Origin of the sequence: Couchioplanes caeruleus (genome assembly GCF_003751945.1) — a bacterium.
Taxonomy (GTDB): Bacteria; Actinomycetota; Actinomycetes; order Mycobacteriales; family Micromonosporaceae; genus Actinoplanes; species Actinoplanes caeruleus.
This window is the reverse complement of sequence record NZ_RJKL01000001.1, coordinates 3,422,135-3,882,036: the sequence shown is the minus strand read 5'-3', so window position 1 is coordinate 3,882,036 and position 459,902 is coordinate 3,422,135. Positions and strand designations below refer to the sequence as shown.

The window sequence follows — 459,902 nt, the reverse complement described above, 5'->3', positions numbered from 1 at the left end:
CAGTTGCCGTTGACGGTGAGGTCGGAGGCGATCTGGGTGCTGCCGGGCGCGTCGACGTCGTTGTGCCGGATGATGGTGCTGTACTGCCGGTTCGACGGCGTGCTGGGGTCCATCCGCAGGACGGTCTGGGTGATCCCGGCGCCGCGCAGGCTGACGTACGGCGGCAACTTGCGATCACCGATGGGTTTCGGCTCCGAACCTCAACGCCGGCTCAAGCGCGGCGCTGGTTCGGCTCTGCTTCGGCGGTTTCCTCGAGGAGATGCACAACGGCCCTGACCGGCGTTTCCGCCAGCCAGGGCCGTTGGGGTGAGCGGGGCATCCGGTGTCCGGATCCCGCTCCCGTATTACTGCCCGCTGATGACGGTCGCAGGCGTGGAGGCCTGGCTGTCGCTGAGCCGGTAGGCCACCACCTGGTAGCGGTTGCCCGGGGCCCAGGCGCCGTCGGTCCAGCCCTCGGTGTTGGTGCCGGCGACGAGGCCGACCCGGTCGATGAGGTGCTGCTCGTGGGCGAGCGAGTTGTCGATCACCAGGAACGGCTCGGCCTTCACCGCGCCGGCGGGAGCCACGTGGGAGTACGACGACGTGACCCAGTTACCGGTCGAGGCGCGGGTGAACCTGTTCGTGGCCGCCACCTGCCCGAGCGACTTGTTGCTGGCGTCGCGCCAGGTGATGCCGGCGCGGACCATGCGGCCGTCGTTGGTGACCGCCTTGTACGAGGCCACCGAGGTGTACAGGGTGCCGGCCGTGACGGGGACCGCCGGGCCGTTGGCCGTGACCGTCCGCGAGGTGGCGCCGGTGGTGGCCAGCAGCGAGCCGTTGCCGACCGCGGCGTCGCCGGTCTTGGCCGCGACGGTGCCACCGGAGAGGGTCCATCCGGTCACGCCGGACTCGAAGCCGGACTGCGCGGCGGTGAGCAGGTTGCCCGGGACGACGTGGCTGCCGACCGGGTAGGTGGCCACCTCGACACCGTTGCGATAGACCCGGTAGCCGGCGATCGGGCTGTAGCCCTTCGCCGCGTCCTGAGGCGTCGACTCCGACCACGTGAACACGCCGTTGGTGACGGCCAGGTTGGTCGGCGCGAGGGCCGGCAGGACGCCGTTCTTGCGCTGGCCGCCGAGCGTCCGGCTGGTGACGTTCCAGCCCTCGCCGTTGGCGTCGGTCAGATGGATGCCGGTGACCGTGATGTCCTTGTTGATGCTGGAACCGATCTGCATCCCGTACCAGGTGGTGGGCCGCTCCTGGTCGTCGACGATCGTGTTGTGGTGCACCTTGTCGCCGGTGCCGATGCCGATCGCGATGCCGACGTTGTCGTAGCCGGAGTACTCGGTGGAGCCGTCGACGCCGACGTTGGTGATCAGGTTGCCGGTGATGATGTCCGGGGCGTCCTTGTCCGCGTTGGACATACCGCTGATCATGATCGCGCTTTTGGCCGTGTTCGTGATCACGTTGTCGGTGATCGCGTTGTTGCCGCCGGAGAAGCGCTTGTGCGTCGCGAGGCTCTGGGAGTAGTCGTCGTAGTTGGCCGTGATGCCGGTGTTGAAGGTGTCGCGGATTCGGTTACGCGTGACCACGATGTCGCGGCTGTTGACCACGTCGAGGTTCTCGCCCTCGTGGAGGTAGTTGGCGTTCGACTTGAGGACGATGTTGGCGCCCTTCAGGTCGTTGTCGCTGACCATGCCACCGAGAACGGACTCGAAGTAGACGGAGCCGTAGGCCTCCACGTTGCGCAGGTCGGCGTAGTACCGGTTGGCCACGACCTTGTTGTTGCGGAACGTCACGTTCGTGGCGTGGGTGAGGTCGAAGCTGTTGCCCCGGATCGTCTGGTCCCACTGGTTGTGCTCGATCACGGTGTTGGTGGCCCCGGCGCCGCCGCCGATGTTGTCCTCGTCGCCACTGCCGGCGCCGCCCCAGTTGTCCCAGCGGCTGTCGACGATGCGGACGTCGCGGGTCTTGCTCACCCACATCTTGAAGTAGTTGAAGTTGGTGAAGCGGACCTGCTGGACGGTCCACCGGTGCCCGGCCTTGATGCCGCCGCCGGCGTTGTTCTGCGTCGCGGCGTCGCTCTCGCAACCGGACGGGAACTGCTCGTCGGGCAGGATGGTCGGCTCTTTGCTTCCCGTCTCCGAGTACTCGCCCTTGCCCTTGATGCACCGGCCGTTGAGGGCCAGGTCGGAGATCGTGTTGACGCTGCCCGGGGCGGGATCCGCACCCTCCAGGTCGATGGTCACCTTGGGTCGGATGATGAAGTTGTAGTTGAAGTTGATCCATGGCGCGTCGTCGTGGATCTTGATGGCCGTCGTCTTGATGCTCGCACCGCGCAGGTTGACGTTCGGCGGGACCAGCAGCGGCTTGGTCACCGAGTACGTACCCTCGCGCAGCAGCACCGTCGCCGGCACGGCCGGGGTGACCACTGTGCCGTTGGCGTCCACGACCGCGGCCTGGGCCCGGCCGCCGGCGGCGGTCAGCGCGGCCTGGAGGTCGAAGTGGTCGTCGCCGCCGGTCGGCGCGGCCATGAGCCGGCACCGGACGTCGGTGGCGCAGTCGGCGGCGGTCAGGGGCGCCGGGCTGTGGGTCGCGTCCAGCGAGTAGGGCGCGTCCGGCAGCTCGGTCGCGGCGTTCGCCGCAGCGGTGCCGACGGGGAGCGCGGGTGAGGCCGCGGCGACCAGGACGGCAGGCAGCGTGCGCAGCGCCGTCCGAAGCGGGCGTCGTGGTTGGTGAGTCAAATCCACTCCAGGGGGTCAGTTCCCGGCGGGGGTCCGGCCGAGGGCTTCGGTGGTGAAGGAACGGCTGAACTCGCCGGAACCTGAGCGTCGAGGAGCTTGATGTGGATTGCCGGAACAGTCGTCCTGGCGGACGGTCGGCGGGCCCGTCTCATCCTGTCGGGTGACCGGAGCGACAACCGGTTGGCTTCGCGTTTGCACCCGTTCTGCCCCGTCCCGCACGCCTCCCTGGCAACGGCGGCACCGCGGCGACCGGCAAGAGAGCTTCCGCTCTATCTGCTATATGGCAGACTGAGCTATGGCCACCGGACTGGTGGCTGTGGTTGACTCGGCGCAGGCAGTCAGGGCGAGTTCCGGGAGGATGACGCGGCAGGTGGCGGCAACCGGCTGTCGCGTCGACCGGATCTCCGGCGTGAGGAGCGAGGCGGGAATTCTCTCGGAGTCGCGGTCGCGGCCAGTTCCTTCCTTGCCGCAGTGCGGAAGGAGTTCGTACGGATGCGCACCTACTATCGTGGTCCCGACGCAGTGGTAACCGAAAAGTATTTCGTCTGGCGTACCAGTCCCGCCAAAGTCTTCGTCATCGAGGAACTGCGCGACATCGAGCTGGTGCGCGGCCGGCCCGGGGGATGGGGCTCGGGCGAGGCCCTGGTCACGGTGGCCGCCGTCGTCACTCTTACGAGCGTCGGCTGGACCCTCGGGGGAGTGGTTGTCGCCTCGCTGGCCGTGGTCCTCGGTAGCGTCCTGGCCGGGACGCTCGCCGCGACGCGACGGCGGGCGACTTGTTCGTGGTATCTGCAGGCTTATCGGAACGGTGGGCGGGTAACTCTGTACTCGGCTGTGGACGCTCGCGTATTCAACCAGGTCGTTCGAGCGCTCCGCCGGGCGGTGGAGGACTCGCGGCGCCCTCGTGACGTTCGTGGCTTGGTAGTGGCCTGATCACATGCTGTTCGCGGTTCGTGACAAGTATCGGTTCGATGAACCTTGCGCGCCCGGGCGCGTCATCTGATAAGACCATGGATAGGCTGACGCGCGACCTCGCTGACTGCCTGCTGGCAGGCAGCGAGGTTGCACATTGCATGCTGGACGTGATCCGACTCCGACGCTGAAGGACTCATGAGTGAGGTTGTCTCGCCTACCGTCGCACGCAGGCGCGTGCGTCTGGCGCTGCGCGAGGCGCGTGAGCAGGCAAATCTGACCCAGCAGCAGGTGGCCGACGAGATGGAGTGGTCGCTGAGCAAGGTCATCCGGATCGAGAACGGCGACGTGACCATCGCTCCGAACGATCTCCGGCCGCTGCTTAACTTCCTCCAGGTGAAGGACAAGTCGGTGATCGCCGCGTTGCTCGTCGACGCCCGGATCGCCCGGACGCGGCAACGGCAGGCGTGGCACCAGAAGCCCCAGTTTCGCGAGGTCCTCAGCGACGCGCACCGGAAATTGATCGAATACGAGGCCGAGGCAACGGCGATCAGGTATTTCTCGATCTACTTCATTCCTGGACCATTGCAGCTCCCGGCGTACGCGGAAGCTCTGATGCAGTTGTATGTCGGCGAGATGCCCGAGGATCGGATCCGGGGCGTCCTCGATGCACGGCAGCGCCGGCGGGAGGCATTACTTTCCCGCGTCGGCACCGTTGAACTGTTCGTGCTGCTGGACGAGTCGGTGCTGATGCGCCCGATCGGCGGGGCCGCCGTCTTCACGGATCAACTCCGGGAATTGCAACGGCTGGCGGACGAAGGCGCGATCAAGCTTCGCATGGTGCCGTTCACGCTGGAGGCGCCGGTCACCAACAATGCGTCGTTCGATCTTCTTTCCCTCGATGTGAACGACGAGGGAATGCTGCTTTACCACGAGAATGGTCTCTCCGACGAGGTGATCGAGGCCAAGACCACCACCATGCGGCACCGCAACCGGTACGACCTGGTGTGGCAGGAAGCTCTTGATGAATCAGACACGATCGACTTCATCCGCAAGAGGATAGACCTGGAATCGGCCGCCACAGGCCGCCGACGGGAACCCCGATAACTATGAGCCCGCGTGCTCATAGGGGATCACGCGGGCAGGCTGCAGTGTGAGAGGCGAACGATGAACGGCGTCAGCGCGCCCGCGTGGCGGAGGAGCAGCAAGTGCGCGAACAGCACCTGCGTGGAAGTGGCCAGGGTCGAGGATGAGTTTCTGATCCGGGACTCGAAGCGGCCTGACCTTCCTGCCCTCTCGTTCACGAGAGAAGAGTGGGTGGCCTTCCGCGACGGCATGCTGGCGGGTGAATTCGACCTTTGAAATGATCACGCGTCTCCGCGCGGAAGACGTGTCAAAGCGGGCGTAGGGCGGACAAATCCTGCACCCAAACGGCCCCATTAACCGCGATTCGGCACAGTCATCGTGGTTCACTCATTCTTGCCTCCTGTCGTGTTCTGCGGCTGTCGCCTACCGTGGATTCGGGAACCGACTCGGAGGAGCAGGCATGAGGGACCGAACGGAGCAGACGGTTGTCTGGCGCCGGGCCAGCAGATGCGGAACCACGAGCTGCGTCGAGGTTGCCAAGATCGGACACGACTTCGTCGTTCGTGACTCCAAGAATCCACAGCAGCGGCACCTGCGCTTCTCGGCGGAGGAATGGTCCGCGTTCGCTTCCGCGGTCAAGCGGGGCGAATTCGACCTCTGAGGGGTCATCCGGCGATCTCGTGAAGTTTTGCCTGATCAAGCGATTGAGGCAGCATACTGTTTCCGTGGGAAAGTTCGAGCCTTCGCTTGATCCGTACCGTTGCGAGCTCACCGGCCGTGGGCGGTACCAGGTGCTGCATGACGCCGCCGAGGAGCTGCTCGACGAGCTGGCCGAACAGTATGTCGTGGACCGGCGGGAGACCAAGGAACCCGCCGGTCCAGGGCCGTACGCCGAGTACGTGCGGACCGTACGGCTGATTCCCCGGCACCCGGCGGCGGCGCCGCTGTCGATCGCCTTCACCGATTTCCCGGGCATCGTGCTGCGGCTCGGCCGGTGGTTCGTCGAAACCCTGCCGCGCGGCGAGGACGGTGCCGAGGATCCGGCCGAGCTGATCGCCGACCTGCGGGCCCGGACGGACGCGCACGTCGAGGGCGGGCTCTGGGAGCGGGTGCGCCGGGGACTGACGGGGTCGTTGCGCGAGACGCGGCTGATCGGCCGGGGACTACGGATCAGCCGGCGGGAGCCGGTCGACAACCGCGAGGCGCGGGCAGCACGCCGCGACGGCTTCGCCGCGGCGGTGCAGTGGGCTCCCTGGCCGCGACGCGCCCCCCGGGATGCCGGCCGTCCCTGACGCCGGTTCCGGCACCGAACGCGTACGCCGCGACGCTGGATAAGATCCGACCGTGGTGGCGGACTGGGACGTGGCCGTGGTCGGTGCGGGACCGGGCGGCCTGGCAGCGGCCCACGCGGCGGCGTCGGCCGGGGCACGAACCCTCGTGCTCGAGCGCGCCGAGCATCCCCGATACAAGACCTGCGGTGGCGGACTGATCGGCACGTCGCTGTCCTGGGCCGGCTCCCGGATCTCGGTGCCCGTCCGCGACACGGTCGACGCGATCACGTTCACCGACCGCGGGCGCCGGGCCTTCACCCGCCGGGCGGTGGATCGCCCGCTGCTGACGATGGTGCGACGCGACGAATTCGACTTCGCCTGGTACGAGGCCGCGATCGCCGCCGGTGCCCAGGTGCGCCAGCACGCGCTGGTCCGCTCGGTCGACCAGGACGCCGACGCCGCGCGGGTGACTCTCGCCGACGGGGAGGTAATCGCCGCCCGCACGGTGATCGGTGCCGACGGGTCGGCCGCGATCACCTCCCGGTACGTCGGAGTCACGTTCGACCAGCAGGATCTGGGCCTCGAACTCGAGGTCGCGGCGACGGCCGCGGACCGCGTCGCCTACCGGGGCCGGGTGGTGCTCGACTGGGGCTACGTGCCCGGCTCCTACGGCTGGGTCTTTCCCAAGGACGACCAGCTCACCGTCGGCGTCATCATGGCCAAGGGCAAAGGCGCCGAGACGAAGCGGTATCTCTCGGAGTTCGTCGACGGGCTCGGCCTCGCCGATCGTCCGGTGATCCGCGACTCGGGTCACCTCACGCGGTGCCGCCGGGCGGACGCGCCGCTGCGCAGGGGCCGGGTGATCGTGGTCGGCGACGCGGCGGGGCTGCTGGAGCCGTGGACTCGCGAGGGCATCAGCTTCGCGCTGCGCTCCGGGACGTGGGCCGGCGAGATTGCGGGGCGGGCCCGGACACCCGACGCTCTCGCCGAGTACGAGCTCCTGGTGAACTGGTATCTGACCCCGGACATGGCGGCGGGTCGCAGACTTTTCCGGCTCTTCGCCAGGCATCCGCGACTCATGCATGCGGCGATGGCGACGCCGCCGGGCTGGCGGGCGTTTCGGGCCTCGTGCCGCGGTGAGCTGTCGATGGCCGAGGTGCTGCGGCGAACCTCGGTCCGGGCGGCGGTCGGCCTCCTGGGTGGATCGCCCTGACCGGCATGCGGTGCGCGCGACCTCGGGCCGACGTCGCGCGCACCTTTGATCAACAGATCACTCGAAGGCGAACTGCCCCTCGTTGACCCCTCGCACGAACGCCGCCCATTCCTCCGAGGTGAAGCTCAGCGGGGCGATGTCCGGGTCCTTCGAGTCGCGGATCAGATAGTTGTCCTCGACCCGAGCGACTTCGACGCAAGTAGCGTTGCTGCAGTAGCTGCTCTTGCGCCACTGGGGAGCCTCGATCGTATCCAATATTCCACTCCGATTCTTCGTCCGCGTCATTACCGTCTTCGTGACAATTGGTGATCGTGTCGCCAACTCCCCGCCGAGCCCACCCGGTGTGCGGGCGCGGCGGGATCGTGGTGGAGGAACGCGGAGCCGATCGTGTCGACTCCATCGATCTGTTCCCGAGCTCGCTGGTCCGGGCGGGATCGCATGCCGGTTTACGGCGTCCAGCTCGTCAGCGAAGTCAAAGTGGTACCGACCATCGGCGACCAGATGCAGGGTGAGGTCGGAATGCTTGAGCGTGTCGCACAGAGCCGGACGCACGGTCGTGCGTACGACGATTGGCGAGACGACCTCAGCCATGGGTCCTTCGACGTCGAAGTGAAGCGGTGCGGCGAGAGCAAAGTGCCACCTCGCTGGTTGCCATCATGCAGCCAGCGAGGTCGCCGCTTACTCTGCCACTGTCCTATCAAAACGAGCAAGGAGCCGTGCAAGTTTCATCGAAAAGAGACTTGTCACGAAGGGGGGCACCGGTGGCGTGCGGCCGGCTGGTCAGGCCGCCGCGAAGTCGTCCCAGGACGACGGAGGCCGAGCATCCTCGATCGCCCGGCGCAGTGCCCTGCTGACTTGGTTGAAGACGCGCGCGTCGGCGGACTGGTAGAGCTCCACCGACTGCCCGCGATACGTCGCCTGCAGCAGCCACGTCCGCGGCCGTCCGCGTCGCAGGAGGGCGGCGGTGGCCAGTCCAAAACCCGCCAGGCCCAGGAAGCCGATCGCGTACAGCGGCGAGATCCGCCACAGCGGCAGGGCCGCGACCAGCGCCATCGCCGTTCCGCCGGCCATCGCGAGGACGGGAGTCCCAGGTTCCTCGGCGCTGGTGATGCCGACCTCGCGGAGGTCGCGGATCAGAAACGCCCTCGTCGTCGTGGGCGTGCGGTGGACGAAGTGTTCGCTGGTCACCATCGCGTCCGGGCCACGGTAGTAGAGGCGCATGACGAACTCCCCCTCCCGACTCCTTGCGAGGAGGAGGAAAGGCGAGCCACCATTGGCGCAGAGAGAATTCCCCGCCTCGCTCGTGTGTCACAGAGCTGAACTCGTGCGTCGCGAAGTGGAAAGCCGTCAACGGCACCCGGTTGCCGCCGGGTGCCGTTGCTTCTTGCCCTCCAGCTCCGCCTTCTTGCCTACCTCAGTACAGCACGCCACCCGGCTGACCGCCACACTTCAACCTGCTATATCGCAGATTGCGTACAAGCCAAGTGCTCCGTCAGCGCGCCAGCACCACCGGCACCAGGGCGACGACAGCGGGCAGGGCCTGCACGAACAGGATCCTGCGGTTGGCGGTCGCGGCGCCGAAAATTCCGGCGATGATGACGCAACACAGGAAGAAGACCTGAAACTCCACGTTCCCCGTCACCAGGCCGTAGATCAGTCCGGCCGCCAGGAAGCCGTTGTAGAGGCCCTGGTTCGACGCCAGCGTGGCGCTCTCGGCGGCGAACTCGGCGGTGGTACCGAATGTGGCGCGCACCCGTTCTGTCCGCCAGAGGAACATCTCGAGTACGAGGATGTACACGTGGATGAGGGCCACGAGGCCCACCAGGATCTTCGCGGCTGTGCCCATGGGCACACCTTAGCGATCGGTACCCATCGACAGGGTTAACAGAAGGGGCCGCGCGTTTCATCGACATATCGACCGGGTAGGCCCACGGGATCGAGCGAGGAAGCAGCGGCGAAGGAGGGTAGGTGCCAGCATGGAGAGCCGACTCAGAATCGCCGGCCAGGCGGTCCAGCCCGTCCTCGTGATGTTTCCCCTCGGACTGTTCACGATGGCGGTCCTCTTCGACATCGGCAACCTCCTCGGCGGCCCCGCCATCCTCGGTGCGCTCGCGTACTGGAACATCCTCGCCGGCCTTCTCGGCGGCATCCTGGCCGCGGTCGCCGGGGCGATCGATCTGATGCTGGTGCCGCACGGCACCCCGGCGAAGCGCGTCGGAGTCCTGCAGAACCTCGCCAACATGGGCGTGCTCATCCTCTTCGCGGTGATCCTGATGCTCCGCATGCGCAGCCCTGAGCGGGTCGCCGGCTTCGGTCTGCTCGCCGTCGAGCTCCTCGCCCTGACCGGCTCGGTCTTCGGCGCCTGGTACGGCGGCGAACTGGTCAACCGCCGCGCCGCCACGTTTGCCCGCGCCCAGCCCGGGAACCGGACGTACTGACAGCAACGCCGAGAGAAAGGGGAATCGACATGGCCACCTCGATCAAGGGCAAGCGTGTGGCGTTCCTCGCGACCGACGGCGTGGAAGAAGTCGAGTACACGCAGCCTCGCAAGGCCGTGGAGGCCGCCGGGGGCAAGGCCGAGCTCGTGTCCATCAAAGCGGGCGAGATCCAGGCCGTAAACCATATGGACAAGGCCGGCACCTATCCGGTGGACAAACAGGTCAAGGACGTGGACGTCGATCAGTACGACGCCCTCGTGCTGCCGGGAGGCGTGGCCAACCCGGACTTCCTGCGTACGGATCCGGACGCGGTCCGCCTCGTCCGCGACTTCTTCACGGCGGGCAAGGCGGTCGCGGCCATCTGCCACGGACCGTGGACCCTGGTGGAGGCGGGCGTCGTCGACGGCCGCACGCTCACCAGTTGGCCTAGTCTGCGGACGGACCTCGCCAACGCCGGAGCGACCTGGGTCGACGAGCAGGTCCACGTCGATCAGGGCCTGGTGACGAGCCGCAAACCGGACGATCTGCCGGCCTTCTGCGACAAGATGATCGAAGAGATCGCCGAGGGCGCCCACCAGCGGCATCGCGCCTGACCTGCCGAGACGCTGTCCTTCATGGACGGCGTCTCGGTGTCACTTCACCACCATGCGGCCCGTACTCTGGAAGGACGCCAGGTCGGCCAGCGTCTCCTCGATGATGCGCGAGTGTTGCCCCGGCAGCGCGTCCAGCGCGAAGAATCCGGCGTCGACCGACTCCTCCGTCACCTTCTGCAGCTCGCCCTCCCAGGTGTCGATCCGGAACGACATGAGGATCTGCTGGTAGGTGTGGCCCCACCCATTGGTGAAGGTGTAGGCGCTGTAGAACGCGAACGGGGTCAGCGCCGTCGCCCGCAGGCCGGTCTCCTCCCAGACCTCGCGGATCGCGCACTCCTCCATGCTCTCGCCGAGCTCCATCGCTCCCGCCGGAATCGCCCAGCGGCGGTTGTCGGAGCGCTGGATCAGCAGCAGTCGGCCCTGCTCGTCGAAGATCACCCCTCGTGCTCCCACGAACAGCAGTGTGTCGGAGTCGCCGACGCTACCGCGTACCCGACCTAGATAAGACTCAGCCCACGTCAATCCCACGCGACAAGATTAGTCAGGCGGACTTCTTCGCAGGCGTTGTCTTCTTGGCCGCGGTCTTCGTGGCCTTGGCGGGACCGGCCTTGGCCGTGCTCTTCGTGGCAGTGGTCTTCTTGGCCGGGGCCTTCTTGGCGGCGGTCTTCGTGGCGGCGGTCTTCCTGGCAGGCGGGGCCTCGATGGCGCGCGCGCGTTCCTCGGGGTTCTCGCCACGGGCCTTCTTCGCCCGCTCGACGGAGGCCTTCAGCGCCGCCATCAGGTCGACCGCGGCGGCCGGCGCCTCCTCGACCTCCTCGGGGGCGACGACCTCGCGGCCCTCGACCTTGGCGTCGATGACCTCCTGAAGCGCCGCCCGATAGTTGTCGGTGAACTCCTCCGGCTTGAAGCTGCCGGCCATGGAGTCGATCAGCGAGGCGGCCATCGCCAGCTCCGCCGGGCGGGTCTCGATGTCGTCGTCCAGGAAGCCGAAGTCGGGGGTGCGGACCTCGTCGGGCCAGAGCATGGTGTTGAGGACCAGGACGTCGTCGTGGACCCGCAGGGTGGCGAGCTGCTCCCGCTGCCGCAGCGCGATCTTGACGATCGCGACCCGGTCGGCCTCGCTGAGCGCGTCGCGCAGCAGTACGTACGGCTTCGCGGCCTGCCCCTCCGGCTCCAGGTAGTAGGCCTTGGCGAAGAGCAGGGGATCGATCTGGTCGGCGGGCACGAACTGCAGCACGTCGATCGCCCGGGACGTGGTGAGCGGCAGCTCGGCGAAGTCCTCGTCGGTGAGGATCACCATCTCGCCGCCGCCGATGTCGTAGCCCTTGGCGATGTCGTCGTAGCTGACCACCTCGCCGTCGATCGAGCAGGTGCGCTGGTACTTGATCCGGCCACCGTCGGTGCGATGCACCTGGTGGAAGCGGATGTCCTTCTCCTCGGTGGCCGAGAAGAGTTTGACAGCGATCGACACCAGGCCGAACGAGACCGCGCCCTTCCAGATCGCCCGCATTGTCGCCTCCTACCCCCGTGAGCAGCCGCTCGATCAAGGATTGCATTACTGAGACGCCTGCGTAAGGTGTTCGTCTCTGCCTAAGGTGATCGAGTGCCGGGTGCGCCGCTGTCCCCCATGCTCGCCACGGCGGGCCCCCTTCCGGTCGGCGCCGGATGGAGCTACGAGTTCAAGTGGGACGGCGTCCGGGTCCTCGCCTCGTTCGAGGGTGGGGCACCCCGGCTGTGGGCGCGCTCGGGCACGTCGGTGACGCTCGCCTATCCGGAGATCGCACCCCTGGCCCTGCCGCCGGACTCGCTGCTCGACGGGGAGATGGTGGTGCTCGACGCGGCCGGGCGGCCGTCCTTCACCGCGCTGGCCGAGCGGATGCACGTCCGAGATGCGGGCAAGGCCGCCCGGCTGGCGGGCTCGCTACCGGTCACCTACATGGTCTTCGACCTTCTTCGATACGCCGGTGAGTCGCTGCTCGACCTCCCATACTCGCAACGGCGCGCTCGCCTCGAAGAGGTCGACCTCGGCTCGGGGCACTGGATGGTGCCGCCGGTCTTCACCGACGGACCCGCCACCGCGGCGGCCGCGCGGGAGAACAGCCTCGAAGGCGTGGTCGCCAAGGGGCTGGACACGCCGTACGTGCCGGGCGCCCGGTCGAGCGACTGGGTCAAGGTCAAGTTCGACCGCACCGGCGACTACGTCATCGGCGGGTGGCGGCCCGGTGCCCGCCGGCTCGGCGGGCTGCTGGTGGGGATACCGGGGCCGGACGGGGGGCTGCGCTTCCGGGGCCGGGTCGGCGGGGGGATCGGCGCCGCCGCGGAGCAGGAGCTGCTGTCCGTGCTGGCGCCGATCGCGAGCACGAAGTCACCGTTCGCGGCCGGGGCGGTGCCCAGGGAGGATGCGCGCGGCGCTCACTGGGTAAACCCGGAGCTGGTGGTCGAGGTGCGCTACGGCAACCGTACGCCCGACGGGCGGTTGCGGTTCCCCCGCTTCCTGCGCCTACGCCCGGACAAGACGCCCGCGGAATGTGTGGAGGACGACGACGATGGCTGAGCTTTCCCGCGGCGGAAAACCGAGGGAAAAACCGGGGAGCGGCGGAAAACCGAGGGAAAAACCGGGGAATCGGATCGCCGTCCAGATCGAGGGGCGCGACCTCGAACTGTCGAACCTCGACAAGCTCATGTATCCGGAGGCGGGGTTCACCAAGGGCGAGGTCATCGACTACTACACACGGCTTGCCCCGGTGCTGCTGCCGCATCTGCGGGACCGGGCGCTGACCCGGATCCGGTATCCCGACGGCGTCGACGGCGCGCACTTCTTCGAGAAGAACGCCCCCGGAGGAACCCCTTCCTGGGTACGGCTGGAGACCCTGCCCGTACCCGGCTCGACCAAGTCCCGCGAGACCATCGACTTCGTGGTGGTGGACGAGCTGGCGACCCTCGTCTGGGTGGCGAACCTCGCGTCCCTGGAGCTGCACACGCCACAGTGGCGGATCGGCGAGCATCCCGACCTGATGGTGGTGGACCTCGACCCCGGCGCGCCGGCCGGGCTCCAGGAGTGCTGCGCGGTGGCCATGCTGATGCGCGACCGGCTGGGCGAGGACGGGCTGAGCGCGTACCCGAAGACCTCCGGGAAGAAGGGCATGCAGTTGTGCGTGCCCATCTCCGGTACTCAGGACTCCGAGGTCGTCTCGGGCTACGCCAAGCGGGTGGCGGGGGAGCTGTCGGCGCGGGTGCCGGGCTCGATCACGGCGAAGATGGCACGTGCCATCCGGCCCGGGAAGGTCTTCATCGACTGGAGCCAGAACGCCGCGGCCAAGACCACGGTGGCGCCGTACTCGCTGCGGGCCCTCGGATCGCCGACCGCCTCCGCCCCGCTGACCTGGGAAGAGGTGGAGGCCATGGCGCTCGGCGAGGAGCCCGCCCGGCAGTTCGGCGCGGGCGAGGTGCTCGAGCGCGTCGATGCGTACGGCGATCTGCTCGCGGATCTCATGGAGCCCGGGCCGCCGGTGCCGTAAGGCGTCTTGAGGTACCTTGCGACGCAAGGTACCGTGTGCCGCATGGCAGACGTCGCGCAGCTCTCGACCGGTCTGCGGCGTGGAACTCTGGAGTTCTGTGTGCTCGCCATGGTGGAGCACGAGGACCGGTACGGCACGGAGATCGTGCGCCGCTTCGGCGACGAGACGAACCTCGCCGCCTCCGAGGGCACCATCTATCCGCTGCTGTCCCGGCTGCGTCGCGTCGGCTGGCTCGACAGCAAATGGAGCGAGTCGCCGTCGGGTCCGCCCCGGCGCTATTACGCCCTCACCGACAGCGGTCGGTCGGCGCTGGCGCACTTTCGCACGGAATGGGTTTCCTTTCGGCAAACCGTCGACCGTCTCGTAGGGACCGGTGGGGAATGAGCAGCGACCAGTACGACGTCGTCGTCGCCGAGTACCTGCAAGAGATCGAGCAGCGGCTGCACGGCCTGCCCGTGCTGCAACGCCGGGAGCTGCTCGGCGACCTCGAAGCGCACATCGCGACCGAGCGGGCCGAGCGCGGCGTCTCGTCGGAGGCCGACCTCCTGCACGTCCTGGAGCGGCTCGGCGCGCCGGCGGTGGTGGCCGCGGCGGCTTACGAGGAGGCCGGGCTGCCGCAGCCGGCGGTCCCCGCGGCGGCGGTGGGATCCGCGCCTGGCCCGGCGGCCGTGGCGCCCGGCGGGACGGTGACGTTCGCGGCATCGTCCCGCTTCAGCGGGTGGGCCGAGCGGACGGCCTCGATCGGCGGGGCGGCGGCGCCCGCCTCGGACGTGCCGTCACCGGCGCCCGCTTCGGTCGTGCGGGCGCCTGCCTCGGTCGTGCCGCCGGCGTCCGCTTCGGTCGTGCGGGCGCCTGCCTCGGTCGTGCCGCCGGCGTCCGCTTCGGTCATGCCGCCGCCGAAAGACCTGCGCCCGACCCGGCCCGGCCCGTTCCCGCCGGGCGGTCCGTTGCGCGGCCCGGGTGGACCCGGCCGACCGGGCGCGGGACCGCCCTTCGTGGGCGGGCCGCCGCTTGCTCCACCACCTCCGGCTCCGGCCGATCGCCCGGACTCCGGCGCCTGGATCCGCGTGGCGATCGCCGGCGCCGTCGTGCTCGTCCTGTTCCTCGTGCTCGGCTGCCTGGCCGGTAGCTTCCTGCTCGCCAGCGGTGAGACGGACCCCGGACCCGCCGTCGTGCCGGCCGAGCCGCCGCGGCCGGCCGACCCGATCGAGATACCCACGCAGTAAGCGGTCCTCAGTCGATCCGGGGCAGGGGTGGGCCGAGAACGTCGTCCGCGTCGACGATCGTGTACGCGTACCCCTGCTCCGCGAGGAACCGCTGGCGGTGCGCGGCGTACTCCGTGTCGATCGTGTCCCGGGAGACGACCGTGTAGAAGTGGGCCTGGCGCCCGTCCGCCTTCGGTCGCAGTACCCGCCCGAGGCGCTGCGCCTCCTCCTGGCGCGAGCCGAAGGTGCCGGACACCTGGATCGCCACCGCCGCCTCCGGCAGGTCGATGCTGAAGTTGCCCACCTTCGAGATGACCAACGTCCGCAGCGTCCCCGCGCGGAACTCGTCGAACAGCCGCTCGCGCTCCTTGTTGGTGGTGGAGCCCTGCACAATCGGGGCGTCGAGATACTCGCCGAGCTCGTGAAGCTGGTCTATGTAGCCGCCGATGACCAGCGTCTGCTCGCCCGCGTGCTTCTCCACCAGGGCGCGGACCACGGGCAGCTTCGTGCGGGCGGTGGCCGCGACCCGGTAGCGCTCCTCCGCCTCGGTCACCGCGTACGCCATGCGTTCCGCGTCCGTCAGGGTCACCCGGACCTCGGTGCACTCGGCCGGGGCGATCCAACCCTGCGCCTCGATGTCCTTCCACGGTGCGTCGTAGCGCTTGGGCCCGATGAGCGAGAAGACGTCGCCCTCGCGGCCGTCCTCGCGGACCAGGGTCGCCGTCAGGCCCAGGCGGCGACGGGCCTGCAGGTCGGCGGTGAAGCGGAAGATCGGCGCCGGGAGCAGGTGCACCTCGTCGTAGATCACCAGTCCCCAGTCGCGGGCGCCGAACAGGTCGAGGTGGGTGAAGGCGCCGCCGCGGCGGGCGGTCAGGACCTGGTACGTCGCGATGGTGACCGGGCGGATCTCCTTGCGCTCGCCGGAGTACTCGCCGATCTCCTCCTCCGTCAGCGACGTGCGGGCGACCAGCTCCCGCTTCCACTGGCGACCCGCGACGGTGTTGGTCACCAGGATCAGGGTGGTCGCCTTCGCGGTGGCCATCGCGGCCGCGCCGACCAGGGTCTTGCCGGCGCCGCAGGGCAGCACGACGACGCCGGAACCGCCGGCCCAGAAGCCCTCGACCGCCTCCTGCTGGTACGACCGCAGCGTCCACCCGTCCTCGGCGAGCTCGATCGGGTGCGCCTCGCCGTCCACGTACCCGGCGAGGTCCTCGGCCGGCCAGCCCAGCTTGAGCAGGGCCTGCTTGAGCCGTCCCCGCTCGGAGGCGTGCACCACGATGGTTTCGTCGTCGATGCGGGCGCCCAGCATGCCGGCGAGCTTCTTGCTCTTCGCCACCTCGATCAGGACGATCTTGTCCAGCCCGCGCAGGACAAGGCCGTGCGAGGGGTCGTTGACGAGCTGGAGGCGGCCGTACCGGTCCATGGTCTCGGCGACGTCGACCAGCAGGGCGTGCGGCACCGGATAGCGGGAGAACTTGATCAGCGAGTCCACGACACCCTCGGCGTCGTGGCCGGCGGCCCGGGCGTTCCAGAGCCCGAGCGGCGTCAGCCGGTAGGTGTGCACGTGCTCGGGCGAGCGCTCCAGCTCCGCGAACGGCGCGATGGCCATCCGGCAGGCCTGGGCGTCGGGGTGGTCGACCTCCAGCAACAGGGTCTTGTCGGACTGCACGATCAGGGGTCCGCCGCTCACCAGAAGCCCTTCCACGAACGAGAGAAGACCCTCCAGTCTGACACGGTCCGTCACTCCTCCAGGACCGCTGCCGTCACCCGGTGCAGGGCGAAGGTGTGCAGCGTCTCGGTCCGCTCGTCCTCCGCGCGCAGGTAGCCGGCGCTCAGCGACACCGGGCGTACCAGCCTCGACAGCGTTGCGCCGTGCGAATCGACGTACCCGACCCAGACCCGGGCCTTGTCCCGGACGGCCTGTTGCAGCACCGCCATCGCCTGGGTGTGTGCCTGCACGGAGGTGAGGCCCGGCACGCTCTGCCCGGTCGCGGCCCGGACGGTGACCGGCGCGCGGCGGGCCGCGCGGGTGGCGACGTCACCGCGGCGGATCTGCTCGACCACCCCGGCCAGGAGGGGGCCGGTCAGCGTCGGGGGCCCGGCCTGATCGCCGAGCCGGAAAGAGACCGGGGTACGGGTGGGAGCCCGCCGTACCTTGGGCCGCGACAGTACGGCCGCCCCCGCAGCGTCCTCGGCGACCGGGGCGAAGCCGGCCTCCCGCAGAGCGCCCAGCAGCCGGGCCAGTTGCAGGGGGCTGACCAGCACCGTCGGCGCGAGCCGGCGCAGGGACGCCGTGGCCAGGCGCTTGTCCGCCAGCACCTCCGCGACCAGCGCCTCGTCGTCGCTGCGCAGGTAGGAGCCGGCGGAACCGGCACGCAGGCCGCCGTGCTTGCGAGCGGCATCGTCGATCAGGTAGGTGAGCGCCTGCGGCACCGGCGTCCGGGACCGGCGGCGGAAGAGCGCGTGCAGGTCGGTGGCCGCGTAGCCGACGTCGAGCGCCTGCCGGACGCTGGCGGCGGTGACCCGGTGCACGCTCGCCCCGCCCGCCGACTCCAGTTCGGCGATGACGTCCAGTTCCGCGGCCAGCTCCGGCTCCGGCGGCCCCGGCACGACGACGGACAGATCGGCCTGCACGAGGACGTGGTCCACGGGGGCCGGCAGCAGCGCGTCGAGGGCGCGGACGGCAACGGACGCGCCCGGCATGAGGTCGCCGCCGGGTCCGGCGCCGAGCGGGTCGTGCTCGTCCGGGTCGTCGCCGGCCTGCAGCAGCCGCCCGTACGAAGTGAGCGCGCCGAGCCCGGTCACGCCCAGCGTCGCCGCGCCGGCCAGAACGTCGCGGTGCGCCTGCTCCCGCCCGCGGGCCCGGCGCGGCGCCTGCCACGCGAGCAGGCCGAGCAACTCCTCGGAGCGCGGGGCGGAACCAGGGGACAGCTCCGCCAGCGCGGCCAGAACCTCCCGGCGTGCCTGCGGGGCGCCCGCCCGCTCGGCGTCGGGCGCCAGCGCGTTGATCGGGCGGTCGCGGTCGTCGCGCTGCCCGACCAGGCCGGGCTGCCGGGTCATGGCCAGCCAGGCGTGGGCCAGCGCCTCCCAGCGCTGCGCGATGCTGAGCGCCCGCCACAGGTCGTAGGCGCCGGTGGGGAGGAAAATCTCGTCCACCGTGCCGGTCGCGCGGCTGGTGGTGACGCCGCGTCCGGTACCCGCCGCGTCGGACTCACCGAGCAGGCCGGCGGCGAACGCCACCTCCAGCAGCAGAGCCGTGGCGGGCTCGTCGAGGCCGGCGGTGCGTGCGAGACGCTTGAGATCACGTACGCCCAGCCCGCCGGTCTTGAGCACCGTGGCGGGCTCGACCGACAGGGCCTCCAGCAGCGTCTCGGTGGTGCGTACGGCCTCCATGGCCTGGCCGGCGCCCGCCGAGTCGACGGACTTCGGGTCGCGGGCCGACCCGTCCGGTGCCGGCGGCAGCGGGCGCAGCGGGCCGAGTGGTCCCGAGTCCCGGCGGAGCAACTGCCCGACCTCCCGGGGCAGCTCGACGAGTTCACCGTCGGGGCGGGGGGCACGACCGGCCTCGGTGACCGGCACCAGGATGTGGTTGTCGATCAGCCACCGCACCGGCTCGGCGACGCTGCCGCCCGACGCCAGCGCGCCGACCGGGGGACCGGCCGCGAGGCGGTCCAGCACGGCCCGGGCGCCCGGGGGCGCGGCCAGCACCGTACGGCGGAGTTTGGCCTTGTCCGCGCAGAGTGCCGCCGCCTGCGCGTCCAGGTAGTCCGCCGGACGGCCGAGGCCCGCCGGATACGGCGAGGTGACCTCGTCGACCGCGCCGACCACCTGCAGGGCCTCCTCGGGACCGTGAAGTAGGAAGCGGCTGCGCAGGCGGCCGACGGCGACCCGGACGTCGTCGGCCGGCGCCGCGGAGGCCAGCGCCAGGATGGCGGAGACCGAGGTCAGCGCCGTGTCCTCGGCGCGGCTGAGCCGCGCCGCGTCGAGGACCGCGAGGGTGAACTCGTCCAGGCCGTCCAGGCAGCGAGCCACCGAACCCCGGGACTGGGCGCGGACGGCGAGCGCGGAGACGTCGGACGGCACGGGTACGACGAGATCGGGACGCAACTGGATGAGCGCGCCCAGGGCGTCGTCGGAAAGCGACCGGAGCTGGTCGGCGAATGCGGTGGCCATCGCAGTCAACGCTAGCCGCCATGGGACGATTGGCGGGGGTCCGGGGCGTGGCCGGGCCGACGGAGAGACCAAGGGGAGTGACCTGTGGGGGCAAGCAACAAGATGCCGGGTACGGCGGTTCCGGCCGGCCGGGCCACCCAGAAGCCGGGCCGGGAGTCCTCGGTCAAGGAGGGGCACCTCGCCGTGTCCGAGCTGGTGAGCGACCGGGCCGGCGGCCCCTCGCCGTTCGGTGACGACCAGACCTTCCCGCTGCCGGTGGAGCGCCTGACCTACACGCCGACCACCACCCCGTGAGTCCCGCGGTCGGGTTCGATCTGGACATGACCTTGATCGACTCCCGACCCGGGATCCGCGCGGCCTACCGGGCGCTGACCGCGAGGACCGGCGTGCACGTCGACGCCGATCTCGCGGTCACCCGGCTCGGGCCGCCGTTGCGGACGGAGTTGCGGGAGTGGTTTCCCGAGACGGACGTGGAAGAGGCAGTGACCACCTACCGGGCTCTGTACCCGGACCACGCCATCGCGCCGACCGTGCCCATGCCGGGGGCGATCGCTGCGCTGGCTGCCGTACGGGAACGGGGTTTTCGGGTCGTGGTGGTCACCTCCAAGCTGGGCCGCCTCGCGGCGCTGCACCTCGCCCACCTCGGCATGAAATATGACGAGCTGGCGGGTGACCTGTTCGCCGAGGGCAAGGCGGCGGCGCTCACCGAACACGGCGTGCGCTGGTACGTGGGCGACCATGTGGCCGACATGGTCGCGGCGAACACGGCCGGGGTCCCGGGCATCGGCGTGGCGACCGGTCCCTGTACGCCGGAGGACCTGGCCGGGGCGGGAGCGGCGTACGTGCTCCCCGACCTGACCGGGCTGTCCGTTCTGCTCGACGAGATTACGGTTGGGTCCTGACCCGGCCGCTCGATAACCTAGCCGTGAGCAATCGAGTCCATTGAGTGAGGTTGAGGTCAGCGTGCCCACGGGTCGAGTGAAGTGGTACGACGCGGCGAAGGGGTTCGGGTTCGTCACCAGCGACGAGGGCGGGGACGTGTTCCTGCCCAAAGGCGCACTGCCGTCCGGGGTCGCCGACCTGCGGGCAGGTCAGCGCGTCGAGTTCGGGGTGGTGGACAGCCGTAAGGGAGCCCAGGCTCTAGGCGTGAAGGTCTTGGACGCCCCGCCGTCGGTGGCCGAGCTGCGGCGCCGGCCGGCCGACGAGCTGCACGGCCTGGTGGAAGACATGATCAAGGTGCTGGAGGCGAAGGTCCAGCCGGACCTGCGGCGCGGCCGCTATCCGGACAAGCGGACGGCGCAGAAGGTCGCCCAGCTCGTGCACGCGGTGGCGCGCGAGCTCGAGGTCTGACGCCGCACGAGACGAGAAAGGCCGCCCCTCGGGGCGGCCTTTCTCGTGTCAGCTCAGCAGAGTGGGCACCGCGGGCGTGAGTCCTGCCGCGGCGGCCCGGCCCAGCAGGGCGTCCGCCGCCGCGAGACCCTCTCTGCCCAGGTCGAGGGTGAACTCGTTGACGTAGAGCGCGATGTGCTGATCGACCACGCCGGGCTCCATCTCGTTCGCGTGGGCCAGGACGAACTCCCGGCTCGCGTCGGGATCGGCCCAGGCCATGCTCACCGAGGTGCGGATCCATTCCGTGGCGGCCCGCGGGTCGACGACGCCCTTGCGCGCCAGGATCGCACCGAGCGGGATGGGCAGGCCGGTGTCCGATTCCCACCATTCGCCGAGATCGGCGAGCGCCGTCAGGCCGTGGCGCGGATAGGTGAACCGCGCCTCGTGGATCACCAGGCCGGCGTCGTACGTGCCGTCGGCCACGCCCGGCATGATCCGGTCGAACGGGACCACTTCGATGCGCTTCGGGGCGTTGCCCCGCGACCAGAGGCGGAAGAGCAGGTACGCCGTCGTGCGATCGCCGGGGACCGCGACGGTGGCGCCGGTGAGGTCGCCGTCGTGGCCGTGCCGGGTGAGCACCAGCGGGCCGCAGCCTCGGCCCAGCGCGCCGCCGCAGGGCAGCAGCTCATAGTCGCCGAGCAACCACGGCAGCGCCGCGTAGCTGACCTTGACCAGGTCGAACTCCCCGCGCTCCGCGGCGGTGTTCGTCACGTCGACGTCCGCGAACGTCAGGTCGACGGTCGCCGCGCCGGGGATCAGGCCGTGCACGAGGGCATGGAACACGAAGGTGTCGTTGGGGCAGGGCGAGACCGCCAGAGATAGCGCCACGTCTGTCACGGTAACGACGAGGGTCGTGGGAAGCCCGTACCGGACGGTGTCTCCATCGCCACACCTCCCGCCCGCGTCCCGCCGCGAGCGGGGCGTTCCGGGATGCTGTCCACAGAGTTATCCACAGGCCTTCGCGGCGGCGTCGGTGAGGGCGGAGAATGCCTCCTTGAGACGCCAGGAGGCCCGGTCGCGCGGGCCGATCGGGTTCGAGATGGTCCGCAGCTCGGCGAAGGGCACCCCCGCGGCCCGTGCCGCGCAGGCCACGCCGTGACCCTCCATCGCCTCGGCGACCGCGGCGGGGAAGCGTGCGCTCAGGGCCGCGGCCGTCCCGGCGGTGCCGGTGACCGTGGCGAGGGTCAGCACGTCACCGATGACGGCGTGCGGCAGGGCGGACGACAGGGCCGCGAGCAGGTCGGCGTCGGCCTCGGCGACACTGCTGCCGAAGCCGAGCTCCTCGACGGGCAGGAAGCCGTCGGGCGTCTCGGCACCGAGATCCGCGGCGATGCTGCGGGCGGCGAGTACGACCGCGCCGACCTCCGCCCGCCCGGCGAAACCGCCCGCGATTCCGGCGCTGATCACCGCCCGGTAGGGGAGGCCGCGAGCCTCGGCAAGGGCCAGGAGGCGGGCGGTGCCCGCGGCCGCGGCCGCAGGGCCGACCCCGACCGCCGCGACGTCGACCGCGGCGGGATCGCCTCCGGCCGTTGTGGCGTCGACCGCGGCGGGATCGCCTCCGGCCGTTGTGGCGTCGACCGCGGCGGGATCGCCTCCGGCCGTTGTGGCGTCGACCGTGACGGGATCGGTTCCGGCCGCGGTGGTGGGGGTTTCGGCGGGATTGATCCCGGCCCGGACGGCGGCGGCCTCGGCCTCGACCGCGGTGACGATCAGCAGGCGCGCCGCCGTCACCGTCCGGCCTCGTCGGGCTGGGAGCTGTCGCCGCTGGTGGCGGACGAGGGCCGGTAGATGTGGAAGCCGGGCGGGGCGAGGTCGTCGTCGCGCGGTTGTTCCGGCGCCGAGGGCTGATCGGGCGCAGGCCCGGGTGTCGCCATCGGCGGTGTGAGGGCTTCCGATGGCTGGGTGGGCAACGGCTCGCCGTTCGTGGCGCTGGAGCGGGAGAACAAGCGGCGCCTGCGGCCGGTCGGTTTCCTCGGCAGCGGGGGTGCGGGCGGGCCGGACGCCGGGGCTGTGGGCGGGTGTTCCCTCGGGCCCGTCGGCCGGCCGCCGTCCGGACTCATCGCGCCGCCGTCCGGACTCATCGCGCCGCCGTCCGGAGTCATCGCGCCGGATTGTCGCGCCCAGGCCGCCGGTGCCTCCGAGGGCGGCGAGGTGGGCAGTCCCGCCGCGTGCGGTGGAGTGGGCGGGCTTGCCGGGTGCGGCGACGTGGGCAGTCCGGCCGTCTGCCGTGAGACGGGCCGGCTTGCCGGGTGGGGTGTCGGCGGGCCGGCCGGGTGTGGTGGCGCGGGTGGTGGCGACGCTCCTGGGCCTGTGGGGATCGGCTGGGTAGGCGGTTCGCCGGTCGTTGCCGGTTGCTCCACGGTGACGGTGTCCTCGGCGGCGAGGTCAGGGCGTCCGTGGAGGCGTTCGCCGCGCAGGCGGGTTGCCACGATGGTGCCTCGGATCGCCGCGGCCAGCGCGAAGAGGGCGGCGACGGCGATGCCCAGGCGCCCGTCGAGGGGGATGATGCCGACCGCGCCGCCGATCACCCAGGCGATCATCAGGACGGTTTCCGAGTGGGCGAATGCGCTGGCTCGCAGGCGTTCCGGGACCCGTTCCTGGATGCTGGCGTCGACCGCGAGCTTCGAGATGCCGCTGAAGACGGACGCCACCAGACACAGCAGCGCCACCATGGGCAGCGTGAAGAAGAGCGCCGTCAGCACCGCCACGGCGGCAGTGATGGTCAGGCCGCTCGACTGCAGGGCCGCCGGGCGGCGGATGCGCAGCCGGGTGCCGATCGCGGTGGCGAGGAACGTGCCGACCGCCAGGGCGCCCCCGACCAGGGCCACGGCGCCCTGGCTGCCGATGTCTCGCCCGAAGAGGTCGGTGCCGAGCCCCTGCGCCTTCACGGCGAAGGCCAGATAGAGCAGCAGGAAGCCGTACAGACAACGGAAGCTGGCGCTGCCGATCAGGGTGCCCACGACCAGGCTGCCCGACAGCGGCCGGTCGGGACCGCGGCGCAGGCGCAGCACGGTGCGGAACGGGCGGGGCACCTCCTCGGGGGGATCCGAGTCGGCCCGCGGCGGCAGGCGCAGCGCGATCACCATGCCGACCAGGAAGATGACCGACGAGACCCGCAGCGGCCACTGCGGACCGATCTTGAACGCGAGCAGGCCGATCGGCGCCACCACCGCGCCCGCGAAGGTGCCGTAGACGCTGGCCCGGGCGCCCACCTGGGAAAGACCGACGCCTTCCGGCAGGAGGCGGGGAACGGCCGCGGACCTGGCCACACCGTACGCACGGGAGAGCGCGAGCACGCCGAACGCCGCCGGATAGAGTCCCCAGCCGAGCAAATTGTCGGAGATGACGTATGCCAGGAACGCGCGGCCGAGCATCGCCGTGGCGAGGGCATATCGCCGGCCGTGCCGGAAGTGGTCGAGCAGCGGGCCCACCACGGGTGCCAGCAGCGCGAACGGCACCATCGTGATGAGCAGGTAGAGCGCCACCTTGCTGCGCGCCTCGCCCAGCGGCACATTGAAGAAGATCGTCCCGGCCAGGCCGATGGCGATCAGGGTGTCCCCGGCGCAGGAGAGCGCGTGCAGGTCGAAGAGGCGGATCATGCCGATCTCCCCGGCCGCGCCACGGGCCCGGGCGTCGCCCACCCGGCGGGTCGCCCACGCGCTGCCGCGCAGCCCGCCTCGCACCAGCATCCGCATGGCCTTGACGCCGGTGCCGACGGTGCGTCCGATCGTGGGAAGCAGCGGCATCGCCCCATCCTGTCGCATCGGGGCGACTCGCGTCGCCTCCCCCACCGTCGGTGCGTCGACCGTCTCACCGGCACGGCGTCCGCGCTCGGCCTCGCGCGCGCGGCCGGCTCCTCGGTGGGTGCGTCCGGAGCGCGGCAGTGAGCGCTCGGGGGCTGTGGACACTTATGTGGGGGAGTCGTTGTCACGGAGGTTGGCCGGTGGGGGACAATGGCCCGGTGACGACCAGGACCGCCGCGAACCGTGCCGCCCGACTCGACCAGGTCTGCGCCGATGCGGTCGGCGTGGCGCGGGGTGCCATCACCGATGTGGACCAGGCCGACATCGGTGAACACCTCGAGGCGGTGGCCGAGGGCGACCGGGTCGTGACCCATTTCTTCGAGAGCCACCTGGCCGGATATCAGGGCTGGCGGTGGGCGGTCACCGTGACCCGCGTGCCCCGGTCGCGGCACGTCACCGTCTGCGAGACCGTGCTGCTGCCCGGCCCCGACGCGCTGATGGCCCCGGGCTGGGTGCCGTGGAACGAGCGGGTGCAGCCGGGCGACCTCGGCGTCGGCGACCTCATGCCCACCGCTCCCGACGACGACCGGCTCGCTCCCGGCTATGTGCTCAGCGACGACGCCGCGGTCGAGGCCGTTTCCTGGGAGCTCGGGCTCGGCCGGTCCCGGGTGATGTCCCTCGAGGGCCGCATGGAGACCGCCCAGCGGTGGTACGAGGGCGACTCCGGCCCGGACGCCCCGATCGCCACTGCCGCCCCCCGCAACGCCCGCTGCGGCACGTGCGGCTTCTACCTGCCGCTCGCCGGCTCCATGCGGACGATGTTCGGCGTCTGCGGCAACCTGTACGCCCCCGACGATGCCCGGGCGGTCAGCGCCGACCACGGGTGCGGCGCGCACTCGGAGGCGCTGCTCGGCGCGGCGGAGCAGCCGGTCGAGGAGCTGCCGACGGTCTACGACGACAGCGAGGTCGAGGCGGTGGCGGTGAGCCGAGGTCACGGCTCGGTGGAGGCCAGCGAGCCCGGCGAGGACTACGGCCATAGCTGAGGTACGCGCCCGCGAGGCCGACGCCGAGCGGTGACACCCTGCGGGTCGTCACCCGGCGGGGCCCGATCCCGGCGAGTGTCGGAGCCCGGCGAGTGCCGGAGCCCGGCGAGTGCCGGAGCCCGGCGGGGTTCAGCCCTGGCTGTTGACGCGGAATTCGGGGTGGGTCAGGGCGCGGCGGCGGCGCCGATGGGCGTCGTGCCTGAGCATCGTGATCAAGCCCGGGATGCCGAGGAGCAGGCCCGCCAGGCAGGTCCACAGCCAGTCGTCCGGGGCGTCGGCGAGGAGCAGGATCACGCCCGCGACCGCGAAGGCCGCGATGCCGGCCAGGGCGAAGGGCACCATCGGCGGGTCGAGAGGCTCCGGCCGCGGCTTGGTGCCGGTGACCGCGTCCAGCCCGGGCACGTGCGACTCCTCGGCGGTGGGGGAGGCTGTGCGCGGGGCGGGGGACGGGTCGGCCACGTGAATGAGGGTACGTCCCGGGAGATCGCCCGTGGGCAGTCGTGACAGTTGTAACAGTCCCGATCTTCTGTCGGGCCCCTCCTTCTGCTTCGATGCGCGTGACACCTTGCTGCTCCGCGTGGAAGGGCCCTCATGTCCACTGCCTCCGCAAGCGCGAACGACGAGTCCCCCACCGCCTCTCCTCCGGAGCGGAGCGGGCCTACCCCTCGCAATGGTCTCGATCGCTTCTTTCAGGTCTCGGCCCGCGGCTCGACGCTGGGGCGGGAGGTCCGGGGCGGGTTCGCGACCTTCTTCACGATGGCCTACATCGTGGTGCTCAACCCGCTGATCCTGGCCGCGGGCGTGGACGCGACCGGCGCGCGGCTGCCGGTGACCGCGCTCGCCGCCGGTACGGCCCTGGTCGCCGGCGTGATGACGATCCTGATGGGCGTCGTGGCCCGGTTCCCGCTGGCGCTCGCGGCGGGGCTGGGCGTGAACGCGCTGGTGGCGTACGAGATCGCACCCGAGATGACGTGGGCCGACGCGATGGGTCTGGTGGTCATCGAGGGTGTGGTGATCGGCGTGCTGGTGCTGACCGGGCTGCGGACCGCGGTGTTCCGTGCCGTGCCGACCCCGTTGAAGACCGCGATCGGCGTCGGCATCGGCCTGTTCCTGATGATGATCGGCCTGGTGGACGCCGGGTTCGTCCGGCGCATCCCGGACGCCTCGGGCACGACCGTGCCGGTCGAGCTGGGCATCGGCGGCAAGCTGACGACCTGGCCGCTGCTGGTCTTCTGCCTGGGCCTGCTGTTCACCCTGATCCTCTTCGTCCGCCGGGTGAAGGGTGCGATCCTGATCGGCATCCTGGCGACGACGGTGCTGGCCGTCATCGTCGAGGCGATCGCTCACGTCGGTCCTTCCTTCGTCGATGGCAAGCCGAACCCCGACGGCTGGGCGCTGAACGTCCCCACGCTGCCGGACAAGATCCTGGACCTTCCGGACCTGTCGCTGCTGGGCCAGTTCAACGTGCTGGACTCGTGGAGTCGGGCCGGCTGGCTGGTCGTCATCATGTTCGTGTTCACGCTGCTGATCACGGACTTCTTCGACACCATGGGCACGATGGTGGCCGTGGGTCAGGAGGGTGGGCTGCTGGACGCTGCGGGCATGCCGCCACGCACGCGGGAGATCCTGCTGGTCGACTCCGTCGCCGCGGCGGCCGGTGGTGCGGCGAGTGTGTCCAGCAACACCTCGTTCATCGAGAGCGCGTCGGGTGTCGCCGAGGGCGCGCGTACGGGCGTCGCCAACCTCGTCACGGGCGTGTTGTTCCTGCTGGCGATGTTCCTGGCGCCGCTGGTCACGGTGGTGCCGTTCGAGGCGGCGTCCACGGCGCTGGTGGTGGTCGGCTTCCTGATGATGACGGCGGTCCGGCAGATCGACTGGACGGATCCCGAGATCGCGATTCCCGCGTTCCTGGCCATCACGCTGATGCCGTTCACGTACTCGATCTCGAACGGCATCGGCGCGGGCGTCGTCTCGTACGTCGTCATCAAGCTCGCCGTCGGCAAGGCCCGGCAGGTGCGGCCGTTGCTGTACGGCGTGGCCGTGCTCTTCGTCCTGTACTTCCTTCGTGGCCCGCTGGAGTCCGCCCTCTTCTGAGGCGGGTGCGTTACCGTGCCCGGTGACTACGGTCATAGGCGAATTCGATGTCGTTAGCCTAGCTCATTAGCTAGGCTAAGCAACGTGATGGAGCGGTCGGTGGCGGAGCGCATGACAGCCGAGCAACTGGCCATCTCGCTGCGCGAGGCGATCACCCGGCTGGGCCGCCGGGTGCGCCAGGCCCGGCCCATCGGGGATCTCACGTTCAGCCAGCTCTCGGCGCTGACCAGCCTTCAGCTCTCCGGGCCGCTGACTCCTCGTGAGCTCGCCGACGTGGAGCGGGTGCAGCCGCCGACGATGACCAAGATCGTCGGCAAGCTGGAGGAGCGCGGCCTCGTGGCGCGTACGCCCCACCCGACCGATCGCCGCCAGGTCTTCCTGATGGCGACCGAGCGGGGCCGGGTCGTCTACGCGCAGTTCGAAGAGGCGCGCAACGAGTGGCTGGCGAAAAAGCTGGCCGAGCTCACCCCCGAGGAACGCGACACGCTCGAACGGGCCGCGCGGATCCTGCAGCAGGTCGCCCGGTCCTGACCGACCCGCCTCCTGTCGCTGCCGTCACATGGCGATGACGCGTACGACCGAGGAGGAGGCGCAGCCGAGTGCGGGCAGTGCTGAGCACGACTTTCAGGTCCCTGCAGGTTCGTAACTACCGGATCTTTTCGACCGGTCAGCTCGTGAAGCTGGTCGGCGTATGGATGATGTTCACCGCACAGGACTGGCTGGTGCTCGACCTCTCCGGCAACTCGCCGGGTGCCCTGGGCATGGTCACCGCCCTGCAGTTCATCCCGGTGCTGCTACTGACCCTCTGGGGCGGCAAGCTCGCCGACCGGTACGACAAGCGCGCCCTGCTGATCGTCGCCAACGCGATCTTCGCGGTCACCGCGATCGTCTTCGCCGCCCTCGTGGCCGTCGGGGTCGTCGTGCTCTGGCACGTGTTCCTGTTCGCCCTGCTCCTGGGCGCCGCCAGCGCCATCGAGACCCCGGTCCGGCAAGCGTTCGTGTCCGAGCTGGTGGAGCTGCCGCTGCTGCCGAACGCGCTGGCGCTGTCCGCGGCGACCTTCAACACCGCACGCATCGGCGGTCCGGCGCTGGCCGGCGTCGCCCTCGCGCTGTTCGGCACCGGCCCGGTGTTCCTCATCGCCACGGTGCTGGCGATCGCGCCGGTGTTCAGCTACTGGCGGATGCGCCCGGCCGACCTGCACCGCTCCGGCAAGCCGGTCAAGGCCGGCGATGCGAAGATCGTCGACGGTCTCAGGTACGTCTGGAAGCGGCAGGATCTGCTGCTGCCGATCGGGCTCATGGCGGCCATCGGCATGATCGGTTTCAACTTCCCGGTCACGCTGGCCGCCCTCGCGAAGATCCACTTCCACGCCGGCCCGTCGTCCTTCGGCCTTTTGACCACGGCTCTGGCGGCCGGGGCGCTCGTCGGGGCGCTCGCCGGCAGCGGGCGGCGCACCAGGCCGGGCGCCTACCGGGTGCTCGGCGCGGCCCTGGCCTTCAGCGTCTTCGAGGTGGCGGTGGGCTTCGCGCCGACGTTCGCCGTCGCGATGATCCTGCTCGTGCCCACCGGCTTCTTCTCGATCTACCTGGCCCAGGCCTGCAACCACCGGGTGCAGATGGGCGTGGACGCGCGCTACCGGGGCCGTGTGATGGCGCTGTACGTCTTGGTCTTCCTGGGCACGACGCCGGCCGGCGCCACGCTGGCCGGCTGGTGGGGCGAGCATTTCGGGGTGCCGTCGAGCATCTGGGCGGCGGGCATCGTCTGCCTGGTGGCGACGGCCGCGGCGCTGCTCTGGCAGTTGCGGGCCAGCGGTGACCGGCTGAGCGTACAGGCCGACCCGCGGCCTCGCCTGACCCTGATCCGCACCCCGGCGGCGGAGGAAGAGGATCGGCCCGCCGTCGCCGCCTGACCGCTCAGTGGGGGGTATCGCAGGATGACGTGTACGAGGCAGCTTCCGCGGTGGCGACCGCGGCGTCTCCGGCGCGGATCGCCTCCAGCAGGGTGTGGTGCTCCTTGTATTCGTCCGGGCTCAGCGAGGCCCCGAAATGGCCCCGCAGCGACTCCCTGATCACCTGACCGAGGTCGGCGTACAGCTCGATCAGCACCTCGTTGTGGGAAGCCGCCACCACGGCCTGGTGGAAGGCGGCGTCGGCGTCGACGAAGGCGTCCCGCTCGCCCATGGTCCAGGCCTGCTCCCGCCGGGCGTACAGGGTCTCCAGCCGGTCGAGGTCGTCGTCGGTGCGCCGGCGGGCCGCGAAGGCCGCGGCGGCCGCCTCGAGCGTGCCGCGCAGCTCGCGCACGTGCGCGGGGTCCGCGGTGGCGAACCGGCGTTGCATGACGCCGGCCAGCTCGCTGGTGGCCACGACGTAGGTGCCCGAGCCCTGCCGGATGTCCAGGAGGCCGTTGTGGGCGAGGGCGCGTACCGCCTCGCGGACGGTGTTGCGGGCCACACCGAGCTGGGTGACCAGCTCGAGCTCGGTGGGGATGCGGTGACCGACCGGCCAGGCGCCCGAGGTGATCTGGTGACGCAGCTCGGCGATCACGCGGCCGGACAGTGATTCCGCTCTCGGCACGGGACCCAGATTCATCCCATGATTCTATGATCGGTCCATGACGTTGACCAGCACCGGCCATTCCTCTATCGGCAGCAGTTCCGCCGGGATGGGTAGTTCTGCCGGTCACGCCGACGTCGTCAGCGGTGGCGACCCCGGTGCTTCGCCCCGCCGCGGTCTTTTCGCCGTTCGCGGTCGAGGCTTGGCCGTCGCCGCGCTGGTGCTCGCGGCGATCAACCTGCGGCCGGCCGTGGCCAGCCTGGGGCCGGTGCTCGCCGAGGTGCGCGAGAGCCTCGGCATGAGCGCCACGGTCGCCGGTCTGCTCACCTCCGTGCCGGCGCTCTGCTTCGCGGTGATCGGCTCCACCGCGCCCCTGCTCGCCCGCAGGTGGGGGACGGCCGGAGCGGTCGCGGTCGGCGCGACGGCGCTGGCGCTCGGGCTCGCGGTGCGCCCCTGGGCCGGCGGCACGCCCCTCTTCCTGGCGCTGACCGCGCTCGCCTTCGCCGGGATCGCGCTCGCCAACGTGCTGCTGCCCGTCGTCGTCAAGCAGTGGTTCCCCGACCGGGTCGGTGCCATGACGGGCCTGTACTCGGTCGCACTCAATCTGGGCGCCTCCGCCGCCGCCGCGGTCACCGTGCCGCTGACCGGGGCGTTCGGCGGGGACTGGCGGCTCGGCCTCGGCGTCTGGGCGGTGGCGGCCGCGCTGGCCCTGCCCCTGTGGGTCCGCCTTGCGCGCGTCCGCACCGGCGCCCATCCGCGACAGGGGACGGCCGCTCGGCCGGCCGGGCCGGCGCCGCGTCTGTGGCGCGAGCCCGTGGCCTGGGCGCTTGCGGTCTTCTTCGGGCTGCAATCCACCAACGCGTACGTGATCATGGGTTGGCTTCCCCAGGTCTTCCGGGACGCAGGGCTGTCGGCGAGCACCGCGGGTCTGCTGTTCGCCGTGATCGCGCTGCTGGGAGTGCCGTTGTCGTTCGGGCTCTCCGCGGTGGCGGGCCGGCTGCCGCGCCAGAGTGGGATCGCCGTCGGGCTGGGGCTCTTCGGCCTGGCCGGCTTCGCCGGGCTCTGTGTCGCGCCCGCCGCGGCGCCCTGGGTGTGGTCGATCCTGCTGGGCATCTCGAACTGCGCGTTCCCGCTCGCACTGACGATGATCGCGCTGCGGGGTCGGGACGCCGCGGTCGTGGCCCGGCTGTCCGCCTTCGCGCAGAGCACCGGATATCTGCTATCGATCCCCGGACCGGTCGTCGTCGGCGCGCTCTACCAGCACAGCGGAAGCTGGCGGGTGCCACTCGCGCTCATGGCGGCGCTCATGGTGCCCCAGATGGTCGCCGGCTACCTCGCCGGCCGTGACCGCCGGATCGGCTGATCGCGGAAGCTGGCAGACCCAGTCATCCGAACGGCCCTCTCGGTCCCGGTCCGCGACCGCCTAGCGTCATGCCGTGGGCATCACGCACATGATGATGGTGGTGGCGGCGCTCCTGGCGTTGTTGTTCCTTCCGTGCGCGGTCGCCATCGTGGCGTGCGCGGACGCTCTTCCCTGGCGTCGCCTTCGGACCCGGGGCGGGCGCGACGTTCACGCCCTGCGCCGGCTCGATCGCCGGCTCAATGCCGACGGCCCGCTCGCGCCGCCGCCGGTGTCCCGCCCCGGCGTCGAGGAACTGGCCGCCGACCTGCGGCGCCTGGCGCGGCAGCGACGCGGCGGTCCCACCGTCGAGTCCGCCGCCTGGCTGGCCGCGGTGATGCGGGCGTACGATCACCGGCTCTCCCTGGCCAGCGAGGCCCTCGGCCTGCCGCACCACCTGGCCGTGCTCGACGGGATGGACCTCGATCTGGAGCGGATGCGGGTCGAGGAGGAGCTGCGGGCCGCGGGGATGCGTCTCCGCTAGGGTCACGGCGTGCGGCTTTTCGTGGCGATCTATCCTCCGGACGACGTCCGCAAGGACCTGTGGCAGCGACTCGGACCGGGCCGGCAAGGCCTGACAGCGATCGAGAAATGGCATGTGACGCTCGCATTCCTCGGCGAGGTGAGCGAGGAATGCCGGCCCGCGCTGGAGGAGGCCCTCGCTCGCGTGACCGTGCCGCGCGGGCGTGAGCTGCGCCTGCGGGGTGGCGGTGACTTCGGCGGCAGGGTGATCTGGGCCGGAGTGGAGGGTGAGCTCGGCGACCTCAACGAGGCGGTCCGGGCGGCCGCGCGGGGCGTCGGGGTGTCGCCGGACGGTCGTCCGTACACGCCGCATCTGACCGTCTCGTACGCGAGCGACGACGCCGTACGGCAGGCTCTCGACGGCTATGCCGGGCCTTCGTGGACTCTCGGCGAGATCGCGCTGGTGCGCGTGGAGCCGGACGGCGCCTACACCACGCTGCGGACCTGGTAGCTCAGGAGCTCTCGCGGGCGGCCGGGCCGCCGCCGAACAACACGTCGTCCCAGCTCGGGAGGCGCTTGCGGGGCTTCGCCGGCTCCTCCGCCTCGGATTCGCCGGGCTGGGCGCCGACGGTGCGGCGCGGCCGGAGGACGGCCAGGCTCGGCACCGCCGGGACCTCCTTGGGCAGGTCCGCGTCGTCGTCGAAGGCCGAGCCGGCGCCGCCGCCGAGCAGCGCCGCGGCGCCACCCGCGACCGGGCGGCGGGTTTCCGGTGCGGCCGGCTCGAGGCCGCGGCCGGGACGTTCGCCGCCCAGCGGACGGTCGAGTGAGGCCAGCAGGGCGTCGCGTCCGGCACGGATCGGATCGCGGACCGGGCGGGGCGCATCCGTCGACAGTCCGCGACCGGCGCGGCCGGGCTCCGCCGTCCGGGTCGGGCCGGGCAGGCCGTGCCCGCCGCGCTCGTGCCCGCCGCGCTCGGGGGCGGGCTCCTGGCCGAGGATCTGGGTGGGCCGCTCGGCGCACAGATACTGCGCCATGTCGTCGTGCGGCGCGACCACCTGGCGGCCCTTGTCCAGGTCCCAGACCGCCTGCGCGGTGGCCTTGCCGGACGGCCAGGTGGCGATGATGCGCCAGGTGCCGTCGTCGCGGCGGAACGCGTCCCAGGAGATCTTCTCCGTGTCGATGCCGTGCTGGGCGAGCCGGCTGTCGACCACCTCGGCCAGCGGCGCACCGGAGTCCGATGTCTTCAGCCGGGTGCGGCGGGCGTGCTGCGCGAGCATGGCCCGTTCCTGCAGAACCGGGCCGGCGTAGCGCAGGACCCGGTCGACCGGCACGCCCGCGACGCGCGCGACGTCCTCGGCGGACTCGCCCGAGCGGATCCGTGCCTGGATGTCCCGCGGGGACAGTGTGGCCATCGATTCGCCGGTCAGTGCCACCGCGGTGCTGTTCGGCGTCACGGTGCCGCCGCCGCCCTCGTGATGCAGGGCGCCGCTGACGCGGTCGTCGATGGGGAGTGCCAGGAGCCGGCCGACCTCGTCGGCGAGCACCAGGGCCTGACCGTCCTCGGAGAGGGCGACGAAGCGTACCGGCCGCATGCGTTGCCTCCGTCCCGTCGCTGGCCTGTTCCCGAGAGTCAGCCACCCGGGCGCGTTTCGGAACACGGTACGCGCCTCGGTCACCCGATGGTGGTATGCCACGCCGTCGAAGTCATTGACCAGCGAAGATGATCTTCAACGGATATCGCCTTGCCGTGGCGCGGCGCGGGTCCTAGAAAGGCGGCATGACCGTCGAACTCCGCCCGGTGACCAAGGACGACTTCCGCGCCGTCATCAAGCTGGAGGTCGCTCCCGACCAGTCCGGTTTCGTGGCGCCGAACGTCGTCGGCATCGCCGAGACCCACATCTATCCGGACGCCGAGCCGCGCGCCGTCTACGCGGACGGGGAGTTGGTCGGCTTCGTGCTGCTGCATCCGGGCGACAACCCGGGCGAGCACGTCCTCGTCCGCCTCATGATCGACCACCGGTTCCAGGGTCGCGGGCTGGGCCGGCAGGCGCTCGAGGCCGCCGTCGCGTTCGCCGCGAGCGAGCACGGGGCCCATACCGTACGGCTCAGCTTCGTGCCGTCCAACGACCGGGCCCGCGGGCTCTACCTCTCCGCGGGCTTCGCCGAGACCGGGGAGATCGACGACGGGGAGATCGTCATGGCCCGCAAGATCACAGGCGACTGACGACGAAGTCGATGCAGCGGGTGAGCGCCTCGACGTCCGCCGGGTCCACGGTGGGGTAGAGCGCCACCCGCAACTGGTTGCGGCCCAGCTTGCGGTACGGCTCGGTGTCCACGATCCCGTTCGCGCGCAACACCTTGGCGAGCGTGGCGGCGTCCACACCCTCGGCGAAGTCGATCGTGGCGACCGCGTGCGAACGCAGCGCCGGATCGGTGACGAACGGGGAGGCCACGTCGGAGCGGTCCGCCCAGCCGTAGATGGCCGCCGCGCTCTCGGCGCTGCGCTTGGTCGCCCAGCCGAGGCCGCCCTGCGCGTTCATCCAGTCGATCTGCTCGGCGGCGAGGAAGACCGTGGCCAGCGCCGGGGTGTTGTACGTCTGCTCGAGCCGGGACTGCTCGATGGCGGTGACCAGGTCGAGGAACTGCGGGATGTAGCGGCCCGACGCCTTGATCTCGTGCGCCCGCTCGATCGCCGCCGGCGACATCAGCGCGATCCAGAGCCCACCGTCGGAGCCGAACGCCTTCTGCGGCGCGAGGTAGTAGACGTCGGTCTCGGTGAGGTCGACGTCCAGGCTGCCGCCGCCCGAGGTGGCGTCGGTCAGCAGCAGCGCGCCCGGGTCGGCGCCCGCGACCCGCTTGACCGGCACGGCGACGCCGGTCGACGTCTCGTTGTGGACGCTCGCGTACGCGTCGACGCCCGGCTCGGCGCTCAGGTAGGCCGCGCTGCCGCCCGGCGCCCGGTGCACGGTCGGCTCAGCGAGGAAGGGTGCGTCGGCGACCGCCTTGGCGAACTTGGCCCCGAACTCGCCGAACTCGGCGAACTGGGCCTTGTCGCGGACCAGTCCGAAGGTGGCGGTCTCCCAGAAGGCGCTGGTGCCGCCGTTGCTGATGACCACCTCGTAGCCGTCCGGAAGGGAGAAGAACTCCCCGATCCCGGTGCGCAGGCGGGCCACCTGCCGCCTCACCGTCTGCTGCCGGTGCGACGTCCCGAGGAAGGTGGTGGACAGCCGGGCGAGTGCCTCGACGCCCTCCGGGCGCACCTTGCTCGGGCCGGAACCGAACCGGCCGTCGACGGGTTTGAGGTCGTCGGGGATGCGGATCGGATCAGTCACGGGGGGTCCTTCTCCTCGGTGGCGAAGCGATTACAGATTATGCGGGACCGCGTCCCAGCCCTCCACGTCCTGGGGCTTGCGGGCGGGCGGTCCCACGTAGCGCGCGCTGGGCCGCACGATGCGGCCGAGCTTCTTCTGCTCCAGGATGTGCGCGCTCCACCCGGCCACCCGGGCACAGGTGAACATCGAGGTGAACATGTGCGCCGGGACCTCGGCGAAGTCGAGCACGACCGCGGACCAGAACTCCACGTTGGTCGCCAGGACGCGGTCGGGCTTGCGCGCCTGCAGTTCGGTGAGGGCGGCGCGTTCCAGCGCCTCGGCCACCTCGAATCGGGGCGCGCCCAGCTCCTGGGCCGTCCGGCGCAGCACCCGGGCCCGCGGGTCCTCGGCGCGGTAGACGCGGTGGCCGAAACCCATCAGGCGCTCGCCGCGGTCGAGGACGCCCTTGACGTATCCCTCGGCGTCGCCGCTGCGCTCGACGGCCTCGATCATGTGCAGCACGCGGGAGGGCGCTCCGCCGTGCAGCGGCCCGGAGAGGGCGCCGATGCCGGAGGAGATGCAGGCGGCGGCGTCCGCACCGGTGGACGCGACGATCCGTGCCGTGAAAGTGGAGGCGTTGAGCCCGTGTTCGGCGGCGGAGATGAAGTACGCGTCGACCGCCTTGACGTGCCGGGGATCCGGCTCGCCCCGCCACCGCTTCATGAAGCGCTCGACGATCGTCTGTGCCTTGTCGATGTCCTTCTGTGGCACGGCCGGCAGGCCCAGCCCGCGCGCGGCCTGGGCCACGAACGACAGAGCGGTCACCGACACCCGGGCCAGGTCGGTGCGGACCTGGTCGTCGTCGACGTCCAGAAGCTGGGAGAGCCCCCAGTACGGCGCCAGCATCGCGACCGCGGACTGCACGTCGACCCGGATGTCGCCGGAGTGCACCGGCACCGGGAACGGCTCGGCCGGCGGCAGCCCGGGCCCGAACCGCCCGTCGACCAGCAGCGCCCAGACGCTGCCGAAGGACACCTGCCCGATGAGGTCCTCGATGTCGACTCCCCGGTAGCGCAGGGAGCCGCCGTCCTTGTCGGGCTCGGCGATCTCGGTCTCGAAGGCGACGACGCCCTCCAGGCCCGGCTTGAAATCGGACACGACGCCTCCTGGGGAGTCCGGCTGGTCGAAGCCGTGGGTGTCTCATCTTGCCCGCCGGTGACCGGTCGGTCGACCCGCGGGAATGTGCTGTCTGCGACACCTATCCTCCCGGAGGGGACGCGGCGGCGTACACGACTTAGGTTCGTTGGGTCGATCTCGGAAAAGGAACGCATGTGACGCCGGAACAACCGTTGCCCGCCGCGATGCGGCGCGACTACACCGAGCGCGGGGCGCTGCTCGAGAGCGACCTGGCCGCGGCCTGGCCGGAGCAGTTCGCCCGCTGGTTCTCCGAGGCGCTGGAGTACGCGCTGCCCGAGCCCAACGCCATGATCGTGGCGACCGCGGACGCCGCCGCGCGGCCGAGCGCCCGGACCGTCCTGCTCAAGGACTACGACGAGCGTGGTTTCGTGTTCTTCACCAACTACACGTCGCGCAAGGGCACCGAGGCGCTGGAGAACCCGCAGGCGAGCCTGGTGTTCCCGTGGTTCGCCATGCAGCGGCAGGTGATCGTGGGCGGCGCCGTGGAGAAGGTGGACCGGGCCGAGACCGAGGCGTACTTCGCGAGTCGGCCGCGGGGTTCCCGGCTCGGCGCGTGGGCGAGCCCGCAGAGCCGGGTGGTGCCGGACCGGGCCGCCGTCGACGCGGGGCTCGAGGCCGCCGTGGAGCGCTTCGGCGCCGACGGCGAGGTGCCCGCCCCGCCGCACTGGGGCGGCCTACGGGTAGTGCCGGAGACCGTCGAGTTCTGGCAGGGACGCAGCAATCGCCTGCACGACCGGCTGCGCTACCGCCGCACCGGCGGGAAATGGGTCGTCGAGCGGCTCGCCCCGTGAGCCAGGAGCCCGTGGAGGCGGCGGAGAAGGTCGTCGAGGAGCGGGACGGCAAGGGTTGGATGATCGACGTACGGCCGCTGCGCGGGGTCGCGTACCGGCGGATGTGGATCGGCAACGGAGTCTCCTACTTCGGCTTCCAGTTCACCGCGGTGGCCGTGCCCGTCGAGATGTTCGCGATCACGCACTCGTCCGCCTGGGTGGGCCTGCTCGGCATCGCCGGGCTCGTACCCCTGCTGATCTTCGGTCTCTGGGGCGGCGCCGCCGCCGACGTGGTGGACCGGCGCAAGCTGCTGCTCGCCAGCTCGACGCTGGCCTGGCTGTCCACCGTCGGCCTGCTGGTGCAGGCGTTGCTCGGGGCGCGCAGCGGTGTGCTGCTGCTGGTGCTCACGGCCGTGCAGTCGGCGGGTTTCGCGATCAGCTCGCCGACCCGGCAGGCGATCATCCCGCGGATCGTGCCCACCGCGCTGGTGCCCGCCGCCAACACCCTCGCCTACACCACGACGACCGCGGGCGGGGTGCTCGGGCCGCTCGCCGCGGGCCTCATCTTCGGCACCTGGTCGACCGGCGCCGGCGTCACCATCGCGTATGCGGTGGACGCCGTGCTTTTCACCATCTCCTTCTGGGCGGCGTACAAGCTGCCGCCCATCCCGCCGGTGCACGAGGACGGCCTTGCCGAGAAGCCGACCGCGGGACTGCGCGGCATCGCGGACGGCCTGCGGTTCCTCGCCATCCAGCCGGTACTCCTGCTCTCCTTCGCCATCGACATCATCGCGATGGTGCTGGCGATGCCCCGGGCGTTGTTCCCGGAGATCGCCGAGGACCGGTTCGGCGGCGGCGCCGCGGTCGGCTGGCTGTTCGCCGCGATCGCGATCGGCTCGGTGGTCGGCGGCCTCACCTCCGGCTGGATCGGCCGGGTACGGCGCCAGGGCGTCGCGCTGGTCGTCGCGGTGGTCGTCTGGGGTGTGGCGGTCGGCCTCGCCGGGCTGGCGAGCTCGCTGTGGCTGATGGTGTTGCTGCTCGCGGTCGGCGGCGCGGCCGACCTCGTCAGCGCGGTCTACCGGCAGTCGATCCTGCAGGTGTACGCGCCGGACCGGCTGCGCGGCCGTCTGCAGGGCGTCTTCACCGTCGTCGTGGCCGGCGGCCCGCGGCTGGGCGACCTGCGCGCGGGCGCCACCGCGGACGTCACCGGACCCGTGGCGTCCTGGGTGGGTGGTGGCTTCGCCGCTGCCGGGCTGGCCGTGGTGCTGGCCCTCGCCTTTCCCGCACTCGGCCGATACCGTCCCCCGGCTGACATCCCGGCGAACCGATAATGTCCTCTGCATGACCGAGCGCAGCGAGGGCTTCATCGAACACAGTCAGCTCGTGCCTCGCGGCGCCGGGGAGCGAAGCGAGGCGGCGGCGTGAGTGCTGTCGTGTCGGCGAGATCCGGGACTCAGTGGACGATCGAGGCGGGCGGCCATCGGGCCACGCTCGCGGAGGTCGGCGGCGTGCTGCGCGGCTACGCCGTGGGTGCGGTCGAGGTGGTGGACGGGTTCGGGCCGGACGAGATCTCGCCCGCCTCGGCGGGTCAGCTTCTCGCGCCGTGGCCCAACCGGATCCGCGACGGGCGCTACACGTTCGAGGGCACGTCGTACCAACTGCCTCTCACCGAGCCGGGCAAGCACAACGCGATCCACGGGCTGGCCAACTGGGCCCGGTGGCGCCTCGCCGACCGGACGCCGGATTCCGTCACGCTCGAGTTCGAGCTGCCGGCGCAGATCGGATATCCGTGGCCGCTCACGTTGCGGACCCGGTGGAGCGTCGGCGCCGAGGGGCTCCGCTCCGATCAGGAGGTTGTCAACACCGGCGACGCGAACGCGCCCTGGGGCTTCTCGGTCCACCCGTACCTGCGGCTGCCCGGTGTGGCCGTGGACGACATCCTGCTGCGGGTGCCGGGCCGCACCAAGGTCCTGACCGACGCCCGGTTGCTGCCGATCGGCGCGGTGAAGGTGGCCGGCGGCGAGTTCGACTTCACCGCGCCGCGCCGCATCGGCGCGGCCAAGCTCGACACGACCTGGGGAGACGTGATCACCGAGGCGGACGGCGGCTCCTCGGTCACCATCGCGGCGCCCGACGGCAGCCAGGCGGTGACGGTCTGGGGCGACGAGAGCTTCAAGTGGTGGCAGGTGTTCACGGGCGACACGCTCAGCGGCGAGCGGTTCCGCCGATCCCTGGCGATCGAGCCGATGACCTGCCCGCCCGACGCATTCCGGTCCGGGCGTGACCTGGTCGTGCTGGCGCCAGGGCAGGCCTGGCAGGCGTCCTGGGGCATCCGGAAGGCGGGCTGAGCCGTGGAGTTCGACGAGGTCGTCCGCCGGCGCAAGATGACCCGCGCGTACGACCCGGACCGCCGGGTGCCACCGGGGATCGTCGACAAGCTGATCAAGCACGCGCTGCGGGCGCCGTCGGCGGGCTTCTCCCAGGGCTGGGGCTTCCTGGTGCTGCAGGAGCCGCAGGAACGGGAGCTCTACTGGTCGGTCACCGCGGCCCCGGGGCCTGCGGATTCCTGGCTGCGGCGGATGCGCACCGCTCCCTTGATCATCGTTGCGCTCTCCAACAAGTCGGTCTACCTCGACCGATACGCCCAGGCCGACAAGGGCTGGACCGACCGGGACGAGCGCCGCTGGCCGGTGCCGTACTGGGACGTCGACACCGGCTTCGCCGCGCTGCTCATGCACCTGACCGCCGTCAACGAGGGGCTGGGTTCGCTGTTCTTCGGCATGCCGGCGGAACGGGTAGGTGCGTTTCGGGAGGCTTTCGGGGTGCCGGAGGTTTTTACTCCGGTTGGTGCGCTGGCCGTGGGCTATCCGGCGGCCGACAAGAGGTCACCATCACTACGCCGAGGGCACCGCCCGATGGACGAGGTGGTGCATCATGGCCGATGGAGCGCCACGGGGCGCGCCGACGCGAGTGACACCTGACCATGGGTGACCGCGTGAGGACGGCGCCGGTCATCAGGCTGGCGGCTCGCTAGGCTGGCAGGCGTACCTGCCCGTCCGCCGGGTAAGGCCAGAGCGAAGACCGGAGGGGAGCGTGCCGTCGTGATCTTCAAAGCGGTACGGGACGGAGCGCCGTACCCCGACCATCACACGACGCTGAAGGCGTGGGCCGAGATCCCGCCCCGGCCGATCCGGCTGGCCGACCTCATCACCACCAAGCGCGAGCTGGCCCTCGACAAGCTGCTCGCCGAGGACTCGACGTTCTACGGCGACCTGTTCCCGCACGTCGTGGAGTGGAAGGGCGGCCTCTATCTCGAGGACGGGCTGCACCGCGCGCTGCGGGCCGCCCTGCAGCAGCGCAACCAGATCCACGCCCGGGTGCTCGTCATCGACAACTAACACTGTTAGTTTTACGGCATGGCCGTCTCACCGCTGGATCTGCTCGACCTCGACGACCTCCTGAGCGACGAGGAACGCGACGTCCGGGCGCTGGTGCGCCGGGTCGCCGACGAGCGCGTCCGCCCGCACATTTCCGACTGGTACGAGCGCGGCGAGGTACCCGTCCGCGAGCTGGCCCTCGAATTCGGCAAGCTCGGCCTGCTCGGCATGCACCTGAGCGGGTACGGCTGCGCGGGCGCCTCCGCGGTCCAGTACGGCCTCGTCTGCATGGAGCTGGAGGCCGCCGACTCGGGCGTCCGGTCCCTCGTGTCGGTCCAGGGCTCCCTGGCCATGTACGCGATCTGGAAGTTCGGCAGCGAGGAGCAGAAGCAGCGCTGGCTGCCGGGCATGGCCGCCGGAGAGCTGATCGGGTGCTTCGGCCTGACCGAGCCGGACCACGGCTCCGACCCGGGCACGATGACGACCCGGGCCCGCCGCGACGGCGACGACTGGGTGCTGCACGGCGGCAAGATGTGGATCACCAACGCGCCGCTCGCCGACGTGGCGGTGATCTGGGCTCGCTCCGACGACGGCGTGCTCGGCTTCGCCGTACCGACCACCACCCCCGGATTCTCCGTGCGCGAGGTGAGGAAGAAGCTGTCGCTCCGCGCCTCCGCCACCGGCGAGATCACCCTGGACGACGTCCGCGTGGGCGACTCCGTCCGCCTGCCGCTGGCCCGGGGCCTCAAGGGGCCGCTGACCTGCCTCACCGAGGCCCGCTTCGGCATCGTCTGGGGCGCCCTGGGCGCGGCCCGGGACTGCCTGGAAACCGCCATCGCGTACGCGGGCAGCCGCGAGCAGTTCGGCCGCCCGATCGCCGGCTTCCAGCTCACCCAGGCAAAGCTGGCCGACATGGCGCTGGAGCTGCAGAAGGGCTATCTGCTGGCGCTGCACCTCGGCCGGCGCGCGGACACCGCGGGGCTCCGGCCCGAGCAGGTCAGCGTCGGCAAGCTGAACAACGTCCGGGAGGCGATCAAGATCGCGCGGCAGTGCCGCACGATTCTCGGCGCCAACGGGATCAGCGGCGAGTATCCGGTGCTCCGGCACGCGAACAACCTCGAAAGCGTGCTCACGTACGAGGGAACTTCCGAGGTCCACCAGCTCGTCATCGGGCAGAAATTGACGGGTTTGAGCGCTTTCGGGGGTTGAGACGCTGCGGCTGTCGTACCCCTTCCGTACCGTGGGAACCAGGGCCCACGAGAGGAAGGGGTGTCCGGCGATGGCGAATCCGTCCGGCGTCGACGAGCCGACCAGGGAATATCCGGCCATCGAGGAGCCCGCGTCCGCGTCCGCGCCTCCGGCCGCGACCGAGCCTTCAGCCACCGAGCCGCGGGGGCCCGGGGCTTTCGCGCGGGTGCTCCTCTTCACCGGGGTGGTCTTCGCGCTCATCGTGGCTCTGTGTCTCGGCCTGCGCGCGATCAACGTGCTGCCCAGCTTCGACAATCCGTTCTCCGACAAGACCACCGACCGCAGCCAGCCCGTCCTGCTGCAGTCGATGCGCGACCTGAGCCGCTACGTGGCCGCCGACGGCACCTTCCAGGTCATCGTCGACCTGCAGGAGAACAAGGAGAACATCCCCGAGTTCCTGGTCAACAAGCGCACGCTGTTCGTCGGCTCGGGCACGGTCGAGGCGTACGTCGACTTCGGCCAGCTCGCCTCGGGTGCCCTGACCGTCGACGAGGCGAACAAGACGGTCACCATCAAGCTGCCGCCCCCGCAGCAGGGGCAGGCGTCCCTGGACATGCAGCGCAGCTACGTCGTGGCGGAGGAACGGGGTCTGCTCAACCGTATCGGGGACGCCTTCTCCAGCGACCCCGGCCGCCAGCAGCGGGTCTATCAGCTCGCCCAGCAGCGGATCACCGAGGCGGCGCAGGCCAGTGGGCTCGACCAGCGCGCCCGGGAGAACACCGAGAAGATGCTCGTCAGCCTCTTCGGGCGGCTCGGCTACACCAAGGTCACCGTCGAGTTCACCACCCCGTGAGCCGGGATTTCGCCGGCTCGTGACCCGCTGCTGACGTCCGTGGCCGGCACCCCGGGCGGGGCGCCGGCCACGGAAGGGTCACTCGTTGGGCAGCATGACCCAGAGGATGAGGTAGATCAGGAACTGCGGGCCGGGCAGCAGGCAGGAGACGATGAAGATCAGCCGCATCGTGCCCGAGCCGATGCCGAAGCGGCGGGCGAGGCCGGCACACACGCCGGCGATCCATCGGTCGTCGCGGGGGCGAGCCAGACGGCGAGCCATGTCATCCACTCCTTCGATGTCGGTCAGGCGGGTGCCTGACCTGTCGGCCAGGCGGTGTGCCTGACCTGTCGGCCAGGCGGTGTGCCTGACCTGTCGGCCAGGCGGTGTGCCTGACCTGCGATCCACGGTAGGTGCGCCCCGTGACCCCGCCCTCGGCCGGCAGGGGGAGAAGGCGGCTCACGTTCCCGTAAGGGCATCCCGTACCCGTACCCTTCCCGCTGTTAACATCGGGGCGAATTTCGCCCTTACTCTCTGCGATCGGCGGTTCTGGTGGGAGGAATGTCGCGGTGACGCTCGCCGTGTTGTGCGGCAGCACCGGCAACGATCTCGACCCGGCCGACGCCGTCCGGCTCGCGGACGAGCTGACCGCCGGACTGTCCGCGGCCGGGGCCTCGGCCGTCCTGACGGTGGGCGGAGATGACGTCCCGGCGCAGCTCAGAGAGATCGCCCGGATCGCGGCCGAGGCCGTCGAACCGCTGCTGCTCTGCGCCGACGACCTGGTCGCGCACAAGAGTCTGTTGTGGACCCTCGCCACCGAGCCGGCCGGACGCAGCACCGCCCTCGTCGTCGCCACGGAGAGTGGCACCGGAGGCGACCTCAGGGAGGATCGGGGTCGGCTGGTCCCGGCCCCGGACGGACCCACCCGGTTCGCGGGCGCCCTCTACGTCGCCCCCGCCGATCTGCGCCTGGCGGCGGCCGCCGCCGAGAAGGCACTCGCGGCCGCCGAGGACGGCAGCCGAGACCCGGATGCCGGGAGCCGGGTGCGCGGAAGCGCGCTCGACCTGCTTCTTCCTACGTTGCTCGACGTCGGGTTGGTGCCCATCGCCACCCGGGTGCGGCTGCTGCACGCCGCGCGGGTGCACGACGATGCCGAGCTCGCCGCCGCCCGGGCGGCCGTCGCGGCGGTCGACGAGGACAAGGCCCTGCTGCGGCTCGCCGTCAAGGAGAAGGACGACTTCTTCACCACGTACGCGGTGAGCACCTGGTCTCCGCTGGTCACCAAGCTCTGCGCCCGCGCCGGACTGACGCCCAGCGGCGTCACCGCGCTGTCCGTGCTCTTCGCGGTGGCCTCCGCGCTCGCCTTCTGGCAGGCGTCGCGCCCCTCGATGGTGGCCGGTGCCGTCCTGCTCTACCTCGGGTTCGTGCTCGACTGCGTCGACGGCCAGCTCGCGCGGTACACCCGCACGTTCGGGGCGTTCGGCGGGTGGCTCGACACGATGGCCGACCGGGCCAAGGAGTACGCCGTCTACGCCGGGCTGGCCGCCGGTGCCGAGCGGGCGGGCCTGCCGTACGCGTGGCCGCTGGCCATCACCGCCATCGTGCTGCAGACCGTGCGGCACATGACCGATACCTGGTACGGCGCCCTGCACGACGAGGCGGCCGCCCGCCAGGCGGTCGGCACCGCCGGCAACGCCGACGCCGGTGGCGGGGTGGGTGCCCGGCTCAGTCGCGCCTCGAACAAGGTGCAGGCGGATACCGGGTCGCTCGCGTACTGGCTCAAGCGGATCGTGGTCTTTCCGATCGGCGAGCGCTGGGCGTTGATGGCGGTCCTGGCGGCCCTCACCGACGGCCGGGTGGCGCTCGCCGCCGTGGTGACGTGGGGGCTGCTCGCCGCCGGGTACACGCTGGCGTTGAGGTCTCTACGCTCCCTCTCGATGCGCGTCGGCGTGCTGGAGACGGTCGACACGTCGCGGCACCGGGACGACGGCCGGATGGTGCGCGGCACGGTGAGCGCGGCGGATTTCTCCCGGCCGCTGCTGTGGGCCGGGCTCGCGGCGGTCGCCCCCCTGGCGCTGATCGCGGCCGTGACCGCAGGATGGGCGCCGCGCGGCACCCGCTGGGGTTCCTGGTGGGGCGGGGACGCGCACGTCGAGCTGGTCCGGGCGGGCGAGGCGTCGACGTGGCTCGTGGCGGTCGCGGCGCTGGTGTTCGGCGCCGGCCTGGCGGCCCGGGCCGGGCATGGCGGGCCGCTCGACTGGCTGGTGCCGGCCGGGCTGCGGGCCGCGGAGTATCTGTTCGCGGTCGCCGTCGCGCTCATCTGCGACGTGCCGCCGCCGGTGCTCTTCGCGCTGCTCTTCGCGCTGGCGCTGCACCACTACGATCTGACCGCCCGGATGGAGAAGGCCGCGCCCGACGCGACCGCCAGGCGCGCCCTGCTCGGCTGGGACGGTCGGGTGGCGCTGCTGCTCGTCTGTGCGCTGGCCGGTGTCGCGACGGCTGGTGAACTGCTGGTGGCCGCCGGGGTCGGCCTGCAATTCCTTTCCGGAGCGGTCCGGGACTGGCGCACCGGGGAGAATCGATGACGCTGCTCAGCGTGGTGCTGCCGGTCTACAAGGTGCAGGGCTATCTGCGGCAGTGCCTCGACTCGCTGCTGGAACAGGTCTTCACCGACTTCGAGATCGTGGCGGTGGACGACTGCTCGCCGGACAACAGCGGCGCGATCCTCGCCGAGTACGCCGCCCGCGATCCGCGCGTCCGGGTGGTGTCCCTGGCGGAGAACGTCGGCCTCGGCCGGGCCCGGAACGTGGGGCTGGACCACGCGGTGGGCGAGTACGTGTGGTTCGTCGACAGCGACGACTGGCTCGCCCAGGGCGCGCTGACCGCGGTCGCCGACCGGCTCGCCGAGACCGCCGCGGACGTGCTGGTCGTCGGCTTCGACAAGGTGCACTGGGACGGCCGGGTGGAGGTCCCGCGCGTCGGGCGGGTGCTGGCCAAGGCGCCGGAGACCTTCACGGCGCAGCAGTGGCCGCGGATCATGAACGTGCTGCACGTCGCCTGGAACAAGATCGTGCGCCGCGAGCTGCTGCTCAAGCTGGACCTGCGCTTCGCCGAAGGCTGGTACGAGGACGTCTCGTTCACCTTCCCCCTGCTCGCCGCGGCGCCGAGGATCAGTGGACTGGGCCGCACCTGCGTGCACTACCGGCAGCGCCGCACCGGGGCGATCACGCGTACCCTCGACGACCGGCATTTCGAGATCTTCGACCACTGGGCGCACGCGATGGCGCTGGTGGACGGGTACGCCGATCGGGCGGAGCAGCTGCGGCCGGTGCTCTTCCGGCGCATGATGTGGCACTACTTCGCCGTGCTGAGCAACACGCAGCGGGTGCGGAACGTGTCCCGCAGGCGCTTCTTCGGCCGCATCACCGAGGACTTCCACCGCTACAAGCCTGCCGTCGGCTACCAGCGCCCTCCGGGCACGATGGGCCTGCGGCACACATTCGCGGCGAGCGGTTCGTACTTCTCCTTCCAGGCGATGCAGCGGGCTATCGCCGTGGTTCGCACTCTCAGGCGGGTACGCCGGGTGCCGGCGGTCCGGGCGAGGAGGTTCGCCGGCCGGGTACGGCAGGCCGCCTACCGCGCGTACTACCTGCTGCAACTGCGGCTGCCGGTGGACCAGAAGCTGGCGCTGTACGCCGCGTACTGGTACCGCGGGGTGAGCTGCAATCCGGCCGCCATCGCGGGCAAGGCCGCCGAACTGGCCCCCGGCGTGCGCGCCGTGTGGGTCGTCAACCGGAGCCGGGTGAAGTCCGTGCCGCCGGGCACGGAGTACGTGATCACGGGAACGCCGGCGTACTTCCGCGCGCTGGCCCGGGCCCGCTGGCTGGTCAACAACGTGAACTGGCCGAACTGGGTGCGCAAGCGGGCGGGCACGACGCACGTGATGACCCACCACGGCACCCCGCTGAAGATGATGGGGATGGACCAGGCCGACCATCCGGCGGCGGCGAAGGACCAGGACTTCCACGCCCAGATGCGCCGCGCGGACCGCTGGGATTTCAGCATCACCGCCAACGCGCACACGACGATCGCCTGGGAGCGCGCGTATCCCTGCCGGTACGAGACGCTCGAGGTCGGCTATCCGCGCAACGATCGGCTGGCGTGCGCGACGGCGGAGGAGACGGCGGAGGTCCGGCGCAAGCTCGGCATCGCGCCGCACGAGCGGGTCATCCTCTACACCCCGACCCACCGCGAGTGGCTGCCGGCGGGCCGGCAGGTCTTGGACGTGGACGCGTTCACCGACACGCTCGGGCCGGACACCGTGCTGCTGGTCCGGGCCCACTACTTCGGTGTGGCCGCCGACCACAAGGCGCCGTCGCGGCGGGGGCGCATTGTGGACGTTTCGGCGTACCCGGTGGTGGAGGATCTGTATCTCGCGGCGGACGTGATGATGACCGACTACTCCTCGGCCATGTTCGACTTCGCCGTGCTGGACCGGCCGCTGGTGATCTTCGCGCCGGACTGGTCGGCGTACCGGGAGGTACGCGGGGTGTACTTCGACCTGATGGAGTTGCCGCCGGGCGAGGTCGCCACCACCTTCGGCGAGCTGGTCGAGGTCTTCCGTGGCCGGGCCTACGAGGGCACCGCGGCGGCGGAGAAGCGGGCACGGTTCCGGGAACGCTTCTGCTATCTCGACGACGGCATGGCCGCCGAGCGGGTCGTCCGCCGGGTCCTGCTCGGCGAGATCCCGCATCGACAACTGTGACGGTGGGGTGACTGGCCGTCAATGGCCGTTCACCCGATGGCAGTTCTGCATGCGTCTGGTCACGCTAGGCCATCGTCGCAGCTCGCATGCAGGAGGTTGACGGTGTCCACCGTCGCGCTCAGGGACGTCACGAAGGTCTGGCCGGACGGGACCGTGGCGGTCGACAAGGCCGGCCTCGAGGTGCGGGACGGGGAGTTCCTGGTGCTGCTCGGCCCCTCGGGCTGCGGCAAGTCCACGATTCTGCGCATGATCGCCGGCCTCGAGGAGCCGACGGCCGGCATCATCCTGCTCAACGGCGAGCCGGTGACGGATCTGGCCCCTCGGGACCGCCAGATCGCCATGGTCTTTCAGGATTTCGCGCTTTATCCACACATGACGGTCAGTGGCAATATTGCGTTCCCGCTCAAACTGTCAGGTGTGGAGGCGGCGGCCCGCGAGGAGCGGATCGGCGACGTCGCCACCGCGCTGGGCATCGGCGAGCTGCTGGGCCGAAAGCCCACTCAGCTTTCCGGCGGTCAGCGTCAGCGGGTGGCGATGGGGCGGGCGATCGTCCGCCGTCCGGGCCTCTTCCTCATGGACGAGCCGCTGTCCAACCTCGACAGCGGGCTACGCGCCGAGCTGCGCGCGGAGATCACCAGCATGACCCGCGAGCTCGGCGTCACCACCATGTACGTGACCCACGACCAGGCCGAGGCGCTCACCATGGCGGACCGGGTGGCGATCATGCGTGGGGGAGTGCTGCAGGACGTGGGCACGCCCACCGAGGTGTACGGCCGCCCGGCCACCCTCTACGTGGCCGCGTTCCTCGGTTCCCCGCGGATGAACCTGCTCGAGGCGTCGGTGTACGTGCAGCTCGACCGCTACGTCGTCCTCGATCTCGGCGAGCAGGCCCTCTATATCCCGTGGCACGACATCCGCGCGCGGGCGATCGCGCACTACCACGGCGAGCGGATCGTGGTCGGCATGCGGGCCGAGGCGCTCACCCCGGTCGCCCCCGACGCACCGGGCGACGTGCTGCGGGGCCGGATCCGGTACCTCGAGCACCACGGCCACGAGTCGCTGGCCTTCCTCGACATCGGCGCCACCGCGATCGTCGTCGACGAGCTCGGCAAGGGTGCCGCCGAGGCGGTACCCGCCGGTGGGGCGTTGCGCCGGGTCGGCGGGGCCTTGCAGCGGCTGACCGGACGCTCGGATCGGGCGGCGCCGAAAAGCGGCGGTGCGGCGAAGGTCTCGGTGCTCAGCGATCCGGGCCGGCACCACCGGCGCCCGGCCGAGGTCGCGGTGCGGCTGGCACCGTATCCGGCCGTCTCGCCGGGGCATCCGCTGGCGATCGGCGTACGGATGGAAGCCCTGCACTTCTTCGACGAGCACGGTGACCGCATCGACATCGGTTGGCGCTGAATACGACTTTCCACCCATCTGGAAGAGACGGTTCCGTGTCGTTGACACGGTGTCGTATCGTTCGCGACACGTCGGTGCGAGGGCGTATCGACGTCACGACCCGAAGGGTGGCGACCAATGGCGAACGCATCCGGACTGTTGGTGATCGAACGAATACTGCGCGACAGACAGGGGATCTGGCAGCAGGTCGTCGAGGACCGGTCCCTGCCGAAGCTCACCGGGCAGATGCTCGTCAGCTCGGTGATCGCCCTCGCCTGTTACGGCGCGGTGCTGGGCTCCTTCCACAGTGTGCTCATGGCGCTGACCTCCGCGGTGAAGCTGCCGCTGCTGTTCCTGGTCACGCTGGCCATCTGCCTGCCGACGCTGTACCTGTTCAACCTGGTCTTCGGGGCGCGGCTGTCCGTACGCCAATCCCTCGCCCTGGTCATGGTGGCGCTGACGGTGACCGCCATGTTGGCGCTGGCGTTCGCCCCGATCGCGCTCTTCTTCCTGATCACCGCTCCGGACTACGGCTTCTTCAAGCTGCTGAACGTGGTGATCCTGGCTCTCTCCGCGCTCGTCGGCCTGCGTTTCCTCACCGGCGGCATGCGGGTGCTCAACGACAACGGCCTGCTGTCGCCGGAAAAGGAGAACGAGGCGACGGTCGTTCCCGCCGTCAACGCACCTGAGCCCGCCCGCGAACCGGTCCCGGCCGGTGCCGCGGTGAACGGTACGACCGCGGCTGCCCCGGCGGCGGCCGCCCCGGCCCCGGCCCCGGTCCCGGCCGCCGCGCCGCCCGTCGCCCAGGTCCCGCCGGGCTACATGCTGACGCCGATCGGCCATCAGCGCCCCGCGCCGCAGCCGCCGCGCCAGCCCGCGCCGCCGAGCATGACGCTGCTCTACATCTGGATCCTGCTGTTCGGCTTTGTCGGCACCCAGCTCGCGTGGACCCTGCGGCCCTTCTTCGGCAGCCCCGGCATGAAGTTCAGCCTCTACCGCGACATCGACGGGAACTTCTACGCGGAGATCCTGCGTACCCTGTCTCATCTGTTCTGATCTTGAATACCGGACTCCGACAACTGCCACGGAGGCGGTACACAGCGTAGGCTGCTCGGCGGTGGAGGAAACCGTCGGCCAGGAGATGCTGCGTCCGGCTCCGGGCAGGGAGTCGCCGGACGCTTCTTCATCGCAGGCAAAAGGCGGCGGAGACCTTCTCGACCGGGTCTTCGGCCGGGCCGACATCACCGTGCTGCGTCACGAGGTCATCCAGCGGCTCGCGCCGGGCCTGCTCGGCGACCGGCTGGACGGCTTCGTGCTCGCCGTCAACGAGGTGATCACGAACGTCGTGCTGCATGCGGGCGGGAGCGGGCGACTCCGGCTGACCCGCACCGCGACGGCGGTCTGGTGCACGGTCACGGACTCCGGGCCGGGCATCCCCGAGGAGTACCAGCGGCCGCCCACGGTGCCCGAGGCGTTCGAGGACGGTGGCCGGGGCATCTGGCTGGCGTACCAGTTGTGCGACGAAGTCACCATGGCAACCGGTCCGATCGGGACGACCATCGGCCTGAGGATGGATATTCCGGGTCGAATCACCGCTTCTGGCCTGCTGGACGGGGTATCAGCCGCCGGTTGAACTTCGCATGAAACGCCGTGGAAATGTCGTCATCCGCATTCAAGCGTGTTCGTCGGCGGAGGCGACTACATTAGGCCGGTGCTCGGACTACCTCCTCACGTGACGGCATGCCTCTTCGATCTCGACGGCGTGCTGACCCAGACCGCCCTGGTCCACAACGCGGCGTGGAAGTCGACCTTCGACGCTTACCTGCAGCAACGCGCCACCCGGCTCGGGGAGCCCTACCTGCCGTTCGACTCCGGTGCCGACTATCACCGCTACGTCGACGGGCGTCAACGCGCCGACGGTGTCCGCACCTTCCTGGCCTCGAGAGGCATCACCCTGCCCGAGGGCCTGCCCACGGACGGTCCCGACCAGGAGACCGTCAACGGCATCGGAAACCGCAAGAACCTGCTCGTCTTGCAGAAAATCAGTGAAGGATACGTGCAGGTCTATCCCGGCTCGGTGGACTACCTGCGTGCCGCCGAGGCGGCGGGGCTGCGCCGGGCCGTCGTGTCGGCGAGCGCCAACTGCAAGGACGTGCTCGAGGCAGCCAAGATCGACGGTTACCTGGAGGTACGGGTAGACGGCGTCACCGCACGTGCGGAAAACTTGCCGGGTAAGCCCGCGCCGGACACGTTCCTGCGCGGCGCGAAGCTGCTTGGCGTCCCGCCGGAGAACTGCGCGGTCTTCGAGGACGCCCTCGCCGGCGTCGAGGCCGGCAGGGCCGGCGGGTTCGGCATCGTGATCGGCGTGGATCGCGTGGGCCAGGCCGACGCGCTGCTCGCGCACGGCGCCGACATCGTGGTGCAGGACCTCGCCGAGCTCCTCACCCGGTAACCCCCCATCTGACTTCTTCTCTTTTCAGTTGCGAGAGGCACCACCGTGATCCGTGAACGGGCCTACCCCGTCGATCCCTGGCACATCCGGGAGACCCGGCTGGACCTGGAGCTCATGGCTCAGTCCGAGTCGGTCTTCGCCCTGGCCAACGGCCACATCGGCATCCGCGGGAACCTGGACGAGGGCGAGCCGCACGGCCTGCCCGGGACCTACCTGAACTCGTTCTACGAGCTGCGGCCCCTGCCGTACGCCGAGGCCGGCTACGGCTTCCCCGAGTCGGGTCAGACGATGGTCAACGTCACCAACGCCAAGCTCATGCGCCTGCTCGTCGACGACGAGCCGTTCGACGTGCGCTACGGCGAGCTGCGCTCCCACGAGCGCACCCTCGACCTGCGCGCCGGCACCCTCGAACGGATCGTCGAGTGGGTGTCCCCGTCGGGGCAGGCGATCCGGGTACGCACCGTGCGCATGGTCTCCTTCACCCAGCGCGCGGTCGTCGCCTTCCTGTACGAGGTGGAGCCGATCGACTCCACCGCCCGGCTGATCCTGCAGTCCGAGCTGGTGGCCAACGAGCAGCTCCCGCCGACCAACAAGGACCCCCGCGTGGCGGCCGTGCTGGACCACCCGCTGCAGGCCGAGGAGATGCTCGAGCAGCGCACCGGCGGCCTGCTCGTGCACCGCACCAAGGCCAGCGACCTGCGGATGGCCGCGGCGATGGAGCACCTCGTCGAGGCGCCCGGCAAGCACGCCGTCACCACCGAGGGCCACCCCGACTGGTTGCGCACCACCGTTGCCTGCAAGCTCGAGCCGGGGCAGAAGCTGCGGGTCGTGAAGCTGGCCGCGTACGGCTGGTCGAGCAACCGGTCCCTGCCGGCCGTGCGTGACCAGGTGGGCGCCGCCCTCGCCAGCGCCCGGCTGGACGGCTGGGAAGGCCTGATCGAGGCCCAGAAGGAGTTCCTCGACGAGTTCTGGGACCACTCCGACGTGCGCGTCGAGGGCGACCCCGAGGTGCAGCAGGCGGTGCGCTTCGGCCTCTTCCACACGCTGCAGGCCGGCGCCCGGGCCGAGAAGCGCCCGATCGGCTCCAAGGGCCTCTCCGGCCCCGGCTACGACGGCCACACGTTCTGGGACGCCGAGACGTTCGTGCTTCCGGCGCTGACCTACACCCAGCCGTCGGCGGCCGCGGACGTGCTGCGCTGGCGCCACTCGACCCTGGACCTGGCCAAGGAGCGGGCGCAGACGCTGGGCCTGCAGGGCGCGGCGTTCCCGTGGCGCACCATCCGGGGTCAGGAATGCTCGGCGTACTGGCCGGCCGGCACCGCGGGCTTCCACATCGGCGCCGACATCGCCGACGCGGTCCGCCGTTACGTCTCGGCCACCGCCGACTACGACTTCGAGCGGGAGGTCGGCCTCGAGCTGCTCGTGGAGACCGCCCGGCTCTGGCGCTCGCTCGGCCACCACGACCGGCACGGCCGCTTCCACATCGACGGCGTGACCGGCCCGGACGAGTACACGGCGGTCGTGGACGACAACGTCTACACCAACCTGATGGCGCAGCAGAACCTCATGGCGGCGGCGGAAGCGGTCAACCGCCACCCCGACCTGGCCCGCAGTCTGGGGGTCGACGACGAGGAGTCGGCGTCGTGGCGGGACGCGGCGGCCGCCGTGCACATCCCGTACGACCGGGAACTGGGCGTGCACCAGCAGTCGGAGGGGTTCACCCGCCTGCAGGAGTGGGACTTCGAGAACACCCCGCGGGAGGCGTACCCGTTGCTGTTGAACTACCCGTACTTCGATCTCTACCGCAAGCAGGTCGTCAAGCAGGCCGACCTGGTGATGGCGATGTACGTCCGCGGCGACGCCTTCACCCCGGAGGAGAAGGCCCGCAACTTCGCGTACTACGAGGCCCGGACCGTACGGGACTCGTCGCTGTCGGCGTGCATCCAGGCCGTCATGGCCGCCGAGGTGGGTCATCTGGAGCTGGCCCACGACTACCTCGGCGAGGCGGCGCTGATGGACCTGCACGACCTGCACCAGAACGCCCGGGACGGCGTGCACGTGGCGTCGCTGGCCGGCTCCTGGATCGCGCTGGTCGCGGGGCTCGGCGGCATGCGCGACTACAACGGCCGGCTCTCCTTCTCGCCGCGGCTGCCGAGCCGGATCAACAGCCTGGAGTTCTCCCTGCTGTGGCGCGGCCTGCGGGTGCGGGTGGAGGTGACACCGGCCGAGGTGACCTACTCGCTGCGCAACGGCGGCGGCTCCGCGAAGCTCGAGCTGCTGCACCACGGTAAGGAAGTGACGGTGACGCAGGTCAAGCCGGTGGTGCTGGCGATCCCGCCGGCGCCGCCGACCGGTCCGGCCCCGACCCAGCCGGCGGGGCGGGCACCGGTCCGTCGCGCCAGCAATCAGTAGGGCGCACAGCTCAGTAGGACGGACAGCAAGGAGCCCCCGCCGGAAGGCGGGGGCTCCTTTGCGCGCGTGGGGCCTGCTACAGCATGGAGACGTGTACGTGGTCCGTATGGTCGCTGTCGCCGGAATACGAACCCCAGCCCGTCGCCGGGAACCAGACCATCTTGTTCCAGATGACGTACAGGACGCCGAGCCGGTCGGCGTTGCGGACCAGGAATGCCATCAGGTTGTTGCCGTACTCGCGGGTGTCCTGGTTATGCCAGGGTGAGAAGCCGCTCTTCTGCAGGGACCAGTCGCAGGCGCGGCCCTTGGGATGCTCGAACGGGCCGCCGGGGCGGAAACAGCCCACGAACCGGTTGAAGCCGGCCTTCTTGACTTCCTTGTACATGTGCATCGTGCGGGCCGTGACGCAGCCGCCCGTGGTTTCGTCGTCGACGTTGCACCCCTCCGGGGCGAACTCACCGTCGCCGTTGCGGGGCGCGGGCGCGGCCACCTTCGACTTGAGGGTCACGAAGCCGCCCGTCACCGTCTTGCCGCCCACCAGATTGAGCGCCTTCTCGGCGGACTCCTTCTGCTTGCGCACCACTTCCTGGTTCTGCTTCTGCGCCTTGATCTCCTGGTCCAGCCGGGCCTTCGCCGTGGCGACCGTGTCGATCGCTTTCTGCAGCTCCTGCAGCTTGCCGTCGTTGACGGCGTTGAGCTCCTCGAGCGAAACGGCCTTCTCGAGGAAGGCGTCCGGCGAGCGCACGTTGAGCAGGAATCCCATCGTCGACAGGCCGCCCGTGCGGTACTGCTGGGCCGCGATGGCGTTCACCTGGGGCAGCAGGGCGTCCCGCCGATCCTCCGCGGTCTTCACCTGCACGGCCAGGTTGGCCTGTGCCTTGGTGGACCTGGCGACCGCGGCCTTGGCCGCCAGGAAGCGACGCCCCGTGTTGTCGAGCACGTCGTTGAGCGTCGGGTTGGCCTTGCCGTCGTCGGGGGTCGACGAGCTTCCGCCGGGCGCCGCGGTCGCGGGCGCTCCGGGGGCGACGATCATGGTGATCGCGATGAGCGGTGCCAGGGCGAGGACCAGCCACCGGCCGGGTCTTGCCGTCATGCAGTTTCCTTCCGTGTTGCCGCCTACCGGGTTAGCTGACGGGTTCGGGACGGAAGCGATCCCTACCGCAAGGCTCTGCGGATTCACCCCTTTTCAAGGTGGTTCCCCGATTCGCCGTGCGGCGATTGAGCGGTGGTCCGCCGGCACCTTGGGGGCGGTGCCTTCATGGCAGTGACCGGCGGAAAGTTTACCTGAAGATGGCCGTCGCATCAGCGCCTGCGGAGGGCCGAAAACTGTTACCGCGCAACGACTTTCCGTTACCCCTCGATGGGATGACGCAGGTCATGACCCGCAACGAAGTATCAATGTGAGTCGCTGCATTCTGCCTCACACCTCTCACTGTTCGTGTGCGTATGAATGCGTACGGTGCGACACCTGTCGATGGTGGGATTCCGTGGGTAGTCTTCGTCACGGTTCCATCACGGAACCGCCGCCCAATCGTCGAAAGGCGAGCCGGGGACCCATCCGGTAATGGGGTGAATCCGCAGAGCCTTGCGGTAGGGATCTCTTCCGTCCCGAACCCGTCAGCTAACCCGGTCGGCGGCCGACGGAAGGAACGCACGTGAGGCTCGACCCTCTCCGGCGGCGATTAGCGATCGTGCTCGCGGTCATGGTCGCCACCTCGGGGCTGGCGCTCGCCGCCCCCACCGCGGCCGGCGCCGCGCCCCGCCCGCCCGCCGCGCCGGGAGACGACGGCGACGACGGCGAGGGCGGCTCGAAGTCGCTCGTCGAGCAGCTCGAGGCGGCCTCGAAGGGCTTCGTCGAGGCCCGGGAGGCGCTCGCCCGCTCGAAGAAGCGCCAGCAGGAGGCCGCCGCGAAGCTCAAGGCGATCGACGCCGAGCTCGGCCCCAAGCAGAGCGTCCTCGACGACATCGCCCAGCAGTCGTACCGCACCGGCCGGCTCGGCCCGATGACCGCCCTGCTGACGGCCGACTCCTCGCAGGGCCTGCTCGATCGCGCCACGACGCTGGAGAGCGTGGCGGTGAAGCAGGAGCGCGCCCTCCGGGAGCTGCAGGACGCCCGGGCGAAGCAGGCGAGGGCGAAGCTGGTGATCGACGCGGAGGTCCGCGACCAGGAGCGCCAGAACGACATCATGAGCAAGCGCAAGGCGCAGGCGGAGAAGGCGCTGAAGACGGCGAACGCCGCGGCCGGCGGCGCGAGCGGCCCCTCCGGCGGAGGCAACAGCGCCCAGGCGGGGGCCGCGCCGCGCAACCCCAACGGCGAGCTGCCCGACGAGTCGTGCAGCCAGAACGACCCGACGACGACCGGTTGCCTCACGCCCCGCACCCTGCACGCCATGAAGGAGGCGCAGGCGGACGGCTTCACCCGCTTCGTGTCGTGCTTCCGTCCGCAGGGCAGCGGTGAACATCCGCTGGGCCGGGCCTGCGACTTCGCGTCGGACGAGGACGGCTTCGGCGGCGTCGCGACCGGCGCCAGCCGGGACTACGGCGACCGCCTGGCGAACTACTTCATCGACAACGAGGGCCGGCTGGGCGTGCTGTACGTCATCTGGTTCAAGCGGATCTGGCTACCGAGCAGCGGATGGCAGCCGTACCTGCGCGGCACCGGCGAACCGAACAGCGATCACACCAACCACGTGCACCTGTCCATGCGATAGCGCCGGACCGACCCAGGGCGGCCGCCGGGCCGCCCTGGTCGTCACCTCTTGACGTACGCCTCGTACTCCTTGAGCACGTCCGCGGTCGGGCCGTCGGCACGGATCAGCCCGGACTCGAGCCAGATGCTGCGCTCGCAGGTGTCCCGGATCGACTGCTCGCTGTGGCTGACCAGGAAGACCGTGCCCGCCTCGGCGCGCAGGTCGCGGACCCGCTGCTCGCTGCGCCTGCGGAACTTCGCATCGCCGGTGGCCAGCGCCTCGTCGATGAGCAGCACGTCGTGCTTCTTCGCCGCCGCGATCGAGAAGCGCAGCCGGGCGGACATGCCGGAGGAGTACGTCCGCATCGGCAGCGAGCTGAAGTCGCCCCTCTCGTTGATGCCGGAGAAGTCGATGATCTCCTTGACCTGGGACTTCACCTGCTCCGGGGTCATGCCCATGGCGAGGCAGCCGAGCACCACGTTGCGCTCGCCGGGCAGGTCGTTCATCAGGGCCGCGTTGACGCCGAGCAGGGAGGGCTGGCCGGCCGCGTAGATCGCGCCCTTGTCGACGGGGAGCAGGCCGGCAATGGCCCGCAGCAGCGTCGACTTGCCGGAGCCGTTGGTGCCGATCAGGCCGATCGCCTCGCCCTTGTACGCGACGAAGCTCACACCCTTGATCGCGTGCACCTCCCGCAGGGTGGCGGGCTTGGTGCCGGTGACGATTCGCTTGAGGCTGGCGACCGGGCTGTGCGTACCCGCGCCGCCGGCCTGGTGCACCCGGTAGACGACGTGGGCGTCGTCCACGATCACGGTGGGTTGACGCTCGTCAGCCACGGCCGTAGCCCTTCTCTCCGCGCCAGAAGTAGACGAAACCGCTGAGCCCGACCACCAGCGTCCAGGCGACGGCCTCCAGCCACAGCACCATGGGGGACGCCGCCAGCGGCACGTCCTCCATCAGGGCGTGACGCATCAGGTCGATGAAGACGAGGAGCGGGTTGGCCTCGACGACCGCGAGCAGCCAGCCGTCGAGCTTCTGCTCGAACATGGTCACCGGGTAGAGGACGGCGGAGCCGTAGAGCCAGATCCGCATGATGAAGGGCACGAGCTGCTTGAAGTCGGCGACCTTGGACCCGAGCCGGGCCACGGCCATGGCGAGACCCGCGTTGAAGATCGCCTGGAGCAGGAAGATCGGGACGACCAGCAGCCAGTCCAGGGTCAGCGGCTCGCCGGACCCGAGGACGATCAGCATCAGGACGGTCATCGAGGCGAGCATGTTGCGGACCTCGACCGTGGTGATCGCCAGGGGCAGACTCGCGCGGGGGAAGTGCAGCGCCCGGATGAGCCCGAGGTTGCCGCTGATCGACTGGATGCCCGCCTGGACCACCGACTGGGTGAACTGGAACAGGAAGACGCCGGTGCACAGGTAGGGCACGAAGTTCTTGATGTCCTGGGAGGTGCCGAGGAGGACCCCGAAGATCACGAAGTACACGGCCGCGTTGATCAGCGGCGTCAGCACCTGCCACACCATGCCGAGCCGGGTCTTGCCCAGTGAGGACGTGACCTTGGCGTTCGCGTACGAGGTGATGAAGTGGCGGTACGACCACAGCAACCGCGTGTACGCGGGCAGGCTGGGAAGTCTGCCCGCCGCCGTGAGGCCGTGCCGGCGAGCCAACTCTCTCAGCGGGATGCCGGTGTCGGAATCGGCGACCGCCGTCTGGGGCATGGGGTAGCGCTCCGATCTCGTCGGTCCGTCAGGGGTGGTGGACCTGGGTGACTTGCGCGGGATCACAGTAATCAGTGTGCCGCGATGAAACGCCGTCGTATCGACGTTAACCCGAAATGTAGCCGAAGGAACGTCGAAACGCAACCGTTGCGTCCTCGCGTATAGTGTCCCCGTGGCGACAGGGAAACGTGCACCCGCCGGAGCGGCGGTGCTCCGCGGCGACATCACCGCGGCGATCCGCAACGCGGTGATGAACGAGCTGGCCGAAGTCGGCTACGGCCGGCTCTCCATCGAAGCGGTGGCGCGCCGTGCCGGGGTCGGCAAGACCGCGGTCTACCGCCGCTGGAGCAACAAGCTGGAGATGGTCCTTGAGATCGTCTCCGGCGTGGCCGAGCGTAGCGTGCCGATGCCAGACACCGGTAGCTTGGCCACCGACCTGCAACTCCTGATGTTCGTCGTCAGCAAGGCGCTGCAACACCGCATCGCCTCGCAGATCATTCCCGACCTGATGGCCGAGGCGGCGCGCAATCCCAAGATCGCGGAGACGCTCCAGCGAGCGCTGCGCACCCACCAGCTCGCGGTCGGGGAGAAGATCGTCGGACAGGCCGTCGAGCGCGGCGAGCTGCCCACGGGCGCCGATCCGGAGCTCGCGGTGGACCTCATGGTCGGCCCGCTCTACTGGCGGCTCGCCGTGTCCCGCACGCCGATCGGCGACGACTACCTGGAGAGGCTGGCCGGCGCCGTCATCGCGGCGCTGCGAGGGACTCCGCCGGCTCGCTGATCGCGGCCGCGATCTGCTCCGGGCTCATCGGCCGGGCGAAGTGGAAACCCTGCGCCCGAACGTAACCGAGATCACCCAGCTTCGCCGCCTGCGCGGAGGTCTCGACGCCCTCCGCGACCGCCTCGACGCCCATCGCCCGGGCGATCTGCAGCACCGCCCCGGCGATCGCGTCCGGGCCGGGAACCGGTGCGAAGGACCGGTCCAGCTTGATCTGGTCCACCGGGCAGTTCGCGAGCAGGCTGAGCGTCGACGCCCCGGTGCCGAAGTCGTCCAGGGACAACCGGACGCCCATGGCGCGCAGGGCCCGCAGGCTCTCCTGCGTCGCGCCGCCACCGACGGCGGTGGACTCGGTGATCTCGATCGTCAGCCGTCGTGGATCCATCCCGGTCTCGGCCAGGACGGCGGCGACGTCGACCGCGAACGAGGCCTCCTGGAGCTGGCGCGCCGAGGCGTTCACCGACATCGTGCCGGGTGCCTGGTCGCCGAGCTCCGCGGTCCACGCCACGGCCTGCCGGCAGGCCTCACGCAGCACCCAGCGGCCCAGCGGCACGATCATTCCGGTGCGCTCGGCGCCGGGGATGAAGTCGCCCGGCCCCAGCAGCCCCCGCTCGGGATGGTTCCAGCGCACGAGCGCCTCGACTCCGGTGAGCCGTCCCTCGGGCAGGGCCACCACGGGCTGGTAGTGCAGCACCAGCTCGTCGCGCTCCAGGGCGGCGGTCAGGGCCGCGGTGATGCGACGCCGCTCGGCGCCCGGAGCCTCGGAGCCCGGCCGGTAGCGCTGGTAGCCGCCCTCGCCGCGCTCCTTCGCCTCGTACATGGCGATGTCGGCCTGGCGTAGCAGGTCGCCGACGTCGTCGCCGCCGCGGCCGTCGACAACGCCGTAGCTCGCGCGGACGGCCAGGAGGTGCCCGGAGATGTCCACGGGTACGGCCAGCGCGTCCGCGATCCGCTCCAGCACCCGGTCGACGTCGCCGCCGCCGAGCCCCTCGAGGAGGATCGCGAACTCGTCGCCGCCGAGCCGCGCCACGGTGTCGGTCGGGCGTACGTGGGCACGCATCCGCTCGCCGACCTCGACCAGCAGGCCGTCGCCGACCGCGTGCCCCAGGGTGTCGTTGACCGTCTTGAAGTCGTCCAGGTCGACGAGCACGATGCTGATCGGCTGCTGTCCGGCCCGGGCGACGGCGTCGGTGAGACGGGCGCTGAAGAGGGCCCGGTTGCCGAGGCCGGTCAGCACGTCGTGGCTCGCCTCGTAGCTGAGCCGCTCGTGGGCGCGGACCGTCTCGGTGACGTCGCGGCAGTTGCTCACGATGCCGAGGACGCTCGGCTCGTCGAGGAGGTTGGCGCTGACGATCTCCAACGTCCGGTACGAGCCGTCCTCGTGGGCCAGGCGCACCCGGCAGGTGGAGGTGGCTCCCGCGTGCGCGGCGACCTCGGCGAGATGCGCGACCGCGATGGTGAGGTCGTCGGGGTGCACCCGGCGACGGAGGTCCGTACCCGTCATCGAGGCGGGCCGGCAGCCCAGCACGCGTGAGACGGCCGGGCCGGTGTACGTGATCCGGCCGCCCGGCTCGGTGATCATCACGATCTCGCTGGAGTTCTGAGTCAGCAGGCGGAACCGCCGCTCCCTGCGGTGCAGGGCTCGCGTCTGGGCGAACAGCGCCGCGCCCAGGGCGGTCGGCGCGAGGAAGGACAGCACAGCGCGGCGCTGGTTCATGTCGCTCCTCTCCGGGCCGGGGGTGTCGACCTGGAGAATCGGCCACGGCGAGCGCCGCATGAGCTTTACGTCGCCTTGAGCCGGGAAGCCTTGTCCTCAAGAACAGCTCAAGGCAGCCGAATGGAGAGGTCCCCCGCCCCCGGACGCCTGTCGGAGCATCATGCGCACCAGTGACCTCGACGCCACCATCTTCACCTCGGCGTCCCTGCTCGCCCTCGCCTTCGGCGGCAAGTCCGACGACGCCGTGCGGCTGTCACAGCCGCGGCCGGACGGGCGGCCGGACGACTACGCCGGCTACTGGCGCAACGCGGACGACACCGTGCGGCTCGTGCTGGGCGAGGACTGGTCGTACGAGGGCAAGGTCGCCGGGCGCCGCCGCAACGCGAAGGGCACCTACCGCCCCGACGGCGCCGGCCTGCTGCTCAGCGACGAGTCCGGCCTCCGGACGCGCGTGGAGCCCGCCGAGTACGGCCTCGAGATGGCCGGGCACCAGCTCTTCAAGGTCGCCGAACGCTGCGGCTAACGGATCCGTCCGGCGGACCGAAACTTCAGGCATGCGGCTCTTCAAGTTCCTGGTGCCGGTGCTCGCCGTCCCCTTCGCGCTGAGCGGATGCGGAGCCCTGGGGCTCGGCTCGGCCACGGGTACGCCCTCCGCGAGCGAGACTCCCGTACCCGGCGACAGTTGGATCGTGGTCGCCGCCGGCAGCCCCACGGCGACTCCGAAGGTCTCCTACAGCGGCTCCCGTCCGCCCGCGCTGCCGCCGGTGTCGTTCCTGCCCGCGCCGCCGGGGGACTGCGCCAAGGAGTGGACCGTGGACCCGGTCCACATCCCGATGGAGGTCACCCCGGGCGCGGGCAAGCTGACCGTCACCTGGCCCCGGCAGTACTCCTCCGCCTACCGCATCACCGCGGTCGACCAGACCGTGGTCTCCGGCACCCAGCCGCCCTACGTCTGGCAGGACGTGCCCGCCGGCGACGGCTGCACGGTCACCGCCACGATCAGCGGACTCTCCTCGAAGGTGCCGTACGTGGTCTGGCTGGACGCCCCGGACACCGGCTACCAACAGGACGGGACGCGGCACCCGTACAGCGGCCGCTCGGGCGTCGTCTACCCGCTCTGACTCAGTAGCCCGCGTCGGCGGGAGCGTCGCCGCCCTCGCCGCCCTGCTCGGGGGCGGGCTGGATCGCGTCCGGCAGCGGCTTGGTCTTGCCACCCTGGGGATTCACGGCGAACCAGGTGCCGTTGACGCCCTGGCCGAGGATGTCGCCCGGCTTGGAGTCCTTCGCGAAGTAGTACACCGGCCAGCCGTTGATCGTCACCTGGCACGTGCCGTCCGCGCGCTCGACGTACCCGAGGATCTTGGGGTCGAGCCCCTGCGGGAAGATCTTGCCCGGCGACTTGATCAGCAGGGGCGGCCAGGCCTTCGCGCAGTCGCCGTTGCAGGTGGCCTTCGGCGGCTTGTTGCTGTCCTTGTCGAAGCGGTAGAGCGTGCGCCCGGCGCCGTCGGTGACGTATGTGCCGATCTGGGCGTTCGGGGTGGCCGCGAGCTCGACCGTCTTGCTTCCCGTACGGATGCTCGCCGGCGGGGTGACGTCTTTGCGTGACGGACCGTTGTAGATCTTCACCCACTTCTGGGTCTTCGCGACGGTCGGCTCGGGAACCGGGGCCGTCGGCGGGTCGGGCGTTTCGGCGCCGGCCAGCTCCGGGACCGCGACTCCCTCGGGGTCCGCGGGCGCGTCCGCGCCCGGCGGCGTGCTGGACCGGGCGGCCGCGACCTCGACGGCGGCGGTCTCGGTGGGTTGGGCACAGGCGGTGAGCCCGAACACGCCGGTCGCGGCGATGGCCACGGCGGCGAGGCTGGTGCGCTTCATTTTTCTCCCCCTTGTGAAGCGGATGTACTCCACACGGAGTCCTGCCGGATCCGGTTCAGTGATGTTTGCTTGAACCGTTGTGACGCGGCATACGTGTGTGGAGAGTCAGAGCGACGAATCGGGGGTCGAGGTCATGGGGACCGCCGTCACCGGGGGGAAGAGATGCCGGGGTTGAGACTCCACCGTCGCCGGGAGGTGGCTGATGAGGCGCTGGTCAGATCGCTGTTCGAGGAACACGGGCGGGCGATGCTCGCGTACGCGACGCAGCTGACGCGCGACCGCGTGGCCGCCGAGGACATCGTCCAGGAGGCCCTGGTCCGCGCGTGGCGGCACCCGGACAGCCTGGTCAACGGCAAGGGCTCGGTGCGCGGCTGGCTGCTCACCGTGATCCGCAACATCGTCGTCGATCAGGTCCGCGCCCGTAACGCCCGCGCCCCCGAGGTGCGGGAAAGCCCGGTGGAGGTGGCGTCCGAGGACGACCACGCCGAACGGGTGGTCAACTCGATGGTGGTCGTGGACGCGCTGAGCCGGCTCTCCGCCGAGCACCGCGAGGTCCTCGAGCAGCTCTATCTGCAGGGCAGCACGGTGACGGAGGCGGCGAAGACGCTGGGTATCCCGCCCGGGACCGTCAAGTCACGCTCTTTCTATGCACTCCGGGCATTACGCGAGCAGAGGTCGCTGAGCCCCGCCGGAACGGAACGGTCTGCCTCATGAAGACGAATCACGTGGACCTCGCCGGCTACCTGACGAAGTCGTTGGACGCGGACCAGATCCGCGAGGTCGATGAGCATCTCGCCGAGTGCGACGAGTGCCGGGCCGAGGTGGAATCCCTGCGGGAGTGGACGATGGCGCTCGAAGCGGTGCCCGAGGCGATGCTGCTGGACGGGCCGCCGGACGACGCGGACCTGCTGTTGCAGCGCACGCTGCGGCAGATACGGAAGGAATCGGCCGGGAGCCGGCATCGACGCTCGGCCCTGGTGGGAGTCGCCGCCGCGGTAGTGGTTGCGGCGTCGGTGGCCACCGGCGTGGCAGTCGGCCAGTCGACCGTACCGGACGCGCCGAAGGAGCCGGGGATCGCCCAGCCGGTGCTGCCGGTGCCGGGGACCAGGACGGCGGCCGCGCAGGACCCGGCGACGAAGGCGCAGATCGCGGTCGCGGTTGCGCCCGCACCCGGCTGGGTGCGGGTCAAGGCGACGGTGTCCGGGATTCCGCAGGGTGAGCGGTGCCGGCTGGAGGTCGTGGCCAAGGACGGCACGTCGGTCCTGGCCGGAAGCTGGGTCGTCTCGGAGGCGGGCGCCAACGCGGGCACGACGCTCGACGGCAGCGCGCTGGTGCCGCCGGATCAGGTCGCCTCGGTGCGGGTGGTCACCGAGGGTGGAAAGCAGTACACCAGCGTCACCGTGTGACGCCCGCCGTGCCGGCACCCGTCCTCCTCCGGGTGCCGGCACGGCGGCACTGCTCTCACGTGGTCGGCAGGCCCGCCTCTTGCCATGCCTTGAAGCCGCCCTCGAGGTCGGTCGCCCGGCGCAGCCCGAGCTCCTGCAACGCGGCCGCCGCCAGGCTGCTCGTGTAACCCTCCTGGCAGGTCACGATCGCCTCGAGGTCGTAGTGCGTGAACGGGAGGCGGGCGTCGCTGCTCGGGTCGAGGCGCCATTCGAGCACGTTGCGCTCGATGATGATCGCGCCGGGGATCTCGCCGTGATCGCCCCGTTGCGCCGCCGGGCGGATGTCGATCAGGACCGCGCCGCGAGCCATGGCGCCGTGGGTCTCCTGCGGGCTCAGGCGCACCAGGCCGGCCCGGGCCCGGGCCAGCATCTCGTCGATCCCGATCACCACTGAGCGCCTGCGCGTTCGACCGTCATCACATTCAGGCCGGATGCGCCGATGCGGTAGTGGGTCATGGTGGTCAGGGCGGGCCCGTATGCGTGGATGCTGACGGCCGGGCGGTTCGAGCGGTTGGTGATCCGATGGATGTGCCGGGTGCCGAACCGCCGGCCGGCGCCCTCGCCGAGCTCGCGCACGGTGACCCTGGGCGGGCCGCCGGGGGAGTCGGCGACGGTCTCCTCGACGAGCGTGCCCGAGAAGACGTGGAACGCCCCCGCCGAGCCGCCGTGGTCGTGCAGGTCGGTGCCCTGGCCCGGGAGCCAGGTCAGCAGCCATACCTCGTGGTCCGGCTCCGCAGCCAGCCGGTGGTACCACCGGTCGACGGCGTCGAACTGTGGGGTCACCGGCCACGACTGTGGGACGGCGGCCAGGCGATGGGCGATGGCGAGGTGGTCGACGCGGATGTCGGTCATGGCGGCTCCCCGGTTGCATACATAACCTATGAGTTCACTAGGTTATACCCTCCCGGAGGGCCGGGTGCGCGCGGCGCGCCGGTTGCGATCAATTCGGCGGCTCAATTGATCAATGGAGCAATTCTTCCGACGCTTTACCCGAAAGAACCTCACGGCAGTTTGCCTCTTTCTTTGCGGGTGCAAGAAATATGTCCCACAGCGACTGTGCAGATACTCAGGGTCGAGCGAATTGACCGATGATTCACCGGATCGGCCCATGACCTCCACCGATCAGGCGGAATGGTCGCGCGAGCGCAGCCACCGGTATCCAAAGCGTTATATGGTCGGCGTCGCCTGCGAGAGCGGGTGCCCGGAGGTCTCCCCTCGTTCCCCCCTTCGAGCTCCCCCCACAAACGAGGACGGACACGTGTCGAAACCCCGCCGCGGTGTGCTCGCCGCCGGCCTTGCCGTAGCCGTAGTCGGTTCCATGGGAACCGTTTGGACCTTGCAAGCCAGTGCCGACTCATCCGCCTCACCGGCCTCCTCGCCGGTCCCCGGGGCCGCGGGAAAGGTGGGCGCGGGCGACCCCGTTCCCGTGCCGCCGACGTTGCTGCCGTGGGGTGAGCGGCCGTCGAAACTGAAGCGGGCCCGGGCCGGTGCCAGCAGCGCCGCGATCGCGGCCGCGGGGGCGGACGCCGCGTCGGCCGACCCGAGCGGCTCGCTGGTCCCGGTGCCGGAATACGCGCCGAAAGGCCGCAACTCGAAGGCCGGCATCCTCCGCAAGGTCCACTCCTCCATCGTGCCGCCGGCGCCGCCGCCCGCCGGGCCGCTGACCCGGGAGCCCGGCGACGTGTTCTTCCACTACGCGGTCGGCACCCAGACCGGCGAGACCGACGGCACCTGGGCGAACGTGAGCATCGCCAAGCCCGAGCTGGCCGGCGGCGACTACCACACGCTGGCCGAGATCGCGGTGCAGTCCGCGGACGGCCGGCAGATCGTGGAGGTCGGCTGGACGGTGGACCGGCAGGTCAACGGCGACGACGACCCGCACCTGTTCGTCTACTACTGGAAGAACCGCGAGCCGAGCTGCTACAACGCGTGCGGCTTCGAGGTGTACGGCAACGCGTCGATCAAACCCGGCGACACCCTGCCGACCGGCGTGCAGAAGCGGTTCGGCATCCAGCACTCCGGCGGCGTGTGGTGGATCGCGTACGACTCGGAGTGGATCGGCTACTTCCCCGACTGGCTCTGGGACGGCACCTACACCCGCGGCGGCCTGACCCAGTGGTTCGGCGAGGTCGCCGCGTCCACCGACAGGCCCTGCACCGACATGGGCAACGGCCTCGTGGTGTCGGACGGGAACGCGGCCCGCATGGGCACGATCTCGATGACCAACGGACCGGAACCGAAGGCGACCGTACGGGCCACGAGCCCCCACTACGGCGTCCTGTCCCTCAGCGACCGGACCTTCCGTTTCGGCGGCCCCGGAGCCTGCTGAGCAAACTCTCCCCGGCACAGGCCCGGTCCCCGTTCGAGGGGACCGGGCCTGTGCGTCGCGCGCGGATCGAACCGGGCGGCCTCCACCGGTGTACAACGAGGCGGAGCACCGACGGGAGGCAGCCATGAGGCGACGGGTCAGCCCCGACGAGGAGCTGATGACCGCGCTCTACACCGAGCACTACGCGGTCCTGCTCAGCTTCATCTCCCGTTACGTGCACGACCGCCACAAGGCCGAGGACCTGGTGCAGGAGACTCTGCTGCGGGCCTGGCGGCACATCGACCACCTCGACCCGGACCCGGGGCGCACCCGGTCCTACCTGCTCACCATCGCGCGCAACGTGGTGATCAACGCCTGGCGGGCCGAACAGCGCCGGCCGCATCTCGTCGCCGACGAGGCGGCGGTCGAGGGCGCACCGGCCGCCGACAACGTCGACCAGATGGTCGAGGGCTGGCTGGTCGCCGAGGCGCTGGAGCGGCTCTCCGCCGACCACCGGGCCGTGGTGCAGGCCATGTACTACGAGGGACAGACCGTCGCGGACGCTGCCCGGAACCTGTCGGTCCCCGAGGGCACGGTGAAGTCCCGCGCGTACTACGCCGTACGGGCCTTGCGGCAGGCGTTCGAGGAGATGGGGGTGCTGCGATGATCCCCGACCACGACGAACTGCGCAGACTGCTCGGTGGGCACCTGCTCGGCGGCCTCGACGACGCCGACACCGACCGACTCGACGCGCACCTGCTGGACTGTGACGACTGCCGCGCCGAGGTGGAGCGGCTCGGGCGCGTACCCGAGCTGTTGCGGTCCTTGCAGGACTCCCCGCCGGCGGCGGTCGCACCCGGCGAGCGGCCCAGCGCGGCCCGGATCGAAAGCCTGCTCGGCCGGATGCGCGCGGAGCGTGCCCGGCAACGCCGCCGCCGCGGAACACGCTGGCTGGCCGCCGTGGCAGTCGCGCTCGTCGCAGGTGTTTCGGCGGGACTCATCCTGGAGCAGGACGAGCGGCCGTCACCGCCCCCACCCCAGGCGGCGCCGAGCCAGCCGCCCGCGGTCACCGCGACCCTCGAGCCCGCCGCGGGCAGCGGTCTCTCCGGTCAGGCCGTGCTCACCGGCAAGACCTGGGGGGTTTCGATCGACCTGACGGTGTCCCGGCTCAGCGGCCGCGGACCCTTCGTCTGCCAGGTCCGCAAGGCCGGCGGCAGCACCACCGAACAGGCCGCGACGTGGGGACCCACCCCGAGCGGGAACGCCAAGGTGACCGGGGCGAGCTCGATCCAACTGCGAGACGTGAGCACGGTGGCGGTGGCGGACGGACAGGGCCACGTGCTGGGGACGGCACGCCTGAACTGAAGGGTCAGGAGCCGTACAGCCGCTCGCGCGTGGCCTGCGGCAGCGAGCACGCCGCCGTGCCGCCCGGCATGAGGTGGCGGTGGCCGGCGATCCATCGGTACGCCGGCCAGGCCAGCAGGCCGACGGGCCTGAGTTGCAACGCCCGGCCCGGCACCTCCCAGAAGCGCCCGGCGTCGCGCAGCAGCAGCGCGATGGCGTCCGGCCCGGAGGCGATCGTGCCGTCCGGGGCGACCCACTGCACGGCCTGCTCGACCTGTGCGAGCGTGAGGCCCAGGGCGTCCAGGTCGGCGAACTGCCAGGGGACCACGGTGGCGCGGGACGGGATGCGGCGCTCGATGAAGTGGGCGCAGGAGGTGCAGAATGCGCAGTCGCCGTCGTACACGAAGGTTGGCGTGGTCATGTGGCCATCCTGCCAGGGTGGGTGTCTGCGGCCGGCGCGCCCTCTGTTCGCGCGGGCCCCCGGATCGGCTGGGCGCGGCTTCTTGGTTGCGCGCTGCCTTCGGCTATAGGTTGCGTGCCCCTTCGGCTGGTGCGGCTTTTGGTTTGCGTGTCCCTTGGGCGCGTCTCCTGGTTACGGGTGTTCCTCGGCTGGCGCGGCTTCGGGACGTGCGTTTCTGACCGCCCGGTGGGGCCTTCGTGTCAGGTCACGCGGCGCAGGCGGACCAGGTAGGTCTGTGCGACGACCACCGCGGCGAGGAACGCGCCGCTGATGACCTGCTGAAAACTGCCGGGCACGCTGCCGACCTGATTGATCATGTTCTGGATCACCCCGAGCAGCAGGACCCCCGCGATCGTGCCCGCGATGGTGCCCGCGCCGCCGGTCAGCAGCGTGCCGCCGATGACCACCGCCGCGATGGCATCCAGCTCCATGCCGACGCCCAGCACGGTGACGCCGGAGCCGAGCTTGGCCGCGTTGATCGCCCCGGCCAGGCCCGCGAGCAGACCGGACAAGACATAGACCCACACTTTGGTACGCCGCACCGCCACGCCCATGAGACGCGCGGCATCCTCACTCCCTCCGACGGCGTAGACCGCATGCCCGAACCGGGTGCGGGACAACAGCACCATGCCCAGGGCGAAGACCGCCGCCACCAGCCACACCGGGTAGCCGATGCCGAGGAACGCACCCGTGCCGAATCCGCGGAACGCATCGTCGCTGACGAGGTAGGTGGTGGAACCCTCATCGCTGAGCGCACGCATGAGGCCGCGAGCGCCGAGCAGCGCGGCCAGGGTGACGATGAACGGCGCCATCTGCGTGTGAGCGATGAGCAGTCCATTGATCAGGCCGAACAGTCCACACACGACCAATGGTAAGAAGAATGCCGGAATCAAACCCCACTGAGACGAATAGGCTGAGGTCACGCCGCCGAGGACATAAAGAGATCCCACGGAAAGGTCGATGCCACCGGTGATGATGACGAATGTCATGCCGAGCGCGAGAAGAGCGGGCGGCGCCGCGGCGATCAGAATCGTGCCGGCGTTGTCATAACTGCGGAAGTGAGGGAACGCCACCGAGGCGATGACCACGACCGTGATGAGAACGGCCAGCGCGCCCTGACGCTGGACCAGCTCCACCAGGCGGTCGGTGCGCTGCGTCCGGCGCAGGTCGGCCGTGGCGCCCGGGTCCGCCGCCGCGGCCGTGGCTACGGCTCTGGCTGTCGCGGGGGCTGTGTGGGTGGCGTCTGTGTTTGTTGTTGATGGGGCCGTTGCGGTGGTGGCTGGTGAATCGTCACGGCGCGTCTCGGGTTGGGGCTGCGGATTGATGTGCGGGTTCACCGGGTCTTCCTCTCCCGGGCGGCGAAGACGGCGACGAGGATGATGACGGCCTGCACCATCTCGGCGGTGGAGGGCTGCAGGTTGTGTCTGATCATCGTGGCCACCACCAGTTGCATGAGGAGGGCGCCGGCGACGGTGCCGACGACGCGGATCGTGCCGCCGGTCAGCGGAGTTCCGCCGACTACCACCGCGGTGATCGCGGATAGCTCGATGAGCATCCCCACCGAGGAGGCGTCACTGGACTGGATGCGGGCGACGGCAAGCAATCCCGCGAGCGCAGCAAGGACGGCGCAGACAATGTAGACAGTGAGGAGAACGCGGGTGACCGGAACGCCGGCGAGTTCGGTCGCGGCGCGGTTGCCGCCGATGGCGAGGAGGCGCCGGCCGAGAACCGTCCGCCGGACCACGAACGCGACGACGGCGACCAGGAGCGCGGCGATCCACACCAGCAGGGGAATGCCAAGGAAGTCGCCGGAGCCGAGGAGGAGCAGGCTCTCGTTGCGGACGTCCTTGAGCTGCCCATCGGAGATGACCAGTGCCAGCCCCCGGCCGCCGACGAACATTGCCAGGGTCGCCACGATGGGCTGCAGCCCGACCCGGGCGACCAAGATGCCGTTCACCAGGCCGACTGCCGCACCGGCAAGAACCGAGACGAGGATCGCCGCGATGACGCCGTAACCGAGATAGAGCGGGATCAGCGCGGCCGCCAGGGCCATCACCGAGCCGACCGACAGGTCGATGCCCTCCGTGCCGATCACCAGCGCCATCCCGAGCGCCACGATGACGACCGGGGCGACCTGGACGAGCTGGATGCGCAGGTTGCTCAGGGTGAGAAAGTTCGGGGTGAAGAGCAGGTTGTAGGCGACCAGGACCAGGATCGCGGCGTAGACGCCGTACCTCGGCAGCCAGGCGCGCACCCGGCCCTGATCCACGACGGCCCGCGCCCCGGCCACGACCTCAGTCGTCATCGCCCACCTCCGGCGCCCTCGCCCCAGCCGTCGATGCCGCCCCAGCCGTCGATGCCGCCTCGGCCCCCGATGCCGCCTCGGCCCCCGATGCCGCCTCGGCCGCCGACGCCGCCCCAGCCGTCGTTGCTGGTCCGGTTGCGGGCGCCGCAGTCTCGTCCGTTGTCGTCGGGGTCGAGGGCGGTGTCTTGTGCGTCGCGGTCTCTGCTGTCGCCGTCTTGTTCGTCGTCGTCCTCCAGCGGCGTCGGCTGATTCGTCGCCGTCGTCGGCGCGGGCGCTGAGGGCTCGGTCGTTGGCGTGCCGGATGCTGTCGTTTCGTTGGCTGTCGGGGCGCCGGACGTTGGTGTTCTGGTCGGTGGTGCTTCGTGCGCTGCCGCTGCGATCGTGTGCAGGAGGGCCTCCGTGGTGACGTTGTCGCCGCGTAGTTCGCCGATGATGCTCCCGTCGCGGAGGACGACGACTCGGTCGGAGCCTTCGACCAGTTCTTCGGCGTCGGAGGAGACCAGCACCACGCCGAGGCCTTCGGCGGCCAACTCGTCGATCAGGCCTTGCACCTCGGCCTTGGCGCCGACGTCGATGCCGCGGGTCGGCTCGTCGAGAAGCAGTATCCGGGGGTGGGTGGCGAGGAGTCGGGCTAGCAGAACCTTCTGCTGATTGCCGCCGGAGAGGTCGCCGACGCGTTGGTGGGGGCTCGAGGCCCTGATCCGGAGGCGGGTCATGTATCGGTTGACGATCTCGTCGATTTTGCGGTCGGATACCAGGCCCAGCCTCGATACGCGGGGTAAGACGGCGAGCGCGATGTTTTCCCGCACGGACAGACCGGCCACGATGCCCTCCGCCTTGCGGTCCTCGGGCAGCACGGCGATGCCGGCTCGCACCGCCCGGACGGTGGTGGGACGCCTGACTTCCCTGCCGTCGACCTCGATGGTGCCGCTGTCGACCGGGTATGCGCCGCCGATCGCTTTGATCGTCTCGCTGCGCCCGGCGCCGAGCAGACCACCCAGTCCCACGACCTCGCCCGGCCGCACCGCGAAGCCGATGTCGTGCAACCGGTGCCTACTGCTGAGACCGGCCACCCTCAACACGGGATGACCGTCGGGCGATGCGTGGGTCGGGGTGGCTTGCGGATTGCTGGGCACGTCCGGCGGTGCGCCGGTGTGGTGGGTCGTGAAGGTGGTGAAGCCCTGGCGGCGTACCGCTGAGATCTCTCGGCCGAGCATGAGGGCGACGAGCCGGACGCGTTCCAGGTCGGCGAGCCTGCCGGTGTGCACCACCTTGCCGTCGCGGAGGATCGTGACCGTGTCACAGATCTGGTACAGCTCGTCGAGGCGGTGGCTGACGTAGACGATTCCTATGCCTCTGGCGTGCAGGTCGCGGATGACGCCGAAGAGGGTTTCGACCTCTCGGGGTTCCAGGGATGAGGTGGGCTCGTCCATGATGACGACCCTCGCGTCGATCATCACCGCTCGGGCGAGGGCGACCATCTGCTGGGCGCCCAGGGCCAGAGTGCCGAGCTGCCGGCGTACGTCGGTGGCGACGCCGTAGCGCGACAGGATCTCTCTGGCCTCGCGGATCATGCGTTTGTCGTCGAGCAGGCCGAGCACGGTGCGTGGCTCCCGGCCCAGGAACAGGTTGTGGGCCACGCTCATCAGCGGGATGAGGTTGACCTCCTGGTGGATCGCGGAGATGCCGGCTCGCTGCGCTTCCATCGGCGAGTCGAACCGGGTCGGCGCGGTGCGGTAGCGCAGTTCGCCGCCGTCCGGGTGGTGGACGCCGGTCAGCACCCTGATCAGGGTGGACTTTCCGGCGCCGTTCTCACCGACCAGGGCGTGCACCTCACCCGCTTGCAGGGTGAAGGACACCCGGTCCAGGGCGCGTACGCCGGGAAACTCCTTGGAGACGTCGACGACTTCGAGCAGCGCCATGACCGTCAACCCAGCGGGTCGGCGTCGTGCCAGGTGGCGTCGGCGGCATAGTTGCCCGGGCTGTCCCAGGTGTTGCCGCCGCCGTGCACGGCGATGTAGACCGCTTCGGCGTAGTGCCGCCAGTGGTAGCCGGGGTAGTTGAGGGACTCCAGCGATACGTTGCCCGCGCCGCCGTTGAGCGGCGGTTGGGCGCAGAATGTCGCGTCCTGGTGGAAGAGCGCCGTGTTGTCGTCGGCGGATCTTTGCAGGCGGTATCCCGCGTGTCGGAGGAACTGGCCCGGGAAGTTGACCGATTCCAACGAGTAGCAGCTCGTGTCGGCGAAGCCGGCGCGCACCGTGAAGGTGGCATCCGACCGGTCACTGCCTGGGCTGCCGGTGGTGATCACGTCTGTTCGCGCCAGGCCGTCGCGGTGGCGCAGGTAACGGTTGTCGTATCCGGCCGTGGTCACCCGGAACGAGCGCTTCTGCCCGACCGACAAGCCTGCCCCGCTGCGCCACAGCGGCGCGGAGACCGCCCAGGTGGCGTCGTCTATGAACGACCCGCCGGTGTCGCGGTCGATCCACACCTCCGCGTTGCGGTGCCGCAGATAGTGACCGGCCATGTTGGATGCTTCGAGGGAGGTTCCGCCGCCGGAGAGGCCCGGTCGCGCGCAGAACGTTGCGTCGGCGGCGAAGGAGCCGCCCGTGTTCGCCTCGTTGTAGACGCGGAATTCCCGATGCCGCAGGTAACGGCCGGGGAAGTTGCGCGACTCGAAGGAATAGCAGGCGGCGTTCGCCAGCCCAGGCCGTACGAAGAAGGTGGCGTCCTGCCGGTCGGTGGCCGAGCTGCCGGTAGTGATCACGTCCGTTCGCGCCAGACCGTCCCGGTGCCGCAGGTAGCGGTCGGTGTAGCCGGGCGTGGTGACCCGCAGTGAGGCGAGCCGGTTCGTCGGCAGCGTGGTGCCGTTCGCCGCGCCGAGCACCCTCAGGTGCACTTCGCGGACGCGGGCGAAGTCCATCTTCCGGATCCTCCGGTCGTATGTGAAGAAGCCGTTGAGCTCCTCCTCCACATCCGTCGGTTCGGTATAGACGGAGCCGGAGAGGCCGTTGCCGTTGATCAGGTCGACGAGCTTGCCGGTGATCTGGACGTAGCGGTCGGTCAGGGCGGTGGAGTCCGGCAGCCATTCGTACGCGAACTTGCCGGCGGTGGGCCACTCGTGCCCGGGTACGCGCAGGCCCAGCCCGCCATACTCGCCGTTGACCGCGATCCGGGTGGCGCTGGGCGCGCGGGTGATGCCGGGACCGACGTACATGTGGTCGTCGATCACATCGCCGTTGCCCGGGTCCGGGTCGGAGTCGCAGCAGTTGGAGCCGGAGTTGTGGTTGACCAGGCGGGTGGGATCCCAGGCTTGCACCGTGTCGGCGATGCGGCCGGCGTCGTATTCGCCCCAACCCTCGTTGAACGGCACCCACTGGACGATCGAGGTGATGCCCTTGTGCTCGTCGATCATCTCCTTGAGCTCCCGCTCGAAGCGCTGGCGGCCCGCGGCCGAGGGTTCGCGGCCGCTGGCCAGCGCCGGCATGTCCTGCCAGACCATCAGGCCGAGGCGGTCGGCCCAGTAGAACCAGCGGTCGCTCTCGACCTTGATGTGTTTGCGGACCATGGTGAAGCCGAGTGCCTTCTGTTGCTCCAGGTCGAAGCGCAGCGCGGCGTCGGTCGGCGCGGTGGAGATGCCGTCGGGCCAGTAGCCTTGGTCGAGGGTGCCGAGCTGGTAGGCGAACTTGCCGTTCAGGGTGGGCCGCAGTACGCCGCCGAGCATCGCCTTGCCCAGCGACCGCATGCCGAAGTAGCCGCCCACGACGTCACCGCCGGCGAGGGTGACCTTCAGGCCGTACAGGAAAGGGTCGTCCGGGCTCCAGAGACGGGCGTCCGGGACCGGAATGCGGAACGAGGAGCCGACCGTGCCAGTTGCCGTGCCGACCACCGTGCCGCCGGCGAGCACCTGCGCGGTGACCGGCAGACCGCCGGCGTTCGCCGCCTGGACGACCAGGTCGAGACCGCCCGCGGAGACATTGGGAGTGGTGTCGAGGCGGGTGATCCGCGCGGCGTGCGTCGGCTCGAGCCAGACGGTCTGCCAGATGCCGGAGTACGGCGTGTACCAGATGCCGCCGCGGCCCAGGCGTTGCTTGCCGACCGGGATGTCCTGGCTGTCGGTCGGATCCCAGACACCGACGATGAGCTCGTTGGCGCCGGGCCGCAGCGCGGCGGTGATGTCGTAGGAGAACTTGTCGTAGCCGCCCTCGTGCGTGCCGAGCAGGGTGCCGTTCACCCAGACCTTCGACTGCCAGTCCACCGCACCGAAGTTGAGCTGCACGTTGCGGCCCGACCAGCCGGTCGGGACGGTGAAACTGCGGCGATAGTACGAGTAGTCCTGGCGCCGCATGATGCCGCTGAGAGCGCTCTCGATGGGATACGGCACCAGCACCTCCTCGCCGAGCGCAGTGTTCACCGGCGGGGTGTCGAGGTCGGCGGCGCCCGAGAACTGCCAGATGCCGTTGAGGCTCTGCCAGTCGGGCCGGGTGAGCTGCGGCCTCGGATATTCCGGGAGCGGGTTGACGGTGGACACCTGGTCCGTCCATGGCGTGCTGAGCGGGGGAGTCTTCGGCTCGAACGCCGCGGCGGGAGATTGGGTGAGGCGGAGGGCTCCCGCTGCGGCGGGGGACTGGATGACGAGGAGGGCGCCGGCCGAACACGTCAGCGCGGCGGCGATCACGGCGAACAGGCGGCGCCAGGATCCAGGTCGGTGGTCGGTCACGGCGGTCCTCCTTCTCCGGTGAGGAGCCTCAGTAGGCGCTGTTCAGATCGGTTTTGGCGTTGCTCTCGTCGTACTCGCGATCGCTGATGATGATGTCGGAGGGGATGGGCTCGCCGGCGAAGAACTTGGTCGCCGTCTCGAAGGCCAGCGGGCCGAAGCGCGGGTTCGACTCGATCACCGCGTGGATCCAGCCGTCGGCGATGGCCTGGACCGCGCCGCGGGTGCCGTCGATGGAGACGATCTTGACTTCACCCTTGCGCTTGCCCGCTCCCTTGAGCGCGACCTGGGCGCCGAGCGCCATCTCGTCGTTCTCGGCGTAGATGCCGTTGATGGCCGAGTGGGACTGCAGGAGCTGCTCGGTGACCTTCTGGCCCTCCTCGCGGGAGAACTGGCCGGTCTGTTCGAACACGATCGTGATGCCCGGCGCGACCTTCGCGATCTGATCCTTGAAACCCTTGGTGCGCAGTGTCGTGACGTTGTTGCCCGGCGCGCCGAGCAGGATGGCCACCGAGCCCTTGTTGCCCAGCGCGGCGGCCATCTTGTCGGCGGCGCGCTTGCCCTGCTCCTCGAAGTCCGAACCGATGAAGGTCAGGTAGTCGGCGCACGAGGTGGCATTGATCCTGCGATCGATGGTGATGATCGGCACCTTCTTGGCCGAGGCCTTGGCGAAGACGGAGTCCCAGCCGTCGGAGTTCAGCGGGGCGACGACGAGGAGCTGCACGCCCGAGTCGATCATCTGCTCGACATCGCTGATCTGCTTGTTGAACTGGGAATTTGCGTTGGTGGTCCGCAGATTGCCGGCCGGGATGCCGCGCTTGGCCGCCTCATCCTTCATGGACTGCGTCTCGGCGATGCGGAAGGGGTTGGCCTCCTTCTCCGACTGGGAGAAGCCGATCTTCGCGGTCTTGAGGTCGATCTTCTGTCCGCCGAACTGTTCCAGCGTGCACGTCTTGGCGCCCGGGGCGGCGGACTGGACGACCTGCGCGCCGGCGGAGGGATCGGACCGGCCGGCGGTGGACGTGCCGCCGTCCTCCGCCTTGGCGCAGGCGCCGGCCAGCAGCAGGGCTGCCCCGAGAGTGATGACCGCAGGCCTCCAGCGGCCGGGCATGGCGCTCATGGCATGTGCTCCTCTATGGGACGAGACATCGAAGTCTTTCCATACGGAAACACATTCACGCACTATCGAACTTTTCCTGTCAAGGTTATGGTCGTAACCGACCAGAAATGAACGTGGCAGTCCTCAGCGGACGGTGCCGGTGGCTGCCGGGCCGCGCCGGACGTCGATGCCGTACTCGTCCAGCCGCTCCCGGGTGCGGTGCAGATCCCACCGCGCGCCGAGCACGGTGTAGAGCTCGGCCGCCTCGGCGCCGACCCGCGCCGACTCGTGCGGGCGTCGGGCGGCGGCGAGCAGCACCGCGGCATCCTCGAGCGCGGCCGCGAGCTCGGGAACCCGACCGACCGCCCGGTAGTGGCCGGCGGCCTGCAACGCCGGCGCCGGGTCTCCGGTCATCAGCGCCCGGCAACGGGCCGCGGCCGCGTACGCGCGGGCCGGCCGTACCTCCTTGCGGGCCTCCATGGCGCAGATCGCCGCGGCACGCTCGGCCACCTCGCCCCGCCCGAGCCGCAGGGCCAGCCGCAGGGCGTCGGGCAGCCATTGGTGGCGCAGCATCATCGGGGCGTACTGGGGGGTGAGCAGCGGCGCCATCTCGTCCAGCGCGTCGCCGGGACGCCCCTGCTGCTCCGCGACGAGCGCGCGGGCGACCAGCAGGAAGTCGCAGCTCTCCCGCTCGGCGTCGGTGACCGGCAGAGCATTGGCCGCGTCCAGATGGGCCGCGGCCAGACCCTGGTCCTGGCGATGCCCGGCGATCAGCGCCGCGACCCCGTGCAACAGCATCGTCACGGCCCCGGGCTCCCGCATGCCCAGGAAGGTGATGCCGGGCGCGTCGTCGGCCACCGCGCTGACCTCGGCGGTCGCGTCGTCCCAGCGACCCAGCCAGTAGTACTGCACCGCGGATGCCACCTGCAGGCTGGCCGGAATCCGGTGCCGGATCGCGAACAGCGCCGCCTCCCGCAGGGTGCGCTCGGCCTCGTCGAGGCGATCGAGGTTCTGCAAAGTGAACATCCGGTTGTCCAGCAGGTCGAAGTACATACCGGCGAAAGACGCGTGGTCGCGCATGATGTCCAGTGCGCGGTCGACGTACTCCAGGGCCCGTTCGTGGTCGCGCCGGATGGAGTTCGTGAGCCACGTCGTCTGCAACGCGAACGCGGCTTCGTACGGTCGGGCCGCGGCCAGGGCCTCCTCGTGCACCTGCCGGGCCCGCGCGTCGGCCCGGTCCAGGTCGTCCAGGGAGCCCCGGCGGAAGTTCGCCAGCAGCATCCGATGCCGGGTCCGCCAGATCTCCGGCGCGTCCGGATCCTCCACCGCGCCGGTCAGCAGGGTGATGGCCGCCACGGTGTGGCCACGACGGAACCGCATGGCGGCCAGAAGATGCAGCGTCTCGGCCCGGTCCGAGCGATCGGTGGCGATCGCGTGGGCCTCCTGGGCCTCCTCGATGGGGTACCGCCCGTAGCGGAAGTCGAGCTTGACCAGCGCGATCAGCAGTCGCTCGCGCTGTGCCGGGCTCGGCAGTCCGGTGCCCAGCACCCGGCGGATCAGCGTGCAGGCGATCTCGGGCACCCGCTTGACCACCTCGGCGTGGTGTTCGGCGAGCCAGGACACCACCCATTCGTCGACCACGGGCGTCTCCGCGGCGAGTTGCTCCGCGACCCGGGTCACGGGGCTGCCGCCGCGGGCGAGCACCTCGGCGGTCCTGCGGTGCAGCAGGGTGCGGACCGTACGCGGGATGCTGTCGTACAGGGCCGCGCGCAGGAACGGGTGCCGGAACGCCAGATCGCAGCCCGAGTTGACCACGACGTTCGCGGCGAGCGCCTCCTCCAGATGGGGAACCAGCTCGAACGGCGTACGGCCGGTCACCGCCACCACGTCCTCGACGGCGAACTCCGCGCCCAGCAGCGCGGCCATCCGGAGCACCTCCTGAGTGTCCTCGCCGAGGAAGTCCAGAGTGGTCCGTACGACCGCGAGCAGCGATTCCGGCGTCTCGACCGGCACCGACGCGTCGATGTCCGCGCGGCCGCCGGTCACCGCCACGACGCCCCGGCGCACCAGTGCCGCGGCCATCTCTCGCGCGCACAGCGGGTTGCCGCCGGAGTGGCCGACCACCGCGCGAAGGTGGGGGCCGACCGGGGCCCCGACGACCGCGGCGATCAGCTCCTCCGTCTCCTCCGGCGGCAGCGCGTCCAGGACCAGCACGTGACCGTCGCGCAGCCGTACGCTGTGGCGCAACCGCGTCAGGTCCCGCCCGTTCGGCTCGGGCCGGGTGGCCGCCACCAGCAGCAGCGGCAGGTGGCGGGTGGCCGTGACCAGGCGGTCCCAGAGCAGCACGGTGGCCTCGTCGGCCCACTGCAGGTCGTCGACGACCAGAACGACGGGAGTGGTCGCGCACGTCGTTCGCAGGTACGCCAGGATGCGCTCCGCCGCGATCCCCGGGCCACCGTCGTCGCAGCCGCCGGCGGATGCCGCGTGCAGGTCGAAGGCGTCGGCCGCCCGGCGCGGATCCGCCGAGGGCGACGCCAGCCCCAGCGCCCGGGTCACCACCTGCAACGGCACGTGCTGGTCCAGTTCGTCGGCTACTCCCCAGCAGAGCCGGCAGCCTTCCGCGTTCGCATCGGACAGCGCGCGGGTCAGGAGCTCGGTCTTGCCGATGCCGGGCTCGCCCTCGATCCAGACCGCCGCGCCGTGGCCCTCCGCGGCCCGCCGGGTCAGGTTGCGCAACAGCGCGACCTCGTCGGCGCGCCCGAAGAGCGGTTGTTCCGCGATGCCTTCGCGGATGGCCTGGGCGACCTGGGTGGGTACGACCGTCAGCCCCCGTGTCGGTGCCTCGTCGCCGGCCACCGAGCCGTCCAGGACCCGGCGCTGCAGCGCCCGCAGCCGCGGGCCGGGCTCGACGCTCAGCTCGGTGACGAGGGTCCGGCGGGCCGCCTGGAACGCTTCCAGCGCCTCCGCGGGTCGCCCGGCCCGATACAGCGCGAGCATCAGCAGCTCGTGCAACGGCTCGTGCAGCGGATAGTCGCGGACCAGGCCGGCCAGGTCGCCGATCAAGCCGTCGTCGTTCAGCTCCATGGCGATGCGGGCCTGCCGCTCGGCCGCGGCCAGGCGCCGCTCGGTGAGGCGGGTGCGCTCCAGCTCGATGCGGTCGCCGGTGAGGCCGGCGTACGCCTCGCCGTGCCACAGCCGGCGGGCCTCGTCGAGCCGGGCCGCCGCGGCCGCCACGTCGCCCGCCTCATGCAGCTCGCCGGCCTCGGCGCAGAGCTGCTCGTACCGGTCGCTGTCCAGGTGGCCCGCCGCGATCCGCAGCGAGTACCCGTTCGGGCCCGAGGTGAGCACCTCGACGGCGGCGCTGCGGTCCCGTCCCGGCGCGAGCGCCCGGCGCAGCCCGGAGATGTAGGTGTAGACGTTGCCCGGAGCCGTCGCCGGCGGCGTCGTGCCCCAGACCGCGCCGATGATGTCGTCGCGGCTCACCAGGCGGTTGGCGTCGGCCACCAGGACGGCGAAGAGGGCGCGTTGGCGGGCCGGGCCGAGGTGCAGTTCGCGGTCGCCGTACCAGGCGCGGACCGGGCCGAGCACCGACACCCGGAGCGTCTCGTGCGGGGAGTCCGGCATCTCTCCTCCGATTTCTCGGCGGCGGCTCGTCAACGGGTGACAGGAACGTAGTCCCCGAACAGCTCCGACCTGCTCAGCTCCGGCGCGGTCGGCTCACCGGACAGGTGCGGCCGGAGCCGGTCGATCAGCAGCCGGAACCGGCCGAGCCAGAGCTCCGGATACCGGCGGGTGCTCAGCGCGGCGCGGGCCACGTCGGCGGCGGCGGAATGGTCGCGATGCCGGTCGTGGCTGCACGCGATGATCCACTGCATCTCGGCTTCCAGATCCAGGTCGGTGGTGCGGGCGACCACCCAGCCCGCGTCCACCACCGCGTTCTCGCCCTGCCCGTAGAGCATTCGGGCCAGCCAGGCGGTCAGGTGCAGCCGGGTGGCCTCGTCGAGGGCGAACTCCGAGCGCACCCGGCGCAGCATGGTGACCGCCGCCCGCGGTGCGCGTACGGCGAGCTGTCCGATGTGCCGGATGAGCCAGCGGCTCACACCCGCGTCCAGCGGCACCGGGCCGGCGAGCAACTGCGCGACCACTTTCTCGGGCGGGCCGCCGAGCTCGGCGATCTTCTCGGCGAAGGACCGGTGCAGCGTGATGCGCAACGCCGCCGGGGTGCTCTCGTGCAGCACCCGCGCCACGATGTGGTGGCGGAACGCCAGGGTGTCGGGGTCGTCGACCAGCACGCCGGCGGCCCGCGCCGGCGCGACGGCGCGGGCCAGTTCGGCGGAGGCGCGGCCGGTGACCGAGGCCGCCTCGGCGAGGGTGCAGGACCCGCCGAGGAACGCGCAGGCCCGCAGGATGTGGCGGGTGCTCTCGCCGAACGCCGCAAGGTGGGCGTTCACAGCGGCCACGAGCTCGGCCGAGGGAGCGTCGCGGTAGTCGCCGCCGTCGCGCGTGCTCGTCGCAAGGTGGCGCAGGTAGTAGGGGTTGCCGCCGGCGTCGGCGAGCAGCCGGCGCAGGGTCGGCGGTTCCCGGTGCCCGGGTGCGACCGCCCGGACCAGCGCAGCCGCCTCGCCCGGCGCCAGCGGGGCGAGGGTGACGACGTTGTCAGCCGGGATGCCGAGCAGTTCCGGTGACCCCGGCCGCGCGGACGCGACCAGCAGGAGCGGAAGCTCGCCGGTCAGGTCGTGCAGCGCGCTCCAGACCCGCAGCGTGGTGGGGTCCGCGCGCTGGAGGTCATCGGCGACGAGGATCAGCGGTGAGGCGGCGGCCTGGCGGACCAGGTCGACGGCGCGTTCGACGGTGCGCGGGTGCGGTCCGTCGATGGCGTCCGCGGCCACCATGAAGAGCCGGCGCACCAGCTCGCGCGGGGCGTCGCCGGACATCGCGGACTCCATGCACTCCAGCAGGACGCCGAGCGGCATGCGGCGGGCCAGTTCGTCGCCGGCGCCCCAGCCGGTGCGGCAGCCGGGCGGCACGCCGGCCCGCAGCGCCACGGTCAGCAACGCCGATTTGCCCAGCCCCGGCGCGCCCTCGACCCGGATGTTGCCACCGTGGCCGGCGGCGACGTCGGCGACCGCGCACCGCAGCAGCGCCAGCTCGGCGTCGCGCCCCACCAGCGTCACCGGATCGCCGGCCGGGGCAGACGGGCACACCGCCGGTCGGGGAGCTGCCGGTCGGGGAGCTGCCGGTCGGAGGGCCGCCGGTCGGTCCTGCGTCAGGAGGCGCCGGCGTGCGGCGCGCAGGGGTGCGCTCGGCTCGGTGCCGGCTTCCTCGCGCAGCGCTCTGCTCAGGTCGTCGTGCACGCGCAGCGCCTCGGCCGCCCGGCCGGTGGCCTGCAGGGCGGTCATCAGCATGCCGTGCAGCGTCTCCTGCAACGGGTACGCGCCCACCAGCGCACGCAGCGCGGCGACCGCCTGGTCGTTGCGTCCCAGCTCGATGAGGAGCGCGGCGTGACGTTCGGCCGTGGCCAGGCGGAGCTCGGCCAGGCGCAGGCGCTGGGCCTCGGCGTACGGCCCGGGCAGCCCGGACAGGGCCTCACCGTGCCAGAGTCCCTGAGCGGCCTCCAACACGGTCAGCTCGGCGAGCCGGTCGCCGGCGGCGCGGTGTCGGCGGCTCTCCTCGCGGAGGCCCTCGAAGCGGAACGCGTCCACATGCTCCGGCCGGACGTGCAGGCAATACGCGCCGCCGCCGGAGGTGAGCAACTGCCCCGCGGACCACCGGTCGCGGTCGGGTTCGAGCACCCGACGCAGTGTGGACACGTACGTGTAGACATTGCCGATGGCGCTCGCCGGCGGATCGTCCCCCCACAGTGCGGTGACGAGTTGCTGACGGGAGACGGCGTGCCCGGCGTGCAGGGCCAGTACGGCGAGGACAGCCGCCCGGCGCGCCGAACCGAGCGGTAGTTCGGCCTCGTCCCGCCATGCCCGGAAGGGTCCTAGCAGGCGAAGGTCCATGCCTTCATGCGCTGCCGCCATGGCTACCCAATCTCGTGGTCGTGGGATTGCTCCCGACAGCTCGGCGGGTCGAACGTCCGACCTACGTCCTCCGCCCTCCGACGTCCCCCGTCAGATGGAACCGCTGCCTCGTCGCCCGACGGGTCGTTTCTAGCCGACGCCCGCAAGCTGATCATGTGGCACGCGCCGGAAAGCATATCGTCGCCGTCGATAGTTTGCGCATCCGTCGTGAGCGCTATTCATGATTCTCGCCCGGCGAATCGATCGACATGCACCGCTCGATTATCACCCTCGAAGGGCCGGCGCATCCGACGTCCGGGGCAGAGATGCCGGTCGAGTGGGGCACTTCGGGCACCCGAGGGTTCCCGGGCCGCGGCCGGCTCTGGTGGACTCTCGACGGGCAGCTTGACGAGAGGGGAACGCATGAGCGGCGACACCTCTCCGCTTCCCTTCGCCGGGGAACTTTTCCTCACCCTGGCCAACCAGGGCCGGCTGGTCGTGGACGCCGCCCGTGCCGACAAGGCGATCGCCGACCTCGAACGCACCCTCGCGCTGATCCGGTCCCGGTTGCGGGTGATCCGCATCTGGCAGCGGATTCCCGAGCGGCGGGTCGGCGAGCTGCCGGACGAACTGATGCAGGAGGTCGTGGACGCGATCTTCGTGGACCAGCTCGCGCCGGGGCAGTTGGAGCGCGCCGCCGCGGAGCTGCCGAAGTACATCCAGGCGCTGCGGCGGGCCAGCGAGGCCCGTAGCCACCGTGACCCACCCCCGGTCTGACCTGCGGCGACCCGGGAGACCTTCACGGCGCCGGCGGCTCATGAAGGTGGCATGAAGATTTCCTGAAGGCCGCTTGCCGACACTGACTTCCAGATCGACCGATGGAGGTATCAGTGGAGCAGGTCAGCGTCGCCCTGCAGGCGATGGATGCGGTGAGCCAGGCCGGGTTGGCGAGCTTTCTTCAATCGCGTCCGGGCCTCGTGCTGCTGCCCGCCGCCGAGCGCGCCGCGGCCAAGGTGCTCGTCGTCGCGGCCGACCGCCTGACCACCGAGGTCGTCGCCACCCTGCGGCGCTCGGCCGCCGAGACCGGCGCCCCGGTCGTGCTCGTGACCAACGAGATCACCGAGACGGAACTGCTGACCGTGGTCGAGTGCCGGGTGGTCGCGGTGCTGCCCCGGGCCGCGGTCACCGCCGAGCGGCTGGTGCACTGCGTGCTCGCCGCGGCGGCCGGCGGCGGCGTCATGCCGCCGAACCTTGTGGGCGAGCTGCTCAAGCACATCGAACGGTTGCAGCGGGACGTGCTCACCCCGCACGGGCTGAACGCCTCGGGCCTCACGCCGCGGGAGATCGACGTGCTGCGGCTGATGGCGGACGGATTCGACACCAGCGAGATAGCCGGAGAGCTCTGCTACTCCGAGCGCACCGTGAAGAACGTGATCTACGGGCTCACGCACCGCCTCAAGCTGCGCAACCGGTCGCATGCCGTCGCCTACGCGCTGCGTACCGGCATGATCTGACGAATCCGTCCGGCCGGTCTCGACTGCTAGAGGGTCTCGCCTGGGGCAAGGGTTGTAGCGTCGTGGCATGGCTTCGAGTGGGATCCGTGATCGCTTCCGGGCGCAGATGCGCCAGGAGGTGAAGGAGGCTGCGCTGCGACAGCTCGCCGAGGGCGGGCCGCAGGCCCTCTCGCTCAACGCGATCGCCAAGGAACTGGGCGTCTCCGGCCCGGCGCTGTACCGCTACTTCGACAGCAGGGATGCGCTGCTCACCGAGCTGATCCTGGACGCGTACGCGGATCTGACCGCCGCGATCACGGCCGTGCCGCGCCGGCAGGACGACCTGGCGGCGGCGTACCGGTCCTGGGCGCTCGCCCAGCCGCACCGCTATCGGCTGCTCTTCGCCGCGCCACTGCCCGGTTACGACGCGCACGATCCACGCCTGGTCGCGGCGGCGCAGCAGGCGATGAAGGTCCTGCTCGAAGCGGTCGACCCGGGACCTGCGCCGGAGCCGGCGCTGGCCCGGCAGCTCACCGCCGGGGTAGGCGAGGCGGACCCGGCCGTGCTGCTGCGCGCGATCACCGCATGGAGCCGGCTGCACGGCCTGGTGAGCCTGGAGATCGAGGGCAACTTCCGGTCGATGGGCCTCGACCCGGACCTGATCTTCGCCGCCGAGCTGCGCGCGCTCGCCGCGATTGATCAGTAACTGACCTTCCGGATGAGCAACCGGATGCCGCACCATCCACGCGGTCGGCGAGAACATCTCAGCGTGGAGTGATGCGACGTGCCCCCAACGGTCCGAGTGGCGGTCCTCTTCGGCGGGCGCAGCACCGAACACGACGTCTCCTGCCGGTCGGCGGCCGGCGTGGTGCAGAGCCTCGACCGCAGCCGCTACGAGGTGGTGCCGGTCCGCATCACCGTCGAGGGCGAGTGGATCGTCGGCACGGACCGGGCCACCGCGGACGTGGACGAGGCGGCGCTGCGGGCGATGACGCCGGAGCCCGACGGCTGGCGGCCCACCCTCCTCGAGAGCCTTTTCCGAGCCCTGGAGGCCCTGCGCGGCGTCGACGTCGTCATGCCGATCCTGCACGGCCCGTACGGCGAGGACGGCACGGTGCAGAGCGTGCTGGAGCTGGCCGGCATCCCGTACGTCGGCAGCGGCGTCCTGGCCAGCGCCGCCTCCATGGACAAGGAGTTCACCAAGAAGATCCTCGCCGCGGAGGGCATCGGGGTGGCCGACGGCGTCGTGCTGCGCGGCGAGAACGACGCCGTGACCGCGGCCGAGCAGTATCGCCTGGGCCTGCCCGTCTTCGTCAAGCCGGCCCGCGGTGGCTCCAGCATCGGCGTCTCGCGGGTGGACGACTGGGCCGAGCTGCCCGCCGCCGTCGAGGCGGCCCGGCTCTGCGACGCCAAGGTGCTCGTCGAGGCCGGCGTGCCGGGGCGCGAGATCGACGTGGGCGTGCTCGAGCTGCCGGACGGGCGGCTGGTCGCGAGCCCGCCGCTGGAGATCCGGGTCACCGACGGCTTCTTCGACTACGACGCCAAGTATCGCGAGGGCCGCACCGAGTTCCTCGTCCCCGCCGACCTCGACCCGGACACCACCGAGTGGCTCGGCGCCGAGGCGGTCCGGGTCTTCCGTACGCTCGGCTGTGCCGGCCTGCTGCGCGTCGACTTCTTCGTCGACCCGCACCGGGGGCTGACCGTCAACGAGGTCAACACGATGCCCGGGCTCACCGCGATGTCGCAGTTCCCGCGGATGTGGCAGGCGGCCGGCACGCCGTACCCGGAGCTGCTCGATCTGTTGGTCGCGACCGCCCTCGCGGGTGCGAACCGGCCCGCCGGGGTCAGATGAGGTCGAGGCCGGTCGACTCGCGGCGCCACAGCAGGCTGCACAACACCTCGAGTCCCCGGTTGAGGTGCCGGCGGTACGTGCTGAAGGGCAGCCCGAGACGCTCCGCGGCCGCCTCCTGCGTGGGCGCGCCGCCGAGGTAGGTCGCGATCAGCGCCCGGTGCTGCTTGCCCTGCCGCGGATCCTCGCCGAGAGTCTCCAGAGTGGACTGCAGTACGTCCCGCAGCGCCGTCACCGGCTCCGCGGCAGCCTCCGAGGCGATCACCATCCGGCTGTGCACCAGCGGGTTGCCGGCGAGCAGGTCCGGCCGGCGCCAGGCGCGCAGCGCGTCCCGGACCGCCACGTCGAACTCGGGGCGGGGCAGCGGCTCCCCGAGCGGCGCGCCCTCAGCGAGCGGTGCCAGGACGGCCTCGTGCCGCAGCGGGTCGCGCCACTGCAGCTCGGTCCGGACCGCGTTGCGGACGAACGGGCGCACCCGCACACCGTTCGCACCGCATTCGGCGTACGGCAGGGAGCACAGCCACCGGAACAGATCGACGGCGTCACCCTCGGCAACCGTGGCGCGCAGCAGCATCTCGGTGGTCGTCTCCGCGTATGCGCAGATCTCGAGGGCGTGCCGGTGCGCCGCCGAGGGCAGTTCGCCGACGACCTCCTGCACCACGGCCTGTGCCAGCCAGAGGCGGATCTCGTCGTCGTCCTTGCCGGTGCCGGCCGCCTCCACCGCCAGCCGCAGGGCGAGCGGGTTGCCGCCGGCCAGCTCGGCGAGGAACCGCTGGCGCCGGCGGGGAACCGCGTACCGGTCCAGCAGCATCTCGGCCTCGGTGGGGGACAGGTCGCCGACCTCGTGGACGCGCAGAACCTCGTTCCAGCCCGGATCGGCGGTCCACTCGAACCCCGGCGGGGTACGGGAGGCGAGCACCACGACCGTGCCCACCGGCAACCCGGGCAGGAACTCCTCGCGAAGCCACCACTCCACCGGTTGCCAGTGCTCGAACTCGTCGAGGAGCACCACCGGGCCCGCCGCGCCTTCCGGGGCCGGAGGGATCGCGGCCAGCAACGCCGGGATCATCCCGCCCGGTTCGAACCGGTCGACCCGGATGACCTGACGCCTGCCCCGCTCCGCCTCCACCGCGTACCGCCGCAGCAGCGTCGTCTTGCCCGTGCCGCCGGCGCCGTGCAGATAGAGCACGGTGAAGACGGCGTCGCCGGCGAGGGCCGAGCGGAACGCGCCCATCTCGGCCGCGCGACCGACGAAGGCGCGATCGCGGGCCGACCGGAGATATTCCTCCAGCCGCGTCACCGCATGCTCCTCGCTGGCCATACCTCGGAGCCGACCTCCCCCGCTCGATCGTCTTTGCATTCTTCCCGGCCATATGTATCGTTTTCGTCAATCGCGCCCACACGCTCGTCGATCGAGGTCAGGCGCTTGCCATTATTGCTCCGCCCGCAAATGTGTGGCGGTTTGGAAACTGTCGGTGACGGTGGCCGAATGACCAGTTAATGGCCTTCCGAATGAACAGAGCCGTCCAGCACCATCCGCCGGGTGTCGATTTCCACGCCGGCGGAGGGCCGGCCCGCCACGGGGATGGCGGAGGCCGTCGTCGACCTGGACGCGATTGCCGGCAACACCCGCCTGCTCGCCGCGACGGCCGGCCCGGCGGGGATGATGGCGGTGGTCAAGGCCGACGGCTTCGGTCACGGCGCCGAGCGGGTCGCGCATACGGCGCTGCGCCACGGCGCCACCTGGCTCGGCGTGGCCTCGGTGGCCGAGGCGCTGGCCCTGCGTGCCCGGGGGCTGACCGCGCCGATGCTGCTCTGGCTCTACTCCCCGGCGGAGACCTTCGAGGAGGTCCTCGCCGCCGGGATCGACGTGTCCGTCGGTGCCGTGGAGGCGCTGGAGGCGCTCGCGGGCGCGGCGGAGCGCACCGGAAGGGTCGCGAACGTCCACCTCAAGCTCGACACCGGGATGTCCCGCGGCGGCGCACCGGTCGAGGAGTGGGCGCAGCTCTTCGCCTGGGCGCGCAAGTTCTCCCACGCGGGGCTGCTGCACGTCCGCGGCCTCTGGTCGCATCTGGCAAATGCCGAAGATGCGGACGCTCCCGGCCTGCGGGCCCAGCTCCGCGAGTTCGAGCTCGGCCGGGAGACGGCCGCCGCTGCCGGCCTCGCACCGCCGATCGTGCACCTGGCCAACTCGGCCGCCGCACTGCAGCTTCCGCAGGCCCGGTACGACCTGCTGCGCGCGGGGATCGCCCTCTACGGCATCGAGCCGGTGCCGGGCCGGAACTTCGGCCTGCGGCCGGCGATGACCGTACGAGCCCCGATCCTGCTCACCAAGCGAGTAGCACCGGGTACCGGAGTCTCGTACGGCCCCGACTTCGTCACCGAGCGGGAGACCACGCTCGCGCTGGTCCCGCTGGGGTTCGCCGACGGCGTCCCGCGCCAGGCGGCCGGGCGCGCGTCGCTGTCGGTCCGCGGCGTGCGCTGCCCGATCGCCGGGCGGGTCAGCATGGACCAGATCGTCCTGGACGTGGGCGACCTGCCGGTCAACGCCGGCGAGTACGCCGTCATGTTCGGTACCGGCGAGCACGGCGAGCCGACCGTCGCCGAGTGGGCCGGCTGGGCCGGCACGAACCCGCACGAGATTCTCACCGGCATCGGCGCGCGGGTGACCCGCCGGTACGAGCATTGACCCGCACCCGGCGCCCGGCCGGCGCGCTGGCCGCGGCGGCCGAACCGGTTCCGCGGCACGTCAGTAGTGCGCGGTGATCCTGTGCGCCGGGCCGTCGACGGTGATCTTGCCGCCGTACGGGAGCACCCACTGCGGATCGGTGTGCCCGAAGTCCACGCCGAAGACGATCATCGCCTCGGGGTGGTATGCGGCGAACGCCTTGAGCACGGCCTCCCGCTGCTCCTTCCGGTAGGCGGCCCGCTCGTCGACCGGCCGGACGTCGAAGAGCGAGGTGGCCTTCGCGGTGCCGATCAGCACGGCCGGGAACTGTTCCAGAAGGCCTCGTTCGCCGAAGTCGCGCAGCATACGGAAGACCTCGGTGGCGGACGGCATCTCCTCGGAGGTCTCCAGCAGCAGGACACATCCCGCGTAGTCCTCGACCGGCCGAACCCACCGGTTCGCCGCCAGCGTCCAGTGCAAGATCTCGAGGTTGCCGCCCCACGTCGGCGCGGTCACCACCCGGTGCGGGCGGTGCCACATCCGGCCGGGGCTCGGGTACGACGGCACGGTGCCGGTGAGGTCGACGGGGTCGGCCCAGTCCAGCTCCTCCTCGCGGAACTCCTCGACCGGAGTGATCTCCAGGTCGCCGCCGTCGAAGACGGCCGCCCGCAGCGAGGCGGAGATCTCGGGCCCCACGCCGGAGGCGCGGCTCAGGAACACCATTGTGGACATGCCGTGATAGCCGGCGACGCCGTGGTGCCAGAGCCAGTTGAGCAGATTGGTGTTGTCCGAGTAACCGAAGAACGGCTTGGGATCGGCCCGGAAGGGGACCGGGTCGAGGTGCCGCAGCACGGTGATCTGGTCGTCGCCGCCGATCGTTGCGAAGACCGCGCGGATGCCCGGGTCGGCGTACGCCGCCATCAGGTCCGCGGCCCGTTCCTGCGGCGACGAGTGCCGCCGCGTGGTGGGGAACTCCACCGGCTCCAGCCCGAACTCGTCCCGCAGGCGCCGCACACCGCGCTCGTGCACCGCCGGGAACTCGGCGGGCGCGGCGAACGACGGCGACAGGACCGCCACGCGGTCACCTGGGCTCAGTTTCGGCGGAGGAGTCAGGTCGGGACGCATGCGGGTATTGAACCACCAGGGCAGGAGGCCGGCCCTCCATATACGGAGAGCCGGCCTCGGACGCGCGGGGGTGTCAGCCGCCGATACCGATCTCGGTCCGGCCGCCGACCTTGCCGCCCTCCGCCGTTCCGGGGTAGCGGAACAGCTTGCCGCTGGAGTTCTCCGTGGCGATGAGGTCGTCGTACTCGTCCGCGTTGAAGCGCCCGGCGGTGAGCTCGCTCATGCCGTTCCAGCCACCGGTGCCGATCTCGGTACGCGCGCCGAGAACCCCGGTGGCGGTGCCGACGTAGAAGAACAGCTTCCCGGTGCTCTTCTGCACGGTGACCAGGTCCTCGTACCCGTCACGGTTGATCTTGCCCATGGTGAGCTTGTCCATGTTGTTCCACCCGCCGGTGCCGAGCAGCACGCGCGCGCCGAACGCTCCACCGGCGGCGGTGCCGGGGTAGAGCCAGAGCTTGTCGGAGGAGGTCTCCACGGCGACGACGTCGTCATAGGCGTCGGTGTTGAAGCGACCCGCGGCCAGCTTCTCCATGCCGTTCCAGCCACCGGTGCCGATCTCGACGCGCGAGCCGAGGCCCGCACGGCCGTTACCGGGGTAGAGCCACAGCTTCCCGGTGCTCTTCTCCACCGCGATCAGGTCATCGTGCTCGTCGCGGTTGAACCTGCCCGTGGTGAGCTTGTCCATGCCGTTCCAGCCCGCGTTGCCGATCAGCATGCGTGCGGCGAACGCGTCACCCTTGGCGGTACCGGGGTAGAGCCACAGCTTGCCGCTGCCGACCTCCGCGGCGATGACGTCCTCGTGCGCGTCGCCGTTGAACGAGCCGGCCGAGAAGTTGACCAGCCCGCGGGCGCGCTTGTGCCAACCCAGCTCGGGCTTGGCGGCACACGGCTCCTGGACGGCGTGTGCGGCGCCGGTCTTCGAGGCGCCGAGGATGCCCAGGCACTTGCCGCTGTTGTTGTTCTTCAGCCGGGTCAGCCCGGTGCTGTCGGCCTGCGGCGCCCAGAGCTGCTCCTTGCCGCCGTTGCACGTCCACTGGATGGCGTGGGCGCTGTTCTCCTTGGAGGCGGAGCCGATGGCGAGGCACTGACCGCTGCGGCTGTTGCGCACCTCGAAGTAGCCGTCCGCCTTGGGTAGGAACACCCAGCCCTGATCCTGGGCGGAACTGCACTGCCACTGGATGATGTGCTCGCCCTTCTTCAGCGAGCCGCCCGGTACGCCCAGGCACATGCCGGTGTGGCCGGCCTGGAGACGGTCGGGCAGGTCCGGCCGGACCGCGTACTGTCCGGCGCGGACGAAGGCGCCGACGGCATCGGCGTTGCCGGCCAGGGCGTTGCGCGCGGCCAGGGCCAGGTTGCGGTTTCCGACCTTCTCGGCGCGGGCCTGGACGTCCTTGGCCTGGCGCCGGTCCTCGGCCTCCTGCTTGTCGAGCGCGATCTGGATGTCGCGGTCCTTGGCCTGGTGGAGGCCGGTGTCGATGAAGGCCTTCCACGCGGCGGGGTCGAGGTTGCGCGCGGCGCTGATCGCGGCGGTCTGGACCTCGGTGCCGTCCGCCTCGTGGTTCCAGACCGCGACGACGAAGTCGCGATCGGGCATGCTCAGGAGCTGCTCGGTGACGGGCAGGCCGATCCGGTTGGCGGCGAACTGCTTCGCGGCGCGGGCGAGGGCCGCCGCCTTCTCGGCCTCGGTCTTGGCCGCGTCGTCGGCGATGCGCTTGTCGGTGTCCTGCTTGGCGGCGGCGGCCATGCCGGCGGCGATGAACTCGCGCTGCTGCTCCGCGGTGCCACCAACGGCGGCCGCCGCGGCGGCCTTCACCTTGGGCCAGTTCGCGTCGTTCTCGACGCGCGTCCAGACGAGGCGGGCGAAGTCCGCGTCGGTGCCGGCGAGCATGGCCGCGTCGGCGACCACGTCGATGCTGGCCGCGGCGGCCGCGCGGGCCTGGTCGGACAGGCGCTTCGCCTCGGCCTCGCGCTTCTCGCGCTCGATGTCGCGGTCGTACGCGGCGAACACGCCGGTCGCGATGAACTCGTAGCAGGCCTCGCTGGTGGCGTCCGGGTTGACGTCGTCGGACATGGTGCCGTAGGCCTGCTCGGCGGCGGCGCGTACCTCGAGGAAGTCTCCGTTGTCCTTGACGTGCTTCCAGATCTCGATGACGAAGTCGCGGTCGCCGCGCTCGATCAGGGCGGTGTCGTCACCGCGGCCGAACTTCACGGCCACGGCCAGCTTCTGCTCGTACGTCGCCAGGCTGCTGTCGGCCTCGGCGGCGGCCAGGACGCCCGTGGCGGCGGGCGAGGCCGGGGCGGCCTGGGCGGCGGCGGAGGGCAGGACGGTGGTGAGGGTGACCGCGGCGAGCCCGGCGGTCAGCAACCGCCGGGTCGAAGCGCGGGTCGAGGCAGTCATGTGAGTGTGTCCCCCGATGTGGAAGGCGAGCGGCAGCGCACGCACCGGTGGCCTCGAGGCGGGCAAGCCTCGGGGTGGGTGGCGGTGATGGCTGTCAAACGACGCGGCGCCGGAACGACCTCGGCCGGCGGTGCAGTCGCCGAACCTAGCCGTCATGAAGGTCATCAGGCAAGAAGGAGGTGAGTGGCCCACCTCTCACAGCGCATCGGTGCAGCTCAGCAGCCGTTTGCGCGCGCTGGTCGCCGACCAGCGTGGATCTTGTCACTGTTCCATGTTTAGATGTCGCGGTTTCTTCAGCGCCGGATCTACGGGGGATCTTGTGAGGCGTGTGGGTGTGCATCCGTCCGTGCTCGTGCCGCTCTCGGGCGGTCGCGTAATGTCGCCGGCCGGGCTTTCGCCACTGTGGACGTGTGTGCCGGGCTGACCGGTGTCCGTACGCCTTCTTCTCTTGCTTCCGGCCGGCCCTCGCCGGGCCGTTTCGTGGATGGGTGTCGTGGTGACGGGTTCGGTGCGGGCGCGATGGCGGGTATGGGTGACGGCCTCGCTGGCCGCGTTGGTGACGGGTGCGGGGCTGCATGCCCCGCCTCCGGCTGCTGCCGCGACGCCGGAGAAGCGGCCGGCGCGGTTGTTGGCCGACCCTTCGCAGGTGGTGGTTCCGCCGTTGGTGACGGAGTCGTGGAACGGCTCCACCGGTGTGGACCTGAACGCGGAGCGGTGGCGTAAGGCTGTCGCGGATGTGGCGGCGTTGGCGCCGGAGGCGCGGGTGCGTGACGCCGCGTTGGCGGCGTTGGCCAGCGGTGACGCGGCGGCGATCCAGAAGTTCGCCACGGTGGACAAGCGGGCTTTGGAAACCCAGATCGCGGCCGAGAAGAAGAAGACCGCCGCGGACAACCTGGCCAAGATCAAGGCGATGGCGGGTACGGGCGGCGCGAACTTCAACGCCGAGGTGACCCGGGTGCTGGCGGGCACCGACGGTGATCGGAAGGCGTTCCTGGCGTATGGGGCTGATATCGCCCGGGCGCAGGACGAGAAGGTCGCCGCGACCGCCCGGGAGCGGGCCACCCAGTTGCGGGAGCGGTTGAAGACTTTCGCCGCCGCGGCACCCGCGGAGTCGCAGCTTCGGCTGGCCGCCGAGCAGGCATTGGCGGGTGATGACGCGGCGGTGGCGGCGTTCTGGGACACCGGCTATCCGGCGGCGGCGAAGGCCGACGCGGAAGCGCGTGAGCAGTATCTGAAGGATCTGGAGGCGCGCAACAAGGCGGCGGAGGATCTGTCGGAGCTGGCGCAGCGGGCGAAGAAGGCGTCCGAGGCCCGCACCCGGCTGCTGAAGGCGCACGGCGATGGTGTGAAGGCGTTGCAGCGTGCCGCGAACGAGATGGCGGGCGCGGCCAACGCGGCCCGGCACGCCGAACGGGTCCTGGCCCGGACCGGCACCGCGGCATCGAAGTCCGCCGAGCTGAACGCGGCGAAGTCGCAGACCGCGGCGTCGTTGACCAACGCTCGCGCGGCGGCGGAGCAGGCGAGCGCGGCGGCGGCGGTTGCCACCTCGGCGGCGGACACGTTGGTCGAGACGGGTCTGACGTACGGCGCGGAGTGGTCGCTGATCGCGCAGGGCATGTCGGAGGCGTCGGCCGCGGCGGTGGGTGCGGTCACCACGGCGGCGCACGCGATCGACGCGACGATCGCGACGAACAGTGCGCAGGGTGCGCAGGCGCAGGCCGAGGCGCACGCCCGGCAGGCGGAGCAGTGGCGTAAGCATGCGCAGGAGCATGCGGCCGCGGCGGCGAAGCTGGCCGCGGCGGCGAAGAAGCAGGCCGACGCGGCCAAGACGGCCGCGGCGCGGGCGAAGAAGGCCCGGGAGCAGGCACAGGCCGCGGAGGCCAAGGCGTGGGCGGCGGCGGAGCGGGCGCGTCAGCAGCGGCAGGTCGCCGAGGCGCAGGCGGCGGAGGCGAAGCGGCAGCGCCAGATCGCCGAGGCCGAACGCGCCAACGCCGCCCGATACCGCGCCGAGGCCGAGCGGCAGGCCGCCGCCGCGAAGAACGCACGCGCCAACGCCGAGGCCAAGGCGTCCATCGCCGACGGTGCCAGCCGCCGCGCCGAGGACGCCGAGGAGAACGCCGCCAAGGCGAACAACAAGGCCTGGGAACACGAGGCGACCGCGGGACGGGCGCGGGACGCGGCGCTCACCGCGGAGCGTGACCGGCAGACGGCCCAGGCCAAGGCGCACACCACCCGGGCGTGGATCGCCAAGGCGGACAGCGAGGTGAGCCGGAACGAGGCCCAGGCAGCCGCGGACGAAGCCGACCGCGAGTTCCAGACCGCGGACGGCGCGGCCAAGTCGGCGCGCGGGTACGCGAACACCGCGACCGGCGCGGCGGCGAACTCGCGGGCCGCCGCCATCCAGGCCAACCAGGCCGCGTCCCGCGCGTGGGCGGCGGCGCAGCAGGCGCGCGCCGCCGCGTTCGCCGCCGACGCCGCGGCGGACAAGGCCGAGGCGGCGGCGAGTGACGCCCACGCCGCCCGGGTGCGCGCGGACGCCAAGGCGGCCGAGGCGACCGCGCAGGAAGTCAAGGCGGCGCAGGCGGCGAACGCTGCCGTGAACCTTGCCAACCAGGCCGCTGACGAGGCAGTCCAGTCGCTGTGGGCGGCCGACCGCACCAAGAGCGAGGCCGAGGCGGCGACGACCGAGGCGGTCGCGGCGGCGGCGCAGGCCGAGATCGCGATCGCCGCGGCGAGCGCGGCGTCGGCGTCGTCGGCCGGTATCGCCGAGCCGCACAACACCGCGCTGGCGATGGTCACGCCGTTCACCGGCGCGGACATCGACGCGGACTTCGTGAAGCTGGTCGCCGAGCAGGCCAAGAGCATCGGCGACGAACAGGCCGCCGCGGCGAAGAAGCGGGCCGCCGAGGCGGTCGTCGCTGCCGACAAGGCACAACAGGCCGCGGACCGCGCCAACGCCCAAGTCAAGCCCGCCTATGTCGCGGCGGCACAGGCGGCCCGATCGGCGGCGGAGGCCGCGCAGTCGGCGGCCGAGGCGAAGCTGGCCGCCGCGCAGGCCGCGGCGGAAGCGGCCACCGCGCGCGCGGCCGCGGCCAGCGCGGGCAAGGCCGACGTGCAGGCCCGTGCGGATGCCGTCGCGGCTCGCCAGGCGGCGAGCGAGGCCGCCAACGACGCCGCGATCGCCGGACGCAACGCGCAGGCCGCGCAGGCCGACGCCAACGCGGCGAACAGCGCGGCCACGGCAGCAGAGAACGACGCTGCCGCCGCACGCGGCGCTGCCGACCGGGCCGAAGCGTCGGCTCTCAAGGCGCAGCAGGCCGCCGGCCGGGCGCAGAAGCACGCCGACAGCGCCGCGGTGGCCGCCAGCAAGGCGCTCGAGCACGCCAAGGAGGCACAGCAGGCGCTCGAACGCGCCGAGGCCGCCGACCGGGAGCGGCTCGAGCAGGTGATCGAGAGCGGCGCCGACCTGACACCCGATCAGGAGAAGGAGCTGCTCGACGAGCTCACCCCGCAGGAGCGTGAGGAATACCTCCAGGCCAAGAAGGACGCCGACCAGGACATCCTCGACTTCGTCAAGGAGAACGGGCTCGAGTTCCTCGGCGATCTGATCTTCGGCGAGCTGAAGAAGTGCGTCACCAAGCCCAGCGTCGGCGCCTGCTTCTGGGCGGTGGTCGACCTGCTGCCGTGGGGCAAGCTCAAGAAGCTGGGCAACGTCTGGGACCTCTTCAAGAAGTACAAGAAGTTCTCCGAGGGGGTCCAGAAGGGCCGCAAGAAGGTCAACGAGATCTTCGACAAGGCCCGGAAGCGCAAGAAGGACCGCGACGACAGCCCGAGCTGCGAGGAGGGCGCCCGTCGCAACAGCTTCCTGCGGGGCACTCCCGTCCTGCTGGCGGACGGCAGCAGCCGGGCCATCGATCAGCTGAGGATCGGCGACCAGGTGCTCGCGACCGATCCGGTCACGAACACGACCGCCGGCCGGCCCGTCACCGACACCATCGTCGGCGTGGGCGACAAGAAGCTCGTCGACATCACCATCGGCACCGAGACCATCACGGCCACCCACAACCACCCCTTCTGGGTGCCCGAGCGTGGCGAATGGGTCGATGCGGAGGCGCTGTCCGCCGGGCAGTGGCTGCGCACCAGCGCGGGGACCCACGTCCAGATCGGGGCGATCGGGCACCGCGCTGAACCGGCGGAGGTGCACAACCTCACGGTCGCCGACATCCACACCTTCTATGTCGTCGCCGGTAAGACGCCGGTCCTGGTCCACAACTGCGGCGATATCGCACTGGGTAAACAGGACGTCGACGGCGATGACAGTGTGCTGGACCTCTTCGGCTTCGAAAGGGGCGCGCAGACCTACAAGGACTGGGGCGACGACCTGCCGTGGCACGACCACCTGAAGAAGTTCGTCGCGGACGGCAAGACGCGGATTCACGTCAACCTCGACGGGATCGCCGACCCGAAGTCGTACGCCGCCTCCGGTAAGGGTGTCGACTACGCTGATCCAGTCGGTCGCGGATTCACCCGGTGGGAGATGTACCTGCTGAGCCAGAGCAAGGACGCGTGGGGTCGGATCACCTTCTATCGGAAGGGCAAGAAAGTTGACAACCCCTTCCAGGATTGACCTTCCCTGGCGAAGCGGGCGTGGCTTCCGCGTGTGGCGGTACGGCGTCGGGCACTCCCAGCTCCTGCTGCGGAGTCCCGGCGACGGCGAGCGGCCGAGCTTCCACATCCTCTTCGAGGCCGTCGAGTTCATGAAGCTGCGGCGAGGCTATCCGGATCTCGTCCTGCGCCTCGCGGCGGACGACGAGCGGGCCGAGTTCGCGGAGTTGGACTCGCTCACCGTGCCTCAGCTCCACGTCGTGCTGGCCAGTCCGGAGCGAACGGGATTCGTCGCCTGTTCTCGCGTCACCGTGCGGCGGATCGCCGATCCCAGCACCGACTCGCCGGACGCCGGCGAGGTGGTGTTGAGCATGAGCCGGCGGACCGGAACGGCCTAGCCCGGACGGGACCCTGGTGCCGGCAGCCGGCCGGGCACCAGGGTCACCGCAAGCACGCTGCCGCCGACCATCAGCGCGGCGCCGATCAGCATTGCGGTCCGGTAGGTCGGTGCCAGCGCCGCCGGGTCCGTCAGGTGGCCGGTGCCGATGCCGGCGGCCAGTGGCAGGACCGCGACGGCGAGCAGGCCCGCCGCCCGGGCCACGGCGTTGTTGACCCCGCTGGCGATGCCCGCGTGCGCGTCGTCGAGCGCGCCCAGTGCGGTTGCCGTCAGCGGTGCCACCAGCAGGGACAGGCCGAGGCCGAAGACGATCACCGGTGGGAGCACGTCCACCGGGTACGACGCCCCGGCGCCGATGCGGGACATCCAGATCAGGGCCGCCGCGCAGATCAGCGGGCCCACGGTCATCGGGATGCGCGGGCCGATCTTGCCGCCGAGCCAGCCGGCGCGGGCCGAGAGCAGCAGCATGAGCACGGTGATCGGGAGCAGTGCAAGACCGGCGGCGAGCGGGCTGAAGCCGGACACCACCTGGAGGTTCAGGACCACGAGGAAGAAGACACCGCCGAGGGCGCCGTAGACGAGGAAGGTCACGAGGTTGGCGCCCGTGAAGGCCTTGGACCTGAAGAGTTCCAGGGGCAGCATCGGGTGCCGGGAACGGTGTTCGGCGAGGACGAACCAGGCCGTGCCGAGCATGCCGATCGCCAGTGACACCCAGACGGCCGGGCTGCCCGGGCCCTCCGCCGGCCAGGCGGTGAAGCCGTACGTGAGCCCGCCGAGCCCCACCGCTCCGGTGAGCACCCCGGCCACGTCCAGCTCGCGCGCGGCCGACGGGTTGCGGGACTCGGGGACGTGGCGGGCGGTCACCACGAGCACGAGCGCCGCGATCGGTACGTTGATCAGGAAGATGAGCCGCCAGTCGGCGACGTCGACGAGCCAGCCGCCGAGGAAAGGACCCAGTGCGCCGCCGATGCCGCCGAGGCCGGACCAGGCGCCGATGGCCCGGGAGCGGTCGTCGGGCACGAAGGACGCCTCGAGGATGGCCAGGGCGCCGGGGGTCAGCAGCGCGCCGCCGATGCCCTGGAGGATGCGGGCGCCGACGAGCAGTTCGGTCGTGGGTGCCAGGCCGCAGAGCAGGGACGCCGCCGCGAACCAGGTCACGCCGATCGCGAAGATGCGCCTGCGGCCGTACCGGTCGCCGAGGGAACCGCCGAGCAGGATCAGGGCGGCGAGGCTGAGGGCGTAGCCGTTGACGGTCCACTGCAGACCCGCCGCGTCCGTGTCGAGGTCCCGGGCGATCGCGGGGAGCGCGATGTTGACCACGGTGCCGTCGATGAACGCGAGGCTGGAGCCGAGCACGGTCGCCACCAGCACCCAGCGCCCGGCGGCGCTGCGGTAGCGCACCTCGCCGGGCTTCATGGGTGGGACACTACGCGGTCGATCAAGCCGTTCGTGGCAACGTTCGCTCGATCCGTACGGGCATCGGCGCCGGGACGGTGTCGGTCAGCCGTCGCCCGCGACCGCGTCGTGGATCATCGTCGCGCAATCCTCCATGGGATCCTGGTCGCTGACCCCCAGATAGTTCTTCGTCGCCGCCACCGCCAGGCCGAGCTCCGGGTAGAAGCCGGCCAGGCCGCCGCCGTTGCCGCCCCAGCCGATGCGTCCGGAGCCCTTGGCCACGTAGCCGAGCGTCTTGGGCAGATCGCCGCCGATCGTCCAGTCGGGGCCCTCGGTGTGCACCGTGCTGATCAGCTTGAGCCGGTCCGGTGAGATCAGGCGTACGCCGTCGACCTTGTCCATGAGCGCGGAATACATGCGGGCCATGCCCCGGGCGCTCACCGTCGCCACCGCCGGGATCTCCGCGCGCAGGATGTCGCGGCGGTTGCCGAGCGCCGCGTCGGGGCGTACCGCGGGCGGCGCGACCTTGTCGAAGTTCTCGAGGTTCGCGCTGAACAGGTCCAGCGCGGCCGTCCAGTTGCGGTCCTTCAGCCGAGCCACCCGGTTGAGCTGGTCCGGGGGTACGCCCAGGAACAGCTCACGGTCCGCGTTCAGCGGCCGGGCGATGTGTTCGGCGACCACCCAGGCGAGCGGCCGGCCCACGATGCGGCGGACCACCTCGCCGAGCAGCCAGCCGTACGTCCACTCGTGGACGCCGTGCCGGGCACCGGGCTGCCACAGCGGCGTGGAGCTCGCGATCGTCCGGCACATCAGGTTCCAGTCCAGGAAGTCCTCGGCCGTGGAGTACGACGGCAGCGCCGGCACCCCGGCCGCGTGCAACAGGACGTGCCGCAACGTCGTGTCCTGCTTGCCGTGGCGGGCGTACTCGGGCCACACGTCCGCCACGCGCAGGTCGTAGTCGAGCCGGCCCTGCTCGGCGAGGACGTGGACGGCGGTGCTGGCCAGGCCCTTGCCGGTCGCGGGGCTGAAGAAGGTGGTCTCCGGGGTGACCGGGGCGCCGGTCGACTCGTCGGCCACGCCGGCGACGACGTTCACGATCAACTGCCCGTCCAGGTAGGCGGCGACCTGGAGGCCGATCTCCCGGCCCGACCCCACGAGCGCCTGGGCCCGGCGGTGCACCCGCATCTGCAGGTCGGTCCAGTCCCTCACGTCTCCAGCATTGCGCACCGAGGGCCGTCGTGGGGCAGATCGGCGCAGCTCAGGGGGTGGGGTTAACCCTACCCCCGATCCGGCGGCCACCGGGATCGGTCCGTGGGCCTCGCATGCCTACCGTCTAGGGCATGACCACCACCCTCGTCTCGGCGGAACACCAGGCCCCGGTCCGGCGTGCGTTCCGGCAGGCCGGCCTCGACACCCAGTTCATCCTGCTCGGCTTCCCCCTGGGCCTGGTCGCCCTGGTGGCCGGTGTGACCGGCTTCGCCGTCGGCGTCGGCACGGCCGTCATCTGGGTCGGCGTGCCGATCCTGGCCGGCACGCTGATGCTGGCCCGCGGCCTCGCCACCGTCGAGCGGGCCAGGATCGCCCCGGTGATCGGGCTGCGGCTGCCGCACCCGTACTACAAGCCGGCGCCTGCGGGAGCGAGCCGCGCCCGGCGGTTCCTGACGCCGCTCAGCGACGGCCAGGCCTGGCTCGACCTGCTGCACGCCATCCTGCGCTTCATCCCGAGCACCATCGCCTTCTGCTTCGCGGTGACCTGGTGGGCCGGCGCGCTCGGCGGCCTCTCCTACCCGCTATGGGAGTGGTCGCTGCCGCGCGGCCCGGAAAACTCCGATCTGCCCGAGCTGCTGGGGCTGGGCGATGCCACCTCCACCCGGATCGCCTTCCACCTGGCGATCGGCTTCTTCTTCTTCGGCACGCTGTACCCGGTGCTGCGCGGCGCGGCCCTGCTCGAAGGGCTGTTCGCCCGGGCCCTGCTCAGCGGCGTCAACGAGCTGCGCGAGCAGGTGGCCGAGGCCGTGGCCGCCCGTGACACCGCCCAGGCACAGAAGGCCGCCGCCGTCTCGGCCGAGGCCACCGCGCTGCGCCGGCTCGAACGCGACATCCACGACGGGCCGCAGCAGCGCCTGGTCCGGCTGGCGATGGACCTCGGGCGGGCCGAGCAGCAGTTCGCCACCGATCCCGACGCCGCGCGCGCCACGGTCGCCGAGGCCCTGGCGCAGACCCGGGAGACACTGGACGAGCTCCGGGCGCTGTCCCGCGGCATCGCCCCGCCGATCCTGGTCGACCGGGGACTGCAGGCCGCGCTGACCGCGCTCGCCGGGCGCTGCACGGTCCCGGTCGACCTGGACGCACCGCCGATCGAGCGGCTCGAGCCGGCGGTGGAGACGACGGCGTACTTCGTGGTGGCCGAGGCGCTCACCAACGTCGCCAAGCACAGCCACGCGGCAGAGGTGCAGGTGAGCGTGCGGCGGGAGGCGACCGGGCTGACGATCATGGTTGCCGACGACGGGGTGGGCGGTGCGAGCCTCGCCAAGGGCCACGGCCTGGCCGGTCTCGCGGACCGGGTCCAGGCGGCCGGCGGGGTGATGGACGTACGCAGTCCCGAGGGAGCGGGCACCACCCTCACGGTCGCGCTGCCGCTGCCGCTGTAGCGCCAGGCGCCCGCTACGCTCGTCGGCATGCGGGTGGTGATCGCCGACGATGCCGTGCTTCTGCGCGAGGGCCTGGTCAGGTTGGTCGAGGAGAACGAGTGCACCGTCGTCGCGGCCGTCGGCGACGGTCCCTCGCTGGTCGACGCGATCGTCGAGCACAGGCCGGATGTGTCCATCGTGGACGTGCGGATGCCGCCCACGCACACCGACGAGGGTCTGCGGGCGGCCGTGGAGGCCCGCAAGAAGGTGCCGGGCAGTCCGATCCTGGTGCTGTCGCAATACGTCGAGGTGGAGTACGCCGACGACCTGCTCGCCGATCGGCTGGGTGGGGTGGGCTATCTGCTCAAGGACCGGGTCTCCGAGGTCGCGGACTTCCTGGACGGCCTGCGGCGGGTGGCCGCCGGCGCAACGGTCCTCGACCCGGAGGTCGTCGGCCAGCTCCTGGTCCGGCGCCGCCGCGACGACCCGTTGCGCAACCTCACCCCGCGCGAGCGTGAGGTTCTCGGCCTGATGGCGGAGGGCCGCTCCAACACCGCGATCGCGCGCACGATCGTGGTCACCGAGGGCGCGGTGGAGAAGCACGTCCGCAACATCTTCACCAAGCTCGACCTGCCACCGGACGAGGAACAGCACCGCCGCGTCCTGGCGGTACTCGCCTACCTGCAGAGCTGAGAAAGGGCGCCCGCCGTGGCGGGCGCCCTTTCTTCCGTACGAGATCTCAGCTCTTGAAGGCGTCCTTGATGTCCTCGCCGGCCTGCTTCAACTTCGAGGTGGTCTGGTCGGCCTTGCCCTCGGCCTCGAGGCGCTCGTCGTCGGTCGCCTTGCCGACGCCCTCCTTGACCTTGCCGCCAAGCTCCTCGGCCTTGTTGTCGATCTTGTCGTCGGTGCCCATCGGAACCTCCCGGGAAGAGTCGCCTACGCACCCGGATGTACCCCGCCGCGTGCGATGCAACCCCGAGAGGGGAATCACGCCGTCGGCACGGTTTCCGTCGGCGTCGCCGAGGGCATGAGGGACTTCTTGGCCGCGAGCAGCTCGCTGAGGCGGGCCGGCGGCATCGGCCGGGCGAAGTGGTAGCCCTGCGCCGCGATGTAGCCCAGCGACAGAAGCTGCTCCGCCTGGTCCGCCGTCTCGACACCCTCCGCCACCGCGTGCAGGCCGAGCGCCTGCGCCAGGTGGATCACGGCCGCCGACACGGGCGGGCGGTCGTCGACCTCCGACTGGGTGAACGAGCGGTCCAGCTTGATCTCGTCGATCGGGCAGTCGTGCAGCAGCGTCAGCGTCGAGTGGCCGGTGCCGAAGTCGTCCAGCGAGACGCGCACGCCCATGGCCCGCAGCCGGAGCAGGTTGATCACCGACGGACCCGGCTCCAGCGCCATCGTCTCGGTGATCTCCAGGACCACGCGTTCCGGCTGCAGGTCGAACTCGGCGAGCAGCTCGCCCACGTGCTCCGCGAAGCCGGGCTCGCGCAGGTCACGGGCGGACACGTTGACGTTGAGCACCTGCGGGGCGGCGTCGCCGTGCACGACGTTCCACTCGGCGAGCTGGGCGAAGGACGTCCGCATGACCCAGTGCCCCAGCGGGATGATCAGGCCGGTGCGCTCGGCGACCGGGATGAAGGCGTCCGGCGCCAGCGTGCCCCGGACCGGGTGGGCCCAGCGCACCAGCGCCTCGGCGCCCATGATGTGGCCGTCGTCGAGCGAGACGATCGGCTGGTACAGCAGGAACAACTGGTTGTTGTCGATCGCGTAGCGCAGCTCCGCGCCGAGGTCGTTGCCGGTCACCGACATGCTCGGCTCGTAGTGCAGGCAGGCCGTGCCGGGCAGGTTCTTCGCCGCGTACATCGCGATGTCGGCGTGGCGCAGCAGCACCGAGGGCTGGTCGCCGGTGCGCCCGTCCGCGATGCCGATGCTGGCCCGGATGGGCAGCTCGTGACCGTCGGCGTAGACCGGCTGCTGCAGTGCCCGCATCATCCGGTCGGCGGCCAGATCGGCGGCGGCCGGGTCGGCGTCGTCGAGCACCACGACGAACTCGTCGCCGCCGAGGCGCGCCACCGTGTCCTCGGCCCGGACGCAGCCCTCCAGCCGCTTCGCCACCCCGACCAGCAGCAGGTCGCCGACCTCGTGCCCGAGGGTGTCGTTGACCTCCTTGAAGTCGTCGAGGTCGATCAGCGCCACCGCCACCGGCCGGTCGCCGGGAGCGGTCAGCGCCCGCTGCAGACGGGAGTGGAACAGGATGCGGTTGGGCAGCTCGGTGAGAGCGTCATGCGTCGCGCTGTGGTCGAGACGCGCCAGCAGACGGCTGTTGTCCCGGAAGGCGGTGAGCTGGCGCAGCACCACGAGAGCGGTGAGCAGGACCGCGGAACCGACCACCACGGCCTCGTCCTCGCCGTCGGTCCAGGTCACGTAGACCAGCAGGCCGTCGACGGCGGCGACCGCCACGTACGGGAGCAGGCTGAACGACCGCCTCCGGGGGGCGACCGGAGCACCACGCCGCTTGCCGCCGTGCGCCGCCCGCTGGCGGGCGGCGGCCAGGATGGCGAAGTAGTAGACGATCGGCGTGCTCCACATGTCCGGGAACAGATGGGGGTCCACCGACTCGAACGGGCCGCGGAACATCGGCGCGACAGCGCCCACGAACATCGCGACGGCGAGCAGCCGCAGCGCGCCGTTGTCGATGTGGGCGTGGCTGGACAGGACGAACTTGGACACCGCGAACACGGCGAGCAGCGCGATGATCGTGACGAACAGGGACAGGTAGATGGCCTTGTGGTCGCCCTCGCTCAGCGCCGTGCGGGTGGAGAAGTGCCAGAAGAACACGGCGGCGGCCAGCATCAGGGTGCCGGCGTCGAGCACGATCCGGAACATCTCGCCGTGCGACTGCCGTTCGAGCGGCAGCCGGAAGAGCGCGAACATGATGATCAGTACGCCGATGGCGCAGGTGAGCAGCATGACGGGGCCCGTCTGGAGTCCGCGCGGCTCCTCCTCGGCCAGGACGTCGACGGCCTGGGACGCCACGCCGATGCCGATGAAGACCGCCGCGACGGTCAGATGCCGCCAGAACCGGCGGGTCGGCTCGGGCAGGGTCTCGGTTCGCGCCGTACGGTGCAGGCCGATCACCAGGATGACGGCGCCGGCCACGGTCGGCAGCCAGAGCAGCGCCCGCGGGCCGACCGGGTGCACCAGGTTGACCAGGAACCAGAGAACCGCGGCCAGCGCACCGACGCCGGACGCACGCAGCAGCCGGTCAGTTGTGCCCACGCCGTACCCCTTCCAGCCACCGATCCGGTACCGCCTCCATCGGTCGCCGGACGCCGGGCGTGAGAATTTGCGCCTCGACTCACCCCGGACGTGTTCCGGACAACCCCCGTTCCGTCGTTCGTTACCGGAAGGGTCGAGCGTGATCGGCGTGGATACCGTGCTGTTGTCGGTGGTCGTGCCGGTGTACCGGGTCGAGGGCTATCTCTACCAGTGTCTCGAGTCGATCCGCGCCGGCCTGAGCCCGCAGGAGGCGGCGTCGGTTGAGGTCATCGCGGTCGACGACGCGTCCCCGGACGGCTGTGGCGGGATGCTGGACGCGTACGCGGCCCGTCACGGCGACCTGCGGGTGGTGCATCTGAGCCAGAACGTGGGCCTGGGACTCGCCCGGAACGCGGGCCTGGCCGAGGCGCGGGGCACGTACGTGTGGTTCGTCGACAGCGACGACCGGCTCCCGGCCGGCTCGGTGCGCGCGGTGCTCGACCGGCTGCGCTCGGAACGGCCCGACGTCCTGCTGATCGACCACCTCCGGGTGCACGAGGACGGCCGGCTGGAGCCCGACGCGAGCAGTGGTGCGCTGCGCGACCCCCGCCTCATCAGCCTCATCAAGCTCCAGCACACCGCGTGGAACCGGATCGTGCGCCGCGGCCTGCTCGACGAGGCCGGGCTGCGCTTCCTGCCCGGATGGTACGAGGATGTCTCGTTCAGCAATGCCGTGCTGATCGCGGCGGAGCGGATCGCGGTCCTCGACCGGGTCTGCTACCACTACCGGATCGGCCGCCTCGGTGCGATCACCGCGACCCGCAGCGAACGCCACTTCGAGGTCTTCGACCAGTACGACCGGATGATGTCCTGGGTCTCGGCCCGCCCCTGCGAGCCGTGGCTGCGCCACCGACTGTTCACGCTGATGGTCGACCACCTGCTGGTGGTCGCGGGCAACGACGGCCGCCTTCACCCCGGACAGCGGCGCGCCTTCTTCCGGCGGCTGGTCGCGTACTACCGCCGTTACCTGCCGGAGGGCTATCCAGGGCACCCCGGGCTCAAGCACCGGCTGGTCCGCCTCGGAAGCTATCCGCTGTACGCCGCGCTCCGGCAGGCGTACCGGATCGGCAAGCGCGAGCCTGAGCCGTCGCTCGTGGTCTCCCCGGCGCCGGCGCCGGCGCCGGCGCCGGTGCCGCAGGGTGCTCCGTGCTGATCGTGCCGGCTCGCCTACAGTGGACGGCCACGCGATCCTTTGCGTGCGGCCGTCCGGCTTCGGCGGGGGCCGCGCGCGGCGTGTCCGGACGAGGCCGGGGGTGGGCGCCGCCACGCCCATCCCCGGCCTCCCGTCCCTTCCGTTCCTTCTCGTCCCTTTTGTCCCCGGCAAGGTTCTGAGAAGTAATGGGAGGGAAATTGTCGGGGGGCGGGCGTAGCGTCGCTCACCATGACGACGATGGCGGTGGTGGCAGACAGCCTCGTGAAGACATACGGGGAGGTCAAAGCCCTCGACGGTTTCCACTTGGAGATCCACGAGGGCACCGTGCTGGGCCTGCTCGGGCCCAACGGGGCGGGCAAGACGACATGCGTCCGGGTGCTGACGACCCTGCTCCGCCCCGACGCCGGTCGGGCGCAGGTCATGGGCATCGACGTGCTGCGGGAGCCGGGACGGGTCCGGGAACGCATCGGGGTCTCCGGTCAGTATGCGGCGGTGGACGAATACCTCACCGGCTTCGAAAATCTCGACATGGTGGGACGTCTCTACCACCTGGGCCGGAAGCCGTCCGCGGCACGAGCCCGCGAGCTGCTTGAGCAGTTCCGGCTGGAGGAGGCCGCGAACCGGCCGGTCAAGACCTACTCCGGCGGCATGCGGCGGCGCCTGGACCTGGCCGGAGCGCTGGTGGCCCGGCCCCAGGTGCTGTTCCTGGACGAGCCCACCACCGGGCTCGATCCACGCGGCCGCACGGAGATGTGGGGCACCCTGGCCGACCTGGTGGCCGGCGGTACCACCGTGCTGCTGACGACGCAATATCTCGAGGAGGCCGATCGGCTGGCCGACTCCATCGTGGTGGTCGACCGCGGCCGGGTGATCGCCGAAGGCACCGCCGACCGGCTGAAGTCGCAGGTCGGAGGCGAGGTGATCGAGATGGTCATCGCCGAGCCGGGCCGGGTGCGCGAGGCCGCGGAGGTCCTCGGCGAGGTCTGCCGGGGCCGGGTCAGCCTCGACGACCACGCCCGCAAGCTGTCCGCTCCGGTCGACGGCGGCAGGCCGGCCGCGGCGGTGCTGATCGACGCGCTGCGCCGCTTCGACGAGGCCGGCGTGGCGGTCATGGACGTCGGCGTACGCCGCCCCACGCTCGACGACGTCTTCCTCAAGCTGACCGGCCACGCGACGGCCGACTCTGCGAGTCCCGCCTCCCCGGAGAAGGAGGTCGTGCGATGAACGCCGTGGTCTCCGCGTTCGCGGACGGGGCGGTCATCACCCGCCGCAACCTGCTGAAGATCAAGCGCGTCCCGGACGTCCTGGTCTTCTCGACCCTGTCCCCGATCATGTTCGTCCTGTTGTTCGCGTACGTGTTCGGCAGCGCAATCGAGGTGCCGGGGGTCAACTACCGCGAGTTCCTCATGGCGGGCATCTTCGTCCAGACCGTCGTCTTCGGCGCCACCTGGACGGGTGCGAGCCTGGCCGAGGATCTGCAGAAGGGCATCATCGACCGCTTCCGCACGCTGCCCATGTCGGGTTCGGCCGTGCTGCTGGGCCGGACGGCCGCGGACGTCGGCATCAACCTCGTCACGTTCGTGGTCATGGCCCTGTCCGGCCTGGTCGTCGGCTGGCGCATCCGGTCGTCGGTGCCCGAGGCGATCCTCGCGGTGCTCCTGCTGCTGACCTTCGCCTACGCGATCTCCTGGATCATGGCGGTCGTCGGCCTCTCGGTCCGCACCCCGGAGGTGGTCAACAACGCCAGCTTCATCGTGATTTTCCCGATGACCTTCATCGCCAACACCTTCGTGCCCACCGACAACCTGCCCTCGGTGGTCAAGTTCATCGCCGAATGGAACCCGGTCTCCTCCGTGACCCAGGCCGCCCGCGAGCTCTTCGGCAACACCAACCCCGTCGTCCCGGTCCCCGACACCTGGGCCTTGCGGAACCCGGTCCTCTACAGCCTGATCTGGATCGCCGCCGTCCTCGTCGTCTTCATGCCCCTCGCCATCCACCAATACCGCCGAGCCGCCTCCCGCTAATCGAACTGCTCCACGAGAAGTTCCAAAGGGAGGAAGGGATGACACGGATCAATCCCGCGTCGCCTCCGCTACCAGGGCAAACTAACGTCACTGACCTCGAGGGTGGCCGCGGCTCACGCCGCGGCCACCGGTCCCCACCCGCATCCGCGCCACAACTCCCCGGTGGCCCGCTTGCGATCGCTCGATCTCGGCCTGGGCTAGCGTGATCTCGTGGATCCGGAAACCGCTTCCCGGGCCGGTGGTGTATCCCGGACCAGGGGTATCTCCTGGACCGGGGGTACCTCGCGGGCCGGCACCGCGGGCGCCGCCTCGGGCAGTGGAGCCGTCCCCGCCGAGGGCGGCGGTGCCCGTGAGGGCGGTGCCGATGGTGGCGAAGGACTGGGGCTGGTCCTCGCCGTGGTTTCTGCGGGTGGCGTGCTGGGCGCCCTGGTGCGTCATGGCCTCGCCGTCGCCTGGCCGCACGAGCCGGCAGGGTTCGCATGGGCAACGTGGACGGTCAACGTCACCGGTTGCCTTCTCATCGGCGTTCTCATGGTGCTCATCCGCCGCTTCCGCCCGGAGCAACGCCTGATCCGCCCGTTCTGGGGCGTCGGCGTCCTGGGTGGCTACACGACGTTCTCCACCGCGACCGTCGACGTCCTTCAGGCCGCACCGGGCACCGCGCTGGTCTACCTGGCCGCGACCCTCACCGGCGCGCTGGCCGCGGTCTGGCTCGGCACCGCTCTCGCCGAAGCGGCGGTGCGCCGGTGACCGTGCTGCTGGTGGCTCTGGGAGCGGCGGTCGGTGCGCCGTTGCGGTATCTGACCGATCGGTATGTGCGGGCCCGGCGCGACTCACCGTTCCCGTGGGGCACGCTGATCGTCAATGTCGCCGGGTCGTTGCTGCTCGGCTTTCTTGTCGGCCTGCCGGTCGGTCCCGCGCTCGCCGCGCTGGTGGGCACGGGCTTCTGCGGGGCGCTCACCACCTACTCGACGTTCGGGTTCGAGACGTGGGGGCTGGCGCGGACGGGGCACCGGTTCCTCGCGGGGGCGTACGCCCTCGGCAGCGTCCTCGCCGGCCTCGGTGCGGCCTCGATCGGTTACCTCGCGGGCCGCGCGTTCGGCTGACGGAGAAGGCCGGTCAGCGCTGGGGGAAGAGCAGCTCTCCCACGGCCTTCTCGGTGAGTGGTTCCGCGAAGTAGTAGCCCTGCCCCAGCTCGCAATTGCCGTCCGCCAGCTCGTTGAGCTGGCCCGCGTCCTCGATGCCCTCCGCGATGGTGGAGAGGCTGAGGGCCTGGCCGAGCTGGATGATGCCCAACGTCAGTGCGGCCGCCGCCGGCACGTCGCCGACCTCGTCCACGAAGCTCTTGTCGATCTTGATGATGTCCACCGGGAAGCGGCGCAGGTACGCCAGCGACGAATATCCCGTACCGAAGTCGTCGATGGCCAGCCGTACGCCCAGTTCCTTGATGCGCATCAGTTGGCGCAGCGTCGACGACCGGTGGTCGACCAGCAGGGACTCGGTCAGTTCGAGCACCAGGCACGACGCCGGGAGACCGCTGTCGGCGAGGGCCTGTGCCACCGTTTCCGGCAGGTCGGTCTGGTCGAGCTGGATCGCCGACAGGTTGACGCTGACGCTGAGCGGGCGCAGGCCCTCGCGGCGGGCGTTCCAGGTGGCCGCCTGGCGGCAGGCCTCGCGCAGGACCCATTCGCCGATCTGCACGATCATCCCGGTCTCCTCGGCGAGCGGGATGAAGTCCAGCGGGGGGATCGTGCCGCGGTCCGGGTGCTGCCAGCGGATCAGTGCCTCCAGGCCGGTGATCTCGCCCGTACGCAGGTGCACGATCGGCTGGTAGCGCAGCGTGAACTCGTGCCGGACGACCGCGCGGCGCAGGTCCGCCTCGAGCTGGAGGCCGGCCTGGAACGCTGCCTGCATCGCCGGTTCGAAGATCTCGACGCGGTCCTTGCCGGCCTTCTTCGCCTGGTACATGGCCAGGTCGGCCTGGACCATCAGCCCCTGGGCGCCGTCGAGCCCGCCGGCCGCGCTGTACGCGATGCCGACGCTGCAACTCACGAACGTCTCCTTGCCCGCCAGGTCGAACGGCTCGCGCAGCGCCTCGAGGATGCGGTCGGCCACGGGTATGGCCTCGTCCACGCCGCTCGCCGTCGGCAGCAGTACCGCGAACTCGTCGCCGCCGAGCCGGGCCGCCGAGTCGAGCGGGCGCAGGCAGGCCTTGAGCCGTTCGGCGACGCCGGTCAGCAGCAGGTCGCCGGCGGCGTGGCCGAGCGAGTCGTTGACGACCTTGAAGCGGTCCAGGTCCACGAAGAGGACCGCGAGCCCGGTGTCCGCCTCCCGCGCCGAGGCGAAGGCACCGTCGAGCCGGGTCAGGAACAGTCTGCGGCTGGCCAGCCCGGTCAGCGAGTCGTGGAACGCCTGGTTCATCGCTTCCAGGGTCTGCGCGTCGGTCAGCGCCAGGCTCACGTGCTCGGCGAACGCCCGCAGAATCTCCTGGGACTGCTTGTCCCACTGCCGCGGGCCCTTGAACGTCCCCACCGTGAGGCAGCCGACGACCGCGCCGTTCTCGTGGACGGGCACCGCCATGACGGCCCGGAGGCGGGACCGCACGACGTCGGGGATGGCGAAGGGGCTGCTCTCGTAGTCCTCGACCAGGACCAGCTCGTTGGTCATGACGGCCTGGCCGGCGGCGCCCGCCGAGGGCAACGGGATGCGCTTCATCTTGGGCAGGATGTCGGGCGGAAAGCCGACGCTGGAGACCATGCTGCCGACCGACGGGTCGTCCTTCTCCAGCACGTTCAGTGAGCCGATCTCCAGGCCGAGCAGCTCGGTGGCGCTGGTGGTGATCGAGTCGAGGATCTTCTGCAGCGGGGCACGGCGGGCGATCAGCCGCTGGATCCGGCTCAGGTGTTCGAAGAGGCGCTGCCGTTCGTGGAGCGAGCCGGCGAGCCGCTCGTTCTCCTCGGCCTGCCGCCGTTGCGCCTCGCCGAGGTGCAGGGTCTGCAGGCCGAGCTCGAGCACCCGCGCCATTCCGCGCAGCAGGCTCACGTCCTCGTCGGAGAACGGTCGCTGGTGGCGGCCGACCACCAGCAGGCCGCTCGCGGGGCCGCCGATGTGGGCGTACGCGATGTCGTAGGTGATGCCTGCCAGGTCGAGGGTGCCGCGGCGGTCGGCGGCGGTCTGCAGCACGGCGACGATCGGGACCTGTTCGGCGCGGAGGCCCACCGAGGCGACCACGCCCGAGTCGATGATGAGCACGGCAGCGTCGGTATCCAGGGCACGCGCGGCGCACTCCACGGCCGCGTACTGTGCCGCGGGTCCGTCCGGCCGGTCAGCAACGGCGGAGAGGAACGCCGTCAGTTGCTGCTGAGTTGCGAGCATGCCCATGACCTGGTCTGTCGGTCCGCGTCGACGGGAGCTGAGCGTTTCCGGCAACCGTTCTGATCACGTGATCCCGCCGGTGGCGAGAGACATCGGTCGTCGTCGACCGCTCCCACACCCGCGGGCACGATCCGGGCAACCTTTCCGGACATTCGGGCACTACATTCATCCGGATTCGTCGTGCGGTGGGATGATCTCCAGCGTGCCGAACCCGTTGGCAAACGGTCAGCAGGCGCAACAAATACGCCTGGTTCGTGATGGGTGCCACGCGCTTTCCCGGTGCTAGAAATGGTCCACGCGTCAAGCCGGAGGTGCGCATTGAATGCGGAAGAGCGGCAGCATCAGATCGTCGCCCTGGCCCGGCGGCTGGGCGAGGTGGACGTCGCGAAACTCGCCGCCGAGCTGAGCGTCTCCGCAGAAACGATCCGGCGCGACCTGCGGCTGCTGGAAAAGCACGGCCTGCTCCGGCGTACGCACGGCGGCGCCTACCCCGTGGAGACCGCGAAGTTCGAGACCGACCTCGCGATGCGGACCACCCGCGGGCTGTCGGAGAAGCGTCGGATCGCCGCCGCTGTCGCCGGGCTCATCGGCGATGCGGAGACGATCTTCATCGACGAGGGCTTCACTCCGCAGCTCATCGCGGAGGCGCTGCCCGCCGACCGTCCCCTGACCGTGGTGACCGCCTCGCTGCACACGGCGGCCTGGCTGTCCACGAACACGCCGGTCACCGTGCTGTTGCTCGGCGGCCGGGTCCGTGGCCGCACCCTGGCCACGGTCGACCACTGGGCCAGCGGCATGCTGGCCGGCTTCGTCCTCGACCTCGCCATCGTCGGCGCGAACGGCATCTCGCGGGAGGCCGGCCTGACCACCCCGGATCCCGCCGTGGCGGACGTGAAGTCGCACGCGGTGCGCGCGTCCCGCCGCCGGATATTCGCCGGAATGCACACGAAATTTGGCGTACGCACGTTCTGCCGTTTCGCCGAGATATCGGATTTCGAGTCACTGGTCACGGACACCGGACTGCCGGCATCCGAGGCGCATCGCTATTCCCGGCTCGGTCCCCAGGTCATCCGGGTCTGAATCCCCTTCCGAGAGATACATCGCCTTCCGCGCAAGTGATAACGGAGGATCTGCTGTGCAAAAACCAGGTAGGAAGCTCTCCTTGCTGCTCGCGGGTGCGGCCACCGGCGCGCTCGTTCTCTCCGGATGTTCGGGCGCCGGTTCGACCGGCGGTGGCGACTCCGCGGACAACACCATCACCGCGCTGATGGTCGGCAATCCGCAGATGGAGGACATCCAGAAGCTGACCGCCGAGCACTTCACCAAGCGGACCGGCATCACGGTGAAGTTCACGATCCTGCCGGAGAACGAACTGCGGGACAAGGTCACGCAGGACGTCGCCAACCAGGGCGGGCAGTACGACGTCGCCACGGTCGGCGCCTACGAGGTGCCGATCTGGGCCAAGAACGGCTGGCTGCACGAGCTGTCGACGCAGGCCGCCGCCGACACCGGGTACGACGCCGGTGATCTCATCAAGCCGATGGTGCAGTCGCTGACCGGCGACGACGGCAAGATGTACGCGGCGCCGTTCTACGGTGAGTCCTCGTTCCTCATGTACAACAAGGAGATGTTCGAGGCCAAGGGCCTCACGATGCCGGAGAAGCCGACGTGGGCGCAGGTGGCCGGGTTCGCGCAGAAACTCGACGACAAGAAGAAGGGCGTCGCCGGCATCTGCCTGCGCGGCCTGCCCGGCTGGGGTGAGCTGTTCGCCCCGCTGACGACCGTGGTCAACACGTACGGCGGCACCTGGTTCGAGAAGGACTGGACGCCGAAGGTCAACTCGCCTGAGTTCAAGGAAGCCACGAACTTCTACGTCAACCTGGTCAGGCAGTACGGCGAGGCGGGCGCCCCGCAGGCCGGCTTCACCGAGTGCCTGAACACGTTCGGCCAGGGCAAGGCCGCCATGTGGTACGACGCCACCTCCGCCGCCGGCACGCTCGAGGACCCCAAGGCCTCGAAGGTCGCGGGCAAGGTCGGCTACGCGTACGCCCCGGTCCACAAGACCGCGTACTCCGGCTGGCTCTGGACGTGGGCGTGGGCCATGCCGAAGACCACCAAGCAGGACTCCGCCGCCTGGAAGTTCATCTCCTGGGCCACCAGCAAGGAGTACGAGCAGCTCGTGGGCAAGACCCTCGGCTGGTCGCGGGTGCCCTCCGGCAAGCGCGCCTCGACGTACTCGATCCCGGAGTACAAGGAGTCCGCGAAGGCCTTCGCCGACATCACGCTCGGCTCGATCGAGAACGCGAACCCGCAGAACCCGGGCCTGCAGCCGCGTCCCGCGCTGGGCGTGCAGTTCGTCGGCATCCCCGAGTTCGCCGACCTCGGCACCAAGGTGTCGCAGGAGGTCAGCGCGGCCATCGCGGGGAGCACCACGGTCGACACGGCCCTCGCCGACGGCCAGGAACTCGCCGAGGCCGTCGCGAAGAACTACAAGTAGCTAGCGATGACCGACGTCATCGCCCGCTCGGACGAGAAGGCCGGCGCGGTCCCGCCGCAGGCTTCCGCGCCGGCAAGGGGCGGCGCCCGCGAGCGGTGGGTCCGCCGGGCACCGCTGCTGCCCGCCCTGGTCTTCGCGATCATCGTGACCCAGGTGCCGTTCCTGGTCACCCTCTATCTGTCCACATTGGGCTGGAACGCGTTGCGTCCCGGCCGGCGGGAGTTCGTCGGCCTGGACAATTACGTGTCCGTGCTGACCGACTCACGGCTGCGCGCCGCGCTCGCCAACACGGTGCTGCTCACCGCCGGCGCGGTCATCTTCTCGATGGTCCTCGGGCTGATGTTGGCGATGCTGCTGGACCGCAGGTTCGCCGGCCGGGCCGTCGTCCGCACCCTGCTGATCACGCCGTTCCTCGTCATGCCGATCGCGGCGGCGCTGCTGTGGAAGCATGCGCTCTACAACCCCGCGTACGGCCTGATCAACGGTCTGTTCGGCGGCTCGTCGGACTGGATCTCGTCGTACCCGAAGGCGGCGGTCGTCGCCACGCTGGTCTGGCAGTGGACGCCCTTCATGATGCTCATCCTGCTGGCGGGGCTGCAGTCGCAGAGCGAGGAGGTCCTCGAGGCCGCGCGGGTCGACGGCGCCCACGCATGGCAGATCTTCACCCGGATGACACTGCCGCACCTGCGCCAGTACCTGGAGCTCGGCGCGCTGCTCGGGTCGATCTACCTGGTCAACACGTTCGACTCGGTCTTCAGCATCACCCAGGGCGGGCCGGGTACCGCCACCACGAATCTGCCGTACGAGATCTACCTGACCACGTTCCGCAAGTTCGAGTACGGCGAGGCGTCGGCGGCCGGCGTCATCGTGGTGCTTCTGACGATCATCGTGGCGACCTTTGCGCTGCGGGTGATCTCCACTCTGTTCCGGATGGAGGAGGGGCGATGAGGGCCCGGCTGAGCAGGACCGTCTGGGGCACGGTGGCCTGGATCGCCGGAATCGTCTTCGTCTTCCCGGTGATCTGGATGGTGCTGACCAGTTTCAAGCAGGAGCAGGACGCCGCCAGCAACCCGCCGACCTGGATCTTCAGCCCCACCACCGACCAGTACGCCCAGGTCTTCGACCGCCATATCACCCCGTTCCTGCTGAACTCGCTGATGGCCAGCGTCCTCTCCACGCTGTTCGTGGTGGCGCTGGCCACGCCGGCCGCGTACGCGCTCTCCCTGCGCCCGGTTGCGAAGTGGACCGACGCGCTGTTCTTCTTCATCTCGACCAAGATGATGCCCGCGGTCGCCGCGCTGCTGCCGTTGTATCTGCTGGTCAAGAACCTCGGCATGCTCGACAACGTGTGGACGATGGTCGTCCTCTACACGTCGATGAACCTACCGCTGGCCGTGTGGATGATGCGCTCGTTCCTGCTCGAGGTGCCGCGCGAGGTGCTGGAGGCGGGCGAGGTGGACGGCGCGGGCCTGCTCACCTCGATACGGAAGATCATCCTGCCCATCGTCTCGCCCGGCCTGGCCGCGACCGCGTTGATCTGCTTCATCTTCGCCTGGAACGAGTTCTTCCTCGCGGTCAATCTGACCGCGACGACCGCCGGCACCGCGCCGATCTTCCTGGTCGGCTTCATCTCCTCGGAGGGCCTGTTCCTCGCCCGGCTCTGCGCGGCGGCGACGATCGTGTCGCTGCCGGTGCTCGTCGCGGGCTGGCTGGCGCAGAACAAGCTGGTCCGTGGACTGTCGATGGGCGCCGTCAAATAGCGGCCGTGCCAACCCTCTCACGCGTAGTTACCGATAGATGACAAAGTGTTGATCGGCGACGTGGCGGGGCGTCAGATGAAGCGATGCCCCCGCCTCCTGTGGCGGCGAGACGCCTCGGCGGCGCCTCCGTCGCGTGCTTCGCGCTCGCCGCGGCGACGCCGCTGACCGTCGTCACCGCCGTCGTGCCGGGCGCGTACGCCGACAGCGGCCTGCCGGGCCTCCCGCTGCTCTTCGCGGCCGTCGGCATCGTCCTGCTGCTCTTCATGGTGGGCTGCACCGGCATGATCCGCCGCCTGCCGGGCCCGGGAGCGCTGTACTCCTTCGTCGCCCGCGGGCTCGGCCGTCCGGCGGGCGTCGGGGCGGCGTGGCTGGCGCTGCTCTCCTACAACGCCCTGCAGGTCGGGCTCTACGGTGTCGTCGGCGCGGCGGTCGCGCCGCTGGTCGGCGCACCCTGGTGGACGGTCGCCGCGGCGTGCTGGTGCGTGGTCGCGCTCTGCGGGATGCTGCTGCGGCCGTCGTCGACCGCGCGGCTGCTGGCCGTGCCGGTGTGCGGCGGGATCGTGCTGATCGCCGGGTACGCCGGGGCGAACCTGCTCGAACCCGGCGTCGGCGGGGTGGCCTGGGCCGCGCTGCACCCCGGGCAGTTGGGGGAAGTCTCCCGCCCGGTGCTCGGTCTGCTGCTGGTCGTCGCCGCGTTCACCTTCGTGGGCTTCGAGACCACGGTCGCGTACGCGGAGGACGTCCGCCGCCCCCGCAGCGCGACCGCCCGCGCCGCCGTCGGGTCCGTCCTGATCCTGACCCTGCTGTACGCCACGGCGAGCTGGGCGATGGCCGCGGCGACCGGCCCCGGCCGGATCGGCGCCGCGGCCGCCGCCCGCGGGCCGGAGCTCGCCTTCGACCTGGCGGCCACGCGCACGCCGTCCTGGGCGGTCCCGCTCGGAAGGGTGCTGGTGGTCGCCGGCCTCCTGGCCGCGATGCTCGCCCTGCACCACACCGTCGTCCGCTATCTCGTGGCGCTCGGCCGGGATCGGGTGCTCTCGGCCGGGCTCGCCGCGTGGCGTCCGGCCTCGCTCACCCAGAGCCTGACCGCCGGGCTCATCATCGGCGGTTGTGTCCTCTTCGACCGGCCGGTCGTGGCCCTGGGGAACCGGCTGGCCGTCGGCGGTGGCCTCGGCGTCCTGCTCCTGCTGGCGGTCACGTCGCTGGCCGCGCTGGTGTTCCTCAACCGCCATCCGGACGGCGAGGGGATCTGGCGGCGGTTCGTGGCCCCCGGGGTGTCCACGGTGCTGCTGGGCGCGCTGGCGTACCTGGCGTACCTGAGCTTTCCGGAACTGATCCTCGCGGCCGCCGGAACCGCCCTGCTCGGGGCGCTCTACGGCCTGGTGCTGCGCTTCGCGCGGCCGGTGGTCTATGCCGGGATCGGCCTGGGCGGCGCCGCGGTGGTGGTGGCGCCGGCGGCCGTGGCGGTGCCGCGGCCGAGGTCGCCGGGTGCGCACCGGCCCGAGCGGGTCAATCGCCTCGCCGGGTAGCCGGCTGGTCGTCGCCGAAGAACTCCTGGATCTGCGACAGCGTCACATCCGGTTGCAGCGGCTTGCGCGTGACCTCGAGCTCGCCGAGATGCTCGGGCAGGTCGGGCAGCGCCGGCACCGGCGGCAGGTCACCGAGGCCGATCGCCTCACGGATCACCTCGAACATGCCGGTGACCTCGCGCACCGCCAGCGGGAACAGTTCGGCCGGTCGCCCGTCCACCGGGGCGGCGCACGTGAAGTTTGCCCGGACCTTGCCGCCCACATTGCTGATGTCGGCGCTCGGCCGCAGGTGGTCCCGCTGGTCCTCCGCCACGATGCCCAGTTCGCATTCGGGTACGCCGGAAGCCCGCCACCACCGCAGCCATTCCGGATCGGCGTCCAGCGTCACGAGCACGTGCCGTAACGCCACCATGTACGCCTGGGGAGCGCGGCCGTCGACAGTCGTCGTTCCCATGTGCGGGCGCAGCCAGCACGGCTGCCGGCCCCGAAACTCCATCAGCGCATCGTGACATCACGATTACCCCGAGTCGGCGCATATTCCCTGGCGCGTACGGGTGCATCCTGGCGGACGCCCGTCAGGCGATCCGCAAGCTGTAGATCATGACGGCGTGGTCCGTCGAGATCAGGCCAGGGGGCACCGCCCCGACCGCCCAGCGGGCCCGCCGGAGCCGGCGGGCCCGACCGGTGCTAGATCGCGCTGCCCTTCTTGTATTCCTCCCAGCTCAGGCTCCAGTCGGTCCAGCCGTCGCCGTACTGGATCCGCTCCTCGGTGCCGGTGATGGTGACCGGGTCGCCGATCATGGTGTTCTCGTAGAGCCACTTGCCGCCGCCGTGAGAGACGTTGATGCAGCCGTGGGAGACGTTGGTGCGGCCCTGGGATCCCTCCGACCAGCGCGCGGCGTGGATGAACTGGCCGCCCCAGGTCAGCCGCTGGGCGTACTCGACCTCGGTGTTGTAGGCGTCGGGCCCGGTGAACCGGCCGATCGTGTTGAAGGTGGTCTTGCGCAGCTTGTCGGTGACCAGCATGGTGCCGCTGACCGTGTGGAATCCCGGCTTGCCGAGGCTGACCGGAAGCTTCTTGACCACCTTGCCGTTCTGCTTGACGATCATGTGCTTGCTCTTGTTGTCCACCGTCATGACGAAGGATCGGCCGATCTTGACGTTGACGGTGTAGTCCGTGCGGCCGTACCAGCCGTCGCCCATGGGCACGCCCTTGAGCTGGACCCGGTAGGAGACCTTCGTCTGCGGCTTCCAGTAGACCTTGGGGCGGTAGTGCACCTCCTGGCCGCTGGTCCAGTGCCAGATGCCCTCCTGCGCCGGGGTCGCCGTGACCTGCATCCGGCGCTGCACGTCTGCGCGGTACTTCTTCGGGACGGCGCGATCCAACCGGATGATCAGGGGCATGCCGACGCCGACGGTCTGGCCGTCGCCGAGGTGGCTGACCGCCCGGACCAGCTTCGACGGCTTCTTCATCACGGTGAAGGAGCTGGTCGCGGTGGCGCCCCTGTCGGCCGACGCCGTGCCGGTGACCGTCACCGTGTACTTCTTGCCCCAGCCCAGCGCCTCGGCCGGGCGGAAGACCTTCTCGTCGGTGTCGAGAGTGCCCTCGACCTTCTTGCCGGCGGCGTCCTTGACCTCGACCGCGGTGTTCGCAGGGTCCTCGGACGAGTACTTGATCTCGGCGATGGCCTTGACGCCGGTCGCGTCCTTGGCCGGGAAGGTGACCGCCACCGTGCTGAGCGTGGGCTGCGGCGACGCGGGAGCGGGCGCGTTCGCCGCAGCCGCCTCGGCCCCGGACTGCCACGAGGGGGTCCCCGACTTGTCGCCCCCGCTGCAACCGGCGCTGAGCAGCACGCCCGCGGCCGCCACCACCGCAGTCATACGCCACCGCCGCCCGGCTGGGCCGGTCACTCCGCGAAGTCTCATGATCCCTCTCACCGCGCCGTCGTCCGGCGACCATCATCCGTCACAAATGCAAGAGCTCCAATCCTCGATTCGTGCCACCCACCACTCTCCAGGCCCGCCCGGCCACGCAGGAGTACCGCAACCCGGACATACTCGGTCAGCGTCCGGACAGGGGGTGGCTCGTGACCGTCAGCCCGATGGCCGTAAGGAGGCTTCCCGGTGTCGCGTGCAGGCGGTTGACAGGACCCGGGCCAGCCACACCACGCCCATGCCACCCGGGCCGATCACCTCGATCAGGCGATAGCGGCCGGCCGCCACCATGGAGGTGGACGGGCCGGAGGCGTCTCGGGGGCTCGGCACGCGGCCACGCTAGCCGACGGACTCCATGCCTCCACCGCGCTGAGCACGGCCTTTTCGCCAGTGATCGACCGGCTTCACCGCCGAGGGCGTCCCGATCGGCTCTTTCGTGGTAACGCCCCGGCGTGGACGGCTGCCATCCGATGCTCCGCGCCGGAGCATATGGGGCGAACCGACGCGAAGGGCTAGGCATGAGAAGAATTCTGGCGGCCACCGCCATCGTGGCGCTCGTGGCAGGCGGCGCGGCCGCGGCCACCGCGGCCACGGCCGAGCCGACCCGGGGTGGCGACGGCTATTCCACGATCAAATGGGGCAGGTGCGAGAGCGCCGTGCTCCGGTCCCGCAATGCCCAGTGCGCCCGGCTCAGTGTGCCGCTCGATCACGCGAAGCCCGATGGCAAGCGGATCATGCTGGCGGTCTCTCGCATCGCGCACACCGTGCCCGACGACCAGTACCAGGGCGTCATGCTGGTCAACCCCGGTGGGCCCGGCGGGTCCGGGCTCACCCTCTCGGTGCTCGGCGGCTTCGTGCCGGACGGCGCGGGCAACGCGTACGACTGGATCGGCTTCGACCCCCGCGGGGTGGGCTCCAGCGAGCCGGCCCTCGCCTGCGACGGCAACTACACGGGGTACGACCGGCCGCCGTACGTACCCACCACCGCCGCGATCGAGTCGACCTGGCGGGCCAGGGCGAAGGGCTACGCCGCGGACTGCGCCGATGCCGGGGGCGGCCTCCTCGACCACCTCCGTACCGTCGACACCGTGCGGGACATGGAGTTCCTGCGGTCCGCGCTCGGGGTGCAGCAGATCAACTACTACGGCTTCTCGTACGGCACCTACCTCGGCCAGGTCTACGCCACCCTCCATCCCCAGCGGGTACGCCGGATGGTGCTCGACGGCAACGTGAACCCGGCGCGGGTCTGGTACGACGCCAACCTGGATCAGGACATCGCGTTCGACCGCAATATCAAGATCTACTTCGGCTGGCTGGCCGAGCACGACGACGTCTACCACCTCGGCCGTACCCGCAAGGCGGTCGAGAAGCGGTTCTATCGCGAGCAGGCGAGGCTCGCCGCCAAGCCCGCCGGCGGGGTGATCGGGCCGGACGAGCTCACGGACGTCTTCCTGCAGGCCGGCTACTACGTCTTCGGCTGGGAGGCGGTCGCCTCGGCGTTCGCGACCTGGGTCAACGACTCGGACCCGCGGGAACTCCGGGCGCTCTTCGACGGGAGTTACCCGCAGGGCAAGGGCACCGACAACGGATACGCGGTCTACCTCGCCGTGCAGTGCACCGACGCCCGCTGGCCCTCCGCCTGGTCGACGTGGCGCGCGGACAACTGGCGGGTGCACCGCCAGGCGCCGTTCGAGACCTGGGGCAACGCCTGGTACAACGCGCCCTGCCTGACCTGGGCCGCCCGGCCCGGCACGCCGGTCGCGGTGGACGGCAGGAACGCCCCGCCGGTCCTGCTGATCAGCGAGACCCTGGACGCCGCGACCCCGTTCACCGGCAGCCTCGAGGTGCGTAAACGGTTCCCCCGCTCGGCGCTGATCGAGGGCGTCGGCGGCACCACCCACTCGGGTTCGCTCTTCGGCAACGCCTGCGTCGACGACACCATCGCCGAGTATCTGGCGTCCGGCAAGCTGCCGAGGCGGGTCAAGGCGAACATGTCCGACAAGCGCTGCAAGCCGCTCCCTCCGCCGGACCCGTCCGCCGCGGCGACCAAGCGCCCGGAAGCCGGCACCTCGCCGACCCGGCTCGACCTCCAGAAGCTGATCACCGGCCACTGATCGGGCCAGAGCCCCTTCGCGTCGGCGACCGTCGCCGGACCGGGTAAACTCGCCGACGCGAAGGGGAGTAGCTCCCAACGTCGTGGTCGACATACTGATCCGCCGAGCCGCAAGCCCCGGCGCATCCGGCCACGCGGCCTCGGTCCGCCGGGGCGAGCGAGACCTTCGACTTGGCCATGCCGCGCGCCCTGCGCGCGGGACGACAACCTGGCCGGGTCGAGGTCGCCCCGCGCCTGAGCCCCGGTCCAATGCACCGGGAGTCTCCGCGACATGAACGGTTTCCTCATCGCGACGGCGGTCAGCTTCGCCGTCATCTTCGTGGCCGAGCTGGGCGACAAGTCGCAGCTCATGGCCCTCACCTTCGCCACCCGGTTCCGCACTCTCCCGGTCCTGATCGGGATCACGGTCGCGACCGCGGTGGTGCACCTTGTCTCGGTCGGCATCGGGTACGGCCTCGGCGCCGCCCTGCCCACCGGCTGGATCTCGCTCGTGGCCGGCCTCGCCTTCCTGGCGTTCGGAGCCTGGACGCTGCGCGGTGACCGCCTCACCGAGGACGAGAAGTCAAAGGCGGAGCGGTCGACCGGCTCGGCGATCCTGGCCGTCGGCGGGGCCTTCTTCCTGGCCGAGCTGGGCGACAAGACCATGCTGGCCACCATCACCCTCGCTACCCAGTACGGCTGGTTCGGCACCTGGCTCGGCTCCACGCTGGGCATGGTCGCCGCCGACGCGCTCGCCATCGGCGTCGGCCGGCTGCTCGGCCGCCACCTGCCGGAGAAGGCGATCAAATACGGCGCCGCCGCACTCTTCGCCGTCTTCGGCGTCTGGCTCCTCGTGGAGGCCGCCATCGAGCTGCGCTGAGGGTGGTTTTCCCGCGAAAGCGCTCAAAAAGCGCGCCGAACCTGCCGATGATGACCGTGTGACCTTTACCTTCGTGCGGGCCGGAGCGCGCCGATGACCGACGTCGATGCCCGGGTGCCGCAGCGTCCGCAGACGCCGCAGGCCCCGGCGCCGGGTGAACCGCAGAGGATCGGGTCCGAGGGGCTGACCACGCCGACCGAGATCGGGGTCGCCCGTGCGGCCGCCCTCTTCGAGCGGGTGGACCCCGCCTCCGCGGCCCGGCACCTGGAACCGGTCCTGGCCGCCGATCCGGAGTCCGCCGCCGGCTGGATCCTGATGGCGCGCATCCGGCTCGTGCTCGACGAGGTCGACAAGGCGCTCGAGGCGGCCAACCGCGCCGTCGAGCTGGCGCCGGAGGACGCGCGGCCGCTGGCCATGGCCAGCCGCGCGCTCACCCTGCTCGGGCGCCACGAAGAGGCGGTCACGATGGCGTACCGGGCGGTCATCGTGGAGCCGAAGAACCCGCTGTGGCACGACCGCGTGGCCTGGTCCCTGCTCGCCGCCGATCGGCAGTACGCGGACGCCGAGCAGGCCGCCCGGACGGCCGTCGGGCTGGACCCGAAGGAGGCGCACTACTACTTCACGCACGGCGTGACGCTGGATGCGCTGGGCCACACCGACCAGGCGCGCCAGGCGTTCCTGAAATCGCTGAAGCTGGAGCCGGAGAACCCGGTCGCGCAGCACCGGCTGGCCGTCCTCAACGGCGAGAGCGTCCGAGCCCCGGAGAAGAAGAAGCGGGGCTGGAAGCTGTTCGGACGCAAGCAGGACGCGGCTAGCGGGCCGGTACGCCCCGAGGAGTTCTTGCCCTAGCGCGCATCACCGCCCAGACCAGCCAGCCCATGCCGATGATGAAGCCGAAGCTGATCAACCGGTAGAGCACCACGGCCGCGACCGCGGAGCCGGTGGCGAGACCCCCTGCCACCAGGCCCAGGATGAGGGCACCGTCGACCACGCCGAGGCCGCCGGGGACGATCGGTACGCTCGCCGCCGCCATCCCCGCGCAGTAGGCGATCACGAGCGGCGCGGGGCCGATGTCGTCCGCACCCACGGCGATGCAGCACATCCAGAGGCACAGCGCGTCGAGTAGCCAGTTGGCCACCGCGAGCAGGACGGCGTACGCGAAGTCGAGCGGCCGGACGCGCACGGACCGAAGCTGGTCGACGAAGCCGGCCAACCGGGCGTGCCCGGCCGCGGGCGGCCGTCGACGGATCCGGTTGGCCCCGCTGAGCAGCAGGCGCGCGGGCCTGATCAGCCACTCCGGATGCTGTGCCAGCAACCGGACGGTCAGCGCCACCAGCAGCGCGCCACCCATGTACGTGAGCAGCGTCTGCCAGCTTCCCGTGCTGCGCGTCAGGATGCCGAAGACGGCCCCGATCACGACCAGCGCGCCGGTCGACAGCACCCCGCTGAGCGCGATGCACCAGGAGGCCACCGCCGGGGACGCGCCGAAGCGCCGCATGTGCTGGAAGTTGAAGGTGGTCGAGAACACCGGGCCGCCGGGCAGGGTGGCGCTCAGCGAGTGCGCCGCGTACGCCAGGGCCACGTGCTTGCGGACCTGCACCTTGGTGCCGGCGCCGCGCAGCAGGGCGCGCTGCATGCGGGCGTACGAGCCCATCGAGGCCACCTCGGCGACGAGCGCGCCGGCGACCCAGTTCCACTGCGGCGTCCGGAGCTGGTCGATCGCCTCCATGAGCGGCCGCCAGCCGATGATCAGCTCGGTGAGCAGGATGAGCACGACCACCGCGGCCACCACGGGGCCGCGGCGCCACCAGGGCGGGGTCGTGTCGGCCATCAAGTTGATCGTCGCATTGCCGGCAGGTGCAGGCGACTAGATCCGCTTCCGCCAGCCTCGCGGCGTTGCACGTTCGCGCAGCGGTGGCCCGACAATCGGGCCGGTTCCGCGACCTCGATTGACACTGGGTGATCTCGTCGGTACAACAAATCGACCTTCCCCCGCTCCGGCCCTCCCGCGGCCCCGGATAGGAGCTGTCCCGTGGCCGAGCTGTACGTTCCCGCCGCACAGGACACCGGCGTCAAGGCGCGCGTGCAGCGCTTCGGCGGATATCTCGCGGGCATGGTGATGCCCAACATCGCCGCCTTCATCGCCTGGGGCCTGATCACCGCCCTGTTCTTCGAGAACGGCTGGGTGCCGAACGAGAAGTTCGCCGCCCTCATCGGCCCCATGGCCCACGTGCTGCTGCCGGTCCTCATCGGATACACCGGCGGGCGGATGGTGCACGCCCAGCGGGGCGCGGTCGTCGGCGCGGTGGCCACCATCGGGCTGGTGGTGGGCGCCGAGTCGCCGATGTTCTTCGGCGCCATGATCGTCGGGCCGCTGGCCGCGTACGGTCTCAAGCTCGTCGACGGCCTCACCGCCGGCCGGATCCGCCCCGGCTTCGAGATGCTCGTGGAGAACTTCACCGCGGGCATCGTCGGCGGCGTCGCCGCGCTCGCCGGCGTGCTGGCGATCGGCCCGGTCATGCGGGTCTTCACCGAGGCGGCGGGCAGCGGAGTCCGGTTTCTCGTGGAACACCATCTTCTGCCCGCCGCGGCCCTGCTCATCGAGCCGGCGAAGGTGCTGTTCCTCAACAACGCGATCAACCACGGGGTGCTGGGTCCGCTGGGGATCGCCGAGTCGTCGGACGCCGGCAAGTCGATCCTCTTCATGCTCGAGACCAACCCGGGGCCGGGGTTCGGGATCCTGCTCGCCTATCTGTGCTTCGGCCCGCGGGCGCTGCGCCCCAGCGTGCCCGCGGCGATGGCGATCCAGTTCCTGGGCGGCATCCACGAGATCTATTTCCCGTACGTGCTGATGAAGCCGAGCATGGTGCTCGCGGCCGTCTGCGGCGGCGCCGCCGGGATCGCGACGTTCCTGGTGACCGGGGTCGGCCTGGTCGCCACCCCCTCGCCGGGCAGCATCTTCGCGTATCTTGCGGAGACCCCCCGCGGTGACCATTTCGGTGTGCTGGCCGGCGTGGTGGTGGCGGCCGGCGTGTCCTTCGTGGTCGGTTCCCTGCTGCTGGGCTTCGGCCGCCTGGCGCGCGACGAGGAAGGCATCTGACATGGGCAGCATCGAGGGCCGCAGCGTCCGCAAGCTCGTGGTCGCCTGCGACGCGGGCATGGGCAGCAGCGTCATGCTCGCCGGGCAGATCCGTCGGGAGCTACGCAAACTGCCGGTGACGGTGGAGCACCACCCGGTCGCCGCCATCCCGGCCGACGCGGACGTCGTGCTCTGCCAGGCGGGGCTCGCCGACCGCGCCCGGGCCGGCGCGCCCGGCTCGGTCGTGGTCGGTTTCCGCCTGTTCCTGGGCGATCCGGCCGTGGCGCGGGTGGTGGCCGCCGTCAAAGAGGGCGGCATGGTCGTCGGCACCACGGGAGGCTGACCGTGCTCGGCGCCATGCCGACGGAACACGTCGTCACGATGCTCAACGCCACGCCGCCACAGCGCGCGGTCGGGGTGCTGCTCAGCATGCCCCGGGACCGGATCGACGCGCTGCTCGGTGCCATGGACGGCCGGCTGATCGCCAAGCTGCTGATCGCCGCCGAGCCGGAGCGGCGCGCCACGCTCCTCGGCCATCTCGACGACGCCCGGCTCGCCGCCGAGCTGGCCCTGCTGCCCCTGGTCGAGGCCGCCGCGGTGCTGGCCGCGCTTCCCGCCGAGCGGGCCCGGCCGCAGCTCGACCGGGTCTCCTCGGAGGACCTGGCGATGCTGCTCGACGCCATGCCGGGTCCCCAGCGGCGGCGGCTCGTCGAGGTGCTGGAGCCGATGCGCCTGGCCGGCCTGCGCCGCGTCGCGTACGACAAACGGGTCGTCGAGTCCCTGCGCCGCACCGCCGCCGGGCTGCAGTGGGTCCCTGACGACCGGGACAGCAACCTGCTCGCCGGGGTGCTGCACCGGCTCTTCGGCGTCGCGCTGCGCTATCTGGACTCGGGCCGGCTGCCTCCGGCGGCGGTCACCTCCGCCCAACGGGCCTTCGCCGCCCAGCAGGTGCACGGATTACTCATCGTCACCAACGCCCTGCCGAGCGTCGAGGCGGAGGAACGGGCGGCCGATCCGGACGCGGGCATACCCACCCTGGTGATCACCTGGGATCCCGACGACAATGACGGCGTGCTGGGGCGTGCGCTGGTGAGGCTGGCCGGATGAGAGCGAACCTGCGGCCCGTTCTCCAGGCCCGCGGCGTACGCGTGCACGAGCGGGCCGCCGATCGGGTGGCCGCGATCCACCGGTGTGCCGACGTGCTGGAGGAGATCGGCGCCGTCCACCCGGCGTACCGCGAGGCGATGCTCGACCGCGAGTGGGCCATGTCCACGTACCTCGGCGAGGGTGTCGCCATCCCGCACGGCCTCGACATGTCCCGGGCGCTGGTCCGCCACGACTCGATCGTCGTGCTGCGCTTCCCCGAGGGAGTCGACTGGGACGGCGACACGGTCACCGTCTGCGTCGCCATCGCCGCCCGCGGCGACGGCCACGTCGAGCTGCTCGCCGCGCTCGCCCAGATCCTGCTCGACCCGGCACGCGCCCGGGCGCTGCGGGAGGCAGGCGACCCGGAGACGGTCATCGCCCTCTTCCGGGACGAGGAACAGCCATGATCCGCACGGTGCTGTGGGGTGGACGCGCCGGGCTGCACATGCGGGCGGCCTCCCGGATCGCCGGCGCCGCCGCGCTGCTGCCGGTGCCGGTCACCGTGCGGACGCCGGACCGCCCGGCGGTTCCGGCCGACAGCATCCTCTCCCTGCTCAGCCTGGGCGCGCTCTACGGCACCGAGCTGATCCTGGAGGCGTACGGCGAGGCGGCGGCCGAGGTCCTGGACCGGCTGGCCGGGCTGTTCGCCGCCGACCTGGACGTCGCCGGTGCCTGAGCTGCTCCGCGGCCTCGGCGCCAGCGCCGGCACGGCGACCGGTCCGGCGTACCGCCTGGCCGATCCACCGCGCCTGTGCGCCCCGGGCGTGGTCACCGACCCGGAGGCCGAGGTGGAGCGGGCGTACGCGGCCATCGACGCGGTGTGCCAGGACATCGGCCGCCGCGCCGCGGCCACCGCCGACGCGACCGCCGCGGAGATCCTGCGGGTGCAGGCCGCGCTGGCCGGCGACCGGACCCTGCGCGACGGCGTCGCCCGGGCGGTCGGCGCCGGTCTCGAGGCACCGCACGCGGTGGCCGCCATCCTCGCCGAGCACCGGTCCGCCCTGCTGGCCGCCGGGGGACTCCTGGCCGCACGCGCCGCCGACCTCGACGACCTGCGGGACCGGGTCGTGGCGCACTGCCTCGGCGTGCCGATGCCGGAGCTGCCCGAGCCCGGATGCCCGTTCGTGCTGGTCGCGGTGGACCTCGCACCCGCGGACGCCGCCCTGCTGGACCCGTCGAAGGTGCTGGCCGTGGTCACGTCCGCCGGCAGTTTCGTCAGCCACACCGCGATCCTGGCGCGGGCGCGCGGCCTGCCCACCGTGGTCGCCTGCGGGGGCGCGCTCGACATCGCCGACGGCACGGTGGTCACCGTGGACGGCACGGCCGGGCGGGTCACCATCGGCTACACGCCGGCGGTCCGGCGCGACCGGCCGGGGCCGCCGCCGGAGCCGGACGCCGACCTGCGGGGCCGTACGGCCGACGGGCACCCGGTGGCCCTGCTCGCCAACATCGGCGGCGCCGCGGAGCTCGCCGGCGCCCGGGTCGAGGGCGTCGGGCTGTTCCGCACCGAACTGCTGTTCCAGCACCACATCGACCCGCCCACCAAGGCCGAGCAGGTCGCCGCGTATGCCGAGGTCTTCGCGGCCATGCCCGGGCGGCAGGTGATCGTGCGGACGCTCGACGCCGGCTCGGACAAGCCGCTGCCCTTCCTGGGTGGGCACGTCGAGCCCAACCCGGCGCTCGGCCTGCGCGGGTTGCGGGTGGCCCGACGGCACGGCGACATCCTCCGCACCCAGATCGCAGCGATCGCGGCCGCCGCCCGCGGCTCGAGCGCCCGGGTCGCGGTGATGGCACCCATGGTCACCACGGTCGCCGAGGCGGCGCAGTTCGCCGCGCTGTGCCGCGACGCCGGGCTGCCCACGGTCGGCGTGATGATCGAGGTGCCGGCCGCCGCGCTCCGCTCGGCGCAGATCCTGCAGACGGTCGACTTCCTCAGCGTCGGCACCAACGACCTCAGCCAGTACGCGTTCGCGGCCGATCGGCGCAGCGGGGAGCTGGCCGACCTGCTCGACCCGTGGCAACCCGTGCTGTTGTCGCTGATCGCCCAGTGCGCCGCGGCCGGTGCGGCGGTCGGCCGTCCCGTCGGGGTGTGCGGCGAGGCGGCCGCGGATCCCGCTTTCGCGGTGGTGCTGGCCGGGCTGGGCGTCACCAGTCTCTCCATGTCGCCCCCGTCCGTGCCCGCGGTGCGTGCCGCGCTGGCGGCGTACACGTGGGATGAATGTCGGGCCGCCGCACAGCGGGCGCTCGCCGCCCCCGATCCCGCGTCCGCCCGCGCCGCGGTCACCCACGGCCGGGCGTCGGACGACCGGGGCCCGCCACGACACGCCGGCTGAGGCGCCGTCTCCACGGTTCGGCGTCCGCCCAGGGCAGGTCGGCCGAGAAACCGGCGCTACAGCGCGCCGGGGCATACAGCGGCTTCGCGATCTTCACCGGATGATTCAGGACAAGCGGGACGTGCCAGTCCTGGCCGAATGGGACGGGCGACTCCTTGATCAGGTCGACTGAGCCTCAGCGCTCGGGCGTCTCGGCATCGAGCCACTCCAGGTATTCCGGGTTGCCGGCCGTGACGGGGCTGCACAGAATTTCAGGTACGTCGTAGCTGTGGTGCTCGCGGATGTGTCGCTCCAGCGCGGCGTAGCGGGCGGTCGTTGTCTTGAAGGTGATCCGCCACTCCTCGGCCGCTTCGACTTTGCCCTCCCACCAGTAGGTACTGGTGACCGGACCGCTGACCTGAGCGCAGGCCGCAACCCGGGCCTCTACGGCTTGGCGTGCCAGGCTGTCCGCCGCCCCGCGGGAGTCGATGGTGGTCACAACCTGACAGTGCGCGGCGTCTGTCACGTCATCCTCCGCTCGTGGTGGTTCCGCGAGGCTATCGCGTATGACGCATGTCGGACGCTCACCGCCATGGGGCCGGACCGCCTCGGCAACGCCCCGGGCTGCCGCCGGCCGTTGAGAAGCGGGGGATCTGGGTAAGGGACGCGGATGGGTGGTTATAGCTGGCAGATCGCGCTCGTCGTGATCCTCGTCCTGCTCAATGCGGTCTTCGCCGGCAGCGAAATGGCTCTGGTGTCGCTGCGTGAGAGTCAGCTACAGCGGCTGGAACGGGCGTCCCGGACGGGCGTCACGCTGGCGCGGCTCGCCCGCGACCCCAACCGCTTCCTCGCCACCATCCAGATAGGCATCACGCTGGCCGGCTTCCTGGCGTCGGCGGCCGCGGCCGTCTCGCTGGCCCAGCCGCTGATCGGCCCGCTCGCCTTCCTCGGCGGCGCCGCCGAACCGGCCGCGATCATCCTGGTGACGCTTCTGCTGACGTTCTTCACCCTGGTCCTCGGCGAGCTGGCCCCGAAGCGCATCGCGATGCAGCGCGCCGAGAGCTGGGCCCTCGCCGTGGCGCGACCGCTGAATCTGCTCGCCACCCTGACCCGGCCCGTCGTCTGGCTGCTCGGCAAGGCCAGCGACGCGGTCGTGCGGATCAGCGGCGGCGATCCGGACACGGCCCGCGAGGAGGTGACCAGCGAGGAGATCCGCGACATCGTGGCCACCCAGGACAGCTTCTCCGCCGAGCAGCGCTCGATCATCAGCGGTGCCTTCGAGATCGCCGACCGTACGCTGCGCGAGATCCTCGTGCCCCGGCGCGACGTGTTCACGCTGCCGGCCGTGCTCCGCGCCGACGAGGCGCTGCGGCGGCTGGCCGAGGCGGGTCACTCCCGGGCGCCGGTGACCGGCCCGCTGGGGCTCGACGACGTTCTCGGCGTCGTGCACCTGCGGGAACTGGTCGACGCGGACGGTCCGGTCATCGCTCACGTCTTCGCGCCGCTCTTCCTGCCCGAGACGCTGAAGGTCTCCGACGCGATGCCCCAGATGCGCGCGCAGCGGCAGCAGATCGCCCTGGTGGTGGACGAGCACGGCACGGCGGGCGGCATCGTCACCATGGAGGACCTGGTGGAGGAGATCGTGGGCGAGATCTACGACGAGACCGACCGGGACGTGCGGTCGGTGGTCCACGAGGACGACGGCGCGATGCTGCTTGCGGGCACGTTCCCGATCCATGACCTGCCCGACATCGGCGTCGACGTGGACCGGTCCGCGGGCGACTACACCACGGTGGCCGGGCTCCTGTTGGCCCGGCTCGGACACATCCCCGAGCAGCCGGGCGAGGTGGTCGAGATCGACGGGCACACCGCCGAGGTCACCGAGGTCACGGGACGGGCCATCACCGCCGTACGCCTGCGCGCTCTTTCAGCAACCGTTCAGCCGGACTTGTTAGCTTCTGCCCGACCTGACAGTCCTGGGTAGGGGGAGTTTGTGGGCTTCAAGAAGCTGCTGGGCGCCTTCGGCGTGGGTGGTCCGAGCGTCGACACCGTGCTGGCGTCACCGGACACCCGGCCCGGCGCGCCACTGACCGGGCAGGTGAACCTCGTCGGCGGGTCCCACGACGCCGACATCGAGCACGTCACGCTCGGTCTCGTCACCCGCATCGAGGTCGAGGGCGCCGGCGGGGAGTACGCCGCCGACGGCGAGTTCCACCGGGTGGCGGTGAGCGGCGCGATGCGCCTCGCCGCGGGACAGCGGGTGTCGCTGCCCTTCCAGATCATGATGCCCTGGGAGACGCCGATCACCTCGGTCTACGGCCAGCACCTGCGCGGGATGACCATGGGCGTGCGCACCGAGCTGGCCATCGCCCGGGCCGTCGACAAGGGAGACCTGGACCCGGTGGCGGTGCACCCGCTGCCCGTTCAGGAGCGCATCCTCGAGGCCTTCGGCCGGCTCGGCTTCACGTTCAAGCGTGCCGACCTAGAGTACGGCCGGATCGCGGGCGTGCACCAGACGCTGCCGTTCTACCAGGAGATCGAGTACTACCCGCCGGCGCAATACGCGCACGGCATCAACGAGGTCGAGCTCACGTTCGTCACCAACCCGCACACCGTCGAGGTGGTCCTGGAGTTCGACAAGCGCGGCGGCATGTTCAGCGGTGGCCACGACACCTTCGGCCGCTACACCGTGCCGCACGGCGACGCCGACTCCGCGGACTGGGCCCAGGTCGTCGACGGCTGGGTGCGGCAGGCGCTCAGCCACTACCAGAGCATGCCCGGCTTCGGTCACGTCCAGCACGGCCACGGGCGCGGACACCGGGGCATGGGCGTCGGCGGCGTCGCCGCGGGCGTCGTCGGGGGACTGGCCGCGGGCTACGTCGCCGGCGAGGTCATGGACGAGGCCTTCGACGCCTTCGAGGGCGAGGAGTAACCCTCCTTCAGGCCCTCGCGGACGCGCGCCTCGGTGGGGGCGGTCGCGGCCGACAGGGTCCGGGCGGTGTCGATCAGCGGCACGTGGCTGAACGCCTGCGGGAAGTTGCCCACCAGCCGCCGCTCGGCCTGGTCGTACTCCTCGGAGAGCAGCCCGACGTCGTTGCGCAGGGCGAGGAGGCGTTCGAAGACCTCGCGCGCCTCCTCGTGCCGGCCCATCAGCGCGTAGTTGTCGGCCAGCCAGAACGTGCAGGCGAGGAAGGCGCCCTCGCCGGGCGGCAGGCCGTCGACGTCGGTGTCCGGGTGCTGGGTGTAGCGCTGCACGAAGCCGTCCACGAGCAGGTGTCGCTCGATCGCCTCCACCGTGCCCACGACCCGTTCGTCGGTGGCGGGCAGGAAGCCGACCAGCGGCACCATCAGTAGCGCGGCGTCCAGCTCGTCGGAGCCGTAGAACTGGGTGAAGGTGCGGCGCTCGGGGTCGTACCCCTTCTCCAGGATGTCGGTGCGGATGGTCTCGCGCAGTTCCGCCCACCGCTCGACCGGGCCGGGCAGGCCGAACTCCTCCACCGCCTTGACGGCGCGGTCGGCGGCGACCCAGGCCATCAGCTTGGAGTGCACGAACTGCTTCGGCCCGCCGCGCACTTCCCAGATGCCCTCGTCGGGATCCGTCCAGTGCTGCTCGACGAACTCCATGAGCTTGACCTGGAGCCCCCAGGCGGGATCCGCGGCCTTCAGCCCTGCGCGCCGGCCCTGGTGCAGCGCGTCCATCACCTCGCCGTAGACGTCGAGCTGGAACTGCTCGGCGGCCGCGTTGCCGATCCGCACCGGGTTGCCGTCATAGCCGGCCAGCCACTCGGCGACGTACTCGTCGAGGCGGCGCTCGCCCGCCACGCCGTACATGATCTGTAGTTCGGCCGGGTTGCCCGCGATGGCCCGCAGCAGCCACTTGCGCCACGCCAGCGCCTCGCTCTGGAATCCGGAGTAGAGCAGGGACTGCAGCGTGATCGTGGCGTCGCGCAGCCAGCAGAACCGGTAGTCCCAGTTGCGGACGCCGCCCAGCTTTTCGGGCAGGGAGGTGGTCGCCGCGGCGACGATGCCGCCGGTCGGTGCGTAGGTCAGGGCCTTCAGAGTCAGCAGGGACCGGACGACCGCGTCCCGCCACTCGCCCTCGTAGGTGCAGGCTGAGACCCAGCCCTGCCAGTACCCTTCGGTGACGCCGAGCTCGTGGGCCGGGTCGATCGGCTCGGGCGGCGGCAGGTGCGAGGCACGCCAGGTCAGCACGAAGGACGTACGCTCGTCCGGCCCGACCTCGAAGTCCGCCCGGGTGGCCATGTTCTCGCCGTGTGTCTCGACGGGCGTCCGCAGCCAGACGGCGTCCGGACCGGCCACCGCCACCAGCGCGTCCTGTTCCCGGTAGACCCACGGCACCACGTGGCCGTAGTCGAAGCGCAGGCGCAACCGCATCGTCATCGGCACGCGGCCGCGGACGCCCTCCACGATGCGGACGACGTCGGGGGCCTCGTCCCGGGGCGGCATGAAGTCGATCAGCCGGACGACGCCGTCGGCGGTCTTGAACTCGGTCTCCAGCACCATCGTGTCCGGCCGGTACCTGCGCCGCACGGCGATCACGTCGGCGACCGGTGCGATGGTCCAGTGACCGTTCTCCTCGTCGCCGAGCAGGGCCGCGAAGATCGCCCCGGAGTCGAACCGGGGCACGCACAGCCAGTCGATCGAGCCGTTGCGACCCACCAGGGCGGCGGTCTGCGTGTCGGCGATGATCGCGTACTCCTCGATGGGCAGGGCCATGACCTGGCTACATACCCCGTGGACGCCTCGGTGTCACATCGCGTTCATGAGATGGCGAATTGGTGCACAAGTCATAATTCGGTCATGAGATCTCGTCGTGCGTTCGTCTTCGTAGCTCTCGCCGGTCTGCTGGCCGCAGTCATCGCCGCTCCCGCGGCTCCCGCCGGATCGGCGTCGGTCACCGCCGCTCCGGCCTCCGGAGAGGCGGCCCTGCGGACGGCGGCCGCCCGGGCGGTCCTGGCCGTGGCCGCCGCGGCCCGGGCCGCCGGTGGGACGTTCGTCGCGCGATACACCTTCGACGGCGGTCGGACGAGCGGGATCCGGGACGAGTCCGGCCGCGGGCACACGCTGCGGCTGATCGCCGGCAACGGAGGGACGGTCCGCGTCGTCCCGCACCGCAGCGGCCAGGCGCTGCGCTTCCCGGCGAAGTGCCGGACCACCTCGAACTGCCCGCACGCCGCCCTGCAGAGCGCCAGTTCCGCGGCCCTCAACCCGGGAACCCGGCCGATCTCCTTCGGGGCGGCCGTGCTGCTCGCCCGCAGTCAGACCACCCGCGGCCAGAACATCGTGCAGAAGGGATACTCCTCGACGAGCAGCCAGTACAAGTTGCAGATCGACGGCGCCGCGGGGAACCCGAGCTGCGTGTTCCACGGTGCCGGCACCGGCCTCAAGATCGCGCGCAGCTCGGTCTCCGTCGCCGACGGTAGCTGGCATACCGTGGAGTGCCGCCGGACCCCGACCGCGCTGACCGTCCTGGTCGACGGCGCGGTCCGGGGCAACAGGGCGATCTCCGCGCGGCTGTCGGTGGCCAACAACCGCCCGCTCAGCATCGGCGGCAAGGGTGCCTACGCCGACAACGACCAGTTCCACGGCATCATCGACGACGTCTGGGTCCGGATCGGCTAACCGCCCAGCCCGTCGGCCATCGCGCGGACGAGCTGGGCGTCCGGCGTGTCACCGGAGAGCTCCCACGCGAAGGCGCCGCCGAGGCCGTTGCCGCGGGCGTACGCCATCTTGGCCTTGATGGTCTCGGGGGTGTCGTAGCTCCACCACTGGCCGTGGCAGAACGCGTAGGCCGTGCCGCCCGCCGTACCCGTCGGGGGGCAGGTCTTGCGCAGTACCTCGTAGTCCTCCACGCCCTTCTCGTGGGAGCCGGCGGCCGCGCCGCTCGCCCGGCCCCCGGGTGAGGCCGTGGTCACCCCGCGCCAGCCCCGGCCGTAGAAACCCACCCCGAGCAGCACCTTGTCGCGCGGCACGCCCAGGGCCAGGAGCTCGCGGACGGTGGCGTCGGCGGTCGCGGTCTCCCGCGGGATCCCCGGGTACGCGGTCAGCGGCGAGTGCGGTGCGGTGGGCCCGGGCGTGTCGCCGGTGCCGAAGAAGTCGTAGGTCATCGCGCTGAGCCAGGTCGCCGCCCGCGCCGCGGCCGCATAGTCGGTGGCGGCGAGCTTGCCGAGGTCGCCGGGCACCGCGGCGGTGATGACGGCCTCCGGTCCCAGCTCCGTGCGCAACGCGCCGAGCAGAGCGCCGAGCGCGAGCGGGCCGCTGCGATCGCAGGCCAGCCCGCAGGCGTTCGGATACTCCCAGTCCACGTCGATGCCGTCGAAGAGGCCGGCCCAGCGGGGGTCCCGCAGCAGCGCGGCGCAGGAGCGGGCGAAGCGCGCCGGATCGCGGGCCGCCTCGGTGTAGCCGCCCGAGCCGGTCCACCCGCCGAAGGACCAGAGGATCCGCAGGTGGGGGTGGCGTGCCTTGAGCCTGCGGAGCTGGCCGAAGGTGCCGCGCAGCTCCTGGGTGGCGTCGGCGACACCGTCCACACTGTCCGCCGCGGCGTACGGCTTGCCGAACGCGGCCCAGGCATCGCCTGTCGCGCAGGTGCCGTCGGTGACCTTGCCGAACGCGTACACGAGGTGGGTGAGCCGGGCCGCCGCGCCGCTGGTGTCGACGTCGCGGACCTGGAAGTCGCGGCCGTACACGCCCCAGTCGGTGAAATACGCCACCACGCGCGAGCCGGGCGACGCCTTGGCCGACGGCGCGGGCGACGCCGCCTCCGGCGTGGTGCATCCGGCCAGCAACGCGATCATGACGACGAGAACGGGCACGACCCGCACGCGGGCCTCCCCATCCCTCGCAGCTGCGGCGAACCTACCTCGACGGCGTCGCCGACGGCTCGGCGGCTAACCCGATCGTGTAGTCCTCGATCGTGTAGCAGGACTCGTCGTCCGCGGCGGAGGCCGACTTGTCGATCACGATGCGGACCGGGTGGGCATCCGAGATGTCCCGCTCGACCTGAACCACCTCCGCGCCCTCCCGCCGCGCCGTCTCGGCCTCGTCCTCGAGCTGCCGCAACGTCGGGACGAGGTTGGCCAGGCGCAGCATCATTGCCCGCCGTGCCGCGTCGTCAAGCCCCTCGGCGCGGGTCACCTTGTCACTCTCGACGGTGACGCGGAACTTGCCGATCAAGGCACGTTCCCCACAGTCGGACACGAGGGTGAACGCGTACTTGCCGGGCACGGTCCAGGTGGTGGGTGGTTCTTCCATGCCACTCGGTACGTTGCCGGCGCAGCCGCCCAGCAGCACGGCGAGCGCGGCACATGGGAACAGACGACGCACAATGCCCTCCACGGGAGTCGACGCTAACTGTTCCGACGCGTACGGCGACAGCACGGTTCCGCCCCACGGATGCGTGGCCGTCTGTGCGATCGTTTGCTCGTGGCCGTACAACGAGGGCGAACCGGGCTGCGCGCGCTGCTCAACTGGCGGCGCGTCCTCGATCGGCTGCGGGCGGTCCTGCGCAACGGGATCACCACCTTCATCGTGCTCACCGTCACTCTCTGGCTGATGCCCGGGGTCCGTGCCACGGACGTCCTCGACACGATGGGCCTCGTGGTGCTCGTCGCGGTGGTCGGCGCGGTGCTCCGCCCGCTGCTGCTCGCCGGCGTCACCGCCCTGGGCGGCTGGGGCGCGATGCTGCTCGGCGTGCTCGCCCAGGTCATCGTCATGGTGGTGGCCCTGGAACTGGACCCGTCGAAGCGGCTCAGCGGCTGGCCCACCGTCGGCTTCGCCGCGCTGCTCGCCGTGGTGTGCGCCGCGATCTTCGACTGGATGATGGACAGCGGCACCGAGGACACCTTCCTCGCCGAGTCGAAGCGGCTCATGCGCGGCATCCGGCGGCGCCAGGCCCGGCAGGACGGCGGTCCGCTCCTCGACCTGCGCCGTCCCCGGCCCGGCACCGAGCCCGGCCTGCTCGTCGTCCAGCTCGACGGGGTCAGCGAGCCGGTGCTGCGCTGGGCCGTCCGCGCCGGCAACCTGCCGACCATCGGCCGCTGGCTGCGTACGGGCACCCACACGATGCGCGGCTGGCACACCGGCCTGCCCTCGACCACCCCGGCCGCGCAGGCGGGCATCCTGCACGGCGCCTCCCGGCAGATTCCCGCGTTCCGCTGGTTCGAGAAGGACACCGGCCGGCTGATGGTCTCCAACCGTCCCCGCGACGCGGCCGTGATCGAGCAGCGCCTCTCCGACGGCCGGGGGCTGCTGCACGAGGGTGGGGTCAGCATCGGCAACGCCTTCTCCGGCGACGCCGCCATCAACCTGCTCACGGTGAGCCACGCGGCCCTGCCCGGGCGCTCGGCCCGCGGCTGGGCGGCGTTCATGGCCAGCCCGTTCGGCTTCACCCGCGCGCTGGTGCTCGGGGTCGGCGAGGTCATCACCGAGCTGCACCAGGCCCGGCTGCAGCGCCGGCGCAACCTCGAGCCGCGGGTCAGCCGCTCCGGCGCCTTCCTGGCGCTGCGGCCGGCCTCGATGCTGCTGCGCGACGTCAACGTCTCGCTGATCGCCGAGCAGATGGCCCGGGGCGCGCCGGTGGTCTACTGCGACCTGGTCGACTACGACGAGGTGGCCCACCACGCCGGCCCGGCCCGGCCCGAGTCGATGCGGCAGCTCGAGAGCCTGGACCGGATGCTCGGCGTGCTGGAACGGCTGGGGCGCGAGGCGGCGCGCGCGTACCGGATCGTCGTGCTCTCGGACCACGGGCAGAGCCAGGGTGCGACGTTCCGGCAGCGCTACGGCGAGACCCTCGAGGAGGCGGTCGCCCGGTTCTCCGCACCGGATCAGACCGACGCGCCGAGCGTCCCGGCCGAGGAGGAGGCCACCAAGGAGCCGGATTTCCCGCACCCGCCGATCGCGCCGGTGCTGGTCGTCTCCTCGGGCAACCTCGCTTTGATCTACCTGACCCGGCACGCCGGACGGCTCGGCCGGGACCGCATCGACGCGATCTACCCCCAGCTCGTCGACGGCCTCGCCGGGCATCCGGGCGTCGGTCTGGTGGTCGTGCGCGAGGACGACGGCCCGGTGGCGTACGGTCCGGCCGGCTCGCACCGGCTGGTGGACGGCACGGTCGAGGGGCAGGACCCGCTGCTGCCGTACGGTCCGCGGGCCCGCACCGACCTGCTGCGCCACCAGCAGGCGGCGCACGTCGGGGACCTCGTGGTGATCAGCGCCGTCGACCCGGTGACCGACGAGGTGGCGGCGTTCGAAGAGCTGGTGGGCTCGCACGGCGGACTCGGTGGGTGGCAGACCGAGGCGATGGTGGTCCACCCGGCCGAGTGGCCGGTCACCCAGGGGGACCTCGCCGGGCCGGACGCCCTGCACCGGCAGCTCGCGGAGTGGCTGGCGGTGCTGGGGCTGCGCACCGTCGAGCCGCGGCGGGAGATGCCGGTCGCTTCGCTCCCGAAGGACCGTGACGGCGCGGCGGCGCGACTTTCCCACAGCCGGGATGGTTGATTGAAATGTGCGTTTCATCCACTTTGCGCGTCGCGCCCTGCTGACGACCGCCGCCGCCACCCTCGTCGCCGCCTCCGGCGCCGCGCCCGCCATCGCGGTCAGCACCAGCCCGGACAAGGCACCTCTGTTCAACGGTTCCGTGTACGCCATCGCGCACCGCGGTGGCACCGTCTACGTCGGCGGGTCGTTCACCGGAGTCGCCTGGGGCGGCCGGAACTACGCGCGAGCCCGCCTCGCCGCCTTCGACGCGAGTTCCGGTGCGCTGCTGAACTGGTCGCCCTCGGCCAACGGCACGGTGCGCGCCCTCGCCGTCTACGGTTCCTCGGTGTACGCGGGCGGCAGCTTCACCAGCGTCGCCGGACGGTCACGGGACAACCTGGCCCGCATCGACGCGGTGTCCGGAGCGGTCGGCTCCTTCGCGCACCGGGTGAGCGGCGCTCCGTACGCCCTCGCCGTCGGGAACGGCCGCCTCTACGCCGGCGGCAGCTTCACCAGCGTCGACGGCCACCCCCGCCGCAACGCCGCCGCGTTCTCCCTGTCCAGCGGAAGCCTCGACGGCAACTGGCGGCCGGGCGCCGACGACGCCGTGCACGCGCTCGCGGTCACCGGCAGCCGGGTCTACCTCGGCGGCTCGTTCCACCAGGTCGGCGGCGTCAGCGGCACACTGCGCATCGCGGCCGTCACACCCACCGGCGGCGCGGTGGACCGCGGCTTCCGACCCTCCGCGAACGCCCAGGTCAACTCCATCACCCTCGACTCCGCCGGGGTGTACGCGGCCACCGGCGGCCAGGGTGGACGGGTGCTCGCGTACACCACCGGCGGCGCGTTGCGCTGGCAGCGGGTCTTCGACGGCGACGCGACGGCGGTCGCCTCCCTGGGCGGGACGATCTACGTGGGAGGCCACTTCGACCGGGCCTGCACGACGCCCAAGAACGGCGCGCAGGGCGCCTGCACCGACGGCTCGGTCTCCCGGGTCAAGCTCGCGGCGATCACCGGCCGCGGCACGCTGACCGGCTGGGCCCCCCAGGCCAACGGCGTCATCGGAGTACGCACACTCGCCGTCGACCGCAACCGCGGCGCCATCGGCGCGGGCGGCGACTTCACCATGATCGGCGGCCAGAACCGTAAACGGTACGCATCCTTCGGCTGACCCGCCAGCGCCGTTCCCCTACCGCTCGGACGCTGCCCGCTCGGCTGGATCCGTCGGGCGCCGCGCCCGTGCCAGCAGCACGGTCACGCCCAGCACGGTGGCGGCCAGAACGCCGACGGCCATCGCGACCTGGTCGACCCGCCGGGTGGTGCAAGCCTGGTACGCCAGGTCCCGGTACGGACCGTCCCCGTCGTTGTGCCACTGGCTCACGTCGCCGGCGAACGCGTTGCCGCAGATGCGGGGAGTCGCATGGTCGCCCCCGCCCGTCCTGATCCCGATCGGCCAGATCAACAGCAGCGCCACCAGGGCTACGCCGATCGCCGCCATATGCACCGGGCCTACCCGCCGCAACCATCTGCCGACTCTGCCGCCCACGCGACGCCCCCGTCCTGAATCGCTGACCCGGGACCCTACCGGTCTATCCGTTGCCAGCGCTCTTCAGCCGCGTCGCGCGGCGGCTGCCCAGATGAGCCCGGCGCCGTGTCCCGTGCGGTGGTGTTCGACGTCGGTGAGTGTCTGGTGAGCGAGGCGGGCCGGCGGACTGTGGCGCTCGGTGGACAGGCCCAGCGACATGATCGCGACGTCGGACGCCCGGGGCGCGCTGAGGGGCGAGGCGCCGAGGCGGCCGGGACGTGCCCGGCGGAGGAGGGTGGGACAGGGGACCGCACAATGGGCGGGTGCGGATCACCACGCTCGGCCCGCTGGCCGTCGACGGGCAGCCCGTCCGGGGCGAACGCCTTGCCGCGGTGATTCGTGAGCTTGTCGGTGCGCGCGGGCGCACGGTCTCGACCGGCGCGCTGGTCGATGCCGTCTGGCGCGGCGACCCGCCGGAGGATTCCGCGGGTGCGGTGCAGGCGCTGATCTCCCGCGCCCGACGGCTGGGACTGGAGGTCACCGCCGTTCCCGGCGGTTACCGCGTTCCCGGGGACCGGGTGGAGAACGATGCCGTGGCCGCGCGGGATCTGGCCGGCCGGGCCCGGGCAGCGCTGCGCGACGGCGACCTCCCACTCGCCCGGCGCGAGGCGGATGCCGCCCGCGCCCTGTTCCCGGCCGTGCCCGATCTGAGCGACGTCGAAGTCGCCCGGCTGTTCGGCGAGGTCGCCGCGGTGGGCGCCGAGGCGGCGCTTGCCGGGTGTGGTTCCGGCGAGCATGACGGCGACCTGCGGCTGCTGGTCGCGCGTACCCCGCCCGACGAGCCGGCCGCGGCGTTGCTGGTGCGGATCCTGGCCGCGCAGGGGCGCGACGCCGAGGCGCTGGAGGTCGTCGAGCGGCTCCGCGCCGAGCTCGCCGATCGGTACGGCACCGACCCGTCCCCGATCATCGCCGAGGTGCGGCTTGCGCTGCTGCGCGGCGAACTGAAGCCGCGCAGCGCGCCCCGCCGCCCGGCGCGGATCGTCATGCCGGCCTCCTGGCGACGCCCGGGGACCGTCCTCGTCGGACGGGACTCCGACGTGGCGGCCGTGGTGCGGAGCCTCGCCGAGGTGCCGCTGGTGACCGTCGTGGCGACCGGGGGCGCGGGCAAGACACGGCTCGCCGCCGAGGTTGCCCGCCGGGTGCCGGGTGCCGTACGCGTCATCGAGCTGGCCGGCGTACGCACCCCGGAGGAGGTGCTGCCGGTGGTCCTCGCCGCGCTCGGCGGCGCCGAGACGGCCACGGCCGCGTCGGCCCTGTCCGGGGAGCGCCGGGTGCTGAGCCCCGAGGAGCGGCTGCGCGCGGTCGTCCCCGAGCTGGACGGCCTGGTGGTGCTCGACAACTGCGAGCACCTTCTCGACGCCGCGGCGGCCGTCGTCGCCGACCTGCTCGGCGCCGCGTCCCCGGAGCTGGCGGTGCTGGCGACCAGCCGGGCACCGCTCGGGCTCGCGGGCGAGCTGGTGCACCGGCTTCCGGCACTGCCCGACGCCGAGGCACTGGACCTGCTCCAAGCCCGCGCCCGGGCCGGCGGCGCCGCGGTGACCTGGGATACCGAGCGGGCGCTCGCCCTCTGCGACCGGCTCGACAACCTGCCGCTCGCCCTGGAGCTCGCCGCGGCCCGGCTGCGCCACATGCCCATCGACGACGTGCTGGCCGGCCTCGCCGACCGGTTCGCCCTGCTCGACGACGCGTTGCGCGGCCTGCCCGAGCGGCATGCCAGCCTGTGGGCGATGGTCGACTGGAGCCGGGAGCTGCTCGCGCCGGACGACCGAGAGCTGCTGCAGCGGCTCGCGGTGATCCCGGCGCCGTTCACCGCCGAGGCCGCGGCCGCCGTCGCGGGGGTGCCGGACGTCCGCCGTGGCCTGGCCGCCCTGGTGGAGCAGTCGCTGCTCATTCTCGACGACGGTGACAGCGGTCCGCCGCGCTGGCGGATGCTGGAGACGGTCCGCGAGTACGGGGAGGCTCGCCTCGGCGACCGCACCGCCGCGATGACCGGCCTGGTCGCGTGGGCCCGGCGGCGGGCGGTCGCGCTCGGCGCCGACCAGATCGGACCGCGCCAGCTCGGCGCACTCGCCGAGTCCGCCCGCGAGCAGGAGAACTTCCTCGCGGCGCTGCGCTGGAGCCTTGCGCACGACGACGAACCGGCCACCGTGGACGTGGCCGCCGCCCTGTTCCAGCTCTGGACCGTCCGCGGCCTGCACGTGGAGGTGTCGGTGTGGAGCCGCCTGGTGCTGCACGCCGACGATCCCGCGGCACGGAGCGCCTCGGCCGTGCTGTGCGGCCGGGCGAGCGGAAAGCCGCTGCCGGACGCGGACCGGCTCGCCCGGCTCTGCCTGCTGGCCCGGACCAACGGCTCGATCACCGGCCCGGCCCGGCTGATGGTGCTCGCCGGGCGGGCGCTGCGCGTCCTGGCCCGGGAGCGGCCCGCCGAGGTCTCTCCGCGGCACACGGCGCTGGCCGAGGCGCTGCCGGGGTTCGACCGGTTCGCGCCGGAGCAGACCCTGCGCGGCGCCGAGACGCTCATCGCCCATCCGGACCCTTACGTGCGTGCGCTGGGTCTCTTCACCCGGGCGGTGCTGCGGGAGCACGGCGGCATGCCGGAGGACTCCATCGGGGACGCCGAGGCGGCGTACGCACTCTTCGAGACGGTGGGCGACCACTGGGGAATGGCCATGACCGCCCAGGCCGTGGGTCACGCCTTCGGCGCCGGGCGGGACACCGCCGTGGAGTGGCTGGGGCGCAGCGTGCGGCACATGGAGTTGCTCGGCGCGGCCCAGGATGCCCGGTCGATCCGGGTTCTGCTCGACGCCCGGCGGGCGTTGGAGGGCGACGCCGAGGCCGAGGGCCGGTTGCGCGAGACGGCGGCATCGGCGCAGGCCGACCCGGGCGACGTGGCGCAGGCGTGCCTGGGGCTGGCCCATCTCGCGTGGGAGCGGGGTGACTTCGAGGAGGTCGTCGCGTGTGCCGATGCGGTGGCCCAGGCGTGTACGGAGTTCGCCGTGGCCATGACGCAGCACCGGGTGGTGTTCCGGGTGGCGGCGGCGGTGCTGCACGTGATGGCGGCTGACGAGCGTCCGGCCGGGGAGGCGCAGGTCCGGGGCGTCACCCTGCTGGCGTTGGTCCGCGACGAGGTGCTGGCCGCCAACGACACCCCGCTCGTGGGTGCGTGGGCCCTCGGCGGTGCCGTGCTCGCCGCCCACCGCGGTGACCAGGAGCAGACCCGCGAACTGTGGGCGCGTGCCATGCGGGTAGGCGCCTCGATGAGCATGATGCTCCCGCCGGGCCACAACGGACGGTTGACGGAGGCCCTCGGGACCGAGGACCTCCGTCGTAGCCTGCTCGCCGCTCATCGCGACGAGCCCGTCGCGGCCACGGTCACGCAGATCCAGAACCTGATGGACCGGCTGCTCACACCTTCTTCCGGTACGCCCGGAGCGCCAGCGGCATGAAGCACACCACGAATCCGGCGCACCAGGCGAGCGTCCACCACACGTGAGCGCCCAGCGGGGTGCCGACGAACAACCCCCGGACCGCCCCGACGAGATGGGTCATCGGGTTCACGTCGGTGAAGGCCTGCATCCAGCCGGGCAGCGTCTCGGCGGCCACGAAGACGTTCGAGGCGAAGCTCAGCGGCATGATGAGCGCGAACATGACGCCCTGCACGGCGCCGGGCGTGCGTACCCTCATCGCCACGAAGACCGGCAACCAGCTCAGGCACAGCGCGAACAGCACCGCGAGCAGACAGCCGGCGACCGCGCTGAGCGGATCGGTGGTGATCCGGAAGCCCATGACGTAGCCCATCGCCAGCGTCACCAGCGTGACGATCAGGTAGCGGACGACGTCACCGAGCACCGCGCCGACGAGCGGCGCCGATCGGGGCACCGGCAGCGAGCGGAACCGGTCGAAGATGCCCTTCTGCAGGTCCGAGTTGAGGTTGACGCCGATCGCGATGCAGCCGGTGGCGATCGTCTGCGCCAGGATGCCGGGCAGCAGGAACTGCAGGTACTCGTGGGTCGAGCCGGCGACCGCGCCGCCGAAGACGTAGACGAAGATGACCAGGAACAACGCCGGTTGCAGGGTGACGTCGATGAGCGCCTCCGGCGTGCGCCGCGTCTTGATCAGACTGCGCTTCGCCAGCGCCAGCGAATGGCGTACGAGCCGCCACGGTCGCCGCTGTGGCGCCGCCGGCCGGATCGGCGTACGGGTCCTCTCGACGAGCGTCGTCATGCCGCGACCTCCGTGTGGGTGGCCCCGGTGAGCGTGAAGAACACCTCGTCCAGGCTCGGCAGGTGCAGGGACAGCTCGGTGACGGCGACGCCGGCGCACGCCAGCCGCGCGACCGCCTCCGTCATCGCGGCGTCGTCCGCGACCGGCACGGCGAGCACGCCCTTGCGGATCTCGTCGGCCACCGCACCCGACGAGACCTCGGAGAGGATCGCCGCGGTCCGCGGCAGGTCCGCCGGGAGCGCCGGGCGTATCTCCAGGGTCTGGCCGCCGACCACCCGCTTGAGGCCGTCCGGGGTGTCGTGGGCGATGACCCTGCCGTGGTCGATCACGGTGATCGCGTCGGCGAGCGCGTCGGCCTCCTCCAGGTACTGGGTGGTGAGCAGCACTGTCGCGCCGTCGGCGACGAGGGTGCGCACCACCTCCCACATGTCCTCGCGCTTGGCCGGGTCGAGCCCGGTCGTGGGCTCGTCCAGGAAGATGACGTCGGGGGAGCCGACCAGGCTCGCGGCCAGGTCGAGGCGCCGCCGCATGCCACCGGAATAGGTCTTGGCCGGCCGGTCCGCCGCCCCGGTCAGGTCGAACCACTCGAGCAGCTCGGCGGCCCGGCGCCGCGCGCCGGCCCGGCCCAGATCGAGCAGGGTGCCGAAGAGCTCGAGGTTCTGCCGGCCGGTGAGGTCCTCGTCGACGGACGCGTACTGGCCGGTGAGACCGATCGCCTGGCGCACCCGCTCGGCATCGCGGACGACGTCGAAGCCGCCGATCCGGGCGCTGCCGGCGTCCGGCACCAGCAGGGTGGAGAGCACCCGGACGGCGGTGGTCTTCCCGGCGCCGTTGGGGCCGAGCACGCCGAGCACCGTGCCCCGGAGCACGGCGAGATCGACCCCCTGCAACGCCTTGGTCGCACCGAAGTGCTTGACGAGGCCCTCGGCCTCGATCACGAGATCTGCGGTCATGGGCACAGCCTGCGGTCACCCGCCGACATGGCGCCGACACGGCGCCGACACGGCCCTGACGAGCGACTCAGAAGCCCTGTTTGCGGATCCCGCGCGCGAAGAAGGCCCAGTAGCGTCCCGGAGCGATCCGGACCAGCAGGTCGGCGATCTTCGCGATTCCGGTGATCACCAGCCGGGGCTTGCGGGCCTGCACCGCCGCGATGATCTGCCGGGCCGCCTCCTCCGGCGGCAGGGTCAGCGCCTTCTCGGTGAACTGGCGGAGCTGCGCCGCCTGCTCGCCGTCGACGTCGGGCCCGCTGATCCGCGCGCTCATGGCGATGTTGGTGCGTACGCCGCCGGGGTGCACGACCGTCACGCCGACCCGTCCGGAGAGCTCGTGGCGCAGCGCCTCGGAGAAGCCGCGGACGCCGAACTTGCTGGTCGCGTACGCCACCTGCGCCGGCGGGGCGAGCAGGCCGAAGAGGCTGGAGACGTTGACCACGTGCGAGCCCGGGTGGCTGAGCAACTGCGGCAGGAACGCCTTGGTCATCCGCACCACCGCGTGCAGGTTGATCTCCATGAGCCAGTCGAAGTCCTTCATGTCGACCTGCTCGAAGGTGCCGCTCAGGGCGACCCCGGCATTGTTGACGAGCAGATCGGTGCCGCCGTGCCGGGCGGCCACCTCGGTCGCCAGATCCACGCGGTCGCCCCCGTCGCCGAGGTCGACGACGTGGGTGCTGACGTCCTTGGCGCCGGTCCGGCGGGCCAGGTCGGCGATCCGCGCCAATCCGTCGGCATCCTTGTCCACCAGCGCGAGCACGGCGCGCCGCTTGGCCAGGTCGAGCGCGAGCGCGGCGCCGATGCCGCTCGCCGCCCCGGTGATCACACACGTACGCCCGGCGAACGCGAACCGCTCCATCGTGGTCATCGGTCGATTATCCCCCCGACGTCGGGAATTCCTTGGCCCGGTTCGAGGCCGCCGGGGGGCGGTGGCTGTTCGATTTGCCCGCCCGGCGGCACGATGCGCCGTGGACCACGGCCGGGGGCGAACAGCCGACGATGAAGCTCCCGCCGCCTCAGGTGAGGTCGCCGGTGTCCGGGTGCGACGCGCGGTCCCGTTCCTTCTCCCGGTGGACGAGGTCGGCCAGCACCTCCTTGTCGTACTTGGCCTCGGCCGTCCGCGCCTTCGCACGGGCCTTCTCCGCCCGGACGACCGCCTTCTTGCGGTCCTTGACCAGCTCGGCGCGGCGCTGCGCGGCGGCCTTCAGCGAGCGCTTCAGCCGCGCCGCCTCGTCGGTGGCCCGGCGCAGCGACTCCCGTTGCTGCGCGGTCAGATCCGCGATCGTCTTGAGCTGGTCGTCGATGTCGGCGACCGCCGCCCGGGCCTTCTCGGCGGCGTCGCCGGTGGCGGCCGCCCGGTCGCGGCGGCGGTCCAGTGGCTTGGCTGTGGCAGTCACACGTATCACTCCCTCCGGTGTCACCTCAGCGGTACCCGGAGGGGTGACGGTCAAGCCTGGGATTCCTCCTCGACCGCAGCGGCGTCGCGGTTCCGGCGGCGGCGGACGTGCACGACGACGTACGTGCCGACGGCGAGGACCACCGTGGCGATCACCCACCACTTGTATCGGTCGGCCTGCTCGACGATCGCCACCAGGTGGTTGCCGAGCAGGTAGGCGACCGTCGTCCAGCAGCCGACCCAGAGCGCCGCGCCGATCGAGTTGTAGAGCAGGAACTGCTTCCAGGGCATCGCCGTGATGCCGGCGATCACGCCGTTGAGCTGGCGCAGGCCGTCGATGAAGCGGGCCACGACGACGATCCGGTTGCCGCGGCGGGCGAAGAAGCGCTCCGCCTTCTCCAGGCGGTGGGGGGTGATGAAGATGTACTTGCCGAAGCGGTGCACGGCCTTGCGACCGCCGCGGACGCCGATCCAGTAGCCGATGTTGTCGCCCAGCACCGCCGCCACGAAGCAGACGGCCGCCACCGCGAAGATATCGAGCCTGCCCCAGTTCGAGTAGATCGCCGCCGCGATCATCAACGTCTGCCCGGGCGCGGGTACGCCGAAGCTCTCCACACCGATGACGCCGGCCAGGGCGAGGTAGCCCCACTGGTCGAGGATCGGAGCCACCCCTTGCAGGAATTCGGGCAGGTCTGCGGTCGGTGGCATGGGCTCGGAGGACTCCCGTCGTCGGCGGCGGGGCGGCGTCCCCGGCTCCCACCGTATCCAGCCGCGACACCCTGGCCCTCCCCGAAATCCACCGAAACGGTCCGAAGCACCTGTGGATAACGTGTGGATTTCGCGGCTTCGGCGCGGGGGATTGAACTGGCGCCGCGCGAGATCCGTTCCTCCGTTGGGAATGTCGGAGGAGGAGGACCTCGTTTTGTCTGTTTCACTGCGCGCTGTGCTGGTTTCCCGCTTTCGGCGGGGCGCGGCCACGGTGCCGGCGGTGCAGGACTCGGACGCGGAGTCGCAGCGGAACGAGACGTCCTCGCCGTCCAGTCGTCTGCGTCGGGTCTGCAGCCGGGTGTTGACTGCCGGCGCTCTCGTGCTGATCTTCGCGGCGCTGATCATGCCGAATGTGGTCGGCCGGCTGGCGCGGCCCGGCACGTATGTGCGGCTGCCGATCGAGGGATTCCTCGCTATCGGCGTCGTGCTTTTGTTGCGTGGCCGGTGGAAGCGGATCGGGGCCGGCGCGTTCGGGGCCGGATTGGGCCTGTTGACCGTCGAGAAGGCCGTCGACATGGGCTTCAACAAGGTGCTGTCCCGCCCGTTCGACCTGGTACTCGACTGGGAGTTGCTCGACGACGCGTACTCGTTCGTCCGGGACTCTGCCGGGCAGGCGGCGGCGCTCGGTACCGTGGCCGGGATCGTCGTGCTGATCGTGACGGTGCTCGTGCTGATGACTCGTGCCGCTCTGCGGGTTGCCAAGGTGGCCGAGCGGCATCGCACGGTGAGCGCGCGGACGTCGGTCGCCGGTATCGCCGTGTGGGTGGTCCTGCTCGTGCTGGGTGTTCAGATCTTCGAGCCGATCCCGGTGGCGTCGCGCGCCAGCGTCATGTACGCCTGGGACCGGGTGGTCGCGGTGCAGGCCGGGTTGCAGGACGAGGAGAACTTCGCCCGCGAGGTGACGGTCGACGCCTTCGCGGCGACGCCGCCGGATCAACTGCTGACTGCTCTGCGGGGCAAGGACCTCTTCGTCACCTTCGTGGAGAGTTACGGCCGGTCGGCGATCGAGGATCCGGTGCTGGCCCCGGGCACGGTGAAGGTGCTGGACGAGGGCGGGGCCGAGCTGGCCAAGGCGGGCTATGCGGCCAAGAGCGGCTGGCTCACCTCGCCGACGGCGGGCGGCGGAAGCTGGCTGGCCCACGCGACGTTGCTCTCCGGCCTGTGGATCAATAACCAGCAGCGGTACCGCAATCTGACCGCCAGCGAGCGGCTGACGCTGACCAGCCTGTCCAAGCGGGCCGGCTACGACACCATCAGTGTGATGCCGGGTGCGAAATATGCCTGGCCGGAGGGCGCCTTCTACGGCTACAACCGGGTTTACGACTCCCGTAACACCGGCTACGTCGGTCCGAAGTTCGGCTGGTCGCCGCAGCCGGACCAGTACACGCTCTCCTGGTTCCAGAAGAACGTGCACGGCCCTGCCCACGCGCCGTTGTTCGTGGAGATGCCGCTGGTGTCCAGCCACACCCCGTGGGCGCCGATCCCGAACTTCATCGACTGGGACGACGTCGGCGACGGTGCCGTCTACGAGCAGATCAAGAAGGACGGGAAGAGGTCCGGTTCGATCTGGAAGGACCCGGCCAAGATCAAGCGCGAGTACAGCCGCTCGATCCAGTACACGTTGACGACGCTCATCTCGTACCTGGAGAAGTTCGGCGACGAGAACACCGTCATGGTGTTCCTCGGCGACCACCAGCCGGCCCCGATCGTGGTCGGCGACGGGGCGAGCCGCGACGTGCCGATCACCGTCGTCGCCAAGGACAAGGCCGTGCTCGACCGGGTGGCCGGCTGGAACTGGACCGACGGACTCAAGCCCGCGCCCGACGCCCCGGTGTGGCGGATGGACCAGTTCCGCGACAAGTTCCTCACCGCGTACGGGCCGGGCGCCGGCGTCGCCGGCCGGGCCCTCTCCGCGCCGCGGCGCTGACGCCTGGCCGCTTGTTGCTCTTGCTCTTCTTGGAGGTGGTGGCGGGCTTCTTCGCCGTCACCACCGAGCGGGCCTCGACCCTGGTGACCGTCCGTCCGCTCACGTCTCCGTGCCGGTCACCTGAACGGTCGTACCCGCGACCAGGCCGGCGAGGGCGGCCACCCTGCCGTCAACGGTGAGGGCCCGGCGGGGACGGCCTGAGCCGGTGCGGCCAGGGCGACGCCGACGACGGCGGTGAGGACTGCGGAGAGGTGACGCTGACGCATGGGCGGATCTCCCGAGGATCGAAGCGGTGTGGTGACGACTTCGACGATCGGGGGCATGCCTGTGCGGACCCTAGCGATCAGGGTGCGCCGGGGCGGCACTCCGGGAGAGCGTGGTTGCTCCAGACGCAGGAACGCCGGCCCGAACCGGGCCGGCGTTCCTTGGTGCGGGGCTCAGATGCCGTCCGTCACGAGCTGGGTGCGCAGCTTGGTCAGGGCCTTCGTGAGCAGGCGGCTGACGTGCATCTGGGAGATGCCGATCTGGTCGGCGATCTGGGACTGGGTGAGGTTGCCGTAGAAGCGCAGGGTGAGGATCTTCTGTTCGCGGGGGTCGAGGGTGGCCAGGGCGGGGCCGAGGGCGACGCGGGTTTCGGCGAGTTCGTATTCGTGGTCCTCGCTGCCGAGGGTGTCGCCGAGTTCGGTGGTGCCGTCGGCGCTGATCGGGGTGGAGAGGCTGGTGGCGTTGTAGGCGCGGGCGCCTTCGAGGCCTTCGAGGACGTCTTCCTCGGTGACGCCGAGGTGGGTGGCGATGTCGGCGACGGTCGGGGATCGGCCGAGGGTGTGGGTGAGGGTGGCGTTGGCTTCGGTGATGGCCAGGCGGAGTTCCTGGAGGCGGCGGGGGACGCGGACGGACCAGGTGCGGTCGCGGAAGTGGCGTTTGATCTCGCCGATGATGGTGGGGATGGCGTAGCCGGCGAAGTCGACGCCGCGGGTGGGGTCGAACTTGTCGACGGCTTTGATGAGGCCGACGGTGGCGGTCTGGATGAGGTCGTCGGTGGGTTCGCCGCGGCCGGAGTAGCGGTGGGCGAGGTGGCGGGCCAGGGGTAGCCAGGCCTCGATCGCCCGGTCCCGCAGCGACGCGCGGGACGGGTGACCGGCAGGCATCGCGGCCATCGCGTTGAGGAGATCTGCGGCGCTGTCCTGCGGCGCCTCGCTGATCGTGGTCGACGTCGTGGTCGACGGGGCCGACTGGGTCACAGTCATTCCGTGGTCCTCCCTGAGCACCTGCGGGTGTCGCTATAGATCCGCGGGCACGGCGGTCGATGAGACCCTCCGTACCCGCGCATGCTGGCCGTTCGGTTATGACGACCTTAGCCGACCGGTCCACCGAAGACTAGCCGAAAGTATGAGTCACTTTAGGTGAGTGACCCCTAACTGGGTGGTACTCTGGTCGCCTTTCAGGGCTTGAGCACGACCCTTGATGCACCCGTCCTCCGCCTTCTACTTGAAGATCTCGTAGGTGTGCGGTGCCTCCTCGAGCGGCAGCCGGTGGGTGACCAGGTCGTCGACGCCCAACGGGTCGTCGTCGCCGGTGAGCAGCGGCAGGACCTCGTCGGGCCACCGCCTGACGTGCGCTGGCCCATCCGCAGGGTCACGCCTTTGTCGAAGAGGTCGAACATCGGGACGGGTCGGCCTGGCCGCCCTACACACCGATGATCGACACCGTGCCGGACCGGCGGACCGCCGCGAAGGCGGTGCGCAGCGCGCCCATCCGGTCCACCTGACTGCCGAGTCGGCGCGCGCATGCCTTCCTCCGGCTCTTGTGGTGGCCCTCGCATCCCCGATGGCCCGGTGCCGGGCCGGATATTCCCGGTTAGCCCGTCTGCCCGCGGGCACACCAGGGGAGACGACGAGGAGGTTCGACTGATGACGACACCCACCGGCCGCAAGTTCGCGGTGGTCACCGGGGCGTCCAGCGGCATCGGCTACGAGCTGGCCCGGCAGTTCGCCGACCACGGGTACGACCTGCTGATCACCGCGGAGGACGACGAAATCGAGCAGGCGGCCGCCGACCTGCGCCGCGACGCGCAGAACCAGGTCGCCGCCGTCCGGGCCGACCTGGCCACGTACGACGGCGTGGAGAAGCTGTACGCGGAGATCCGCGCGGCCGGCCGCCCGGTCGACGCCGTCACCCTGAACGCCGGCCGGGGCCTGGGCGGCGACTTCACCCGCGACACCGACCTGCGGGAAGAGCTGAACATCATCGATGTGAACGTCACCTCGACGGTGCACCTCGCCAAGCGGGTGCTTCCCGACATGGTCGCGCGCGGGGAAGGCAGGGTGCTGTTCACCTCGTCGATCGCGTCGATGATGCCGGGGACCTACCAGGCCGTCTACAACGCGTCCAAGTCCTTCGTGCAGTCCTTCGCGGAGGCCCTGCGCGCCGAGCTGAAGGACACCGGAGTCACCGTCACCTCGCTGATGCCCGGACCCACCGAGACGAACTTCTTCGATCGCGCCGACATGCTCGACACCAGGGTCGGGGCGAGCGAGAAGGACGACCCGGCGCTGGTGGCCGAGATGGGCTTCGAGGCCCTGATGAAGGGCGAGGAGAAGGTCGTCGCCGGTTCGCTGAAGACCAGGGCGCAGGGCGCCATGGCCAGGGTGATGCCGGACCGGGCCACGGCGGAGATGCATCGCCGCATGGCCGAACCCGGGTCGGCGAAATGACGACGTCGTAGGGCGCGCCCACCGGGGCGCCGGCCGGCGAGAGGATGCCGGGCCGGCGCCTCGGTGTGGGGACGGCGCGATTGCGGGGACGGTACGGTCAGTCTCATCGATGCATTACTTAACAAGCAAGTAAAACTTCGAACCAGGCAGATTTGACAGCCTTCGGCATCGAAGCGAAGGGTAGGCAACCTGTTCGTTTCGCCGGGGAGGCTCCGTGTTCGCTCTGTCCCGCCGCCGATTGCTGGCGCTGGCCGGAATCGGCGGCCTGACCGGCACGGTCGCGTCCGCACCGGCGGTGGCGGCGCCGGCCCGGGGCGACTCCGTGGCGAAGATCTACCGCGAGGTGTTGCACGTGCACACCCGGTGGGTCGAGGAGCAGTGGGATCCCGCGATCGGCGCGTACAAGGCGGCCGACTTCCGCTTCGCGGCCGTGCTGGGCAACGCGGTCCTGCTGGGTATGAAGGACTACGACTCCCGGCTCGCCGGCGTCGACGCCGCGACGCTGCGCGCCAGGACGGTCGCGACGATCAAGCGCTGTGCCGCCTCCAACCAGCTTGCCGGCGGCACCGAGTGGGGGCGCCGGCTCCTCGGGGACTCCACCGTCGAGCTCTACCTCGTGCTCGCCGCCCGGCTGTTGTGGACCGATCTCGACCCCGCCACCCAGGGCAACGTGCAGCGGATCGCCGAGGGGCAGGCCGCGTACGCGTACCAGCTCAACGCCGGGAACGATCCGATGAGCGGCGACTGGGGGCCCAACGGCACCGACGGCGGATGGCGCGGCGACACCAAGCTCGCGGAGATGGGCGTCCTGGTGGAGGCCCTCGCGCCCGGTATCGCCTGGACCACCGACGCCCAGTCCGCCGCGGCCTGGCGGGCGCGCCTGCGTTTCTGGGCCACCAACGCCAGCGCCCTGCCGGAGGCCGACCGGGCCAACCCCACGGTGCTCGACGGCGAGCGGATCGACCGGCTCAGCAGCGCGCACAACCTGCACGACACGTTCATCGTCGAGCGGCACAAGTCCGCCGATCCGCACCACCAGGCCGAGCTGTGGCGTACGGCCGGCCGCGCGGCCATCCACTTCCTGATCGCCGGCCGCAAGGTTCCCGAGGTGCTGACCCGCCAGCCCAACGGCGATCAGCTCTGGCGCACCCTGCGGTTGCTGGCCAGCGACGCGGGCGAGCCGGTGCAGCCGATGGCCGCGGACCGCTACCACCTGTACGGCCGCGACGTCCTCCCGCTCGCGTTCCTGGCCCAGGTCCTGGGCGACCGGGACGCGGCGCGCGCCGAGGCGGATCTCGCCGAGCGCCTGATGCCGTACCTGCGCTTCGCCCCCGCATACCGGCTCACGAAGTTCGGCGGCGAGGAGAAGCACGAGCCCGAGGCGCGGGCCGAGCTTGCCATCGCGTACCTCTTTCACAAGCTGCGCACCACGCCGGTGCCGCCGGTCACCCGGGAGCAGTTCTTCCGCCGCGCCGCCGGCACCCGCGACTTCGGCGGCGACGTCGGCCTCACCGCGCACCAGTCGGCGACCGCCTTCGCCGCGGCGGTCACCAAGCCGGACTTCGTCACGTTCCTCTGGCAGCCGAACCACGACCACTGGCTCGTCGACACGCGCGTCCCGGCGTTCCTACCCGCCAGGGTCACGCCGTCGAGCCATTGGACGAAGGCGTACCGGAAGATTCGCGACGGCGTCGACGCGACCGCGACCGTCCTCGCCGTGAACGGCGGCTACGCGGGCTTCACCACGCTGCCGACCGGCACCGTCGTCTATGCCAGCACCGGCCTGCCCGGCGAGGGCGGCCTCACCCTCTTCACCTTCGCCATGCCGGGCATCCCCGGGCTTGACGGCGCCCGCACCTTCACGTTCGCCGGCGGCCGGGCCGAGCTGCCCGACGAGATGATCGGCGACATCACGTTCACCCCGCGCAAGGCCCGGTACGTGCGCATGCTCGGTCGCGAACCGGCCACTCCGGACGGATACGCCCTCTGGTCCTTCGCGGTCCTCGACGTGACCGGCGCCGACCTCGCCCAGGGCGCGATGCCGACCGCCTCCTCGAGCGACCCCTACAGCCCCTCGCGCCACGCCACCGACGGCAATCCGCAGACCCGCTGGGCGGTCGCACCCGAGGAGCGCGGCCGGGCCGACAGTTGGATCGCCGTGGACCTCGGCTCGGCGGTCCGGGTCGCCGGTGCCCGCATCGCCTGGGATGCCGCGTACGGCAGAAGGTTCGCCATCCAGACCTCGACCGACGGCGTGACCTGGACAGACGCGGCAGAGGTCCCGCAGACCCGCACCGCCGCGCGCTGGGTCGGCATCGACGGGCGCGCCGGAATCGTGACCCACGGCGGCGACGGACGGATCACGGTGACGGCGACCGAGGTCCGCGCGCCGGCGCCGATCATCGAGGGGTACGCCGGCGGCCGCACGAACCTCGCCCGGGCCGCCGCCCGGACGCTGCCGACCGCGAAGGGGCTCTCGGTCAGCGACGCGGACGGCCACCTGAGCGTCTTCAATCTCTCCGCGGCTGCGGCTCGGGACGTGACCGTACGCCTTCCCGCCCGGCGCACGCTCTACCGCGGCGAGCAGGTGCTCACCAAGTGGGGACTCGAATGGACGGTCAGCCTGGACGGCGGCACCGCCCGGGTGGAACCGCCGCGCTTCACCCTGGCCGGCGACCCGCCGCCGGGCACCCGGTTCCTGGTCAGGGACTCCCATCACCTCACCGTCACCGCTCCGGCGACGCGCCGGGCGGTGGTCACGCTGCGCAAGGGGACCTGGTCGGAGACCGTACGCGTGCCCGCCGGCAAGTCCCGCAGCGTGTCGGTGCCGGGCGCCCCGGTGACGCCGACCGCCGACCTCGCCCGGGGCCGGACGACCTTCCCGACCTCGCCGCTGCCCCCGGGAATGACGTCCCCGCACCGCGCGGTCGACGGCGACCCGGCGACATCGTGGCGGCCGGGCGCCGCGGGGCGCATGGTGGTCGACCTCGGCTCGGTGACCGCCGTCGCGAAGGTGCGGCTCACCTGGACGCGCGGCCGGCGGCGGCCGCACCGGCTGGAAGCCTCCCCGGACGGCCGCGTGTACGGCCCGCTGGGCGCCCGGGCGCGGTACGTCGCCGTGGTGGTCGAGGGCTGGCGTCCGGGCGACGCCGAGCTGGTGCACCTCGCGATCACCTGAGCTCCGGCGGGATGTGACCTTCGTGCCGGTCGCCGGTATGCTCGTCGGCGGGCCGTGACTGGCGCGTTGAAGATGGATGACCATCGGGGAGCGGTCCCACCCACTCGGGGTGACCGCCGTGCGCCTGGGCCTCATCACCTGTGATAGGGAGGTCCGATGTCTGAGCTCAACGCCGAATCGACCGCTTTTCGCGCCGCGCTGGACGCCGTGCGCGCCGTCGAGCCCCGGATCGCCGATGCGATCGCCAAGGAGCTGCACGATCAGCGGGAGTCCCTCAAGCTGATCGCGTCCGAGAACTACGCGTCCCCCGCCGTGCTGCTGGCGATGGGTAACTGGCTTTCCGACAAGTACGCCGAGGGCACGATCGGCCGCCGCTTCTACGCCGGCTGCCAGAACGTCGACACCGTCGAGTCGGTCGCCGTCGAGCACGCCAAGGCGCTGTTCGGCGCTCCGTACGCGTACGTGCAGCCGCACTCCGGCATCGACGCCAACCTCGTCGCCTACTGGGCCGTGCTGGCCGACCGGGTCGAGGCCCCGGCGCTGGCGAAGGTGCAGAAGCGCAACGTCAACGACCTCACCGACGCCGAGTGGGCCGAGCTGCGGCAGGCGTTCGGCAACCAGCGCATGCTGGGCATGTCGCTCGACGCGGGCGGCCACCTCACCCACGGCTTCCGCCCCAACATCTCCGGCAAGATGTTCGACCAGCGCAGCTACGGCGTGGACCCGGCCACCGGCCAGATCGACTACGCCGCACTGCGGGAGTCGGCGCGCGAGTTCAAGCCCCTGATCATCGTGGGCGGCTACTCGGCGTATCCCCGCAAGGTGAACTTCCGGATCATGCGCGAGATCGCCGACGAGGTGGGCGCGACCTTCATGGTCGACATGGCGCACTTCGCGGGCCTGGTCGCCGGCAAGGTCTTCACCGGCGACTTCAACCCGATCGAGCACGCCCACATCGCCACCACGACGACCCACAAGAGCCTGCGCGGACCCCGCGGCGGCGCGGTGTTCTGCCAGCCGGAGCTCGCCGACCAGGTCGACCGCGGCTGCCCGATGGTCCTCGGCGGGCCGCTCGGCCACGTCATGGCGGCCAAGGCGATCGCCTTTGCCGAGGCCCGGCGCCCGGAGTTCGCCGACTACGCCCAGCGCATCGTCGCCAACAGCCAGGCACTCGCCGAGGGCCTGATCAAGCGCGGCGCGACGGTGGTCAGCGGCGGCACCGACAACCACCTCGTGCTGGTCGACGTCGACAAGTACGGCCTGACCGGCCGCCAGGCCGAGCAGGCGCTGCTGGACAGCGGCATCGTCACCAACCGCAACTCGATCCCACAGGATCCGAACGGCGCCTGGTACACCTCCGGCATCCGCGTCGGCACCCCGGCCCTGACCACCCGCGGCCTCGGCACGGCGGAGATGGACCAGATCGCCGACCTGATGCACACGGTCCTGTCGCAGACCAGGGCGGGCGCGTCCAAGGCCAAGTTCGACCTGGACGCCGCCGTGGCCGACCGGATCAGCAAGCAGGCCAGCGAGCTGCTCTCCGGCTTCCCGCTCTACCCGAGCGTCGACCTGGGCGTCTGAGTTCATCCGCGGAACGGGCCCGGTGGCGGGCCCGTTCCGCGGACGGCTCAGGCCACCGCGGACGGCTCAGGCCACCGCGGGCGGCTCAGGCCACCGCGGGCGGCGGCGGGGAGGCGCCGGTCATGATGGCGACCGCCTCCGACATGGAGTGCGACTTCGGGGTGATCACCGTCGCTCGGCGGCCCAGGCGCTGGATGTGGATGCGGTCGGCCACCTCGAAGACGTGCGGCATGTTGTGGCTGATCAGGATCACCGGCAGGCCGCGGTCCCGGACGTCGCGGATGAGCTGGAGGACGCGGTTGCCCTCCTTGACGCCGAGCGCCGCCGTCGGCTCGTCGAGGATCACCACCCTGCTGCCGAAGGCCGCCGACCGGGCGACCGCCACCGCCTGGCGCTGACCGCCGGAGAGCGACTCCACCGCCTGGCCGATGTTCTGCAGGGTGCCGATGCCCAGCTCCGACATGTGCCGGCGGGCCTCGGAGCGCATGTGCCCGCGGTCGAGCATCCGGAAGATCGTGCCGAGCGGGCCGGTGCGGCGCTGCTCGCGCCCGAGGAACAGGTTGTCGGCGATGTCGAGGCCCGGCGCGACGGCCAGGGTCTGGTACACGGTCTCGATGCCGGCCTCGCGCGCCTCCATCGGGTTGCGGAAATGGACCCGCTGCCCGTCGAGGTAGATCTCCCCGCTGTCCGGGATCAGCGCCCCGGACAGCGCCTTGATCAGGCTCGACTTGCCGGCGCCGTTGTCGCCGATCACCGCGAGGATCTCGCCGGGGTAGAGCTCCAGGTCGCCGCTCTCGATCGCCGTGACCCGGCCGTAGCGCTTGGTGAGCCCGCGAGCCTCGAGGACGGGAGTGGGCCTGCTCGCGGTCATGTCTTCACCTTCCTGATCCACTGGTCGAGGGAGACCGCGACGAGGACGAGCAGGCCGATGGCGAAGCCCTGCCAGACCACCTCGACGCCGGCGAGCTGGAGGCCGTTGCGGAAGACCCCGACGATCAGGGCGCCGATGAGGGTGCCGAGGACGCCGCCGCGGCCGCCGAAGAGGCTCGTGCCGCCGAGCACGACGGCGGTGATGGAGTCGAGGTTGTAGTCCACGCCGACGTTGGGGCTGGCCGACGCCAACCTGCCGATGAGGATCCAGCCGCCGATCGCGTAGAGCAGCCCCGCGAGCGTGTAGACCGAGAACAGCACCCGGTTGGTACGGATGCCCGCGAGCCGGGCGGCTTCGATGTCGTCGCCGGTCGCATAGACGTGTTTGCCCCAGGCGGTGGAGCGCAACGCGTAGAAGAAGTACCCGAAGAGCGCCAGCATGATGATCGATCCGTACGTGAGCCGGAAGCCGCCGATCGGGATCGTGGTGCCGGTCCAGGTCATGATCGACGGCATGTCGGAGCCGCGGACCGTCTCGCTCTTGGAGACCACCGAGTTCAGCGAGAAGAAGATGGTCAGGGTGCCGAGCGTGACAATGAACGGTGGCAGTTTGAGCCGGGTCACCAGGGCTCCGTTGAGGGCGCCCATCGCCGTGCCGCAGGCGAAGCCCAGCAGCAGCGCCGGGATCCCGGGCATGCCGAGGTCGGTGCAGAAGCTCGCCATCAGGACCGACGAGAAGACCGCGATGGCGCCGGCCGCCAGGTCGATGCCGGCGGTGAGGATCACCAGCGTCTGACCGAGGGCGAGCGTCGCGATGACGGTCACCTGGGCCAGCACCAGCGACAGGTTCGCGGCCGAGAAGAAGCGGGTGTTGACCAGCGAGAAGGCGATGACGGCGACGATCAGGACGGCGAGCGGGCCGAGGACCGGGTTGCCGTGCAGGACGTGCTGGACGCGCAGGCCGAGCGAGTCGTGCCGGTTGACGTCGAAGTCGGGTGTGTGGTCGGTGGCGGTTGCCATGGTCAGCCCCAACAGTTCTGCTTGCCCCACGCGGAGTCCTTGGCCTCCACGCCGGTCTGCGGGTCGTCGGTGATCAATTGGGCGCCGGTGTCGACGAAGTCCTTGCCCTCGGTGGCGGTGGGCTTGGTGCCGTCCTTGGCGTACGCGGTCACGGCCTCGACGCCCAGCGCCGCCATCTTCAGCGGGAACTGCATGGAGGTCGCGCCGATGATGCCCTTCGCGACGTTGTCGACGCCGGGGCAACCGCCGTCGACGGAGACGATGGTGACGTCCTTGTCCCTGCCGGCGGCCTTCAGCGCCTGGTAGGCCCCGGCCGCCGCGGGCTCGTTGATCGTGTAGACGAGGTTGATCGACGGGTCCTTCTGCAGCAGGTTCTCCATGGCCGTACGCCCGCCGTCCTCGGCGCCGTCGGTCACGTCGTGGCCGACGATCCGCGGGTCGCTCTCGTCGCCGATACGGTTGGGATCGCCGACCGGGATGCCGAAGCCGTCGAGGAACCCCTGGTCGCGCTTGACGTCGACGGACACCTGGTTGGCGTTGAGATCCAACATGGCGATCTTCGCCTGCTTGCCCTCGGCGTCGAACTTGGCCTTGGCCCACTGCCCGATGAGCTTGCCGGCCTGGTAGTTGTCGGTGGCGAAGGTGGCATCGACGGCGTCGGCCGGATCGGTGGGCGTGTCCAGGGCGATGACGAGCATGCCCTGCTGCCGGGCCTTGTCGATGGACGGGACGATCGCCTTGGAGTCGTTCGGCGTGATGAGGAAGCCCTTGGCTCCCGACGACATGAGGTTCTCGATGGCCTGCACTTGGGCCTCGTTGTCGCCGTCCTGCTTGCCGGCGAACGACTGCAGTTCCACGCCCTGCTGCGTCGCGGCCTGCTGCGCGCCCTCCTTCATCTTGACGAAGAAGGGGTTCGTATCGGTCTTGGTGATGAGGCCGACGATGTCGTCGCCTCCACCGGATCCACCGCCGCCGCAGGCCGCCGTGCCGAGCACCAGGGTCACGGCGGCCAGCGCGGGTGTGAGACGTCTCTTGATCAGCAATGAGCCACGCATGTCTGCTCCAAATCGATTCAGCAGGAATCGAGAGACAACGTTGTCTTGCAGTAGACGACTCGGGGCATCGACTGTCAACAATGAGTTCTCGGTTCGTTGCTTTCAGTGATCAAGTGGGGGAGAGATGGGGCGACCCACGATGAACGACGTCGCCCGCCGCGCGGGCGTCAGCCTCAAGACCGTGTCCCGCGTCGTGAACGGCGAGGCCACGGTGGACCCGGCCCTGGCCGCCCGGGTCCGTGCCGCCGTCGCCGCACTCGGCTATCGCCCCAACCTCGGCGCGAGCATGCTGCGCCGCAACGACCGGCGGACCCGGACGATCGGCCTGCTGCTCGACGACGCCGGCGACCCGTTCTCGGCGCTGCTGCACCGCGCCGTAGAGGACGAGGCCCATCCGCGCGGCGTACACGTCCTGAGCGGCAGCCTGGACGACGACCCGGACCGGGAACTGGAGCTCGCCACCGCCTTCGCGCGCCGGCACGCCGACGGCCTCATCCTCGCGCCGGCCGCACCGGACCAGGGCTACCTCGCCCGTGAGCTGCAACCCGGCACGCCGGTGGTGTTCGTGAACCGCCCCGCGACCGGATATCGGGCGGACACCGTCCTGGCCGCCAACCGCTCCGGTGCCGCGGCGGCCACCCGCCACCTGATCGGCCACGGGCACCGCCGGATCGCGTTCCTCGGCGCCACGCCCCGGTTCGCCACCGCCCGCAGCCGCCGCCAGGGCTACCGGGACGCGATGCGCGAGGCCGGCCTGCCGACCTGCGAAGCCGCCGTGCCGGAAGCCCGCGGACCCGCCGCCACCGCGGCCCTGCTGGCGCTCGCCGAGCCCCCGACCGCGCTGTTCGCTGCGGAGCACCGGCTCACCGTGGGCGCGCTGCGAGCGCTGCGCCGCGAGGGCCTGCACCGGCGGATCGCGCTCGTCGGCTTCGACGACCTACCCCTGGCCGACCTCCTGGAGCCGGCGCTCACGGTGGTCGCCGAGGACCCGGCCGCGATGGGCCGCGCGGCGGCACGTGCCCTCTTCGAACGCATCGAGGGCCGGGCCGGCGAGCCTCGCGAGATCACCATTGCGACGACGCTGATCCCCCGTGGCTCGGGCGAACTGGCGCCCTGAGGCGCCTACAGTGGCCGCATGCGGCTGGTGATCACGACCGACACCCACGTTCCGAAGCGCGCCCGCGACCTGCCGGCGGAGCTGTGGACGGCCGTCGACGCGGCCGACGTGGTGGTGCACGCGGGCGACTGGGTGGACGAGGCGACCCTCGATGCCCTCGCCGCGCGCGCCGAACGCCTGATCGCCTGCTACGGCAACAACGACGGCCCGGCGCTGCGCGCCCGCCTCCCGGAGATCGCCCGGGCCACGCTCGACGGCGTCCGGATCGCCGTGATCCACGAGACCGGCGACGCCAGGGGCCGGGAGCAGCGCTGCGCGCAGGCCTTCCCGGACACCGACATCCTGATCTTCGGCCACTCGCACATCCCCTGGGACACGACGACCCCGGGTGGACTGCGGCTGCTCAACCCGGGCAGCCCCACGGACCGCCGCCGCCAGCCGTACTGCACCTACGTGACCGCCGAAATCGCCGAGGGTCACTTCGGCCAGGTGGCTCTGCACCGCCTCCCACCCCGTCGGTGAGCGCTGCCCGGTCACGCGCCCCAGCCGGCCTGCCGGCCGCCGACCCGGTCCGCGACGATCTTCTCCTGGTAGCCGCTGCGGAGATAGGCCCGCACCGGATCGGGGTCGAGCCCCAGGTCCGAGCGCACCTCCGCGAGCAGTGGCCGCACGTCGGTGTCGTAGGCGTCCATCAGCACCGCGTTCGCCTCGAGGACGTCGCCCTCGGCCTGCGCCCGCGCGAGCGCGTCCCGATCCACCAGCAGCGCCTTGGCCGTCGCCTCCTGGATGTTGAGAACCGACCGGATGATGGCCGGTATCCTCATCTCTATGTTATGACATTGGTCCAGCATGAAGTTGATACCGTACGCCGGATCGAGCGCGCCTCCCCGGACGATCTCGTTCATGATGCGGAAGAGCTGGAACGGATCGGCCGCACCGGCCATCAGGTCGTCGTCGGCGTAGAAGCGGCTGTTGAAGTCGAAGGCACCCAGCTTCTTCTGGCGGAGCAGGAACGCCACGATGAACTCGATGTTGGTGCCGGGAGCGTGATGGCCCGTGTCGATGCACACCGTCGCCCGCTCGCCCAGCTCGATGCAGTGGGCATACGACGTGCCCCAGTCCGGGATGTCGGTGGCGTAGAAGGCCGGCTCGAAGAGCTTGTACTCCAGCAGGATGCGCTGGTGCTCGCCGAGGCGGCCGTAGGCCTCCCGCAGCGCCGACGCGAGCCGGTCCTGACGGCTGCGCAGGTCGTCCTGGCCGGGGTAGTTGATGCCGTCCGCGAACCACAGCTTGAGGTCCCGGGAGCCGGTGGCGTCCATGATGCCGACGGCCTGGAGAAGGTGATCCGTCGCCTTGCGGCGGATGCCCGGATCCGGGTTGGTGACCGATCCCAGCTTGTAGTCGTCGTCCTGGAAGACGTTGGTGTTGATGGCGCCGATGCCGACGCCGAGGGAGGCCGCGTGGTCCGCGAGGGCGCGGTAGTCGTCCACCTCGTCCCACGGGATGTGCAGAGCGACCGTCGGCGTGACGCCCGTGAACCGGTGCACGGTGGCGGCGTCGGCGATCTTCTCCTCGGGGCTGCGGGGAACACCCGGCTGGGCGAAGACCTTGAACCGCGTACCGGAGTTGCCGAAGGCCCACGAGGGGGTCTCGATGCGTTGCGCGGCGAGCGCCTGCCTGACCGCGGCGAGGTCGACGGCCATGGCTCAGAAGTCGAACTGGTCGATGTTCTGGGCGGTGAACTCGGTCGGCGGGCCGAGAACGATCTCGCCGTCCGCGCCGATGGTGTACTCGCCCAGCTTGCCTGCGGTGAACGTCTCGCCCTGCTTGCCGGTGATCTTCCCGGAGGCGAGGGCGGCGCCGGCGTACGCGGCCAGGTAGCCGATGTCCGCCGGGTTCCACAGGGCGAACTTCTTCACCGTGCCGTCCTTGACGTACTCGCGCATCTGGTTCGGCAGGCCCAGACCGGTGATCGTGACCTTGCCCTTGTAGTTCGAGGAGCTGACGTACCGCGAGGCGGCGGCGATGCCCACGGTGGTGGGGGAGACGATCACCTTCAGATTCGGGTACGACTGCAACAGGCCCTGCGCCTCCTGGAAGGACTTCTGGTCGTCGTCGTTGCCGTACGCGGTCTTGACCAGCTTGAGCTTCGCGTACTCCGGCTTGGCCAGTTCGGACTTCATGACCTCGATCCAGGCGTTCTGGTTCGTGGCGTTCGGGGTGGCCGAGAGGACGGCGATCTCACCCTCGCCGCCGGCCAGCTCGCTCGCCATCTTCACCAGGCTCTCGCCGATGCCCTGGGTGGTGGCCTGGTTGATGAATGCGTCGCGGCAGGCCTTGGAGGCGTCCGAGTCGAACGACACCACCTTGATGCCGGCCTGCCGGGCCTGGTTGAGCGACGGGCAGACCGCATTGGGGTCGTTGGCCGCCACCACGATCACGTCCTGCTGCTGCTGGATCAGCGTGTTGATGTAGCTGACCTGGGAGGAGGCGCTCGCGTCGTGGGGACCGACGAGCTTGTACTCGCCCTTCAACTCGCCGACCGCCACCTTGCCCCCGGCCGTCTCGACGTCCGAGTACGGGTTGTTGAGCTGCTTGGGCAGATACGCGAACTTCAGCCCGGTCTTGATCGACGCGTTCGGGTCGGCGGAGGCGCCGGGCTGCCCCGCGGCGCCGCCGTTCGAGGAGGCGCTGTCCTTGGTGGTGCCGCCGCAGGCGGCGAGGCCCAGAACGAGGAGTGAGGCGCTGGCAGCGGTCAGTAGTCGGCGATGGGGAGGAAACATGGCGCACTCCTAGAACGAGGGGATTCAGTGAGCGGCGGCCTGGCGGAGTTTCCGCCGGTGCCAGGTGGTGCGGATCGACGACGCGAGGTTCGGCAGCAGCACCGAGAGCACGAGCAGCGCGCCGGTGACGACATTGAGGGCCTGGCCGGAGACGTCCTGCAGGCGCAGGGCGTTCTGCAGGGCGGCGAGCAGCACGACGCCGGCGAGGACGCCGGGCAGGGTGCCCTTGCCGCCGAAGATCGAGACGCCGCCGAGCAAGACCGCGGCGACCACGGCGAGCTCGAGTCCGGCGCCGTTGTCCGCGCGGGCGCTGGAGTAGCGCAGCGTCCACAGCACACCGGCGAGGCCGGCGATCGTGCCGCTGGCCACGTAGAGCCAGAACTTGGTCCGGGCGACCGGGATGCCGGAGAAATGTGCGGCCTGGGCGTTCGCGCCGATCGCGTAGAGCGAGCGGCCGAAGGGAGTCGCATGCAGGACGACGCCGGAGACGAGGGCCAGGGCGACGATCACCACCAGCACATTCGGTACGGCGCCGCCGCCGATGGTGCCGGTGACCCAGCCGGTGTAGTTCCACGGGAAGTCCGCCACCGCCCCGTCGCCGAGCACGACGAAGGCGAGGCCGCGGTAGAGGGCGAGCGTGCCGATGGTGACCGCCAGCGAGGGCAGGCCGAGGCCGGTGACCAGGAAACCGTTGCAGGCGCCCAGGATCGCGCCGGCCACCAGGCAGAGCGGGACGATCGTCTCGATCGGCAGGCCGTTGTTCCAGAGCCAGCCCATCAGCGAGCTGGTCAGGCCCAGGGTGCTCGCCACCGAGAGGTCGATCTCGCCGGTCACGACGATCAGCGTCATGGTCAGGGCGACCAGCGCGATCGGCATCAGGTCGAGGACGAGGAAGGTGAAGTTGCGGCTCGTGCCGAAGCTGGGCACCGCCAGCGAGGCGATGACGAGCACCGCCACCGTGAGCAGGACTATGAGGCTGTCCCAGCTCGCGAGCTCTATTTTTGTTTCTTTCGGTCTTCCGCCGCGGGGAGGCTCAGTTTCTGTTTCTTTCGGTCTTCCGCCGCGGGGAGGCTCAGTGTCTGTTTCTTTCGGTCTTCCGCCGCGGGAAGGCTCAGACATGGCTGTCCCTCTTCGTCAGGGAGCGGGCGATGCGGACCGCGACCAGGCGGTCGGCGCAGATGGCCAGGATGATCAGCGCGCCGACGATGGCCTGCTGCCAGAACTGGTTGATGTCGAGGACGGCGAGGGCGCTGCCGATGACCGTGAGCAGCAGTGCGCCGAGCCCCGCACCCCAGACCGTGCCACTGCCGCCGAAGACGGCCACGCCGCCGACCACGACCGCGGCCACGACGTTCAGCTCGTAGCCGGTGCCGGCCGCCGCGTCCACCGTGCCGAAGCGGGCCGCGAAGAGCACCCCGGCGAGGCCGGCCAGGGCGCCGCTGACGGTGAAGGCGCCGAGCAGGTTGCGGGCCACCCGGATGCCGGCGAGCTCCGCGGCCTGGGGGCTGGAGCCCACCGCATACAGCTCGCGGCCGACCCGGTAGTTGCGCATGATCAGGGAGACGCCGCCGACCACGACGAGCGCGATCAGCACCAGCCACGGGATGCCCAGGACCGAGCCGCCCGCGAACCGCAGGAAGTGCCGGGGCAGCTCGTCGGCGTTGACCTGCTGACCGCCGGCCCACGAGTACGTGACGCCGCGATACATGTAGAGCGTGCCGAGCGTGACCACCAGCGCCGGCACCCCGCCGAAGCGGACCAGGACGCCGTTGACCACGCCGGCGACCGCGCCCACCCCGATGCCGGCGAGGAGCGCGACGGCCATCGGCAGGCCCGGGATGGCGCTCATCATCGTCGCGACGGTGAAGGCGCTGAGCCCCAGCACCGATCCCACCGAGAGGTCGATGTTGCGGGTGATCACCACGACCGCCTGGCCGGCCGCCATCACCGCCAGGATGGCGGAGTTCAGCAGGATGTCGCGGATGCTCTGCCCGGACAGGAAGCGCGGATTGTTGACGGCGGTGAAGACGACGAGGACGGTCAGCGCGAGGATGATTCCCAGCTCGCGGATGCGCACCAGAGCGTCGAGGGTGCGCCGGGAGGGTCCGGCGGTGGCGATGGCTGCCATCAGGTGCCCACCGTTCCTTCCTGGACAGGCCCTCCTGGCCCTCGGCCTCGCTGCCGTAGGTCGGCGGAGGCTGCGTTCGCCTCGGTGCAGTCGGTCATGTCGGCTGGCCCGTTGCGGCGTACATGACGGCCTCCTGGGTGGCCTCTGCGCGGGTGAGCCGCGCGGTGACGTGGCCCTCGCGCAGCACGATGATGCGGTCCGCCATGCCGAGCACCTCGGGAAGCTCGGAGGAGACCATGACGACGGCGAGGCCCCGGGCCGCCAGCGCGGACAGCAGCCGGTGGACCTCGGCCTTGGTGCCGACGTCGATGCCGCGGGTGGGTTCGTCCACGATGAGCAGCTTCGGTCCGGTCGCCAGCCACTTGGCGAGCACGATCTTCTGCTGGTTGCCGCCGGAGAGGGTGCCGACCGGGTCGGAGAGCCGGCCGAACCTGGTCTGCAACTGCCGCGTCCAGTGCGCCGCCTCGCGCCGCTCCGCGCCGCCGAAGAGGAGTCCCAGCCTCGCTAGGGCCCGGGAGCGGGGCAGCGTCACGTTGCGGGCGATCGACAGCTCGATGATCAGGCCCTGCTGGCGCCGATCCTCCGGAACCAGCCCCATCCCGGCCGCCATCGAGGCGCGCGGGGACCCCGGCTTGAGCCCGCGGCCCAGGAAGCGGACGGTTCCCCGGTCGTAGCGGTCCACGCCGAAGACCGCCTGCATCACCTCGGAGCGGCCGGCGCCGACGAGGCCGGCGAGCGCGACGATCTCCCCGGCCCGGACGGTGAAGCCGACGTCGCGGAAGACCCCTTCCCGGCTTAGCCCCTCGACCTCCAGCACGGTCTCGCCGATGGTGGCTTCCTGCTTGGGGTAGAGCGTGCTCAGGTCGCGTCCGACCATGCGCCGGATCATGTCGTCGACGGTGAGCTCGCCGACCGGCTCGGTGCAGACGTGCCGGCCGTCGCGCATGATGGTCACCCGCTGGCAGAGGGCGGTGATCTCCTCGAACCGGTGCGAGATGAACACGATGGCCGCGCCCTCGTCCCGCAGGGCCCGGGTGACCGCGAAGAGCCGGTCCACCTCGACGCCGCTGAGCGCGGCCGTGGGCTCGTCCATGACGAGGACCCGCGCCTCGGCGGACAACGCCTTGGCGATCTCGACGAGTTGCTGGTCGGCGATGGAGAGGCCGCGCGCCGGGCGGGCGGGGTCCACCTGGACGCCGAGGCGGGCGAAGAGCCGGGCGGCGTTGACGTGCATGGCCCGGCGATCGATCTGCCGGAGCCGGGTCAGCGGCTGGTTGCCCATAGCGATGTTTTCCGCGACCGACAGGTCCGGAAAGAGCGTGGGCTCCTGGTAGATGACGGCGATGCCGGCGGCCTTGGCGTCGGCCGGTCCGGCGAACTCGGTGCGCTCGCCGTCGACCACGAGCGTGCCGGTGTCGGGGCGGTGCACCCCGGCGAGCATCTTGACGATCGTGGACTTGCCGGCGCCGTTCTCGCCGACCAGGGCGTGTGCCTCGCCGGCGTACAGCGGGAAACTGACCCCCTGGACGGCTGCCACGGCGCCGAACGACTTGGTCACGTCGCGCACTTCCAGCACGGCGCCCATGGCCACCTCCGCAGCTTGAAATGTTTCAGAAGCCGAGGGAACGAACGTAGGTGGCTTCCATCACACGTGTCAAGGCTCAAGCGGCGCAGCGACGCGGCGGCTGTCGTAGGATGGCGCTTCAACGTTTCAAAAAGGGGAAAGCGTGGCCAGAACCCCGTCCGTCAAGGACGTCGCCGCGTCGGCCGGCGTCTCCCTGGGCACCGTCTCGAATGTGATGAACCGCCCCGAGGTGGTCAGCCCGGCCACCCGTGAACGGGTCGAGAGGGCGATGGCCGAGCTCGGTTTCGTGCGCAACGAGTCCGCGCGCCAGCTTCGCGCCGGCACCAGCCGTACCCTCGCCTACGTCATGCTCGACGGCAGTAACCCGTTCTTCCACGACGTCGCGCAGGGCATCGAGCTCGCCGCGGAGGACGCGGACCTGTCGCTGTTCATCTGCAACAGCAACGGCCGCGCCGACCGGGAGGCGGTGCACCTCGACCGGCTCGTGCAGCAGCGGGTCCAGGGCGTGCTGATCACCCCGGTCGACCCGGAGGCGGCGCATCTGGCGGAGATCGGCCGGCGGGGCATCCCGATCGTCATCGTGGACCGGGTGGGTGCCGGCGCGTTCTGCTCGGTCGCGGTCGACGACGTGCTGGGTGGCCGGATCGCCGTCGAGCACCTCGCCGAGCAGGGGCACACCCGGGTCGCGGTGGTCGGTGGGCCGGAGTCCATCGGCCAGGTCCGCGAGCGCCTCCAGGGTGCCCGGGAGATCTGGGCGGAGCTGGGCCTCGACCCCGAGGGGCTGACCCATCTGCCCACCGCCGCGCTCACCGTCGCGGAGGGACGGTCGGCCGGCGAGCGCCTGGCGGGCATTCCGGCGCGGCGCCGACCCACCGCCGCGTTCTGCGCCAACGATCTGCTCGCGCTCGGTCTGCTGCAGCAGAGCATCGGCGCCGGGCTACGGATCCCGCAGGACCTGGCCATCGTGGGGTTCGACGACATCGACTTCGCGGCCGCGGCCGCCGTGCCGCTGACCTCGGTGCGCCAGCCGCGGCAGGAGCTCGGCCGGGCGGCCGCGCAGCTCGTGCTCGACGAGGCGTCGAACCCGCGGCACGAGCACCAGCAGCTCTCCTTCGTCCCCGAGCTCGTGGCCCGGGCGTCGACGGTCGCCCGGCACCGGGCCTACTGACGAACTGTTGATTGACCGGCGTCTGTCGCGGCCCTTAGTCTTCCGGCATCCATGAAACGTTTCATGAGCGGAGGACGGCCATGTCCCACCCCGCGGTCAGCGACCTCCTGGCCCGCAGCAACCGCCTCGGCGCCGACCCGAGCACCACCAACTACGCCGGGGGAAACACCTCCGCCAAGGGCACGGCGACGGACCCGGTCACCGGCGCGACCGCCGAGTTGATCTGGGTGAAGGGCTCGGGCGGCGATCTCGGCACGCTCACCGAGGCCGGTCTCGCCGTGCTCCGCCTCGACCGCCTGCGCGCTCTCGCCGACCGCTTTCCCGGCGGCGACCGCGAGGACGAGATGGTCGCCGCCTTCGACTATTGCCTGCACGGCCGGGGCGGCGCCGCGCCCTCCATCGACACGGCCATGCACGGCCTGGTCGAGGCCGCGCACGTCGACCACCTGCACCCGGACGCAGGCATCGCCCTCGCCACGGCCGCCGACGGTCCGGCCCTGACCAAGGAGATCTTCGGCGACCGGGTCCTCTGGGTGCCGTGGCGCCGGCCCGGCTTCCGGCTCGGCCTCGACATCGCCGCCGTGCAGCGGGCGAATCCACAGGCCATCGGCGTCATCCTCGGCGGGCACGGCATCACCGCGTGGGGTGCCACCAGCGAGGAGTGCGAGGCGCACTCGCTGGAGATCATCCGCACCGCCGCGGCGTACCTGGCCGAGCACGGCCGCGCGGAGCCGTTCGGCGCGCTGGTGCACCGGCCGCTTCCGGAGGAGGTACGGCACGAGCGGGCGGCAGCGCTGTTCCCGATCGCGCGCGGCCTGGCATCCACGGACCGGCCGCAGGTCGGGCACTACACCGATGCCGGGGTGGTGCTCGACTTCGTCGGTCGCGAGCGGATGCCCGTGCTGGCGGCGCTCGGCACGTCCTGTCCCGACCACTTCCTGCGTACCAAAGTGAAGCCCCTGGTCCTCGACACCGCTCCCGATGCTCCGCTGGCGGTGGTCGAGGCGCGGTTCAGGGAGCTGCACGCGGCCTACCGGGACGACTACCGCGCCTACTACGAGCGGCACGCGACCGCCGAGAGCCCGGCCATGCGGGGCGCCGATCCGGCGATCGTGCTCGTGCCGGGCGTGGGCATGTTCAGCTTCGGCGCCGGCAAGCAGACCGCCCGGGTCGCCGGCGAGTTCTACGTCAACGCGATCAACGTCATGCGCGGCGCCGAGTCGGTGTCCACGTACGCGCCGATCGGCGAGTCGGAGAAGTTCCGCATCGAGTACTGGGCCCTCGAGGAGGCGAAGCTGCGCCGCATGCCCCGACCCAGGCCGCTGGCCGCCCGGGTCGCCTTCGTCACCGGCGGCGGCTCGGGCATCGGGCGGGCCGTCGCCCGGCGGCTCACGGCCGCGGGGGCCTGCGTGGTGGTCGCCGACCGCGACGCCGCCGCGGCGGCCGAAGTGGCCGGCGAGCTCGGGGGCGCCGACGTCGCCGTTGCCGTCGAGGCCGACGTCACCTCGGAAGCCGCCGTCGCCGCCGCCGTGCGACGGGCCGTGCTGGCATTCGGCGGAGTCGACCTGGTGGTCAACAACGCCGGCCTGTCCATCTCGAAACCGCTGCTGGAGACCACCGAGGCCGACTGGGACCTGCAGCACGACGTGATGGCGAAGGGCTCCTTCCTGGTCTCGCGGGCCGCCGTGCGCGTCATGACGGCCCAGGGGATGGGCGGCGACATCGTCTACATCTCCAGCAAGAACTCGCTCTTCGCGGGCCCGGACAACGTCGCCTACGGCGCCGCCAAGGCCGACCAGGCACACCAGGTCAGGCTCCTCGCCGCCGAGCTCGGCGGGCACGGCATCCGGGTCAACGGCGTCAACCCCGACGGTGTGGTCCGCGGCTCCGGCATCTTCGCCGGCGGCTGGGGCGCCCAGCGGGCCGCCGTCTACGGCGTTCCGGAGGAGCGGCTCGGCGAGTTCTACGCCCAGCGCACGCTGCTCAAGCGCGAGGTGCTGCCGGAGCATGTGGCGAACGCTGTCCTCGTGTTGACCGGCGGCGAGCTCAGCCACACCACCGGCCTGCACATCCCGGTCGACGCCGGCGTCGCGGCCGCGTTCCTGCGGTGAAGACCTTCGCGGCGGTGGACCTCGGCGCCTCCAGCGGACGGGTCATGGCCGGCCGCGCCGGCCCCGGGACGCTGGAGCTGACCGCCGTGCACCGCTTCCCCAACGAGCCGGTACGGATCGGCGGCACCCTGCACTGGGACATCCTCGCGCTCTACCGCGACGTGCTCCACGGCCTGCGCGAGGCCGGGCCCGTCGACGGCATCGGCATCGACTCGTGGGCCGTCGACTACGGGCTGCTGGACGCGACCGGCGCACTGCTCGGCAACCCCGTGCACTACCGCGACGGCCGCACCGACGGGATCGCCGCCAGGGTCGCCGCGACGATCTCCGAGCCCGACCTGTACGCCCGGACCGGCCTGCAGAAGCTGCCGTTCAACACGATCTACCAGCTCGTCGCGGCCGCGGGGACACCGCAGCTCGAGGCCGCGCGGCACCTTCTGCTCATCCCCGACCTGATCGCGTACTGGCTCACCGGCGAGCAATGCGCCGAGGCCACCAACGCGTCGACCACCCAACTGCTGGACGCGCGGTCCGGGACGTGGGCGAGCGGCCTGATGGACGAGCTGGGCATCCGTCCGGCACTCTTCCCCGGACTCCGGATGCCCGGCGAGGTGATCGGCCGGACGCTTCCCACGGCAGGTCTCGGGGAGACGGACGTCATCGCCGTCGGCTCGCACGACACGGCGTCGGCGGTCGTGGGGGTGCCGGGGGCGGGGCATTTCGCGTACATCTCGTGCGGGACGTGGTCGCTGGTCGGTGTCGAGCTGGAGGCTCCCGTGCTGACCGAGGCGTCGCGCCTGGCGAACTTCACCAATGAGGGCGGGGTCGACGGCACCGTCCGATACCTGCGCAACGTCATGGGACTCTGGCCGTTGCAGGAGTGTCTGCGGGACTGGGGCAGGCCCGACCTCCCCGCGCTGCTGCGGGCGGCGGCCGCCGCGCCGGCCTTCGGAACCGTGCTCGATCTCGACGATCCGGCGTTCCTGCCACCGGGCGGCATGGCGGACCGGATCCGCCGGCGGGCCGGACGGCACCTCGACCGGCCGGCGCTCGTGCGGTGCATCATGGACAGCCTGGCGCTCGCGCATCGCCGGGCGGTACGTCAGGCGCAGGAACTGTCCGGCCGGCACGCCGACACGGTGCACATCGTCGGCGGCGGTGCCCGCAACGAGCTGCTGTGCCAGCTCACCGCGGACGCCTGCGGGCTGCCCGTCCTGGCAGGGCCGGTGGAGGCGACGGCGCTGGGCAACGTGCTCGTGCAGGCCCGCGCGGCCGGCGCGATCGGCGGCGACCTCCCGGCGCTGCGGGCCCTGCTGCGGGACACTCAGCAGATCGTGCGCTACGAGCCGCGTGGCGACGAGGCCACGTGGCGTGCGGTCGAGCGAGAGGTGGGAGGCTGACATGCGGATCGCCTTGTTCGTCACCTGCCTGGCCGACACGCTGTTCCCGGCGGCTGCCAAGGCCACGGTCCGGCTGCTGGAACGGCTCGGGCACGAGGTGGTCTTCCCGCCGGACCAGACCTGCTGCGGCCAGATGCACATCAACACCGGCTACCAGGAGGATGCTCTTCCTCTGGTGCGCCGCCACGTGCGCACCTTCGCCCCGTACGAGGCGGTGGTGGCACCCTCGGGATCCTGCGTCGGATCGGTGCGTCACCAGCACGCGAACGTCGCCCGGGCGGCGGGTGACGTGTCGCTGGCGGCCCGTGCCGAGGACGTGGCGTCGCGCACGTACGAGCTGTCCGAGCTGCTGGTGGACGTGCTCGGGACCGAGGACGTCGGCGCGTGCTATCCGCACCGGGTCACCTACCACCCGACCTGTCACTCGCTGCGGATGCTGAGGGTAGGCGACAGACCGCTGCGGCTGTTGCGCCACGTCCGCGGGTTGGAGCTGGTCGACCTGCCCGCGGCCGAGCAATGCTGTGGCTTCGGCGGCACCTTCGCGCTCAAGAACGCCGCGACCTCCACCGCGATGCTCGCCGACAAGATGCGCCACGTGCTGGAGACCGGCGCGGAGGTCTGCACGGCCGGCGACTCCTCCTGCCTCATGCACATCGGCGGCGGACTGTCGCGGGTGGACGCCGGGGTGCGGACCGTACACCTCGCCGAGATCCTCGCCGCGACGGAGGAAGACGCATGAGCCGTACTTTCCTGGGGATGCCGGCCACCGCCCCGCGCGGGGTCGGTCATCTCCGCGGTGCCGAGCCGTTCCCGCAAGCCGCTCGCAAGGCCCTGGACGACGAGCAGTTGCGGCGCAATCTGGGCCACGCCACCGCCACCATCCGGCGCAGGTCCGGTGCCGTCGTCGCCGAGCTGCCCGACTGGCAGGAGCTGCGCTCGGCCGGCTCCGCGCTCAAGGCCGCGACCATGGCCCGCCTGCCCGACCTGCTGGAAGAGCTCGAGGAGAGGGTCACCGCGGCGGGCGGCGTGGTGCACTGGGCCGCGGATGCGTACGAGGCCAACCGGATCGTCACCGAGCTCGTGCGGGCCACGGGTCACGACCGCGTCATCAAGGTCAAGTCGATGGCGACCCAGGAGATCGGCCTCAACGAGGCCCTCGAGGCGGCCGGGATCGCGCCGGTCGAGACCGACCTCGCCGAGCTGATCGTCCAGCTCGGACGCGACCGGCCGAGCCACATCCTGGTGCCGGCGATCCATCGCAACCGGGCCGAGATCCGCGAGATCTTCCTGAGGGAGATGCCGGGCGTCGACCCGGGGCTGACCGACGACCCGGTGGCGCTGGCCGCGGCGGCCCGCCGCTATCTCCGCGAGACGTTCCTGAGCACCCCGGTCGCGGTGTCCGGCGCCAACTTCGCGGTGGCCGAGACCGGCACGCTGGTGGTGCTGGAGTCCGAGGGCAACGGCCGGATGTGCCTGACCCTGCCCGAGACCCTGATCACCGTCATGGGCATCGAGAAGGTAGTGCCCGCCTGGCGGGATCTGGAGGTGTTCCTGCAACTGCTGCCGAGGGCGTCGACCGGGGAGCGGATGAACCCGTACACGTCGATGTGGACCGGCGTGACCCCCGGCGACGGGCCGCAGAGCTTTCATCTGGTGCTGCTGGACAACGGGCGCACGGCGGTGCTCGCCGACGAGGTGGGACGGCAGGCGCTGCACTGCATCCGCTGCTCCGCCTGCCTCAACGTCTGTCCGGTCTACGAGCGGACCGGCGGGCACGCGTACGGGTCGGTGTACCCCGGACCCATCGGCGCGGTGCTGTCCCCGCAGCTCACCGGCGTGGCCGACAATGCCTCGCTGCCGTACGCCTCCACGCTCTGCGGCGCCTGCTTCGACGCCTGCCCGGTCCGGATCGACATCCCGTCCATCCTGGTGCACCTGCGGAACCAGGCACCGCATCCCCGCGCCGAACGGGCGGCGATGGCCGCCGCGGCGTACACGATGGACCGTCCGGCATGGTACGCCCGCGCACAGCGGGCGGCGAAGCTGAGCGGGCGCCTCACCCGCCTGCCGCCGCCCCTGAGCGGCTGGACCGCCGGCCGCGACCTGCCCGTTCCGCCGCCGGAGACCTTCCGGGAGTGGTGGGCGCGGCGATGAGCAGTCGCGATCTCATCCTCGGCCGGATCCGCGCGGCGCTCGGCGACACCCCGGTGCCGGAGGTGCCGCGGGCGTACCGTCCTGCCGGGAGCGCCGCGGCCGACCTCGATCTCCTCGTCGACCGTCTGGTCGACTACAAGGCGGTGGTGCACCGTGGATCCGACGTGGCGGCCGTCGTCGCGGCGCTCGGCCCGGGGCGCATCGTGGTCCCGCCCGGGATCGACCGCTCGTGGCTGCCCGCCGGCGCCCGGGTGGTCGAGGACGAGCACGACGCCGACGCGGTCCTCACCGCCGCGGCCGTGGCGATCGCCGAGACCGGCACGATCGTGCTCGACGGTTCGGCGGACCAGGGCCGCCGGGCCCTCTCGCTCCTGCCCGATCTGCACATCTGCGTCGTACGCCCGGATCAGGTCGTGGCGACCGTGCCCGACGGCCTCGCCCGCCTCGACCCGGCCCGGCCCCTCACCTGGATCAGCGGCCCCTCCGCCACCAGCGACATCGAGCTCAACCGGGTCGAAGGCGTCCACGGACCACGCAATTTGCACGTCGTTCTTCCGGTGTCGCGCTGAGCGCATGTCATCCGGTTCATCTGGTGTGACCATGCCGTCACTCCCGCTAGGCTGTCGGTCGACCCCTTACCGGGAGGCCACGATGACCGACCGCCTGACCCGCGTTCCGCTCGTCGCGCCGCAGACCACGCTGACCGTCACCACGACGGCCGAGACGAGTGAACGCGCCCGCCTCCGCTGCGCCGGAGAGATCGACCAGTCCTCCGCGCCGAGGTTCGCGGCCGCCCTGGACGCCACGATGCCCGGTCGCCGCCGGGTGGAGGTGGACCTGTCCGGAGTCACCTTCATGGACTCGTCAGGCGTCAACGCCCTCGTCCAGCATCACCGGGAGGGATGCGAGCTGGTGGTGGTCGACGTCCCGCCGAACATCCGCCGGGTGCTCGAGATCACCGGCCTGGACGGGATCTTCTGCCGTTGACCCTAGTCTTCGGCGGCGTCGTCCGCAGCGTCGCCGACCTCACCGCCGGCAACCCCGCCCTCACCCGCATCTTCGAGCGGATGGGTGGAGCGTCCGCCGCGACCGACAGCTTCCTCGCCGGGACCAGCGCCCTGATGGGACTGATCGCGGCCGCGTACGCGGTGCAGGTCACCCTGCGCCTGAGCGACGAGGAGAGCGCCGGGCACGCCGAGCCTGGTGGGTTCGCCGTTCGCCTGGGGGAAGACTGGTGCTGGTCGCCGGGGCCGGGCGGCTGCGCTGGATCGGCAGCCACCCGCTCTTCTCGCTGGCCGGCCCGGCCGTCGTCCTGACCGTGGTCGCGGTGGTGCTCGCCAGGGCCGGTCTGGCCGGCGCCCGGCGGCGCGACATCCCCGCGACCTAGGGTCAGCCCACCGGGATCTCGACGGCCCGGACGTCCCCGACGTCGGCGATGCGCCACAGGTCGCGCTCGTCGCCCAGCGAGATGCCGTCGACGTTGGCCGGGTCGACGACCAGGCTGGTGCCGTCGTCCAGGCTGAAGGAGAGGCCGCGTACCCGCCCGCTGGCGGGGAACTCGTCGTCGATGTAAACGATCACTGACTTGCATTCCAGCGCTCGGCGGGAACTGAGGTACAAACCGGTCATATCGACCAGGACGCCGCGTAACTGGTCCTCTTCGGCCAGCTCGGGGTGCACGGTCGGCTCGGCGGCGTGGCCGACCTGCATCCACTGGCCGAGGTGGGCGACGGACAGGTCCAGGTATCCGGCTCCGGGCGCGCCGATGAAGATCTGCTTGCCGTAGAGCACCACGCGCTCGGGGGCGCTGCTCAGGTCGCCGTAGGCGGCGGCCAGCAGCTCCTCGAAGCGGTGACACTGGCGGAAGAGACGAATCAATTCATCCATTGCGCGGCCGATCGGGTAGTAGGCGTTCTTCGTGGTCGAGTTCGCGTTCCAGGACCCTCATACTCTCGTCCGAGAGCCGACCGGCGTCGCGCCAGCGCAGCAGCTCCTCGCGCTGGGCGTCGATCACCGAGCGGCGTACCCGCAGGGCGGCCTCGTACTGCGGTGAGACCGGCACCTCGTTCGAGTCTGCCTGATCGAGCAGGTCCAGGCGGCGCCGATAGCGTTCCAGGCGAGATTCAAGTTGCTCTCGCATCGTGTCGATCGCCGGATCCTCCAGATCGTCGTGCCGCTGGTGCTGGATCTCGTCCAACCGGTCGAGGGCGGCCTGCACGGATGCCGAGCGGGCCTCGTTGCGCAGCCGGACGTTGTCCGCCTCGTTGGCCTTCAGCCCCAGCGCCCGCATCAGCGGCGCGAAGGTGACGCCCTGGCCTACCAGGGTGACCAGCACCACCACAAATGCGCAGAACAGGAGCAAATCCAGGGCGGGGAAGGGCCGGCCGTCCTCGGTGGTGGCCGGAATGGTGAAGATCGCCGCCAGGGTGATCACCCCGCGGGTGCCCGCCCAGCTCAGCGCGGTGATCTCCCGGCCGTCGAGGCGGCGTTCCCGGCGGCTGAGGGCCTCCTGCGAGGTCGGGTCGCCGCCGAGACGGGCGTGCATCGAGCGGGGCAGCACCTGGGTCAGCATCAGGAACAACGGTCGCACCAGCAGCACCACGCCGACCGAGACCGACACGGCGATGACGATCGTCGACGTCGAGTACGCCGCGAGGCCGTCGATCACCCGGGGCAACTGCTGCCCGATCAGCAGGAAGACCAGACCCTCGAGCAGGAAGTCCACCAGCCGCCAGACCGCGCTGACCTGCAGGCGGCTCGCGCCCGAGGCGATCCGGGGCGCGTCGTGACCGACGATCAGGCCGGCGACGACGACCGCCAGCACGCCCGACACGTGCAGCTTCTCGGCCAGCAGGTATGCGACGAACGGCGTCGCCAGCGACACGGCATTGGCGATCAGCGGATCGTGCTGCAGCGGCCGGGCGGCCCGGACCGCGTACGCGACCACCATGCCCGCCGCCACGCCGCCGGACGCGGAAATGACGAACTCGCCCACCGCGCCGGGAAACGAGAACGTCTTGCCGACCGCGGCGGACACGGCGACGCTGAGCAGGGTGAGGGCGGTTGCGTCGTTGAGCAGGCCCTCGCCTTGCACCAGAGTGACGATGTTGCGGGGCAGACCCACCCGCTTGCCGACCGCCAGCGCCGCGACCGGGTCCGGCGGGGCGACCGCCGCTCCCAGCGCGACACCGGCGGCCAGCGTGGCACCGGCCACGAGAAAATGGAAACCCACGCCCACGAGCAGGGCGGTCAGCAGGACCAGGACCACGGACAGGCTGATGACGGTACGCAGGTTGCGCCGGATGTCGATCAGGGACGAATCCAGCGCGGCCTTGTAGAGCAGCGGCGGCAGCACCAACGTCAGCACGAGGTGTGGATCGAGTCCGATGTTCGGTCCGGGCAGGACCGCGTAGACGATGCCGATGACGGTCAGCATCGCTGCCGCGGGCAGTCCCGTGCGGTCGGCGAACCGACGGACCGCGACGATGACCGCCACGCTCGCCAGGATGAACAGCAGACTGGTCTCCACACTCACCCGGACAGTCTCCCGGACCGGCGGCTATCGCGCGATCATGACCGGCGGCCCCCGCGCGATCACGGCCGGGCGCCCTCCGCGCGATCACGGCGGGGCGCCCTCCGCGCGATCACGGCCGGGCGCCCTCCGCGCGATCACGGCGGGGCGCCCTCCGCGCGATCACGGCGGGGCGCCCTCCGCGCGATCACGGCGGGGCGCCCTCCGCGCGATCACGGCCGGCTGGCCTCCGCGCGATCATGGCCGGGTGGAACGGAGCCGGGGCCGCGCCGTGCGGCGCGACCCCGGTCGGTGTGTCAGTAGCGGTAGTGGTCGGGCTTGTACGGTCCCTCGACCGGCACGCCCAGGTACTCCGCCTGCTTCTTGGTCAGCTCGGTGAGCCGGACGCCGAGCGCGTCCAGGTGCAGCCGGGCAACCTTCTCGTCCAGGTGCTTGGGCAGCACGTAGACCTGGTTGTCGTACTCGCCGGGCTTGGTCCAGAGCTCGATCTGCGCGATCACCTGGTTGGTGAACGAGTTCGACATGACGAAGCTCGGGTGGCCGGTGGCGTTGCCCAGGTTCATCAGGCGGCCCTCGGAGAGCACGATGACCGCGTGCCCGTCCGGGAAGCGCCACTCGTGGACCTGCGGCTTGACCTCGACCTTCTCGATGCCCGGGACCTTGGCGAGGCCGGCCATGTCGATCTCGTCGTCGAAGTGGCCGACGTTGCCCACGATCGCGTTGTGCTTCATCGCGGCCATGTGCTCGACCGTGATGATCTCGGTGCCGCCGGTGGTGGTGATGAAGATGTCGGCCTCGGAGACCACGTCCTCGATCCGGGCGACCTGCATGCCGTCCATCGCCGCCTGCAGCGCGCAGATCGGGTCGACCTCGGTCACCACGACGCGGGCGCCCTGGCCGCGCAGCGTCTCGGCCGAGCCCTTGCCGACGTCGCCGTAGCCGCAGACCACGGCCAGCTTGCCGCCGAGCATGACGTCGGTGGCCCGGTTGAGGCCGTCGACGAGCGAGTGGCGGATGCCGTACTTGTTGTCGAACTTGCTCTTGGTGACCGAGTCGTTGACGTTGATCGCCGGGAAGAGCAGGTCGCCGGTCTTGGCGAACTTGTAGAGGCGCGCCACGCCGGTGGTGGTCTCCTCGGTGACGCCACGGATCTCGGCAGCGATCTTGGTGAACCGCTGACCGTCCGACGCCAGGCTGCGGCGCAGCGTGTCGAGGATGATCGTGTACTCGTGGTTGTCCTCGGCGGTCGTCGCGGGGACCGCGCCGGCCTTCTCGAACTCGACGCCCTTGTGCACGAGCAGGGTGGCGTCGCCGCCGTCGTCGAGGATCATGTTCGGGCCGAGGCCGTCACCGAAGTCGAAGAGCTGCTCGGTGCACCACCAGTACTCCTCCAGCGTCTCGCCCTTCCAGGCGAAGACCGGGGTGCCGGAGGGGGCCTCGACCGTGCCCTCGGGGCCGACGACGATCGCCGCGGCGGCCTCGTCCTGGGTCGAGAAGATGTTGCAGGAGACCCAGCGCACCTGCGCACCGAGCGCGACCAGCGTCTCGATGAGCACGGCGGTCTGGATGGTCATGTGCAGCGAGCCGGCGATCCGCGCGCCACGCAGCGGCTGCGCGGCCTTGAACTCCTCGCGGATGGACATGAGCCCGGGCATCTCGTGCTCGGCGAGGCGCATCTGGTGGCGGCCGAAGGCGGCCAGAGACAGGTCCGCCACGGCGAAGTCGATGCCGTTGAGCTTCTGGAGACGATCTGACATGGGAAGGGCACCCCCTCTTCAGGAGGCGCCCTTGCGACAGTGGCCCGCGGGCCGAGCGTGGCGGACCCTGGGATCCGTCGCAGCGCCTCTCGGCCAGGGGCAGCGCCTCGTCGGGCGCGCGTTCCACCATAACCTCGCCTGTCCAAGATCGGGAATCCGCTCCGCCCGCGGTCCGCCGTTCCGGCTTGTTATCCAGGGCCTTTTCGCAGTGTGACGCGCGCCACCCTCGCTTGGACCGCGGTGCGGTCCGCCGTCGAGAAGCAGGTGTTCATCGCGTCGACCCAGAGGAGGACACACCATCAAGATCCCTTGAAAAGACCTCAAAAACCCATCATCGTGTACGGGTGAAGCACCCGTACCGCATCCGCGAGATCGCCGCCCAGTCCGGCCTCAGCCAGGCCACTGTGGACCGTGTCCTGCACCGGCGCGGCGGCGTGCGCGCGAGCACGGTCCGCGAGGTGGAGCAGGCGATCGCCGACCTCGACCGGCAGCAGTCGCAGTTGCGCATCGGCGGGCGCACCTTCATGGTGGACGTCGTCGTGCAGGCGCCGGCCCGGTTCTCCACGTCCGTACGCCACGCGCTGGAGGCCGAACTGCCCGCCATGCGCCCGGCCGTGATCCGGTCCCGGTTCCACTTCCTCGACAGCGCCGGCGCGGGTGAACTGGTGGCACTGCTCGAGAAGGTCGGCCGAACCAAGTCCCACGGCGTGATCCTCAAGGCCCCGGACGTCCCGGAGATCATCGCCGCCGTCGCACGCCTGTCCCGGCAGGGAATCCCGGTCGTGACGCTGGTGACGGACCTGCCCACGAGCGCACGGGCCGCGTACGTCGGCATCGACAATCGGGCGGCCGGCGCCACGGCCGCGTACCTGGTGCAGGAATGGCTCGCCGACCGCGCAGGGGACGTCCTCGTGGTGCGCGGCCACGGCTCCTTCCGCGGCGAGGACGAGCGGGAAATGGGCTTCCGCGCCGAGATGCGGACCGGCGGCGCGAGCCGGCGCCTGCTGGAGGTCGTCGACGAGGAGGACCGGGCGGACGCGGTCCACATCGGAACGCGGGAGGTGCTGGCCGCCAATCCGTCGGTCCGCGCGGTCTATTCGCTGTACGCCGGCGCCGGCGGCAACGCGGCCGTGATCGACGCCTTCGACCGGGAGAAGTGGCACTACGACGTCTTCGTCGCCCACGACCTCGACGGGGAGAACACCGTCCTGCTCCGGGAGCGGCGGCTGTCCGCGGTGCTGCACCACGACCTGCGCCAGGACCTGCGCCGGGCGTGTCACGTGGTCATGCAGGCGCAGGGGGCCTTACCGGGCCCCGTGCGCTCGACACCGTCGGCGATCCAGGTGATCACACCCCACAACGCTCCGCCGGCCGAGCTCTGACCTCTCCGCGTCGGCTCTGCCCGGGCGCCTCAAGTCCCGAGGATCTCCCGGAGGCGGGTGGCGCTGCGGCGGACGTCCGCGACCGGGCCCTCGTCCTCCGGTTCGCCGGCCAGGATCGTGTCCTGCTCCAGGACCCACCAGCCGTCGTACCCGTGCCGTCGCAGTGCCCCCGCGACCCGGACGAAGTCCACGTCGCCCACCCCGATCGGCCGGTACATCCCGGCCGCGACCGCCTCGGTGTAGGTGCGCCGCCCGGCCCGCACCTCGGCCGCCATTCCGGCGTCGACGTCCTTCGCGTGCACGTGCGCGACCCGGTCACCCGCGCGCTCGGCCAGCTCGACCGGATCGGTCCCGCCGATCAGGAGATGGCCGGTGTCCAGGCACAGCGGGATGTCCGAGCCGTCCAGCACGCGCTGGACCTCGGCGTACGTCTCGACCATCGTGCCGACGTGCGGATGGAGCGCGGCCGTCAGCCCCTTCTCCCGGGCTGCGGCCGCCAGCCGATCCGCATTGGACAGCAGTCGCTTCCAGCTCGCGTCATCCAGCTCGGGGCGGGCGTCGTACCCGTCCTGTCCCGTCGCGGCCGCGAGCACCACCGTGTCCGCGCCGGCGGCGACGAACCGGTCGAGGTCGACCGACGGCTCACCCTCGTGCAGCACGACTGGGACAAAACCCCCCACCGCGGTCAGCCCGTGTTCCCGCAAGACCCCGTCGGATGGCAGGAAGCCGTCGGGGCCGAACTCCGTCGCGGTCAGGCCGATCTCGCGCATCTCGCGGAGGACCCGGTCGGCGGGCAGTTGATGTCCCCAGCCCGGCACCTCGCAGACGCCCCAGGAGATGGGTGCTCCGGCAATCCTCATGCTCCTGAGACTGAGCTCGTATCGCGTTCGCGGCAAGGCGTCCGTACCCATCAAAAACGCCTCAGGTTGAGGTTTTGTCCGACCCGCCCGGGTCGGCCGAAAGGCAGAGAGGAGCCGCGGTGGTTCAGGCTGCGAGCCGATGCGCGCCGACCGGGCGCACGGCGATGCTCTAGGCCGTAGAGCCCGTCTGCCCGGAGGGACCACCATGACGATCGACGACGAGAACCGGCCCGCGCGGCAGCGGGTCACGCTGACCGGCGTCAGCTCCCGCGCTTGGGAGCACCCCGCCGACCGCGGCGCGCTCACCGCGCTGCGCGAGCTGCGCGGCTTCGACGATGTCGTGAAGGCGTTCTTCGGCATGTGGAACGAGCGCGGTTTCCGGCTGGCCTATCTGGCCGGCGCGATCCGCGTCGACCACCGCCAGTACCCGCGCGTCTACCAGCGCTTCACCGAGGCCGCGGCCACCCTCGACGTGGCCGAGCTCCCCGAGCTGTACGTCACCCAGTCGCCGATGATCCACGGCGAGGCGATCGGCATGGACAAGCCGTTCATCGTGATCACGACGGCGGCCGTGGAGAAGCTCGACGACGACGAGCTGCGGGCTCTGCTCGGGCACGAGATCGGCCACGTACGCAGCGGCCACGCGGTCTACAAGACGATCATGATGATCCTCACCAGGTGGGCGACGAACATTAGCTGGATCCCGATCGGCGCCATCGCCCTGCGCGCCATCATCGCCGCCATGTATGAGTGGTGGCGCAAGGCCGAGCTGTCCGCCGACCGCGCCGGCCTGCTCGCCGGCCAGGACCCGTCCGCGTCGACGCGGCTGCTGATGAAGCTCGCCGGCGGCGGCGACCTCTCGCAGATCGACACGGCCGCGTTCCTCGAGCAGGCAGCCGAGTACGAGGGCGGCGGCGACGTGCGCGACAGCATCCACAAGATCGGAATGACCGCATGGAGCAGCCACCCGGTCCCGGTCGCCCGCGCCGCCGAGCTGCGCAAGTGGATCGACTCCGGAGAGTACGCCCGCATCCTCGGCGGCGACTTCGACCACCGCGACACCGACGGCAACGCCTCGGTCACCGCCGACGTCAAGGCGGCGGCGTCGCACTACCGGGAGTCGTTCCAGAACTCGCAGGACCCGCTGGTGACGCTGGCACGCCGGGTGACCGGCGGGGCGGCCGACCTGGGCGACTGGGCGGGTACGCAGGCGGGCAAGGCCCGGGACTGGGCGAACACGGCGGCCGGAGCGGCAAGCCGGGCCGCGCGCCGCACCAGCCGCCCGGATGACACCGACGACGCCACACCTACGCCGTAGGTCCCTTGCCGCTTGCCGGCCTTGGCACGTTGCTTGTCGCTCCTCCGGATCCCCGCTCCGGCGTGCTGCGTGCGCTCTCTCGGATCCCGCCTCGGCGTGCTGCGTGCCGCTGTCGCGGATCCCTCCGTCCGCTGCTCGCCGCCTCGACCCCCCGTTCGAGGCGGCGGGCGGCTTCCTTGCGGCTCGGGCCACGCCGCACTTCGCATCGATCTCTACTATTGACCGCGTGCAGACCCGTGCCGGAACCCCACGACCCATCACCCGCTACGGCAACCCCGTGCTTCACCGGCGCTGCGCGGCCGTGACCGTGTTCGACGACGACCTCCAGCAGTTGATCGCCGACATGTTCGCCAGCATGGCGGCCGCCGAGGGGGTCGGCCTGGCCGCCAACCAGATCGGCGTCGACGCCCAGGTGTTCGTCGTCGACTGCCCCGACGAGACGGGCACCAACGTCGTCGCCCACGTGGTCAACCCCGTTCTGCACCTGCCCGAGGGCCGGGGCCTGGAGGTCGACGACGAGGGCTGTCTCTCGGTACCGGGCGTCCGCGCGGAAGTGGGCCGCCCCGCCACCGCACACGTCACCGGCCTCGACATGCACGGCACCCCGGTCCGCATCGACGGCACCGGCTTGCTGGCGCGGTGCCTGCAGCACGAGACCGATCATCTGAACGGCCTGCTGTACGTGGACCGGCTCCCCGCCAAGAAGCGAAAGAAGCTCCTCGCCCGAAGCGCCGAGGCGCCCGGGGTCGGCGTCACCGCGTAGCCCCTCCCCGCGTGGCCGTTTCCCGCGTGGCCGCTTCCCGGGCCGCGACCGTGTGCCGCTCCTGCGGTCTGTCGTCGCTCGCGGCTAGCAGGCCCGCGGACAGATCGGGGCATCCTGTGCCCTGCCCGAACCGGGCGTTCATGTTTGCCGCAGTTTCCCGTTCGCTGGGACTAGGACTGCCGGCGACTTGACCTCCACCGACCGGCTCGCCCGGAGTATCGCTGCGGTCACCCAGGGCCCCGAATGCGCCGATGTCGCGATGCCGACCGGCTGTCGCGGATGACGTTTCGGCTGGTCACCGATGATCGACGGGACGGATGGACAACAACCGCGACGGTCGATACTCTTTCTTACGACGCCGTTGCGAGTTCTTCCCCCGTGGAATTCGCAACGGCGCTCTTATTTTCTCCAGTAATTGACACAATTACCGATGGCCGAAGCACCTCCGCTATCGCTGCGCGGAGCTGAACGAGCATGGCGATCGCCTGGCACACGCGACACTGCGCGCTGCTACCCCACGGCTGGAATCAGCGCGAGCCACCCTGCCGGCACCCGTGGGAAACGGGAGTCACCCTGTCGGCGCCGTGGGAACGCGAGCCGCCCGTCGGCGCCGCGGGAAAGTGAGCTGTCCCGATGACGCCGTGGGGAAGGCGAGCTTCGGCGCCGGGTCCGTGCCGATGTGCGGCCCGCGTGGTGGAAGGGCGGCCCTTCCTCAACTGACGCTGACGGGGAGCGTCGTGTAGCCCCGGATCGCCAGGCTGTCGCGGCGGCCGGGATCGCCCGCGAAGTCGAGCTTCGGGAAGCGGTTGACCAGGGCGGGCAGTGCGATCTGCGCCTCGAGCCGGGCGAGCGGCGCCCCCAGGCAGTAGTGGATGCCGCCCCCGAACGACAGCGGCGCGTTGTCCTGGCGGGTGAGGTCGAGGTGGTCCGGGTCCGGGAAACGTTCCGGGTCGCGGTTGCCTGCCCCGAGATACGCCACGATCCGTTCGCCGCCGGAGACGGGTACGCCCGCCAGTTCGATGTCGTCCCAGGCGACCCGCGCCAGAAGTTGCACCGGGGTGTCGTACCGAAGAAGCTCCTCGACCGCGCTCGGCGCAAGACCCGGGTCGTCGCGCAACAAGGCGAGCTGATCGGGGTTGCGCAGCAACGCGACGACGCTGTTGGCCAGCAGGTTCGTGGTGGTCTCGAAGCCGGCCGCGAAGAGCAGCGCCGCCATCGTGAGGAGCTCGTCCTCGCTGAGCTTCTCGCCGTCCTCCTCGGCGGCGACCAGCGCGCTGATCATGTCGTCGGCGGGCTTCCTGCGCCGCTCGGCGGTCAACCCGGCAAGATACTCGCGGATGGTGGCGGCAGCAGGATCGGCAATCTTCAGTACGTCCGAGGTCATGGTTTCGAGAACCAGTGTCCAGTCCCGGACGAGACCCTGGAACTGGGCGCGGTCCGGCTCGGGAATCCCCAACAGTTCACCGATGACGTTGACCGGGAGGGGAAAGGCGAAGGCCTCGACGAAGTCGACATCGCCCGTCATCCGGTCGAGCAGGTCGTCCACCATCTCGGTGATCCGCGGTTGCAGCGCCTGCACGCGCCGAGCGGTGAACGAGGAGCTGACCAGCCGACGCAGGCGCGTGTGGTCCGGCGGGTTGATGGTCAGGATGCTCGTGAACAAGTGCCGCAGAGCGGGATGATTTTCCCAGTTGGGACTGACGAACTCGAGCATGTGCGGCGGCATGTGACCAAGCCGCGGATCCCGGGTGACGGCAACACAGTCGGCGTGCCGCGTCACCACAAGCGCCCCGTCGTCGGCACGCACGAGCGGGGAAATCTCCCGAAGCTGACGATACCGAGAATACGGATCTTCGCGCCCGGTCACCCGCGTCAACTCGTCGAGAAGGATCGATGCCTCGGCACTCTCCACGATGGCCGTCATGATGCCGAGCCTACCGGCGGGTAAGTGATGCCCGCCCATGGTTTACGCTCGGCGCGAGGCCCGTAAATTTCAGTTTACGGAAGTCGTGGTGCCCGGCATCGGGGGATGTGCAACCGCAAGGATGCTCATGGGCGTCGATGCGGCGCGCTGCGGACGATATAGCTGGCCAGCGTGCCCGAAGCGCGCGACGGCGTGGTCAACCGGTGCAATCCGTCCACGGGGTCATCCGGGTCGTCCTTCGAGGACCACCACCGCGGTCGGGATCTGGCGCGCGTGGCGTGTCGCCGCCGGTTCGCCGTGAAGCGGTCCCGCTTGGGGGTGTGGTGCCTGCCTGGCGTGCCGCCGTCCTGCTCGCCGCGCTGTCCCCGTCCGTGCCGCCTTCCTGTCTGGCGTGCCGCCCCCTGTCTGGCGTGCCGCCCCCTGTCTGGCGTGCCGCCCCCTGCCTGGCGTGCCGCCCCCTGCTGGGCGTGCCGCCCTCCTGCTGGGCAGGCTCTGCCCCGCCCGGGAGACGCGCTGCTTGTCGGGGCTGCGTTGCCTGTCAGCAGGAATGTGCTTGCCCGGCCCGCGGGGATCGCCGGTGCCGGTGCCGGTGCACGAGCGCGACATGCCCGGCGCGATGCCGACCGGGCCGCCCGCGCACACGCCCCGCCGCCGGGAGCGCAATGGCTGAGGCTGGATCGGTCGCGGGCACCGGGCTTCGGCGGCTGTTCCGCTCCGTCAGAGCCGCGGACTGGGCTTGGTGTGTTGTGGCTGCCTCCTACTGATGAAGGACCGAGCCGCTGGGGATTGATGTCCGCGTCGGCTCGGCAGGACCGATGGGTGGCGACCGGCGAGTGCCGTCTCTTCCCGCAGCCGGCGCCAGCGGCATCCGGACTTCGAATCGGCAGCCCACCGAGGTGTTGTCGACCCGCACCTGGCCGCCGTGCGCCTCCACCAGCCCACGGACGATCGCGAGACCGAGCCCGCCGCCGAAGGTGTCCTCCTGAGGCTGGGGCGTCCGTGCTCGTTCGCCGCGGAAGGCCACGTCGAATACTCGGGTCAGGTCTGTCTCCGGTATGCCGCCGCAGGTGTCGGCGACGGCGAGCCAGGCCTCGCCGGCCTGGACGGCGGCGTCGATCTGGACCGTGCCATGGGGCGGGGTGTATCGCACGCTGTTGACTAGGAGGTTTGCCACCACCCGGGTGATCTCCTTCTCGCCGGCCATGATGACCGGCCAGTCCCCGGCGTGAGCGGTCACGGTGACACCGCGGCGCGCGGCGAGGGGAGCCGTCGTCGCCATGGCGTCCGACACCACATCGGCGAGGGAGACCCTCGACAGGGTGAGTTGCAGGGCGCCGGCATTGATGCGGGACAGCTCGAAGAGATCGTCGACGAGCTGACTCATCCGGTCGGTCTCGACTCGGATGCGGTGGTGATATTCGGAGACGGTCTCCTGATCGTTGACGACCTTGTCTTCCAGGGCTTCCGCCATCGCGCGCAGCCCGGCGAGCGGCGTTCGGAGGTCGTGCGAGACCCAGGCGACCAACTCCCGGCGGCTTGCCTCCATCTGTCGCTCTCGCTCGCGCGCCTGGACCGACCAGACGGAGGCCGCGGCGAGCCGGCGTCCGAAGGTCGTGCCGACCGCGAGGCTGACCGCCGCTGACGCGAGAACGGTGATCAGCACGACCTGGAGGTCGTGTGCCGACAGGAACATTGCCTGTGCGACAGCGGCGATTCCGGCGACGACCGAGGCCACAGTAACCGTGAGCATGACGCAGATGTGCAGGATGATCGAGCGACGTCGCAGCAGTCGCAGCGACAGCTCTCCGATGAGACCGACCAGCGTGCCCGCCCCAAGCGCGTACAGCGCGATGAGGATGAGGTCACGCATGGCCGCCCACCCGTTCGAAGCGGTAACCGGCGCCGTACGAGGTGATGATGCGCTGGGGTGAATCGGCAGCGGGCTGGATCTTGGCTCGCAGCCGGGCCATCGCGGTGGTGACAGTCCCGGTCTCGCCCACCGACCAGCCCCAGACCCTTTCGAGAAGCTGCTGATGGGTCCAGGTCCGGCCGGCGTGGCTCATGAGGAAGACCAGAAGGTCGAACTCACCCTTCGTCAGTCTGACGGGGGCACCGCCGATCGTCACCACGCGCCGTGAGGTGTCGGCGACCAGGTCACCGTCGACCAGCAGGGGCTGAGGCTTGTCCGCTTGGCCGGCCCGCCGCAGGATCGACCGGATCCGGAGAGTCAGCTCCCGGGGTGAAAACGGCTTGGTGACGTAGTCGTCGGCGCCGGCCTCGAGACCGAGCACGCGGTCGGGCTCCTCGCCAAGTGCCGTCAGCATCACCACGGGTAGGTCGGGCGCATCCCGGCGTAGCCGACGGCATACCTCGATGCCGTCGATACCGGGCATCATCAGGTCAAGGACGACAATGTCGGGCATTTCAGCAGAGGCGGCGGCGAGGGCCGCCTCGCCGTTGCCCGCCAGCCGGACCCGGCAGCCGTCCTGCTCCAGGTATCGCCGGACAACGTCGCTGACGGTCGGATCGTCGTCGACGACGAGTACGTGGTGGGTCACGACTGCGACGCTACCCATCGGACGGGCACTGCGGGATGGTCTGAGTCCTTACGGTCTTCTGACGAATGGCCAGCCCGCGCTCGAGAACAAGCAGAACCAGCGTGGTCACCCAGGTCGCGACGAGGACTACGAGCAGTCCCTGCCCGTAGGGCAGGGGTAGCACGGATGGATTGTCCGGGACTCGCCCGCGGCCGAGCACGAGTGGTAGTGCCACCAGGGTCACGCAGAGGCTGATGAGCAGGGCCGCCCGCACCAGGCGGTGGATCGGGTGTAACAGTGCTCCGGCGCCGATGACAACAGGCAGGAGTACGCCGTCGTGTGCGCCGATTACTGCGCCCAGGAACAGTGCGACGCCACCGAGTTTCAGGTCAGGGTCGAAAAGGGCCCCTGTGACCGCGAAAGCCATGACGAGTGCGCCGCCTGCCACCAATATCCGCTGGGCTGTGGCGGTTCCTCCGCGCTTTCGACCGCGTCTCACGATTGCTGCCCACCCTTCCGGAGGCTGATTCGGCTGACCCACTTGGTCTGGAGCACACCAGGCCGGTTCGGGGCCACGAGGCGGGCCGGATAGCCGTGGTCGAGATGAAGCGGTGCGCCGTTGAGTCCCAGGGCTATCAACGTCCAACTGTCCCTGACATGCGTCGATGGAACGGTTGACCGTCGATACCGGCCGCCGCGCTCCAGCGACTCGATCTCGGCTGACACCAACGCCGGGTCGGCGCCGACGAGCTCGGCCAGATCACGCAGCCGGACGCCGCTCCACGCGCCTGACGCGCTCCACCCCTCGACACACGCGATGGGCAGTACGACAGTGTGTTGTGGCAAGGCGCTCAGGTCCCCGAGTGACAGGGCCACCTCACGGCCCGGTCCTGCGACAATCAACCGGTACGCCGGATCCAGAGCCCGGTCGCGAACATTGGCACCGGCGGCGGTCTTGTTCACCGGGAGGCCCTGTGGGCCGGCGGTCGGCCGCCGTGGAGCCAGCGGGGACACTCTCGCCAACGGTGGCAGCGTCTGCCCCGCCGTCGCCAATGTGATGACACCGGCTGCGGCGCCGACCGTGGTGAGTAGCCACCGCCGGGTCAAGCCGTCCCCGGACTCGGTCGGGTTCGGGCGCGACAGCGCGTTCCGCACGGCCGGAAGCTTGACGCCGATGTGAACGACAAGTGCGCCGACCGCGAGCCACGCAACCCAGTAGTGTCCGGCGGTGAAGAAGTAGGGCAGTGCGTCGTACCAACGTGCGATGTTGAGGACGCCGCCGACGACCTGAAAGAGTGCCGCGGCCACGAGCACGGCGATGCTGGCGCGTTCGACAGCGTGAATGATCGAGCGCAACGGTGGCCGTTCGAAGAGCAGTGGATAGACCGACCACAGCTTCGCGCCCAGCAGGGGCACGCAGGCCAGACCGGTCATCACATGAAGGCCCTGCGTGACTCGGTAGAGGTTGGCGGGACGCGAAGGCCACCAGAACCATCCGGGCGGGTGCTGGATGAAGTGACTGATCAGGCCTGTCACGAAGCAGACTGCGAAGGCGATGCCGAGAAGGATGCCGAGCTGGCTCGTCAGACGCTTCGACCGCAAGGACGAATTGAACGCCTGGGGTTGCGCGAGGTTGGCCAGCCTCAGATCCTTGCCAAAGACGCGAACCATCGTCCCGCCTCCTGCCAGGTGTCCACCGGGTGCAATGCAGCAGGTCCGGCAAAGGTCGCAAGGTCATCCGCGGCGACTTCCGCCCAGCGGAACGAGCCGGCAGGTCGATCGCTCGCCCCGCGAACGGTGGCCCGGCCGGCCCAGCTCTGCGTGCCCGGACGGGAAAGCTCGACATGCACTCGGCCAGTCGGGTCGATCAGGTCATGACATCGCTGGAGCAGAGCCCTCGGATTGCCGCCGATGCCGATGTTCCCGTCGGCGAGCAGGATGTGACGCCATCGGCCGTGGGCAGGCATCGGCTGAAAGACATCGCGGAGCAATACGGATGCGCCACGCCGCCGGGCGATGCGTACCGCCGTCGAACTGATGTCGACGCCCAGTGCTGCATGCCCGAGACGATGGAGGGCGACGGTCAACCGTCCTGGGCCACACCCGACGTCAAGCGTCGGACCGGAACAACGGGTCAGAAGCCCGCGGTCTCCGGGAAGCCGTTCGCGGTACCACGCCGCGGCGTCGATCATCCGCTCGCCACCGAACGCGTCACGAAGGACCAACTCGGCACCTCGATGTTCTTCGGCGGCCCGCAGAGCGTCGTCGTACAGGCTCATGACTTCGGCGCTCATTTCACGACCGCCTGCACCGTGCGTCTGAATCTGCTGGAGGTGGAACACGCTGCCGCGACGATCCGGGCGTCTTGTGTCGTATCGACGTCACGCAGGATGGGAAGCAGTGCCACTCGAAGGCCGCGTCGGCGCAGCGCGGCGTGGGTCTGTACGCCTGTGTCACTGGTTGATGTCGCGATGGTTCGCAGGACATTCGCATGGCGGGCGTCCCGCAGTCCCAGCGCCCACCACCCGCCGTCCTCGGCCAAGCCCAGAGTGGCGTCGACCTCGGCAAGGTCGGCGGCTTCGCCCAGCAGCTCAGAGGTGAGTTGGGGAGTATCCATGCCCACCAACACGGTTGGTGGACCGGCGGTATCGGAGAACGCGTTCACGAGGCGCTCCGCCAGAGGACCGCCCCGCTGAGGAACTCGCCTCCAGCCTGCCGGAGCGGGGTGGTCACCGTCGATGACCAGAGCCTGATGAGCTGCCGAGAATGCCGTGACCGTCGTGAGCGTGTCCGCAAGCGCCGCGGCGGCCACCTCGGCGGCCTGTTCGTAGGTCAACGGGGGACAGAGCCGCGTCTTCACACGACCGGGCACGGGAGTCTTGGCGAGGACGAGAACCTGCGTCATCGGGCCAGCACCGCCCGCATGTCCCGGACGGCGCGGGCCGTGCCGACGATCGTGCCGGTCACCTTTGATTTCGTGCCTTCGGCCCGAGGGTGATAGGCAACCTCCAATTCGCACACGCGCCATCGCGCCCGGCCCGCCGCGACGAGCAGCTCGAGAGGGTAGCCGTACCGGCGGTCGCGCAGGTTGAGGGCGAGCAGGTCGGCCCGTCGGGCGGCACGGATCGGCCCGATGTCGTGAACCGGCAGACTCGTCGTCCGGCGGAGCCGGCGGGCGAGCACCGCGTTGCCGATCCGGGCGTGCAGTGGCCACGACCTCCAGCTCGTGGGAACGCGCCGGCCCACCACGAGATCGGCGGTCCTCGCCCGGATGGGACCGGCCAGACGGGGCAGCTCGCCAGGGTCGAAGGATCCGTCAGCGTCCATGACACAGACCACGTCGTCATCGGGATCTGCGGCAAGCAAGCCGGCGTGCACCGCAGCGCCGTATCCCGGCTGTGACACGGACACCACGCGGGCGCCGCAGGCGCGGGCGACATCCGCGGAACCGTCGGTGGAGCCGTTGTCGGCGACGACTGCATGGAAGCCAGCGGGCATCCGCGCGAGCAGCCACGGCAGGGCAGGAGCCTCATTCAGACAAGGCAACACGACATCGGTCATGAATGAAAAGCTAATGCCGTACGCGGTTGAGGAACCCTTACAAACTAACGACGGAGCGGCACTTCTTACGAACCTCTGACGGCCGACGGAATCCATTCCCATCAGGCTGCCGCCGCCCTACGGTCTGCCATGTGACCCATGTACTCGTGACCGGCGGCGCCGGATTCATCGGATCCCACGTGACGGCGTCGCTCGTCGCGGCGGGACATTCCGTGCGTGTTCTGGACAGTGGTCATCCGGCCGCACACCGGGCCTCGCTGCCCTCGATCGTCGCGGAATCACCGGTGACGATTGCGGATGTGCGGGACCCAGACGCAGTGGCACGCATGTTGCGGGGCGTAGACGTCGTCGTGCATCAGGCGGCGATGGTGGGAATGGGCGTGGATCTCGGCGACCTTCCCGCCTACGTCGGCAACAACGATCTCGGCACCGCCGTGCTTCTGGCCGAGATGGCTCGTGCCGGCGTGCGCCGCCTCGTCCTGGCGAGTTCGATGGTGGTCTACGGAGAGGGCGCTTACAGGTGTCCGACGCACGGTCCCCGTCGACCGCGTCCACGGTCGGCGGCTGCTCTGGAAGCCGGCGATTTCGAGCCGACGTGCATCGACTGCGGTGCGCCACTCACCTCTGTGCTGACCTCCGAGTGCGCGCCGCTCGAGCCGCGCAGCGTCTACGCCGCCACCAAGGTGGCCCAGGAACACTTGGCTGCCGCATGGGCACGCCAGTCTGGCGGCTCGGTGGTGGCTCTGCGCTACCACAACGTGTATGGGCCCGGCATGCCCCGCGATACGCCCTATAGCGGAGTTGCCGCGATCTTCCGATCGGCGTTGGAGGCGGGGCGGCCGGCCCGTGTGTTCGAGGACGGTCGACAGCGGCGTGACTTCGTCCATGTCACCGATGTAGCCCGTGCAAATGTTCTCGCGGTGGAGGCCGGGGTCGCGGGTATGGCGGCGTACAACATCGCATCCGGGCGGCCGGTGACCGTCGGCGAGATGGCCGAGGCGTTGACGGGGGTCATGGGTGGCCCGCCGCCCGTGGTGACAGGCGAGTCTCGGCTCGGCGACGTCCGGCACGTGGTGGCGTCTCCGCAGCGCGCCGCCGACGAACTGGGATTTCGGGCCACGATCGACATCGCTGCGGGCATGGCGGACTTCGCCCGCGCGGCGTTGCGATGATGCGCGGGTCTCGGCAGTGGCGGCCTGGAGATCGCCCAGCAGACACTTCCGGCGCTGCAGGGAGTGACCAGGGACCAAGGATCAGGGACCGTGGCCTTCATGGGCGAATCGATCGCCGGGACGCCGCCGCGGGAGCCGCTGCTCTGGCGCTGGTCGCCGTCGCCGCGGCGGTCGGAGGTCTGTTGTATCGGGCCGGTCGGCCAGTCCACGCGAGCTCCGCGCCATTCCATGCCCTCTGGCTTCCGCACATCGGACCGGGCACACCGCTCGCCGTTGCCGTCGCCGCATTGGTGATCTGGCAGGGCCCTCTGCTTCTCGCTCGGCTGTCGTGGCGAGGGCTCCTGCTCTCCAGCTATGTCACCTCGGTCGCCTGGACGGTCGGCCTGGCGTTGGTGGATGGCTGGCAGCGTGGCGTCGCCGGGCGGCTTGCTACCTCGCATGAATACCTTCACGAAGTATCCGGCATCACGGATGTAGCGGCGATGCTGCGAGAGTTCAGCGGACGGATCCTGGACTTTCAACCGGACTCATGGACAACGCACGTTGCCGGACACCCGCCAGGGGCGCTGCTGGTCTTCGTGGGACTGGATCGCATCGGCCTCGGAGGCGGGGGACGGGCCGCCATCGTCTGCATCTTGGTGGGGGCCTTCGCGTCGGTTGCCGTGCCCGAAACAGTGCGTCTGATGGGTGGCTCGGAGCAGGCAGCGCGCGCTGCTGTTCCGTTTTCAGCACTGTTTCCGGGAGCTGTCTGGGTCGGTGCCTCGGCGGACGGGCTGTTCGCAGGGGTAGCAGCCGTCGGCGTCATGCTTCTGGCGCGCGGAACAAGATCCGGGGCCGTCGTAGGGGGCGTGGTTCTCACCTCAGCGATCTACCTCTCATACGGCCTGGTGTTGCTCGCGCCGATCGCGGTGATCGTCTGCTTGAGGCGAGGGCAGTGGCGGCTGGTGGGCTTTGCGGCTCTTGGCGGAGCGGCTGTCGTGCTGGCATTCACGGCCTCCGGCTTCTGGTGGTTCGAGGGATACCGGTTGGTGGTCGATCGGTACTACCAGGGAGTGGCCAGCGTGCGGCCCTACGCCTACTGGGTGTGGGCGAACCTCGCGGCATTGGTGGCGAGCGCGGGACCGGTCGTGGCGGTGGTGATGCGCCGGGCGATGATCGGGTTGGCGGCATCGTGGCGGGAGCTGCCTCGCCCTGCCCGCCAGGGCTCGGCGCGCGTTGGTGGCGCGGTTGAGGTGGCCGGCGTGCCGCCGTGTGTGGCGCCCTCCGCGGGTCACGCCGTTTCGGCTATGCCCGCGCTGCGAGGGCATGTTGAGCCCACGGCTTGCGCTCCGGAGTCGGCTTCGACGGCGGGAGGCGCGCGGAGGTCTGAGAAGGATCCACGGCGCGGGGCGAAACCGGACCCGGCGGCGGCCGGCCTTTCTCGGACTGCGGAGTCTCGGCGGTTCAAGGCGCAGGCTTCGACGGTGAGTGTCGGTCGTGAGAGAACGGAGTCGGCGGCGCGCACAGCGACGCAAAATTCGACAGGGGTACGCGTCGTCGCGTTCGGTCGAATGCTCATGCGCCAGGCAGCAGAGGCGCCTGCGGCTTGCCTTCTGCCGCTGACTGCCGGTGTGGCGATATTGCTGGCGGATCTTTCGGGGCTCAGTAAGGCCGAGACGGAACGGATCTGGCTGCCCTTTGCGGTGTGGTTCGCCGCTGGAGCGTCGTTGATTCCTGCCCGGAGCCGACGTGCCTGGTTGGTGGCGCAGGCTGCAACGGCCCTGGTCGTCAATCATCTCTTGTTGACGACGTGGTAGCCATGACGGTCCTGACGAGCGTTGGCGGCGGGGAATGCTGGCCGGTGGCGCGAGCCGTCTCGGCCATCGTGCGCATGTCGCTGTGATGCAGTAAACGCCTCTGCCACGTCGTGGCGAGAGGGGACTCTGCAGGGTACTGCTACCGACACGGCCGGGCGCGGGACGCGGCCTGGTCGGCGGGGATGGGTCCGAGCGTCCGAGGGCTGGATGGACGATCTATGAGGTACCAGACGACTGTGCAGTCCCGCTCGTGGATCGTCGGATCCGTCCAGTCGAGACGGTGGGTGCGCCCGTGCTGCTCGAAAGCCATGGGGGCAGATCAGGCCCGCAGTACCGCGGAAGTCGTACACGAAACCCCCGAAAACTACCGCTCGCGGACGACGCGCTAGTGGCCGGTGCACGCATAGGTTGCTCGTCGTGGAAGTGTCGGAGATGGCACCGATCGCTGTCGCGCTCTGCCTCGCCTCCGCGCTGTCGTACGCGGCGGCGGCGGTTCTGCAGGAGCGACTCGCCGACCGTTCGACGACCGTGTTGCTGCGCACGTCGTCCTGGTGGGTGGCGATCGGGCTGAACGGGGGCGGTGCGGCGCTGCATGTCGTGGCGCTCCGGTACGGCCCGTTGTCCCTGGTCCAGCCGCTGGGCGTGATCACGCTCGTGCTGGCCGTGGCGCTCGGCGCGTGGACCACGCGGCGTGCCGTCACCAGGTCCGAGTGGCACGGCATCGGGCTGACCGTGGCGGGGCTGGGCGGCATCATGGTGCTCGCCGGCTCCGCCGGTGACATCGGGGTGCTGAGCGGCGGCCAATTGATCGGACTGCTGCTCGTGGCGGCCGCGCTGCTGACGGCACTCGGCGGCTGGAGCACGGTGCCCGGCGCCTCCGGGCTGTGGGCCGCGGCAGCCGCCGGTGTCGCCTTCGGGGTGTCGTCCGCGCTCACTCAGACGGTTGCCGTGCACATCAGCGGCCAAGGGATCGGCGCCCTGCGGCATCCGTTCGTCGCTTTGGCCGCGATCGCTATCGGGGTGCTCGCCGGCGTCGGCCTGTTTTTCGCCCAGCGGTCATATCGTGCCGGGCTTGCTGCGCCGGTCGCGGTCGTCGCCCTCGCCAATCCGGTCGCCGCGGCCACCATCGGCCTGGTGCTCCTCGGTGAGCGGATCGTCGGCGGCACAGTCGGAATCGCGATGGCCGGGCTGAGTGCATTCGCTGCGGTTCTGGGGGTCGCACTGCTCTCCCGCGTACGGGCCGACGAGACGCCCACGGAAGCCACGGGCCGCCTGCAAGCCGAGCTGGCCGAGGCCGATGCCGCCACCAACCCGGGCGGGTGATGCTTGCGCGGGACGGGTGTGCCGGCGATCTAGGCTTCGCAGGTGGCCAAGTATTTTGATGTTCATCCGGACAATCCTCAGCCTCGGGCTATCGCGCAGATCGTCGGCGTTCTGCGCGATGACGGGCTGATCGCCTACCCGACGGACTCCTGCTATGCGCTGGGTTGCCGGGTCGGCAACGCTTCCGGGATCGACCGGATCCGCGAGGTTCGAAATCTCGGCGGTGGTCACCATTTCACTCTGGTGTGCCGCGACTTCGCTCAGCTCGGCCAACTCGTGCAGATCAACAACGCCGTCTTCCGTACGGTCAAGGCGGCGACGCCGGGCGGTTACACGTTCATCCTGCCCGCCACCCGTGAGGTTCCGCGGCGACTGCTGCATCCGAAGAAGAAGACAGTCGGGGTGCGCATCCCCGAGCATGCCGTGACGCAGGCGATCCTCGCCGAGCTGGGGGAGCCGCTGCTCTCCAGCACCCTGCTGCTGCCCGACGAGGAGGAGCCGCTCACCCAGGGCTGGGAGATCAAGGAGCGGCTGGACCACGCGGTCGACGCGGTGATCGATTCGGGGGAGTGCGGCACGGTGCCGACCACCGTGGTCGACCTGTCCGAGGGCACGCCGGAGGTGCTCCGAGTCGGCGCCGGTGATCCGGCACGCTTCGCGTGAGCCGCTAGGGCACGCGGCACGGTGTCATGGTGAGGGGTGGCGGCCGGATCCGGCAGATTCACAGGGTGTGACATTTTCCCCACGTCTGAACGGCCTGACCAGCCGTAGGATTCGAGATCCACCGATGCGTTCACCGGGAGTCACCATGCTGACCGTTCCCCCTGGCCTCGCCGGAGTTGTCGCCTTTGACACCGAGATCGCGGAACCCGACCGCGACGGCGGATCCCTGCGTTATCGCGGCATCGATATCGAGAAGCTCGTCGGCAAGGTCTCCTTCGCCGACGTGTGGGGGCTGCTCGTGGACGGGGACTTCGGGTCCCCGTTGCAGGCCGAGGAGCCGTACCCGCTGACGTCGCGCTCGGGCGACGTCCGCGCCGATGTGCAGGCGGCGATCGCGACGGCGGCGCCGGCCTGGGGCGCGCGTCCCGTGATCGACATCGACGACGCCCGGGCGCGGGCCGATCTGGCGCGGACGTCGGCCACCATGCTCTCCCTCGTCGCCCAGGGCGCTCGGGGTGGCGAGCTTCCGGCCGTGCCTCGGCAGCGCGTCGACGAGGCGTCCAGCATCGTCGAGCGGTTCATGGTCCAGTGGCGGGGCGAGCCCGACCCCCGGCACGTCAGCGCGATCGACCGGTACTGGATCTCGGCGGCCGAGCATGGGATGAATGCGTCCACCTTCACCGCCCGGGTCGTCGCCAGCACCGGCGCCGATGTGCCGGCCGCGATGTCGGCGGCGGTCGCGGCGATGTCCGGTCCGCTGCACGGCGGCGCGCCGTCGCGGGCGTTGCACATGGTCGAGGCGGTCGAGCGGTCCGGTGACGCCCGCGGGTACGTCAAGCAGGTGCTCGACAGCGGCCAGCGGCTCATGGGCTTCGGCCACGCGATCTACCGCGCCGAGGACCCCCGGGCGCGGCTGCTGCGGGCGACCGCCAAGGAGCTGGGTGCCCCGCGTTACGAGGTCGCCAAGGCCCTGGAGGACGCGGCCCTGACCGAGCTGCGTGAGCGCAAACCGGACCGGGTGCTGGAGACCAACGTCGAGTTCTGGGCGGCGATCATCCTGGACTTCGCCGAGGTGCCCGCCCCAATGTTCACCTCGATGTTCTCCTGCGCTCGGACCGCGGGGTGGGCGAGCCACATCCTCGAACAGAAGCGACTCGGGAAGATCATTCGTCCGTCGGCCGACTACGTGGGCGTGACCGACCGGAGCCCGTCGGACCTCGCGGGCTGGGAGGACGCGATCAAGCGCAACGCGGGACGCGCGTACCTGTGATCATGTGAAAGGGGAGCACAGTTCGCGCAATCGGGCGGCAGGCAACCTCGGCGCACCCGTTAGCGAGCGCACAACCGCTCATGTGACCACCCGAGCCTGACGATGGTCCGGCGTGACCCGGACCGGCGTTCGACTCTTCCTGCTGGTGATGTTCGTCATCACCCTCGTGGAGACGGCCGTCTTCTACACGCTCGCCGGGGAGATCATCCACGTCGTCTCGTACGCGACGCTGTGCGCGCTGGCCTGGTGGTCCGTCCTGCGTACGGGGCGGCGGCCGCACCATCGTCCGCGACCTCGGCACCGCTCCGCGCCCACTCTGCAGTGGGTCGCGCGGGTGACCGTGACCGAGCAGGGCGGGCGGGAGCGGTTGCCGTGGGTGCTCGTCGCCGCTGGGATGACCCTGTGGTTCGCCGGGGACGCGTACGAGCTGATTTCGGCGCACTTCCTCGGCGGCGCCCCGGCCGTGGGCATCTCCGACGCGTTCTGGTTGGGCGGATATCCGCTGATGGCGGCGGCCATGGCGCTGATGGCGCGGCGCCGGGCACCGGGGCGACTGTGGGGTGCCGTCGTGGATGCCCTCACCTTGACCGTCGCCGCGGGCGCCGTGAGCTGGCAGTTCATCATGAAGCCGCTGGCCGAGGGCGGCACGCTGGCCGAGTCCGCGGTGCCGTTGCTCTATCCCTTCGCCGACGTCGTCCTGCTCAGCGGCGCGCTCCTCGTGGCGATGTCGCCGGGCGTGCGGACCGCGCCGACCCGCCTGGTGCTGGCGGGTGCGGTGTGGTTCCTGGGCATGGACCTCGCCTGGAACGTCCTGCCGTACTTCGTGTCCGAGGACCTCTATGGCCGCCTCGGCGCGGCGATGGTCTTCGGCAACGCCCTGCTCGTCGCGGCCGGGATGCATCCCGCCCGGCTCGAGCTCACCAGTCCCGGCCCCGAGATCACCGTCCTGCACCCGGCCCGGATCTTCTTCCTCGCCGTCGCGCTGATGACGGCTCCGCTGCTGACGCTCGTCGCCGACGACAAGATCACCGCCGTGGTGGCCTCCGCCGGCTGCGCCCTACTGGTGATCGTCCGGTTCACTACCGCCGTACGCGAACAGGAGCGTGCCCAGGAACTGCTGGCGCAGCAGGCCCGCCGCGACCCGCTCACCGGCCTGGCCAACCGCTCGGTCCTGCGGGACCGGCTCGCCCGGGCGGTGCCGGCGCCGGACGATCCGATCGCGGTCCTCTACCTCGATCTCGACGGCTTCAAGGAAATCAACGACAAGTACGGCCACGAGGCCGGCGACGCGGTCCTGCGCGCGATCGCGGACCGGCTCTCCGCGGCGGTCCGTGAACAGGACCTCGTGGCCCGCCTCGGCGGCGACGAGTTCGTCCTGCTGTTGCCGGGCGTCGGGGCCGACGAGGCGGTACGGCTCGCCGAGCGGCTGCTGACCGACGTCGCCTGGCCGGTGCCGTTCGAGGGTCATCATCTTGTCGTCGGCGCCAGCATCGGCATCGCCGCCCGCACCGCCCTCGGCGACGAGGCCCTGCTGCGGGTCGCCGACGCGGCGATGTACCGGGCCAAGCAGCTCGGCCGCGGCCGCTACGTGCTCAGTTGAGCCCTACAGCGTCACCCAGGCGCGGGTCTCGGCGGACACCGCCATCGCGTCGAGGGCTTCCGCGCTGCGGACGGCGTCGTCGAGGGTGGCACCGTACGGTCGCCCCTCCGCGATCGAGCGCAGGAAGTGCCACGCCTCGATCACCTTGAGGTCGTCGTATCCCATGGCGTTGCCGCTGCCCGGCTGGAAGGCGGCGAACTCGCCGTGGCCCGGCCCCACCTGGACGGTTCGGGTGGGCTGGTCCTGGTAGTCGCCGCCGACGCTGACCGCCAGCTCGCCCATCCGGCGGAAGTCCCATGCCACCGCGCCGCGCGTCCCGTGCACCTCGAAGCCGTAGTTGTTCTGATCTCCCACCGCGACCCGGCTCGCCTCCAGCACCGCCCGAGCCCCGGACGCCAGCCGGAGGTGCGCCGCGACGTAGTCCTCGTTCTCGACGGGGCCCAGTTCGCCGCCGCCGGCCCGGGTGTGCCCGGCGGTCGCGCCGGTCGGGCGGGCGCGTTCGGGTATGAAGACGGCGGTGTCGGCGACCAGCGACTCGATCTCGCCGAGCAGGTGCCGGAGCAGGTCGACGCCGTGCGCGGCGAGGTCGCCCAGGACCCCGCTGCCGCCGCGGGCCCGCTCGAAGCGCCAGCTCAGCGCCCCGTCGGGGTGGGCCGCGTAGTCGCTGAAGAGGCGGAAGCGGGCGTGGGTGACCGCGCCGAGTTCGCCGCCGGCGATCAGCTCGCGGGCGGCGGCCACGGCGGGGGCGTTGCGGTAGTTGAAGCCCACGGTGCCCTGGACCCCGGACCCGCGGACCGCGGCGGCGACCGCCCGGGCGTCGGCGGCGGTGAGGCCGACCGGCTTCTCGATCCAGATGTGCTTGCCGCCGCGGGCCAGCGCGACGCCCATCTCGCGGTGCAGGAAGTTCGGGGCGCCGATGCTGGCCGCCTGGACCGCCGGATTGCCGAGCAGCTCCCGCCAGTCACGGGCGGCGGTCGCGAAGCCGTAGCGCTCGACGGCCTCCTCGGCCCGGCCGGGCACCTCGTCCGCGACGGCCACCAGCTCCGGACGTACCGAAAGATCCGGGAAGTGATGCAGGACCCGCAGGTAAGACTGGGTGTGCACGCGGCCCATCCAGCCGAACCCGGCGACCGCGACGCCCAGGGTTTTCCTCATGCGCGGAGCGTATGGGCGCCGACGATGGGCCACCAAGGCCGCTCGGCCCTCAAAACGACCTCATGACCGGGCGCGGGCGAGGATCGCCTCGGCGTAGTTCGCGCACTGCTCCGGGAACAGCGGAAGGAACTTCACCGGGGCTACCATCTCGACCTCGAGCAGCAGCAGGCCGGACGGGGACGCCGGGTCGATGATGAAGTCGAGCCGCACCGACAGCGGCTCGTTGACCAGCAGCTTGCGCAGTTCGGCGTACGCATGGTGGATGACGCGCTCCTGCTGCGCGGTGAGCCCCGGGTACGGCTGCGGGTCCGGGTGGAACGCCCGGGCCGTGTCGCCGGGCCGCAGGCTCGCCGCCTTGGTCACGGCGTGCGAGATGGTGCCATCGAGCGTGACGACGCCGAGCTCGCGGTGGGCGTCGATCGCCGTCACGTACGGCTGCACAAGCGCCGGCCCTAGCTCCCGCAGGTACGCGACCAGGGCGGACAGCTCCTCCACCGTGAACTCCCGGGCGCCGAGGGCGCCGCCGGAGGCGATGGGTTTGGCGACGACGGTGGGCCGGGACGCGTCCGACGCGGCGAAGACGGCGCGCAGGGTGGCGGGGTCGGGCTCCTCGATCAGGGTCGACGGGACGATCGGCACGCCCGCGGTGCCGAGCCGAGACAGATATCGCTTGTTGGCGCCGAGGGCGATCGCGTCGAGGGGGTTGAGCAGCCGCGTGCCGTCGAGCTCGCGGTCCCACAGCCACTCGTCGAAGGCCGGCAACCGGGTCCACATGCTCCACGGCGACTGCAGCACCACCGCGCCGTAGCCGGCCCACTCGACCCGTTCGCCGCCGTCCCAGGTCACGACGTCGCAGGTCGCTCCGCGGGCGCGCAGCTCCCGCGCCACCAGCGGGGTGTCCTCGTCCCGCCAGGTCGGTTCGGGGAACCGGTGCGAGGTGACCAGGGCGATCCGCATGCTCGTCAGCGCACCCCGGCGATGTGGGGCCGCCCGGCGGTCGGCTGCGCCCAGGACGGAAGGTCCCGCCGCGGCCGGATCTCCTGAACCTGCGAGGACCGGCGCAGGAGGGCACGGGCCGGCTCCGGCAGCGCCTGCCAGGCCGCGTCGGCGCGCACCCGCGCGGCCGTCACCTCGTGCCGCAGGGTCCGGACCGCGGCGGTCGCCACGTCGGCGGTCTGCCAGGCGGCCTCCTCCTCGGCCAGCGCCTCCTGGTAGACGGCGAAGCGGTGGCTCACCGAGGCCTTGGCCAGGGCCAGCTCCTGCGCGAGCGGGTGCATCGCCGGATCCCAGCCGTTGCGGTAGGTCGACGCGTCCAGGAGCTGGATGTCGGACAGGTCGCCCCGGCGGTAGGCGGCCTGCGCGGCCCGGCGCAGGCCCTGTGCCCGCTCCGCGACCTCCTCGGCCGACGGCGTCGTCTCCGGGGTCGCGTACGCCGCCGCCCGGCGGACGCGTTCCAGCCGTGCCTCCGAGTCCTGCCATGCCTGCCAGGCGCGCTCCACCTCGGCCTGCGCCTGCTGGCACCGCTCGCGGCGTCGTCCTGCGGTGGCGGCCGCGCCCTGCGCCGCCACGGCGATCTCCTCGGCGTACCGGATCGTCTCGTGGGCCAGCATGGCCCGGCGCTCCAGGTCGGCGCGCTTCTGCGCCGCCGACGCCGCCAGCCAGGCGGTGATCTGCCGCGGCCGGCGTACGCCCGCAGGCAGGGCGAGCACGCCCAGTGCGACCGCGGCGAGCACGATGAGCGCAAGCCAGATGACCGCCACCCGGCCGCTGGCGTCGCCGATGAGCTCGAGCGTGAAGTCCATGTCCTCTTCCTTTACCGCCGATGACGCCGCTAATCGATGACTCCCGGCCTCGTCTCGCGGCCGGGGTCCTGCCGGATCGATCAGGCGGTGGCGGGAGGAGCCCGTGGCCCGGCGACGCCTTCGCCGGCCCGGCTGTGCGGGCGGGCGACCCCGACCGGTGCGCCGGCGGTGGGAAGCGGAACCGCTTCGGTGGCGGTGGCCGGTGCGGCCGTCAGGGTCGACGGATCGAGTGGGGATGCCGGGGCGTCGTCGATCGCCTCAACCTCGGGAGCGGCGATGGCGGCGGGCGCCGGAGCGGGCGGTGGCTCTGCCGCCGCGGTGGCGCTCGTGCCGGTCAACAGGGCGAAAAGGACGGAGGTGGCGAGCGACAGCCGCAGCACACCATTCACCTCCACACCGGACAACCTATCCATCAACGCCGTGCCCGCGCATCCGCCGGAAGTCGGATCGTGATCGATGTAACCGGGCCTCCTATGCGGCGGAGAGCTGCCGCATCCGGCGGATCTCGCTGCCCTGCTCGACCGCCATCTCGTTGGCGAGCTCCCGGAGCACCGGGTCGGCGCCGCCGCCGAGCACGTCGCCGGCCATCTGGATCGCGCCCTGGTGATGATCGGACATCATCCGTACGAATTCCCGGTCGAAGGCCGTCCCGGTGAGCCCGGCCAGGGCGGCCATGGCGGCGTCGGACTGCATCCCCGGCATCGCGCGGTGATCGTGTGCCGGGTTGCTCGGTGGAAGCCGGCGGTCCCGCAGCCAACCCTGAAACCACGCCACCTCGGGACCCTGAGCGGCGCTGATCCGGTCCGCCAGGGCCCGGAGGTGCGCGTCGCCGGCGCGTACCGGTGCCAGCTTCGCCATCTCGATCGCCTGTCCGTGGTGGACGATCATCATCTGGACGAACGTGGTGTCGATCGAGTTGTACGTCGAGCCGTCCGGCGCGCGTACCTTGTCGGAATCGGTCACGACCGCGGGATCGCCCGGCCGTCCCGGCAGGATGACCCGTTCCGGCGGGCCGGAGCTGACGCCTGCGCGGGGCACCGCGGCCGAAATGTCCTTACCGGAGCGTGTCGCCAACGCCACGCCGCCCGCGCCGAGCACCACCACGGCGACGCCGATCAGCATCAATGTTCTCTGCCGGTTCATCGAATCCTTTCGGTTTCGCAACGTAGTTCCCTGGCTACGTCCAGGCGCACTATCGTAACGACGAAGGTGAATGCGCACCGACAGTGACAACATCCTGACCCGCGGTGCGTGGACAGCCGGAAGGAGCTCCATGAAGCACTCTGCCCCACGAGGGCGGCAGCTCAAGCGTCTGGCGTTCGTCGGTGCGGCGGTGGTTGTCGCCGGGCTGCTGGTGGCGCCCTCGAGCGGTACGGCACAGCCGCCCGCCGACCCCGGCACCCCACCCGGCGTCGACGAGGTCGCCAGCACGCCGAACATCAAGCAGGTCGCGTACCTGCCGAAGACCGGTCCCTTCGCCAACTCGACGAACTCGGACTGGGCCTTCCAGGGTCACTACGCCTTCGGTGGCAACTACAACGGATTCACCGTCTACGACATCAAGAACCCCAAGGCGCCGGTGGTGGCGGCCCAGGTGCTCTGCCCCGGCTCGCAGAACGACGTCTCGGTCACCGGTGACCTGCTCTTCCTGGCCACCGACTCGCAGCGGACGAACGACTCCTGCAACAACTCCGCGTCCACCTTGGCGGCGCCCGGCGACCGCTGGGAGGGCATCAAGATCTTCGACATCAGCGACCCGCTGACGCCGAAGTACCTCAAGTCGATCAAGACCGACTGTGGTGCGCACACGCAGACGCTGGTCCCCGGCAAGGCGGGCGACAACTCCGCCTACATCTATGTGTCGTCGTACAACCTTGCCGCGGCGGACCTGCCCAACTGCGCGCTGCCGCACGACAAGATCTCGATCATCCGGGTGCCGCTGAAGGACCCGGCCGCGGCCGCGGTGGTCGCGACGCCCGTGCTGTTCCCGGACGGCGGCCACCCGGGCGGCCCCAGCGAGGAACAGCAGCCGACCACCGGCTGCCACGACATCACGGCGTACCCGGAGAAGGACATCGCGGCGGGCGCCTGCATGGGTGACGGCGTGCTGTTCGACATCTCGGTCCGCTCGGCGCCGCGGGTGATCACGACCGTCCGCGACACCGTGAACTTCTCCTTCTGGCACTCGGCGACCTTCAACAACCGTGCCAACAAGGTCGTCTTCACCGACGAGCTCGGCGGTGGCGGCATGGCCACCTGCAACCCGGAGATCGGCCCGACCCGCGGCGCCGACGCGATCTACGACATCGTGGGCCGCGGCGACAACCGCAAGCTCGAGTTCCGTAGCTACTTCAAGATCCCGCGGCTCAACACCGACTTCGAGAACTGCGTGGCCCACAACGGCTCGCTGATCCCGGTGCCGGGACGCGACATCATGGTGCAGGCCTGGTACCAGGGCGGCATCTCGGTCTGGGACTTCACCGACTCCCGGGCACCCAAGGAGATCGCGTACTGGGAGCGCGGGCCGCTCTCCTCCACCCAGTTCGTCAGCGGCGGCTCGTGGTCGGCGTACTGGTACAACGGCTTCATCTACTCCAACGACATCGCCAAGGGCATGGACGTGCTGGAGCTGAAGGACGTACGCACCAACCTGGCCCGCAAGGCTCGCACCGACGAGTTCAACGCCCAGACGCAGGACAACTTCCGTAACTGGTGACACCTCGAGTCACAGGCCCGGCCCCTCGTGGGACCGGGCCTGTGCCGTTCTGGCAGGGTTCGCGAGGTGGACAACCTCTGGCTGGAGAAGCTCGCGCACGACCCGGGCCACTCGAAGTGGTACATCGCGCGGTTCCGCACCATGGCGGCCGAGGGCGCCGACCTCGCCGGCGAGGCCCGCCTGATCGACGCCATGCTCCCGCGGGGGTCGCGCATCCTCGACGCGGGCTGCGGCACCGGCCGCGTCGGCAGCCACCTCGCCGCGGCCGGGCACGACGTCACCGGCGTCGACCTCGATCCCGAGTTGATCGCGGCCGCCCGCGAGGACCACCCCGGCCCCCGCTGGCTGGTCGGCGACCTGTCCGAGCTCGACCTGCCGGAGCGCTTCGACGTGATCGTGTCGGCCGGCAACGTCATGGCCTTCGCGGCGCCGGCCACCCGCGTCGAGATCCTGCGCCGCATGCGTACGCACCTGGCCGAGAACGGCCGGGCGGCGATCGGCTTCGGGGCGGGCCGGGGTTACGACTTCGACGACTTCCTCGCCGACGCCGCCACCGCCGGCCTGGCGCCCGGCCTCCTGCTCGCCACCTGGGACCTGCGCCCGTTCACGCCCGGTTCCGATTTCCTGGTGGCGATCCTCGACCCGCGCTAGGAGCTGAAGCGGGTACGCCGCTGGCGCGCGAACACGAACGCCCCCACCGGACGGACTCGTTGCGCCCCTAGCCGAGGGCTACGGCGGCTCAGGGCACCCCGGCTCAGGGCACCCCATAGCTTCATGCGGTCCCGTATTTCAGTAAGCGGTCAGTTCAGAATGAGCGGATGCGGTGTCCGTCGATCGTTGTGGTGGTCGGCTGAAACTGCGGGTCATGGATGAGCGCCGCCCCCGGTTCGCGCCCACCAGGCCATGCTCAGCATCGCCTGTTCGACCATCTGCCTACGCCGACTCCGGCTCTGAGGCGGCGGCCGTCGGGGCAGGTGCCGGTCGCCGAGGTGACGGGTCGTCCGGACCCGGCCCGCGCGGAGCTGGAGGTCCCGACTGTCTCGTCGACGTCGATGAGTGGACGAGTGCCACTATCCTGCGGCAATGCTGATGCGGATCTCACGCGCTGCGGCTGTGGGCTGCGCGCTCCTGGCGACGGTGGGCTGGGCGCTGGCGCTCACCCTGTTCCAGCCGCTCACCGAGGTCATCGGCGAACACGCGTCGCCCAACCAGTACTGGGCCCGTGACCTGCGGTGGACCGCCCTGCTCGCGGTCTGCGGCGGCCTGGTGGCTGCGCTGCGCCCCACCGCCCGTTCCGCGGCGGTCATCGGCGGCACCGGAGTGGCACTGCTCATCGCCGACGTGATCCTGGACCGTGCCGACGTGGCCGGCCCACTCGCCGCCGCCGTGTTCGTCCCCGCCGCATTGGCGCTCGTGACGATGCTGTGGCGCGTGTTGCGTACCCGACTTACGCGGCCCGGCCGGAGCGCCGCCTTGGCGTGCGCGGCGCTCACCGCCGCCGCCACTCCCCTGACGCCCTTCGTCGCCGTCGTCGCCGAGGGCGACCCGCATCCGACCCTGGTTCCTGCAGCGCTGGCGACGGGGGCGCTGCTCGCCGTGGTCGCGGTGGCGTCGGCCGCCGCCGCCGCGGGCGAGGCGCCACGACCCACCCCGTTCGCCGTCCTCTGCGTGGTCGCGGCGGCGTGCGTCGCCGCGCCCGGCGACTTCATCGTGGTGTCGGTGCTCGGGGCGCTGTTGCTGACCGCCAGCACGGTGGTGGCGCTGCGGATTGGTCCTGGCCGCGCCGCGGCGCTGCTCGCCGGGCTCGTGCTCGCCTACCCGGCGGCCGTGGTGGCGCTGCGGATGCTGACCTACCAGCTGGGTGCCCTGTTCACTGGCGCGGCCGGGGGACCGCCCCAAATGCCGGAGGACGACGTGGTCTTCATCCCGGCAATCGCCTTGGGCATCGGCGTCGCCTACGCCGCAGCGCTACTCATGACCCGGGTGGCCCATCGCCCGCGACCTGCCGCAACGCGCCATGCAGGCGCTGTGCACGGCCACCGTCGAGCAGTTGCAGCAGGTGGACGGAGTCGGCCCGGAGCGGGCCGCCGTCATCGCCGCGGAGCTGGCCGAGCTGGCCCCGGTCATCGCCAAGCTCATCGACCGGGGCGTCAACATGACCGAGCCCGGCGCCACCGCCAGCACCGCGGATCCGGAAGCCGATGACGCGGCCATCCGGCTACCGCTGCGGGGCCCCGACGGTCGGCCGCTGACCGTGGTGGTCACCGGGACAGTGCCGGGCCTGAGCCGCACCGAGGGCAACGAGGCCGTCGAAACCCTCGGCGGTAAGTCCTCCAGCTCGGTCTCCGCGCGTACCGACCTGGTCGTCATCGGCCCCGGCGCCGGGGCCGAGGCGGCCAAGGCCGATCAGATGGGTTGCGCACGATTCCTGCGGAGACTTCGCCCAACTGCTCGCCGCGCACCGCGCCGGAGACGCCGCCGCCGTCGCTGCACTCCGGACATAGACCGACGGCAGCCCCGGGCCGGGCACCGCGAGGAGACGTCCTTGCGGTGCCCGGCCCACGTATGGGCAGGTCAGCGCATTACCGGCAGCAGCGACTCCACGGAGACGTCGGGGTCGGTGAGGCGTTCGACCGGGATGTGTGCGCGGCTGGCGACCAGTTGCTGAAGGTGCTCGTTGACATCCCAGATGTTCGCGTTCATCGCTGCGGCGATGACGCCGTCGTGGAGCCAGAATGCGAGGAACTCGCCGGCGTCGGGGTTGCCACGGAACACGACCTGGTCCCACTGGGGGCAGTAGCCGGTGTACTCCATGCCGAAGTCGTATTGGTCGGAGAAGAAGTACGGCGTGTGCGTGTAGGGCTGTTCGGCGCCGAGCATGTTCGCGGCGGCGACGGCGCCTTGGTTGCTGGCGTTCGCCCAATGTTCGACGCGCATCCTGGCGCCGAAGACAGGGTGCCAGGCGTTGGCGATGTCGCCGGCGGCGTAGACGTCGGGGTGGCTGGTGCGCAGGTACTCGTCCGTGACGACGCCGTCGTCGACCTTCAGGCCGGCTTCAGCGGCGACTTGCGTGCGCGGGATGGCGCCGACACCGACGACGACGAGGTCGGCGCCGATCCGGGTGCCCGTGGTGGTGCACAGCTCCTCGACCCGCCGGTCGCCGTGCAGCGCGGCGACTCCTTCGCCGAGGTGCAGGTCGACGCCGTGGTGGGCGTGCAGCTTGCGGTAGATCTCGCCGACCTCCCGCCCGAGCACCCGCTCCAGTGGCACTGTGGCCGGCTCGATCAGGGCGACCGGCAGCCCGCGGGTGCGCAGCGAGGCGGCGACCTCAGCACCGATCCAGCCTGCCCCGACCACAGCGACGGAGCTGGCTGATGCTGCGGCGGTCGCCAACGCGTCGGCGTCGGCCAGCGTGCGTAGGTAGTGCACGCCGGGCAGGTTTGCGCCCGGCACGGTCAGTGGTCGCGGCTGCGCTCCGGTGGCCAGCAGCGCTTTGTCGAATCGCAGGGTGGTGTCGTTGGACAGGGTGACGGTGTGTGCGGCGAGGTCCAGGCCGGTGACGGTGGTGGCAGTGAGCAGTTCGATGGAGTGTTCGGCGTAGAACGTCTCGTCGTGCACGAACACCGACGCCGGGTCGAATTCACCGGTGAGGTGGCCCTTGGACAACGGTGGCCGCTCGTACGGGCGGGTGGGCTCGTCACCGATGAGCAGGACCCGACCGTCGAAGCCTCGCTCGCGGAGCGTCTCGGCGGCCTTGGCGCCGGCGAGTCCGGCCCCCGCGATGACAAACGTTTGCTGGCTGGTGTTCATGGTTCTCCTCGAACGGGGTGTGGAGGTGGCCGGGATCAACGGGTCAGTGGCGCAGCCCGGTGAGGGCGAAGAACTCGGCGCGGGTCGCCGGCTGTTCGCGGTGCAACCCGAGCAGCGCCGAGGTGGTTGTTCTTGCGCCGGCGGCTCGGACGCCGCGCAGCGACATGCACAGGTGTTCGGCCTCCAGGACGACGGCGACACCCTTGGCCTGCAGGTTGTCCTGGAGGCAGACGGCGATCTGCCGGGTGAGGCGTTCCTGCACCTGCAGGCCGCGGGCGTAGTGCTCGACGACGCGGGCGAGTTTGGACAGGCCGACGATCCGCTGATCGGGCAGGTAGCCGATGTGGGCGACTCCGTGGAAGGGCAGCAGGTGGTGCTCGCACAGCGACCGGAACGGCACCTCGCGCACGAGCACCAGCTCGTCGTACCGGTCGTCGTTGGGAAAGGTGGTGAGGACGAACGGCTCGGGGGTCAGCAGCTCGGCGTAGGCGGCGGCGACGCGGCGCGGTGTGTCGAGAAGATGTGCGGAGTCGATGTCCTGACCGAGCGCTTTCAACAGTGCCCGGACGGCGTCGGTGGCCGCCTCGAGATCGATGGGCGCCACGGCTCGGACGAGGCGCAGGTGCGGCGGTTGGTCGACCGTGCCGGGGTCGCGCGTGCCTGTCCATGCGGTGCTGGTCATGGAAGCTCCTTGGAGGACGGTAGTGCTGACGAACCGTGTCCGGCAGCACCTTCAGCGGTTACTCACAGGCCGCGTGGCGTACCAGGCAGCGTCACGACGGCGGCGAGGCGCGCGAGGGTGAGCGCACCCAGCAGCAGGCCGAAGTCGCGCAGTGCCACGTCGTAGAAGTCGCCCAGCAGCAGCAGGTTGACGATGATGCCCCCGAGCCACGCGGCGACGAGGTAGCCACCGAAGCGTGGGAGGACCGCCACCGCGATGCCCGCGACGATCTCGATCGTTCCGACCGCCAGCATCGCCTGGTGGGCGGTGCCGGGCACCAGCGAGTCGATACCGGGGGCGAGATAGCGCTGCCAGTCGGTGAGCAGCCCCGCGAACTTGTCCACGCCGAACAGGATCGGCGCCACGGTGAACCCGATGCGGAGCAGCCAGAACGCTTGAACCACCGGGTCGGTCTTCACCTGGCCGGACAGTGGCGTGGGCAGGGGGCGGATTCGATCAGCGATGCTCGCCATGACGGGCTCCTTCTAACGGAAGTTTCGATAGACGTTAGAGCTCGCCTCCTCTTTCGTCAACCTGCGTGTCCGATAGAGTGAGGACGCGACCCCGAGGAGGCGCCGATGTCCGAGAACTTCGCGGCCGACGTGGCCAGCATCGCGGCGCTCGGTGAGCCCGTCCGCAGGGAGCTGTACTGCTACGTCGTCGCCCAGGACGCGCCGGTCAGCCGCGAGAGCGCGGCGGCTGCCACCGGCGTCGCACACCACGTCGCGAAATTCAACCTCGACCGACTCGTCTCCGAAGGGCTGCTCGACGTCGAGTACAGCCGCCCGCCCGGGCGCGGCGGTCCCGGTGCCGGCCGGCCGGCGAAGCTGTACCGACGCTCCGCTCGCGACATCTCCGTCACCCTGCCCGAGCGGCGCTACGACCTGGCGGGGCTGGTCCTGGCCGAAGCCGTCACTGTGGCCGCGCGCGACGGGATACCCGTCGACCGGGCACTGCGGTCCGCCGCATGCATGACCGGTCGCAGGCTCCTGGACAACCACCCCGGTGAAGCCGCGGGCGACGGTCGCCCGGACCTGGTCACCACCGTGCTGGCCCGCAACGGCTACGAACCCCGCGCGATCGACGGCGAAATCCTCCTGGCCAACTGCCCCTTCCGCAGCCTCGCCGCGCAGTACACCGAGCTGGTCTGCGGCATGAACCTCGACTTGATCGACGGCCTCCTGCAAGCTGACGGCGCACGGGGCCGGTGCGCCCGGCTCAGCCCCGGCTCCGACCGATGCTGCGTCACCATCACGCACGACCAGCGATAGGCAGACGAGAACACCACCTCCGGACTCGACGACAAGCAGTCGAGCCGTCTCTTCCTGCCCCCGCGTAAGGTGCCGTGATGCTCGTCCCGTGACAGTCGCGGTCACAAGCCGTACCCGCCCCCGCAGCCGCCAACTAACGTGCTGGCCCCATGGCTGTGACTGAACGCGCTAGTTGGCGAACGTTGAGCGCGCTAAGCCCATGAGCGCACACACCATGCCGGACATCGGTGGTGGAGCCTGGACGAGCTGACCGACACCACCGATGTCATCTGTCCCCTCGGGCCAGCGCACCTACCGGATCAACTCCTCACGGTGGGTATCCCACAGCAAGCCGTGCGACTTCCCTGGCACCACTGATCGGCCGCGGATGCTCGTCTGCGCGCCCTATCGGCGGCAGATTCGTGCGCCTGCACCCGTTGGCCGGGTGTCAGCAGCGGTCAGCCCCGGCAGCCTCGGCGAAGGCATGGATGAGTTCGATATCGCTTCCCCAACCTTCGAGTACCTCGGCGTGACCATGGCACCGCGCCAAGGTCTCAACCGCCGGGAAGAGGCGCAGCGATGCGGTCCGGACGCGATCCGGCATGAGCGCTGTGTTCCAGTCACCGGGAAGCGGGAAGCTCTCCAGCTCCCAGCGCAGGTATTTGTTGTACGGACGAAGCCTCCCGTGCAAGGCGAACACCGTCTCCAGGAGCCAGGGCAGGCTCTCCGCCTCGTCGAGCAGCGCGGCCTCGGCGAAGCCGTCCCGACGGCTCTTGGCACAGCGGTAGAGCTGGTTGACGTAGGCGTCCAAGCTGGTGCGTGCGTGAAGGGCCGCTTCCTCGGCCGACAGCGTTGCTTGCCGATCGATCAGCTCGGCGATGCCTCCGTTCAGGCGGTCCAGCAGGACCTTCGCATCCCGATAGAAATACCGTTGCCAATGCACGGATGTGTCGGTCAGAGCCTCAACGGTGCAGACCACCTCGTCCAGCGCGTCGGTACGGGTGCTGTGCCGCCACGGCTGCGGCTGCTCCGCCACCGCGATTGTCACGTCGTAGTCGGATCGGGCGGTCTCCGTACCCCGCGCCCGCGAACCGGTCAGGATCACGCCGCGGACGACGGGATCCGCGGCCGCGCGGGCGAGGACTTCATCGAGGATGTCCACCGCCCACAGCTATCAGAACGCGACGGTAACCCACCACCGACTTTCGTCCTCGTCATGCGGCAGGGACGCACGCACATCGGCACGAGCGCGTGCCGTGCCCTGCGCCGGGCCTACGGAGAGGGCGAGTAGGGCGGCCCGGCGTCCGACGTCGTGCCGCGGCCGATAGCGTTCCCTCTTCCTCGCCACGATCACATTCTTCGGTCGGCGGCCGCCACCGCCGACGCCAAGAACAGGCGCAGACGAACAGGCCCCTTCACGTACGCCCGTGAAAACCCGGACAGCAAGCGGGCATCGGGCGCGCTCGAACCGCACTGGACACGCTGTTCAACGGCCCGGATGTTGCCGACGGCCCAGCGACGGCCCAGAGGGGAAGATGATCTCCAAATGCCCAGGTGGTCAGCGGTCGGTGGTGCTGAAGTGCATATAGTCCTTGAGCGTGCGCCAGCGACCGCCCCAGGGCAGGCCGTTGGCGGTGAAGGCCCGGACCGCGCCCGCGGCGTGCATCATCCCTCGCCGGTACGCGTACCGGGCCAGGAAATCGGCCCCCGAGCGCGGGTCGATGTAGGAGCCGCGGATCATCGGGTTCTGCACCGGGTTGACGTCGATCGCCAGGCCGTACGCGTGCTGGGACAGCGTCTTGGTCCCGGCCACCCGGCGGCACGTGTATCCGGAGGTCACCGTCGCCATGTCGGTGATCCACGGCGCGTTGATGGACATCGGGCTCATGCCCATGATCCGGAAGCGCATCCGGTAGAGCGACAGGAACGCCCGCTGGATCCGCTTGGCGATCGTCTTGTGGACCACGATGCTGCCGGCGCGGGCGATGCCGTAGAAGTCGATGTACGTGACCCAGACCTTGCGGAGGTTGGCGGGGAGCACCGGGCACTTCTTTCGGGGATCCCAGTTGACCGCGGCCGGCGTGACCCGCTCGATCCAGGACCGCCAGCCGGTGAGCGGTAGGGGCGGCTTCCCCACGTGCAGGACGCCGTCCACGCTCGGCTGGTGGGGCTTCCGGATGCCGTTCCAGGCGCGGAGCTGAGCCGGTCTGATGCCGTACACCGCGGCGATCTCCTTGATCGTCTCACCGGGCCGGACCACGTGGTACGGCGGCGTCGACGCGGCCGGGGAGGCGGGTGCCGTGGGCGCGGCCGAAGCGGGCAGATCGCCGCTCAACAGGATGATCAGGGCGGCGAAAAGCGCGGAAAACCTCTTCATCTATACCATTACGCACGGTACCGCCATGATCATGCGCAGGAATCGGCAAACCGGGCGGACCGGTTCCGACGTCCCCCGTCTGAACGTCGGAGCCGGCCCTGCAGCGCGTCGGCACCCCGCGCCCGTGGCGGCGGGGCACGGGGCCCGAAAGGCGCGACGACGGGCAAACCCCGAGCCCGTCTTCGTGCTATGCCAGATTGCGGACTCTGCCCGGACAGGTCAACGAACGCGGTACACGAGGGCGGGATTTTGCGGGATCCGGAAGCGGCCGGGTGCGCTTTTGCGCAACCAAAAGCGGCAAAGCCGGCAGGTGTGGACCGTGGTGGACGGCTGTGGTTGCATGCGCGTCGATCGACCACCCGAATGGAGCCCGAGCGTTGCCGAAGATCACCTTGTCCGATCGTGAGCGTGAGCTGGTGTCCCTGCTCGCCCAGGGTCACACCGACGTTTCCGCGGCGGAGCAACTCGGCATCAGCGCGCGGTCGGTCTCCAACATCTTGCGCTCCCTCATGGACCGTCTCGGTGTTGACAACCGCTTCCAGTTGGGCCTCGCCCTCGGCTTCCTCCGCAAGGTCAACATTCCCGGACCGTCCGTCGGAGGCGACGGTTGACGCCGTAGATGAGAATCGATGGAGTGACGAGCACTCCGATCCCGTTCGGCGCCGCCATACCTTCCCTGGTCCGCTGGGGCATGTCCAGCGACGCCGATTTCGTCTTCCGTACCCTCGTGACCTTCGGTCCCCGCACCGAGCGCACCATCGCCACCGAGCTGGGGCTGTCCAGCCGCCGCACCGCGGAGGCGCTGGCGGAGCTGCGGGAGGGCGGCGCGGCCGTCTCCACTGACGACAGTCGCACCACGACGCGCATCTGGACGGCCCGCCGGCCGGCGGCGGTGGTCGCCATGCTGCGGTCGCGCCGGATGCGGCTCGTGGACGGCCACGCGAAGTCCCAATCCCACCACCAGGTCGTTCGCGCGCTGCGTAGCTCCGGCGTCGGCGCGGCGCTGCCGCTGGACACCGTGCCCGGCCTGCGCGGAAGCGTCACGGACGGGATGCGCTATCTCAGCCGCCAGGCCACCCGCGACCGCATCGCCGAGCATGTCGCCACCGACATCCGCGACTTCTGGACGATGAGCAACGATCAGGCGATCGACGCCGAGGCCGCCCGGGTCGCCGCCCCGCAGGACATCGCGCTGTACGAGCGCGGCGTGCGGATGCGGCTGCTTGCCCTTCCGCCCGCGGACGGCGACCCGCTCGACGTCAGCGGCCACCTCATCAACGGCACCACCTACCAGCGGCGGGAGACGCCGAACGTCCCGTTGCGGCTCATGCTGGTGGACCGGCGGTTCGCCTACTTCCCCGCCGATCCGAACGACCTCGACCAGGGTTACCTCGAGGTCGAGAGGCCGGGTGTGCTGCGAGCACTCATCCGGCTCTTCGAACGGCACTGGGACGCGTCGGTGCCGCCGGAGCGGCTCTCCGTCGCCCCGATCGTGCTCTCGCCGCGGGAACGCAACCTGATCACCTTGCTCGCCGCCGGCCACACCGACCAGAGCTCCGCCGAGCGGCTGCGCATCAGCGCCCGGTCCGTCACCGGCATCATGCGGAATCTGATGGACCGGCTTGGTGTGGAGAACCGGTTCCAGCTCGGCCTCGCGCTGGGGGCGCTGCGGGTCGCCGCTCCACCCTCGCTCGCCGGCTCCGCCGGCGAGTCCTCGCACCAGACCGATTGACCACACGGGGAGTTTGCAATGTCATCGAGGTTCTCAGCATCACTCGTCGCGGCGCTCGTCGCTGCCTGCCTCGCGGTGGGCCTGGGCGTCCTCGTCCATGCGCAGCCGGCCGGCACCGCGCCGCCCGCCACCGCGGTGGTGGCGCCCACGACGCCGCCGAGCGACCCCAACGGGAGCTGCGTGAGCTGCACCTAGGCGGATGAGTGCCTGCGGCCTGCCGACCTGTCGGCAGGCCGCTCGCCGTGGCGGGGGAGAACGGGGCATTCGACGTGGGAGTGCTGAGCGTCACTAACGGAAACGCCGGGCCTGAGGCAACGCTGAGTCACCATAGGATGACCATGCATTTAATGCGTGAGGCGCCTATCGCCGACGATTCTTCTGAACTCGACCTTGTTCTCGAATGAAACAAGGGTCGAGCGCGTGTCCGCTATGGAGGCTCCTCGTGTTCCGCATGCTTGCGCGTCTCATGCTGCCCGCGGTTCTGGCGGCATCCGCGCTGACCATCCCGGCCGCTGCTCCGGCCGTCGCTGCCCCGGCCGCTGCCCCGGTCGCCGCCGTCCCCGACGCCGCCGCCCCGGCGGTGTGTGACCGCCCGGTGGTCTACTTCGACCTCGGCAACGTACTGATCGACACCTCGGACTGGTCGAACGTGCGGTACGAGCCGGGCGCCCTGTCCTACCTGCGTGACCTGCGCTCCCGCGGTGTCGACCTGGGCCTGATCATCAACATCCCGGAGACCTGGGGCGCCACCCAGGAGGAGAAACTGGCGACGATGAAGCAGTACATCGCCGACCGGTGGGTCGAGCCCCGCCCCTTCGTCTGGTCGTACTTCGAGGGTCGCATCGTCCTGCCCCGGACGGACGCCGAGCGCAAGCCGGCCCCGGTGCTGTTCGAGCGTGCCCTGACCGAGTCGGCCCCATGCGTGCCCTACTACCAGGGTGAAGTAGCCGCCGAGCTGAGTGCCGCCGCGCAGGTCGGGCTGCGCACCTACCAGGTTGGCAGGCCGGGACGGCCGTTCTACCTGCCCGCTTCCCAGGTGCGCCGGCGCTGACCGTCGCGCGGCGGAGCGTTCCTGGGTCCCCGGGAGTGCCCTCGCTGGTCAGTAGCCCTGGTCCAGGTCCTCGAACGGGGATCCCGGGTCATCGATGTCCGGCGATCCTGCCCCATGTCGGTGCGGAAGGTGACGACCGGCCGGTAGGACGTGCGTCCGTCGGACCACGACTCCATCTGATTGTCGACAACCTGGGCGACCGCCCGATGACCGGAGCTGGCGAGCGCGCGTAGCCGGCTCCACCGCCGCGCCCCCGCGACGAGCAAGCCCACGCCGGTCAGCGCGGGAATGCCCACGATGAGCACGGCGACGAGCTTCGCCAGCCAGCTCATGTTTTCGATCATGGCCGGAATGTAGTGCACCCGGCCCTGGCCGGTCTGCCGGTCGCCTCAAGCGGGATAGAGGCCCTGGACCCGGGCCGCGAGCCGGCTCAGGCCGAGCAGCGCGTCGATGCTCGGCGTGGGCATGCCGAGGCGCCCGCCGATCTCGCGGACCGCGCCCACCAGAGCGTCGAGTTCCACGGGCCGGCCGGCCTCGACGTCCTGCAGCATGGAGGTCTTGAACGCGCCCAGCCTGGCGGTCACCCGATGCCGGTCCTCGGGCGTCTCGGTGATGTCGCAGCCCAGCTCCTGCCCGATCGCGGCGGCCTCGCGCATCGCCGCGGAGCAGAACTCGCGCACCAGCGGATCGTCGAGCACCTGGTCCGCGGTGGCGCCGGTGAGCGCGGAGATCGGGTTCATCGTCATGTTTCCCCACAGCTTGTACCAGATGTCGTAGCGCACGTCCGTCGAGACGACGGCGTCGAACCCGGCCGCGGCCAGGAGGGCGCCCACCTCGTCGGCCCGCGCCGAGGCTCCGCCCGCCGGCTCGCCGACGATCAGCCCGTTGCCCATGACGTGCCGGACCAGCCCCGGCTCCGGCACCGCGCAGCTCGCGTGGACCACGCCGCCGAGCACCCGGTCGACGGCGACGGCCGCCGCAACGACGCCGTCCGGGTCGACGCTGCGGAGCGGCTCCTGGCCGATCTTGGTGCCGTGGCCGAACCACCAGGGCACTCCGTTCATGAACGGCAGCACCACGGTGGCGGGGCCCAGCAGCGGCGGCAGCAGTCCCGCCACGCTCGCCAGCGCGGGCGCCTTGACCGCGACGATGACCAGATCCTGTTCACCCAGCTCGGCGGCGTCGGCAGCGGCCCGCGCCGGCGAACAGACCAGGCCGTCTGCGGTCTGCAACCGCCAGCCCGTCGTCTGCAGGGACCGTAGCGTCGCGCCCCGCGCGACGGCGCTGACCTCGGCCGCACCCGACGCCGACAACCGGGCACCGATCCAACCACCGACAGCGCCGGCTCCGACCACGCAGACCTTCATCTGGGCGACTCCTCAACGATCCATCGAGACGGCCGCCATCCTGACACGTACGCCGGAGAACGCGGGTCACGCCGCGGCAGCGGCGTGACCCTGAGCGCTCAGCGGTCGCGTGGCGGGTGCGCAGCTCCCGCTTGAGCACCTTGCCGGTCGGCCCGAGCGGGAAATCCTCGGCCGTCCGTGCGATCACCACCGCGGCGAGCGCCGCCAGCCCGGCCGTGGCCAGCTCCTTGTTCGCCTTCTCCAGGAGCACGTCGGCCGTGGCCGCGGCGGCGTCCGCCTGCAGCCGGACCACCGCGATCGGGACCTGCGCCCGCCCGCCCGGCCCGGGGACGCCCACCACCGAGCAGTCCTGCACCAGGTCGGGCGGAGTCGCGATCAGCGGGTGGGCAGGCGGACCACGTCGGCGAGGACCGTGTCCGCCGCGGTGAGGCGGGCCTGGGCGGGGCTGTCGTGGACGACCAGCAGGCGGCCCTCCTCCAGCGGGCCCAGCACCGCAAGGCCCTCGGCGTGGTCGTCGCCCTCGCCGTAGGTGAGTTCGAGCTCGCGGGTCAGCTCGTCCGCTCGTGCGACCACGGGCAGCTCGGCCCGGCAGGCGTCGTGCCAGCGGTAGATGCGCACCGGCCCGTCGAGGTCCATCGTCGGGCCGGCGAGGACCAGCAGGTCGTCCCCGGCCGGGCACAGGTCGCGGACGCCCAGGCCGTCGAGGTCCAGCACGTGCTTGCGGTACGGCAGCCCGTCGCCGAACGGGCGCAACCGCAGTCGCTCCGGCCGGTGCGGGTCGGCGTACGGACGCAGCTCCAGGACGAACGCCCACCCGCGCAGCACCGGCCCGCGCAGGCCCAGATAGACCCGGTCGCCGTGGACCGCGATGCCCTCGATGTCGAGTCCGTTGTCCTTGCCCGGTATGGGCAGGAAAGGGCCGAGATGGGGGTCGTCGCGCAGCAGGGCCCGCAGGTTGTCGCGCCCGGCGAGCACCGCGGCGCGCTGTGGCACGCCGTCGACGACGACTTCGCGGGCCGGGGTGGGCAGTCCGCCGACGTCGGTGATCGGGAGCCTCACCAGGATCTGGCGATTGTCCTGTCCCTCGACGCGGGCCAGCCGTTTCAGCGCCTTGTCGCCGGTGTGCTGTGCCTTGATCCGCTTGCGGCGCAGGCTGTGCGACCCGACCGCCCACAGGAACGACCCGCTGCGAGCCAGCCCCTCGACGTCGGCCTCGGCGTCGGGGTCGGCGCCCGGCAGGTCCACCAGGTCAGCGAGGCGGAACGTGGCCTGCCCGGCGTACTCGGTGGGGTGGCGCTCGTCGTCGGCCACCAGCCGCTCCACCGTCGCGGTCTCGTCGCCGGCGATCCACAGCACCCGCCCGTCGCTGCGCACCGCGGAGAGGTTGCTGTGGGTGGCGGCGATGTGGGAGGCGTGGCCGAACCGCAGCCGGACCGTTCGTTCCACCGTCATGGTCCACATCGTGACATCAAGGCACCAGCGCGGACCCGGATGTTTCGAGAATCGATCGCAGGGCCGTCCCGCTCGTCGTCCCACGCCACGGCGCTGATCCGCCGGCCCGTGGGCATGCGGACGAACGGGAACACCTTCTTCCCGCGGCCGGTGAACGGAACGCCGTCCTGCACGCCGGACGTGGCATAGCTGCAGAAACGCTGGGCGATGTCACCGAACACCTCGGTGTGCCCCGACAGTTCCCACTCGGTGAAGCCGGTCAGGCGCCCGCCGCTCAGCAACTCCCGCCGCGGAGCGATGAAGTCCTCGACACCGTACGTAGCCGGCTTGCGACCACGGGTCCGGACGATGACCGCCTGCGGCAGGAAGACATCCGGGAGCGCGTCGAGCCGGGACGAGCAATCCGCACCCGACACGAAGGCGCGAAGTACGTGCGGACGATCTCGGCAATGGTGGCCTGATCTGCGGTTTCGGCGTCGTCGGCGGTCACGGCGAGACCCTGGCGCAGGCCTCGCCGACGGTACGCCGGACGTGTTCGGCAGTGTCAGCCATTCACGAGCTGCACTACACTTCGTGCTGCACTGCGAGTGGTTGATCCATGGGGGAGGTTGAGCGTTCATGGGCCAGAAGTTCGACATGGGTGCCGAGACGCTGGGGACGTTGCGAACCAAGACCAGTGGTTCGAACGAGGAGCTCGGCGCTCTGATCAAGCAGTTGGTGCAGGCCGCTTCGCCGTTGGAGGGCAATTTCCACGGCGCCGGGAAGGCCGCTTTCGACCGCTTCAAGATGCGTGCGGATGAGATCACCGGGGAGCTGAACCGTTCTCTGTCGGCGATCCTCGGCGGTATCGGCGGCATGGACACCTCGTTCCGCGAGGGTGAGCAGGACATGGCGTCGAATGCGAGCAGCACGGAAGGCGCGGCGAACTTCGACGCCGCCCGTTTCGGCGCCGGCCGCTGATCTTCGGTCCACGAGGCGAAGGGGTGCAGGGATGAGTTCGGATCGTCGTAGCTTCGACATGGCCACGTCCGGGGAGGCGCAGGGCAACCTGCAGGCGGTGGTGGCCCGGCTCGAGGTGCTGATCAATGACCGGGACGCAGCGGTGAAGGCGGCGATGGCCGACTTCTTGGCCGATGGTGTGGCGGATCAGTATCACGACAAGGAAGTCCGCTGGAACAGCGCCGCCGGCGAGGTGCGTTCGATCATCGCGCTGGTGCGCAGCACGTTGCAGCGCAACGATGAGACCGCGCAGACCACATTGTCGCGGGCCAAGGCGGCCGTCGACGCGATCGGCTGAACCGCCTTCCCGCGGTGACACGTGGGGAGTCGGTGAAGCCGCAAGTGTCGAGGTCGTCGGGAGCTGAACGTGAGCAGATGGGACATCGACCCGCCCGGGGTGGCGGGGGTGGTGACGCGGACGGGTGAGGCCGCCAAGGGCTTCGAGACCGCGGCCACGAAGTACGGCACCGCCTTGGAGGGCGCGGCGACCGCGTGTGGCAGTGAGATCGTGGCGGGCGCTCTGGCCGGTTTTGCCGAGAACAAGGCGCCGGCGATGAAGTCGGTGGTGGAGCGGACCGGCCGGGCGTTGACCGGCGCGGTGAACGCCACCAGGGCGTACATCGACGGTGATCTGGAGATGGCTCGGACGGCGCAGGCCAACGCGGTCGCGCCGCCGCCGGAAAACGACTTCCGCGGCCGCTGAGGGCCGCTACCGACGGGGGAAGCACGTGGTCATCAAGCCGGAGGCGATTCCGGAGTTCAGCGGCGATCTGGGTGCGGTCGAGACGCACGCCGCTGCGCTGAAGTCGGCCGGGGGCGCGTTCCGCACGGCGGGTGCGGACGTGCACAGCACGTGGCAGGGGTTGTCGGCGTTCTACGACGCGCCGGAGGCGGCGCAGTTGTTCGGGATGACCGCTGTGGTGCAGACCGGCGCGGACGCGGTCGCCGACGACGTCGAGGAGGTCGGTGCCGCGCTGGTGCAGTACGCGGCGACGGTGCGTCCGATCGCGAACCGGCTCACCCAGTTGAAAGGTGAAGCCGGCGCGTTCGTCTCGAGCATCGACGGCGACGACGACTGGCGCGAAGACGGCGACAAGGTCAACCAGAACAACCAGTTGATCAGCCAGGTCGACACGCAGGTGGCGGCGTTGATGGCCGCCGAGCGGGAGACGGCGAACCGGATCAACCGGCTCTACGGCGGCCCGCAGTGGACCGTCAACGACGGCAGCGGCAAGGCGAATGCGTACGGGTTCGACGCCGGTCAGCTCCCCGGCGACGCCGAGCGGCCGTGGGGGGTGGCGGAGGAGAAGGACGAGCCCTGGTACGTCGATACCTGGAACGCGGTCTGGTCCGGCACGAAGGGTGTGGTCGTCGACGGGCTCTGGGGCGATATCAAGGGCCTGTTCGGTCTGATCAACCCGTTCGACTGGGACACGTTCAGCGCCTCGTGGGGCGGGTTGTGGACGCTGACCGGTGGGCTGATCTTCGATACGGAGAATTCGTTCAAGGCGTGGAAGGAGTTCGGTAAGAGCTTTTTGGCCTGGGACGAGTGGAGCAAGGACCCGGCGCGGGCGTTCGGCAACGTGCTCTACAACGTGGTCACTCTGCCGTTGGCGGCGGCGAAGGTCGGCACGTTGGGCAAGGCCGGCAAGGGTGCGGCGGCCGGGGCGGATGCGGGCAAGGCGGCGGATGCGGGCAAGGCCGCCGATGTGGCCGCGGACGCGGGCAAGGTCGGCGATCTGGGCAGGCTCGGCGACGATCTGAGCAATGTCGCCGATGTGGGCAAGGTCGATGATCTACCGACGGTGGGGGATCTGGCGAAGCAGATCGATGCCGCGCTGGGTGATGTGGTCAAGGCCGATCCGGCGCTGGAACTGGCGTTGCGGCAGGCCGACGACATCGCGGCGAGCGCGGACCGGGCCACGCCCGGAGACGACCTGGTGGGCCGCGGCGAACAGCCGCCGGTACGGGTAGAGGAACCGGCGCTGGTCGGTGCAGGACGCGGCGGCCCGCCCACCGACCTTCCCCCGTCGACCGGCCGCGGCGCAGGCTTCGACCTCCCCCCGTCAGCCGGACGCGGCGCAGGCCTCGACGACCTCGGCGATGCCGGCCGTGGTGGAGACGATCTCGGTGACGTCGGCCGTGGTGGAGACGACCTCGGCGATGCCGGGCGTGGTGGGGATGACGCCGTCGGCGGGAGCCGCCCCGACGAGGGCTCCACCTCGACGCCGGACGGTCAGGCCGGGCGAGACCGAAGCGGCGACTCGGAGGGCCCCGGGCGCGATGGCGGTTCTCAAGGGCGGTACGAAGCGAACGACATGACGCCCACGGGGATGCGCGACAAGCAGTACGGCCTCGAACTGTTCCGCGACGGCGACGGCAGACTGCACTTCGACGGAGACCGGGATGGCACGATTCGTGACATCAATGGCGATCTCCGCGAGAACGGCCGGTTCGCGACCGAGGACAATCCGTACGTCCTTGAGGGGCGGAACGGCGTCCACGGCGTTCCCGATCTCGCGACACAGCGCGCCTACGTTCCGGATGGCGACACGCCTCTCGACGCAGCCGTTCGAGACGCCGTGTCCGCCCGCAACGAGGTTGTCGCCGCCCGAGGGCAATTGTGGGACACGCATCTCGGGCCGATCGCGGAGAAACTCAAGGAGCATGGCGTCTCCATGACCCGTAACCTGAGCGAGGGTCGGCTCAGGGAACTCTACGACGAAGCCGCCCCCTACCTCGGTCGAGCGGAACTGCTCCGCCTGGAGAAGTACGGCAACGAATTCGCCAGTCTGGGGAACGACTTGAACGCCGCGAGCGCCCGCGTCGGTGAGGCTGGTGGGGCGCTGGTCGCGGCCAGGGAGTTCCCCGACTACCGAACAATCACGGAGGGCGATGGCACGCGCGGCACGTCGGGCAACCTGGATCGCACCCTGATCTCGGCGGACAACAAATCCTTCATCGCGATCGAGGAGAAGGGCGTAGGCAGTCCCAAGGGCGAACGCTGGGTGGAAAACCCTGCGAACCCCGACGGTCCGAAGATCCTGGCCAAACAGATGTCGCCGGAATACCTCCGGGAAATGCTGCAGATCGACAACAAGCTCGGCCCTATTCTGAAAAACAACCCCGAGCTGCGAGCCGCCGTCCAAAACATAGTGAACGGCACCACGCAGGGTACGATACGATACATCCACGTGCACACATCGGAAGCGGGACTGGTCACCGCCACCGACTACATTGTTGACAGCGCTCGTATGGGCCAAGTACCAATTCGAGTGACTGGTTCTGATTGAGCCCGGAAGGCGGAAGCATAGTGCCACTGCGTGTGATCAACCGCGACGACCTTCGGGCGACGCTGACGACGCTCAAGGAAACCAGTTGGAGCTGGACGTCCGCCGAAGCGCCGCAGGTGATCGAGCGCCTCGGTTGGCAGGTGATCGAGGTGATCGATGATGACGGCATCGTCGTCACACCTCAGTGGGGTCTGAGTCGCGACGAGGTCAACGTACCGTTCCGCAACGGGGAGGTGGATCGCATCATCATGCGGATCACCGATGTCGCTTCCGATCGCAGCGCGGAACTGTCGACACTGCAGGACGCATTCAGCGAAGCCGTGTCGACGGCCAAGGATCTGCTCGGGCCGCCAAGCGAACAGAAGGTTGGAGAACAGCCTGAAGTGCGATGGAGGAACTCCACCTCCACCATCTCCATCGCCAACACTCGTCTCGCGGTGAGCCTGGCGTGGGCTCAGAACGATTTCCAAGACAAACTAGACAGCCTGAAGGCATAGGTTTCCATGACCAACCCTGAGCTCTGGGAACAGCTCGCCGAAGAGTTGGCCACCGAGATGTTGTTCATGGCGAATGGCGATACGGTCATCCTGTCGGACGGGGACCGCTTCGTGCAGTTCAAGCAGGGTAGCGACCGCCTGGACGCCGAGGCCGTATCCAACCGGTGGCTACCGTCGGATCAACGGCTCAGCGCGGATGACGAGGAGCGACTCGAGGCCCTCGGGTGGCGGCACCCGGAGCCGAGCCTCGGTTTGGACAACTGGCGACACAGCGAAGAGTGGCCACTGAGGACCGCCGCGGCCCGGAGCCTGGCGCAGCGCCTCGTCTCGACTCTTCGCGATGTCATGAAGGTCGACGATCCTCGGGTGTTGGAAGCTCGGCGCTTCAACGTTTTCACGGCACATCCCTGAGTCTTGGAGGCGTCGCTGACGCATGACCGCCTGGCGAACGATCGACGACGACGCGCTGCGGTCCCTGGCGGCCGGGATCGGGGACACCCGCTGGTCGTGGCGTCCCGACGGGGTGCCGGAGCTGTGCCGCCGGCTGGGCTGGGACCTGCTCGAGGTCATCGACGGCAAGGGTGCCGTGTCCGAGGCCGGCTGGAACCTCGGCGGGGAAGAGATCGAGTTGGCGTTCCGGGGCGGCCACGTCGACGACATCACCATGCAGATCACCCAGCTCGTACGGCAGGCGGGACCCGACCGCGACCGGTTCATGGGTGACGCGTTCGCGGACGCCGTCGCGACCGTCGCCGCCGCGCTGGGTGAGCCCACGGGCCGGCAGCAGTCGGAGCCGCCGACCGTGCGCTGGCGACTCGAGGACTCCACGGTCCTGATCCGCAACCTGGAAGTCGACGTGACGCTGACCTGGGCGAGCAACAGGTTTCAGGACGAATGGGACCAGGTGGCGGAGGCGATGGCGTGAGTGTGCCGACGTGGGAGCTGTGGACAACTGGTGGCTCGACATCGGTCAGTGGCCGTTGCACCGCGACGCTGCCCGGATCGCCGAGCTGATGGTGCGGACCCTGCACGACGTCCACCACGTCGCCACACCGGGTGACATCGAGCAGCATTCCTTCGGCGTCTGACCTGGCCTCGCGCGCTGCCGGCACGGGAGCGGGCGCAGTCGGCGTAACGGCTCGCCAGTGGGTAGCCTCACGGACGGCGGGACCTGGGGAGGTGTCAGTGGCGCGGGATTTCGACGCGCAGTTGCTCGAGTCGGTGGCGGTGCGTCGCCGGCGGCTGCGGGATGCGTTGCTCTGGGGGACGCTGCGGACGCGGCGTGCCGCCGCCAACCTGCTGGGCCGACTGGTGGCCGGGGCCGCCGTCGCGGCCGTGCTCTGCGCGGGATGCGTCGGCTGGTCGTTCCTGCAGGAACAGCTCGCCCAGCGCGCCGAGCAGCAGCAGCGAAATTCCGTCACGGTGCCGGGAGGCGGCCGGTGAGTGTCGGTTATACCCGGGTGACGGTGGTCGGTGGGGCGCGGCGGGTCGACATGGTGCTGCCCGCGGCCGAGCCCGTCGGCCGGCTCCTGCCGGATCTGCTCGGCGTCGTGGGCGAGGTGGCCACGCATCCGGCCCGGCTGCGCAGGTTGGTCACCGTCGGCGGGGTGGTGCTCGGTGACGACGACACCCTGGATGCGGCCGGCGTCGCCGACGGTGCGGTGCTGCGGCTCGCCGGTGCGGAGGATCTGCCTCCGGCCCCGGTCGTGCACGACGTCACCGAGGAGACCGCCGACGACCTCGACCGGCGCGCGACCCGTTGGAGTCCGGCCGTGCGCCGGTGGGTGGCGTCCGCCGGGCTCGCGGCCGTGGTGGCGGTCGCGACGCTCTACTCGTACGCGCGCATGGACCCGGCGACCGTCTCGGCTGGCGCCGGAGTCTCCGGCCTGGTCCTGGGCCTGGCCGGAGCGGCGTGCGGCCGGGTCCGGCGGCCGCTCGGCCTGGCGTTGATCGCCGGTGCCGGGGTCGCGCTGCCGGCGGCGGCGTGGGCCTGGGTCGAGGTGAACGGCTGGTCCTCGGTGTGGCGGGTCGTCGCGGTGACCGCGGGGCTCGGGCTGGCCGTCGTCCTCTCCGGCGTCAACGCCGAGCGGGGGAGGGCCGCACTCGCCGGTGGGACGAGCATGCTGTCGCTGGCGACGGTGTGCGCGGCCGGGAGCGTGCTGGGGCTGGTGGGGGCGCGGCTCGGCGCCGTGCTCGCGGTCGTGGTGGTCGTCGTCATCGGGATGCTGCCCCGGCTTGCGTTGTCGTCCTCCGGGCTCGCCATGCTCGACGACCGCAGGGTGGAGGACCGGCCGGTCGCTCGCCGGGAGGTCCGCGCGGCGCTGGACGCCGCGCACGGTTCTCTGATCATCGCCGTGCTGGCCACCGCCGCGTCCGCGCTGTTCGCCGGAGTGCTGCTGGCCTCCGAGCCGACGGCCTGGACGGTGTCGGCGGCGGTGCTGCTCGTGGTGGTCCTGCTCGTCCGTTCGCGGATGTTCCCGCTGGCCGCCGAGGTGATCGCTCTGCTCGTCGCGGCGGGCGCGGTCCTGGCCGTGCTGTGGTGGCGCTGGGCCGCCACCGCCGCCGCGCCGGCGGGGCCTCTGGCGGTGGCCGCGGCGGCGCTGGCCGTGCCGATCGCCGTGCTCGTCCTGGACCCGCCGGAGCACACCCGGGCCCGGGTTCGCCGCATCGGGGACCTGCTCGAATCCGCCGCCGTCGTGGCGCTGCTGCCCGTGGTACTCGGCGTCTTCGGCGTGTACCCCCGGCTGATCGAGGTGTTCTCCCGGTGAGCGACCAGGACTGGCAGGCCGTGCTGCGGCGCTCGCTCGACCCCGCGATGGCCCCGAGCGACCGCATCGATGAGCCCACGGTGACCCTGCCACAACTTTCCGAATTGGACACCGCACCCACCGCGCCGCCTCGGGCCCCGGGTCCGGCGCCACAGCCCGCCCCGGCGCGGCACGGCGGCACCGCCACCGACCTGCCCGCCGAGGGCGGCATCGACCCGGCACGGATCGCCCGGCACGCCGGCCTCCACGGAGACTCACCGGCCCGGCGGGCCGGCCTTGCGGTGCGGACGGCGGTCGGGCGGCGTGCCACGAGCGAGGTCGGCGAGCTCGCCGAGCTGGCCGAGCACGCGAACCGGGCGATCACCACGGGCCGGCGGATCACGGTGGCCGGGGTGCGCGGCGGCGCGGGCAAGACCACGGTCAGCGCCCTGCTGACCACCACCCTGGCCGGACTGCGGCGCGACCCGGTCCTGGCCGTCGACGCCGACCCGGACGCCGGGTCGCTGCCGCTGCGCCTGGGCCCGATCGGGGCCGGGGTGCGCACGGCCGCGGACGGCGGCATCGCGCAGGTCTCCGCGTTCGACCAGGTGGCCCGCTACCTCGACCGTACGATCACTGGCGTCTGGCTGTGGCGGCGGGCGCTGTCGAGCTCCCTGGCCCGCCAGGACGAGAGCCACGCCGCGCTGCTGCTGCGCGACCGGGTCCGGTTCCTCAACCGCTACTTCGCGGTCGCCGTGGCCGACCTCGGCGCCGGCATGCACTCGGCGACGAACCGTACGCTGCTCGCCGACTCCCACGCCGTGGTCCTCGCCGGCACGGCGACGCTCGACGGGGTGCTCGGTGCCGACGCGGCGCTGCGCCGGCTGGGTGAGGAGCACGGTGCCGAGCTGCTCGGCCGCTCGCTGCTCGTGCTCAGCACCCCCGTCGAGGGGCCGCTGGGGGTGGATGTCGACGCCGCCGTCGCCGGGCTCGCCCGCTTCGGGACGCCGGTGCTGCGGCTGCCGTTCGACCGCCATCTCGCGCTCGGTGCCGCGATCGACCCGCGACGGATCGGGGCGGACACCCGTACGGCCGCGCTGCGGATCGCCGCGGCCGTGATGGACCGGGCCGTCCTGGCATGACGATGCGCGTCGTGCACCGCCCCGCGCGCACCGTGCGGCCGCTGCTGCCGCCCGAGGCCCGTCAGGTGGCGGCGCCGCCGACCCTGCCCGAGGGTCACTCCGGCGGCAGTGCCGCCCAGGCGTTGCTGCCCGTCGCCGGGGTGCTGTCGTCGCTGACGATGATGGTGATGTTCCGCGGCACCGGCATGATCGTGATCGGGGCGGTGCTGCTGATCGTCACCGTGGGCGGCGTGCTCGCCATGCTGGTCACCCAGCGCGGGCGTGCCGGGCGCACCCGCCGCCAGCAGCGCGAACGCTACCTCGACTACCTCGAGGAACTCCGCGAGGAGCTGCTCTCCGGGGAGCGGGAGACGGCCGCCGCCGCCCGGCTGCTGCACCCGCCGCCGCAGGCACTGCTCGACGTCGTCCGCGATCCGGCCCGGCTCTGGGAGCGCCGCCGCACCGACCGGGACTTCCTCACCCTGCGGGCGGGATCCGGGACCATGCCGGTCGCGCCGCTGAAGATCGAGGACGACGGCAGCCCGCTCACCCCCACCGACCCCTTCATGCTGGCCGAGGCCCGGGCGCTGGTGCGCCGCTTCGGATCGGCACCGGGGGTGCCGCTGGTCGTGCCGCTGGACCGGGTCGGCAACGTCAGCGTCGTCGGCGCCCGCGCCGACGTCCTCGCGGTCCTGCGGGCGCTCCTGGTGCAGGCCGCCGCGCTGCATGCCCCGGAGGATCTGCGCATCGGGCTCGCCTGCCCACCCGAGCGGATCGACGCCTGGCAGTGGCTCAAGTGGCTGCCGCACCTGCGCGACCCCGACCTGCGCGACGGCCCGGTCGCCGCCCGGCGCATCGCGGCGGACCCGGGCGCGCTGGCCGCGTTGGTCTCCGTGGAGCTCCAGCAGCACGCCGGGTACGCGGCGGAGCTCGCCCGCGGCGGCGGCGCCGGAGCGGCCACGGCACTGCTGCCCCGGCTCCTGCTCATCCACGACACGTACGGCGAGATCGCGCGGGAGCTCGCGGTGCCGGATCAGGCGGTGACCGCCGCGGACCTCGGCGTGACCGTGGTGCATCTGGTCGCCGACCGGCTGCAAGAGCCCGGCGACGTCGCCCTCCGGATCACCGTCACCGGTGACGACCTGCTGGTCGAGGACCTGCGTCCCGAGGTGGTGGCCGCCGCCCGGGGCCGCCTTGACCGCTACGACGCCGCCGCGGCCGAGGGGCTGGCACGGTTGCTCGCTCCGCTGCGGCTGTCCCGCGAGTCGGTGCAGGACCCGGCCGCGGGCGGCAGCGCGGACTTCCTCGCGCTGCTGGGCCTCGCCGCGCCGCATGAGCTGCCGCTGACGGCGTGGTGGGCGCCGCGCAGCGACCGCGACCTGCTGCGCGTGCCGATCGGGGTGGACCAGCACGGCGAGCCGGTGCTGCTGGACCTCAAGGAATCGGCCCAGCTCGGCATGGGCCCGCACGGTCTCTGCGTCGGCGCGACCGGCTCCGGCAAGAGCGAACTGCTGCGCTCCCTGGTGCTGGCGCTGCTGGTCACCCATCCGCCGGACGTGCTGGCGATGGTGCTGGTCGACTACAAGGGCGGCGCCACCTTCGCGCCGTTCGCCGACGCCCCGCATGTCGCGGGTGTGATCACCAACCTGCAGGACGACGTCAGTCTGGTCGAGCGGGTGCACACCAGCCTGGCCGGGGAGGTGCAGCGCCGGCAGCAGGCTCTCAAGGACGCCGGGAACGTCGCCAACATCGCCGACTACGCCGCTCTGCGTGCGCGGCGCCCGGAGCTGCCCGCGCTGCCGTACCTGCTGGTGATCATCGACGAGTTCGGCGAGTTGCTCACCGCCAAGCCCGAGTTCATCGAGCTGTTCCTGTCGATCGGGCGGATCGGCCGCAGCATCGGGGTGCATCTGCTGTTGAGTAGCCAGCGGATCGAGAGCGGCAAGCTGCGGGGGCTGGAGACCTATCTGTCGTACCGGCTGGGCCTGCGTACCTTCTCCGAGGGCGAGAGCCGCACCGTGCTGGAGACGCCCGACGCCTACCACCTGCCGCCGCTGCCGGGCTTCGGCTATCTCAAGGTCGACACGACCGTCTATGAGCGGTTCAAGGCGTCCTATGTGTCCGGCCCCTATCGCGCTCCCGACGAGGAGAAGGAGGCCGTCGAGGATCCGCGGCCGCTGCCGTACCCGGCGTACAACGGCATCGGAGGCGGGCCCGGCGAGCCCGCGCAGCCCGCCATGCCGGTGCGCTCCGGCGCCCCGGGGCTGCTCGACCTGATGACCGGGCAGTTGCGCGGGGCCGCGGACGCCGTGCCCCGGATCTGGCTGCCGCCGCTGCCCGCCACCCTGACCCTCGACCAGCTCGGCGGCGGCGCCGAGGTCAGCACCGCCCAAGGCCTGCGCCTGCGCAAGCGCCCCGGGCCGATGCGGGTGCCGCTGGGACTGCTCGACGATCCCGTCCGGCAGTGGCAGGGCCAGTGGACTCTCGACCTGACCGTCGCGGGTGGACACCTCGCCGTCATCGGCGGGCCGCAGTCCGGGCGCAGCACGCTGCTGCGTACCCTCGTCACCTCGCTCGCCTTGACCCACACACCGCGTGAGGTGGCCGTCTACGCCGTCGACCTGACCGGCAGCGCCCTCGGCGCGCTGGCCCGGCTGCCGCACGTGGGCGGCGTCGCGGCCCGCACCGACACCGAACGGGTCCGGCGCACCCTCGAAGAGGTACGCGCCATGCTCGACCAGCGCGAGCAGGTCTTCCGTGACCACGGCATCGACAGCGTCGACCAGTTGCGCCGGATGCACGCCGCCGGCCGGCTCCCCGAACTGCCCACCGCCGACGTGGTCCTGGTCATCGACGGCTACGGGCACCTCGCCGGCGAGTTCGAGGCGTACGAGCCGCTCGTCACCGCCCTGCTGCACCGCGGCGGCGGATACGGCGTGCACGTCGTCGCGTCCATGCTGCGCTGGTACGACGTCCGCATCGCGGTGCAGTCCACCATCGGCACCCAGATCGAGCTGCGCCTCGGCGACCCGACCGACTCCGCCGTCGACCGCCGCCTCGCCGAGCTCATCCGGCCCGGGCAGCCCGGCCGGGCACTGACCGGCGACAGGCTCTTCGGCCAGGTGGCGCTGCCGCGCATCGACTCCCGCACGGACACCCACGACCTCGGGGACGCCATCACCCAGATCGGCCGCGCCGCCCGGGCCTCCTGGTCCGGGCCGGTCGCGCCGCCGGTACGGGTCCTGCCCGCCCGGCTCGACGCGGCGGAACTGCCCGCCCCGGCCGAGGCGGCGGCCATCGCCATCGGCGTCGACGAGGCCACCACCGCGCCCATCGGCCTCGACCTGCTCGGCCGCGACGCGAACCTGCTCGTGCTCGGCGACGGCGAATGCGGCAAGACGAACCTGCTGGCCCTCATCGCCCGCAGTCTGGTGGCCCGCTACACCGACGACGAGATCGTCTTCGCCGTCGTCGACCCCCGCCGCGGCCTCGACGGCGTCGTCCCCGACTCCCACCTCGGCGGGTACGCCCACAACGCCGTGCTCGCCGCCCGCCTGGCCGGCGCGGTCGGCCGGCAACTCGAGGAGCGGCAGAACGGCACCGCCGAGGGCGACCCGGCCGGCTGGCCGCACATCGTCCTGCTCGTCGACGACTACGACGTGCTCACCGCGGCCGCGCAGCCGCTCGGCGCGCTTCAGCCGTACCTGGCGGCGGGCGACGACCTGCGCTTCCACGCCGTCATCGCCCGGCGCGTCGCCGGGGCGTCCCGCGGCCTCTACGAGCCCTTCGTGCAGACCCTGCGCGAGATCGGCGCCACCGGCCTGATCATGACCGGCGACCGTGGCGAGGGCAAACTCCTCGGCGACGTGTACGCCCGCCCATTGCCACCGGGCCGCGGCCAGTGGATCCGCCGCGGCGAACCCGTCCGTCTCATCCAGACCGCCCGGCAGGAGCACCCGTGACCTACGACGTCATCGCCCTCGTCCGGCAGACCCCCGACCCCCGCGCCATCGTGGCCGGCATGGTCGCGGCCGGCGAGCAGTTGCGCGTACGCGAAACCGCGAACGGCGCCGTCATCCAGCTTTGCGACGACGCCGGCCGCCCCCTGGTCTCCCTCGAGACACCCGTCCTGGTGCAGGTTCCCGGCGAGATCAACCGGCTGCTCGGCGACGCGTACGGCGATCGGATCGGCGTACCGGTGTGGTGGATGGAGGCGCGGGCCCCGAGCGGCCGCCCGGAAGCCGAAGCCCTCGCCCGCCGCTTCGCCGACGAGGTCGCCCGCCGCCTCGACGGCGTCGTCTGGCCCGCGATCCCGCAGGCCGCATCGTGACCGCCCACCCCGCCGTCGACGTCCTCACCGACCGCGTCGCCGTGGTCATGCAGGACCGGCCGGTCGTCGCCCTCGGCTCCTGGCTCGCCGACGTCATCCGCATCTGCGCCGACAACGGCAAAGGCCTCCAGCTCGTCACCCCGGCGGCCACCCGGCTGACCACCGCCCTGTACGCCGCCCTGGACGGCCCCGACACCCGCTGGGTGGTCCACACACCGGACGGCCACCACGACGGGCAGTCCGGCCGCCCGCTCGGCTGGAACGGCGCGGCGTTCGTACCGGTGGATCCGCCGGCCCTGTCCCCGCGCTTCACCGACGGCCCCGCGGCGCCGGCCTGGCACCTCACGGTCACCCTGCAGGTCCGGCATCCGGTCTCCGCGCGTCTGCTGCTCGGTGGTGCGATGGAGGATCTGTTCGTCCAGCTCACCGGTCGGCCACCGGCCGGATGGGGTACGGCGGAACCGGCGACGCAGCCCTGGGACCGGCACACCCTCACCGACCTGTGCCGCGAACGCGCACCCCGGCGTACGTGGCTCTGCGCGGTCGGCACGGGCGCCCCGGCGCTCGCCACCATGGTGGTCAGCCGTCCCGCCGAGTCCGTGCTGGAGACCATCCGGTGCACGGTCGTGCGCGGCGAGCCTCTCGAAGCCGACGCGCTGACCGACGCCGGGCGCGGGCTTGCGGCCGCGTACGACGTCCGCCAGATGCTGGTGCAGCAGGCGCCCGGCCAGGCCGACACAACCCACGCGAGCCACTGGACCGGGCTGGGGGCACCGCTGGCCCTACTCGCCGGTGCGGAAGCTGTCGCGGGTCGCCGCGGGGAGGACCTGCGCAGTGTCGGCGCGATCTCGGCGAGCCGGCTGGGCAGCGGGGCGTACTGGTATGCCCTGCACAGCTACGGCGAGGATCCCGCTCAGGCGTGGAGTCGCCTGGAGCAGGTGATCGCACACCTGAGCATCCCGTCGCTGTCTGCGCAAACCCCGCGGAGGTGGGGCCAACCGGAGGCCCGCTCTAACGGACTCCAGTCTTGACGAAAGAAGACCCGTCCTCCTAGCGTTCCACCCGTGGAGATTTGGATCAACCCCGAGTGCTCGAAGTGCCACGCCGCGACGGACATGCTGGACGCGGCGGGCGCCTCGTACACGGTGCGTCGCTACCTCGACGAACCTCCCAGCGAAGCCGAACTGGAGAGCGTCCTGGCGCGGTTGGGTTTGCAGCCCTGGCATATCGCGCGGCTCGCGGAGCCGGCAGCCGTGGCCATGGGCATGGACTCGTGGCCGCAGGACGAGGAGAGCCGGCCCCGCTGGATCGACGCGCTCCTGCGCAATCCGGCCCTCATTCAGCGCCCGATCATCACCACCGACGACGGCGCCGCCACGCTGGGCCGGACGCCGGAAGCCATCCGCGCGATCCTGCCGACCGGACAGCCGAGGTGACCAGAAACCGCTAGTCTCACTGCCGGTCGGACGTGAGGGGTACGAGTGAGACTACGGTGGGTCACCGGCACGGCAGTGGTCGTCGCGGGCGGGGTCACGGCGGCAGTGCTGTACCTGCCGTCCGCCCCACCGGCGCAGACCACCCCGGAAGGCAGCGCCGCGACGGCCGAGGTTGCCGCCGAGCCATTGGTGCAGCGCGGTGACGGCAAGCCGGTGCGCGGTGAACTGCAGACCCTCGCCCTGCCCGTGGCCGCCGGCGCCCGCAGTGCCGAGGCGCCGAAACGGTCGACGAAGCGGTTCAGCCTGCTCGGCGTCACCTGGACCGATTCCGCTCGGGCGGTGGACGGGACGATCGAGGTGCGTACCCGTTCGGCGGGCACCAAGGCGTGGAGCGGATGGCATGCGCTCGACGCCGACGGCTTGCGGGGCCCCGAGACCCGCAAGGGCCGCGGCGCGACCGAGCCGCTGTGGGTGGGCCCGTCCGACGGCGTCGCCGCCCGGATCCGGGGTCGCGCGGGCACCTCGCCGCTGCCCGCGGGGTTGCGGCTCGACCTGATCGATCCCGGTTCGCCGTCCCCGTCGTCCTCGTCCGGTGGGCAGGGCGGTGGATTCGCTGTCGATCCCGCACCGTCGGGTCCTGTGCCCTCGCTCCCCGCACCTTCGCTTCCGGTGCCCGGGCCGTCCGGATCCGTGCCCAGCTCGTCCGTGCCCGCTCCGGCGGTCCGGGCCGCCGCCGTGACGCTGCCGTCCTACGTCAGCCGGAGCGGCTGGGGTGCCGACGAGAGCATCGTGGACGCTCCTCCGGTGATCGCTCCGGCGGTGAAGGTCGTGTTCGTGCATCACACCGCGGACGCGGCCCCGTCGGACTGCGCCAAGTCGGCCGCGCACATCCGGGCCATCCACACCTATCACACCAAGAGCCTCGACTGGGGCGACATTGGGTACAACTTCCTGGTGGACCGGTGCGGCACCCTGTTCGAGGGCCGGGCCGGTGGAGTGGACAAAGCGGTGGTCGGCGCGCAGACATACGGCTTCAACACCGGGTCGAGCGGCGTCGCGGTGCTGGGCACGTACATCAACGGCGGCGTTCCCGAGGTGACCCGGCGGGTGCTGTCCCAACTGGCCGCGGCGAAACTCACCGCCTACGGCTTCGACCCGGCGGGCACGGCCACGATGACCTCCGGTGTCGACGGCGGCAAGTTCCCGCGGGGCACGGTCGTGACCTTCAACCGCATCTCCGGGCACCGCGACGGCTACGCCACCCAGTGCCCGGGCGACGCACTGTACGCCCAGCTCCCGCTCATCCGCGCCGAGGCGACCGACCGGGTGCTGGGGCTGACCGTGAAGCCGCCGGCCGGCAGTGTGCGGGTGGCCCAGACCTACTACCTGCGGGGCTCGGCGGCGATGTCCTGGTCGGCGGCCACGCCCACCGCGCAGATCGCCGGGTTCGACGTGCTCGTCGACGGCGCCGTGCGGGCCTCCTTCCCGCCGGCGGCCCGCTCGGGTGTGGTCCCGGTGCCGCCCGGCTCGCACAAGGTCGCCGTCCGCGCCACCCACGTCCGGGGTGTGGTGGCGACCTCGCCCGCCCTCACCGTCTTCTCCGACGTGACCGCGCCGGTGGTGACCGCACAGGGGCTCAGCCTGCGCGGCGGCACGGTGAGCACGACGGCGGTGCCGGTGACGATGGCCTTCGCCGCGACCGACAACGTGAAGGTGGCCTGGGTAGGCGCCACCTCGCCGTCCACCGCCACGCTGCCCGCGACCGCGCGGTCCTGGGCCACGACGGCCCGGTCCGGCGCGGCCCGGACCTTCCGCATCTCCGCCCGGGACGCCGTGGGCAACGTCGGCACCGGCTCGCTGGTGCGCACCCCGGTGCTGGTGTCCGAGACGGCGGCGCGGCGCACCGGAGCCTGGACGGTCGCGAGGAAGACCTCTCACCTGAACGGCAGCGCACTGACCAGTGCCCGGCGCAATACCAAGCTGTCGTGGACCTTCACCGGCCGCGCGGTGTCGCTGATCGCCGCCCGCTCGATCCGCTCCGGCCAGGTCGACGTGTACGTGGACGGCAAGAAGGTCGCCACCGTGGACACCCGGGCGAAGACGACGGCCACCCGGCAGGCGGTCTGGACCCGGAACCTGGCCTCCGGACGGCACACGGTGACCGTCGTGGTCCGTGCGACCAGCGGTCGCCCGAGCGTCACTCTGGATGGCCTGTCCTACCTGCGGTGAGGGGTTCCGAGCTCGTTCCCGCAGAGATCCCCGTTCGGGTTCGCCCGGCCGTCGCCTCGAGGTGACCGTTCCGCATCGCCCCCTCATGATCGGCGCGATGCTGTGCCGTCATCGATGATTCCACCGGGTCACGGCGCATATATACCTTTCGCTGACGACGCTGAAATGCGTCCGTTTTTGCGTCTCCTGAGGGGTATCTCCATGCGTGCAAGACTCACCGAACATCGGTGGTCGCTGAGCATCGCCGCCGTGGTCTCCATGCTCACGACGGCCGTCGTGGTGTCCGGTCCATCGGCCGCGCTGGCCGCCGACCCGACACAGACCTGTGCGACGATCGCCGGGGCCGGGGACGACATCTCCGGCTCGTCCGACGGCAACTTCGCCCCGTACGTCGGCGACCCGGCCACTCTGGTGGTGGTGAACCCGGGACAATTGCCGCAGACCATCGTCTTCTCGCCCGACGACGGCCCGGCACAGGCCGCCTTACTGGCTCCCACCGTGAACCCGCTCAAGCCCACCACGCACACCTTCCGTTTCCCGGCGCCCGGTGAGCTACAGACGCCGTACAAGCACGGGTTCTCGGTGAAGGTCAACGGGATCCGGGTCAAACGCCGGGACGCCACCTCTGCGCAGATGATCGGGTTCGTCAAGAGTGACCTCTGCGCGTACCAGCGCGATCTCTCCGCGACCCAGGTTTCCGGTAGCGGCGTGGCGCCCGTCAGCGGCACCGGAACGCTCAGCTTCCGGGTGACGCTCTCCCGGGAGGCGCCGCCGATCCACCGGTTCAACCCGAAGCCGTTCGTCATCACCGCCACCCAGCAGTCGCCGAACGGCAACGCCGACCTGGCCAATCCGATGCGGGGCACGGTCACGGTGGCACCGGGCTCGCGACAGGCGACGGTCAGCATCCCGATCGCGGCCCGTCCGGCCGGCAGCGCGCCGTGGCCGGTGCGGTTCCGGCTGACCGGCAACGACAACCACGTGCCACGCCCGATCGTGGTCACCGGCACGATCACGAGCACCGCGGCACCGGCCGTCCCGAAGCCCGCGGCGCCGGTCCTCGCCGTGGCCTCCCGCACCACGTCGGCGATCGGTCTCTCCTGGGGCGCCGTCGCCGGAGCCACCCGCTACACCGTGTACGAGGGCAACGCGATCCGCTGCTCGGTCACCGCGCCCGCCTGCACCGTCTCCGGCCTGGGCAGCAACACCACGCACACCTTCACGGTGACCGCCACCAACAGCGCCGGCGAGTCACCGCGCAGCAACGCGGTCACCGCGTCCACCCTGCCGACGTACCTCTACTCGATCGTGAACCAGTCCGCCACGAACCCGGACGGCTCGGCCGCGGACCTGACACACGCCCGCCCCGGCCAGCAGTTCACGGTCACCGTCACGGTTCGCAACACCGGCACCGCCACCTGGACCTCGACGGGGGGCAACCCGGTGCGGCTCGGCACGTACCGGCCCGCGGACCACGCGGGCGTGTTGCGTGCCTCCGGCTGGCCCTCCGCTACCCGGGCGGCCACGCTGACCCCGGCGTCGGTCGCACCGGGCGGAACCGGCACCTTCAGGTTCCCGATCGTCGCGCCCGCCGCCACCGGCAGCGTGACCGAGCACTTCAACCTGGTCGCCGAGGGCGCGAGCTGGTTCACCGACGCCGGCCTGAGCGTCACCGTGAAGACGGTCCCGGTGGTCGGCATGGCAATCCAGCCCGGCACCGCCCTCGGTCAATGGGTGGTGGCTGCCGACGGCGGCGTGTTCGCCTTCGCGGGCGCCCCGTTCTTCGGCTCGATGGGCGGGAAAGCCCTCAACGCACCCGTCGTGGGTATCGCGGCGACGCCGTCGGGCAGGGGGTACTGGTTGACGGCTGCGGACGGTGGTGTCTTCGCGTTCGGTGACGCGGTCTTCGCCGGCTCGATGGCGGGCAAGCCGCTCAACGGCACGGTTGTCTCCATCGCGGCCACCCCGGACGGCCGCGGCTACTGGCTGGCCGGCAGCGACGGTGGCGTGTTCGCGTTCGGCACGGCCGGCTTCGGCGGCTCGGCCGCCGGCAGCGGAGCATCGATGGTCGGCGTCGCCCGCACCGGCCCCGGCTACGCCCTGGTCGACCGCGCCGGCCGGGTCACCGCCTTCGCCACCAGCGGCACCGCGCCCCGCAGCGTACTCTACCCGGGCGAGCGACTCCACCCGGGCGAGCAACTCACCTCCGGCAACGGCCGCTACGTGCTGGTCATGCAGGGCGACGGCAACCTTGTCGAGTACGACGCCGGCCGCCCGGTCTGGGCGAGCGGCACGAACGGGCGGTCCGGCGCCGTCCTGGAGGCGCAGCAGGACGGGAACTTCGTGGTTTACGCACCCGGCCACGTCGCGGTCTGGTCCACCGGCACCAGCGGCCGTCCGGGCAGCGTCCTGCGCATCCAGGACGATCGCAACGTGGTCGTCTACGCCCCCGGCAACCTCGCCGCCTGGGCCAGCCAGACCGGCGTCTGAGCGGCGCGGCTGACCGGGGGCTCGGCGCGCCCCCGGTCAGCCGGGCGCCACCCGTAGGTCGACGGGCGCGAACGGGCAGCGGCGGGCCGTCAGGAGGGGCGAGGCGGCTTGTGCTGGTTCACCGCGGCAATCGCTTCCTCGCGAGTGCTGCCGAAGTGCAATGGCACGAACTGACCGCTTTCATTCTTCCCGCATCGGACCAGTCCGCCCGCGACCAGTCCGCCGCGCGGCGGATCCCACGTCACCAGCGGTGAGAATCTGCCGTCCGCACCGGATGCCGCCGCCGCGTCGGCTATCTTCTCCGCGGCGAGGACTTCCGGCGACGGTTGGTCCGACATCCAAGCGAACACCCGTCCGGCTCTCACGTCACTGCCGTCCTGGGTCGCGCACCACAGTGGGTACGCCTGCGAGATGACCGTCATGAGATCTCCCCCGTCTTCACTCCGCCATTCTCGGGCAAAGTGAGAGGTCAGTCGGCCGGTATGAGAAGACTCGCTCCGGTTGGTCGCCGAGACGGGACCAGCGACCGGCCGGGGAAGAAGCTGCGCTGAATGATCTCGGCCCGTGCGGTATCGACGCCGCCGGATCCGGGAGAGGCCCCACGTGATCAACGCCAATGGGCCACCCGTGCCGCCGCGGCCCCGCTCGCACCCTGGTTCGTCGGGCCCTGGTTCGCCGGGCGCTCGGTCCGCCGGGCGCTCGTTTGCCTGGCCCTCGTTCGCCGCCGGCGCCGACGGTGCCGCCTCGGTATCCGGCACGAGGGTGCGCCTCACGGCCGGGGCCTCAACGCCTTATGATCTTGCCACCGTTCGGCGCCTCCAGCCGCCGGTTCCCTCAGAGGAGTCCACAGTGCACCGTTCTCCATGGCTGACCCGCGCCCTGCCGCTGCTCGCGATCGCCTCGATCGGCGCCTTCCCGGCGGCGCCGGCCCAGGCCGCCTCGACCGGCGTGGCCTCCGTGGTGGAAAGCACGAAGGTCAACTACAAGGCCGCCAAAGGCAAGCAGAACACCGTGATCGTCACCCGCGCCGGACGCACCGTCACGATCGACGACAAGGTCGCGATCAAGGCCGGTAAGGGCTGCAAGCAGGTCAGGGGCGACAGGACCAAGGTCCGTTGCACCACCAGGGCGACCCCGACCCGGGTGCGCGTCTACACCTACGACCGCAACGACTCGATCACCAACAAGACCGACCTACCGGCCACCCTGAGCGGCGGCAGCGGCAAAGACAGAATCGTCGGCGGTCGCAAGGCCGACCTCATCGACGGCGGCACCGGCAACGACAGAATCTCGGGCGACGGCGGCAACGACACCCTCTACGGTGACACCGGCAACGACGTGGTCCGCGGCGGCACCGGCAACGACGAAATCATGGATGCGGGCGGCAGCGACTCGGGCAACGACCGGCTGTACGGCGAGGACGGCGACGACACCGTGTGGGCCCTCGCCGGCAACGACCATGTCTACGGCGGCAACGGGGACGACTTCCTGGTCGGCGGCCCCGGCGCCGACTACATCAACGGCGGCTACGGCAACGACTACCTGCAAGGCAACGACTGCTCCCAAGGCACCGCCGTGGGCGGTTGCCACGCAAGGGACACCCTGGTCGGCGGTCCCGGCACCAACACGATCGTCAAGTCCGTCTGAAACGGAACCGCAGCGCTTCCGATCGTCGCCCCGGCGACAGCCGCAAGGGCGGACACCGTGAGCACCTCCAGCGTCCGTCGTCACTGACCGACGCATGATCAGGTGTCCGCTCTTCGGCTGCACACCCCGCCTGCTCGACTCCTCCTGGACTGACTCCTCCTAGTCCGGGACGTGTCCCAGCAGGTCGAGCAGCATCAGGACGAAGAACTGGGCGCCTGTGCCGAACGCCGCTGCCAGCGCATATCCCACGGCGGCGTCGGTCGCCGTCGGGGTCGACCCTTCGTGCCAGGTGATGTCGACGGCGCCGCCGTTGCGTAGCTCGAAGTCACCCAGGCGGACGCCGCCGCGGCTCAGGCGGCTGACGTCTGGACTCTTCGGCCGGAACTTGTACACGATGCCGCCGTGGTTGACGGTCACTTTGTACGAGCCGCGCATGTAGCGGCCGCGGCCGGGCCGCAGGATGACCGGTTCGCCGTCGACGTGCATGGTGAGGGCGGTGGCGTCGCGGGTTCCGATCGGAACATGCTTGGCGAGCTCGGTGGTCTCGTGGCGCTCGATCACGGCCGTGCCGACGAGACCGGCGTACGCGGCGGTGACCGCCACACGGCGGTCATTCGCCTCGAGCTCGACTGGCAGTTCCTGGAGATCAGTCACGGTACGAGAGTCCCAACGGTCAAATCCTTGTATCTGAGCTGCTACGTGTCGGATCTTATCGATCGAGAGATCTCTGCGGGTCGGCTCACACCGGCACCTGCCACGGACGATCGAACCAGCAGCGGGCGATCCCGGCGAGCGGCCCGGAGGGTACCGTCGTGCTGAACACCCCGGCCCAGCTCGTGGCGGCTCGGGCGGCCGATGAGAACGGCGGAACCACGCTCAGAGACGGAACCGGCAACGCGCGACGGTCACGCCGGGTCGGCCGTCGTCACGGGTTCTCGGCAGCGTCGCGGCCGGCTCGTGCGGGCAGCAGCAGGACCGCCGGTGCTAGCACCACCAGGCCCAGGGACAGCACGTTGCCGGCCCGGTCGATCGGGGCGTAGGGGGCCAGGTGCCCGAGGTGGTAAAGCAGGTGTGGCACGGAGAACGTCAGCCAGGCGAGCGCGGTCAGCCGGACCAGGAAGCCGTCCGCGGGCCGCCGGGCCGCGCCTATGGCGAGCACTGCGAGCGCCAGGTTGAACGCGCCCACGTCGCGGGCCAGATGCTCGTTGTAGTCGCCGAGTACGGGTAGCCAGCGGTGGCCGGCGCCTGGGAACGAGCGCCACCAGGAGGCGGGCGCGGCCGCGGCCCACACCCCGACGTAGACCGCCGTGGCGGCGAGCAGCAGGAGCAACCAGCGTCGTACGGAGAAGGTCATGTCTCCAGGACGAGCCGGGCGGCCCGATCGTGACGACCGGGCGCCTGGATGTTGTGCCGGGTTGCCGGGCAGTGACCGGTTCATCAGCCGGCCGGGTGCATTGCCATCGTTGGAAGGCCTGCCGGGACGGTCAGAGTGGTTCCGTCATGGTGGGCAGATCGCGGTGCTGCCGGAGGGGGCCGAGGAATTGGATCCCGGTGGAGAGGATGAGGGCGGTCGCCATGAACCAGAGGGCGGGCCGAAGTCCTAGAACGGTGCCGAGGAACCCGCCGAGCAGCGCGCCGAACGGGATGGTGCCGTAGTTGATCAAGTGCATGCCGGTGATGACGCGGCTGAGCAGATGCCGCGGTGTGTAGGTCTGACGGAAACTGTTCTTGATGATGTTGCTGGCGACGACGCCGGTGCTGACTGCGATGCCGCCCAGGACGGCGAGGCTCAGGCGTGCGCCGGGCCCGGTCAGCGGCAGGAGTAGTGCGAACGGGGCCGTGCCGGTCTGGCAGATCAGCATGCCGCGGGCAGTTCCCAGACGCCGGGCGACCGTGGTGGCGAGGAATGCACCGATGACGCCGCCGGAGCCCATGACGGCGACGATGACACCGACGGTTCCGGCTCTGATGCCGTTCTCCCGGACCAGGAAGGTGATCCAGATTGCTTGGTATCCGACGAGGGCGAGGTTCGCGGCGGCGCCGAAAGCTGCCATGACGCGTAGGTAGGGGTCAAGGACGAGGAATCTCAGGCCCTCAGTGATATCTCTCAGGATCGCCTTGCGGGGAGCCGGCGGGGATTTGCGCGGTTCCCGGTGGTCCATGGCGAGCAGGCAGACGGTGGAGATGAGGAAGCTGAGCGCGTCGGCCAGCAATCCGGTCACCGCGCCGAACAGTTGGGCGATGAGGCCGGCCGCGCCCGGTCCGGCGACGTGCGCGACCGCCTCGCTGCCCTGCAGTTTGGCATTGCCTTCGGTCAGTTGATCGGCGTTGAGCAGCGATGGCAGGTAGACCTGGTAGGCAGTTTCGCAGAACACCGTCGTGGCGCCGGCGAGCAGTGCCACTACGAGCAGATGCTCGATGGTCAGGACGTGCAGCCATGCGGCTGTCGGCACGCTAACGAACAGCAGTAGTGCGGCCACGTCACAAGTGATCATTATGGGACGTCGGGGAAGCCGGTCGACCCACACGCCGGCCGGTAGCCCGATCAGCAGCCAGGGTAGCCAGACCGCGGCTTGCAGCAGGGCGACTTGCATGGTGCTGGCATCGAGAGTGCCGACGGCGACCAGGGGCAGGGCGACGGCGGTGATGGCGCTTCCGAGCCGGCTACTGCTCTGGCCGATCCACAGCAGCCGGAAATCGCCGTGCCGCGACAGGCGTGCGGGACTGGGCGATACGGTCTGTGCGGTCATGGCTGCCCGGGTACGCCATAGGAGAAGACGAACACCGTCTGGCGCTCCTGGCCATCGTGTGGGGCCGGCTTGCGCCGCCATCGTTCGAGTACGTCGTTGATCTCTTCACCGAGTTGGCGCAGTTCGTCGGGTGTGAGCTGCAGCCAGTTGTCCATTGCGAAGGTCCGGTCGCGCCAGACGGCTCTTTCCTCGTCGCCGGCGGCGAACCAGGAGCGGACCTGTTGGACGTGGTGATCGAGGTTGAGCGACTCTGCGGCGTCGGCCACGGCGGCCGTCGCGGGGTCGTCACGAAAGTCGCCGGAGGACCACTGGATCCCTCGGGAAACCAACCGCCACCATCGTTCACGCCGGTCCCGGGCGAGCTCCGGGGCCTCTTCGAGGAGGCCGCAGTCACCGAGCACGCGCAGATGGTGGCTGACATTGCCGATCGCTTGCCCGGTGGTGGCTGCCAGGGAAGTGGCCGTAGACGGCCCGTGCACCTTGAGGACGTCCATCAGCCGCCGGCGAAGTGGGTGTGCCATGGCGGCCAGCACCCGTGAGTCGGTGATCCGGCGGACTTCATCGAAGCTCATGACGCGAGCATGACATGCACAAAATCCATTGCGCAACATGTCTTGTGCATCTGCGCCGGCGGCGGCGGTCGGTCGGTCGGTCGGTGACGAGTTGTGCGTCGAGCGCGGCCCAGGGCAATGCCTGCAGAAATGGTGAAGCCCGGGGAAATGGCCAATCCCCGGGCTTCGCTGTACCACCGACTTGCACACACCAGCACGTTTAAGAGCGTGGATCATTCTGATGACATCGGGTTTTGCCTTTAAACTACCGCCGCTCGAAGCGCGGCGGGCCGGAGTTGAACCGGCATCCGCTGTCCTTGTCCCGCTCGGTCGATCTGGTGATCGGTGGTGAATGCTGACATTGGAGCGAGAATCTGAGTTTCATGCCGGCTGCCTCTACCAGTTGGGCTACCCCTGCGTGGTGGTGCAGGGGGCGGGACTCGAACCCGCACTGTCACCGGTGGATTCAGTTTCAGCCTCAGCTGTCAGCTTTGCACCGGACTCCCGGCGCACCCCCGCGCTCCCACGGGGGAATCGGTGACGACTACCTGAACAGGTAGTCGAAGACGGCAGCGCCGACCCGCTGGTCGGTGGCCTCGACGTTGTTGGCCTCCTCGCGCGCGAACTTCACCGCGGTCTGCAGCGCCGATACCCGGTCGAGAATCTCGTTCACCCGCTTGGCCGGCAGTGCGCCGGAGAACTTCACGGTCGTCCAGTAGCCGACGGTGATGTCCTCGTAGTACACCTCGACCTGGGCGGGGTGCTTCTCGGTGGCCTCGGCCTTGACGTGGTTGCGCGGCACCTTCTTGGTGCGGTTGGTCCGCACCGGCTCCGTACGCCAGCTATCGGTGGAGTCGTCGCGGAGCCAGGACTCGGCCGCGTCGAGCACCGGCAGCTTCTTCACGAAGGTGTGCAGGTCGACGAGCTGCTTCTCCATGAACAGCAGGTACGTCACCGGCACCTGGGCGGCGATGGTACGACCGTCGACCACCACGTCGGCGCGCGCCACGCAGTTCGTCCAGTCCTTGGTCGCGGTGACGTCGAAGAGCCGGGTCAGCGTGCCGGAGATGTCGCGCAGGATGTCCTCGGCCTTGATCTGCACTCGCGTCGACTCGGCGGGCATCTGTTCGCCCTCCTCGTCCTTCGGCTGATACGTACGGGAGATGCCGGCGAGGGGTCCGGTCTTCTGCACGGCGTGGTGGGCGTCGCTCAACTCGGCGAACGCCTTGCTCTTGACGCCCTTCTCCACGGCGATGATCTGATTCAGCTTCGGCACGGTGTCCCCTTTCAGCGGTGGAACGGTAACACCATGGATCAAGGAATCCGACTCCTTTTCGGCGGTCCTCTTTTCTCCGATGTGGTCACGTACCTGGTGTCGGCCGTCGCGCTGATGCTGATCCACAAACCCTTCCAAGGTGGCACCCGCCCCGGCAGCTTGACCGAGGTCCCGGTCGAGGCCTGCAGGCCTCGACCGGAAGGGACGCACCGTCGGCCGTGGGTTGAACGGCAAGCTGAGCGGCGGAGCCGCCGAGAGCCGTTTCGTGGGGCTCAGGCGGGATCGGCGACGTCCAGGTCGATGAGGAAGCCGCGGGCCTGCCACTGCTCTGCGGGCAGCCGGTCCCGGGCCAGTGCGTAGTACTGCTCGGGGCTGAAGATCCGCATGGTGTCCGGGTCGGGTTCCCAGTCGGGGGGTGTCGGTTCGGAAAGATCCGGGTCGTCGCGGAAGCGGTCAGGACCGGCGTCGGGGACGTCGATCAGGCGCACGCCTCCGGGCCGGCGGACCCAGTCGTCGGTGCCTTGCTCGTGCAGGTCCTGGATGAGCCGGACCCGGCGCACGACTCCGGCGGTGAGGGGTAGGTAGCCGGTGAGCGCCGGGTAGGCGTCGACGATCAGGCAGCCGTCGAGCACGAGGTCGCCGCTCCGGTGGTCGCCTTGCCGGAGCGCACGCAGGTCACCGGCCTCGATCATTTGCGCCCAGGGCTGTCCGTTGGCGTTGAGCCACGTGCCGGCTCGCACGGTGACCTGGTGCAGCACCAGGTCGGCGGGGAGGTCCGGGTCCTCGAGCCAGCTCAGGCGGGTCTCCACCCGCTCGCCCAGAGCCCAGATGGTGTCAGGGGGACAACAACCGTTGAGGAGCATGACCGGCCACAGCATCGGCCCATCGTGTCATTCACCGTCTTGCCGCGGCGGCCGGATCATGACGGAGACGCCTGTTGGCGATCCTGCAAGCGGCAGGCACGGACGACATCACGCGTCTGACCAGGGTCGCATTCACCGTCGCCGTCCGGCGCTACTTCCGCCCGACGTCGACCTGCGAGAGATCAGCGACCTGGTCGCGATCGTTCGAGCTTCCCCGGCGAGGTGCTCTCGTCGCTCGTCGGAGCAGAGTGATGGTCTTGCTACGGCGATGTAGCGGTGGCCGTGCGGCGCACCATCAGAAGGGTGCGGGTCCGCGACCTGCCAACGACACCAACACCTGCGTGGCGAGCAGCTTGCGCATGCCGGTCACGGCGACTGTCCCCACCTGATCGTAAGGCAGCTCCAATTGCAGCCCATCGACTGCGTTGCGCAGGTCCGTCGTGACCTCGTCCGGACGGAAGGTGCCGCCCCAGCCGCTGAGTCCTCCGCGCTGGTTGGTACTGAGCGAAGCCATGCCGGATATGCATGCGCCGTCGACCAGGATCAGTCTCGCGGGGCCCGAGTAGGTTGTCGTCATAGTCATGTCCTTCAGGGTGTCTGACCATCATCAGGAGGACGAGGCATCGGAGTCCGCCCACGATGTGTTTCACCCGGACCGCGACCGTACAAGCTCACCATCAGACCTGCGACGACGCGAGATCCGGCCTTTACCGATGAGGACAGAATAATGCCGCAGGTCCGGAGCACCCCTGTCATCAGGTGAAGCGATCCAGAGGCGAGGATTCGGGAGCGTTGCCGGGCAGGCTCCCAACAAGCTTGCGATCAGGCGATCTTCACGATGCCGTGGTGAATCATGAAACGCCGAACGGCGGGCCCGCTGAACCAGTCGGCCCGCCGTTCGCAGAGGTGGATCAGAGCGGGCGGATGTTCTCCGCCTGCGGGCCCTTCTGGCCCTGGGTGACGTCGAACTCCACCTTCTGGTTCTCATCGAGGCTGCGGAAGCCGCTCGTCGAGATCGCCGAGAAGTGGGCGAAGACGTCGGCGCCGCCGTCGTCCGGGGTGATGAAGCCGAAGCCCTTGTCGGCGTTGAACCACTTCACGGTGCCTGTAGTCATGTCTGCTCCTTCGCAGGCTGTCGGAGCCGCACTGTGCGGACCCTTGCGCCGCCGCGTTGATCACCCGCGTCGGAACCGACACGTACAAACGAAAAAGCGCCTGGATGGGTTCAGATAACCCATCAGGCGCCGAAAACGTCTACGGAAATCAAAACTGCAACTCGACCAACATAGCACGTAGTTCGCCGTCCGTCCCCACCCGGGATCTGCTCGATGCGTTCGAGGCACGCCGCGGTGAGGAGGCTCATGCCTGGTGAGGACGGCGATACGACGCCGATCACGCCCGGGCGCAGCGGGGGTGGCGTCACCATCGATGGGAACGGAAGGGCACTTAAACTCCTGTCCAGCCGCTTTCGAGTACATGCTGAAGATTTGAGGGACCTGTGATGCCCAGGACGTTGATCCGTGATCTCGCCGCAGCCGTCGGTGAGGAGGTGACCGTCTACGGCTGGGTGAACGCCCTGCGGTTGCAGCGCAAGCTCCAGTTCGTGATCGTGCGGGATCACACCGGACTGGTACAGATCACGAACAAGCGCACCGACGAGGCCGGTGAGCTGGAGCAACTGATCGAGCACGGGATGACCCCGGAATCCGCCGTCAAGATCACCGGAGTGGTGATCTCGGCCCCCAACGTCAAGCTCGGCGGCCTGGAGATCCAGCCCACCGCGGTAGAGGTGGTCTCCCGGGCCGACGCGATGCCGATCGACAGGCAGACCGGCATCGACCAGCGCCTCGACTGGCGGTTCCTGGACGTGCGCCAGCCCGAGCGCCAGCTCACCTTCGCTGTGCAGACCACGCTGGAGGAGGCGCTGCGCGAGTTCGCGTACGCCGAGGGCTGTACCGAGATGCACACCCCCAAACTGATGGGAACAGCGTCCGAGTCCGGCTCCGAGGTGTTCGCGGTGAAGTACTTCGACCGCACCGCCTACCTCGCGCAGTCGCCGCAGTTCTACAAGCAGATGGCGATCGCCGGCGGCATCGACAAGGTGTTCGAGATCGGCCCGGTGTTCCGCGCCGAGCCGTCCTTCACCTCCCGGCACTCCACCGAATTCACCGGCCTGGACGTCGAGATCGCCTGGATCGAAGACGTCGAGGACGTGATGCGCTTCGAGGAGCGGATGCTCGCCCACGCGTTGCGCCGCATCGAGGAACGGCACGGCGAGGCCATCCGAGAGATCTTCGGTGTCGAGGTCACCGTGCCGGACGTCGCGTTCCCCCGGTACACCATGGCCGAGGCGATCAGCCTGCTCCGGGCCCGTGGGTGGGACCCGGAAGGGGTCAAGGAGGACCTGGATCCCGAGGGCGAGCGGATGATCTCGAGGATCGCCGCCGAGGAGCACGGCAGCGAGTTCGTCTTCATCACCGAGTTCCCGATCTCGGTGCGCCCGTTCTATCACCTGCGCCCGGAGCACAACCCGGACGTCACGGCCAGCTTCGACCTGCTCTGGAAGGGGCTGGAGATCACCACCGGCGCTCAGCGTGAGCACCGGCACGACGTGTTGCTCAAGCAGGCAGAGGAGAAGGGGCTGGGGCTCGAGCCGCTCACCTCGTACACCGACTGTTTCCGGTTCGGCACCCCGCCGCACGGCGGCTTCGGCGCCGGTGTCAACCGGATCCTGATGGTGCTGCTCGGGCTGGAGAGCATCCGGGACGCGATGTTCCTGTTCCGAGGCCCCAACCGCCTCACGCCCTGATGCCGTGCCGGCGCCCGGGACGGCCTGCGTGGCCGCCCGTCCCGGGCGCCGCAACGCAACGGCTCAGGCCCGGCCGGGCCTGCGGGTGCCGGCTCTTGGCCCGAAGGCGACGGCGGGGCACCCGGAAAGGGTGGGCAATGATCGATCTGGAGCCCGGCCCCGGCAACGGTGTTCATGGGGAGACGCCGTCACCCGCGCCGATCCTGGTGGATCCATTGGCGACTCGGACAGTGTTCATCGAGGGACGTCTCGCGCTGCCGTCACGCTGCGGTACATTGCGCTCGTCATCTGGAGGTCATTTCCGAAGGCGCCCAGTGCGGGGCTCCTGAGCGTCGCTTTTCTGGCGTGACCCGATGGCTCTTGACCATCACTGTCAAAGGACACCCTCATGCCCTCGTACACCATCACCATCGCACCGAACGACGACAGCGGAACCACCACCACCCTGATCGTGGACACCTCAGGCACCGAGGTACGGATCACCGACGTGCACCTACATGCCGACGCCGGCCTGGTGGGCGGGCGGATGCCCTCGGTGGACGTGGGTCTACTGCTGCAGGCGGTCAACCCGACGGCCGATGCGGCGAAGCCGATCGAGGCGGAACGGACCAACCATCGCGCTGCCGCCTTCGAGGCGCCCGGCCCCGTTCGGGAAGTCGAGGCGCACCCGACGCCGGTCGACGCCTCCGTACAGGACACGTCGGCCGCCGCCCCGACCAAGCGCCGCCGCGCCGCGAAACCGGCACCGGCCCCTGCCCAGCGGGCCCGTGCGCGCCGGTCGGCGACCCCGGCCGCCTCCGCCACCCCGACGGCAGAAACGGCTGTACCAGCCAAGGCCAAGACCCCCGCCGGGCGCAAGAAGGTCGCCAAGTCGGTCCCGGCGAGGAAGACCGCTGCCGCCGCGGCGAGCGCAGGCAAGGGCCGCGTGTACCGGCGTACCCCCGACGACCTCGCCGCGGTGTACAAACAGGCCGGATCAGCGACCGCGATCGCCGAGCACTACGGCGTACCCCGGCACACCGCGCAAGGATGGATCCAGCGTATGCGCAAGAACAGCACGACGACAGCACCGGCCGCCGACTGAACGCTTCCAGGGATTGACAGGCCGGCGCCCCGGGGGCGGAGCGGGCCGGCTCGCGGCGGCTGCCCTCGTCCCCGTCCGGCGCGCGCCGACGCGCCGGGCCACGGCCCGGTCGTGAGCAGCGCGGGCGTCTTCGCAGCAGCCGCGGAGTTTCTCGCCAAAGCGGATACGGCTGATCGCGACGGCGGCGTTGGTCCGACCGTTCGGGATCGCGTTGCCGAGCGTGGAGGCACGGGCGGAGGTCCGCGTAGTGTAGGGCGGATTCGGCTTGGCCTACGGCACGCTGTCGCCGTTGCTGAACACGAGACGTCGGGGCTGGTGCGCCGCGAGCGGAGCCCGCGGGACGAGCGCTCGGTGTGGGTGAGCGTGACCCGCCAGGGACGCGACCTCGAGGGCCGGGCGGCGCGCGTGCCAGCTTCGATCGTGAGCACGATGGGGCCGCAGCAGCGAGACCGACCCGCGCACCGACGCGCACGGGCGCCGACTGTCTGCGTAAACCTCCAGCAGCCCCGGCGGAACCGGCCGACTCCCCAGGACGCTCGCCGCCGGGGCTTCGCTGTGACCCACTCGGACCGACCGGAGGTTTCCGCTTCGACGGCGACAGCCTCACCCTGCTCGGGAAGAGCCCCTTCGCTGCGACCAAGCCGGGCCTGATGCCGGCGATCGCCAGTGACCCCGGTCGGGCGGCCCGAGTTCCAGCGGTCGTCGCAACACCGCTGTGATCGACTACAGCCCTGAGCCTAGCGAGTACGGTCGCAGCGCAGCGACGGACCGATCGCGGCCCGCCGGGAGCGCGGATCGCGGCTATGTCAGGTGCTGTGGTACGCCACATAATGGCGTGACATTCGTCTTCGGGGCCCGGAGACTTCCCGGGTGATCTTCGACGCCGTCCTCCGTCAAGTGCGTCCCCCGTCACCGCTGGCCGGACGGTTGTCCGCCCAGTCGCTGCTCTTCGCCCTCGGCGAAGGTACCTTCATGACCGGCTCGGCGGTCTTCTTCACCCAGATCGTCGGGCTGTCCGCCGCCCAGGTCGGTCTCGGCCTGACCTGCGCCGGGATCGCCGCGTTCCTGGCGGCGTTGCCCATGGGCAAGCTGGTCGACCGCTTCGGGCCGAAGAGGATGTGGGCGCTCAGCGCGACCGGGCAGGCGGCGATGTTCGCGGTGTGGCCCTTCATCACCGGTTTCCACGGCTACGTCGCCATGGCCGTCGGGATGGAGGTCATCGGTGCCCTCGGCAGCGCCGCGTACGGCGCGTACACGATCGACGCCCTGCCGCCCGAGGAGCGGGTGAAGTCCCGGGCCTACATGTACTCGGCCCTGAACCTCGGCTTCACCCTCGGCTCTCTCATCGGGGGCGTCGCCTTGGCATTCCACTCCAACGACGTCCTGCACGCGCTGCCCTGGTTCACCGCCGTGGTCTTCCTGGTCAACGCCACCGCCATCAGCCGGCTGCCGCGGGCCGCGCACGACAACCGCACCCCGGTGGACCGCAAGGTGAAGGTCCCCGGCCCGGGACCGTTGCGCAACCCCGGCTGGCTGCTGACGACCTTCTTCGCCGGAGTGTTCTGGACCAACCAGGTGCTGCTCAACGTCGTGATCCCGCTGTGGCTGGTCGAGCAGACGGACGCCCCACGGGTGCTGCTGGCCTTGCTGTTCGGCACCAACACGGTGATGTGCATCTTCCTGCCGATGGCAGCGGCACGGGGAGTCAACGGCATATCCACCGCGCTGCGGGCGGTCCGGGTGTCGTCGACCTTCTTCGTGATCTCCTGCCTGATCACGCTGGCGACCCACGACACCGTCGGCTGGGTCACGATCGCCCTGGTCTGGTTGGGGCATGTGACCGTGACCGGGGCCGAGCTCTACCTCTCGGCGGCCAACTGGACGTTCGAGGCTGAACTGATGGACCCCCGTCAGCGGGGCGCCTACCAGGGGGCAGCCGAAATGAGTGGCACTCTCGGCAAGGTATGGGCGCCGGCGGTGTACACCTTCCTCGCGATGAACTGGGGTGCCACCGGCTGGTTGGTGATCGCCGGCATCATCGTGGTGGCCACCATCGCGATACACCCGTCGACCCGGCTGGCGCGACGGTTCCTCGAGACGCACGTCCCCGCCGGGGTACTGGCCGACGCCCGCGTCTCCCATTCCGACCATGAGGAGGGCGTCTCCACCGGTCTGTCCCCGCTCGCCGGCACCGACCAGTCGGTGACAGACCACACCCCAGACCCGGTCCGGTGATTCGGGCCAGGAGCGTCGCTACCGTTTCGGAAAGCGCCGACAGCCGGAAATCGGCTTCGCGCCAGGACGTCGGTGCTCACCGGTTCCCTGCTGCGACCCCGGGTCGACGTGGCAGAACGGAATCTGCGAATCTCAACGGCCGATTCCGCGACGAGTTCCTCACCTGCGAACAGTTCAACACTCTGCTCGAAGCCCAGGTCCTGGCGGAAGACTGGCGCATCGAGTACAACACCTACCGACCCCACGGCTCCCTGGACTGGCTCACCCCCGACGCCCTCCACAGCCGATGGATCACCAACCGGCAACCAGCACTCTCGTAGCCGGTGGACCACCAAACGGGCTCCAGTCAGCCGTGGTAAACCACACTCCACGCGAACACGCGCACTGGAGACCTCCTAGTCAGAGACCGTGCCGTAGCGATGCCCTCGTTCGACGTTGGGATCGTGGAGGCCGACGGTGGTCTCGTACTACCTAGGATCAAGGTGTGAGCCATGGCCGGGTTTCGCACGAGGTACTTGTTGTTCCTCCAGACGCTCCCCAGGGCCAGGTATGGCTCGGTTTTCGCGGTGGAGCCTTGGCTACTGTAGCGACGACAGTCCGACGCTGAACCAGGGCAGGCCAGCGATCACGGTTAGGCCGTCGCGGACTACAGTCGCGGTGTCGGCGGCCACGAAGCCGGAATCGGTGGTGGGCCGCCGTCGTGGAAGACGCAGCCGAACTCCGCGCCGGTGGCCAGACTTACCACTCCGGCGGCGGGATCGGCGCTACCGCGGACCAGCCCTCCGGCGTAACCGTCGTCTCCGATGACGTCGTGGTCGCCCAGGTAAATTCCCCAGTTGAGGAAGAGATCCCGAGAGCCCCCTGCACCGTCGGGGAACGGGTCGGCGGCGGGGCGGACACGGTGCTGGACCACAAACGGGCCCTCCATCGCCGAGATGAGGCGGTTCTCCCATTCGGCGGCGTTCACCGTCCATCCGGGGACGACACCGCTGCCACCGTGCAGCAGCGTCGGCTTCAGGACGAGCTCGGTCTGGTGGGCCAAGGCGTACGCGAGTAGGTCGACCCGGCTGCCGCCGAGGTCTGTAGTGTGTGCCCGCACGTACCGTGTCCACGGCAGCAGTCGGTCGATGCACGACAGTTCGGCCGCGTCGAACAGGTCGCGGTGGCGGTCGTCGGAGAGCACGGCCAAGGTGCCCTTGTTGCCGTAGAGCTCGGCGTCCAGCCGGCTGAACAGGCCGACCTTGTTCTGTTCGACCGCGGTCAGCAGCGGCTCCAGATGGGCCTCCGCCACGGCGTCGCTCAAGTCCTCGACCAGGAAGTAGCGGAAGACGACGTCGATGGCCCGGCCGTCGACGGTGGGGCGGCCGTCCGGGTACGTCAGCTGACCCAGATCGCAGGCGATCCCGTCGACGTCGTAGTCGGCCAGCTTTCCGGCGAGCATCCGCAGGATGGGTCCCACCACCGCGAAGTTCTCCACGGTGTCGACCACCGCGACGACGGGCGGCCGGTCGGCGGGGATCACCGCCGCGCACTCGGCGTACATCGTCCGGACCACGCAGTCGAGCGTGTCCCGGTACCGGAGTTGGTGCCCGCGCACGAACGCGTCGAGGGGTGGATACCTCAGCATCGCACGGTTAATGTCGGCGTTGTCTGCGCCGCCGAGCGCGCTGGTGACGTTGAGCTCGAGCAGCTTGAACGCCGTACCGTCGTGGTAGAGGTCGGCGCGGCCGAGCGGACGCAGCACCCCGGAGCGGGCGCTCCGCGTGATCAGCGCCGTCTGCCGCGGGTCCATGCCGACCGCCTGGGCCAGTGCCGTGAGGCTACCGCCGAACACCCGCTCGGGCAGGGAGCGCAGCATGCCGTACAGCGCGCGCAGGTCCTGCACGACGGCTCGGCGCTCGGTCTCGCCGAGGAAGGCCGGGCCGTTCAGAAACCGGTCACGGTACGTCAGCCCGAGCTGAGCGGACTCCAGGGCCGCTGCCGTCGGAAGCCCCGCCGCCGCCTCCCCGGCCAGGTGGTCGAGGTACGCGCCGCTCATCGCCGACCTGTGCAGCTCGGACGGGCTCGTGGTGGTCATGGCTGTCCTCTCCGGACCCGTCAGTCGCATGGCGGGGTCGTCTCCTGCACGGCACGGGTGATCCACCGGCGGCGGGCGCCCTCGAGGAGCCCCAGCGCGATGACCGCCATGACGGCGGCGCCAGCGCCGAACACGGCGGCGGTCCCCGCTTCGGCCGCGACGATGCCGCCCGCCGCCGCACCGATGGGCAGCCCTCCCCAGGCGATGAGACGGTACACGCTGTTGGCCCGCCCGAGCAGGTGCTCGGGCACCAGGGTCTGCCGCAGCACCACGGCGACGACGTTCCACGTCACGGTGCCACAGGCGAACAGCGCGAGGGCCGCGCCGGCCGCGTACGCCGACGGCACCGTGGCCAGCACGGCCTCGCTCGTGGCGATCAGGGCGACGGTGGCGACCAGCGCGCCTTCCCGGCCGAGGCGGTCGATCAGCCGCGGCGCGAACCGGGATGCCAGGACCGCGCCCGCGGCCTGGCAGGAGAGCAGGACGCCGTAGCCGAAGGGACTGAGGTGCAGCACCTTGACGGTGTGCACGACGAGGACGGCGAGCATCGCGTTCCCGGCTAGGTTGATCAGGCAGGACAGCAAGGCGAGGGTGCGCAGGAGGTGATGGCGCCACAGCCATTTGGCGCCGGCCATCATCTCCGACAGCATGCCGGTGCGGTCCGGCCGGGCACCGGGCGGCCGGCTGCGGCGGATGCGGCTGATCAGTACGGCGGAGACCAGGAAGGTGGCCGCGTCCAGGCCGAACGGCAGGGCGACCGCCACACCGAACAGAACCGCGCCGACGAGCGGGCCGACGAAGCCGGTGCCCGCCTCCTCCACCGCCATGACCCGGGCGTTGGCGGTGGTGAGCCCGGACTTAGGGGCGATGAAGGGCAGGAAGGTCTGGGCGGCGTTGCGGGAGAAGACCTCGCCGACGCCGAGCAGGAACATGCACGTGTACAGCAGCGGCAGCCCGCCCCAGCCGCCGAGGATGCCCACGGCGAGCACGGCGAGGATGACGGCCCGGGCCAGGTCGACCCGCACCATGGTCGCGCGGATGTCGACGCGGTCGATTAGCAGTCCCATGGGGATGCCGAACAGCACGAACGGCACGGTCACGGCGACCGAGGCGGCGCCGATCAGGCGCGGATCGTCGGTCAGCCGGGTGGCCAGCAGGGGCGCCGCGGCGATCGTGGCGCCGTCGCCGATCGCGGACACGGCCATGGCCCACCACAGCCGGTTGAAGTCGCGCCCCAGCTGCGGCCGCTGCTTGGTTCGGCCGCCGGAGAAGCGCTTCAGCCGGCCCGGTGACGCCGTACCGGTGGACGAGCTCGTGCTCATGACGCCCGGGCAGGTCGCGGTCGACGTTCCACTCTGCTCCCGATTGTGCGGCGCTCCGTCGGCGGAGGCGGACCGGTCATCCGCCACCGCGGGCGGACCCGTACGCGTCCGGCGCCCGGGGTGCCCAAGGATAGTCGATCAAGCGACTCCCGGTGGGGGCACCTGGGCGGCCCGCACGCCGGGAGCTTCGGGCGCTAGATGGTCCGAATCGGACATCCCCGTAAGAATAGACCCATTCAAATTAAGCGGTGCTCCGCTGGCCGTATGGCTACTGTGACCCATCCGGGCGGGGGGCGCAGTACTTGACGACGCTCGATATGGTGCGGACCGGGACGGGGGGACCAGCGGTCCGTATCGGACGGATGCGGCGGCAACGGACGTCCGGTCGCCCTGCCCAGGCGCCGGAATACCCGTGCCCGCAGGGGGTGCCACTCCGGCACCACCGACATCGACTTGGTGAGGACGACGTTCATGACAACCTGTGTGCCGGATGCCGCGAGTCAGGCGGCCCGGAACCGCCACAGCGCCCCGGGGCGCCCGCGGGACCGCCGACTCCGCCTTGGCGGAGGTACGCGTTGAGTCTCATGACGGAGCTGGCCGAATCTCGATCCGGCGCCGTCGACCCGGTGCGCGTCGCCGTGATCGGCACCGGCGCGATCGGTCAGGACCTGGTCAGCAAGATTCATCGCTCGTCGGTGCTGGACTGCCGGCTTGTCGCCGGGCGCAACCCGGATTCGGCGGGACTGCGGCGCGCCGCGAACCTCGGCTACCCCACCACCGCCGGCGGGATCGAGGCGGTGCTGGCCGCCGGATCCCCGTTCGACGTCGTTTTCGACGCGACGAGCGCGGCGTCGCACCGTAAGCACTGGCGCCTACTGGAACCGCTGGGCACGGTCGTCGTCGACATGACGCCCAGCAACATCGGACAGATGGTGGTGCCCACCGTCACCGGGATCCAGGCGGGCACCGGACGCAACGTCAATCTGATCAGCTGCGGCGGTCAGGCGTCCGTACCCGTCGTGCACGCGCTCGCGACGAACTTCCGCGTGACGTACTTCGAGGTGGTCTCCACGGTGGCGAGTGCCGTCGCGGGCCGTGCCACGAGGATGAACCTCGACGAGTACGTGGCGACCACGGGTCACGCCGTCACGACGTTCTCCGGGGTCTCCGACGTCAAGGCCATCCTCAACATCAGCCCGGCGGTACCGCCGGCGACGTTCCGGACGGCGGTCCACGCCCGGATCGACGGTGCCGACGCCGCGGTGGTGCGGGCCGTGCTCGACCCGGTGGCCGAGCAGATGCGCACGTTCGCCCCCGGGTACGAGATCACCGGTTGCACGGTGATCGGCGACCGGGTGACGGTCGCGCTGCAGGTCACGGCGAACAGCGACGTGCTTCCGGTGTACGCCGGGAACCTGGACATCATCAATTCCGCCGCCATCATGGTGGCCGAGCAACACGCGGCCGCGTTGCACCGGACCCGTCGGGAGGCGGCCCGATGAGGAACGTGGTGATTCACGACCCGACGCTGCGGGACGGTCAGCACGCGGTCAAGCACCAGCTCGGAGCGGACGCTCTACGCCGTTATGCGGAGGCCGCGGACACGGCCCGGATTCCGGTGGTGGAGGTCGGCCACGGCAACGGCCTGGGCGCGTCGTCGTTCCAGGTCGGGTCGGCGGCGGTGAGCGACGACGAGATGCTGTCGACGGTCCGGGAGTCGCTCCGGCACAGCCGGATGGGCGTCTTCATGCTGCCGGGCTGGGGCACCTGCGGCGACCTCCGCAAGGCGATCGACCACGGCGCGGACGTCGTCCGCATCGGTGTGCACGCCACCGAGTCGTCACTGGCGGAGCGGCACCTGGGCTTCCTGCGCGAAGCCGGGGCCGAGGCGCATTGCGTGCTGATGATGAGCCACATGGCGTCGCCGGCCGAGCTGGCCGAGCACGCCGCGCAGGCCGTCGGGTTCGGCGCGCAGGGCGTGGGCATCATGGACTCCGCCGGTCACTTCCTTTCCTCGGACGTCACCGCACGGATCTCCGCCATGGTCGACGCGGTCGGGACCGTCCCGGTGATCTTCCACGGGCACAACAACCTCGGCATGGCCGTGGCCAACTCGGTCGCCGCGGTCGACGCCGGAGCCTCGATCATCGACGGCTGCGCCCGCGGCTTCGGCGCCGGGGCGGGCAACACCCAGCTCGAGGTGCTGGTGCCGGTGCTGGAACGCCACGGGTACGCGACGGGCATCGACCTGTACGCGCTGCTCGACGCCGCCGACCTCGCCGAGCGGGAGCTCATGCCCGCACCACCGGTCACCGCCTCGATGAGCATCGTCAGCGGGCTGGCGGGAGTGTTCTCCGGATTCAAGCACCGGGTCGTCGAGCTGTCGGCACTCGCGGGCGTCGACCCCCGCGACGTGTTCTTCGAACTCGGCCGGCGGCAGTCCATCGCCGGTCAGGAGGACCTGATCGTGGACGTGGTGGCGGAGCTGAGCGCCCGCCAGACCACCCGATGACCCCGTACGTGAGCCCCCTTTTTTCTAAGGACGAACGACATGTCTCTTTCTGACGCGGTGGCCGAACCGAACGGATCCGCGGGCGTGCTGGTTGCCCGCATGTCCTTCGACGAGTTTATGGCGGTCGGCACCGCCGGCCTGTTCAAGGCCGACATACCCGTGGTGATCAGCCTGCCGGACAGCGTGCAGGGGCTCGGCCGGGAGGGCGTGGCGGCCCGCCTGGCCGACATGACCGTCACCCTATTCAGCGAGCCGGGCGACAAGAACCACCCCGGCCGCTGGGAGACCCGCGACATCAAGCTCCGCGAGTTCTTCGCCGACGAACGCCACCTGACCACCCCGGGGACGTGGCACCGCGTGGTGTCGAACATCCGCAACAGCCCGGCCGACGTGAACGCCGTCATCGGCTTCGACGCGGAGAAACTCTTCAACTACGGCAACCGGCTGTACGCGGCCAACCTGTGGATCAGTCACCAGGGCGTGTTCACCAAGAACCACTTCGACGAGTTCGAGAACTTCAACATCGCCCTCGAGGGCCGCAAGCGGTTCATCATCGCGCCGCCCGGATCGAGGGACTACTACCCGCGGTCGGTCCTGAGCGGGTTCGGGGACAAGTCGCAGGTCTTCGACCTCGACAACGTCGACCTCGAGCGCTTCCCGCGGGTGGGTCCCAAGCTCGCCCAGCGCCGGGACTTCGTCCTCGAACCGGGCCACATGCTCTACCTGCCGCTGGGCTGGTGGCATCAGGCCGAGTCGCTGGACGACATGAACATCAACGTCAATTTCTGGATGAAGTCGAAGAAGATCCTTCGCAGGCCGCACGTGCTCGGCGTCGCGCTCTACACGTACGCGTACCGGCGAGCCAAGGGTGTCTACAGCTACAAGCCGACCGAGGTCAATTCCTGATGAGCGAGCGCAAGACGATCACGCCCACCCACCGGTACCGCAACAACGACAAGCTCATCGGTGTGGGCAACACCTTCTGGAACATGTCCGAGGAGCACGGGGTCGCCGGCATCGTCGGCGATCTCACCGACGGCGTGTTCCGCATGGCCGACGGCCATGAGTTCGTGAACTTCACAGTCTGTTCCTACCTGGACCTGGACACCCACCCGAAGGTCATCGACGGCGCGGTGGACGCGCTGCGCCGCTTCGGCGTCCTGGACCATTGCATCCCCCGTACCCGCGTCCAGACCTCGGTGCTGCTGGAGCTGGAGGAGTCGCTAGGCGAGCTGTTCGGCGCGATGGTGATCAGTGCCATCTCCACCGCGGCCGCCAGCACCGGCCTGCTGCCTCTGATCTCCTCGGGGCACCTGGGCAACGGCACGCGGCCGCTGATGGTCTTCGACAAGAACGCCCACGTGTCGTTGGCCAACGCCAAGCCGAGCTGCGCCGACGAGACCGAGGTGGTGACCTGCCGCCACCACGACCTCGACTACCTCGAGGACATGTGCCGCACCTACGAGCGCGTCTGCTACGTGGTGGACGGCTCGGACAGCCTCGGCGGCTACGCGCCCGTCGACGAGCTGGCCGTGCTTCAGGACAAGTACAACCTGATGGTCTTCTACGACGACTCGCACTCGCTGTCGGCCTACGGCGAGCGGGGCATCGGCTACGTCCGCTCGCACTCCCCCGTGCTGGACGAGCGGACCATCACCGTGGCGACGCTCAGCAAGGGTTTCGGTGCCGGCGGCACGGCAATCCTGCTGGACGGATACCCGCGGGAGACCCGGCGGATCATCGAGCGTTTCGCGGGTCCGCTCGGCTACTCGCAGAAGATGAACGCCGCCGCGGTGGGTGCCGCGCTCGCCTCGGCCGACATCCACCGCACCGACGAGCTCACCCGGCTCCAGGGACGGCTGCGGTCCAACATCGCGCTGTTCGACTCGCTGATCGCGACCGAGCAGTCCGGCAGCACCTACCCGATCCGGCTGGTGCCGATGAGCGACGAGACGGTCATCTCCGCCGGGCAGCAGGTGTTCGAGGCCGGGTTCTACGTCTCGCCGGTGTTCTTCCCGATCGTCGCCCGCGGCACCGCGGGACTGAGGGTGATGCTGCGTGCGGGACAGACCGAGGACCAGATCCGCACGCTGTGTTCCGCGCTCAGGGCGGCGGGGGCGCGCGAGGCGGCCGCGTCGTCCGAACCGGTCCTCCGATGACGGGCCCCACCCGGGCGATTCCGCGCAGCATTCTCTACACCCCGGCGATCTCGCTGGATCGGGTGGTGAAGGCGTGGTCCTATGACGCCGACGTCCACCTGATCGATCTGGAGGACTCCGTGCCGCCGGCCGCGAAGCCGGACGCCCGCGCGGTGTGCCGGGCGGCGCTGGAGAAGGCGCCGAGCCCGGGGAACGTCGCCGTACGCATGAACGAGCTGGGCAGCGCCGACGCGGTGCACGACCTGGTGATGCTCACCGACAGCCCCGTACGGCCCGGCATCGTCATGATGACGATGGTGACCTCGGCGGCGGAGGTGACGCTGCTGCGCCGGATCCTGGCCTCGGCGGGCGCGCATCCGGAGATCTACGTGACGGTGGAGACGGTGGAGGCGATCACCGGCCTCGACGCGATCACCGAGGCGGCCGACGGCCTGGTGCTCGGCTCGGCCGACCTGGCCGCCACGCTCGGAGTGGAGATCACCTGGGAGGCCATGCTCGCCGCCCGCCAGGCGATGGCCCTCGCCTGCGCCCGGTACGGCACCGCCTGCATCGACACCGCCAACTTCCGGCTCTCCGAGCCGGAGGTCCTCGCCGAGGAGACCGCCCGGGTGCGGGCGCTCGGCTTCCACGGCAAGGCGACGGTGCACCCGAGCGAGCTCCAGGTGATCAACGGAACTCTGCGGCCCCAGCCCGACGAGCTTCGACTGGCACGCCGGGTGGTGCGGGCCGTCGGTGCCGCCAACGGCGGGATCGCGATCCTGGACGGGAACATGGTGGGCCCGCCGTTCGCCCGAGTGGCCCGTGCCACGGTGGCGCGTGAGGATGCCTGGACGGCCCGGTTCGGCGACGGCGGCGCCGGATGACCGCGCTGACGATGGTCGGCGCCGAGGACATGTCGGGCTCGCGGCGGATGACGCGTGTCATCGACACGCTCGGCGAGATGTTCGTGGACCTGGCCGCCGGCCGGACCCGGTCGCCCGCCCGGACCGTCATCGAGCACGGTGACCAGCGGGTGCTGCTCGTCAGCCCCGCCGTGTGGGAGAGGAGAGGGGTGGGCAGCGTCAAGATCACCACACTCACCCCCGGCAACCCGGAACGCGGACTGCCACTGATCCACGGGCTCGTCGCCCTCACCGACCTGGAGACCGGACAGGTCACCGCCCTCCTGGACGGCGCCGAGCTGACCGCCGTCCGCACCGGCGCGGTCGCCGCACTGGCGACCCGGTCGTGCACCGCCGACGACGCCGACGACCTGACGGTCATCGGTGCGGGCGTGCAGGCGCGAGCCCTGATCCGGGCGTTGGCGGCGGTACGGCCGATCCGCAGCGTACGGATCTTCTCGCGGACGCGTGCCCGCGCCGAGCAGCTCGCCGACTGGGCCCAGGAGGCGGTCGGGCCGATCCGCGCCACCGTCTGCGACTCCGTGAAGGCTGCGGTCGCCGACGCGGCGATCGTCTGCACCGCCACCTCGACCGACGACAGCAGACCGCTGGTGGAGGCGGGCTGGCTGGCCCGCGGAGTGCACGTCAACGTGATCGGCGGCACCCACCCGGACGCCGTCGAACTGGAGCCGGCCACCCTGGCCAGCGCGGTGACCCTCGTGGAGGATCGCACCGCCGCGCTGGACGGCGCGGGTGAGGTGCGGGCCGCCCTCGCCGCCAGCCTGATCGGCGAGGACGACCTGCACGAGCTGGGCAGGCTGGTCGGTGGCGAGATCATCGTCGGCGGCCGGACCTCGGTGCTGCGCACCGTCGGCATGGCCATCGAGGACACCGCCGCCGCCGTGGCTCTGAGCGCTTCGCCGGCGTCATGGGGAAGGACGGACGGAAATGCGTGAGGACGTCGAGGTGACATCGTCCGGTCACCCCTGGTTCGGTCGGCGCCTCTTCCCGAGCGCCGCCCCGGTCGACACCATCCGGCAGATGCTGCGGCACGAGCTGCGGGACACCGGCTGGCCGTACCAGCCGATCCTTCCCGCCACGCCGATGGCGATCCCGCGTGCGTCCTACGCCGAGGTCTTCCGGGTCGCCGCGGCCCTCGTCGAGCTGCTGCGCCGCACCGCCCTGGAGACCGCGCCGACCACGGCGGGCAGGCTGGCGGCCTACCGCATGCCGGACAGCGAGGATCAGCTCTGGCTCGGTGACGACTTCGTCGAGGAACGGTACGCCGACTGCGTCGTCCGACCGGACCTCGTCATCGGGCCGGCCGGGCCCCAGTTCCTGGAGTTCAACGTCAGCGGCGCACTCGGCGGCGTGGTGGAGTCGCACTGCCGCTTGGACGTGTGGCGCAAGCTCTACTCCGACGAGTACGGCCGGACCCTCTTCCACGCCCCGGACCCGCTCGCCGTACGCGCCGAGATGTACCGGTCGCTCAGCGCGGACCTTGCGGTGGCGCCGCGCGTGGCGATCGTCGGAAGTGCCCGGGTGGAAGGCGTCACCAGCCGGTACTTCGAGCTGGAGGCCGACTACCTCAACAACCACGGCGTGACGGCGCGGTTCTTCGAGCCGGAGGAGCTCCCCGAGGCGTGGGACTGCGCGCCGCAGCTGCGCTATCCGGTGGGCCTGCGGAACTTCACCATTCCCGACTGGATGGACGCGGGCCTCGACACCACCGGGGTGCAGAAGGCGCTGGACAACGGCTGCCTCCTGGTGGGCACCCAGACGTCGACCTTCATGCACAGTAAGCAGACCATGGGACTGCTGTCCGAGGGCCGGCCGTGGATGACCGCGGCCGACCGCAGGCTGGTGGACCGCTACCTCCCGTGGACACGGGTCCTCTCGGAGCGTAAGACAGGCCGCGACGGTGAGCAGGTCGACCTGCTGCCCTTCGTGATCGAGAACCGGGAAACGCTGGTGCTCAAGGCCGGCCTGGGAGAGAGCGGCAAACAGGTGCTCATCGGCCGGGACACCGACCCGGCGACGTGGGAGGCCGCGGTGGGAGAAGCCGTCGCCGACGGCACCAGCGTGGTGCAGGACTTCGTGGCACCGCGGACCTGCCGGACCACGCTGATCGCCGACGGCACCGACGAACCCCACGAGGCCGAGGTCGCGCCGGTGCTCGGACCACTGCTGTTCCAGGGGCGCCCCGCAGGACTGTTCTGCCGGTTCCACGCCGACGGCTCGGCCGGGATCGTCAACGTCAAAGGGCTGGTCAGCAGCTGCGACAACGTCATGGTGGCGGTGTGATCGCCCGTCACACCCGCCAGCACACCGAATCTGTCTCACAATGATCACGGAGAATGACGCATGACGCTGCGCCGAGTCCAGGACAACGAATACGTCGAGGAGCACGGCGGGGACTACGAGGACTTCGAGCCGGGAATGGTGATCCGCCATTGGCCGGGCCGCACCCTCTCCGAGGCCGACAACACCTGGTTGACCCTGCTGACCATGAATCAGCACCCCCTGCATTTCGACCGGCACTACGGTGCAGGCACCGGATACGGGCGGGTCCTCGTCAACAGCGGCATCACGCTGTGCCTGATCGGCGGGATGACCGTGCAGGCGCTGTCCGCAAGAGCCGTGGCGAACCTGGGCTGGGACAGGGTCCGCCTGAAGGACCCGGTCTTCGTCGGGGACACGCTCTACGCGACGAGCCGGATCCTGCACAAGCGGCTGTCCAGATCCCGGCCGGGCGAGGGCATCATCACCGTGGAAACGACGGGCACGAAGTCGACCGGGGAGACCGTCATCGTCTTCGAACGGTCCTTCCTGGTCCGCTGCCGCGAGCAAGCAGAGCGAGTGATCACCGAGGCCACCGAATCTGACAGGATTGAATGATGAGCGACGATCAGGCGAAGGCAAGCCACCGCGGCATCCCTCAGAACACCGAGTTCCGCGAGTTCATCGCCTCAGGATGGGCGAACGACGACCGGGCACCCACTCCCCGCGCGGAGGTCGCCGAATACGCCGCCCAACGGCGGGAGACCGTGTCCCAGCGGTTCCCCAGCGAGCGGCTCGTCATCCCCGCCGGCGGTCTGAAGGTGCGCAGCAACGACACCGACCACACCTTCCGCCCGCACACCGCCTTCGCGCATCTGACCGGCATCGGCGCCGCCGCCGAGCCCGACAGCGTGCTGGTCCTCGACCCACGTCCGGACGGCGGCCATGAAGCGATCCTTTACTTCCGGCCGCTGGCGCCGCGGGACAGCGAGGAGTTCTACGCCGACTCCCGCTTCGGCGAGTTCTGGGTCGGCCCGCGTCCCACCTTGGCGGACATGGAATCGCAGCTCGGCCTGACCGCACGGCACCTCGACTCTCTCAAGGACGACCTCGCCAAGGACGTTGGCGCCGGTCTCCGAGTGGTCCGGCTTAGCGATCCCCGCGTCGCCGACCTGGTCCATTCGATCCGGGACCAGGCCCGCCTGGCCGAGTCCGTGCAGCAGCAGCAGGAGGCGGAGGCGCAGGCGGAGGCAGACGAGGAACTGGCCCGTTACCTCTCCGGATTACGGCTCGTCAAGGACGAGTGGGAGATCGGCGAGATGCGTGCGGCCATCGCCGCCACCCACCGAGCCTTCGAGGGAATCATCGCTGCGCTGCCCGAAGCGGTGCGCAAAGGGCGTGGTGAGCGGTGGATCGAGGGCGTCTTCGGCCTGTACTCCCGGCACGAGGGCAACGGCGTCGGGTACGAGTCGATCTGTGCGTCGGGCGACCACGCCAACACCATCCACTGGACCAAGAATACCGGCGACATCAGAAAGGGTGACCTGATGCTAATCGACGCCGGTATCGAGATCGACTCGCTGTACACCGCCGACATCACGCGTAGCCTCCCGGTGAACGGCCACTTCACAGACGTGCAGCGCAAGATTTATGACGCGGTCTTCGAGGCGCAGCAGGCCGGCATGGACGCAGTGAAGCCCGGCAACAAGTTCAGCGACATCCACGCCGCCGCCAACGAGGTCATAGCGCGTCGCCTTCACGAGTGGGGCCTGTTGCCCGAGGGGGTCACGCTCGAACAGACCCTGGACCGTGAGCACGGCGGCTGGCACCGCCGATGGATGGTCCACGGCACCTCGCACCACCTAGGCATGGACGTGCACGACTGTCAGCTTCTGTTACGCAAGGACTACATGGACGGTGAACTTCAGCCCGGCATGGTCCTCACCGTCGAGCCGGGCTTGTACTTCAAAGCTGACGACCTTCTGGCGCCCGCCGAGTTCCGAGGCATCGGCGTCCGCATCGAGGACAACGTGCTGGTGACCCCCGACGGGTGCGAGAACCTATCCGCCGCGATGCCCCGTACCTCTGGCGAGGTCGAGGAGTGGATGGCCCGGATCTGGGCGTCTTGACCACACCGGATTCCTGGGCGGCCCATACGGGCCGCCCAGGAATCCCGGCTACGCGGGCGAGGATCGACGCCTCGCCTCTCGGCGAGGATGAGAAGGATTGCCCTTTAGTGCCCGTCTGGAAACCGTTTCAGGGTCGGTGATGGCGTGCCAGGCGGCGGCTCATGATGATGATCATTGACCATTGCACGATCGCGGCGTGATGTTCGGGTAGGCGTTCGTAGTCACGTACGGTGCGTCGGCATCGGCTGATCCAGGACAGAGTCCGTTCCACCACCCAGCGCCGGGGTAGAACGTGGAAGCCGAACTGTCCGGCGAATTTCGCGACGATCGTGACGGTGACGCCGAGTGCGGCGGCGAAGTCGACCAGCGTGCCGCTGTAGCCACTGTCGGCCCAGGTCATCGTCACCTTTCGGCAGACGGTGTGTACGGCCCAGAGCAGGACGCGGCCGGCTTGGCGGTCCTGCACCGAGGCGGCGCTGACCGCGACGACGAGCAGCAGCCCGATGGTGTCCACGGCGATGTGGCGTTTACGGCCGTTGACCCTCTTGCCGGCGTCGTAGCCGCGGCTGGCCCGGGCGACGGTCTCGGCCGCGCGCACCGACTGTGAGTCGATGATGGCTGCGCTCGGCTCGGGTTCGCGGCCGGCTGCGGTGCGGACCTGGTCGCGCAGGGTGTTGTGCAGGCGGTTGACGGTGCCGTCGGTGCTCCAGCGGGCGTGGTAGTCGTAGACGGTCTGCCAGGGCGGGAAATCGGCGGGTAAGGCCCGCCAGACGCAGCCGTTGTGGGCGAGGTAGCGGATCGCGTCGACGATGTCGCGGCGTGAATGCACCGGCCGGCGCCCGCCGCGACGGCTCGGCTGTCCAGCCGGGATCAGCGGGGCGATGACCTGCCATTCCGCGTCGCTGGTGTCCGACGGATAAAGACGGGCACGGTTGCTTGGCAGGTGATCGGCGGACACGACAGAGGCGGTGGATGCGCCGGCGCCACCGACCAGGTAGAAAGTCATACAGGGCCTTGAGGGATCGAGCGTGTTTGGTGTGGTTACCTGCGCTTCTACCTCAAGGCCCTACCCATGTCATTCAGACGCGCCGCACCGCCTACCCATCGACAGACCCAAGTTTCCAGACGGGCACTTACTGTTCCTAACACGATCTCTGATTGGTCCAGTTGATCAGTCGGTGCCAGCAGATCAGGACGCAGGCGAGGCTGACGAAGCCGTCGTGGATGTCGAGGCGGCGTTCCCAACGCACGGCCAGGCGGCGGAACTGGTGCAGCAGGGCGAAGGTTTGTTCCACGACGTAGCGCAGCTTGCCCAGGCCCTTCACACCGGGTGTCTTGGGCTTCGGGATGATCGGTTCCGTGCCGCGCTCGCGGCAGGCCAGGCGCAACGCTTCACTGCTGTAGCCCTAATGAGCAGGTAGGGCCGGGCCTGGTCGATGCTGGTAGGAGGCCTGGTTTGTAGCCGGCGCCTGGAGCGCCACGACAAGAGCGGTCCGTCATGAGCGGTGCCGGCTCGGCCCTCTTGGATGATATTGATGACGCGAGCCATTCGTGGGGGTGCATCTGTTGCGTCAGCCGGGACCGGTGAGTCCTTGACAAGTTGCAGAGCCTCGCGGAGATCTGAGGTCGCGAACCGCCGGTGGGATGGTGGACCAGGAGTCCTGTCATTAGGGCGCGGTGCGACCCCAGCAGGCGCAGACGGGTCGAGACGGGAGCGTGGGCCGATGGCGGTGTTCTGCGGGATCGACTGGTCCGAGCAGCACCATGACGTGGCGATAGTGGACGTGAACGGCATGCTTGTGGCGCGGCGACGTATCAGTGATGACGTCGCGGGTTTCGCAGAGCTGGTGCAGCTGTTGGCCGAGGCCGGTGACAATGCCACAGCACCGATCCCAGTAGCGATCGAGACGTCACGAGGGCTGCTGGTCGCCTGCTTGCGCGCCACCGGCAGGGCGGTGTTCGCGATCAACCCGATGGCGGTGGCCCGTTACCGCGATCGGTATGTGGTCTCGGGCAAAAAGTCCGATCATGCCGACGCGATGGTCCTGGCCAACATCCTGCGCACCGACCTGGCCGTGCACCGCCCGTTGCCAACGGACTCGGAACTGGCTCAGGCGGTCGCGGTGCTGGCCCGTGCTCAGCAGGACGCTGTCTGGGATCGCACCCAGGCGCATAACAAGCTGCGTTCACTGCTGCGCGAGTACTACCCAGGCTTCCTTGCCGCGTTCCGCGACGCCCGCGGCGGGATCATGCGCCCGGAAGCTCGCATGGTGTTGTCGGACGCGCCAACCCCGGCGCAGGCTGCCGCTCTCAACGTCGAACGCTTGGCAGAGCTGCTGCGACAAGCCGGACGCCAGCGCGGCGTCGAGGCCGAGGCGCGCCGGTTGCACGGGTTCTTCACCGCCGAATACATGCGCCAGCCCGCGCTGGTAGAACAGGCCTTGGGCCGCCAGGCGTCGGCGCTGCTGCGCGCTCTGGACGCGGCATGCGTGAGCGCCGAGGACCTCGCCACCGCGGCGGAACAGGCCTTTGACCAGCACCCGGACGCCGAGATCATCACCAGCTTCGCAGGCATCGGTCGACTCGTCGGCGCCCGGGTTCTCGCTGAGATCAGTGATGACCGATCCCGCTTCGCTGACGCGAGAGCAGTCAAATCCTATGCCGGATCAGCGCCGGTCACCCGGGCCTCCGGTAAGAGCCTGCTCGTCATGCACCGCAGGATCAAGAACCAACGCCTCGCCACGGCCGGCTACCACTGGGCCTTCTCGGCGCTGACCGCCTCGCCCGGCGCCCGAGCCCACTACCAGCGCCGTCGAACGGCCGGGGACAACCACAACGCGGCACTACGCAACCTGTTCAACCGGCTCCTGGGCTGCCTACACCACTGCATCAAAACCGGGCGGCACTACCGCGAGAGCGTTGCGTTTCCCGACCTCCAGCCGCTGCTGGCCTCGGCCGCTTGACAGCAAACTGCGTGGGATGTCTTGTCGGCCAGCAGCGCGGCGAAACGCCGTCGCGGGCGGCCCGGACGGCCGGCGGTGATGAGTGGGAGACGATCAGCGCAGGACAGGCGGTTGTGTGGCGGGCAGGCGCCGACCACGTGACCAGAGCAGTCGAGGCCCTCACCGCCGTCGTGGTGGAGATGGCAGACATGCCAGTCCCGCGGTAGCGCCCAGGCGACCGGCCGCGGTTGGTAGGGCACTTTGTTGCGGAGCGAGGCGAACAGTACGTCGACGCGGCAGCGGGCGAGGCAGATCAGCGCGGCGTTGTGGCTCCGATGTCGGGCGGCGAGCTCAGCCGTGGAGGCGGTGGGTGAGGGCGGTGTGTCGGCGTCCGGCGCCGACGGTGCGTACGGCGGCGGCGAGGGCACGGCGGGAGCCGACGAGGACGACGAGTTTCTTGGCGCGGGTGATGGCGGTGTAGAGCAGGTTGCGTTGCAGCATCATCCATGCGCTGGTCGTCAGCGGGATGACCACGGCGGGGTATTCGGAGCCTTGGGAGCGGTGGATGGTCATCGCGTAGGCGTGGGCGAGTTCGTCGAGTTCGTCGAAGTCGTAGTCGATGGATTCGTCTTCGTCGGTGCGGACGGTCAGGCTCTGGTCGTCGGTGGACAGGGCGGTGACGACGCCGACGGTGCCGTTGAACACCCCGGCTTGGCCGTTGTCGTAGTTGTTGCGGATCTGGGTGACCTTGTCGCCGATGCGGAACACCCGGCCGCCGACCCGCCGTTCCGGCATCCCGTCCCGGCTCGGGGTGAGCTGTTGTTGCAGCAGGGTGTTCAAGGCACCGGCGCCGGCGGGTCCGCGGTGCATCGGGGCGAGGACTTGGACATCGCGGCGCGGGTCCAGGCCGAAGCGTTTCGGGATGCGCTGACAGGCGACCTCCACCGTCAGCGCGGCGGTGGCCTCGGTGTCGTCGCACGGGAACAGGAAGAAGTCGCGCATACCCTGCAGGATCGGAGGCTTGCCGGCGTTGATGCGGTGGGCGTTGGTGACCACGCCGGAGTCCGCGGCTTGCCGGAACACCTGGGTGAGCCGCACGCGGGGGATCGGGTCGGCGGCGAGCAGGTCCCGCAGGACTTCTCCGGCGCCGACGGAGGGGAGTTGGTCGACGTCACCGACCAGCAGCAGGTGAGCGCCGGGTGGGACGGCCTTGACCAGCTTGTTCGCCAGGATGAGGTCCAGCATCGATGCCTCGTCGACGACCAGCAGGTCGACGTCGAGCGGGGTGTCGCGGTCGTAGGTGGGTTCGCCGCCGGGCTGTAGCTTCAGCAGCCGGTGCACGGTGGCGGCGGTTTGGCCGGTCAGCTCGGCGAGGCGTTTCGCCGCTCGACCGGTCGGCGCGACGAGCAGGATCTTCGCCTTCTTGGCGGCGGCGAGTTCGACGATCGAGCGGACGGTGAAGCTCTTGCCGCAGCCCGGGCCGCCGGTCAGCACGGCGACCTTGGACGTCAGCGCCAGCCGGACGGCCTGTTCCTGCTCGGGTGCCAGGTCGGTGCCGGTGCGGTTGCGTAGCCAGACGAGTGCCTTCGCCCAGTCTACGTTGGCGAACTGTGGCATCCGGTCGCCACGGTGGTGCAGCAGATGTAGCAGGGATCCGGCGAGGGATTGCTCGGCGCGGTGGAACGGCACCAGGTACACCGCGGGAACGGTACGGTCGTCTCCTGCGGGGACGTCCTCACGGATGACGCCCTCGGCGGCGACGAGGTCGTCGAGGCAACGGGCCGTCAGGCCGGCGGGCACGTCGAGGATCTTCACCGCGTCGGCGATCAGGTTCGGCGCGGGCAGGTAGCAGTGGCCGTTGTCGGTGGCTTGCGACAGCGTGTACTGCAGACCGGCCTTCACCCGTTCGGGACTGTCGTGCGGGATCCCGACCGCCTGCGCGATCGTGTCGGCGGTCTTGAACCCGATGCCCCACACGTCCGCGGCCAGCCGGTACGGCTCGTTGCGGACCACGCTGATCGACGCGTCGCCGTACTTCTTGTAGATCCGCACCGCGATCGACGTCGACACGCCCACGCCTTGCAGGAACACCATCACTTCCTTGATGGCCTTCTGCTCCTGCCACGCCGCGGTGATCTTCGCGGTGCGTTTCGGGCCGAGACCGGGCACCTCGACCAGCCGGCCCGGCTCGTCCTCAATGATTTGCAGCGTGTCCAGACCGAAGTGGTCGACGATGCGTTCGGCGAACACCGGACCGATGCCCTTGACCAGCCCGGAGCCGAGGTAGCGGCGGATGCCCTGGATCGTCGCGGGCAGCACGGTGGTGTAGGAGACGACCTCGAACTGCCGGCCGTACTGCGGATGCGACGACCACCACCCCTGCAACCGCAGGCTCTCGCCCGGCTGCGCACCCAACAACGCACCGACCACGGTGAGCAGATCCGAACCGCGACCGGTCGCCACCCGCGCCACCGTGTAGCCGGTCTCCTCATTGACATAGGTCAGCCGCTCCAGCACCGCCTCCAAGACATGCGGGGACGGACCAGACGAAACGACAGACGACACGACACCCATCGTGCCCGGAGGCCGCCATCGAGAGCAAAGTCGACCACCCAGGTCACGACGAAAGGCAGTCACGCGTTCGACACCTCACCGAACCCCAGGTGAAGACGCGGCGTCCATGCTGCGCTGAAGGCGCTCCGTGCCGGGTCTGCCCCTCACGGTGCAGGCTTTCATCCTCGGTAGCAGTGGGCGTGGGCCGCATCGCGTCGTCGGAGCGGGCCAGCTGCGATGCTGATCTCGCCTCTCACCCGACAAGGACGGCGCCGAACTGATCAGTGCCCACCTGACCGGCGAGGCGCCGCCGTCATGGAGCGTGCAGGGCAGGGAGCTGCTGGTACACCTGCCCGGACCACCCGATCTCCATGAGATCCCCAGCCATGCAGCCGCGGTACTGCCGCTGGCAGTCCTGCTGGATGGCGGTGCTGGACCGGGTTCTCCCCGCAGACGCGGGTAGTTCTCGCCATCCGAGTAAAAGGGCACCTGGGGAGGCCGGCCTAGAATTGCAGCGGCAGTCTGCGCGCGAAACGTATCGATGATCGGCTCCTTGCGCCGGGCATGGTGGACGTCGGTGTGAGCGGCCCAGCTCCGCCAACCAGTCGCGTCTTCATGCCCGGTTCGCTCATCGCTTTGCTCGTGCCGCACGGGACCGAGCTACCAGGTGGCGAGTTGGCCGAGACCGGTCCCTCTTGCCGTCGAGTGTGACGCCTTGCGTGAGCACGCCGATCATGGGCTATCGGCGATAGATGAGGATGGCGTGGCCGACGGTGTCGATGTGTGTGCTGCTGTCGAGTAGCTCTTGCAGCCGGCGCGGGCCGGTGGGGATGTCAGTTCCGGCGGGGATGCAGGTCTGGAGGCGCAGGCAGGTGGTGGAGACCACGATGAGTCCGTGTACCTGGTCTGCTGGGACGGTGAGGGGATGCCGGGCGTTGATGCCGTAGTAGGTCGGCTCGCCGCGGCCCTTGTAGACCAGCCAGACCGGTTCGCCGGGGTACTTGTCGGCGAGTCGGTCGGCGAGTCGGGCGAGGTCCTGGCCCCAGTCGACGTTCGAGTCGGTGAGCTGCGTGTGGGTCTGGCTGGTGCCGCCGAACGCCTCGTTGGAGTAGGGCAGGTAGTAGGGGAAGGTTCGTAGCGAACTGACTGCCACGAACAGGATCAGCAGCAGCGTGACGACGTTCGTCCATCGCCTTTGGACGGCGAGCACGCAGCCGGCGGCGACGGCGAGGACGACGGGTACGACGATGGCGTACCGGACGCCGAAGTCCCGGGCGCCGGTCATCGCGACGAGCAGGAGCACGGCGGTGGGGGCCAGAATGTACGACGCCGCAGCACGCAGCCGGCGGAAGGCGAGCATCGCCGTGCCGCCGGCGAGCCAGAGGGCCATCATGCCGAGTGGTTCTTTGATCAGTAATGCGGTGGGCAGGTAGTACCACTTGGATCCGGTGTAATGCTCGCCGAGCAGGTATCCGGGAAAGGTCGCGTCTTCGAAGCCGAACTGTAGGCGCATGCCGTCGCGGAATGGCTGCGGCAGAGGCAGCCAGTCGATGATGTGGCCGGTGAGGCCGTCGACGACCGGCAGCTTGGGTGGGGCGCTCCAGCGCAGGTTCGGGTCGACGAGAAGGTAGGTGGCCCAGGTCGTCGCGATGGCGATGGCGATGACCCCGGCCGCCGCGCCGATGCCGGCCATCAGCTTCCGCGCTCGTGGTCGGGAGCCGGCATGCCAGACCGACAGCAGGGTCAGCAGTGCCGCCAGTGGTAGTGCCGGCAGGGCGCTCATCTTGGTGGCGGGGGCGGCGCCGAGTGCGAGCCCGGCGAGCGGCAGATACCGCAACGGGCGGGCTCTGGCCCGCCACAGCAGCCACAGCGTGGTGAGCAGGAACCCGGCCATGGGCAGGTCCAAGGTGGCCAGTGACCCGTGCGCGATGATGTCCGGCGAGAACGCGTAGAGGGCCAGTGCCACCAGACCGGCCGGCGGCCCGGCGAGATCGCGGGCGAAGGCGAAGGCGACCAGCCCGAACAGCAGGGTCAGGATGACCAAAGGTAGCCGGGCGAGGAAGAGCAACTGCTGGGCGTCGTTGCCTTGCCGGTACAGGACGCTGTCACCGAGATGCCACTGCGAGCCTTTGAAGTCTGCCGGTGGCATGCGAGCGTCGGCGAACACCAGACCCATCGCCATGATCAGTTTGGCCAGCGGTGGGTGCTCGTAGTTGTACCTCAGGCTGCGTTGCTGCAGGTAGACGACGCTGGTGCCGACATAGACGGGTTCGTCGACGATGGGGGATTGCTGGCGGGCGGCAGTCACCATGGCGACCGCCATCTGGCCGAGCAAGACGGCGATGACCAGCGCGTAGACCCACCATCGGATGGGGCGGTCCTTCAGCGGTGCGGGGGATGCGCCGGGCGCCGATCGCGGGTGGGGAATCCGGGCATGCACGGTGGGCAACGCCACGGTGGTTTCACCGATCTGGCGATCCACGGGTCCGTGCGTCATGAGTCGCTCAAGTCCAATTCGTCTTGACAGGGCCACCCGCCGTCCAGCGGCCCAAATCATAGCCACGTGGGTCTATCCCGACGAAAGGCTGGCCGCAACGGTCCGGTGGGTGACGCGCCGCTGGCTGAAGATCGCCGGCTTGGCCATATTCAGTGCTGCGGAGGCGGCCTCGTGTCGCTCCACGGCCCGGCCGGTTCAGCGATAGCGGTCACCCGGGACAAGGCACGCAATCCCTGCCCCGGGCGGTCAGCTTTCGGTCAGGACCGGAAGAGCGTCATGACCTGCTCCGGTGTCAGCACTCCTTGGTAGAGGCGTACGTCGCCGATCGCTCCCTGCCAGAAGTCGGTGTTCGCGTTGTTCCAGCGGATTCTGCCCAGAGCGACTGGTCCGCCGGCGTGCCACAGCTTCGGCACGGCCGTGCTGCTCTTGAGCTCGCCGTCGACGTACAGTACGCCTTGCCAGCGGTGGCGTCGTAGACGCCGACCAGATGCGTCCATCGCTCCAGCGTGACCGTTCCGGCGCCGGAGCCGACGCGGGTGTGCTCACCACCTCCGCTGTTGGTACTGACCGTGAACTCCCACTGCTCCGGATCAGGTGCGGCGCGCAGCATGAACGCGCTGCGCTGGGAACCCTCCTGCGACACCGCGGCCGGGAAGCCAGCGGTCTTCGAGGCTTTGACCCAGGCTGAGACGCTGTAGGAGCGGTCGGTCTGCAGAGCCGTGAAGGCGGTGTTGGCCTCCCCGGTCGTCCCGTTGAATGACACGGCGCTTCCCGAGCGTCCGGTGGTCCACGCGGTGCCGCCCTTCAACGTGGCAGTCCGGGCGTTGCCGGTGCTGTCCCTGAGCGTGGTCCCTGCGTTCTCGTCGGCCGACCACGCTGACACGAGATGCGCTGCGGTGTTCACCACGACAGTGCCCTCCACGCCGCTGGCCGGGATCGCCCACTGCTGGTTCGATCGTCCGTGGCAGGTGCCGGTGAAGAGGCGGAACTCCGTCAGGTGCTCGTCCAGGCACATGCCGATGTTGGGCGCGAACAGTGTGCCGTCCGAGCGCTGCACCCACTGTTGCGTCGCACCGCCGTTGCAGGTCTGAGTCTGTGCCCAGCGAATGGTCCCGGTACGGATCGGACCGTTGGTGTCCAGACACAGCCCGAAGACGCGCAGCGTCCCGTCTCCCGGCAGGGTGATCTGCTGGGCACCGTGGGCCTTGCAGGCGATGCTCTGCACTGCCGCGCCGGGAGCGGCGGTCGCGTTCACCACATCCAGGCACTTGCCCTCACGCCCGATGACTGCACCGAACCGGGCCCGGGGATCGGGCATCGCCCACTGCTGATTCGATCTTCCGTGGCACGTGCCGGAGTAGAGCGGGTCGGTGTCGTTCAGCGGGTCGTCGATGCACGTACCCTGTCCGGGATTGAACAGCGTGCCATCGGTCCGCGGCACGAACTGCTGTGCCGCCGTGTTGTTGCAGACGGCGAGTTGCAGGAAACGGGTGGTGGAGGTGCGCTGGGCGCCGAGAACATCCACACAGAGACCGAAGATCCGCAGCGTGCCGTCGCCTGGCAGGGTGAACTTCTGTGCCGGGTCGGCCTTGCAGGTGATCGCTTTGAGCTGGGTCCCGGCGACCTTGCCGGCATTGATCACATCGAAGCACAGGCCGTTGCCGGTGATGGAGCCATACCGGGTAGCGGCCCGATCGACGCGCACCCGGATGTTGCGGAACTTGACGTCGCCGCCTTCCGGGTTGCCCTGGATGCCGTCAGGACTCGGCAACCGCTTGGTCGTCGTGCAGATTCCGGACCTGTGCGCTGGTCAATGCGCCTTGGTAGACGGAGACGTCGTCGATGCCGCCGAGCCATTGGTCGGTGTAGCCACCCGAGCCGGCATTGTCGGTGTAGTAGCTGTTGCCGACCAGCAGGGGGCCGTTCGCGTGCCAGGAACCGGTGACGTTGGCGGTCTTCTTCAGCGCTCCGTTGATGTAGAGGCGTTGCTGTTTGGCGCCAGAGTCGTAGACGAAGGTCAGGTGGGTCCAGTCCGGGGTGTCGTCGATGGTCAGCAGGTCCGGTGCGATGACGTGGGTGTACGTCTCGCTGGCCGTCGTGTCCGCCGATGTCGTCATCGCTTCGAAGCGCAGGCCGGTGACACCGTCGACCGTCGACTTGCGGGCGCCCAGATAGAACGCCGACTGGTTGGTGCCCTTCTGCGCGACCGCCGTCATCACGCTCGTGGCGTTGTCGATCTGTACCCAGGCGGAAACGGAGAACGACTGGTCCGTGCGCAGCACCGGGCTGTCTGCCCATACCTGCTGCCCGCCCGGCGCGGTCGCAACCTGCGAATGTCCGTAAGCCCGGACCTTAGCCCCGTGATTCGGGGAGTCGGGGTCCTCGGCGTAATGGGTGGAGTTAAAGAGGCCGCCATAGCCGCGGTGGCCGGCGGTATCCACGGCGGTGCCGTAGGTCAACCGCAGGCGTCTGTTCCACGCCGCAGCGTCCGGCGCCTCGCAACTGTCGGGCTCGGCGGGTTCGTTCGGGCAACTGGTCGCGGTATCGAAGTTCCAGCGGCCGACTTCGGTGGGTTGCAGGATGCCGGGCTCGTTGATGCCGCTGGAGTCTTCGTCGGTGGCGAGTTGGCCGGTGAAGTCGTGGGGGACCAGGGCGCGGTCGTAGATGTGGACATCGGCCAGATTGCCGCGCAGGTGGTCGGACAGTTGGGTGGTGGTGACGCGGCGGGCGCCGAGGCGTAGCGGGCCGGTGGCGTTCCAGGCGGGGGGTGCGTCGGTTTCGGCTTTGAGGGTGCCGTCGACCCAGGCCTGCAGTTTGTTGGTGGGGGCGTCGTAGGCGCCGGCGACGTGGGTCCACCGGCCGGCGACAGCGGTGTTCACGGCGCAGGCCGCGGCGGCGAAGTCGGCGTTGTCGACGTCGGCAGGGCGGGCGCCGAAGCACCAGGACAGGTCCTTGGTGCCGTCACCGTTGCGGTCGTCGGTGCGAAACACCAGCTGGAAGCGGGCGGAGTGGGTGCCTTCCTGCGAGATCAGGGTTTGGTGGCTGCTGGTCTGCTCGAGGCGCGCCCAGGTGGCGACGGCGAAACTCTTGGTGGTGTCCACCACCGGGATTTGGGTGCTCAGGCTGCCGGCGCCGGTGAAGGTGGCAGCGGGGGCGTCGACCAGTCGTGCGTTGTCGTTCCAGGTCACCCCAGTGCCGGTCAAGGGGGTGTTTCCTGCCAGGGTGGGCTGGCCGTCGGCCAACGCCGCCGTCTGCGTCACCTTCGGGTTGGTTTCCAGGCTCCACCGGGCCACCGGCGGTGAGGGGCGGGCGACGGTGAACTCGTGGGAGGCGTACCCGGTGTTCTTGGTGGCGTCGATCGCTTGGGCGTAGAGGGTGTTGACGCCGTATTTGGGTGCGGTGACCGTGACCGTGGCGGACTTACCGGCCACGCCGGGCTCGGTGACCGGGGTCGCGGTGGAGGTGACCGCTTCGGTCCAGCCGTAGCGCAGCGAGCTCACGTCGGTCGCCGTGGAGGTGATCTTGTAGCGGCCTGGTTTGCCCGGCCCGGCGGGGCGTTCGAGTTCGGTGACGGTCACCGGTGGCACCTTGGTGTCGACTACGAACGTGCACGGCGGGGAGTAGCTGTAGAGCCCGTACGGTGCGGGGTCGGTGGCTTTCACCCGCACCCGGTAACGGCGCCCGTCCGCGGCGCCGGTGACAGGTGCAGTGCTGGTGCGGGTGCCCGCGGCGGTGCTGGTCGGCGGCGGTGGTGTCTTGTCGAACCAGGAGCCGTCGGGGCGCTGCTCGATCCACTCCCAAGTGCCCTTGATCGGCTGCCCTTTGTCGGCGTCCGGGAAGACCGCCGAGAAGGACGGGTTGGTCACCCCGACGCGGATGTCCGACGAGGCGTTGCACGCCACGCCGCTGACCTGCATGGAGTGCGGTGGTCCGGGCCGGGCGTCGATGTCGGCGATCAGCTTGGCCTCACCCGGGTACCAGCGCTTCCACCGGTCCTGTGCCGATTCGTACTCGCCGGCGGGGTTACGCGCGGAGAATCCGACGGTGACCGCCGAGGTGCCCTTCGCCGCGATCTGGCGGAGCATCGTCGTCACGTCCGAGCCGGTGAAGTTGATCGGCATGTCCTGCTGCGGCGAGTCATGGCACCCGCCGGCCTCGTTGGCGTGCGATTCCGCGACCGCGACGCGTTTGATCAGCGACGTCGACCACTTGGTCCGCGGCGTTGCCGACAGTGCCCCGGCGTGGTACATGTGCGTGGCCGTCGGCGTGCACGACCACGAGTGGTCCAGCTTCATCTTCACGTACGCCGACTCGATGTGCTTGTCCTTCAAGGTCGTGGTCGGGAACTCGAAGAACGACCGGTACAGGATCCCGCCCGACGGGTTGCGGCCGACGTTCGCCCGCGACACGTCGGTGTTGCTGCTGTTGTTGTTCGTCGCGTACGCCCACCGCGCCTTGCTCTTGCTCCACGGCGGGTCGATGAACACCGGATAGGTCGACGACGGTGACAACAATGCGGGATCCGGCTTGAGGACGAGGTCGCCCGCGGGCGTGATCTCGGTGGTCACCGGCGCCACTCGGGCGGTGTCGCCCGGCCCTGCGGGCGTCGACGGCGTCTGCTCGCCACCTCCACCGGCAACCTCTGACTTGTTCGCAGCCCGGGTGCCAGCCGCCTTGGGCAGGCTTTGCTTACGGGAGTCCCACATCGCGGGGCCGTCGGCGCGCGCAACGAGGGTGTCACCGGCGACGGCGGTCAGACCGCCATCCGGCGAGCGCACGACCTGCGCGTCGCCACCGAGGTCGAAGCGCACCTCCCGCACCGCCGGATTCGCCGCCGCAGCAGCGGACTTGACCGTTAGCACATGCGTGAACCCCAACGGCGTCGCCCGCACGACCAGATCAACCCCCGGCAACACCTCGCCATATGTGGCAGAGTCGCCATCGAGCTTCGGTTCCGGCAGGTCTCCGCCGCTCCAGCCGATCGTGAAGGTCTTTCCCTCCTTGACCATGGTGGCCAGCGGGCCCGCGCCACCGTCGGAGAACCGGACATCCGCCACCGAAGACCGGGGCCGGACGCTGCCACCGTCGCTGGTCAGCGTGAGATCGGCGTCCTGCCACGACCCGTCCGCCCGGCGTACCCGCTTCGGCTCCACCGTCGACTCGAAGGTCAGGCGGCCGTCCGGTTCGGCGAACAATTGCGAGTACTCGGTGCGTTCACCGGCAACCTCCACCCGATCTCCGGTCGCCGCCGCACGACGCAACGCAGAACCCTCGTCGAGGGCCTCAGTGCCGGGCTCGGCCTGCGGCACAGTGCGCAGCGCCGCGCCGGACGCTTCGGCAGGCACCAGCACTGCCGCTGCCATGAGCACCGCCGCGGTGCCTCGGAGCCAGACCGATTCCCCACGCAGCATGGCTGAAGCCACAGTCAGACCCCCGTAGTCGTGGCGGCAAAGCGCGCATCACTGTAGGCGGTGATCACGATGAATGTAAACGAGAATCGTGTTCGAGTTACGGTTCCCACATCGCGCGGCGATATGGGCGATATGGGCGGCTCTATCGGTGCGGATAGGCCGCTACTTTCCGGAAGGCCACTGGACAGAGCCTTAGAAGAAGCTTAATGTCTGCCCGCCGCACTGGTACTTACGGGGAGACGTCGGTGGCGAAGATTCGTGCTGTCCACATGCGAGTTTCCGGAGCCTGGGCTCGGGCGATCAGCTTGAATCGCGTCAAGGCGACGATCACGGTCGGTGCGGTGGGCGTACTCGTGGGCTCGACCCTGTCCGTCGCTCCGGCCGCGCAGGCGGAGCCGGTGCATCCGGCTCGTCTGGCCTCGCAGGCAGACATCAGAGCGGCGGGCTCCGAGGTGCGTGGCATCGCCTGGAAGCCGAAGGAGCTTCCCGAAGTCCAGCTACCGGCGCCAGTTTGGCCGGCCGCGGGCACATCCGTGGCTGCGGCCCCGGCCCGTAAGGCCGGCCGGGTCGCCGCCCAGGCCACGACCGAGAAGCCCACCGCGGTGGTGGTCGATCGGGCGGCGGTGCCGGAACGGTGGCGTGCGGGTGTGGTCGCCCGGCTTTCCGGACCGGCCTCGGTGTCCATGAACTACTCGGCCTACCAGTACGCCTATGGCGGTGGCTGGTCGTCACGGCTGCGCCTGTGGTCGCTGCCGGAGTGTGCGTTGACGACCCCGGACCGGGCGGGGTGTGCCGCCACGCCGCTGCCGTCGCGCAACGACCCGGCCGCGAAGACGGTCACCGCGGAGGTGACCGGCGTGGGGAGCGGCGCTGCGGCGAATCGGCTTGCGGCCCGCCGGGCGCCGGCCGCCGTTCTCGTCGCGCTGGCCGCGGCGCCGGCGGGTGATTCCGGGGACTTCGGTGCGACGTCGTTGTCGGCGTCGTCGACCTGGTCCGCGGGTGGTTCGTCGGGCGACTTCAGCTGGTCGTATCCGATGCGGATGCCAGCCGGAATGGGCGGTCCGCAGCCGGAGGTAGGCATCTCCTACTCCTCGTCCAGCGTTGATGGGCGTTCGTCGGCGACCAACAACCAGCCGTCGTGGATCGGTGAGGGTTTCGAGTACTCGCCGGGCTTCATCGAGCGCCGCTACGTGCCGTGTTCCGAGGACAAGGCCGGTGAGGACAACAATCCCGAACACACCGGCGACCTGTGCTGGCGCTCGCAGAACGCCACCATGTCGCTGGGCGGCAGCAGCACGGAGCTGATCTTTGAAGCCGGCAACGGCTGGCACTCCCGTGCCGAGGACGGCTCGCGGATCGAAAGGCTGACCGGCACCACCAACGGTGACGACGACGGCGAGCACTGGAAGGTCACCTCGACCGACGGCACCCAGTATTTCTTCGGACGCAACAAGCTTCCCGGCGAGACGTCGGACACGAACTCGGCGTGGACGGTTCCCGTCTACAGCAACCACGACGGCGAGCCGAAGCACGCCGCCAAGTTCCACGACTCCCGCGTGACGCAGGCATGGCGTTGGAACCTCGACTACGCCATCGACACCCGCGGCAACACGATCTCCTTCTGGTACGACAAGGAGACCAACCAGTACGCCGCCGAGGCCAAGGAATCGGAGAACGTCTCCTATGTCCGTGGCGGGGCCCTGCGCCGGATCGACTACGGCACCTGGGACCGGGGCACCTCGGACCGTTCCGTCAGCCCGCTCGTTCAGGTCGCCTTCGACACCGCCGACCGATGCCTGTCCGACTGCACGAAGCACGACGGCTCGCACTGGCCGGATACCCCGTGGGACCAGGAGTGCAAGGCGAGCGCGACCGAGTGCGACGACATGGCCCCCACGTTCTGGACGACCAAGCGCCTTGCCAAGGTGACGACGCGCATCTGGGACACCACGAAGGCCACCCCGGATTGGCAGAACGTCGACTCGTACACCTTCGAGCACTCCTTCCCGTCGCCGGGCGACGGGGAAAAGGGAGGTCTCTGGCTGAAGACGATCGTGCACGCCGGTCACGTCGGCGGCACTGTGACGCTGCCGCCGGTGACGCTCGAGCCCGTGGCGATGCGCAACCGCGTCCTGACCAAGACGAACACGACGAACAACTGGCAGCGGCTGAGCAACATCTACAGCGAAACCGGGTCGCGGATCCAGGTGTCCTACTCGTTGCCTGACTGCACGTCCGGTGACCTGCCGTCCTCGCCGCACACCAACACCCGGCGCTGTTATCCGGTGATCGGGCCGGATCCGCTCAACCCCGGCGGGCCGGACATCACCGAGTGGTGGCACAAGTACGTCGTCACCCAGGTCTCTCAAACGGACACCCAGCTGGCGGACGGCCATCAGGCGCCGACAGTCAACACCTATTACACGTACGGCGGAACGCCCGCCTGGCACTTCGCCGACGACGACGGGCTCACCAAACCCAAACGCAAGACCTGGGACCAGTTCCGCGGCTACGCCACCGTGACCACGCAGGTCGGTGATGCGAACAAGTCGCTGACGAAGACGACGTACCTACGCGGTATGCACGGCGACAAGGCCGCGCCGAGCGGAGGCACGCGCACGGTCACGGTGCCCGCGACGCTGGGCTCTGAGACCGTGTACGACGAGGACCAGTACGCCGGCATGGTCCGCGAACAGGTCACCTACAACGGCACCGAGGACAAGCCGGTCAGCAAGACGGTCAACGTCCCGAGACGCTCAGATCCGACCGCGTCGCGGACCATCAACGGCGACACCGTCACCGCCCGCTACGCCGGTGTCAAGACGATCTACTCGGGTACGGCGCTGGGCGTCGACGGTGCTCGGGGCTGGAGCACGACCAGCACCACCATGACGGTCGACGACTATGGGATGCCGGTCTCGGTGCAGGAGAACGGCGACATCGCCAAGTCCGGCGACGAGACATGTGCGACCACGTCGTACAACCGCAATGTCGGCAAGAATCTGCTTGCCACGGTGAAGCGGCTGACGGTGAAGGCACTGCCGTGCGCTACCGCCCCGACCAAGGCCGAGCACATGCTCGCCGACGGAGTGAGCTTCTACGACGGGGCTACCAGCTCCGACACGACGCCGGTGCACGGTGCGCTGACCCGCACCGACACCTTGCAGGACTGGACCCCCTCCGGTGGCACCGTATGGCAGACAGCCAGCCGGGCCACCTTCGACGACTTCGGCCGTCAGCTGACCTCGACGGACGTGCGGGGTAACACCGTCACCACGGTCCTCAGCCCGGCGAAGAGCCTCACCACCGGTCGCACCCAGACCAACCAGAAGGGCTGGAAGACCACTACGAAGGTCAACCCCGCCTGGGCGAAGGCGGAGAAAGTCACCGACCCCAACGGGTACGTGACCGAGGTCGCCTACGACGCCCTGGGCCGCACCTCCCAGGTGTGGGACGTCGGGTGGTCTCGCCAGGCACACCAGACGCAGCCGTCGTCGAAGTACACCTACTTCTACAGCGGCTCACGTTCGGCGTACCCGTACGTGAAGACCGAGACCCTGAACGCGGCCGGCGGCACCAACGTCTCGTACGCGATCTTCGACGGCCTCCTGCGGCCCCGGCAGACGCAGACCAAGGCGGTCGGCGGCGGCCGGATCGTCTCCGACACCCTCTACGACGGGCACGGCCGCGCCGAGATGGCGTTCGGCGCACACGCCGGTCAGGGCGAACCGTCGGGCACTCTGTGGTGGCAGCCGGAATGGGCGGTGCCCACCCAAACCGTGACGCACTACGACCGGGCAAGCCGCCCGACCGCGGTGGCGTTCCGCTCGGGCGACGGCGTGACCAACATCGTCGAGAAGTGGCGCACCACGACCTCGTACGAAGGTGACCGCACGACGGTCGTCCCGCCCAAGGGCGGCACCCCCACCACGACGGTCGTCGATACCCAGGGTCGGACCGTCGAGGCCCGGCAGTACCACACGCCGGTGGGTCTCTCCGGTGCCTTCCTGGCGACGACGTACGGCTACAACGCCAAGGACCAGCTCACGTCGGTCAAGGACTCCGCCGGCAACGAATGGGCCATGAAGTACGACGTCAAGGGCCGCGTGATCGAGAGGACGGACCCGGACAGCGGCAAGACGACCTCTACCTACACCGCGTACGACGAGCTCGAGTCGACGACCGACGCGCGCGGCAAGACACTCCGGTACACCTACGACTGGATGGGTCGCAAGACTGGCGTTTACGACTCCACGGTGGCGGACGCGAACAAGCGCGCCGAGTGGAAGTACGACTACCTCTTCACCGAGGATGCGGTCCGAGGCCAACTGACCCAGGCGATCCGGTACGACAACGGCAACCAGTACAAGTGGCAGGCCCGCGGCTTCACCCCCCGATACGCCGTCGCGGGCGAGCACTACGTGATCCCCGCCGCCGAGACGGGCCTCGCCGGCACGTACGTGTTCGGCTACCAGTACTCGCCCTACAATGGCGCACCGACCGGCATGACCTATCCGGACGCCGCCGACCTCACCCCCGAAGCGCTCACCATCCGGTACGACGCGGTTTCGGGCCTGCCCACCAGCCTGGACACCAACCTGCCGAACATGGGCTCCTACGTGGCCGCCCAGCGGTACACCGCGTTCGGCGAGCCGACCGTCACCACCCTGAAGATCGCCGGCGGCGTCTACGCCGAGGAAGCGGTCTCCTACGAGCGCGACACCCGCCGCCTGCAAGAGATCAAGGTCCAGACCGAGACCGCGGGGCGCACGGTCTCCCAACGCGCCTACGCCTGGGAGCACAACGGCAACCTGCTCTCCATCGCCGACACCCCGCAGGTGGGCGACGCCGACACCCAGTGCTACGGCTACGACCCCCTGCAGCGCCTCACCTCCGCCTGGACCCCGAGGGCCGGCGTGGCCTGCTCCACAGCACCGTCCGTGGCGAACATGGGCGGCCCGGCCCCGTTCTGGTTCGACTGGACGATCGACAACCTCGGCAACCGCACCAAGCAGGTCAGCCACACCGCCGCGGGCGACAAGACCACCACGTACACGGTCCCGGCACCTGGCCCTGGCGTGGTCCGCCCGCACGCGGTCACGGCCACCTCGACCCTGGAACCGGGCCAGACGACACCGAAGACGACCACGTACGGCTACGACGCCGCCGGTAACACGACCTCCCGCCCGGGCCAGACGCTGACCTGGGACAGCGAAGGCCGGCAGGCGACGATCGTGGAGAACGACAAGACCACCACCACGAACATCTACGGCCCCGAGGGCGGCCGCCTGGTCCACCGCGACTCCACGGGCACGACGGTGTACCTGCCCGGCATGGAACTGCGCCGGGCGCCCTCCGCCACGGCGGCCACGGCCATCCGGTACTACTCCTTCGGCGGCAAGACGGTCGCCGCGCGTACCGGAGCAGCCCAGTCCCTGACCTGGCTCTTCAACGACCACCACGGCACGCAGACGGTGTCGGTCAACGCGTACACCCAGAAGGTCACCAAGCGCCGCCAGCAGCCATACGGAGACAACCGCGGCGCGGCGGTGCAGTGGCCGACGCTCAAGGGCTTCGTCGGCGGTGACATCGACGCCAGCGGCCTGCTCAACATCGGCGCCCGGGTGTACGACCCGAGCCTGGGCCGCTTCCTGTCCGTGGACCCGGTCCAGGACCTGATGGACCCGCAGCAGTGGAACGGCTACTCCTACAGCAACAACAACCCCAGCACGCTCTCGGACCCGTCAGGATTGAGACCGGACTGCGGCAACGGCGGCGGCCGCAGCTCCTGCAACAACGCAGTCCCGGTCGCGCCGAAGGCCAAGTCAGGCCCGATAAACGGATGGGTCGACAACAACACCAAGAACCGCAACAGAGGCAACCGGAACCCTGTCCCGGTCGAATACGCCAACGACGGGAAGAGCGCCATCATCGGTGGTGCGACCGTCACACGCGACCAGGTCGAGAACCTCCCCAAGTACGCCGACCAGATCAACAACGCCTACCATATGTTCCGCGCCAGCTACGGCAGTGGATGGGACGCGCTCAGCAACGACGTCAAGCTCCTTCGCATGATGGACCGGGCGTGCATGCAAGAAAGCGGTCTGTGCACGACGGTCTACGCCCAGGCTATCCACGACGCCGTGGGTGCCCAGGCCGCCAAGGCGAGCGGCCAGGATCCCGAGTCCGCTGCAATGGCAAGAATGGCGGTCAGCGAAGAGAGCGGCGCCAGCGCGGCGTTGGTCGGCAAAGTGATGGCCTCGACCCGCCTCTCCATCGAAGCCTTCGACGTCTTGGACGACCTGGCCCGGGGCACAGCCAAGGCCTGCGTTAACAGCTTCTCGGCGAAGACCCGCGTCCTCATGGCCGACGGGACGACAAAGCCGATCGTCGACATCGAGGTTGGCGACAAGGTCCTCGCTACGGACCCGAAGACGGATCGTACGGAGGCTCGCGAGGTCACCGCGACCCACGTGAACGACGACAAAGAGTTCACGGACCTCACTGTTCGCACCGCGGATGGCGAACCTGCGCTGATCCAGACGACTCAGGAACACCCCTTCTGGGACGAGTCCACCGACGATTGGGTCGATGCCGGCGATCTGACCACCGCGGCTAGATTGCGTGCCTCCGACGGCTCTGTCCGGCCGGTCACGGGAGTGCGGTCCTACGACGGCGTGCGAACGATGTACAACCTCACCGTCGCCGACATCAACACGTACTATGTGCTCGCAGGCAACACGCCGGTACTTGTACATAACTGCGGCGGTGAAATCCCATGGAGCAGCGGGCGCGTCAGTTCTGGGGCGCGTTCCCTGGACCAAGGCGCAACAAAGATTACAGTTGGTTCTCGTGCGGAAGCCGAAGAACTGTTCCTGGGGAAGTATCAGGGGCAAGGTTATCGAAATGCGTCCGGCTTCGATGGCGTCGGCACGAAGCAGTATTTTGGCGAGAAGCGCGGAACCTATCACTGGGATGACCAAGTCGGTGCAGATGGTCGCGTCCTGGGGCATGGCGCTGGGAACGTGGACGGCGCGTTGCCGCACCTCCAAGTCCATACCTTCGACGGTCCCATCGTCCGAATTTTCTGGGGTGGCAAGTGAAAACTCAGGCCAAGAACCGCCTGGTCATGAGCAAGTCCTCTATCGCTGCGCGACGCGAATCAGGGCAAGCTGACCACTATTCCTGGGTATGGGTCGTTCCTCGCCAGGATGGCCGCTTCCGGGTCGTCGCTATCGAGGTTCCTAAACACCTCGTTGATAACGACGAATGCTTCTTCGAAGACGACATGACAAAGCCGTACGAACGGGTCGTGGATAACATCGAGGAAATTGATGGTGCGGTCTGTGAAGCCGGAGTCGATCCTGAGGCGCTAGACGCTCCCTGGCATAGTGACTTTCCTTTGTAGGTTTCTGCCTGTGAATCATTCCGGGAAGGCGCACATACAGCTTGGACTGCTCCCGTAGGAAGCTACACCGCCATTACGCTCCGCAGGCCAGTGCTTTCGTGGTGCAATGCCGGGCGTGGGTGGTCGACTGGGTTGCGGTCAGGGTTGATGTCAGACGTTCGCATTAGATGTAGATATCTCAATGAGACGCCGGCCATCATGCCGGCCGCCTCTCGGTGTGGTCATTGGTGGCGTGCCGCGCAGCGGTGCGGCGTCGATCGCCGGAAGCGGGTTAGTGCCTTGGCCACAGTCAGCGATCGTCGCGGCCTGGTGCTCATCGAGACGCGGGTGCCGATGCTGGTTGGTTCGGGAGTGGGGCCGGGTCGTGCGCGGGCCGAAGGCGTAGCGCGCGGTCCCGGCCGGGCCGGCTTGATACTTGTATAGATAGTTTGAGCCAGTGTGGCCGTCCGTTCGTTCTGCGGGACTACCTCTGGGTGCTGGGTGGGTCGTCTCGCTTCGCTCGGGACGCTGCGTCGTCCGCGACAGTGTCAGGGTTCGGTGTAGCCGCTTGGGTAAGGTTCGCGCGGTAGCGGCCGAGCGGGCTGTCGGGATCAACGTCCTGGTCGCCTTCGACGATGGCTTGCAGGAGGGTGAGTTCTGCGTGGATCTGGGCTAGCTCGTCCTGGAGTCGTTGACTCTTGGCTTTGTCGCGCAGCGGCAGGGATTCGAGCCATTCCGACGCCTTCGTCGCCATTTCATCGCGCTTAAGAAGGTATGTGGCGGTGGCGGGATCAAGACCCTCGTCGATGCTTTGCGCTGCCTTGTTGGGGCGGCGCTTGCCATCGATGTTGGTCCTGACCCGTTCTGCGGCTTCGGGGTGGACGAAAGTCCCCTTGCCGACGATGCCGTAGGTGAGGCCCATGGCTTGCAGCTCGCGGAGTGCCCGTTGCGCGGTCATGGAGGCGACATCGTAGATCTCGGCCATCTTTCGCGCGGTCGGAAGCTTGTCCTCGGCGGTGAGCTTGCCCGTGCGGATTTGGTCAACGATGTCGTCGACGACCCGCACGAAGAGTGCCCGCTTGTCGTCCGCTGGGTAGGTCACCCTCGGATGCTATCCGTCACGTGAAGGCTGAGCTACCTGAGCATCTCAGGTTTCTAGCTCAGGATCTTGTGAGCAAGGATTGTCACGTGTAACTTGTGCTTCCCGAGGTTCACGCCACAAGGGCGGAGCCTGGAACGAGGAGTACTTGTGCTAGTCCTACCGATTGATGTGAGTCGTCCGTTGCTGGTGCTGGCCCCGCCAGTGCCGCAGTTCAAGGACAAGGAGAAGCAGGTTCCGGCGACCGACCGGGATACCGGTGCCGCACTGGCCGAGGTGCCGTTGTCGCTGATCATGGACGGCGGCCAGCCGCAGGTGCTGCGGGTTTCAATCCCGCAGCCGTCTGTGCCGCAGGGGTTGACGACGGGTCAACTGGTCAAAGCGACCGGCCTCACCCTGATCGCGGGGGAGAAGAACGGCCGAGCCTGGCAAATGTTCCGGGCTGCGGCACTCACCACCGTGAAGGTCGGGTGAGCGAGATGTCCCCGGAAGCGGCAGAGCGAATCGCGGACCTCGTGGTTCAGCTCCCACAATTCGTGACCAAACTCGGGTGGGTGGCGCTCGTCCTGATGGCAGTCGTGGTGCTGGCCAAGTTCGGGATACCGGCCATTCGCTACGTCCGGGCGGATCGTGACGGGCGGCGGGTGCTGCGTAAGGCGTGGAAGATCAAGGCAACGTGGCGGCGGACCGCCCGCCGGGTGGGACTGACCCAGAGCGAGCGGGTGGGGCCGCCGTGGTGGAAGACCACTGCGCAGACTCAGCCGGTCTATCGTCAGTTGGCGCCGGTGATCCGGGTCAGGGCCGAGCCGTGGGGCGTGCGGGTCGACGCCTCCACGGTCGGGAAGCTCGGGCTGGCCGAGTTCCAGAACGCGGCCGACTACCTGGCCGCAGCCTGGCGGGTTCGCCAGGTCCGCGTGGAACAAGTGCTACCTGGATTGCTGCGGTTACGGGCACTGCTGCGCGACCCGCTGACCGAGCCGACCCGTTGGACCGACTGCCCAACGCTCGACACCCAGGGAGATCCGCTGCAATGGCGGGCCGGGATCGACGCCGACGGCCAGCCGGTGACGATCCGCACCTCCGAAGTGTCCGGCGTTGTCGTGGCGGGGCTGGCCGGCTATGGGAAGACGAGCTTCCTGAACGCCCGGTTCTGCCAGCTCGCCCCGAGTCCGGCCGTGCAGTTCGTACTGATCGACGGCAAAGGCGGCCCCGACTACGACGAGCTATTCCGGCGAGCCTGGCTCTGCGCCAAGGACGACTCCCAACGGGTCCGAGACGTGCTTCGCGACGTCCACGCGCTGATGATCGCCCGACAGCAGAACATCCGAGCCGTGCTCGGCGTCAAGAACGCCTGGCACGTCGGACCCTCGGAGTCCTGGCCGCTGGTCATCGTGGTGATCGATGAAGCTCACACCTTCTTCCACGAGACCAAACGCAACGACACCGAGTCCAAGCAGCTCGACGCCCTGGCGCGAGAATCGGCCCGGCTGGTGGAGGAACTGGTCCGCAAGGGCCGCAACGTCGCGATCCAGGTCGTGCTGGCCACCCAGAAAGCCACCGGCGACGCCGTCCCCACGAAGATCCGGGACAACTGCCAGGTCGCGGTGTCGTTCGCGCAGCGCACTTCGGAAGCAGCGACCGCTGTGCTGGGCGCGGACATCTCCGGCTCGCCGGACGCACACCCGCGACGGTTGCAGGACTCCGCCTACATCGGGGTCGCCTCGATGGTCGCGGCCGGCCGACCCGGCTTCACCTTGGTCCGCACGCCCTATGTGCCGGACGAAACCGCCGACGCGATCGCCGATCGAACCGCTCACCTGGTGCGTGACCCGATGCGGCTCCTACTCGACGAGTCCACGGGAGCGACACCGTGACCGCGAAGAAGATGCCCCGGGAAGCAGCGACGACCTATTCCGCCAAGAACACTCCGTCGCGCTTCCAGGGGCCTGTTCCCCTCCACCCTGTAGGCGAAGGAAACACCGCCATCATGACACCCCTCACCCCGAACACCGACCCGAGTGCGTTGCTGCGAGTCACCGATCATGTCCAGCTTCGCCACCGGGGCGGGCAATGCAGCCGGCCCCTTCGCCTGGCCGGCACTCATCTCCTGGTCGAGTCCGGCACCGGCCGCATCGTCGAACACGTCACCGCCTCCGAGCTACCCGGCCGGACGCTCGCGCTGCGATGCCGCAACCGGCGCGCTTCTATTTGCCCAGCCTGTTCGGCGCTGTACAAGCTCGACGCCTACCACCTTTTCGCCGCCGGGCTGCGCGGCGGAAAAGACACACCCGAGCAGGTGGGAGCACACCCGCGCCTGTTCATCACCTTGACTGCGCCCTCATTCGGCAAGGTGCACCTCGGCCCCAACCGCCGAGGCATCCCGCGCCGCTGCCACCCCGGCACCTGCGGAGCCGGGCACCCAACCGGTGATCCAGTCATCGGCACACCGCTCGACTTGACCAGCTACGACTACGCCGGTCAGGTCCTGTTCAACGCGCACGCCGGACGGCTGTGGGCCGAATTCACCACCGCAACGCGCCGCAGCCTCGCCGCGCTGGCCCGCCTAACGCGCAAGGAAGCTGGCAGTCAGGTCCGGCTGGTCTTTGCCAAGGTCGCCGAGTTCCAGGCGCGAGGCGTCGTGCACTTCCATGCCATCGTCCGCCTCGACGGGCCAGACGGCCCCCACACCCCGCCGCCCGCCTGGGCAACTATTGAACTGCTCGGCAAGGCAATCCGTGCAGCCGTCCGCAAGGTCCGCGTGGGCACCCCGGCAACTCGGGTTTGCGAGGCTCGGGCGCTGGCCTGGGGACGCCGGATCGACATCCAACGCATCACGACTAGAACAGCGGACCTGTCCGAGCAGACCGTCGCGCGCTATGTCGCCAAGTACGCCACCAAGGCCGCGGAGACTGCTGGCGTGACCATCGCCCCGCTGTGCTGCCGCGCTTGCGACGGCCACGGGTCCATTCCACCTCAGCGGGAGACCGGGCCGGCGGCGCTGTGCCTGGGCTGCAACGGCACCGGCCGACGAGCAGGCATCCACCTGGACCGGGTAGGCGAACACCCCCGGACTCTGGTGGAGACGACTTGGCGGCTGGGCGCCCAACCGGCGCTTGCCTCCATGAATCTCCGCCGGTGGGCTCACCAGGCCGGATACCGAGGACACTTCTTGTCCAAGTCCCGCACGTACTCGACCAGCTTCACCGCACTGCGGGCCGAACGCCGCGCGTTTGCCGAAGCCCAGACCAGGCAACGGCTCGGCCTCGACCCGGCCACCTCGCTGTTCGTGGTCAAGGACTGGCATTACGCCGGGCGGGAGGGACGTGCATGAGCCCGGACCTGCTGACGGTCAAGGACGTGATGGCTCGGCTACAACTCGGCAAGCACAGCGTCTACGACCTCATCCGGTCGCACCGGCTCGCGTCGGTACAGATCGGACGCTGCCGTCGGATTCCCGCCGCCGCGCTCAGTGGCTACCTCGACTCGCTGGTGAAGGAGGCTCGTCATGGCCGGTAAGAAAGCCAACGGAGAAGGCACTATTTACCAGCGCCTCGACGGCCGATGGTGCGGCGCCGGGTACCTGCACGCCGCCGACGGCACCCGCAAGCGCGTCTACGTCTACGGCGATACCCGCAAGGAAGCCTCCGACAAGCTGATCGAGAAGCTGGCCGACTCGGTGCGCGGCACCGCCGCCGTCGCCAAGGATCCCGCCGTCACAGTCGGCGATTACCTGACCACCTGGCTGCACACCGTGGCCAAGAGGCGGGTCCGAGCCACCACCTTCGAGACGTATGCCGGTTTGGTCAACGACTTCCTGATCCCCGGTCTCGGACACCGCCGACTGGGCGCCCTCACCGTCTCCCAGGTCCGGGCGTTCCTCAACGAGATTGCCGTCGCCTGCCGGTGTTGTGCGAAGGAGCGCGACGTACGGCGCAAGGGTGGTCCCGTCTGCTGTGCGGTCGGTGACTGCTGCCGCAAAACCGTAGCGGTCGGTACCCTGCGCTACGTTCGCGCAGTGCTCTCCTCGGCGCTCGCCGACGGAGTACGCGAAGACCTGATCGGCCGCAACGTCGCGTCACCCGTGCGGCTGCCGACCCCGAAGAGCGACTTTCAACCCTTCACCCTCGGCGAATCCCGAAAATACCTCCTCGTCGCCGCCTACCACCGGCAGGCAGCCTTGTTCGAGCTGGCGCTCCGTACCGGTCTTCGTAAGGGCGAACTCCTCGGACTGCGGTGGAGCGACATCGACATGAAGCAAGGGCACCTCTACGTTCGACGAACGTTTGCCCGAACCCGAGGCGGAGCAACGTTCCAGCCGGTCAAGACCGAACGCTCAGCCAGACGGATCGTCATCCCCCGGGACAGCCTGACCACCCTCAAACGGCATCAACAACGCCAGCAGATCGACCGACGGGAGGCGGGCACCACCTGGCAAGACAACGACCTGGTCTTCACCACACCCACCGGCGGACCCCTGGATCCTGCGACCGTCTATCGGAGCCACCGCGACATCTGCGACTTAGCGGACGTGCGACACATCCGGTTTCACGACCTACGCCACACCTGCGCAACGCTGCTCCTGGAACAGGGCGTCGACCTGGTGACCATCAAGGACCTACTCGGCCACGCGCAGATCCACACCACCGCCGACATCTACTCCCACGTTCGGCTTCGACTCCAGCGCCACGCCATCGAATCCATCGGTGACGCCCTCCAAGCACCGGATGATCAGGAGCATCCGGAAGAACCGTCCCCGAACGAACAACTCTAAGAGGACGTCTGATTAACGTATTTTGTGGTGTTATGTAATTTGAGGGTCTCGCCAGGTTGGGGTGGTTTCGCCGGTGATTCGGCGAGCGAGGTTGTCGATCATGGCAAGGGTGATCATGGCTTCGGAGTTGCTGGGCCGGGTTTCGTAGTCGCGCACCAGGCGGCGGTGGTGCATGAGCCAGCCAATGGTGCGCTCGACGACCCAGCGTCGTTTGACCACGTTGAAGCCTTTGACCTGCGGTTCTTTGTTGACGATCTCGACGTCGATGTCGAGACTGGCGCCGTGTTCGACGGTTTTGACTTTGAAGCCGGCATCGACCCAGGTCTTGGTCAGGGCGGAGTGGGTGGCGGTGGCCTGGTCGAGCAGATCGTTGCCGATCACGTTGTCGCTGACGCTGGCGGCGGTGACGATCACGGCGAGCAGCAGGCCGAGGGTGTCGGTGATGATGCCGCGTTTACGGCCGGCGATCTTTTTGCCGGCGTCGATGCCCTGGGTCTTGAGCGGCACGTTGGTGGAGGTCTTGACGCTCTGGGTGTCCATGATCGATGCGGTGGGTTCGGCGGATCGGCCGTGGTGGTCACGGACGAGTCCGGTGAGGTTGTAGTTGAGGGCGGTGAAGATCCCTTCCTTACTCCATAGGGCGAAGTAGCCGTAGACCGTCGCGTGTGGAGGGAAGTCGTGCGGGAGGTAACGCCAGGCAATGCCGGTGCGGTTGACGTAGAGGATGGCGTTGAAAATCTCCCGCAGGTCGTGGCTGGGGGTGCGGCCTTTGATGCCGATCGCGGTGCGGGCGTCGGTGCGGGCCTGACGCCACGCGGTCAGCCGGGGCGCGATCAAGGCCCAGCGGGCGTCGGACAGGTCGGACGGGTATGCGCGACGTTCGGTCATAGCAGTGGATTACGGTGGTGGAGTCGTGCGGTGAGGACACCATGTCCGCCGATTCCGAGGTGGAAGTCAATGAAACATGATCGAGGGACGAAAAGCCGCGGACCCTCACAGATCTGAAGCACCTGATACTGCGTTATTCGGTTAGATCGGCCAGGCGGGTACTGCCATCGCCTGCTGTTAACCGTTCTTTAGCACCATCAATGCCAACAAAACGTCCAGTAAGTGCCCGTCTGGAAACTTGGGTCTGTCGATGGGTAGGCGGTGCGGCGCGTCTGAATGACATGGGTAGGGCCTTGAGGTAGAAGCGCAGGTAACCACACCAAACACGCTCGATCCCTCAAGGCCCTGTATGACTTTCTACCTGGTCGGTGGCGCCGGCGCATCCACCGCCTCTGTCGTGTCCGCCGATCACCTGCCAAGCAACCGTGCCCGTCTTTATCCGTCGGACACCAGCGACGCGGAATGGCAGGTCATCGCCCCGCTGATCCCGGCTGGACAGCCGAGCCGTCGCGGCGGGCGCCGGCCGGTGCATTCACGCCGCGACATCGTCGACGCGATCCGCTACCTCGCCCACAACGGCTGCGTCTGGCGGGCCTTACCCGCCGATTTCCCGCCCTGGCAGACCGTCTACGACTACCACGCCCGCTGGAGCACCGACGGCACCGTCAACCGCCTGCACAACACCCTGCGCGACCAGGTCCGCACCGCAGCCGGCCGCGAACCCGAGCCGAGCGCAGCCATCATCGACTCACAGTCGGTGCGCGCGGCCGAGACCGTCGCCCGGGCCAGCCGCGGCTACGACGCCGGCAAGAGGGTCAACGGCCGTAAACGCCACATCGCCGTGGACACCATCGGGCTGCTGCTCGTCGTCGCGGTCAGCGCCGCCTCGGTGCAGGACCGCCAAGCCGGCCGCGTCCTGCTCTGGGCCGTACACACCGTCTGCCGAAAGGTGACGATGACCTGGGCCGACAGTGGCTACAGCGGCACGCTGGTCGACTTCGCCGCCGCACTCGGCGTCACCGTCACGATCGTCGCGAAATTCGCCGGACAGTTCGGCTTCCACGTTCTACCCCGGCGCTGGGTGGTGGAACGGACTCTGTCCTGGATCAGCCGATGCCGACGCACCGTACGTGACTACGAACGCCTACCCGAACATCACGCCGCGATCGTGCAATGGTCAATGATCATCATCATGAGCCGCCGCCTGGCACGCCATCACCGACCCTGAAACGGTTTCCAGACGGGCACTAAGAATTTCTCATGCGCCCCGCCGGTCGGCTTCCGCCACGGCGGGGCGCATCGCGTTACGCCCACAATCGTCAGGGGTCCGAAGCCGGCTCACTTGTTGTCCGTCTCATGACACGTTCACGTTCCTGTAAGAAGCCGAGCGACGTCCGACCCTCTACCCACCACCAGTGAGTGAGCCGCAGCCACGCGCCGCCTCCCGCGATCCGCCGCCCGTTCACCGTTCGAGCTGATTGGGCCGAAGCAAATCGCAGGTGACGGGGAACAACGGCGACGCTGTTTCGCCACGGTGCCTCACGGACAGAGCACACCCAACCTTCCTAGCGCAGACGCCGCGTCGCACGCATGTGGGCCTTCGGACGAAGGGGTTAACGGCCGCTCGGTCCGGGCACCCTGGCGTCACCAATCGCAGCCCAGCCCGTCTACCAGAACACGACTGCCATCGATGCAAGCTCGTGCTTTGCGTAAACGTTCCACCCAGGTTGCGGTCAGCGTTGCGGTCAAGATCCTTAACTGTCGATGCGCTGGGAATTGGGACCGCAAGAAACACCTGGTCTCTGGCATGATCGCATCCATGCGCTTGCCTCGACCGCCGTAGCACCTCCACACGTACTATGTGCTCGCCGGCACAACACCGGTCCTGGTGCACAACTGCGGCGAAACGATTAAGGCAGGGGACCTTGAAGGTAGGTATACTCCCGGCCAGTCGACTCGCGACCCCGCTTCACAGTGGTATCACGAAATGCTCGACAATGACGATCTTCTGGGCGGAATTAACAAAGCTGAACATGGTGACGGGATCCTAGTGTCGCGAGACGGGCGCATTCTTGGCGGACATCACCGGGTGGATGAGGTGGTCAACCGTGTGAAAGATGGCCGCCTCGACCCCAACGCGCCGATTACAATTCAACGTCACCCATGCTCGTGTGACTAAACCGGAGTAGAGCTATCTGGCCCCGTCCGTGGAATCCTCTTCCGGAGGGCATCGTCGAAGCTTGTGAACGAGAGGATTCGTAAGTCTGATGTCCATAGTTAGACAACAAGACCCGGATTTTCGTGTATGCCAAGTCAGCTTTGAGTCATTGCTGGAAATCCAACGGGACGCGGAGGACAGCGGCTTCGCCACCAGGTGGACGTCGCTCGAAGCCCTTCGTGCCCAGGTGGAGGAAGGAAGTGTTCTGGTGTCGCCTCTGATGCGGGAGGCGAGAGGCGGTCAGATACGTGCTTACCGATGCGCTGTCCTTTTCTCTGTGGCGAGCGGGGATGGTCGCGGTGGAGTTGCGACTATCGACATTTCTCCGGTGAGGTTTGGATCGTTGGCGCGTATAGATAGAGATCCGGATGTGAGAGAGGCTCTAGCAAACGTCTTCGCGCTCGCTCTAGGCGGAATTTCTACCGTGTCCAAAAATTAGATTCGCAAGCGCAAGCCTCTGCCCGGAGATAGCTTGCGTGAAGCCGGAGTCGATCCGGAGGCGCTAGACTCCCCCTGGCTTATGGCTTCCTTTATAGATTTCGGCATGTGAATCAGTTCGGGGGGGGGCGTGAATATAGCTCGGACTCTTCCAGTCGGAAACTGCGGCGCCGTTACGCTCCGCAAGAAAGCGTTTCCGCGGCGCATTGCCGGGCGTGGGTGGTCGACTGGGTTGCGGTCAGGGTTGATGTCATACGCTCGCATTAGATGTACATATCTCAATGGAATGTCGGCCATGCTGCCGGCCGCCTTGCGGTGTGTGGTCATCTGGTGGCGTACCGCGTAGCGGTGCGGCGTCGATCGCCGGAACCGGCTACGGCGCTCAGCTGCTCAGCGATCGTCGTGGCCTTGTGCCGGTCCGTGGTGAGTCGGGTCCGCGCGGGCGAAAGGGTCGGCCTTGCGAGGATCGGCTGGCAATGATGACCGTCGACGTGTGAGGGCGGCTCGCCGGGAGCGTTCCGCCAAGGTTGCGGTCAGCGTTGCGGTCAACATCTCTGCCTGTCGATACGTGACGCGCCGAAGCCATACGAAACACCTGGTCTTTGGCATGATCCATCCATGCGCACGCACCAGCCTCCGTAGTGCCTCCACGCATACTATGTGCTCGCAGGCAATACGCCGGTCCTGATGCGCAACACAGGGCCGGGCGGTTGTATCCCCGGCTATGAGAACCCTGGACACCATGATCCACATGGTGGACCGAACCCGTACAATCCCAAGAAGGGTGTCTTGCCGGCCGACGCGGAGGCGCAGTTCCAGAATAGTGAGCGTTTTCCAACTGACTTCGCCCAGCTGAACGGCGGTCCTGGGGTGGGTTGCGGGACGAGGTGAGGCTCCCGGTAAGCCACCGGGCGGCAGCGCGTTGGGTGTGCGGGCCGAGGGCTTCGAACATGTCGAGCAGGTCCCGCTGAGACTGCGCTACCCCCAGCAAGTTGCCGCCGAGCTGCCGCAGCCGAGGACTTGGCGGGCGTCCACCCCACTCGTGCTTCTCGTGCTCGGCGAGGATCTGCTCGTCGGCGGGGCGCTACTGCTCGGCTTCAACTGAGGCTTGAGCGCCGCGTTCCTCGGCAGTGGGTAGTGGCAGGTCCTGCGCCGACTGATGCCAGTACGCCGCGATCGCGCTGGTCTGACGCACGACCTCGTCGGGAGCCGGTGCGGCGGGCCATAGGGCTAGCAGGTACCGGTCGATCGTGGGCTCGCCCATCAAGGTGTCCTGCTCGTGGGCGGCATCCATGCCGGTCCCGCAGAACCGCGCCCGCAGGCTGCCCGCCGCGGGCAGGGTCAGGTCGAAGCCGTCCTGAAATGAGGAGAGCCCCAGGTCGCACTGCTCGGCGGTGAAGGACACCTCCACCACGTCTTCCCAGACTGGGTCGAGTTTCGGGGCGGTGTCGTGCCACTGCACCGTCAACGGCACCCGGCCGGTGTGCAGCCCGGTCACCAGCGACAACACGCCCGGCACGGCCGCGCCGCAGAGCCCGTTGCGTTGACCCGCCCGGGTCTCCATCAGATCTGGCAGGTCCTCTTCCGAGGCGGACACCCAGATGAACCCGTAATGGACCGGCACCTCATCGTCGAACAGCACTCTCACCTGCGACATCATCTCTCCTCGCGGGTTCGCAAGTGTTGCTCTTCGACCACTCGACCGCTCGCGGTGGGCCAGCGGATCCACGGGACGCACACGACCTTGCCGAGGATCCGAAAGATATGTTGCACCTGCAGCTCGTGCACCCGGTTCGGCCACGGCCGCGACAGCAGCTTTGATCAAGCTTCGGTCCTACCATCGTTCAAAACCTAGTCGGCGTCGCCGGCTCTGTGATGTTGCACGTGGCGTTCAACGAGTACGTCGTAGTTGACTATGGCAATTGAGCTGTGTTCGTGGCTGGCAGGTGCACAGTCGCCTCATTCGCCGGACCGCCGGTCGCTCCGTGGTCGCTCGGATGTTCCGTACCCCCACCGGACGTAGCCGGACCCAGCCGGACGAGCAGCGGAAACACGGCTTCTGTAGCCGTCGCAGCGCCCGGACCAGGGCGGACCCCACCGGACCCCACCGGAAGCCACATCCGATATGCCGCTTACGCGGTCGTCCCGCTACAGAGGTTGAAAGGCTGAGGTTCGAGTCGTCACGGTGGCTCGGGGTCGAGGGTCATGCCGGTGCCGGCGAAGAAGCCAGCGAGGAGATCGGTTTGTTGCTGGCAGGCGCGTAGCCGACGTTTGACGAGGTCGGCGAGGTGGTCGACGCCGCGGGCGGCGGTGTTGGTCAGGCCGCGTTTCATCCACCGCCAGACGCCCTCGGCCGGGTTGAGGTCCGGGGCGTAGGCGGGTAACCGGATCACGGTCAGCCACCTCCGGGCCGTGATCAGTTCCCGCATCCGGACGCTGACGTGGGTGTTCAGGTTGTCCCAGATCAGCACGATCGGTGCCCGCAAGCGTTGGTGGGCCTGATCGAGGAAGGCGATGTAGTCGTCCTCGCTGAAACTGCCACGCTCACCTTTGCGGTTTCGGTGCAGCCTCGTGCGCCACATCAACCGGCCGCGGTGTCCGGGCTTGAGGCAGACCAGCCCGGCAATCGAGACCCGCCCGGAGCCCTTGCCGGAGACCTCGACCACGGGAGTGTGCCCGCGCCGGGCCCAGGTCTTGGCCACCGGCGGCCGCATCACCTGGCCCGCCTCGTCCTGGAAACAGATCCCCGCGCCCTGAGCCGCCGCTAACCTCTTACCGACGGCCACCGCCGGCGATGCCACGTAGCGATCGCCTGAGGGTCGCGTTCGATCGCCCGACGAGTGGGAACCTGCTGGCTGTAGCCGATGCGGTGCAGCAGATACGACACTCCGCGCAGCGTGTAGGTGATCTCGAAGCGACGCTCGATCAGCTCCGCGACCCTGGCGAGGGTCCAGCGGGCGTCGTCCCAGCCGTGCACGACCGGGCCGTCATCGAGCATCTCGATCAACTGTTTCTGCTGGTCGCCGGAGAGTTTGCAGTCCGAGCCGCCAGGGCCGGCCGACGCCAGAGCCGCCGTCCCGCCGGCCGTCCACCGTCGACGCCACTGGCGTACTGATTTCTCGGAAACTCGCAGCTCAGACGCAATCTGCGCGGTCGTTTGGGATTCGGCGAACATGGCCGCAGCCTGGATCCGAACCTTCTCACGCCGGACCCGGGCTGCCGCGTTCATGCCACCACCAGCCGGATACCTCATCCCTTCGGCCTACCGAACCCATCGAGATCTATCACGCCGCCACGCCGACGAACCTCAGCTATTCAACCTCTGTAGCTCATGGCAGAGCTGAGGACTTTTAATCCTTAGCTCGAACTTGGGTACAGCGCAGGATCGGCGTTGGTCGTACGGTGAGCGGTGATGACCTCGACCTAGCTGGCGACACAGCCCGCTTCCGCTTCGTCCTGGAAGGTCCGTGACGTGGGCCGTGACCCAGGTGAGGTGCTTGTCTTTGTGCCGGCAGCGGCGTTCGACGTTCATGGTGTCGAGGCTTCGGTGACCAGCTTGTTCGTGGTTGTCCGTCACGTCGATGGGTGGTCCTGCAATCAGGCTTCACCTCCTTGACAACCGTCACCCGGCCGCGACCGGGATCGGATTCCAGCAGCGGAGAAGGGCTCAGTTGGCCCACCCCTCTGCCGGCTCACCAATGCTCGGTATTTGCTCGGTGAGACGTTGGCACCGCTTGGCAGCCGTTGGTACTACCTGGCACGGGTTGGCACGGGACCGGTCAGGCGGCGATCCGTGTGCTCCATATCTGCTCCATGGGTCGGAGCAGCGGCAGGTGACACGCGTTGGCAGTGGTTGGTACGCCCTGGTACGCGTCGGTATCCCCTGGCAGGTAAGCTGACGACTCGCGCCCTCGTAGCTCAGGGGATAGAGCAACGGTTTCCTAAACCGCAGGTCGCAGGTTCGATTCCTGCCGGGGGCACCCAGGTCACAGCCTTGATCGACAATGTGACGCCGTTCGCGTGGTTCGCTTCGTGGCACAAACCGGATACGGTCGTGCCATGGCACCGCAGTCCCGAGCCGCGGGGCGTCAACGTGGCCGCATCGAAGAACTGCCCAGCGGATCGCTACGGTGAAGGTGTACGCCGGCACCGACCCGGTGAGCGGGCGTCGACACGACCTCACCGAAACAATCCCCGCTGGCCCGACCGCGAAGCGAGACGCGCAGAAGGCGCTGACGCGACTGCTGAACCAGCTCGACGAGCAGAGGAACCCTCGCACTCGCGCCACGGTCAACCAGCTCATGGACCGGTACCTAGAGCTGATCACCTTGGAGCCGACGACGCGTGTCACCTACGAGGGGTACATCCGGAACCACGTCCGGCCAGTTCTTGGTGATCTGGCAGTAGGTCGTCTCGGTGGCGAGGTGCTCGACTCGTTTTACGCGCAGCTTCGCAGTTGTCGCGCATTCCCCACTCGGGATCGGCCCACGCTTCGTTGGCGATCCGCGCCGCCTGCTTAGGGGTCGGTGGCCGCGGATCCGTCCGGCCGGCGGTTGGCGGTTCCGCCTGCTCCATCGGATTCGTGCCCACCCATCGCCAGCGGAGCGCCCGCTTATACGCGCCGCTGAGGATGCCGTGAATCTGCCGAATGGACGAGTCCGCCAGCGGCCGGCACTGGTGCGGCTTGCACCGACCGTCGCACTCGTGCTCGCCCTGGACGCGATGCTCGACGTACTTCCGCCCGCGGCAGTGGGCGCGTCTTCGGCGACGTCCGCAAGCGCCTTGTTGAGGCTCCTCCCTCTGTTCCGTTTGTCTCGTGATGCCGCTCGGTAGTTGGTTGGCCGGGTGGCTCGGTGTCGGCCTGATGTCCCTGTGCCTGCCGTGCCGGGCGCCGGGGCGTCGACCCCGCGCGGGTTGGAGAGCCATAGTGCTGTCCGCCGGGGCAAGCCCCACACCCCTACCTCATTTCTTATAGATGACTGTTGTTTGCCCGGGTTGACCTGCTTCTGGTCGGTGGGGTGCCGCCGCGGGTTGGTGGGTTCGCGGCGGAGGTCTGTCGTGCGGGTGTGTCCTCTCCGGGCTCGTTCACCGTTGCGGTTGATCAGCCTCTGGTAGCGGTGGGCGCCCGTTGTGGGGATTGGCGCCACGCAGTAGCTCCCTTCGGGCTACCTGACAGTCGGGGGCGGGGCAAGGCCGAGCCGCTTCGCGGTCGCCTTCGGCGAGCCTTGCCCCGCCCCCGCCCGCCAGGTCGGGACTTTGTCAGCTACAGCGCGACACCAACCCCCACAACTCCACAGCGACAGCCCTCATCGCAGGCGAAACCACAGGGCCGCGACGACCCCCAGTACGTACGGGTAGGAGAGCGGAAGCCGAGCCGGCGTGCAGGGGGGTCTGAGTGACTGGCAGCCGCCGCGGGTTCGAGGCCCCGGCACTCATGTAAGCGGGAGCGTCCAGCAGCACCCATTGAGCGTGCTCCGTTCCCGCGTAGGAGCAGCCTTGAACGTCAAGTACCAGTTGGCCAAGCTGATCGTGAAGCTCTACTTCTTCGGCGCCCTGGCCGTGAGTTTCACTCACGTCATCGAGGCGGCCCACAAGCTCGACCTGCACGGCTGGCAGGCGTGGACGGACGCCCGTCCGCGATCGACGGGATCGCGGTGATCGGGATGGTCATGCGGGGCGCGGCTTTCAGCCGCGACACGCGGCGTCTCGGGTTCCGGGTGCAGGTGGCGGCCGGCCTGTTGAGCCTGGCGTGCAACGTCTTCGCCGGGGACACGGTGGGTGGGCGGGTGTACGGAGTGCTGATCGTGGCGCTGTTCGTGTTCAGCGAGTGGCTGTCGGACCGGATGCAGAGCCGCGAGGTCGACGTCGAGCGGGAGCGGGTGGCGAAGCGGGCCGCGGCGGCAGAGAAAGGTCGAGCAACGCGCGGCGAACAGGGAGGCGACCGAGCGGCTCGCGAAGTCGGGCCGGCGCCGGATGAACCGCGAGCTGGCGAAGCTGACCGGCTGAGCGCGCGGCATGGTGCGGGAGGCTCTCTCAAGTCTCCCGCACCTCCCTCTCGCGGGCCGCGGTTAGCCGGTTGCAGTGCCGACCGTCAAAACCGCTCTGTCTCATCGTCATCGACCACCCCCACGTAACCCGAAAGAGGGATTGACGCCTATCCTCGCGAGGATCCCGCATTCCCGACACGCGCCTGTGGCCTGGCAATTTGCCTGTGCGGCTGGTGGGATCGTAGGCGGGAGTCGAACTACTACAGCAAGGGAAACCCGTCGCTCGCTATTGTCGTCCAATTGTCGACCTCAAGTCGGAGCGGAGCGACGCTATGTCTGTCGATCAACTACAACAGGAGGGTCCTGGGCAGGTTCGCGACAACGCCTCGGCGCATAATGAGCAGTCGTCGACCGCCCAACGTGTGACGATCAGCGTTGTTCTCGGTTGGGCCGCCGTCGTCATCGGTGTTGTGACCGATGTGCCGGATCTACTGTCACTGCCACCCTGGTGGAGCTGTGGACTCGCCGCGGCTGGCGGCTTAGCGATCTTCGCGGTGGGTCTATTACTTGTCCGCCGCGGCTGGAATCGACCGCTGGGCTGGCCCGCGGTTGGCGCCGTGACTCTGGGAGTGCTCGGGGCGATGCTGACCCTAGCCAGCCCAGCGTTGCTACTCGATCCGTTCGCCGACGGACGCGATAGTGCAGGCGTTGATGCCGCCCTACCGGCTCCTAATGAAAGCAGCTCCGCAGCGCCCAGCACGCTGCCGACTACGACGGCGCCGGCGCCTCAACGGAGTCCGGGCAAGCCGGTGTTCATCTGGGAGGAGAAAGATGTTGACCTCGACCCGGAGATTGAGGGTGGCAGGGCGGATTTTACGCTCTACTGGAATCACCTCTATGAGCACTTAGTCTTGAAGGACGGTTGGTTCGCCCGGGTCTCCAGTCCGACGGCGAAAGCCTGCGATGATGCTCCCGACTGGGACGACGAAATTCTCGCGAAACCTAAGACGCTAGTATGCCTAAAGACGGACTTGGAAAAGTACGTCGTGCTCTCGATCGTAAGCACCTCCGGCCAGGATATCCATAAACAGAACATGACTTACCGAGTGGTATACAAGGAGCCATGAACTCCAATTGGACCTAACCAGTTTGTATAGCGGTGTCTTCGGACGCTGCTATAGCGGCTGGTCGCCAGGCTCTGCGTTCCACGATGTCCTCAGCAATCTACGGGGTCACTGGCCGCGGGGATTTCGGTCCCTTCGCTGCGTGCCTCCCTCTGGCGCGCTCATATACGGTCGCCACCGTCGCCGTCTCTCATAAACCCCGGGTCGCGCTCATTCATGATCTTGGTGTCGCCGTCGATGCACTTGGCGTAGACCTTGAGAAGTACGTCCACCGAGTGTCCCGCCCGGTCGGCCACCTCGGGGGCGTTGACGCCTGCGTTGAGCCACAGGCTCACGCCGGCGTGGCGCAGGTCGTACGGACGCGCGGCGAGCGGGGAGTCCACCTGAGCGGGTGTCAGCGCTAGCCGGCGCGCCTCCCTCCACACTCGCACGTAGCTCGAGGGGGAGACCGGCATGCCCTTCGCGCTGCGGAGCAGATAGTCGGTCACCTTGAACCGATTGATGTGCTCACGCAGGATCACAACAAGTTGGGGCGGAATCGGCAGGGTAGGCGCGTCGTCCTCGCCGCGGTGCTTGAGGCCCCGGTCGTCGTGAACTTCGCCGCTGTCGGTGTACCGCTTGCCGGCCGCTGGCGGTGACCGCTCAACGGTCACCGACCCCCAGCCCGTCTGAGGTAGGTGGCAGTTCTTGACCCGTAGGCCCAGCGCATCGCCGGGGCGTAGCGCCGCGAAGTACGAGGCGAAGAACGCCACGAGTCGTTCGCCGCGCTTGCCGTCCTTGCCGCGGCTGCCGACGTAGGAGACCGCTGCCAGCAGCTCGCGGGCTTGTCGAGGGTTCACGACGGAGCGCCGGTCGACTGCCTCGACCACCTTCTTGCGGTTGGCTGTCACGCGGAGCTTGTCGACTGGGTTGAAGTCCAGCAGTTCCAGCTCAACGGCGTACTGGAGAACGTTGTAGAACACCGAGCGCTTGCGTCGGTACGTGGTGGCCGCTGCCGCCTTGCCGTCCATGTTTAGGGCTACCGCAGCGAGCGCGGCACGGGTTGTTTCGGCCTTGACCAGATCGCTCAACGGGACTGAAGCCTTCTCAAGCCATGCCAGAGCCTTCCGGAGCTCTTCGGGAGCGTCCTCCACCTCAACGGTCGGGATCAGGCCGTACTGACGTAGTGCCTTCGCGGCGTGGTGGCGCCCGCTAGGCCATGCCATCAGCGTTTGTCAAATGCGCAGGTCAATTGCGGAATGCGCGCTGAGAGCTGCCCTCTCGCTGCCGTTTCACGCGCGCCGTTGAGGGTGCTTAGCGGCAACGTTTGCGCTGCTCGTACGGCATGCAGCGATGCTGCAATGCAGTCGTTCTGCCGTCCCATCACTGCGTTATGCGTCGCCGTTCTATCACTTCGCTTGCGCCGGCAGAAGGGGTGCGGGGGTATGACCTCTTCGCAGTAAAAACAAAGGACCGGCTGGTTTAGCAGACGAAAAATTGCCACGGTTTCCAAGTCGCCAGCCAGCATAGAATTTCCGACGGTAAGTAGCTTTCACCGTCGAGCACGGCGCTGCGGGTGAGCAGGCAACGCTCGCTTGATGCGGGAACCTCGTTGAGCTGGCGTTCTCCAGGTTCTCGGGCGAAGGGTGATCGGGGTCACGCCTGTTCAGGGTTATAAAACTGGCTTCGTTCGGCATCGGCCGCCCCGGCAACCGCCCGAAGATGAGCGGCTGGGTACAGCTACGCCGCTTCGCCCTACTCGCTGGCCTGGCGTGGCTTGCCCTGCACTTCTTGACCGGCGGCATCTTCTGATAGTGCAACGGCAGATACCCGGCGGTGGAGTTGATAGCCATGTGCCCCGACCGCCGCGAACGTCTCCGTTGGCTGTTGACGTCAAGTCCACTTGAAGTGCCATCCTCCACCGCACGAGTCGCCAGCCGGCGCTCGGCAGTAGAGGAGGATACGTGACACCCGAACCGCGCAGCGGCGAGCAACGCAAGCACGACATCTTGGAACGGCTGACCGAGGACGTCGACGCCTGGGTCGCCACGGCCGACGCCGCCGGCATGCCGCACCTGGTGCCCTTGTCATTCTTGTGGGACGGCGCAGCGTTAACGTTCGCGACCGCCGGTGACAGTCCGGCCGGGCGGAACCTGCGTGATTCTGGGCGGGCACGCGTAGCGCTCGGGCACACGCGCGACGTCGTGCTCATCGACGGCGCGGTTGAAGTGCTCGCCGCTGCCAGGGTGCCTGACGATCTGGCCGACGCGTTCGCCGCGAAGCTGTGGGACGCCCGGGCCGCCGGGAACCGATGGACGTTTTTCCGGGTGACCCCGGACCGAATCCTGGCCTGGCGGGAAGAGAACGAACTGCCCGGGCGGGTGATGATGCGCGACGGTTCGTGGGTCGTCTGACCCGGCGGCTTCGGAACGCGACTGCATTGGCCCACAGGTGTTGCAGTGGTGGGCTTCCATCCGAAGCGCGTGGGCGGCTTCGATGCGAAGTCGCCCACGCGGTGTCAGTGCTCTGTTACTGACCCCGCCCCACTTGCCGACGAGGCCGTGGCCGGCGCGGCAAGGGAGTGTCCTCGCCGACCCGGTCAGCTTTCCGGCGTCGCTGTCCACCGACGCCTTTTCGTCCTGTGGATAACTCCCCTGGCTGTGGATAACCCGCATGCCGGGTCGCTGTCGTGCTACAGAGGTTGAATAGCTGAGGTTCGTCGGCGTGGCGGCGTGATAGATCTCGATGGGTTCGGTAGGCCGAAGGGATGAGGTATCCGGCTGGTGGTGGCATGAACGCGGCAGCCCGGGTCCGGCGTGAGAAGGTTCGGATCCAGGCTGCGGCCATGTTCGCCGAATCCCAAACGACCGCGCAGATTGCGTCTGAGCTGCGAGTTTCCGAGAAATCAGTACGCCAGTGGCGTCGACGGTGGACGGCCGGCGGGACGGCGGCTCTGGCGTCGGCCGGCCCTGGCGGCTCGGACTGCAAACTCTCCGGCGACCAGCAGAAACAGTTGATCGAGATGCTCGATGACGGCCCGGTCGTGCACGGCTGGGACGACGCCCGCTGGACCCTCGCCAGGGTCGCGGAGCTGATCGAGCGTCGCTTCGAGATCACCTACACGCTGCGCGGAGTGTCGTATCTGCTGCACCGCATCGGCTACAGCCAGCAGGTTCCCACTCGTCGGGCGATCGAACGCGACCCTCAGGCGATCGCTACGTGGCATCGCCGGCGGTGGCCGTCGGTAAGAGGTTAGCGGCGGCTCAGGGCGCGGGGATCTGTTTCCAGGACGAGGCGGGCCAGGTGATGCGGCCGCCGGTGGCCAAGACCTGGGCCCGGCGCGGGCACACTCCCGTGGTCGAGGTCTCCGGCAAGGGCTCCGGGCGGGTCTCGATTGCCGGGCTGGTCTACCTCAAGCCCGGACACCGCGGCCGGTTGATGTGGCGCACGAGGCTGCACCGAAACCGCAAAGGTGAGCGTGGCAGTTTCAGCGAGGACGACTACATCGCCTTCCTCGATCAGGCCCACCAACGCTTGCGGGCACCGATCGTGCTGATCTGGGACAACCTGAACACCCACGTCAGCGTCCGGATGCGGGAACTGATCACGGCCCGGAGGTGGCTGACCGTGATCCGGTTACCCGCCTACGCCCCGGACCTCAACCCGGCCGAGGGCGTCTGGCGGTGGATGAAACGCGGCCTGACCAACACCGCCGCCCGCGGCGTCGACCACCTCGCCGACCTCGTCAAACGTCGGCTACGCGCCTGCCAGCAACAAACCGATCTCCTCGCTGGCTTCTTCGCCGGCACCGGCATGACCCTCGACCCCGAGCCACCGTGACGACTCGAACCTCAGCCTTTCAACCTCTGTAGCGCCTGAGCCTGATCCCGACTGGCATCCGATCGCCCGGCAGCTCTTCGCCTGGGTGCGCTCCCTGCGTCCCCACCCCGGTGACCGATTACCCCCGTGGAGGCGCAAGCGGCTCTGACACGGGGAGGTGATGCGCCATCGATGTTGCCGAGATCGAGGCCCTGGAGCCGACCTACCCCGGACCGACCTGGCAGCACCGCCCTGACGGTTCCTGGCTTCTGCCGGCGCGCACGCTCGGCTGGCAGATCGCCGGCTGGTGCGCCGAGTACCTGCGTGCCGATGACGGCGGCCCGTGGCGGTTCACCCGCGAACAGCTCCGCTTCGTCCTGCACTGGTACGCCGTCGATGAGACCGGCCGATTCCGTTACCGCACCGGGGTGTTGCAACGGCTCAAGGGTTGGGGAAGGACCCTTTGTTGGCGGTCTTGTGTCTGGTGGAGTTCGTGGGGCCGTCGCGGTTCTCCCACTTCGACGGCAGCGGTGAGCCGGTCGGTGTCGCGCATCCGCAGGCGTGGGTGCAGGTCACCGCCGTGAACCAGGCGCAGACCACGAACACGATGGCGCTGATCCCGTCGCTGATGACGGATCACGTCAAGCGCACGTACCAGATCAAGGAAGGCGCGGTGCTGATCCGCGCCAACCGGGGCCGTCAGCGACTGGAGGCGGTTACCTCCTCCTACCGCGCGATCGAGGGCAAGCGCACGACCTTCTCGCTGCTCAACGAGACGCAGCACTGGATTCATGGCAATGCCGGGCACCTGATGTACGAGACCATCGACGGTAACGCCACCAAGCGCGACTCCCGCTACTTGGCGATCACGAACGCGTTTCTGCCGGACGAGGACTCCGTCGCTGAGCGGATGCGCGAGGCGTGGGAGAAGATCCGCGAAGGCCGCCGCACCAGGGCGCGCTCTACGGGCCGGACAGTGGATTCCGCTGCTGGTGGAAGGCACCACGCTCAAGACGGGCGACGAAGTGTTCCTCGGCTTCGACGGCGGGAAGTCGGATGATGCCACCGGACTGATCGCCCTGCGCATGGACGGCGTCGCGTTCGTCCCCGGCCTCTGGGAACGCCCCGACGTTCTGGATCAGGTTCGTGCAGCGGAGGGTGGGGGTCGATGAGCCGAAGCAAGGCTGAACGAATGGTCTAGCTCGTTTCGTGGACACCGCTGCCTTCCATCAAGGCGGACGACCTACCTGGAATCCTGTGTCAGCTACGCCGAGAACCGTCGGCTCACTCTGCGAGCTGTACCGCTGAGCACAGCGGGGAACACTGCACCGATCGCCGCCGCGATGCCCATGGTGAACGGGAGATCGACGTCCGACATGTGCTGGATGAGCCCCAACGACAGCTCGAGGAGATAGGCGACAAAGGCCGCGATGATGCCGAGCCAGAGCGCGATGATGCCCCAGGCCGCCTTGGTGAGGTTGGTGTCGATGACGTCAGTGGCCTGTTTGATGGCCTCGAGGGCCTTCTGCTGGGCGGGCAGGATCTTCGCGTACGCGTACGCGTCCGCCGCCGGTCCCTTCCAGAAGTTGTCGATGCGCAGTTGATCCGGGCTCAGCTTGGTGGACAGGCTGCTCATCGGTCCGCCGATGCGAGACGTCCATTCGCTGCCGGTGGAGAAGAGACCGGGTGGCCAGCCAGGATTCAGGATCACCTTGGCGACTTCCTCGAACAGCCTCGCCATCAGGTCACGCAGTTTGGCCAAGGAGTCGTGGAGCATGTCTGATAGCCCGGGCGGCATGAACGTCATCGCGCGGTTGCTGCGGTCGAAGAGCTTGGCGACCTCACGGCGTGGACGTACGCGGCGGCGATGTACGGGTGAGGTAAGGGTGGCGTTCGGGTGATGTTCGATCCGAGCGGATGCCGTCGAAGCGCGAGTCCACATCGGATAAGTTGAGGTTTCCTCATCTAGCTTGTGGAGACAAACCATGCGTATAACTGCCCTGTCCATGGCCGCCGCGGTGGTGGCCGCGACGATCACGGGAGTAGCGGCTCCCGCCGCTGCCAACACCGCTGCCAGTAGGGTCGAGCTGGCGGCTGGTAACGGCACCCACTTCAACACCGCGTCGGTGACCTACAAGCGCGTCGACGGCGCGGTGAACTCGGTCAAGATCCTCACGATCCGCGCCCAATCCGCTGCGCACGAGGGCGAATGCGTCTGGGTGGAGTGGAACGACCCGAACTGGCCGGGCGGCTGGGCGCACCTCAACAGCGAACCTCCGTGTGGCGGTATGGACTATATCGAGGAGCTCAACCGGGTCATCAAGGCGCCGGCGGGACATCAGCTCAAGGTGCGCCTGGCCGTTCACCACCAATTCGACGTCGACCTGGCCCACAAGGACGTCGCAAAGCTGCTCTAGCCGGATAGCGCGGCGACACGGGATTGCCGGAGGGGATCCGGTGTCGCCGCACCACCCGCTGCGTAGGCGCCGACCCGTGGTGCCGGGCGGATCGGCGAGGCTGGCGGTCGGTCTCGTTGAATCATCACCGCATAGGTGGTCTGAAAAGACTGCGTTAGGGGCGGCGCTTGCTCCAAGCGGAACCCCGCCCCCTCTCGTGCAGCACCTCTGCGGTAGCGCTCAGCTTCCCGCGAACTGGACCGCCGGAACCTTCTTCCGCGACACCTTTTTGACTGCCTTTGCCGGCTTGGTGACTGCCGCCTTCGGCTCGCGGGCGGACTTCGCTGGCGAAGCTACGGGCGCCTTCTGCGCCTCCTCATACGCCTCGGTGATGTGCTGCGGAATGCGGCCTCGCTCGGAGAGCTGGTGGCCGTTGCTCGCGGCCCACTCGCGGATCGCCTTGTTGTGATCCTTCGTGGTCTGCCGGACCCGCGTCGGCGTAATGCCCGGCCGCCACGTGCCGAAGCCTCGGCTCGTCTTCGTGCCAGCACCGACGTACGGCGCCAACGCCTTACGCAGGGCGTTTGCGTTGGTCTCGTTCAAGTCGATCGTGTAGTTGTTCCCATCAAATGAGAACGTGACGGTCTCGGTAGCCTCGCCGCCGTCGATGTCGTCAATGAGCTTTTCGATGATCTGCTTTGCCATGATTTCCTCTGGTTTGATGACGGCCGATCGCGGACGTGTCGTGCAATTTTGCGGATCAATTTGTGCCACCATAGCGAAGATCGCCGAGACGGCAGCCTCAGGCGGCGACACCCGCGTACTGGCGGGTGTCGGAGAGTTCTTCCTGATCGCGGAGCTCGTCCGAGGCGGGCATCACTGCCTTTGCCGGCATGTGCCAGCGCGGTGCTCACGCTGACTCCAGCCTTGACCGCTACCTCCGCCACCTTGGCGTCATTCGGCAGTGCCTTCATCGCGGGTTCGACGTTCGCCGCCTTGGAAAGCGAGCGGGGCCGGACTCGGGGCGCCTTGGCGCGTGTGGCGGATGTTCCGGGCTTGCGCTGCGGAGTCCTCGGCGCCTTCCGCGGTGCGGGTGTCAGCATCGGCGCGGTTGGGGTGGGCTGCTCGGTGGTCACCTCCGCCTGGTCTGCATCGGGGATGACCGAAGGGCCTTGGGGGGTTGTCGCTGTGACCGCAGGGGTTGGCTTCTCGATCGTCGGTGTGGCGGACGCCGACATGGGAGGGCGCGGCACTATGACTCGGCAAGGCGTTGGCTTGAGCGATAGCACGAGCTTCGTGATGGCGATGAAGGCGATCGAGGGTACGGCCGAGACGATCCAGCCACTCACAAGTCAGTACCGCTAGATCGGGACCACGTTCGCCGAGTGCCTCACGGTCGGCCACCTCGGGAGCGGCTGACGCCCGCCTGCAGCCAGAGACTCACGCCGGCGTGGCGAGAGGCGAGTCCACCGGATCAGGCGTAAGCGCGAACCGGCGCCTACCGGTCGGGGCCGTCGTACTCGACTCAGGTGCCTCTGGGCTTCGGCGTGGGTCGAGACGCTGAGAAATACTGGACCCCAGGGGCTGCGTAGGGAGGCAGTGCTCAGGCATGTTCGCTCCCAGTCTCCGATGGACGGTGATCCGGGTTGGGACGACTGCCCTTACCCGCAGTCGGCCGGCCCTATAGGGCGGCGACACCGGCGCCGCCCGCGATGCGCTAACGCTTGACGAACTTGGCCGTCACCGTGACGCTTTTCGTTGCGCTGATCCAGCACAGCCTGGTCTTGTAGTCGGGCCGCGGCGGCGGGTATTCGTACGGCAGAGAGGAGTTGCAGCCGGTCCAGCCTGCGAAACGGTAGCCCTTTCCGGGAGTGGCGAAGAGCCAGAGTTTCGTCCCGGCCAGCACGGTCGTGGCGCAGGCGTTCCCCGTGCACCGCAGACCCGTCGACATGTCGTTGCGCATCGCGCCGGAACCGAAGGCCAGCCCGGAGGCGATCGTGCCGGATCCCGTACGCCGGACCCGTACGCTGTAGGCGCGCGAGGTCATGACCGAGTACTCGGTCGTCTGATGCCCTTCCTGGAAGTGCCCGTAGTACATGAAGATGCGGCCCTTGAAGATCGCGACCGTCGGGTCGCCGCCGGGGTAGGCCGCCGAGGCAGCGCCTGGGAAGGCCGTGCTGGTGCGAACCGGTTTGGCCGCCGTCCAGCCGGTGCCGGTGAATGTCGTGTACTGGATGCCGTTGTACATCTTCTGGTTGTGAGGCAGCGACGGTCCCGGTGACCAGAAGTAGGCGCGCACGCTGCCGTCCTCCCACAGGACCGGATCCGGGGAGCTGGCGAAGCCGTCGAATGTCGCTTTGTTGCGGCTGTCGACGGCGATCCCGCGCGCGGTGAAGTCAAGCCCATCGGCCGACGTTGCCCACACGACGAGTTCGGTCTGCTCGCTGGAGGAAGCGCCGTTCGGATTGAAACCCTTCTCGATGTTGTACGCCGCCAGCATCAACCACGTTCCATCGGCAAGCTGCATCACGCCGGGGTGCGACACCTGGAACTCGGTGCCGTCCGTGGGAGCAAGTTGCGTGAACGCCGCCGGGTTCAGCCGGTGGCCGGGTTCGACGGTCCAGTTGATGCCGTCGTCGGAGATGGCGCTCCGCACCGAGCGTTGCTGGTCCGGCGCCAGAGTCGGATCGTTGGAGGGCGTGTAGTACATGCGGAACCGCCCGTCGGGCAGCCGGAGCACGTCCGCCGGGCCCCAGTCCCGGCCGACGAGGTTGGTCTCTTCCGGCGTCCACGTCTTGCCGTCCGTCGAGATCGACGAGGTGATCCGCCAGGAGTCCGAACCGCCGACTCCGAGACCGTAGTAGAGGCGCATGCGACCGTCCGGCAGCACCACCACGTCCGCGTCCACCGCGCCGTCGATGGCGACGCCGGCATCCCGCCAGCCCTGCCAGCCGAGCTTCGCGCCGTTGCGGCGGGTGAACGAGAAGGTCGTCGTGGCCGCCGCGCAGCCGACCTCCGGAGCGGAGTACGTGAGCCTGATCGTGCCCTTCGTCGTGGTCTGGAAGGTGCCGGTGGCCTGGACCGGAGTCGGCACCGAGACGGACGACGTCGGCGTGCCGCTGAACGTGAACCGGCCGCCGGACACCGCCGCGACCGTGTTGAGCGAGATCTGCCCTTCGGTGCAGCGTACGGGCCGGAACATCACGTTTCGCACGGCGTTTCCGCTCACCCGGAAAGTGCCGGCGCAGTCCTTGCCGCTGGTGCCGCATCCGAAGGCGTACGAGCCGGTCTGCGGCACGATTGCCGCCTCCTGGACGGGCACGCCCGCCGCAGGCGCCGGCGAGAACGCCGCCAGAACAGTCAGGGCACCGAATCCGGCTGCCCACATTCTCGAAGTCGCTGACATCCCTCTACCCCCAGTGGGTGTTCACCGCCATGTCGGCGGAGGACCGGGGGAGGGCTGATTGTCAAGACTCGGGGATGCCGAACTTACCAGAACGGCATCCCCGAAGGGTCAGGCTTCGGGGCCGACCCCGGTCCGCACGACGATCCAGCCGGCGCCGAGGCCGCCTTCCTTCACCCTCGCGGTGCCGTCGGGGCTCAGGACGCCGATGCGGTTGCCGGCCAGGGCGAGCTGCCGGATTCCGTCGTGCTGGGTGACCCAGAAAGCACTGAGACCGCCCTCCTTGACGTGGGCCCTGCCGTCGTGGGTGATGATGCCGATGCGGTCGCCGGAGAGGACGAGCTGCTTGACTCCGCCGTGCTCGTTGACCCAGAAGGCGCTGAGGCCGCCTTCCTTCACCAGGGCGGTGCCGTCGTTGGTGAGGACGCCGATGCGATTGTCGGTGAGGACGAGCTGCTGGACGCCTTCGTACTCGGTGACCCAGAAAGCACTGAGGTCGCCCTCCTTCACCAGGGCGGTGCCGTCGGTGCCGAGGACGCCGATGCGGTTGCCGGCCAGCACCAGATGCTTGACGTACGTGTATTCGGTGACCCACTGGGCGCCGAGGCCGCCCTCCTTCACCAGGGCGGTGCCGTCCGTGGTGAGCACGCCGATGCGGTTGCCGGACATGGCGAGCTGCTTGACGTTGTCGTACATGCGGACCCAGCCGGCGCCGAGGCCGCCCTCCTTGACCCACGCGGTGCCGTCGCCGGCGAGGACGCCGATGCGGTCACCGGTGAGGACGAGCTGCCGGATGCCCTCATGCTGGGTGACCCAGGGGGTGCTGAGACCACCCTCCTTGACATGGGCGGTGCCGTCGGTGGTGATCACGCCGACACGGTTGCCGGTCAGGGCGAGCGGGGCGGCCACGATCGGGTCGGGGCGGACCTGGTACTGCCCGGCGTGGACGAAGTCGGCGACGGCCTGGGCGTCACCGGCGAGGGCGGCGCGGGCCGCGGCGGCGAGGTTGGCGTGCCCGATCCGCTCGGCGCGGCTGAGGATCTCCCGGGCCCGGCGGCGGTCCTCGGCCTCCTGCTTGTCGAGCGCGTTCTTGATGTCGCGGTCTTTGGCCTGGTGGATGCCGGTGTCGATGAACGTCTTCCAGACGGCCGGATCGTTGCTGCGGGCGGTGCGCTCCGCGGCGCGCGCCACCTCGGTGCCCTCGGCGGCGTAGTTCCACACCACGTTGACGAAGTCACGATCGGGCATGCTCAGCAGCGGCTCGGTGACCGGCAGGCCGATCCGGTTGGCGGCGAACTGCTTGGCGGCGCGGGCCCGCGCCGCGGCCTTCTCTTCCTCGGTCTTGGCCGCGTCGGCGGCGATGCGGTCGTCGGTGTCCTGCTTGGCGGCGGCGGCCAGGCCGGAGGCGATGAACTCGCGCTGCTGCTCCGGGGTGCCCTTGCGGGCGTCGCGGGCGGCGGCCTTCACCTTGGGCCACTTGCCGTCCTCGTCGGCGCGCTGCCAGATCAGCTCGATGAACTTGGTGTCGGTGCCGTTGAGCATGGCGGCGTCGGCGACCACGTCGATGCTGGCCGCGGCGGTCGCGCGGGCGAAGTCGCTGCGGCGCTTCTCGTCGGTCTCGGTCTTCTCGCGGGCGACGTCCCGGTCGAACGCCGCGTACACGTCGACGAGGATGAACTGCCGGCAGGCCCGCTCCGCGTCCTCGGGAGCGGCGGAGTAGGCGGCCTCGGCGGCGATGCGTACCTCGAGGTGGTCGGGGTTGTTCTTGATCCGGGTCCAGAGTGCGATGACGAAGTCGCGGTCGGTCCGTTCGGCCAGGTTCAGTTGGTCGTCGAGGCCGAACTTGGCGAGGACCCGCATCTTCTCGTCGTACAGATTCGGGCTCGGATCGGCGAGAGCGGCGGCCGACAGGCCGGCCGGCAAGGCGGATACGGCCTGGGCGGCGGCCGGCAGCGTCGCGGTGAGGGCGGCCGTGGCCAGCCCAGCAGTGAGCAGACCCCGCGTGAGCAGGGCGCCGATGGAAGACGTCATGAAAGTGTTGTGTCCCCGTGGCAGTGAAGTGTGGTGGTGCCGGCGCAGCACGGATGTGAAGACCGCGGCGCATGGACGGCGGCGAACGCTAACCGTCGTCCGCACTCCGTCGCAACACCGGCAGCGGTGTGAATATCGACTCACGGCGGCGATCGGGATCCGGCTATGGATGTGTCGGTGCCCCGTGCTTCAATGTCGCCCGACTTTGCTGAAATACGGGGGACATGTGATGCGTGGGCGGAGCCTGCTCGTAGCGGTCGCGGCGGCGGTGAGTGCGGTGACGGTGTCGGGTCCGGCGCTGGCGGCCGGCCTGCCGGCGGTCGTGATGATGGACACCAGGTCGGATCAGGCCGAGGCGGACCGGGCGTTCGTGCGGTGGCTGTCCACCGACGACTACCGCCCGGAGGTACGCAGCGCGGCGCGGGCGGCGTTGCTGTCCAGCGCGGGCGACGCGGCGATCGCGGCGTTCCTGGCGACCGGCTATGACGCGGCGGTGGCCCGCGCGGAGCGGACCCGGCAGCGCAACGTCGACTTTGCGAACCGAATGGTGCTGACGCACCCGGCGGACCGGTATCCGTGGGTGAACGCGGCCGGACGGTGGGCGTTGCAGGGTACGGACGCGGAGCTGGCGGAGTTCGCGAAGACCGGTTACGCCGCCGCGCTGGAGCGCGACAAGAAGAACATCGAGTTCGAGGCCGGCGAGGCGGCGAAGGTCCGCCAGGAGGACCGCGACTTCGTGGTCCGGCTGCGTGATGGTGACCCGGGTGCGCAGGTCCGCGCGTGGGCGGGCCGGGCGGTCGCCGAGGGTTCGACGGACGCCGACGTCGCGGAGTTCCTGACCCACGGCTGGGTGAGCGCGGCCGGGCTGGACCTGCAGATGCACCGCAAGCGGTGCGCCGACGAGGATGCGCGCTGGCGCGCGACGACGAATCGTCTGGTGATCGAGGCGCAGGCCGCCGAGAAGGCGGCCCGCGAGACCGTGGGCGAGGCGCAGGAGCAGGCGCGCGCCGCCGCGGCGCGGGCGTGGGCGACGGTCGGGGCGCAGACCGGCGCACCGCGGCTGGCGTGGGCGCAGGCGCAGCAGGTCGCGCAGAAGCAGGCCGACACGTGGCAGCAGGTGTCGCAGGCCGCGGGCAGCGCCACGAGCCCGAACTGGCAGGCCATCGCGGACACGGCGCAGGGCACCCGGGAGCAGTGGCTCGAGGAGCAGAAGAACGCCGCGGCCCAGGCCGCCTCGTGGACCGCTCTCTACGAGCAGGCCCTCGCCGCCGAGCAGGCGTTGAACACCCCCGCGACGCCGACCGCCTGATCGTACGGATAGAAAGGCCCGTCCTCTGTGGAGGACGGGCTTCTCCGCATGCCTTTCTGAATGGATGCCCCTGTAATGAATGCTTCCCTGCGCACCCGTTTGCGGGCGCTGGCGACGGCGTCCGTGGCCGCGACCGTGCTCGCCAGCTTCGTGTACGTGCCCCCGGCCTCGGCCTCCCCGTCCGCCGGATCCGTCCGGCGCGGCGTGGTGACCGAGGTGCCGAACAGCACCCCGGTGCCGGTGCCGCCGTTGGTGACGGAATCATGGAACGGCTCGACCGGTGTCGACCTGAACGCGGAGCGGTGGCGTAAGGCGGTCGCCGATGTGGCGCAGCTCGCCCCCGAGGCGCGGGTGCGCGACGCGGCGCTGGCCGCGTTGGCGTCGGCGGATGCGGCGGCGATTCAGAAGTTCGCCACAGTGGACAAGCGTCAGCTCGAGACACAGATCGCGTCTGAGAAGCGCAAGACCGCGGCGGACAACCTGGCCAAGATCAAGGCGATGGCGGGTACGGGCGGCGCGAACTTCAACGCCGAGGTGACCCGGGTGCTGGCGGGCACCGACGGTGACCGGGCAGCGTTCCTGGCCTACGGCGCGGACATCGCCCGGGCACAGGATGAGAAGGTCGCCGCGACCGCCCGCGAGCGGGCCACCCAGTTGCGGGACAGGTTGAAGACGTTCGCGGCGGCGGCGCCGGCGGAGTCGCAGCTTCGTCTGGCCGCCGAGCAGGCCCTTGCCGGCGATGATGCGGCGGTGGCCGCGTTCTGGGACACCGGCTATCCGGCGGCGGCGAAGGCCGACGCGGAAGCCCGCGAGCAGTATCTGAAGGATCTCGAGGCGCGCAACAAGGCCGCCGAGGATCTGTCGGAGCTGGCGCAGCGGGCGAAGAAGGCGTCCGAGGCGCGGACCCGGCTGTTGAAGGCGCACGGCGACGGCGTGAAGGCGTTGCAGCGGGCGGCGAACGCGATGGCGGGTGCGGCGAACGCGGCACGGCACAGTCAGCGGGTGCTGGCGGGTTCCGCGACGGCACAGGCGAAGGCCGCGGAGCTGAATGCGGCGAAGGCGCAGACCGCGAACGACCTGACGGCCGCGCGGCAGGCCGCGGAGCAGGCCCAGTCCGCGGCGGCGATCGCCACGTCGGCGGCGGACACCCTGGTGGAGACCGGGTTGACCTACGGCGCGGAGTGGTCGCTGATCGCGCAGGGCATGAGCGAGGCCTCCACCGCCGCGGTGGGTGCGACCACGACCGCCGCGCACGCGATCGACGCCACCATTGCCACGAACAACGCGCAGGACGCCCAGGCGAAGGCCGAGGCGCACGCGCGGCAGGCGGAGCAGTGGCGTAAGCACGCGCAGGAGCATGCGGCGTCGGCGGCGAAACTGGCCGCGGCGGCGAAGAAGCAGGCCGATGCGGCGAAGACGGCCGCGGCGCGGACGAAGAAGGCGCGGGAGCAGGCGCAGGCCGCCGAGGCCAAGGCATGGGCCGAGGCGGAGAAGGCCCGTCAGCAGCGGCAGATCGCCGAGGCGCAGGCCGCGGAGGCCAAGCGACAGCGGCAGATCGCCGAGGCCGAACGTGCCAACGCCGCCCGCCACCGCGCCGAAGCCGAACAACAGGCCTCCGTCGCGCGATCGGCGCGGGCCAACGCCGAAGCGCAGGCCGCGATCGCGGCCGGTGCGCGCCAGCGGGCCGAGGGCGCCGATGATGCTGCTGCTGACGCCCAGGACAGGGCATGGGACCAGGAAAGTAAGGCCCGGCGCGCCCGTGACGCGGCCATGGCCGCCGAACGAGCGGAACAGACCGCCAAAGCGAAGGCCGCGGCGATGCGCTCGGCGGCGGCCGCCGCGGCCAGTGGCGCGGAGAAGGACGAGGCGCAACGGCAGGCTGACGAGGCCGACCGACAGGCGGGCGTCGCCGGTGGTGCAGCTCGTTCTGCGCGCGGCTCAGCGAACACGGCCTCGGGTGCGGCGGCGAACGCCCGTGCCGCAGCTACCCAGGCCCAGCAGGCCGCGGAGCGGGCGTGGGCTGCCGCGGAGAAGGCTCGCGCTGCGGCTGCGGCTGCCGACGCGGCGGCAGACAAGGCTGAGGCTGCGGCGAAGGCGACACATGCGGCGCGCGTCCGCGCCGATGCGAAGGCGGCGGAGGCAACCGCTCAGGAGGCGAAGGCGGCCGCGGCTGCGAACGAGGCGGTCCGGTTGGCGGGGCAGGCTGCGGATGAGGCGGTGCGGTCGCTGTGGGCGGCCGACCGGACCAAGGACGAGGCACAGGCGGCCACGACGGAAGCGGTGGCAGCCGCCGCACAGGCGGAGATCGCGGTCAACGCGGCCGCAGCGGCGCGCGTGTCGGCAGCGGGCATCGCTGAACCGGCGAACGCGGCGATCGGCATGGTCAGTCCGTTCACCGGCGCCGACATGGACGCCGACTTCGTGAAGCTTGTCGCCGAGCAGGCCAAGACGATCGGTGCCGAGCAAGCCGCAGCGGCGAAGGCCCGCGCGGACGAGGCGGTGACCGCGGCGCAGCAGGCCGAGGCCGCCGCGGACCGGGCAAACGCGCAGGTCAAGCCGGCCTATGCCGCGGCAGCACAGGCGGCCCGCTCGGCCGCGGAGGCGGCGAGCTCCGCCGCGGAGGCCAAGCAAGCCGCGGCACAGGCCGCTGCCGACGGTGCCGCCGCCCGTGCCGCCGCGGCCAGCGCCGGCCGTGCCGACGCCCAGGCGCGCGCGGATGCCGCGGCTGCCCGTCAGGCGGCCAACGAGGCCGCCAACGACGCCGCGATCGCTGGACGCAACGCGCAGGCCGCGCAGGCCGACGCGGCGGCCGCCAACAGCGCCGCGTCCGCGGCCGAGGCCGACGCGGCCGCCGCTCGCGGTGCCGCCGACAGCGCCGAAGCCGACGCCGCAAAGGCCAGGCAGGCGGCCGACAGCGCCCAGAAGCACGCCGACAGCGCCGCGACCGCCGCCACCAAGGCCCTCGAGCACGCCGTCGAGGCGCAGAAAGCCGCTGACCGTGCCGAAGAAGCGGCGCGCAAGCGCGCCAACGATGCCGTCGCCGACGCTGCGGCGAGCGGTTCGACACCACCGGGGCCTCTGGATCCGGACCTGTTGAAGTTCCTCACTCCTGAGCAGCAGGAGGAGCTGCGTCGGGCGCAGGAGGAGTCCGGGAAGAGCATCCTTGACTTCTTCAAGGAGAACGCCTACCAGCTGTTCCTCGACCTGTCCGGTGTCGGTGACATCATGTCCTGCGTCCGGGACGGCAATGTCGAGGCCTGTCTCTGGAGTCTGGCGAACCTTCTGCCGGGCAAGAAGATCCTCGGTGCCCTGTGGGACATCGGCAAGCTTGTACCTAAGCTCCTCAAGTTCCTCGACAACGTCAAGGACGCCAGCAAGAAGCGTGACGAACTCGCCGGCCTCGCCCAGCGCAACAAGCGTGACGCCGACGCCTGCCCGATTCCTCGACGTCCGAGCAGCTTCCTACCCGGTACCCCTGTGCTGCTCGCCGACGGCACCACGCGGGCAATCGAGAAGCTACGCGTCGGCGACCGTGTGATGGCCACTGACCCGACCAAGAACACCACCGCTGCCAGGGTGGTCACCGACACCATCACCAGCGTGGGTGACAAATCCCTCGTGGAGATCACCGTCGACACCGACGGTGCGCGCGGGAGCAAGACCTCCGCCGTCACCGCAACGGACAACCACCCCTTCTGGGTGCCGGCTCTGGCTGACTGGGTCCCTGCGGCGAAGCTGGCCGCTGGGCAGTGGCTACGTACCAGCGCGGGCACCACGGTTCAGATCGCCGGTGTTCGGCAGTGGACGACCTTCACCCCGGTCCACAACCTCACCATTGCCGATCTCCACACGTACTACGTGCTCGCGGGCGCTGCCTCTCTTCTGGTGCACAACCAGGGTGACCTCGAGCCGGGCCAGACGTACCTCTGGCGAGCGGTTCAAGGCAAAGAGTTGAAGGACATCCACAGCGGACGGCAGTTCTCCAACCCCTTCGGCACGGAGAGCAAGTACTTCTCGTTCACCGAGCGTGGTGCGGCGGAGTACGGACGCCGGGCGTACGGGATGCTGCCGGAAGAAGGCCCCTACACGGTCATTCGTACGGTGATCAACAAGGCGGATATTCCGGGTGATGCCGTCATGCCGCACACCGCGGATGTGGTGGACGGTGGCGTCGCTCTGCCCACCGAGACCCTGAAGAAGTTGGGTCGTCCTAGAATCATGCCCAGCTCGAGCACCGGCATCGGCTGCTGAGGAAGGCATCGATCATGAGATTTGTCGTGGCATCGTCGATCGAGCGCCGCGTCAGGGATCTGTCTCTGCATCTGGCAGACGTGACCCATGCGGAAATCCGTCTTGGCGGGTTGTCCGCCGTAGCGGAAGGCTGCGATGCAGGAGTCGTCCACTACACGATCGCTCATGAGCGCTATGGAGGAAGGCCGGTGGTCGGGCGGGCGCAAGTCCTCCGCAACAGCAGGGGAGACGGCGCCCCACCGATAATCCTCGCGACTCCTCCGCTCGAGTCGGGTGCCGGTCTCGGCGGATCTGCCGAGGCCGAGGAGCACGCGGCGCGGATGGTGGGCATGGCCGTTGATCAGTGGGTCTCCTCGGAGGGCCCCTTCGACAGCTCGGCCCTGTGCCTTGTGCACATCGAGGCATCGGGACTGGACTTCAGCGACTTGAGCACCATCGCCGGTGGGCTCAGGAAGGCCTTCGAGCGGTATCCCTGAAGCAGCGCCTGCGAAAGCGGTCCGTGATGGACGCGGTTGCTGGATATCAGGCGCCCGGCCGATGCGATGGCGAGCGCATTGAGCACGCCGAATCACGCGAGAAAGTGACCACCCCGGGGGAGATTCAGCTCCCCCGGGGTGGTCACGTTTTATCGCATGCAGGCAGTTGTTCTCGGTGGGGCCGGCCCGTACAGGGCCGGCCCCACCGAGATCAGAAGATCAGGTTGAACTGGTTCCAACCGGCACCGATCTTGATGTTGCTGGACGGGTCGACCCAGCTTCCCTTGCCGTTGCCGCGGTACATGAGCAGGTCTCCGGCGGTGTTACGGACGATGACGTCGGAGAAGCCGTCGCCGTTGAAGTCGCCGGGGGAGAAGATCGCGGTGAACTTGCCCCAGCCCGTGCTGCCGATGATGGGGCTGTTGGCGGAGTCGATCCAGCCGCCCTTGCCGTTGCCCCGGTAGAGGCGCAGTTCGCCGGTGGCGAGGCGGGCGATGACGTCGGAGTTGCCGTCGCCGTTGAAGTCGCCGGGGGAGAAGATCGCGGTGAACTTGCCCCAGCCCGTGCTGCCGATGATGGGGCTGTTGGCGGAGTCGATCCAGCCGCCCTTGCCGTTGCCCCGGTAGAGACGGAGTTCGCCGGTGGCGAGGCGGGCGATGACGTCGGAGTTGCCGTCGCCGTTGAAGTCGCCCGGGGAGAAGACCGCGGTGAAGCTGTCCCAGCCCACACCGATCTTGATGCTGCTGGACGGGTCGATCCAGCTTCCCTTGCCGTTGCCGCGGTAGAGGAGCAGGTCGCCGGTGGACGTGCGGGCGATGACGTCGACGAGTCCGTCGCCGTTGAAGTCGCCCGGGGAGAAGAGCGCCGTGAACTTGCCGAAGCCGGTGCTACCGATGAGGGGGCTGTTGGCGGCGTCGATCCAGTAACCTTTGCCGTTGCCCCGGTAGAGAAGGAGCTCGCCCGCGGCTTTGCGGACGAAGACGTCGGCCTTGCCGTCGCTGTTGAAGTCCCGTACCGGCTTGTCGGCCGGGTAGTCGGGGGCCTCGCCGGTGTCGCCACCGACCTCGACGGGCTGGTCGGTGATGGTGATGTCGTCGATCAGGCCGCGGAAGCCGCCGATGTTGTTCGGCTGGTCGTAGCCGACGTGGAGCCCGGTGATCTGCTTGTCGGCGAGGGCGCCGCCGAGCTTCACGACGACGTGGTTCCACCGGTCGGCGGTCAGCTTGCTGCACTGCTGCGCCGGGTGGATCTGGTTGCCGCGCTGGTCCTTCAGTCCGGTGTCGCGCAGGTTCGAGCCGTCGCTGAACGCCAGGTCGATCGCGACGCAGGTGCTGTTGCGGGTCTTCACGCCGGGGCGGGCGGTGCCGCTCTGCGGGTGGATCCAGTACGACAGGGTGGTCGTCGGCTTGACCGTGATCCGGCTCAGCGCCATTGACCGCAGGTAGGCGTGCGACTGCAGGGTGTTGTCGTCCGAGCCGGCGTAGACGAGCGCGGCCTTGCCGCCGTGTCCGGCCTCGTCGCGCACCCTGAGCTCGGCGCCGCTGACGTTGGCGACGTACTTCGCGGCGACCGGGCTGTCGGACCAGGTCGGGTGCACGTCGTCGGCCTCGAGGCCGGTAGCCAGGTCCAGGTCGTACTGGCCCACGCGCAGGAAGTCGGCGAGGACGTCGGGCGCACCGGCCAGGGCCTTCTTGGTGGCGTGGAGCAGGTTGAGGTCGCCGCTCTCGGTCGCCAGGGCCTTCAGCCGCTCGGCTTCCGCCCGGTTGGCCTGGTGCGCCTTCTCGAACGCGATCTGCCGGTCGCGGTCCTTGGCCTCGTAGACGCCGGTGTTGATGAACGTCTTCCAGGCGTCCGGCTCGTTGCTGCGGGCCGCGCGGATTGCGGCCGCCTGGACCTCGCTGCCGTCGGGGGTGTTGTTCCACACCTCGGTGACGAAGTCCCGGTCGGGGAGGTTCAGCAACCGGTCGGTGGGCTCCATGCCGACCAGCTCGGCGGCGGACTTCTTGGCGGCGCGGGCGCGGGCGGCTGCCTTCTGCGCCTCGTCCCACTCCGCTTCGCGGGCGATGCGGTCTTCGGTGTCCTGCTTGGCGGTCGCGGCCAGACCGGTGCCGATGAACTCGCTTTGCTGCTCCGCGGTGCCCTTGCGCGCGGCGGTTGCACCGGCCTTCACCTTGGGCCACTTGACCGCGTCGACGCGATCCGCGATCAGCTCGAGGAACTTCGCGTCGTCGCCGCTGAGCATGGGGGCGTCGGCCACGATGTCCACGGCGGCCGCGGCGGCGGCGCGGGCGAGGTCGCTGCGGCGCTTCTCGTCGGCCTCGACCTTCTCGCGGGCGACGTCACGGTCGAACGCCGTGAACACGTCGACCAGGATGAACTGCCGGCAAGCCTCCGCCAGGAGATCCGGCTCGGCGGTGTACGCGGCCTCGGCGGCGACGCGTACCTCGAGGTGGTCCTTGTTGTCCTTGATGTGGGTCCAGAGCGCGACGACGAAGTCGCGGTCGGTCCGCTCGGCCAGGTCCAGGCGCTCGCCGAGGCCGAACTTGACCAGGACCTTCATCTTCTCTTCGTACAGATTCGGGCTCGGATCGGCGAGCATCGCGGTCCGGGTGGTCGCGGAGTGCGCGGGCGCGGCGTGCGCGGCGGCCGGCAGCGTCGCGGTGAGGGTGGCCGCGGTCAGGCCCGCGCTGAGCAAGCCCCGCATGAGCAGGGCACGGGTGGAAGGCGTCATCAGGTGGTGGATCCCCGTCGCTTGTTCGTGACAAATCGAAACAGCGTCGCGCCGCGTGATCGCAGCCACGCTCCGGGCAGGCCGGAGAGACATCGGGGTACGGCCTGGTCCCGCGCCGGCAATGTGGATCAATGCGCTAACGCAGGGCGGACGGTAGCGGTCGTCGCTGTTTCGTCGCAACCTGATGGGGAGTGCGAAGGGTCACCCGTCCGACGTGGCGGCTCGCCGGGGCGCCGCCCGTACGTGGAAGCGCTCGCCCTGGCCGCCGAACAGGCTGAGGATCTCCACCGGTTGGTCGTTCGCCGAGCCGAACCAGTGCGGGTGGCGGGTGTCGAACTCGGCCACCTCTCCGGACCCCATGACGATGTCCTTGTCGCCGACGATCAGCCGCATGCTGCCGGCCAGCACGAACAACCACTCGTATCCCTCGTGCGACCGCAGCCGCGGCTCCCCGCGCTCCGGCGGAATGATCACCTTCCAGCTCTGCAGACCGCCGGGCTGCCGGGTCAGTGGGACCACCGTGCGGCCGTTGTGGGTCCGTGGCGTCAGCCGTACACGGGGATCGCCGACCTCCGGTGCCCCGATCAGTTCCTCCAGCGGAATCCGGTGGGCTTGCGATATCGGCAGAAGCAGCTCGAGGCTGGCCTTGCGCTGGCCCGACTCCAGCCGGGACAGGGTGCTCGTCGAGATGCCGGTCGTCTCGGCGAGCTCGCTCAGGGTGATCCCGCGTCTGGCCCGCGCCTGTCTGAGGCGCGGGCCGACGCCGGCCAGGGTTTCCGCGACCGAGCCGTTCATGCCGCCAGTCCACTACGCGTCCGGTGGCCATGGCAAGGTGAGCTCGGCGTCACCCGCAGGGATTGCCGCTACGGCATCACCCGGGGTGATGCCGTAGCGTTCTATGGGCCATGAGCCTGATCGACCTGGACCGGCCTCCCGCGCGCCGCCGCCCCGGACGTCTTCTGGCTGCCGTGGCCGTGCTCGCCGTCGGGGCCGTACTCGGCGGGGCCGCGACGTCCTATCGGGAGTACCGGGCGCGTAGCAGCGAGATCTCCGTGCTGGTCCTGGCCGACACCGGACCGCAGTCCAACGACGCCGGAGTGGGCGCCGTGGTCGTCCGCGGCAAGGTCGTCGACGCGTCGCTCACCCGGCGGGTCACGCTGGTCAACGCCGGGCCGCTCCCTGTCAACGTGCACAATCTCAGCGCCGTGCGCTACGGGCTCGTCGTGCAGGGTGTCGAGCGGAAGCGGTGGATCAAACACGGGCAGTCCGTGCAGGCCGAGGCCGACATCCGAGTCGTCTGCGCCGGGGGCCTGCCGTTCGGTCGACTTCCGGTCACGCTTGCCGTGCAGACGTACGACGAGCGGGAGCACACCGCCGTCGCCGTGCTCGACGCGACGCAGTGGAACGAGCAGGCGCGGCTCGCGTGCGACCGTGACCTGCTATAGGCCGAAGGCCCTGCGGCAGTGGGGCAGCAGGGCGCGCAGCACCGTGCTCTGCTCCCTGCGCCACACCAGGACGAGCAGCGCCGGCGCCTCGGCGTCGCTGATCGGTGTGGCGGTCAGTTCCGGGTGATCGGCCGCCGTGGGCGCGCTGAGCACTCCCACGCCCAGGCCGCGGGCCGCCAGGTCGGCCACCGCGCCGGGCGCGGTCGCCTGGAAGGCGACGTTGGGCCGCACGCCCCGCGCGGTGCAGGCTCGGTCGAGCGCGTCACGGATCCCGGTGCCCGGCGGCAGACACACCAACGGGTACGCCCCCAGCCGCCGTACCGTCGTCTCGTCGTGAGCCGCCAGGGCGTGACCGGGAGGCACAAGCGCGACCAGGCTCTCGCTGGCGACGGTCAGCGACGACAGCTCTCCGGACAGTTCGCGGGCCGCGCCGACCAGGGCGAGGTCGGTGTCGCCCGCACGGACGCCCTCGATGAGCGCGTCGGAGTCGTCCTCGGTCAGCGCGATCTCGATGCGGGGATAGGCGCGGTGGAAGCCGGCCAGCGCCGCGAAGAGCGGCTTCACCGTGCAGCCGACGAGCATGCCGAGCCGCAGCCGGCCGCGGACGAGCCCGGTGACCTGGTCGATCGCCTCGCGGACGGACTCCGCGGCGGCCAGCGCGGTACGGGCGTGCGGTAGCGCCGCCGCGCCGGCCGCGGTCAGCCGCACCATGCGCGACGACCGGTCGAACAGGTCGGCCCCGAGTTCCCGTTCGAACTGCCGGATCTGCGCGCTGACCCCGGACTGGGTGATGTGCACGCGCTCCGCGGCCCGGGTGAAGTTGGCCTCCTCGGCGACGGCCACGAAGTATTCGAGCTGGCGTAGATCCACGAAGGTGAATCCTAACTACCGCTGAAATCATTCGAGGGGATTGTCGCCCTGGCGGGGGAAGGGTGGCGGACGGCCTCCACCTGGCCGGGCAGGCCGGCGTCGGCGTTGCGCGGAGATGACTGTCGATAAGTTGACACGGAGCATCCGCATCGAGGGCCGCACGGCCATGGATGCAGGGCCACGGCGGGGTTTGCGGGAAACCGCATCGGTCGTGAGGGGTTCACTCACCTGTTTACGAAGGTCCGCCTACTGGCAGGAACCGGGTGCTTACGGGCAGGATCGGCGCATGACGAGCCCGGGCCGCCTGCCGTACCCGATCACTCTGACCGGGGACGGCGTCACCTTGCGCGAATGGCGGGACGAGGACCTCGACGAGCTGGTGGCGATGCTCGACGAGCCCGACATCGCCCGGTGGACCCCGATGCCGTCGCCGTTCGACGCCGGGGCCGGGATCGCGTATCTCAAGCGCGCCCGGCAGGGTCGGGTCGGCGGGCAGCGCATCCAGCTCGCGATCACCGTCGACGGCGGCCGGCCGCTGGGCGAGGTGCTGCTCTTCGGCGTCGACGCCGGCCAGCGGGAGGCCGAGCTCGGCTACCTGGTCGGTGCCCAGCACCGCGGGCACGGGCTCGCGAGCCGCGCGCTGGCCCTGCTCTCCGGCTACGCCCGCACCACGCTGGGCCTGAGCCGGCTGATTCTGCGCATCGACGCGGGCAACACCGCCAGCACCTCGGTCGCCCGGCGCTGCGGATACCGACTCACCGGCGAGCCGCCCATCCTGCAGGAGGGCCCGTACGGCCCCAGCGCCCTCGACACCTGGGAGCTGGTGGCCGCCGGCGGCGGTAGCCGGATGGAACGGCTGAGAAATGTCGCCGCCCGGCGGTACGGTCGTCGCGTCTGATCAGGAGGTGCGCATGGACGTCGACCGCGAGCAGGCGATGGCCTACCGGGTGGCGGCGCTGGGCCTGGCCGAGCGTGGTGGGCAGCGGCCGGGCGATCTGGCGGTGCTCGATCTCGGCGTGCAGGAATACAGTCCCGGCTCGGTCCGGGTGGCGCTTGCGGCGCGCACCGGCGCCGACCTGGGCGACGACCGGTTGATCATGGTGTGGGCGGCCCGCGGCGCGCCGCACCTGCACCGCAAGCGGGACCTCAAGAAGCTGGTCAAGGCGCTGTGGCCGGTCAGCGACGCGGACGCCTCCGCCCGCATCAACAGCGCTCAGATTCCCCAGGGCGTCAAGCTCGGCATCAAGGCGTTCGAGGCGACCGCCACGGCGTTCCGCGAGGTGGTGACGTCCTCGATGCCCCGCGGCGAGGCGAGCACCCAGGTCAGCCGGCGGGTGCCGCGCGAGCTGACGTACGACTGCCGCACCTGCGGCGCCCGGCACATTGCGGGCAACGTCTGGCAGCATTCCGGGCTGGCCGGGGGAGTGCGGGTCGAGTCCCGGGGCAGGGACGCCACGCTCGGTCCCATTCCGAGCGCCCCGCCGCAGCCATCGGCGAACGAGGGCATCGACGCGCTGATCGCGACCTATCTACGGTTGCTCGGCCCGGCCGGCCCGGCCGAGGTGGCGAAATACCTGGGCAGCTCGACCGCCGAGATCAGACGAGTCTGGCCGTCGTCGGGCCTGGACGAGGTGCGGGTCGGCGGCCGCAAGGCCTGGTTGCCGAGCTCGTCCGTGCCGGAGCTCGCGTCCGCCGGACCAGCCGCCGGAGTGCGTTACCTGCCGGGGATGGACCCGCTGCTGCAGGCCCGGGACCGCGACCTGCTGGTGCCGGAGCGGGCACGGCAGAAGGAGGTCTGGCGCATCCTCGGCAACCCCGGCGTGATCCTCGTGGACGGTGAGATCGCCGGTGTGTGGCGCGCGAAGATGTCAGGGCGCAAGCGGGTTGACCTCACCGTGACACCGTTCGGGACGCTGACCGCCAAGGTGCGCAAAGCGCTGGAAGCGGAGGCCGCCGAGGTGGCCCGGGCCCGCGAGGTCACGGAGGCGACGGTCGCATTTGGCTGATCCCCGCCGGGCCGGCGGCGGTTCGTCACCAGGCCGGGGGTGTTTGTCGCCGGGCCGGCGGCGGTTCGTCACCAGGCCGGGGGCAGGAGGTCTGGGCCCGGGCGGCGGGCGGCGCGGCAGTGGTGGCCGAGGGCGGCCATGACGACCAGGGCCCACACGCCGGAGACGATCGCCGCGACCCACCAGCCCACGACCGCCAGGATCAGCGCGGCCGCCCAGATCACCGTCGCGGCCAGGATCAGGGAGACCGGCGTCTGCTTGGGGACGGGCTCGCCGCCGGTCATCCGGGAGTAGAAGTCGGGGTCCTCGCGGCGGAGCTGCCGCTCGAGTTGGGCGAGTCGGCGGCTGTCTTCCTTGCTGAGCATGCGTCGCACCTCCGGCGGGGGCCCGGACTGTTGGGGCACGACGACCGGGGTCGAGAACGATCCCGATCGATGGCTCCATTGTCACCCGAGAGTCATGAAATTCATACCGTTGGGGGGGTTGTGTTCATGTTCAGTTCGTGCGCAGCGGCGGCACGGAAGACCCAGATCCGCATGAGGAGGAAGCGGACCCCGGTGGCGACCAGGTTCGCGACGACCAGCACGGCCAGCTCCAGTGTGGTCGCCGGGACGGTCAGCGCATGCAGCAGCGCGAGGGATCCGCTGGTCAAGCCGAGCCCGACGGCGAAGACGACGAGGCCCTGGGCCTGGTGGCGCCAGACGCCGCCGGATCTCCGTACGCCGAAGGTGAGGCGCCGGTTGGCGGCGGTGTTGGCGATCGCGGTGACCAGCAGGGCGATCAGGTTCGCCCACTGAGAACGTAGCCGGTGCGCAGGATCGCGTAGAGGGCCAGATAGGCCAGGGTGCTGGCCACGCCCACGGCGGCGAAGCGCAGCAACTGCCCGGTCAGTCCGGCCGGGACTCCCGCGACGGGCAGGGGGTTGCGGCCCAACCGCTCGCGCAGTGCGGCCAGCGGCAGCCGGCCGGTGCCGAGGGCGCGGGTGAGCCGGGCGATGCCGCGCAGGTCCGCCATCGCCGTGGCCACGATGTCGACGCGGCTGTCCGGGTCGTCGACCCAGTCCACCGGCACTTCGTGGATGCGCAGGCCGGCACGCTCCGCCAGGACCAGCATCTCGGTGTCGAAGAACCAGCCGGTGTCCTCGACCATCGGCAGCAGCCGCCCGGCCACTTCCGCGCGGATCGCCTTGAAGCCGCATTGGGCGTCGGAGAAGCGGGCGGAGAGGGTGCCGCGCAGGATCAGGTTGTAGCTGCGGGAGATGAACTCGCGCTTGGCGCCGCGGACGACGCGCGAGCCGCGGGCCAGCCGCGAGCCGATGGCCAGGTCCGAATGGCCGGAGATCAGCGGGGCGACCAGCGGCAACAACGCGCCGAGGTCGGTCGACAGGTCGACGTCCATGTAGGCCAGTACCGCGGCGTCCGACCGGGTCCACACGTGCTTGAGGGCGCGGCCCCGGCCCTTCTCCGTCAGGCGGACCGAGCTGACGCCGGGCAGCGTCCGGGTGAGCCGGCGCGCCACCGCCGCCGTCGCGTCGGTGCTGGCGTTGTCGGCGATCGTGATCCGGAACCGGTACGGGAACTCGGCCGCCAGGTACGCGTGCAACCGGCGTACGCAGGGCTCGAGGTCTATCTCCTCGTTGTAGACCGGGACGACGACGTCGAGCACGGGTGCGGCGATCTCGACCGGGCCGGAAGCGGGTGAGGGCAGTGTGGAAAGGCTCATGCCACCAAGGTCGGCTTCGCGGCTTTGCCCGGTGTGTGGCGATCCTGTGCCCGGCCTGTGAGTGCCTGGCGGACAGCGGCCGGTGAACGCCGCGAGGCGGCCCCCGGTTCCGGGAGCCACCTGCCGGTCGTCGTCGTGTGGGATCACTGCGCGGTCAGGTCGTAGAGCGTCACTCCGCCGACCGTCGTTGCCGTGTAGTTCGCCGCCACCCACTCGGCGATCTGCGAGCTTGAGCTGCCGCCACCGTTGCCGGCGCCCCGGCCGCCGAACCCACCGCCGCCGATGAAGTAGTGGATCTTCTTTTCGGCGACGTACTGCTGGAACTGCGCGAGGGTCGGTGACGGGTCGCTGCCGTTGAATCCGCCGATCGCCATGACCGGGTCCTCGGTGGCGAGCTGGTAGCCCGAGGCGTTCTGTGAGCCGACCGCCGCCGCGACCCAGGTGTACCGGTCGGCGTCCGCGTCCAGCAGAGCCTTCAGTTCGTCGCTCACGGTGGCCGCGTTCAGCAGTCCGCCCATGCCGCCGCCGCGAGCGCCGCGGCCCTGAGCCGCGGCGCCACCCTGGGAAGCGCCGCCGGGTGCGGTGCCGCCGGGTGCGGTGCCGCCGGGTGCGGTGCCGCCGGGCGGGCCGCCGGGGGTGCCTCCACCCGGGAAGCCTCCGCCGGGGAAGCCGCCGGGAACCCGGCCCCCCGGTGCGCCGCCGCGCATGCCGTCGCGTCCGCCGCCCGGGCCGAAGCCGCCGCCCTGCGTCGCCGGTCCGGCCGACGGGATCGAGCCGGTGTGCGGCTCGGACGCGGTCTGCACCGCATACGCCGCCGGACCGGCCAGCACCGCCGCGAGCGCGACGCCCGCACTGGCCAGAGCGATCCGAAGCCGCAGCGAGGCCAGCACACCCAGCGCCGCCACGATGCCGCCGACCAGCACGACCCAGCGCAGCCACGGCAGGAACTCCGGGCTCCGGCCGAGCATGTGCCACGACCACCAGGCGCTCACCCCGATCGCCGCCGCCAATGTGAGCGAGGCGAACGGGTTGCGGCGCGAGCGCCACAGCAGCGCCGCACCCATGCCGACCACCGCGCCGACCGCCGGTGCGAGCGCCACGGTGTAGTACGCGTGGAAGATGCCCTGCATGAAGCTGAAGACCAGGCCGGTGCCGATGAGCCAGGTGCCCCAGAGGATCAGCCCGGCGCGGAGCCGGTCGGTGCGGGCGGCGCGCAGGGTCAGCACCAGGCCGGCGACCAGCACGATGAGAGCGGCCGGCAGCAGCCAGGAGATCTGACCGCCCTGCGCGGTGTCGAACATGCGCAGGATCCCGGTCTCGCCCCAGCCGCCACCGCCGCCGACGCCGCCGGTCTCGTTGCCGTTGAGCCGGCCCAGGCCGTTGTAGCCCAGCGTCAGCTCGAGCAGGCTGTTGTTCTGCGACCCGCCGATGTACGGCCGCATCGAGGCCGGCACCAGCTCGACGAGTCCGATGTACCAGCCGGCGGAGAGGATCAGCGCCAGCCCGGCGAGCAGGAGCTGCCCGATGCGCTTACCGAGCTTCGGCGGTCCGGCGATCAGGTAGGCGAGGGCGTACGCGGGCACGACCAGCAGCGCCTGGAGCATCTTGGTCAGGAAGCCGAGGCCGACGAACGTCCCGGCGAGCACGAGCCACTTCGTGGAGCCGTTTTCGACGGCGCGGACCGTCGCGTACGCGCCGGCCACCATGAGCAGCACGAGCAGCGCGTCCGGGTTGTTGAAGCGGAACATCAGCACGGCGACCGGGGTCAGCGCCGACACCGCGCCCGCGATCAGGCCGGCGGCCGGGCCGTACCAGCGGCGGACCGTGCCGAAGAGCAGGCCGGCCGTGGCGACGCCCAGGAGCGCCTGCGGCACCAGGATGCTCCAGGAGCTCAGGCCGAAGATCCGTACCGACAGCGCCATGATCCACAGGGAGGCCGGCGTCTTGTCGACGGTGATCGAGTTGGCCGCGTCCGAGGAGCCGTAGAAGAACGCCTTCCAGCTCTCCGAGCCGGCCTGCACCGCCGCCGAGTAGAAGGCGTTACCCCACCCGGACGCCCCGAGGCCCCAGAGGTAGAGGACGCCGGTGAGCACGAGCAGGGCCAGCAGCGTTGGCCTGACCCAGGGCGCGTCGGCCACGCGGCCACGCAGCAACGCGGACCGGCGGGACCGGGGGCGCGCCCCGAGATCGGCCGGCGGGTCCACCGGCGCCACGATCGGAGGTACGGGCAACGTCGAGGTCATCAAGGGTCCTTAAGCAGGCGAAAGCACTGACCCTCGTACTCTCGGCCGCCCGGCTGTCGGACCCTTGTGTCGTTACTGTGCGCCCCCTGTGAAGCCGGTGCGTCGCTTGGCGGAGGCCGCGGCCAGCCGCTCCAGCACGCCCACGGTCGGCTCCCAGCCCATGCACGCGTCCGTCACGCTCTGGCCGTACGTGAGCTCGCCGCCGAGGTCCTGGCGTCCCGGCACCAGGAAGCTCTCCAGCATCACCCCGCGGATGCCCCGCTGACCGGCCTCGAGTTGAGCGGCGACGTCGTCGGCGACGATCGGCTGGCGCAGGTGGTCCTTGCCGCTGTTGCCGTGCGAGCAGTCGATCACGACCCGCTCGGGCAGGCCGGCGGCGGCGAGCAGGCCGAGCGCCGCCCGGACGTCCTCGGCGCCGTAGTTGGGGCCCTTGCCGCCGCGTAGCACCAGGTGGCAGTCGGGGTTGCCGCTCGTGTGCATGATCGCCGGCGTGCCGGACACGTCGATGCCGGGGAAGACGTGCGGCGCGGCGGCCGCGTTGATGGCGTCGATCGCCGTGGAGATGCTCCCGTCGGGACGGTTCTTCATGCCGATCGGCATGGACAGACCCGAGGAGAGCTGGCGGTGGACCTGCGATTCCACCGTACGGGCGCCGATCGCGCCCCACGCCACGGTGTCGGCGATGTACTGCGGGGTGATCGGGTCGAGGAACTCCACCGCCACCGGCAGGCCCCGCTCGAGCACCTGCAGCAGCAGGGAGCGGGCGATCCGCAGGCCGCGGCCGACGTCGCCGGTGCCGTCCAGGGCCGGGTCGTTGATCAGACCCTTCCAGCCCACGGTCGAGCGCGGCTTCTCGAAGTAGACCCGCATCACGATGAGCAGGTCGTCGGCGAGCCGTTCCCGCTCGGCGGCGAGGCGGTCCGCGTATTCGCCCGCGGCGTCCGGGTCGTGCACCGAGCAGGGGCCGACGACGACCAGCAGGCGCGGATCTCGGCCGTCAAGGACGGCCTCCACCTGGCGGCGGCTGTCCAGCACGCTTGCGGAGAGCTCGTGGGTGAGCGGCAGCTCGTGGTGGAGCAGGGCGGGGCTCATCAGCGGCACCATGCGCTCGATGCGGTGGTCGCTGACGCGCTGTACCTCGGGGACGGTCACGACAGTCATCCTTCTCCGCCGGCTCTTCCCGGGGCCGGCGTCCCCGGGGCCTGGGCCGGCTCGTTGCAAACGAAAAGGCAGCGACTCTGGTCGCTGCCTCTGCCGGCCCTGCGGGGGTGTCTCAGGTCATGAACTCATGGCCGAGACACCGGCGGAGCCGGCCTCGTAAACCACGAATACCAACGGGACACGCCGCCATGGTAGCCCATCAGCGGCGGACTTTGTCCGTCAGCCGGGGTATGGGCACATGCAAGTTGCGTGTGCTGACATGAGACGCATGAACAACGCGAGCCCGGCACACCTGCTCGACGGCCTGTCCGATCTGGCCCCGGCGGAGCGCCGTCAGGCGGTGTCCGTGGTGGTGCTGCGGGTCTGGGAGACGCCCCAGGTCCTCCTCGGCGAGATCCCGCCGGTGCAGGCGCTCGCGGCGATCGCGGCGATAGCGGCGGGCCTGCCCGGCGCCCAGGGCAGACCGTGGCTCGACGACCGCCTCCGGGCCGCCGCGATCACCGGGGTGACCAGCGAGATGGCGGGCCGGGCGCTGTGCGCCCTGGACGTCCTGGTCGGCCGCGACCGCGAGTCGGTCCCGCTGGAGCTGCACGTCTCCGACGGCGACGCGGCCGGTGCGCTACTGGACGACCTCCGGGACGTGCTGATGGACGGCATCCGCCTCGGCTGGTAGCGCCGGCGTCAGCGGCAGCCGCACGGTGAACTGCGTGCGCCCGGGGACGCTGTCGACGCCGACCGAGCCGCCGTGCGCCGTGACCACGGCGTGCACGATCGACAGGCCCAGACCGGTGCTGCCCGCCGCGCGCGAGCGGGAGCTGTCGCCCCTGGCGAAGCGCTCGAAGATGTGCGGCCGCAGTTCCGCCGGGATGCCGGGGCCCGCGTCGGTCACCCGCAGGACCGCGGCGTCGGCCTCGGCGGCGACACCCACGACGACGGTGGTGCCCTCGGGAGTGTGCGTACGGGCGTTGGCCAGCAGATTGACGAGCACCTGATGCAGGCGCTGGCCGTCGCCGGTCACCGTCACCGGCTCCTCGGGCAGGTCGAGCTGCCAGTCGTGGCGCGGACCGGCCGCGTGCGCGTCGCTGACCGCGTCCACCACCAGCATCGTCAGATCCACCGGGTCGTGTGCCAGCGGCCGCCCGGCGTCCAGCCGGGCGAGCAGCAACAAATCCTCGACCAGCGCGGTCATCCGGCCCGCCTCCGACTCCACCCGGCGCAGCACGTGCCCGATCTCCTCCGGCACCGGCTGCCGGCTGCGGCGGCTCAGCTCGGCGTAGCCGCGGATCGCCGCGAGCGGGGTCCGCAGCTCGTGGCTCGCGTCGGCCACGAACTGGCGTACCTGTGTCTCGCTGGCGTGCCGCGCCTCGAGCGCGCTCCCGACGTGGTCGAGCATCCGGTTGAGCGCGGCGCCGACGGCGCCGACCTCGGTACGCGGGTCGGTGTCGGACTCGGGCACACGCTGGGCGAGCTCCACCTCACCTCGGTCGAGCCGCAGCTCGGACACCTTGGTCGCGGTGGCGGCGACTCGGCTCAGCGGCCTGAGATTGCGCCGGATGATGACGGCCCCGGCCCACCCGGCCGCGACCAGCGCCAGGAGCACGGCTGCTCCGGTCACGCCCGCGACGGCCAGCAGCGTGTCCCGGGTCTCGGAGAGCGGCACCGCGGCCACGACCATGCCGTCGTCGGTGGTCGTGGCGAGCACGCGGTAGTCACCGAGATCGCCCAGGTCGATGTCGGCCGGGTCGCCGTTCGGCGTGATCGCGCTCAGCCGGGTCACCATCGCCTCGGGAAGGTTCCGGTACCCGGGGACGAGAAAGCCCTCGTCGTCGGTGCGCACCGTGACGATGCCTCCGTCCAGGGGACGGGCGGTGGCGAAGACGAGGAAGATGGAGTCGGGGGGAGCGCCGGCCGGCACCCTGTTACCGAACGGGCCGCCACCAGGGCGAGGGCCTTGACCAGGCGGGCCGGGCGGCCGCCTCTGTGCACGATCCGCAGTCACCCGGAGCTGGGAATCGAGGCGGTCGTAGAGGACCTTGTGGAGGTAGATCTCGGCGGTGGCGCCGACGACCAGGCCCAGCACGGTGAGCAGGACGACCATGAGGGCGATCAGGCGGGTACGGAGCGACCGGCCCGCCGGGGAACGCCAGCGAACCGCCGGGGCGGCGTCCGTCATGTCAGTCCGCCGGCTTGAGGACGTAGCCTGCGCCGCGCATGGTGTGGATCATCGGGTTGCGGCCCGCGTCGATCTTCTTACGCAGGTACGAGATGTAGAGCTCGACCACGTTGGCCTGGCCGCCGAAGTCGTAGTTCCACACGCGGTCGAGGATCTGACTCTTGCTGAGCACCCGTCGGGGGTTGCGCATGAGGTAGCGCAGCAGCTCGAACTCCGTGGCCGTCAGGGTGACGAGGTCGCCGCCGCGGCGTACCTCGTGGCTGTCCTCGTCGAGGGTGAGGTCGCCGACGATGAGCTCGGAGTCGGTGCGCATCGGTGAGCGGCCCATCCGGCGCATCAGGCCGCGCAACCGGGCGACGACCTCTTCCAGACTGAACGGCTTGGTGACGTAGTCGTCGCCGCCGGCGGTGAGGCCGGCGATGCGGTCCTCGACGGAGTCCTTGGCGGTCAGGAAGAGCACCGGCACCTCGGGCGTCTCGCCGCGCAGCCGGCGCAGCACCTCGAGCCCGTCGAGGTCGGGGAGCATCATGTCGAGGACGACGGCGTCCGGGCGGAAGTCCCGTGCGGTACGGACGGCCGCCTGCCCGTCGCCCGCGCTGCGCACCTCCCAGCCCTCGTAGCGCAGCGCCATCGACAGGAGTTCGGCCAGGGTCGGCTCGTCGTCGACCACGAGGACCCGAACCGGGCTGCCGTCGGGCCGCCGGAGATCGTCGCTGGGGGCTGCGTTCGCCATCGTCATGCCCTAACTGTCGTGGGGCTCGCTTTGCGACGCCTTTCCGCTTCCTGTGTAACACCTGTGTATCCGCCGCCGGCGGGACCACGGCTTTCGCGCGGGGACCCGACACTGCGTGTCAAACCGCACTAATACCGCGATAATGAGCATAATTCCCGCGTTGTGTCGGGCGGGTGAGTGGGAGAAGCAGGTGCGACTGGGCCGTCTCGCAGGGGCCGTCGCGGCGCTGGTCCTGGCCGCGATCCCCGGGTCGCCGGCCGCGGCGGCGGGAACGTACCCGCCCGGTGTCACGGTCGACACGATGCGGATCGCGAGCGCCGGTACGGCCGCCGTGGCCGCCGGCGGGGCGCACTCGTGCATGATCACAAGCCTGGGCGACGTGTACTGCTGGGGGAACGACTCCTCCGGCCAGCTCGGCGACGGCGCCCGGCGGCACGGTTTCGCCGAGCCCGTCAAGGCGCTGCGCAACGCCGTACGGGCCGACGCCGGCCGGGCACACACCTGCGCCATCGACACCGGCGGCACGGCGTACTGCTGGGGCGACGACTCCGCGGGCCAGCTCGGCGACGGCGCGCACACCGACCGGGACGCGCCGCACCCGGTCGAGGCGCTGCGCGGCCGGACCCTCGTGATGATCGCGACCGGCTCCCGGCACACCTGCGCCGCCGACGACGAGGGCGCCGCGTGGTGCTGGGGCGACGGATCGCGTGGACAGCTCGGCGTGCCGGGCACGAGCCGCTCGGCCACGCCGGTGCGGGTGCGCACGGGAGGCCGGACCGACGAGATCGTGGACATCGCGGCGGGTGGCGACACCACGTGCGTCGCGACCGCGGGCGGCTCGGTGTACTGCTGGGGCGCCGACCCGGCCGGAGGCGAGGAGCGGTCCGCGCCCGCGGCGGTCACCACCGGGGGCAAGGTGCGCGAGGTGGCGGCCGGTGGCCGGCAGGCCTGCGCCCTGGACGCGGACGGCGCGGCGTACTGCTGGGGTGCCACGGCCCGGCGGGCGGGCCCGTTCGCCGCGATCAGCGCGGGTGCCGCTCACGCGTGCGGCATCGACCGCGGCGGGCGGGCGTACTGCTGGGGCGACGGCGGCGGCGACGGCGGCGGCGGCGGGCGGCTGGGTCACGGGCGTACGGCCGGCCGGACCGCGCCCACGGGGGTCGAGGTGGACGCGGAGCTGACCGGCATCGACGCGGGCAGCGCGCACAGTTGCGCCGTCGACGCCCGCGGGTACACGTTCTGCTGGGGGTCGGGCGCCGACGGCCAGCTCGGGGCGGGGGGCACCGCGTTCTCCGCCGTACCCGTGCGGGTCGAGGGCCTGCCGCGCGCACCCGCCGCGGCGACCGGCGTGCAGGTGCGTGCCCTCGACGGCGGCCTGCGGGTTTCCTGGCGTCCGCCGGCCGACCTGGGCAGCGGGCAGTTCGAGTACGTCTGGGTGACGACCGCCGGTCACGAGGCCGGGTGCACGCTCCCGGCGCTCACGGCCCAGGGCTGCGACCTGACAGGTCTGCGCAACGGCCAGGAGTACGACGTCGCCGTGGTGGTCAAGACCAGCGACGGCATGCGGGTCGGCGACTTCGTCACGGCGACGCCGGTCGCGGTCGCGCCCGATCCCCTCGGTGCCGCCCCGCCGCGCCGGGAGCTGCAGCCGGGCGCCGGCGGCGGGCTGCCGCTGACCGGCCTGAGCCCGGTCGCCCTGGTCGCCATCGGCACGATGCTGCTCGGCGGCGGGCTGGTCGCCCTGCTCGTCAGGGCTCCGCAGTCTCCAGCGCCGCGTCGCGGAACAGTTCGACGCCGTCCTTGAGCCGCTCGGTGGCGTCGACCCGGTTCCAGTTCGTCCACGTCACCGATCCGGCCGGCGAGGCCGACGCGCAGATTCACGTACGACTCGTCCACCCGCGCGGGAGGGGCTCCTCCGGGTGCCGCAGCGGGTCGGTGGTCGGCCAGTCGACGAAGGCGATCGGCTGGCTCAGCCCCTGAGCCGCCTCGTATCCGGCCAGCTCGTCCATCCGTGCGGCCAGCCAGCGTTCGGTGGGCGAGGCGGCGGCGGTGCTGCGGAAGTAACGGCCGCGTGCGGCCGGTGCGGCGGTGTTGCGCCGGTCGGAGGCGTGGGTCCCGGACGGGTCCAGCTCCAGCCCGACGATCCACCCGGCGAACCACGGGGTGACGTCCGTGTCCCAGGTGCCGCTCGCCCGCCCGGGCCGGGCTTCGCGCGTGAGCCGGCCCCGTACGGCGGCGCTCGCGTCGCGCAGCTCGTCCTGGTTGCAGAATCGGGTGAATTGTCGCCGATGCTGCGGTCTGGACGTTCGCCGTTCGGCCGCGGTTGTGCCAGCGTTGGTCGAAGCCGGCGGCGCGAGCAGGGGGAGCGGAGTCGTGGATCTTCTCGAGGAGTACCGCAGGGCGACCGTCGTGTTCGAGTCCGGAGACCCGCTCGGCGCGGCCCGCCTCCTGGAGCCGATCGTCGAGGCGGAACCGCACAACACGGCGGTACGCCAGCTCCTCGCCCGCGCCTACTTCAACTCGGCGCAGTTGGCGGGGGCGGAGACCCAGCTCCGAGCGCTGATCGAGCGGGACCCCTCGGATCATTACGCGCACCACGTCCTCGGCCGGACCCTGGAACGGGCCGGCCGATTCCGCGAGGCCCTGCCACACCTGCGGCTCGCGGCGGCGATGAAGCGCCACGACGACTACGAAGAGGCCCTGCGCCGGGTCGAGGCGTGGGTCGGCAAGAACGGTGGCCGCGCCGGTCCCGGGGCTGAGTAGGCTGCCGACGTGAAGCTCAAGCTGGATCTCCACGACATCTTCAACAAGGGCACCGAGATCGACAAGGCGCTCCGCGGCATCATCGACGAGGCGATCCAGAAGAAGGCGAGCCTGGTCGAGATCATCCCCGGCAAGGGCAGCGGGCAGCTCAAGAAGAAGGTGCTGCGCTTCCTGGACCAGAAGGAGATCAAGCAGCTCTACCACCGCGTCGAGAAGGACGGGGACAACTGGGGGCGGCTGTTCGTCCACTTCCGGTTCGACGCGCCGGCGGGCCGCCGCGGCCGCGGGCGCTAGCTAGAACGTGTAGGTCTTCGCGACGGCGAGCATCTCGGAGCTGTGCGAGCCGACCACGCCGACGTCGGCCGGACGGGGCCGGAAGCCGGGAAGGGCCGTGAGCCCGTCGCTCGCGTCCATGGCGCGCAGCCTCAGCGGCGCACCCACCGGCACGGTCAGCGTCACCTCGATGCCGGCCGCCGGCGGGGCGTGGAAGACGAACCCGAAGCCCCAGGCGCCGTCCGTCCGAGCGACCGGCACCGGGCGAGCGCCGGCCGTCGCCGACAGCACCCGCGCCTGCGCTCCCACATGCAGCGTCACCAGGCGCACCGGTCGCTGCGGGACGAGCGTGAGAGTCACCGTCCGCCGATCGCCCGTGGTCGTGTCGGCGATTTTCGTGAGCGCGGGTGCCGGCAGGGCGGCCGGCAGGGCGGGGCCGCTGCGCAGCTTCTCGTCGCCGAAGCCCGGCAGCGTGTCGGTGACGGGGGCGGGATCACCGCCGACGTACTGGGCGGTCCAGGCGGACGGGGTGCGCGACTCGCTCAGCCAGCGCGCCTGGTTGGTGTCGGCGTCCAGCGCGTACATGAGGTGGGTGGGCGCCGGATGCGTGCGATCGAAGCGGTCGGTGGCGAGGCCGGCCGCCGTGCAGACGACCAGGGCCACGGTGGCGGCGAGGGCCGGCAGGGCGCCGCGCCGGCGGGCACGCAGGGCGTCGAGGCCGCGCTGGCCGCCCGCCTCCGGGTGGAGCAGGTCGACCACCGGTAGCAGCACCATCGCCAGCAGGACGGCGAAGACCGCGCCGGCCGCCGCCCGGTTCATGCCCATGGCCGGGAAGAACATGAGCATGGCCGGCAGCAGTACGACCGTTGCGGCCGCCGCGCCGAGCGTCACGGCCAGGACCGGTGCCCAGCCGCCGAGCGGCCCCCGCCCGCCGCCGCGCAGCAGCACGGCGGCGATGCCCGCCACGCCGCCCGCCAGCGCCGGCAGGGCGGTGAGGTACGACCCTCCCGGCGCCAGGGCGGCGAGGACGAGGCCGAGCACCGCGGCCCACGCGAGGCCGGCGACCACCAGGGCGGCGGGTCCGAGCCGGCGGCGCAGCGGCGCGTACCAGGCGCAGACCACGGCCGCGGTGAGGGCCAGGATCGCGAGCCGATACCACCACGGGCGGTACGGGTCGATCGGCATTTCCGCGTACCCGGGACGGATGAATTTGATCGTGATCCACAGGAGCTGGGCGAGCGCCGGGACGGCCAGGACCGGCACCAGGGCGAGCCCGAAGGCGCCGAGCAGGCGGGGTGCCGTGGCCATCCCGCGCCGACGCGCCAGCCAGCCGAGGACGAGCACCGCCAGCAGGGCGGCCGCCGCCAGGGGCCAGGTCCACGAGCTGGGGTAGTGCACGAGCGCCCCGGGAACCGGGAAGTACGTCGCGTCGCCGGTCGAGCGCAGCCCCGGCAGATCGCGGTTGCCCAGGTCGCGGGTGAGCGCCAGGACGTTGACGCCGTGGTGCTGGAGGCTGTCGATGTCCATCGAGTCCGGCGTGTCCATCGGCGCGTGGTACACCGCCGCGCCGTCGATGTACGCGCTGTTGAGGCCGGTGAAGCCGTGCTCGCGGAACGCGGTGAAATCCGTGTTGTTCGGCAGCCGGCGGTAGACCTCGACCGCGAATGACGTGCCCACCGGCTCCGGAGCGCCGGCGAAGACGCCGACCAGGGCGGCATTGGCGGCGGCGGTCTCGAACATGATGGCCGGCCCGGCGCTGCCGCGGGCCTCGAGGTTGAGCACCACGCCGCGTGCGCGGGCCAGCGGGTGCTGCTCGACGAAGGCCTGCGCGCCGCACAGGCACGCCTCCTCGGCGTCGGTCAGCACGAACACCACGTCGTTGCGCAGCCTCGGGCCGCTGGTCAGGGCGCGGGCGGCCTCGAGGATCGCCGCGGTACCGGCGGCGTCGTCGTTGGCGCCCGGCCCGGTCTGCGCCGAGTCGTAGTGCGCCACCAGGAAGATCCGGCCGGTGGAGGCGGTGCCCGGCCAGAGCGCGACCACGTTGCGTACCCGGGCCATTCCGACGCCCCCGGCGCTCGAGGACAGCCGGGCGCCCTGCGCGGTGACCGTGTCCTGCACCTCGGGTGAGAGGCCGAGACCGCGCAGGGTGGTCAGCAGGTGGGCGCGGACCGCGTCGTTGGCCGCGCTGCCGGCCACGTGCGGCTCGGCGGCGATCGTGCGTACGTGCGCGAACGCGCGGCCCGCACTGAACTCCGCGACCGGGGCGTCCGGGGCAAGGGCGGCGGGCGGGCGCACCGACTGGGCCGCGAGGACGCCGGTCGCCGCCAGGGCGAGCACCGCGGCCAGGGCCGCCCAGCCCCGGCGTACGGGACGCGCCGGCGTGCGGTCCGCGGCCTCGATCGTCGGCACGCCCCTCATACGATCTCCTCGGCTCGCACGCGACAGATGCCTAGCTTCGCACGGGGACAGCGACCCGGCTTCCCACTCGACGGCGACCTGGCCGAGCGATCTTCCGGCCCGGTGGCTTAACTTGGGACCCGTGACAGCCCCGCTCGACCCCGCCGCCGTCGTCGCCGAGTTCGTCGAGCGGGTGGCACCGTACGATCCGGCGCCCGAGGCCGGGCCGGTGGCGGTGCTCGGCCTGCGTACCGCGCTCGGCGAGGCGACGTTCCAGCTCGGCGACCATGTGGTCCGCGCGATGTGCCGGGCGCTGGAGGCGTACCGCGACCCCGAGGACCGGGGATCCTGCATCGCCTGCGGCGGCCGCCGGCTCGACGAGAACCTGCACTGCCTCGACTGCGGCCGGTTGCACGGCATCCTCGGCGAGGTCATCGCCCGGCACGCCCGCCGGGTCGCCGAGGATCCGTCCTACGGTCCATCGGCATGACCGTCGCATCGTCACTCTGCGTCGCCCGGATGCGGCCGCGGCGCCGGGACGGGGTGGCCGGTGTTGTGCGCCCGCGACCGGTCATGGACGATCAGCGGGTCATGCCCGAAGGAGTTCAGCCATCAAGCGTCCCCGCCGAGGTGCCGCCGCCCCGCACGCCGCTCACGGTCCGACGCCGGGTGGGGTGAGATCGTGACCGAGGTGACCGCTCCCCGACCTGCCGTGGCGCCGGAGCGTCTCCGGATCCTGCTCGTGGAGGATGACGAGGGCGACGCGTTCCTGGTCCGTGAGCTGCTTGCGGAGGCCGGCGCGTCGTTCGACCTGCGCATCGCGACCACCCTGCGCGAGGCGCGGGACATGATGCGCGGGGTCCAGTGCGTGCTGCTCGACCTCGGCCTGCCCGATGCCGAGGGCATCGACGGCCTGCGCAAGCTGCTCGCCCTGGCCGGCAGCGCGGCGGTCTGCGTGCTCACCGGGCGTTCCGACGAGCACCTCGGCGTCCAGGCGGTGGCCGAGGGCGCCCAGGACTACCTGGTGAAGGGCCAGGTCGACGGCGTCCTGCTGGTGCGGGCGCTGCGCTACGCCGTCGAGCGCAAGCGGGCCGACGAGAATGCCCAGCGGCTGCGCGAGGCCGAGCTGCGCCAGGCCGAGTCGGCCCGGCTCGAGCGCGGCCTGCTGCCCCAGCCGCTGATGAAGACCACCGAAGTGGCCGTGCACACCTTCTATCGCTCCGGCCGTGCCATGGGCCTGCTCGGCGGCGACTTCTTCGACGTCGTCCAGGTCGGCGACAGCAAGCTGCACGTGATCGTCGGGGATGTCTGCGGGCACAGCGTCGACGAGGCCGCGCTCGGTGTCGAGCTCCGGGTCGCCTGGCGGGCACTGGTGCTCGCGGGCGTGCCCGAGGAGCAGATTCTGGCCTCCCTCGAACAGGTTTTGATGACCGAGCGGCGGGCACGGGAGGTCTTCGCGACGGTGGCGATGGTCTCCCTCGACCTCGCCGGCGATCGCGCCACGGTACGCCTGGCCGGGCACCCCCCGCCGGTGCTGCTCTCCGGCGGCAAGGCCGCCGCGGTCACCGCGCGGACGGGCATCGTGCTCGGCGTACGCCCCACCCCCACCCCCGCGACCGACGTGGAGTTCTCCGGCGATGACTGGTCCCTGCTGATGTACACCGACGGATTGATCGAGGGACACACCGGCAACGGCAACGAACGGCTCGATGTGGAGGGCCTCTGCGGACTGCTCGCCCAGCCGGACGCGCGGGACGTGCCGCTCGCCGCACTGCCGGCGTGGCTCGTCGGCCGCGCCGAGCAGGGCAACGGCGGCCCGCTGGCCGACGACGTGGCGATGCTGCTGATCTCGCGCGGCGGTGGGCGGTGAACCTGCTGCGGGTCTCGGCCTGGACGCTGCGCGGCCGGGTGCTTGCCCTGTGCGTGACCGTCGGACTGCTGCTCGCCGGCCTCGGCGTGGTCGCCGCGCTCACCGCCGCGGGCAACAGCCGGCAACTCGACGACGTCGTCAGCCGGGCCACCCCGATGCGCGCGGCGGGGGAGCGGCTCAGCACCGCCGTGCTCAACCAGGAGACCGGCATCCGCGGGTATGCGATCACCGGTCGTGAGGTGAACCTCCAGCCGTACCGTGACGGCATCGCCGACGAGCAGGAGATCACCGCGCAGATCGACGGATATCTGAGGTCGGGCCCGCTGGACGACACCATCCGGGCCGACCTGGCGCACGTGCGGCAGCGGATCGACGCCTGGCACCGCAACGTCGCCGAGCCGATCGTCGACGCCGTCCGCACCCAGGGGCCGGAGGCCGGGCAGGCGCTGGTGGAGGCCGGCAGCACGGCGGAGTTCGACGCGCTGCGGTCCTCCATCCAGAAGATGCAGACCGACATCGGCGTGTTGCGCGACCGGTCCGCGGCGCAGGCGAAGGAGACCAGCCGGCGCATGGTCGCGATCCAGATCGCCGCCGCCGCGATCATCGTCATCGCCGGGGTGGCGCTGCTGCTGCTCCTCGACCGGATGGTGAGCCGCCCGGTGACCGACCTGGCGACGCAGGTGCGCGAGGTGGCGGACGGCGACTTCGACAAGCACATCACGAGTTCCGGTTCGCCCGAGCTGCGTGAGCTCGCCGACAATGTGGACGGCATGCGCAGGCAGATCGCCGCCGAGCTCACCGAGGTGCGCGAGGCCCGCCGGCAGATCGAATGGGTCAACGAGCAGCTCAAGATCCAGGCGGAGGAGCTGACCCGCTCCAACCGCGACCTCGAGCAGTTCGCGTACGTGGCCTCGCACGACCTGCAGGAGCCGCTGCGCAAGGTGGCCAGCTTCTGCCAGCTCCTCCAGCGCCGTTACGCGGGGCAGCTCGACGAGCGCGCGGACCAGTACATCGCATTCGCGGTCGACGGCGCGCAGCGCATGCAGCGGCTGATCAACGATCTGCTGGCGTTCTCCCGGATCGGGCGGCTCACCGCGGGCTTCACCGACGTCGACCTCGACCGGGTGTTGACCGAGGTGAGGTCGCAGCTCGAGGTCCGCACCGGGGAGGACGGCCGGATCACCTGGACCGACCTGCCGACGGTCGAGGGCGAGGAGCCGCTGCTCACCACGCTGTTCGTCAACCTGATCGGCAACTCCCTCAAGTTCCGCCGCCCGGACGTGCCGCCGGTCGTCACGGTGACCGCCGAGCGGGACGAGGAGGAGTGGCGCATCAACGTCCGCGACAACGGCATCGGCATCGAGGCCGAGTTCGCCGACAAGGTCTTCGTGATCTTCCAGCGCCTGCACGGGCGGGACGCCTACGAGGGCACCGGGATCGGACTGGCCATCGTCAAGAAGATCGTCGAATATCATGGCGGCCGGATCTGGCTCGATCTCGACGTCACCGAAGGCACCTCCATCTGGTTCACGTTGCCCCTGGTGGCCGGGATCCCGGTGCAGGAGAAACTGAAAGAGGTCGGCGCATGACCGGAGCCATTCGCGCAGATGGGACGCCCATCGAGGTGCTGCTCGTGGAGGACGACCCGGGCGACGTGCTCATGACGCAGGAGGCGTTCGAGGAGCACAAGGTCCGCAACCGGCTCACGGTGGTCTCCGACGGCGCCGAGGCCCTGTCGTACCTGCGCCGCGAGGGTCAGTACGCCGACGCCGTACGCCCGGACCTGATCCTGCTCGACCTCAACCTGCCGCGTCGCGACGGCCGGGAGGTGCTCGCGGAGATCAAGAAGGACGACGAGCTCTGCCGCATCCCGGTCGTGGTGCTCACCACGTCCGCCGCCGACGAGGACATCCTGCGCAGCTATCAACTGCACGCGAACGCGTACGTGACCAAGCCGGTGGACTTCGACCGGTTCATCTCGGTGATCCGCCAGATCGACGACTTCTTCGTCAGCGTCGTGAAGCTGCCACCGCGTGCGTGACGACATGATCGACCGGGTGACCGAGCTGGTGCGGGAGGTCGCGCGGACGATCGTGCTGCCGCGGTGGCGCCGGCTCACCGACTCGGAGATCGAGGAGAAGTCGCCCGGCGACCTCGTCACCGTCGCGGACCAGGAGTCCGAGCGGGCGCTGACGGCGGGGCTGACCGCGCTGCTGCCCGGCTCGAGCGTGGTGGGCGAGGAGGCCGTCGCCGCCGATCCGTCGGTCCTGGAGCGCCTCGACGACGGCGGCCCGGTGTGGCTCGTGGACCCGGTCGACGGCACGAACAACTTCGCCGCGGGCAAGCGGCCCTTCGCCGTGATGGTGGCGCTGGTACGCGACGGCGAGCCGACGGCCGGATGGATCCTCGACGTGCCCGACGACCGGATGGTCGTCGCCGAGGCGGGCAGCGGCGCCTACATCGACGGAATGCGGCTGAAGACCCGCTCCGACGACCCGGGAGCCCCCGCCCTGACCGGCTCGATCTCCCGCAACTACTTCCCGGACGACCTGCGCGCGGGCATCGACGCGAACGCCTCCCGGCTGGGCCTGGTCACCGGCGGCCACCACTGCGCCGGGTACGAGTACCCGTGCGTCGCCACCGACGAGCAGCAGTTCGCGGTCTTCTGGCGGATCCTGCCCTGGGACCACACGCCCGGCTCGCTGATCCTGCGCGAGGCCGGCGGCGCGGTGCTGCACCTGGACGGCTCGGCGTACCGACCGACGGACCCCGAGCGCGGCCTGCTCATCGCGGCGAACCACGACATCTGGCACACCGTCCGCGGCACTCTGCTCTCCCCGTAGGCGGCGCGCACATGGCTTCGTACCTCGACGAGCTCTTCGGTCTGCGCGGCCGGACCGCGATGGTGACCGGCGGCAGTTCCGGGATCGGACGGGCGATGGCCACCGCGTTGGGCCGCGCCGGCGCCCGCGTGGTGCTGGTCGCGCGCCGGCCCGGGCCGCTGCGGGAGACCGCCGCCGCGCTCACCGGTCACGGTGTCGCGGTGGACACGATCGCCGCGGACCTGGCGGATCGCGCGGACCTCGCCCGGGTCACCGGGTACGACGGCGTGGACATCCTGGTGAATGCGGCGGCGGTGAACCGGCGGCCCCCTCTGGACGAGCTCACCGAACAGGACTGGGACCTCACGCTCGCCGCGAACCTGACCGCGCCGTTCCTGCTCGGGCAGCACTTCGGCCGGGCCATGGCGGCGCGCGGCTGGGGACGGCTCATCAACATCGTCTCCCAGCAGGCCTTCCGGGCGTACGGGCACAGCGGCGCCTACGGCGCCGCCAAGGCCGGCCTCGTGGGCCTGACCCGCTCGCAGGCGGAGGCCTGGTCCGGCCGCGGGGTGACGTGCAACGCGATCGCCCCGGGGGTGGTGCACACCCCGCTGACCGAGCCGGTCTTCGCGGATCCCGCGGTGGCCGCCGGGCACGCGCGGCGGACGATGATCGGGCGGAACGGCGTACCCGAGGACTTTGCCGGTTGTGTGGTTTATCTGGCGAGTTCCGCCAGCGCTGCGGTAACCGGGCAAACACTCTTCGTCGATGGTGGCTACTCGGCGACATGATCAATCTGCTTCCACCCGCAGGAGCGAGGTAGAGTTCCCCGCGCTCATCACTTGGGAGGCAGATTTGGCGGCGACTCACCTGTGCCGGGCGAAGCCCGTTCTCGCGTTGCTGGCGGCCATTCTCGTGCTGCTCGCCGCGCCCTCGGTCGCGCGTGCCGAGCCCGACGAGGAGGGCGGCACGAAGACCCTGCGCGCACAGCTCGAGTCGGCGGCCAAGGGGCACGTGCAGGCCAAGCAGAAGCTGCAGGCCTCCAAGGCCCGTCAGGTCAAGCTGAAGGCCGCCCTCCAGCAGGCGCAGGCCAAGGCCGACGAACTTTCGGTACGGGTTCAGGAGATCGCCGGCCGCTCCTACCGGCAGGGCCGCCTCACCACCGTGTCGATGCTGCTCAACAGCGCCTCGCCCGACGCGCTGATGGAGCGCATGCTGAGCCTCGACCAGATGGCGCAGGTCGACGGCCACGCGCTGGTCGGATACCGGGACGCCGTTTCCACCGCCGAGAAGGCGACCAAGGCCATCGCCCTCGAGATCAAAGAGCAGGACAACCAGGTCAAGGTCATGGCCAAGAGGAAGCAGCAGGCGGAGAACGCCCTCGCCGCGGCCGGCGGCGGAGCGGTCGCCGGCGGCTTCGTGAACGCGAACTCCCCGCTGGCCAAGGCGGCACCGCGCAACTCCGACGGCTCGTGGCCCGGTGAGCGGTGCACCATCGACGACCCGACCACCGGCGGGTGCGTCACGCCCCGGCTGCTGAACGCCTTCCGCCAGGCGCAGTCGGCCGGCTTCAAACGCCACACGTCCTGCTTCAGCCAGCGCAGTTCCGGCGAGCATCCGCTGGGCAGGGCCTGCGACTTCTCCTCGGCGCCCGGCGGCTTCGAGAACTCCGACGCCACCGGGGACGACCGCACCTACGGCAACAACCTCGCCGCGTACTTCGTCCACAACGCCGAGCGCCTCGGCGTGATGTACGTGATCTGGTACCGCCAGATCTGGCTGCCCGGCTCCGGGTGGCGCTCCTACAGCGGCTCCGGCAGTGCGTCTGCGGCACACACCAACCACGTGCACCTGTCGATGCTGTAGGGCCTGTCCGGAATCCCCAGTTCGCGCCGGTACCATCCGCCGATGGAATCTCCACGGGCTCTGCCGTCCGGCCTGGCCACCGCTCTCGTCTTCTTCGCCAGCGGCGCCGTGCTGGTGCTCGAGATCGTCGCCCTGCGTCTCGTGGGCCCGTACGTCGGGGTGACCCTGCAGGTCAGCAGCTCGGTGATCGGCATCGCGCTGGCCGCGATCGCGTACGGCACCTGGCTCGGCGGAAGGCTGGCGGACCGCCACGACCCGCGGGTGCTGCTCGCCCCCGCCCTGCTGCTCGGCGCGATCGCCACGGCCCTCACGCTGCCGCTCGTGCGCTGGGGTGGCGAGTGGCTCCGCGGCGGGGCGGCCTCGGCCGTGCTGCTGCTCGCCGCGCTGGCCGTCTTCCTGCCCGCGTTCCTGCTCTCCACGATCACGCCGCTGACCGTGAAGCTCCAGCTCGGCGACCTGCGGCGGACCGGCGAGGTGGTGGGCCGGCTCTCCAGCTTCGGCACCCTGGGCGCCATCACGGCGACGCTCGGCACCGGCTTCATCTTCGTCGCGGCCATGCCGAGCAGCTGGATCGTGCTGACCCTCGCCGGGCTGCTCGCCGTCGCCGGAATCGGGCTCGGCTGGTGGCTGCGCCGCCGTCAGCCCGGCCTCGCGCAGCCGGGGAAGCCGAAGACCCGGGCGGTGCTGGTCACCGTCGGGCTGGTCGGCGCCGGGCTGGGCGCCTCCGCGCCGACGCCCTGCGACATCGAGACCGCCTACCACTGCGCCCGGGTCGAGGCCGATCCCGGCCGGGCCGGCGGGCGGACGCTGGTCCTCAACTCGGCGCGGCATTCGTACGTCGACCTGGACGATCCGACGCACCTGGAGTTCGCGTACATCCAGTGGATCGGCGCACTGGTCGACATCCAGAAGTCCGCCGGCGCACCCCTCGACGCCCTGCACCTCGGCGGCGGCGGCTTCACGGTGCCCGCGTACATCGCGGCGACGCGGCCCGGCAGCGACCAGCTCGTCGTCGAGCTGGACGGCGGCCTGGTGACGCTGGACCGGCGCGAGCTCGGCCTGACCACCGGACCGCAGCTCCGGACGCGGGTCGGCGACGCCCGCGTCGGGCTGAGCGAGCAGGGCGACCGGTCCTACGACTTCGTGGTCGGCGACGCGTTCGGCCACCTCGTGGTGCCCTGGCACCTCGCCACCCGCGAGATGGCCGCGGAAGTCTCCCGGGTCCTGCGCGACGGCGGCATGTACGCCCAGAACGTCATCGACTACCCCCCGCACCGCTTCATCCGGGCCGAACTGGCGACCGTCGCCGACGTCTTCCCGCACGTGGCCGTGATCGCACCCAAGGGCGCCTTCGCCGGGGAAACCAGCGCGAACTACGTCATCGTGGCGTCACGGTCCCCGCTGCCGCTCGACGAGATCCGCAACCATCTCGACCTCGTCGACGAGCCGGTCGAACTGGTGTCCGGAACGGCCCTGCGCGCCCTCGTCGGCGACGCCCGGGTGCTGACCGACGACTACGCGCCGGTCGACCAGTTGCTCGCCGGCTGAATCTGAAGGGATTTCGTCAGACGCACCCTGGGCGGGCGGTCCCTCGGGCCACAATCGGCACATGGGGTGGCTGGCGACCGGGCGAGAAGGCGGCCACGTCGGTGGCCGATACCGCCTGATCGAGCGGCTCGGCACCGGCGGCATGTCGGTCGTGTGGCGCGGCTATGACGAGGTCCTCGGCCGCCCGGTCGCGGTCAAGGTGCTGTCGCCGCAACTCGCCGCCGACGCGGCGTTCCGGGCGCGGCTGCGGCAGGAGGCGCTGGCCGCGGCCCGGCTGTGTCACCCGCACATCACCGGCGTCTTCGACTACGGGGAGTCGCCGCTGGACGAGTGCGTGACCGTCCCGTACGTGGTCATGGAGCTCAACGACGGCGAACCGGTCTCCGCCCGGCTGCGCCGCGAGGGCCCGTTCCCGTGGCGCGGCGCGGTCACCGTGGTCGCCGAGGTCGCGTCGGCGCTGGCGACCGCGCACGCCCGCGGCATCGTGCACCGCGACGTCACCCCGGCCAACGTCATGCTCACCGGCGCCGGCGCAAAGGTCGTCGACTTCGGGATCTCCGCCCTGGCCGGGCAGCGCGACGCCGCCGCGGACGGCAGCCTGCTCGGCACGCCCGCCTACCTGGCACCGGAACGGCTCAGCGGCGACCCGGTGGCACCCGCCGCCGACGTGTACGCGCTCGGACTGCTCCTCTACCGGCTGCTCACCGGGCGGCTGCCCTGGCCCGCCGAGACCACCACCGAGGCGTTGCGGGCGCATCTGTACGCGGACCCCGAGCCCGTACCCGACCTGCCCGGCATGCCCGCCGAGGTCGCCGCCCTGTGCCTGCACTGTCTCGCCAAACGCCCGGAGGACCGGCCCGGCGCCGACGAGGTGGCGACCACGCTGGCCGCGCTCGTCGGCCTGCAACCGATCATCCCGCCGGTCGCGGCGTACGACGAACGGCCCGTGCCGGTCGGCTTCCGCCCCCATCCGCATCCCGGCCCGAGCGCCCCGCCTCGCCGGGTGCTTCCCCTGCCGAGCCGCCTGCGACTGCGGGCCGGACTGCGGGTCGCGCGAGCGCTGCGGATCGGCGGCCCGGTGCCGCTCGGCGGCGGCCTGTTCCGCGGCGGGGTCCTGGCGCGCGACCTGCTCAGCGGCGGACGGCTCGGCCACGCCGCCCTCGCCGCCCGGCACCGCCTGCAGGCGGCCGTGGCGACGCTCGTGCTGATCGCAAGCGTCGGCCTGGTCTGGTCGTCGACCCGCGAACCGGTCGACGCGGCCACCGCCCAGGCCGCGGCCGCCGGCGCCGGGCCCGGGCCGGCGGTCCCGCACGGGATGGGCTGCAGGGTGCGCTACCGGATCCAGCGCGACACGGGTACGGACTTCGGCGCGCAGCTCACCGTGGTGAACACCGGCGAGCGCGTGCTCTCGACCTGGCGCCTGGAATTCACGTTCACCGGCGGCCAGCGGCTCACCGACGGCCCCAAGCGGCTCTCCCAGAAGGGCCGCAAGCTGGTGCTGCGCCCGAAGCAGGGCGCGCACCTACGGCCCGGACGGTCGGCGAGCGTGACGCTCAGCGGCAGCTACCGGGTCAGCAACCCGCTTCCGCTGAGCTTCACCCTCAACGGCCACCAGTGCCAGGCCGAGGTTCTCGGCGCGATCGTCGAACCGGCCCCCGCGCAGCCGGCGCCCGCGGCCACGCGCAAGAAGGACCGGAGCAAGCCGGCTTCTCCGTCGCCGGCAGCTCCGGCGCCGTCCTCGCCGCCGCGCACCAAGGGCGGCTTCTCGGTGGCCATCTAGGCGGTGACTCCCGCGAACCGTTCCACCTTGGAGGTGTCGCCGGCCACGATGAGGATGCAACCCGGCGGGACGACCGTCTCGGGGCGCGCGTACGTGAAGTCCTCACCCGGCAACTTGGTGCCCACGACCGTGACTCCCCACTTGCTGCGCAGCCCGGCATCCGCCAGCGAGCGGCCCACCGCCTCCTGCGGGGCCCGGACCTTCGCGATGGCGAAGCCGTCGTCGAACTCGATGTAGTCCAGCATCCGGCCGGTGATCAGATGGGCGACCCGCTCGCCCATCTCCGCCTCCGGGAAGATCACGTGGCGGGCGCCGACCCGGGACAGGATCTGCCCGTGCTTGATGCTGGTCGCCTTGGCCCAGATCTCGCTGATTCCGGCCTCGGCGAGGGTGAGGACGGTCAGCACGCTGGTCTCCAGGTTCGTGCCGATGCCCACGACGGCCCGGGAGAAGTCCTGGACCGCGAGCTGGCGCAGCGCATCGGTGTCGGTCGCGTCGGCCTCCACGACGTGCGTGAGCCGATCCGACCAGTCCTGCACGATCCGCGGGTCGGCGTCGATGCCGAGCACCTCGTGGCCGAGGTTGACCAGCGACTCGGCGACCGCGCCGCCGAAGCGGCCCAGGCCCACGACCACGACGTTGTCGGTTCTGGTGTCAGCCAACGAGAGGCCTCTCTTCCGGATAGCGGTAGTGCCGCCGGCGCGTGTTGAGGGCGATGGCGGTGCCGACCGCGATCGTGCCGACCCGGCCGACGTACATCAGGATGACGAGCACCACCTGCGCCGACGGCGGCAGGCCCGCGGTGATGCCGGTGCTGAGGCCGACCGTGGCGAACGCCGAGGTCACCTCGAACAGCGCCCGGTCGAACGGCACGTCGTCGGTCAGCATGATCAACGCAAGCGTGCCCACGGCGACCAGCGCGACGCCGAGCAGCGCGACCGTCATCGCCTGCCGCTGCGTCTCCTCGGCGATGCGCCGCTTGTGGATCACCACGTCCGGCTCACCACGGACCTCCGCCCAGATCACGAACGCCAGCAGCAGGAAGGTCGTCACCTTGATGCCGCCGGCCGTACTGGCACTCCCGCCGCCGATGAACATCATCGCGTTCGTGGCGGCGACGGTCTCGGCGTTCATGTCGCCCATGTCGATGCTGTTGAAGCCGCCGGAGCGCGTCATGACGTCCTGGGTGAAGGCGGCAAGCACCTTGGCCGGGGTGCTGAGCGGGCCGAGCGTGCCCGGATTGCTCCACTCGAACGCCAGGAAGAGCAGGAAGCCGGTCCCGCTGAGCAGGACAGTCCCCCAGACGGTCAGGCGCGTGTGGGTGGACCAACATCCGGGGGTACGCCACTCGCGCCCGAGCTCGAACAGCACCGGAAAGCCGATCGACCCGGCCAGCACTCCCAGAGCCAGCGGCAGGCAGATCCACCAGTCGCCGACGAACCGTACGAGGCTGTCGGGGTAGAGCGCGAAGCCGGCGTTGTTGAACGCCTGCACGGCATGGAACACCGCCTCCCAGACGGCGCGGCCGAACGGATAGTCGTACCCCAGCCAGAACCGCAGCGTGAGCACGACGCTGATGACGGCCTCGGACACGAACATGACCAGTGCGACCCGCACGAGGATCCCGCCGACGTTGCCGCCGAGCAGCCCGGAGCTCTCCGCCTGGGCCAGCAGCCGGCTGCGCAACCGCAGCCGCCGCGACACCAGAAGGCTGAGCAGGGTGGCCAGCGTCATGATCCCGAAGCCGCCGATCTGCGACAGCACGGTGATCAGCGCCAGGCCGAATCCCGACCAGTACGTCGGAGTGTCGACGACCGACAGGCCGGTGACGCACACGGCGCTGGTCGCGGTGAAGAGGGCGGTGACGAACGGGGCGTGCCCCGGCTCGGCCCGAGCGGCGGGCAGCATCATGAGGGCGGTCCCGACGGCGATGGCGCCGAGGAAGGCCAGCGGCACGATGCGCGCCGGATAGCGCCACGACGAGCGAGTACGCACCCGGCAACCTCCTGATCTTTGCGCCTCCATTACCCGGTAGAAGGGATGGTTGATGCAACTCGACATGGCGTAGTGGCTCGTCCGATGTGGGGGGAACAGTGCGTTGTCACAAACGCTGCGCAGTCGCTTGAACCCGGAGGGTAGCGCTAGGACATTGGGCGCCATGACGTCCTACTACGTACCTTCGCCCAAGCCGACCAAGGACTCCGGACTCAAGCAGTTCGACATCATGGGTACGGCGGTCATCGGCAACGATGAGATGCGCACGTTCGCGGCGGGAACGGACGGGACCTTCGCGCTCGCGTACCGAAGCGACAACCGGCCACCGGCCGAGATCTTCGTCAGCGGCTTCACGCCCCGCAAAAAGGCAATCGAGAAGTACCCGCCGACCACGACACTGCCGGCCGGCGCCGCCCCGGGGGTGGCACTCCGCCTGGGCAATGTCGACATGGACACCGCCTGCGCGGTATCTCTGGCGCTCGACTTCAACATCTGCGCACTGTTCCCGTACGACCCGATGAAGGAAGAGGAGTCCATCAAGAAGACGCCGTACATCTACCTGTGCCGCGTCGGCCGATGGCTCGACATCTGGAAGCTCCAGAGCGTCCTGGCGACCCACCTCGCCTACGCGAAAGAAGTCGCGGTGACCGAGGTCAAGGCGGAGGACATCGTCGGCTGCGTGAAGGTGAGCCGCACCCTCTCCGGAAAGACCATCTCGTACTCGATAACCGACCGCCTGGTCAACGGAAACTTCCGCACCGACGGCACCGAACCGAAGACGCTCCTCGACATCCCGCGGGACGGCTCGGCCAAGGCCCCCAGCCCGGTCACGGGGAAGAGCTATGGGGACGTGGACGGAAAGGCCGTGTGCGGCTATGTGCAGGAGATATTGAAGCAGCTCAAGGGCACGACGACGCAGAACACGATCGCGGGGTGGGCGGTGCCGGAGGTGAAGCTGTCGTACACGCTTCCGGGAACCAAGCCCAAGTCGACCAGCCCGTACGTGTAACGGCCTCGCCGGTGCCGGTGCCGGTGCCGGTTGGCGGTTGGCGGTTGGCGGTTGGCGGTTGGCGGTTGCCGGTCGGCGGTTGGCGGTTGCCGGTCGGCGGGTCGGCGGGTTGGCGGTTGCGGGTTGGCGGTTGCCCGTCGCCGGTCTGCGGTCTCCGGTTCCCGTGTTGGGGCCGGGGGCCGGCCACGGGGCGTTGGCCGTCGCGGCCGAGCGCCGGAGTTCGGCATCACGTTACGCGCACCCTGCGTTGGGTCTCGCTCCGCGCACCCTGCCCCTTGCCTCCTCGCGGGCCACTGGGCACCGCGGCGTTGGCCGCCACACCCGTGCCCAACGGGCACCCGGGGCTGGGCGCCAGCGTGCCCCGCGCTGCACACCGGCCACCGGGCGCTGGTCTCCTTGCACGGCCCGCCGGGCGGCCGATGTTGGCCTTCCCGTCCATCCCTGCCGGGCGGCCGAGGTTGGCGCCGGCCCCTGGGCACCGGGCATCACGCACCGCCCACCGGCCGATGGGCGCCGCGGGCCAGGCGCCGCCCGGCTCTTACTCCTCTTCGCCCGTGAGGCGGCTCTCACCTCCCTTGTCAGCTCGGACGCGCAGGGCCAACCAGCGGTCGTCGATGGAGACCTGGTCGGACGCCTGCATGTGGAATTCCGCGACGAGCGGCCCCAAGGTGTCGCGGTCGATGTCCGTCTTATTGCTCTTCGGGTAGGCGACCCAGAAGGCGGCCGGCTGCCTCAACTCCTCGGCGTGCTCCGCCACGAGCTTGCGCACGCTTGCCGTGTCGTCGGCGAAGATCACCGCCGCGCTCGCCGTCGACGGAGTGTCGACCTCGCGGACGCCCTCGGGCATCGGGGTGAGCAGCGGTAGGTGGGCCGGGTGCGACAACCACACCGTGGAATGGGGCCTGATCAGCAGCTTCTCGGCGATCGTCGTCATGCCTCCACGCTGCCACCGGTCGAATGAGTTGTCGACCAGATCCGGCAGGCCTGTGGATAACCAAGCCCAGAACCCGGCGCCTGTGGAAAACCCGCGTCCTGTCGGACCGGGCTGATAGACATGCGGTCGTGGTGGAGATGACGCGAGATGGGGTCAGCGAGGCCGAGCGGGCCGCCGTCCGGGAGTGCGCCGAGGAGGTGCTGCGCCGGCTGGCGGGGGAGCATGCCGTGCTGCGCGAGGACCAATGGCGCGCGATCGAGGCACTCGTCGTCGATCGGCGCCGGGTGCTGTGCGTGCAACGCACCGGATGGGGCAAGTCGGCGGTCTATTTCGTGGCCACCGCCCTCCTGCGGGACGGCGTGACGGCCGAGCCCGGCGATCCGCCCGCAGGGCCGACCGTCATCGTGTCGCCACTGCTCGCGCTGATGCGTAACCAGGTGGAGGCCGCCGCGCGGGCCGGCATCCGGGCGCGCACCATCAACTCCGCCAACCTCGACGAGTGGGATGAGATCACCGCGGAAATCCGCGGGGGTGCCGTCGACGTGCTACTGATCAGCCCCGAGCGGCTCAACAATCCGGATTTCCGCGACAACGTGCTGCCCGGGCTGGCGGCCAGCACCGGGCTGCTGGTCGTCGACGAGGCGCACTGCGTCTCCGACTGGGGCCACGACTTCCGCCCGGATTACCGCCGGCTGCGGACGTTCCTCGCCGGGCTTCCCTCCCGGACGCCGGTGCTGGCGACCACGGCCACCGCCAACGCCCGCGTGACCGCCGACGTCGCGGATCAGCTCGGTGACGCTCTGGTCCTGCGCGGCACCCTCGACCGTGACTCCTTGCGGCTCGCGGTGCTGGAGTTGCCCGATCCGGCGCATCGCCTGGCGTGGCTGGCCGACCACCTCGAAGCGTTTCCCGGCTCCGGCATCGTCTATACGCTGACGGTCGCCGCGGCCACCGAGACCGCCGAATTCCTGCGGACGCGCGGGTTCGCCGTCGCGTCGTACACGGGTCAGGTCGAGGACGCGGCGCGCCGTGCCGCCGAGCAGGATCTGCTCGACAACAAGATCAAGGCGCTGGTGGCGACGTCGGCGCTCGGCATGGGCTTCGACAAGCCTGACCTCGGCTTCGTCGTGCACCTCGGGGCACCGCCGTCTCCGATCGCCTATTACCAGCAGGTCGGCCGGGCGGGCCGCGCCGTGGAACATGCCGAGGTCGTGCTGCTCCCTGGGCAGGAAGACGTCGCGATCTGGCGTTACTTCGCGTCGCTCGCGTTTCCTCCGGAGGAGCAGGTGCGCGCCGTGCTCGCGGCGCTGCCCAGCGATCGTCCTCTATCGACACAAGCGCTGGAGCCTCTCGTCGACCTGCGCCGCGCACGCCTCGAGCTGATGCTCAAGGTCCTCGACGTGGACGGCGCGGTCCGGCGCACGCGCGGCGGCTGGGTCGCCACCGACGAGCCCTGGACCTACGACACCGCACGGCTGCGACGCGTTGCCGAGGCCCGGACCGCCGAGCAGAAGACCATGCTTGAGTACGCGAGGACGACGGCCTGCCGCATGGAGTTCCTCCGTCGCTGCCTGGACGACCCCGACGCCGCGCCCTGCGGCCGTTGCGATACATGCGCGGGCCCCCAGTTCGATGCGGAGGTGACATCGGCGTCGCTGGCCGCCGCCAACGCGTTCCTCGGCCGCGCCGGCGTCGACATCACCCCGAAGAAGCTCTGGCCCACCGGCATGGCGGCCGTCGGCGTCGACCTCAAAGGCAAGATCTCCCCGGCCGTCCAGATCCTGCCCGGTCGCGCGGTGGGCCGCCTGTCCGACCAGGGCTGGGGGACGAGACTGCGCGCCCTGGTCTCTCCGGAATCCTCCGACGGCCCGATCCCCGACGACGTCGCCGCTGCCGTGGTCGACGTCCTGAAGGCCTGGGCGCACGGCGACGACGCCTGGGCGGAGCGCCCCGCCGCGGTCGTGGCGGTGGGCTCCCGACGCCACCCGGAGCTTGTCACCAGCTTGGCGGCTCGGATCGCGGCAGTGGGCAGGCTCCCGATGCTGGGCGCTCTGTCCTCGTCCCATGTCGGCGACGGCGGCCCGAGAGGAAACAGCGCCCAGCGGGTGTTGGCTCTGCACGATGCCTTCACCGTCCCACCCGACGTCTCGGACGCGCTGCCAGGCCTCGACGGGCCGGTGCTGCTGGTGGATGACCTCGTCGACTCGGGCTGGACGATGGCGCTCGCCGGCCGGGCACTCCGACGAGCAGGCGCATCGGGGGTGTTGCCGCTGGCTCTAGCGGTATCCGGCTGAGCGCCGAAGGAACTCGGCGGACGCCGCACCTGATTGCCCGGACGATGACAGCATTCCAGGTGTGGCTGCTCGCTGGTCAGCCCGTCGTTGAGGAAGGGACCCCCGCCGACCACTTCCCGTCACGGCGCGTGGCCACTGAGGTACTCCTTTCTGTCATCGCCAACCCGGGCTATCATCGCTGTATGGCGATGACCGAGGACGGGTGCATGACCGCGGCGGTCGGGGCGGGGATGACGCCGGCGGTGGCGTTGTTCCGCTCGCTCGGCGACGAAACCCGGCTGCGGATCGTGCAGCGGCTCGCCGCCGGAGAGGCCCGGGTGGTCGACCTGACCGGCGAGCTGGGACTGGCGCAGTCCACGGTGTCCAAGCACCTGGCCTGCCTACGCGACTGCGGGCTGATCGACTTCCGGGTGCAGGGCCGGCAGTCGTTCTACGCGCTGACTCGCCCCGAACTGCTCGACCTGCTAGCCGCCGCCGAAGGGCTGCTGGCCGCGACCGGCACCGCCGTGGCGTTGTGTCCGGACGGCAGCAGTAGCGAGCACGCCGCCCTGAGGTCGGGCGTCGCTGACGATGTCTCCGGCGACTTCGCCGCCACGGATGTCGCCGCCGCCCCGGCCGCCGCCGCCCCGGCCGCCGCCGCCCCGGCCGCCGCCGCCCCCGCGGGCTTCGCTGCCCCCGTTGCCTCCGTCGCCCCCGCCGCCCCCGCCGGCTTCGCCGCGACTGGTGACTCCGCCGGCTTCGCCGCGACCGGTGACTCCGTTGATGTCGCTGCCGCAGACGTCGTCGCTGGCGATGATCGCCGGGTTCGGGTTCGTGCCCGTCGACGAGCGGGGGGCCGAGGCGAGGCGGTGGCCCGATGAACACCCCGATCGCCCTGTTGTCGTCGCAGCGGCGAGCGCAGCTCAACCGGCGTAGCCTGCATCTGGCCTATGCGACCGCCGGATACAACCTGCTCGAAGGCGTCGTCGCCGTTATCGCGGGGGCGGCGGCGTCGTCGACGGCGTTGCTCGGCTTCGGCCTGGATTCCTTCGTTGAGGTCTCGTCGGCGCTGGTGGTGATTTGGCAGTTCCGCTCCCGGATGCCCGAGACCCGTGAACGTCTCGCGTTGCGGCTGATCGCCGTGTCGTTCTTCGCTCTGGCCGCCTGGGTCGCCGTCGACGCCTTACGTTCCCTGTTCGACGTCGAGCAGGCCGTTACCTCCCCGGTTGGCATCGCCATCGCGGCGACGTCGGTCGTGGTGATGCCGTTGCTGGTCTGGGCGAAACGCCGCACCGGCCGCGAGCTCGGCTCGGCCACCGTGGTCGCCGACTCCATGCAAACCATGCTGTGCACCTACCTGTCCGCGATCGTGCTCGTCGGGCTGCTGCTCAACGCCACGCTCGGCTGGTGGTGGGCCGACCCGATCGCCGGACTCGTCATCGCCGCTGTCGCCGTCCGCGAGGGTGTCGAGATGTGGCGTGGCGAACAGTGCGACGACTGCGCCGTCGTCAGTGTGGCGGTCCGCGAGGGTGTCGAGGCGTGGCGTGGTGAACAGTGCGAGGACTGCGCCGACCCCGCCGCGGACGGCAACGAGCAGGGGAGGGGTGGGTGCGAGCCGGGCTGCACCGGCGCCTGCTGCACCAGCATCCCGGTCAGACGATGAGCGCCGACCAGCCGCCCATCCGCGGAGGACCTGGTTCCGATGCTTGGCCACACGCGGGGTCGTGCAGCCCTGTGCGCATGACGCGAGTTGGGTGGGGCGTGGCCCGGTCGTGACGTCGGGCGGGTGTGGCTCGGTCGTCACGTCGGGCGAGCGAAGCCTGTGATGGGTTGGGAGTCGATGCTGGACACGCGGACGTTCTCGCCGAACTCCGGGGCATGGATCATCTGCCCGCCTCCTATATAGAGACCGACGTGGCTGATCGGGCCATAGAAGAACACCAGATCGCCCGGTCTCACGTCGCTCCTGTCCACGTGAGCCGTGGAGGCGTACTGGCGGGCCGCGTTGTGGGGTAGGTGCACACCTGCCCTGCGCCAGGCCGCCAGGGTCAGGCCCGAGCAGTCGTACGCGCCCGGACCGTCAGCGCCCCAGCGGTACGGTTTGCCGAGCTGGTTGATGGCGAAGGCGACCACCCGTCCCGCGACCCCTGGTACATACTCGGGCGCCGGGATGTCGCCCGGGTCGGCGTAACGGGAGCCTCCGCCGTACGCGACGGCTCGCATGTGTTTGAGGGCGACGATCTCGCCCTCGATTGTTGCCTTGCGGGTGTTGAGCTGAATCTGCTGGCGCCGCTGCTGTGCGGAGAATGCGTCGAGCATCGTCCTCGCGCTGTCCACTTTGGCGCGGGCTTCCTGCAGGGCGTGGGCCGCCCGTTGTTCCTCGGACGCGAGCTGATGGAGTACGAGCAGCTTGTCGACGAACTCGTGGGGCCGGTCCGAGCCGAACAGGGCGACCGTCGGACCGGTGCGGGTGCGCTGGTACGTGTTCGCCATCAGCCCGTCCAGGATCGTCTGCCTCCGCTCGAGTTCGCGGGTCAGCGGGCCGAGCTGAGCGCCGAGTTGTGCCGTGCGCCGTCGGGTCTCGCGGAGGTCCTCGCGGGAGTTGTTGTACTGCTCCACGACCACCTCGAACCGGCGGGAAGCGGTGGCGATGTGCTTGTCCAACTCGGCGGCGGTGGGGCGGTCCTCGCGAAGGGCGAGAGCGGCGGTGGTGGTGGGGTTGGTGGCGGCGCGGGTCGGGGTGTGGAGGCCCGTGAGCAGCAGTGCCGACAGCAGCGCGACAATGGCGGATCGGGCGATCACGGTAGACGACACAACGCTCTCAACGAGGCAGATTGCGGGGAAGCCACGCCTGCGGGGCGTATCAAGATCAGAAATTGTGCGGCGGTGACCCGGTCGCCGTCATATACGGGAGGGGGGTATGCTGACGGCATGACCACCGACCACGAGAACCCGGGGCCGCACGGCTACTCGGGCGACAAGGCCGCGCTGCTCAGCCGGTTGCGGCGCATCGAGGGGCAGATCCGCGGTTTGCAGCGGATGGTCGACGAGGACACGTACTGCATCGACGTTCTGACGCAGATCTCCGCCGCGAAGAGCGCCCTGCATGCCGTCGCCGTCGGGCTGCTCGGTGATCATCTTGCGCACTGCGTTGTCGACGCCGCCCGGGCCGGTGATCCCAGCCTCAAGGTCAAGGAAGCCACCGACGCGATCGCTCGCCTCGTCCGCTCCTGACGACCGCGCCGAGCAGCATCGCCAGACGTAGCCAGGAAGAACAATCCAGCATCACGGAGGAGAGACCGTCATGGCTGTCACCGCCACCTACACCGTCAACGGCATGACTTGCGGCCACTGCGTCCAGGCCGTGACCGGCGAACTCTCCGGGCTCCCCGGCGTCACGGACGTCCAGGTCGACCTCGCCGCCGCCGCCGTGACCGTCACCAGCGCCGAGCCGCTGTCGACCGACGCCGTCCGCGCCGCGGTGGACGAAGCCGGTTACGAGCTAGCCAATGCCTGACGCGTCCGACGACGCGCCGCGGCCCGACGACGCCAAGCCGCGCGCCGACACGGCCGAGCTCCGCTCCGCCGGGGCCGAGCCGCGCGCCGAAAACGCCGAGCCGCGCGCCGACACGGCCGAGCCGCGCGCCGAAAACGCCGAGCCCCGCTCCGACCGGGGCGCCGGGTTCAAGCTGGCCACCTTCGGTGCCGTCGTCGTGGTCGTGCTCTTCGCCGGGTACGGGATCGGCCGCCTCAACAACTCCGTCGACCGTACGCGGTCCGCGCCGGCCCCCACCCAGCAGCAGGCCACCGCGGGCGCCCACGGCCACGGCACCACCCCCGGCGCCGGCACCGGGGCAGACGCGGGAACAACCCCGCACGACGACACCGGTGCCGCTCCGCACCTGCACAATCCCGACGGTACCGTGACGCAGGTCGCCGGGTCCGGCGTCACGTCGCAGGCCGTCGGCGGCCTTGCCCTCACCGCGAGCGGCCTCACGCTGCAGCCGGGGAAGGTTCTCTTCCCGGCCGGTCGGGCGCAGCCGTTCAGGTTCCGGGTCACCGGTGCGGCGGGGGCGCCGATCACCACGTACGCGATCGTCCACGACAAGCCGCTGCATCTCGTCGTCGTGCGTCGTGACCTCACCGGGTTCCAGCATCTGCATCCGACGATGGCGCCGGACGGCACCTGGAGCATCGACCTCACGCTGGCCGAGCCGGGCAGCTACCGCGCCATCGCGGATTTCACCGCGGTCGTCGGCGGGCAGCAGACGCCCGCCACGCTCGGCGTCGACCTCACGGTCGCCGGCAACTACGCGCCGGTCAGCCTTCCCCCGCCCGTCACCGAGGCGACCGCCGGCGGCTTCACCGTTCAGTACGCGGGTACGCCGAGGATCGGTACGACGCAGCCCCTGCTGATGTCGGTGCGAGGCCCGGACGGCAAGCCCGCGGCGCTCGAGCCGTACCTGGGTGCGTACGGTCATCTGGTGGTCCTCCGGGAGGGCGACGTGGGCTACGTCCATGTCCACCCGGAAGCCGGCCCGACCGGCGGCGCGGTGAAGTTCTGGCTGGCCGCGCCGGGTCCCGGCCGCTACCGGATGTTCTTCGACTTCCAGGTGGCCGGAAAGGTGCACACTGCCGCATTCACCGCTGTCGTGAACTGACCAGGAGTTTCTCCAGCGCCGGCGTCACGCCCCATTCCCGGGTCAGCGTCGCGTACTCGTCGCGGTGGGCGTCTGTGGCCGTGGCGCCGGTGCGCCTGGCTCGCAGCAGCAGATTCCGGGGCGTGTGCTGGGAGTCCACGAATTCGACCACGTCCACCTTGTAGCCGTGCAGCCGCAGCAGAGACGACCGCAGCGAGTCGGTGAGGACGTCCGAGAAGCGCTCCCGCAGGATCGCGTTGCGGGTGATCTCCGCGTACGGCGGGGGAGCGGCACGGCCCTTCAACTGGGCGGCGATGTCGTGGTGGCAGCACGGCGCCGCCAGCACCCACCGGGCGTTCCAGCGCACCGCCCGGGCCAGCGCCTGGTCCGTCGCCGTGTCGCACGCGTGCAGGGCCAGGACCAGATCCGGTGCCTCGTCGACGACGGCGTCCTCGATGGTGCCGGCCACGAAGCGGACCTCTTCCGCGCAGCCCAATTGCTCGGCGACGGCGCTATTGCGTACCCGTTGGTCCTCGCGGACGTCGACGCCGACGACCCGGACCGGCGTACGGTCGCTGAGGTAGCGGTATGCCGCGAAGGTCAGGTAGGCATTTCCGCAGCCCAGGTCGACGACGCGCAGCGGCGACGGCAGCTCGTCGGGCAGCGTGGCGGCCAGGGCCCGCAGGAACGCGTCCACCTGCCGGCGCTTGGCCGCGTTGCCGCCGATGACGTCGAAGAGCGGGTCGCCCGGGTCGAGGAGCCACTGCTTGGCGCGGTCGTGCTGCTGGGGCGTCCGGGCTTGCGGGGCGCCGGACCGGTGCACCTGGGCGTCGCCCTTCTTCGTGATCCGGACCTGCACCGTGGCCGTCTCGGTCTCGACGTGCCAGTTGCCGAAGGGCTCCGCCAGGAGGGCGTCGACCGCCGTCGCCGCCTCGCCTTCCGTCACATTCCGCGTGTACGGCCGGTTGCCGTCGTCCGTGACGATCTGCAGCCTCCGGACTCCCTTGATCGCGACCGGGCGCAACTCCGCGCGGCTGACCGCCGGGGTGGAGCCGCGCCGCCGGCCCGCCGCGACCGCGCGGGTCAGCGTCGGGCCGAGCACCAGCTCACGTACCTCGGCGAGGGCGGTGTCCAGGGGGATGGGCATCCCCTCATTCTGCCCGCGGGCACCGTCGGTCCTGCCCCGGGGAGCACAGCCGCGCTCCGAACCGGCCATATTTTGTTAGGCTCCCCTAACTATCGGCATGGAGGTGCTGCGATGACGTTGGCCGACCCTCCCACGCAACGACTGTCCGTCCGGCTGCGGACCGGGACCCGCACCGAGCACGACGAGGCCCAGGGCAGCGGCTTCCTCGACCGCCTCGCCGCCGGGTCCCTGCCGCGGGCGGCGTACGCGGATCTGGCCGCCCAGCACTGGCACATCTACGAGACCCTGGAGCAGGCGGCAACGGCGATGGCCGGCGATCCGGTCGCCGGAGCCTTCGTCTTTCCGGAGCTCACCCGCCTACCCGCGCTCACCGACGATCTTGCCGAGCTCGCCCGGGTCGGGGGGGACGCCCCGCGGAGCGTGGCCCTGCCCGCCACCCGGGAGTACTGCGCGCGGCTGCGGAAGGTCGCCTTCGACAAGCCGTGGGGTTTCGTCGCGCACCACTACACCCGCTATCTCGGTGATCTTTCCGGCGGGCAGTACCTCGGCCCGGCGATCGCCAAGGCGTACGGGCTAAACGGCGCGGGCCACCGGTTCTTCGTCTTCGAGGGGGTGTCGCCGCCCGAGTTCCGCAGCCGGTACCGCGAGCTGCTCGACGCGGCCGCCTTCTCGCCGGAGGAGGAGCGGCTCCTGCTGGCCGAGGTCTCCGAGGCATACCGGCTGAACATCGCCGTCCTGGCCGAGCTGAAGGAGCGCTGGGCATGACCGAGCACGGGGAAACCGCGGCGATGACGTTCACGCCGGACGTGGTGGCGCAGATCGCCCGGCACATGAACGACGATCATGCCGAGGACAACGTGCTCATCGTGCGGGGTCTCGGCGGCGTCGGCGCGGCCAGCGCGGCGCGGATGTCCGGGATGGATGCCGACGGCATGGACTTCGAGGCCACGGTGCAGGGCATCGCCGTGCCGGTGCGGATCCCGTTCCGGCAGCGGCTCACCGAACGCCGGCAGATCCGTGGCGAGGCCGTCCGCATGTACCAGGAGGCTTGTGCCGTGCTGGGGCTCGAGCCCCGGCACTGAACGGCGAAGAGGCGTCCCACCCCCTGGGGCGGGACGCCTCTGCCGCGTCAGCTCGAGTGCCGGAGGCACTCAGATCGCGTGCGGGCTCACTCTCCGGTGCCGACTCCCGCGTCGGAACCGCCGGTCATCTCCGGGGCGGCACCCGCGGCATCGCCGGAGCCGGCGGCACCCGCTTCGTCGCCGGAGCCGGCGGATCCCCGGCGGCGACGGCGGCGGGGACGGGCGGCGGCTTCGGCCGGCGCCGCCGCGTCACCGTCCGAGACGGCGGGAACGGCAGCGGGCGCCGCGTCCGTCTCCGAAACGGGCTCCCCGGCGCGCCGACGCCGACGCTGCCGGCGTGGCCGCTCGGCCCCTTCCTCCGACGGGGCGGACGCCGAGGAGGATGACGACGAAGAGCGCGACGAGGACGACGACGAGGACGACGAGGAGTCGTCGTCGCGTCCGCGGGAACGGCTGTGGGAGCGCGGGCGGGTGGACTCGCGGCCACGCCGCCGCCCGCCGCCCAGGTCCTCCTCCACCTCGGCCGACAGCCCGGCGCGGCTGCGCTCGGCCGTCGGCAGCGTGCCGGACACGTCCGTCGGGATGTCCAGGTCGCTGTAGAGGGCAGCGGAGGTGTGGTAGGTCTCCGGGGGCTGCGGCATGCTGAGCCCCATCGACTTGTCGATGAGCACCCAGCGGGGCATGTCCTCCCAGTCCACGAAGGTCACGGCCACGCCCGTCGCGCCCGCGCGGCCGGTGCGGCCGATGCGGTGCGTGTAGGTGTCCGGGTCCTCCGGGCAGTCGTAGTTGATGACGTGCGTGACGCCGGAGACGTCAAGACCGCGGGCGGCGACGTCGGTCGCCACCAGGACGTCGATCTTTCCCGTACGGAAGGCGCGCAGTGCCCGCTCCCGCGCACCCTGGCCGAGGTCACCGTGGACGGCCGCGACCGCGAAGCCCCGGAAGTCGAGGTCCTCGGCGACCCGGTCGGCCGCTCGCTTGGTCCGGGTGAAGATCATGGTGAGGCCGCGCTCACGGGCCTGCAGGATGCGCGCCACCATCTCGACCTTGTTGAGCGGGTGCGTGCGGTAGACGACCTGCTTGGTCAGCGGGGACGGGCCACTGTCGGAGGTGTGGCCGGCGTGGATGGTCACCGGGTGGCTCAGGAAGCGGCGCGACAGGGCGACGATCGGATCCGGCATGGTGGCCGAGAAGAGCATCGTCTGGCGCTGCTCGGGGAGCATGGCGAGGATCTTCTCGACATCTTCGAGGAAGCCGAGGTCGAGCATCCGGTCGGCCTCGTCCAGCACCAGCGCCTTGATCGAGGTCAGCTTGAGCTGCTTCTGCTTGGCGAGGTCGAGCAGGCGGCCGGGGGTGCCGACCAGGATCTCGACGCCCTTCTTGAGCTGATCCACCTGCGGCTCGTACGCCACGCCGCCGTAGATGGGCAGCACCCGGACGCCGCGGGTCGCGCCGGCGGCGGCGAGGTCGCGGGCCACCTGCAGGCCCAGCTCGCGGGTGGGTACGACGATCAGCGCCTGCGGGCTGCCGTCGGCGCCCTCCGACGGGGCGGTCACGCGCTCCAGGATGGGCAGGCCGAAGCCGAGGGTCTTGCCGGTGCCGGTCGGCGCCTGGCCGATGAGGTCGGTGCCGCGCAGGGCGATCGGCAGGGCGTACTCCTGGATCGCGAAGGCCCGGGTGATGCCCGCGGCGGCCAGCGCCTCCACGGTCTCCGCGCGCACGCCGAGCTCGGCGAACGTGGGGCTGTCGGCGCGCACGGGGGCGCGGGTCAGGGCCGGAACCAGGGCCGGTTCGGTGTCGATCACCAGGGCGGGTTCGGTGTCGTCTTCCAGGGTCGGTGCGGTGTCGGTGTTCGGGATGTCGGTCATGGAGTTCTACGGGTGCCTCTCGTGGTGCGCCCGTCGAAGTCCTGGGCGCGTCTGGGTAGGGCGCGGGCCACACGCGAGAAAGCTCGCGGGCCGCACGCGCGTCGCCGCGGCGATACCGGCCGGGTCGAGCCGGCCCGGGTCCGACCCGGGCCGGGCGGAACCGGCCAGGTCGATCAGGCTGCTCGATCGGCCGGGTCGATCAGGCCGGGTGGAACCGGCCGAATGGATCGACGTCGGCGGCGACGTGGCAAGTCTACCTGACGGAGAGATTTCGCACCTCAGGCCGAACGTGAGGGCCACGGTGAAGACGCGTCAGGGGGCCCGGCGGACCCCCTGATCACGGCGCTGCCCGGTCGTACGTCAGCGGGTGGTGAAGCCGAACGGGCGGGTGCTGCTCTCGGCGATCTCCACGTAGGCCACCTTGGCGATCGGGACGATCACCTTGCGGCCCTTCTCATCGGTCAGGGTCAGGACGCTGTCCTTGGCCATCGCCTCGGTCACGGCCTGCTCGACCTCGGCCGGCGTCTGCGCGCTCTCCAGCACGAGCTCGCGCGCGGCGTACTGCACGCCGATCTTGACCTCCACGGGGTCCCTCCCTCTCAGCAGTCTTCCGCCCTGAAGGCTATCCGATTTCCGCAGTTGTTCCGGCCGATGACTCACCCTGCAAGGGGAAGCTCGCGATGCCCCGCCAGACGAGGGCCGCGACCAGGGCTTCCGCCTCTTCCTTGTCGACCTGGCGGCCGGTCGCGAGCCAGTACTGGGCGGCCTGGCCGGAGACGCCGACCAGGCCGGCGGCGAGCAGCTGGGCCTTCGCCTCGGTCAGGCCGGTGTCCTTGACGACCGTGTCCGTGATGGCGGCGATGCACCCCTGCTCGACGCGCTCGGCCCGCTCCCGCACCTGGGGGTCGTTGCGCAGGTCGGACTCGAAGACGAGCCGGAAGGCCTCGCTCTCGTGGTCCATGAAGTCGAAGTACGCCCGTACGGCGCCCTTGACCCGCTCCTTGTTGTCAGGCGTGGCGAGCATGGCGCCGCGTACCTTGGCGATGATCGCGTCGCAGTGGGTGTCCAGCAGTGCGAGATAGAGTTCGAGCTTGCCGGGGAAGTGCTGGTAGAGCACGGGCTTGGACACGCCGGCCCGCTCGGCGATCTCGTCCATGGCGGCGGCGTGATAGCCCTGGGCCACGAAGATCTCCTGCGCGGCAGCGAGCAGTTGCTTGCGGCGCGCAGAGCGCGGCAGGCGCGTGGGGCGCCCTGCCGTCTGAGCCCCGCCGGACGCAGCGGTCATCTTCTCCAAACCTCCGAGCTCGTTCCACCGCGCGTGGGGACGCGGATTGCCCGGTTCGTCGTCTGTCGCATTCCGGGCGGGCAATTGTCGCGACGCTGCAACTTATCGCTACTGCAACCACACGGTAGCCTCAGCGGTGGGCAAGCGAGGAGCGCGTGGTGGACGAAACAGGGCATTCCGGTGACGCTGGTACCGCGGACGGCGGTTCCGGAGCCGAGTCGCGTGACCGCACCCTGTTGAACGGCTGGGTCGCGAGGGAGAGCCCGTGGTCGAATGCCGGCGCCGCCCTCGATCCGGAGGCCGAGGTCCCGGCCTGGCGGCGGCCCGGCGCGGAGGTCCGCCCCCGCGATCCGCGACCCCTTCCGACTGACCCTCCGCCGGGTGACATCCGGCCGTTCGCCGCTGCGCCGCCTCCGCCCTCGTTCCAACCCGCGCAGCCCTCCTCCGCGCCGCCCGCCGCGCCGCAGCCGGCCGGTGACCCGTCCCGGGCCGAGGGCGGTACGCCGCGTTGGCCGGACGGCCGGGGGCGCTATCAGGACCTGGTCTCCCACCCGTCGTCGAACGGCATCGACCCCCGGCAGAACCAGCCACCCCGGGCCGCCGACCCGCACCCGCGCCCGGATCCGCTCTCGCCCGAGCTGCTCCGCCCGAACGGCCAGCAGACCGAGCTCCGGCGCCCCAACGGCCAGGGAGCGGAGCTGCGGCGCCCGAGCGGCCAGGAGTCCGAGCTGCGACGTCCCGGCGGCCACGAGTCCGAGCTGCGGCGCCCGAGCGGCCAGGAGGCCGGGCTGCCACGCCCGAGCGGCCAGGAGGCCGGGCTGCCACGCCCGAGCGGCCAGGAGGCCGGGCTGCCACGCCCGAGCGGCCAGGAGGCCGGGCTGCGGCGTCCCGGCGGCCACGAGGCCGGGCTGCGGCGATCGAACGGTCAGGAGGCCGAGCTGTTGCGCTCGAACGGTCAGGGGATCGAGCTGCGCGGCGGCCCGCCCACCCTGCCGGCCAGCGCCCCGCCGTACCCGTACGAGGGCGACCTGGACGACGCGCGCCCCGCGTTCAATCGCCGCGCCGAGCGGGAGTCGGCGCGGCACGCCCTGTCGACGCCCGCGGAGGGGTCGAGCCGGGTGGAGCAGGACGCCGGCGAGGCGGGAAGCTCCGGTGATCAAGGGACGGCCCGGTCGTCGTACGATCCCTCCAGTTTTCCGCGCCGGTTGCCCTACCAGTCCCCCCAACCGGCGTATCCGGCCCGGCCGGCCGGCGATCCCGGCGGTGCGGGAGCGGCGTCGTACTCCGCTCTGCCCCAGCGCGTCCCGGCCCAGCCGGACGTGCCCACCGTCCCGGAGCCGCCGTCCGTGGAGCCCTCGGCCGAGACCCCCGCGCTGGCCCGCATCGCGACGCATCTGCGTCGCGGTGACGTGCTGTCGTCGCAGGAGCGTCAGGAGGGCTTCGACGTCAACGCGATCCTGGAGGCGGTCCGCGAGGTCGGCGGGGTCCGCGACGCGGCGTTGCGCACCACCCCGGCCGGCGCGCACAGCCTGCGGCTGGACCTGTCCGAGGGCGCCGACCCGGCCGAGGTGAGCCGCCAGGTCGCCCGGCTTCTGCAGGACCGGATGGGCCTGGACGCCGCCATGCAGGGTGCCTCCCCGCTCGGCGCGCCGCCCGTGCCCACCCAGGCGCCGCCGACCGCGCCGCGCTCGGCGCCCCCGGCCCCCCTCGGGCCACCGGCGCCGCTCGGCGGCCCGTCGACGCCCCTCGCGGGCCCGTCGGGACCGCTCGGCGGTCCTTCGGCGTCGCCTGCGGGAGAGCCGGCACCGACCGACCGCCCGTCGCCCGCTCCGCGGTCCGCGCCGCCGATGGCCCGGCCGGTGCCGCCGGTCTCCGGCCCGGCATCCGCGCCACCCGCCGCGGACTTCCCGGCGCCGCCCGTGCCGTTCGTGCCCTCCCAGCCCAACCCGGCCGGCCGGCTCGCGCCGTCCACGCCGGCCGAGCCCAAGGCCGAACACCTCCCGCCGGGCGTACCCACGAACCTTCCCACGGGTGTTCCCACAAGCGTTCCCGCGGGCTCGGACACCGCCCCGCCGCGCCCGCTGCTCGACCCCGGAGAGCGCCCCGGCCCCCGCGTGATGATCGAGAAGGTCGAGGTCGGCACGTTCGGCACCGAGGCCACCGTGCGGGTGGTCCTCATGGCCGACGGCCAGACCGCGGCAGGCGAGGCCACCGGCCCCGCGATCGACGGCTACCTGCTGCGGCTCTGCGCCATGGCGACAGCGCACGCGGTGGACGAGCTGCTCGCCCACTCCGACCACGCGGACGGGCCGGCGAAGTGCTTCGTCGAGCACGCGGCGGCCGTACCGTTCGGGTCGGCGCAGGTCGCCGTGGTCGTCGTCCTGCTGGCCACCGACGGCTGGGTGGAGCAGCTCGCCGGCTCGGCCGTCGTGACCGGCGACGACCGGCACGCGATGGTGCGCGCCACGCTCGCGGCCGTCAACCGGCGGCTCGAGGCACTCTTGTCCTGATGAAGGGCGCACAACTCGCGGCGGACGACGCCTTGCCACCGGAGGGCCTCCTGCCCTCGCCGTGGCCGGCCCGCCGACTCACGATCGACGGGACGATGCTGCACGTGCGGGATACGCCCGCGACGGCACCCGGCGCCGAGCCGGCCGTCTACGTGCACGGACTGGGCGGCTCGTCGCAGAACTTCACCGACCTCGCCGCGCTGCTCGCCGGTCGCTTCGACGGTCAGGCCGTCGACCTGCCCGGCTTCGGCTACAGCGATCCGAGCCGGCGCTACTCCATCGCCGCCTTCGCCGACCGGCTCGTCGGCTGTCTCGAGCACGCCGGTCGCGGCCCGGTCCATCTGGTCGGCAACTCGCTGGGCGGGTCGATCTGCGTACGCGTCGCCGCCCTGCGTCCCGACCTCGTCCGGACCCTCACCCTGATCAGCCCGGCGATGCCGTTCCTGGACCCGCGGCGTACGGCGCAGGGGCCCGTCCTGCCGCTGCTCGCCCTGCCCCGCGCCGACCGGATCCTCGCCTGGGGTATGGCCCGGCTGACCGCCGAGGAGATGGCCGAGCAGGTGCTGCTCGCCTGCTTCGGCGACACCGCCAAGGTCAGCGCCCAGCGCCGGGCCGAGGCGATCGAGGAGATCAAGCTCCGGTACACGGTCGCGCACTACCCGCAGGCGTATCTGGGCACGCTGCGCGGACTGGTGTCGAGCTTCCTGCGGGCGTACCTGCCGGGGATGAACTCGCAGTGGCGCCTGGCCGCCCGCATCGCCGCGCCGACGCTGGTCATCGGTGGTCTCAAGGACGGGCTGGTCGACCCCCGGGTGCCCGCGCAGGTCGCGAAGGTGATCCCGGACAGCCGGCTGCTGATTCTGCCCGGCGTGGGGCACGTCGCGCAGATGGAGGTGCCACGGCTGGTCGCCCGGGGAATCGTCGGACTGCTCGACGACGTCTGACGTCTCGCCGAACGGCTGTGACGCGCCCTCGCCTCTGGCAGGCTGGCATATGTCATGGCAAGGGCGACGAAGAGTCCCGCCGGTGTTCCGGTCATCCGGGCGGCTACGACGATCACCTCGCGAGCCGCCGCCGACGCGTACGCGGCGGGCCGGGCCGACGTCGAGGCGCGCCTGGCGGTCCGCGCCGCCCCCGCCGCGCGGCTGTACCGGCGGCGGCGCCGCGCCACGGCGGCGGCCATCCTCGCGCTGGCCGCCGTCTTCCTCGTCGTCGGCCAGCTCATCCGGGACCAGGACGGCGGGGAGGCGGCCGCGCCCGGGGTAGCGCCGGTCGGGAGCCCGATGAGGGTCGCTCGGCCCGTACCCGGAAAACCTGTGGAGCAGACCGTGACCACCGACGGGTTTCTCATCGTCGCCGGGCGCGGGCCCGTGCTCGGCGACGCCGGTACGCTGCGGCGGTTCCGGGTCGCCGTGGAGGAGAGCTTCGGGGCGGCCCGGGGTGACGACTTCGCCGCCGAGGTGGAGCGGATCCTCGGCGACCGGAGGAGCTGGGTCGGAGGTCGTCAGTTCCGGTTGCAGCGGGTGCCGGCGTCGGAGGACGCGGAGTTCACCATCTTCCTGGCCTCGGCGGAAAGGTCCGAGAAGATGTGCGCGAAGGGCGGGCTCGACACCGAGGGGTACACGTCGTGCCGCCTGCCCGGCCGGGTCGTCATGAACCTGGACCGGTGGCGCGACGCCGTGCCGGGCTACGGCGCGCCGGTCGAGGTCTACCGGGCGTACGCGATCAACCACGAGGTGGGCCACCAGCTCGGCCACGGCCACGAAACCTGCACCGGCAAGGGACGGCCCGCGCCGGTCATGATGCAGCAGACGTACGGTCTCCAGGGCTGCGTCGCGAACCCGTGGCCCTATCTCGACGGGCGGCGGTACGCCGGCAACCCCGTCCCCTGACGATTGATTCCCCGTCCCGCATGCCGGGCCGGTGTTCCTCGTCATGTCCGCGGCGGCGATCCGCGAGCAAGAATGGTGGCGCACCTTACCGCCAACCCGGGGAGTTCACCGTGTCCCTGCCCCCGCTCGTCGAACCGGCCGCCGAGCTGTCCGTCGATGAGATCCGCCGCTATTCCCGTCATCTGATCATCCCGGACGTGGGGATGGACGGGCAGAAGCGGCTCAAGAACGCCAAGGTGCTCGTGGTCGGCGCCGGCGGCCTGGGCTCGCCGGCCCTGCTCTACCTGGCCGCGGCCGGGGTGGGCACGCTCGGCATCGTCGACTTCGACACCGTCGACGAGTCCAACCTGCAGCGCCAGATCATCCACGGCGTGTCCGACGTCGACCGGCCCAAGGCCGAGTCCGCCGCGGCGAGCATCCGCGAGATCAACCCCCTGATCAACGTGGTCATCCACAACACCGCGCTGGACCGGGACAACGTCAAGGAGATCTTCAGCGGCTACGACCTCATCGTCGACGGCACCGACAACTTCGCGACCCGCTACATGGTCAACGACGCCGCGGTGCTGCTCGGCAAGCCGTACGTCTGGGGCTCGATCTACCGCTTCGACGGCCAGGCCTCGGTCTTCTGGGAGGAGCACGGTCCCTGCTACCGCTGCCTCTACCCGGAGCCGCCGCCGCCCGGCATGGTCCCCTCCTGCGCCGAGGGTGGCGTGCTCGGCGTGCTCTGCGCGTCGATCGGTTCCATCCAGGTCAACGAGGCGATCAAGCTGATCACCGGCATCGGCGAGCCGCTGGTCGGCAGGCTGATGGTCTACGACGCCCTGGAGATGGAATACCGCAAGATCAAGGTGCGCAAGGACCCGGACTGCGCGCTCTGCGGTGCGAACCCGACGGTCACCGACCTGCTCGAGGACTACGAGGACTTCTGCGGCGCGGTCTCCGCCGAGGCGCAGGAGGCGACGCTCGACGCGACGATCACCGCCCGCGAGCTCAAGGAGCTGCAGGACTCGGGCAAGAACATCTTCCTGGTCGACGTCCGCGAGCCGGCCGAGTACGAGATCGTCTCGATCCCGGGTGCGACGCTGATCCCCAAGGGCGAGATCCTCTCCGGCGACGCCCTGTCCCGCTTCCCGCAGGACCGCCAGATCGTCCTGCACTGCAAGTCCGGCGTGCGCTCGGCGGAGGCGCTCGCCGCGATCAAGGCGGCCGGCTTCAAGGACGCCGTGCACGTCCAGGGCGGCATCGTGTCGTGGGTCAACACGGTCGACCCGTCGCTGCCGTCGTACTGAGCGTGATCGCGCGGTCGCTCACCCTGTCCCGCCGGTGGGCGACCGCGGTAGCCTCAACGACCGTGGTCGATATTGATGCCGCGATCGGATACGTCGTCGCCCACGGTGACCCGGTCGAACGGGCGAGGCTGTCGTACCTGCGGACCGGCAACCGGCCGCCGCCCGGCGTGCCGCTGCGCATCGAGAACGGCCAGACCGTTCTGGGTGGCTGGCCGGCCGGCGCGGACGGCACGGTGCCCTCGGTGGACGCGACCTGCTTTCGGCTCGCCGAGATCGACGACCTGGGCGGCCTCCGGGACCCCGCGGCCGAGCGGGCGCTGACCTGGCTGGCCAGCGTCCAGCGCGGCGACGGCACCTGGCAGGAGGACCGGTCGCTGGCACCGGAGGCGCCGCCCTGGGCGATGCCGGGCGACCCGGAGGCGACGCTCTACCTGACCGCGGTCGCCGGCTTCTGGATGACCGTCGCCGAGGTCGAGGCCCACCCCCGCCACGAGGAACCGGCCCGCTACGGGAACCACCTCGCGGCCGCAGCCCGCTTCGTCGTCGGGCAACTGCGCCCGGACGGCACCTGGCCGTCCTTCCTGGCGACCGGCTGGCACGCCGCCGGACTCCTGCACGATCAGCAGTTCTTCTACGAGTCGGCCCGGGTCCAGATCGTGCTCGGCGACCGCCTCGACGACATGTCCCCGGCACACGTGGCAAATCTGGCGGCGGCGCTGCGCCGGGTCAACCTCGGCGACGACTGGCTGCTGCGTACGGCCCGCAAACGCCTGAGCGAGACGCAACGCACGGACGGCGGCTGGGACAGCGACGAGGGGCCGGCCTTCGACGTCAACACCACTCTCACCGCCATCCGCGCCTGCCGCTGACGGCTTGTACGGTGAGGACGTGCGGATTCCCGGTCTCGGTGTGCTCGTCATGGATCCCGACTTCGACGGGTATCGCAGTGCGCCGGTGCCGGTACCGGTGCTGGGCGGCGCAGCGTGCCGGTTCATCGTCGAGGGTTACGACGACGATCCTGCGCCGGAGGACTTCCATGTCGCGATCCGCACCTTCCTCGCGCTCGACCGAGGGGCGCTGGAGGCCGCTTCACCGTTCATCTACGCCTACTACCGCGACATCACGGACCAACTCCTCGCGGCGGGCGACGACGAGTGGCTCGTCGACATCGCCGGCCCCGAACGCGTTCTCGACCATGTCCGTCTCGGAGCCGAACCGACGATCGCCCGACATTTCTCCGGCGACCGCCATGTCTACGTCTCGATCGAGTGCGAGTGTGCCTGGGAACCCGAACATGGCCTCCAGATCGTGTTCCGTGACGGCGCCACGGTGACCAAGGTCGGCCCGTACGACGGCCACCTGACCCACTGGGCGGCGTTCGACGACGACCGCCTCGACGGCGTGGTGTACCCGGCTCGCCGCGACTGAATCGCGGCGAGCCCGGGCTCAGCGGGTGTGGCCGTTGCCGGTGACGACGTACTTCGTGGAGGTCAACTCCGGCAGACCCATCGGGCCGCGGGCGTGCAGCTTCTGGGTGCTGATGCCGATCTCGGCCCCGAAGCCGAACTCGCCGCCGTCCGTGAAGCGCGTCGACGCGTTGATCATCACCGCCGCGGCGTCCACCCGGGCCGCGAAGCGGCGGACCGCCGTCGTGCTCTCGCTGACGATCGCTTCCGTGTGACCGCTTCCGTAGCGGCGGATGTGGTCGAGAGCGTCGTCGAGGGAGTCGACCACCGCGACCGAGATGTCGGCCGACAGGTATTCCTTGCCCCAGTCCTCCTCGGTCGCCGGCACCACGCCGTCGAAGGACGCCACCCGGGGGTCGCCGTGGATGGTGACGCCGGCGTTGATCAGTTCCTCGACGACCAGGGGCAGGAAGGATTCGGTCAGCGCCGAGTGGACCAGCAGCGACTCGGCCGTGTTGCAGGTCGAGAGGCGCTGGGTCTTCGAGTTCAGCACCACGCCGAGGGCCTTCTCCAGGTCGGCGGCCTCGTCCACATACACGTGGCAGTTGCCCACGCCGGTCTCGATCACCGGGACGGTGGACTCCTCGACGACCGTCTTGATCAGGGATGCGCCGCCGCGGGGGATGAGGACGTCGACCAGGCCGCGGGCGCGCATCAGCTCCTTCACGGAGTCGCGGGTCGTCGCGTCCAGGAGCTGGATGGCGTTGGCCGGCAGGCCCGCGTCCGCGACCGCCTTGCGCAGCACCGAGACGATCGCCGCGTTGGAGCTCTTCGCCGATCCCGAGCCGCGCAGCAGTGCCGCGTTGCCCGACTTCAGGCAGATCCCGGCGGCGTCCGCCGTCACGTTGGGGCGGCCCTCGTAGATGACGCCGACGACGCCGAAGGGCACCCGGACCTGGCGCAGCTCCAGGCCGTTGGCCAGGGTCGAGCCGCGCACCACGTCGCCGACCGGGTCGGGCAGGGCGGCGAGCTGGCGCAGGCCGTCGGCCATCGCCGCGACCCGCTCCGGCGTCAGGGTGAGGCGGTCGACCATCGCCTCCGACTGGCCACCGGTACGGGCGTTGCCGATGTCGGTCGCATTGGCGGCGACGATGTCGTCCGTACGCTCGACGAGGCGTTCCGCCATCAGCAGCAGCGCGGCGTCCTTCTCCGCGCGGGTGGCGGCCGCGAGGTCGATCGCGGCGACCCGGGCCTCGGCGGCCTGCTGACGCACAGTCATGGTGAACTCCTGGGAGGTCTAGAGAAGGACCAGGTCGTCGCGGTGCACGACCTCTCGTTCATATCCCGGCCCGAGGGCCGCCGCCAGCTCCGTCGTCGAGCGTCCGAGCAGGGTGGGTATCTCGACGGCGTCATAGTTCACCAGCCCGCGGGCGATCGGGGCGCCGGATCCGGCGTCGACCAGGTCGACGGGGTCGCCGGCGGAGAAGGAGCCGTCCACCGCGGTGATGCCGGCGGGCAGCAGCGACTTGCGGCGGGCGACCACGGCGGCGACGGCGCCGGGGTCGAGGTGGAGCCGCCCGCGCGGCGACGTCGCGTGCGCCAGCCAGAACAGCCGGGCGGCGGGCCGGCTGCCGGCCGGGTGGAAGAGGGTGCCGATCTCGTCGCCGTCCAGGGCCTGCCCGGCCAGCGGGGCGGCGGTCAACACCACCGGGATGCCGAAGCCGGTGGCTATCCGGGCGGCCTCGACCTTGGTCACCATCCCGCCCGTGCCGACGCCGGCCCGGCCGGCGGCGCCGACGGCGATCCCGGCCAGGTCGGCATCGTCGCGCACGGTGTCGACACGCCGGGAGGCCGGATCCGACGGGTCGCCGGTGTAGAGGGCGTCCACGTCGGAGAGCAGCACGAGCAGGTCGGCGTGGACGAGGGCGGCGACCAGCGCCGCGAGCCGGTCGTTGTCGCCGAAGCGGATCTCGTCGGTGGCGACCGTGTCGTTCTCGTTGACGATCGGGAGCGCGCCGAGGTCGAGCAGCCTGCGCAGCGTCCGGTACGCGTTGCGGTAGTGCGCCCGCCGGGTCACGTCGTCGACGGTGAGCAGCACCTGCCCCACGGTCAGCCCGTGGCGGGCGAAGCCGGCCGCGTACCGTCCGATCAGCATGCCCTGGCCGACCGAGGCCGCGGCCTGCTGGGTGGCGAGGTCGCGCGGTCGCCGGCGCAGCTTGAGCGGGGCGAGCCCGGCGGCGATCGCGCCGCTGGAGACCAGCACGACCTCCCGGCCCCGGGCGGCATGCCTGCCGAGCACGTCGACCAGGGCGTCGACGCGCTGCTCGTCGATTCCGCCGGCGGCCGTGGTCAGCGAGGAGGACCCCACCTTCACCACGACGCGGCGGGCATCGGTCACCTCTTCGCGCACCTGCATCATTCTGCTCGCCGAGGCCCGCGTAGCCGGACGCGGATCCCATATCGTGGCGATCGTGACACCGCAGGAGTACGTCGAAGAGGTGCTGCAGCTCGTGGAGAGCATCCCCGAGGGCCGGGTCATGTCGTACGGCGCGGTGGCTGACGCCCTCGCCGAGGCGTCCGGGCGCAACTCGGCCCGCCAGGTGGGGACGATCATGGCGCGCCACGGTGGCGGCGTGCCCTGGCACCGGGTGGTGACCAGCTCCGGCCGGATGCCGCCGGGGCACGAGCAGGAGGCGCGACAGCGGTTGCTGAGCGAGGGAGTACCCCTGAAGGGTGACCACGTGGACATGGCGCGGGCGCGATGGTTGCCCGGGGGAGGGACGGACGGTCGTCCCGGGCTCTGAACCTCGCCTACGCTTCGCCGAATGGAGACATCCCCACGGACGGGGCGCATCGCGGCCGGGGTCGCCGCCAGCCACCCGGCGACGGCCGCGGCCGGGCTGCGGATCCTGCGGGCCGGTGGCACGGCGGCCGACGCCGCGGTGGCCGCGGTGTTCGCGACGTGTGCCACCGAGACCGTCTACACCGGACTGGGCGGGGGCGGCTTCGCGACGTACTTCGACGCCGCCTCGGGCGAGGTGACCTGCCTCGACTTCTTCGTCTCCGTGCCGGGGACCGACGGCGACCGCAGCCCGGGCCCGATGGTCGCGGTCGACGTGTTCTTCGGGGGCGTGCCGCAGATCTACTCCATCGGCGGGGCGAGCGTCGCGGTGCCCGGCGTGCCCGCCGGCTGCGGCGAGGTGCACCGCCGCTGGGGTCGCCTGCCGTGGGAGTCGCTCCTGGCGCCCGCCTACGAGCTGGCCGTCACGGGGGTGGAGATGCCGGCGGCCCACGCACGCACGCTGGCCGCGTGCGCGACCGCCCTCGCGCACGGCGACGGTGCCGCGATCTACGCGCCCGGCGGGCAACTGCTGCGCGGCGGCGACCGGCTTTTCCACCCGGGGCTGGCGGCGGCGCTCGAGGCCCTGGCCGCGGACGGCCCGGCCCTGTTCTACACCGGCGCGTACGCGGCCCTGATGGTCGACACCGTACGCGCGGCCGGCGGCGCGCTGGGCCCGCGGGACCTCGCCGCGTACCGGGTGCTGGAGACGCCGGTCGACCATGCGGCGCTCGGCTCGTACCGGGTGCGGGCCCGCCACGACCTCAACCGCACGGTCGACACGATCGCGGCGCTGCCTTCGTCCCTGGGCTGCCTGCCGCGCCCGGAGCGGGCGGTCACCCTGGCGGCGGCGCTGCGCGACCGGGGCCGGCAGAAGATCGGCGACACCACCAACGTCTCGGTGGTGGACGCCGAGGGCAACGCCTGCGTGATCACGACGACGCTGGGCCTCGGCGCGGCGGTCTGGCTTCCCGGGCTCGGCATCAATCTCAATTCCATGCTCGGCGAGGGCGAGCTGATCACCGCCGACCTGGCTCCCGGGCGCCGGATGTCGTCCAACATGTGCCCGCTCGTGGTCATCGACTCCTCCGGCGCGCTGGCCGTGGCGATCGGGTCGGCCGGGGCGTCGCGCATCCGGACCGCGCTGATCGACACGCTGATCGGCGTCCTGGTCGACGGGCTGGACATGCCGGCGGCGATCGCGCGGCCCCGCTTCCACGTCGTGGACGACACGGTGCACGCCGAGCCGGGGTGCCGCCGCGACGAGCTGGAGGCGCTGGCCGAGGCGGGCTGGCTGGTCCACGAATGGGCGGAGATCAACCACTACTTCGGCGGTGTCACCGCGGTGGGGGTCGGCGGCGCGGCGGGCGACCCCCGCCGGGACGGGGTCGGACTGCTGCTCTGAGCCACCCGCGGGGTAGGTTGGGCGGCGTGGCCGGTCTGCCAGGAGTGCTCGGTGAGCCCATCAAGTTCGTGCTGAACTGGGGGCGCCGCTACTCGTTGTGGGTCTTCAACTTCGGCCTCGCGTGCTGCGCCATCGAGTTCATCGCGACCAGCATGAGCCGGCACGACTTCATGCGGATGGGCGTGATCCCGTTCGCGCACGGCCCGCGCCAGGCCGACCTGATGGTGGTCTCGGGCACGGTCACCGACAAGATGGCCCCGGCGATCAAGCGGCTCTACGACCAGATGCCCGAGCCCAAGTACGTGATCTCGTTCGGCTCGTGCTCCAACTGCGGCGGCCCGTACTGGGACTCGTACTCGGTGACCAAGGGTGTCGACCAGCTCATCCCGGTCGACGTCTACGTGCCGGGCTGCCCGCCGCGGCCGGAGGCGCTGCTGCACGGCATCCTGCGCCTGCAGGAGAAGATCGCCGCCGAGCAGTCAGGCCCGGGCGGCGTCTCCCGGCCCGATCCGCTGCGGTCCGGCGACGCCCTGGTGCCCGGTCCGCCGGATTCCGCCGTGCCCGCGCGGGACGCCGCCTCCCTGACCGCCCCGGTCGTACGCCCGCCTGCCTGACAGGTCTCGCCTCGCCGGTCTACGCTGCGCATCATGGGTGATCAGCCGCGCTCCGACTTCATCATCGACGTCCTGACCAGGGAATTCGGCGAGTCGATGGCGGTCGACCCGTCGGCCTTCCGGCGCAAGTTCCGCAAGATGGCGTCCTCGCCATTCGCGTTCTACCGGGGCAGCGCCTCGCTCTTCTACGCCGACATGACCGGCGGCTACGCCGACGACCGTTTCCTCGACGCTCAGACGAGCCGGGTGTGGATCCACGGCGACCTGCACGCCGAGAACTTCGGCACCTACATGAACTCGTCGGGCCACCTCGTCTTCAACGTCAACGACTTCGACGAGGCGTACGTCGGCCCGTTCCTCTGGGACCTCAAGCGCTTCTGTGCCAGCGTGGCCCTGATCGGCTACAGCAAGGCGCTCTCGGACGACGTGATCACCGCGCTGGTCACCACGTTCGCCGGGGCCTACCTGACCGAGCTGCGCGCCATCGCCCACGGCGGCGACGACGCGATCGGGTCGATCACCCTCGACAACGCCACCGGGGTGCTGCGCCGGGTGCTCCAGGAGGCCCGCCTCAACACCCGGGTCGGCCTGCTGGCCGGGCAGACCACGATCGACGACTTCGAGCGGCGGTTCTCCCTCGGCGACGGCGTCTACGAGGTCGACGAGGCGACCGCGGCCGCGGTGACCGAGGCTTTCCACCGCTACCTGGGCACGCTGCCGTCGCACGGTCACGGCGTCTCCACCACCATCAAGGACATCAAGCTGCGTAAGGGCGTCGGGATCGGGTCGGCCGGGCTGCCGTCGTACAACATGCTGCTCGAGGGGCACACCCAGGCCCTGGAGAACGACGTCATCATCTACATGAAGCAGGCGCAGGTGCCGGCCGTGGCGCGCTGGATCGACGACGAGCGGGTCCGCGGCTACTTCCGTCACCAGGGTCACCGCACCTCCGAGTCGCAGCGCGCCCTGCAGGCGCACGCCGACCCGTGGCTTGGCTACACCGAGCTCGACGGCGTGGGCCAGTTGGTCGCCGAGGTCTCCCCGTACGCGAACGATCTCGACTGGTCCGACGTCAACGAGCCCGAGCAGCTCACCGGGGTCCTGGCCGACCTGGGCCGCGCGGTCGCCCGCATGCACTCCGTGGCCGACGACGAGTCGAGCCACGACCTCGTCGACTTCTCCACCGAGGAGGCGATCGTGGCCGCGGTGGACAAGGACGAGGCCGGCTTCGTACGCCTGCTGGTCGAGTTCGCCCACAGGTACGGCGACCAGGCCCGCGAGGACCACCAGGACTTCGTCGACCTGTTCCGCAACGGCCGCCTCCCCGGTCTGGACTGAGGCGTCAGGCCGGGGCCAGCACGTACGCGAAGCCGGCCTTGTTGTGGGCCTGCCCGTCGGCCGTGACCGTCACCGTGACCTCGGTGTTCTTCTCCAGGCCCACGCCCACGATGACGGGCTCCGGGTCCACGTCGGTGCAGGCGACCGTCCGGGACAGCAGCGTCGCCTCGTGGGGACGCAGCGGGTTCTCGACCGGTCCGGCCATGGTCACGGTGATGTTCCCCGGGCCCGCACAGACCATCCGGAGCCGGTACTCCCCGGCCGCCCCGACCCGCTGGGTCGTCGGTCGGCCGGGCCGCTCGGTGGTCATCCGCACCGGCCGGCCCCCTCCGGAGGAAAGAACCTGCGCCGCCCGGTCGGCGTTCCACGTCGACTCCGGGTCGACGGGCACGGCCTGGTCCGCCTCCTCGTTGCGGGCGACCATCATCACGTAGACCGCGTCCCCGGCCGCCTGGTCCGCGTGAAGCGCGACGGTCAGCTCACCGTCGACCGGAAGCTGGACCTCCATCCTGGCCGCTGTCGGCTCCGCGGCGCAGGATGCCACCTGACCGCCCAGGTCGGTGGAGCCGGCGGCAGCGGTCAGCGTCACGCTCATGGTGAGCGTCCCGGAGCCGCCACAGCCGACAGCCACCGTGTAGCGCCCGGGGGAGAGGTCAGGGAAGCGTTCCGTGCTCTCCGGAGACGCGCTTCCGATGACGGCGAAGCCCTCCGCCGACCCCTTGTCGCCGACCGACTTCTGGGCGGCGGCGGTGAGCCGGTCGAGCCGCTCGGCGGGTGTCTCCCGCTGCGTGGACAGCCCGACCGCGGTCAGGGTGCCCGCGACGGCCAGCACGGCGGACGCCGCGACGACGGTCCTCGTGGTGCGCCGCCGCCGGACCGTGTCGCGCGCCGCGGCGGGGCCGGGCGGGCGCACCTGCGGCAGCGTCTCGGCGCGCATATCGGCGAAGAGTGTGTCGAACTGGTCAGGCATTGCGCGCCTCCTCGGTGGTCGGGCCGGCGTTCAGTCGGGCCGCCAGGGCGGCCCGGGCGCGGTGCAGCCAGGACTTCACCGTGCCCTCGGCGACGTTCTCCCGCTCGGCGATCTCGGCGATCGTCATGTCGGCCAGGTAGTGCAGGACCATCGCCCGCCGCTGGGTCGCGGGCAGGGCGCCCAGGGCGGCGACGAGGGCGACCCGCTCCGGGCCGGGCCCGTCGATCTGGTCCTCGGCCGCCCGTTGCCGGCGCAGGAAGTTCAATGCGGTCCTCCTGCGGCGCCACCCGCTCACGGCGAGGTTCCAGGCCACCCGGCGGACCCAGCCGACGGGGTCGTCGTAGCGGGAGACGGTCCGCCACCGGGCCAGGGCCCGGCAGAAGGCTTCCTGGACCACGTCCTGCGCTTCCTGCCGGTCGCCGAAATACGCGTACAACTGCACTGTCAGGTCGCTGTAGTGGGCGGCGTACAGCTCGTCGAACGACGCTGGGTCTGCTGTCACGGCGGCGAGCGGCTCCGGTCCGAGGCTGACGGCTGGTGATGTCACGGCGACTACACGCGCGGGCCGGCCCGATGGTTGCGCCGCCTCCCAGCCTAGGTCCCGCCGGACCATAGGATGGGCGACATGACGCCCGAAGAGGTCGGCGAGCGGCTCGTCGCGCTGCTGAGAGCCGCCGCTACCGAGAAGTCCGCGGATCCCTCGGCGCTCACCGCGGGCGTGTCCGGCGGCGGGCAGGGCCACGAACGGGCGGTCGTCGACGTGCCGGCCGCGCTGTGGTGGTTGGCCGTCGAGGCGGTGCGGGATCCCGCCGCGCTCGGCTGCGACTTCTTCGACTGGCTGTCGGCGGTGGACGAGCTGGACGAGGGCTTCACCGTGGTGGCGCATCTATGGTCCACCCGGCGCAAGCATGGCTTGCTGGTCCGGACCCGGGTGCCCCGGGACAACCCGGTGGTGGAGTCGGTGGTCGACCTCTTCCCGGGCGCCGCCTGGCACGAGCGGGAGACCCACGAGATGTTCGGGATCGGCTTCGCGCGCCACCCGGAGCTGCGTCCGCTGCTGCTGCCGCCGGGCTTCGAAGGCCATCCGCTGCGCAAGGAGTTCCTGCTCGCCTCACGGGTGGCGAAGGTCTGGCCGGGTGCGAAGGAGCCGGGGGAGTCCGAGGCCGGGACGGCCAAGCGGGCCCCGATGCGACCGCCCGGCGTGCCCGACCCGAACGAGTGGGGCCCGATGAAGGGCAAGATCCCGCCGCCCGAGCCGCCGGCCCGCCGCGCCCGTCCCGCGAAGGAAGAAAGCTGATGCCGCTCTGGCTCGACCTGACCGTACGGGTCGGCGCGGTCGTCGCCGCCTTCCTCGTGCTGCCGCTCGTCGTCGGCCAGGCCGAGCACAAGGTGATGGCGCACATGCAGGGCCGGCTCGGTCCCATGTACGCCGGCGCCTTCCACGGCTGGGCGCAACTCGTCGCCGACGGCGTCAAGTTCGTGCAGAAGGAGGACATCACCCCGCGGGACGCCGACCGCCGGGTGTTCCAGTTGGCGCCGCTGGTGGCGCTCTTCCCGTACCTCGTCGTCCTGCTGGCCATCCCGCTCGGACCCGGCGGCCTGGTCGCCCAGGCCCTCGACGTGGGCCTGTTCTTCGTCCTGGCCGTGCTGGGCGTGGGCGTCGTGGCGGTGCTCATGTCGGCGTGGGCGTCCGCCAACAAGTACAGCCTGCTCGGTGGCCTGCGCGGCGCCGCCCAACTGCTCGGCTACGAGCTTCCGCTGGTGCTGTCCGCCGCGAGCGTCGCGATGGCCGCGGGCACGCTGAGCCTGCCCGGCATCGTCGAGGCGTGGTCGCCGTGGTGGCTGCTGTGGCAGGCGCCGGCCGCCCTGGTCTTCTTCGTCTCGGGCCTGGCCGAGATCCGGCGCCCGCCGTTCGACATGCCGATCGCCGACTCCGAGCTGGTCTTCGGCTACATGACCGAGTACAGCGGCCTGCGCTTCGCCTTCTTCCTGCTCGCCGAGTACGTCGGCATCGTGGTCATCGCCGCCCTGACCACCGTGCTCTTCCTCGGCGGCTGGCACGGCCCGGCCGCCGAGCAGCTCGGCTGGCTCTGGACGCTGCTCAAGGTCTTCGCGGTGTCCTTCGTGATCATCTGGCTCCGGGTGACCTATCCGCGGCTGCGCGAGGACCAGCTCCAGCGCCTGTGCTGGCTGGTGCTCGTGCCGGTGGCCCTCGGTCAGCTTGTGCTCACCGCCGCGGTCAAGGTGGCGCTGTAGGTGGGGGTATCCCCACCACGAACGGCGGGCTAGCACCATCGATTCGCCGGCCGTCTCCGACGAGGCTTCAAGGATCAGATCTTCCGCGATCCCCGAGGAGCCTCCACGATGTTGCGACACGCCGCCGCGGCCTCCATCACCGCCTTCGCCGTCCTGGTGTCCGCCGCGCCCGCCGGTGCGACGACTCGCGATCCCGTGCGCCACGAGCTGCGCCGGATCGTCGCGGAGGACGGCTGGCCCGGCGCGCTCGCCTCGGTGAAGGGCCGCGACGGACGCGCCCGTGACCTCACCGCCGGCGTCGCCGAGCTGGGCACCCGACGGCCGGTCCCGGTCGACGGCCAGGTGCGCATCGGCAGCAACACCAAGACGTTCGTCGCCGTCGTGATCCTCCAGCTCGTGGCCGAGAACAAGGTCCGCCTCGACGAGCCGGTGGAGACCTATCTGCCGCGCCTGCTGCGCGGCGACGGCATCGACGGGCGGCACATCACCGTACGGCAGCTTCTGCAGCACACCAGCGGCCTGCCCAACTACACCGAATACCTGGACCCCGACGACTCGGCGCAGCTCACCCGGTATTACGAGCCCCGCGAACTGCTCGACCTGGCGCTGGCCCACCCGGCGGCGTTCGCGCCGGGCGCCAAGTGGGCGTACAGCAACACGAACTATGTGGTGCTCGGCCTGCTGGTCCAGAAAGTGACCGGCCGACCGATCGCCGAGGAGATCACCAACCGGGTGATTCACCGCGCCAAGCTGCGCCACACCTACTTCCCGCCCGTCGGTGAGCAGGTCATCCGCGAGCGCCACCCGCACGGTTACGCGCCCGACGACACCGGCAAGCAGATCGACGTGACGGACCTCGACCCGTCCTGGGGCTGGGCCGCGGGGCAGATGGTCGCCACCCCGTCCGACCTGAGGAAGTTCTTCGCCGCGCTGCTCGACGGCAAGCTGCTGCCGACGGCCCAGCTCGCCGAGATGCGCCGCACGGTTCCCGCCGAGGGCTCCGTCGCCGGCGCCGGCTACGGCCTCGGCGTCATCAGCTTCCCGCTGAGCTGCGGCCGCGTCGCCTGGGGCCACGGCGGTTCCATCCCCGGCTACCAGACCCGCGCCGCCGCCGTCGAGGGCGGCCCCGCAGCGGCCGTGGCGGTGACGTCCCAGCCCACCACCGACGAGCAGAACGAACGAGTCTTCAAGGTCCTCGACACGGCCCTCTGCCAGTGAGCTTGACGTTTAACCAGTTCGGCGGGGTTTGGTGCCCTTCCTGTGGTGGGCCGGTCGCTGGTGCGCCTGGCCGGTGGCCAGCATGAGTCCACCTATCGAAGCGGCGCAAAACGCCTGCCAGCACCGGTCGACATCGCAGGCGTTGGCGTCGACCTTAGTGCCCGTCCTTGAACTTCAAGATCGCCCTTGGTTTGGTCGTTTGCTCGCGGCATGACCGGTGGCGCGCGTCGTGCTCGGGGTCATCAAGTGGACGAACGAGGTCGTCAAGTCGGTCTACCGCGCCGAGGCCCCGAAGATCCCTGTCGCACCGGGGGCGCCGAGCCGCCGCGAGTGGCGGCGCACCCGCTTCGTCATGCGCGCCGGTCGTGAACGTCTCGACCCGCAGCACCGGCGCATCCTGACTGCGCTGCGCCGGCACCGCCACCGGCTCTGGCGCACCTGGGAACTCAAGGAACGGCTGCGCGACGCGATCGCGACCGGGCATCGCCGCCGTGTCCACTTCGTGCACCGATCGAGTCGGCCGCAGTCGCCGCCCCGGCTGCGCGACATCCCGCGGAGCGTCCCACGTTTCGCGCGACTTCCCAGCTCAGGGGCCTCTTCGCATCCCAGCATCCCTGCCGCCCGGCGATCACTTGTCCCGCTGTGGAGGCGACCAGCACTGTCTCGGCGTACCGGCAGAGCGGTCGGCCCGCGACAGCGGGGGGAGGGGTGTTTCACAGATGCGTCGGCAGAAAAGTTGGTGGCCTGTATCGGTACTCGCGGCGTCGCTTCAGCTGGCGATGTCGGCGTGCACCGGATCCGACGGGGGGCCGCCACCGAAGCCTGCCGCCATCCCGGCGCCAGAGACGGTCGCGTTGACCCGCGACACGACCCAGGAGGAGACGGAGGTCCTCTACCGGGCGGAACAGATGCGGATCCGGGACTGCATGCGACGGCAGGGATTCGATTATTTCCTGGTACCTCGGAGGCCTGTGCCGGAAATGCGGGACTTTCCCTACGTCGTGGACGACGTCAGCTGGGCCGCGAAGTACGGCTACGGAAGCACGCTGTACCGCCTGAACGAACTCGCTCTGGAGAAGGACCCCAACGAGCGCTACTTCGAGTCGCTGCCGGCGACCCGGCGGGCCCAGGCACTGCTGGCGCGCAACGGAGACGCCCGCAACGGCGACCTGCTGGTCGATGTCCCGGGCATCCCGAACACGGTGACCAGCAGCAAGGGTTGTCGGGCGGCCGCTCAGCGGGAGCTCTACGGCGACCTGCCGGCCTGGGTCCGCGCCGACGCGGTGATGACCGCGCTCGTCCCGCTGCGGCAGGGCGCGGTGACGGCCGACCCCCGCTTCGTCAAGGCGGTGCAGCGGTGGAGCCGCTGTATGCGTGAGCGGGGTCACCCGTACGCGTCGCCGGCCCAGGCACGCGACAACGTCCCACGGCTGGTGCGCCACGTCGGTCCGGAGCAGTCCGGACCGGCGGACGCCCCAGCCGCGGAGACCGCACTGGCCGTCGCGGAGGCGACCTGTGCGAACCGGACCGGCCTGGCGGCCACGGCGCGTCAGGTGGACCAGGAGCACGCCGCCCGGCTCCGTGCGCAGTACCGGGCGGACGTGGCAGCCGGACAACGGCTGCAACAACAAGCACTACCCGGGGCCCGGGCCATCGTGGCCGCGGGCTGACCCAGCACCACACCAACGAAGGGAAAAATATGAAAGGCATCGCCAAGAAAGCCGTGACCCGGCTCGGCAGCACCCTGGCCGCAGCAGCCGTGGCCACCACCGCCCTGGTCGCCGTGTCCAGCTCGCCGGCAATGGCCGCGCCCGACGGCTACCTGTACGCCTGGGAGCAAGACAACCGTGGCGGCCAGGTTTGCATGTGGCAGGGCAACGATGGCGACTGGGCCACCTGCGGAGTGCACGGCGCAACCACCGGCCGCAACATGCGCAACAAGGCGTCGTCGATCCACAACAACGGCTACAGCCACGCCGTACGGCTCTTCTACACCACGACCAGCACGTCGGCCTACGCCTGCCTGCACGTCGGGACGGCGTGGTTCGAGATGGCCCGCGGCGGAGAGAACGGTCCGCGATTCAACCTGGGCGGCACGAACGGCCGAGGCGCCCTCGTGAACAACAACGTCGCCCGACACAGCTGGCACCAGACCTGCAGCTGAGCCTGACCGCGGGCCGTGTCCACAGTCCCCCGTGGGCACGGCCCGCCCCCAGCCGGCACGCAACGCGCACCGCCGCACCGCCCTACCCACTGCCAGTGCAGGAGACCCACGGGCGTACTGGCCGAACCTGCGAGCGACCTTCTCATAACCCGGTGACGGACGGCTGATTTAGGGGTCTTGGTGCCAGCGGATGAAGCCGACCGGTAGAGCCTTGAATGCCAGTACGGTCGCGGCGCCGATGAGTAGGAGGAAGGCCAGTAGAGCGGTGAGGCTGAGACTGCTGGTCCTCAGGAGTAGCAAACGCCGCAGCTCACGCATCGTCTCCCGGGGTTGTCTAGCGGCAGTCTCAGGAGCGGTTCGCCCGACCACATTCGTCTACGGCTGACGTTCGTACTGCCGTCACCGTGACGCCACCACGAACGACCGTGACCAGCAACGTCACTCGACATGCCCACTGAGCTGCGAAAACGGGATCAAAGACAGTTTCTTAGCTTGGCGTTTAACCTCCGCTCCTCTCCCGGCGTCGCCCGGGAGAGGAGGTCGTCGCGTTACTAACGTCGACTACGGTGCGTGACGCACGGTGATCCGGGCGCGGCTGGAGCGGGTACCAATCGCGCGTTGTCTGCGGCCAAATGAGTGCGGCGGCGCTTGATGAACCTGCGGTGGCTTCTCGGCATGGAGATGGGCACTTGTTTGGCGCGCTGGTGCCCTGCGAGCACAGACTCAGGAAACTCCGGCAAACTGCGGTACGCTCCCGCTCCACGAGCAGCGGGGCCGGCAGCATAGCCAGATGAATGACGTCATCTCGCCGGCATCAGGAAATCCAGCCGCGGGTCGGCCATGCTCGGCGTGATTTCCAGGATCTCCGCGTCGACGACCCGGTGGATGACGAACGGGTCGGCGTCGAGCCGCTGCTGCAACTGCGACCGGGACATGTTGTGCGCCAGCACTGCGCCCCCGGGTCCGGGCTGGATGCCGCCCACGAGCAGGAATACCTGGTCTTTCAAACCTTGGTTGATCCACTGCTGGTGGGCGGGCATGTGCTCGCCGGCGGCGGCTTTGTTTTCAGCGAATCGGAGCAACACGATGAACATGCGATTCCTTTGCGGACTGAGTCTTGGGGATGTGACGGTGCAGGTGGCGGGCCCGGTTTCTCCGAATCCCGCCTCAGGTTGCAAGAGATCCCGGCCGTCGAAGGCGTAGGCGAGGATTGCGAGGCCCGGCTGGAAGTCGGCATAGGCAGGCGAGCGTGTCGGCCGAGCCTGCTGACGCGGTAGATCGCGTCCGCGGGGCTCCTCGCCGCACGTGACACGGCCGACGACTCGGGTCTGGAGATTTCGTATCAGAGGAAGTCAGGCCTCGTACGTGGGGTAGTCGATGTATCCGAGTGGACCGCCTGTGTAGAAGGTGGATGGATCGGCGGCGTTGAGGGCGAGGCCGTCGCGGTAGCGGCGGACCAGGTCTGGGTTGGCCAGGAATGGGACACCGAAGCCGATGAGGTCGGCGGCGCCGTTCTGGATCGCTGTTTGGGCACGGCCGAGGTCATAGCCGTTGTTGGCGATGTAGGTGCCGGTGAACGCGGCGCGAAGAACGCGGTAGTCAAGGACGCTGGTTTTCGTCGTCATGTCGCCTTCGAGCATGTGGACATAGGCGAGGCCGCGGGTCCGGAGTTGTTCGAGGAAGTACCGGAAGTGCGCCTGTGGGTCGGAATCCGCCATCGAGTTGAAGCTGTTCTCGGGGGTTAACCGCACTCCCACCCGGTGTGCCGGCCACACTGCGCACACCGTGTCGAGGATCTCGTTGAGCAGGCGCATCCGGTTGCGGGGATTGCCCCCGTACGGGTCGGTGCGGATGTTGCTCGCATCGCGCAGAAACTGGTCGACAAGGTAGCCGTTGCCTGCATGTACTTCGATGCCGTCGAATCCGGCATCGAGCGCTCGTTTGGCGGCATGCTCGAATTGGGCGACGATCTCCGGTACCTCGTGGGCTTCGAGTTCGCGTGGCGTGACGAAGCCTTGAAGCCCCGAAGGGGTGAAGGTCTGGCCCGACGGCCGTAGCGCCGAGGGCGCCACCGGGGTGCCGCCGTCCGGCAGCAGGCTCGGGTGCGAGATCCGCCCACAGTGTTGCAGCTGGGCGAAGATGCGGCCTGATTCGGCGTGGACCGCGTCGGTGAGGCGGAGCCAGCCGGCCGCCTGGGCCTCGGTGTGAATGCCTGGGGTGTTGGGGTAGCCGACGCCCTCGGCCGAGACGGGAGTGGACTCGCCGATGATCAGGCCTGCGGTGGCACGCTGCCGGTAGTGGGTGACCATCATCGGCGTGATGACCCCGTCATGGTCGGCGCGATTGCGGGTCAGCGGGGCCATGACCATTCGGTTGGCGAGGGTCAGATCTCCCAGAGGGAAGGGCTCGAAAAGGCCGGTGGGCACGGTGACCTCCGCTGGTCTGCCTACTTGATTAGGACGGGTGTCCTAGGTCAGGAAATTAGGGCAACCGTCCTAGGGCTGTCAAGCCGGGCTCCTCCGTCGGCTTGCCGTGTAGGACGGGTGACCTAGAAGGTGTTAGAATTTGCGCCCTGACGAGGGGGTGTGCGTGATGGGCGGTGCCAGGGCGACCCGAGAGCAGATCATCGAGGCGGCCGATCGGTTGTTCTATCGGCAGGGGTACGAGCACACGTCGTTCGCCGCGATCGCCGAGGCCGTCCAGATCTCGAGAGGGAACTTCTACTACCACTTCAAAACGAAGGACGACATCCTGGCTGCGGTGATCACCGCCCGTCTCGCCGAGAGGCGGCGGATGCTCGAACGCTGGGAGGCCGAGGAGCCCACGCCCGCCGGGCGGATCCGCAAGTACATCGAGATCCCGCTGACCAATCGGGCTGACGTCCAGATGTACGGGTGCCCGGTAGGCACCCTGAGCACCGAACTGGCGAAGTTGAACCATGCGTCGTTCGCGGAGGCCAACAGCGTGTTCACCCTGTTCCGCACCTGGTTGCGCGACCAGTTCGCGCTACTCGGGCACGAATCGGAGGCCGACGCACTCGCCATGCATGTCATAGCGTTCAGTCAGGGCGTTGCGACACTGGCGAACGCCTTCCGCGACGAAGGGTTCATCTGGCGCGAGGTCAAGCAAATGTCAGACTGGCTGACCGCCTACGAATAAGCCCGAGCCTGGCTGCCGGGCCTGTTCGCACGCTGCTCGACCGACCGGCCGACGACCACCTCGTCGCGGCGCTGGTGCAACTGGCGATGGCGCTCAAGTCACTGCGCACCTCGACCGTGCAAGCAGGGCCGCACACCGCCCCCAGCGCGGCGGCGCCTCCTCTCGCGGCAGAACGGCGTTTCCATGGACCGCGAGAAGTAGCCGAATCGGCTTTCCGGACTGCAGGAACGGCTCGATCGTCAAGGCGAAGAGTAACCCCTGATCGTTTTGAGACGGTGTTACGCCGCCTATTCAGCGCGCACTATCATCGTATGCTGTCCGAGCGGCCTGATGCCGTGGTGCCCGTAACGCACCGTCACGGATCTGCTGGTGGATAGTGACGCTTCGGCGCGTGTAACTCCGCTCGAAAGGATGCGTGTCGTCGGAGCAGCATCCCCGCTCGGGCCACGGCGGAGGTTTAGGAACCCTGGCGCGACGAGGGCCTGACCAGCGCGTGTACCTGAACTTCGGCTCCCGACCCTCGACGCCGCGCGAGTGCTCAAATCGACAGTGCGCCACTTGTCGCGGCGGAAGTTCGCTCTGGTCACCGGCCAGAGGCATTAGCGGACCGCCGTCATGGACAGAACGCCAAGCCGGACCGAAGGTTAAAACACAAGCTTAGACCCGTGGCGGGGTCGGGCGGCGCAGCACCCGGTCGGGGCGTATCCGTCCGAGGATCTCGATCGATAGGTCACGCAGTGGCCAGGCAATGCGCGGGGCTTCGTAGTGTGCGCCGGGCAGCGCCAGCCGTCACGGTCGGTGACCCACGGCGCGCAGCCTGGTAGACCCGAACTGCCGAGAAGCGTACGTCTCACGCAGGCGGGCTCACCGCTCGCGGGGCGTGGCGGCCCAACCGCCGCGAAGCCACACGTCCATGCCAAGAGTGGTCACCGCCGCGATCGCCTCAAGTTGCCTGACGGTGGTCGGTGTTTCCATTCAAGGATCATTCCCGCTACCCGGTGACCCGAGCATCCGGATTTGCCGCGAACCGGGCGCTGTTCGAATCCTCCACGTCGGGAACCTTTGCGAAGCCGCCGGGGCTCGTGTAAGGCATGCCGGGCGCCCCGGGTACGGGGCGCCCGGTCGTCTGCCTGTCAGGTCAGCAGCGTGACCGAGTAGTTGAGCGTCGTGCCACTGGCGGTGTAGGTGGCCGTCTGGCCGTTCGCGCAGTACGACACGAAGGTGTTGCCATGGACGTCGTCACCGGCGGTGGCGTGCACGAGCGGCCGCACGTCGACGCCCTCGTCGAGGGGGGTCGAGGTGAGGTCGATCAGCCGCCACTGGTTGATCGGGTAGTCGTCGGTCGGGGCCGAAAGCTGCCCGTCCCGCGTGGTGACCTGGAAGTTCATCACGAAGCCGCCGTTGTTGACGACGGCGATCTTCTGCACGCACGGCGACGCCAGGGCGGCGGTGGGCGCCGCGGCCGCCGGTTGTGCCGCGACACCGAGCAGGCCCGTCAGGCCGGCGGCGGCGAGCGCGGCGGTCGCGGCCGCCCGGGTCCGGGGTGCGATGCGGGTCATCGGTGATCCTCCAATGTGGTCAGAAATGCGGTATCGCACCCGGCTTTAACCGGACAGAGGGCCCACAAACCGACGATCTTCACTATTCATAAAGAAAAATGTTAAGTACCCGTACCGTAATTTATGCAGCGAATGACGGCGGATCCGCTGAGCGCCGGGGTGACAGTAAGGCAAGATCTGGTGGGGGTGTGCTCGCCTCCGATGCGGCGACCGGGCAGGATATGCGGTTATGAGTGAGCACGGAGAGCGGTCCGCGCCCGGTAAGGGCCTGATCAACGGGCTCGCCGTCACGCTCAAGACCATGACCAGGCGTTCCACCACCCAGCAGTACCCCGACGTCGAGCCCGACCTGCCGCCCCGGTCGCGCGGGGTCATCGCGCTGCTGGAGGAGAACTGCACCGTCTGCATGCTCTGCGCGCGCGAGTGCCCCGACTGGTGCATCTACATCGACTCGCACAAGGAAGAGGTCGTCGTGCCCGGCGCGGCGCGGCCCCGGCAGCGCAACGTGCTGGACCGGTTCGACATCGACTTCTCCCTCTGCATGTACTGCGGGATCTGCATCGAGGTGTGCCCGTTCGACGCCCTGCACTGGAGTCCCGAATTCGAGTACTCCGAGCTGGACGTGCTGGATCTGCTGCACGACAAGAACCGGCTCGGCGACTGGATGCCGACCGTGCCACCGCCGCCCGCGCACGACGTCCTCGGCGAGCCCTCGAAGGAGGAGGCCACGGCCGCTCGCAAGGCCGCCGGTCCGGGCGCGGCCACCCCGGCCCGTACCGCCCGCCCCGCCGCCCGCCCCACTGCGGCGGGCAGCCCCGCTCCGGAGCGCACCGCGTCAGCGGGCCCCGCACCCGCGGGCCTCGCGACGAAAGACCCCACAACGGATGGTCCCGCGCCGGGAAGCTCCGCGACGGAAGGCGCCGCACCCGCGGGCCCCGCGCCGGGGAGCTCCGCGACGGAAGGCGCCGCACCCGAGGCTCCGGAGACGGGGAGGTGACGGTCGCCGACGCGCTGCTGCTGGCGCTCGGGGCCGTGGCGGTGGGCTCGGGCGCACTCGTGGTCACCAGCGCCCAGATCGTGCGTGCCGGGCTCTACCTGGTCGTCAGCCTCGGCGCAGTCGCCGGCCTCTATCTCGTGCTCGGGGCGGAGCTGGTCGCCTGGGTGCAGGTCCTCGTCTACGTGGGCGCGGTCGTCGTGCTCCTACTCTTCGCCGTCATGCTGACCCGCGCACCGATCGGCCCGTCCGACGACCTCGACCGCCCGGCGTGGCCCGCGCTGGTCGTCGGCGGCGGCGTCGGGCTCGGCCTCGCTGCCCTGTTCGCCGACGCCTTCCGCTGGTCCATTTACCCGCTGCCCACACCCGGCACCACCGACCGGATGGGCGCCGAGATCTTCGGCACCTGGGTGCTGCCCTTCGAGGTGCTCTCGATCCTGCTGCTCGCCGCCCTGGTCGGCGCCATCGTGCTGTCCCGTCCGGACATCGGTGCTCCGAAGGACGCGCCGGACGGCGTGACTGCGCAGAAGGACGGCAAGACTGCGCCAAAGGACGGCGTGACTGCGCCAAAGGACGACGTGGGTGCGAAGGAGGGCGAGGCCTGATGCATGCGGTGATCCCGTTCGTGACGGCGGCGCTGCTGTTCGGGCTGGGGGTCTACGGCGTCCTGCGCCGCCGCAACGCCATCCTCGTGCTGATGGCGGTCGAGCTGATGCTCAACGCCGTCAACCTGGTGCTGGTGACCGCCGACGCCACCGTCGCCGCGGCGCTCGGCCACCGGGGCGGCGTCTTCGCCCTCTTCGTCATCGTGCTCGCCGCCGCCGAGGTCGGTGTCGGTCTGGCGATCGTGCTCCAGTGGTACCGGATGCGCGCCGCCGTGCAGGTGGACGAGGTCGCGCTGCACCACGAGGCGGAGGTCGGATGACCGCCCAGGTCCTGACGCCGCTCTTGGCCGGCGTACCCCTGCTGCTGGGGCTGGCCGGGCTGCTGCTGGCGCCCGGCGACGGCGGCCGGGAACGACGGCGCGCGGCCGCCACGCTGGGCATCGCCGGCGCCGCGCTCGCCCTGCTGATCAGCCTCCTGCTGGCGATCGTGGTGGACGAGCGGGTCCGGGTGACCCAGCAGTGGGTGTCCTTCGGCGACCTGCACGTCACGCTCGGCTTCTCGCTGGGGCAGGCGGCGATCCACGTCGCGCTGGCGGTCTGCGTCGTCGCCCTGTTCGTGCAGGTCTACTCGGTCGCCTACCTGCACGACGACCCGCGGTACGCGCCCTACGCCGCCCAGGTCAGCCTCTTCACCGGCGCGATGCTGCTGGTCGTCTCCGCGAACGACCTCATCCTGCTGCTGGTCGGCTGGGAGGTCATGGGCGTCTGCTCGTATCTGCTCATCGGTCACGACCGGCGGCTGCCCGAGGCGCCCGCCGCGGCCGTGAAGGCGTTCGTCGTCACCCGGGTGGGCGACGTCGGGTTCCTGCTCGGCATCGCGTGGCTGGGGGTCGCCGCCGGCAGCTTCCAGATCTCCGACGTCCTCGCGCACACCGGGACGCCCACGGTCGCGCTGCTGCTCGTCCTCGCCGGGGTCGCCGGCAAGAGCGCGCAGTTCCCGCTGCACACCTGGCTGCCGGACGCGATGGCCGGCCCGACGCCGATCTCCGCGCTCATCCACGCGGCCACGATGGTCGCGGCCGGCGTCTACGTCGTCTACCGGCTGTTCCCGCTGTTCGCGCAGTCGCCCGCCGCGCTCGCGGTGCTCGGCGTATCGGCCGCGATCACCCTGCTGCTCGGTGCGCTGTCCGCGACCGCGCAGGACGACCTCAAGCGGGTGCTGGCCTGGTCCACGGTCTCGCAGATCGGCTACATGACCGGCGCCCTCGCCGTCGGCTCGCCCGCGGCCGCCCTGTTCCACCTGCTCACCCACGCGGCGTTCAAGGCGCTGCTGTTCCTGGCGGCGGGCGCGGTGATCCACGCGGTCGGCACCAACCTCATGTCGCGCATGGGCGGGCTACGGCAGCACATGCCCGTGACGTTCTGGTCGTTCGTCGTCGGCCTGGGCGCGCTCGCCGGCGTACCCCCGCTCGCCGGTTTCTGGTCCAAGGAGAACGTGATCGTCGCGGCCGCTCACGCGACCGAGGGCGACGGGCCGGCGCCCGCCTGGGTGGGCTGGGTGGTCTGGCTCGCCGCGCTGGCCGGCGTCGCGATCACCGCCTGGTACGCGACCCGCCTGCTCCTGCGCACCTTCTTCGGCTACCCGCGGTCCCGCACCGAGGACTGGCAGGTCGGCTTCGACGACGCCCGCTTCGACGAGCCGCAGAAGCCGCCCCACGACCCGCCGGGCCTGATGCGCTGGCCGATCGTGCTGCTCGCCGTGCCATCCGTGCTGCTGGGCCTGGCTGCCTTCCTGCCCGGTTTCCGTTCCGCGCTGGAGCTGGAGGAACCGCACCTCGGCGTCTCCATCGTGCTGCCGATCGTGCTGCTCGCCCTGGGCGCCGTGAGCTCGTGGTGGCTCTGGCACACCGCCCCCGGCGCCGACCCGGCGCGGGACCTCGGCCGGTTGCGGCCGTTGTTCGCCGCCGGCTTCCGGCTGGACGACCTGCAAGACCTGCTGATCGTACGGCCGGTGCGCGCGATCGCCGGTGCCGTGCGCCTGGCCGACGAGCGGGTCGTCGACGCCGCGGTCGTCGGCACCGGCACCTCGACCACCCGGCTCGGCGCCGTGCTGGCCACCGTCCACCGCGCCGCGCTGCCCCGCGCGGCGACCGCCGTCCTCACCGGCACGCTGGTCCTCGGCGTCGTCGCCGCGATCTACGGAGCCGTGTCATGATGGCGCCCCAGGACGTTCCCGTGGGCCTGCAACTCGTGCTCCTCGCCGTGCTGGGTGTGCCCGCCCTCGGCGCCGCCGCGGTCGCCCTGATGCCGGCGCGGCGCGACCGCGGGGCGCGGCTGCTGGCGACGGTGGTCGCGGCGATCACCTTCGTGCTGACCCTGCTCCCGGGCCTGATTCCTTCGTCTCGCGACTTCGGATGGTTCCGGTACGGCGCGTCGGAAATCCCGCCCGTGGTGCCCTGGGCCGAGGTCGACCTCCCCTGGGTGCCCGCGCTGGGCATCGACTTCCACCTCGGCGTCGACGGCGTCTCGTGGCCGCTGGTCGTCCTGACCGGGCTACTGACGCTGCTGTGCTGCGGGTACACGGTGGCCAAGGTTCCGGCGGGCGGCTCCGGGCGTACGCTGGCCGCCCTGCTGCTGGTCCTCGAGGTCGGCATCCTCGGCACCTTCCTCGCCCTCGACCTGGTGTTGTTCTTCGTGTTCTTCGAGGTCGTCCTGCTGCCCATGTATGCCGTCATCGCCGGCTGGGGCGGAGCCGAGCGGCGCCGGGCGGCCCGCAAGTTCGTCCTCTACACGCTGTTCGGCTCGGTGCTGCTCCTGCTCGGCGTCTTCACCGTGGTCGTCGCCGCGGGCACCGGCGACCTGCTCGCCCTGGCCGGCGGCTACGGGCTCTCCCGAACCACGCAGTGCGTAGCGTTCGCCCTGTTCGCGGTCGCGTTCGCGATCAAGGCGCCACTCTGGCCGCTACACACCTGGCTGCCCGACGCGCACACCGAGGCGCCCACGGTGGGCAGCGTGATCCTCGCCGGGGTGCTGCTGAAGATGGGCACGTACGGCCTCATCCGGGTCGGCCTCGGCGTCGCCCCGGAGGGGGCCGCCTGGGCCGCGCCGGTGTTGGGAGTCCTCGCCGCCGCCGCGATCATCGCCGGCTCGCTGGTGTGCCTGCGCCAGACCGAGCTGAAGCGGCTGATCGCATACTCCAGCGTCGGCCACATGGGCTTCGTCCTGCTCGGCATCGCGACGCTGACCGTGACCGGCGTGCAGGCCGCGCTCATCGGCAACGTCGCGCACGGGGTGATCACGGGCCTGCTCTTCTTCCTCGCCGGAGCCGTCAAGGACCGGGCACACACCGGCGACCTGGCGGACCTCGGCGGTCTGCGGGAGACGGCCCCGCGGCTGGCCGGCGTGCTCGGCTTCGCGGCGATCGCGTCCCTCGGCCTGCCCGGCCTGGCCGGCTTCTGGGGGGAGGCCTTCGCCGTGGTCGCGGCCGTCGAGCGCGGCGGCCCGCTGTGGCTCACCCTCGCGGTGGTGGCGGCGGCCGGTGGCGCATTGACGGCGGTGTACTTCCTGCGGCTGCTGCGCCGGGTCACCCACGGCCCGGCGACCCCGGCGGTGACCGGCTTCCCGGCCGTCACCCGGTCCGAATGGCTGGCCTGGAGCCCGCTGATCCTGCTCACGCTCGCCGTCGGCCTGGTGCCCGCGCTCGTCCTCGCCGCCGCGTCCGACCCGGTGGCCGCCCTCACCGGAGCGCTGCGATGATCCAGGCCGTCGACCACGTCGCCCTTCTGCCGCTCTACGCCGCGGCCGGTACGGCGTTGCTCGTGCTCGTGGTGGAGCTGGCCTTCGGCCGGTTCCACCTGCTCGCCGGGATGTTCGGCGGCCTCGCCACGGCGGTCGTCGCGGTGGCCGTCCCCGAGCATGCCGCCACCTTCTGCCGCGAGAGCCTGTGCTCGTGGACGGTCACCCCGCACGCCGCGCTGATGGCCGTGCTCTTCGCCGGGCTGACCATCGGCGTGCTCGCCCTGTCCGCGCCCGCCCTGCGGCGGGGATACGCGCCGCCGGGGGAGTTCTGCTTCCTGCTCACCTGCGCGATGACGGGCGGCCTGGTGGTCGCGTACGCGGGCGACCTCATCACGCTCATCGTCGGCCTGGAAACCCTGACCCTGCCGCTGTACGTGCTGACCGGGCTGCGCCGGGTCCGCGAGTCCACCGCCGGTGCCGCCGCGGCGGTTACGTTCTTCCTGATCAGCGTGGTGTCCACGGCCGTCGCGCTGCTCGGCGCCGCCCTGCTGTACGCCGGCACCGGCGCCCTGCACCTCGACGCGCTGGTCGAGGGCTCCGGCGCGTACGCGCCCCTGGCCGCGGTCGGCGCCGCGCTCGTGGTCATCGGCTTCGCGTTCAAGGTGGCGGCGGTCCCGCTGCACGCGTGGGCGCCGGCCACCTACGACGGCGCGCCGGTGCCGGTCGCCGCGTATCTGTCGACGGCCTCGAAGCTCGGCGGGGTCCTCGCCCTGGCGGCGGTCGTGCAGCGACTGGACACCGGGCCGCTGGTCGCGGTGCTGGCCGTGCTGACCATGACGGTCGGCAACCTGGTGGCGTTGCGCCAGACGCGGATGGTGCGCCTGCTGGCATGGTCGTCGATCGCCCAGGCGGGCTACATCATCGCCCCGCTGGCGGCGGGTGCGGCGGGCGTACGGGCCGCGTACGCCTACGCGGTCTTCTTCGTCCTCCTGGAGTTCGTGGCGTTCGCGGCGATCGCCGCCCTGCGCGGCCCGGGCATGGACGGCGGCGACCTCGACGACTACCGGGGCGCGGGCCGCCGCTCCCCGTGGTTGGGTGCCGCGCTGGTCCTGGCGTTCGCGGGGCTCGCCGGCCTTCCGCCCGGCCTGGCCGGGCTCTTCGCCAAGGTGGCGGTCGTGGAGTCGCTGATCGCTTCCGGCTGGGGCTGGCTGGCGGGCGTCGTGGCCCTGAACGCGGTGATCGCCCTGGCGTACTACGTCCGCGCCGGCGCCGTGCTCTACGCGGTCCCGCAGCCGGCGGGCATCCCCGTCGCGACTCCGGCCGGCGAGGGCGCGGCACCCGTCGCGGTCCTCGACCCCGACCTGCTCGACGCGGCCGCTCCCCGCCCCGTCGTCACCCGGCCCGTGGCTGTGTCCATCGCCGTGGCCGCGATCGCGGCCGCCACCGTGGGCTTCGTGCCGCAGGCCATCTTCAATGCCCTGAGCGGCTGACCACCCGCCTTCGCCCGGGGGGTGACCTCCATGACAGAGGGCTCTATTGCGGTACGGCCGAGCCCTCTCCCGCCGTTATGGTCGCTCGGGAAGGGGAGGTGATCGGGCCGTGACGGCGTTGCGTGAGTACCTCGGCGTGTGGCGGATGCCCGGCGGAAAGGTCCTCCTCGTCGTGGGCATCCTGGCCCGGCTGGGCATCGGCATGACCCCGCTCGCACTGCTCCTGCTGGTGCAGCAGACCACCGGCCGGTACGCCGCCGCGGGCCTTGCCGGCGGCCTGTACGCGCTGGCCGGCGCCGCGGTCAGCCCGATCGCCGGCCGCCTCGCGGACCGCATCGGCCCGTCACCCGTGCTGCTCGTCACCGCCGTGCTGCACCCGCTCGCCCTGACCGGCCTCATCCTCGTCAGCCGCGGCGGCGGCGACGCCCTCGGTGCCATCGTCGTGGCGTCGGCGCTGGCCGGTGCGACGTACCCGCCGCTGACCGCCGCCATCCGTCGCGCCTGGACCGACGCGACCGCGCCCGGCTCCGGCCGGCACGCCCTGCGCCCGGCCGCGATGGCCGCCGAGACGTCGCTGTTCGAGCTGGTCTTCGTGCTCGGCCCGCTGCTGGTGGCGGCATTCGTCGTGCTGACCGGCCCTACGGCCGCGCTCGTGTTCGCCGCCGTGGTCACTCTGGGCGGCACGGTCGGCATCGCCCTGCTGCCGATCATGCGCCGCTGGCAGCGCCACGAGTCCGCCGAGCCCGCCCGCGGCCTCGGCCCGCTGAAGGTCGGAGGGTTCCCCGCCCTGCTGATCTGCGTCGGGGCACTCGGCATCGCCTTCGGTGCGGCGGGCGTGATCGTCCCGGCGTACGCGGACCAGCACGGCGGCGGCGACGGCCTCGGCGGCGTCCTGCTCGGCGTCTGGGGACTCGGCAGCGCGGTCGGCGGCATCTGGTTCGGCACCCGCCGCCCCGCGATGGCGCTGCATCGGCAGTTCGCCTGGCTCCTGGCCGCGGTCTCGCTCAGCTTCCTGGTGCTGACGGTCATGCCCACCCCGACGGCCCTCGGCGCCGCCCTGGTGATCGGCGGCGCGACGATCGCCCCCGCGCTGACGGTCGAGAACAGCCTGGTGGGCCGGATCGCCCCGGCGGCGATGCTGAACGAGGCGTACACCTGGATGGTCACGGTGTCGGTGGCAGGCAGCGCCGCGGGCGGAGCGATCGCCGGAGGCATCGTCGATCATCCGGGCGGCCTGCCCTGGGCCTTCACCTTCGCGGCCGCGGTGTTGATGGTGGCCGCGGCGGTCGCCGCGATGCCGGACGGCTCCATGGCCCGCGCCGACGAGCGGGCGGCAAGAGACCTGCGCGAGGCTCTGGCCGGCTACAGAGCTTGAAAGGTCAGGTTGAGTTGGGCTCGATGGGTTCAGGTTGTCCTCAGACCAGCACGATCGGGCCGTCGAGTTGCTGATGGGCGGCGTCGAGCAGATGTATGTAGTCGCGTTCACTGAAGCTTCGCCGTTCGCCTTTGCGGCCGCAGTGCACGATCGTGCGGTAGATCAGCCGCGACCGCTGGCCGGGTGGTAGCAAGTCAGCGCAGCGATCGACACGCCCCCGGATCCCTTGGCGGACACCGGAATATCGGCGTCTGTCCGCGCCGGCCCAGAGTACGACCCTCGGTGGGCGCAGCGTTTGACCGGACTCATCCTCGAAGACCAGTCATGCATGCCGCTGCGCCGCTACCGCTTTTCCCGTCGGCCACTACAGAGACTCCTCGGCCGGCGTCACGTCGACACGCCGCAAATGCAACGGTCCATCTCGACCAGTCGAGATCTGCATCTTCAGAGCCTGTCCTTGAACCTCAGCGGCCCAGCTCGACCATGGCGTGAGTCTTCACCAGGAGATCAGGTTGCGCTGCTGTAGCGGCTGCGTTGCGTACCGGGCCGTGTGCTCAATGGTGAGCACCATGGGGTGCTCCGGCGTTCTGACCGTCGAGATCAATCACGGTTTGCCACTGCTGTGTACCGAGCAAATCGATGACGACCCGAGCGGAGCCGTCCCAGCGGACCGTCTTGCACATCTGTACCAGGTGCTCACCGTGGTAGGCGGCATGGAGATCCTCGCTGCGGGCAATCAGGTCGCCAGCAGCAGTGACAACCTCAACATGGAGGTAGCCGAGCCCGTCGTCAGTAATGCTGGCCACGCCGCGAGCCCGATGTCGTCGGTCAGGCGCCGACTTCCATGGGCCTTCCCACCAGTAGCGGTAGACCCTCGCCCCGACGTGGTGCAATGCGCCGGTGAGCACGACCGGATCCCAGCCAAGCGCACGGGCCAGCTCCAACACGCCGTGGTGCACGATGCGCAAGCCCAGCTGGCGCTTCTGGTCGGTGGGCAGCTTCGCGAAACCGACCGGCACTGCGACCCATCCATTCTCCTGGGAGCCGAGAAACCGGGCGCTGACCTCCACCATGTCCGCGCGCGGGGCGTCCAGCGCGGGCCGCGGTCGGCGCGACGCGTCCGGGTCGGCGTTCAGTCGCATGACAGACGCCCTTGCAACCAGTGCCAGGCCCGGCAGCGCCTGGCTGTACGCCTCGCAGACGCCGCGACTGATACGGGCGAAGGAGTCCACGTCGGGGTCGTCGTTCCAGGGCCGCTTCGGAAAGCCGCTGTCCGGCCACACATGTACCTGACGGAACATCGGCATACACGCACTCTAAAATGCAGCCCGCCAGCTTGAACCGCCCTCATCCGGCGAGTCCTCTAGCGTCTGACCTTCGCAAACACGCTCTCTAGTGCTGGTCGTAGGCTCGCGGTATGACCGGTGGCGGGCGTCGTGCCCGGGGTTTGTTGTCGCTGGTGCCGCAGCCGGCTCGGGCCGGGCGGACGTCGGCCGAGCTGCTGCCACGGCGGTGCCCGGTCTGCGGTGGGCGGTTGCCGGCAGCGGCGAATGCCTCGGTGGTGTTCTGTTCGGCGGTGTGCCGGGCGCGGCATTGGCCGGTGGAGCTGGCCGGCATCCTCGGCGCGCTGCTGGCGATCCCGGTCGCCGGCATCCTGCAGATCCTCGCCCGTGACATCTGGGACACCCGCCGCGGACGTCCCAAGACGGAACCGACAGTGGGCGAGGACCGGACCCCGGTGACCGAGGCCCCTGCCGAGCGGGACATCGAGGCCGCCGCCACCGCGGGGGCATCGGACACCCGAGTCGCCTACGGCAGGAACACCATGGCCGAACCCGCGGCGCCCCGTCGGCGCATCTAAGCATAAAGAGGTGCCGAATTCCATCGCCGCACACGGGTGATCAATAACTCCATGCCGTCTACCAGCATCGGCGCGCCGTCGAGACCGGACGTTGCCCGACGCGCGTTGCCTCGCCGCTGCCCACGGGTTACCGTCCCGGTCGCATCCACGGCCCTTGCCGTGCCGATCAGCCCGTGCTGCTCCGGTCCGGACGGATCCTGCCGCCGGCTGTCCCTGGATGCCTGATCACTAGTCGTCAAACGGGGAAACCACACATGAATGCGTCCCAACGCGCCCTGGCGCGGCGGTTGCTGACCGCCGGGCTTGCCGCGATCACCCTCACCGCCGGCCTGCCGGCGGTCGCCCACGCCGCACCGGTGTCCGGACTGTCCGCCACCCTCCGCAACGCCGTCGCGGCCGAGGCCTCCTACGAGCAGAAGCTGGCCGTCGCCAGCAAGTTCGGTCTCGGTGACGACCTGCCGCTCCTCGAGCGCGCCGACTACGACTTCGTCATCGAGATCTGGAAGCACGTCAAGGACAAACCCGACTTGATCGAGGTACGGATCGCTGCCGAGGAGGCGTTCGGCACCTCTTCGACCTCGGCTGACCCGCAAGCGGCGAATCGGGCCTGCGCCGAGTTCATCGTCAGCGGGGCGAAGGCCGCCTACGACCGTGACATCGCGCGGGAAAAGCGGAAAGCAGACGACAAGCGCCTGTCCGATCAGGCACGCGCTGCGGCTGCCGCCAGCATCCGTGTCGTGGCCGACGCCGAGCTGCTCCGGGGCACCGACGCCCAGTTCATCGGGCTGATCTGGGAGCTCGCTGACGAGGACCCCCAGTGGGTAAATGTCAAGGCGGCCGCGAAGGCGGCCCGCAAGGGCACTCCCGAGGAGCAGAAGCGGTTCATCGCCTCCGGCATGGCGGCCGCGGCCAAGGAAGACGTCGAACGCCGCATCAGGGAAGACGATGACAAGACCGCGGCGGAGAAGGCTGCCGAGCTTGCCCGCGCTGCCAAGAAGCACGCCGCCGACCGTATCCGCCTGCCCGTCAACGAGCAGCTGCTGAATCTGCCGGACCGCGACTTCGTCACCGCGGTCTGGAACCATGCGGCCGACGGCAGCGAGGTTCATGCGGCCGCCCGCTCGGCCGCCCGCAGCGCTGACCCGGCGGTCTGGAAGGCGTTCATCGACACCGGCATCGACCAGGCCGTGGACCGCGACATCGAGAACGCCCTGGACGCCGCCGAGGCCGAGGACCGCCGCCGTGCGCAGGACATCCTCACTCGTGCCGAGCAAGCGCTGCACCGGAATCTCGCCAAGGCCGCGCGTGGGGCTCTGGCCGGCACGGCCGATGACGTCGCGGCCTTCCTCCGCAAGGGCCAGTACGACGCGTACGAGCTCGACGAGGCCGCCGCCCTCAAGGCCCACAAGATCCGAGCGTTCTACGACTACTCGGGCTCGGCGACCCGCCTGTTCACCTTCGGCAAACTGGGTGGCCCGGCGGCCAGCGAGACGCAGAACTGGGACTCCAGCGCCGGCAACTACGACGCCGCCCGGAGCAAGCCGGTGGCCGGCGACTTCGACGGCAACGGCGTGCAGGACATCGCCGCGTTCTACGACTACGGCAACGGGCACACCAAGCTGTTCTTGTTCTCGGACGTCGACAACGGGACCGGCCCGCGGCAGGTGTGGGACTCCGGGCACGGCAACTGGGAGTCGGCGAGGGCGTCGTATGTCGCTGGTGACTTCGACGGTGACGGGCGGGCCGAGATCGGTGCGTTCTACGACTACGGCAACGCGCAGACCAAGCTGTTCGTCTACGACGACGTGACGGGGACCCCCACTGCCCGTGTGGTGTCGGATTCGAAGGTCGGCAACTGGGAGTCGGCGAGGGCGTCGTATGTCGCCGGTGACTTCGACGGTGACGGGCGGGCCGAGATCGGTGCGTTCTACGACTACGGCAACGCGCAGACCAAGCTGTTCGTCTACGACGACGTGACGGGGACCCCCACTGCCCGTGTGGTGTCGGATTCGAAGGTCGGCAACTGGGAGTCGGCGAGGGCGTCGTATGTCGCCGGTGACTTCGACGGTGACGGGCGGGCCGAGATCGGTGCGTTCTACGACTACGGCAACGCGCAGACCAAGCTGTTCCTCTACGACGACGTGGCAGGTGCACCCAGCGCCCGCTGGACGTGGGACTCGAAGGTCGGCAACTGGGAGTCGGGAAGGGCGTCGTATGTCGCCGGTGACTTCGACGGTGACGGCCAGGGCGAGATCGGTGCGTTCTACGACTACGGCAACGCGCAGACCAAGTTGTTCGTGTTCGACGACGTGACGGGCAAGGCCGCCGCCCGTACGGTGTGGGACTCGGGGCGCGGCAACTGGGACAAGACGCGGACCCAACTCGTGTCCGGCTCCTGACGGAAGTAGCGCGACAGACGCTGCGGTGGTGCGGCCGAGGACCGACCTCGGCCGCACCACCGCGGCTGGCCGGTCGCTGAAGCTTCTGCAGATGGCAACGCTGCGTACCTGACCAGACGGGGGTCGCGAAATTGGTACGGTCCCGCTAATACTGCAACGGCAGTTAGTACTGCAACGGCAGTTAGAAGAGGGTGTAGCCGCGGCGTTTGTAGTGGCTGAGGCGGGCTTGGTGTTGGCGTCGTCGGCGCCAGTGTGACCACCACCAGAGGTGCTGTCTGGGCTGGTGAGAGCGGACGAACAGTGCGGTGAGCAGGGGTCGGATCTCGGGTACGGTGTAGCCGATCAGTATGCCGCCGCCGGTGCTGTTTCCCCTTTTGCGGTAAGGGTCTTAGCGACGACGAGCCAGGCGTGTGCGGCCATCGACAGAGTGATGTGCGCGTACCAGGCTCGCCAGTCGCGGACCTGGTATTCGTCGAGGCCGGCCTGACCTTTGGCCTGCTGGAAGCACTCCTCGACGGCCCACCGAGTGCCGGCGATGCGGGCCAGGTCCATCAACCGAGTCCTGCGCGGTCCGTAGCAGACGTAGTAAGCCAACTCGCCGGTGCTGATGTTGCGGCGGGCGAGCAGCCAATGCCCACGCCCGGGCCGCCAGAACACCCGAATCGGAATTCGCGCCCACCAGTATTCGCGCGGTCCGTGCGCCCCCGGCCCGGCCGAGATCCGCGACCAGGCCCGGCCCGGCAGCGCGGCGATCAGCTTGTCGACGCGGGCGAAGCCCATGCTGGTGGTGACCACATCGTCGTTGCGGCGGGTCGCGACGACATGCGCCTGGTCGTGTTCTTCCATCCAGACCCGCAACGACTTCGACTGCCCGTATGCCTCGTCCATCGTGACCCAGCCGGGCGTAATCCCGGCAGCGAACGCGCGGGCGAGCATGGTGCGGGCCATCTCAACCTTCGTGGCGAAGCCGACCTCGTCCGGGATCCCGGCCTGGCGGCACCGGTCCCGGTCATCGGTCCAGGCCTGCGGCAAATACAACTGCCGGTCGATCAACGCGTGGCCCTTGGCCGAGCGGTAGGCCAGGAACACCCCGACCTGGCAATTCTCGATCCTGCCGGCGGGCGGCCTGCTCCGCCAGGGTCCACCCGTTGGTCCGGTCCAGGCCCGCGACCAGCCCGGACAGGTACTGGCGGGCCCGCCGCCGCGGCTCCGACCGAGCGAACCGACCCGCGAAACGGGCATGCAACCGATCCAGCTCCGCCGACCACACCGCAACATCGACATCCGTCACACCATGACCAACGACCCGATCATGAACCCGTTTCGCCTGGCAACTGCCGTTGCCGTACTAGCCGACCCATGCCTACAAGCCGTTCGGAAAGCCGTCACCGTGACGCGATACCGAACGCCGCCGCTCGGCCAAGCAAAAGTTGAGCCGCTCGCACCAGCGGAAACGGGTTCAGAGACACCCACTTAGCCGCAGAACCGGTCTTTGATCGCGGAAGGGACATCCTCACTGCCTGACCCATGTATCAATCAGCGGTTGACAGCCTCGGAAACACCGTGGCAGGCTCGCCGGGCACCACGTACCCGGCGTGGGCACTCTGCATGAGGGAATGACGCCAGTGATCTCAGTGAGCCAAGCGGCCGCCTGAGAGTTCCGCGACACGACCGGCTGACCGGTCCGCGCCATCTGGATCACCGCGCCACGGCGGCCCGACGTTTCTCCGTCCCGCTGTTCAGCGTCGTCCCACATCTTCAGAGGTTTGAAATGATCATGGATGTCCGCATCCAACAGTCCGTTGTCGCCAACCTGGCCGCCCGGCCCATGCCGGTTGAGGCGGGACCGTTCCTCATCGGACTTGACCCCAGCACCGAAAGCCCCGGCATCAACTACGCGACGCCGCGACCCGGGGCCGCGATAACCCCTGCCGACGTCACCGCCCTGGTGACTGCCTTCCGCAAGGCCGATCGCCAACCTCGCCTGGAGTACGTCACCAGCTGCTCACCCAGTCTCGAGTCGCTTCTGCTCACCGCCGGGTTCGTCGTGGAAGCCCGGCACGACTACCTGGTATGCACCCCCGACTCAGTCATCACGCCACCGGCGCCGGCCGGGTTCAGTCTGCACGAACCGGCCACTGAGGAGCAGCGGGCCGCCCTGGTGCGCGCGCAGAACGACGCCTTCGGCGGTGAGCCGGTAGCCGCCGAAGCGGACGTCGCCCGCCTCCGCCGCCTGCAGTCCAACGGCGGAGTCGCGGTCATGGCCGTCACCGGTGCCGACATCTGCGCCGGAGGCGGCCAGGCCGTTCCACCCAACGGCGCAGTCAGTGAGGTGGCCGGCATCGCCGTCCGCGAGCCATACCGCCAACGTGGACTCGCCGGCGCGGTCACCGCCGCAATCACCAACAGCTTGTTCACCGCCGGCACCGAGATCGCCTGGCTGGAAGCCTCAGGCGAGGACGCGTGGCGCGTCTACGAGCGCGTCGGCTACCAGCCCGCTGGCAAACGGCTCTACATCGCCCAGGACTGACGTCCGACAAACAGCGGGCCCGGGCGAAGGTCCGCAACCAACGCTCGGGCCCCACCAACCCAACACCTTGCCGGTCCACCCCGACAGCGCCTCATCCCGGAACCGTCGCCAGCCCTCAATCGACTCAACCTGACCATTCAATCTCTATAGCAGTGCAGGGTCGCAGTAATGGCAGTTCGTTGGCCGGCAACCGGCGTCGCAAAATGGGCCTGGAACACACCGCACCCGAGGCTGATCCGCCCGGCGGCCTGGGTCGACCACGCTGAACCGCTACCGATCATCGTAGGCGCGTGGTGACTTAGCGCGATCAACCAGAGGGCCGGACCAGCCAACGACGCCGCAGACTCCGCAGAGCACCGGGGGCGGGTCCATCCGCACGGATGCGCACCCGCCCTTACGGCGCCCGGCGGAGGTCGATCAGCGGTGCAATCGGGCGTCGAGGTCGTCGAGGGTCGGCAGGAACCAGACATGGTCGCCCTTGTTCGACTCGCGGACGAGGTCGCGCAGTGCGTCGCTCGCGGCGACGTGGGCCGAGATGTCGCCGACGATCGCCAGCCGGATCCGGTAGTTCACGAACTTCTGCATGATCTCGCCCGCCACTCCGGTGCGGAGCCGGAAGAACTCCGCGTCGAGCCGGGTGGCCGGTATCGCCACCATCCGGGCCTGCCCGAACGCCGCGCCGATGAGGTCGAGAGCGTCCTGGGGGCCGCCGATGGGCGTGCCGGACTCGGCGCAGAGCAGGACCGCTTCGCCGCCGCGCTCGATCACCTGGTCAGTCATGCGCTGCCTCCCCGTCGTTGCCGGCGTCCTTCACGTGCTCGCCTTCGAGAGGACATCGTCGCGGATCAGCGCCGGAGGCGCTTGCGAATATCGGCCTTGAGACCGTCGGGTAGCCCGTCGATCTCCAGGTAGGTGGCGAGGCGCTCGGAGTCGTGCATCCAGGCGCGGAACGCGTCGGCGATGGTCACGCCGTGCCCGGGGCGCTCGAGGACCGTCACCTCGTCGCCGGCCCGGACGTCCCCCGGGGTGACGACCCGCAGGTACGCCCCCGGCCGGTTCTCGGCGGCGAACCGCTTGACCCACCGCGGCTCACCCATCTTCCATTGGAAGGTCGCGCATGGGATGCGCCCGAACGTCGTCTGCAGCACGAGGGTGTCGCCGACGCGCCAGGTCTCGCCGATCTCGGCACCACACACGTCGACGTCCACAGTGGTCAGGTTCTCGCCGAACATGCCGCCGGGAAGCTCGCGGCCGAGTTCCTTCTCCCACCAGTCGTAGTCCTCGCGGGCGTACGCATAGACCGCCTGGTCGTCCCCGCCGTGATGCGCGGTGTCGAAAATCTGGTCGCCGGCCAGCCCGCTCGCCCGCTCGGGCGGCAGACCCTTCGGGCCGGGCGCCCGTACGGCGACCGCATGCGTGACCGGCCGCTTGGTGATGCCGGTGGTCCCGATGTTCTTGACGCCGGTGTCCTGCGGCACGGCGAGATTCACCTGCAACACCCGGCTCATGACGAGAACTCCACGACGGTACGGTCCTCCAGAGGTTCGTAGCCCAGCCGCTGGTACAGGGCGTTCGACGTCGGATTGTCCAGGTCGGTGAAGAGTGCCACCTCGGTGGCACCCGCCTGGCGGGCCGCCCGGCTGATGGCCGTGGTGACGGCGCCGGCATATCCGCGGGTGCGGTGTTCCCGCGGGGTGTAGACCGCCTGCACCCGCACCATGCCGGCCTCGGGCCGGGTCAGTGCGGCCATGGAGACCGGTGTGCCGCCGTCCTCCCACAGCAGCATCCCACCGTAGGAGAGCCGGTCGTCGACGAACGCCTCGATCGCGGGATCGTCCTCGCCGACCTCGCGGAAGAAGGCCGCCGTCCAGCCGACGAGCAGATCCCGATCGCCGGCGTCGGCGACCCGGGCCGAGCCGGACGCCGGGGGAGTCGGCGGCACGAGCGTGCCGAGCCGGAAGAGGCGCATCCGGGAGTGCACCTTCGCCGTCGTGCCGGTGCGGCGCTCCCAAGCGGCGACGAAGGCTTCCACCGCCGCAACCGGGCCGGAGACGCCGGGCAGGTCGTCGCCGAGCACCTCGGCCAACTCGGCGGCGACTCCCGGCGACATCGGGGACAGCACCGGCGGCCGCGGCGGCGTCCACACCACCGCCGCCTCCCCGCCGTCGTGCCATCCGAAGACGGCATCCTCGGGGCCGTAGGCCCGCGGACCGTGTAACCGCACATGCTCGGCGGTCGTCAGCGGCAGCGTGTTCTGCACCGGACGGGCGCGGAGGAACGCGCCCGTGGCGCTCAGGAACTGCTGGACATCCCCCGTGATGTGCCAATTCATGGGGTTGATTCTCGCAGACCGGGGTTTCGGCGGACCCTGACAATCCTGATATGCCGGAGCCTCACAGGCCCCACGCCTTGGCGATGGTCGCGAGCGACTCCCGCCGGGTCTGCGGGTCGTAGACCGCGCCGGCCAGGATCAGCTCGGCGGCACCGGTCCGCTCGACCAGGGCGTCCAGCCCGGCGACGACCTCATCGGCGGTGCCCACGTACTGGGTGCCCGGCAGGACGCGGAGGTCCAGATCGGACAGGTCGGCGTCGGCCGCCTTCTCCGGCGACACGATCGGGCCCAGCCGGCCCGTCCGCAGGTTCCGCGCCATGACCCGGCTCGGCCCGGCCAGATACCGCGCCTCCTCGGTGCTGCCGGCGGCGAGCGCCGAGGCGCTGACCATCAGATGCGGCTCGGGGAACCGCGGCGACGGCGTGAACCCCGACCGGTACAGCCGCACCGCGGCGTCGAGGTCGCCGCCCATCGCGAAGTGGTACGCGTAGCAGAACGGCAACCCCAGCGCCGCCGCCACCTGGGCCCCGTACGTGGACGAGCCCAGCATCCACACCTCGGGGAAGGTCCGGGCCGCGGGTGTGGCCCGCAGCGGCCCGGCCCGCTCGGGTGCCACCCGCTCGTCGCCCAGTAGCGCGAGCACCATCGCCAGGTGGTCGGGGAACTGCTCGACGGTCAGGTGCGGCGAGACCCCGCGCAGGGCGGCGGCGGTGGCCTGGTCGGTGCCCGGCGCCCGCCCGATGCCCAGGTCGATACGGCCCGGATGCAGCGCCTCCAGCAGCGCGAACTGCTCGGCGACCACGAACGGCATGTGGTTGGGCAGCATCACCCCGCCGGAACCCACCCGGATGCGCCGCGTGCGCGCGGCGACGTGGGCGATCAGCACCGGCGGCGAGGTCGAGGCGACGGCCGGCATGTTGTGGTGCTCGGCCACCCAGAATCGCGCGTACCCCAGCTCGTCGGCGGCCTGCGCGATCTCCGTGGTTCCCCGCACGGCGTCGGTGCTGTCGTGACCCTCGCGCACGGTGGCGAGATCAAGGACGGACAACGGTACGCGGCTCATGTTGTACCAGGATAGGCCGCGGAAATCTTGACTCGCTGTGACAAGGTTGCGCGATGATCGACACCCGTGCCGTCCTGGCGAACGTGGTCCGCGCCGCGGAGAGTCACAACGTCCTGGAGACGGCCATGGACGCGCTCAGAGCCTCCGGCGACACCACGCTGGTGCCCGAGCTGCACAAGCATCTGGACCGGTTCCTCGACGAGGAGAACGACTTCGGCCGGGACGTGATCGCGGTCGTCCTGGCCACCATCGCCGGCCCGTCGGCGCTGCCGGCCCTGCTGCGCGCCGCAACCCGCGATCTTTGCGACAACCAGGACAATTTGTACGGCGAGATCGCCGGGTTGCTCCGCGCGGATCCCGAAGCCGGCCGGTGTACGGCGACCGCGTTCGCCACCGGCGAGACCGTCGAGGAGCGGCGGACGGGACTGCGGGCGTTGGCCTATCTGCCCGGCGCGCCGGCCGTACCCCTGCTGACCGCGGCCCTGTCGGACCCCGACCCGGAGGTCCGGTCCCGCGCCATCACCAAGCTCGACGACACGGTGACAAAGAGCCGGGCGATCCCGGCCCGCCCCGTCGCGGAGCCCGGGCACGCCGAGGCGTACGCGGCGCTGGTGCAGGCACTGCAGACCCCGTTCGAGGACGTCCGCGCGGCGGCCGTCGGCTACCTGGCGGACCGGGGCAAGGACGACGCGGTCGGTGCGCTCACCCCTCTTGCCGACGACCCGGCGCCACGCATCAGGTCGGCGGTCGCGTACGCGCTGGGGCGCCTCGGCGGGACGGAGGCGATCACGCTGCTGCACCGCCTCGTCGAAGACCCCGATCGCGGCGTCCGCGAACGCGCCCAGGCGTCCCTCGGTGCCACGGGTGGAGCGAGCGCACTCGACCCGCTCCTGGCCCTCGCCGACGACCCGGCGCCCAAGCGGCGCGTCGAGGCGGCCAAGGCCCTCGGCGGCGCCGTCGAGTCGGACCCCCGAGCGGCGCAGCGGATCATCGCGCTCGCCGCCGACGAGGACCCGGCCGTACGGGCGGCCAGCGTCAGCGCGCTCGCCTGCGTCACCGACCGGGCCCGCTGGTCGCCGCTCGTGCTCGCACGCGCCGATGACCCGGACCCGGTGGTTCGCCAGCGGGTCGCCGTCGTCCTGCGTCACCTCGACCCCGAAGCGGCCGTGCCGGTCCTGCGCCGCTACCTGGACGACCCGGACCCGACGCTGAGCTGGATCGCCACCGACCAACTGAAGCGTCTGATGGACCAGCGGGACTAGAACTCGCTCTTGGGATCGTAGTACTGGCCGACGTTCTCCCTGGTGATCATCGGCGAGGGCACGACCGTGTCCCTGTCCACGCTGCCACCGTCAAGCAGTGTGATGAGGCGTTGATAGGCGGCCTTGCCCATCTCGACCGCATTGTTCAGACCGGTCACCTCATAGTTGGTGCCGGCGTTGATCGCGGCGAGCGCTTCCTTCTGACCGTCGACACCGGCCAGGAAGATGTCCTTGCTACGGCCCGCGTCGCTGATGGCCTTCTGCGCGCCGAGACACATCGAGTCGTTCTCGCAGAAGACGGCCGTGATGTCGCGGTGCCGGGCAAGTAGGTTCTCCATCACCTTGAGCCCCCCGTCGCTGCTCCACTCGCCGAACTCCGGAGCCACCACCAGTTCGATGCCTGGCTGCTGGTGCAGCACCGATGTCACGCCGCCGGTCCGGGCCAGCCCGATGGAGTTGTCCGCCGGGCCGCCACGGATGATCGCGACCTTGCCCTGGCCCTTCAGCCTGTTGTTGATGTACGTGCCGTCCTGCTGGCCGATCGCGGCGTTGTCCGGCCCGACCCAGCTGGTGTAGTCGCCGGATTTGAGCTTGCGGTCGACGAGTACGACCGGGATGCCTTTCTGTTTGATGGCGGCCAGGGCCGCCGGGGCGGCCTCCAGCGGACCGCCGGAGATGATGATGCCGTCGACGTCCCTGGCCAACAGGTCGGAGACGTTTGCAGTCAATGCCGCGGCGTCACCCTTGGCGTCGGTGACGGGCACCTCTACGCCGCCTTTGACGCCCTCCCGTTCGACAGTCTTGGAGATCCCGATGAAGTACGGCGCTCCCAGGGTGAAGTTCGCCATGCCGATCGTGCGGCTATCGGATCCGGGGCCGTCACCCTCGTCGGATCCGCACGCCACGGTCCCGAAGAGACATGCCCCGACCGCCGCCAATGCGATCAGCCGTCTCATTTTCCGCTTCCCTTCCGTTGTTGGGACGAAGGGTGGTCCGTCTGCCGGCACACTGACGACCATCCCGGACATCACAGGTCCTCGCGTCGCCGTGCGAGTACGACGACAGCGATGATTAGGCCCTTGAGGACCTGCTGCCAATAGCTCTGGACGTCGTGGAGCGTGAGCAGGTTGTCGATCAAGCCCAGCAACACGACGCCGCCGAGCGTGCCGACGACGCCGCCGCGGCCGCCCGCGAGGCTGGCGCCGCCGATCACGCAGGCGGCAATGGCGTTGAGTTCGAAGGCGATGCCCACGCTCGGCTGCGCGATACCGACCCGCGAGGCGAGGATCACGCCGGCCACGCCGGCGCAGAACCCGCTGATCAGGTACGCCAACAGCACATGGCGCGGCACGTGGACGCCGGCCAGCCGGACCGCCTCACGGTTGCCGCCGATCGCCACGATCGCGCGGCCCACCGTGGTCCGGGTGAGGAAGACCCAGGCCGCCGCGAACAGCGCGACCACGATGACGGTCGCGAACGGGATCGGCCCGATCGACCCGGTGCCGAGCGTCAGGAAGCCGGCGCTGGCCGGCGTGATCGGAGTCTCCGAGTAGACGTAGGCCAGCCCACGAATCGTGGTGAGCGCCGCCAGTGTCACCACGAACGGCGCCAACCGGAACCAGGCGACCAGCAGACCGTTGACCGCGCCGCAGGCGATCCCGACCGCGACAGCGAGCGCCATCGCGACCGACACCGGTAGATCGGCCGTCAGCCCCGCCGCCATGACGCCGGTGAGGGCCACGATCGAGCCGACGGACAGGTCGATGCCACCGGTGAGGATCACCATCAGCATGCCGAGCGAGAGCAAGGCGGTCGGGACCGACTGGCGCAGCAGATTGGTCAGGTTGTCGTCGGTGAGAAATGAGTCGGTGGTCGTCACGGCGACCACCGACAACACCAGGAAGACGATCGCGAAGCTACCGTTGATCAGCTGGCTGCGGTCGAACCGCGACCGCGGCGAGACGTCACCACCGGTGCACACTACCGGCTGAGCGCGCATGACCGGCCCGATCATGCCGCCACCCCGATCGAGTACGCCAGCAGCTCTTCCTCGTCGGTCTCCGCGCTGGGCAGGTCAGCGGCGATCCGCCCGGCCCGCATGACCAGCACGCGGTCCGCCATGCCCAGCATCTCGGTCAGGTCGGACGAGATCAGCAGCACGCCGAGACCGGCTCGGGTGAGCTCGTCGATCATCCGGTAGAGGTCGACGCGGGTTGCGATGTCCACGCCACGAGTCGGCTCGTCGAGGATGAGCACCTTCGGCTTGGCCAGCAACCACTTCGCCAGCACCACCTTCTGCTGGTTGCCGCCGCTGAGGTGGCGCACGAGGCGGCCGATGCCACGTGGCCGCACGTCCAGCCGCTCGACCATGCTCTGCACCGCCGCGGCCTGGCGACGTCGGTCGAGCAGGCCTCTGCGGCACAAGGCTGTCATGATGGCCAGCGAGGCGTTGTCACGGACGGGGAGGCCGAGCACGAGTCCAGTGCGCAGCCGGTCCTCGGTGACCAGCGCGATGCCGGCGGCGATCGCCTCCTTCGGCGAACGCAGCCGCGCCGGCCGCCCGGCCAACCGCACTTCGCCGCTGCTCACCGACACCGCCCCGAACAGACACTCGGCGAGTTCGCTGCGACCGCTGCCGACCAGCCCGAACATGCCCACCACCTCGCCGGCCCGGATCCGCAGCGAGACATCGGTGAAGGCGCCATCTCGGCTGAGCCGCTCGGTGCTGAGCAACTCGGGGCCGGGCGTCGGGCGGCGGGCGGGGTAGATCTGGTCGAGACGGCGGCCCACCATGTGCCGCACGATCTGCGCCTCGGTGGTCGCCGCCGGTGTCGTGGTGGCGGCGATCCGGCCATCCTTCATGACCGTGATGCGGTCCGCGATCCCCATCACCTCATCGAGGCGGTGGGATACGTAGAGCACCAGTACGCCGTCGGCGCGCAGCGAACGGACGAGCGCGAACAACTGGTCAAGGTCGTCGCCGGCGAGCACCGCGGACGGCTCGTCGAGGACGAGAATGCGGGGTTCGCTCGCCATCGCCTTGGCGATCTCCACCATCTGCTGGCGGGGGACCGAGAGCCGGCGCACGGCGGTGCGGGTAGCGATGCCGGTGAAGCCGGTGCGGGACAGCAGCGTGGTCGCCCTGGCGTGTGCTGCCGACCAGTTGACGAGACCGTAGCTCTTCGGCAGATCGCCGAGAAGCACGTTCTCAGTCACGCTGAGCTCCGGTACCAGGCTGAGTTCCTGGTGGACGGTGCGGATGCCGAGGGCTCGCGCCTCGACCGGGCTGTCCAGCGCAACGGTCTCGCCGGCCAGTCGGATCTCGCCGGCGTCCCGCTTCGTCGCTCCGGCGAGGACTTTGATCAGCGTGGACTTGCCGGCGCCGTTCGCGCCCACAATCCCCACTACTTCTCCGCCGATGGCGTCGAGGCCGATGTCATGCAGCACCTCGACTCCGGCGTAGGACTTGCGGATCCCCGTGAGTGACAGCATCAGGCCAGAGCCTCCATCACGATGATCGTCTTCTGCCGGGTCAGGTCGAGCAGCGTGTCGTGCAGGCCCTCCCGGGTTCCGCCGGTCTGCTTGACCCCGCCGAACGGCAGGTTCTCCGAGCGCAGCGCGGTGGAGCCGTTCACGATCACGCCGCCGGCCTCGAGCCGTCTGGCGAGCGAGAACGCCCGACCGATGTCACGGGTGAAGACGGCCGCTTGCAGGCCGAAGTCCGATGTGTTGGCGTGTCGCATCGCCTCCTCGTGGTCGGCCACCCTGACCAGCGGCGCCACCGGTCCGAAGATCTCCTGGGCGATCGCCGGTTCGTCCGGGCGGACGTCGGTGAGCACGGTGGGGTAGAGGAACGCGCCGTCCCGCTGCCCGCCTGCGGCCAGGATGGCACCGTCGTCGACGGCCCTGGTGATGGCCGCCTCCACGGCCCGAGCGGCGGACTCGGTGATCAGCGGTCCGACCTCGGTGCGCTCGTCGAGCGGATCGCCCACCACCAGCCGGTCGGCCCGCTCGACGAGACTGGCGGCGAACGCGTCGTACACCTCGTCGACGATGAAGATCCGCTTGACCGCGCAGCAGATTTGGCCATTGCCGCGGGCGAGCCGCCCGAGCACCACCGCGTCGACGGCCATGGCTATGTCGGCGTCCGCGCAGACGATCATCGCGTCGTTCCCGCCGAGTTCTAAGTGGACCTTCTTCAGGGTCCGGGCCGCGAGCATGGCTATGTCCCGGCCAGCGGTCGTGCTGCCGGTCAGGCTGATCAGTTGCACGTCCTCGGAGCTTGCCAGCGCCTTGGCGACCTCGGGCCCGCCGATCAGGACCTGGTGTGCGGCCGGCGGGGCGCCGGCCGCTGCAACGATCCCGGCCACCTCCAGCAGGGTGAGTGGGCACTTCTCGGGCGGCTTGACGATTACCGCGTTGCCGGCGGCCAGCGCAGCGGCGGCTTTGTGCGCGTACAGCTCGATCGGGTAATTGAACGGCACGATCGCCGCCACCACACCGAGCGGCTCCCGCACCGTGACGGCGAAATGGCGCTCCAGGCCAGGCACGGCGTCAAGTGGAATCTGCCGTCCGAAGAGACGCTTGGCCTCCTCACCGTAGCCGCGGAAGATCCGGATAGCGGCATCGAGCTCGCCCCGGGTTTGTGTGATCGGTTTTCCGTTCTCCGATGCCAGCAGCCGCGCCAACGCATCGAAACCGGGCAGCAACACCGTCCGCGATCCGGGCCAACAATGCTGCGCGCTGGTGGGCTGGTAGCGCAGCCATCTCCCGGCGGCCTTGCTGCGCAGCGGCGATCACCTCTGCTACCCGCGCCGGATCAGCGACCGGCACCTCGCCGATCGGCTCGCCGGTGGCGGGGTTGCGAATCTCCATCGTGGCGGACATGGACGTTGTCAGTTGAGTCATCTCGTTTGCTCCCTGCCAGCGAACGGTGACGTCGGCGGCGACCGGATCGCCGTGCGCGCAGGTAGCCGCCTTGCGGTTCGATCACCGCGAGGTGAGGCGCATCAGCGGACCCAGCGAAAGCAGGCTCGTCCGCTCATCTTCAATGTCGCCCTGTCAGCACGGGACGTCAAGACTTGAGGAGACCGGCTTCCATGAACCTGATCGCTCGGAGGAGTTGGTCGAGGCGAGCCGCTGAGACGTCAAGTTGTCGGTGAAGGAACTCGGCCGTCTTTGGTCCTCCCGACTCCCCCGTGGCGGCGAGCTCGGTGGCTGCCGAGCGGGCCTGTGGAGGTGGCGATGACGTCGAGGATGCGGCCGGGAACTCGCCACCGTCCACAACGTCCACGCCGTGCTGCAGGGGTGCGGGTTACGAGCCCGGTCGTGCGCCGAAGGCGGCGCGACGCCCAGGGCGTTGAGGGTACGGGCGATCCCGGCAACGCTGTAGCCGGCCAGCCGCTGCGTGAAGATCCACCGCACCTGGGACGCCGTCTCTGGATCCGGCGTCGCTGCGGGCGAGGAGGCCGCAGTACCAGTCGCCGCTGCGGTCGGCGGTGAGCGATGGTCACCTCGACGTCGTCCGGCTCCTCGTCGATCGTGGCGCGCTCGAGGTCGAGAGAACCGGCTCAAACGTCACCGGGCCGTGGCCACCCGCTTCGAGAAACTCGCCGTGCGCTACGCAGCAACCGTGACCATCGCCGCGATCAACGAGTGGCTATGACTTCGATACACGCCCTAACGCCGGCGCCGCTGATTCCGGATCGTCTGCACCCCGACGGTCGTGACGGCGAGGGCGGCGCCGGGAACGAGCAGCCAGACCGGCCATGGATGGATGGCGGTCTCGACTGTGGCGGTCACCAAAGCCCAGACGACGAGATTGACGGCACCGAGCGCACCCCAGATCGTCCACAGCACCATCAGCGCCATCGGGAGCCGCCGCGCCGCCCGGCGCGCCTCGGCGGCCCGCCGGGCGTTCACCTCGGCGGCACTGAGCCCCGGTCTCGGCAGGTCGGCGACGAGCACGAGGAGTTCGGCGTACGTCCGCGCGGCGTAGGCATCACGCACCCGCTCGTCATACTCACCGAGCGATAGCCGCCCCTCGTCGAGCGCCGCCTTCAACCGCTCCGCGATGTCGTGCCGGTCGGCGTCGGCCGCCCGCAGAGACTCGACCTCGGGCCGCCGCGCGACTTCCTTCGCCATGTAGGCCAGGCTAGAGGAGGGAGGCATCGATGAGCTACGACGAAGTGGTCGAAAGCCTGCGCGCGATCTACGACACCCGGGCACCGCAACGCGACGCGACGGTGAAGCAACCCTGGAAGATCTCGGAACGCGCCGCGTTCCTGGACCGCCTCCGCGCCATCCAGGCGAGGACTCTGCTGGAGATAGGCGCGGGAACCGGCCAGGACAGCCTGTACTTCGCGCGGGCGGGCCTGACGGTGACCGCGGTCGACATCTCCCCGGAACAGGTGGCCATCTGCCGCCGCAAAGGCCTGATCGCGGAGGTACGTGACGTCCTGCACCTCGGATTCACCCCGGCGTCCTTCGACGCGGTGTGGTCGATGAACTGCCTGCTCCACGTACCCGACGCCAACCTGGCCGAGGCGCTCAGAGCGACCCGCGAGACCCTCACCCCGGGCGGCCTCGCCTTTCTGGGAATGTGGGGAGGCGTCGACTCCGAGGGGATCATGGAGAACGACGGCCGCTTCTTCTCCTTCCGCACTGACGAGCAGATCCTCACGGCGGCCGCGCAGCACTTCGAGATCGTCGACTTCCACACGATCGACCACGGCTTCCGCTTCCAAGCCCTGACCCTGGCCCGCCCCGCGCACTCGTCCCATCTCAGGAACTGACACCGTGGCCTAGATCGCATGATGGGGCGGATCCTGCACCTCGAGCTACGCCGCTCCGCGGCCCTCGGTGTCGGTCTGCTGGAGCTGGTGGCCGGCATCGCGGCGCTGACCTCGGACACCTCGCTGTTCGCGGGGCGGTGGATGCGGCTGGCGGTCGTCTCGCGGGAGCTGCTGACGATGCTGTGGCCGCCGGCGCGGCCCTGGTCGGTGTCGGCGTGGCGGCGTTGCTGCCGGAGGCGGTTCGCAAGCTCAACACCGATGCGAATTTCGAGAAGGTCCGGCCGGACCCCGCGGCGATGTTGCTGAATCCGGCGTTCGGCGGACGGTGATCGCCCTGCTTCTGCTCTCCGCGGCGACCACAGCATTCTCGGCTGTCCCCGACGCCCGGCCAGCGAGACAGTCGCCGACTGAAAGCCGAGGCTGCCCACAGCGGGCTCGGCGGCTGGGCCGCTCACTGACGACGACCCCGACGAGGAACAGGGCTGGTTCTTTCAGTGAGAGCACGACGACGTGTCGTCCGCGCCTGACAAACCCGGGCGGCACCGCAATCTCCTCCCCCAGAACCCATAGGTCGCTAGCCGCCCGAACGATATGGGTGAGTGATGGTCCCACCTGACAGCCCGCCCGAAAGGCCCGGCCGCTCCCGGCTATCGGTGTGGTGGTGGGTGCTGATCCCCACCACCGCGCTCAACGGCCTGGTCGTCGGCTACTTCCCGATGTGGCTATCCATGGGAGCCGCCTACGACCGCGGCGACTATTCGTTGTCTGCCGGCGGATACGGCACCGCAGCGCTCGTCCTGCTCACCGCCGTCACCGGGATCCGCGGCTTCCGCGGACCACGCCACCCCGCCGCGCGGACCGCCGCGGCACTCGCGCTCGTCCTGGGCCTGTTCGCCGCCGTCTTCGGGCTGAAGGCCGCCCGCGAACCGGCGTCCAGCGTGCAGATCGGGCACGTCAACGAGGGAATTTTCCCGGTGCTGTTCATGCCCTGGACCATGGCGCTACTGATCGCGGGCCTCATCGGCACCTACAAACTGTGCGTCGGCAACCGGCACACCGGCAGCGCCTCCTCCGCCCGCTGAGCTACGGCGCCACGTCGGTGCGATGGCTGGAGCGCGACACCATTCTCTGACCGATCTCGAAGAACCGCACCGGAGGGATCGGGGTTGACCCGTTGCGCCCTGGAGCGCCTCGCGGTGCTGATCGACGGTTGCCACACGCATCCTGGGCCAGGAGGACGCCGCCAGGCGCCGCATCGAACGGGCGATGGACGAGCAGGCGGACGGGGGAGCGGCAGTCTGCCAGGCCGCGGAAATTCTCCGTGGATGCCCGTCAGCGGCTGGCACCCACGAATGAGGCCCCTCCCGGCCGTTCTGGCTGGTGAGGGGCCTTTCGTGCCTTCTGGTGGCGGGTAGAGGATTCGAACCTCTGTAGCTTTCGCGACGGATTTACAGTCCGCTCCCATTGGCCGCTCGGGCAACCCGCCTGGGCATCGCCGCCTCGGTGTTTCTTGGCAGCGGAGAACAGGATAGCCGTACCGGCGGCCGGTTTCGCAACCGGGTACGGTCGGCATGTCGAGGGCCCCCACCGGGCCTTCGTGGACATCGATACGTGGCCCAGCAGCAGGAGTCTGATCATGGCAGCCAGCCCGTCGTTCGACATCGTCAGCAAGGTCGACGGCCAGGAGGTGGACAACGCCTTCCACCAGGCGGAGAAGGAGCTCGGCACCCGGTTTGACTTCCGGGGGACCGGGACCACCATCGTCAAGTCGGGGGAGAACGGGGTCACCATCACCTCGGAGACCGAGGAGCGTGCCTCCGCGGCCCTCGAGGTGTACAAGGAGAAGCTGGTCAAGCGGAACATCTCCCTGAAGTCTCTCGACGCTGGGGAGCCTCGCCAGTCCGGGAAGACCTACAAGATCGACTGCAAGGTGGTCGAGGGGATCGAGGCCGACAGGGCCAAGGCGATCAGCAAGAAGATCCGTGACGAGGGTCCCAAGGGCGTCCAGGCGCAGATCCAGGGCGACCAGCTTCGGGTCACCGGCAAGAAGCGCGACGACCTCCAGGCCGTCATCGCCCTACTCAAGCAGGAGGACTTCGGGGTCGCTCTGCAGTTCACCAACTACCGCTAACGGGTGAAACGATGCCCCGGTCACAACTGCGGATCATGTCCCTGAGTTGGGCAAACGTGGTTGACCTTGGTTGTCGTTGGTCAGTGTTGGTGAACGCTGACGGCCTGGAGACGGCCTGAGAGGCCCGCAGAGCCTCAAAGCTCAGCTCACCCAATGTCATCCCGGTCGCCTGGGCTTCGCCATGCTGGGCCGCCGTCAGGGTGTCGAATAGCCCCATCGTCTGACACCCTGACGGCGGCCTGGCATCCCTTGGGCAGGCGGCCGGGATGACGCCTCACCGCGCGACCACCCACCGACCGGTCAGGTCCGCTACCGCGTCATCCTGGGAGCCTGCCTGGCCGGCTCATGTTCATCGGGGACTAGCCCGGCGGCCGGAGGGTCGTCGCCCGTTTGTAGGCCGGAAGACAGGCATCACCTGGGACGGATTCGTCATGCATCAGGGGAGGCGTGACATGGGGAAGCTGCGCAGCCGCCCGTGAGCGGCAGATGTCTGGGCTCAAGACCTGCGTGACAGTTCCGTGTCAGCACCCCGGGCGGCCGTCCCCCGTCTGCCAAGTTGTGACAGCGGTGACAGTAGGACGGGGCGGCACGGGCCGCTCGCCCGAACTAGTCTCACGCTATGGTTGAACATGTTCAAGTAGGGCGGCGTCGGGTGGGTCATGAGGCGCGGACGATGGCCGGGCTGGCGGTCCTCTACGCCGTGGTCATATCAGCCTGGCTGACTCGCCCCTACCGCGACTTAGGTTTGGACCTTTTCTTCTTCATTGTGCTCGTGCTGAGCGTCATCGCCCTACCGCTCGCATTCCGGGGCGTTCGCGGCTTCCGCATTGCGTGTCTTACCGTGGCTACGTTCCTTCTGCCATTCGGCCTGGTCCTGGCGATCGGCGGCATGTTCGCCTACTGGCCCGCGGCCGTACCACTGGCGCTGGCAGCGACTTCAGTCCCTGGGAGGCACTTTCTCCCCTCGTTGATGGTTGCGGGGTCGCTATTGGTGGCCGCGCCATGGGCATACTCCACCTGGGTCATCTAAGGCCGTTCCGCGATTATCAACTAAGGAGGAGACTGTCGGGTCGCCCGTCCCTGCCGGGCCTGGACACGCCAAGCTGAGCCGCGCAGCAATATGACGACAAGATCGCCTAGCCGGATGTGTCACCTACGTCCGAGACAAATCCGTCACACCCGTCAACAGCGTTCCGCCAACTGATCGGCGACACCTCAACGCGCCCTACGGCGCCATTGGCTGGTAGGCCTGCGCAATCACGCGGCTTCCTACCTGGCACCGTCGCGGCTCACGAGTGACTGGCCATGCTAGGCCAAGCCGGACGGAACAGGTACACGGAGAGCGAGCCAGGCCGACGATCACACCGCGTGACTTCACTCCGTCGGCCGGCGCGCACGGACGGCGCCATGAGCGTGCATTCATGCTGGAATAGCTGGTGGCCATGGGGTACCGAAGAAGGTTCCAGCATTACGCCATAAATAGGATGCCGCCTGGCTCTGTGGCCACTAGTCTCCGCGAGCGTGGAGTTCGTGTGCTGGACCGTCGATGAGTTGACTGAGGCGTGTCTGGAGGCGCTCGCCACTGGCTGCATAGAAGGCGTGCCGTTGGAGGCGGACCCGGAGGATCTGGCTTCGCAACTCAGCTATCCGAATCGACTGCTTCCCGGCCAGGCGGATGGAGGCGACCCCTACGGCCGTGCCTTCGAGCAGCGGTACTTCGCCCGGGGTCTGCACATGACGCGCGACTGGGGCTATGTCACGGCCTTCTACGTCCGTGACCACCCGCACGCGCCGTGGGAGTCCAACGGGATCACTCTCCGTGCTTACTTGATGGACGAGCCGCCCGAGTGGTCAACCGTCGCGGCGGAGCTGCGGCGGTGCGGGTTCGAGCTTGTACCCACGCCAGAGGCTCTCTCCCATCCGGACGAGTACACCGTCAGAGGGTCCGCAGTGTCGGCGAAGGTGGCGACCGGCGATGGTTATGACGCAGCGCCGCCCGGCAAGCTGATCGGCGTCACCATCAACCGGAACGTCGTGCCGCTACCGTCCCCGGACCGGCGGGGACACATCCGAAACGCCATGCGCGCCCTCGGCAAGGCAGGCGCCGGGGCTTGGCCCGACTGGCTGGCGCAGCGCGAGTTCACCGCGGACGACTACGTGGCGGTGCTGATCGCGCTCACCCGGCTCAATAGCGACCAGCCGACCCGCACCGACGAGTGGACCGCCCTGCTCACCTGGTTCTTGGAGCAGGCGCGCGAAACGAACGTCTTCCGCCGGGAGGAATGGACCTACCAGTGGGCGCTCTACGGCTCACCGTCACCTGCTGACGTGTCTCGTGCCTGCATGGCCGCCCTCCCCATGACGCTCGACGAAGCCCGGTCCATGCCGGAGAGCTGGCGTGACATCGCGCCGGACGACGCGCGCCGCGCTCGGATGACTCGGGCGCTGCTCAGTCTGGCTCGTGACGCGGCACCCAACCCGGCGGCCCTCCGAGAAATCGACCGCTGGAAACGGGAAAAACGGCCATGGATCCGGTAGGCAACATCCGCTCATCGGCTACTTCCGGACACCCTCAGCGGCGCCGGCTCAGCCACGGTCTGTGCCTGGCTCGTCAGCAGCCACGTGCTCACACGGCGGGATGAGCGGACACCGAAATCGTGATCGTTAGAACGATGATCGACAGCCCGAATAGTTGCTGGGTAACTGTGGCGCAGGCTGGCGCACTAGTGTGCCATGGGTTCGTGACTACGCCTTGAATCTCATTCCTTGAGGTACCGCAGTACCGCGAGCACCCGCCGGTGATCGGTGTCCGCTGCTGCCAGGTCGAACTTGCCGAAGATCGCGCTGACGTGCTTCTCGACCGTTCCGATGCTGATGTGGAGCAGTTGGGCGATCGCGGTGTTCGAGCGGCCCTGGGCCATCAGGTCGAGCACCTCCTGTTCGCGTGCGGTGAGCCGGTCGAGGGTGTCCCGATGCCGGTTGGCGCCGACCAGTTGCACGACGACGTCGGGGTCCAGCACGGTCTCGCCGGCGGCGACCCGGGTCAGCGCCGACATGAATGACCTGACGTTGGTGACCCGCTCCTTGACCAGGTACCCGACCCCACCCGCGCGGATGGCGAGCAGGTCGGTGGCGTACCGCGCCTCGATGTACTGGGAAAAGACCAGCACGCCGAGCCGGGGGTACGTGCGGCGCAGTTCGATGGCGGCGCGCAGGCCCTCGTCGGTGTGGGTGGGCGGCATGCGGATGTCGACCACTGCGACGTCCGGGCGGTGGTCGGCGGCCACGGCGAGCAGCGCGTCGGCGTCGGCCACCGCGGCGACGACCTGGTGTCCGTACGTGTCGAGCAGCTCGGTCAGCCCGTCGCGGAGCACCGCGGCGTCCTCGGCGAGCACGACGCGCAGGCGAGGCCCGCCGGACGAGGGGCGGCTGTGTTGTTGTGGCTCAGGCATGGTCGGGTACCTCCACGGTGACGGTGCTCGGCCCGCCCGGTCGGCTGTCGATGTGCAGTCGGCCGTCGAACGCGCCGAGGCGCTCGATCAGCCCGTCCAGGCCGGTTCCGCCGCCGAGGCGGACGCCGCCGTTCCCGTCGTCGCGTACGACCAGGCGGATCACACCGTACCGATCGGTCACGTCGACGGCGACGCGGCGGGCACCGCTGTGCTTGGCGGCGTTGTTGACCAGTTCGGTGGCGCAGAAGTACAGGCAGGTCTCGACCGCCGCGGACGGCCGGGCCGCCAGCGTGACGGAAAGGTCGACGGGCAGGGCGCTGCGGGCCGCGACGGTGTGCAGGGCGGCCTCCAGACCGCTGTCGAGGATCGGCGGATGGATGCCCTGCGCGAGGTCGCGCAGTTCGCCGATCGCGTCGGTGGCACCGCGGTGGGCCGCGTCGATCAAGGTGAGGATCCGGTCCAGATCCGGCGGCGAGGTGTCGCCGGAGAGCATGGTGCGGGCCATGTCCAACCGCATCGCCAGCGCGACGAGCTGGGGCTGGGCGCCGTCGTGCAGGTTGCGTTCGATTTCCCGGAGCCGGATCGCCGCGTCCTCGACGGCGTGCGCGCGGGTCTGCTCGAGGATCCGGATCCGGTCGGCTGGTTGCCCCCCGCCGCCGAGGAGGCCACGGATGAGCCAGGTGTCCGGTGCGACCGCGGCGCGGACCGCCCAGGGCGCTACGCCGAGCAGGAGGAGCCCGACGCCCGCCGTGGCCAGGGCCGCCGGCCACGTGTCCAGGTAGACGTCTCCCACCAGGCCGAGACCCTGCCGGCCGCGACCGTGACTGTCGGTCTGCGCCGGCACGTACGACCACCACACCGGATAGGTGAGCGCCGCAAGGCCGTACCCCCAGAAGATCAGGCTGACCACGACTGCCAGGAGCGCCAGCGGCGCCTTCACCACGCGGTACAGCAGAGCGCGCCACCCGGCCGCGTCGCGCAGCCGTTCCCAGGTCCATCCGACCGGGCCCCGCCCCGGCCTGCCCGGCCCGGGCGGTTCCACGGTGACCCCGAGCAGTCTCCGGGCCGCCGCGCGGTCCACCCTCGCCGCGGACCGTGCGGCAACCAGTGCAAGGGCCAGCACCGGCAACCCGACGAGCGTGACCGACAGGGCGGTACCGACGAACACCATCGCCGCCACCGCCACAAGGCTCGCCGCGGCCCACGGGAAGCCGGTCAACGCGTACAGCAGCTCGCCGCGGATCCGCCTCACGAGCGGGCCTCGGCGGGCCTCCGAGCACGGGTGTACCAGCAGTACCCGATGATCAACATAACCTCCAGCAGGATCGTGAGCAGATCGGTGTCCGCGTTGTGGGGACCACCGACCAGCAGCGACGGGCCGTCGAGCCGGACGTGCACCAGGGCGTTGTGGTAGTCGTCCTCGCCGGCGACCCCCACCCCGAACAGGTAGTCCTGCGCCCAGTTCCAGGCGGCGTGGAAGCTGATCGCCATCCAGAGAGCGCCGGTCCTGAGCCGGGTGAGGATCATCAACGACGAGAAGAGTACGAAGTCGAGCAAGCCGATCGCGAAGTGCAGCGGCCCCGCCGAGCCGCCGATGAAATGCCCGGACGCGAAGAGCAGGCCGGTGAGGCCGACGGCCCAGGTCATCGGCAGTCGCTCGCGGAGGTTCTGGAAGATGTACCCGCGAAAGGCCATCTCCTCGGTCGTCGCGCTCGTCGCGTAATACAAGAAACCAACGGCCAACACCCCGGTCGTTCCCACCACGCCTCGTTCGGTCAGCTCGAAGCCGGTGACCTTCGCGGAGCCGAGCGCGAGCTGCACCGCGAACCAGAGGCCGACCACCGTCACACCGGCCGCGAAACCAGCGGCGATGAAGGCGAGCTGCCGGCGATCCGGCGCGACCAGGCCGATGTCGCGCCAGCGCCGCCGGTCGACGAAGCACCGGAACATCGCGGTGACGCCGACCCCCGCACCCACCACGACGAGGTGGGCGATCACGTTGCGGACGACGGTGGGCTCCGGCCCGGCGACCAGGTACAGCACGCCCCCGTACAGCGCGAACCAGCAGACGAAGTAACCGAGGATGCGCCAGCCGGTCCGAGGGCGGCGCTCGGCATCGACAGCAAACTGTTTGATCGACATGCACAGAAAACTATGGTCGGCCGACTGATCGCAGAACCAAGCTGCCACCACCACGGACTGGGGGACAGCCCCCATCCCGACGGGTCGCCGGCATGCACGCGGGCGTGGAAGCGCCGACAACCCGTCCCCGGACCTGCCCTGGACGACACCGCCGGTGAGTTCCGCATCCGCTGCTGCCACACCCACCTCATGGCCAGCAGTGAGGCGCGTACGCGCAACGCCGTCGATCGAGCCTTCCGCTTCGTGAACCCGTCCCGGCCCGACGACGGCCCAGAAGGCGCGGAAGCGGCCGGAGCCGCAGCTTGAGGCCATGATCCGGGCAGTTCACCAACTACCGGTAAAGCACCGTCCCGCGGCGCAGACTGAGGTCCATGGACCTTGGTACGGCGACGCTCCTCGTCGGCGGCGTCATCGGGCTGTTTCTGGCCCTCTTCGGAGTGAAGATGCTGGTGACCGGCCGAGCTCCGGCGAGCACCCTGCGGAACTTCCTCCGCGTACGCGACGCCGCCCTGTATCACCTGTTGTTCGGGGCGGCGTTGCTTTTGATGGTTGTGGGGCAGAGGATTCCGAATGGGCCTGCCGGGGCCGCCGTGAGCGGTTTCGCCATCGTGCTCGTCGGGGTCGCCCTGGTGAAGTATCGGCCGCGCCGGGGCAGGCCGACGGAGGACAGCTAGCACAGCCGAGGAGCCAGCGTGATCGATCCGGTCGTCGACTTTCCGTGGGTGGCCGAGCGCGGGGACGGGGTGGTGCTGGCCGATGTCCGTTGGTATCTCGACGGGCGGTCGGGGCGCCAGGCCTACGAGAACGGTCATCTGCCCGGGGCGGTCTTCGTCGATCTGGACCGGTGGCTGGCCCGGCCGGCCTCGCCCGCCGACGGCCGGCATCCGCTGCCGGATCCCGAGGTCTTCGCCGAGGGTATGGCCGCGGCGGGCATCGGCGACGGGGACACCGTCGTCGCGTACGACGACGCGGGCGGTGTCGTCGCGGCGCGACTGGTCTGGATGCTGCGCGCCACCGGTCATGATGCCGCGCTGCTCGACGGCGGGCTTACGGCGTACGAAGGGCCACTGGTGAGCGGCCCGGCCGGCCGGACCCCCGCGGTCTTCACGCCTCGGCCGTGGCCGGGTGACCGGCTGGCCGATCTCGAGGCCACCGCCGGCGGGGATGCCGTGGTGCTGGACGCGCGGGATCGGGAGCGGTTCCGGGGCGACGCGGAGCCGGTCGATCCGCGGGCGGGGCACATTCCTGGGGCCCGCAACCTGCCCTGTCGCGAGAATGTCGACGAGCGGGGCCGCTTTCTTTCGGTTCCCGAGTTGCGCGAACGGTTCGCGGCGGTGGGTCTGCGCGACGGCAGTGACGTCGTGTCCTATTGCGGTTCCGGTGTCACCGCATGTCATAACTTGTTGGCGATGGAACATGCGGGTCTCGGCATCGGCCGCCTCTATCCGGGTTCCTGGTCGCAATACAGCGCGACCGATCGTCCCGCCGCGACGGGCGATTAACTCGGCTTCGGGAATTGTCGTGGGTCAGTCCGGGCTGCCGGCGAGCCCGCGGGCCGCGTCGGCTTCGCCGGGGTCCAGACCCTCGTAGCCCGTCCGCTCGTGCTGGCGCGTCTGCTCCTCGATCCACCGGTTGTGGGCCTCCCAGGCCGCCTGCTTGCTGGTGCCGAGGGCCGCGCCGATCTGGGTCCACGAGGCCCCGGCGGCGCGGGCGGAGCGGACCATCGCCTGACGGCCGTATCCGGCCTTGCGGCTGACCACCTCGCTGAGAGCGAGCAGCTCAAGGCTCTCCTGCTGACTCAGCGGCGGTGCATCGTCGAAGCCGTCGCCGCTCATCGCGGCGAGCGCTTCCCGCATCCTCAGCTCGTCGTAGCGCGTTGTGGCGGTGGACAGTGTGTGCAGTTGTTCCAGTTCATCAGGAGTGGTCATTTGTGTAGTGTCACGTCAAGTCAGCCTGACGTCAAGGGAGCTTGACGTTGGCACGCGAATCCACCTCGCATCTGCCGCTATTTCGGGCGCAAAGCTATCAATATTGCGGGTTGGAGTTACGTGCCCGCCTCAGCCGTTTAGCCAAGATTTCGGCATGTGCGGCTTCGACCCGCCGGTGGACGCTGTCTGACGTACTCAGCGTGTGGCACCATCATGGAACCCCCCACCCGAGCGACCTTTTCGTACGAGGAGAAAACATGTCTGCAAGGAAGCTGGGCCGCCTCGCCGGCTTGGTTTTCGTGCTCGTGGCCTTGGCCGGCGGCGTCGCCGCGACCGCGTCGAGCGAGCACGCGACCGGGGGATCGGCGATTGCTGCTTTCCAGCCCTTCTTGGGTGACATCGACTGGCAGTAGGCCCGAGCCGTTCTTGCGGACGGTACCGCCTGACGGTTCGACGACGAGGAGCGCGCAATGGCGGGGCGGTCGCAGTCGCGTCGACGTTCTCCGCAGTACGCGTGGCTCGTCACCTCGCCGCTAGCGATCTTCGCGGTCATCTGCCTGGCCGTCTACTGGTATCAGACCCCTGCCTGGTGGCATGAGTGGCCCGGCGCGCTGCTGGTGCTCGCGGCCTTTGTCGCCGCGCACGTCAGCGTGCTGAGCGTCGTCGTTCGCCGGCAGGCCTTTCTCGTCGTCCTGAACGAGATCCCGCTCATCCTCGCGATCTACTTCCTGTCTCCTCCGGCCGTCATCCTGGCCCAGACCGTCGCGAGCCTCGCGACCCAGCTCTGGTCACGGATGGACGTGACCAAACAGGCCTACAACGTCGCCAAGTCCGCGGCCCGCACGGCCGCCGCCCTCGTGGTCGTGTCCGCCCTGCCGAAGATCGACGGCGCCGGGCCGGGCACCTGGGGCATCCTGTCCGCCGGCGTGGTCACCGCCACGCTGGTGAGCTGGTTGTCCTACGCCGGAGTGATCACCGCCGTCCAGGACCGCCGAGCCGGGCAGGACGCCCTCCGGGCCGGATCCCAGACGCTCGTCACCGCGGCCATCAACATCGTGATGGGCCTCGTCTGCCTGGTCGCCCTCGATGCGACGTGGTGGGCCGCGATCCCGCTGGGTCTGCTCCTGCTCGCCCTGGCGTTCGTGCTCCGCTCCTTCGCCCGGTTCTTCCGTCAGCACCGCACCCTCACCGAGGTGTACGAGCTGACCCAGGCGATGCGCGAGCAGGGCAACGACGGCAGCCTTCCGGACATCCTGCTCAGCCGGGTCTGCGCCCTCATGCGCGCCGAGTACGCGACCCTCTGGCTGCCCGCGCTGGGGCGCCATCCCGAGGTGCTGCTGACCGCCCGGGTGGACGGCAAGGGCCTGCTGGACATCGCGCCCACCCCCACGGCAGTGCGCGAGGAGGCGCTCAAGCGAGGAACCACCGTCGCGGTCGGCGCCCGCTTCGCCGACACTGCCCACCTGCGCCCTTGTCTGCGCGACAGCGGGGTCAAGGACGTCATCGCGGTGCCATTGCGCTCGGGCCAGACCACCGTGGGCAGCCTGGAGGTCACCAACCTGCTCGGCGACGCCACGACCTTCCGCGACGCCGATGTGCAGGTGCTCGAGACGATCGCGGCCCACGCCGGCGTCGCGGTGGAGAACTCGCGGCTGGTCGAGCGGCTGCGCTTCGACGCGTATCACGACCGACTCACTTCGCTGCCCAACCGGCGGAGGGTGACCGACGCGCTCGCCGAGTCCGTCAAGGTGCGGGCGCCGGGTGAGGTGGTCGCGGTCATCCTCTTCGACGTCGACGGCCTGCGCGACGTCAACGAGTCCATGGGGCATGCCGCCGGCGACAAGCTGCTGGCCGAGGTCGCCGAGCGCCTGCGGAGCATCGCCGGGCCGGGCGCGCTGGTCGGCCGGATCGGCGGCGACGAGTTCGTGGTCACGCTGCGGGTCGAGAGCACCGAGGAGACCGTACGGCTGGCCACCGAGATGCGTGAGCAGCTCCGGGGCCCGATGATCGTCGGCTCGCTCGCCCTCGACGTGGACACGGCCGCCGGGGTGTCCCTGCACCCGGACCACGGCGACGATCCCGACGCCCTGCTGCGCCGCGCCGAGCTTGCCGCCAACTCGGCGAAGGCCCTCCCGTACGGGGTGCAGATGTTCCACCCCGCCCTGGAGTCCCGGGCGGCCCGCCGCCTCGGCCTCGCCGCCGACCTGCGGCGCGCGCTGGACGCCGGGGAGCTCGAGGTCCACTTCCAGCCGAAGGTCTCCATCAAGGACCGCCACCTCATCGGCGTCGAGTGCCTCGCCCGCTGGCAGCATCCCGCACACGGCGAGGTGTCCCCGGACGACTTCGTGGCGGTGGCCGAGCACACCGGACAGCTCCACCGGCTCACCCAGGTCGTCCTCACCGCCGGCCTGCGGCACTGCCGGGAGTGGGCGGACGCGGGACGGCCCCTGTCCATCGCGGTCAACCTGTCGGCCCGCACCCTGCTGGATCCCCGCTTTCCCGACCAGGTCCACGAGCTGCTGAAGGAGTACCGGATCCCGGCCGCGCAGGTCACCTTCGAGATCTCGGAGCCGGGGATGCTGGGTGAGATCGAGCGGGCCCTGCCGACCCTCTGCCGGCTGCGGGATCTGGGCGTACGGCTCTCGGTCGACGACTTCGGTACGGGCGCCTCGTCACTGTCCTACCTCCGCCAGCTTCCGGTGCACGAGGTGAAGATCGACGACAGCTTCGTCCAGGGCATGGCGACCGACTCGGGCGACCTGGCGATCGTGCGGGCCGTGATCGGGCTCTCCCGCGAGTTCGGCCTCACGGTGGTCGCCGAGGGGGTGGAGAGCGAGCTCACCCTGGATCTGCTGGCGGAGCTGGGCTGTGAGATCGGGCAGGGGTACTTCTTCAGCCGTCCGCTGCCGGTGGAGCGCCTCAACACGTGGCTGAGCGCGCAGACCGAGCCCGAGGAGACCCCGACCGGCGAGGTGCGGCGCCTGCGCGCCGTGGGCTGAGCCCCTGAACTGCGGTTTCGCCGCGCCGGGGTACCGATTTCACCTCGGCTGCGGGGCCGTGTAAGCTTCTCCCTGCGCAACAAAGCGAGAGATCGCGCGTGCCCCCTTAGCTCAGTCGGCAGAGCGTCTCCATGGTAAGGAGAAGGTCTACGGTTCGATTCCGTAAGGGGGCTCCACCCGGGTTCGTGATCCGCCCCTCAGGCGCGGGATTTCAGCCTGGCGCGGCGGTGTAGCTCAGATGGCAGAGCAAGCGGCTCATAATCGCTGTGTCGCCGGTTCAAGTCCGGCCACCGCTACTGGTCCGGGACTTGTCCCGGATGCCGTGCGACCCCGGGCGACGTCCGGCGTTTTGCATGTCTGCGTGGCAAGCGTCTACGCTGGTATGCCGTATGTAATCCGTGAGCAGGAAGGCACCCCGCCGTGGCCAAGGCGACCGACGTCCGTCCCAAGATCACCTTGGCGTGTACGGAGTGCAAGGACCGCAACTACATCACGCGCAAGAACCGGCGCAACGACCCGGACCGCATCGAGCTGAAGAAGTTCTGCCCCCGGGACGGCAAGCACACCTTGCACCGCGAGACCCGCTGAGCCTTCGCGAAACGGCGGTCACCCTGCACCAAGGGTGGCCGCCGTTCGCGCTTCCCGGGTGCGGCCCCAAATCTGCGCGGTCTGTGCAGGTTCTTATGCGGCGGCGTCCGACAGGGTAGTTTCCCCTCATGCCCCTCGACCCGTCTTTCGTCGGCCGTAGCTGGCCGGCCACCGAGCCCTACCTGGTGGGCCGCGAGAAGATCCGTGAGTTCGCCACCGCCATCGGCGCCACCGACTCCCTGTACCACGACCCGGAGGCCGCCCGCGCCGCCGGCTATCCCGACGTGGTGGCGCCGCCCACGTTCCCGGTCGTGATCACGATGACCGCCTCCGGCCGCCAGATCCTCGCCGATCCCGCTCTCGGCCTCGACTACCGCCGCGTCGTGCACGGCGACCAGAAGTTCGCCTACACCCGGCCGGTCGTCGCCGGCGACGCGCTGGTCTGCGTCAACAGCGTCGACGAGATCACCAGCCGGGGCGGGCACGACTTCATGACCACCCGGACCGAGGTCTCCACCGTCGACGGCGAGCCGGTCGTGACGGTGTGGTCCAAGCTCGTCCAGCGCGGGGAGGAAGACCATGGCTGAGGAACTGCCCACCCACACCTTCCGCGTCACCCGGGCCGACCTGGTCCGGTATGCCGGCGCGTCCGGTGACTTCAACACGATCCACTGGAGCGACCGCATCGCCGAGAGCGTGGGCCTGCCCGGCGTCATCGCCCACGGCATGTACACGATGGCTCTCGCCGGCCGGGCCGTCGCGGACTGGGCCGGCGCCCCGGACGCCGTGGTCGAGTACGGCGTCCGCTTCACCCGCCCGGTCCCCGTGCCGGACACAGACGAGGGCACGGAGGTCGTCGTGAGCGGGGTCGTCAAGGAGGTCACCGACGACGGGCTCACCAAGATCGACATCACCGCGACCTGCAACGGCGAGAAGGTTCTCGCCATGGCGCGCGCCACGGTCCGCAAGAGGTGACACCCGGCTAGGGCCCCGCCCCCTTCCGAGGGAGGGGGCGGGTTGGGAATCACGTACGCGAACCCGTACACTAATCCGCCGTGGGGTAAAACGACCCTGTCCTTCGCATGCGTGCGGCGGGCATGGCCGCCCTCACGTAGGGGTGTAGCTCAATTGGCAGAGCAGCGGTCTCCAAAACCGCAGGCTGCAGGTTCAAGTCCTGTCACCCCTGCGCACCGAACCCGTACGGCCCGGCGGCGGACCGCCCGGCGCGGGCCGCCGGTACGACCGTGCGCCGCGTAGGGGCGCACTGATGTGACATCCACCGACCGACGACGGAAGAGGGCGAAGTGGCCGAGAGGAAGCGACCCGGTGACGACGCTGCAGGCGACCGCCCCGAGGACGAGGCGTTCGACGACGCAGTCGCCGACGACCAGGCCCAGGACGACGTCGACGAGCCGGTGACCCACGGCGGCGGAACCGCCGTCCGGGAGCGCACGGAGAACGACGACAAGCCGAAGGCGAAGAAGGAAGGCCGGGGCGGCAACCGCATCGGCGGTTTCTTCCGCGAGGTCGTCAGTGAGCTGCGTAAGGTCATCTGGCCGACCCGCAAGGAGCTGCTGACCTACACCAGCGTCGTGATCGTCTTCGTCACCGTGGTGACCGCGATCGTCGCCCTGCTGGACCTGGGGTTCAGCAAGGCCATTCTGGCGTCGTTCGGCAACTGAAGCTGACAGTTACGGAAGTGAGCAAGCGTGCCTGAGTACGACGACGAGACCGCCCATTCCGCCGACGAGCAGTCCTCGGTGGCGACCGCGGGCGACGCCGAGTCGGTCGAGGCCGCAGCCGTCGACCCGGAGGGCGACACGCCCGAGGCGGAGGCGCCCGAGGCGGACGAGGACTACGACCCCGTCGCCGAGCTGCGCCAGAAGCTGCGCTACGCCCCCGGCGACTGGTACGTGGTGCACTCGTACGCCGGTTACGAGAACAAGGTCAAGACCAACCTCGAGACCCGGATCACGAGCCTCGACATGGAGGACTTCATCTTCCAGGTCGAGGTGCCGACCCGCGAAGAGGTCGAGGTCAAGAACGGCAAGCGCAACCAGGTCCAGGCCAAGGTCTTCCCGGGCTACATCCTGGTCCGGATGGATCTGACGCCGGAGTCGTACTCCTGCGTGCGCAACACCCCGGGCGTGACCGGCTTCGTGGGCGCGACCGACCGGGTCGACCGCCCGGCGCCGCTGTCGCTCGACGAGGTGCTCAAGTGGCTCGCCCCGGCCGTCGAGGCCGAGGAGAAGAAGGCCAAGCCCGAGGTCAAGGTCCTCGACTTCGAGGTCGGCGACTCGGTCACCGTCACCGACGGCGCGTTCGCGTCGCTGCCGGCCTCCATCTCCGAGATCAACGCCGACCAGCAGAAGCTCAAGGTGCTGGTGTCGATCTTCGGCCGGGAGACCCCGGTCGAGCTGAACTTCAACCAGGTCGCCAAGATCTGATTGAGGCAACACCCCGAGGAATTCGTGGGAGGGACGCGCATGTGCGCGTCCCGCCATCTACCACTGGAGTAAGAGAAATGCAGCGCAGCAAGGCTTACCGCAAGGCCGCCGAGCAGATCGACGCCGGCAAGCTCTACGAGCCCGCCGAGGCCGTGAAGCTGGCGAAGGAGAGCAGCCCCACCAAGTTCGACGCCACGGTCGAGGTCGCCATGCGCCTCGGCGTCGACCCGCGCAAGGCGGACCAGATGGTCCGCGGCACGGTCAACCTGCCGCACGGCACCGGCAAGACCGCCCGCGTGATCGTCTTCGCCCAGGGCGCGAAGGCCGAGGAGGCCGTCGCGGCCGGCGCCGACGAGGTCGGCACGGACGAGCTCGTGGCCCGGATCCAGGGCGGCTGGCTGGACTTCGACGCCGCCATCGCCACCCCGGACCAGATGGCCAAGATCGGCCGCATCGCCCGGATCCTCGGCCCCCGCGGCCTCATGCCGAACCCGAAGACCGGCACGGTCACCATGGACGTGACCAAGGCGGTCTCGGACATCAAGGGCGGCAAGATCACCTTCCGGGTGGACAAGCACTCGAACCTGCACCTGATCATCGGCAAGGCCTCCTTCTCGGCCGAGCAGCTCATCGACAACTACGGCGCGGTGCTCGACGAGGTCCTGCGGGCCAAGCCGTCCGCGGCCAAGGGCAAGTACCTCAAGAAGGTCACCGTCAGCACCACCATGGGTCCCGGCGTGCCGGTCGACCCCAACGTGGTCAAGAACCTGCGCGGCGAGGCTCAGGCCTGACAGTCGTCATCCACAGCGGAAGCCCCCGGGACGATCCCGGGGGCTTCTTCTGTGCAAGGCTGCCGAGGTGCGATTCGAGCAGCTCTGGTTCCGATATGCGCGCCGCGCGGAGTGGACGCTGCGCGAGGTGGGCGCCACCGTCGCGCCGGGAGCCACGGTCGTCGTCCTCGGCCGCAACGGCGCCGGCAAGTCCACCCTGCTGCAACTCGCCGCGGGTGTGCTGCGCCCGGTCCGGGGCGCCGTCCACGATCGCCCCGCCGTGGTCGGGTGGGTTCCGGAGCGCTTTCCGGCCGACCAGCCCTTCACGACGCGCCAATACCTCACCGGCATGGCGGCGCTGCGCGGTCTGTGCGGTCTCCCCCGCGATCGCGAGATCGACCGCTGGATCGAGCGCCTGGGTCTCGGCGACCACCGGCACACCCCGCTGCACACCCTCTCCAAGGGCACCGCGCAGAAGGTGGGCCTAGCCCAGGCGCTCCTCGTCACCCCGGGCCTCCTCGTGCTCGACGAGCCGTGGGAGGGCCTGGACGCGCAGACGCGCACGCTGATCCCCGAGATCGTCGCCGAGGTGACCGCCGCCGGGGGAGCGGTGCTGGTCAGTGACCACCGCGACGAGATCGCCGGCCTGAGCGACGCGACCCGCTGGATGGTCGCCGAGGGCACTCTCGCCACCGACTGGACGTCCGAGGACACCGAGGACGTGGTGGTCGAGGTCGCGGTCCGCCGCGCGGACGTCGACCGGACGGTGGCCCGGCTGCGTGCCGACGGTCACCGCGTCTTGGGCGTACGCGAGGAGCAGCCGCGATGATCGCCCTGACCCGGATGCGCCTCGCCGGCTTCCTCCGCGGCGGCCGCGTCCTCGCCCCGCTGATGGCCGGCCTGGCCGTGCTCGGCATCCTGCACGGCGGGGGACAGTCGTCGGCCGCCTCGGCTTACGGCTATTCCGCCGCCGTGCTGTTCCCCGTGTTCGCCTGGCTCACCAAGGTGGTCCTCGACACCGAGCCGGACGTCCAGCGCCGCCTCGCCCGGGTCGCGGTCGGCCCGGTCCGGGAAGCCTTCGCCGGTGCCCTGGCCGCCGTCCTGGCCGGGCTGGTGTTCTGCGCGGCGGCCCTCGTCGTCCCGCCGGCGCTCGGTGCCCTCCGAGGGCCCGATCCCGGCACCGGCGAGCCCTCCACCGCGGTCGGGGTGGGCCTGGGCATCGTCGCCCACCTGCTGTCCCTGGCGGCCGGCGTGGGTCTGGGGGCGCTGGCGAGCCGCGCGGTCACCCGCACGATCCGTGCCGGGGTCACGGTGCTCGCCGTCGGGGTGGTGCTGGGCGTGGTGCTGGGCCTGCAGGGCTCGGTCGCGCCGTGGCTGGTGCCGCCGGTGATGGCGCTCGCGCGGGCGCTCGCCGGGGTGCCGCTGCCGTCGGCCGGGACCTTCCTGCTGCTCGGCGGGTGGGCATTGACGTGGTGCACGCTGGCCTTCGCGGTATACCTGTGGCTCCGGCGGAGTCGCGCCTGATCCGGCGGCGGGGGCCGATTTGGTCTGGGGCGCGCGGCCGCGTACTCTTCGGTGTTGAAGTTCCACCCATAGACCGCTGGTCGCCGCAGTCGCCGTCTCCGGACGGGGGTCGCGGCCGAAGGTCCCGCAGCAGGCGGGCGACCCGCGCAGGATGGACGGTTTGCGATCATGCCGGCGTTTCACCGCGCCCATGCCCGCCCCGTGCGCCCTGCGCCGGGGCGTTTCTCATGTTGAGGGTCCGCGCACTACCTCCAGCGGCTCTTGAGCATTGAGAGAGGAGGGACATGGCGGACAAGCCGGTCCGGGCCGACAAGGCCACTGCCGTCGCCGAGCTCACGGAGCAGTTCCGTAACTCGTCGGCCACCGTGTTGACCGAGTACCGCGGCCTCACGGTTTCCGAGATCACTGAGCTGCGGCGCTCGCTGGGCAACCAGACCAAGTACTCCGTGTCGAAGAACACGCTCGCGAAGCGGGCGGCCAGCGACGCGGGCATCGAGGGCCTCGACGAGCTCTTCGCCGGTCCTACCGCGCTCGCCTTCGTCAGTGGCGACCCGGTCGAGGCGGCCAAGGGTCTTCGGGCCTTCGCCAAGACCCACCCCGTCCTGGTCATCAAGGGCGGCGTCTTCGAGGGCAAGGCCATCTCGGCCGCCGAGGTTGGCAAGATCGCCGACCTCGAGCCTCGCGAGGTGCTGCTGGCCAAGCTGGCCGGCGCCATGAAGGGCAACCTGACCAAGGCTGCGGGCACCTTCCAGGCCCCGCTGGCCCAGGTCGCACGCCTGGCGGCTGCACTGCAGGACAAGCGCGCGCAGGACGGTTCCGCCGAGGCCTGATCGGGCCCGCGCGGAGTGACTTACATCCACAGAAACAACGAAAGGTTGCCTGATATGGCGAAGCTCAGCACCGACGAGCTGCTCGACGCGTTCAAGGAGATGACGCTGATCGAGCTGTCCGAGTTCGTGAAGCAGTTCGAGGAGGTCTTCGAGGTCACCGCCGCCGCGCCCGTCGCGATGGTGGCCGGTGGCGCCGCCGGCGGCGGTGACGCTGCCCCGGCCGAGGCCGAGAAGGACTCGTTCGACGTCGTCCTCGAGGCCGACGGTGGCAAGAAGATCCAGGTCATCAAGGTCGTGCGCGAGCTGACCGGCCTGGGCCTCAAGGAGGCCAAGGACGCCGTCGAGGCCGCCCCCAAGGCGATCCTCGAGGGTGTCAACAAGGAGAAGGCCGAGGAGGCCAAGGCCAAGCTCGAGGGCGAGGGCGCCAAGGTCACCCTCAAGTGACCTGAGGCTTCACCGTTTTTCGCGCAACAGGCGAGGACCCGCAACGGGTCCTCGCCTGTTGTCATTGCTGTCTCAACACCGACGGACAAAAGGCGTGACCAGCAACAATTGCAGCACCAGCGCCGCTATGCCGCGTGCGGCCGGGGAAGGCACAGGTCCGACCCGCGGCACAACCCTTGACTGTGTGTCCGCCGACAGGCACGCTGACATCAGCAAGTTTCCGCGCTTGCGACAGCCGCCCTGCGGGTATGCCCGGATCTGTTCGGGTCCCGCAGACCGGCACCGATGGAGAAAAGCCGCGTTCTGAGCGGCCCCGCACCGGGCACTGACCGTGGAGGCGCAGGTCAGCAGCCGCGGGGGCACGTTCCGCAGGCTTCTTCCGGTGTGGGCTGGACAGCGGTTAGCCGAGCGGCTACACTGCTAGTTTGCGCTGCCTTCTGCCTTGAGCCCTGCAGGGACATCCATTCGGATGACTTCCTGGGGGTTCATTGGAGTGCCCAGAGCGGTAGCAGCGCAGACAGTTGCATCAGCAGCTCAGCCGCATCAGCAGCACCGGTCCTCGGAAGGACGCATCTTGGCAGCTTCCCGCCCTGCGAAGACCAGTCGTACGTCGAGCGCTTACGCTCCCCGCCGTATCTCTTTCGGCAGGATCACCGAGCAACTTGAGGTCCCCAACCTTCTCGCCCTCCAGACGGAGTCCTTCGACTGGCTAGTGGGTAACGAGGCGTGGCAGGCCCGATCGACGGACGATCCGCACGCCCTCTCGGGCCTCGCAGAGATCCTCGAAGAGATCAGTCCCATTGAGGACTTCTCCGGCACAATGTCGCTGTCCTTCTCCTCTCCGCGCTTCGACGAGGTCAAGGCCTCGATCGAGGAGTGCAAGGAGAAGGACCTGACCTACTGCGCACCGCTGTTCGTGACCGCGGAGTTCACCAACAACACCACTGGCGAGATCAAGAGCCAGACCGTGTTCATGGGTGACTTCCCGATGATGACCCCCAAGGGGACGTTCATCATCAACGGCACCGAGCGCGTCGTGGTGAGTCAGCTCGTCCGCTCGCCGGGCGTCTACTTCACGAAGGAGCCGGACAAGACCTCCGACCGCGACCTCTCCAGCGTCAAGGTCATCCCGAGCCGGGGTGCCTGGCTCGAGTTCGACATCGACAAGCGTGACACCGTCGGCGTCCGCATCGACCGCAAGCGGCGCCAGGCCGTCACGGTCCTGCTCAAGGCGATCGGCTGGTCGGCGGACCAGATCCGCGAGCGGTTCGGCTGGTCCGAGCTGCTCATGACGACGCTCGAGAAGGACCACATCGCCGGGCAGGACGAGGCCCTGCTCGACATCTACCGCAAGCTGCGCCCGGGAGAGCCCCCGACCCGGGAGAACGCGCAGACCCTGCTGGACAACCTCTTCTTCAACCCGAAGAGGTACGACGTCGCCAAGGTCGGCCGCTACAAGTTCAACAAGAAGCTGGACATCGACGTCCCGATCGTCCGCGGCACCCTCACCGAAGAGGACATCGTCAAGACCGTGGACTACCTTTGCCGGCTGCACGCCGGTGAGGAGGGCTACGAGGCCGACGACATCGACCACTTCGGCAACCGGCGCCTGCGTACGGTCGGCGAGCTGATCCAGAACCAGGTCCGCGTCGGCCTGTCCCGCATGGAGCGCGTCGTCCGCGAGCGCATGACCACGCAGGACGTCGAGGCGATCACGCCGCAGACGCTGATCAACATCCGCCCGATCACGGCGGCGATCCGCGAGTTCTTCGGCACTTCGCAGCTGTCGCAGTTCATGGACCAGACCAACCCGCTGGCGGGCCTGACCCACCGGCGGCGGCTGAGCGCGCTCGGCCCCGGTGGTCTCTCTCGGGAGCGGGCCGGCTTCGAGGTCCGTGACGTGCACCCGTCCCACTATGGCCGGATGTGCCCGATCGAGACACCGGAAGGCCCGAACATCGGCCTGATCGGTGCCCTTTCGACCTTCGCACGGGTGAACCCGTTCGGTTTCGTCGAGACCCCCTACCGCAAGGTGGAGAACGGCCGCGTCACCGACGAGGTCCACTACCTGACCGCGGACGAGGAAGACCGGTTCATCAAGGCGCAGGCGAACGCGACGCTCGCCAGCGACGGCACCTTCGCCGAGGACCGCGTCCTGGTCCGCCGGAAGGGCGGTGAGGTCGACTACGTGCCCGGCACCGACGTCGACTACATGGACGTCTCGCCGCGGCAGATGACCTCCGTCGCGACCGCGATGATCCCGTTCCTCGAGCACGACGACGCCAACCGCGCGCTCATGGGCGCGAACATGCAGCGTCAGGCCGTGCCGCTGGTCAAGGCGGAGGCGCCGCTGGTCGGCACCGGCATGGAGTACCGTGCCGCGGTCGACGCCGGTGACGTGGTCGTGGCCGAGGTCGGCGGCGTGGTCGAGGACCTGTGCGCCGACTATGTGACGGTGCACCAGGACGACGGCCACCGCCGTACCTACCTGCTGCACAAGTTCCGCCGCAGCAACGCCGGCTCCTGTGTCAACCAGAAGCCCGTCGTCTTCGAGGGCGACCGGGTCGAGGCCGGCCAGGTCATCGCCGACGGCCCGTGCACCGACGAGGGGGAGATGGCCCTCGGCCGCAACCTGCTCGTCGCGTTCATGTGCTGGGAGGGCCACAACTACGAGGACGCGATCATCCTGTCGCAGCGCCTCGTCCAGCAGGACGTCCTCACCTCGATCCACATCGAGGAGCACGAGGTCGACGCCCGCGACACCAAGCTCGGCCCGGAAGAGATCACCCGCGACATCCCCAACGTCAGCGAGGAAATGCTCGCCGACCTGGACGAGCGCGGCATCATCCGGATCGGTGCGGAGGTCGTGCCCGGCGACATCCTGGTCGGCAAGGTCACGCCCAAGGGCGAGACCGAGCTGACCCCCGAGGAGCGCCTGCTGCGCGCCATCTTCGGTGAGAAGGCCCGGGAGGTCCGGGACACCTCGCTGAAGGTGCCGCACGGCGAGACCGGCACGGTCATCGGCGTCCGCACGTTCTCCCGCGAGGACGGCGACGAGCTGCCTCCGGGCGTCAACGAGCTGGTCCGGGTCTACGTCGCCCAGAAGCGGAAGATCCAGGACGGCGACAAGCTCGCCGGCCGCCACGGCAACAAGGGCGTCATCTCGAAGATCCTGCCGGTCGAGGACATGCCGTTCCTGGAGGACGGCACCCCGGTCGACATCGTGCTCAACCCGCTCGGTGTGCCCTCGCGTATGAACATCGGCCAGGTCCTGGAGACCCACCTCGGGTGGATCGCCAAGACCGGCTGGCAGGTCGACGGCGAGGACGCCGACTGGAAGCGGCAGTTGAAGGCGATCGAGGCGCACGAGTCCCCGGCGGACTCGAACGTCGCGACCCCGGTCTTCGACGGCGCGCAGGAAGAGGAGATCAAGGGTCTCCTCGAGTCGACGCTCGTCAACCGCGACGGCAAGCGGCTGGTCAACGGCGACGGCAAGGCGCAGCTCTTCGACGGTCGCTCCGGCGAGCCGCTGCCCGACCCGATCTCCGTCGGCTACGTGTACATCCTCAAGCTGAACCACCTGGTCGACGACAAGATCCACGCTCGTTCGACCGGCCCGTACTCGATGATCACGCAGCAGCCGCTGGGTGGTAAGGCGCAGTTCGGTGGCCAGCGGTTCGGCGAGATGGAGTGCTGGGCGATGCAGGCCTACGGCGCGGCCTACGCGCTGCAGGAGCTGCTCACCATCAAGTCCGACGACGTCCTGGGCCGCGTGAAGGTCTACGAGGCCATCGTCAAGGGCGAGAACATCCCGGAGCCGGGTATCCCGGAGTCCTTCAAGGTGCTGCTCAAGGAGCTGCAGTCGCTGTGCCTCAACGTCGAGGTGCTCTCCAGCGACGGCGTGGCCCTGGAGATGCGCGAGACGGACGACGAGGTCTTCCGGGCTGCGGAAGAACTCGGCATCGACCTGTCCCGGCGCCCGAACGAGGGCGTCAGCAGCGTCGAAGAGATCTGACGGACGGTATCCCCGGGGGTGACAACTCCCGGGGATACCCCCGCCGCCTGGAATTTATCCGAGCAACGAAACACGAGGGATAGTCCAAGTGCTCGACGTCAACTTCTTCGACGAGTTGCGCATCGGCCTGGCCACCGCGGACGACATCCGTCAGTGGTCGCACGGCGAGGTCAAGAAGCCCGAGACGATCAACTACCGCACGCTCAAGCCCGAGAAGGACGGACTCTTCTGCGAGAAGATCTTCGGTCCGCAGCGGGACTGGGAGTGCTACTGCGGCAAGTACAAGCGGGTCCGGTTCAAGGGCATCATCTGTGAGCGCTGCGGCGTCGAGGTGACCCGGTCCAAGGTCCGCCGTGAACGCATGGGCCACATCGAGCTGGCCGCGTCGGTCACGCACATCTGGTACTTCAAGGGTGTGCCGAGCCGGCTGGGCTACCTGCTCGACCTGGCGCCCAAGGATCTCGAGAAGATCATCTACTTCGCCTCGTACGTGATCACGAGCGTGGACGCCGAGGCGCGTCACCGCGACATGTCCACCATCGAGAACGAGATCTTCGCCGAGAAGCGGCAGTCCGAGAACGGCCGCGACTCGGAGATCGAGAAGCGCGCCGCCAAGCTCGAGCAGGATCTGGCCGAGCTGGAGGCCGAAGGCGCCAAGGCGGACGTGCGCCGCAAGGTCAAGGAGGCCGGCGAGCGCGAGATGCGCCAGATCCGCGACAAGGCGCAGCGCGAGATCGACCGGCTGGACGAGGTGCTCGACACCTTCCGCAAGCTCGACGTGAAGCAGCTCGTCACCGACGAACTGCTCTACCGTGAGCTGCGGGACCGCTTCGGTGAGTACTTCACCGGTGGCATGGGCGCCGAGGCGATCAAGGCGCTGCTGGAGAACATGGACCTCGACGCCGAGGCCGAGCTGCTGCGCGAGATCATCCGCACCGGCAAGGGCCAGCGCAAGATCCGTGCGCTCAAGCGGCTCAAGGTCGTCGCCGCGTTCCTGAACACCCGCAACTCGCCGCTGGGCATGGTCCTGGACTGCGTACCGGTCATCCCGCCGGACCTGCGCCCGATGGTGCAGCTCGACGGTGGCCGCTTCGCGACGAGCGACCTGAACGACCTGTACCGCCGGGTCATCAACCGCAACAACCGGCTCAAGCGCCTCATCGACCTGGGCGCGCCCGAGATCATCGTCAACAACGAGAAGCGGATGCTGCAGGAGGCCGTCGACGCGCTGTTCGACAACGGCCGCCGCGGCCGGCCGGTCACCGGCCCGGGTAACCGCCCGCTGAAGTCGCTGTCCGACATGCTCAAGGGCAAGCAGGGCCGGTTCCGGCAGAACCTGCTCGGTAAGCGCGTCGACTACTCCGGCCGATCCGTCATCGTCGTCGGCCCCCGGCTCAAGCTGCACCAGTGCGGCCTGCCGAAGCAGATGGCGCTGGAGCTGTTCAAGCCGTTCGTGATGAAGCGCCTGGTGGATCTCAACCACGCGCAGAACATCAAGTCGGCCAAGCGCATGGTCGAGCGGCAGCGCCCGGTCGTGTGGGACGTCCTGGAAGAGGTCATCAGCGAGCACCCCGTGCTGCTGAACCGCGCGCCGACGCTGCACCGCCTCGGCATCCAGGCCTTCGAGCCGCAGCTCGTCGAGGGCAAGGCGATCCAGATCCACCCGCTCGTCTGTACGGCGTTCAACGCCGACTTCGACGGTGACCAGATGGCGGTGCACGTGCCGCTGTCGGCCGAGGCGCAGGCCGAGGCGCGGATCCTGATGCTCTCGTCGAACAACATCCTGAAGCCGGCCGACGGCAAGCCCGTCACCATGCCGACCCAGGACATGGTCATCGGCCTCTACTACCTGACGCACCAGACCGCTGGTGCCAAGGGCGAGGGCCGGGTCTTCAGCTCGGACGCCGAGGCTCGGATGGCGTTCGACAACGGCGAGCTGCACCTCCAGGCGTCGGTCAAGATCCGGCTCCGCGAGGTGGTCGGTGTCGACAACGGCGCCGGCAAGGCCCCGTGGGAGACCCCGGAGGACTGGCAGCAGGGCGACCCCGTGCTCGTCGAGACCACCCTGGGCCGGGTGCTCTTCAACGAGACGCTGCCGCCGGGCTACCGGTACGTCAACTACGAGATCCGCAAGGGTCAGCTCTCCGCGATCGTCAACGACCTCGCCGAGCGCTTCCCCAAGGTCGCCCTGGCCGCGACCCTGGACGCGCTCAAGGAGGCCGGCTTCCACTGGGCCACCTGGTCCGGTGTGACGATCGGCATGGGCGACGTCATCGGTCCCCCGCGCAAGCCGGAGATCATCGCCCGCTACCAGGGCGAGGCGGACCGCATCGACAAGCAGTACCAGCGGGGTCTGATGACCGCCGAGGAACGTCGCGGCGAGCTCATCGACATCTGGACCAACGCGACCAAGGAAATCTCCAAGGAGATGGAGACGGCGCTGCCGCAGGAGAACCCGCTCTGGGTGATGATCAACTCCGGCGCCCGCGGTAACCTCCTCCAGCTCCGGCAGATCGCCGCGATCCGTGGTCTGGTGGCCAACCCCAAGGGCGAGATCATCCCGCGGCCGATCACGTCGTCGTACCGCGAGGGTCTGACCGTGCTGGAGTACTTCATCTCCACGCACGGTGCTCGTAAGGGTCTGGCCGACACCGCGCTGCGTACCGCCGACTCGGGTTACCTGACCCGGCGTCTGGTGGACGTCTCGCAGGACGTCATCATCCGCGAGGAGGACTGCGGCACCGACCGCGCGATCCCGATGCAGGTGGCGGACAAGCTGGACGACGGCACCCTCGTCGTGCACACGCACGCCGAGACCGGCGTGCACGCCCGGACGCTGGCCGACGACATCGACGACGCGCAGGGCAACCGCGTGGTGTCGCGTGGCGACGACCTCAACTCGATCCTGGTCGACAAGCTGGTCGCCGCCGGTGTCGAGAACGTCCGCGTCCGCAGCGTGCTCACCTGTGAGTCGAAGCTGGGCGTCTGCGCGGCCTGCTACGGCCGGTCGCTGCCGACCGGCAAGTCGGTCGACATCGGCGAGGCGGTCGGCATCATCGCCGCCCAGTCCATCGGTGAGCCGGGTACGCAGCTCACGATGCGTACCTTCCACACCGGTGGTGTCGCGGGTGAGGACATCACCCAGGGTCTGCCGCGTGTGCAGGAGATCTTCGAGGCCCGCGTGCCCAAGGGCAAGGCGCCCATCGCCGACACCCCGGGCCGCATCCGCATCGAGGACGGCGAGCGCTCGCGGAAGATCGTCGTGATCCCGGACGACGGCAGCGACGAGATCGTTTACGACAAGATCTCCAAGCGCGTCAAGCTGCGGGCCCACGACGGCGACCACGTGAACGTCGGCGAGAAGCTCACCGAGGGCACCATCGACCCGCACGAGCTTCTGCGGATCATGGGTCCCCGCGCGGTCCAGGTCCACCTGACCAGTGAGGTCCAGGAGGTCTACCGCTCGCAGGGTGTGCTCATCCACGACAAGCACATCGAGATCATCATCCGCCAGATGCTCAAGCGGGTGACGGTCATCGACTCGGGTGCCTCGGAGTTCCTGCCGGGCGTCCTGGTCGACCGGGCGCTCTTCGAGTCGGAGAACCGCCGGCTCGTGGGCGAGGGCGGCGAGCCCGCCGCCGGTCGTCCGGTGCTCATGGGTATCACCAAGGCCTCGCTGGCGACCGACTCCTGGCTCTCGGCGGCCTCCTTCCAGGAGACCACCCGGGTGCTCACCGACGCGGCGATCAACTCGCGTAGCGACTCGCTCGTCGGCCTCAAGGAGAACGTCATCATCGGTAAGCTCATCCCGGCCGGTACGGGCATCAGCAAGTACCGCAACATCCGGGTCGAGCCGACCGAGGAGGCGAAGGCCAAGGTGTACTCGATGACCGGGTACCCCGAGACCGACTACGGCTTCGGGCCGGCCAGCGGGCAGGCCGTGCCGCTGGACGACTTCGACTTCGGGTCGTACCGCTGAGTCTGTGAACACCGAGTGGGGCGGTCGCGTGATGCGACCGCCCCACTCGCGTTTCAGGGCCGACTGGCGTAGAGCAGGCGGTTGTCGATGCCCTGCGGGGTTCCCCCGGGGTCCTGGACCGTCACGGCGAACCCCTTGGCGCGAAGCTTTTCCGTGAGGCGGTCCAGCGTCTCGCGGCTCTTGTGCACCTCGAGCGCGAGCTGGCGGATCCGTGACCAGTCTCGCTCGTCGATGCCGTCGAGCGCCGCTTCCTCGCCGCCCTCGATATCCATCTTGACCAGGTCGATCGGCAGCTCCGGGGAGGCCGACTCGCGCAGGATCTCGGAGAGGGGCCGTACCGGGACCCGGATCGTGTCGTACCGGTAGACCTGGTCGAGCAGATCGCGGTCGACGTACGCGGCAATGGTGTCCCGGTCGGCAAGCTTGCCGCCCAGATGCGCCGTGGAGTTGCCCGGCATCGACGGGAAGAAGTGGAAGTCGACGGTGTCGGCCTTGTCGGAGAGCCCCTCGGCGTGCACCGTGACGCCGGAGAGCCCGTAGAGCCGCAGGTTGGCGCGGATCGCCTCGGCGTTGCAGGGGATCGGTTCCACCGCGACGACGGACGCTCCCGGATAGTGGCGCTTGATGAACAGGGTGAACAGCCCGATGTTCGCGCCGGCGTCGACGACGAAGGGATCCGGCCCGATCGGCTTCAGCCGGCGCAGGTAGGTGTTGCGGCGGAACACCTCCTCGTAGATGAGGTCCGCTTCGGAGAGAAACGGGTTCTCGACCGCAGGGGTGTAGCAGGTGAGTTCGCCGGCGACCTCGACGAGGTGCAGAGCAGTCATCGCGTCACTTTCCTGTTGGCGGTGGTGCGCAGGTCAAGGAACTCCTCGAGGGCGACCGCGCCGGCCTGTGCCCCGCCGGCGGCCCCGAGCATGTCGCGCCAGCGCCGCAGATTCGCCGCGATGCCGGCGTCCGCGACGACGTCCTCGACCGCGTCGCGCAACATGTCGGCGGTCATCTTCTCGGTCTCCAGCGCGAGGCCGAGCCCCAACTCCGCCGCACGCCGGCCGTTGAGCGCCTGCTCCGGAGTCTGGGGTACTGAGACGAGCGGCACCCCGTGCAGCAGCGCCTCCATGGTGGAGCCCATGCCGGTGTGCGAGACGAACACGGAGGCGTGCCGCAGCACCTCGAGCTGCGGGACGTGGCGATGCACCTCGATGTTGGCCGGGAAGGGACCCGGGACCGCGGACCGGCCGGTCGCCAGCACCACGTGCCACGGGCTGTCCGCGAAGGCGTCGAGGCAGATGCGGAGCAGGTCCGGCCGGTCGTTGAAGACGGTTCCCAGCGAGATCAGCACGATCCGGTCGTGGGTCCGCGGACGCCAGCCTGCCGCTGGTGCTGCTGCTGGTGCTGCTGGTGCTGCCGGTGTCGCCGGTGCCGCTGGTGCCGCCGGTCCCGCCGAGGCCGGTGCCCTGGGCGGCGTCGGAACCGGCGGGGGCAGTGACGGGCCGAGGAACCGGAACTCCGGGCCGAACGTGTCTCCGGCGATCTGGAACGCCCGGGGGACGAAGACGAGGTGCAGCGGCACCCGGGCGGACAGCGGCTGCACCGAGGCGGGGCTGATCCCCTGCTCGGCGGCGAAGGAGGCCAGCGCCCGCCCGATCGCCGCCAGCCGGGGATCGGACGGGGAAAGATCCGCCGGCCACATCACGGACTGCAGCGAGAAGTGGGCGTTGCCGACCATGTTGGGGGCCAGCGCGACACCCGGCACGCCGAGCCGATCGGCCAGCGCCCGGCCGGGCAGGCCCATGATGTCGAAGCACACACAGTCGGGCCGGTCCTCGCTGAACGCCGCCACCAGGGCGTCGAAGGTTTCCGTCAGCTCCGTCACGCCCGCGGCCATCATCGCCAGCATGTTGCCGGCGGTGTACCCGCTGCCCGCCATCGCGCTGAGCTCGGCCTTCCACGGAAGCTCCACCACGGCGGCGCCGGTGCGGGCGACGGCCGGGGCATGGTCGGCGCTGGTGGCATAGGTGACCCGGTGTCCCCGGGAGACCAGCTCTCCGGCCAGGGCCAACGTCGGATTGACATGACCGTGCGCCGCCAAGGGCACAAAAGCGAAATGTCGTGCCATGCTTCCCCCGATCAGGCACGCGTCCGGTTCGGGGCCATCGTACGGTTGTCGATGGCTCGCCGCCACCATGCGAGCCGCCGCTTGTGGACGGTGTCATTTGGACAGCCCGGATCTCCTTTGGTTGACTCCAGGGCGAGTCGAAGCCGAGTCCGGCCGGGGGGACCGCGTCATGAGTGAAGATTCGCCGAGGTGGCAAGGGGTTCAGATCTACTACTACGAGGAGAACAAGGACGACTTGCTCCTCGAGTGCGTACGCCCGTTGTTCGCCGAGCTTGCCCCGCACGCGGAGCGTCTAGTCGTCACACGGCACTGGCTCCGGGGACCGCACCTGCGGCTGGGCGTGCGCGCGTCGGACCGGGTCTTCCGCGAGGTGATCCGTCCGGCAGTGGAGCGGGCGGTGTCCCGGCACCTCGCGGCCTTTCCGTCGACCGCCCGGATCGACGAGCGCGAGCTGCTCGCGGTGCACAAGGTGCTCGCGCCGCAGGAGCAGGAATGGGGGCCGCTGTCGCCGTTCCACCCGGACAACTCGCTGCGATGGGACCCGTACGACCGGCGCATACCCGTCCTCGGCAGCGAGGCGGCGGCGGAGCTGCTGGAGGACTTCTACCACGAGACCAACGACCTCGCGTTCGGCGCCCTCGCGCACGTCCGCGGTGGCGGCGGGCGGATGGCCCTCGCCTTCGACTTCATGGTGGCCACGGCGCACGCGATGTGGCCGGGAATCGATCGCGGTTTCATCTCGTACCGTTCGCACGCCGAGGGTTTCATCGTCCGCGCTCCGGATCCCGGCACGCGCCGGGCGTCGTGCGACGACAGGTATCGCGCCCAGGCGCCCGCGCTGAGAGAGCGCCTGGTCACGGTCCTCGACGGTCTCGACGGCCGCGGTGAGCCGGTGCCGTTCGTCGCCGACTGGCTCGCCGTGCTGCGCCGGTATCGCGAGGTCGCCGAGCGGCTCATCGCCTCCGGCGAACTCTCCTTCGCGGCGGCGGAGAGGACCGGGCCGGCAGGAGCGGCGGCGGAGAGGATCGGGGCGGCAGGAGCGGCGGCAGGAGCGGCGGCGGGGGGAGGCGCCGAGCCGGGCGAAGAACGGGATGGCTGGGATCCGGAGATGCTGCGGCACAGTGACTTTCACCGCAGGCTGCAGGGCCCGGGCGGGGCGATGGAATCGCTGCAGCGCGATCCGGACTTCCTGGCGTTCCGGTTCGCCCTCAACTACCTCTATCTGCATCTGAACCGGATCGGCGTACGGCCGGTGGAGCGGTTCCTGCTCTGTCACCTCGTCGCCAACACCGTGGAGGACCACTACGGCATCTCGGCCGAGGACTTCGTCGCGTCGGGCCCGCGGCGTCCATGAGCGGCGCGGGTGTGACGGACATCGTGTCGGTGCGGGTCTCCCAGCCCGACCTGGTCGGCGTGCTCTGCGCTCCGACGACGCCGGGGCCGCATCCCGCGGTGCTCGTGGTGGGCGGCTCCGAGGGTGCCGTGCCCGCGTTCGCCGCGGGGCTTCTGGCCCGGGCGGGGTTCGCCGCGCTGGCCGTCGCCTACTTCGGGACGGCGCCGCTGCCGTCGGACCTGATCGAGATTCCGCTGGAGTACTTCGCCGGGGCCCTGGACTGGCTGTCGCGGCGGCCCGAGGCCGACCCGGGCCGGCTGTCGGTGCTCGGTCGTTCCCGGGGCGGCGAGCTCGCGCTGCTGCTCGCCGCCGCCCTGCCGGACCGGGTCCGCGGCGTGGTCGCCTATGTGCCGAGCAGCGTGGCATGGCAGGCCACACCCTCCGATCCGCGCCTGGCGATGGGCGCTCCGCGCTCGTCGTGGAGCCACGGCGGCACCCCGGTGCCCTTCGTGCCGATGGCGCCGCCCACCCCGGCGGACGGGGAGATGTTCACCGCCTTCGTCCGTGGGCGTCCGACCGCCTTCCGGCCCCTCTTCGAGCGGGCGATGAGCCAGGAGGCCGCGGTCGCGGTGGCGGCGATTCCCGTCGAGCGCATCGGCGGGCCGGTGCTGGTGCTCAGCGGGGGCCGGGACCAGCTCTGGCCGTCGGAGCTTTTCGGCTCGCTGATCGTCGATCGGCTCTCGCGGCACGGGCACCGGTATCCGTACGAGCATGTGCTCATGCCCGAGGCGGGTCATCTCCTCGGCGTTCCCGGCACCGCCTCACGACCTCGCCGGGCCGGCTTCGACCGGCTGCTCATGGGTGGCGCGGTGGCCTCGGACGAGCAAGCCAGCCGGGAGTGCTGGCCCCGTGTGCTCGACCTGCTGCGCAGCTTGTCCTAACAAGACGCCCACACCGGCCTGTGTGGAGGGTCGCGGCTGTGGGAAAGCTGTGGAGTGGGTCACCGGTCTTGACGGTGTCCAACATCGTTGACAAGCTGTACAAGAATCGAGCCACTCATCGGGGGAGTATATGGTTCCGATCGGCACGGCCGGCTGCTCTGTGTAGCCGAGGTTCTGCGCGATAATTCGCGAAGTGGGTGCGAAACTCGACAGTTGTCGAACCACCTGCCCCGTTCCGCCCTTGCGGAATGAGATCACGCTTCGACATCGGCCTTGTGCGGTGCCGTGCGGCTTCGTCATGCAATGAAAAGCGCGAGCGGTGAATGCCGGATCGCGCTTTCCGTGCTGCCTTTTTCCGGGCGCAAATACAAAATTTAAGTTTGTGGATCGGCAAGGCTGACATGGCCGCGAATGTCGTGTTAGGAATGACAAGTCGCCGTGGCATCCCGGGCAGATCGCGGCGGCTTCCGAACACCTCCAGCGATAGGAGAACGACGTGGAAGATCTGAAGCTGGACCTCGAGGATCTCGAGGTCGAGAGCCTCGCCTTCGGGGGCGAGACCGACGCCGACCTGCAGTCCCTGGGCATGGGCCACGGGATGACCGAGGTCGGCGCCTCCGCGGGTTGCTGCTGCTGCACCTGTAGCTGCTGCTGCTGCCCCTGCGGCTGACCCTGGGCGAGGAAACTCGCTGACCGTACGGACGGGTGCGGGGTCCGCGGCATCGCGGATCGCCATGTTCCGCATGACGCGGGCGCCGCACCCGCACGAAACTCCATGAGCAGCACCGGAAGCGAAGTCCCTGGATGGAGCGCGTGAAGCCGAAGCTGAAGAACGACACGCTGTACCTTCCCTCGGCGGAGGGAATCTATTTCGTCAGCAATCATGGAACCCTCACGCTGGAGGGCAGGCACGTCTACCAGTGGGTCGACAAGCTGGCGCCGTTCCTCACCGGCGAACACACGCTCGAACAGATCACCGCGGGCCTTTCCGAACAGCGCCGCCGGATGGTCGAGAACCTGATTGCCGGCCTGCTCCAGAAGGGATTCGTCAAGGACGTCGGCGCCGACCGCGGCCATGACTTGGACGCCGGCGAGCTCGCGGCATTCGAGTCCGAGATCGCTTTCATCGACTATTACCAGGACTCCGCCGCCTTTCGGTTCCAGCAATTCCGGGAAAGCACGGTCCTGCTCGTCGGCGCCGGGCGTTCGCTGGTCGCCCTGGTGCAGGCGTGCCTGCAGACCGGTGCCCGGCAGGTGCGGTTGACCGTCACCGGCGAAGCCGAGACGGACCGGCAGCGCATCGCCGAACACGCCGAGCGGGCCCGGCGGCGCGACCCCCGCCAGTCGCTGACCGAACAGCCCACGCTCGACCTCGACGGCGTCGACGTGGTGATCCACGTATCCGACAAGCCGATGCTCGACCGGGCGCGCGCGATCAACCGGGCCTGCCGGGAGCGCGGCATCGCCCTGATCCAGGCCGTCCTGGTGGGCGACGAGGCCTGGATCGGTCCGCTCGTCACCGGCACCGCCGGAGCCTGCTGGGAATGCGCCTGGCTCCGCGTGCTCGGCCGCGACGAAGGAAGCGGCGAGGGGAAGGACGGCGGGAACGGTTGCGGCTTCCTCGATCGAGCCGAGGCCGTGACCAGCGAATTCCTGGCCGGCCCGACCGCCGCCATCGTCGCGCACCAGGCCGCGTTCGAGATCTTCAAGCACGTCACCGGTGCCGGACCCCTGGAGACGGACGCCGCCATGGTCCGGATCGACCTGGAGACCTTGCAGAGCGCCAACCATCCGGTCACCGCGCACCCGCTGTGCTCCGTCCACGGTGCCGAGCCGGTGCGGAGCGACGCCGACTTCCTCGCCGCCGTACGGCGCCTCGCCGAGGGAGCCGAGATCTCCGCCGACGCGTTCTCGACCGCGGCGGCCGCCTGCTTCGACGAGCGGACCGGCCTGCTCGGCAGCCTGGACGAGGGCGACTGGGGTCAGTTGCCGCTGAAGGTGTCACGGGCCGAGTACGCCGACGCCCTGCTGCGGCCCGGCCTCGACCGCGAGCGCCTGGCCGCCGTCGCGGTCGCCACCGACTTCACCGAGGCCCGGGCCCGAGCGACCCGCCGCGCCTGTGAGCTGTACGCGGCGAGCGCCGTACGCGCTGGTACCGGCGGTGACTCCCTCGTTCAGGGGTGGGACCTGTTCGGCGACGACGTTCGCGGCGTACCGGCGACCGACGCCTTTCCGGTGTTGCGCGGCGCGCTGCCGACCGTGGACGACGTGCCCGGCCTGGCCTCCGGGTTCACCTGGGACGAGGCGGTGAGCCGGGGCCTGCTGGGGTGGGCCGCCCGGATCACCCTGGCGGAGATCGGGGATGCCACGCGCCCGTTCCCGCGCGTCGACGTCGCCGCGGCCGGCCGGACCGAGCTGGTCCCGCGCTTCCTCGACATGCTGGACGTCCTGGGCGTCGATCCGACCGTGTACGACATCACCGGCTCCCTCGGCGTCCCGACGCTGATCGCCTGCGCCGGCACCACGTCGGTGGGCTCCGCGTCGGGATACGACCGCGCCGCGCTGGTGGAGGCCGTCCTCGAGCAGGCGCTACGCCACCATCAGGCGGAGGCGGACAAGTGGCCCGCGTACGCGATAGACGGTCCCAGCCTCCTGCCCCGCCTGCCCGCCGACCTGCGCGGCGCCCCGGCGGACCGGGACGACGACGCGGTGCGAGAGTGGCCGGAGATCCGCCGGGAGCTGCTCGCACGCTTCCGCGACGGCGGGCATCGGCCGGTCGTCGTGCCGCTGGACCACGATCCCGTCATGCACGAGGTGCTGCCGTACATCGTGAACGTCGTCATGGCCGGGGGACGCTGACATGGCCGGGGAAACGCGGGTCGGCGTGGCCGGGAACGGCATGCTGCACGACGCTGCCATGTCCCTGTTGTCGCCGCGCCACCGGGTGGAACGCGTCGATCCGGAGAACCGCGACGACCGGTCCGTCGACGTCCTGGTCCTCATCCACGACGGGTGGGACCGTGAGCAGCACCGCACCTGGAATGACTGGTGCCTGGACAACGAAGTGTCGCTGCTCCCGGTGTACGTGGTGCCCGGCGCTGCCCTGGTCGGTCCGGTGCTGTCTGCTGTGGACGAGGGCTGCCTGATCTGCGTCGAGGGTCGGCGGCTGCGGGCCCGCAACGACGTCGGCGACTTCGGCAAGGCCCTCGACGCCGAGCCGTTGCGAATGGCGACGATGGGCGCGGACTGGCTGACCGCACTCGCCGCCGACCTGGTCGCGACCCTGATCGGGCGGGAGGTCGACCGGCTCGTCGCGGGTGGCGAGCCGGGGCCGATGATCCGCGTGGCGCTCGACAGCCTGCGCACGAGCACCCACCACTGGCTGCCCGATCCTCTGTGCGAGCGGTGCGGCCGGCTTCCGGAGGACTCCCGCGAGGCCGCCGTCGTCGAGCTCGCGCCCCGGCCGAAGGTGGCTCCGGACACCTACCGGGTCCGCTCGCTGGCGGGGGAGCAGGACCGGCTGCACCGGGTCTACGTGGACCGCGAGGCAGGCCTGCTGCGGGCGGTCTACAAGGAGGGCCGCAGCGTCTTCCCCAGCGCCAGCTCACCGATGGGGCTGCGGGCGACGACCCGCACCGAGGTCGGCTACGGCCATCAGACGAACTTCGCCGCAAGCCAGCTCACCGCGATCGCCGAGGGTGTGGAACGGTACGGCGGCATCGAGCCGGGCGGCAAGCGGACCGTGGTGCGATCCAGTTACCGCGAGCTGGGCGACGAGGCGCTGGATCCGAGGGTGCTGGGACTGCACGCCGACGAGCTCTACGACCGGCCGGGTTTCCCGTACCCGCGGTTCTCTCCTGACCTGGTCTTCAACTGGGTGTGGGGCTGGTCGCTGGGCCAGGAGCGGCCGATTCTCGTGCCGGAGAACTACGCGTACTACGGCACGGTCTACCGCAACACCCGGGACCATCCGTTCGTCTACGAGATCTCGAACGGCTGTGCGCTGGGCGGATGCCTCGAGGAGGCGATCCTGTACGGCATCCTCGAGGTGGCCGAGCGGGACGCGTTCCTGATGACCTGGTACGCCCGGCTCTCCGTTCCACGGATCGACGTGCGCTCGGCGCCGGATCCCGACATCCCGCTGATCGTCGGGAGCATCGAGAGCTTCTCCGGCTACTCGATCGAGGTCTTCAACATCACGGTCGAGCAGGGCATCCCGGCCTTCTGGGTCATGGCCGTGAACCGGCGGGGCATGCCGGACATGCCGCAGGTGCTCTGCGCCTCGGGCTCGCACCTCGATCCCGTCAAGGCGCTGCGCAATGCCCTCATGGAGCTCGGACCGCTGGTCAGCCGGCCCGCGGAGTTCCACCGGCAGCAGCGTCCGCGGGTGGAGCGGATGCTCGCGGACCCGTACGAGGTGGTGTCCATGGAGGACCATGCGGCGCTGAACGGCGCGCCGGAGGTCTTCGACCGCTTCGACTTCCTCCTCGGCTCCCCGCAGCGGCAGACCTTCCAGGAGGCGTTCGCGGACTACTACCGGGGGCCGCGGCACACGGATCTGACCCTCGACCTGATCGACACGGTCGAGCGGTACCGCCGCGGCGGCCTCGACGTGATCGCCGTGGACCAGACCACGCCCGAACACCGCGCCGGCGACTTCCGCTGCGTCAAGGTCGTCATCCCGGGCTGTCTGCCGATGACCTTCGGCCACTCCCGGCGCCGGGACCGGGGCTTCGCGCGTCTGTACCGGGTGCCGCACGAGCTGGGCTACTACGACCGGCCGCTGACCGACGCCGACATCAACCCGCATCCGCATCCGTTCCCCTGAGGAAGATGTGATGGGTAACCAGGATCTCCAGATCGGCGAGCGTTATCTGCGCCGCACCGTGTACGAGGCCGCGGACCTGTTCGCGGAGGCGATGCGGCAGGAGCCGGCCGGCCCGGATCCGTTGCCGTTCAAGGTCTACCGGCAGGTGCCGCGCCGGAAGCTGCCGGAGGCCATACCCGAGGAGATCGGGACCGATGCGCAGGGCGATCTGACCGACCGGCGGCTGTCGACGTTGCTGTACTACACGTACGGCTTCTCCCGTTGGGACGTCGGCCCCGGCGCGGTGTGGCCCTACCACCGGACCGTCCCGTCGGCGCGGTGCTACTTCCCGACCGAGCTGTACCTCTGGCTTCCCGGGTCGGACGGGCCCGCGGGCATCTACCACTACGACGCCCTGCACCACGCCCTCGCGCTGATCCGGCCCGGTGACTTCCGGGCGGAGTTGGCACGGATCCTCGGTGCGGGCCTCGACGGCGCGCGCGGCGTGCTCTTGCTGTCGTCGCTGTTCTGGAAGAACGCCTTCAAATACCGCGGGTACGCCTACCGGCTCTGCGCCCAGGAGGCCGGCATGGTGCTGGGCAACGCTCTGCTGGTGGCGGACCGGCTGGGACTCCGGGGCGAGGCGAGCTACCGGTTCCTGGACCGCCGGGCGGGGCGTCTGCTCGGTTTCCCATGCTCCGAGGAGCAACTCTTCGCGGCGCTCGCGCTGTACCCGGACACCGATCCGGCGAGCGAGCGCACCCGGCCCGGTCCCGCCGAGGACGACATACCCGACCTGGCGCTGCCATACGTACGCCCGGAAGGACCGTCCCACGCGCACGACCCGCTGTTCCGGTCGATCGCGGACAACTGCCTGCTGGACGACGAGGACCAGTTCGGGGCGGTGCCATCGGCCGCGCCCGCCTGCGCGGAAGGCGCCACCGAGCTCGCGATGCCGCGGGAACGGCTTCCCGCCTTCGAGCTGGGTCCCGCCCTGCGAGCCCGCGACTCCGGCAACGTGTTGTTCCATCCTGTCGCCCGTACGCTGCCGATCTCGGTCTTCTGGGAGATCGTGGGGTCGGCGACCGTGCCGTATCGCAGCGACCTGAGGGCCGGGACGGGTGTGCCGGGCGTGAGCCTGGACGTGGTGGTCCTCGACGTCGAGGGTCTGGCCGCCGGGATCTACCGGTTCTGTCCCGACCATGCCGGCCTGCACCCGGTGCGCGAGGGGAACGTCGCCCGGCAGTTGCAGGGCGCCCTGCCGGTGCCCAACATCAACCTGCTGTCGTCGGCCGTCGTGCTGTATCTGTCGGCGGACTATCCCGCGGCCAGCCGGGCCTTCGGCAATCGCGCCTACCGGATGGTCAACATCGAGGCGGGCATCGTCGCGCAGCGCATCTGCGTGCGCAGTGCCGCGCGCGGGCTCTCGGCCCGCGTGCACAACGGCTACGACGCGGAGGGCGTGGCCTCGATCCTGGGGCTCGCGGACGCCGGGCTCACCCCGTTCTTCCAGATCGCCGTCGCCCACAACCGGCCGGGGGTCCAGGTCGGCCTGCCGATCACGTACTGAGGAGTCGTTGCGCGGATGGGTTACCGAGTCGAGCCGACGTTCGTGGTGCGTGTCGCGGGGATGCCGCTCTCGGCGCTGGCGCGGCTGCGCTGCGGCCGTACGGCGGCGCTCGTCGATCGGGTCCTCGACGCCGAGCGGTGGCTGGACGACCAGCGGGAGTCCCTCTCGAAGATGCTGCACGGCGCCATTGGAGGCAACGGCGACGTGGCGATGCGACGCCGACTCATCGTCCTGCGCCGCGCCGTCTACCACGCCAAGCCGCCCCGGACCGGTGTCCTCGGGGCCGATCTGATCGACCGCCTGCCGCGGGAGACCGCCGGCGCTGTGGACGCCTGGCAGCGCCGGATGTGCGAGCGCGACAAGCTTCTCAACGAGGCGCGCGCGGCGCTCGGCGAGGAGAGCGTGAGCGGGCGGCGTGCGCTGCGGGACCTCGCCTCGCACGTACGCCTGCAGCAGGGGCTCGTCCTGGCCAGCCGCGACCTCTACCTGGGTCTGGCGAAGTGGTCACCCGACGAGCCGGATCCGCGCGTGGAGCGAAAGCTGGCCAAGTACGTCGCGCGGATGGCGGCGAAGACCAGCCCGTTCAGCACGTTCACCGGATCGTTCCCGGGACGCTGGCATCCGGAGGCGCCGGATCCGGACGCGCCGATCGAGTCCGGGCGCATCGGGATCGCCGAGCTCAACGCCTTCACCCAGCGGCAGATCGAGCGCACCCTGGCCGGTTGGCCGGAGATCCGGGCGCACCTGCCGCTCGAGGTCAACAGCAGCCTCACCGAGGACGGCGATGCGCTCCGCTTCCTCGGACAGCCGGGCGGTGAGGCCGTCGTGGAACTGCCCCGCACCGCGACCGTACGGCGCTTCCTGGACCAGGTGCGCCACGGCGACGACCGCACCTTCCGGGGTGTGGTGGACGCGCTCGCCGCCCAGGACGGACGGGGCCGCACCGCAGAGATCGCCACGTTCCTGAACAAGCTCATCGACCTGGGCGCCGTCCATATCGGATTCGGGGTTTCGGAGAGCGACCCGGATCCGCTCGGCCGGCTCGCCAGGGAACTCGAGCGCTTCGACGGCGAGCGCGTCGCTACCGTACGCGGGGGCCTCAGGTCGCTGCGCGCCGAGCTGGACGCGTACGGGTCGCTGGAGGATCCCGATGAGCGCCTGGAGTGCTCGCGCGCGATCGGTGCGGAGCTACGCAAGATCTACGCGCACCTCGGCTGGGCCGGCACGGCCATGGAGTTTCCCAAGAACGTCTTCTACGAGGACGTCCTGCTCACCGGCGCGGAGCAGGTCCAGTCCCCGCAGCGGTGGCACGACGTCCTGGACGGGTTGGACGTGGTACGCCGCCTGGCGGGTCTCTACGACCGGTTCCTTCCGGGCAAGCTGGCCGCCGAGGCGTTCTTCGCCGGCCGCTACGGCTCCGGCGCGAGCGTCGGCTTCCTCGACTTCTACGGTGCGTTCTGTCAGGAGACGGCGCGGAGCAGTGGCGCGGACCTGTTGCGGTGTTACGAGCAGGCGTTGCCCGTACCGCAGCCGGGCGACGACCGGCTGGCCGAGCTGGCGCGGATGCAGGAGCGCCTGGTCGCCCTTGTCGCCGCGCAGCCGGTGGACGCCGACGGATGCCGGGGGCCGTCGCGGGCGGCGCTGCGGGCCTTCCTCGGCGAGCTGCCTGCCTTCGTCGAGCCGATCGCTTCCCTCGCCTGCTATGTCCAGCCGATCGCGAATCCCGGTGGGTCGCCGCGCGGGGTGCTGAACGAGCTGATGACCGGCTTCGGGCGCAGCCGGGCCCGGTTGCTCCGGCTCGGCGCCACGGCGGCCGGAACGTTCACACCCGGGGAGGGGGATTGGCGGGTCGGCGGCCGGCACGCGGTCGAGATCACCGGAACCTTCGCGTCGAACCTCAACCGGCGGCCTCCGGTGACCCCCTTCGAGATCAGTTATCCGTCGGTGCCGTCCGAACGGCCGGAGGACCGCCGGATCCCGCTGGCCGATCTGCGGGTGGTGCACGACGCCGAGCGGCGGACGCTGCGGCTGTTCTCCGTGCGCCACGGCATCGAGATCCTGCCGGTGCACCTCGGGGTCATGGTCGAGTTCCTCCTGCCGGGCGCGTACCGCTTCCTCCTGCAGATGTTCGGCCAGGCGGTGCCCCGGTTCGAGTTCGTCAAGCAGCTCGCCTTCGCCGCGGACGGCGGTGCGGCGGACGGCGTCCGCCGGTATCCCCGGCTCGTCCTCGGCGATCTGACGGTCAACCGGGCCTCCTGGACGGTGGCGGCGCGCGAGGTGCCCCGCCGCTCCCGGGACGGGGCGATGCTCGACTACCTGATCGACGTCAACCGGTGGCGCCGGCGGCACGGCATTCCGCAGCGCTGCTTCGTCCGCGTCCTGACCCGGCACGGTGGCCCGGCGCAGCGGTCCCGGACGAAGGGCCTGTTCGACAAGACCCGCAAGCCGCTGTACCTGGACTTCTCCAGCGAGATCCTGCTGCGGGCGTTCGAGGAGACCACGATGAACACCGACCAGATGCTCGTCTTCGAGGAGATGCTCCCCGGCCCGGACGAGCTGGTCCTGCACGACGGCGAGGGCGGGTACGCCGGCGAGTTCGTCATCGAGCTGGGGGACGGCCGGGATGACTGAGCCGGGCTGGACCAGTGTCCACATTCACTACCACGAGCCGCTCGAGGCGCTGATCCGCGGCGGTGTGCGGCCGCTGCTCGCCGAGGCTCGTGGCCTTGTGAAGAGCTGGTTCTTCGTACGGCACTGGCAGGCGGGTCCGCACCTGCGGCTGCGGCTGTGCACCCCGCCGGCTCACGTGCCGCAAGTGTCGGCGTTGCTGGAGCGCCACGTCGGCGGGTTCCTCCGTACGCACCCCTCCCGCAAGGTCATCGACCCGGAGGAATACCAGAAACTCGCGGCGTCGCTGGTGGCCGTCGAGCGGGGCCAGGACGAGGTGGAGCCGCTGCGACCGGACAACACGATGCACCACGTGCCGTACCGGCCCGAGCTCGCCCGGTACGGCGGGACGCCGGAGGCGATGCGGGCCGTGGAGCGGCACTTCACGGCATCCAGCGACGTGGCGGCCGAGCTCCTGGCCGGGGACGCGGGCAGCGGGCGGCGTACCGGGCAGGCGCTGGCGATGATGCTGATCGCCGCGATGGTCCCGGCGGGCGCCGGCGGGCTGGCCGGTCACCTCGGCACGGGCAGTCGCGACTGGGGCGGCCGGTTGCTGTTCGGCGACCCGGAGGCCGGGCAGAACCGGTTCGAGCAGAAGTACCTGCGTCAGCGCGCCACCCTGATCGGCACGGTGGAGCGCGTCATGCGCCTGGTCGAGACGGGCACCGTCGACCGGGCCGGCGCCGCGGTGGGGCGCTGGGCCGCCTCGGTCACCGGCCTTCGCGACGACCTCGTGGCACTGCGACGCCGAGGCCTGTTCGCGCCGCGGGAGGTGCTGATCGCGGACGGTGCCGCCGACGCCGATCTCCGCAGCGTGCTGCTGTTCTGCTCCCACATGCACAACAACCGGCTGGGAATCTCCCTGCCGGAGGAGGCGTACCTGATGTACCTGCTCTGGCGGGCGGTCTCCGAGGTGACCGCGAGTGCGCGGTGAGGCGAAAGGACCGATCATGGATGCCGGCGCCGCGGCCCGGGAGTACGTCGAGCTCACCCGGAGCCTGCCGATCCCCGAACAGATCGACTGGGAGGATGCGCCGGGCCAGTTCAAGCTGTACCGGGGCCGTCCGCGTATCCCGCTGGACGAGTCCGGCGCCGGCGAGCTCGGACGGCTGCTGCGCGACTGCTACGGCGTCACCCGCTACCGCTGGACCGCCGCCGACGCGCTCCGGCGGCTGATCGGCACCCGGGGCGCCGAACCCGCCGGGGGGGCGAAGCTCGCCCGCAACTCGCTGCGCCCCGTTCCCTCGGGAGGCTCCCGCTTCCCGGCCGAGCTGTACGTCGTCACGGGCCACGGCACCGAGGTGCCCCCGGGCGTTCATCACTACGACCAGGCTCACCACAGCCTGGTGACCCTGCGCGAGGGCGACTGGACGCCGGAGCTGGGCGCCGCGCTCGGCCTGCCCGGCGCCGCCCCTCCGCTGACGCTGCTGGCCAGTGTGTTCTTCTGGAAGAACGGCTTCAAGTACGCCGATCTGACCTACCGGCTCTGCGCCCTGGACGTCGGCGTCCTGCTGGGCCAGGTGCTCGCCGTGGCGGCGGGCGAGGTCAGGTACCGCTTCGCGGACGACGACGTCGACCGGCTGCTGCGTCTCGACCCCATGCAGGAAAGCGTGTACGCGGCCGTCTCGTTCGGCGCGAGCGGTGGCTCGCGGCCTTCGCGGCGGCGGTTGGCCGATGCGGCTCTGCCCTCGCGGACCAATACCTTCTCGGGGACCGAGGGGGAGTGGTCCCTCGACTCGCGGCCCTTGCAGGCCCGGGTGCATCGCGGGTCACGGCTGTCCGCGGTGGCCGCGGTCCCGGCGACGCCCGCGATCACGGCGACCGGGTCCGCGGGCGGTCCGGGGTCGCGCCTGTCCGGCCATCGGGTCGACCTCCTCGACGGCCTGCCCGGCCGGCGCTCCTCCATGGGCTACTTCACGCCCGCCGGCATGAGCCTGGACACGCTCTCCGCGCTGCTCGCTCCGGCCCTCGACGGCTACCGAAGCGATCTGGCGGACACGCGAACCGTGCGGCACACGATGCTGTACTGCGTCGTCAACCGGGTGGACGGCCTCGCTCCGGGTGTCTACCGGCTCCGGCACGGCGAGGTGCTGCTGGAGCCCGTACGCCTCGGCGACCTCGCCGGCGAGCTTCAGGAAAGCCTGCTGATCAAGCTCTTCAACCTCGCGCACACCAACCTCTGCGTGTATCCGGTCGGCGACTACGAGGCCGGCTTCGGCGTGCACGGCGACCGCTGGTACCGGATGCAGAACATCGAGGCGGGCATCGTCACCCAGCGGCTCTACCTGGCCTGCGCGGCGCTGGGGCTGCGGTGCCACGCGAGCCTCGGCTACGACGTACGGCGGACGGATCGGCTGCTCGGCCTGGACGGAACCAGCGCGACCAGCCTGATCCAGGTGATGATCGGCTCGGGCCGGCCCCCGGGCGACTTCTACGAAGCCGCCTGGCATTGACCGCCTCGCTCACCGGCCCGGCGGCCGGCCCGGACGCGCGTTCCGGACCGGCCGCCACCTGCCGGTCGCTACGCGGCGGTCCGGGCGCTCTGCCGGTTCCGCCGTTGCATCATGCCGTTCATCATGCGGAAGACGACGCGCGACATCGACGCGGACAGCTTCCCGCTCTGCAGACCCTGCTTCTGATAGCGCAGCGCCTTCTGGACGGCGGCGAACCCGTAGCCGCGCATGCCCTCCTCGTACGCCCGGATCGCCTCGACCAGCCCGAGGCGGCCGTCGCGGACCTGCACGAGCTGGCGGCAGAGCAGCTCGGCGTCGCGCAGGGCTGTGTTGCCGCCCAGCCCGCCGACGGGGGACATGCTGTGCACCGCGTCGCCCATGACGGTGACAGTGGTGCTCTCCCAGGCCTCCACCGGCACCGAAGTGCGGTAGGGCACCAGCAGCGCGCTCTCCGGGTCGGACTCGGCGATCAGCCGGCGCAGCTGTGGATGCCAGCCGCTGATCGACCGGGCGACGAAGTCCTTGATCCGGGCGCCGTCGAAGTCCTCGATCCCGGCCGGGCACGAGCCGCGCCGGATGACGAACGCCGAACCGACGTAGGAGTCG

405 protein-coding genes, 6 tRNA genes, 6 pseudogenes and 3 riboswitches (1 of these 420 cut by a window edge) are annotated in these 459,902 nt (G+C 70.3%); of the genes and pseudogenes, 253 read left to right on the top strand and 164 right to left on the bottom strand.

Features of this window, described 5'->3' with window-relative positions; all coding sequences use genetic code 11:
- Positions 1-344 precede the first annotated feature (344 nt).
- The gene (locus EDD30_RS17280) at positions 345-2,723 is read right to left on the bottom strand and encodes a right-handed parallel beta-helix repeat-containing protein (protein ID WP_071806593.1); all 2,379 of its coding nucleotides are present in this window, start codon (positions 2,721-2,723) and stop codon (positions 345-347) included.
- Between the two features lie 492 nt (positions 2,724-3,215).
- On the opposite strand from EDD30_RS17280, the gene EDD30_RS17275 reads away from it, so the two are divergent.
- The 6 genes from EDD30_RS17275 (at position 3,216) to EDD30_RS17250 (ending at position 7,205) form a co-directional block, all read left to right on the top strand.
- On the top strand, positions 3,216-3,656 hold the full coding sequence (locus EDD30_RS17275) for a DUF6232 family protein (RefSeq protein ID WP_071806592.1): 441 nt from the start codon (positions 3,216-3,218) through the stop codon (positions 3,654-3,656).
- Between the two features lie 216 nt (positions 3,657-3,872).
- Positions 3,873-4,742 (top strand): helix-turn-helix domain-containing protein, encoded by an 870-nt coding sequence (locus EDD30_RS17270; RefSeq protein WP_244945286.1) that lies wholly within the window; start codon positions 3,873-3,875, stop codon positions 4,740-4,742.
- 60 nt (positions 4,743-4,802) lie between these two features.
- Positions 4,803-4,997: a DUF397 domain-containing protein gene (locus EDD30_RS17265; RefSeq protein WP_071806610.1), complete on the top strand. Its 195-nt coding sequence runs from the start codon at positions 4,803-4,805 to the stop codon at positions 4,995-4,997.
- Between the two features lie 184 nt (positions 4,998-5,181).
- On the top strand, positions 5,182-5,382 hold the full coding sequence (locus EDD30_RS17260; protein ID WP_071806590.1) for a DUF397 domain-containing protein: 201 nt from the start codon (positions 5,182-5,184) through the stop codon (positions 5,380-5,382).
- 64 nt (positions 5,383-5,446) lie between these two features.
- Positions 5,447-6,013, top strand: coding sequence for a DUF6226 family protein (locus EDD30_RS17255; RefSeq protein ID WP_123678334.1), 567 nt, complete (start codon positions 5,447-5,449; stop codon positions 6,011-6,013).
- 55 nt (positions 6,014-6,068) lie between these two features.
- Positions 6,069-7,205 (top strand): geranylgeranyl reductase family protein, encoded by a 1,137-nt coding sequence (locus EDD30_RS17250; protein ID WP_071805104.1) that lies wholly within the window; start codon positions 6,069-6,071, stop codon positions 7,203-7,205.
- Between the two features lie 57 nt (positions 7,206-7,262).
- Here the strand turns inward: EDD30_RS17250 and EDD30_RS17245 are convergent, their stop codons facing one another.
- From EDD30_RS17245 to EDD30_RS17235, 3 genes are all read right to left on the bottom strand, one after another.
- Positions 7,263-7,460, bottom strand: a complete 198-nt coding sequence (locus EDD30_RS17245; protein ID WP_123678333.1) for a DUF397 domain-containing protein — start codon at positions 7,458-7,460, stop codon at positions 7,263-7,265.
- Between the two features lie 525 nt (positions 7,461-7,985).
- Positions 7,986-8,426 carry a DUF6232 family protein gene (locus EDD30_RS17240; RefSeq protein WP_071805106.1) on the bottom strand — a complete coding sequence of 147 codons (441 nt, stop codon included), beginning with the start codon at positions 8,424-8,426 and terminating at the stop codon, positions 7,986-7,988.
- Positions 8,427-8,697: 271 nt separating this feature from the next.
- The gene (locus EDD30_RS17235) at positions 8,698-9,051 is read right to left on the bottom strand and encodes a DUF1304 domain-containing protein (protein WP_071805107.1); all 354 of its coding nucleotides are present in this window, start codon (positions 9,049-9,051) and stop codon (positions 8,698-8,700) included.
- A 130-nt stretch (positions 9,052-9,181) separates the two neighbouring features.
- On the opposite strand from EDD30_RS17235, the gene EDD30_RS17230 reads away from it, so the two are divergent.
- On the top strand, positions 9,182-9,643 hold the full coding sequence (locus tag EDD30_RS17230) for a DUF2231 domain-containing protein (RefSeq protein WP_071805108.1): 462 nt from the start codon (positions 9,182-9,184) through the stop codon (positions 9,641-9,643).
- Positions 9,644-9,672: 29 nt separating this feature from the next.
- Positions 9,673-10,236: a type 1 glutamine amidotransferase domain-containing protein gene (locus EDD30_RS17225; protein ID WP_071805109.1), complete on the top strand. Its 564-nt coding sequence runs from the start codon at positions 9,673-9,675 to the stop codon at positions 10,234-10,236.
- A 39-nt stretch (positions 10,237-10,275) separates the two neighbouring features.
- Here EDD30_RS17225 and EDD30_RS17220 read toward each other — a convergent pair whose 3' ends face one another.
- Positions 10,276-10,764: an NUDIX domain-containing protein gene (locus EDD30_RS17220; RefSeq protein WP_071805110.1), complete on the bottom strand. Its 489-nt coding sequence runs from the start codon at positions 10,762-10,764 to the stop codon at positions 10,276-10,278.
- Positions 10,765-10,777: 13 nt separating this feature from the next.
- Positions 10,778-11,746 carry a non-homologous end joining protein Ku gene (gene ku / locus EDD30_RS17215; protein WP_071805111.1) on the bottom strand — a complete coding sequence of 323 codons (969 nt, stop codon included), beginning with the start codon at positions 11,744-11,746 and terminating at the stop codon, positions 10,778-10,780.
- Positions 11,747-11,839: 93 nt separating this feature from the next.
- Here ku and ligD (EDD30_RS17210) point away from each other — a divergent pair, with 93 nt between their 5' ends.
- From ligD (EDD30_RS17210) to EDD30_RS17195, 4 genes are read left to right on the top strand one after another with little or no spacing between them, the layout of a single operon-like run.
- Entirely contained in the window at positions 11,840-12,790 is a 951-nt protein-coding gene (gene ligD, locus EDD30_RS17210; protein WP_071805112.1) for a non-homologous end-joining DNA ligase, read from the top strand.
- The gene (gene ligD / locus EDD30_RS17205) at positions 12,783-13,754 is read left to right on the top strand and encodes a non-homologous end-joining DNA ligase (RefSeq protein ID WP_084556351.1); all 972 of its coding nucleotides are present in this window, start codon (positions 12,783-12,785) and stop codon (positions 13,752-13,754) included. The genes ligD (EDD30_RS17210) and ligD (EDD30_RS17205) overlap by 8 nt, the downstream gene beginning before the upstream one ends.
- A 42-nt stretch (positions 13,755-13,796) precedes the next feature.
- Positions 13,797-14,138 carry a PadR family transcriptional regulator gene (locus tag EDD30_RS17200; protein WP_071805113.1) on the top strand — a complete coding sequence of 114 codons (342 nt, stop codon included), beginning with the start codon at positions 13,797-13,799 and terminating at the stop codon, positions 14,136-14,138.
- Complete coding sequence (locus tag EDD30_RS17195) at positions 14,135-14,980, top strand: HAAS signaling domain-containing protein (protein WP_123678332.1); 846 nt, start codon at positions 14,135-14,137, stop codon at positions 14,978-14,980. The genes EDD30_RS17200 and EDD30_RS17195 overlap by 4 nt, the downstream gene beginning before the upstream one ends.
- Positions 14,981-14,987: 7 nt before the next feature.
- Here the strand turns inward: EDD30_RS17195 and EDD30_RS17190 are convergent, their stop codons facing one another.
- Positions 14,988-16,649, bottom strand: a complete 1,662-nt coding sequence (locus EDD30_RS17190) for a DNA repair helicase XPB (RefSeq protein WP_071806682.1) — start codon at positions 16,647-16,649, stop codon at positions 14,988-14,990.
- A gap of 50 nt (positions 16,650-16,699) precedes the next feature.
- Positions 16,700-19,132 carry a helicase-associated domain-containing protein gene (locus tag EDD30_RS17185; RefSeq protein ID WP_123678331.1) on the bottom strand — a complete coding sequence of 811 codons (2,433 nt, stop codon included), beginning with the start codon at positions 19,130-19,132 and terminating at the stop codon, positions 16,700-16,702.
- Positions 19,133-19,216: 84 nt separating this feature from the next.
- On the opposite strand from EDD30_RS17185, the gene EDD30_RS17180 reads away from it, so the two are divergent.
- The 3 genes from EDD30_RS17180 to EDD30_RS17170 all read left to right on the top strand — a co-directional run bounded on the left by EDD30_RS17180 (position 19,217) and on the right by EDD30_RS17170 (position 20,482).
- The gene (locus EDD30_RS17180; protein ID WP_071806677.1) at positions 19,217-19,426 is read left to right on the top strand and encodes a hypothetical protein; all 210 of its coding nucleotides are present in this window, start codon (positions 19,217-19,219) and stop codon (positions 19,424-19,426) included.
- Positions 19,423-20,034: an HAD family hydrolase gene (locus tag EDD30_RS17175; RefSeq protein WP_071806676.1), complete on the top strand. Its 612-nt coding sequence runs from the start codon at positions 19,423-19,425 to the stop codon at positions 20,032-20,034. The genes EDD30_RS17180 and EDD30_RS17175 overlap by 4 nt, the downstream gene beginning before the upstream one ends.
- A 61-nt stretch (positions 20,035-20,095) precedes the next feature.
- Positions 20,096-20,482 carry a cold-shock protein gene (locus tag EDD30_RS17170; RefSeq protein ID WP_071806675.1) on the top strand — a complete coding sequence of 129 codons (387 nt, stop codon included), beginning with the start codon at positions 20,096-20,098 and terminating at the stop codon, positions 20,480-20,482.
- Between the two features lie 48 nt (positions 20,483-20,530).
- Here the strand turns inward: EDD30_RS17170 and EDD30_RS17165 are convergent, their stop codons facing one another.
- The 3 genes from EDD30_RS17165 to EDD30_RS17155 all read right to left on the bottom strand — a co-directional run bounded on the left by EDD30_RS17165 (position 20,531) and on the right by EDD30_RS17155 (position 24,267).
- Positions 20,531-21,349, bottom strand: coding sequence for a 1,4-dihydroxy-6-naphtoate synthase (locus EDD30_RS17165; RefSeq protein ID WP_071806674.1), 819 nt, complete (start codon positions 21,347-21,349; stop codon positions 20,531-20,533).
- Positions 21,350-21,466: 117 nt separating this feature from the next.
- Positions 21,467-22,252 (bottom strand): futalosine hydrolase, encoded by a 786-nt coding sequence (locus tag EDD30_RS17160; protein ID WP_084556565.1) that lies wholly within the window; start codon positions 22,250-22,252, stop codon positions 21,467-21,469.
- Positions 22,249-24,267, bottom strand: coding sequence for an MFS transporter (locus EDD30_RS17155; protein ID WP_071806673.1), 2,019 nt, complete (start codon positions 24,265-24,267; stop codon positions 22,249-22,251). The genes EDD30_RS17160 and EDD30_RS17155 overlap by 4 nt, the downstream gene beginning before the upstream one ends.
- Positions 24,268-24,431: 164 nt before the next feature.
- Between EDD30_RS17155 and EDD30_RS17150 the strand changes: the two genes are divergently transcribed.
- Positions 24,432-25,307, top strand: coding sequence for a DUF3027 domain-containing protein (locus EDD30_RS17150; RefSeq protein WP_342353764.1), 876 nt, complete (start codon positions 24,432-24,434; stop codon positions 25,305-25,307).
- A 129-nt stretch (positions 25,308-25,436) separates the two neighbouring features.
- Here the strand turns inward: EDD30_RS17150 and EDD30_RS17145 are convergent, their stop codons facing one another.
- On the bottom strand, positions 25,437-25,649 hold the full coding sequence (locus EDD30_RS17145; RefSeq protein WP_071806680.1) for a DUF2530 domain-containing protein: 213 nt from the start codon (positions 25,647-25,649) through the stop codon (positions 25,437-25,439).
- A 249-nt stretch (positions 25,650-25,898) separates the two neighbouring features.
- On the opposite strand from EDD30_RS17145, the gene EDD30_RS17140 reads away from it, so the two are divergent.
- From EDD30_RS17140 to EDD30_RS17130, 3 genes are all read left to right on the top strand, one after another.
- Positions 25,899-27,401, top strand: coding sequence for an NCS2 family permease (locus EDD30_RS17140; RefSeq protein ID WP_071806671.1), 1,503 nt, complete (start codon positions 25,899-25,901; stop codon positions 27,399-27,401).
- An 87-nt stretch (positions 27,402-27,488) separates the two neighbouring features.
- A complete protein-coding gene (locus EDD30_RS17135; RefSeq protein ID WP_071806670.1) occupies positions 27,489-27,932 on the top strand; it encodes a MarR family winged helix-turn-helix transcriptional regulator in 444 nt (147 codons plus the stop codon).
- A 68-nt stretch (positions 27,933-28,000) separates the two neighbouring features.
- Positions 28,001-29,311, top strand: coding sequence for an MFS transporter (locus EDD30_RS17130; protein WP_071806669.1), 1,311 nt, complete (start codon positions 28,001-28,003; stop codon positions 29,309-29,311).
- Positions 29,312-29,315: 4 nt separating this feature from the next.
- On the opposite strand, the gene EDD30_RS17125 is transcribed toward EDD30_RS17130, so the two are convergent.
- Complete coding sequence (locus EDD30_RS17125; RefSeq protein WP_071806668.1) at positions 29,316-29,990, bottom strand: FadR/GntR family transcriptional regulator; 675 nt, start codon at positions 29,988-29,990, stop codon at positions 29,316-29,318.
- 22 nt (positions 29,991-30,012) lie between these two features.
- Between EDD30_RS17125 and EDD30_RS17120 the strand changes: the two genes are divergently transcribed.
- From EDD30_RS17120 to thpR, 3 genes are all read left to right on the top strand, one after another.
- Positions 30,013-31,317 (top strand): CynX/NimT family MFS transporter, encoded by a 1,305-nt coding sequence (locus EDD30_RS17120; protein WP_123678330.1) that lies wholly within the window; start codon positions 30,013-30,015, stop codon positions 31,315-31,317.
- A gap of 73 nt (positions 31,318-31,390) precedes the next feature.
- On the top strand, positions 31,391-31,837 hold the full coding sequence (locus tag EDD30_RS17115; RefSeq protein ID WP_170208274.1) for a hypothetical protein: 447 nt from the start codon (positions 31,391-31,393) through the stop codon (positions 31,835-31,837).
- A gap of 9 nt (positions 31,838-31,846) precedes the next feature.
- Entirely contained in the window at positions 31,847-32,326 is a 480-nt protein-coding gene (gene thpR / locus EDD30_RS17110; protein WP_071806840.1) for an RNA 2',3'-cyclic phosphodiesterase, read from the top strand.
- Position 32,327: 1 nt separating this feature from the next.
- Here thpR and sepH read toward each other — a convergent pair whose 3' ends face one another.
- On the bottom strand, positions 32,328-33,407 hold the full coding sequence (gene sepH / locus EDD30_RS17105; RefSeq protein WP_071806841.1) for a septation protein SepH: 1,080 nt from the start codon (positions 33,405-33,407) through the stop codon (positions 32,328-32,330).
- 185 nt (positions 33,408-33,592) lie between these two features.
- Between sepH and EDD30_RS17100 the strand changes: the two genes are divergently transcribed.
- On the top strand, positions 33,593-34,039 hold the full coding sequence (locus EDD30_RS17100; RefSeq protein ID WP_071806842.1) for a GNAT family N-acetyltransferase: 447 nt from the start codon (positions 33,593-33,595) through the stop codon (positions 34,037-34,039).
- On the opposite strand, the gene serC is transcribed toward EDD30_RS17100, so the two are convergent.
- Both serC and EDD30_RS17090 read right to left on the bottom strand, forming a co-directional pair.
- Positions 34,026-35,147, bottom strand: coding sequence for a phosphoserine transaminase (gene serC, locus EDD30_RS17095; RefSeq protein ID WP_071806843.1), 1,122 nt, complete (start codon positions 35,145-35,147; stop codon positions 34,026-34,028). The two genes, EDD30_RS17100 and serC, sit on opposite strands and share 14 nt — an antisense overlap.
- Positions 35,148-35,177: 30 nt before the next feature.
- Entirely contained in the window at positions 35,178-36,284 is a 1,107-nt protein-coding gene (locus EDD30_RS17090; protein ID WP_071806844.1) for a citrate synthase 2, read from the bottom strand.
- 203 nt (positions 36,285-36,487) lie between these two features.
- Between EDD30_RS17090 and pdxH the strand changes: the two genes are divergently transcribed.
- The 7 genes from pdxH (at position 36,488) to EDD30_RS17055 (ending at position 42,511) form a co-directional block, all read left to right on the top strand.
- Positions 36,488-37,114, top strand: coding sequence for a pyridoxamine 5'-phosphate oxidase (pdxH, locus tag EDD30_RS17085; protein ID WP_211277862.1), 627 nt, complete (start codon positions 36,488-36,490; stop codon positions 37,112-37,114).
- Between the two features lie 59 nt (positions 37,115-37,173).
- Positions 37,174-38,424, top strand: coding sequence for an MFS transporter (locus tag EDD30_RS17080; protein WP_071806869.1), 1,251 nt, complete (start codon positions 37,174-37,176; stop codon positions 38,422-38,424).
- A gap of 90 nt (positions 38,425-38,514) precedes the next feature.
- A complete protein-coding gene (locus EDD30_RS17075) occupies positions 38,515-39,441 on the top strand; it encodes an aldose 1-epimerase family protein (RefSeq protein WP_071806846.1) in 927 nt (308 codons plus the stop codon).
- 3 nt (positions 39,442-39,444) lie between these two features.
- The gene (locus EDD30_RS17070) at positions 39,445-40,074 is read left to right on the top strand and encodes a nitroreductase family protein (RefSeq protein ID WP_071806847.1); all 630 of its coding nucleotides are present in this window, start codon (positions 39,445-39,447) and stop codon (positions 40,072-40,074) included.
- A 120-nt stretch (positions 40,075-40,194) separates the two neighbouring features.
- A complete protein-coding gene (locus EDD30_RS17065) occupies positions 40,195-40,491 on the top strand; it encodes a type II toxin-antitoxin system VapB family antitoxin (RefSeq protein WP_071806848.1) in 297 nt (98 codons plus the stop codon).
- A gap of 18 nt (positions 40,492-40,509) precedes the next feature.
- Complete coding sequence (locus EDD30_RS17060) at positions 40,510-41,679, top strand: acyl-CoA dehydrogenase family protein (RefSeq protein WP_071806849.1); 1,170 nt, start codon at positions 40,510-40,512, stop codon at positions 41,677-41,679.
- A 70-nt stretch (positions 41,680-41,749) separates the two neighbouring features.
- Positions 41,750-42,511 (top strand): DUF4230 domain-containing protein, encoded by a 762-nt coding sequence (locus tag EDD30_RS17055; protein WP_071806850.1) that lies wholly within the window; start codon positions 41,750-41,752, stop codon positions 42,509-42,511.
- Between the two features lie 78 nt (positions 42,512-42,589).
- On the opposite strand, the gene EDD30_RS17050 is transcribed toward EDD30_RS17055, so the two are convergent.
- Entirely contained in the window at positions 42,590-42,772 is a 183-nt protein-coding gene (locus tag EDD30_RS17050) for a PspC domain-containing protein (protein WP_071806851.1), read from the bottom strand.
- Between the two features lie 287 nt (positions 42,773-43,059).
- Here EDD30_RS17050 and EDD30_RS17045 point away from each other — a divergent pair, with 287 nt between their 5' ends.
- From EDD30_RS17045 to EDD30_RS17015, 7 genes are all read left to right on the top strand, one after another.
- The gene (locus EDD30_RS17045) at positions 43,060-45,075 is read left to right on the top strand and encodes a DUF5941 domain-containing protein (protein ID WP_071806852.1); all 2,016 of its coding nucleotides are present in this window, start codon (positions 43,060-43,062) and stop codon (positions 45,073-45,075) included.
- Positions 45,072-47,255, top strand: a complete 2,184-nt coding sequence (locus tag EDD30_RS17040) for a bifunctional glycosyltransferase/CDP-glycerol:glycerophosphate glycerophosphotransferase (RefSeq protein ID WP_071806853.1) — start codon at positions 45,072-45,074, stop codon at positions 47,253-47,255. Before EDD30_RS17045 ends, EDD30_RS17040 begins: the two co-directional genes overlap by 4 nt.
- A gap of 102 nt (positions 47,256-47,357) precedes the next feature.
- On the top strand, positions 47,358-48,656 hold the full coding sequence (locus EDD30_RS17035; protein ID WP_123678329.1) for an ABC transporter ATP-binding protein: 1,299 nt from the start codon (positions 47,358-47,360) through the stop codon (positions 48,654-48,656).
- 117 nt (positions 48,657-48,773) lie between these two features.
- Entirely contained in the window at positions 48,774-49,691 is a 918-nt protein-coding gene (locus EDD30_RS17030) for a hypothetical protein (protein WP_071806855.1), read from the top strand.
- 61 nt (positions 49,692-49,752) lie between these two features.
- A complete protein-coding gene (locus EDD30_RS17025) occupies positions 49,753-50,268 on the top strand; it encodes an ATP-binding protein (RefSeq protein ID WP_071806856.1) in 516 nt (171 codons plus the stop codon).
- Between the two features lie 78 nt (positions 50,269-50,346).
- The gene (locus EDD30_RS17020) at positions 50,347-51,087 is read left to right on the top strand and encodes an HAD family hydrolase (RefSeq protein WP_071806870.1); all 741 of its coding nucleotides are present in this window, start codon (positions 50,347-50,349) and stop codon (positions 51,085-51,087) included.
- Positions 51,088-51,132: 45 nt separating this feature from the next.
- Positions 51,133-53,499: a glycoside hydrolase family 65 protein gene (locus tag EDD30_RS17015; protein ID WP_071806857.1), complete on the top strand. Its 2,367-nt coding sequence runs from the start codon at positions 51,133-51,135 to the stop codon at positions 53,497-53,499.
- 76 nt (positions 53,500-53,575) lie between these two features.
- Here EDD30_RS17015 and EDD30_RS17010 read toward each other — a convergent pair whose 3' ends face one another.
- Positions 53,576-54,592: a coiled-coil domain-containing protein gene (locus EDD30_RS17010; RefSeq protein ID WP_071806858.1), complete on the bottom strand. Its 1,017-nt coding sequence runs from the start codon at positions 54,590-54,592 to the stop codon at positions 53,576-53,578.
- 4 nt (positions 54,593-54,596) lie between these two features.
- A riboswitch (cyclic di-AMP (ydaO/yuaA leader) is annotated at positions 54,597-54,734 on the bottom strand.
- Between the two features lie 279 nt (positions 54,735-55,013).
- Positions 55,014-55,151, top strand: a riboswitch (cyclic di-AMP (ydaO/yuaA leader).
- Between the two features lie 51 nt (positions 55,152-55,202).
- On the opposite strand from EDD30_RS17010, the gene EDD30_RS17005 reads away from it, so the two are divergent.
- A complete protein-coding gene (locus EDD30_RS17005; protein WP_071806871.1) occupies positions 55,203-56,210 on the top strand; it encodes a coiled-coil domain-containing protein in 1,008 nt (335 codons plus the stop codon).
- Positions 56,211-56,251: 41 nt separating this feature from the next.
- Here EDD30_RS17005 and EDD30_RS17000 read toward each other — a convergent pair whose 3' ends face one another.
- Entirely contained in the window at positions 56,252-57,022 is a 771-nt protein-coding gene (locus tag EDD30_RS17000; RefSeq protein ID WP_071806859.1) for an ABC transporter ATP-binding protein, read from the bottom strand.
- Positions 57,015-57,911 (bottom strand): ABC transporter permease, encoded by an 897-nt coding sequence (locus tag EDD30_RS16995; RefSeq protein ID WP_071806860.1) that lies wholly within the window; start codon positions 57,909-57,911, stop codon positions 57,015-57,017. The genes EDD30_RS17000 and EDD30_RS16995 overlap by 8 nt, the downstream gene beginning before the upstream one ends.
- Positions 57,912-58,083: 172 nt before the next feature.
- Here EDD30_RS16995 and EDD30_RS16990 point away from each other — a divergent pair, with 172 nt between their 5' ends.
- Positions 58,084-58,692, top strand: coding sequence for a TetR/AcrR family transcriptional regulator (locus tag EDD30_RS16990; protein ID WP_071806861.1), 609 nt, complete (start codon positions 58,084-58,086; stop codon positions 58,690-58,692).
- Here EDD30_RS16990 and EDD30_RS16985 read toward each other — a convergent pair.
- Complete coding sequence (locus tag EDD30_RS16985) at positions 58,655-60,406, bottom strand: putative bifunctional diguanylate cyclase/phosphodiesterase (RefSeq protein WP_170047412.1); 1,752 nt, start codon at positions 60,404-60,406, stop codon at positions 58,655-58,657. The two genes, EDD30_RS16990 and EDD30_RS16985, sit on opposite strands and share 38 nt — an antisense overlap.
- Before the next feature lie 160 nt (positions 60,407-60,566).
- Here EDD30_RS16985 and EDD30_RS16980 point away from each other — a divergent pair, with 160 nt between their 5' ends.
- Entirely contained in the window at positions 60,567-60,929 is a 363-nt protein-coding gene (locus EDD30_RS16980; protein WP_071806863.1) for a hypothetical protein, read from the top strand.
- Positions 60,930-60,960: 31 nt separating this feature from the next.
- Positions 60,961-61,527 carry a hypothetical protein gene (locus EDD30_RS16975; protein WP_071806864.1) on the top strand — a complete coding sequence of 189 codons (567 nt, stop codon included), beginning with the start codon at positions 60,961-60,963 and terminating at the stop codon, positions 61,525-61,527.
- Between the two features lies 1 nt (position 61,528).
- On the opposite strand, the gene EDD30_RS16970 is transcribed toward EDD30_RS16975, so the two are convergent.
- Complete coding sequence (locus EDD30_RS16970; protein WP_071806865.1) at positions 61,529-62,278, bottom strand: hypothetical protein; 750 nt, start codon at positions 62,276-62,278, stop codon at positions 61,529-61,531.
- Positions 62,279-62,440: 162 nt separating this feature from the next.
- Here EDD30_RS16970 and EDD30_RS16965 point away from each other — a divergent pair, with 162 nt between their 5' ends.
- Entirely contained in the window at positions 62,441-62,992 is a 552-nt protein-coding gene (locus EDD30_RS16965; protein WP_071806866.1) for a sigma-70 family RNA polymerase sigma factor, read from the top strand.
- Positions 62,989-63,684, top strand: a complete 696-nt coding sequence (locus tag EDD30_RS16960; protein ID WP_071806867.1) for an anti-sigma factor family protein — start codon at positions 62,989-62,991, stop codon at positions 63,682-63,684. Before EDD30_RS16965 ends, EDD30_RS16960 begins: the two co-directional genes overlap by 4 nt.
- A gap of 55 nt (positions 63,685-63,739) precedes the next feature.
- On the opposite strand, the gene EDD30_RS16955 is transcribed toward EDD30_RS16960, so the two are convergent.
- Positions 63,740-64,093 carry a rhodanese-like domain-containing protein gene (locus EDD30_RS16955; RefSeq protein WP_071806872.1) on the bottom strand — a complete coding sequence of 118 codons (354 nt, stop codon included), beginning with the start codon at positions 64,091-64,093 and terminating at the stop codon, positions 63,740-63,742.
- Between the two features lie 14 nt (positions 64,094-64,107).
- Positions 64,108-64,575: a cysteine dioxygenase gene (locus EDD30_RS16950; RefSeq protein WP_071806868.1), complete on the bottom strand. Its 468-nt coding sequence runs from the start codon at positions 64,573-64,575 to the stop codon at positions 64,108-64,110.
- Between the two features lie 574 nt (positions 64,576-65,149).
- Between EDD30_RS16950 and EDD30_RS16945 the strand changes: the two genes are divergently transcribed.
- The 3 genes from EDD30_RS16945 (at position 65,150) to EDD30_RS16935 (ending at position 67,396) form a co-directional block, all read left to right on the top strand.
- Positions 65,150-66,052, top strand: coding sequence for a neprosin family prolyl endopeptidase (locus EDD30_RS16945; protein WP_244945284.1), 903 nt, complete (start codon positions 65,150-65,152; stop codon positions 66,050-66,052).
- Between the two features lie 124 nt (positions 66,053-66,176).
- Complete coding sequence (locus EDD30_RS16940) at positions 66,177-66,698, top strand: sigma-70 family RNA polymerase sigma factor (protein ID WP_071806874.1); 522 nt, start codon at positions 66,177-66,179, stop codon at positions 66,696-66,698.
- Positions 66,695-67,396: an anti-sigma factor family protein gene (locus EDD30_RS16935; RefSeq protein WP_123678328.1), complete on the top strand. Its 702-nt coding sequence runs from the start codon at positions 66,695-66,697 to the stop codon at positions 67,394-67,396. The genes EDD30_RS16940 and EDD30_RS16935 overlap by 4 nt, the downstream gene beginning before the upstream one ends.
- A 4-nt stretch (positions 67,397-67,400) precedes the next feature.
- Here EDD30_RS16935 and EDD30_RS16930 read toward each other — a convergent pair whose 3' ends face one another.
- The 8 genes from EDD30_RS16930 to EDD30_RS16895 form a co-directional block, all read right to left on the bottom strand.
- Complete coding sequence (locus tag EDD30_RS16930; RefSeq protein WP_071807498.1) at positions 67,401-67,796, bottom strand: thiol-disulfide oxidoreductase DCC family protein; 396 nt, start codon at positions 67,794-67,796, stop codon at positions 67,401-67,403.
- A 239-nt stretch (positions 67,797-68,035) separates the two neighbouring features.
- A complete protein-coding gene (locus EDD30_RS16925) occupies positions 68,036-69,172 on the bottom strand; it encodes an ABC transporter permease (protein ID WP_244945283.1) in 1,137 nt (378 codons plus the stop codon).
- Entirely contained in the window at positions 69,169-70,140 is a 972-nt protein-coding gene (locus tag EDD30_RS16920) for an ABC transporter permease (protein WP_071807499.1), read from the bottom strand. The genes EDD30_RS16925 and EDD30_RS16920 overlap by 4 nt, the downstream gene beginning before the upstream one ends.
- Positions 70,137-72,062, bottom strand: a complete 1,926-nt coding sequence (locus tag EDD30_RS16915) for a sugar ABC transporter ATP-binding protein (RefSeq protein ID WP_244945282.1) — start codon at positions 72,060-72,062, stop codon at positions 70,137-70,139. Before EDD30_RS16915 ends, EDD30_RS16920 begins: the two co-directional genes overlap by 4 nt.
- Positions 72,063-72,067: 5 nt before the next feature.
- Complete coding sequence (locus tag EDD30_RS16910; protein ID WP_211277892.1) at positions 72,068-74,857, bottom strand: AbfB domain-containing protein; 2,790 nt, start codon at positions 74,855-74,857, stop codon at positions 72,068-72,070.
- A 28-nt stretch (positions 74,858-74,885) separates the two neighbouring features.
- Positions 74,886-76,037 carry an ABC transporter substrate-binding protein gene (locus tag EDD30_RS16905; RefSeq protein WP_244945281.1) on the bottom strand — a complete coding sequence of 384 codons (1,152 nt, stop codon included), beginning with the start codon at positions 76,035-76,037 and terminating at the stop codon, positions 74,886-74,888.
- Positions 76,038-76,097: 60 nt separating this feature from the next.
- Positions 76,098-79,577 (bottom strand): ATP-binding protein, encoded by a 3,480-nt coding sequence (locus EDD30_RS16900; RefSeq protein WP_071807501.1) that lies wholly within the window; start codon positions 79,575-79,577, stop codon positions 76,098-76,100.
- A 29-nt stretch (positions 79,578-79,606) separates the two neighbouring features.
- A complete protein-coding gene (locus EDD30_RS16895; protein WP_244945280.1) occupies positions 79,607-81,958 on the bottom strand; it encodes an ATP-binding protein in 2,352 nt (783 codons plus the stop codon).
- Positions 81,959-82,381: 423 nt separating this feature from the next.
- Here EDD30_RS16895 and EDD30_RS16890 point away from each other — a divergent pair, with 423 nt between their 5' ends.
- The 4 genes from EDD30_RS16890 (at position 82,382) to EDD30_RS16875 (ending at position 85,303) form a co-directional block, all read left to right on the top strand.
- Complete coding sequence (locus EDD30_RS16890; protein ID WP_071807503.1) at positions 82,382-82,735, top strand: hypothetical protein; 354 nt, start codon at positions 82,382-82,384, stop codon at positions 82,733-82,735.
- Positions 82,736-82,836: 101 nt separating this feature from the next.
- Positions 82,837-83,472, top strand: coding sequence for a helix-turn-helix transcriptional regulator (locus tag EDD30_RS16885; RefSeq protein WP_211277893.1), 636 nt, complete (start codon positions 82,837-82,839; stop codon positions 83,470-83,472).
- A gap of 67 nt (positions 83,473-83,539) precedes the next feature.
- Positions 83,540-84,157, top strand: a complete 618-nt coding sequence (locus EDD30_RS16880) for a TetR/AcrR family transcriptional regulator (RefSeq protein WP_071807505.1) — start codon at positions 83,540-83,542, stop codon at positions 84,155-84,157.
- Positions 84,158-84,235: 78 nt separating this feature from the next.
- Entirely contained in the window at positions 84,236-85,303 is a 1,068-nt protein-coding gene (locus EDD30_RS16875) for a D-alanine--D-alanine ligase family protein (RefSeq protein ID WP_071807506.1), read from the top strand.
- On the opposite strand, the gene EDD30_RS16870 is transcribed toward EDD30_RS16875, so the two are convergent.
- Positions 85,296-86,600 carry an ATP-binding protein gene (locus tag EDD30_RS16870; RefSeq protein WP_143162843.1) on the bottom strand — a complete coding sequence of 435 codons (1,305 nt, stop codon included), beginning with the start codon at positions 86,598-86,600 and terminating at the stop codon, positions 85,296-85,298. The genes EDD30_RS16875 and EDD30_RS16870 overlap by 8 nt on opposite strands.
- 243 nt (positions 86,601-86,843) lie before the next feature.
- Here EDD30_RS16870 and alr point away from each other — a divergent pair, with 243 nt between their 5' ends.
- Positions 86,844-87,989 (top strand): alanine racemase, encoded by a 1,146-nt coding sequence (alr, locus tag EDD30_RS16865; RefSeq protein ID WP_244945279.1) that lies wholly within the window; start codon positions 86,844-86,846, stop codon positions 87,987-87,989.
- Between the two features lie 60 nt (positions 87,990-88,049).
- Here the strand turns inward: alr and EDD30_RS16860 are convergent, their stop codons facing one another.
- Both EDD30_RS16860 and EDD30_RS16855 read right to left on the bottom strand, forming a co-directional pair.
- A complete protein-coding gene (locus tag EDD30_RS16860; protein WP_342353737.1) occupies positions 88,050-89,045 on the bottom strand; it encodes a S66 family peptidase in 996 nt (331 codons plus the stop codon).
- A 121-nt stretch (positions 89,046-89,166) separates the two neighbouring features.
- Entirely contained in the window at positions 89,167-91,491 is a 2,325-nt protein-coding gene (locus EDD30_RS16855) for an RICIN domain-containing protein (protein ID WP_143162844.1), read from the bottom strand.
- Between the two features lie 493 nt (positions 91,492-91,984).
- Between EDD30_RS16855 and EDD30_RS39915 the strand changes: the two genes are divergently transcribed.
- Positions 91,985-96,118: a polymorphic toxin-type HINT domain-containing protein gene (locus EDD30_RS39915; RefSeq protein ID WP_244945278.1), complete on the top strand. Its 4,134-nt coding sequence runs from the start codon at positions 91,985-91,987 to the stop codon at positions 96,116-96,118.
- A 31-nt stretch (positions 96,119-96,149) separates the two neighbouring features.
- A complete protein-coding gene (locus EDD30_RS16845) occupies positions 96,150-96,494 on the top strand; it encodes a hypothetical protein (protein WP_084556371.1) in 345 nt (114 codons plus the stop codon).
- Here EDD30_RS16845 and EDD30_RS16840 read toward each other — a convergent pair.
- The gene (locus EDD30_RS16840; RefSeq protein WP_071805232.1) at positions 96,491-97,909 is read right to left on the bottom strand and encodes a DHA2 family efflux MFS transporter permease subunit; all 1,419 of its coding nucleotides are present in this window, start codon (positions 97,907-97,909) and stop codon (positions 96,491-96,493) included. The genes EDD30_RS16845 and EDD30_RS16840 overlap by 4 nt on opposite strands.
- 84 nt (positions 97,910-97,993) lie before the next feature.
- Positions 97,994-99,097, bottom strand: coding sequence for a serine hydrolase domain-containing protein (locus EDD30_RS16835; RefSeq protein WP_244945277.1), 1,104 nt, complete (start codon positions 99,095-99,097; stop codon positions 97,994-97,996).
- Positions 99,098-99,228: 131 nt separating this feature from the next.
- On the opposite strand from EDD30_RS16835, the gene EDD30_RS16830 reads away from it, so the two are divergent.
- Both EDD30_RS16830 and EDD30_RS16825 read left to right on the top strand, forming a co-directional pair.
- Positions 99,229-100,539, top strand: a complete 1,311-nt coding sequence (locus EDD30_RS16830) for a sensor histidine kinase (protein WP_071805231.1) — start codon at positions 99,229-99,231, stop codon at positions 100,537-100,539.
- A gap of 27 nt (positions 100,540-100,566) precedes the next feature.
- Positions 100,567-101,211 (top strand): response regulator, encoded by a 645-nt coding sequence (locus EDD30_RS16825; RefSeq protein ID WP_071805230.1) that lies wholly within the window; start codon positions 100,567-100,569, stop codon positions 101,209-101,211.
- 46 nt (positions 101,212-101,257) lie between these two features.
- Here EDD30_RS16825 and EDD30_RS16820 read toward each other — a convergent pair whose 3' ends face one another.
- Together EDD30_RS16820 and EDD30_RS16815 are read right to left on the bottom strand one after the other, a co-directional pair.
- Positions 101,258-101,431, bottom strand: coding sequence for a CsbD family protein (locus tag EDD30_RS16820; protein ID WP_071805229.1), 174 nt, complete (start codon positions 101,429-101,431; stop codon positions 101,258-101,260).
- Positions 101,432-101,505: 74 nt separating this feature from the next.
- Positions 101,506-103,797, bottom strand: a complete 2,292-nt coding sequence (locus tag EDD30_RS16815; protein WP_071805228.1) for a putative bifunctional diguanylate cyclase/phosphodiesterase — start codon at positions 103,795-103,797, stop codon at positions 101,506-101,508.
- Positions 103,798-103,936: 139 nt separating this feature from the next.
- On the opposite strand from EDD30_RS16815, the gene EDD30_RS16810 reads away from it, so the two are divergent.
- From EDD30_RS16810 to EDD30_RS16790, 5 genes are all read left to right on the top strand, one after another.
- On the top strand, positions 103,937-104,989 hold the full coding sequence (locus EDD30_RS16810) for a glycosyltransferase family 2 protein (protein WP_071805227.1): 1,053 nt from the start codon (positions 103,937-103,939) through the stop codon (positions 104,987-104,989).
- A gap of 228 nt (positions 104,990-105,217) precedes the next feature.
- Complete coding sequence (locus tag EDD30_RS16805; protein ID WP_071805226.1) at positions 105,218-106,213, top strand: ATP-binding cassette domain-containing protein; 996 nt, start codon at positions 105,218-105,220, stop codon at positions 106,211-106,213.
- Positions 106,210-107,013, top strand: coding sequence for an ABC transporter permease (locus EDD30_RS16800; protein WP_071805225.1), 804 nt, complete (start codon positions 106,210-106,212; stop codon positions 107,011-107,013). The genes EDD30_RS16805 and EDD30_RS16800 overlap by 4 nt, the downstream gene beginning before the upstream one ends.
- A gap of 210 nt (positions 107,014-107,223) precedes the next feature.
- Positions 107,224-107,763, top strand: coding sequence for a fluoride efflux transporter FluC (locus tag EDD30_RS16795; RefSeq protein WP_342353736.1), 540 nt, complete (start codon positions 107,224-107,226; stop codon positions 107,761-107,763).
- A complete protein-coding gene (locus tag EDD30_RS16790) occupies positions 107,760-108,119 on the top strand; it encodes a fluoride efflux transporter FluC (RefSeq protein ID WP_071805224.1) in 360 nt (119 codons plus the stop codon). The genes EDD30_RS16795 and EDD30_RS16790 overlap by 4 nt, the downstream gene beginning before the upstream one ends.
- Positions 108,120-108,132: 13 nt before the next feature.
- Here EDD30_RS16790 and EDD30_RS16785 read toward each other — a convergent pair whose 3' ends face one another.
- Complete coding sequence (locus tag EDD30_RS16785) at positions 108,133-110,388, bottom strand: putative bifunctional diguanylate cyclase/phosphodiesterase (RefSeq protein ID WP_071805238.1); 2,256 nt, start codon at positions 110,386-110,388, stop codon at positions 108,133-108,135.
- Positions 110,389-110,706: 318 nt separating this feature from the next.
- On the opposite strand from EDD30_RS16785, the gene EDD30_RS16780 reads away from it, so the two are divergent.
- The 5 genes from EDD30_RS16780 to EDD30_RS16760 all read left to right on the top strand — a co-directional run bounded on the left by EDD30_RS16780 (position 110,707) and on the right by EDD30_RS16760 (position 116,174).
- Positions 110,707-111,468 (top strand): DeoR/GlpR family DNA-binding transcription regulator, encoded by a 762-nt coding sequence (locus EDD30_RS16780; RefSeq protein WP_071805223.1) that lies wholly within the window; start codon positions 110,707-110,709, stop codon positions 111,466-111,468.
- Between the two features lie 55 nt (positions 111,469-111,523).
- A complete protein-coding gene (locus tag EDD30_RS16775) occupies positions 111,524-112,885 on the top strand; it encodes an ABC transporter substrate-binding protein (RefSeq protein ID WP_071805222.1) in 1,362 nt (453 codons plus the stop codon).
- A gap of 6 nt (positions 112,886-112,891) precedes the next feature.
- Positions 112,892-113,833: a carbohydrate ABC transporter permease gene (locus EDD30_RS16770; RefSeq protein WP_071805221.1), complete on the top strand. Its 942-nt coding sequence runs from the start codon at positions 112,892-112,894 to the stop codon at positions 113,831-113,833.
- On the top strand, positions 113,830-114,645 hold the full coding sequence (locus EDD30_RS16765; RefSeq protein WP_071805220.1) for a carbohydrate ABC transporter permease: 816 nt from the start codon (positions 113,830-113,832) through the stop codon (positions 114,643-114,645). The genes EDD30_RS16770 and EDD30_RS16765 overlap by 4 nt, the downstream gene beginning before the upstream one ends.
- An 83-nt stretch (positions 114,646-114,728) precedes the next feature.
- Positions 114,729-116,174, top strand: a complete 1,446-nt coding sequence (locus tag EDD30_RS16760; protein ID WP_071805219.1) for an APC family permease — start codon at positions 114,729-114,731, stop codon at positions 116,172-116,174.
- Here the strand turns inward: EDD30_RS16760 and EDD30_RS16755 are convergent.
- From EDD30_RS16755 to EDD30_RS39145, 3 genes are all read right to left on the bottom strand, one after another.
- Complete coding sequence (locus EDD30_RS16755; protein ID WP_071805218.1) at positions 116,155-116,670, bottom strand: hypothetical protein; 516 nt, start codon at positions 116,668-116,670, stop codon at positions 116,155-116,157. The two genes, EDD30_RS16760 and EDD30_RS16755, sit on opposite strands and share 20 nt — an antisense overlap.
- 191 nt (positions 116,671-116,861) lie before the next feature.
- Positions 116,862-118,055 (bottom strand): L,D-transpeptidase, encoded by a 1,194-nt coding sequence (locus EDD30_RS16750; RefSeq protein WP_244945276.1) that lies wholly within the window; start codon positions 118,053-118,055, stop codon positions 116,862-116,864.
- A gap of 213 nt (positions 118,056-118,268) precedes the next feature.
- Complete coding sequence (locus EDD30_RS39145) at positions 118,269-118,439, bottom strand: hypothetical protein (RefSeq protein WP_170047248.1); 171 nt, start codon at positions 118,437-118,439, stop codon at positions 118,269-118,271.
- A gap of 188 nt (positions 118,440-118,627) precedes the next feature.
- Here EDD30_RS39145 and EDD30_RS16745 point away from each other — a divergent pair, with 188 nt between their 5' ends.
- The 3 genes from EDD30_RS16745 to EDD30_RS16735 all read left to right on the top strand — a co-directional run bounded on the left by EDD30_RS16745 (position 118,628) and on the right by EDD30_RS16735 (position 121,930).
- Positions 118,628-120,223, top strand: coding sequence for an alpha/beta hydrolase (locus EDD30_RS16745; protein ID WP_071805216.1), 1,596 nt, complete (start codon positions 118,628-118,630; stop codon positions 120,221-120,223).
- Between the two features lie 270 nt (positions 120,224-120,493).
- Positions 120,494-121,081 (top strand): TMEM165/GDT1 family protein, encoded by a 588-nt coding sequence (locus EDD30_RS16740; RefSeq protein WP_071805215.1) that lies wholly within the window; start codon positions 120,494-120,496, stop codon positions 121,079-121,081.
- A 93-nt stretch (positions 121,082-121,174) separates the two neighbouring features.
- The gene (locus EDD30_RS16735; RefSeq protein ID WP_084556368.1) at positions 121,175-121,930 is read left to right on the top strand and encodes a tetratricopeptide repeat protein; all 756 of its coding nucleotides are present in this window, start codon (positions 121,175-121,177) and stop codon (positions 121,928-121,930) included.
- Here the strand turns inward: EDD30_RS16735 and EDD30_RS16730 are convergent.
- Entirely contained in the window at positions 121,893-122,912 is a 1,020-nt protein-coding gene (locus EDD30_RS16730; protein ID WP_071805214.1) for a lysylphosphatidylglycerol synthase transmembrane domain-containing protein, read from the bottom strand. The genes EDD30_RS16735 and EDD30_RS16730 overlap by 38 nt on opposite strands.
- 201 nt (positions 122,913-123,113) lie before the next feature.
- On the opposite strand from EDD30_RS16730, the gene EDD30_RS16725 reads away from it, so the two are divergent.
- The 6 genes from EDD30_RS16725 to EDD30_RS16700 are packed head-to-tail and all read left to right on the top strand — an operon-like array spanning position 123,114 to position 127,639.
- Positions 123,114-124,181 carry a PTS transporter subunit EIIC gene (locus tag EDD30_RS16725; RefSeq protein WP_071805213.1) on the top strand — a complete coding sequence of 356 codons (1,068 nt, stop codon included), beginning with the start codon at positions 123,114-123,116 and terminating at the stop codon, positions 124,179-124,181.
- A 1-nt stretch (position 124,182) separates the two neighbouring features.
- A complete protein-coding gene (locus EDD30_RS16720; protein ID WP_071805212.1) occupies positions 124,183-124,503 on the top strand; it encodes a PTS lactose transporter subunit IIB in 321 nt (106 codons plus the stop codon).
- A gap of 14 nt (positions 124,504-124,517) precedes the next feature.
- A complete protein-coding gene (locus EDD30_RS16715; protein WP_143162668.1) occupies positions 124,518-125,267 on the top strand; it encodes a magnesium transporter MgtE N-terminal domain-containing protein in 750 nt (249 codons plus the stop codon).
- Entirely contained in the window at positions 125,264-125,713 is a 450-nt protein-coding gene (locus EDD30_RS16710) for a PTS mannitol transporter subunit IIA (protein WP_071805210.1), read from the top strand. The genes EDD30_RS16715 and EDD30_RS16710 overlap by 4 nt, the downstream gene beginning before the upstream one ends.
- Positions 125,710-125,982 (top strand): HPr family phosphocarrier protein, encoded by a 273-nt coding sequence (locus EDD30_RS16705; protein ID WP_071805209.1) that lies wholly within the window; start codon positions 125,710-125,712, stop codon positions 125,980-125,982. Before EDD30_RS16710 ends, EDD30_RS16705 begins: the two co-directional genes overlap by 4 nt.
- On the top strand, positions 125,975-127,639 hold the full coding sequence (locus EDD30_RS16700) for a putative PEP-binding protein (RefSeq protein WP_071805208.1): 1,665 nt from the start codon (positions 125,975-125,977) through the stop codon (positions 127,637-127,639). The genes EDD30_RS16705 and EDD30_RS16700 overlap by 8 nt, the downstream gene beginning before the upstream one ends.
- A gap of 175 nt (positions 127,640-127,814) precedes the next feature.
- Here EDD30_RS16700 and cutA read toward each other — a convergent pair whose 3' ends face one another.
- Positions 127,815-128,117, bottom strand: a complete 303-nt coding sequence (gene cutA, locus EDD30_RS16695) for a divalent-cation tolerance protein CutA (protein ID WP_244945275.1) — start codon at positions 128,115-128,117, stop codon at positions 127,815-127,817.
- 171 nt (positions 128,118-128,288) lie between these two features.
- On the opposite strand from cutA, the gene EDD30_RS16690 reads away from it, so the two are divergent.
- Positions 128,289-129,602, top strand: a complete 1,314-nt coding sequence (locus tag EDD30_RS16690; protein ID WP_071805206.1) for a hemolysin family protein — start codon at positions 128,289-128,291, stop codon at positions 129,600-129,602.
- 9 nt (positions 129,603-129,611) lie between these two features.
- A complete protein-coding gene (locus EDD30_RS16685) occupies positions 129,612-130,550 on the top strand; it encodes a sporulation protein (RefSeq protein ID WP_071805205.1) in 939 nt (312 codons plus the stop codon).
- Here EDD30_RS16685 and EDD30_RS16680 read toward each other — a convergent pair.
- Complete coding sequence (locus tag EDD30_RS16680) at positions 130,493-132,355, bottom strand: glycoside hydrolase family 15 protein (RefSeq protein WP_084556367.1); 1,863 nt, start codon at positions 132,353-132,355, stop codon at positions 130,493-130,495. The genes EDD30_RS16685 and EDD30_RS16680 overlap by 58 nt on opposite strands.
- Positions 132,356-132,439: 84 nt before the next feature.
- Here EDD30_RS16680 and EDD30_RS16675 point away from each other — a divergent pair, with 84 nt between their 5' ends.
- Complete coding sequence (locus EDD30_RS16675; protein ID WP_084556366.1) at positions 132,440-133,261, top strand: LamG-like jellyroll fold domain-containing protein; 822 nt, start codon at positions 132,440-132,442, stop codon at positions 133,259-133,261.
- Here the strand turns inward: EDD30_RS16675 and EDD30_RS16670 are convergent.
- Together EDD30_RS16670 and EDD30_RS16665 are read right to left on the bottom strand one after the other, a co-directional pair.
- Complete coding sequence (locus EDD30_RS16670; protein ID WP_244945274.1) at positions 133,258-134,460, bottom strand: glycoside hydrolase family 18 protein; 1,203 nt, start codon at positions 134,458-134,460, stop codon at positions 133,258-133,260. The two genes, EDD30_RS16675 and EDD30_RS16670, sit on opposite strands and share 4 nt — an antisense overlap.
- 34 nt (positions 134,461-134,494) lie before the next feature.
- Complete coding sequence (locus EDD30_RS16665) at positions 134,495-134,962, bottom strand: DUF6174 domain-containing protein (protein WP_211353749.1); 468 nt, start codon at positions 134,960-134,962, stop codon at positions 134,495-134,497.
- 99 nt (positions 134,963-135,061) lie between these two features.
- On the opposite strand from EDD30_RS16665, the gene EDD30_RS16660 reads away from it, so the two are divergent.
- On the top strand, positions 135,062-137,134 hold the full coding sequence (locus tag EDD30_RS16660) for an alkaline phosphatase family protein (protein ID WP_244945273.1): 2,073 nt from the start codon (positions 135,062-135,064) through the stop codon (positions 137,132-137,134).
- A gap of 7 nt (positions 137,135-137,141) precedes the next feature.
- A complete protein-coding gene (locus EDD30_RS16655) occupies positions 137,142-138,284 on the top strand; it encodes a hypothetical protein (protein WP_244945272.1) in 1,143 nt (380 codons plus the stop codon).
- Between the two features lie 18 nt (positions 138,285-138,302).
- Here the strand turns inward: EDD30_RS16655 and EDD30_RS16650 are convergent, their stop codons facing one another.
- Positions 138,303-138,611, bottom strand: a complete 309-nt coding sequence (locus EDD30_RS16650) for a hypothetical protein (RefSeq protein WP_071805203.1) — start codon at positions 138,609-138,611, stop codon at positions 138,303-138,305.
- A gap of 350 nt (positions 138,612-138,961) precedes the next feature.
- Here EDD30_RS16650 and EDD30_RS16645 point away from each other — a divergent pair, with 350 nt between their 5' ends.
- The gene (locus EDD30_RS16645) at positions 138,962-142,144 is read left to right on the top strand and encodes an ATP-binding protein (RefSeq protein ID WP_123678324.1); all 3,183 of its coding nucleotides are present in this window, start codon (positions 138,962-138,964) and stop codon (positions 142,142-142,144) included.
- Here EDD30_RS16645 and EDD30_RS16640 read toward each other — a convergent pair.
- The 5 genes from EDD30_RS16640 to EDD30_RS16620 all read right to left on the bottom strand — a co-directional run bounded on the left by EDD30_RS16640 (position 142,104) and on the right by EDD30_RS16620 (position 146,018).
- Positions 142,104-142,922: an ABC transporter permease gene (locus EDD30_RS16640; protein ID WP_071807490.1), complete on the bottom strand. Its 819-nt coding sequence runs from the start codon at positions 142,920-142,922 to the stop codon at positions 142,104-142,106. The genes EDD30_RS16645 and EDD30_RS16640 overlap by 41 nt on opposite strands.
- Positions 142,919-143,875, bottom strand: coding sequence for an ATP-binding cassette domain-containing protein (locus tag EDD30_RS16635; protein ID WP_071807491.1), 957 nt, complete (start codon positions 143,873-143,875; stop codon positions 142,919-142,921). The genes EDD30_RS16640 and EDD30_RS16635 overlap by 4 nt, the downstream gene beginning before the upstream one ends.
- A 67-nt stretch (positions 143,876-143,942) precedes the next feature.
- Positions 143,943-144,782, bottom strand: coding sequence for an SDR family NAD(P)-dependent oxidoreductase (locus EDD30_RS16630; protein ID WP_244945271.1), 840 nt, complete (start codon positions 144,780-144,782; stop codon positions 143,943-143,945).
- Between the two features lie 148 nt (positions 144,783-144,930).
- Entirely contained in the window at positions 144,931-145,311 is a 381-nt protein-coding gene (locus EDD30_RS16625; RefSeq protein ID WP_071807492.1) for a hypothetical protein, read from the bottom strand.
- Positions 145,312-145,361: 50 nt separating this feature from the next.
- A complete protein-coding gene (locus EDD30_RS16620) occupies positions 145,362-146,018 on the bottom strand; it encodes a DedA family protein (RefSeq protein WP_071807493.1) in 657 nt (218 codons plus the stop codon).
- Between the two features lie 280 nt (positions 146,019-146,298).
- On the opposite strand from EDD30_RS16620, the gene EDD30_RS16615 reads away from it, so the two are divergent.
- Positions 146,299-148,005 carry a sulfatase-like hydrolase/transferase gene (locus tag EDD30_RS16615; RefSeq protein WP_244945270.1) on the top strand — a complete coding sequence of 569 codons (1,707 nt, stop codon included), beginning with the start codon at positions 146,299-146,301 and terminating at the stop codon, positions 148,003-148,005.
- 437 nt (positions 148,006-148,442) lie between these two features.
- On the opposite strand, the gene EDD30_RS16610 is transcribed toward EDD30_RS16615, so the two are convergent.
- Complete coding sequence (locus tag EDD30_RS16610) at positions 148,443-149,252, bottom strand: RNA polymerase sigma factor SigF (protein WP_123678323.1); 810 nt, start codon at positions 149,250-149,252, stop codon at positions 148,443-148,445.
- A 663-nt stretch (positions 149,253-149,915) separates the two neighbouring features.
- Here EDD30_RS16610 and EDD30_RS16600 point away from each other — a divergent pair.
- The 3 genes from EDD30_RS16600 (at position 149,916) to EDD30_RS16590 (ending at position 155,478) form a co-directional block, all read left to right on the top strand.
- Entirely contained in the window at positions 149,916-150,719 is an 804-nt protein-coding gene (locus EDD30_RS16600) for an SDR family NAD(P)-dependent oxidoreductase (protein ID WP_071803648.1), read from the top strand.
- Positions 150,720-150,933: 214 nt separating this feature from the next.
- Positions 150,934-153,897, top strand: a complete 2,964-nt coding sequence (locus tag EDD30_RS16595) for a discoidin domain-containing protein (protein ID WP_071803647.1) — start codon at positions 150,934-150,936, stop codon at positions 153,895-153,897.
- A 44-nt stretch (positions 153,898-153,941) separates the two neighbouring features.
- Positions 153,942-154,034, top strand: a riboswitch (ZMP/ZTP riboswitch).
- A gap of 19 nt (positions 154,035-154,053) precedes the next feature.
- Positions 154,054-155,478, top strand: a complete 1,425-nt coding sequence (locus tag EDD30_RS16590; protein WP_071803646.1) for a glycine hydroxymethyltransferase — start codon at positions 154,054-154,056, stop codon at positions 155,476-155,478.
- An 85-nt stretch (positions 155,479-155,563) separates the two neighbouring features.
- Here EDD30_RS16590 and EDD30_RS16585 read toward each other — a convergent pair whose 3' ends face one another.
- Genes EDD30_RS16585 through EDD30_RS16575 form a run of 3 tightly spaced genes read right to left on the bottom strand, consistent with a single transcriptional unit; the run spans position 155,564 to position 158,423 of the window.
- Complete coding sequence (locus EDD30_RS16585; protein ID WP_071803645.1) at positions 155,564-156,349, bottom strand: ATP-binding cassette domain-containing protein; 786 nt, start codon at positions 156,347-156,349, stop codon at positions 155,564-155,566.
- On the bottom strand, positions 156,346-157,398 hold the full coding sequence (locus EDD30_RS16580) for an ABC transporter permease (protein WP_244945269.1): 1,053 nt from the start codon (positions 157,396-157,398) through the stop codon (positions 156,346-156,348). The genes EDD30_RS16585 and EDD30_RS16580 overlap by 4 nt, the downstream gene beginning before the upstream one ends.
- Entirely contained in the window at positions 157,371-158,423 is a 1,053-nt protein-coding gene (locus tag EDD30_RS16575) for a sugar ABC transporter substrate-binding protein (RefSeq protein WP_071803643.1), read from the bottom strand. Before EDD30_RS16575 ends, EDD30_RS16580 begins: the two co-directional genes overlap by 28 nt.
- Before the next feature lie 139 nt (positions 158,424-158,562).
- On the opposite strand from EDD30_RS16575, the gene EDD30_RS16570 reads away from it, so the two are divergent.
- Both EDD30_RS16570 and EDD30_RS16565 read left to right on the top strand, forming a co-directional pair.
- Complete coding sequence (locus EDD30_RS16570) at positions 158,563-159,540, top strand: LacI family DNA-binding transcriptional regulator (RefSeq protein ID WP_084556165.1); 978 nt, start codon at positions 158,563-158,565, stop codon at positions 159,538-159,540.
- Between the two features lie 18 nt (positions 159,541-159,558).
- Positions 159,559-160,062, top strand: coding sequence for a metallophosphoesterase family protein (locus EDD30_RS16565; protein ID WP_071803641.1), 504 nt, complete (start codon positions 159,559-159,561; stop codon positions 160,060-160,062).
- An 11-nt stretch (positions 160,063-160,073) separates the two neighbouring features.
- Here the strand turns inward: EDD30_RS16565 and rhaI are convergent, their stop codons facing one another.
- The 5 genes from rhaI to EDD30_RS16540 all read right to left on the bottom strand — a co-directional run bounded on the left by rhaI (position 160,074) and on the right by EDD30_RS16540 (position 166,036).
- Positions 160,074-161,243 carry an L-rhamnose isomerase gene (gene rhaI / locus EDD30_RS16560; RefSeq protein WP_071803640.1) on the bottom strand — a complete coding sequence of 390 codons (1,170 nt, stop codon included), beginning with the start codon at positions 161,241-161,243 and terminating at the stop codon, positions 160,074-160,076.
- A 3-nt stretch (positions 161,244-161,246) separates the two neighbouring features.
- Positions 161,247-162,323 (bottom strand): rhamnose ABC transporter substrate-binding protein, encoded by a 1,077-nt coding sequence (gene rhaS, locus EDD30_RS16555; RefSeq protein WP_071803639.1) that lies wholly within the window; start codon positions 162,321-162,323, stop codon positions 161,247-161,249.
- A 24-nt stretch (positions 162,324-162,347) separates the two neighbouring features.
- Positions 162,348-163,280, bottom strand: coding sequence for an ABC transporter permease (locus EDD30_RS16550; RefSeq protein ID WP_244945268.1), 933 nt, complete (start codon positions 163,278-163,280; stop codon positions 162,348-162,350).
- Between the two features lie 154 nt (positions 163,281-163,434).
- Positions 163,435-164,451, bottom strand: coding sequence for an ABC transporter permease (locus EDD30_RS16545; protein ID WP_071803638.1), 1,017 nt, complete (start codon positions 164,449-164,451; stop codon positions 163,435-163,437).
- 94 nt (positions 164,452-164,545) lie between these two features.
- Positions 164,546-166,036 carry a sugar ABC transporter ATP-binding protein gene (locus EDD30_RS16540; RefSeq protein ID WP_071803637.1) on the bottom strand — a complete coding sequence of 497 codons (1,491 nt, stop codon included), beginning with the start codon at positions 166,034-166,036 and terminating at the stop codon, positions 164,546-164,548.
- Between the two features lie 142 nt (positions 166,037-166,178).
- On the opposite strand from EDD30_RS16540, the gene EDD30_RS16535 reads away from it, so the two are divergent.
- The 8 genes from EDD30_RS16535 to EDD30_RS38300 all read left to right on the top strand — a co-directional run bounded on the left by EDD30_RS16535 (position 166,179) and on the right by EDD30_RS38300 (position 174,185).
- Positions 166,179-167,204 (top strand): LacI family DNA-binding transcriptional regulator, encoded by a 1,026-nt coding sequence (locus tag EDD30_RS16535; protein ID WP_071803636.1) that lies wholly within the window; start codon positions 166,179-166,181, stop codon positions 167,202-167,204.
- Positions 167,205-167,284: 80 nt separating this feature from the next.
- Complete coding sequence (locus EDD30_RS16530) at positions 167,285-169,315, top strand: bifunctional aldolase/short-chain dehydrogenase (protein ID WP_123678322.1); 2,031 nt, start codon at positions 167,285-167,287, stop codon at positions 169,313-169,315.
- Positions 169,312-170,715 (top strand): rhamnulokinase, encoded by a 1,404-nt coding sequence (locus EDD30_RS16525; protein WP_244945267.1) that lies wholly within the window; start codon positions 169,312-169,314, stop codon positions 170,713-170,715. Before EDD30_RS16530 ends, EDD30_RS16525 begins: the two co-directional genes overlap by 4 nt.
- Position 170,716: 1 nt before the next feature.
- Complete coding sequence (locus tag EDD30_RS16520) at positions 170,717-171,454, top strand: (Fe-S)-binding protein (RefSeq protein ID WP_084556636.1); 738 nt, start codon at positions 170,717-170,719, stop codon at positions 171,452-171,454.
- Positions 171,451-172,869: a lactate utilization protein B gene (locus tag EDD30_RS16515; protein ID WP_071807221.1), complete on the top strand. Its 1,419-nt coding sequence runs from the start codon at positions 171,451-171,453 to the stop codon at positions 172,867-172,869. Before EDD30_RS16520 ends, EDD30_RS16515 begins: the two co-directional genes overlap by 4 nt.
- On the top strand, positions 172,866-173,438 hold the full coding sequence (locus EDD30_RS16510) for a LutC/YkgG family protein (RefSeq protein WP_071807225.1): 573 nt from the start codon (positions 172,866-172,868) through the stop codon (positions 173,436-173,438). Before EDD30_RS16515 ends, EDD30_RS16510 begins: the two co-directional genes overlap by 4 nt.
- A gap of 82 nt (positions 173,439-173,520) precedes the next feature.
- Positions 173,521-173,856, top strand: a complete 336-nt coding sequence (locus EDD30_RS16505; protein ID WP_170047440.1) for an STAS domain-containing protein — start codon at positions 173,521-173,523, stop codon at positions 173,854-173,856.
- Complete coding sequence (locus tag EDD30_RS38300) at positions 173,853-174,185, top strand: hypothetical protein (protein WP_143162813.1); 333 nt, start codon at positions 173,853-173,855, stop codon at positions 174,183-174,185. The genes EDD30_RS16505 and EDD30_RS38300 overlap by 4 nt, the downstream gene beginning before the upstream one ends.
- A gap of 73 nt (positions 174,186-174,258) precedes the next feature.
- Here the strand turns inward: EDD30_RS38300 and EDD30_RS16500 are convergent, their stop codons facing one another.
- The 3 genes from EDD30_RS16500 to ahcY form a co-directional block, all read right to left on the bottom strand.
- Positions 174,259-174,756 (bottom strand): hypothetical protein, encoded by a 498-nt coding sequence (locus tag EDD30_RS16500; protein ID WP_143162812.1) that lies wholly within the window; start codon positions 174,754-174,756, stop codon positions 174,259-174,261.
- Positions 174,749-176,404 (bottom strand): Na+/H+ antiporter, encoded by a 1,656-nt coding sequence (locus EDD30_RS16495; protein WP_071807219.1) that lies wholly within the window; start codon positions 176,402-176,404, stop codon positions 174,749-174,751. The genes EDD30_RS16500 and EDD30_RS16495 overlap by 8 nt, the downstream gene beginning before the upstream one ends.
- A 293-nt stretch (positions 176,405-176,697) precedes the next feature.
- On the bottom strand, positions 176,698-178,158 hold the full coding sequence (gene ahcY / locus EDD30_RS16490; protein WP_071810019.1) for an adenosylhomocysteinase: 1,461 nt from the start codon (positions 178,156-178,158) through the stop codon (positions 176,698-176,700).
- Between the two features lie 344 nt (positions 178,159-178,502).
- Between ahcY and EDD30_RS16485 the strand changes: the two genes are divergently transcribed.
- Positions 178,503-179,540, top strand: coding sequence for a LacI family DNA-binding transcriptional regulator (locus EDD30_RS16485; RefSeq protein WP_071810018.1), 1,038 nt, complete (start codon positions 178,503-178,505; stop codon positions 179,538-179,540).
- A gap of 29 nt (positions 179,541-179,569) precedes the next feature.
- Here the strand turns inward: EDD30_RS16485 and EDD30_RS16480 are convergent, their stop codons facing one another.
- Positions 179,570-180,400 (bottom strand): TIM barrel protein, encoded by an 831-nt coding sequence (locus EDD30_RS16480; protein WP_071810017.1) that lies wholly within the window; start codon positions 180,398-180,400, stop codon positions 179,570-179,572.
- Between the two features lie 205 nt (positions 180,401-180,605).
- Here EDD30_RS16480 and EDD30_RS16475 point away from each other — a divergent pair, with 205 nt between their 5' ends.
- Positions 180,606-181,718 (top strand): M48 family metallopeptidase, encoded by a 1,113-nt coding sequence (locus tag EDD30_RS16475; protein WP_071810016.1) that lies wholly within the window; start codon positions 180,606-180,608, stop codon positions 181,716-181,718.
- Between the two features lie 226 nt (positions 181,719-181,944).
- Complete coding sequence (def, locus tag EDD30_RS16470) at positions 181,945-182,481, top strand: peptide deformylase (protein ID WP_084557949.1); 537 nt, start codon at positions 181,945-181,947, stop codon at positions 182,479-182,481.
- 712 nt (positions 182,482-183,193) lie between these two features.
- On the opposite strand, the gene EDD30_RS16465 is transcribed toward def, so the two are convergent.
- The 8 genes from EDD30_RS16465 to EDD30_RS16430 all read right to left on the bottom strand — a co-directional run bounded on the left by EDD30_RS16465 (position 183,194) and on the right by EDD30_RS16430 (position 190,503).
- A complete protein-coding gene (locus tag EDD30_RS16465) occupies positions 183,194-184,405 on the bottom strand; it encodes a cytochrome P450 (RefSeq protein ID WP_084557947.1) in 1,212 nt (403 codons plus the stop codon).
- Positions 184,406-185,162: 757 nt separating this feature from the next.
- A complete protein-coding gene (locus tag EDD30_RS16460) occupies positions 185,163-186,275 on the bottom strand; it encodes a sensor histidine kinase (protein WP_084557945.1) in 1,113 nt (370 codons plus the stop codon).
- Positions 186,268-186,963: a response regulator transcription factor gene (locus tag EDD30_RS16455; RefSeq protein WP_244945266.1), complete on the bottom strand. Its 696-nt coding sequence runs from the start codon at positions 186,961-186,963 to the stop codon at positions 186,268-186,270. The genes EDD30_RS16460 and EDD30_RS16455 overlap by 8 nt, the downstream gene beginning before the upstream one ends.
- A gap of 10 nt (positions 186,964-186,973) precedes the next feature.
- On the bottom strand, positions 186,974-187,369 hold the full coding sequence (locus tag EDD30_RS16450; protein ID WP_071810014.1) for a hypothetical protein: 396 nt from the start codon (positions 187,367-187,369) through the stop codon (positions 186,974-186,976).
- 68 nt (positions 187,370-187,437) lie between these two features.
- The gene (locus tag EDD30_RS16445) at positions 187,438-188,613 is read right to left on the bottom strand and encodes a molybdopterin-dependent oxidoreductase (RefSeq protein ID WP_084557943.1); all 1,176 of its coding nucleotides are present in this window, start codon (positions 188,611-188,613) and stop codon (positions 187,438-187,440) included.
- The gene (locus EDD30_RS16440; RefSeq protein ID WP_071810012.1) at positions 188,586-189,236 is read right to left on the bottom strand and encodes a methyltransferase domain-containing protein; all 651 of its coding nucleotides are present in this window, start codon (positions 189,234-189,236) and stop codon (positions 188,586-188,588) included. The genes EDD30_RS16445 and EDD30_RS16440 overlap by 28 nt, the downstream gene beginning before the upstream one ends.
- Positions 189,233-189,847: a TIGR04282 family arsenosugar biosynthesis glycosyltransferase gene (locus EDD30_RS16435; protein WP_071810010.1), complete on the bottom strand. Its 615-nt coding sequence runs from the start codon at positions 189,845-189,847 to the stop codon at positions 189,233-189,235. Before EDD30_RS16435 ends, EDD30_RS16440 begins: the two co-directional genes overlap by 4 nt.
- Positions 189,844-190,503, bottom strand: a complete 660-nt coding sequence (locus EDD30_RS16430) for a glycosyltransferase family 2 protein (protein ID WP_071810008.1) — start codon at positions 190,501-190,503, stop codon at positions 189,844-189,846. The genes EDD30_RS16435 and EDD30_RS16430 overlap by 4 nt, the downstream gene beginning before the upstream one ends.
- A 131-nt stretch (positions 190,504-190,634) precedes the next feature.
- On the opposite strand from EDD30_RS16430, the gene EDD30_RS16425 reads away from it, so the two are divergent.
- The 6 genes from EDD30_RS16425 to EDD30_RS16400 all read left to right on the top strand — a co-directional run bounded on the left by EDD30_RS16425 (position 190,635) and on the right by EDD30_RS16400 (position 198,327).
- On the top strand, positions 190,635-191,675 hold the full coding sequence (locus EDD30_RS16425) for an NAD-dependent epimerase/dehydratase family protein (protein WP_244945265.1): 1,041 nt from the start codon (positions 190,635-190,637) through the stop codon (positions 191,673-191,675).
- A gap of 290 nt (positions 191,676-191,965) precedes the next feature.
- Positions 191,966-193,471, top strand: coding sequence for a hypothetical protein (locus tag EDD30_RS39910; RefSeq protein WP_071810004.1), 1,506 nt, complete (start codon positions 191,966-191,968; stop codon positions 193,469-193,471).
- 432 nt (positions 193,472-193,903) lie between these two features.
- Positions 193,904-194,794, top strand: coding sequence for a DMT family transporter (locus tag EDD30_RS16415; RefSeq protein WP_143163063.1), 891 nt, complete (start codon positions 193,904-193,906; stop codon positions 194,792-194,794).
- A 42-nt stretch (positions 194,795-194,836) separates the two neighbouring features.
- Entirely contained in the window at positions 194,837-195,457 is a 621-nt protein-coding gene (locus EDD30_RS16410) for an L-threonylcarbamoyladenylate synthase (protein ID WP_071810001.1), read from the top strand.
- 145 nt (positions 195,458-195,602) lie between these two features.
- Entirely contained in the window at positions 195,603-196,727 is a 1,125-nt protein-coding gene (locus EDD30_RS16405; RefSeq protein WP_071809999.1) for a citrate synthase 2, read from the top strand.
- A 112-nt stretch (positions 196,728-196,839) separates the two neighbouring features.
- Positions 196,840-198,327: a GGDEF domain-containing protein gene (locus EDD30_RS16400; RefSeq protein ID WP_071809997.1), complete on the top strand. Its 1,488-nt coding sequence runs from the start codon at positions 196,840-196,842 to the stop codon at positions 198,325-198,327.
- Positions 198,328-198,330: 3 nt separating this feature from the next.
- Here the strand turns inward: EDD30_RS16400 and EDD30_RS16395 are convergent, their stop codons facing one another.
- From EDD30_RS16395 to EDD30_RS16375, 5 genes are all read right to left on the bottom strand, one after another.
- A complete protein-coding gene (locus EDD30_RS16395) occupies positions 198,331-199,482 on the bottom strand; it encodes a Gfo/Idh/MocA family protein (protein ID WP_071809995.1) in 1,152 nt (383 codons plus the stop codon).
- A gap of 60 nt (positions 199,483-199,542) precedes the next feature.
- Positions 199,543-200,439 (bottom strand): ATP-grasp domain-containing protein, encoded by an 897-nt coding sequence (locus tag EDD30_RS16390; protein ID WP_071809993.1) that lies wholly within the window; start codon positions 200,437-200,439, stop codon positions 199,543-199,545.
- 5 nt (positions 200,440-200,444) lie between these two features.
- Positions 200,445-201,284: a hypothetical protein gene (locus EDD30_RS16385; protein ID WP_071809991.1), complete on the bottom strand. Its 840-nt coding sequence runs from the start codon at positions 201,282-201,284 to the stop codon at positions 200,445-200,447.
- An 80-nt stretch (positions 201,285-201,364) separates the two neighbouring features.
- Complete coding sequence (locus tag EDD30_RS16380) at positions 201,365-201,679, bottom strand: hypothetical protein (RefSeq protein WP_071809989.1); 315 nt, start codon at positions 201,677-201,679, stop codon at positions 201,365-201,367.
- Positions 201,680-201,755: 76 nt separating this feature from the next.
- Positions 201,756-202,427 (bottom strand): DUF305 domain-containing protein, encoded by a 672-nt coding sequence (locus EDD30_RS16375; protein ID WP_071809987.1) that lies wholly within the window; start codon positions 202,425-202,427, stop codon positions 201,756-201,758.
- Positions 202,428-202,557: 130 nt separating this feature from the next.
- On the opposite strand from EDD30_RS16375, the gene EDD30_RS16370 reads away from it, so the two are divergent.
- The 3 genes from EDD30_RS16370 to EDD30_RS16360 all read left to right on the top strand — a co-directional run bounded on the left by EDD30_RS16370 (position 202,558) and on the right by EDD30_RS16360 (position 206,668).
- Complete coding sequence (locus EDD30_RS16370) at positions 202,558-204,000, top strand: LVIVD repeat-containing protein (protein WP_071810021.1); 1,443 nt, start codon at positions 202,558-202,560, stop codon at positions 203,998-204,000.
- Between the two features lie 141 nt (positions 204,001-204,141).
- A complete protein-coding gene (locus EDD30_RS16365) occupies positions 204,142-204,651 on the top strand; it encodes a class I SAM-dependent methyltransferase (protein ID WP_084557951.1) in 510 nt (169 codons plus the stop codon).
- A gap of 1,366 nt (positions 204,652-206,017) precedes the next feature.
- On the top strand, positions 206,018-206,668 hold the full coding sequence (locus EDD30_RS16360; RefSeq protein ID WP_071809980.1) for a BRCT domain-containing protein: 651 nt from the start codon (positions 206,018-206,020) through the stop codon (positions 206,666-206,668).
- Here EDD30_RS16360 and EDD30_RS16355 read toward each other — a convergent pair.
- The 3 genes from EDD30_RS16355 to EDD30_RS16345 all read right to left on the bottom strand — a co-directional run bounded on the left by EDD30_RS16355 (position 206,575) and on the right by EDD30_RS16345 (position 209,004).
- A complete protein-coding gene (locus EDD30_RS16355; protein WP_071809978.1) occupies positions 206,575-207,810 on the bottom strand; it encodes an NAD(P)/FAD-dependent oxidoreductase in 1,236 nt (411 codons plus the stop codon). The genes EDD30_RS16360 and EDD30_RS16355 overlap by 94 nt on opposite strands.
- A gap of 43 nt (positions 207,811-207,853) precedes the next feature.
- The gene (gene folE, locus EDD30_RS16350) at positions 207,854-208,492 is read right to left on the bottom strand and encodes a GTP cyclohydrolase I FolE (RefSeq protein WP_071809976.1); all 639 of its coding nucleotides are present in this window, start codon (positions 208,490-208,492) and stop codon (positions 207,854-207,856) included.
- Between the two features lie 62 nt (positions 208,493-208,554).
- Positions 208,555-209,004, bottom strand: a complete 450-nt coding sequence (locus EDD30_RS16345; RefSeq protein ID WP_244945264.1) for a hypothetical protein — start codon at positions 209,002-209,004, stop codon at positions 208,555-208,557.
- A 105-nt stretch (positions 209,005-209,109) separates the two neighbouring features.
- On the opposite strand from EDD30_RS16345, the gene EDD30_RS16340 reads away from it, so the two are divergent.
- Entirely contained in the window at positions 209,110-209,802 is a 693-nt protein-coding gene (locus tag EDD30_RS16340) for a helix-turn-helix transcriptional regulator (protein WP_071809975.1), read from the top strand.
- 427 nt (positions 209,803-210,229) lie between these two features.
- Here EDD30_RS16340 and EDD30_RS16335 read toward each other — a convergent pair whose 3' ends face one another.
- Both EDD30_RS16335 and EDD30_RS16330 read right to left on the bottom strand, forming a co-directional pair.
- Positions 210,230-210,943 carry a nucleotidyltransferase domain-containing protein gene (locus tag EDD30_RS16335; RefSeq protein ID WP_084557939.1) on the bottom strand — a complete coding sequence of 238 codons (714 nt, stop codon included), beginning with the start codon at positions 210,941-210,943 and terminating at the stop codon, positions 210,230-210,232.
- 396 nt (positions 210,944-211,339) lie between these two features.
- On the bottom strand, positions 211,340-212,158 hold the full coding sequence (locus EDD30_RS16330; protein ID WP_071809971.1) for a M15 family metallopeptidase: 819 nt from the start codon (positions 212,156-212,158) through the stop codon (positions 211,340-211,342).
- Positions 212,159-212,535: 377 nt separating this feature from the next.
- Here EDD30_RS16330 and EDD30_RS16325 point away from each other — a divergent pair, with 377 nt between their 5' ends.
- The 4 genes from EDD30_RS16325 (at position 212,536) to EDD30_RS16315 (ending at position 214,941) form a co-directional block, all read left to right on the top strand.
- Positions 212,536-212,769, top strand: a complete 234-nt coding sequence (locus EDD30_RS16325) for a helix-turn-helix domain-containing protein (RefSeq protein ID WP_071809969.1) — start codon at positions 212,536-212,538, stop codon at positions 212,767-212,769.
- A 23-nt stretch (positions 212,770-212,792) separates the two neighbouring features.
- Complete coding sequence (locus EDD30_RS16320; protein ID WP_244945263.1) at positions 212,793-213,890, top strand: helix-turn-helix transcriptional regulator; 1,098 nt, start codon at positions 212,793-212,795, stop codon at positions 213,888-213,890.
- Positions 213,891-213,908: 18 nt separating this feature from the next.
- Positions 213,909-214,085, top strand: coding sequence for a hypothetical protein (locus EDD30_RS39140; RefSeq protein ID WP_170047183.1), 177 nt, complete (start codon positions 213,909-213,911; stop codon positions 214,083-214,085).
- Between the two features lie 256 nt (positions 214,086-214,341).
- Positions 214,342-214,941 (top strand): HAD family hydrolase, encoded by a 600-nt coding sequence (locus EDD30_RS16315; protein WP_071803924.1) that lies wholly within the window; start codon positions 214,342-214,344, stop codon positions 214,939-214,941.
- Here the strand turns inward: EDD30_RS16315 and EDD30_RS16310 are convergent.
- From EDD30_RS16310 to EDD30_RS16295, 4 genes are all read right to left on the bottom strand, one after another.
- The gene (locus EDD30_RS16310; protein WP_143162591.1) at positions 214,908-215,285 is read right to left on the bottom strand and encodes a DUF3592 domain-containing protein; all 378 of its coding nucleotides are present in this window, start codon (positions 215,283-215,285) and stop codon (positions 214,908-214,910) included. The two genes, EDD30_RS16315 and EDD30_RS16310, sit on opposite strands and share 34 nt — an antisense overlap.
- 45 nt (positions 215,286-215,330) lie before the next feature.
- Positions 215,331-216,308: a 2-dehydropantoate 2-reductase gene (locus EDD30_RS16305; RefSeq protein ID WP_071803912.1), complete on the bottom strand. Its 978-nt coding sequence runs from the start codon at positions 216,306-216,308 to the stop codon at positions 215,331-215,333.
- Positions 216,309-216,683: 375 nt separating this feature from the next.
- On the bottom strand, positions 216,684-217,760 hold the full coding sequence (locus EDD30_RS16300) for a DUF3616 domain-containing protein (protein ID WP_071803913.1): 1,077 nt from the start codon (positions 217,758-217,760) through the stop codon (positions 216,684-216,686).
- A complete protein-coding gene (locus EDD30_RS16295) occupies positions 217,757-218,176 on the bottom strand; it encodes a DUF4440 domain-containing protein (RefSeq protein ID WP_071803914.1) in 420 nt (139 codons plus the stop codon). The genes EDD30_RS16300 and EDD30_RS16295 overlap by 4 nt, the downstream gene beginning before the upstream one ends.
- 202 nt (positions 218,177-218,378) lie before the next feature.
- On the opposite strand from EDD30_RS16295, the gene EDD30_RS16290 reads away from it, so the two are divergent.
- The 17 genes from EDD30_RS16290 to EDD30_RS16215 all read left to right on the top strand — a co-directional run bounded on the left by EDD30_RS16290 (position 218,379) and on the right by EDD30_RS16215 (position 236,902).
- Entirely contained in the window at positions 218,379-218,720 is a 342-nt protein-coding gene (locus tag EDD30_RS16290; protein WP_071803915.1) for a hypothetical protein, read from the top strand.
- A 31-nt stretch (positions 218,721-218,751) separates the two neighbouring features.
- Positions 218,752-219,057: a pore-forming ESAT-6 family protein gene (locus EDD30_RS16285; RefSeq protein WP_071803916.1), complete on the top strand. Its 306-nt coding sequence runs from the start codon at positions 218,752-218,754 to the stop codon at positions 219,055-219,057.
- A gap of 69 nt (positions 219,058-219,126) precedes the next feature.
- Complete coding sequence (locus tag EDD30_RS16280) at positions 219,127-219,462, top strand: DUF6507 family protein (protein WP_071803917.1); 336 nt, start codon at positions 219,127-219,129, stop codon at positions 219,460-219,462.
- Between the two features lie 25 nt (positions 219,463-219,487).
- Positions 219,488-222,052 (top strand): hypothetical protein, encoded by a 2,565-nt coding sequence (locus EDD30_RS16275; protein ID WP_084556209.1) that lies wholly within the window; start codon positions 219,488-219,490, stop codon positions 222,050-222,052.
- 32 nt (positions 222,053-222,084) lie between these two features.
- On the top strand, positions 222,085-222,549 hold the full coding sequence (locus EDD30_RS16270) for a DUF6301 family protein (protein WP_071803918.1): 465 nt from the start codon (positions 222,085-222,087) through the stop codon (positions 222,547-222,549).
- Positions 222,550-222,555: 6 nt separating this feature from the next.
- Positions 222,556-222,960, top strand: a complete 405-nt coding sequence (locus EDD30_RS16265) for a TY-Chap domain-containing protein (protein WP_071803919.1) — start codon at positions 222,556-222,558, stop codon at positions 222,958-222,960.
- A 22-nt stretch (positions 222,961-222,982) separates the two neighbouring features.
- Positions 222,983-223,474, top strand: a complete 492-nt coding sequence (locus EDD30_RS16260) for a DUF6301 family protein (RefSeq protein WP_071803920.1) — start codon at positions 222,983-222,985, stop codon at positions 223,472-223,474.
- A 10-nt stretch (positions 223,475-223,484) separates the two neighbouring features.
- Positions 223,485-223,637, top strand: coding sequence for a hypothetical protein (locus tag EDD30_RS39135; protein ID WP_170047185.1), 153 nt, complete (start codon positions 223,485-223,487; stop codon positions 223,635-223,637).
- A 97-nt stretch (positions 223,638-223,734) separates the two neighbouring features.
- Positions 223,735-223,992 (top strand): hypothetical protein, encoded by a 258-nt coding sequence (locus EDD30_RS16255; protein WP_071803921.1) that lies wholly within the window; start codon positions 223,735-223,737, stop codon positions 223,990-223,992.
- Positions 223,989-225,317: a type VII secretion integral membrane protein EccD gene (eccD, locus tag EDD30_RS16250; RefSeq protein WP_170208273.1), complete on the top strand. Its 1,329-nt coding sequence runs from the start codon at positions 223,989-223,991 to the stop codon at positions 225,315-225,317. The genes EDD30_RS16255 and eccD overlap by 4 nt, the downstream gene beginning before the upstream one ends.
- Positions 225,314-226,438, top strand: coding sequence for a nucleotide-binding protein (locus EDD30_RS16245; protein ID WP_071810208.1), 1,125 nt, complete (start codon positions 225,314-225,316; stop codon positions 226,436-226,438). The genes eccD and EDD30_RS16245 overlap by 4 nt, the downstream gene beginning before the upstream one ends.
- A complete protein-coding gene (eccCa, locus tag EDD30_RS16240; protein WP_123678317.1) occupies positions 226,435-230,379 on the top strand; it encodes a type VII secretion protein EccCa in 3,945 nt (1,314 codons plus the stop codon). Before EDD30_RS16245 ends, eccCa begins: the two co-directional genes overlap by 4 nt.
- A complete protein-coding gene (locus tag EDD30_RS16235) occupies positions 230,376-230,747 on the top strand; it encodes a hypothetical protein (RefSeq protein ID WP_071803927.1) in 372 nt (123 codons plus the stop codon). The genes eccCa and EDD30_RS16235 overlap by 4 nt, the downstream gene beginning before the upstream one ends.
- A complete protein-coding gene (locus EDD30_RS16230; RefSeq protein ID WP_071803928.1) occupies positions 230,744-231,778 on the top strand; it encodes a DUF6177 family protein in 1,035 nt (344 codons plus the stop codon). Before EDD30_RS16235 ends, EDD30_RS16230 begins: the two co-directional genes overlap by 4 nt.
- 33 nt (positions 231,779-231,811) lie before the next feature.
- Positions 231,812-232,183, top strand: coding sequence for an ArsC/Spx/MgsR family protein (locus EDD30_RS16225; protein ID WP_071803929.1), 372 nt, complete (start codon positions 231,812-231,814; stop codon positions 232,181-232,183).
- A gap of 45 nt (positions 232,184-232,228) precedes the next feature.
- Positions 232,229-234,412, top strand: coding sequence for an N-acetylmuramoyl-L-alanine amidase (locus EDD30_RS16220; RefSeq protein WP_071803930.1), 2,184 nt, complete (start codon positions 232,229-232,231; stop codon positions 234,410-234,412).
- A gap of 201 nt (positions 234,413-234,613) precedes the next feature.
- Complete coding sequence (locus EDD30_RS16215; RefSeq protein ID WP_084556212.1) at positions 234,614-236,902, top strand: NBR1-Ig-like domain-containing protein; 2,289 nt, start codon at positions 234,614-234,616, stop codon at positions 236,900-236,902.
- Between the two features lie 89 nt (positions 236,903-236,991).
- Here EDD30_RS16215 and EDD30_RS16210 read toward each other — a convergent pair whose 3' ends face one another.
- Positions 236,992-237,324, bottom strand: a complete 333-nt coding sequence (locus EDD30_RS16210) for a hypothetical protein (protein WP_071803931.1) — start codon at positions 237,322-237,324, stop codon at positions 236,992-236,994.
- Positions 237,325-237,751: 427 nt separating this feature from the next.
- On the opposite strand from EDD30_RS16210, the gene EDD30_RS16205 reads away from it, so the two are divergent.
- Positions 237,752-238,549, top strand: coding sequence for a calcium-binding protein (locus EDD30_RS16205; protein ID WP_071803932.1), 798 nt, complete (start codon positions 237,752-237,754; stop codon positions 238,547-238,549).
- A 159-nt stretch (positions 238,550-238,708) separates the two neighbouring features.
- Here EDD30_RS16205 and EDD30_RS16200 read toward each other — a convergent pair whose 3' ends face one another.
- The 9 genes from EDD30_RS16200 to cspE form a co-directional block, all read right to left on the bottom strand.
- Positions 238,709-239,203 carry a hypothetical protein gene (locus EDD30_RS16200; RefSeq protein ID WP_071803933.1) on the bottom strand — a complete coding sequence of 165 codons (495 nt, stop codon included), beginning with the start codon at positions 239,201-239,203 and terminating at the stop codon, positions 238,709-238,711.
- A 271-nt stretch (positions 239,204-239,474) separates the two neighbouring features.
- Positions 239,475-239,903, bottom strand: a complete 429-nt coding sequence (locus EDD30_RS16195; protein WP_071803934.1) for a hypothetical protein — start codon at positions 239,901-239,903, stop codon at positions 239,475-239,477.
- A 130-nt stretch (positions 239,904-240,033) separates the two neighbouring features.
- Positions 240,034-241,299, bottom strand: a complete 1,266-nt coding sequence (locus tag EDD30_RS16190) for an MFS transporter (RefSeq protein ID WP_071803935.1) — start codon at positions 241,297-241,299, stop codon at positions 240,034-240,036.
- Complete coding sequence (locus EDD30_RS16185) at positions 241,296-241,871, bottom strand: ArsR/SmtB family transcription factor (RefSeq protein WP_071803936.1); 576 nt, start codon at positions 241,869-241,871, stop codon at positions 241,296-241,298. Before EDD30_RS16185 ends, EDD30_RS16190 begins: the two co-directional genes overlap by 4 nt.
- A gap of 401 nt (positions 241,872-242,272) precedes the next feature.
- Positions 242,273-242,369 (bottom strand) — tRNA-OTHER (locus EDD30_RS39130).
- A 25-nt stretch (positions 242,370-242,394) separates the two neighbouring features.
- A complete protein-coding gene (locus EDD30_RS16180; RefSeq protein ID WP_071803937.1) occupies positions 242,395-243,126 on the bottom strand; it encodes a DUF7873 family protein in 732 nt (243 codons plus the stop codon).
- Positions 243,127-243,398: 272 nt separating this feature from the next.
- Positions 243,399-244,004: a hypothetical protein gene (locus EDD30_RS16175; protein WP_071803938.1), complete on the bottom strand. Its 606-nt coding sequence runs from the start codon at positions 244,002-244,004 to the stop codon at positions 243,399-243,401.
- Between the two features lie 280 nt (positions 244,005-244,284).
- Positions 244,285-244,566 carry a hypothetical protein gene (locus tag EDD30_RS16170; RefSeq protein WP_071803953.1) on the bottom strand — a complete coding sequence of 94 codons (282 nt, stop codon included), beginning with the start codon at positions 244,564-244,566 and terminating at the stop codon, positions 244,285-244,287.
- A gap of 334 nt (positions 244,567-244,900) precedes the next feature.
- Positions 244,901-245,104: a transcription antiterminator/RNA stability regulator CspE gene (cspE, locus tag EDD30_RS16165; protein ID WP_071803939.1), complete on the bottom strand. Its 204-nt coding sequence runs from the start codon at positions 245,102-245,104 to the stop codon at positions 244,901-244,903.
- A gap of 386 nt (positions 245,105-245,490) precedes the next feature.
- Between cspE and aspS the strand changes: the two genes are divergently transcribed.
- The 4 genes from aspS to EDD30_RS16145 all read left to right on the top strand — a co-directional run bounded on the left by aspS (position 245,491) and on the right by EDD30_RS16145 (position 250,437).
- The gene (gene aspS / locus EDD30_RS16160) at positions 245,491-246,798 is read left to right on the top strand and encodes an aspartate--tRNA(Asn) ligase (RefSeq protein WP_071803940.1); all 1,308 of its coding nucleotides are present in this window, start codon (positions 245,491-245,493) and stop codon (positions 246,796-246,798) included.
- 388 nt (positions 246,799-247,186) lie between these two features.
- A complete protein-coding gene (locus EDD30_RS16155) occupies positions 247,187-247,882 on the top strand; it encodes a hypothetical protein (protein ID WP_071803941.1) in 696 nt (231 codons plus the stop codon).
- A gap of 870 nt (positions 247,883-248,752) precedes the next feature.
- Positions 248,753-250,117 (top strand): MFS transporter, encoded by a 1,365-nt coding sequence (locus EDD30_RS16150; protein WP_071803942.1) that lies wholly within the window; start codon positions 248,753-248,755, stop codon positions 250,115-250,117.
- Complete coding sequence (locus tag EDD30_RS16145; RefSeq protein WP_071803943.1) at positions 250,114-250,437, top strand: integrase core domain-containing protein; 324 nt, start codon at positions 250,114-250,116, stop codon at positions 250,435-250,437. Before EDD30_RS16150 ends, EDD30_RS16145 begins: the two co-directional genes overlap by 4 nt.
- Positions 250,438-250,763: 326 nt before the next feature.
- On the opposite strand, the gene EDD30_RS16140 is transcribed toward EDD30_RS16145, so the two are convergent.
- Positions 250,764-252,194: a hypothetical protein gene (locus tag EDD30_RS16140; protein WP_071803944.1), complete on the bottom strand. Its 1,431-nt coding sequence runs from the start codon at positions 252,192-252,194 to the stop codon at positions 250,764-250,766.
- A gap of 20 nt (positions 252,195-252,214) precedes the next feature.
- Positions 252,215-253,516, bottom strand: a complete 1,302-nt coding sequence (locus EDD30_RS16135) for an MFS transporter (protein WP_084556213.1) — start codon at positions 253,514-253,516, stop codon at positions 252,215-252,217.
- A gap of 584 nt (positions 253,517-254,100) precedes the next feature.
- On the opposite strand from EDD30_RS16135, the gene EDD30_RS16130 reads away from it, so the two are divergent.
- The 9 genes from EDD30_RS16130 (at position 254,101) to EDD30_RS16090 (ending at position 263,477) form a co-directional block, all read left to right on the top strand.
- Positions 254,101-255,018, top strand: a complete 918-nt coding sequence (locus tag EDD30_RS16130) for an acetaldehyde dehydrogenase (acetylating) (protein WP_123678315.1) — start codon at positions 254,101-254,103, stop codon at positions 255,016-255,018.
- Positions 255,015-256,028, top strand: a complete 1,014-nt coding sequence (dmpG, locus tag EDD30_RS16125) for a 4-hydroxy-2-oxovalerate aldolase (protein ID WP_071803947.1) — start codon at positions 255,015-255,017, stop codon at positions 256,026-256,028. Before EDD30_RS16130 ends, dmpG begins: the two co-directional genes overlap by 4 nt.
- A 99-nt stretch (positions 256,029-256,127) precedes the next feature.
- Positions 256,128-256,934, top strand: a complete 807-nt coding sequence (locus tag EDD30_RS16120; RefSeq protein WP_071803958.1) for a cupin-like domain-containing protein — start codon at positions 256,128-256,130, stop codon at positions 256,932-256,934.
- Positions 256,934-258,187 carry an 8-amino-7-oxononanoate synthase family protein gene (locus tag EDD30_RS16115; RefSeq protein ID WP_071803949.1) on the top strand — a complete coding sequence of 418 codons (1,254 nt, stop codon included), beginning with the start codon at positions 256,934-256,936 and terminating at the stop codon, positions 258,185-258,187. The genes EDD30_RS16120 and EDD30_RS16115 overlap by 1 nt, the downstream gene beginning before the upstream one ends.
- Positions 258,184-259,050: an HpcH/HpaI aldolase/citrate lyase family protein gene (locus EDD30_RS16110; RefSeq protein WP_123678807.1), complete on the top strand. Its 867-nt coding sequence runs from the start codon at positions 258,184-258,186 to the stop codon at positions 259,048-259,050. The genes EDD30_RS16115 and EDD30_RS16110 overlap by 4 nt, the downstream gene beginning before the upstream one ends.
- Positions 259,047-260,024 carry an ornithine cyclodeaminase family protein gene (locus EDD30_RS16105; RefSeq protein WP_071807106.1) on the top strand — a complete coding sequence of 326 codons (978 nt, stop codon included), beginning with the start codon at positions 259,047-259,049 and terminating at the stop codon, positions 260,022-260,024. Before EDD30_RS16110 ends, EDD30_RS16105 begins: the two co-directional genes overlap by 4 nt.
- Positions 260,017-261,372, top strand: a complete 1,356-nt coding sequence (locus EDD30_RS16100) for a hypothetical protein (protein WP_071807105.1) — start codon at positions 260,017-260,019, stop codon at positions 261,370-261,372. The genes EDD30_RS16105 and EDD30_RS16100 overlap by 8 nt, the downstream gene beginning before the upstream one ends.
- A gap of 60 nt (positions 261,373-261,432) precedes the next feature.
- On the top strand, positions 261,433-261,966 hold the full coding sequence (locus EDD30_RS16095; RefSeq protein WP_071807104.1) for a MaoC family dehydratase: 534 nt from the start codon (positions 261,433-261,435) through the stop codon (positions 261,964-261,966).
- Positions 261,963-263,477 carry an aminopeptidase P family protein gene (locus tag EDD30_RS16090; protein ID WP_071807103.1) on the top strand — a complete coding sequence of 505 codons (1,515 nt, stop codon included), beginning with the start codon at positions 261,963-261,965 and terminating at the stop codon, positions 263,475-263,477. The genes EDD30_RS16095 and EDD30_RS16090 overlap by 4 nt, the downstream gene beginning before the upstream one ends.
- Before the next feature lie 127 nt (positions 263,478-263,604).
- Here EDD30_RS16090 and EDD30_RS16085 read toward each other — a convergent pair whose 3' ends face one another.
- Together EDD30_RS16085 and EDD30_RS16080 are read right to left on the bottom strand one after the other, a co-directional pair.
- On the bottom strand, positions 263,605-264,483 hold the full coding sequence (locus EDD30_RS16085) for an IS5 family transposase (protein WP_244945116.1): 879 nt from the start codon (positions 264,481-264,483) through the stop codon (positions 263,605-263,607).
- Between the two features lie 136 nt (positions 264,484-264,619).
- Entirely contained in the window at positions 264,620-264,865 is a 246-nt protein-coding gene (locus EDD30_RS16080; protein WP_123678314.1) for a transposase, read from the bottom strand.
- 336 nt (positions 264,866-265,201) lie between these two features.
- On the opposite strand from EDD30_RS16080, the gene EDD30_RS16075 reads away from it, so the two are divergent.
- Entirely contained in the window at positions 265,202-266,440 is a 1,239-nt protein-coding gene (locus EDD30_RS16075; RefSeq protein ID WP_071804173.1) for an IS110 family RNA-guided transposase, read from the top strand.
- Between the two features lie 330 nt (positions 266,441-266,770).
- Here EDD30_RS16075 and recD2 read toward each other — a convergent pair whose 3' ends face one another.
- From recD2 to EDD30_RS16050, 5 genes and pseudogenes are all read right to left on the bottom strand, one after another.
- Positions 266,771-268,984, bottom strand: coding sequence for an SF1B family DNA helicase RecD2 (gene recD2, locus EDD30_RS16065; RefSeq protein ID WP_394328224.1), 2,214 nt, complete (start codon positions 268,982-268,984; stop codon positions 266,771-266,773).
- Between the two features lie 727 nt (positions 268,985-269,711).
- Entirely contained in the window at positions 269,712-271,469 is a 1,758-nt protein-coding gene (locus EDD30_RS16060; protein ID WP_071804176.1) for a glycosyltransferase family 39 protein, read from the bottom strand.
- Positions 271,470-271,726: 257 nt separating this feature from the next.
- A complete protein-coding gene (locus tag EDD30_RS42030) occupies positions 271,727-271,966 on the bottom strand; it encodes a LamG-like jellyroll fold domain-containing protein (protein ID WP_071804179.1) in 240 nt (79 codons plus the stop codon).
- Positions 271,942-273,174: pseudogene (locus EDD30_RS16055) on the bottom strand (ricin-type beta-trefoil lectin domain protein); the annotation flags it as partial. The gene EDD30_RS42030 and the pseudogene EDD30_RS16055, both read right to left, overlap by 25 nt.
- Positions 273,175-273,226: 52 nt before the next feature.
- Positions 273,227-276,832, bottom strand: coding sequence for a LamG domain-containing protein (locus EDD30_RS16050; protein ID WP_143162604.1), 3,606 nt, complete (start codon positions 276,830-276,832; stop codon positions 273,227-273,229).
- A 254-nt stretch (positions 276,833-277,086) separates the two neighbouring features.
- Between EDD30_RS16050 and EDD30_RS16045 the strand changes: the two genes are divergently transcribed.
- Positions 277,087-283,983 carry a polymorphic toxin-type HINT domain-containing protein gene (locus EDD30_RS16045; RefSeq protein ID WP_148088140.1) on the top strand — a complete coding sequence of 2,299 codons (6,897 nt, stop codon included), beginning with the start codon at positions 277,087-277,089 and terminating at the stop codon, positions 283,981-283,983.
- Positions 283,980-284,288: a hypothetical protein gene (locus EDD30_RS38295; RefSeq protein WP_143163067.1), complete on the top strand. Its 309-nt coding sequence runs from the start codon at positions 283,980-283,982 to the stop codon at positions 284,286-284,288. The genes EDD30_RS16045 and EDD30_RS38295 overlap by 4 nt, the downstream gene beginning before the upstream one ends.
- A gap of 463 nt (positions 284,289-284,751) precedes the next feature.
- Here the strand turns inward: EDD30_RS38295 and EDD30_RS16040 are convergent, their stop codons facing one another.
- Positions 284,752-285,369, bottom strand: coding sequence for a GntR family transcriptional regulator (locus tag EDD30_RS16040; protein ID WP_071810077.1), 618 nt, complete (start codon positions 285,367-285,369; stop codon positions 284,752-284,754).
- A 147-nt stretch (positions 285,370-285,516) separates the two neighbouring features.
- Between EDD30_RS16040 and EDD30_RS16035 the strand changes: the two genes are divergently transcribed.
- The 5 genes and pseudogenes from EDD30_RS16035 (at position 285,517) to EDD30_RS16015 (ending at position 290,137) form a co-directional block, all read left to right on the top strand.
- The gene (locus tag EDD30_RS16035) at positions 285,517-285,840 is read left to right on the top strand and encodes a hypothetical protein (RefSeq protein ID WP_071810076.1); all 324 of its coding nucleotides are present in this window, start codon (positions 285,517-285,519) and stop codon (positions 285,838-285,840) included.
- Between the two features lie 95 nt (positions 285,841-285,935).
- Positions 285,936-287,210 (top strand): annotated as a pseudogene (locus EDD30_RS16030) (FtsK/SpoIIIE domain-containing protein); the annotation flags it as partial.
- A gap of 143 nt (positions 287,211-287,353) precedes the next feature.
- Entirely contained in the window at positions 287,354-288,697 is a 1,344-nt protein-coding gene (locus tag EDD30_RS16025) for a replication initiator (RefSeq protein ID WP_123678312.1), read from the top strand.
- A complete protein-coding gene (locus tag EDD30_RS16020; RefSeq protein WP_071810075.1) occupies positions 288,694-288,882 on the top strand; it encodes a helix-turn-helix domain-containing protein in 189 nt (62 codons plus the stop codon). The genes EDD30_RS16025 and EDD30_RS16020 overlap by 4 nt, the downstream gene beginning before the upstream one ends.
- The gene (locus EDD30_RS16015) at positions 288,872-290,137 is read left to right on the top strand and encodes a tyrosine-type recombinase/integrase (protein WP_071810074.1); all 1,266 of its coding nucleotides are present in this window, start codon (positions 288,872-288,874) and stop codon (positions 290,135-290,137) included. The genes EDD30_RS16020 and EDD30_RS16015 overlap by 11 nt, the downstream gene beginning before the upstream one ends.
- A 30-nt stretch (positions 290,138-290,167) precedes the next feature.
- Here the strand turns inward: EDD30_RS16015 and EDD30_RS16010 are convergent, their stop codons facing one another.
- The gene (locus tag EDD30_RS16010) at positions 290,168-291,025 is read right to left on the bottom strand and encodes an IS5 family transposase (RefSeq protein ID WP_123678311.1); all 858 of its coding nucleotides are present in this window, start codon (positions 291,023-291,025) and stop codon (positions 290,168-290,170) included.
- A gap of 349 nt (positions 291,026-291,374) precedes the next feature.
- Here EDD30_RS16010 and EDD30_RS16005 point away from each other — a divergent pair, with 349 nt between their 5' ends.
- Together EDD30_RS16005 and EDD30_RS39125 are read left to right on the top strand one after the other, a co-directional pair.
- Positions 291,375-292,253 (top strand): IS5 family transposase, encoded by an 879-nt coding sequence (locus EDD30_RS16005; RefSeq protein ID WP_244945116.1) that lies wholly within the window; start codon positions 291,375-291,377, stop codon positions 292,251-292,253.
- A gap of 2,356 nt (positions 292,254-294,609) precedes the next feature.
- Positions 294,610-294,786 carry a hypothetical protein gene (locus tag EDD30_RS39125; RefSeq protein ID WP_170047533.1) on the top strand — a complete coding sequence of 59 codons (177 nt, stop codon included), beginning with the start codon at positions 294,610-294,612 and terminating at the stop codon, positions 294,784-294,786.
- Here EDD30_RS39125 and EDD30_RS15990 read toward each other — a convergent pair.
- The 3 genes from EDD30_RS15990 to EDD30_RS15980 all read right to left on the bottom strand — a co-directional run bounded on the left by EDD30_RS15990 (position 294,766) and on the right by EDD30_RS15980 (position 296,910).
- Positions 294,766-295,338, bottom strand: coding sequence for a hypothetical protein (locus EDD30_RS15990; protein WP_071808069.1), 573 nt, complete (start codon positions 295,336-295,338; stop codon positions 294,766-294,768). The two genes, EDD30_RS39125 and EDD30_RS15990, sit on opposite strands and share 21 nt — an antisense overlap.
- Positions 295,339-295,861: 523 nt before the next feature.
- Entirely contained in the window at positions 295,862-296,482 is a 621-nt protein-coding gene (locus EDD30_RS15985; protein WP_244945117.1) for a transposase, read from the bottom strand.
- Positions 296,446-296,910, bottom strand: coding sequence for a winged helix-turn-helix domain-containing protein (locus tag EDD30_RS15980; protein ID WP_280526127.1), 465 nt, complete (start codon positions 296,908-296,910; stop codon positions 296,446-296,448). The genes EDD30_RS15985 and EDD30_RS15980 overlap by 37 nt, the downstream gene beginning before the upstream one ends.
- Positions 296,911-297,588: 678 nt before the next feature.
- Between EDD30_RS15980 and EDD30_RS15975 the strand changes: the two genes are divergently transcribed.
- From EDD30_RS15975 to EDD30_RS38290, 4 genes are all read left to right on the top strand, one after another.
- Positions 297,589-297,661: transfer RNA gene (locus EDD30_RS15975), tRNA-Arg, on the top strand.
- A gap of 321 nt (positions 297,662-297,982) precedes the next feature.
- On the top strand, positions 297,983-298,201 hold the full coding sequence (locus EDD30_RS40645; RefSeq protein WP_244945607.1) for an N-terminal phage integrase SAM-like domain-containing protein: 219 nt from the start codon (positions 297,983-297,985) through the stop codon (positions 298,199-298,201).
- Between the two features lie 976 nt (positions 298,202-299,177).
- The gene (locus tag EDD30_RS39120) at positions 299,178-299,339 is read left to right on the top strand and encodes a hypothetical protein (RefSeq protein WP_170047340.1); all 162 of its coding nucleotides are present in this window, start codon (positions 299,178-299,180) and stop codon (positions 299,337-299,339) included.
- A gap of 661 nt (positions 299,340-300,000) precedes the next feature.
- Positions 300,001-300,795 (top strand): DoxX-like family protein, encoded by a 795-nt coding sequence (locus EDD30_RS38290; RefSeq protein ID WP_143162735.1) that lies wholly within the window; start codon positions 300,001-300,003, stop codon positions 300,793-300,795.
- A gap of 158 nt (positions 300,796-300,953) precedes the next feature.
- Here EDD30_RS38290 and EDD30_RS15955 read toward each other — a convergent pair whose 3' ends face one another.
- Positions 300,954-301,925, bottom strand: coding sequence for a tyrosine-type recombinase/integrase (locus EDD30_RS15955; protein WP_244945259.1), 972 nt, complete (start codon positions 301,923-301,925; stop codon positions 300,954-300,956).
- A gap of 810 nt (positions 301,926-302,735) precedes the next feature.
- Between EDD30_RS15955 and EDD30_RS15950 the strand changes: the two genes are divergently transcribed.
- From EDD30_RS15950 to EDD30_RS40640, 4 genes are all read left to right on the top strand, one after another.
- On the top strand, positions 302,736-303,185 hold the full coding sequence (locus EDD30_RS15950; RefSeq protein ID WP_071806329.1) for a pyridoxamine 5'-phosphate oxidase family protein: 450 nt from the start codon (positions 302,736-302,738) through the stop codon (positions 303,183-303,185).
- Between the two features lie 353 nt (positions 303,186-303,538).
- Entirely contained in the window at positions 303,539-304,027 is a 489-nt protein-coding gene (locus EDD30_RS15945) for a winged helix-turn-helix domain-containing protein (protein ID WP_071810348.1), read from the top strand.
- Positions 303,991-304,611 carry a transposase gene (locus tag EDD30_RS15940; RefSeq protein WP_244945258.1) on the top strand — a complete coding sequence of 207 codons (621 nt, stop codon included), beginning with the start codon at positions 303,991-303,993 and terminating at the stop codon, positions 304,609-304,611. Before EDD30_RS15945 ends, EDD30_RS15940 begins: the two co-directional genes overlap by 37 nt.
- A 463-nt stretch (positions 304,612-305,074) precedes the next feature.
- Positions 305,075-305,650 carry a hypothetical protein gene (locus EDD30_RS40640; protein ID WP_071807482.1) on the top strand — a complete coding sequence of 192 codons (576 nt, stop codon included), beginning with the start codon at positions 305,075-305,077 and terminating at the stop codon, positions 305,648-305,650.
- Positions 305,651-305,854: 204 nt separating this feature from the next.
- Here EDD30_RS40640 and EDD30_RS15930 read toward each other — a convergent pair whose 3' ends face one another.
- Positions 305,855-306,628, bottom strand: a complete 774-nt coding sequence (locus EDD30_RS15930; RefSeq protein ID WP_143162841.1) for a hypothetical protein — start codon at positions 306,626-306,628, stop codon at positions 305,855-305,857.
- Between EDD30_RS15930 and EDD30_RS15925 the strand changes: the two genes are divergently transcribed.
- Positions 306,597-307,007, top strand: coding sequence for a hypothetical protein (locus EDD30_RS15925; protein WP_071807484.1), 411 nt, complete (start codon positions 306,597-306,599; stop codon positions 307,005-307,007). The genes EDD30_RS15930 and EDD30_RS15925 overlap by 32 nt on opposite strands.
- A 219-nt stretch (positions 307,008-307,226) precedes the next feature.
- On the opposite strand, the gene EDD30_RS15920 is transcribed toward EDD30_RS15925, so the two are convergent.
- On the bottom strand, positions 307,227-307,691 hold the full coding sequence (locus EDD30_RS15920) for a histone-like nucleoid-structuring protein Lsr2 (RefSeq protein WP_071807485.1): 465 nt from the start codon (positions 307,689-307,691) through the stop codon (positions 307,227-307,229).
- Positions 307,692-307,892: 201 nt separating this feature from the next.
- Here EDD30_RS15920 and EDD30_RS15915 point away from each other — a divergent pair, with 201 nt between their 5' ends.
- Positions 307,893-308,351, top strand: a complete 459-nt coding sequence (locus EDD30_RS15915; RefSeq protein WP_071807486.1) for a hypothetical protein — start codon at positions 307,893-307,895, stop codon at positions 308,349-308,351.
- A gap of 352 nt (positions 308,352-308,703) precedes the next feature.
- Here EDD30_RS15915 and EDD30_RS15910 read toward each other — a convergent pair whose 3' ends face one another.
- Together EDD30_RS15910 and EDD30_RS15905 are read right to left on the bottom strand one after the other, a co-directional pair.
- On the bottom strand, positions 308,704-310,392 hold the full coding sequence (locus EDD30_RS15910) for a glycoside hydrolase family protein (RefSeq protein WP_143162842.1): 1,689 nt from the start codon (positions 310,390-310,392) through the stop codon (positions 308,704-308,706).
- A gap of 108 nt (positions 310,393-310,500) precedes the next feature.
- Positions 310,501-312,420 carry a hypothetical protein gene (locus tag EDD30_RS15905; RefSeq protein WP_071807488.1) on the bottom strand — a complete coding sequence of 640 codons (1,920 nt, stop codon included), beginning with the start codon at positions 312,418-312,420 and terminating at the stop codon, positions 310,501-310,503.
- A gap of 229 nt (positions 312,421-312,649) precedes the next feature.
- Between EDD30_RS15905 and EDD30_RS15900 the strand changes: the two genes are divergently transcribed.
- The 3 genes from EDD30_RS15900 (at position 312,650) to EDD30_RS38285 (ending at position 318,456) form a co-directional block, all read left to right on the top strand.
- A complete protein-coding gene (locus tag EDD30_RS15900) occupies positions 312,650-313,729 on the top strand; it encodes a hypothetical protein (protein WP_084556769.1) in 1,080 nt (359 codons plus the stop codon).
- A 75-nt stretch (positions 313,730-313,804) separates the two neighbouring features.
- Complete coding sequence (locus tag EDD30_RS15895) at positions 313,805-317,980, top strand: polymorphic toxin-type HINT domain-containing protein (protein ID WP_148088139.1); 4,176 nt, start codon at positions 313,805-313,807, stop codon at positions 317,978-317,980.
- Between the two features lie 14 nt (positions 317,981-317,994).
- Positions 317,995-318,456 carry a hypothetical protein gene (locus EDD30_RS38285; protein WP_143162947.1) on the top strand — a complete coding sequence of 154 codons (462 nt, stop codon included), beginning with the start codon at positions 317,995-317,997 and terminating at the stop codon, positions 318,454-318,456.
- A gap of 211 nt (positions 318,457-318,667) precedes the next feature.
- On the opposite strand, the gene EDD30_RS15885 is transcribed toward EDD30_RS38285, so the two are convergent.
- Both EDD30_RS15885 and EDD30_RS15880 read right to left on the bottom strand, forming a co-directional pair.
- Positions 318,668-321,187 carry an FG-GAP repeat domain-containing protein gene (locus tag EDD30_RS15885; RefSeq protein ID WP_123678308.1) on the bottom strand — a complete coding sequence of 840 codons (2,520 nt, stop codon included), beginning with the start codon at positions 321,185-321,187 and terminating at the stop codon, positions 318,668-318,670.
- A 201-nt stretch (positions 321,188-321,388) separates the two neighbouring features.
- Positions 321,389-321,982, bottom strand: coding sequence for a helix-turn-helix domain-containing protein (locus EDD30_RS15880; protein ID WP_071808455.1), 594 nt, complete (start codon positions 321,980-321,982; stop codon positions 321,389-321,391).
- A gap of 110 nt (positions 321,983-322,092) precedes the next feature.
- On the opposite strand from EDD30_RS15880, the gene EDD30_RS15875 reads away from it, so the two are divergent.
- Positions 322,093-322,632, top strand: coding sequence for a hypothetical protein (locus tag EDD30_RS15875; RefSeq protein WP_071808456.1), 540 nt, complete (start codon positions 322,093-322,095; stop codon positions 322,630-322,632).
- Here the strand turns inward: EDD30_RS15875 and EDD30_RS15870 are convergent.
- Positions 322,627-323,502 carry a LysR family transcriptional regulator gene (locus EDD30_RS15870; protein ID WP_071808457.1) on the bottom strand — a complete coding sequence of 292 codons (876 nt, stop codon included), beginning with the start codon at positions 323,500-323,502 and terminating at the stop codon, positions 322,627-322,629. The two genes, EDD30_RS15875 and EDD30_RS15870, sit on opposite strands and share 6 nt — an antisense overlap.
- 286 nt (positions 323,503-323,788) lie before the next feature.
- Between EDD30_RS15870 and EDD30_RS15865 the strand changes: the two genes are divergently transcribed.
- Positions 323,789-324,400: a GNAT family N-acetyltransferase gene (locus EDD30_RS15865; protein WP_071808458.1), complete on the top strand. Its 612-nt coding sequence runs from the start codon at positions 323,789-323,791 to the stop codon at positions 324,398-324,400.
- Positions 324,401-324,413: 13 nt separating this feature from the next.
- On the top strand, positions 324,414-325,508 hold the full coding sequence (locus EDD30_RS15860; RefSeq protein WP_071808473.1) for a DNA glycosylase AlkZ-like family protein: 1,095 nt from the start codon (positions 324,414-324,416) through the stop codon (positions 325,506-325,508).
- A 68-nt stretch (positions 325,509-325,576) separates the two neighbouring features.
- On the opposite strand, the gene EDD30_RS15855 is transcribed toward EDD30_RS15860, so the two are convergent.
- The 4 genes and pseudogenes from EDD30_RS15855 to EDD30_RS15840 form a co-directional block, all read right to left on the bottom strand.
- On the bottom strand, positions 325,577-325,873 hold the full coding sequence (locus tag EDD30_RS15855) for a DUF3040 domain-containing protein (protein WP_071808459.1): 297 nt from the start codon (positions 325,871-325,873) through the stop codon (positions 325,577-325,579).
- Positions 325,874-325,974: 101 nt separating this feature from the next.
- A pseudogene (locus tag EDD30_RS15850) lies at positions 325,975-327,230 on the bottom strand (bifunctional glycosyltransferase family 2/GtrA family protein).
- Positions 327,231-327,373: 143 nt separating this feature from the next.
- The gene (locus EDD30_RS15845; RefSeq protein ID WP_071808460.1) at positions 327,374-329,473 is read right to left on the bottom strand and encodes an ArnT family glycosyltransferase; all 2,100 of its coding nucleotides are present in this window, start codon (positions 329,471-329,473) and stop codon (positions 327,374-327,376) included.
- A gap of 72 nt (positions 329,474-329,545) precedes the next feature.
- Entirely contained in the window at positions 329,546-330,634 is a 1,089-nt protein-coding gene (locus tag EDD30_RS15840) for a 3-deoxy-7-phosphoheptulonate synthase (RefSeq protein WP_071808461.1), read from the bottom strand.
- A gap of 268 nt (positions 330,635-330,902) precedes the next feature.
- Here EDD30_RS15840 and EDD30_RS15835 point away from each other — a divergent pair, with 268 nt between their 5' ends.
- Positions 330,903-331,307, top strand: a complete 405-nt coding sequence (locus EDD30_RS15835; RefSeq protein ID WP_071808462.1) for a hypothetical protein — start codon at positions 330,903-330,905, stop codon at positions 331,305-331,307.
- Here the strand turns inward: EDD30_RS15835 and EDD30_RS15830 are convergent.
- The gene (locus EDD30_RS15830; RefSeq protein WP_071808463.1) at positions 331,254-332,807 is read right to left on the bottom strand and encodes a sensor histidine kinase; all 1,554 of its coding nucleotides are present in this window, start codon (positions 332,805-332,807) and stop codon (positions 331,254-331,256) included. The genes EDD30_RS15835 and EDD30_RS15830 overlap by 54 nt on opposite strands.
- 1 nt (position 332,808) lies before the next feature.
- A complete protein-coding gene (locus EDD30_RS15825; RefSeq protein WP_071808464.1) occupies positions 332,809-333,546 on the bottom strand; it encodes a response regulator transcription factor in 738 nt (245 codons plus the stop codon).
- Between the two features lie 136 nt (positions 333,547-333,682).
- Here EDD30_RS15825 and EDD30_RS15820 point away from each other — a divergent pair, with 136 nt between their 5' ends.
- From EDD30_RS15820 to EDD30_RS15805, 4 genes are all read left to right on the top strand, one after another.
- Positions 333,683-335,344 carry a hypothetical protein gene (locus tag EDD30_RS15820; protein ID WP_084557209.1) on the top strand — a complete coding sequence of 554 codons (1,662 nt, stop codon included), beginning with the start codon at positions 333,683-333,685 and terminating at the stop codon, positions 335,342-335,344.
- A gap of 8 nt (positions 335,345-335,352) precedes the next feature.
- Entirely contained in the window at positions 335,353-335,520 is a 168-nt protein-coding gene (locus tag EDD30_RS39905) for a hypothetical protein (protein WP_211353748.1), read from the top strand.
- 393 nt (positions 335,521-335,913) lie between these two features.
- A complete protein-coding gene (locus EDD30_RS15810; RefSeq protein ID WP_071808466.1) occupies positions 335,914-336,303 on the top strand; it encodes a tetratricopeptide repeat protein in 390 nt (129 codons plus the stop codon).
- 9 nt (positions 336,304-336,312) lie between these two features.
- Positions 336,313-336,597: a Smr/MutS family protein gene (locus tag EDD30_RS15805; protein ID WP_071808467.1), complete on the top strand. Its 285-nt coding sequence runs from the start codon at positions 336,313-336,315 to the stop codon at positions 336,595-336,597.
- On the opposite strand, the gene EDD30_RS15800 is transcribed toward EDD30_RS15805, so the two are convergent.
- On the bottom strand, positions 336,598-338,994 hold the full coding sequence (locus EDD30_RS15800; protein WP_123678307.1) for a M20/M25/M40 family metallo-hydrolase: 2,397 nt from the start codon (positions 338,992-338,994) through the stop codon (positions 336,598-336,600).
- A 121-nt stretch (positions 338,995-339,115) separates the two neighbouring features.
- On the opposite strand from EDD30_RS15800, the gene EDD30_RS15795 reads away from it, so the two are divergent.
- The 9 genes from EDD30_RS15795 to EDD30_RS15755 all read left to right on the top strand — a co-directional run bounded on the left by EDD30_RS15795 (position 339,116) and on the right by EDD30_RS15755 (position 348,859).
- Complete coding sequence (locus EDD30_RS15795) at positions 339,116-339,463, top strand: hypothetical protein (RefSeq protein ID WP_071808469.1); 348 nt, start codon at positions 339,116-339,118, stop codon at positions 339,461-339,463.
- A gap of 192 nt (positions 339,464-339,655) precedes the next feature.
- Positions 339,656-340,843: a PP2C family protein-serine/threonine phosphatase gene (locus EDD30_RS15790; RefSeq protein WP_071808470.1), complete on the top strand. Its 1,188-nt coding sequence runs from the start codon at positions 339,656-339,658 to the stop codon at positions 340,841-340,843.
- Positions 340,840-342,432 (top strand): sensor histidine kinase, encoded by a 1,593-nt coding sequence (locus EDD30_RS15785; RefSeq protein ID WP_071808471.1) that lies wholly within the window; start codon positions 340,840-340,842, stop codon positions 342,430-342,432. Before EDD30_RS15790 ends, EDD30_RS15785 begins: the two co-directional genes overlap by 4 nt.
- Positions 342,429-342,884, top strand: coding sequence for a response regulator (locus EDD30_RS15780; protein WP_071808472.1), 456 nt, complete (start codon positions 342,429-342,431; stop codon positions 342,882-342,884). Before EDD30_RS15785 ends, EDD30_RS15780 begins: the two co-directional genes overlap by 4 nt.
- On the top strand, positions 342,877-343,686 hold the full coding sequence (locus EDD30_RS15775) for an inositol monophosphatase family protein (protein ID WP_123678306.1): 810 nt from the start codon (positions 342,877-342,879) through the stop codon (positions 343,684-343,686). The genes EDD30_RS15780 and EDD30_RS15775 overlap by 8 nt, the downstream gene beginning before the upstream one ends.
- Positions 343,687-343,697: 11 nt before the next feature.
- Positions 343,698-344,456: an SDR family NAD(P)-dependent oxidoreductase gene (locus EDD30_RS15770; RefSeq protein WP_071808206.1), complete on the top strand. Its 759-nt coding sequence runs from the start codon at positions 343,698-343,700 to the stop codon at positions 344,454-344,456.
- 64 nt (positions 344,457-344,520) lie between these two features.
- On the top strand, positions 344,521-345,531 hold the full coding sequence (locus EDD30_RS15765; protein WP_071808207.1) for a coiled-coil domain-containing protein: 1,011 nt from the start codon (positions 344,521-344,523) through the stop codon (positions 345,529-345,531).
- Positions 345,532-345,573: 42 nt separating this feature from the next.
- Positions 345,574-347,079 carry a fused MFS/spermidine synthase gene (locus tag EDD30_RS15760; RefSeq protein WP_123678305.1) on the top strand — a complete coding sequence of 502 codons (1,506 nt, stop codon included), beginning with the start codon at positions 345,574-345,576 and terminating at the stop codon, positions 347,077-347,079.
- 61 nt (positions 347,080-347,140) lie between these two features.
- Positions 347,141-348,859, top strand: coding sequence for a serine/threonine-protein kinase (locus tag EDD30_RS15755; protein WP_071808861.1), 1,719 nt, complete (start codon positions 347,141-347,143; stop codon positions 348,857-348,859).
- On the opposite strand, the gene EDD30_RS15750 is transcribed toward EDD30_RS15755, so the two are convergent.
- Positions 348,856-349,521, bottom strand: coding sequence for a potassium channel family protein (locus EDD30_RS15750; RefSeq protein ID WP_071808862.1), 666 nt, complete (start codon positions 349,519-349,521; stop codon positions 348,856-348,858). The two genes, EDD30_RS15755 and EDD30_RS15750, sit on opposite strands and share 4 nt — an antisense overlap.
- Positions 349,514-350,815 (bottom strand): TrkH family potassium uptake protein, encoded by a 1,302-nt coding sequence (locus EDD30_RS15745; RefSeq protein WP_244945605.1) that lies wholly within the window; start codon positions 350,813-350,815, stop codon positions 349,514-349,516. The genes EDD30_RS15750 and EDD30_RS15745 overlap by 8 nt, the downstream gene beginning before the upstream one ends.
- Before the next feature lie 202 nt (positions 350,816-351,017).
- On the opposite strand from EDD30_RS15745, the gene EDD30_RS15740 reads away from it, so the two are divergent.
- Positions 351,018-351,863, top strand: a complete 846-nt coding sequence (locus tag EDD30_RS15740) for a hypothetical protein (protein ID WP_071808864.1) — start codon at positions 351,018-351,020, stop codon at positions 351,861-351,863.
- Positions 351,864-352,401: 538 nt separating this feature from the next.
- Here EDD30_RS15740 and EDD30_RS15730 read toward each other — a convergent pair.
- Positions 352,402-352,797: a hypothetical protein gene (locus EDD30_RS15730; RefSeq protein ID WP_071808865.1), complete on the bottom strand. Its 396-nt coding sequence runs from the start codon at positions 352,795-352,797 to the stop codon at positions 352,402-352,404.
- A 137-nt stretch (positions 352,798-352,934) separates the two neighbouring features.
- Here EDD30_RS15730 and EDD30_RS15725 point away from each other — a divergent pair, with 137 nt between their 5' ends.
- The 3 genes and pseudogenes from EDD30_RS15725 (at position 352,935) to EDD30_RS15710 (ending at position 356,733) form a co-directional block, all read left to right on the top strand.
- Positions 352,935-355,091, top strand: a complete 2,157-nt coding sequence (locus EDD30_RS15725; RefSeq protein ID WP_123678804.1) for a RecQ family ATP-dependent DNA helicase — start codon at positions 352,935-352,937, stop codon at positions 355,089-355,091.
- Positions 355,092-355,297: 206 nt separating this feature from the next.
- Positions 355,298-355,627, top strand: a pseudogene (locus EDD30_RS15720) (ArsR/SmtB family transcription factor); the annotation flags it as partial.
- A 320-nt stretch (positions 355,628-355,947) separates the two neighbouring features.
- Complete coding sequence (locus EDD30_RS15710) at positions 355,948-356,733, top strand: cation diffusion facilitator family transporter (RefSeq protein ID WP_084556944.1); 786 nt, start codon at positions 355,948-355,950, stop codon at positions 356,731-356,733.
- Between the two features lie 137 nt (positions 356,734-356,870).
- Here the strand turns inward: EDD30_RS15710 and EDD30_RS41475 are convergent, their stop codons facing one another.
- Positions 356,871-357,872, bottom strand: a complete 1,002-nt coding sequence (locus tag EDD30_RS41475) for a C40 family peptidase (protein ID WP_071807992.1) — start codon at positions 357,870-357,872, stop codon at positions 356,871-356,873.
- 129 nt (positions 357,873-358,001) lie between these two features.
- On the opposite strand from EDD30_RS41475, the gene EDD30_RS15700 reads away from it, so the two are divergent.
- The 3 genes from EDD30_RS15700 (at position 358,002) to EDD30_RS15690 (ending at position 359,731) form a co-directional block, all read left to right on the top strand.
- Positions 358,002-358,304 (top strand): metal-sensitive transcriptional regulator, encoded by a 303-nt coding sequence (locus EDD30_RS15700; protein ID WP_071807991.1) that lies wholly within the window; start codon positions 358,002-358,004, stop codon positions 358,302-358,304.
- A gap of 70 nt (positions 358,305-358,374) precedes the next feature.
- Positions 358,375-358,587 (top strand): heavy-metal-associated domain-containing protein, encoded by a 213-nt coding sequence (locus tag EDD30_RS15695; RefSeq protein ID WP_071807990.1) that lies wholly within the window; start codon positions 358,375-358,377, stop codon positions 358,585-358,587.
- A complete protein-coding gene (locus tag EDD30_RS15690) occupies positions 358,580-359,731 on the top strand; it encodes a hypothetical protein (protein WP_244945257.1) in 1,152 nt (383 codons plus the stop codon). The genes EDD30_RS15695 and EDD30_RS15690 overlap by 8 nt, the downstream gene beginning before the upstream one ends.
- Here the strand turns inward: EDD30_RS15690 and EDD30_RS15685 are convergent.
- On the bottom strand, positions 359,712-360,857 hold the full coding sequence (locus EDD30_RS15685) for a class I SAM-dependent methyltransferase (protein WP_071807989.1): 1,146 nt from the start codon (positions 360,855-360,857) through the stop codon (positions 359,712-359,714). The two genes, EDD30_RS15690 and EDD30_RS15685, sit on opposite strands and share 20 nt — an antisense overlap.
- A gap of 111 nt (positions 360,858-360,968) precedes the next feature.
- On the opposite strand from EDD30_RS15685, the gene EDD30_RS15680 reads away from it, so the two are divergent.
- Positions 360,969-361,622 carry a biliverdin-producing heme oxygenase gene (locus EDD30_RS15680; RefSeq protein ID WP_071807988.1) on the top strand — a complete coding sequence of 218 codons (654 nt, stop codon included), beginning with the start codon at positions 360,969-360,971 and terminating at the stop codon, positions 361,620-361,622.
- Positions 361,619-361,939, top strand: coding sequence for a DUF2470 domain-containing protein (locus EDD30_RS15675; RefSeq protein ID WP_244945256.1), 321 nt, complete (start codon positions 361,619-361,621; stop codon positions 361,937-361,939). The genes EDD30_RS15680 and EDD30_RS15675 overlap by 4 nt, the downstream gene beginning before the upstream one ends.
- Positions 361,940-362,025: 86 nt before the next feature.
- Here EDD30_RS15675 and EDD30_RS15670 read toward each other — a convergent pair whose 3' ends face one another.
- From EDD30_RS15670 to EDD30_RS15660, 3 genes are all read right to left on the bottom strand, one after another.
- Positions 362,026-363,744: a DEAD/DEAH box helicase gene (locus tag EDD30_RS15670; RefSeq protein WP_244945603.1), complete on the bottom strand. Its 1,719-nt coding sequence runs from the start codon at positions 363,742-363,744 to the stop codon at positions 362,026-362,028.
- A 423-nt stretch (positions 363,745-364,167) separates the two neighbouring features.
- Positions 364,168-364,392: a DUF3107 domain-containing protein gene (locus EDD30_RS15665; protein ID WP_071807984.1), complete on the bottom strand. Its 225-nt coding sequence runs from the start codon at positions 364,390-364,392 to the stop codon at positions 364,168-364,170.
- Positions 364,393-364,429: 37 nt separating this feature from the next.
- A complete protein-coding gene (locus tag EDD30_RS15660; protein ID WP_071807987.1) occupies positions 364,430-365,092 on the bottom strand; it encodes a TetR/AcrR family transcriptional regulator in 663 nt (220 codons plus the stop codon).
- Positions 365,093-365,247: 155 nt separating this feature from the next.
- Here EDD30_RS15660 and EDD30_RS15655 point away from each other — a divergent pair, with 155 nt between their 5' ends.
- From EDD30_RS15655 to EDD30_RS15630, 6 genes are all read left to right on the top strand, one after another.
- On the top strand, positions 365,248-367,602 hold the full coding sequence (locus EDD30_RS15655; RefSeq protein ID WP_148088138.1) for a Daple: 2,355 nt from the start codon (positions 365,248-365,250) through the stop codon (positions 367,600-367,602).
- Entirely contained in the window at positions 367,602-368,546 is a 945-nt protein-coding gene (locus tag EDD30_RS15650) for an alpha/beta fold hydrolase (protein ID WP_071808244.1), read from the top strand. Before EDD30_RS15655 ends, EDD30_RS15650 begins: the two co-directional genes overlap by 1 nt.
- A 54-nt stretch (positions 368,547-368,600) precedes the next feature.
- Positions 368,601-369,494 (top strand): DUF3152 domain-containing protein, encoded by an 894-nt coding sequence (locus EDD30_RS15645; RefSeq protein ID WP_244945255.1) that lies wholly within the window; start codon positions 368,601-368,603, stop codon positions 369,492-369,494.
- 110 nt (positions 369,495-369,604) lie between these two features.
- Positions 369,605-370,786 carry an adenylyltransferase/sulfurtransferase MoeZ gene (gene moeZ, locus EDD30_RS15640; RefSeq protein ID WP_071804158.1) on the top strand — a complete coding sequence of 394 codons (1,182 nt, stop codon included), beginning with the start codon at positions 369,605-369,607 and terminating at the stop codon, positions 370,784-370,786.
- A 62-nt stretch (positions 370,787-370,848) separates the two neighbouring features.
- Positions 370,849-371,655 (top strand): prenyltransferase/squalene oxidase repeat-containing protein, encoded by an 807-nt coding sequence (locus tag EDD30_RS15635; RefSeq protein ID WP_071804167.1) that lies wholly within the window; start codon positions 370,849-370,851, stop codon positions 371,653-371,655.
- Between the two features lie 19 nt (positions 371,656-371,674).
- On the top strand, positions 371,675-372,214 hold the full coding sequence (locus EDD30_RS15630; RefSeq protein ID WP_084556223.1) for a DUF6985 domain-containing protein: 540 nt from the start codon (positions 371,675-371,677) through the stop codon (positions 372,212-372,214).
- Positions 372,215-372,232: 18 nt separating this feature from the next.
- Here the strand turns inward: EDD30_RS15630 and EDD30_RS15625 are convergent, their stop codons facing one another.
- Positions 372,233-373,471: a glutamate-5-semialdehyde dehydrogenase gene (locus tag EDD30_RS15625; RefSeq protein WP_071804160.1), complete on the bottom strand. Its 1,239-nt coding sequence runs from the start codon at positions 373,469-373,471 to the stop codon at positions 372,233-372,235.
- 18 nt (positions 373,472-373,489) lie between these two features.
- Entirely contained in the window at positions 373,490-374,602 is a 1,113-nt protein-coding gene (proB, locus tag EDD30_RS15620; protein WP_211277722.1) for a glutamate 5-kinase, read from the bottom strand.
- A gap of 61 nt (positions 374,603-374,663) precedes the next feature.
- On the opposite strand from proB, the gene EDD30_RS15615 reads away from it, so the two are divergent.
- The 4 genes from EDD30_RS15615 to EDD30_RS15600 are packed head-to-tail and all read left to right on the top strand — an operon-like array spanning position 374,664 to position 378,388.
- Positions 374,664-374,996, top strand: coding sequence for an MGMT family protein (locus EDD30_RS15615; protein WP_071804171.1), 333 nt, complete (start codon positions 374,664-374,666; stop codon positions 374,994-374,996).
- A gap of 21 nt (positions 374,997-375,017) precedes the next feature.
- The gene (locus EDD30_RS15610) at positions 375,018-376,436 is read left to right on the top strand and encodes a gamma-glutamyltransferase (RefSeq protein ID WP_123678301.1); all 1,419 of its coding nucleotides are present in this window, start codon (positions 375,018-375,020) and stop codon (positions 376,434-376,436) included.
- 26 nt (positions 376,437-376,462) lie between these two features.
- On the top strand, positions 376,463-377,050 hold the full coding sequence (locus EDD30_RS15605) for an NADH-quinone oxidoreductase subunit B (protein WP_211277757.1): 588 nt from the start codon (positions 376,463-376,465) through the stop codon (positions 377,048-377,050).
- 33 nt (positions 377,051-377,083) lie between these two features.
- Positions 377,084-378,388: a DUF2252 domain-containing protein gene (locus EDD30_RS15600; RefSeq protein ID WP_071804985.1), complete on the top strand. Its 1,305-nt coding sequence runs from the start codon at positions 377,084-377,086 to the stop codon at positions 378,386-378,388.
- A gap of 4 nt (positions 378,389-378,392) precedes the next feature.
- Here the strand turns inward: EDD30_RS15600 and EDD30_RS15595 are convergent, their stop codons facing one another.
- Both EDD30_RS15595 and EDD30_RS15590 read right to left on the bottom strand, forming a co-directional pair.
- The gene (locus EDD30_RS15595) at positions 378,393-379,358 is read right to left on the bottom strand and encodes a hypothetical protein (protein ID WP_071804987.1); all 966 of its coding nucleotides are present in this window, start codon (positions 379,356-379,358) and stop codon (positions 378,393-378,395) included.
- A complete protein-coding gene (locus EDD30_RS15590; protein ID WP_071804988.1) occupies positions 379,351-379,860 on the bottom strand; it encodes an RNA polymerase sigma factor in 510 nt (169 codons plus the stop codon). The genes EDD30_RS15595 and EDD30_RS15590 overlap by 8 nt, the downstream gene beginning before the upstream one ends.
- Before the next feature lie 123 nt (positions 379,861-379,983).
- Between EDD30_RS15590 and EDD30_RS15585 the strand changes: the two genes are divergently transcribed.
- The 6 genes and pseudogenes from EDD30_RS15585 to EDD30_RS15565 all read left to right on the top strand — a co-directional run bounded on the left by EDD30_RS15585 (position 379,984) and on the right by EDD30_RS15565 (position 384,996).
- Positions 379,984-380,655 (top strand): NADH-quinone oxidoreductase subunit C, encoded by a 672-nt coding sequence (locus EDD30_RS15585; protein ID WP_084556325.1) that lies wholly within the window; start codon positions 379,984-379,986, stop codon positions 380,653-380,655.
- Positions 380,655-381,614 carry a complex I subunit 1/NuoH family protein gene (locus EDD30_RS15580; RefSeq protein WP_071804992.1) on the top strand — a complete coding sequence of 320 codons (960 nt, stop codon included), beginning with the start codon at positions 380,655-380,657 and terminating at the stop codon, positions 381,612-381,614. Before EDD30_RS15585 ends, EDD30_RS15580 begins: the two co-directional genes overlap by 1 nt.
- Positions 381,615-381,722: 108 nt before the next feature.
- Positions 381,723-382,832 carry a serine hydrolase domain-containing protein gene (locus EDD30_RS15575; protein ID WP_071804994.1) on the top strand — a complete coding sequence of 370 codons (1,110 nt, stop codon included), beginning with the start codon at positions 381,723-381,725 and terminating at the stop codon, positions 382,830-382,832.
- A 217-nt stretch (positions 382,833-383,049) separates the two neighbouring features.
- Positions 383,050-383,262: pseudogene (locus tag EDD30_RS42025) on the top strand (hypothetical protein); the annotation flags it as partial.
- A 550-nt stretch (positions 383,263-383,812) separates the two neighbouring features.
- The gene (locus tag EDD30_RS40625) at positions 383,813-384,502 is read left to right on the top strand and encodes a hypothetical protein (protein WP_244945253.1); all 690 of its coding nucleotides are present in this window, start codon (positions 383,813-383,815) and stop codon (positions 384,500-384,502) included.
- 29 nt (positions 384,503-384,531) lie between these two features.
- Positions 384,532-384,996, top strand: a complete 465-nt coding sequence (locus EDD30_RS15565) for a peptidase inhibitor family I36 protein (RefSeq protein ID WP_071804998.1) — start codon at positions 384,532-384,534, stop codon at positions 384,994-384,996.
- Positions 384,997-385,796: 800 nt separating this feature from the next.
- Here EDD30_RS15565 and EDD30_RS15560 read toward each other — a convergent pair.
- Positions 385,797-386,090 (bottom strand): YciI family protein, encoded by a 294-nt coding sequence (locus EDD30_RS15560; RefSeq protein WP_071804999.1) that lies wholly within the window; start codon positions 386,088-386,090, stop codon positions 385,797-385,799.
- Between the two features lie 258 nt (positions 386,091-386,348).
- The gene (locus EDD30_RS15555; protein WP_071805001.1) at positions 386,349-387,422 is read right to left on the bottom strand and encodes an alkene reductase; all 1,074 of its coding nucleotides are present in this window, start codon (positions 387,420-387,422) and stop codon (positions 386,349-386,351) included.
- Positions 387,423-387,588: 166 nt separating this feature from the next.
- On the opposite strand from EDD30_RS15555, the gene EDD30_RS15550 reads away from it, so the two are divergent.
- A complete protein-coding gene (locus tag EDD30_RS15550; protein WP_071805002.1) occupies positions 387,589-388,155 on the top strand; it encodes a TetR/AcrR family transcriptional regulator in 567 nt (188 codons plus the stop codon).
- A gap of 1,133 nt (positions 388,156-389,288) precedes the next feature.
- On the opposite strand, the gene EDD30_RS15545 is transcribed toward EDD30_RS15550, so the two are convergent.
- Complete coding sequence (locus EDD30_RS15545) at positions 389,289-389,714, bottom strand: hypothetical protein (RefSeq protein ID WP_084556327.1); 426 nt, start codon at positions 389,712-389,714, stop codon at positions 389,289-389,291.
- A 229-nt stretch (positions 389,715-389,943) separates the two neighbouring features.
- On the opposite strand from EDD30_RS15545, the gene EDD30_RS15540 reads away from it, so the two are divergent.
- The 7 genes from EDD30_RS15540 (at position 389,944) to EDD30_RS15510 (ending at position 397,916) form a co-directional block, all read left to right on the top strand.
- Positions 389,944-390,711 carry a NuoI/complex I 23 kDa subunit family protein gene (locus EDD30_RS15540; protein WP_084556328.1) on the top strand — a complete coding sequence of 256 codons (768 nt, stop codon included), beginning with the start codon at positions 389,944-389,946 and terminating at the stop codon, positions 390,709-390,711.
- Complete coding sequence (locus EDD30_RS15535) at positions 390,708-391,313, top strand: NADH-quinone oxidoreductase subunit J family protein (RefSeq protein ID WP_084556329.1); 606 nt, start codon at positions 390,708-390,710, stop codon at positions 391,311-391,313. The genes EDD30_RS15540 and EDD30_RS15535 overlap by 4 nt, the downstream gene beginning before the upstream one ends.
- A complete protein-coding gene (gene nuoK, locus EDD30_RS15530) occupies positions 391,313-391,633 on the top strand; it encodes an NADH-quinone oxidoreductase subunit NuoK (RefSeq protein ID WP_071805003.1) in 321 nt (106 codons plus the stop codon). Before EDD30_RS15535 ends, nuoK begins: the two co-directional genes overlap by 1 nt.
- The gene (locus tag EDD30_RS15525) at positions 391,630-393,528 is read left to right on the top strand and encodes an NADH-quinone oxidoreductase subunit 5 family protein (RefSeq protein ID WP_123678300.1); all 1,899 of its coding nucleotides are present in this window, start codon (positions 391,630-391,632) and stop codon (positions 393,526-393,528) included. Before nuoK ends, EDD30_RS15525 begins: the two co-directional genes overlap by 4 nt.
- The gene (locus EDD30_RS15520) at positions 393,525-395,069 is read left to right on the top strand and encodes a complex I subunit 4 family protein (RefSeq protein ID WP_244945251.1); all 1,545 of its coding nucleotides are present in this window, start codon (positions 393,525-393,527) and stop codon (positions 395,067-395,069) included. Before EDD30_RS15525 ends, EDD30_RS15520 begins: the two co-directional genes overlap by 4 nt.
- On the top strand, positions 395,066-396,541 hold the full coding sequence (locus EDD30_RS15515; protein WP_123678299.1) for an NADH-quinone oxidoreductase subunit N: 1,476 nt from the start codon (positions 395,066-395,068) through the stop codon (positions 396,539-396,541). Before EDD30_RS15520 ends, EDD30_RS15515 begins: the two co-directional genes overlap by 4 nt.
- A 109-nt stretch (positions 396,542-396,650) precedes the next feature.
- Positions 396,651-397,916: an MFS transporter gene (locus EDD30_RS15510; RefSeq protein WP_071805166.1), complete on the top strand. Its 1,266-nt coding sequence runs from the start codon at positions 396,651-396,653 to the stop codon at positions 397,914-397,916.
- A 554-nt stretch (positions 397,917-398,470) separates the two neighbouring features.
- Here EDD30_RS15510 and EDD30_RS15500 read toward each other — a convergent pair.
- Positions 398,471-399,223 (bottom strand): hypothetical protein, encoded by a 753-nt coding sequence (locus tag EDD30_RS15500; protein WP_143162658.1) that lies wholly within the window; start codon positions 399,221-399,223, stop codon positions 398,471-398,473.
- A 110-nt stretch (positions 399,224-399,333) separates the two neighbouring features.
- Between EDD30_RS15500 and EDD30_RS39900 the strand changes: the two genes are divergently transcribed.
- The gene (locus tag EDD30_RS39900) at positions 399,334-399,777 is read left to right on the top strand and encodes a hypothetical protein (protein ID WP_211277769.1); all 444 of its coding nucleotides are present in this window, start codon (positions 399,334-399,336) and stop codon (positions 399,775-399,777) included.
- Between the two features lie 254 nt (positions 399,778-400,031).
- Positions 400,032-402,176 (top strand): FG-GAP repeat domain-containing protein, encoded by a 2,145-nt coding sequence (locus EDD30_RS15485; RefSeq protein ID WP_123678298.1) that lies wholly within the window; start codon positions 400,032-400,034, stop codon positions 402,174-402,176.
- 342 nt (positions 402,177-402,518) lie between these two features.
- On the opposite strand, the pseudogene EDD30_RS15480 reads toward EDD30_RS15485, so the two are convergent.
- Positions 402,519-403,467: pseudogene (locus EDD30_RS15480) on the bottom strand (IS701 family transposase).
- A gap of 486 nt (positions 403,468-403,953) precedes the next feature.
- On the opposite strand from EDD30_RS15480, the gene EDD30_RS15475 reads away from it, so the two are divergent.
- Positions 403,954-404,706, top strand: coding sequence for a GNAT family N-acetyltransferase (locus EDD30_RS15475; RefSeq protein ID WP_071803346.1), 753 nt, complete (start codon positions 403,954-403,956; stop codon positions 404,704-404,706).
- Positions 404,707-405,123: 417 nt separating this feature from the next.
- Here EDD30_RS15475 and EDD30_RS15470 read toward each other — a convergent pair whose 3' ends face one another.
- From EDD30_RS15470 to EDD30_RS15455, 4 genes are all read right to left on the bottom strand, one after another.
- Complete coding sequence (locus tag EDD30_RS15470; protein ID WP_071803263.1) at positions 405,124-405,486, bottom strand: DUF4180 domain-containing protein; 363 nt, start codon at positions 405,484-405,486, stop codon at positions 405,124-405,126.
- A 65-nt stretch (positions 405,487-405,551) separates the two neighbouring features.
- Complete coding sequence (locus tag EDD30_RS15465; RefSeq protein WP_071803264.1) at positions 405,552-406,214, bottom strand: MOSC domain-containing protein; 663 nt, start codon at positions 406,212-406,214, stop codon at positions 405,552-405,554.
- A complete protein-coding gene (locus EDD30_RS15460; protein WP_071803265.1) occupies positions 406,211-407,038 on the bottom strand; it encodes a GNAT family N-acetyltransferase in 828 nt (275 codons plus the stop codon). The genes EDD30_RS15465 and EDD30_RS15460 overlap by 4 nt, the downstream gene beginning before the upstream one ends.
- Before the next feature lie 61 nt (positions 407,039-407,099).
- Positions 407,100-408,101 carry an LLM class flavin-dependent oxidoreductase gene (locus tag EDD30_RS15455; RefSeq protein ID WP_071803266.1) on the bottom strand — a complete coding sequence of 334 codons (1,002 nt, stop codon included), beginning with the start codon at positions 408,099-408,101 and terminating at the stop codon, positions 407,100-407,102.
- A 53-nt stretch (positions 408,102-408,154) separates the two neighbouring features.
- Between EDD30_RS15455 and EDD30_RS15450 the strand changes: the two genes are divergently transcribed.
- Complete coding sequence (locus EDD30_RS15450) at positions 408,155-409,363, top strand: HEAT repeat domain-containing protein (RefSeq protein ID WP_071803267.1); 1,209 nt, start codon at positions 408,155-408,157, stop codon at positions 409,361-409,363.
- Here the strand turns inward: EDD30_RS15450 and EDD30_RS15445 are convergent.
- The 7 genes from EDD30_RS15445 to EDD30_RS15415 all read right to left on the bottom strand — a co-directional run bounded on the left by EDD30_RS15445 (position 409,360) and on the right by EDD30_RS15415 (position 415,507).
- Entirely contained in the window at positions 409,360-410,211 is an 852-nt protein-coding gene (locus EDD30_RS15445) for a substrate-binding domain-containing protein (protein ID WP_211277666.1), read from the bottom strand. The two genes, EDD30_RS15450 and EDD30_RS15445, sit on opposite strands and share 4 nt — an antisense overlap.
- Positions 410,212-410,390: 179 nt before the next feature.
- Positions 410,391-411,377, bottom strand: a complete 987-nt coding sequence (locus tag EDD30_RS15440; protein WP_084556123.1) for an ABC transporter permease — start codon at positions 411,375-411,377, stop codon at positions 410,391-410,393.
- Positions 411,374-412,855, bottom strand: a complete 1,482-nt coding sequence (locus tag EDD30_RS15435) for a sugar ABC transporter ATP-binding protein (RefSeq protein ID WP_071803269.1) — start codon at positions 412,853-412,855, stop codon at positions 411,374-411,376. The genes EDD30_RS15440 and EDD30_RS15435 overlap by 4 nt, the downstream gene beginning before the upstream one ends.
- A complete protein-coding gene (locus EDD30_RS15430; RefSeq protein ID WP_249024585.1) occupies positions 412,855-414,075 on the bottom strand; it encodes an aldehyde dehydrogenase family protein in 1,221 nt (406 codons plus the stop codon). Before EDD30_RS15430 ends, EDD30_RS15435 begins: the two co-directional genes overlap by 1 nt.
- The gene (locus tag EDD30_RS41470) at positions 413,957-414,271 is read right to left on the bottom strand and encodes an aldehyde dehydrogenase family protein (RefSeq protein WP_211277668.1); all 315 of its coding nucleotides are present in this window, start codon (positions 414,269-414,271) and stop codon (positions 413,957-413,959) included. Before EDD30_RS41470 ends, EDD30_RS15430 begins: the two co-directional genes overlap by 119 nt.
- A gap of 153 nt (positions 414,272-414,424) precedes the next feature.
- On the bottom strand, positions 414,425-414,937 hold the full coding sequence (locus EDD30_RS42020; protein ID WP_084556127.1) for a recombinase family protein: 513 nt from the start codon (positions 414,935-414,937) through the stop codon (positions 414,425-414,427).
- A 105-nt stretch (positions 414,938-415,042) separates the two neighbouring features.
- Positions 415,043-415,507 (bottom strand): DUF1707 SHOCT-like domain-containing protein, encoded by a 465-nt coding sequence (locus EDD30_RS15415; protein ID WP_071803271.1) that lies wholly within the window; start codon positions 415,505-415,507, stop codon positions 415,043-415,045.
- Between the two features lie 29 nt (positions 415,508-415,536).
- Here EDD30_RS15415 and EDD30_RS15410 point away from each other — a divergent pair, with 29 nt between their 5' ends.
- The 3 genes from EDD30_RS15410 (at position 415,537) to EDD30_RS15405 (ending at position 417,239) form a co-directional block, all read left to right on the top strand.
- Positions 415,537-416,157 carry a class I SAM-dependent methyltransferase gene (locus EDD30_RS15410; protein ID WP_071803272.1) on the top strand — a complete coding sequence of 207 codons (621 nt, stop codon included), beginning with the start codon at positions 415,537-415,539 and terminating at the stop codon, positions 416,155-416,157.
- Positions 416,158-416,339: 182 nt separating this feature from the next.
- On the top strand, positions 416,340-416,486 hold the full coding sequence (locus tag EDD30_RS39115; RefSeq protein WP_170047112.1) for a hypothetical protein: 147 nt from the start codon (positions 416,340-416,342) through the stop codon (positions 416,484-416,486).
- Between the two features lie 336 nt (positions 416,487-416,822).
- Positions 416,823-417,239, top strand: a complete 417-nt coding sequence (locus tag EDD30_RS15405) for a hypothetical protein (RefSeq protein ID WP_143162548.1) — start codon at positions 416,823-416,825, stop codon at positions 417,237-417,239.
- A gap of 320 nt (positions 417,240-417,559) precedes the next feature.
- Here the strand turns inward: EDD30_RS15405 and EDD30_RS15400 are convergent.
- Positions 417,560-417,643 (bottom strand) — tRNA-Tyr (locus tag EDD30_RS15400).
- Positions 417,644-417,793: 150 nt separating this feature from the next.
- Here EDD30_RS15400 and EDD30_RS15395 point away from each other — a divergent pair.
- From EDD30_RS15395 to EDD30_RS15385, 3 genes are all read left to right on the top strand, one after another.
- Complete coding sequence (locus EDD30_RS15395) at positions 417,794-418,288, top strand: YajQ family cyclic di-GMP-binding protein (RefSeq protein WP_071803274.1); 495 nt, start codon at positions 417,794-417,796, stop codon at positions 418,286-418,288.
- A 673-nt stretch (positions 418,289-418,961) separates the two neighbouring features.
- Positions 418,962-419,318, top strand: a complete 357-nt coding sequence (locus tag EDD30_RS15390) for a hypothetical protein (RefSeq protein ID WP_071803275.1) — start codon at positions 418,962-418,964, stop codon at positions 419,316-419,318.
- Positions 419,319-419,809: 491 nt separating this feature from the next.
- The gene (locus EDD30_RS15385) at positions 419,810-420,826 is read left to right on the top strand and encodes a hypothetical protein (RefSeq protein ID WP_071803276.1); all 1,017 of its coding nucleotides are present in this window, start codon (positions 419,810-419,812) and stop codon (positions 420,824-420,826) included.
- Positions 420,827-421,047: 221 nt separating this feature from the next.
- Here EDD30_RS15385 and EDD30_RS15380 read toward each other — a convergent pair whose 3' ends face one another.
- From EDD30_RS15380 to EDD30_RS15370, 3 genes are read right to left on the bottom strand one after another with little or no spacing between them, the layout of a single operon-like run.
- Complete coding sequence (locus tag EDD30_RS15380; RefSeq protein ID WP_071803348.1) at positions 421,048-421,692, bottom strand: response regulator; 645 nt, start codon at positions 421,690-421,692, stop codon at positions 421,048-421,050.
- A gap of 40 nt (positions 421,693-421,732) precedes the next feature.
- Entirely contained in the window at positions 421,733-422,992 is a 1,260-nt protein-coding gene (locus EDD30_RS39110; protein WP_170047114.1) for a sensor histidine kinase, read from the bottom strand.
- Positions 422,989-423,930 (bottom strand): CPBP family intramembrane glutamic endopeptidase, encoded by a 942-nt coding sequence (locus EDD30_RS15370; RefSeq protein ID WP_170047116.1) that lies wholly within the window; start codon positions 423,928-423,930, stop codon positions 422,989-422,991. The genes EDD30_RS39110 and EDD30_RS15370 overlap by 4 nt, the downstream gene beginning before the upstream one ends.
- A gap of 323 nt (positions 423,931-424,253) precedes the next feature.
- On the opposite strand from EDD30_RS15370, the gene EDD30_RS15365 reads away from it, so the two are divergent.
- Together EDD30_RS15365 and EDD30_RS15360 are read left to right on the top strand one after the other, a co-directional pair.
- Entirely contained in the window at positions 424,254-424,556 is a 303-nt protein-coding gene (locus EDD30_RS15365; RefSeq protein WP_071803278.1) for a hypothetical protein, read from the top strand.
- Positions 424,557-424,574: 18 nt separating this feature from the next.
- Complete coding sequence (locus EDD30_RS15360; RefSeq protein WP_071803279.1) at positions 424,575-425,384, top strand: sulfurtransferase; 810 nt, start codon at positions 424,575-424,577, stop codon at positions 425,382-425,384.
- 24 nt (positions 425,385-425,408) lie between these two features.
- On the opposite strand, the gene EDD30_RS15355 is transcribed toward EDD30_RS15360, so the two are convergent.
- On the bottom strand, positions 425,409-425,810 hold the full coding sequence (locus EDD30_RS15355; RefSeq protein ID WP_071803280.1) for a hypothetical protein: 402 nt from the start codon (positions 425,808-425,810) through the stop codon (positions 425,409-425,411).
- Between the two features lie 257 nt (positions 425,811-426,067).
- Between EDD30_RS15355 and EDD30_RS39105 the strand changes: the two genes are divergently transcribed.
- The 17 genes from EDD30_RS39105 (at position 426,068) to EDD30_RS15275 (ending at position 443,406) form a co-directional block, all read left to right on the top strand.
- Positions 426,068-426,223, top strand: coding sequence for a hypothetical protein (locus tag EDD30_RS39105; RefSeq protein WP_170047118.1), 156 nt, complete (start codon positions 426,068-426,070; stop codon positions 426,221-426,223).
- A gap of 57 nt (positions 426,224-426,280) precedes the next feature.
- Entirely contained in the window at positions 426,281-428,809 is a 2,529-nt protein-coding gene (locus EDD30_RS15350) for a putative bifunctional diguanylate cyclase/phosphodiesterase (RefSeq protein ID WP_071803281.1), read from the top strand.
- Positions 428,810-428,909: 100 nt separating this feature from the next.
- Positions 428,910-428,985: transfer RNA gene (locus EDD30_RS15345), tRNA-Thr, on the top strand.
- Between the two features lie 47 nt (positions 428,986-429,032).
- Positions 429,033-429,105, top strand: a tRNA-Met gene (locus EDD30_RS15340).
- 124 nt (positions 429,106-429,229) lie between these two features.
- Positions 429,230-429,397, top strand: coding sequence for a 50S ribosomal protein L33 (gene rpmG, locus EDD30_RS15335; RefSeq protein WP_071803282.1), 168 nt, complete (start codon positions 429,230-429,232; stop codon positions 429,395-429,397).
- 128 nt (positions 429,398-429,525) lie between these two features.
- Positions 429,526-429,984 carry a MaoC family dehydratase N-terminal domain-containing protein gene (locus EDD30_RS15330; RefSeq protein ID WP_071803283.1) on the top strand — a complete coding sequence of 153 codons (459 nt, stop codon included), beginning with the start codon at positions 429,526-429,528 and terminating at the stop codon, positions 429,982-429,984.
- The gene (locus EDD30_RS15325) at positions 429,977-430,372 is read left to right on the top strand and encodes a MaoC/PaaZ C-terminal domain-containing protein (protein ID WP_071803285.1); all 396 of its coding nucleotides are present in this window, start codon (positions 429,977-429,979) and stop codon (positions 430,370-430,372) included. Before EDD30_RS15330 ends, EDD30_RS15325 begins: the two co-directional genes overlap by 8 nt.
- 138 nt (positions 430,373-430,510) lie before the next feature.
- A tRNA-Trp gene (locus EDD30_RS15320) sits at positions 430,511-430,583 on the top strand.
- A gap of 118 nt (positions 430,584-430,701) precedes the next feature.
- Positions 430,702-431,079, top strand: coding sequence for a preprotein translocase subunit SecE (secE, locus tag EDD30_RS15315; protein ID WP_071803287.1), 378 nt, complete (start codon positions 430,702-430,704; stop codon positions 431,077-431,079).
- Between the two features lie 27 nt (positions 431,080-431,106).
- Positions 431,107-431,844, top strand: a complete 738-nt coding sequence (gene nusG, locus EDD30_RS15310) for a transcription termination/antitermination protein NusG (protein WP_071803289.1) — start codon at positions 431,107-431,109, stop codon at positions 431,842-431,844.
- A gap of 77 nt (positions 431,845-431,921) precedes the next feature.
- The gene (gene rplA, locus EDD30_RS15305; protein ID WP_071803291.1) at positions 431,922-432,635 is read left to right on the top strand and encodes a 50S ribosomal protein L1; all 714 of its coding nucleotides are present in this window, start codon (positions 431,922-431,924) and stop codon (positions 432,633-432,635) included.
- Positions 432,636-432,702: 67 nt separating this feature from the next.
- Positions 432,703-433,443 carry an ATP-binding cassette domain-containing protein gene (locus EDD30_RS15300; protein ID WP_071803292.1) on the top strand — a complete coding sequence of 247 codons (741 nt, stop codon included), beginning with the start codon at positions 432,703-432,705 and terminating at the stop codon, positions 433,441-433,443.
- Entirely contained in the window at positions 433,440-434,138 is a 699-nt protein-coding gene (locus EDD30_RS15295; RefSeq protein WP_071803294.1) for a hypothetical protein, read from the top strand. The genes EDD30_RS15300 and EDD30_RS15295 overlap by 4 nt, the downstream gene beginning before the upstream one ends.
- Before the next feature lie 284 nt (positions 434,139-434,422).
- Positions 434,423-434,968, top strand: a complete 546-nt coding sequence (gene rplJ, locus EDD30_RS15290; RefSeq protein WP_071803296.1) for a 50S ribosomal protein L10 — start codon at positions 434,423-434,425, stop codon at positions 434,966-434,968.
- Positions 434,969-435,022: 54 nt separating this feature from the next.
- Positions 435,023-435,412: a 50S ribosomal protein L7/L12 gene (gene rplL, locus EDD30_RS15285; protein ID WP_071803298.1), complete on the top strand. Its 390-nt coding sequence runs from the start codon at positions 435,023-435,025 to the stop codon at positions 435,410-435,412.
- A 574-nt stretch (positions 435,413-435,986) separates the two neighbouring features.
- Positions 435,987-439,427: a DNA-directed RNA polymerase subunit beta gene (gene rpoB / locus EDD30_RS15280; RefSeq protein WP_071803300.1), complete on the top strand. Its 3,441-nt coding sequence runs from the start codon at positions 435,987-435,989 to the stop codon at positions 439,425-439,427.
- 88 nt (positions 439,428-439,515) lie between these two features.
- Positions 439,516-443,406 carry a DNA-directed RNA polymerase subunit beta' gene (locus tag EDD30_RS15275; RefSeq protein WP_071803302.1) on the top strand — a complete coding sequence of 1,297 codons (3,891 nt, stop codon included), beginning with the start codon at positions 439,516-439,518 and terminating at the stop codon, positions 443,404-443,406.
- A gap of 53 nt (positions 443,407-443,459) precedes the next feature.
- Here EDD30_RS15275 and EDD30_RS15270 read toward each other — a convergent pair whose 3' ends face one another.
- Positions 443,460-444,233, bottom strand: coding sequence for an FkbM family methyltransferase (locus tag EDD30_RS15270; protein ID WP_071803303.1), 774 nt, complete (start codon positions 444,231-444,233; stop codon positions 443,460-443,462).
- Positions 444,230-445,468 carry a nucleotide disphospho-sugar-binding domain-containing protein gene (locus tag EDD30_RS38275; RefSeq protein ID WP_170208269.1) on the bottom strand — a complete coding sequence of 413 codons (1,239 nt, stop codon included), beginning with the start codon at positions 445,466-445,468 and terminating at the stop codon, positions 444,230-444,232. The genes EDD30_RS15270 and EDD30_RS38275 overlap by 4 nt, the downstream gene beginning before the upstream one ends.
- 226 nt (positions 445,469-445,694) lie before the next feature.
- Here EDD30_RS38275 and EDD30_RS15260 point away from each other — a divergent pair, with 226 nt between their 5' ends.
- The 9 genes from EDD30_RS15260 (at position 445,695) to EDD30_RS15225 (ending at position 459,296) form a co-directional block, all read left to right on the top strand.
- Positions 445,695-446,879: a thiopeptide maturation pyridine synthase gene (locus EDD30_RS15260; protein ID WP_071803305.1), complete on the top strand. Its 1,185-nt coding sequence runs from the start codon at positions 445,695-445,697 to the stop codon at positions 446,877-446,879.
- 11 nt (positions 446,880-446,890) lie between these two features.
- Positions 446,891-447,799, top strand: a complete 909-nt coding sequence (locus EDD30_RS15255; protein WP_084556126.1) for an acyl-CoA thioester hydrolase/BAAT C-terminal domain-containing protein — start codon at positions 446,891-446,893, stop codon at positions 447,797-447,799.
- A 496-nt stretch (positions 447,800-448,295) separates the two neighbouring features.
- On the top strand, positions 448,296-448,469 hold the full coding sequence (locus EDD30_RS39100) for a thiomuracin/GE37468 family thiazolyl RiPP peptide (protein WP_170047120.1): 174 nt from the start codon (positions 448,296-448,298) through the stop codon (positions 448,467-448,469).
- Between the two features lie 143 nt (positions 448,470-448,612).
- Positions 448,613-450,658 (top strand): TOMM precursor leader peptide-binding protein, encoded by a 2,046-nt coding sequence (locus tag EDD30_RS15250; RefSeq protein ID WP_170047122.1) that lies wholly within the window; start codon positions 448,613-448,615, stop codon positions 450,656-450,658.
- A 1-nt stretch (position 450,659) separates the two neighbouring features.
- On the top strand, positions 450,660-452,627 hold the full coding sequence (locus tag EDD30_RS15245) for a TOMM precursor leader peptide-binding protein (protein WP_071803308.1): 1,968 nt from the start codon (positions 450,660-450,662) through the stop codon (positions 452,625-452,627).
- 10 nt (positions 452,628-452,637) lie between these two features.
- Positions 452,638-454,176 carry a SagB family peptide dehydrogenase gene (locus EDD30_RS15240; RefSeq protein WP_071803309.1) on the top strand — a complete coding sequence of 513 codons (1,539 nt, stop codon included), beginning with the start codon at positions 452,638-452,640 and terminating at the stop codon, positions 454,174-454,176.
- A 15-nt stretch (positions 454,177-454,191) separates the two neighbouring features.
- Positions 454,192-456,807 (top strand): lantibiotic dehydratase, encoded by a 2,616-nt coding sequence (locus EDD30_RS15235; RefSeq protein WP_071803310.1) that lies wholly within the window; start codon positions 454,192-454,194, stop codon positions 456,805-456,807.
- A complete protein-coding gene (locus EDD30_RS15230) occupies positions 456,800-457,777 on the top strand; it encodes a thiopeptide-type bacteriocin biosynthesis protein (RefSeq protein ID WP_071803311.1) in 978 nt (325 codons plus the stop codon). The genes EDD30_RS15235 and EDD30_RS15230 overlap by 8 nt, the downstream gene beginning before the upstream one ends.
- Before the next feature lie 16 nt (positions 457,778-457,793).
- Positions 457,794-459,296, top strand: a complete 1,503-nt coding sequence (locus EDD30_RS15225; protein ID WP_123678296.1) for a SagB family peptide dehydrogenase — start codon at positions 457,794-457,796, stop codon at positions 459,294-459,296.
- 68 nt (positions 459,297-459,364) lie between these two features.
- On the opposite strand, the gene EDD30_RS15220 is transcribed toward EDD30_RS15225, so the two are convergent.
- Positions 459,365-459,902: the 3' portion of an FAD-dependent oxidoreductase gene (locus EDD30_RS15220; protein ID WP_071803313.1), read on the bottom strand. 704 nt of this gene lie beyond the right edge of the window; the window shows 538 of its 1,242 coding nt (coding positions 705-1,242); the start codon falls outside the window, past its right edge; it ends in the stop codon at positions 459,365-459,367.

Excerpts from the sequence above, each read along its gene's own strand:
- EDD30_RS16170 (WP_071803953.1), bottom strand. The coding sequence starts at position 244,566 with ATGACGACAACCTACTCGGGCCCCGCGAGACTGATCCTGGTCGACGGC.
- EDD30_RS16330 (WP_071809971.1), bottom strand. The coding sequence starts at position 212,158 with ATGAAGAGGTTTTCCGCGCTTTTCGCCGCCCTGATCATCCTGTTGAGC.
- nuoK (WP_071805003.1), top strand. The coding sequence starts at position 391,313 with ATGCATGCGGTGATCCCGTTCGTGACGGCGGCGCTGCTGTTCGGGCTG.
- EDD30_RS15295 (WP_071803294.1), top strand. The coding sequence starts at position 433,440 with ATGATCGCCCTGACCCGGATGCGCCTCGCCGGCTTCCTCCGCGGCGGC.
- EDD30_RS41470 (WP_211277668.1), bottom strand. The coding sequence starts at position 414,271 with ATGACTCAACTGACAACGTCCATGTCCGCCACGATGGAGATTCGCAAC.
- EDD30_RS16825 (WP_071805230.1), top strand. The coding sequence starts at position 100,567 with ATGCGGGTGGTGATCGCCGACGATGCCGTGCTTCTGCGCGAGGGCCTG.
- EDD30_RS15445 (WP_211277666.1), bottom strand. The coding sequence starts at position 410,211 with ATGGCGAACTTCACCCTGGGAGCGCCGTACTTCATCGGGATCTCCAAG.
- EDD30_RS15860 (WP_071808473.1), top strand. The coding sequence starts at position 324,414 with ATGGACGTCGACCGCGAGCAGGCGATGGCCTACCGGGTGGCGGCGCTG.
- EDD30_RS16590 (WP_071803646.1), top strand. The coding sequence starts at position 154,054 with ATGTCTGAGCTCAACGCCGAATCGACCGCTTTTCGCGCCGCGCTGGAC.
- EDD30_RS39105 (WP_170047118.1), top strand. The coding sequence starts at position 426,068 with ATGTCTGCAAGGAAGCTGGGCCGCCTCGCCGGCTTGGTTTTCGTGCTC.
- EDD30_RS17125 (WP_071806668.1), bottom strand. The coding sequence starts at position 29,990 with ATGAATCTGGGTCCCGTGCCGAGAGCGGAATCACTGTCCGGCCGCGTG.
- EDD30_RS16745 (WP_071805216.1), top strand. The coding sequence starts at position 118,628 with ATGAGAAGAATTCTGGCGGCCACCGCCATCGTGGCGCTCGTGGCAGGC.
- EDD30_RS16265 (WP_071803919.1), top strand. The coding sequence starts at position 222,556 with ATGACCAACCCTGAGCTCTGGGAACAGCTCGCCGAAGAGTTGGCCACC.
- EDD30_RS17055 (WP_071806850.1), top strand. The coding sequence starts at position 41,750 with ATGGCGAATCCGTCCGGCGTCGACGAGCCGACCAGGGAATATCCGGCC.
- EDD30_RS17225 (WP_071805109.1), top strand. The coding sequence starts at position 9,673 with ATGGCCACCTCGATCAAGGGCAAGCGTGTGGCGTTCCTCGCGACCGAC.
- EDD30_RS16975 (WP_071806864.1), top strand. The coding sequence starts at position 60,961 with ATGCGGCTCTTCAAGTTCCTGGTGCCGGTGCTCGCCGTCCCCTTCGCG.
- EDD30_RS16720 (WP_071805212.1), top strand. The coding sequence starts at position 124,183 with ATGGGCAGCATCGAGGGCCGCAGCGTCCGCAAGCTCGTGGTCGCCTGC.
- EDD30_RS16830 (WP_071805231.1), top strand. The coding sequence starts at position 99,229 with ATGACCACCACCCTCGTCTCGGCGGAACACCAGGCCCCGGTCCGGCGT.
- EDD30_RS16440 (WP_071810012.1), bottom strand. The coding sequence starts at position 189,236 with ATGAGCGCCGAAGTCATGAGCCTGTACGACGACGCTCTGCGGGCCGCC.
- EDD30_RS16740 (WP_071805215.1), top strand. The coding sequence starts at position 120,494 with ATGAACGGTTTCCTCATCGCGACGGCGGTCAGCTTCGCCGTCATCTTC.
- EDD30_RS38290 (WP_143162735.1), top strand. The coding sequence starts at position 300,001 with ATGTCTGTCGATCAACTACAACAGGAGGGTCCTGGGCAGGTTCGCGAC.
- EDD30_RS16190 (WP_071803935.1), bottom strand. The coding sequence starts at position 241,299 with ATGACCGCACAGACCGTATCGCCCAGTCCCGCACGCCTGTCGCGGCAC.
- EDD30_RS16710 (WP_071805210.1), top strand. The coding sequence starts at position 125,264 with ATGAGAGCGAACCTGCGGCCCGTTCTCCAGGCCCGCGGCGTACGCGTG.
- EDD30_RS15225 (WP_123678296.1), top strand. The coding sequence starts at position 457,794 with ATGGATGCCGGCGCCGCGGCCCGGGAGTACGTCGAGCTCACCCGGAGC.
- EDD30_RS15560 (WP_071804999.1), bottom strand. The coding sequence starts at position 386,090 with ATGTTCATCGTGTTGCTCCGATTCGCTGAAAACAAAGCCGCCGCCGGC.
- EDD30_RS16090 (WP_071807103.1), top strand. The coding sequence starts at position 261,963 with ATGATGAGCGACGATCAGGCGAAGGCAAGCCACCGCGGCATCCCTCAG.
- EDD30_RS16520 (WP_084556636.1), top strand. The coding sequence starts at position 170,717 with ATGCGGATCGCCTTGTTCGTCACCTGCCTGGCCGACACGCTGTTCCCG.
- EDD30_RS16195 (WP_071803934.1), bottom strand. The coding sequence starts at position 239,903 with ATGACCTTCTCCGTACGACGCTGGTTGCTCCTGCTGCTCGCCGCCACG.
- EDD30_RS15755 (WP_071808861.1), top strand. The coding sequence starts at position 347,141 with ATGGGGTGGCTGGCGACCGGGCGAGAAGGCGGCCACGTCGGTGGCCGA.
- EDD30_RS16585 (WP_071803645.1), bottom strand. The coding sequence starts at position 156,349 with ATGACCGCGAGCAGGCCCACTCCCGTCCTCGAGGCTCGCGGGCTCACC.
- EDD30_RS16770 (WP_071805221.1), top strand. The coding sequence starts at position 112,892 with ATGACCGACGTCATCGCCCGCTCGGACGAGAAGGCCGGCGCGGTCCCG.
- EDD30_RS16355 (WP_071809978.1), bottom strand. The coding sequence starts at position 207,810 with ATGAACACCAGCCAGCAAACGTTTGTCATCGCGGGGGCCGGACTCGCC.
- EDD30_RS17005 (WP_071806871.1), top strand. The coding sequence starts at position 55,203 with ATGGTCGCCACCTCGGGGCTGGCGCTCGCCGCCCCCACCGCGGCCGGC.
- EDD30_RS16290 (WP_071803915.1), top strand. The coding sequence starts at position 218,379 with ATGGGCCAGAAGTTCGACATGGGTGCCGAGACGCTGGGGACGTTGCGA.
- EDD30_RS15680 (WP_071807988.1), top strand. The coding sequence starts at position 360,969 with ATGACGTTGGCCGACCCTCCCACGCAACGACTGTCCGTCCGGCTGCGG.
- EDD30_RS16050 (WP_143162604.1), bottom strand. The coding sequence starts at position 276,832 with ATGGCAGCGGCAGTGCTGGTGCCTGCCGAAGCGTCCGGCGCGGCGCTG.
- EDD30_RS16095 (WP_071807104.1), top strand. The coding sequence starts at position 261,433 with ATGACGCTGCGCCGAGTCCAGGACAACGAATACGTCGAGGAGCACGGC.
- EDD30_RS16300 (WP_071803913.1), bottom strand. The coding sequence starts at position 217,760 with ATGACGGTGGAACGAACGGTCCGGCTGCGGTTCGGCCACGCCTCCCAC.
- EDD30_RS16345 (WP_244945264.1), bottom strand. The coding sequence starts at position 209,004 with ATGGCGAGCATCGCTGATCGAATCCGCCCCCTGCCCACGCCACTGTCC.
- EDD30_RS15855 (WP_071808459.1), bottom strand. The coding sequence starts at position 325,873 with ATGCTCAGCAAGGAAGACAGCCGCCGACTCGCCCAACTCGAGCGGCAG.
- EDD30_RS15460 (WP_071803265.1), bottom strand. The coding sequence starts at position 407,038 with ATGAATTGGCACATCACGGGGGATGTCCAGCAGTTCCTGAGCGCCACG.
- EDD30_RS15410 (WP_071803272.1), top strand. The coding sequence starts at position 415,537 with ATGAGCTACGACGAAGTGGTCGAAAGCCTGCGCGCGATCTACGACACC.
- EDD30_RS15355 (WP_071803280.1), bottom strand. The coding sequence starts at position 425,810 with ATGACCACTCCTGATGAACTGGAACAACTGCACACACTGTCCACCGCC.
- EDD30_RS15540 (WP_084556328.1), top strand. The coding sequence starts at position 389,944 with ATGAGTGAGCACGGAGAGCGGTCCGCGCCCGGTAAGGGCCTGATCAAC.
- EDD30_RS16805 (WP_071805226.1), top strand. The coding sequence starts at position 105,218 with ATGACGACGATGGCGGTGGTGGCAGACAGCCTCGTGAAGACATACGGG.
- EDD30_RS17145 (WP_071806680.1), bottom strand. The coding sequence starts at position 25,649 with ATGGTGCCCTTCGCCCTGGCCGGCATCGCGGCCTTCGCGGTCGCGGGC.
- EDD30_RS15260 (WP_071803305.1), top strand. The coding sequence starts at position 445,695 with ATGAGTGAAGATTCGCCGAGGTGGCAAGGGGTTCAGATCTACTACTAC.
- EDD30_RS15900 (WP_084556769.1), top strand. The coding sequence starts at position 312,650 with ATGCGTGGGCGGAGCCTGCTCGTAGCGGTCGCGGCGGCGGTGAGTGCG.
- EDD30_RS16060 (WP_071804176.1), bottom strand. The coding sequence starts at position 271,469 with ATGACGCACGGACCCGTGGATCGCCAGATCGGTGAAACCACCGTGGCG.
- EDD30_RS17240 (WP_071805106.1), bottom strand. The coding sequence starts at position 8,426 with ATGCGCCTCTACTACCGTGGCCCGGACGCGATGGTGACCAGCGAACAC.
- EDD30_RS16315 (WP_071803924.1), top strand. The coding sequence starts at position 214,342 with ATGCTTGCGCGTCTCATGCTGCCCGCGGTTCTGGCGGCATCCGCGCTG.
- EDD30_RS17050 (WP_071806851.1), bottom strand. The coding sequence starts at position 42,772 with ATGGCTCGCCGTCTGGCTCGCCCCCGCGACGACCGATGGATCGCCGGC.
- EDD30_RS15650 (WP_071808244.1), top strand. The coding sequence starts at position 367,602 with ATGAAGGGCGCACAACTCGCGGCGGACGACGCCTTGCCACCGGAGGGC.
- EDD30_RS15645 (WP_244945255.1), top strand. The coding sequence starts at position 368,601 with ATGGCAAGGGCGACGAAGAGTCCCGCCGGTGTTCCGGTCATCCGGGCG.
- EDD30_RS16950 (WP_071806868.1), bottom strand. The coding sequence starts at position 64,575 with ATGACCGACATCCGCGTCGACCACCTCGCCATCGCCCATCGCCTGGCC.
- EDD30_RS16735 (WP_084556368.1), top strand. The coding sequence starts at position 121,175 with ATGACCGACGTCGATGCCCGGGTGCCGCAGCGTCCGCAGACGCCGCAG.
- EDD30_RS17265 (WP_071806610.1), top strand. The coding sequence starts at position 4,803 with ATGAACGGCGTCAGCGCGCCCGCGTGGCGGAGGAGCAGCAAGTGCGCG.
- EDD30_RS16405 (WP_071809999.1), top strand. The coding sequence starts at position 195,603 with ATGCTGACCGTTCCCCCTGGCCTCGCCGGAGTTGTCGCCTTTGACACC.
- EDD30_RS16100 (WP_071807105.1), top strand. The coding sequence starts at position 260,017 with ATGCGTGAGGACGTCGAGGTGACATCGTCCGGTCACCCCTGGTTCGGT.
- EDD30_RS16130 (WP_123678315.1), top strand. The coding sequence starts at position 254,101 with ATGACGGAGCTGGCCGAATCTCGATCCGGCGCCGTCGACCCGGTGCGC.
- eccCa (WP_123678317.1), top strand. The coding sequence starts at position 226,435 with ATGACGATGCGCGTCGTGCACCGCCCCGCGCGCACCGTGCGGCCGCTG.
- EDD30_RS15835 (WP_071808462.1), top strand. The coding sequence starts at position 330,903 with ATGAACAACGCGAGCCCGGCACACCTGCTCGACGGCCTGTCCGATCTG.
- EDD30_RS16395 (WP_071809995.1), bottom strand. The coding sequence starts at position 199,482 with ATGAGGAAAACCCTGGGCGTCGCGGTCGCCGGGTTCGGCTGGATGGGC.
- EDD30_RS15865 (WP_071808458.1), top strand. The coding sequence starts at position 323,789 with ATGACGAGCCCGGGCCGCCTGCCGTACCCGATCACTCTGACCGGGGAC.
- rhaS (WP_071803639.1), bottom strand. The coding sequence starts at position 162,323 with ATGTTTCCTCCCCATCGCCGACTACTGACCGCTGCCAGCGCCTCACTC.
- EDD30_RS17235 (WP_071805107.1), bottom strand. The coding sequence starts at position 9,051 with ATGGGCACAGCCGCGAAGATCCTGGTGGGCCTCGTGGCCCTCATCCAC.
- EDD30_RS16675 (WP_084556366.1), top strand. The coding sequence starts at position 132,440 with ATGAGATCTCGTCGTGCGTTCGTCTTCGTAGCTCTCGCCGGTCTGCTG.
- EDD30_RS16340 (WP_071809975.1), top strand. The coding sequence starts at position 209,110 with ATGTCCGAGAACTTCGCGGCCGACGTGGCCAGCATCGCGGCGCTCGGT.
- EDD30_RS39140 (WP_170047183.1), top strand. The coding sequence starts at position 213,909 with ATGTCATCGAGGTTCTCAGCATCACTCGTCGCGGCGCTCGTCGCTGCC.
- EDD30_RS16600 (WP_071803648.1), top strand. The coding sequence starts at position 149,916 with ATGACGACACCCACCGGCCGCAAGTTCGCGGTGGTCACCGGGGCGTCC.
- EDD30_RS16025 (WP_123678312.1), top strand. The coding sequence starts at position 287,354 with ATGACACCCCTCACCCCGAACACCGACCCGAGTGCGTTGCTGCGAGTC.
- EDD30_RS16985 (WP_170047412.1), bottom strand. The coding sequence starts at position 60,406 with ATGAACCAGCGCCGCGCTGTGCTGTCCTTCCTCGCGCCGACCGCCCTG.
- EDD30_RS16155 (WP_071803941.1), top strand. The coding sequence starts at position 247,187 with ATGCCCTCGTACACCATCACCATCGCACCGAACGACGACAGCGGAACC.
- EDD30_RS16515 (WP_071807221.1), top strand. The coding sequence starts at position 171,451 with ATGAGCCGTACTTTCCTGGGGATGCCGGCCACCGCCCCGCGCGGGGTC.
- EDD30_RS40645 (WP_244945607.1), top strand. The coding sequence starts at position 297,983 with ATGGACCGGTACCTAGAGCTGATCACCTTGGAGCCGACGACGCGTGTC.
- EDD30_RS15695 (WP_071807990.1), top strand. The coding sequence starts at position 358,375 with ATGGCTGTCACCGCCACCTACACCGTCAACGGCATGACTTGCGGCCAC.
- EDD30_RS17200 (WP_071805113.1), top strand. The coding sequence starts at position 13,797 with ATGGCAGACGTCGCGCAGCTCTCGACCGGTCTGCGGCGTGGAACTCTG.
- EDD30_RS15235 (WP_071803310.1), top strand. The coding sequence starts at position 454,192 with ATGGGTTACCGAGTCGAGCCGACGTTCGTGGTGCGTGTCGCGGGGATG.
- EDD30_RS15820 (WP_084557209.1), top strand. The coding sequence starts at position 333,683 with ATGAGCATAATTCCCGCGTTGTGTCGGGCGGGTGAGTGGGAGAAGCAG.
- EDD30_RS16075 (WP_071804173.1), top strand. The coding sequence starts at position 265,202 with ATGGCGGTGTTCTGCGGGATCGACTGGTCCGAGCAGCACCATGACGTG.
- EDD30_RS16960 (WP_071806867.1), top strand. The coding sequence starts at position 62,989 with ATGAAGACGAATCACGTGGACCTCGCCGGCTACCTGACGAAGTCGTTG.
- EDD30_RS16935 (WP_123678328.1), top strand. The coding sequence starts at position 66,695 with ATGATCCCCGACCACGACGAACTGCGCAGACTGCTCGGTGGGCACCTG.
- EDD30_RS17060 (WP_071806849.1), top strand. The coding sequence starts at position 40,510 with ATGGCCGTCTCACCGCTGGATCTGCTCGACCTCGACGACCTCCTGAGC.
- EDD30_RS16545 (WP_071803638.1), bottom strand. The coding sequence starts at position 164,451 with ATGGCAGCCATCGCCACCGCCGGACCCTCCCGGCGCACCCTCGACGCT.
- EDD30_RS16505 (WP_170047440.1), top strand. The coding sequence starts at position 173,521 with ATGACCGACCGCCTGACCCGCGTTCCGCTCGTCGCGCCGCAGACCACG.
- EDD30_RS16895 (WP_244945280.1), bottom strand. The coding sequence starts at position 81,958 with ATGGACCTTCGCCTGCTAGGACCCTTCCGGGCATGGCGGGACGAGGCC.
- EDD30_RS15675 (WP_244945256.1), top strand. The coding sequence starts at position 361,619 with ATGACCGAGCACGGGGAAACCGCGGCGATGACGTTCACGCCGGACGTG.
- EDD30_RS16390 (WP_071809993.1), bottom strand. The coding sequence starts at position 200,439 with ATGCGGATCGCCCTGGTCACCTCGCACCGGTTCCCCGAACCGACCTGG.
- folE (WP_071809976.1), bottom strand. The coding sequence starts at position 208,492 with ATGACCAGCACCGCATGGACAGGCACGCGCGACCCCGGCACGGTCGAC.
- EDD30_RS16375 (WP_071809987.1), bottom strand. The coding sequence starts at position 202,427 with ATGAACCGGCAGAGAACATTGATGCTGATCGGCGTCGCCGTGGTGGTG.
- EDD30_RS16620 (WP_071807493.1), bottom strand. The coding sequence starts at position 146,018 with ATGCCACCGACCGCAGACCTGCCCGAATTCCTGCAAGGGGTGGCTCCG.
- EDD30_RS16750 (WP_244945276.1), bottom strand. The coding sequence starts at position 118,055 with ATGACTGCGGTGGTGGCGGCCGCGGGCGTGCTGCTCAGCGCCGGTTGC.
- EDD30_RS15465 (WP_071803264.1), bottom strand. The coding sequence starts at position 406,214 with ATGAGCCGGGTGTTGCAGGTGAATCTCGCCGTGCCGCAGGACACCGGC.
- EDD30_RS16020 (WP_071810075.1), top strand. The coding sequence starts at position 288,694 with ATGAGCCCGGACCTGCTGACGGTCAAGGACGTGATGGCTCGGCTACAA.
- EDD30_RS15990 (WP_071808069.1), bottom strand. The coding sequence starts at position 295,338 with ATGTCGCAGGTGAGAGTGCTGTTCGACGATGAGGTGCCGGTCCATTAC.
- ligD (WP_084556351.1), top strand. The coding sequence starts at position 12,783 with ATGGCTGAGCTTTCCCGCGGCGGAAAACCGAGGGAAAAACCGGGGAGC.
- EDD30_RS15660 (WP_071807987.1), bottom strand. The coding sequence starts at position 365,092 with ATGACCGCTGCGTCCGGCGGGGCTCAGACGGCAGGGCGCCCCACGCGC.
- EDD30_RS15885 (WP_123678308.1), bottom strand. The coding sequence starts at position 321,187 with ATGACGCCTTCCACCCGTGCCCTGCTCATGCGGGGCTTGCTCAGCGCG.
- EDD30_RS16965 (WP_071806866.1), top strand. The coding sequence starts at position 62,441 with ATGCCGGGGTTGAGACTCCACCGTCGCCGGGAGGTGGCTGATGAGGCG.
- EDD30_RS16460 (WP_084557945.1), bottom strand. The coding sequence starts at position 186,275 with ATGCGTGACCTCATCCTCATCGCGCTGTACGCGCTTGGGGCGGGCACG.
- EDD30_RS16610 (WP_123678323.1), bottom strand. The coding sequence starts at position 149,252 with ATGACTGTGACCCAGTCGGCCCCGTCGACCACGACGTCGACCACGATC.
- EDD30_RS15515 (WP_123678299.1), top strand. The coding sequence starts at position 395,066 with ATGATCCAGGCCGTCGACCACGTCGCCCTTCTGCCGCTCTACGCCGCG.
- pdxH (WP_211277862.1), top strand. The coding sequence starts at position 36,488 with ATGCGGCGCGACTACACCGAGCGCGGGGCGCTGCTCGAGAGCGACCTG.
- EDD30_RS16185 (WP_071803936.1), bottom strand. The coding sequence starts at position 241,871 with ATGAGCTTCGATGAAGTCCGCCGGATCACCGACTCACGGGTGCTGGCC.
- EDD30_RS15240 (WP_071803309.1), top strand. The coding sequence starts at position 452,638 with ATGGGTAACCAGGATCTCCAGATCGGCGAGCGTTATCTGCGCCGCACC.
- EDD30_RS15575 (WP_071804994.1), top strand. The coding sequence starts at position 381,723 with ATGTTGCGACACGCCGCCGCGGCCTCCATCACCGCCTTCGCCGTCCTG.
- EDD30_RS15800 (WP_123678307.1), bottom strand. The coding sequence starts at position 338,994 with ATGAGGGGCGTGCCGACGATCGAGGCCGCGGACCGCACGCCGGCGCGT.
- EDD30_RS17040 (WP_071806853.1), top strand. The coding sequence starts at position 45,072 with ATGACGCTGCTCAGCGTGGTGCTGCCGGTCTACAAGGTGCAGGGCTAT.
- EDD30_RS16115 (WP_071803949.1), top strand. The coding sequence starts at position 256,934 with ATGAGCGAGCGCAAGACGATCACGCCCACCCACCGGTACCGCAACAAC.
- EDD30_RS15910 (WP_143162842.1), bottom strand. The coding sequence starts at position 310,392 with ATGTCAGCGACTTCGAGAATGTGGGCAGCCGGATTCGGTGCCCTGACT.
- EDD30_RS15840 (WP_071808461.1), bottom strand. The coding sequence starts at position 330,634 with ATGACTGTCGTGACCGTCCCCGAGGTACAGCGCGTCAGCGACCACCGC.
- EDD30_RS15470 (WP_071803263.1), bottom strand. The coding sequence starts at position 405,486 with ATGACTGACCAGGTGATCGAGCGCGGCGGCGAAGCGGTCCTGCTCTGC.
- EDD30_RS17195 (WP_123678332.1), top strand. The coding sequence starts at position 14,135 with ATGAGCAGCGACCAGTACGACGTCGTCGTCGCCGAGTACCTGCAAGAG.
- EDD30_RS16980 (WP_071806863.1), top strand. The coding sequence starts at position 60,567 with ATGCGCACCAGTGACCTCGACGCCACCATCTTCACCTCGGCGTCCCTG.
- EDD30_RS16565 (WP_071803641.1), top strand. The coding sequence starts at position 159,559 with ATGCGGCTGGTGATCACGACCGACACCCACGTTCCGAAGCGCGCCCGC.
- rplJ (WP_071803296.1), top strand. The coding sequence starts at position 434,423 with ATGGCGGACAAGCCGGTCCGGGCCGACAAGGCCACTGCCGTCGCCGAG.
- EDD30_RS17230 (WP_071805108.1), top strand. The coding sequence starts at position 9,182 with ATGGAGAGCCGACTCAGAATCGCCGGCCAGGCGGTCCAGCCCGTCCTC.
- EDD30_RS16890 (WP_071807503.1), top strand. The coding sequence starts at position 82,382 with ATGAGCGGCGACACCTCTCCGCTTCCCTTCGCCGGGGAACTTTTCCTC.
- EDD30_RS15945 (WP_071810348.1), top strand. The coding sequence starts at position 303,539 with ATGAGGTATCCGGCTGGTGGTGGCATGAACGCGGCAGCCCGGGTCCGG.
- EDD30_RS16680 (WP_084556367.1), bottom strand. The coding sequence starts at position 132,355 with ATGGCCCTGCCCATCGAGGAGTACGCGATCATCGCCGACACGCAGACC.
- EDD30_RS15550 (WP_071805002.1), top strand. The coding sequence starts at position 387,589 with ATGGGCGGTGCCAGGGCGACCCGAGAGCAGATCATCGAGGCGGCCGAT.
- EDD30_RS17080 (WP_071806869.1), top strand. The coding sequence starts at position 37,174 with ATGATCGACGTACGGCCGCTGCGCGGGGTCGCGTACCGGCGGATGTGG.
- EDD30_RS16110 (WP_123678807.1), top strand. The coding sequence starts at position 258,184 with ATGACGGGCCCCACCCGGGCGATTCCGCGCAGCATTCTCTACACCCCG.
- EDD30_RS15920 (WP_071807485.1), bottom strand. The coding sequence starts at position 307,691 with ATGGCAAAGCAGATCATCGAAAAGCTCATTGACGACATCGACGGCGGC.
- EDD30_RS16970 (WP_071806865.1), bottom strand. The coding sequence starts at position 62,278 with ATGAAGCGCACCAGCCTCGCCGCCGTGGCCATCGCCGCGACCGGCGTG.
- EDD30_RS16510 (WP_071807225.1), top strand. The coding sequence starts at position 172,866 with ATGAGCAGTCGCGATCTCATCCTCGGCCGGATCCGCGCGGCGCTCGGC.
- EDD30_RS16930 (WP_071807498.1), bottom strand. The coding sequence starts at position 67,796 with ATGACCACGCCAACCTTCGTGTACGACGGCGACTGCGCATTCTGCACC.
- EDD30_RS16650 (WP_071805203.1), bottom strand. The coding sequence starts at position 138,611 with ATGGCGGCGATCGGCGTAGCCCTGGTGGCGCTGCTGTTGATCTGGCCG.
- EDD30_RS38285 (WP_143162947.1), top strand. The coding sequence starts at position 317,995 with ATGAGATTTGTCGTGGCATCGTCGATCGAGCGCCGCGTCAGGGATCTG.
- EDD30_RS17155 (WP_071806673.1), bottom strand. The coding sequence starts at position 24,267 with ATGCCGCTGCTTCCCACGATCGGACGCACCGTCGGCACCGGCGTCAAG.
- EDD30_RS16920 (WP_071807499.1), bottom strand. The coding sequence starts at position 70,140 with ATGACGACTGAGGTCGTGGCCGGGGCGCGGGCCGTCGTGGATCAGGGC.
- EDD30_RS16765 (WP_071805220.1), top strand. The coding sequence starts at position 113,830 with ATGAGGGCCCGGCTGAGCAGGACCGTCTGGGGCACGGTGGCCTGGATC.
- EDD30_RS15500 (WP_143162658.1), bottom strand. The coding sequence starts at position 399,223 with ATGCCGATGTTCCGTCAGGTACATGTGTGGCCGGACAGCGGCTTTCCG.
- EDD30_RS15710 (WP_084556944.1), top strand. The coding sequence starts at position 355,948 with ATGAACACCCCGATCGCCCTGTTGTCGTCGCAGCGGCGAGCGCAGCTC.
- EDD30_RS15415 (WP_071803271.1), bottom strand. The coding sequence starts at position 415,507 with ATGGCGAAGGAAGTCGCGCGGCGGCCCGAGGTCGAGTCTCTGCGGGCG.
- EDD30_RS16430 (WP_071810008.1), bottom strand. The coding sequence starts at position 190,503 with ATGACCGATGTCGTGTTGCCTTGTCTGAATGAGGCTCCTGCCCTGCCG.
- EDD30_RS16570 (WP_084556165.1), top strand. The coding sequence starts at position 158,563 with ATGAACGACGTCGCCCGCCGCGCGGGCGTCAGCCTCAAGACCGTGTCC.
- EDD30_RS16120 (WP_071803958.1), top strand. The coding sequence starts at position 256,128 with ATGTCCTTCGACGAGTTTATGGCGGTCGGCACCGCCGGCCTGTTCAAG.
- EDD30_RS16715 (WP_143162668.1), top strand. The coding sequence starts at position 124,518 with ATGCCGACGGAACACGTCGTCACGATGCTCAACGCCACGCCGCCACAG.
- EDD30_RS15435 (WP_071803269.1), bottom strand. The coding sequence starts at position 412,855 with ATGCTGTCACTCACGGGGATCCGCAAGTCCTACGCCGGAGTCGAGGTG.
- EDD30_RS16475 (WP_071810016.1), top strand. The coding sequence starts at position 180,606 with ATGACGATCGACGACGAGAACCGGCCCGCGCGGCAGCGGGTCACGCTG.
- EDD30_RS15875 (WP_071808456.1), top strand. The coding sequence starts at position 322,093 with ATGAGCCTGATCGACCTGGACCGGCCTCCCGCGCGCCGCCGCCCCGGA.
- EDD30_RS15350 (WP_071803281.1), top strand. The coding sequence starts at position 426,281 with ATGGCGGGGCGGTCGCAGTCGCGTCGACGTTCTCCGCAGTACGCGTGG.
- EDD30_RS15610 (WP_123678301.1), top strand. The coding sequence starts at position 375,018 with ATGGAGACATCCCCACGGACGGGGCGCATCGCGGCCGGGGTCGCCGCC.
- EDD30_RS16500 (WP_143162812.1), bottom strand. The coding sequence starts at position 174,756 with ATGGATGAATTGATTCGTCTCTTCCGCCAGTGTCACCGCTTCGAGGAG.
- EDD30_RS17150 (WP_342353764.1), top strand. The coding sequence starts at position 24,432 with ATGTGGGGGAGTCGTTGTCACGGAGGTTGGCCGGTGGGGGACAATGGC.
- EDD30_RS15365 (WP_071803278.1), top strand. The coding sequence starts at position 424,254 with ATGGACCTTGGTACGGCGACGCTCCTCGTCGGCGGCGTCATCGGGCTG.
- EDD30_RS15760 (WP_123678305.1), top strand. The coding sequence starts at position 345,574 with ATGGAATCTCCACGGGCTCTGCCGTCCGGCCTGGCCACCGCTCTCGTC.
- EDD30_RS16450 (WP_071810014.1), bottom strand. The coding sequence starts at position 187,369 with ATGGCTTTCGCGGTCACAGGGGCCCTTTTCGACCCTGACCTGAAACTC.
- EDD30_RS15830 (WP_071808463.1), bottom strand. The coding sequence starts at position 332,807 with ATGACGGACGCCGCCCCGGCGGTTCGCTGGCGTTCCCCGGCGGGCCGG.
- dmpG (WP_071803947.1), top strand. The coding sequence starts at position 255,015 with ATGAGGAACGTGGTGATTCACGACCCGACGCTGCGGGACGGTCAGCAC.
- EDD30_RS15390 (WP_071803275.1), top strand. The coding sequence starts at position 418,962 with ATGGCCGGGCTGGCGGTCCTCTACGCCGTGGTCATATCAGCCTGGCTG.
- EDD30_RS16880 (WP_071807505.1), top strand. The coding sequence starts at position 83,540 with ATGGCTTCGAGTGGGATCCGTGATCGCTTCCGGGCGCAGATGCGCCAG.
- EDD30_RS16900 (WP_071807501.1), bottom strand. The coding sequence starts at position 79,577 with ATGCCGGACTCCCCGCACGAGACGCTCCGGGTGTCGGTGCTCGGCCCG.
- EDD30_RS15690 (WP_244945257.1), top strand. The coding sequence starts at position 358,580 with ATGCCTGACGCGTCCGACGACGCGCCGCGGCCCGACGACGCCAAGCCG.
- EDD30_RS16385 (WP_071809991.1), bottom strand. The coding sequence starts at position 201,284 with ATGGACTTCACGCTCGAGCTCATCGGCGACGCCAGCGGCCGGGTGGCG.
- EDD30_RS17185 (WP_123678331.1), bottom strand. The coding sequence starts at position 19,132 with ATGGCCACCGCATTCGCCGACCAGCTCCGGTCGCTTTCCGACGACGCC.
- EDD30_RS15440 (WP_084556123.1), bottom strand. The coding sequence starts at position 411,377 with ATGATCGGGCCGGTCATGCGCGCTCAGCCGGTAGTGTGCACCGGTGGT.
- EDD30_RS16800 (WP_071805225.1), top strand. The coding sequence starts at position 106,210 with ATGAACGCCGTGGTCTCCGCGTTCGCGGACGGGGCGGTCATCACCCGC.
- EDD30_RS15980 (WP_280526127.1), bottom strand. The coding sequence starts at position 296,910 with ATGAACGCGGCAGCCCGGGTCCGGCGTGAGAAGGTTCGGATCCAGGCT.
- EDD30_RS15330 (WP_071803283.1), top strand. The coding sequence starts at position 429,526 with ATGCCCCTCGACCCGTCTTTCGTCGGCCGTAGCTGGCCGGCCACCGAG.
- EDD30_RS15475 (WP_071803346.1), top strand. The coding sequence starts at position 403,954 with ATGGATGTCCGCATCCAACAGTCCGTTGTCGCCAACCTGGCCGCCCGG.
- EDD30_RS16085 (WP_244945116.1), bottom strand. The coding sequence starts at position 264,483 with ATGACTTTCTACCTGGTCGGTGGCGCCGGCGCATCCACCGCCTCTGTC.
- EDD30_RS15270 (WP_071803303.1), bottom strand. The coding sequence starts at position 444,233 with ATGACTGCTCTGCACCTCGTCGAGGTCGCCGGCGAACTCACCTGCTAC.
- EDD30_RS16575 (WP_071803643.1), bottom strand. The coding sequence starts at position 158,423 with ATGCGTGGCTCATTGCTGATCAAGAGACGTCTCACACCCGCGCTGGCC.
- EDD30_RS15325 (WP_071803285.1), top strand. The coding sequence starts at position 429,977 with ATGGCTGAGGAACTGCCCACCCACACCTTCCGCGTCACCCGGGCCGAC.
- EDD30_RS17275 (WP_071806592.1), top strand. The coding sequence starts at position 3,216 with ATGCGCACCTACTATCGTGGTCCCGACGCAGTGGTAACCGAAAAGTAT.
- EDD30_RS16885 (WP_211277893.1), top strand. The coding sequence starts at position 82,837 with ATGGAGGTATCAGTGGAGCAGGTCAGCGTCGCCCTGCAGGCGATGGAT.
- EDD30_RS15740 (WP_071808864.1), top strand. The coding sequence starts at position 351,018 with ATGACGTCCTACTACGTACCTTCGCCCAAGCCGACCAAGGACTCCGGA.
- EDD30_RS16210 (WP_071803931.1), bottom strand. The coding sequence starts at position 237,324 with ATGACGGTCATCTCGCAGGCGTACCCACTGTGGTGCGCGACCCAGGAC.
- EDD30_RS16045 (WP_148088140.1), top strand. The coding sequence starts at position 277,087 with ATGTCTGCCCGCCGCACTGGTACTTACGGGGAGACGTCGGTGGCGAAG.
- EDD30_RS15595 (WP_071804987.1), bottom strand. The coding sequence starts at position 379,358 with ATGCCTGACCAGTTCGACACACTCTTCGCCGATATGCGCGCCGAGACG.
- EDD30_RS15770 (WP_071808206.1), top strand. The coding sequence starts at position 343,698 with ATGGCTTCGTACCTCGACGAGCTCTTCGGTCTGCGCGGCCGGACCGCG.
- EDD30_RS16915 (WP_244945282.1), bottom strand. The coding sequence starts at position 72,062 with ATGGCGCTGCTCGAAGTCGTCGACGTCTCCAAGGAGTTTCCCGGCGTA.
- EDD30_RS15625 (WP_071804160.1), bottom strand. The coding sequence starts at position 373,471 with ATGACTGTGCGTCAGCAGGCCGCCGAGGCCCGGGTCGCCGCGATCGAC.
- EDD30_RS16015 (WP_071810074.1), top strand. The coding sequence starts at position 288,872 with ATGGCCGGTAAGAAAGCCAACGGAGAAGGCACTATTTACCAGCGCCTC.
- EDD30_RS15245 (WP_071803308.1), top strand. The coding sequence starts at position 450,660 with ATGGCCGGGGAAACGCGGGTCGGCGTGGCCGGGAACGGCATGCTGCAC.
- EDD30_RS16540 (WP_071803637.1), bottom strand. The coding sequence starts at position 166,036 with ATGGGCGCCGTGCTGGAAGTGCGCGACGTGACCAAGTCGTTCGGCGCC.
- EDD30_RS16465 (WP_084557947.1), bottom strand. The coding sequence starts at position 184,405 with ATGACGGCCATCGTGGAGAGTGCCGAGGCATCGATCCTTCTCGACGAG.
- EDD30_RS40625 (WP_244945253.1), top strand. The coding sequence starts at position 383,813 with ATGCGGGACTTTCCCTACGTCGTGGACGACGTCAGCTGGGCCGCGAAG.
- EDD30_RS16640 (WP_071807490.1), bottom strand. The coding sequence starts at position 142,922 with ATGACGACGCTCGTCGAGAGGACCCGTACGCCGATCCGGCCGGCGGCG.
- EDD30_RS15485 (WP_123678298.1), top strand. The coding sequence starts at position 400,032 with ATGAATGCGTCCCAACGCGCCCTGGCGCGGCGGTTGCTGACCGCCGGG.
- EDD30_RS16005 (WP_244945116.1), top strand. The coding sequence starts at position 291,375 with ATGACTTTCTACCTGGTCGGTGGCGCCGGCGCATCCACCGCCTCTGTC.
- EDD30_RS16370 (WP_071810021.1), top strand. The coding sequence starts at position 202,558 with ATGAAGCACTCTGCCCCACGAGGGCGGCAGCTCAAGCGTCTGGCGTTC.
- EDD30_RS15730 (WP_071808865.1), bottom strand. The coding sequence starts at position 352,797 with ATGACGACGATCGCCGAGAAGCTGCTGATCAGGCCCCATTCCACGGTG.
- EDD30_RS16820 (WP_071805229.1), bottom strand. The coding sequence starts at position 101,431 with ATGGGCACCGACGACAAGATCGACAACAAGGCCGAGGAGCTTGGCGGC.
- EDD30_RS15905 (WP_071807488.1), bottom strand. The coding sequence starts at position 312,420 with ATGACGTCTTCCATCGGCGCCCTGCTCACGCGGGGTCTGCTCACTGCT.
- EDD30_RS16730 (WP_071805214.1), bottom strand. The coding sequence starts at position 122,912 with ATGGCCGACACGACCCCGCCCTGGTGGCGCCGCGGCCCCGTGGTGGCC.
- EDD30_RS16785 (WP_071805238.1), bottom strand. The coding sequence starts at position 110,388 with ATGCTCGCAACTCAGCAGCAACTGACGGCGTTCCTCTCCGCCGTTGCT.
- rplL (WP_071803298.1), top strand. The coding sequence starts at position 435,023 with ATGGCGAAGCTCAGCACCGACGAGCTGCTCGACGCGTTCAAGGAGATG.
- EDD30_RS16140 (WP_071803944.1), bottom strand. The coding sequence starts at position 252,194 with ATGACCACCACGAGCCCGTCCGAGCTGCACAGGTCGGCGATGAGCGGC.
- ku (WP_071805111.1), bottom strand. The coding sequence starts at position 11,746 with ATGCGGGCGATCTGGAAGGGCGCGGTCTCGTTCGGCCTGGTGTCGATC.
- EDD30_RS16305 (WP_071803912.1), bottom strand. The coding sequence starts at position 216,308 with ATGAAGGTCTGCGTGGTCGGAGCCGGCGCTGTCGGTGGTTGGATCGGT.
- EDD30_RS15455 (WP_071803266.1), bottom strand. The coding sequence starts at position 408,101 with ATGAGCCGCGTACCGTTGTCCGTCCTTGATCTCGCCACCGTGCGCGAG.
- EDD30_RS15585 (WP_084556325.1), top strand. The coding sequence starts at position 379,984 with ATGACGCCCGAAGAGGTCGGCGAGCGGCTCGTCGCGCTGCTGAGAGCC.
- EDD30_RS16705 (WP_071805209.1), top strand. The coding sequence starts at position 125,710 with ATGATCCGCACGGTGCTGTGGGGTGGACGCGCCGGGCTGCACATGCGG.
- EDD30_RS16940 (WP_071806874.1), top strand. The coding sequence starts at position 66,177 with ATGAGGCGACGGGTCAGCCCCGACGAGGAGCTGATGACCGCGCTCTAC.
- EDD30_RS17030 (WP_071806855.1), top strand. The coding sequence starts at position 48,774 with ATGGCGAACGCATCCGGACTGTTGGTGATCGAACGAATACTGCGCGAC.
- EDD30_RS15845 (WP_071808460.1), bottom strand. The coding sequence starts at position 329,473 with ATGACCTCGACGTTGCCCGTACCTCCGATCGTGGCGCCGGTGGACCCG.
- EDD30_RS16755 (WP_071805218.1), bottom strand. The coding sequence starts at position 116,670 with ATGGAGTTTCGGGGCCGGCAGCCGTGCTGGCTGCGCCCGCACATGGGA.
- EDD30_RS16360 (WP_071809980.1), top strand. The coding sequence starts at position 206,018 with ATGCAGGCGCTGTGCACGGCCACCGTCGAGCAGTTGCAGCAGGTGGAC.
- EDD30_RS16480 (WP_071810017.1), bottom strand. The coding sequence starts at position 180,400 with ATGAGGATTGCCGGAGCACCCATCTCCTGGGGCGTCTGCGAGGTGCCG.
- EDD30_RS16955 (WP_071806872.1), bottom strand. The coding sequence starts at position 64,093 with ATGCTGGCCCGGGCCCGGGCCGGCCTGGTGCGCCTGAGCCCGCAGGAG.
- EDD30_RS15230 (WP_071803311.1), top strand. The coding sequence starts at position 456,800 with ATGACTGAGCCGGGCTGGACCAGTGTCCACATTCACTACCACGAGCCG.
- EDD30_RS16855 (WP_143162844.1), bottom strand. The coding sequence starts at position 91,491 with ATGACTGCCTCGACCCGCGCTTCGACCCGGCGGTTGCTGACCGCCGGG.
- EDD30_RS15565 (WP_071804998.1), top strand. The coding sequence starts at position 384,532 with ATGAAAGGCATCGCCAAGAAAGCCGTGACCCGGCTCGGCAGCACCCTG.
- rhaI (WP_071803640.1), bottom strand. The coding sequence starts at position 161,243 with ATGGCCGTCGACCTCGCCGCGGTCAGGCAGGCGCTCGCCGCGCAACGC.
- EDD30_RS15545 (WP_084556327.1), bottom strand. The coding sequence starts at position 389,714 with ATGACCCGCATCGCACCCCGGACCCGGGCGGCCGCGACCGCCGCGCTC.
- EDD30_RS17010 (WP_071806858.1), bottom strand. The coding sequence starts at position 54,592 with ATGACGGCAAGACCCGGCCGGTGGCTGGTCCTCGCCCTGGCACCGCTC.
- EDD30_RS15520 (WP_244945251.1), top strand. The coding sequence starts at position 393,525 with ATGATGGCGCCCCAGGACGTTCCCGTGGGCCTGCAACTCGTGCTCCTC.
- EDD30_RS39900 (WP_211277769.1), top strand. The coding sequence starts at position 399,334 with ATGACCGGTGGCGGGCGTCGTGCCCGGGGTTTGTTGTCGCTGGTGCCG.
- rplA (WP_071803291.1), top strand. The coding sequence starts at position 431,922 with ATGCAGCGCAGCAAGGCTTACCGCAAGGCCGCCGAGCAGATCGACGCC.
- EDD30_RS17140 (WP_071806671.1), top strand. The coding sequence starts at position 25,899 with ATGTCCACTGCCTCCGCAAGCGCGAACGACGAGTCCCCCACCGCCTCT.
- EDD30_RS15725 (WP_123678804.1), top strand. The coding sequence starts at position 352,935 with ATGACGCGAGATGGGGTCAGCGAGGCCGAGCGGGCCGCCGTCCGGGAG.
- EDD30_RS16630 (WP_244945271.1), bottom strand. The coding sequence starts at position 144,782 with ATGACCACGATGGAGCGGTTCGCGTTCGCCGGGCGTACGTGTGTGATC.
- EDD30_RS42030 (WP_071804179.1), bottom strand. The coding sequence starts at position 271,966 with ATGGACGCATCTGGTCGGCGTCTACGACGCCACCGCTGGCAAGGCGTA.
- EDD30_RS16445 (WP_084557943.1), bottom strand. The coding sequence starts at position 188,613 with ATGGTTCGCGTCTTTGGCAAGGATCTGAGGCTGGCCAACCTCGCGCAA.
- EDD30_RS16530 (WP_123678322.1), top strand. The coding sequence starts at position 167,285 with ATGTCCCACCCCGCGGTCAGCGACCTCCTGGCCCGCAGCAACCGCCTC.
- EDD30_RS17100 (WP_071806842.1), top strand. The coding sequence starts at position 33,593 with ATGACCGTCGAACTCCGCCCGGTGACCAAGGACGACTTCCGCGCCGTC.
- EDD30_RS17120 (WP_123678330.1), top strand. The coding sequence starts at position 30,013 with ATGACGTTGACCAGCACCGGCCATTCCTCTATCGGCAGCAGTTCCGCC.
- EDD30_RS16365 (WP_084557951.1), top strand. The coding sequence starts at position 204,142 with ATGGCGGCCGAGGGCGCCGACCTCGCCGGCGAGGCCCGCCTGATCGAC.
- EDD30_RS17135 (WP_071806670.1), top strand. The coding sequence starts at position 27,489 with ATGGAGCGGTCGGTGGCGGAGCGCATGACAGCCGAGCAACTGGCCATC.
- EDD30_RS15880 (WP_071808455.1), bottom strand. The coding sequence starts at position 321,982 with ATGAACGGCTCGGTCGCGGAAACCCTGGCCGGCGTCGGCCCGCGCCTC.
- EDD30_RS16760 (WP_071805219.1), top strand. The coding sequence starts at position 114,729 with ATGCCCCCGCCTCCTGTGGCGGCGAGACGCCTCGGCGGCGCCTCCGTC.
- EDD30_RS15580 (WP_071804992.1), top strand. The coding sequence starts at position 380,655 with ATGCCGCTCTGGCTCGACCTGACCGTACGGGTCGGCGCGGTCGTCGCC.
- cspE (WP_071803939.1), bottom strand. The coding sequence starts at position 245,104 with ATGACTACAGGCACCGTGAAGTGGTTCAACGCCGACAAGGGCTTCGGC.
- EDD30_RS15780 (WP_071808472.1), top strand. The coding sequence starts at position 342,429 with ATGACCGGAGCCATTCGCGCAGATGGGACGCCCATCGAGGTGCTGCTC.
- EDD30_RS16285 (WP_071803916.1), top strand. The coding sequence starts at position 218,752 with ATGAGTTCGGATCGTCGTAGCTTCGACATGGCCACGTCCGGGGAGGCG.
- EDD30_RS16415 (WP_143163063.1), top strand. The coding sequence starts at position 193,904 with ATGGCACCGATCGCTGTCGCGCTCTGCCTCGCCTCCGCGCTGTCGTAC.
- EDD30_RS16310 (WP_143162591.1), bottom strand. The coding sequence starts at position 215,285 with ATGATCGAAAACATGAGCTGGCTGGCGAAGCTCGTCGCCGTGCTCATC.
- EDD30_RS15525 (WP_123678300.1), top strand. The coding sequence starts at position 391,630 with ATGACCGCCCAGGTCCTGACGCCGCTCTTGGCCGGCGTACCCCTGCTG.
- EDD30_RS16995 (WP_071806860.1), bottom strand. The coding sequence starts at position 57,911 with ATGCCCCAGACGGCGGTCGCCGATTCCGACACCGGCATCCCGCTGAGA.
- EDD30_RS16135 (WP_084556213.1), bottom strand. The coding sequence starts at position 253,516 with ATGAGCACGAGCTCGTCCACCGGTACGGCGTCACCGGGCCGGCTGAAG.
- EDD30_RS15825 (WP_071808464.1), bottom strand. The coding sequence starts at position 333,546 with ATGACGATGGCGAACGCAGCCCCCAGCGACGATCTCCGGCGGCCCGAC.
- EDD30_RS16690 (WP_071805206.1), top strand. The coding sequence starts at position 128,289 with ATGGGTGGTTATAGCTGGCAGATCGCGCTCGTCGTGATCCTCGTCCTG.
- EDD30_RS15895 (WP_148088139.1), top strand. The coding sequence starts at position 313,805 with ATGAATGCTTCCCTGCGCACCCGTTTGCGGGCGCTGGCGACGGCGTCC.
- EDD30_RS16215 (WP_084556212.1), top strand. The coding sequence starts at position 234,614 with ATGCGTGCAAGACTCACCGAACATCGGTGGTCGCTGAGCATCGCCGCC.
- EDD30_RS15925 (WP_071807484.1), top strand. The coding sequence starts at position 306,597 with ATGGCCGCCGCGGTGGTGGCCGCGACGATCACGGGAGTAGCGGCTCCC.
- EDD30_RS16635 (WP_071807491.1), bottom strand. The coding sequence starts at position 143,875 with ATGACCGCAGATCTCGTGATCGAGGCCGAGGGCCTCGTCAAGCACTTC.
- EDD30_RS16010 (WP_123678311.1), bottom strand. The coding sequence starts at position 291,025 with ATGACCGAACGTCGCGCATACCCGTCCGACCTGTCCGACGCCCGCTGG.
- sepH (WP_071806841.1), bottom strand. The coding sequence starts at position 33,407 with ATGCGGCCGGTACGCTTCGTCGCCCTCTCCGAGGACGGTCAGGCCCTG.
- EDD30_RS15600 (WP_071804985.1), top strand. The coding sequence starts at position 377,084 with ATGGGTGATCAGCCGCGCTCCGACTTCATCATCGACGTCCTGACCAGG.
- EDD30_RS15450 (WP_071803267.1), top strand. The coding sequence starts at position 408,155 with ATGATCGACACCCGTGCCGTCCTGGCGAACGTGGTCCGCGCCGCGGAG.
- EDD30_RS16260 (WP_071803920.1), top strand. The coding sequence starts at position 222,983 with ATGACCGCCTGGCGAACGATCGACGACGACGCGCTGCGGTCCCTGGCG.
- ahcY (WP_071810019.1), bottom strand. The coding sequence starts at position 178,158 with ATGTCAGATCGTCTCCAGAAGCTCAACGGCATCGACTTCGCCGTGGCG.
- EDD30_RS15700 (WP_071807991.1), top strand. The coding sequence starts at position 358,002 with ATGACCACCGACCACGAGAACCCGGGGCCGCACGGCTACTCGGGCGAC.
- EDD30_RS16435 (WP_071810010.1), bottom strand. The coding sequence starts at position 189,847 with ATGACGCAGGTTCTCGTCCTCGCCAAGACTCCCGTGCCCGGTCGTGTG.
- EDD30_RS15685 (WP_071807989.1), bottom strand. The coding sequence starts at position 360,857 with ATGCCCATCCCCCTGGACACCGCCCTCGCCGAGGTACGTGAGCTGGTG.
- EDD30_RS17260 (WP_071806590.1), top strand. The coding sequence starts at position 5,182 with ATGAGGGACCGAACGGAGCAGACGGTTGTCTGGCGCCGGGCCAGCAGA.
- aspS (WP_071803940.1), top strand. The coding sequence starts at position 245,491 with ATGCCCAGGACGTTGATCCGTGATCTCGCCGCAGCCGTCGGTGAGGAG.
- EDD30_RS15395 (WP_071803274.1), top strand. The coding sequence starts at position 417,794 with ATGGCAGCCAGCCCGTCGTTCGACATCGTCAGCAAGGTCGACGGCCAG.
- EDD30_RS16105 (WP_071807106.1), top strand. The coding sequence starts at position 259,047 with ATGACCGCGCTGACGATGGTCGGCGCCGAGGACATGTCGGGCTCGCGG.
- EDD30_RS16840 (WP_071805232.1), bottom strand. The coding sequence starts at position 97,909 with ATGAAGCCCGGCGAGGTGCGCTACCGCAGCGCCGCCGGGCGCTGGGTG.
- EDD30_RS16175 (WP_071803938.1), bottom strand. The coding sequence starts at position 244,004 with ATGCTGTGGCCGGTCATGCTCCTCAACGGTTGTTGTCCCCCTGACACC.